The organism is Kitasatospora sp. NPDC090091 (assembly GCF_044747365.1).
Lineage (GTDB): Bacteria > Actinomycetota > Actinomycetes > Streptomycetales > Streptomycetaceae > Kitasatospora.
This window is the reverse complement of record NZ_JBIVDY010000004.1, coordinates 1-453,370: the sequence shown is the minus strand read 5'-3', so window position 1 is coordinate 453,370 and position 453,370 is coordinate 1. Positions and strand designations below refer to the sequence as shown.

Here is a 453,370-nt window from a genome sequence, read left to right as displayed (position 1 = left end):
CCGTGGCGCCGTAGTGGTAGGTGCCGTCGCGGGCGGCCAGCCAGGGGAGGAAGTCCTCCTCGAAGCGGCGCTGGAAGCTCATCGGCTGCCCGAGCTCGAAGCGCTCCCAGGTGCCGTCGAAGCCGATGTTGCTGTCCAGCACCATCCGCTCGACCCGCTGCGGGAAGAGCGTCGCGTAGTAGGCGCCGATCATGGTGGCGTAGGAGGGGCCGTAGTAGCTGATCCGCCGCTCGCCGAGCAGCGTGCGGAAGAGGTCGAGGTCGCGGACGGTCTGCTCGGTGGTCAGGTACGGCAGCAGACCGCCGCTGCGCCGTTCGCAGTCGGCCGCCAGTTTGCGGGAGCCGGCGATGACGCGGGCGCGGTCGGCGGGGGTGTCGTCGCGGAAGTCCCCGGCGAGGAAGTCCCGGAACTCCTCCGGGGTCTGGCAGGTCGGCCGGGTGCTGTGGCCGACCCCGCGCTGGTCGAAGCCGACCACGTCGTACGCCGCGCCGACGGCCGGCGCCGCGCGCACGAACCCTTCCGGGCGCAGCAGTCCGGCGCCGCCGGGCCCGCCCGCGGCCATCAGCAGCGTGCCGCGCCGCTTCGCCGGATCGGTGGCCCGGTGCCGGGAGACCGCGACGGTGACGTCGGGCCCGGCGTCCGGGTGGTGCCAGTCGCGGGGGACGGCCATCGTGGCGCAGTCCAGCGCGGGCGCCTCGGCGCAGGGCTGCCAGGTGAGTTGCTGTTGGCCGTAGCGGTCGGGGACCCGCACGGTGGCGGCGGCCGAGGCCTGGCCGGCACCGGCGACGACGGGCAGGCCGACGGCGGTCAGGAGCACGGTGGTCAGAGCGGCGAGCGGTGCCCGCCTACGGCGGGTGCGCCGGGTGGGCGCGGCTGCGTTCGCGGTCACAGCGGTCGGGTTCTTCGTAGCGCTCAGGTTCACGGTGATGATCCTGGCCGCCCGGAGCGGCCCGATCGATAGTGTGCGCACCCGTCTTTGCGGTGGTGCAGGCGACACCCCCCGAACGGCGGGGTCGGGCGGGACCACCTGATCGGTCGGTTCGTCCGGTCGGTCGGTCCACCTGGTAGGGCGGTTCGCCCGGTCGGTGGGTTCGTCCGGTCCGGCGTGTCCGCCCGGTCCGGGGTGTTCCCGGCGTGTTCCGCCGGGACCGGTGGCCCGCCCGGTCAGAATCGACGGGGCGGCGAGCAGGCGCGACACTGCCGAGGCCCCGGGGCGTGTCGATCCGGCCGCTCCCCGCTCGACGTAGGGGTGACGGCGGGGGAGCCTCCCCGCCCGGAACGGAGGAGGAGAGCGCCATGCCCAAGCTGCGGGTGCACAATCTGACGATCACCGTGGACGGCTTCGCGACCGGCTCCGGTCAGCGGCTGGACGCGCCCTTCGGTGACGGTGTCGACGGGCTCCACGACTGGATGTTCGCCGCGATGCGAGACCTCGCCGAGGGCCGCACCGGCCTCGACGTCGAGGAGGTCGCGCGGGCCGAGGAGAACATCGGCGCGACCATCATGGGCCGCAACATGTTCGGGCCGCAGCGCGGTCCCTGGCCGGACGAGTCCTGGCGGGGCTGGTGGGGCGAGAACCCGCCCTACCACCACCCCGTGTTCGTCCTCACCCACCACCTGCGGCCCGACCTGCCGATGGAGGGCGGGACGACCTTCCACTTCACCGACGAGCCGATCGAGACCGTGCTGGAGCGCGCCTTCGCGGCGGCCGAGGGCCGGGACGTGCGCCTGGGCGGCGGGGCGGCCACCGTCCAGCAGTACCTGCGGGCCGGGCTGGTGGACGAGCTGTGCCTGGCGGTGGCGCCGATGCTCGCGGGCCGGGGCGAGCGGCTGCTGGACAACCTGGGCGAGGCGGTCGACGGCTACCGGGTCACCCGGATGGTCGCCTCCCCGGCCGTCACCCACGTCCACCTGGCCCGCCGCTGACCTGCCGGACCGGCCGCCGGCCGAGCCCCGGCCGTTGCCCCGCCCCGGCCACCGCCACCACCGTCGCCACCGCCCCCGGCCCGCGCCTCAGTACGCAACGGTGAAGCGCAGACCGCGGTGGGCCGGCCGCTCGGCCTCGTCGACCAGCGCGACCGCGAGGTCCTCCATGGAGATGGCCGACCGGCCGTCGGCGTCGACGACCAGTTCGTCCCGCCCGAGGCGGTAGCGCCCGGTGCGCTCGCCCGGTGCCAGCAGGGCGGCCGGGCTGAGGTAGGTCCAGTCGACCCCGGCGGAGGCTCGGAGCAGGTCGAGCTGTTCGCCGCAGGCGAGGGCGATCGGCCGCCAGGAGGGCGGGAACTCGGGATCGTCCAGGACGGTGGCCCCGGTGCCGCCCGGCAGGGCCAGGCTCCCGGCGCCGCCGACGGCGAGCAGCCGCACGCCGGTCCCGGCCAGTCCGGCCAGCAGGCCCTTGGTGGCGACGGCCAGCTCGGACTCGCTGCCGGGCGCCGGCCGGGTGGCGGTGATCACGACGTCCTGACCGGCGCTCAGCCGGGCGACGTCCTCGGCGTCGGCGGCGTCGCCGGTGGCGACCACGGCGGCGGCCGGCAGGGCGTGCGGCCGGGCGGGATCGCGGAGGACGGCGGTGACCTGGTGGCCGCGGGTGAGCGCCTCGGCCACCACTCGGCTGCCGACGTTGCCGGCTGCGCCGAACACGGTGATACGCATGGGAATCCTCGGGAAGGTCGACCGGTCCGGGAGGACCGGGTGCGGATGGTGTGCGCTGTCAGGCCCGGGCGTCAGGCCCGGGCGCCGGGAGCGGTCGCCGGCTCGGGGTCGGGCTGGCGGGCCGGGTCCGGCCCGGCCGTGGTCGGTGCCGCGGCCGGCCGCCGGATCTGGGCGGCGGCCAGCGAGCCGAGCACGATCACCGCGCCGAGCCCCTGGACGGGAGCGAGGTCCTGCCCGAGGACCAGCCAGCCGAGGGCGGTGGCCACCACCGGGCTGAGCAGGCCGAGGAAGGTGACCGAGGTCGGCGGCAGCGCGCGGAGCCCGCGGAACCAGAGGCCGTACGCGATGGCCGCGCCGATCAGGGCGAGGTAGCCGTAGCCGAGCAGGTTGGAGCCGGTGAGGTGGGACGGCGGCGGGCCCTCCACCAGCAGGGTCACCGGGACCAGCAGCAGACCGCCCGCGGTGAGCTGCCAGCCGGTGGTGGCGAGCAGCGGGGCCGGCGAGGTCCACCGCTTGGCGAGCACGACGCCGGTGGCCATCACGACCGCGCCGCCGAGTGCGGCCGCGACGCCGAGGGCGTCCAGCTGTGCGTTGGCCCGCAGGACCAGCAGGCTGACGCCCACCACGCCGGCGATGCCGGAGAGCAGGGTGCGCAGCGTGAGCCGGTCGCCGAGCAGCGCGGCCGACAGACCGGCGGCGATCAGCGGCTGGACGGCGCCGACGGTGGCCGCGACGCCGCCCGGCAGGCGGTACGCGGCGACGAAGAGGAGGGCGAAGAAGGCGCCGATGTTGAGCGCGCCCAGGACCACCGAGCGCCACCACCAACTCCCCTTCGGCAGACGGCGGGTGACGGCGATGAGGAGCAGTCCGGCGGGCAGGGCGCGGAGCACCCCGGCGAGCAGCGGGCGGCCGGGCGGCAGCAGTTCCGTGGTGACGAGGTAGGTCGACCCCCAGATGGCGGGGGCGAGAGCGGTCACCAGCACGATTCCGAGTCGATTCCTTAGCACTAAGCCAATGTATCTCAGCGCTAAGGCAACTGGGGCGATCGATCGCACTGACGGGGTGTGAGGTATCTCACCGCTAAGCAATCGTTTAGGCTGGGCGGGTGGCAGATCACGTGGACCGAGTGGTGCGGCAGTGGGGTGCGGAGCGCCCCGACCTCGACGTCTCCCCGATGGAGGTGATCGGACGGCTCAAACGGCTCACCCGTCTGGTCGACGCCGAGCTGAAGAAGACCTTCGCCGAGCACGACCTCGACGCCGCCTCCTTCGACGTGCTCGCCACCCTGCGTCGCAGCGGCCCGCCCTACCGCCTCACCCCCACCGGCCTGCTGGCGTCCTCGATGGTCACCTCGGGGGCGATCAGCCAGCGCCTCGACCGGCTGGAGGCGCGCGGCCTGGTCACCCGCACCCCCAGCGGCTCCGACGGCCGCAGCCGCGACGTCGCCCTCACCCCCGAGGGGCACGCGCTGATCGACCGGGCCCTCCCCGACCACCTCGCCACCGAACACCGTGTCCTCGCCGGCCTCGACGAGCCGCAGACCGAGGCCCTGGTGGACGCCCTGCGCACCCTGCTCGCCCACCTCGGCGACACCAGCCGGCGCGACGGCCCCGCCCCGGAGTGACCGCCGGCCGCGCGGGAGCCCGGTGCGGCCGGTGGGCACCGTGCCAGGTCAGGGCCTGACGGCCAGCGCCTTGAAGAAGGTGTAGTGGAACGTCCCGCCCTCCTCGGCCGTCCGGTGCAGGTCGGCGATGCCCCGGTCGAACGCCTCGGCCGTGGTGAGGCCGGCCGCGAGTGCCTCGGCCCGGACGGACTCGACCATCGCGACGAACGTGCGCCGGGTGAACCCCTCCACCAGCTCCGGGCGGCTCCCGTCCGCGGAAACGGTGCGCGGGCGGACGGCGACGTCCCGGAAGCCGGCCTCGGTCAGCAGCGGGTGGAGCCGACGGCCGATCAGGCTGTCGCCACCTGCGAGGGTCTGCAGCCGGACCAGGTGGTCCACCGCGGCCCGGGCCGCCGCGCTCTCCGGGTGGAAGAACGCCGAACCGTGGTCGCCCTCGACCACGGTGATGGTGCCGCCCGGCTTCAGCACCCGGCGCAGCGCCGCCAGGGCCGCCGGCGGGTCGGCCAGGTGCTCCAGCACGAAGCAGACGAAGAGGTGGTCGAAGCTGCCGTCGACGAACGGCAGCCGGTGCAGGTCGCTGTGGTGCCAGTCCACCTGCACGCCCGGCGCGAGCGCCGACACGCGGGCGCGTGCCTGGGCGAGCGAGTCGGCCGAGACGTCGACCGCGGTGAGGTGGACACCCGGGTTGGCGGCCAGCAGGTGGACGGTCTGCGCCCCGACGCCGCAGCCCACCTCCAGCACCCGGCTGCCCGGTGGGTACGCCGTGCCGGCGTGCAGCAGTTCGACGAGGGTGTTCGCCTGGTCGCCGAGGCGTCGGGCCTCCGCCTCCGAGTAGCCGTGGACGTAGCCGGTCGCGCAGTCGGTCGCGTAGTCGGTCGAAGTCGCCGAAGTTGCCGAAGTCGCCGAAGTTGCGGAAGTCGTAGTCGTCGTCATGCCCCCACCCTGGCCCGCACAATGGACCGGTGAACAGGTCCAATGAGGCACCTATCGACAGGTCCAAACGCCGCACCGAACCCCCCGACGCCACCGTTACCGCCACCGCCCCCGCCCCCGCCGGGACCGACTTCCTCCAGCTCGACCCGGCCGCCGCCCCGCCCGGCGGACTCGCCGACTGGCTGGCCACCCGGCTCCGCGCCGCGATCGCGGACGGCCGCCTCCCCGCCGGCAGCCGGCTGCCCGCCACCCGGCTGCTCGCCGGGGAGCTGCGGGTCTCCCGAGGGGTCGTCACCGACGCCTACCGCCGGCTCACCGAGGAGGGCCAGATCGTCGGCCGGGGCAGGGGCGGCACCGTCGTGCTGGCCGCCCCCGCGCCGCCGCCCCCGCCACCCGCACCGCCCGCCCCGGAGCCGCCCGCACCGTTCGACACCGCGCCCGCCCCCGAGAGCTTCGACGTGCTGCGTGCCGCGGCCGCCCGGATCAACCTCGCCCCGGGCGTTCCCGACCTCGCAGCCTTCCCCCGCGCGGCCTGGCTGCGCGCCGAGCGCGCCGTCCTCGACGACCTCCCCGCCCAGGAGTTCGGCTACGGCGACCCGCGCGGCACACCGGCACTCCGCCGGGCCGTCACCCACTGGCTGGCCCGCAACCGGGGCATCCGCGCCGACCCGGACGAGGTGCTGATCGTCGCCGGGGCCGCCCAGGCCCTCACCCTGCTCGGCCAGGTCCTCTCCGGGAACGGCATCACCGAGGTGGCCGTCGAGGACCCCGGTTCGCTCGGTACCAGGCAGCACCTCGGCCACTGGCTCTCCGCCACCCCACCCGTCCCGGTCGACGCGGAGGGCATCCGGGTCGACGCCCTGCGGGCCACCGGTGCCCCGGCCGTTCTGCTGACCCCCGCGCACCAGTTCCCGACCGGCGTGGTGCTCGCCGGCGGGCGGCGCCGCGAACTGCTCCGCTGGGCCGGCGAGGGCGGTCTCGTCCTGGAGGACGACTACGACGCGGAACACCGCTACGACCGCCCGCCCGTGCCCGCGCTGCGCGCGGTCCACCCCGAACAGGTCTGCTACACCGGCAGCGTCTCCAAGCTGCTCGCCCCCGCCCTGCGCACCGGCTGGCTGCTCACCCCGACCCGCTACCGCGAGGCCGTGCTGTCCGCCAAGCGCTTCGCCGATCTCGGCAACGCCGCGCTGCCCCAACTCGTCCTCGCCCGGCTGATGGAGACCGGTGAACTGGAGCGCCACCTGCGCCTGTCGCGCCCGCGCCACCGGCGCCGCCGGGACGCGATGATCGCAGCGATCGACGCCCACCTGCCGGGTGCCGTCGTGCACGGTGCGGCGGCGGGGCTGCATCTGACGGTGACCTTCCCGGCCGGCCTCGACTGCTCCGACACCGACCTCGCGACAGCCGCGCTCGCCCACGGCGTCAAGGTGCAGCCGCTCTCCTGGCACGCCCGCCTGCCGCACCCGCCCGGTCTCGTCCTCGGCTACGCGGCCGGCTCGGCGGGGGAGATCACGGAAGGCATCGCGATCCTGGGCCGGCTCCTTCGCCGGATCGGGTAGCCCGGGTGGGGGGCGAAGCGGCCGCGGGGCGGTGGCCGGCAGGCGCACCGGCGCGGCGCACGGGCGGCGGCGGTCCCGGCGCCGATACCCTGGCCGACCGGATCGACCGCGCCCGCGTTCCCCCGGCCCAGCACGCTCACGCCTACTCTCTCCCCCTCGACCGTTCCGCCCCGCACCCCTCCCGGGAGTCACCATGCCGTCGCCTCGGCGGGCCGCACACGTCGCGGCACTCGTACTGCTGCTGACCGCCCTGAGCCCGGTGCCGGCCCCGGCCGGCACCGCACGCGGGTCGCACCGGCCCGTGCCGCCCGTCACGGAGGAGAAGCCCGTCGTGCCGTCCGAGGACTCCAGCCGGCTCGCCGGCCGCCGGATCGTCTACTCCTACCCCGGCCCCACTCCGCCGCCCGCCCTGCTCCGCGCCATCCGCGAAGGCCGGGCGGCCGGCGTCATCCTGTTCGGCGAGAACATCACCTCGCCCACCCAACTGCGCGCCGCGGTGGAGCAGTTGCGCCGGGCCGCCGCCGAGGCGGCGGAGCCGCGGCCGCTGCTGCTGATGACCGACCAGGAGGGCGGCCGGGTGCGCCGACTGCCCGGCGCACCCGAGCTGTCCGCGCGCCGCACGGGCCTGGCGGCCGACCCGGTCGGCGAGGCCGCCCGTTCGGGCGTCGGCGCCGCCCGCAACCTCGCGGGCGCCGGTCTCAACGTCAACCTCGCGCCGGTCCTCGACGTCTACGACACGCCGGACAACTTCATCGACCACCGCGAGCGCTCCTACAGCCAGGACCCCTCCGTGGTCGGGGTGTTGGGCTCCGCCTTCCTCGCCGCTCACCAGGGCCTCGGCGTGGCCGCCACCGCCAAGCACTTTCCCGGACTCGGCGCCGCCCCGCGCGACCAGAACACCGACGAAGGCCCGGTCACGCTGCCGGTGGGCCTCGACGAGCTGCGCGCCCGCGGCGAGGAGCCGTACCGGGCGGCCGTGGCCGCCGGTGTCCGCCTCGTCATGGCCTCCTGGGCCGTCTACCCCGCCCTCGACCCGGCGCGCCCGGCCGGCCTCTCGCCCGCCGCGATCCAGGGCGAGCTCCGCGACCGCCTGGGCTTCACCGGCGTCACCGTCACCGACGCCCTGGAGGCCGGCGCCCTCACCCCCTACGGCGACACCCCGGCCCGCGCCGTCGCCGCCGCGGACGCCGGGATGGACCTCCTGCTCTGCTCCGCCCGCGACGTCACCCAGGGCGACGAGGCGGCCGCGGCCCTCGCCGCCGCCCTCGACAGCGGCCGCCTCGACCGCTCCGCCTTCCTCGCCGCCCTGCACCGCGTGGACGACCTCCGCTCCTCCCTGGCGCCGTGACCGGTCCGGCCCTGCCGGAGCGGGGCCGGGCCGCCGGGCATCGGCTGTGGCCGGTGCGGGGTGGGCCCGGCCGCGTCCGCAAGCAGGGTCGGAGCCGCAGGCAGGGTCGGAGCGGGCGCGAACCCGCGTTGCGCCAGGTGAAGTGGGTTGGCCGGCCGGTGAGATGACGCCTCGGTGAAGACTGGTGGGGCGGCTGGGGGCCGTGGGGCGTCGGACCCGCGATGGGGGCGGGGCGGGTGGCAGCATTCGCGCCATCCAAGGTCGTTTTCCGGTCTGTCGGATGGTTTCTTGATCCGATTGCCACTCGGGCATTCGATTCGCATGCCAGGGTTGAGACCTGCCCGCAAGTGCAATGTCACATGTGGCAGGTTTTGGATTACTGGCAAGATGAACGGAGAGTCAGATGAACCGAATCGCTCTGCTCGCGGCCGGCGTCGCCGGCGCCGCGACGCTGCTGGCCGCCCCCCAGGCCGGTGCTGCGACCACCACCGCCACCACCGTCACCTGTGGTTCCTCCGGCCTGCAGGCCGGGCTGTCCACCAAGGTCTGTGCCGAGATCACCGGTGACCAGGTCCAGTTCTACGGCCAGATCAGCCTCGCCGGCCCGCCGAGCCCGGGCAGCCCGGCGCCGCAGCCCCAGGAGCTGATCACCGGGCTGTCCGGCCAGGTGGTCGGTGGCGCCTCGCTCGGCTCGGTGAACGGCTACACGCAGTTCACGGCCAGCACGGTGCAGGTGCGGGGCGTCGGTGGGACCGTGCCCTGCGGCTCGACCGTTCACGCCAGCTTCAGCGTTGCGAAGTTCCCGTGGAACCCGGCGCCGGTGAGCGTGGACGTCGTCGTCCCCTGCTGATGACGATGACCTGCTGAGGAGGCGCCCGCAGCACGAAACGGGCGCCTCCCCGGCGCGGCGCGGCCCGGGCCCTGGAAAGGGGCCCGGGCCGCGCCCCTTTGCGTAGGGCGGCTCGCCGCGCGGGACCGCGCGCAGCGCGTGCGCACCGCGGCCCGCCCGCCGGACCGGCCCGCCGAGCAGGTGTGAGGCGGGGGAGTGGCGGGCCGCGGGCGGTGGGTCCGGGGGCTCGGCGGGATGACGACTTGAAGAAGTCTTCATCCGCGCGCGATGATGCTCCCCGGCCTCCGGCCCGGCCCGTCGGCCGGACCGTCCGGGGGCCGGCCGAGGAGCACGCCACCCGGGCGGTGCACCCGTCGCGGCGCACCCGGTCCCGGTGCCGCCCCGTCCACCGAGCACCAGGGAGGGAGTGGACGATGCCGGTCCCGCTGTACCAGGCGAAGGCGGAGTTCTTCCGCACCCTCGGGCACCCGGTCCGGATCCGGGTGCTGGAACTGCTGCAGGACGGGCCCCGGCCGGTGCGCGAGCTGCTGGCCGCGATCGAGGTCGAGCCGTCCAACCTCTCCCAGCAGCTCGCGGTGCTGCGCCGGACCCAGCTGGTCACAGCCACCCGGGAGGGCAACACCGTGGTGTACGCGCTGAGCACGCCGGACGTGGCCGAGCTGCTGCGCGCCGCCCGGCGCATCCTCACCGAGCTGATCACCGACCAGGGCGAACTGCTCACGGAGCTCCAGGCGCCCGGCAGGCCCGCCGCACCGGCCGCGGGTGCGGCGGGCGGCGGCGCCGGCCCGGATGGGCCGCGACGGTGACCCGACCGCAGCATCGCGCCGCCCCACCGTCCGAGGCCCCACCGTCCGAGGCCTGACCACCCGACACCCGACCGCCGTCCGACCGCCCGCCGCCCGAAGGAGACCCTGGCGATGTCCGATTCCACCAGCTCCGACAGCACCAACGAGGAGAAGCGCAGGCGCAAGGCCATGCTCATCCGCGCGGGGATCTACATCTTCGCCACGCACCTCTTCGCCGGCTTCGTGCTGCTGCTGTTCGCGCTCGGCGACCGGCACTGAGCAGCGGCCCGGCAGGCCGTGGCGCGCGGCGCCAGTCACCGAGCGCCAGTCACCGGGCACCCGTCACCGGGCACCCGTCACCGATCGCGGGGGCGGTAGCGGTGGCTGGTGCCGGCCCAGACGCGGACGCCGTCGACCAGCTCCCGGGTGCCGTCGAGGTACCAGTTGGCGGCCGGGTACCGCAGCCGCAGCCGGTGGCGCAGGGCCGTGCTCTCGTCCCGCAGCCGGGCGATCCGGGCGCGGACGGCCCGGATCCCCGCGGGGCGGGTGCAGCCGTGGACGCGTTGCAGCGTGATGACGGTGTTGAAGGCGGGGGCGGGCTGGCGTTCCTCCCGCTCCAGTGAGCAGAGGTCGTTGATGAGCGTCGCCACGTCGGCGGTGTGGGCGCGCAGCGTGTGCAGCTCGGGATCGGCGTGCATCCGGGCCGGTGCCTCGGCGCCCTGGACGCGCTCCAGTATGTTCATGAACGGGTAGAGGCAGCTGGCGTGGCGGCGCAGCCGCATGGTCTCGGGCAGGTCGGGGGCGGTGCGGGCGGCGCGGTGCTGCGACTCGGCGAGGAAGGTCGCCAGGCAGGCCCGCCACTCGACGGCACTCCGCTCGCGCCAGGCCGGTGACATCGTCGCGCACTGGCGCTGCCACAGCTCCCGCCAGGAGCGCAGCAGCGGGGGGTCGTCCGGGGCGGCCGCCCGGTCCCGGCCTCCTGCGGGTACGGCGAGCAGCGGCTCGATCAGGCTGCGGGCCTCGGCCGGGCGGCGGCCGGGCGGGCCGTCGAACCGGTCGTCGAGGAGGGTGAACCAGCCGAGGACGTCGACCAGGAGGTCCAGTTCGGCGCCGCGTGCGCGGGGGTAGGCGTGGCCGATCAGCTCCGGGAGCGTGTTGGCGTGGTAGCGCGGCAGGTCGGCGGGGGTGAGCAGACCGTGGCCGATCATCCAGTCGTCGTGCCGGGTGGCGGCGGTGCGCAGCTCCCCGGGGGAGCGGCGGACGGCCGCGCGTGGTGAGGGCCCGGTGGCGGGTGTCGCGGGGCCGGCCGGGCGGGGGACGGTGGCGGTTCGTGCTCCGCGGGCGGCGACCGCCGGGGGAGCGGCCCGGGGGGCCGTACGGTCTGTGCCCGGGGTGTCGTGCGTGCCCGGGGCGTCGCGTCTGGCCGGACCGGCCTCGCTGCGCGGGGCCGGGGCGCCCTGCGGGGGCCGGTCGGCGCGCGGGGCGAGCCGGATGCGCAGGCCCTGGGCCTGGACGGTGGTCCACACGACCTCGCGAGCCCGGGCGCCCGCCACCGCCGTCGGCCGCCAACGGCGCAGGATCGCGGCGGCGGCCACGGTCAGCTCGGCCCGGGCGAAGGCCTCGCCGATGCACTTGTGCTTTCCCGCGCCGAACGGCAGGAACGCCTGCCGCCCGCCGCCGCCGGCCGCCCCGCCGCCTGCCGCGGCGCCGTCCGACCGCCAGCGGCCCGGGTGGAACCGCAGCGGCTCGGGGTGGAGCAGCGGGTCGCGGTGCACGGCGGTCAGGCTGTAGAGCAGCTCGGTGCCGGCCGGGATCCGGTACGGGCCGAGCTCCACCGGCACGCGCGCGGTCCGCATCAGGAAGGCGTTCGGGGCGTGCAGCCGGACGACCTCCTGGGTGACGCTGCGGGTGTACGTGAGCCGGGCGAGCGCCTCCGGGGTGGGCACGGTGCCCGCGGGGAGGTGCTCGTCCAGCTCGGCCAGGACCCGCGCCTCCACCCGGGGGTGGCGCAGCAGTTCGTCGATCAGCCAGGTGAGCGTGGTGGAGACGGTCTCGGTGCCCGCGCCGAACATCGTGATCGCCTCGGAGCGTACGTCGGCCTCGGTGAGCGGGCGTCCGGTGGCGGGGTCCGTGGCGGCGCGCAGCAGGCCGGGCAGGGTCCGGTCCGGCCTGCCGCCGAACGGACAGCCGCCGGTGTTGCCCGAGTCGCCTGCTCCGCCCGTTCTGCCCGCTCCGCCCGAACCGTTCAGTCGGGCAGGGCCGTTGACCGCCCGGTCGACCACCTGGTTGAGGACGCGGACGGCGGCGTCGAAGCGCCGGTTGACCGGCAGCGGCAGGCGCGCGAGCGCCGGGTGCGGGTAGAGCGACTGCACGATCTGGCCCTTCACCAGGTCGGGCAGCGCCCGGTGGAAGGCGAGCGCGGCCTCCTCGCTCAGCCGCGCGTCGAACAGCGTCCGGGTGACGAGGTCGAGGGCGAGGTGGTTCATCTCCTTCGCGACATCCAGCACCTGGCCCGGCCGCCAACTCGCGGCGCGCTCCTCGGCCACCCGGTGCATCACCGCGAGGTAGTCGGCCATCCGGTCCTGGCCGAAGGCGGGTTGGACGATCCGGCGGCGGTCGCGGTGCGTCTGGCCCTCGGACATCAGCAGGCCGTCGCCGAAGGCCGTCCGGAGGGTGTCCTGCACGGCCCCGCGCGGGCAGTCGTGCGCCAGCGCGACCAGCAGGGTGTGGACGAGGTGCGCGTCGGTGACCACGCAGACGGTGCGCGGTCCGAGCCGGATCCGGACCACGCCGCCGTGGCGGGCGAGCGAGTTGAGGAAGCCGAGCGGGTCGCGCAGCAGCGCGGGGGCGTGGCCGAGGCCGGGGACGGCGCCGGGTGCGAGCGGGGGAGGGCCGGAGGGGGCCGGGCGGGGTGCGCTTCTGGACGGGACGGCCGGTCTGCGGGGCTCGGTCGTCAGGGTCATGCCACTGCCTCTCACCAAATTGAACCGGCGCGGCGCCGCCGGAGCCGCCGCCGCGACAGGCGGAATCCGGGGGCCGGACAGCGCAGACGCAGACCCCCGCGCACGCCACCACCAGAGGGGGCGCGCACGCCATAGCAAACGCGCCGTTCGGGCGGGCGTTGCGCCGTACTCGGGGGGATCACTCCATCGGCGGACACCGGACGGCGCGCCGCCGAGCAGCGGCCGTGTCCGGTGGTGGCGGGCGCTCCGGGTGACGGCCGGTGCCGCGGAGCCGGTGCAGCCTCGGTGCGGCCGGGCCGGACGGCCGGCGAACAGGTTCGGGCGAGGGGCCCGGACGGGCCGGGGCAAGAGGGTCTTTCGGCCCTCGGCCGGAGGACTCCTCCAGGTCCAGCATGGTGCCTGACCAAGGAGGATCCTGATGACCCGTCTGCGCCACCGGCCCGCTCTCGACGTGCGGGTGGAGATCCGTGGCGAGCTGCCCCGGGAGGACGCCGAGTACGCCCGGACCCAGGCGGTGGAGCTGATCTCGGCACTCGGCCCGGACACGCACGCGGCCCGGGTCCGGGTCACCCGGCTGCGGCACCGGGCGCTGACCCGGCCGGCCGTGGTGCAGGGCTCGGTGGAGCTGGACGGGGTCGGGCGGGTCCGGGTCCAGCTGGCGGCCGCGACCGTCCGCGAGGCGGTGGACGTCGCGCTCGGCACGCTGGCCGGCCGGGCCGCGCGGCTGCGCGAGCAGGGTCACATCGGACTCGCCGCGGCCTACCAGAGCGCCTACTGTCCGCAGTACGTCCCGCGCCCGCTCGCCGAGCGCCGGATCGTCCGGCACAAGACGGTGGTGCCCGCGCTGCGCACCCCCGACCAGGCCGTCTGCGAACTGCTCGCCCTGGACCACACGTTCCACCTCTTCGTCGATGCCCTCACCGGCCAGGACAGCGTCGTCCACCGCGCGCCGGTCGACGGCGGACTCCGGCTGGTGCGGGCGCACTCGGCGGCCCGGTTCGGGGGCAGCGAGCTCCCGCTCACCGAGAGCCCCTACCCCGCGCCGCGGCTCGACCCGGCCGAGGCGGCCCGTCGGCTCTGGCTCACCTGCTGGCCGTTCGTCTTCCACACCGACCCGGACGGCGGCCGCGGCCGCGTCCTCTACCGCCGCTACGACGGGCACTACGGCCTGCTGCGACCGGAGGGGCCGACCGGACCGGAGGGGCCGCAGGCGCCGGCCGGACCGGAGGTCTGACGGAGGCCGAGCGGCACCGCACCACCGCCGGTACGCGCCACCGCCGGTACGTGTCCGCGAGGCGGCGCCACCCGGGGGCCGCCCCCGCGGCGCACCACACGCGCGCCACAGCACGCATCACCACCGAAGCAGCACCACCGAAGCGCGCCCCGCGGCACACCGCCGGGCGGAAGACGGGAGCAGGGACCATGGACTGCGAGGACGTCATGCTGACCGTCCGGATCACCGCGGCCGAGCGGGCCCTGCTGCGCGCGCTGGCGCGCAGTCACGGCAGCGACGTGTCCGAGGTGGCGGTGGACGGCCTGCTCGACGTGATCCCGGCGCTGACCGGGGACACCCACGCGCTTCGGTTGGTGCGAGTGCTCGCCCGTCCCGCGCCGTGCGCGGTGACGTTCTGGCTGCCGGCCCCGATGGCCGACCTCCTCCCGCTGGTGGGCGACCACGTGACCCGGCTCAGCGGGGTGCGGGTCGGCCCGGCCAGCGGAGCGCTGTCCGCCGCACTGCGGCTCTGGCTGGCCGGCGATCCGGCCCGGCTGGCCGCCTCCCTCACCACCATGCACGCGCCGGCCGCCCGCCGGTCCGGCCCGCGCCCGCTGGGCGTCGCGGCCTGACCGACCCGATCCGGCCGTTTCGGTTCGCACGGAGGTCCCCGGCCAGGTGGCCGGTGTCTGTCGGCGTGCCGGTCCGGCGGGCGGGGGGCGGCGAGCCGGAGCCGGAGTGACGGCTGCTCCGGCGTGGGGCCGAGGGGGCCCGAGCGGTGGCCCGGATGGCATGTCCTGGGCGGGAAATTGGCTGGTCAGGACTCTGGTCACGGTCTTCCGGGGGGTCTAGCATTCCGGACACGGCAGCCGGATTCCGAACCCCCGGAGAGCCCGGCCGGGTGGCGGTCGCCACCCCCTGCCGGGGAGCGCGTACCCCCCGAGCGCGCTCCCCGGCACCGCCGTGTGCCCGGACGCGTCTCCGCCTCCCGGCGCGAACGTCGGCCGGACGCGCTCGCCCCCGAGGCCACCCGCCCGAGGCCACCCGCCCGAGCCGGCGCGCAGCCGCCTCCGCACGCGGTGCCTCTCGCCCACCGCCTCCGCGTGCCACCCCGCTGCGCCTCGCGCCCCCTCCTGACGGCCGGCCGCCGCTGACGCCCCTCGTTCCGACCCATCGTCAACTTGCCCCGACAGTGTGCGGGTGCACGAACCGGACGTGCACTCACCGCCCCCGTCTGTACGGCTTCTCGCCACTCTTCCCGAAATTCGAAAGATGTTTCTGTTATCCCCTCCTGCCCCTCCTGGTCTCCGGAGTGTCGGAAGGCCCAGCACGCCCCACGCGGCACACGGGCCGTCGCACGAGGAGAGGAGAGCGGTATGGGACACCGGAGTTCGGAGCTCCGCCGCAGGAAGCGGCGCCGGTCAGGACGCCGCACGGCACTGGTGGCTGTCGCGGTGGCGGCCGGCCTGGTCGCCGGCGTGCTGGGGATCCAGACCGCGCTGGAGCCGTCCGGCAAGGGCGACGTCGCGGCGGTGGCGGGTTCGGCCGACCGGGCGGAGGCGGTTGCGGCCGGGGCGGTTGCCGACGACGGCGGGCCGGGCGAGATGGGCACGGCCGAAGGTGCCACCCAGGCGCCGGCCCCGCACCGGGACCAGAAGGCCGCGCCGATCCGCGAGATACCCAAGGACCAGCCGGAGCGCGGTCTGGTCTACGCCGGTCTCACCCTGCCCGCCGGTGACCGGTGCGCCGGTTCGCTGGAGGTCTCGGGCGGCCAGCAGTGCAGCCACGGGCCGGACGCCCCGCCCAAGGACGTGGACATCCACAAGGACGTCGCGCCGGTGACGGCGACGGCCGTCCAGCCCGCGACCCTGACGCCGCCCGCCGACGCCCAGCCGCCGGCCGCCGCCGATCTGGTCAAGGGCTCGGCGCAGGTCCTCGACGTCGGCCAGAAGGCCGTGGTCGGCGACGCGCCCACTGCCGCCGCCGCGGCCGCCGCCGCGCCCGCCGCGGGCTCGGAGCCCCAGCAGACCACCCCCGCCGCCGGCGGCTCCGCGGTCGTCTGCGAGGGTGACGGCAGCAGCGGCAACCGCGTCCAGGCGGTGTACGTCCACGCCCCCGGCAACGACCGCTTCGCCCAGTACCTGGCCTCGTTCAAGAAGTGGGCCGCGGACGTCGACGTCATCTACAACGCGAGCGCCCAGGAGACCGGCGGCGTCCGGCACGTGCGCTTCGTCACCGAGTCCGACTGCACCGCCTCGGTGCTGAACGTGCAGGTCTCGGACTCCGAGATCGCCGACTTCAACGCGACCAACCGGGCCCTCGCCGCGCAGGGGTTCAACCGCAAGGACCGCAAGTACATGATGTTCACCGATGCCAAGGTGTACTGCGGCATCGGCACTTTCGCGGGTGACGAGCGTCCTGGCCAGGACAACCTGAGCAACTTCGGCCCCTCGTACGGGCGGACCGACTCCGGCTGCTGGGGCGGCCACACCGCCGCGCACGAACTCGGGCACAACCTGGGCGCGGTGAGCAACAGCGCGCCCAACTCGAGCAAGGGCGGCCACTGCGTCGACGAGTGGGACCTGATGTGCTACTCGGACACCCCGTACCACCCGGCGATGAAGACCGTCTGCCCGGACAACGCCAGTGACTCGCGCCTGGACTGCCGGCACGACGACTACTACAACACCTCTCCCGCGCCGGGCAGTTACCTGGCCACGCACTGGAACGTCGCCAACAACCGCTTCCTGATCGCCGGCGGCGGCACCGGTCCGAACCCGAACCCGAGCCCCACCGCGACGGCCTCGCCGACCCGCACCCAGACCCCGACGCCGTCCCCGACCGCGACCGGGTCCACCACGCCGACCCCGACCCGCTCGCCCTCGCCGACCGGCACCACCACCCCGTCGCCGACCGGCACGCCCACCCGCACCGGCTCGCCCTCGCCGACCGCCTCGCCCACCGGCGGCACCACCACCAGCCCCGATGTGACGGCCAGCCAGGTCACCCAGATCTCCGCCATGCTGAGCTGGCCCGCCGTCCAGGGCGCCACCGGCTATGACGTGGTGCTCAACGGCCAGACCGTCGGCACCGTCCGCGGCACCGTGGTCGGCCTGGTCCGCCTCGCGCCCAACACCGCCTACACCGTCGCGGTCGCCGTCCGCGACGCTGCGGGTGCCGTCTCGAAGCCCGGCCGCGAGGCGAGCTTCCGCACCCTCTCGGACGCGGGCCAGCCGCAGCCCGGCACCCGCTACACCATGGTGAACGGTCTCACCGGCCAGGCCGCTGACCTCTGGGGCAGCTCGATGAACGACGGCACCGTGGCGATCGCCTACCAGCGCACCGGCTACGCGAACCAGAAGTGGACCTTCGAGGACGCCGGTTCCGGCACCGTCCGGATGAAGTCCGTCCGCTCGAACAAGTGCATGGAGCTCGGCGGCAACCCGGTGGCCGGCCAGTACCTGGCGCAGCGGCCCTGCTCCGACGTCTCCGGCCAGAAGTGGCGGGTCACCTCCGCGGGCGGCGGGGTCACGCTGACCGCCGAGGGCTCCAGCATGGTGCTCGGCGTCAGCAACCGCTGGTACTACGGCGGTTGGCTGCTGGAGCTGCAGAAGCCGAACGGCCAGGCCTACCAGTCCTGGTCGCTCCAGAAGACCTCTTGATCCTGATTCCGATCCCGTGCCGGTCCTGATTCCGACCCCGGTTCGGATCGGCTCCTGAGGCCCAGGACGTGCCCGGCCACCGCCGGGCACGTCCTGGGCCTCGGCTTTTGAAAGGCTCCGGCCGAGCGCCGGACGCACCACCAGCGGCCCCGCCGCCGGCCCCCCGGCGGTCCCCGCCACCGCTTCCACCGGCACCGCCGCGTCGCCGTCCGCGTCGCCCGGTCCGGGAACCGACGCGTCCGAACCGCCGTCCAGGCAGGTAGCGGCCGTCACCGGGACGGCCCACCAGGCTAGGAGCGTCCGCGTATGAAGAAGGTCCTGATCACCGGTGGTGCGGGCTACATCGGAAGTACCGTCGCGTCCGCACTGCTCGACCAGGGCATCACGCCGGTCATCCTCGACGACCTCTCCAAGGGCCGGGCCGAGTTCGTCGAGGGCCGGGTGTTCTACCAGGGCGACATCGCCGACGCCGGACTGCTCGACCGCATCTTCGCCGAGCACCCGGACATCGAGGCCACCCTGCACTGCGCGGCGCGCATCGTCGTCCCGGAGTCCGTCTCCGAGCCGCTCTTCTACTACCGCGAGAACGTCGGCAAGACGGTCGAGCTGCTGGAGTCGCTGCAGCGCAACGGCTGCACCCGGGTGGTCTTCAGCAGCTCCGCCTCGATCTACGCGCCGACGCCCGACGCCCGGGTGGACGAGACCTGCGCGGTCGACGCCAACAGCCCCTACGCGCGCACCAAGCAGATGATGGAGCAGGTCCTCCAGGACTGGACCAAGGGCGACGGCGCCGAGCAGATCCGCGTCATCGCGCTGCGGTACTTCAACCCGATCGGTGCCGACCCGCAGCTGCGCACCGGCCTGCAGAACCTCAACCCCACCCACGCGCTCGGCAAGCTCATCGAGGCCTACACCGACGGTACGCCGTTCACCGTCACCGGTGTCGACTGGGCGACCCGCGACGGCTCCGGCATCCGCGACTACATCCACGTCCAGGACGTCGCGGACGCCCACGTCGCCGCGCTCACCCGGTTCGACGAGGTGGTCAAGCCGGCCGCGGACGACCGCTACCGTGTGATCAACATCGGTACCGGCGAGGGCACCACCGTCCGCGAACTGGTCACCGCCTTCGAGCAGGCCGTCGGCGCCCAGCTGGACGTCCGCGAGGCCGACCCGCGCCCGGGCGACGTCATCGGCTGCTACGCCGCCGTCGACACCGCACGGGAGCTGCTCGGCTGGACGGCGCAGCGGGACATCGCCCAGGGCGTCGCGGACGCGCTGGCCTGGCGGGCCAAGTGGGCCGCCCACCTCGGCGCCGCCTGACGCCGGGACCCGGCTTCCCGGCCCCGGCCGGCGGGCCCGCGCACGAGGGGAGCGCGGGCCCGCCGGCCTGCCCGTGTGCCTGCGTGCCTGCCGGAACCGGTGCCGGAAGCGGTGCCGGAACCGTGGAGCGGCACCCCGCGTCTTCCGCCGCAGGTCGAACAGGTGAGTGACAGGAGTGACGGGTGGGGAAGCAGGCGGCGGGCGGGGCGAAGCCGGGCCGGTGGAGGTGGACCAGGCGGGTCCTGATCGGGATCTGCGCACTCGGGCTGGCACTGCCGGCCGCGCTGTCGGTCGTCCGCCTCGGCGGCTGGGACGACGGCACGGCGCTGGCGATGCCCATGGTGCTGCTGCCGTACGCGGCGCTGGGCACCCTCGTGCTGCTGGGCGTGCTGCTCGCACTCCGCTCGTGGTGGGTGGCGGGCGTGGCCGGGCTGCTCGCCGTGCTCCAACTCTGCTGGCTGGTCCCGCGGTTCATCCCCGAGGGCGGCTCGGTCGCGGCCGACGCGCCACGCCTGCGGGTGGCCACCAGCAACGCATACATGGGCCGGGTCGACGCCGCCGAGCTGGTCCGCCTGGTGCGCGAGCAGCGGGTGGACGTCCTCGCCCTGGAGGAGTTCTGGGGCCCCGCGCGGGCCGCACTGGAGCGCGCGGGGATCGCCGAACTACTGCCCTACCGCCAGCTGCCGGAGGGGCGCGACACCGTCCTCTACTCGCGGCTGCCGCTGACCCCGCTGGACACCTCCGCCCCGGCCGCGGCGCGGGCGCAGGTCACCGCCGACGTCGCGGTCGGCGGGCGGACCGTCCGGCTGACCGCCGTCCACACCTACTACCCGCTCGGCGACGCCGCGGCCTGGTCCGCCGACTTCGCCGAGCTACGCGCGGCGGCCTCCGAGGGCGGCACCCGCAACGCCGTCCTCCTGGGCGACTTCAACGCGACCCTCGACCACGCGCCGATGCGCGACCTGCTGGCCACCGGCCTCACCGACACCCACGCCGAGCTCGGCCGCGGCGTCTCGCCGACCTGGCCCGAGGACAACGACGACTTCCCCTACCTCCCGCCGGTGATCCAGATCGACCACGTCCTGCACGGCGACGCCCTGACCGCCGTCTCCGTCGCCGAACACCGCCTCCAGGGCACCGACCACCGCGCCGTCGTCGCCGAACTCGCCCTCACCGGATGACCCCTGACCCGGTGCCGGGTCCCACCGGACAACGTCCGGTGGGAACCCCTTCTCTCCTACTCGCCGCTGGCCGGCCGATCCTGTGAAAGGAAGCGAAGCACCCCTCTGAGGGATGCGTCGATATTCCTGTGATCGATCCCTGCGGCCTCCATGTGAATGAGGATCATCGCATCGTCGCCGAGTTCCGGGAACTCCCTCAGGAACTCGGTGGCGCAGGCACTCAGAACGTGGAATGAGTGCTCTTCGACCTCCTCGCCAGTTCCTGCCGACGTTCTCGGAGGAGCGGGAGGGGTGGCAAGAATCAGCCCTGGAACGCCGTCATCCCGTTGATTCTCCAGGAGCTGAGCGGCCCCTGGCCGTGGGATTCCCCCGTAGCGCTCATGTGCAAGAGGGAAGCTGAAGATCGCAGCGTCGCAGTCCGATCCGGTCTCGGGCACCGAGCCAACCCGGAACTCGACTCCGGATCTGCCCTGCAGGGCTCTCCTGCAGGCATCCGTCGTCCTTTCCGCTGATGCCGCAAGTACGTATCTCATGTGCAGGCCAAACTGGTGCTCATGCTCGGCATGATGGAAGGCCTTCCAAGAATCTGCAGCTCCTCATTGTTGAGTGCCACTCCGCCGTCGATCACGTCGGCCGTGTACGCCATGCGGGCCTCCGGCGGCAGGTCGGAAAGGTTTACCGTCGTGCGAATCATGGTGTACGGGCCTTCCTGGGGAAGGGATGCGTACGCCCTTCGGGCGTACTCTGCAGCGCCCTTCTCGGTGAACGAGAAGTACTTGATTCCCTGCGGGCTGTGCCACCTGCGGTTCTCCCGGATGTCCGCGAGTTCGTGTGCCGTAACACCGCGCCAGAGATAGATCTGTCCCGGACCCGCCTCGCCGCCATTGTGTACCAGGATCGGCGTCGAGCCGGCGATGACGTAGTAGGTGTGAAGGTTGCGGACCGTCAGGTTGTAGGCGGGCTGGAAGATCTGTCGGTGCTGTGTGCCGGTGATCCTCGTAGTGGTGCCACTTGGGGTTCGGAGCTCATCACCGATGGCGAGGTCGACGGCGTCGACCCACTGGTGGCGATTCTCAGCCCAGAAGGGGTGATGATCGGTGGCAGTCAGGCTACTTTCGCCGCCAGCGACCTGGAGGTCGGTGAAGTCACGGTCATCCGGAGTGCGGACGGCCGCGTCGACAATGTGGCCGGCGCTCCGGCCCGTTGTGGGGTCCGTGGCGGCAACCCGGTCACCGACACCTATCTGTTCGATCGACTTGGTGGTGCCGTCGGCCATCAGGACTCGGGTGCCGGCCGGGAAGCTGTTCGGCGTCGGGCAGATACCCGCCTTGGTCAGCGCCTGCTGGAGATAGTTGGCGACCCTGTCGTCGAATGGCAGCTTCCTCGCCAGGTCGAGTGCCTTGCCGGCCTGGTCGCCGACGATGGACTTGGCCGCGGAGCATGCCGGGCTCTTGTCCAGCGCGTCGCCCGAGACGACGCTGATCCCGCACAGGGCGCCCTCGGCGACGAAGCTGGGGACGGCGACCTGGGTGAGCTCGATCGAGAAGGTCCAGGCCGCGCCGAGCAGCGAGAAGGCGCTGGCCACCGTGCCGAGCGGATCGCTCATCACCCGGTCGAAGGTGTGGACGAAGAAGTCCGTGATGTCGTCGATGCCGGGGAGCTTGGGCGCGTCCCAGTCCCAGTTCTCGACGATGTCGCGGGAGGTGCGCCTGAGCTTGTCGATACCCCGGTCGATGAAGGTGCGGCGCTCCTCCTCCTGTCGCTTGGCCACCTCCTCGACGGACTCGACCAGGACCTGGTTGACGTACTCGGTGATCGACTTGGTGGCGGCGACCTGGAAAGCCTGGTTCGCCGACTGTGCTGCGGTGCGGGCGTCCTGGCCGGCCGCCTGTGCCGCATCGCGGGCCTTCGTCGCCGAGCCGTAGGCCAAGGTCGCAGATTCCATGGCGGCCCACTTGGACTTCTCCGCGCGCTGTGCCGAGTACTCCGCGCTGACCGTGTCCCGCAGGGCCGCGTCGCGTGCACCGGCCGCGGTCTTGGCCGCCTGTGCGGCCTTGGCGCCGCTGGCCTCGGCCTGCTTCGCCTTCTCCTTGGCCTGGTTGGCGTAGTTGTTGGCCGCCTCGGCGGACTTCTTCGCCTGGTCGGAGGCGCTGTTCGCCTCCGCGGCCGCGCCCCGGGCGACCGCCGCGACGCGGGCGGCCTCGGCGGCGTTCTGCTGCGCGAGTGAACTCGCCGCCGACGCCTCGGCGATCATGCGGTCGACGTCGGCGACGTGGGCCGCGGCGAGCTCGTCCTTGCGCTGGGCGGTGTACTGCCCGGTCTGGATGAAGGCCCGCAGCGCCTGCGGAGGGGCTTCGAGCGCGACCTCGGCCGCGGCCTTGACCTCGGCTCCGCCGGTCTGGGTCAGCTGGGCGGCGCGGACCTGGTCGTCGGAGATCTGCGCGTTGTAGCGGCCGGTGCCGAGGAACTCCCTTAGCGCGTCGACGCCGTGGGCGTTGAGCGCGGTCTCGGCTGCGGCCTTCACGGCCGGTCCGGCGCCGTTCATCTGCTGGGCGACGGCGACCTGGTAGTCGTTCGCCGCGGCGCGGTACTGCCCGCTCTCCAGGAAGGCGTGGACGGCGGTGGCGTCGCCCTTGAGGGCGGTGGCGGCCTCGGTGCGGACCGCGGTCATCTCGGAGTCGGCGGCCAGCCGGGCGACCCGGTCGCGGTCGTCGAGTCCGAGGGCCTGCGCGTGTCCCTGCCGGACGTACTCCAGGACGGCGTTGTCGTCCCCGGCCAGGGCCATCCGCGCGGCGGCGGCGTCCCAGGTGCCGGAGATCTTCACCGATAGCAGCGCCAACTTGCGCCCGTCGGTGGCGATCCGGGCAAGGTCGGCGTCGGGGCGGGCGAGGGCGGCGGCGAGCCGGGCGGCCTCGTCCGAGAAGGCGCGGACGTCCTGGACGGCCTGGCCGGCCTGGGTCCGGGCGTCCTCGTACGCGGCTCTGGCGTCGCGAGCCTGGTCGAGCGCGGCTGCGGTGCGCCCGGCGCGGTCCTCGGCCTCGACCCGCTCGGCGAGGCTCTTGATCTGCCCCGCCTTGTCGACTGCGTCCTTGGCCTCGGTGGCCGCCTTCTGGGCGTCACTCGCGTACGCGGAGGAGTTGTTGGCCGCCGCGGTGCTGTCGCCTGCGTGCTGTGCAGCGTCGCGGGCGGACTGGGCGGCGCTCTTGGCGTGGGCGGCCGCGGACGCGGCCATCGTCCTGGCGTCCTTGACGGCCTGCGCGGCCTCCCCGGCGAGGCCCTTGGCGGCGCCCGCGGCCCGGGTGGCCTCCATTGCGTGGCGGCGGGTCGACGCTGCAGCGGACCGGGCTCGCGCGGACTGCGCGCCGGCCTGTTCGGCGTACCCGCCGGCGGCATCGGCCGAGTCGGCGGCGGACTTCGCGTTGCCCCCGGCGGCCAGGGCGAGGTCGGAGGCGTTGTGCGCGGCGGTGGCCGCGGACTCGGCCTTCTCCAGCGCGCCGGCGGCGGTCTGCGCGGCGACGGACGCGGTCTCGGCCACCTGGGCGGCCTCGCTCGCGGCGTGCGCCTTGCCGCCGTCGTTCACCGCGTCGGTCGCGGCGCCCGCGGCGCGGGCCGCGGCCTGGGAGGCGCCGGTGGCCGCGTAGGCGGCCTGCGAGGCGGCGCTCGCGGCGGTCCGGGCGGAGGCGTTGGCGGCCCGCGCGGCCTGGATGGCCGTCTGCGCGGCGTCCGCGGCGCGGCCGGCGGCCGACGCGGCGCGGTCCGCGGCGGCCCCGGCCTTCGCGTTGTCGTTGCGCGCGGCCTGGGTGTCGGACGCGGCCTTGGCGGCCGCCTCCTTGGCGAGCTGGGAGGTGGCGACCGCCTTGGCGGAGGCCTCCTTGGCGGCCTCGGTCGAACGGACCGCCTGCGCGCTGGCCTCCTTGGCCTGCTGCGCCAGCTGGGCGACGGACGTGCGCTCCGTGTCGCGCGCCCTGGCCACGTGCTGACCGACCGTCAGGAACTCGTGGATGTCGTCGATCGACCCGTTGAGGGCCAGCCGCGCGGCGGCCTGCGTGTTGGGTCCTCCGGTGCTGAGGATCTGCACCAGCTGGACCCGGTCGTCGGCCTCCCGTGCGGTGTACTGGCCTTCGGCGAGGAACGTCCGCAGGTCGTCGACGCTGCCGTTCAGCGCGGCCTCGGCGGCCTGCCGCACCCCGCGGCCGGCGCCGTTCATCAGCATGGCGGCCTGCACCTGCTGGTCGGACTTGAGCGGCTCCTGCCAGCCGGACACCAGGAAGGTGCGCAGCTCCTCGGCCGTTCCGTTCAGCGCCTTCTCCGCGGCGGCGCGCACCGAGATCCCGCCCAGGGCATGGATCTGAGCGGCGCTCACCTGGTCGTCGGAGACCTGGGCGACGGCCCGCTCGCCGTCGAGGAACTTCCGCACGTCGGCGTCGGTCCCCAGCAGAGCCGCCTCGGCGGCGGCCTTCACGCCCGGCCCGCCCGTCAACCAGCACTCGACGACCCTGGCACGGTCCGTCAGCAGCGGCGCTGCCGGGGGCGTCTGATCCCCGTCGGCCGCGTACGCCGGGCTCGTGCCCAGCAGGCTCGCGGCCATCGCCAGCGGCAGCAGCCGCAGCGACAGCCGCCTCGGGGCCGAGCCGTCCGGCCGCCCCCTCCTCCCCGGTATCGATCCGGCACGCCATCCGCCCACGGGCGACCCCCTGAAGTCGAGAAGAGAATTGCGCGACGATCGTCGGCGGGTCGGAGCATAGCCACATCGAATGCGATGACGGAATTTCAGCCCCGCCGTCGGACGGTCGGATCCGGAATTCGAGCGCGCCCGCCGGCGTCCCCCGGATCCGAAATCGGGCCAGTGGCTGACGTGAAATCAGCAAGATGTTGCGAACCGGCGGATCGGGTGCCCTAGACTGCGGCCACAAAGAGTGCGACCGCCGCGGCACGAGGAGTTCCTCCGGCCGCCTGTCCGGCACGCCTCGATCCGGTTCCCGCGGCGGCGCACCGTCGCCGCCGACCGGCGTTCTCCGACGGATGTCCTGACGAAGGAAACCCACCATGAACAACCGCGCACGGCGGTGGACGGTGGCCGCGGCCCTTGCTGCCGCGACCGCGCTCGGCGCCTCGACCCTGGCCGCCGCCGACACCGCCCCCGACGACAACACGGCCGCGCCGCCGGCCGTCGAGGACTTCGCCTACCCCGGCACCGCGCCGAACCCGGTGCTCAAGCTGGTCCGCGGGGACGGGCACATCAACCTCGTCGACTGCGACGGCAGCACCCAGATCCGGGTCTGGAGCGCGGCAATCCCCACCCCCAACAACGGCCCCGCCGTCTGCTTCCGGGTCACCGGAGCCACCGGCTACCTGGCCCTGGAGCTGCCGGGCACGTTCCACATCACGAGCCTGGAGCACCCCGTGCAGGCGAGCGTCACCTCCGACGGGATCACCCAGAGCGTCGACGTGCCCAAGGACGGCAGCGCGAACGTCGGCGTGGCGATCGGCCAGAAGCCGGCGACGCTGCTCGAACTGCGCGTGACCGGCTGACCGGGGGATTCGGCGTGAAACTCCGCATCCGCACCTGGCTGGCCACCGCCGGTCTGCTCTGCGCCGCCACCCTCACGGTCACCTCGCTGGCCGCAGCCGACTCCCCGGACACCGACGCCTCGGCGGCCCCGGCGGCCGTGGAGGACTTCGCCTATCCGGGGGCCGCGGCGGTCACCAACGTCAAGCTCAAGCGCGGCGATGGGCACATCGCGCCGGCCGACTGCGCGGGCACCACCCAGATCCAGCTCTGGACCCGCGCCGCCGGCAACCCGGACAACAAGATCTGCTTCACCGTGGCCGGCGCCACCGGCGACCTGGCCCTGGAGCTTGCGGACGTCTTCGCCGTCCAGACCAGCGGCCGTGCCCTGCGCGCGACCGTCACCGCGGACGGCGCGAGCCAGAGCGTGGACGTCGCCTCCGGCGGCTTCCAAGGCCTCGGCGAGGGCCTCGACTCTTCGCCCGCCACCGCCGTGGAACTCCGCGTCACCGGCTGACCCGGCCGCCCGTCCCGCGCATCCCGGCGTCCCACACGTCCCTGGCATCCCAAGGGTCCCGACAACCAAAGGGCTCCGACGTCTCAAGGGCTCAGGCCGCCCCACGCGCCCGGGCGCCCGCTGTCCCACGCGTCCCCGCCGTCCCGCACGCCCGGGCGCTCCACCTCTCACGACCTTCAGGTGATTCCCATGTCCAAATTCCGTGCACGCAGCCCGTGGACCATAGGTCTCCTCGCCACCGCCGTGGGCGCAGGCGCCCTCGTCACCGGAGGCGCCGCTCCCGCCGGTGCGGTGTCGGGTGCGGTGCCGGGGGATGCGTCGTTCGCGTTCACCGCCCGGCTCTCCATCGGCGACCTGGGCCGTTCCTGCAGCGGTGTGCTGGTCGACCCGTCCTGGGTGCTGACGGCCGCGAGCTGCCTCGTGGACGACCTATCCAAGCCGGCCGCCCTCCAGCCGGGTGCGCCGAAGCAGAAGGCCACCGTCACCCTCGGCCGGACCGACCTGGCCTCCGGCACCGGTGGCCACACCACCGAGGTCGCCGAGCTGCTGCCCCGTGCAGACCGGGATCTGGTGATGGTTCGGCTGGCCCAGGCGGCCCCCGCCGAGATCACACCCGTCACCCTCGCGACCGTCGCTCCCGCACCGGGGGAGGACCTCGTCACGGCGGGCTACGGCCGTACCCGCACGACATGGGCGAACGAGCAGCTCCACACCGCGGTCTTCACCGCCGGCAGCGTCAAGCCCACCGGGCTCAATCTCGCCGCGAAGACCGCCGACGCCGCGATCTGCAAGGGCGACACCGGCGGCCCGGCCCTGCGTCAGACCAACGGCCACTACGAGCTGGCGGCCGTCCACAGCCGCTCCTGGCAGGGCGGCTGCCTCGGCACCCCCGCAACCGAGACCCGCACCGGGGCGTACGACACCCGCACCGACGACATCACCGCGTGGATCCGGGAGACCAGCCGCCGCGGCTACCCCGTCCGGGACACGGGCGGCCGGGCGCACTTCACCCAGACCGTCGCCGCAGACTTCACCGGCGACGGCAAGGCAGACATCGTCGCCCGGGACGTGAACGCCCGCCTCTACCTGTGGAAGCACAATGCCGGCGACGGCTTCGACTGGCCGCTCCTGCTGACCGACGGCTGGAACTACACCGAGACGACGGCCGCGGACGTCACCGGCGACGGCAAGGCCGACCTGATCGCCCGGGACGCAGGTGGCAACCTGCTGCGGTGGACCGGCCTCGGCGACGGCACCTTCACCCGCGCCGCCACGGTCACCAGTGACTGGAACTTCACCCAGACCACGGCCGCGGACTACAACGGCGACCACAAGACCGACCTGATTGCCCGGGACACCAACGGGAACCTGCTCATCTGGGCCGGGCTCGGTGACGGCACCTTCACCCGCTCGTCGGTCCTCACCAGCGGCTGGAAGTACACCCAGACCGTCTCCGCCGACCTCAACGGCGACGGCCAGGCCGACCTGCTCGCCAACGACTCCGACGGCACGCTGCGCTCCTGGATGCACAACCCCAACGGCTCCTTCAACGCCGCCACCAGCCTGACCACGGGCTGGAAGTACACCCAGACCGCCTCCGCCGACATCACCGGTGACGGCAGGCCCGACCTCATCGCCTGCGACGACACCAACGGCAACCTGCTGCTGTGGACCGGCGACGGCAACGGCGCCTTCAACCGCCCCACGGTCCTGACCGGCGGCTGGTGACCGGCCTGCGTCGGTAGCAGCCTCCGGAGCCCCGGGCGCGGGCCGCCCGTGGCCGTGTCTCACACACCTTGAGACGTCTCCACTTCTGCCGTCTCACCCGTCCCCGTCCCCGGCCCCGGCCCACGCGCCGGGCCGGGGCCGGGGACGGGTGGGACGGTGAGACGGCTGTGGGACGGTCGGGGACGGCCCGTCCTTGCGCCGGGAATCCCGTAGTCTCGTGCCGAGGCGGTGGGACGGAATCGGAAATGCATATCCCGGTGCATTCGCCGACATCGCGCGAGTGTGAATTGGCGATCTCTCTTCGTGTGTAATTCTCGGCGCGGTGGACAGCATGCGGCAATTCATCGAACGACGTCATCATTGCGCGTGCGCGGGACCGGGTCACGGAAATCTCCGGCCGTCTCCGGCGCAGCCGCACCTCCGGCAGTCCGGGACGGGGCCCGCGGATTTCCGCGTCACCGCATTCCGGTGCCACGGATGCCGCGAGGCCCCGACCGCGTGCAGGGCGGCCGGGGCTCCGGGTATCTGGTGCCGGTGGTGGAGGCGGACGGGGCGTCAGACGCGGCCGGCGGCCTTCTGGGTGCGCCGGGCGAGGGAGTCGACGACCACCGCGGCGAGCAGGACCGCACCGGTGATCATGAACTGGATCGCGTTGCTCAGGCCCTCGATGTTCATGCCGGACTGGATCGAGCCGATCACCAGCGCACCGAGCAGCGCCGACCAGGTCGAGCCGCGGCCGCCGAAGAGGCTGGTCCCGCCGATGACGGCCGCCGCGATGGCGTTCATCAGCAGGTTGCCGCCGCCGGAGGTCTGGCTGGCGGACTGGATCTGGGCGGCGAGGAAGAGACCGCCGATCGCCGCCATGGTGGAGCAGATCATGAAGACGCTGATCCGCGTCCAGGAGATGTTGATGCCGGCCCGGCGGGCTCCCTCGATGTTGCCGCCGAGCGCGAAGACCTGCCGGCCGTAGCTGGTGCGCCGCAGGACGAAGTCGAGCACCACGATGAAGATCAGGAAGATCAGCAGGGCCAGCGGCAGGCCCTTGTACTGGTTGAGGGTGTACGCGGCGAGGAAGGCGATGATCGCCAGGACGACCGTGCGCAGCGCGATGTCCGCCGCCGGCCGGTACGGGACCCCCGCGCCCCGGCGCCGTCGGCTGTCGGCGAGGGAGGCCGCCAGGAAGAGCAGCACCCCGATCGCGGCCGCGCCGTACGCGGCGATCTGCTGGCTGTAGATGGTGCTGTAGAGGCGCGAGACGATGTCGTTGCCGGGGAGGTTGACGGTGCCGCTGGAGCCCAGGATCTGCAGCATCGCGCCGTTCCAGCCGAGGTTCCCGGCGAGGGTGACGACGAAGGCCGGCACGCCGACCTTGGCGAAGAACACGCCCTGGATCAGGCCGACGACCGCACCGCCGACGAGGGCGCAGATCAGCGCCACGTACTGGTTGACGCCGTGCGTCACGCTCATGACCGCGTAGATCGCGGCACAGAGGCCGCTGACCGAGCCGACCGAGAGGTCGATCTCGCCGAGCAGCAGGACGAAGACCACACCGATCGCGATCATGCCGGTGCCGACGATCTGCTGGGACAGGTTGGAGAGGTTCTGCGCGGAGAGGAAGCTGCTGTCCAGGCTGCCGAAGACGGCCCAGATCACGATCAGTGCCAGGACGACCGGCAGGGAGCCGAGTTCACCACTGCTCAGCCGCCGGCGGAACTCGCCGAGGTAGCCCTTGATGCCCTCCTGGCGGACGATCAGCCGGGGGTCCACGGCGGGGGTGGCCTCGGCGGCCACCGGGACGGGGGCGTTGACGCCGCCCTTGGGCATGCTGTCCTCGGGCAGCGGGACGTGGTGGTGTCCCGGCTCGCCCCCGGGCGGGGTGTTCTCGCTCACTGGGAGCCCTCCGTGCCGCGGGCCTGTCGGCGGGTCACCGCGTTGTCGGTGGCGCCGGTGATGGCCGAGATGATCTGTTCCTGGTTGGTGTAGCGCTTGTCGAAGACGCCGTTGTTGCGCCCGAGACGCAGCACGGCGACGGTGTCGGCGACGGCCATGACGTCGGCCATGTTGTGGCTGATCAGGATCACGCCGAGGCCGCGTTCGCGCAGCCGCTCGACCAGGTCGAGGACCTGCGCGGTCTGTTCGACGCCGAGGGCGGCGGTCGGCTCGTCCAGCATGACGACCTTGGGCTCGCCGATCAGCGCGCGGGCGATGGCCACCACCTGGCGCTGGCCGCCGGAGAGCGAGGCGATGGGGATCCGCACACTGGGGATGCGGATCGAGAGCGTGTCGAGGAGTTCGCGGGAGCGCTTCTCCATCTCGACCTCGTCGAGCACGGTGAAGCGCCGGATCTCGCGGCCGAGGAAGAGGTTGCCGACCACGTCGAGGTTGTCGCAGAGCGCGAGGTCCTGGTAGACGGTGGCGACGCCGAGGTGCTGGGCGTCCTGCGGTCGGTGGATGGTCACCGTCCTGCCGTGCCACTCGATGACGCCCTCGTCCGGCTGGTGGACGCCGGCGATCGCCTTGACCAGGGTGGACTTGCCGGCGCCGTTGTCGCCGACCAGGGCCACCACTTCGCCCGCGTGCACTTCGAGTTCGATGTCGGTGAGCGCCTGCACGGCGCCGAACCGTTTGGAGACCCCGCGCAGGGCCAGTACGGTCTCACCTGCCACAGTGATCAACTCCCTCGCCCCGCCTTCCCGGGAAGGCGGGGCTTCGTCGGCTACGGGTACGGCTACGGCCTGGGGTGTTCCGGGGCGCAGTGCCCGCGGCTAGGACAGGCCTGCCGCGGTGCAGGCGGCGGCGTAGTCGGGCGTGCAGATCTGCGGGACGGTGTAGAGGCCGTCGGCGACCACGGTGGTCTTGATGTTGTCCTTGGTCAGGACGATCGGGGTGATGAGGTCGGACGGCACCTTGTTGCCGCTGCCGTTGGTGACCGTCACCGGCACCAGCTTCGAGTCGAGGGGCTTGCCCTGGGCGAACGTGACCGCCATGGTGGCCGCCGCGTCCGTCTCCGGCTTGAAGGGCTTGTAGATCGACATCGTCTGCGTGCCGGCGAGGATCCGCTGGACGGCGTCCAGCTGGGCGTCCTGGCCGGTCAGCGGGACGTTGAGGTTGGCGGCCTTGAGCGCGGTGGAGATACCGGCGGCCATGCCGTCGTTGGCCGAGTAGACGCCGACCACGTTGGGGGCGCCGATCGCGGTGATCGCGGCGGCGGCCTCCTGGTTGGCGTTGTTCGGGTCCCAGTTGGGAGTGTCGTATTCCTTACCGATCTTGAGCTTGCCGTCGATCGCGCTGTGCGCGCCGGCCTTGAAGTCGGCCGCGTTGGGGTCGGTGGGCGAGCCGTTGATCATGATGATCGACCCGCCGTCCGCCGCGTCGCCGGCCGCCGCGGTCGGCGACCCGCCGTTCGCCTTGGCGTTGACCGCGTCCACCAGGGCCTTGCCCTGCAGTTCGCCGACCTTCTTGTTGTCGAACGACACGTAGGAGTCGACCGGGCCCTGCGCCAGGCGGTCGTAGGCGATCACTTTCACGCCCGCGTCGTGCGCCTTCTGGACGGAGGACTGGATCGCCTTGGAGTCCACCGCGTCCAGGATCAGCACCTTGTCGCCCTTGGTCAGGGCGGTGTCGACCTGGGTCTGCTGGGTGGTCGCGTTCTCATTGGCGTTGTAGTAGTCGATCTGGGCGTCCGGCGCCAGCTCCTTGATCTTCTGCTCGATCAGCGGGCGGTCGAACTGCTCGTACCGGGTGGTCTTGGTCTCGGGCAGCAGCAGGCCGATCCGGACCGCGCCGACCGCGGTTCCGCTCGCACTGCCGCCCGTCGACGTGGTCCCGGTGGACTGCTTGGCGCTGCCGCACGACGCCAGACCGAGACCGAGGGTAACGACTGCGGTCGCCGCGACGACGCGGCGAAGACCGATGCTCATGGGATGCCTCTCCAGTTGAGTCCACCCCCGTTGGGTCCACCCCCGCCTTACGAGTCTGGTGAACACCGGCGCATTACCACGATTCGGGCTGAGCCGAACGGGTTGCGCATCTAACCCGGGGGAGGCAGCGGCCGGTGAGCGGGGCCGCGAGCAGGTGGCCGCAGGCGGGCACGGAACGTAGTCGGCAGGGAACCGGGGCAGACGCGGAACGGGGGCGACGCGGAACGAGGTGGCGCCGAACGGGGCAGACGCGGAACGGCGGCGGGGGCCCGGACCGGTCCGGGCCCCCGCCGCCGTTGTCCCGGCGGAGCCGCCTCAGCTGGCCGTGGCCCCCGCCGCCGTGCTGCACGGCGGCAGCGTGGACGGTGAGGTGGTGGCGCAGGTCGCCGCGGCCGCGGTGGTGCCGGTCGCCGTCGTCGTGGCGGTCGCCGTCGTGCTGGTCACGGTGCTGGTCGCGGTGGCCGTGGAGGTCGCCGTCGCCGTTGCCGTCGCGGGGGCCGTCGCGGTGGCGGTCGCGGTGGCCGTCGCCGTCGCGGTCGCCGTCGTCGGCGGGCCCGAGGAGGCCGGTGGCGAGGAGGTTCCGCCCGTGGTGGGGCCCTTCGAGGTGGCCGTGGACGTGCCGGTGCTCGCCGAGGAGGACGGCCCGGACGGCGAACCCGAGGTGCTGGTCGCCGAGGTCGAGCCCGACGTCGAGCCGGAGACCGAGGCCGACGTCGAGACCACCTTCATGGGCTCGGCCGGCGGGATGCCGGGCGCCAGCTCCTTGGGCGCCTTCACCGGCGTGTCCTCCACCTTGATCTGCCCGGTCACCCGGGCGAACCAGCCGCCCGTCTCGACGTTCACCAGCACGATCTCCCGCACCGGCTGCGGCGCCGCGACCACGATGATCACCTGGGACGGCTGGAAGCCCGCCCAGGACTTGCCCGTGTACTTGGCGTCGGAGACCAGCTGCGGCGGCTTCAGCGGGTTGCCGCAGCCGCAGCGCACCCGCGGCACGCCCTGCGCGTCCACCAGTACGGAGGTGCCGGCCTGGAGGACGGACTGGTAGGCGACGGCCGTGCCGCCCTTGTACCCGTGGTTGGTCACCCGGGTGTCCACCCGCAGGTAGGCCGAGGTGAGCGAGCGCATGTAGCTCGGGATCGCGGACTGCTGGATCCCCTGGGCGGAGGCCCAGGCCTTGCCGGAGTCGCCGGTGGACGTCATCGAGATCAGCTTCTCGGTGTCGCAGCTCGGCTTGGACATCGTCCCCGCGTAGAGCCCGGCCGAGGAGCCCTGCACGCTGTGGATGCCGGTCGGCGACGCCGTGGCGGTGGTGGTCTTGGTGCCGGTGGTCTTGGGGCCCGTGGTCGGCTGGGCCGGTGCGGAGGTCGGCTGCGGGGCCGAGACGGCGGCGGTCTCCACCGACGGGGTGAACGGCGCCGGACCGGGATCGCTCGGCTGCTGCAGCGCCACCTCGTTGGCGGCCGGGATGGCGTCGCTGGGGGACGAACCGCTGTTGCTGTTGACGATCAGCACCGTCGCGACCACGGCCAGCACCGCCGTCCCGGCGACGATGGCCAGCTTGGGGCCGGAGCGCCACCAGGGGGTCGGCCGACCGCCGGACGGGCCGCCCGGGGCGCCGCCGGCGCTGCCCGGACCGGATGGGCCGGACGGGGGACCGGGCGGGCCCGAACGTCCGCCGGACGGGGGACCGGAGAGCGGGCCGGACGGGGGACCGGAGGGCGGGCCGAACGGCGGGCCGGACGGGGGCGGTTGGGAACTCATCGACGCTCCGTTTCGCAGGCGGCCGGCGAAACGGCCGGCACAGAAGGCTCCTGCCACTGGCTTCCATTTCTGCCCCCGCAGTGCGCGGGCCGCAACAGCAGGTCACACCGCTGTCGCCGTCCGTGCGAGCGCGCCGGGCCCGGTGCGGTAACGGGCCCGGTCCGCATCCGAGCCCGGTCCGGCCCGGCCCCCGAGGGGGTGCGGCGGTGGCGTACGCAGCGCGCGCCCGCCGGTCCTGGGGGAATCTGGTGTCGGACGCGCGGCCCGCGGTGGCCGGTGGCCGGTGGCTGGTGGCCGCAGGCCCGGCGAGCGGGCACCCCGGCCGGCCGGGCACCGGGAGCGGCCGCGCACCCGGGCCGACCGGGGACCCACGGGCCCACCCCGCCCCCGCGGGCCGAGCACGCACCTCCGTGGGCCGACCACGCACCCGAACCCGTCCGGAAGGAGCCCCCATGCACCCGGAGCCCCCCACCCCGGCGCCCGGCCCGCCCGGCTTTCTGCGCGGCTGGCTGGACGCGCTCGCCGTCGTCCTGGCCGGGCTCGTCGCGATGGCCGCGGTGGCCGCGCTCGGCCTCTGGGCGGCCGGCGCCGACGAGCTGCCGGGGGGCTTCCCCTCCGTGCTGGCCGCCACGCTGGCCCTCGCGGTCGGCGGCACGGTGAGCCTGGACGGCGGGGCCGGGTTCTTCGCCCAGGTGGACGCCGGGATCACCGCGATGCCGCTGTCGGTCGGCCTGGTCGGGGCGCTGGCCATGGTGGAGGTGTTCCTGCGCCAGCTGCGCTTTCGCGCGGTCGCGCACGGGGGCGAACTGCTCGGCCGGGTGGCCCGGACGGCGGCCGTGTGGGTGGTCGCCCTCGCCCTGCTGACGGTCGGCGCGAAGCACACCTTCGCCGTCCCGCTCGGCAGCGACCTCGCCGAACAGATCGGCGGGCTGCTCGGGGTCAACCCCGAGGTCGGCTTCCACGCCGAGGCGGCCACCACCATCGGCCTGGGACTGCTCTGGCTGCTGGTCGTCCTGGCGGCCGCCTTCGCGGTCTCCCGCCGGGCGCCGCTGCCGCGCTCCCTGGTGCCGTTCCAGCAGGCGGTCCGGCCGGCCGCCTTCGCGATGCTGATGGTGCTGCTCGCCTACGTGGCGATCGGGCTGGTCGTGGGCCTGATCACCGCCGCCGTGCACGGCAACGCCCGGGAGACGATGGCGGTCCTGCTGCTGGCACTGCCGAACCTGGTCTGGCTCGCCTTCGGGGTCGGCACGGGCGCGGAGTGGCACGGCCACCTGATGGGCGCGGTCGGCCTGCCGGTGCCCAAGCCGCTCGCCGAGGTGCTGCGGGCTCCGGACGGCCAGGAGGCCACCGTCAGCCTCGGGACCCTCGCCGAGCAGGACGGCCGGGCCTGGTGGCTGCTCCCGCTGGCGGCCGTCCTGCTGCTCGCCGCCGGCGTCCTCGCCGCCTACCGCGCGCCGCGCGGGGTGCGGCCGTGGCAGCACGCCGTCCGGCTGGCGGCCGCCGCGGCCGTGACGATGCTGCTGGTGGGCGTCTGGACCGGGGTCTACGCCGAGTACGGGCTCTCGGTGCTGGGGGTCGGGGTGGGCGAGGGCGGTCTGGGCGACCTGCTCGGCTCGGTCCTCGGCGGTACCAACCCGCTGGCCGGCCTGGGCGGCGGCACGCTCGTGCTGGAGCCGCAGCTCTGGGTGGCCGTCCCGCTGGCGGCGGGCTGGGGTCTGGTGACGGGCTTCCTGGGCGGTCTGGTGGCGGCCCGGCTCGGGCGGCGCGGCAAGGTGGAGCCGCCCGCCGGCCCGTGAGCGGCCGGGAGCGCCCCCGCTCACACGGGCGGCCGTTCAGTCGGCCACGAGGTGGGCGATGATGACCACCGCCGGCGGCACGGCCTGGGCGAGCGCGCCGCGCCAGACCCGGTGCTCGGACGCGAAGAGGGTGATCCCGGCCGCGATCATGAACGCGCTGACGAACAGGACCAGCGCGCGGCCGGTGGCCTGGTCGTTCGTGTGCAGGGCGACCACCCCGGCGCCGAGGCCCAGTGCCAGGTACAGGTTGTAGAAGCCCACGTTGAAGCGCCAGAGCCGGACCTCGGGTGCGTCCGCGGTGCTGCCGGTGAGCAGGTAGCGCACCCGCGGGTGCCCGTAGAGGAAGCTCTCCAGCGGCCAGACGATCACGTGGACCCCCGCGGCGATCAGGGCGAAGACCTGGCTGACGGCGTTCATGGGGGCTCCGCGTTCGGAAGGGCAGGAGGGCGGGAGGGTCGGGGGCCGGAGGGTCGGAGGGCGCGAGAGCAGGGGCGACGGGCTCGGGTCGTCGGGTCAGCGCATCGGTGGGCTGACCACCGGGGCCGCCCAGGACGGTGGTTCGGGGACGTCCGGTGGCGCGGTCGGGCCGTTGGCCGGGACCACCTCGGTCCGCGGGCCGCTCCCCTGCCAGGGCTCGGCGGCGTCCGGCCCCCCGGCGGTCGAGGCGATGATCGCGGCGCGCAGCCCGGCGACGAACGGCAGGCAGCCTTCGTACCGCTGTTCGGGTGACTTGGCGAGCGCGCGGGCCACCGCGCCGTCCACGGCGTCGGACAGGTCGGGGCGGCGCTCGCGCAGGCTGGGCGGCGGGTCGTTGAGGTGGGCCCAGAGCAGCGCGAGGTCGCTCTCCCGGCGGAACGGCGGCTCCCCGGCCAGCATCTCGAAGACCACGCAGGCGAGGCTGTACTGGTCGCAGCGGCCGTCCAGCGGGCGGCCGGAGATCTGCTCCGGCGCCGCGTAGTCGAGCGTGCCGACGATCTGGCCGACGTTGGTCAGCCCGCTCAGCGAGAGCGACTTCTTGGTGAGGCCGAAGTCGGCCAGGTAGAGGTGCTCGGGGTGCTCGCTGTCGGTGCCGGCGGCGACCAGCACGTTCCCGGGCTTGACGTCCCGGTGGACGAGGTCGTGGGCGTGCGCCGCGTCCAGCGCGGAGGCGATCTGCAGGGCGAGCTGCGCCGCCCGCTCGACCTGGAACGGGCCGTCCCGCCTGATCAGGCCGCGCAGGTCGCCGCCCTCGACGAAGCGCATCGCGATGAACAGGATGCCGTCGGCCTCGCCCGCCTCGAACACCGGGATGATGTGCGGGTGGTCGATCGCCGCGGCCGCCTCCGACTCGTGGATGAAGCGCTTGCGGAACACCTCGTTGCGGGCCAGCTCGGGGGCCAGCAGCTTGACCGCGACGGTCCGGCCCAGCCGCAGGTCCTTGGCCCGGTAGACGACGGCCATGCCGCCGCGGCCGATCTCGGACTCCAGCCGGTAGCCGGCCACCCGGCGGCCCACCTTGCCGGCGGGCAGGCTGGGGACGTCCTCGGTGGCGCGCTGCGGGTGGGCCGGCGGTCCGGCGGCGGCGGGCGGTTCCTGGGGGCTCACGGTTCACCCGTCCGGGTCGGCTCGTACCCGCCCGGCGGGGAGAGCGGTCCTGCGCCCGGCGGGTGCGGGGTCGCCGGGGCGGCGGGCGGTCGCGGGGTCGCGGGGCCGCCGGCCGAGCTGGGGTTGGAGCGCGGCCGGCCGGAGGCGGCGTACGTCTGCAGCTGCAGCCCGTCGCAGTAGCACCAGCGGTCGTGGGCCGCGTCGAACACCCAGAGCGCCTCGCCGTCGACGACCAGCCCGATCCGCAGGCCGCGGGCCCGCTCCCGGAAGGCCTCCAGGTCGACCTGGCCGGCCGCGAGGTCCTCCAGCAGCGAGCGGTAGCGGTTGAGGGCGCCCTCGGCCTCGGCCAGCGCCGGCCGGGGGTCGGCGGTGCGGGCGGGGGGCGCGCCGGCCGTCGGCGGGATGTCCGGGAGGGCCACCAGCAGCCGGCCGTCCACCCAGGTGGACCAGCCGTTGGAACAGAGCACGTACGCCCAGTCGCCCCGGCGGTCGATCAGCCGGACCGGCAGCAGCGGGTCCAGCGGCGTCGACGGCTGCGACGGGTCCGGCGCCGCCCAGGTGGCCATCCCGTCCGGCGCGGCGACGTGGGTCGGGCGGAACGCGAACTCGTCCATGGGCGGCTGCCTGTCTCCTGACTGCTTCGGCGGGGCCCGTCGCTCGCCGGGCCGCCTCCGTCACTTCCGCGTACTCCGTCACTTCCGCATGATCGCGGGCTCCTGCCGGCGCAGCAGGGCCAGCACGGCGAGGCCCAGGGCCGCGGACAGGGCCACCAGCAGGCCCAGACAGCGCAGCCAGGTGGTGCGGTCCGGGCGGAACAGCGGGTCGGCGGTGATGGTGGTCGGGAAGACCGTGTGCAGGTCGATGCTCTGGGCCATGGCGGCCAGGCCCCAGCGGGACGGCACCAGCCAGGCGAACTGCTCCAGGCCGGGCACCCCGTACAGCTTCAGCATGGCGCCGCTGAAGACGATCTGCACCACCGCGAGGAGCACCAGCATCGGCATGGTGGCCTCCTCCTTGCGCACCAGTGCCGAGACCAGCAGGCCCAGCATCATCGCCGAGAAGGAGAGGGCCGCGACGGCGATGACCAGTTCGACCAGCGGTGGCAGCACCACCCCGCTCTGCAGCCGCACCCCGTTGGCCAGGACCGGGCTGAGCTGCACCCCGGCCAGGCCGACGGTGGTCAGCACGGCGGCCTGGACCACCGTGATCGTGCCCAGCACCACCACCTTGGAGACCAGGTACGCGGATCTGGACAGGCCCACCACCCGCTCGCGCTGGTAGATCGCCCGTTCCTTGACGATCTCGCGCACCGCGTTGGCGGAGCCGGTGAGCAGACCGCCGATGCAGAGGGTGAGGACGACGTTGATCGCGTTCTCGGAGGAGATCCGGGAGCCGGCCATGGCCCGGCACATGATGCCGATGATGAACGGCAGGGCGATCATCACGGTCAGGAAGAGCCGGTCGGCGGCCAGCACGGAGGTGTACCGCCGCACCAGGGTGGTGAGCTGGGCGAACCAGCCCTGCGGCTTCTCCGGGCCGATCGGGCTGCGGGCCGGCCCGGCCACCGCGGGGGCGGGCGCCGGGACCGCGCCGGGCGGCAGCGCGGCGCCGGCCACGTACCGCTCGTGGAGCGGGGACTCGCGGAACCGGCGCTGCCAGCCAGCGTGGTCCTCGTTCTCGAAGGCCTCGAAGGCCTCGGGCCACTCGGAGAAGCCGAAGAACGCCAGGGCCTCGTCCGGCGGGCCGTAGTAGGCGACCCGGCCGCCGGGCGCCAGCACCAGCAGCCGGTCGCAGACGTCCAGGCTGAGCACGCTGTGGGTGACCACGACCACCGTCCGGCCGTCGTCGGCGAGGCCGCGCAGCATCTGCATCACCGAGCGCTCCATGCCCGGGTCCAGGCCGGAGGTGGGCTCGTCGAGGAAGAGCAGCGACGGCTTGGTGAGCAGCTCCAGGGCGACGCTGACGCGCTTGCGCTGGCCGCCGGAGAGGCTGGAGATCACCTGGTCGGTGCGGGCGTCCAGGCCGAGTTCGTGGATCACCTCCTCGACCCGGGCCTCGCGCTCCTCCCGGGCGGTGTCGCCGGGGAACCTCAGCTCGGCGGCGTAGGAGAGCGCGCGGCGGACGGTGAGCTCCTTGTGCAGGATGTCGTCCTGCGGCACCAGGCCGATCCGGCGGCGCAGCTCGGCGTAGTCGCGGTAGAGGTCGCGCCCGTCGTACAGGACGGTGCCCTCGTCGGCGGGGCGCAGCCCGGTGAGTGCGTTGAGCAGGGTGGACTTGCCCGCGCCGCTGGGGCCGGCCACCGCGAGCAGCGCCTTCTCGGCGAGCGGGAAGCCCACGTCGTCCAGCAGCACCCGGTGGTCGGGGCCGACCCGGACCACCAGGCCCTGGACGTGCAGGGAGATCTCGCCGGTGTCGGTGTACTCGACCAGCTCGTCGCCGGACAGGCAGAGGGCGGCGTGGCCGATGCCGATGATGTCGGCCGGGCCGACCGGCGCCCGGTCGACCGGCCGGCCGTTGAGGTAGGTGCCGTTGTGGCTGGACAGGTCGACGATCTCGTGGCCGCCGTCCGGCAGGGTGCGCAGCTCGGCGTGGTGGCGGGAGACCACCAGGTCGTCCAGGACGAGGTCGTTGTCGCCGGCCCGGCCGATGCGCACCGTGCGGCCGGGGAGCCGGATCACGGCGCTGGGCTGGCGGAAGACCCCGGAGGCCTGCGGGGCGATCAGCGAGGGCCGCTCGCCGGGCGCGGGGGCCGGCAGGCCGGCGAAGGTCGCGGACGGGCCGTCGGCCGCGTTGCCGAACCGCAGCCGGGTGCCGGGGCCGACGTCCTCGTGCTGGATCCGGCGGCCGTCGGTGAAGGTGCCGTTGGTGCTGCCGACGTCGTCGAGCAGCCAGTGGCCGTCGTCGGCGCGGAGCACGGCGTGGTGCCAGGAGACCCGGGGGTCGTCGAGGACGATCTCGCTCGTCGGGTCGCGGCCGACGTGGTACGCCCGGCGCGGATCGATCAGCTGCGAGTCCGTGTCGGTGACGAGAACCAGGGGCGGCGCGGTCGACGCGCCTGCGCGGTCTCCCATAGCTCGGATTCTAGTCCGGCCGGTCCACCCGGGCAGTCCAGGCCGGTCCGGAGGCCGCCGGACCGGCCGGGCGAGGAAATTGGACTGGACCACTGGATCCGGCCCGGTCCGCTGCCCTATCGTTCGGGGTGCCGCCCCCGGGACGAGGGGAGCTGCGCACCACTCCCCGCGAGTCCCCGGGACGGACCCATGAGCCTCTGGCCGCAGTTGCGCGAATCCCGGCTCGTCCGGGCCGGCCGGGCCTCCGGGGCGGTGCTGCGCTGCGGGCTGATGGACACCATGCTCGCCGACCTCTCGGTCTCCGTCGTCCTCTGCTACGAGCAGGCGCTGGACGAGGACCGGCTCGCCGCCGGGCTCGCCCGCGCGCTGGAACGGGTCCCCGTGTTCGCCGGCCGGCTCCGCACCGAGGTCGGCGCGCTGACCGCCGTCTGCGACGACTCCGGTGTGCCGATGGACAGTTACGACGTCGACGGCACCCTCGCCGAGGCGATGGGCCGGGTCGGCGCGTCCGGTGCGCAGCTGGTCGACCCGGTGGACGCCCCGGCCGCCCGGACCGGCGGGGCGCCGCTGCTGACCGTCCGCATCACCCGGCCCTCGGCCGGCGGCACGGTGCTCGGCTGCTCCTGGCACCACGCCGTCGGTGACCTGCACAGCTTCATGCTGCTGCTGCGCGCCTGGTCCGCCGCCGTCGAGGGCGAGGAGCTGCCCGAGGCCGAACTGGTCGCGGACCAGGACGCCCTGCTGGACGAGGTGCTGCCTGCCGAGGACTGCGGGCGGCCCGGGTTCCGGCTGCCCGGCCCGGCCGAGGCCGCCGCGCTGGCGAGGGAGGTGGCGGCCGGACCGCGCGCCAACCGGACCGTCCAGATTCACTTCGGTGACGCCGAACTCGCCCGGATGCGCGAGCGGTTCACCGCCGAGACCGGCCGTCGGCTCTCCACCGGGGACGCGCTCTGCGCCCATGTCGTCCACACCGTACGGGAGTTGGACGGCGACACCGAGCCGCGCGGGCTGACCGTCCCGGTCAACGTCCGCCGCCCGCTCGGACTCCCGCCGGCCCTGGTCGGCAATCTGCTCAGCGAGATCCACCTCACCCAGCGCCCCGAGGCCGGACCGGCCGCACTCGCCGCCGAACTGCGGGCTGCAGTCGAGGAGTTCACCGCCGACCACCTCAACCTCCGGGCCAACCTCGGCTTCCTGGAGGCCCTGGGCCGGGACCGGCTCGGCGCGTGCGTGCCGCTCGGCTTCGACCCGGAACGCAAACGGTTCAGCTTCTCCAACTGGAGCCGGTTCGGCGCCTACCGGGTGGCCTTCCAGGGCCAACGCCCGGTGTTCTTCAGCCCCACCGCCAACTACCCGCTGCCATGGGTGTCCTGGACCGTCGAGGGGTTCCACGGCGCCGGGCTGCTCACCACCGTGGTGCTGCCGGCGCGGCTGGCCGCCCGGCTGCGCGGGGCCGAGGGCCGCGCGGCGCTGCACCGCTTCCGGGATGCGGCGGACCCTCTGCCCGCCGTGGCCGCCGCCGTGCCGAAGGTGCTCTGACGCCGGGTCGCGGCGCGGGAGGGGGCGGCCGCAATACGGCCGTCCCCCTCCCGCGCCGTCAGGTCACTTCACGACGGCGCGCAGGGCGTGCCGCAGCTGCTCCCGGCCGGGCTGGAGGGCGCGGTCGAGCGCGGGGGCGAACGGCAGCACCGCGCCGTCCGGGCGGGTGACCCGGCGCGGCGGGGCGGTCAGCCGCATCTCCTCGGCAGCGGTGGCCAGCACCTCGGCGCCGATGCCGCAGCTGCGGTTGGAGTCGTCGACCACCACCAGGCGGCCGGTGCGCTCCAGCGAGGCGGCGAGCGCCGCCCAGTCGAACGGGTACAGCGTGCGCGGGTCGAACACCTCGACCGAGATCTCGTCGGAGAGCTCCTCGGCCACCGCCAGCGCGTCGTGCACCAGGTGCCCGACCGCGACCAGCGTGACGTCGGTGCCCGACCGGTGCACCCGGGCCGAGCCGAGCGGGACCGGCGCGAGCTCCCAGGTGACGGTCTCGCGCACCGGCAGGGCGGCGGCCGGGGCGAACACGATCACCGGGTCGGGGTCGCGGACGGCCGAGCGGAGCAGGCCGTAGGCGTCCGTCGGGGTGGCGGGCACCACGGTCTTCACCCCGGCGTGCGCGAACAGGCTGTACGGGTGGTCCGAGTGCTGGCCCGCCCAGCCGTCCCGGGAGCCGGAGCCCGGGACCAGGCAGGTCAGCGGAACGCCCGCCTGACCGCCGGTCATCAGCGAGAACTTGTGTGCCTGATTGACGAGTTGCTCGAAGACCAGGAAGAGCAGCGAGGGGATCTGGAACTCCAGCACCGGGCGGCGGCCGGCGAGTGCGGCGCCGATCGCCATCGCGGTGAAGGCCTGCTCGGAGAGCGGGGTGTCGACGATCCGCCCGGGCCCGAAGCGGTCCAGCAGGCCGAGGGTCGGGCCGGCCATCCCGGCGCCGATGTCCTCGCCGAAGACGCAGACCGCCGGGTCGGCGGCGAGCTCGTCGGCGAGCGCCCGGTTGAGCGCCTTGGTGTAGGAGAGCCTCATCCGCCCACTCCGCTTCGCCCGGCTGGGGCGCCGGCCCGACCGATCGTTGTGCCGACTCGCTCCCTGCGCGCGCTCATGCCACCGCCCCCGCCCGCGGGCGCAGCCCGTCCGCGTACAGGTACGCGGACGCGCCGTCCGGGTCCGGGTGGCCGGAGGCGAGCGCGAACCGCTCGGCCGCCGCCAGCTCGGCGGCCACCTCGGCGTCCAGCGCACCGGCCTCGGCCGGCCCGATCGCGGCGGCGGCGCGCGGCAGCGGGTCGCGCTCGCGCCAGGCGTCCACCTCCTCCGCGGTGCGGTAGTGCAGTTTCATCCGGCGCTCCATGGTGTGGTGGCCCTCGAAGCGGTAGGTGCGGCACTCCAGGAACCCGGGGCCACCGCCGGCGCGGGCCCGGGCCACCGCCTCCCCGGCGGCGGCCCGGACGGCCTCGGTGTCCATCCCGTCGACCGCGACCGCCGGGATCCCGAAGGCGGCGGCCCGGCCGAGCGCGCTGCCGGCGACCGCTCTCGCGGCGGGCAGGGTGGTGGCGTAGCCGTTGTTCTCGCAGACGAAGACCACCGGCAGCCGCCACATCGCGGCCAGGTTCAGCGACTCCAGCAGCACGCCCTGGTTGAGCGCGCCGTCGCCGAAGAAGGAGACCGCCACCCCGTCGTCACCGGCCTGCCGGGCCGCCCAGGCGGCGCCGACCGCGATCGGCGCGCCGGCGCCGACGATGCCGTTGGCGCCGAGGATGCCCAGCGAGAGGTCGGCGGCGTGCATCGAGCCGCCCCGGCCCTTGTTCAATCCGCCCACCCGGCCGGCCAGTTCGGCGAGCAGTCGGTGCGGGGCGGCGCCCCGGGCGAGGACGTGGCCGTGGCCCCGGTGGGTGGAGGTGAGCCGGTCGGCGGGCCCGAGCGCGGCGCAGACCCCGACCGCGACGGCCTCCTGTCCGATGTACGGGTGGATGCCGCCGGTGATCACCCCGCTCCGTACCAGGCCGAGTGCCGACTCCTCGAAGCCGCGGATCAGGCGCAGCATCCGGTACCGCTGCCCGGGGGTACCGAGGGGCGCGATCGCGGCCGGGGTCGCGGGCCCGGCGGGAGGCTCCATGAGTCTGACGGCCGACTCCGTAAGCCCGGTCGCCGACTCCCTGGCCGTCACAGGGCTCCCCGCCAGACCGTCGGGCAGATCTCCGGGTCGGCGTAGTCGGGCCGGCCGTCGGGCGTGCGGCGGACCACCACGTCGTGGTTGTAGACCACCGGGCTGCCGTCCGGCCGGGTGTGGCCGCGGTACTCGTTGCCGCCGTCCTGCAGGTGCAGCGAGACGGCGCGGCGCGGCGTGGTGGCGAGGTTGGGGCCACTGCCGTGGTACGTCCGGCAGTGGTGGAAGCTGACGTGCCCGCGCGGGATCAGCATCGGGACCTTGCGGACCTCCTGGCCGTTGAAGCGGGCGTTCGCCGCGAGGATCTCCTCCAGCTCGGAGCGGTCGCGCCGGGCGAAGTGCCGGGTGGAGTCCTCGCCGGAGTCCAGCTCCCGCCAGCGGTGGCTGCCGTCGACCATGGTGATGGTGCCGTTCTCCGCGCGGCAGTCGTGGAACGGCAGGAACGCCGTGAGCATCCGCTCGGAGCTGGACGTCTGCCAGTAGTGCTTGTCGAAGTGCCAGGGCACCCGGTTGGTGGGCTCCTCGGGCACCGGCGGCTTGTAGATGAGGGTGGCCTGGAACACCCGGATCTCCGCCGCGCCGGAGAGCAGCGCGGCGACGGCGCCGAGCAGCGGCTTGCGCAGGATCGCGCCGATCGCGTCGCTCTCGTAGTGCACGTAGTCGTTGTGGCGCTGGACGGGCCCGTGCGCGGGCTCCCAGGAGGCGAGGTTCGGCGGACGGACGGACAGCTCGCGGTCGCGGTGGCCCTCGTAGTACTTCTCGGTGGCGGCCTGCAGGGTGTCCAGCTCCTCGTCGCTGAAGAGCCGGCGGGAGAGGTACCAGCCGTGCTCCTGGTAGCCGGCCACGTCCTCGGGGGTGGGCAGCAACGCGTGCTCGGCCTCGGTCAGGTGGAACTCGGTCGCGGTGGTCACGGGTCGGGCCTCCTGTGCTGGTCGCGGCGTCCGGTCGGCGGTGCGGACCGGAGCCACTGGTCGGGTCGTGGTCGGGGTGGTCAGACGGAGGCGGTGGCGCGCTGCCGTTCGACGGCCTCGTAGAGGGCCTTGATGTTGGCGGTCCCGAAGGTGCCCGCGCCCTGGCGCTCGATCAGTTCCAGGAAGAACGTCCGGCGCGGGTGGGTGGAGCGGGCGAAGATCTGGAAGAGCTGGCCGCCGTGGTCCTGGTCGACCAGGACGTCCAGCTCGCGCAGCGTCCCGATCGGGATGGCGGTGCCGCCGAGTCGTTCGGCCAGTGCGTCGTAGTAGGCGCCCGGCGTGCTGAGGAACTCGACGCCGCGGGCGCGCCCGGCCCGGACGGCGGCGGCGATGTCGTCGGTGCGGAAGGCCAGGTGCTGGACGCCGGCGCCGTCATGGTCGGCCAGGAAGGTGTCGATCTGGCCGGGGCGCCGGGCGGTGTCCGGCTCGATCAGCGTGAAGGTGACCTCCCCGGAGGCGCTCTGGACCACGCTGGAATCCATCGCCTGCTCGCCGACCTCGATGTACTCGCCGAAGATCCGGTGGAGGCCGAGGGCGGCCTCGCAGAATCTGACGGCGGGGGCCAGTTCGCCGGCCGGGACGCAGATCGCGGCGTGATCGAGGGCCTCCAGCAGCGCGCCGGCGGGCCCGGCGGCGGCCCCGGCGGTGGCCCCTGCTCCGGCCCCGGCGGTGGTGCGATCCGGCTGGGGCACGAACCGCAGGGCCAGGTCACCGAAGCCGGCCACCAGCCCGCCGGCCCGGTCCAGCACGACGGCGCCGTGCCGCTCCGCGCGCTCCAGGGAGGCCCGCGGGTCGGTGCACCCGAGGCCGATCACCGCGACGCCGTCGCCGTGCCGGGCCGCGTACCGGGCCACCGGGTGGGCCGGGTCGGCGGCCGAGTGGAAGTGCAGCCGGATGGAGCCCTGGCGCAGCCGGACGGTGCGCAGGCCGTCCGGCTGCGGGACGCCGGGCTCCACGGTGAAGCCGTGGTCGGCGCCGAGGCCGGCCGCGGCCAGGTCGGCGTCCGCGCAGTGGAACTCGACATGGGTGATGGACTGGATGGACAACGGGATCTCCCCGGGGATGGGCGTGGGACGAGGGGCCGGGCGGGGCGGGGCCGGACCGGCGCGGGAACCGCGCGCGGCCGGGGCGTCGTCGCCGCCGCCGCAGCTAGCGGGCGGAGCGGTCGGACCGGGTGGACCGGTCGGACCGGGTGGACGCCGGGCCGAAGACCAGGCTGAGGTTGTGGCCGCCGAAGGCGAAGGCGTTGCTGAGCGCGGCCCGCAGCGGCGCGGACCGGGCTGTGCCGCGCACGTGGTCGAGCGCGCAGGCCGGGTCGGGATCGGTGAGGTTCACCGTGGGCGGCAGCGTCCCCCGGGCCACCGCGAGTGCGGTGACCGCCGCCTCCAACGCCCCTGCGGCGCCCAGTAGATGGCCGGTGGCGCCCTTGGTGGAGCTGACCGCCGGGCCGTGCTCGCCGAAGACGGCGCGCAGCGCGGCGGTCTCGGCGACGTCGCCGAGCTTGGTGCCGGTCCCGTGGGCGTTGACGTAGCCGATGTCGGCGGGTGCCAGGCCCGCGTCGGCGATCGCGGCCCGCATCGCGTCGGCCGCGCCCGCGCCGTCCGGGCGGGGCATGGTGGGGTGATGGGCGTCGGTGGAGGCGCCCCACCCGGTCAGGTCGGCGTAGCCGGCCGCGCCGCGGGCGTCGGCGTGCTCGGCGCGTTCCAGTACCAGTACGGCGCTGCCCTCGCCGAGTACGAAGCCGTTGCGGCGGGCGTCGAAGGGCCGGCTCGCCTGCTCCGGATCCTCCCAACCCGAGGAGAGCGCACGGGCGTTGGTGAAGGCGGCGGCGATGGTCGGATGGAGCGAGGACTCGCTGCCGCCGCACACCACCACGTCGGCGTCGCCGGCCCGGATCAGCCGCAGGCCCTCCGCGACCGCCTGGGCACCGGCCGCGCAGGCGGTCACGATCGCCGAACTGAAGCCGCGGATACCGTGCTTGATGGCGACCCGGGCGGTGGCCATGTTCGACAGCATGCCGGGCAGCAGGTACGGGCTGACGCCGGGGCGGCCGCGCTCCAGCCGGCGGTGCGACTGCTGCTCGAAGGTCTCCAGCCCGCCCCCGCCGGTGGCCAGGACCACGGCGGTGCGGTGCGGGTCGGCGTCGCGGCCCACCACCAGGCCGGCGTCGGCGAGCGCGTCGTCGGCGGCGGCCAGGGCGAGCAGCACGAAGCGGTCCACGCACCGGGTCTCGGTCGGCGCCAGCACCTCGCGGCCGTCCACCGGCGGCGCGATGCCGGCGGCGGTGAGCCAGCCGTGTGCGGCGTGCTCCTCGGGCAGCGCGCGGATGCCGGAGCGGCCGGCGGCGAGGGCGTCGAAGACCTCGGCGGGCTTGCGGCCGACGGGCGTGACCAGGCCGATGCCGGTGACGACGGCGCCCGGTCGGCCGGTGCTGCGTGCGCGTGTGCTCGGGTGGAGGCCGGTCGCCGGGTGGCCGGTCATCGGGCGGCCGCCGCGTCGAGGTGGCGCCGGCGCAGCAGCACCTTGCGGACCTTGCCGGTCGGCCCGAGCGGGAGGTCGTCGCCGCCCACCACCAGCACCCGGCGGACGGTGGCCGCGACGGCCTCGTCGAGGGCGGCGGTGACGGCCTTGGTGCGGTCGGCCGCCGGGTCGGCGTCCGCGCTCAGGATCAGCAGCACGTCGGTGACGACCTGCTCGCCGTCGCGCACCGCGACGACCGTGCAGTCGGCCACGTCCGGGCAGGCCGCCAGCACGCGCTCCTCCGACATCGCGGTGAACAGCCGTTTGCCGTCGCCGAGTTCGACCGAGTCCACGGCGCGGTCGACGTGGTAGTAGTAGCCCTCCTCGTCCCGGTACATCAGGTCGCCGGTGAGGAAGCGGCCGCGGATCCTGGTGCGGAAGGTGGTGACCGAGTCGTTCCAGTAGCCGAGTGCCAGGGTGGGGGAGGCGGTGGCGAGTTCGCCGACCTCGCCGGGCCCGAGCGGTTCGCCGTCCGGGCCGACCACCTCGCAGTCGACGAAGGCGTGCGGGCGGCCCACGCAGCGGCCGTACCGCTCGGTGCCGGGGCCGTGGGTGATGAAGAAGTGCGAGTGGCCCATCTCGGTGGAGCCGAGGCCGTCGACGAAGAGCGAACCCGGCACGCGGACCCGGCCCTGGCGGGTGACGGACTCGCGGCTGCCGGTGGCGATCAGGCGGCGGATGTGCACCTCGTGGGCGCAGTCACCGGTGTTCCACCAGAGTGCGACGGAGTCCAACTCCCGCCGGGACAGGTCGTGGTGGGCCAGTTCGGCCCAGGTGGCGGCGAAGCCGACCACGCCGCTGGGCCGCCGGCTCTCGATCGCGTCCAGCACACCGGCCCCCGACTGGCTTGACAGCAGGGCGAGTTCGGTGTGGGAGCTGAGGGCCAGGTTGACCGCGATCAGGGTGGCGGCGTGCGGGGCGGGCAGGGCGCTGAGCATCCGCTCCTGGCCCTGCGGGCGGGGCAGCCGCAGCCGGTGGCGGATCGCCGCGTACAGGCCGGCGTGCGAGTGGACCACGGCTTTGGGCATGCCGGTGGTGCCGGAGGAGTGGGTGATCGCCACCGGGTCGCCGGACCAGTGCCGGTAGGGCGCCGGGCCGGCGTCCGGGTCGCCCGCGCCGAGGGTGGAGATCTCCGGGAGGGCGGGGGCGCCGGGGTCGTGGTCGGCCAGCGCGGCCAGGTGGACGGGGTCGGCGAGGATGCCCACCGGGCGGAGCCCGGCGATGTAGCGGGCGGCGCGCTCGCCGTCGACGTTGGGGTTGAGCAGCGCCGGGATGGCGCCGAGCCGGGCGAGTGCCAGGAAGGCCAGCACGTGGTCGGCGGCGTCCGTGGCGTAGACCGCCACCGGGTCGCGGTGGGTGATGCCGAGCGCGTGCAGGGCGGCGGCCCGGGCCCGGACGGCGCGGTCGAGCTCGCGCAGGGTGAAGGGATGCCAGGCGGGGTGGTCGTCCACCGGGGTGTCGAAGGTCAGCAGCGGTTCGTCCAGGCCGAGGCCCAGGGCCAGTCGGCTGGTCAGGACGTTGCCGGCGCCGACGTCCGGGTCGTCCGCGAGAAGGGTGCGGATACTGCGGGTGCTCACGGTGGTTGATCCCTCCCATGGTGCTGGGCGTGCTGCGGTGGGACGCGGCGTGTGGGGCCGCTCGCGCGGGGGTGCGGTGGATGGCGGGGTGTGCGGGTGGCCGGTGGGGTGGCGCGGGTCCGGGCGGTCAGCCCGCGGTGACCAGGACGGCCACGGCCCGGTCGGTGCCGGACGGGTCGGTACCGGCCCGGTCGGTCGGGGGACGGTCAGTGCCGGCCCGGTCGGTCGGGGTGGTGGGCCCGGCGTCCCGGGCCCGGTCGGTGCCGGTGCCGGTGCCGGTGCGGGCCCCGGTTCCGGCCCCGGGCTCCGGTGAGGTGCCCGTCGCGGGCTCCCCGGCGGGTTCGCCCTGTTCGGCGGCGATGACCAGGACGTGGTCGGCGTCGCCGTCCGCGAGGAGCAGCGCCGCGAGGTCCAGGACGTCCTGCGGCACCTGCCCCGCCGGCGGCGGCTCGGCCGGGCTGATCGCCACCACGGGGCCGGTCAGGCCCCAGCGGGCCGCGATGTGGCCGAGGACGGCGTTGGGGTTGGACTGGAAGAACAGCAGCGGCGGCACCCGGCGCCCGGAGGCGGCGGCCTCGTCGATGGCGCGCGCGGTGGCGCGGTCGCCGCCCGCGCTGGCCAGCAGCAGCGCGGTCCGGCCGGGGGCCGGGGCGGTGCCGTGGTGGGCGCGCAGGCAGCGTTCGGCGGTCTCGGCCACCAGGGGATTGAACGTGGAGGCGGAGAAGCCCGGTACGGGGGGCAGTGGGTCGGGCCGACCCGGTGCGGTCCGGTCGGGGTCGGGCCAGTGGGCCTCGGCGAGGATGCGCAGCGCGGTCACGGGGCGGCCACCAGGAGCGCGGTGTTGGCGCCGCCGAACGCGGAGTTGAGGGTGAGCGCGTGGCTCGGCCGGGCGGCACGCGGACCGTCCAGGACGAGGTCGAGCCCCAGCTCCGGGTCCGGGCCGAGCCAGCCGGCGTTCACCGGTAGCCGGCCGTCGCGCAACGCCGCGATGGTGACGGCGAGTTCGAGCAGGGCCGAGGCCTCCAGGGCGTGGCCGTGGACGGCTTTGCTGGAACTGACCGGCAGCCGGGCGACGTGCGCCCCGAACACCCGGCGCAGCGCGCTCGCCTCGGCCCGGTCGGCCAGCGGGGAGCCGGTCCCGTTGGCGTTGACGTAGCCGATGTCGGAGGGCACGACGCCGGCCCGGCTCAGGGCGGCCGCGATGGCCCGGGCCGCGCCGTCGCCCTCCGGTTCGGGGCGGCAGACGTGGTGGGCGTCGCCGGCCCGGCCCCAGCCGGCCAGCCGGGCCAGCACGGGCGCACCGCGCCGTGCGGCGGCGGGCTCGGCCTCGACGACCACGGCGGCTGCCGCGTCGCCGAGCAGGGTGCCGGTGCGGCCCGCGCTGAACGGGCGCAGCTCGCCGTCGCGGGCGAGGGCCCGGCCGGCGTCGAAGGCGGCGAAGACGCCCGGCTCGACCAGGTGCCCGGCCGCGACCAGGACGCGCCGGTGGCGCCCGGCGGCGACCGACGCGGCGGCGTCCGCGACCGCGGTGCCGGCCGCCACGCAGGCGCCGGTGTAGACCCGGGTGACGCCGGCGGCGCCCCACCCGGCCGACACTCCGGCGGCGACGGCCGCGGCGACCGCCCGGGTGCGCAGGTCGCTGTGGAGGGCGAGCAGCACCGGCAGGACGGCGGCGTCGCTGCTGCCCGGGCCGTCGCTGCTGCCCGGGTCGTCGCTCCCGCCCGCGCCGCCGAACCGGCCCGCGTCGTCGGCGGCACCCGGGCCGGTGGGCAGGCCGGCCTGGCGGCAGGCCTGGTCCACCGCCGCGAGGACGGCGTCGGCGAGCGGCAGCGGCTCGGGCAGCAGGGCGGCGCGCGTGGTGCGGCGCGCGGACACGTCGAACCGGTCCACCGCGGTGAAGGCGGCCTTGCCGTGGGCGGCGGCCTCGGCGAGCGCGCCGAGCCCGGTGCCGGCCGCGCTGAGCACGCCGACGCCGGTCACCACGGGCCGGACGGCGGGCGGGGCGTGGCCGGTCATGGCTGCGCGGCCCCGGGTGTCGCGGCGGCCGCCGTCGCGGTGGCACCGGCGGCGGCCAGCACGGCCGCCCGGAGCACCTCGGTGGCGGTGTCGACGGTCCGGACGGCCTCGAACTGCTCGTCGTCGAGGTCCAGCTGGACGCCGTAGCGCTGCTCGAACTCGGCTATCAGCCATGTGAGTTCGAGAGAGCCGAGCTCCTCGGGGACGTCCTCGGCGGCGCGCTGCCCGAACGCCGCCAGGATCGTCCGGACCTCGGCCCGGTCGGGGAGGACGGGGCTGGTCACGCGGCGCTGCCCGAGGCGCTGGTGGCGGTGGCGGCGATGCGCGCGGCGACGTCGGCGGTGAACTCGTCCAGCGTCATCATCGCGGTGCTCTCCATCTCGTCCATGTCGAACTTGACGCCGAACTCGTCCTCGACCTGCACCGAGAGGTCGGCGAGGGCGAGCGATTCGAGGTCGAGCCCGGCCGGGCCGAGGTCGGTGTCGCCGGTGACCTCGGAGACGTCGTACTGCATCTCGGTGAGGGCGGCGAGGACGAACGCGCGGATGCGGTCCTGCATGGTGTGCTCCTTGGGCTCGCGCACGTGCGCTGTGCGCGGTGATCGTCGGGGGGTGGGGCGGGTGTGGTGCGGAGGGAACGGCGGCGGCCGATGGGCCGGGCGGCCGGTCCGCCGCCCGTCGGGCGGCGACGGCCCGGCGGGGGAGAGCAGTTCAGGCGAAGGGCGGTTCAGCCGGCGGCCGCTCGCAGCGCCGCCGGGTCGCGCAGCAGTTTCCCGGTGGCCGTGCGCGGCAGTTGAGCGAGGAAGGCGAGCCGGCGGGGCCGCTTGTAGGCGGCGAGCTGCCGGGTCAGTCCGTCCCGGACGAGGTCCTGGTCCGTGCCCTCCTCGGTGGCCAGGTAAGCCTCGATGGCGCCCTCGTCGAAGACCACCACCGCCTCGCGGACCCGCGGCAGGGCGGCGAGGGTCTGCTCGACTTCGGTGAGGTCCACCTTGAGGCCGCCGATCGAGACCTGCGAGTCCCGGCGGCCGAGGACGGTGACCCGTCCGGTGGCCTCGTCCAGCTCGGCGGCGTCCCGGGTGTGCAGCCAGCCGTCCGACCAGCGGGTCGGGTCGTCCAGCCCCGGGTAGGGCGAGGCGGTGGTGCGGATCTGCAACTCGCCCTGCACCGAGCGTAGTTCCATCCCGGTGACCGGCTGCTTCGCCGGGTGCAGGGTGCCGTCCAGGTCGGTGGCGATGACGCCGAGCTCGGTCATCCCGTACATGGTGCCGAGCGGGACGCCGTACGCGGCGGTGAAGGCGGCGGGCAGGCCCGGTCGGACCAGTTCCCCGGCCACCACCATCCGGCGCAGCCTCGGCAGTGGCGGGGGTGCGGCCGCGCCGGCCAGCAGTTCGGCGTGGAAGGGCACGCCGATCACGGTGGTCGGCCGCTGCTCCTCCTCGGTGACGGCGGCGAGGATGCCCGCGGCCGTCATCCGTTCCGGCACGGTCAGCGGGGCGCGGGCGTGCAGGCTGTTCAGCAGTCCGCCGACCAGGCCGAGCACGTGCACCACCGAGGAGAGCAGGACGACCCGCTCGCCCTCGCCGGGGAACCCCACCAGCCCGCGATAGCAGTCGAGTTCGCGCAGAAGGTCGCCGGCGGTGCGCGCGATGACCTTGGCCGGGCCGGTGGACCCGGAGCTGAGCTGGACCAGCGCGTGGCCGGTCCGGGCCGATCGGCCGTCCGGCAGCCGGACGGCGACCGGGTCGGCTTCGGCGAAGCCGCGCAGCGCCGCCGACGGCCGGTGGGCGGACCCCACCAGCACCTGGGGAGCCAGCCGTCCGACCGCGAGCTCGATCTCGTGGTCGGTCAGCCGGTGGTCCAACAGGGCCACCTGGGCACGCAGTTGCCAGCACGCCAGGAGCGCCGCGACGAAGCCCAGGGAGGGCGGCAGCCGCAGGGCCGCGGTACCGCCCGGGCCGAGGCCGGCCGCGGCCAGCCGCTCGGTCTGCTCGCCGACCAGGGCGCGCAGCGCGTCGCGGTCGACGGGGGTGCCCAACCGCAGGCACTCCTCGCCCCCGGGACCGGCCAGCAGGAACCGTTCCACCCAGTCGTCGGGGGCGTCGGAGTGCGGCGGCGAAGAAGGCGGAAGCGGAGAAGGGGAAATGCCGGTCAACGCCACTCCACACAGTGAGGAGATTTGTCATGGACGCCGTTCACAGGAAACGGCCAATTCCGTTGCCAGACCTTTGCACAGACGATTGGTCAAATCAAGGTCTATACCAATGTGGTCCGAACCTCCTACGCTGCCGAGCCGGGACTGGTCCGAGCGCGGCCGTCCGGGAGCGAGGATGCCCGTGGGACCACTCACGTCGGCCGGGATCGAGCGCGCTGCACGCGCCCAACTTCCCCCGGAAATATGGGACTTCATCGAGGGCGGGAGTGAGGCGGAACGCACCCTCGCCGGGAACCGGGAAATGTTCGGCCGCTATGCCCTGCGGCCCCGCACACTCGTCGACGTCTCGGCCTGCTCGACCGGCACCACACTCCTCGGCGCCGAGCTCGGACTCCCGGTCGGAATTGCCCCGATGGCCTACCACCGGCTGGTCCACCCGGACGGCGAGACCGCGACCGCCCGGGCGGCCGGCCGGGCCGGCGCCCTCCTGGTCGCGGGAATCTTCGCCAGCCGCACCCTGGAGGCGATCGCGGCCGAGGCCGCCGGGCCGCTCTGGCTGCAGCTCTACTGGCTGCGCCGCCGCGACGCCCTCGCCGCGCTCGTCGAACGCGCCGAGGCGGCCGGCTTCTCCGCACTGATGCTCACCGTGGACGCCCCGCGGATCGGCCGCCGGCTGCGCGACCTGCGAAACGGCTTCGCCGTCCCGCCGGAGATCCGCGCCGTCAACCTCGACCCGGAGCTGATGGCCGCCAGTCACCAGGCCGGCGCCGGCTCCTCCGGCATCGCCGAGCACGCGCTGGAGCAGTTCGACCCCAGCCTGACCTGGGCGGACCTCGCCTGGCTGCGCGAGCGCACCGGCCTGCCGCTGGTCCTCAAGGGCATCCTGACCGCCGAGGACGCCCGGCTCGCCGCCGAGCACGGCGCCGACGCCGTGGTGGTCTCCAACCACGGCGGCCGCCAGCTGGACGGTGCGCTGCCCGCCCTGGCCGCCCTCCCGGACGTGGCCGAGGCCGTCCCGCCGGACCTGCCGGTACTGCTCGACGGCGGGGTCCGCACCGGCACCGACATCGCCGTCGCCCTCGCCCTCGGTGCCCGCGCGGTGCTGGTCGGCCGCCCGGTGCTCTGGGGGCTGGCCACCGGGGGAGCGGACGGCGTGGCCGACGTGCTCGGCCTGCTCCGGGCCGAACTGGAGCACACCCTGGCCCTGCTGGGGCGCCCGACCCCGGCCGACCTCGACCGCACCGCGCTGGCTCCCTGGCCGCTGCCCGGCCCGGACGCCGGCGTGCGCGGTCCGTAGCCGTGCAGCGTCCCGACCGCAGGGCGGCACGGCGCTGCCCGCCCGATTCGGCGCCGGTGCCCCCACGTTCCACGGAATTTGCCCGTACGGGCCGGCCGCACCGCCGACCCGCCCCCACCGCGCGCCGCGAGCCCCAACCACGGACCCGACCCGCACCGGCGCGGTACACCCCGACAGAGAGACCACCGACATGACGAAGCAGGACACCTTCCCCGGCTGGGACTGGGACGACCCCGACGGCCTCGCCACCCGCCTCGACGAGATCAGCGCCCAGGTCGCCACCTGCAAGACCCTCGAACCGGCCGACCGCCTCCCGCACAGCCACTCCGACTTCCGCGAACTCGGCCTCACCGGCATCGAGTTCGCCGCCTTCCGGACCGCCCACCCGAACGGCCTCGGCACCGACCTGACCGCCCTGCGCAGCCCCGACGCCACCACCGAACCCGGCACCCTCTACCGGGTGGACGGCGACCGCTGGTTCACCCAGCTCGACGTCGCCCGGCCGCTGCCCTTCGCCGACGCGAGCGTCGACTGGGTCTACGCCGAGCACCTGATCGAGCACGTCACCCTGCCGGTCGCGACCGGCTGGCTGCGCGAGGCCCGACGGGTGCTGCGCCCCGGCGGCGTGCTGCGCCTGACCACCCCGGACCTCGCCCGCTACCTGGTCGGCTACGCCACCGGTGACGGCTTCCTCGCCAGGCACCGCCGCCGGCTCACCACCATGGGCTTCGGCCCGCCGATGCCGCAGCGCCCGGCCTTCCTGGTCAACCAGATCTTCCGGTACTACGGCCACCAGTGGATCTACGACCTGGACGAGCTGCGCCACGTGCTCACCCTGGCCGGCTTCGAGCCCGGGCGGATCCGCCACTGCGGCTACCGCCAGGGCGCCCGAGTCGACGTCGCCGACCTCGACACGGCCTTCCGCACCGACGAGACCGTCTACATCGAGGCCGACCGCTAGGACCGGACAGGCCCTCGGCCCGGACCCTGCCTTGTACGCCCCCGACGCCCGGGTGGCCCCGGGCGTCCGACCACCAGCCCGACGGGACGACGACCACCCATGCCACTGCACCCCCAGGCCCAGGCCCTGCGCGAGCGCCGCGCCCGGGCCGGCACTCCGCCGCTCTACAGCCTCACCCCGGCCGAAGCCCGGGCGGCCGACCTGGCCGACATCCGGGCCTCGGCCGGTACCCCCGAGCCCGTCGCCGCCGTCGAGGAGCACCGGATCGCCGGCCCCGGCGGCCCGCTCGCCGTGCGCCTCTACCGGCCGGAGCCGCCCGGCCGCGAACTTCCCGCCCTGCTCTACCTCTTCGGCGGCGGCTGGACCCTCGGCTCGCCCGACACCAGCGACGCGATCTGCCGCCGGCTCACCAATGCGGTGGGCTGCGTCACCGCCTCCGTCGGCTACCGCCTCGCCCCCGAGCACCCCTTTCCCGCCGCCGTCCACGACTGCCGCGCGGCCGCCCGCTGGCTGGCCGAGCAGGCCGGCGCGCTCGGCGTCGACGCCGCCCGCCTCGCCGTCGCCGGGGACAGCGCCGGCGGCAACCTGGCCGCGGCGCTCGCCCTGCTCGCCCGCGACGAGGGCGGCCCGGCCCTGCGCCACCAGCTGCTCGTCTACCCCAACACCGACCACCGGGCCGACACCGCCTCGCTGCGCGAGCACGACGACCCGCTGCTGTTCAACCGCCGCTCGGTCGCCTGGTACTGGGGCCACTACCTGGCCGACCCCACGGACGGCGACCACCCGCACGCCTCCCCGCTGCGCGCCCCGAGCCTCGCCGGACTGCCGCCCGCCACCGTGCTCACGGCCGAGTACGACCCGCTGCGCGACGAGGGCGAGCGGTACGCGGAGGCGCTGCGCGCGGCCGGCGTTCCGGTCGAGGCGCGGCGGTACGGCGGGATGCCGCACGGCTTCTTCGCCATGACCGGCGTGCTGGACGCGGCCGGCGAGGCGCAGCGCTACGCGGCCGAGCGGCTGCGGGAGGCCCTGCGGTGAGCGCCCGCCACACGCCGGCCGCGTCCAGCACGGCCGCTGACACGGCCGCCCCCGAGCGGGCCGCGAACCCCGGCCAGGACGGGCCGCCGGACCCCCTGAGACCGGCCCCCCTGCAACTGGGCGAGCTGCACGCCTCCCTCGCCGATCCGCTGCTGGACGCGATGACCTTCCTCAACGAGGCCACCACCCGCTACCCGCAGGCCGTCTCCTTCGCGCCCGGCCGCCCCTACGAGGGCCTCTTCGAGCCCGCCGACGTCCACCACTACCTCGACACCTACCTGGACCACCTGGCGGCCCGCGGAGCCGGCCGGGACGCCGTCCGCAGCACGCTCTTCCAGTACGGGCCGACCAAGGGCGTCATCGCCGACCTGGTCGCCCGCACCCTGGCCAACGACGAGGGCCTCACCGTGCCGCCGGAGGCCCTGGTGCTCACCGTCGGCGCCCAGGAGGGCATGCTGCTGACGCTGCGGGCGCTCTGCGCGGGCCCGGACGACGTGCTGCTGGTCAGTTCGCCGTGCTACGTCGGCGTGACGGGTGCTGCCCGGCTGCTCGACCTCACCACCGTCCCGGTGCCCGAGGGGCCCGGGGGCGGGCCCGATCCGGCGGCGGTGCGCGCCGCGGCCCGCGCCGTCCGCGCCGGGGGCCGGCGCCCGCGCGCGCTCTACGTCGTCCCGGACTTCGCCAACCCGTCCGGCACCAGCATGCCCGTGCCCGCCCGCAGCCGGCTGCTGGACGCGGCGGCGGAGGAGGGCCTGCTGGTCGTCGAGGACAACCCGTACGGCTTCTTCGCCCGGGACGCCGGCGAACGGCCCACCCTGAAGGCGTTGGACCGCCGCCGCCAGGTGGTCTACCTCGGCTCCTTCGCCAAGACCTGCTTCCCCGGCGCCCGCCTCGGCTACGTGGTGGCGGACCAGGAGGTGGCCGGCCCCGGCGGGCGGCGGACGCTGCTCGCGGACGAGCTGGCCCGGCTGAAGAGCATGACGACGGTCAACACGCCCGCGCTCAGCCAGGCCGTGATCGGCGGCATGCTGCTGCGGCACGACTGCCGGCTGCGCGAGGCCAACGCTCCGGCTGCGGCCTACTACGCGGCCAACATGACCGTGCTGCTGGGCGAGTTGGAGCGGCACTTCCCGCCGTCGGAGCGGCGCCGGCTGGGGATCTCCTGGAACGAGCCGGAGGGCGGCTTCTTCGCCGTGCTGACCGTGCCGTTCGCGGCCGACGAGGCCGCGATGGAGCGGTGCGCGCGCGACCACGGCGTGCTCTGGACGCCGATGGCGCCGTTCTACCCGGCCGGCGGGGGAGAACGGCGGCTCCGGCTCTCGATCAGCTCACTGACCGAACGTCAGATCGTCGACGGGGTGGCCGCCCTGGCGCGGTTCGTCCGCGCCGGGGCCGGCTGACGCGGCAACGCCGTCCGGGCGGCGCGGGAGGGGCGCCCACCGTACGGGGACGGCGGCGGGCCGGGTGGTCGACGACCACCCGGCCCGCCCGTTCGGGTGTCCGTGGTCAGCGGACCCGGCGGGAGAACAGCCGGGCCGACCAGGCGACCGCCGCCACCGTCATCAGCACGACCACCAGCAGCCCCTGCCAGACCACGTCGTCCCCGATGTGCCCGGAGAACAGTGCGCGCATGCCCTCCACGGCCCAGTAGAAGGGGTTCCACTTGGCCATCGTCTGCAGCCACATCGGCGCCAGCGCCAGCGGCAGCAGGACGCCGGAGAGCAGGGCGATCGGCTGCGCGAGGGTGTTCACCACGGGGGCCATCGCCTCGTCGGCCGGGAGCAACAGGGCGATGCCGTAGGAGATCGCCGAGGTCATCAGCGCCAGCAGGCCGAGCAGCAGGTAGGCCAGCAGCAGGTCCACCGGTCCCACCCGCAGGCCGAACGGCAGCGCGATCAGCGTGATGATGACGGCCTGCACCAGCAGGGCGACCGTCTCGCGCAGCGCCCGGCCGAGGAGCAGCGCCAGCCTGCTGACCGGAGTGACCCGGGAGCGCTCGATGATGCCGGCCTTCAGCTCGCCGAGCAGGCTGAACCCGGTGTACAGGCCGCCGAAGATGCAGAGCACCGCCAACAGGCCCGGCACGTAGATCTGGTAGGCCTCGGCGTAGGTGGTCGCGCCCATCGGCGCCAGCACCTTCTTCAGCAGCGGTGCGAACAGCAGCAGGTAGAAGACCGGCTGGATGACGCCGACGGCGATCCAGACCGGCGTTCGCCACATCAGCAGCAACTGCCGCTGGAAGACCAGCCAGGTGTCGCGGGCGAGCTTCATGGCGCCTCTTCGTTCTCGGATCAGGACTGCTCGATCGAGCGGCCGGTGCGGGCCAGGAACACGTCGTCCAGGCTGGGGCGTTGCAGCTGCACGGTGCCGGGGACGACGCCCGCGCCGTCCAGGGCGCGCATGAGCAGCGGGATCGCGGCGGCGCCGTCGTCCAGGTAGAGCCGGAGCCCGTCGTCGCCCTGTGCCTCCAGCCGGTGCAGGTAGGACTGTTCGCGCAGGGCCTTGGCGGCCCGTTCGGCCTCGCCCGCGGGCAGGCCGACCAGCACCACGTCGCCGGAGATCTCCCGTTTGAGCGTCTCGGGAGTGCCCTCGGCGACGATCCCGCCGTGGTCGACGATGGCCACCCGGTCGCAGAGGGCGTCGGCCTCGTCGAGGTAGTGGGTGGTCACCACCACGGTCATGCCCTCGGCGCGCAGGCGGCGGATCTCCGCCCATACGTGGCCGCGGCTGGCCGGGTCCAGGCCCACCGTGGGCTCGTCGAGGAAGAGCACCCTGGGCGCGTGGATGACGCCGAGGGCGATGTCCACCCGGCGGCGCTGGCCGCCGGAGTAGGTGCGGCACGGGCGGTCGGCGAACTCGGTGAGCTCGAAGGCCCGCAGCGCGTCGTCGGCGCGGCGCAGGGCCTCGGCCTTGCCGGTGCCGTGCATCCGGGCCTGGTGCACCAGCTCCTCGCGGCCGGTGACGGCGTCGGTGGTGCCGCCGCCCTGGGCGACGTAGCCGATCCGGCGGCGGACCTCGGCCGGGTCGGCCAGCAGGTCCGCGCCGGCGATCCGGGCCTCGCCGCCGTCCGGGCGGATGAGCGTGGCGAGCATGCGCAGGGTGGTCGTCTTGCCGGCGCCGTTGGGGCCGAGGAAGCCGAAGATCTCGCCTGCGGCGACGTCGAGATCGATGCCGCGCACGGCGTCGACGGCGGCCTGGCCGCGCTTTCCGGAGGGGTAGGACTTACGCAGTCCCTTGGTCTCGATCAACCAGAACTCCCGTGCGGGGATGGGTTGCCGGGGCACCGTGAGGTGGTGCTGCGGGCCCACCCTAGAGTCTGCGACCCTCCGGAAACAATGGCCTAGACCAATGGATTCCTCGGGTCTGCCCGGCCCGCCACCAGCGACTCCAGCCGGTCGGCCGCCGCCACCGCCCCGCCGCAGGCCAGCAGTTCGGCGCCGACCCGGGACGCCGCCGTCCGGTACCGGGGCTCGTCGAGCACGGCCCGCAGCCGCGCCGCCAACTGCTCCGGCGTGGCCCGGGGGAACGGCGCCCGCAGCCCGGCCCCGGCCGCCTCCACCTGCGCCGCGACGAACGGCTGGTCGTGCCGGATCGGCGCCGTCACCAGCGGGATCCCGTGCGCCAGGGCCTCGCCCACGGTGTTCATCCCGCCGTGGCAGAGCACCGCGTCGAGTGCGCCGCGCGCCAGCAGCTCCAGGACCGGCACCCGGTCCGCGGCGGCGGCGTGGTCCGGCAGTTCCGGCAGCAGATCGCGCGGCGCCGCGATCACCGGCTGCACGTCGTCGCCGCACAGGGCGAGCGCCCGGACGGCCCGGGCGTGGAAGTCCGCGCCGACGTCCCCGGCCAGGGTGCCCATGGTGACCAGCACCCGGCGCCGCCCGGGTGCCAGCCGCTCCCACGGGAACGCCGGGTCGGCCGGGCGCCCGGCCAGGACCGGCCCGATCTGCGCGACCTGCGCCGGCAACGCCGCCGCCCCGGCCGGTACGGTGCCGGCCGCCACGGGACCGGTCAGCGCGGGGCCGGCCGCCAGCGGACCGGTCAGCGCGGGGCCTGTCGGCGCCAGCACCAGCGCGGGCGAGAACCGCGGATCGGTGTACTCCTCCTCGGGCAGCCCGGCCCGCCGCCAGAGGCCCCGGAGCAGGCCGGTCATCCAGGCCTCCACCTGCGGCAGGCCGCGGAACGGCCGCCCCAGCTCCATCGCCCCCGGCGCCAGGCTCGCCCACGGCAGCCGGTGCCGGTGCGCCACCAGCGCCCCGGCCGGGGTGTGCTGGTCCACCAGCACGGCGTCCGGGCGGTACGCGCGCACGGCCGCGTCCAGCGGCTTCGCGGTGAACCGCGCGTAAGGGACGATGAAGCCCTCCCAGAGCGAGCGCAGGGCCGCCAGGCCGTGCCCGCCCTGGGCGCGGAAAGCCCTGGTCCCGGTGCCGAGCACGTGGGCCTGCGGCCCCAGCAGCGGCCGCAGCACCGTCTCGGTCCCGGTCCAGGCGACGTCGTGGCCGCGGGCGGCCAGCTCGCGGGCGATGCCGACGGTCGGGTTGACGTGGCCGGTCAGCGGCGGGACCACGAACAGGAAGCGGCTCACCGGTCGGCCTCCGCGGCGGGCAGCAGCCGTTGCACATCGGCGACGGTCAGCGCCTCCAGGGCTTCGAGGTCCAGACCGGCGCGGAGCCGGGTCAGGCCGGCCGACGGGCCGAAGCGGGTGCACAGCAGGGCATCCAGGGCGGCGAGTTCGTACTCGTCCAGCATCAGATCGGCGTCCAGGAGGGCCTGTGGGGTGACCCGTTCGGCCCACTCCGGGGGAGCGTCGGCCGCCTCGACCAGCAGCGCGACCAACTCGGGCCGGACCGGGCCGGGGTGCGGCGAACCGCCGGGTGTCGCGGCGGCGTGCAGCGGCTCGCGGCGTACCGGGGCAGGGGAAACGGGGGGTTCGGCTTCAGCCATGGGGGAGCTCCACCAGCTCGACGGCAGGGGGCGGACGATTCCTCGAAGGGCCGGAGATCACTTGTGCGACCCGTCGGGCGTCGGAATACTAGCCCGCGTGACCGCACTGGAGGCAGTGGCCGTTCACCTCCCCCACCACGCCGTGCCCATCGAGGCGGTGGGCGACCGGATCGGCCTGACCCCACGTCAACTTCGACTCTTCCGTCGCTTCCACGGCCTGGACCAGCTGCGACTGGACCCGGACGGGACGCTGCCCGACCTGCTCGACGCCGCCGTCGAGGCCCTGCCGCAACTGAGCGGACGCGAACGGCACGTCCGCTTCGTGATCCACGCCCGCAGCATGCCGGTGGCGGTGCCCTACCCGCTCAACCCGCTCCACGACCTGATCGCCCGCCGCGGCCTGTCCCGGGCTGTGGCCTTCACCGTCACCCACCACGCCTGCGCGGTGGGGCTGCTGGCCGTCGACCTGGCCGGCCGGCTGCTGTCCGGCTGCCAGGACCCCGACGCGCTGGCCCTGGTGCTCGCCGGCGAGAAGACCTTCACCAAGGACGCCCAAGTGGTGCCCGAGACCGGGATCTTCGCCGAGGGCGCCGCCGCGTGCCTGGTCCGCGCGGGCGGCGAGCACGATCGAGTGCTCTCCTTCGCCGTGCGCCACCGCCCCGAGTTCGACGGCCGCCTGGCCGAGGATCCGGACCTGCTCGCCCGCTACCAGCGGGAGTACCCGGCGGTGATGATCGAGGCCATGGAATCCGCCCTCGACCAGGCAGGTCTGGACCTCTCGGACCTCGCCGCGATCCTTCCGCACAACGTCAACCAGGCCTCCTGGCGGATGATCTGCCGCCGGATCGGGTATCCGGTCGAGAAGGTGGTGCTGGACAACGTGCGTTCGGTCGGGCACAGTTTCGCTGCAGACAGTCTCATCAATCTTCACACCGCCACCACGCGGGGGCTGCTGCGCCGCGGCGACCGCTACCTGATCGCCGCCGCCGGCGTCGGGGCCACCTTCTCCGCCATGGCCGTCGAGCACTGACGCTTCGTCAGTCCCGCACGCCGGAGCGGCCGTGAGCCGGACCGGTGCCGTGCCGACCGCACTCACCGCCTACCGCACCCCACCGCCGAGCGCGCCTGCCGCCGAGCGCGCCCCGCGCCCCATCCACCTCTCAGCACGACGGGACGGGACACCCATGCCAGACCCAGTGGTCCAGACCACCGACACCGAGCTGCGCGACCGGATCCTGCACAGCCTCGGCGAGCTGCTGCCGCGCGTCCTCAAGCGCGACCTGCCCGAAATCCCCGAGAACGCCTGCCTCTTCGACGACCTCGGCCTCACCTCCGCGAGCACCATCGAGCTGATCCTGGAGATCGAGGAGGCGCTGGACATCCAGGTCGACGTCGAACAGATCGGCGAGGACGACCTGCGCTCGGTCACCAGCCTCGCCGACTACGTCGCCGGCCACATCATCGCCGAGGACTGACCGGGTGCCCGCCGCCTCCGCCCCGCCGCCCGGAACCGCGCTGGGTCTCACCCGGATCCTGTCGGCGTACACCGACGGGCGGTCGGAGACTTCGCTCGACCCGGACCTGCGGGTCTTCGTCTCCGACCTGGTCCGCCCCTACGGGCTGCCGCTGCGCGAGGACCTGTTGCAGGAGGGCGTCGGCCACTCCTATGCGGAGCTGGCCGAGGGACTGCTGCGCGAGGCGGTCGCCGACGGGCCCCCGGTCGACCTGCTGATCCTGGCCTTCGACTCGCCCGACGTCCGCCCCGGTGCGCCCAGTTCACTGGCGCTGAGCCGGTCCTGTCCGGGTGAGCCGCTGGCCTTCGCGCTCTGCGACCAGGGCACGGCGGGGGCGTTCGGTGCACTGCGGATCGCCGCCGCCCACCACCGCACCGGCGGCTGCCGGCGGGCGGTGGTCGTCCTGGCCGAGCAGACCACGCTGCACTACCGGCCCGCCGCGCCGGTCGAACTGCCCCGGCGGCACTGCGCGGTGGTCCTGGTCTGCGACGAAGCCGACGGGATCGGCGATACCGACGAGACCGACGGCGGGGCCGCCGCCCTGGGACGCCACGGGCCCGGCCCGGGCGGTCTGGCGGTCACCCAGGAGCCCTGCGCGGAACCGGAGTCGGCGGTCAACGCCGTGCACGACCGGGTGCGGTCCGCCGGGGCCGACGCGGCACTGCTGCTCGACACCGGCCTCGCGGGCGAACCCGCCCTCGGCGACGCCGCCACGGCGGTGGCCCCGGGCGGACAACCGTTCACCGGCCTCTGGACGGAGCTGGCCCGGGCGCTGCCCGCCTGGCAGGCCCGGCAGCGCCCCGTCGTGGTCGCCGGCCTCGATCGCAGGCTCGGTGTGCTCAGCACCCTCACCCTCGGGGCCGGCCCGTGACCGCCCCGCCCCCCGCCGACCACGTCGACCTCTGGATCATCCCGACCGACCAACCGGACGGCGTGCTCGACGAGTTGAGAACGCTCCTGGACCCTGCCGAGCGTGCCCGCGCGGCCGGCCCGGATCCCGCTCTCGGGCGGCGGTTCACCGCCGTGCGCGGCGCCGTCCGGCTGCTCGTCGCCGAACGGCTCGGCCTCCCCCCGGCCGAACTCGGCTGGCGCTACGGCCCGCACGGCAAACCCGAGCCGGTCGACGGGCGCGGACCGGCCGGCGACCGGCTCGGCGTGAGCTGGTCGGCCTCGGGCACGCTCGCCGTGCTCGCCCTGGCCGAACGGCGGGAGGTGGGCGCCGACGTCGAGGAGATCCGCGACGCACAGGTGGCCTCCCGCATCGCCCACCGCTACTTCCCCGGCCGCGAGGCGGAGTTGCTGGCCGCCGCCCCGACGCCGGCCGCCCGGGCCGAGCGCTTCACCGAGCTCTGGTGCCGCCGCGAGGCCTGCGTCAAGGCATACGGCGGCCGCCTCGTCCAGGGCTTCGGCCTGCCGCTGGCCGGCCCGGCGCCACGCGTCCTGGCCGACGCCGGAGCGCTCGGCCCCGGCCCGTGCCGGATCGACGACGCGACGGTGCCCGGCGACTTCCGGGCCGCCGTGGCGGCCGTCGGCGACCGCCCGTTCCGGCTGCGCACCCACCGGTGGAGCCTGTGCGCTGCACTGAACATCACCACCTGACAACGCATTCGAGGATCGAGCCACCCTCCCGGGCCATCGACCCGGACCACTCGGCGGACCGCTGACAGCGCCGCCGCCCACACCCCCGGCGGCACACCCGCAGGGCCCCGGCGAGCCGAAAGGCGCGGACGACGTGACAGAGAACGACCGGCGGATCACGGTCCGGTTCAGCGGCGCGAGCAGCGGCTCCGGCCCGCTCACCCTCGGCCAGGACAACATGGTCCGCTGCATCCGGCGCGACCTGCCCGAGCAGATCAACAAGGAGTCCGTCTGGCCGGTGCCCGACGGGACCACCCTCGCCGCGGCCCTCGACGCCCTGCGCACCCTCGTCGAACGGCACGACTCGCTGCGCACCGTCTTCCCGCCCGGTCCGGCGCCGGACGGCTTCCCGGAACGCCAGGAGGTCCGCTCCGAGGGCGAGTTCACCGTCACCGTGCTCGGCGCCGAGGGCCTCGGCGACGCCGAACTCGACCGCCTGGCCGACGCATCGGGCCGGTCCGACGTCGCCCTCCCGTTCGACCTCGCGGACGGGATCCGGCTCCGCTTCACCCTGCTGGCCGACGCGGACCTGGTCCGGCGCCTGGTCGTCACGGTCTGCCACGCCGGCGCCGACGGCGCCGCGACCACCCTGCTGCTCCAGGACTGGATCGCCCTCGCCGCCGGCAAGGAGCTGCCGCCCGTCACCGCACGCACGCCGCTGGAGGTGGCCGCGCTGGAACAGAGCGACCAGGGCCGGCGCAAGACCGCCGCCAGCCTGCGGCACTGGGAGAAGGCCCTGGCCACCGGCCCGCAGGCGGTCTTCGCCGACTCCCGGATCACCGGCCCGCCGAACGGCCTCGCCGCCGTCGTCCTGCGCTCCCGCGCCGCCGCGGCCGATCTCGCCGCGGCCTCGCGGCGCACCGGCGCCAGCCCCTCGGTCGTCCTGCTCGCGGCCTTCTCCGCGCTGGTCGCCCAGCGGGCGGACCAGTCGGAGCTGGTGTTCGCCGCCCTCTCCGCCAACCGCCAGCGCGCCGTCATGGCCGACCACATCGGCACCCTCGCCCAGGACGCCCTGCTCGTCCTGGACACCGACACGGCCGACCTGGACCAGCTGATCGGCCGCACCAAGGCGGCCTCGCTCGCCGGCTACTGGCACAGCACCCTCGACTCCGAGAAGGTGTGGCAGCTGATCGAGGACGTCACCCACCTGCGCGGCGCCCGGTTCGTACGCCACGTCGTCGTGAACGACCTCAGCCTGACCATCCCCGAGCTGATGTCGGACGCCCGCCCCGCCCCGGTCACCGACCCCGAGCTGACCTGGCTGCCCGACCAGCCGCTCGCGGTCCGCGTCATGCTCAACGTCCTGCGGGCCGTCGACAGCCTGGAGTTCGTCCTGCTCGCCTGCCCGCAGGTGCTCGACCGCGCGGAGACCGAACGGTTCGCGCTCGCCCTGACCGCCCTCCTCAAGGCCGCCGGCCGGGGCCCGGTCCCGCTCTCCGCCCTGCCCGCCCTCACCGGGCTGCGCCCCGCCGCCCGGACCGGCGACTGGCACCGGATCGACAACTGCTGGATCGACCTGGACGCCGTCCGGAGCCTGGTCACCGACGCCCTCGGCCCCGGTGCCGTCACCGCGGTCGACGTGGCGGAGGGGCGGATCACCGCGAAGATCGCCACCACCGACCCGGACGTCACCCCGCTCACCGCCCACCTGGCGGTGGTCGCCGCCCTCCCCGGCCGGGACACCGCCATGGCCCCGCACCACTACACCGTCCACGCCCTCGACACCGCTCCGACCGCCGCCGCCCCGGCGGCCGACCCGGGCGAGCACCCTGCCGGCCCGCCGCCCTGGGCCGCCCTCCCGGTGACCGGAGCGGGCACCGGCCGCTCGCCCGGGATCGCCGCCGCCCACCCGGACCTCGCCTGATCGAAGACAGGCCCTACGCCCCGCGCCTTGTTGCCGCCGCCGCTCGCCGCTCCCGCCGCCGCGGCCGGGTACGGGGGAGCGGGGCCCGGGGCGGGGGACCAGACTGGTGGTGGATCCTGCCTCCGAGGCTGGGAGAGCCATGCTGCTCGGACTCACCACCGCCCTGGTCGCGACCGTGTGCTTCGGCTTCGGGTCGGTCTTCCAGGCCCGCGGCGCCAGGTCGGCGCCCCGCGCGGACCGGGTGCGGGCAGGGCTGCTCGCCGCGCTGGTCCGGTCCTGGCAGTTCCTGCTCGGCACGGGCCTCGACATCGCCGGTTTCGCGCTGAGCATCGTCGCGCTGCGCACCCTGCCGCTGTTCCTGGTCCAGTCGGTGACCAACGCCGGCCTCGCGGTGACGGCGCTGGCCGCCGTCTGGCTGCTCGGCGCCCACCTGCGGCGCAGCGATCTGCTCGGCATCGCCGCCGTGGTGGTCGGCCTGACGCTGCTCGCGCTCGGCTCCGGCCAGGAGGGCCGCGACCACGCGCCCCCGGCGTTCCACTGGGCCCTGCTCGCGACCACGGTGGTGATGCTCCTGCTCACCCTCGTGCTCGCCCGGCTGAACGGCAACGCCGCCGCGGCCGGCCTGGGCCTGCTCGCCGGCGTCGGCTTCGGCGTGACCAGCCTCGCCGTCCGCGTCCTCGACGTCGGCAGTGTGGCCGCCGTCTTCACCGACCCGGCCGCCTACGGCCTTGCCCTGGGCGGCCTCGGCGGCTACCTCGCCTATGCGCTCGCGCTGCAGCGGGGCACGGTCACGGCGGCGACGGCCGCGGGCACGGTCGCCGAGACCTTCGGCCCGGCGCTGGTCGGGGTGACCGCCCTGGGCGACGCGGCGCGCCCCGGTTACGGCTGGTGTGCCCTGACCGGCTTCGCCGTGGCGGTCGGCGGCACGTTCGTGCTCTCCCGCTTCGGCGAGGTCGAGGCGGAGGTCGGCCCCACGGCCACCGACGGGCCCATCGCCTCCACCGCCTCCACCGACCGCACGTCCTCGGCCGCCTCCACCGGCTCCGCCGCCTCCACCGCCTCCACCGCCTCCACCGTGTCCGTGGGCCCGGTGCACGACGGTGCCCGCCCGGCGCCCGCCCCGGACCGCCGCCCGTCCTGGCGCCCCGCGGGCCCGGTAGCCCGAACGGCCTCGCCATGCGAAGGTGACTTGCCGGACAAAACGGACGGCGCGGCGCGCACAGAGCGGCAGGAGCCATGACGGACGTAGCCCATCGACCCTCCCGACAACCGCGGCTCCGCCCGGCGGGCCCGCCGGTGGCCCTGATCACCGGCGCCTCCTCCGGAATCGGTGCGGCCACTGCCGCCCGCCTCGCCACCGCCGGCTGGCGGCTGCTCCTCTCCGGCACCGACCGCACCCGTCTGGACGACGTCGCCGGCCGGACCGGCGGCCGCCCGCTGCCCGAGGACCTCGCCAAGCCCGACGGACCGCAGCGCCTCGCCGAAGCGGCCCTCGCCGCCGGCGGCCGGGTCGACGCCCTGATCGCCGGCGCCGGGCTCGGCTGGCGCGGCTCCTACGCCGAGACCCCCACCGACACCCTGGACCGGATGCTGGAGGTCAACCTCGCCGCCCCGCTGCGGCTGACCCGCCTCCTCCTGCCCGGCATGCTGGAACGCGGCCGCGGCCGGATCGTGCTGCTCGGCTCGATGGCCGGGCAGGTCGGCGTCCGCGACGAGGCCGCCTACGCGGCCACCAAGGCCGGGCTCGCGATGTTCGCCGAGAGCCTCTGGTACGAGCTGCGCGGCACCGGCGTCGGCGTCCGGCTGGTCCTCCCGGGCGCGGTGGACACCCCGTTCTTCGCCCGCCGCGGCACGGACTACCAGCGGCAACGCCCGCGCCCGGTGACCGCGGAACGCGTCGCCGACACCGTCTTCGCGACCCTCACCACCCCGCAGGACCGTCTCTTCGTCCCGCACTGGCTGGGCTTCCCGGCCCGGATCCACGGCGCCGCGCCGGGGGTGTTCCGGCGCATGGCGTCCCGCTTCGGCTGAGCGCCCGCCGATGGACCGGGCCCGCGCCGCCCGCCGGGCCGCCCTCGCCGCCGCCGGCGTCCAGCTGCTCCACCTCGCCCCGGCCGCCGTCCGCCTGCCGCCCCTGCGCCGGACGGTGGCGCGCCCGCTGGCCGGCTACGGCGCCGACCCCCGGCACATCGCGCTCACCTTCGACGACGGGCCCGACCCGCGCAGCACCCCGTACATCCTGGACGCCCTCGACCGGCTCGGCATCCGCGCCACCTTCTTCCTGCTCGGCGCGATGCTGGAGCGCGCACCGGCCCTCGGCCGCGAGCTGACCGACCGGGGCCACGAGGCCGCCGTCCACGGCTGGCACCACCGGCCGCAGTGGTACCCGGCGCCCGCCCGTGACCTGCGCGAACTGCGCCGGGCCACCGAGGCCGTCGCCGACCTCTGCGGCGCCCGCCCGCGCTGGTACCGCCCGCCCTACGGCGTCCTCACCGCCGGCCCGGCCCTCGCCGCCCGCCGCCTCGGCCTGCGGCCCGTGCTCTGGACGGCCTGGGGCAGGGACTGGACGGAGCAGGCCACCGGCGACTCCGTCTACGCCACCGCCCGCCCCGGCCTCACCGGTGGCGCCACCCTCCTCCTGCACGACTCCGACTGCACCTCCGCCCCCGACTCCTGGCGCGCCACCCTCGCCGCCCTCCCCCTGATCGCCACCCACTGCCGCACCCGCTCCCTCACCCTCGGCCCCCTCCGCCACCACGCCCTGGCGTAGGAGCGGACACCCTCGCCCGGACGGGTGAACCGGCGCGCCTCCCGGCCCGGCCGGGCCGTTGACCAGGCCATGGAGACCAGGAACTGGACCGGGCTGCTCGCCGCTGCCGCCGTGCTCGCCACGGGGGCGAGCCTCGCCCCCGTCGCCGGCGCGGCCGACGTACCGACCGCGCCGCGCGACCCGTACACACGGACCGAGCTGTTCTTCGGCACCGAGCGGCCGGACGGCGGACCTGCCGTCACGGACGAGGAGTTCCAGACCTTCGTCGACTCCGAGATCACTCCGCGCTTCCCCGACGGCCTCACCGTCGAGCAGGCGCGCGGCCAGTACCGGGACAGCCACGGCGTCATCGAGCACGAGCGGTCGTACCTGGTCGTGCTGCTGTACCCGACCACCGGGGCGAGGGCGGCGGGCACCGCGATCGAGACGATCCGCCGCAGCTACGACCGGCGCTTCCACCAGGAGTCGGTCGGCCGGGTGGACGGGCCGGTCAGGGCGTCGTTCTAGAGCCCGCAGGCCTCTGCTACGGCTCCACGCCGTCCAACCCCACCCGTCGCAGGGCTGCTGCGAAGCCGGTGCGCCAGGCGGTGGGGGTGGCGCCGGGGGACGGGGGCGGGGCGGGGCGGGTCAGGGCGGCGAGGGCGTTGCGGACCACCTCGGCGGGGCGGGCGGAGGCCACGTCGGCGTGGCCGAGTTCCAGCTCGTGCTGGAGGTTGTCGCGGCCGTGGCCCTGGACCACGTCCAGCAGCAGCAGACGTCGGCCCAGGGCGCGGGCCTCGCTGCAGGTGTCGCCGGAGCTGGTCACCACCAGGTCGGCGGCGGCCATCAGGGCGGGGATCCGGTCGGTGTAGCCGAACGGGTGCAGGTTGGGCCGGTGGCGGGCGGCGCGGCGCAGGCGGCGCTCCAGCTCGCCGTTGCGGCCGGCCACGGCCAGCACGTGCGGTCCGGCGTCGGAGATCTGCGCGGCCGTGCGGGCCAGCGGGCCCAGGCCCCAGGAGCCGGACATCAGCAGCACGCACCGGGCGGTCGGCGGCACCCCGAGCCCGGCCCGCGCCTCGGCCCGCCCGGGCGGGTGGTAGAACGGCTCGCGCAGCGGGGCCGGCAGCACGGCGACCGCCGCGTCCGGGCGGTAGCGCCGGACGGCGCAGGCGGCGACCTCCGAGGTGACCAGGAAGAGGTCGGTACCCGGCTGGACCCAGAGCCGGTGCGGCGTGACGTCCGTGCAGAGCACCATGTGCCGGAAGGCCGGCTCCGGCCCGGGTCGCCGCCCGCGGCCGTGCCCCCGCCCCCGCCCGCGTCCCCACCCGTGCTCCCGTTCGTGCTCCCGTTCGTACTGCCCGGCGAGCAGCTGGTTCACCGCCGAGGTGGCGGTCGCGAACACGGACACCACCAGCGCCGGCCGCTGCTCGTCCACCAGCGCGCGCAGGGCCGGGACGAGCCGCCGCCGGGCGGCGGCATCGGCGGCCAGGGCGATCCGCGCGCCGGGGCGCAGCGCCGAGAAGTGGAAGGCGTCGTAGACCCCCGGCAGGTCGAGCAGCCGGCGGAAGACCGCTTCTCCGGCGGCGCCGGCGCGCTCGCCGAGCAGGGCCATCGCGTCGACGGTGGCGGTGGTCCAGCCGCGGGCCTCCAGCGAGTCGGCGCAGGCCCGGGCCATCACGTCGTGGCCCTGGCCCAGCGAACCGGAGACCAGCAGCGCGTGCGGCACCGGCCCCCGCCTCAGGCGGCGCCGGACGGGCGGCCGGTCCTCGGGCGGGCCGCGGTGGTGGTCGCCTCCCGGTACCAGTCGGCGTACCGTCGCACGCCGTCCGCGAAGTTGGTCCGCGGTGACCACCCCAGCAGCCGCTTCGCCTGGGCGGCCGAGATCCGCCGCCCGGCGTAGTCGGCGGCGCGGGCCTCGATGTGCTCGATGCTGACCGGTCCGAGCAGCCGGTCGACGGTGTCGGCGATCTCCCGTACCGAGATCGCGGTCGAGCCCTCCAGCGCGAAGGTCTGGTCCTCGGCCGCGGGGGAGAGGGCGCGGACGTGGGCGTCGGCGAGGTCCTCGACGTAGACGAAGTTGCGGCTCTGCCGGCCGTCGCCCGCGATGGTGATCGGGCGGCCGGCGAGTGCGGCCTGGACGAACCGGGCCACCACCAGCTCGTCCCGCATCCGGGGCCCGTACGGGATGCCGTAGCGCAGGATGGTGAAGTGCTGCCCGTAGAGCTCGCGGTAGCTGTGCACCAGCATCTCGGCGGCGAGCTTGGTGGCGACGTACAGGTGGCCGCTGTGCTCCAGCTCGATCGGCACGTGCTCGTCCAACTCCTGTTCCCCGCCGTCGAGTTCGTTCTCGGCGAGGGCGGCGCCGTAGACCCAGACGGTGCTCGCCAGCACGGTGCGGCTGAGGCCGCTGCGCCGGGCCGCCTCCAGGACGGCCTCGGTGCCGTCGATGTTGGTCCGCACCGCCCGCACCGGGTCGGCGGCGACGCGTTCGACGTCGGCCATCGCGGCGAGGTGGAACACCACCTCGCTGCCGTCCAGGGCGGAGGTGAGGGCGGGCAGGTCGAGGACGTCGATGTGGGCGTGCTCGGCGGCCGGGTTGAGGTACTGGTCGGTGGTGTCCACCGCGAGTACCTCGTGTCCGGCGGCCAGCAGCCGGTCCACGACATGCGAGCCGATGAATCCGCACCCCCCGGTGACGGCTATGCGCACGATCTCTCTCCTTCTCCGGCCCGCCCGGGGGCTCGTCCGCTTCGGCGGACGGCTCGGACGGGACTCTGGGTCGGACTCTCTCGGGCCGCCCGTCGGGGCGGCTCCGGCACATCACCCCGCAAGCCGCCGGTGGACGGTCGTGACCGCCTCGATCACCTGGTCGGTCTCGTCCTCGGTCATGTCGGAGTGCACCGGCAGGCAGATCTGGCGGGCGCAGAGGTCCTCGGCGACCGGGAGCGGGCCCCGCCGGTAGGGGGCGAGCACCGGCTGCAGGTGCAGCGGCAGGTCGTACACCTCACCGGAGAGGCGGACGCCGAAGTCCTCGGCCACGGCCCGCTTGAACGCGGCGCGGTCGACGCCGGCCGGCAGCAGCGCCACGTACTTGTAGTAGTTGCTGCGGGAGCCGGCCGGTTCGGTGATCGGCTGCAGGCCGTCGAGTCCGGCGAGTGCCGCGTCGTAGCGCTGGGCGACCCGCCGCCTGGTCTCCACGAACTCCTTGAGCCGGCGCAGGTGCACCGTGCCGACGGCGGCGTTCAGCTCGCTCATCCGCCAGGAGGCGCCGAACCGGACGTGGTGGTTGGTGGTGAACGAGCCCTTGCCCTGGTCGCGGTAGATCCGGGCCTCGTCGCGGAGCTCTGCGGAGTCGGTGAGGATCATGCCGCCCTCGCCGCTGGTGGTGAGCTTGGTCGGGTAGAAGGAGAAGGCGCCGGCCAGGCCGAAGGTGCCGGCGGCGCGCCCGTCGTAGCTGCTGCCGTGGGCGTGGGCGGCGTCCTCGACCAGCGGGACGCCCCGGCGGTCGCAGATCGCGCGCAGGGCGTCCACCTCGGGGGTGACCAGCCCGCCGATGTGCACCAGGACGACGGCCGCGGTGTCCGGGGTGAGCGCCGCCTCCAGGGTGGCGGGGCTGAGCGCCAGGGTCTGCGCGTCCACGTCGGCGATGACCGGCCGGCCGCCCGCGTGCACGACGGCGGCGGCGGTCGCGTAGAAGGTGACGGCCGGGACGACCACGTCGCGGTCGCGGATGTCGACCGTGCGCAGCGCGATCTCCAGTGCGGCCGTCCCGCTGGCGACGGCGACCGCGTGCGGGGCGCCGTGCTCGGCGGCGAAGGCCTGCTCGAACCGCTCGGTCCACGGGCCGAGCGTCAGCGCGCCGGTGGCGAGGATCTCGGTCACCGCGTCCGCGACGGCCGAGCGGTCGATCTCGTCGAACACGATGCGAGCGGCTGGCACGCCCATCGGGCCTCCTCCGGCAGCGGGGTGAAGACTTCTTCGGACAGAACGATCGGATCCGGGCAGACCGGGAAGAATCGGTCGGGCCAGGCACATCACGCTACTTCGCCCGCCCGGCCCCGGCCCGTCGTCGCCGCCCGCTCGGGTGATCCCGTGGCCTCGCGCCGCAGGTCGGCGCCGGTTCGCGGGACCGGCGCCGACCGGGCGGGTCGGGGTGCGACCGGAGCGCGGTCGGGGGCGTGGTCGGGGCGCGGTCGGGGCGTGGCATCCGGCCGCCCAGAGCGCCGGTGCCCGCGTCGGGCGGCATTCCCGGCAGCGCCGAGTGACAATTGAATTGACACGAATCCGCTCAACTTTCATGAGCGACCGCAAGGAGTGGCGGCAAGGCCCGCCGGCCGGCGGTACGCCCGCGCGATCCGGCGCGGGCGTGCGGGCCCGGCGCCTGCCGGGCCGCTCAGGAGGGAGGACCGCGATGGCTCGCTCAGTCGGGATCGACCTGGGCACCACCAACTCCGTCGTCTGCGTGCTGGAGGGCGGCGAGCCCGCCGTCGTGCCGAACGCGGAGGGCGCCCGCACCACGCCGTCGGTGGTCGCGTTCGCCAAGGGCGGCGAGGTGCTGGTCGGCGAGGTGGCCAAGCGCCAGGCGGTGACCAACGTCGACCGTACGGCCCGGTCGGTGAAGCGGCACGTCGGCGACGCGCAGTGGCGCTTCCCCGAGACGGGGGACGTCGACGGCAAGCGGTACACCGCGCAGGAGATCTCCGCCCGGGTGCTGCAGAAGCTGAAGCGGGACGCCGAGTCCTACCTGGGCGAGGACGTGACCGACGCCGTGGTCACCGTCCCCGCGTACTTCAACGACTCCCAGCGCACCGCGACCAAGGAAGCGGGCGAGATCGCCGGCCTGCGGGTGCTGCGCATCGTCAACGAGCCGACCGCCGCCGCGCTGGCCTACGGGCTGGACAAGGGGAACGACCAGACGATCCTGGTCTTCGACCTCGGCGGCGGCACCTTCGACGTCTCGCTGCTGGAGATCGGCGAGGGGGTCGTCGAGGTGAAGTCCACCAACGGCGACACCCGTCTCGGCGGCGACGACTGGGACCAGAAGGTCGTCGACCACCTGGTGCGGCAGTTCAAGAACGGCTACGGGATCGACCTGTCGAAGGACCGGATGGCCGCGCAGCGACTGCGCGAGGCCGCCGAGAAGGCCAAGATCGAGCTCTCCTCGGCCACCGAGACGACGATCAACCTGCCCTATGTGAGCGCCTCCGCCGAGGGGCCGCTGCACCTGGAGGAGAAGCTCACCCGGGCCCAGTTCGAACAGCTCACCTCCGACCTGCTGGAGCGCTGCCGCGGACCGTTCCACCAGGCCGTGGAGGACGCGGGGATCCAGGTCTCGGACATCGACCACGTGATCCTGGTCGGCGGCTCGACCCGGATGCCGGCCGTCACGGAGCTGGTCAAGTCGCTCACCGGGAAGGACCCGCACAAGGGCGTCAACCCGGACGAGGTGGTCGCCGTCGGCGCCTCGCTCCAGGCCGGCGTGCTGAAGGGCGAGGTCAAGGACGTCCTGCTGCTCGACGTCACCCCGCTGTCCCTCGGCATCGAGACCAAGGGTGGCATCATGACCAGGCTGATCGAGCGCAACACCACGATCCCGACCAAGCGCTCCGAGATCTTCACCACGGCCGAGGACAACCAGCCGTCCGTGCAGATCCAGGTCTACCAGGGCGAGCGCGAGATCGCCGCCTACAACAAGCGGCTCGGCATGTTCGAGCTGACCGGCCTGCCGCCGGCCCCGCGCGGCCTGCCGCAGATCGAGGTCACCTTCGACATCGATGCCAACGGCATCATGCACGTCGGTGCCAAGGACCTCGGGACGGGGCGGGAGCAGAAGATGACCGTCACCGGCGGCTCGGCGCTGCCGAAGGACGACATCGCGCGGATGATGCGCGAGGCGGAGCAGCACGCGGAGGAGGACCGGCTGCGCAAGGAGGCAGCGGAGACGCGGAACCAGGCCGAGCAGCTCGTCTACTCGACCGAGAAGGTCCTCGCCGACAACCCCGACAAGGTGCCCGAGGACGTCAAGTCCGAGGTGGAGGCCGCCCTTTCGGAGCTGCGGGAGACGCTGAAGGGTGAGGACGCCGCAGCCGTCCGTGCCGCGATGGACCGGGCGGCGGTGGTAGCGCAGAAGATCGGCGCCGCGCTCTACGCCCAGTCCTCCGGTGGCCAGGCGTCCGGCGCGCAGGCCGGCGGCGGGGCCGAGGGCGGTTCCGGCGGCGGTTCCGGCGGCGGAGAGGCCGGCGCAGGGGAGGAGGAGGTCGTGGACGCCGAGATCGTGGACGAGGACAGGCCGAAGGGCGGGGCGGGCTGATCCGAGGGTCGGCCGGGGAGCCGGGAAGGGGAGCCGGGAAGGGGAGCCGGGCCGGGTGTGCGAGGGCGTGCCCGGTCCGGCTCCCCGGCCGTGAGGCATGGTCCGGGCGGGGCGGGGAACGCCGGGGAAGAGGGACGCCGGGGGAGAGCGAGGGCGGCGGTGGAGCAGGTGAACCGGGTGGACCGGGCGGATCCGATGCCGGGGCGGGCGAGTGCGCACGCCGGCGACCGCGGCGCGGCAGCGGGACCGGCCGAGGCCCCGGCCCCACCTCCGGTCCCGGTCGCCGACGTGTGGGTGGTCGGCATCGACGTCGGCGGCACCGGTGCCCGGCTCGCCCTCGCCCCGGCCGACCGGTCGGACGACCTCGTCGGCGTACGGACCCGCGACCTCCCGGTCGCCGCGCGGATCGCGGCCTCCGGCCACGACGCCGACGCACTGCTCGCCCGGCTGATCCCCGAACTTGCTTCACTGAGCGCCGAGTTGCCTCCCCACGCGCAGATCGGTGCGGTCGCCGTCGGGGCGACCGGGATGGCGCTGCTCGGCCGCGACCTGGCTGCCGGGCTTCCCGGCCCGCTGGCCCGCGCCACGGGTGCGGAGCGACTGGTCCTGGCCGGAGACGCCGTCGCCGCCTACGTCGGAGCCCTCGGCACCCGGGCGGGTGTGACCGTCGCGGCCGGCACCGGGCTGGTCGCGATCGGCCACCGCCCGGGCGCAGGCTGGCAACGGGCCGACGGCTGGGGCCAGTTGCTGGGCGACTGCGGCAGTGGCGGCTGGATCGGCCGGGCGGGCCTCGAAGCGGCGCTGCGCGCGTACGACGGCCGGAGCGGCGGATCGCCCGCACTGCTCGAACGGGCCGAGCGCCGCTACGGCCCGGTGACCGGCCTGCCGGCGGCGCTCCAGCCGCGCCCCGACCGGGCCGCGCTGCTAGCGGCGTTCGCCCCGGACGTCGCCGGGGCGGCCGACGACGGCTGCCCGGTCGCCGCGGTGATCCTGCGGCGGGCGGGGGAGGAGATCGCGGCCACGGCAGCGGCCGCCGCGACCGCGGCCGGTCTGACGGAGCCCCGACTCGCCCTGACCGGCGGACTGTTCAACCTCGCGCGCCTCCGGTCGGCCACCGAGGCGGCGCTGGCCGACCGGCTCCCCTCCGCGCGCCTGCGCCGGCCGGACGGTCCGCCCCTCCTCGGTGCGCTCCGCCTCGCCGCCGCAGTGACAGCCGCCGCCCCCCTTCCCTGGCCGATCGACCCACCCCTCCTCGCCGTCCACCACCCGGGCCGCCCCAGATCCGACGGTTGACGGGCCCTCAGTTCCACCAGACGTGGAAGTCGGTGGGCAGCCGCCGCAGTCCGGTCAGTTCGGCCGCCAGCTCGGGCGCCGACACCTCGATCGGCTCTCCGTCCACCAGCGGTGCGGAGCTGTAGATCTTGCGCAGCGAGAAGTCCCACCCGGAACAGTCCGCGGAGGCCGGTCCCACCGCGACCTGCAACCGGTGCAGCTCGTACCGGATCATGCCGCTCTCCGCCCGGGTGGCGGCACAGGAGTCGAATGCGGACCAGAGCTGGTGATCGGTCATCCGGGCGAGCCGGTCCGGGGTGAGCGTGCTGCTGTCGAGCAGCCGGCCGGCCAGGCGCCGGATCACCGAGACCGGACCCACGTTGTCCCACGAGGTGTGGAGCCGCGCTTCCGCGCAGACCAGGGCGACGAGCGAAGCGGCGGTCTCCCGGTCGGCCGACACGGCCCCGTCCCTGAGGTCGAGACGGGCCAACAGGGCGGCCGGGTCGGCATCGAGGCGCCCGGCCGCACGGCCGCTGCGTACGTAGGAGTCGAGATGGTCGAGGTTCAGCAGGCCCGAGCGGCCGGTGAGGGGCGAGTCGGCCCGGCCCCCGAGCGCGGCGGCGACGGCCTCCGCCCCGATCCCGTGCTGCTCCAGCACGGTGCGGATCGGGTCGGCCCGTAGCACCTGAAGGCCGATCGCGTGGTGGTCGAGGCCGCCGAGGCCTTCGAAGGTGTGGCTCAGTGGCAGGTGGCCGATGTCGTGCAACAGCGCGGCGACCCGCAGGAGTTCGTCCTCCGGACGGAAGTGCGCGACCAGCGCGAGGACACCGAGGGTGTGTTCGAGCCTGGAGTACGACTGCAGGGTACTGATCGTCGAGGCACCTCCGTGCGCGACGAATTGCAGGCGCCGCAGCGGTTCGGTGCGGAGCAGTTCGACTTCCACGGGGTTCAGGGGGAGGGGAGTCCGCCAGAGCGGATCGGTGAACGACGCTGCCAGGCCCACGACATTGGTCGGCACGGCCCGCACGACCTCGCCCCCGGGCCCCTGCAAAGAGCTTTGATCCAGATGCACAGCCATCGGGCCACTCTAGGACCGACCCCCACGGCCGGTCTCCCCCCATTCAGCGCTGACCTGACCGGACCGGGGCCGCACCGAAGCCGATCCGTTCGGCCGGGCGCAGGAAGTCGAGCCGGTCGACTTCCTGTGCAGCGGGGCTCAGGCCTTGCGGGCCACGGCGCCGTACATGCTGACGCGGTCGGCGTCCGGGGCGGGGGTGGTGTCGGGGCGCCAGAGGGGGACGGTGACGACGCCCGGGTCGAGGACCTCCAGACCGTCGAGGAAGGAGCGGACCTGGTCCCGGCTGCGGCCGACCAGTGGGGCGGTGGCCTTGTCGTAGATGCCGATGACGCGGTCGCGGACCGCCGCGGGGATGAAGTCGGCGGTGCCGTGCGAGAGGACGAGGTGACTGCCGGGCGCCAGGGCGTCGATGAGCTCGCGCACCACCTTGTCGGGCCGCTCCTCGTCGCGCAGGAAGTGCAGGACGGCGGCGAGCACCAGGGCCACCGGGCGCCCGAGGTCGAGGATGCCTTCGGCTTCGGCCGCGGCGAGGAGGCCGGCCGGGTCGCGCAGATCGGCCTGGATCACGGTGGTCCGGCCGAGGGTCGTTCCGGCCATCAGGGCGCGGGCGTGGGAGAGCACGATCGGGTCGTTGTCGACGTAGACGACGCGGGCGTGCGGGTTCTCGGCCTGGGCGATCTCGTGGGTGTTGCCGGCGGTCGGGATGCCGGTGCCGATGTCGAGGTACTGGTCGAGGCCGAGGCCGGCGACGTGCCGGACGGCCCGGCGCAGGAAGGCCCGGTTGGCGCGCGCCGTGGAGCGGAACTCCGGGTTCGCGGCCAGGGCCCGCTCGGCGGCTTCGCGGTCGGCGGGGAAGTGGTCCTTCCCACCGAGGTAGTAGTCGTACATCCGGGCCGGGTGCGGGACGTCGGGGCGGAGGTCGGCGGGGATGCTGGGGTCGCCGGGCTCCCACATGCTGTCGTGGCCCACTGCGTCCTCCACCCGCCCCATGCTCTGGCGTTGATCTGATGATCGGTCCGGTCTCTCGATCGACAGCCTAGAGGCTCGGCCCGCCCGTCGGTGGGCGGACGGCCCGAACGCTCCGCCGCCTGCCCGCCCGTCCGCCCGGGTCTGCCCGTCCGCCCCGGTCTGCCCGCCCGGTCCGGGCCGGTCCTCGCACCGGTCCGGCCCGGCTCAGGGCGCGCGGTAGCCGTCCGCCCAGCCCAATTCGGCGCTCAGCCGGGCGAGCTCGTACTCGAAGAGGTCCCCGGCGTCCGGCAGGGCGAAGGTCAGATGGCCGAGCACCTCCAGGCAGATCAGGCCGTGCAGGCGGGCCCAGGCGCCGAGCATGGCGGCGATCGCGGCGGCCGGTAGGTTGACCCCGTGCTTGGCCCGGAGGCTGTCCAACTGGTCGCGCAGACCGGCCGGGAGCTGCTCGTCGGGCGGGACGGGGAACGGCTTCTGCAGCCAGAGCTCGGCCATCAGTGCCGCGAAGGCCGAGCCGAGCAGCCAGCCGGCGTTCTGCGTCTCGTCGTCGTGGGCGGCCCGCGAGCTGAGCGGGGAGGTGCCCAGGATGAGCGCGAACTCGTGCCGGTGGGCCAGCGCCCAGTGACGCAGCGCCCGGCCGGCGGCGAGCAGGCGGCCGATCGCGTCGGACCGGTCGGCGCGGCTGTCGGCAGCGGACCGGATCGCTTGCGAGACCTCGGTGAAGATGTCCTTGCGGACCTCCCGGACCAGCACCTCGTGCGACTCGAAGTACCGGTAGACGGCGGGCGCGGTCATGCCCATCTCGCGGGCGATGGCGCGGATGGTGACGGCGTGTTCGCCGTCCTCGGCCAGGAGCCGGCGCGCCACGGACATCATCTCCGTGATGGTGGCGAGGCGGGTCCGCTCCCGCCGGGTCAGTGCCGGTGGCGGAGTGCCCACCCGGGCCGTGGTCATTGAGGTGCCTCCGCCGTGGTCCGGTTACCGTCGAGTCGCCCCCATGTTACGGAAATGAACTCCGGTAACGAAGCGGCCGGGAGGGGTGTGACACGCGGTGTGATCTGCGGTGCGATCCGCTTGGACCGAAGCTCTGCTGACGGATCGTAAGATCGGTGGCCCGGCGCGGGTGTCGTGTTGACAGGGGGCGTCGGCCGACACGTATGGTTTACGCCAGTAGCCGAAGTGACGGTGCTGTACGGAAGCTACTGGTCGAAAGATCACCCTCGGATCGGTGGCGGGGTCCGGCGCCCTGGGAAGCGCCGCACGAAGGACCGCCGTCATCTCTTACTGGGCTGATGACGACATGACGGGGGATTTCGTTGCGCACGACTGCGCCGAGCGAACTTGTGGGTAGATGCCTGGCCGGCGAGCAGGACGCCTGGGACGAGCTGGTTGACCGCTACACGCCGATGGTCTTCGCGATCGCGCGGAGCCATCGGCTGAGTGCGGCGGACTGCGAAGACGTCGTACAGGCCGCCTGGCTGGGGATCGTCCGACACCTCTCCGAGCTCCGGTCACCGGAGCGGATCGTGCAGTGGATCGCGACCGCGGCCCGCCGGGAGAGCCTGAAGCACGTCGAGCTGACGGGAGGATGCCTTCCGGCGGGGGAGTCGGAGGACTCCGACCGGCCGGAGGCCGTCGTCGGCGGCGGTCCGGAGGAGCCCCTGCTGAACGCCGAGCGGGACGACGAGGTGCTGCGCGCCTTCCGTCGGCTGCCGGAGCGTGCCCAGGCGCTGCTGGGTCTGCTGGTGGCCGACCCGCAGATGCCCGACGACGAGATCGGCGCCGCCCTCGGGATTCCCCCGGAATCCGTCGGACCGAAGCGGGCCCGTTGCCTCGCCCAGCTGGAGCGGATCATGCGGGAACAGGCCGCGGAGCCCGGCCGGACCGACGGCGCCGTGCCCGACGTCCGGCGGGCGCGCGAGGCGTGCGCCCCGGCGGGCAGGCCGGCGCTCGCGACGCGGGGCTGAAGCGCGCCGCAAGGGTGCCGCGGAGCGGGGGAGCGGGCCGGCGCGTGGGCGCCGGCCCGCTCCCGTCGTATGCCCCGGTCTCGTATGCCCCGGTCCGCCCTGCCGGCCGGTGGGGCTCAGTGCTCCAGTGCCTGCGGGGCGGTCGTGGCGTGCAGTGCGGCGTTCGAGGCCAGGCCGTAGTCCGTGAATTCGCCGAGTTCCCCGGAGTTCACTGTCTGGGAGTTTCCTGGGAGTTCGGTGGACCCCCCTGGGGATTCAGTGAATTCGTGTTCCGGGGAGGCATCGGATTCCCGCGGAAGGTCGGTGGGCGCGGGGGCGGCCGCGAGTGACTGCCGGATGGCCTGCTTGACCTTGGCAGTCAGGTCGGTCGGCATCGGGCCGATGGCTCGGGAGAGCCGCTCCAGTGCCTGCTCAGAGTCGTCCAACCTGACCCCAGGGTTCGCTAGTTTATTGCTCAATGAGGCAATTCACGATAGTTGCTGCACTTGATCCGTGGCAAGAACTCGCGACGATGCATTGACGGTGTTCATGGGAGAACTCCGGCACTCCGGTCAATGCGGTAATGGCCGCCGTGCGGCGCCGCCGGTGGCCGGATCTCCGAGACGGACCGGATCTCCGAGACGGACCGCCCGCCGGGCGGACCGGCCCGGACCGTTGCAGGATGGAGAGTCCCGGACACCTCCGGAACCGGCCGGCGATGGGAGGCCGCGATGATCGGCTCGGCGGACATCAGGGAATGGCGCGGCCACGCCGTGGTCGACGAGAAGGACCGGCGGATCGGCACGCTCGAATCCGTCTACGTGGAGACCGCGAGCGACCTGCCGTTCTTCGCCACCGTCACGGTCGGCCTGCCGTCCCGGCGCAGGCTGGTGTTCGTGCCCCTGGACCACGCCGTCCTCGGGCCGGGGTACGTGCGGGTGGCGTACCCGAAGAGCATGGTCAAACAGGCACCCTCGATCGGCACGGACGACATCCTGCCGGCAGGGGACGAGCCGGCGGTCTTCGCGCACTACGCGCTCGACTACGCCCCCGGGGCCGGTGGCGAGCGCCGCCTGGCCAGGCGCTGACCGGCCCCGTCCCGTCCGCAGCTGTCCCTTCCACCGCTCGCCCCGTCCGCCGCTCGCCCCGTCCGCCGCTCGCCCCGTCCGCCCCGGCTCCGTGCGGGTGCGTGCGGGCCGGGCCGGTCCTGATACCCCACGGGGTACACTGGCAGCCGGTCCGAACAGCGGAAGGCGGCCAGAGATGCAGGTGGACGAGGAAGCGGTCGGCGCGGTCCTGAACCGGCTCCGCCGTGCCCAGGGGCAGCTGGCGGGCGTGATCGCGATGATCGAGGCCGGCCGCGACTGCAAGGACGTGGTGACCCAGCTCGCGGCCGTGTCGCGGGCGCTGGACCGGGCCGGCTTCAAGATCGTGGCCAGCGGGATGCGCCAGTGCATGGCGGCCGCCGACGAGAACGGCGCGCCGATGAGCGAGGCCGAGCTGGAGAAGCTCTTCCTCGCCCTGGCCTGAACCGACGCGCGGCCGGCCTGAACCGACGCACGGCCGGCGCGGTCCGGCGGGCGGGCCCGTAGGTAGGCGGCCGTACGGGCCCCGCCCGCACCGGCGCCCACCTTCGGCGCGTCGGCTCGCCCGGCCGGGGCCCGAGTGGGAGGCTCGCATGCCCCGCCACGTCCCCTCCACCCACCGATGACCGTCTCCATCGCCCTGCTCACCCAGGACCTGCGGTTGCACGACAACCCCGTGCGCCGCGCCGCCGCCGCCGACGCCGCCGACGAGGTGGTGCCGCTCTTCGTCCTCGACCCGGACGTCGCCGCTGCCGGCTTCACCGCGCCCAACCGCGCCGCCTTCCTCGCGGACTGCCTCGCCGACCTGGACGCCCAGCTGCGCCCGCTCGGCGGCCGGCCGGTCGGCGCTGGCAGCGCTACGACCTGGACCGGTACGCCGAGCTGCACGACGAGCTCGCCGCCGACGGGACGTCACGCCTCTCGCCCTACCTGCACTTCGGCTGCCTCTCCGCCGCCGAGCTGGTCGCCTCCGCCGAACGGCGCGGCGGCAGCGGGGCGGAGGCGTTCGTCCGGCAGCTGGCCTGGCGCGACTTCCACCACCAGGTGCTCGCCGCCCGCCCGGACGCCGCGCACCGGGTCTACCGGTGGTTGCACAACCGGGCCCGGCTGGTCACCGCCTCGTTCCTGACCAAGACGCTCTACCAGGACTGGCGTCCGGGGGCCCGGCACTTCCTGCGCCTGCTGGTGGACGGCGATCTGGCCAACAACCAGCTGAACTGGCAGTGGGTGGCCGGGGCGGGCACCGACACCCGGCCGAACCACGTCCTCAATCCGCTCGCGCAGGCCGACCGGCTCGACCCGGACGGCGCCTACGTCCGCCGCTGGGTGCCCGAACTGGCCGCGCTGCCGGGCCGGTCCGTACACCGCCCCTGGCGTCAGGACCGCCCGCCGGCCGACTGTCCGGCGCCGCTGGTCGACCCGGAGGCCATCGCCGCCCGGCTCCGGCAGGGCCGCGGCCTCGGCTGACCCGCCCGCACCCCCTCGGGGCCCCCTCCCGCCGACGGCGGTTGCAGGGGGCCTCCGCACGTGCGCGGCGAGAGCCCTGAGGTGTGCCCGCCGAACGCCGCACGGCTGCACCGCGGAACACCGCGCCGCTGCACCGCCGAACGCCGAACCGCCGGACGGTCGGTCCCGGAGTTCCCGGACCGCCCGATGTCCCGTCATACGTCGTTCATGTTTCGGTCGCTGACCTTCGGATGAATGGGGCCCGCCCGCAGTTGTACAGCCAACTGTGGGTGCCTCCCCCCTCCCTCAGTGACCAGCCGCCGACGGCGCCGGCTCCGCACCGCCCCACCCGGGCGCGGCCGACCCCCGAGCGCGGCGGACAGGACCACCGTGGCCGGCAGCGCCCTGACGCTCACCTCACCCGCCAACCCGGTGGAAGGCGACAAGCTCACCTTCCACTGGACCACCGACGCCCCCGACGCCAAGAACTGGGTCGGCATCTACGACGGCACCCGCAAGCCCGGCACCGGCAGCTCGCTGCTCTGGAAGTACACCCCGGCGGCCTCCGGCGACGTCCAGCTCGACACCTCGGCGCTGACCGGCGGCCCGTACACCGCGTATCTGCTGGCCAAGGACGGCTACGGCATCCTGGCCCAGACCGCGCCCTTCACCTTCCGCCCCCGGCCCGCCGTGGTCGTCCCGCACAGCGTCGTCGACGCCCTGACCACCGCCCCGGTCGCCCCGGGTGCCGCGGTCTCGGTCAAGCTCGGCGGCCTCTGGTCCCGCCCGGCCGGGAACCCGGCGGGCACCGCCGCGTTCCGCAAGGTCTCCGGACCGGCCTGGGCCTCCGTCTCCGCCGACGGCACCCTCACCGGCACCGCGCCCGCCGCCTCCAAGAACCCCGAGGTGGTCGTCGTCGGCGTCAAGGACAGCGCCGGCGCCACCGACACCGTCACCGTGCAGATCCCGGTCGCCGACCCGGCCGGCCCGCTGCGGCTGAAGGCCGCGAGCTGGAACCTCGCCAACGCGGGCGCCGCGTTCACCGACGCGCTGGAGAAGCAGCTGCGGGTGGTCCTCGCCCAGGGCCTGGACGTGCTTGCGCTCCAGGAGACCGCCGGCTCCGCCGCCCAGACGCTGGCCACGGCCCTCGGCTGGTACGCCTACCAGAGCGCCGGCAGCGTCGGCATTTTGAGCCGCTACCCGCTCACCGCCGTCACCCCGGTGACAGACGCGCTGCCCGCCGCGGCGGCCACCCTCCAGCTCCCCGGCGGCCGCACCGTCCGGTTCTGGGCCGCCCACCTCGACGAGTCCGGCTACGGCCCGTACGCCGTCCAGGACGGCCAGAGCGCCGCCCAGGTGACGGCCGCCGAGAACGCCTCCGTCCGCCTCCAGCAGGCCAAGGCGCTGGCAGTCGCGGTCCGGGCCGACGCGGCCGGCCGCACGCCGGTGGTGCTCGCCGGTGCGCTCTCCTCGCCGTCCCACCTGGACTGGACCGCTGCCACCGCCCCCGCGCACGGCGGCGTCGGCCCGGTCGCCTGGCCGGTCACCACCGTCCTCCAGGGCGCCGGGCTGACCGACAGCTTCCGCGAGGAGAACCGCGACCCGGTCAAGGCGCCGGGCTGCACCTGGTCGCCGACCCGCAAGCAGCGCGCCGCCGGCAAGTCCGAGCCGCAGGACCGGATCGACTACGTGCTGTACGCCGGCCCGCTGAAGCTGGTCGAGGCGCACACCCTGGTCGCCGACTGGCCCGCCACCGGCACCGACCAGGCCGCGGTGGCCGCCAACCAGTGGCCCTCGGACACGGCCGCCGCCGTCGCGACCTTCCGGTTCTGACGGTCCCGCCGCTCCCTCCTCCTGAGGCGCCCGCCGACCCCGGGGCGCCCGCCAACCCTCCGCCGCCACCCCCGAGAGGCCCGCTCGTCATGCCCGATCTCTCCCGCCGCTCCTTCGTCGGCGCCACCGCGGCCGCCGGCGCCGCCGCCGTGGTCGGCCTTCCGGCCGGCCAGGCCGCCGCCGCACCCGCGGCCGGCACCGACCGTCTCACCGGCACCATCAAGGACGTCAAGCACGTCGTCGTCCTCATGCAGGAGAACCGCAGCTTCGACCACTACTTCGGCACGCTGAACGGCGTCCGCGGCTTCGGCGACAAGCAGGCGCTGCAGTTCCCGAACGGCACCGACGTCTTCCGCCAGCCCGACCTGCGCCGCAGTGACGGCGGCGTCATGCTGCCGTACCGGATGGACACCTCGAAGTACAACGCCCAGAACGCCGGCGGCCTGCCGCACGACTGGGCCACCGGTCATCAGGCGATCAACAACGGCGCGATGAACAAGTGGATCGCCGCCAAGGGCGAGCGCACCATGGGGTACTTCACCCGCGCCGACATCCCGTACCAGTACGCGCTCGCCGACGCCTTCACCCTCTGCGACGCCTACTTCACCTCGCTGGCCGGCCCGACCGACCCGAACCGGCTCTACCTGTGGACCGGCACCGCCGGCCCCGGCCGGGACGGCACCACCGGCCCCTGGATCGACAACACGCCCGTCACCGACAACCCGGTCGCCGACTGGACCACCTACGCCGAGCGGCTGGAGCAGGCCGGCGTCACCTGGCGGGTCTACCACAACCCCAGCAAGGACGACCGGACCGGCGACTACGACGACAACGCGCTCTCGTACTTCAAGCAGTTCCACAACTTCCCGAAGGACGACCCGCGTTACGTCAACGCGATGACCAAGTTCGACCCGGCCGCGTTCGACCGGCACTGCAAGGACGGCACCCTGCCGACCGTCTCCTGGCTGGTCGCGCCCTACCTGTTCTGCGAGCACCCGGAGGCCGGGCCGGCGTACGGCGCGCACTGGGTCGACATGGCGCTGCAGTCGCTGATGTCCAACCCGGCGGTCTGGCAGCACACCGTGTTCCTGGTCATGTACGACGAGAACGACGGCTACTTCGATCACATGGTCCCGCCCACCCCCGAGCCGGGCACCCCGGAGGAGTTCACCCAGGGCCGCGCCATCGGCCTGGGCAACCGCGTCCCGCTCTGGGTCGCCTCGCCGTGGTCGCGCGGCGGCTGGGTCAACTCCCAGGTCTTCGACCACACCTCCGTGCTCCGCTTCATGGAGCAGGTCACCGGCGTGGCCGAGCCCAACATCTCGGCCTGGCGCCGGGCCGTCTGCGGCGACCTCACCAGCTGCTTCGACTTCGCCGCGCCGGACCACTCGATCCCGCAACTCCCGGACACCGTCGCGCTGATGGCCAAGGCGGACGCGGGCACCAAGCTTCCCGGCGTCCAGCTGCCCGCCGTCGGCGCCCAGTCGATGCCGGTCCAGGAGCGCGGCGACCGCCCGCACCGCCCGCTGCCCTACCAGCCCTGGGCCGACGTGGACGTGGACCGGAAGACCGGCAAGGTCACCTGCACCATGACCAACGACGGCACGGTCGCCTTCCCGTACACCGTCTACCCCAACATCCTGCTGCCGTTCGCCGGCACGCCCTACACGGTCGCCCCGGGCGCCACCGCCACCTACGTCTGGGACGCCGCCGGGACCAACGGCCGGTACGACTTCACCGTGCACGGCCCGGACGGCTTCGTCCGCCGCTTCGCCGGCACCGTGGTCCGGGACGGCCAGGACGGCCAGAACGACATCGGGGTGCCGATCGTGACGGCCGACCTGAGCAACTCCTCCCGGCTCACGCTCCAGCTGGTCAACGACGGCATGACCGACGTCTGCTTCACCGCCGCGCCCAACGACTTCGCGGGCACCGCGCAGACCGTCTGGGTGAAGCCCGGCAAGCAGGTGAACGTGGTCTGGCCGCTGGACAAGCAGGGCCGCTACGACGTCGGGGTGACGGCCGGCACCGGCCTGCGCTTCACCCAGCGCTACGCGGGCTGGGTGCACTGACGGAGCCTCACGGCGGCCGGCGCAGACCGCCGGCCGCCCCACCGGCCGGGGGCGCCGAACCGGTGACCCCCGGCCGTGGCTCGGCCGCCCGGCCGGGGCCCGCGGCTACCGTCGGGCCATGCAGAAGATCACCACCTTCCTCTGGTACGACGACCGGGCCGAAGAGGCCGCCCGCCTCTACACCTCGCTCTTCCCCGACTCCCGGATCACCGGCACCACCCGCTACAGCGACGTCGGCCCCGGCGAGCCGGGCACCGTGATGACCGTCGAGTTCGAGCTCGCCGGCCAGCGCTACACCGCCCTCAACGGCGGCCCGGTGTTCCACTTCACCGAGGCCGTCTCGCTCCAGGTCGACTGCGCCGACCAGGCGGAGGTGGACCGGCTCTGGGCCGGGCTCATCGCGGACGGCGGCGAGGAGAGCCAGTGCGGCTGGCTGAAGGACCGCTTCGGCCTCTCCTGGCAGATCGTCCCGCGCGTGCTGACCGAGCTGATCTCCGATCCGGACCGCGCCAAGGCCGACCGCGTCATGGCGGCGATGCTGCAGATGCGGAAGATCGAGATCCAGCCGCTCCTCGACGCGGCGCGGGGGTGACGCCGTGACCGTCCCGGCCGTCCGCCACACCGTCTACCTGCACGCCACGCCCGAGCACGTCTGGCACGCCCTCACCAATGCCGACGAGTCCGGCGTCTACTGGGGCCACCGCAACGTCTCCACCTGGCTGCCCGGCGCCGCCTGGGAACACCGCCGCACGGACGAGTCCGGCATCGCCGACGTGGTCGGCACCGTCGTGGAGGTCGAGCGCCCGCACCGGCTGGTCACCACCTGGGCCGGCCCGGACGAGCAGCGCCCGGCCGGCCCCTCCCGGGTGACCTTCCAGCTCCAGGGCTACCGCGACCTCACCCGGCTCATCGTCACCCACGACAACCTCGCCGACGAGCGCGAGCAGGCCGACGCCGAGGCGGGCTGGTCGGCGGTCCTGTCGAACCTCAAGACCTACCTGGAGACCGGCCGCCCGCTCCCGCAGGAGCCCTGGCTGATGCCCTGACCGCCTCGACCCCGGCCCGGCCCCGGGCCCAGGACCGGCCTCAGCCCTGGCCGGCCCGGTCGCCCGCCGGCGGACGTTGCTCGCCCCGCTCGCGCCGCCGCCGGGCCGGCCGCAGCCGGTCGGCGCGCAGGCTCTCGCCGCGCGCCAGCCGGCGCAGCCAGGCGAACCGGGAGAACCGCTCCCGGCTCGCCACCGCCGCCCGGTCCAGCTCCTCCATCAGCCGCCGTCCGCGGTGTTCGAGGTCCAGCTCGTCCAGGATCCGGTCCACCTCGGCGAGCAGCGAACCGTGCAGCTGCCAGGCCTCCGGGTGCTCCTGGACCCGCTGCAGCAGCAGCTGGGCCACGTTCTCCCGGCTGGCCCAGGCGGCCGCCAGCTCGGAGGTGAGCCGATCCTCGGCCTCCTCGGCGTTGCGGCTGACCGGGGTGGTGACCAGGACGGCGAAGCTCACCAGGGCCCCGCCGATGTGTGCCAGCAGCTCCTCCAGCGCCACCGCCACGTCGACCGGGAAGAGCCGCTCGCCGGGCGCCCGCCGCTTGGCCAGATCGGTGATCGAGCGGGCCAGCACCCGGATCACCACCACGCAGATCTCCAGGGTGTCCAGGCCGGTGCGCAGCACCAGCCGGGAGAGCAGACCCTCGCTGATCCGGGGGTTGAGCCGCAGGCTGTCCTCGGCCTGCCGCAGGGCGGCGTCCACGTCGGCGATCGCCTGGTCGAGCCGGCGGGCCTCGTGCAGCCGTTCGGCCGCGCGCTCCACCGGGGTGGGCCGCCCCAGCTCCTCGCCGATGCCCAGCAGCAGGTGGCGGGCGCGCCGGGCGAGGTCCTCGATCGACTCGCCGGCGGTGTCGAGCCAGACCGGCGGGGCGAAGACCAGGTTGAACACCAGCCCGACGACGGCCCCGATCAGGGTCTCCAGCACCCGGTCCCAGGCCTGCGAGGTCACCTGCGAGACCCCCAGGATGAGCATGGCGCTGATCGCCACCTCCTGGACGAACTCGTCCACCCGGACGAACCGGCCGATGGTCAGCGAGGCCAGGATGATCAGCCCGAGGCTCCACCAGGAGAGACCCACCACCGAGCTGAAGCCGATCGCGATCAGCACCCCGACCACCACCGAGTTGACCCGGCGGATGCTGGTGGTCAGCGTCGAGTAGACGGTCACCTGGACCACCAGCAGGGCCGTCAGCGGCGCGGTGAGCGGCGCGGGTTCACTGCTCAGCTGGGTGGCCACCGCGTAGGACAGGGTCGCGGCGACGGTCGCCCGGATCGAGTAGACGACGAAGGGCTCGCGGGCACCTCGGCGCACTGCGGTGGCGACGGACTCCCGGGAAAGGGCCATGAGGCCGTTCTTCCCCGTGACGGGCCCGCACACCGCCGATCCGGCCGACGGATACCCGAAAGAGCCGTTCCGGCCGGCCGGCGCAGGCCCTACGGCTGCTTGCGGTGCCCGAGCCGGAGCTTCCAGGGGGCCATCGCCGACTCGACCTGCACGCCGAGGCTCATCTTGGAGGCGCCCTTGATCCGCTCCTCGAAGCGGATCGGCACCTCGCGGATGGTCAGCCCGCGCGTGACCACGCGGTAGTTGAGCTCGACCTGGAACGAGTAGCCGTTGCTGGTGACCGACGGCAGGTCGATCGCCCGCAGCGTCTGTGCCCGCCAGGCCTTGAACCCGGCGGTGGCGTCCCGGACGCCCAGGCTGAGGATGGTGTTGACGTAGAAGTTGGCCCAGGCGGAGAGCGCCTTGCGGTGCCACGGCCACTCCTCGGCGGTGGAGCCGCCCGGCACGTAGCGGGAGCCGAGCACCACGGCGGTGTCGTCGGCCAGCAGGGTCTCCACCATGAGCGGGAGCACCGAGGCCGGGTGCGAGAGGTCGGCGTCCATCTGGACGACGACGTCGGCGCCGTCCTCCAGGGCCCGGGTCATGCCGGCGACGTACGCGCGCCCGAGGCCGTCCTTCTCGGTGCGGTGCAGCACGCTGACGGTGCCGGGGGAGTCCGCGGCGAGCTTGTCGGCGACCTCGCCGGTGCCGTCGGGGGAGTTGTCGTCGACCACCAGCAGGTGCAGACCGGGCATCCCGAGGTCCGCGAGCAGGCCCGCGAGGACCGGGAGGTTCTCCCGCTCGTTGTACGTGGGCACGACGACGACGACCTTCGGGGAGGCCTCGACCATTGTTCTGTCCCTCGGTTGATCCACGGCCGGTGCCGCGCCCCTGGCGCCCGCTCCCGACCGGACGTTTGTCCACTCCGGTCGGGCGAGTCTAGCCAAGGTGGTGCGTGCCCGTTCCCACCGCCCGCGGCTCCCGGCCGTCGCCCCTGCTCAGACCGGGTGAGAGCGCCGAGCGGGGGACGTGCCCGGGCGCGCCTTCCGGGTTGCGGGGCAGCGGAGCCCCGGTCACATAGCCTGACCGGGCCATCCGTCCGGAGGCCGGTGGCGGGCGCGTGCGCGCGGCCGGTGGCCGGAGCGTGGGTGCCGGCGACCGGTGGGCGGTGTGCCGGGCCGGTGTACAGGGCCGGTGGGTCGGGAGCCGCGTGCGGGTGGGCGGCCGGAGTCGTGGACAGGAGTGCAGGTGAGCTCGTCAGCTTCGGCCGATCCGGGAGCGGCGCCGTCGGCGCGGGGCGGGAGGTTCCGCGCCTGGCTGCTCGAAGGCCTGTCCGACATGGCGAAGCAGCACCCGGGCCCGCACGCCCAGACGCCGGTCGAGCACAAGGGCGCCCGCTGGTGGCGGGTGATGTGCCTGACCGGGCTGGACTACTTCTCCACCCTCGGCTACCAGCCCGGCATCGCGGCCCTGGCGGCCGGTCTGCTCTCCCCGATCGCGACCATCGTCCTGGTGCTGGTGACCCTGTTCGGCGCGTTGCCGGTCTACCGGCGGGTGGCCCAGGAGAGCCCGCACGGCGAGGGCTCGATCGCGATGCTGGAGCGGCTGCTCTCGTTCTGGCAGGGCAAGCTGTTCGTCCTGACGCTGCTCGGCTTCGCCGCCACCGACTTCATGATCACCATCACCCTCTCGGCCGCCGACGCCACCGCGCACCTGGTCGAGAACCCGCACCTGAGCAGCGCGCTGACCGACAAGGAAGTGCTGATCACGCTCGTCCTGATCGCCCTGCTCGGCGGCGTCTTCCTGAAGGGCTTCAGCGAGGCGATCGGCCTGGCGGTCGTCCTGGTGGCCGTCTACCTCACGCTGAACGTCGTCGTGGTGGTGGACGGCCTCTGGCGCGTCTTGCAGTCCCCGCACCTGATCGGGGACTGGGCCGACGCGCTGACCGCCGAGCACGGCAACGCGATCGCGATGATCGGGGTCGCTCTGATCACCTTTCCCAAGCTGGCGCTCGGCCTCTCCGGCTTCGAGACCGGCGTCGCCGTCATGCCGCACATCGAGGGCGATCCGGACGACACCGAGGAGAAGCCCACCGGACGCATCCGCGGCGCGCGCAAGCTGCTCACCACCGCGGCGCTGATCATGAGCGTCTTCCTGATCACCACCAGCTTCATCACCACCCTGCTGATCCCCCCGGAGGCCTTCGAGCCCGGTGGCGAGGCCAACGGCCGGGCCCTCGCCTACCTGGCCCACGAGAACCTGGGCAGCGCCTTCGGCAGCGTCTACGACCTCTCCACCATCCTGATCCTCTGGTTCGCCGGCGCCTCCGCGATGGCCGGCCTGCTCAACCTGATGCCCCGCTACCTGCCGCGCTACGGCATGGCCCCGCACTGGGCCCGGGCGGTGCGCCCCACCGTGCTGGTGCTCACCGCGATCGCCTTCCTGGTGACGTGGATCTTCGACGCCAGCGTCGACGCCCAGGGCGGCGCGTACGCCACCGGCGTGCTGGTGCTGATCAGCTCGGCCGCCATCGCGGTGACCATCGCCGCGCACAAGGCCCGCGAGCGCAACTGGACCGTCGGCTTCGCCGTGATCGCGGCGGTCTTCCTCTACACCACCGCGGTCAACATCGCCGAGCGGCCGGACGGCGTGAAGATCGGCGCCTGCTTCATCGCCGGCATCATCCTGCTGTCGCTCGCCTCCCGGCTCAAGCGCGCCTTCGAGCTGCGGGTGACCGACGTGGAGCTGGACGCGGTCGCCGAGCGCTTCGTCCGCGACTACACCCACCGCCCGATCCGGCTGATCGCCAACGAGCCGAACGGCCGCGACCTCGCCGAGTACCAGGAGAAGAGCCGGCAGATCCGCACCGACAACGACATCCCGGCCGAGGACGACCTGGTCTTCGTCGAGGTGACGGTCCGCGACCCGTCCGAGTTCGAGGCGGTGCTCAGTGTCCACGGCGAGGTGCTGCACGACCGCTACCGCGTCCTCACGCTGGAGCACTCCAGTGTGCCGAACGCGCTGGCCGCGCTGCTGCTCCAGGTGCGCGACCTGACCGGGCAGCAGCCGCACATCTACTTCGAGTGGACCGAGGGGAACCCGTTCGCCCAGTTCTTCCGGTTCTTCCTGCTCGGGCAGGGCGAGGTCGCCCCGGTCACCCGCGAGGTGCTGCGCGAGGCCGAACCCGACCGCTCGCGCCGCCCCCGCGTCCACGTCGCCTGAGGCCGCCACCGGGCCCCTGAGGAGAAAGGTCCTACCGGCGGCCGCGGGACTTCGTCCAGGCGGGGGCGACCAGGGCGACCAGGGCGACGGCGAAGCCCAACTGGAGGGCGTGACGGATCCAGTCGATGCCGCTGGTGTTCCGTACCCCGATCCACCCGGCGACGGCGTTACCGAGCAGGGCGCCCCCGGCGCCGAGCAGCATGGTCAGCCACCAGGGGATCGCCTGCGGGCCGCGCAGGAGCAGCCTGGCCAGCACACCCAGCACGAAGCCGATGAGCAGAATCCACAGGAGCTGGAACATCGCATTCCGCCTTTCGAGGGGTATTGTCCCATGATTCCCCTGTTTGTCCGCCCGAGCACGTCGGCCACCGGTCCGGCCCGGACAGGGCCCCGGCGGGCCGCTGCGCCGCCGGAGCCGGGGGCGCCGGACGCGGTGTCAGTCCCTGGGCATAGCTTCTGGGGTGTCGCCGGGCACGCCGCCCGCACCGACTCCCGCCGAGCGCCCGGAAGGGGCCCCGCATGCCTGTCGCCGCCGACGAGCAGACCACCTACCTGGAGCTGTCCGAGGACACCGGCAGCGCCCACAAGTTCTACGAGGTCCGGGTCGCCGGGGTGGACGTGACGATCACCTACGGGCGGATCGGCGAAGGCGGCCAGGCGAAGACCACCAGCTACCCGTCGCCGGAGAAGGCCGCCGCCGCGGCCGCCAAGAAGATCGGCGAGAAGGTCCGCAAGGGCTACGCCCCGGCCGTGCGCGGGGTGCGGCAGCGCCGCGCGGTGACCCGCCGGGCGATCACCAGCAGCCGTTCGACCGCCAGCCAGGCCCCCGTGCTCTGGCGGTTCCGCTCCGGCGCCGCGGCCTTCGGCATCTTCGTCGGCGAGGAGCACGCCTGGGTGGGCAACGAGCGCGGCGACGTCTACACGCTCACCCACGACGGGCAGGTCACCGGCCGCTACGGCCTGCCGGACGGCGTGAAGTGCATCGTCGCCGACGACTGGTGGATCTACGCCGGCTGCGACGACGGCAAGGTGTACGACCTCGGCGGCAAGGTGCCGCGGGTGGCGTACGAGATCGCCGCGGACGTCGACATCTACTGGCTGGACATCCACGACGGCGTGCTCGGCGTCGCCGACGCCCGTGGCGGGATCACCACCGTCGACCACGAGGACGAGTTCCAGTGGCGGCGAAAGGCCGAGGGCACCGACGGCTGGATGGTCCGCTGCGACGAGGACGGCGTCTACCACGGGCACTCGCGCGGCGTGGCGCGCTACGCCGCGCGGGGCGGCGAGCCGCTGTGGCACACCCGGACCGACGGCGACGTGCTGTTCGGCTGGCAGGAGCGCGACGAGGTGTTCGCCGCGACCTCGCGCGGTTCGGTGCACCGGCTGCGCAAGGCCGACGGCTCGGAGACGGCCCGCTACCGCTGCGACGCCGCCGTCTTCTCGTGCGCCGCGTCGCCCGACGGCCGCTACGTCTTCGCCGGCGACAACCACTCCTCGGTGTACTGCTTCGCGGCGGACGGCACCCGGCTCTGGAAGCTCGGCACCGGCTGCGGCTCCGCCTACAGCATGCAGTACCGCGACGGCCGGCTGTACCTGGTGACCACCGACGGTTCGCTGGTCTGCCTGGACGCGAGCGAGGAGGCGGTGCGGGCGGCCGAGGAGGGCCGGGTGCCGGAGGCCGCCGAGGTGGACGGCAGTGGCTGGACGGCGGCGGTGGCCGGCGCCGAGGTCGAGTCGGTGGTCGCCGGCTCGGCGGCGGCCGCGGGCGGCATCGAGGTCGAGTGCGTCGCGGAGGGCGCCCGGCTGCGGGTCCGGGTGGTGTCGCCCGGCTTCGACCCGGCCCGCCGGGTGCAGTTCCCGAAGGACATCCGGGTGCCCGGTGCCCGCTACCTGGTGGCCGAGGTGCTGGAGTCCGGCTCCGGGGCCTTCTACCGGGCCCGCGGTGACATCAAGCGCCTGCTCTAGCGACGGCCGTGCCGGCCGGCCCGCGTCATGCCGCGCGGGCCCGCCGGCGCGTCCCGTTCTCCCTCGTCAATGGCGTTCTGGGCGTCAAGTTGTCTGTACAGCATGGAGTTCACTGTCCGTCACCGACGCGCCATCCGGCGCCCCGGTGCCGTCCACCTCGGCCTCTTCGACACCGGCGCCGAGACCCGCCTGGTCTTCTACAGCAGCGACGCCACCGGCAACGACAACGCCGGCAAGGACGTCCTGGGCGGTCGACCACGTCCGCCTGGACGTCAAGCCGATCAACGGCTGACCTGCGGCACACCGGGCGTCGCCTGTCAACGGCGGCAATCGCGTCGGGGACCGGACCGGAAAGCCACTGTCCGTGTCCGGTCACCCGCCGATAGGAATATGCCAGGTGCGGACGGACCGCGCCGACGAGAGGAGCCGCTCCGTGTCCCGTCTCCGTGCCGCCGCCCTGACCCTGGGCGCCACCGCCGCAGCGCTGACGCTGTCGATGACCACCGCGCACGCCGCGCCGGGTGACACGGTGAACATGTGCGGGAGCTCGCTCACCCCGAGCGGCTACGTCGACGTCCAGTGGTGGAACAGCGCAGGCTGCGGGTCGGGCACCTTCACGCCCAACAGCAAGAAGATCATGCAGCTCACCGGCTACCCGGTCGGCACCGTGGTCAACGCCTGTGCCTCGACCTGGCCGCCGGCCGGCTGGGTGCAGGTCAGCGAGTTCTACAGCTCCGGCTGCAACTACTCGGCAGTGCCGAGCTTCGGCAAGAACAGCTGGCAGCTGAAGCGCGTCTCCTGACGCCGTCCCGGCTGTTCCCGGCTGTTCCCGGCCGGCCGCTGTTCCCGCGCGCCCCGCGGCCCCCGGTCCTCGGGGGCCGCGGGGCTCACCGGGCCATCAGACCGCCGCGGTAGGAGATCGCGACGGCCTGGGCCCGGTCCCGCGCGCCGAGTTTGGCCAGGACCCGCTTCATGTGGGTCTTCACCGTCGACTCCGCCAGCACCAGCACGCCGGCGATCTCCGCGTTGGACCGCCCCTCGGCGGCCAGCCGCAGCACCTCGCGCTCCCGGGCGGTCAACCGGGCCAGCCGGGGATCCTCGGCCTCGGCAGTCGGCCCGCCCGGCGAGGCCGCGACCACCCGGGCCACCAGAGTGCGGGTCACGGCCGGGTCGAGCAGCAGCTCGCCGGCGGCCAGCGTCCGCACGGCGTCGATCAGGCGCTCCGGCGAGGTGCGCTTGAGCAGGAAGCCCGCGGCACCGGCCCGGAGCGCGCCCCAGACGTAGTCGTCGTGCTGGAAGACCGTCAGGACGAGCACCCGGGTGCGCAGGCCCGCCGCGACGATCCGGCGGGTCGCCTCGACGCCGTCGATCCCGGGCATCCGGACGTCCATCAGCACCACGTCCGGGGCCAGGCGGCGGCACAGCTCGACCGCCTGCAGGCCGTCGGCGGCCTGACCGACCACCTCGACGCCCTCGGCCGTGCTCAGGACGAGGGCGACCCCGGCCCGCAGCAGTGCGTCGTCGTCCGCGACCAGAACGGTGACCGGGCCGCCGTGCGGGCCCGCGGTCGCGCCGGCGGCCGGCGACTCGGTGGGTGGCGAGTCGGTGGCCAGGGCAACGGTGGGCAGGGCAACGGTGGGCACGCCGCCGTCGGGCCGGCCGGCCGCCGCCGGCGGGTTCACGGGATCGGCAGGGCGGCGCGCAGCCGGAAGCCGCCCCGCTCGCCCCGCCCGTGCTCCACCCGGCCGCCGAGCAGCGCCGCCCGCTCCGCGATCCCCAGCAGCCCCCGGCCCGGCAGGTAGCCGGCGGCGGCACCGTTCCCGTCGTCGTGGACCTCGATCTCCAGCACGTCGCCGAGGCGCCGGACGGTGACCTCCGCCGAGCCGGCCCGCGCGTGCCGCACCGTGTTGGTCAGCGCCTCCTGCACGATCCGGTACGCCGACACGTCGATGCTGCGCGGCAGCGCGCCCACCGCCGGGTCGACCCGGACGCCGACCCGCACCCCGGCCCGGCCGATCCGGCCGGTCAGCCGCGACAGGTCCGCCAGGCCGCGGTGGTCCGACGGGTCGTCCGGCAGGTCGTCCGGCGGACCGTCGGGCTGGTCGTCGGGCGGCCGCTCCGCCGTGTCCGGGCCGCCGCGGAGCAGCCCGAGGACGAGGTCCAGCTCGTCGAGCGACTCCCGCCCGGTGTGCTCCAGCTCCGCGAGCACCTCGCGGGCGCGCCCCGGGTCGTGGCCGAGCAGCCGGCGCGCCGCACCGGCCTGCACCAGCATCAGGGTGACGGTGTGGCCCACCAGGTCGTGCAGCTCCCGGGCCATCCGGGTGCGCTCCTGGGCGACGGCCTCCCGTCGCAGCCGCAGCCGGGCGGCGTCCCGCTCCTCCAGCCGCCGCGCGGTGCCGTAGCCGAGGGCCCAGCCGAGCAGCCAGACGAACAGCACGCCGGCCGGGATCGCCGGGTAGGTGCGGGCGCCGTCGACCCGCGCGAAGTACCCGGCCATGGTGGCCAGCGCCACGAACGGCCCGAGCCGGGCCCGCCCGCGGGAGGCGTGCAGACCCAGGGAGTAGAGGCCGATGAGGTTGGCGTAGGGCGACACCGGGCTGCCGAGGCCGAGCAGCGACTCCGCCGCCAGTGCGGCCGAGCCGGCGAGGTAGGAGGCCAGCGGCGCCGTCCGGCGGGCGGCGAGCGCGCCGGCGACGACCAGGCTCAGGGCGGCGGCCGGGACGGCCCGGCCGCCGAGCTCGTCCGCCGCTCCCACCCGCCCGACGAGCATCGCGGCGAGGAAGGCGGCCGCGAGGGCGGGGTCGAGGAAGCGGTCGGGGAGGCGTGGCCGGAGGCCGGTGACAAGTCGGATCAACGCGGCTCCTGGCGTCTCGGAGGCGGGGCGGCCGGTACTCGGCGCACCCTGGAACGGGCCGGTGGGGGCGGGAAGGGGAGGGGAGGGGACCGGGGGAACGGTAGCGGCCCGGTCCGCCGCGCACATCGCCCTCCTGGGGTATTCGGGGCTGCCCCGCCGGGGCCGTCGGCCGTCCGGGGACCGGCCCCGGCCACCCCCGTCGGGGCGGGCGCGAGCACCCCGCCGGGAGGAAGCCCCCGCCGCCTCCCGCTCCGTAGCTTTCGCGGTATGAACCTGCCTACCGCCGACCGGGTGCCGCCGGCCGACCTTCCCGGCCGGAGCCCCCGGCCGCGGGCGAGCCGTGCGCGGCCGGCCCGCTCCCTCCGCCGCCGGCCCGGCTGGGCCGTGATGACCCTCCTCGCCGCGGCGACCGCCCTGCTCTCCTCCCGCTACTTCACGCTGGATCAGGAGACCTTCCTCGACGGGCAACAGGCCGTCTACGCCGCCCACCTCGCCCCGCTCCTGCTGCACATCGGCGCCGGCGTCCTCGCCCTGCTGCTCGGCCCCTGGCAGTTCCTCCCCGGCCTGCGGGCCCGGCACCCCGGCGCGCACCGGTGGACCGGCCGCGCCTACCTGGTGAGCGCGGCCGTGACCGGCGTCGGCGGGCTGCTGCTGGCCCCGCGGGCACTGGTCCCGCCGGTGGCACCGGTCGGCTTCGCGGTGCTGGGCGGCCTCACCCTCGGGGCCTCCGCCGCGGCCTACCGGGCCGCCCGGCAGCGCCGGTTCGACCGCCACCGGGGCTGGGCGATCAGGTCGTACGCGCTGATCCTGACGGCCGTCACCCTCCGGATCTGGCTGCCCGTCTTCGACGCCGCCGGTGCGGACTTCGACACCGCCTACGCCGCTGCCGCCTGGGCACCGTGGCTGATCAACCTGCTCGTCGCCGAGTACCTGATCGGCCGCCCGGTCGCTTCGCCGCCGGGCATCCCGCCCGCCGTGCCGGCGGGCACCCCGACCTCCCCGGAAGGGCCACCGCCGGACGTGTCGGCCCCGGCCGGGCCGCCCGGTCGTCCATGATGGGCCCACGGTGCGGGCCGCGGGGGGAGGCGCCCCCGCGGCCCGCACCGCGGCGTGTCCCGACCGACCCGCACCGGGGCGTGTCCCCACCGACCCGAGGAGAGCCGTGCCGTGAACGAGCGTCTGCTGCGCCTGACCGGAGCCGTCACCGCCGTCTACGGGTTCGCCGTCGCCCGCCGCCCGGGGCTGCTGGCCCGCCCGTCCGGGATCGCCGGCCCGGACGGGTCGGTCCCCGCGGACGTGGCCGCCTGCCTGCGCCCGCTCGCCTTCCGCGACGCCGCCTGCGGCCTCGCCATGGTCCTGGCCCCGGACGCGTCCGCGCTGCGGACCGCCACCCTGCTGCGGATCGCCGCCGACCTCGGGGACGCCGCGCTGCTCGCCACCGCGCTGCCGAAGCGGCGGCACCGCACGATGGCGGTGGCGGTCTCCGTCGGCTGGGCCGCGCTCTCCGCGGCCGGCCTGCTGGCACGCCCTCTGGCGGACGCCGGGCACGCCGCACACGAGCCCGAGCGGCACGGCCCCCCGCGCCGCAGGCCCAGGGGCACGGGTCCGCGGCGCGCCGCGGGAAATCTCAGCCGGTGAAGTATCTCGATGATTGAGAGATAGGATGCGGCGGACCGTCACCGGCCCCGCCACGAAGGGCGCTCCTCGATGCTCACCGGAAGCCCCACCGGCAGCCCCGCCGCCCGGCGCCGAGCCCGGCTGCTGATCCCGCTCGCCCTGCTGGTGGCCTGGCTCGGCCTCGGCGGCGCCTTCGGCCCCTACGCCGGGCGGCTCTCCGAGGTCGCCACCAACGACCGGGCCGCGTTCCTGCCGCGCAGCGCCGAGTCGACCGAAGTCGCCCGGCTGGGCCAGGAGTTCCAGACCCCGGCCACCCTGCCCGTGATCGTGGTCTGGGAGAGCCGCACCGGCGCCGTCGACGCCGCGCAGCGCTCCGCCGCCGAGGGCGCGCTCCGCGCCGCCGCGACCGTCCCCGGCGCCACCGGGCGGGTCTCGCCTGCCCTGCCCGCCGCGGACGGCCGAGCCCTCCAGGGCGTCGTCCAGCTCCGCTCCGACCTCGGGCGGCAGACCGGCGACAGCGTCCGGGCCGTGCGCGCCCTCGCCGAGCAGGTGCCGGACACCGAGGTCGGCGTGGCCGGCCCGGCCGCCGTCGCGGCCGACCTGGGCCGGGCGTTCGCCGGCATCGACGGGCTGCTGCTCGGCGTCGCGCTCGGTGTGGTGCTGCTGATCCTGCTCGCCGTCTACCGCAGCGTGCTGCTCCCGCTGCTGGTGATCCTCGGCGCGGTCTTCGCCCTCGCCACCGCCTGCGCCCTGGTCTACCTGCTCGCCGACCGCGGCCTGGTCCGGGTGGACGGCCAGGTCCAGGGCCTGCTCTCGATCCTGGTGATCGGCGCCGCCACCGACTACGGCCTGCTGCTCTCCGCCCGGTTCCGCGAGGAGCTGCACCTGCACGGCGACCGGTTCGCCGCGATGCGCACCGCCTGGCGGCAGTCGGTCGAGCCGATCGCGGCCTCCGGCGCCACCGTCGCCCTCGGCCTGCTCGTCCTGCTGCTCTCCGACCTCACCAACAACCGGGCGCTCGGGCCGGTCGGCGCGATCGGGATCGGCTGCGCGGTGGTCTCGGCGCTCACCTTCCTGCCGGCCGCCCTCACCCTGCTCGGCCGCACCGCGTACTGGCCGGCCCGCCCCGCCGCCGACGGGCGGGCGCCGGTGCACGCCGTGTGGCAGCGGGTGGCCGCGCTGGTCGGCCGCCGGCCCCGGACCACCTGGGCGGCGAGCCTCGCGGTGCTGGCGGCGCTGGCCGCCTTCGCGCCGGCGCTCGACTCCGGCGGCGTCCCGCAGTCCGAACTCTTCGTCAAGCCCCAGCCCTCGGCGGCCGGCCAGCGGATGCTCTCCGCGCACTTCGCCGGCGGCGCCGGCAACCCGGCGGTGGTGCTCGCCGCGGCCGGCCACGCCGAGGCGGTGACCGCCGCGGCCGCCGTGCCCGGGACGGCCGGCGTCCGGCCCTACACCGGCGGGGCGCCGGGGGCCGCGCCGAGGACGGTCGACGGGCGGGTCCGGCTGGACGTCACGCTCGCCGACCCGGCCGACAGCGACGAGGCCATCGCCACCGTGCGGCGGCTGCGGGAGGCCGTGCACGCCGTACCGGGCGGGGAGGCGCTGGTCGGCGGGTACACCGCGCAGCAGTACGACACCCGGGTCACGGCGGAGCGCGACCGGTCGCTGATCATGCCGGCGGTACTGCTCTGCGTCCTCGCCGTGCTGGTGCTGCTGCTGCGCTCCTTGCTGGCGCCGGTGCTGCTCGCCGCCACCGTCGCGCTCTCCTACCTGGCCACGCTCGGCGTCAGCGCGGTGGTCTTCCCGCACGTCCTCGGCTTCACCGCCACCGATCCCTCGGTGCCGCTGTACGGGTTCGTCTTCCTGGTCGCGCTGGGGGTGGACTACAACATCTTCCTGATGACGCGGGTCCGGGAGGAGGCGCTGCGGGTCGGCACCCGGGAAGGCGTGCTGCGGGGGCTGACGGCGACCGGCGGCGTGATCACCTCGGCGGGGGTGGTGCTCGCCGCGACCTTCGCCGCGCTGAGCGTGATCCCGCTGGCCTTCCTGGCACAGATCGCCTTCATCGTCGCCTTCGGCGTGCTGCTGGACACCCTGCTGGTGCGCTCGCTGCTGGTGCCCGCGCTCGTCCGCGACCTGGGCGACCGGGTCTGGTGGCCGGCCCGGGTGCGGCCGGCGGCGGAGCGGGCGGCCGTGCCGGAGCAGGTCGGGGAGCGGGTCTGACGGCCCGCCGACCGGCGGGGTGGGGCCGGGTGCGGCGGGCGGCCGATAGGCTGATCGGGTAAACGCCGTACGCGACCGGAGCGGATCACCTTGTCGGAGCAGGAGCCGAGGACGACCCCGCCCGCCGTGCCCGGCCCGCCCGGCATGCCCGTCCCGCCCGCCTCAGCCGACCCGGCGGCGTCGGACGCACCGGCGCTCGGCCGGCTGCTCCAGGACCTCGCCTCCGAACTCAACCTGCTCGGCCACGGCTTCGCCGCCGCCAGCGGCCTGCACGCCACCGACGTCCAGGCGCTGCTGGCCGTCATGCGGGCGGCCCCCGGCCCGGACGGCGGCCCGGGCGGGATCACCCCCGGCCGGCTCCGCGAGGAGCTGGCCCTGACCTCCGGGGCGGTCACCGCCGTGCTCGACCGGCTGGAGCGGGCCGGGCACGTCCGCCGCACCCGGGACGCCGCCGACCGCCGCCAGGTGCTCGTCCACTACCTCCCCGGCGCCGGGCGGATGGCCGCCGAGTGGTTCGCGCCGGTGGCGCGGCGCACCGAGACCGTGCGCGGCGAGTTCACCCCCGCCGAGCTGGCCGCCGTGGCCCGCTTCCTCGGCCGGATGACCGACGAGCTGGAGTCCCTCCGCCACGCTCGCTGAGCCGGGGCCTCCGGCGGTCCGTTCAGCTCCCCGCGGACCGGCTCCGGCGGGTGATCAGGGCGTCCAGCCCGTCCAGGATGCGGTCCAGACCGAATGCGAGCGCCTCGTCCTGCCCGCCCTCGGCGGCCGCCTCCCGGGTGGCGGCGGCCAGCGCCGGGAAGCGGTCCGCGTGCTCCTGGAGCAGGCCGCCGAGGGCGGCCAGCATCTCCGACTCCGGCGCGCCCCCCGGCCCCGCCGCCCGGGACTGCTCGGCGATGCTGCGGACGTGGCCGGCGAGCAGCATGGCGGCGTCCATCCGCTCGGGCCCGGTCAGTCCGGTGCCGTCCAGGGCGGCCACCACCTGCTCCAGCCAGGCGAGCTCCCGGGGGCCCATCGGCCGGGGGCCCACGGTGGCGTCCAGCAGCCAGGGGTGTGCGGCGAACGCATCCGCCAAGTGGTGTGACCAGTCGAGGAGTTGCCCGCGCCACCCGGAGGGCTCGACCGGCCTCGCCGGTTCGGCGGGCTCGCCGACCGCCGTCTCCACCATCAGGGCGACCAGTTCGGCCTTGCCGGGCAGGTAGCGGTAGAGCGACATCTTGGTGTAGTCCAGCAGCCCGGCCACCCGCTGCATCGAGACGGCGCCGAGCCCCTCCGCGTCCGCGATCTCGATGCCCGCCCGGGCGATCCGGTCCAGGCTGAGGGCCGGCTTCGGGCCGCGGGTCGGCGTCGGCGCCGGACCCCAGAGCAGTTGTGCCGTCGCACTCGCCCCGCTGCCCGATCCCCTGCCCGGCGTACCGCTCGCCCGGCTGCCGGATCCACTGCCCGTTGCGCCGCGCGAGTTGCTGCTCGATCCGTTGCTCAATCCCGCTCCCGCCTCCGTGTCTTGCCGAAACGTCGAACTGTGTCTACCGTACACAGCGATATCCGTGTCCGTCGGACACAGTTTCCGGACCTCATCGGATGGAGCGATCCCCTTGGGCGCGAAGGTCCTCATCTCCGGGGCGAGCATCGCCGGCCCGGCACTGGCCCACTGGCTGGCCCGGTACGGCTTCGAACCCACCGTCGTCGAGCTGGCGCCCGCGCTCCGCGGGGGCGGCCAGGCCGTCGACTTCCGCGGTGCGACGCACCGCACCGTGCTGGAGCGGATGGGCCTGCTCGACGAGCTGCGGGCGATCGCCACCGGCGGTACCTCGATGAGCTTCGTCGACCCGAACGGCCGCCGACGGCTCCACCTGCCGGCGGCTTTCGCCGGCGGCGAGCTGGAGGTGCCGCGTGGCGAACTGGCCCAGGTGCTGTACCGGCACAGCCTGCCGGGCACCGAGTACGTCTTCGGAGACTCGATCACCACGCTGGAGCAGACGCCCAACGGCGTCCGCGCCGAGTTCCGGCACGGCGCGCCGCGGGTGTTCGACCTGGTGATCGGCGCGGACGGCCTCCACTCCAACGTCCGCAGGCTGGCGTTCGGCCCCGAACGGCAGTACGTCCGCCACCTCGGCTACTACGCCGCCACCTGGCAGCTGCCCAACTACCTCGGCCTGCCGCCCGGTTCGGTCGGCCTGAACGTTCCGGGCCGGCTCGCCGCGGTCGGCGGCGACCACCGGGACCGCTCCAGCGCCGGCGCCTTCCTGCTCTTCGCCGCGCCCGAACTCGACTACGACCGGCACGACACCGGGCAGCAGAAGGCGTTGCTCCGGAAATCCTTCGCCGGACTCGGCTGGGAGGTGCCCCGGCTGCTGGCGAGCCTCGACGACGCCCCCGAGCTCTACTTCGACTCGATCAGCCGGGCCGACGTCCCCACCTGGTCCACCGGCCGGATCGCCCTGGTGGGGGACGCCGCCTGCGGCGCCACCATCGGCGGCATGGGCACCGGCACCGCCGTGGTCGCCGCCTACGTGCTGGCCGGCGAGCTCGCCCGGTCCCGCGGCGACCACCGGGCCGCCTTCACCCGGTACGAGAACGCCGTCCGCGGATACGCCGAGGGCTGCCAGAAGGGCGGCGACCGCACCGGTCCCTTCCTCGCCCCCGGTACGGCGGCCGGCGTGCGGCTGCGCAACGTGCTGTTGGGGCGGAGCTGGATCCTGAACCGGATGCTGGAGCTGGGCCAGCAGGTCAGCACGATGGAGCTGGCCGACTACCCGGCCGACCTGACGGCTCGCTGACCGGCCACGAGCGGGCCGCCCGGCGAGCGGCCGGCGCCCCGGCCGCCGGTCTCCGGAGCCGCGCCGGGGCGCCGGGTCAGTGGAGCGGGGCGATCCGGGTGCCGCCGTCCAGCACTGCCTCGACCGTGACGGCGGCCCGGGTCGGGCGCTCGACGGCGAGGGTGTGGTCCGGCGCGGGGCGGTCGGCCGTCCAGTCGGGCCCCTTGACGCCGATCCGGGCGACCCGCCGGCTGCCCGCCGCCAGCAGGAACTCGGTGCCCTGCGGGGAGCGCCACCACGTCCAGCCGACCGTGTCCTGTTCGAACCGGCTGCACGCCCGCCCCGAGCCGCCGCCGGTGCGCTGCGGCCCGCGCGCCCCGGGCAGCAGCACGGCGGTCGCCGCGCTGCCGTCGCCGTCCCAGCGGTCGGCCCGCAGGCAGACCCAGGACGCCGCACCCGCGTTCTGCGGCAGCTGCTGGACGGCGAACGTCCAGAGGCTGAGCTGTTTGACCCCGGGTGAGGCGTCCGGCACCGCGCAGCCGCCCCGCGCCCAGGCCTGCAGTGCGTCCGGGCCGGCCGCCTCGCGCGGCTCCCGGGCGGACTGGGCGCGGTCCGGCGGCGGCGTGTAGGTGAGGTGCGCCGGGACCAGCCCGCCGAGGTCGGCCAGCAGGAAGACGTGCTTCTCGGCGATGGCCGGGGAGGAGCGCAGCTGGAGCACCGCGGCGCCCCGGCAGTCGGCGAGCGGCCCCGGGGAGGCGGCGGTGGCGGGCGCCGCCGCCGCGGCGGTCACCCCGTCCGTCCGCTCCAGCGGCTTGGCGGGCGCGTCGGGCTGGTCCGAGCGCCGCAGGTCGGCGGCCTCGATCCACGGCGCGAGCAGGTACCGGGCCGAGGTGCCCTGACGGCGCAGCACCACCGCGGCGGCCGTGGTGACGCCCGCGTCGTCGACCCGGGCGAGGTCCAGCCCGCCGCCGCGCCCGTCGGTGTAGCGGGCGAGCCGGCCGCCGTCGTACAGCACCACCACGGCGGCGCCGTCGACCGTACCGGCGAAGAGCAGGTGCGGCGCGCCCTGCGGCGGGGCGGCGTCCGTGCCCGGCTCGGCCCGGGTCTGCGGGCCGGGCTGCGCCCAGGCGGCCAGGGCGCGCCCGAGCAGCGCGGGGTCGTCCCGGCGGTCGCCCCGGGCGGGCCAGGCGGAGAAGTCCATCCGCGCGGTGTGCTGCCACCGGTCGGCCGGGGTGCGGACCAGCCGGCCCGGATCGGGCGCCGTGCCGGCCGGCGGGACGGACCGTGGGCGGGCGGCGGGCGCACCGCCCCCGTCGGAGCCGGAGCCGGAGCCCGCGCCGGCCAGGACGGCGGCGGTGGTGGTGAGGGCGAGCACGACCACCCCCAGCGAGACGCCCCAGGCCCGGCGGCGCCGCAGCAGGTCCGTCGGCTGGACGCGGACCGCGCACGGGTCGAAGGCCGGCCGCCCCGGCTCCGACCCGGCGCGGAGCCGCTCGGCCCGCTCGACCGCCTGGTCGGGCTCGGCCGAGCCGGCCTGCCGCAGCGCCGCGGCGGCCTGGGGCGGCGTCAGCCCGTCCACGGCGACCAGGGCGAACGCCGCGCGGGCGGGCGCGTCGAGGCCGGCCAGCCCGCGGTCCAGCGCCGCGTCCTCCTCACCGCCGCCGGGGGTGAACAGCCGCAGCCCCCAGACCCGTGGCGCGAGCAGGCGCTCGCCAGGCCGCGGCCGCAGTGCGGCGCGCAGCACCCGCTGCCGCAGGGCGGCGTAGAGCGGGTCCTCGTCGGGCCCGACGGGCTCGGCCAGCAGGTCCCGCAGGGTCCAGCGCGACGGCAGCGCCCGCTGGACGGCGGCGTGCGCGGCGAGCACCCGGCTGTGCCGGTCCCGGTCGGCCGGCAGGGCCAGGTACGCCAGCCGGACCAGCCGCCGGTAGTGGCGCACGAGCGCCGCCTCGGCCTCCGCCACCGGCCGCCCGGCCGTGCCCCGCGGCGGTGTTCCCGCGTCTATCCGTCCTGCCAACGCGTCCTCCGCCGGGCCGTCCGTGGTGCCGTGTCTGTCGTGGTGGACGGTCCAACGAGTCGATCATGTGATGGTTGCGCCGCGTGGAGCGGCCTCCTGCGGAGCGGCCTCGGCCCGCTCGGCGATCCTTCGGGCCATGCCCCCGAACACCGCCGCGTGGAACGGCGCGACCGACCACCAGTAGGCGTGCCCGGCCAGCCCGTGCGGGTGGAACAGGGCCCGCTGGCGGAAGCGGCTCCCGCCGTCGCCGTCCGGGGTGACCGAGAGCTCCAGCCAGGCGAGTCCGGGCAGCCGCATCTCCGCGCGCAGCCGCAGCAGCCGGCCCCGCTCGATCTCCTCCACCCGCCAGAAGTCCAGCGAGTCGCCGATCCGCAGCCGCGCCGGATCGCGGCGGCCCCGGCGCAGGCCGACCCCGCCGGCCAGCCGGTCGAGCAGGCCGCGCAGCGCCCACGCGAGCGGGAACGAGTACCAGCCGTTCTCGCCGCCGATGCCCTCCACCACCCGCCAGAGCTCGGCCGGCGGGGCGGCCACACGGCGCTCCCGCACGTCCTGGTAGAGGCTGCCGCCGGCCCAGTCGGGGTCGGTGGGCAGCGGATCGCTCGGCGCGCCCGGGACGGAGGCGGAGGACCAGCGGGTGGTCACGTCGGCGTCCCGGATCCGGTGCAGGGCCAGCTCCACGGCCCGGTCGAAGCCGGTGAGCCCGCCGGGCGGGTCGGGCACGTACCGGGCGATGTCGTGCTCGCCGCAGACCACCTCGTGCCGCAGCGACTCCACGAGCGGCCGGGCCAGCCGGTTCGGCACCGGGGTGACCAGCCCGACCCAGAGGCTGGAGAGCCCGGGGGTGAGCACCGGGACCGGCAGGATCACCCGGTGCGGCAGCCCGGCGACGGCGGCGTACCGCTGCATCATCTCCCGGTAGGTGAGGACCTCGGGGCCGCCGAGGTCGAAGGCCCGGTGCACGTCCGGCGGCAGGAGCGCGGCGCCGGTGAGGTATCGCAGCACGTCGCGGACGGCGATCGGCTGGATCCGGGTGCCCACCCAGCTCGGCGTGACCATCACGGGCAGCCGCTCGGTCAGGTAGCGGAGCATCTCGAAGGAGGCCGAGCCGGAACCGATGATCACGGCAGCCCGCAGCTCGGCGGTGGGCACCCCACAGGAGCGCAGCACCCGGCCGACCTCGGCACGGGAGCGCAGGTGCGGGGAGAGCTCGTGCGGCGGCACACCGCCGGGGAGCAGCCCGCCGAGGTAGACGATCCGGCGGACGCCCGCGCGTGCGGCCGCCTCGCCGAAGGCCCGGGCGGCGGCGCGGTCGGTCTCCTCGAAGTTGCGGCCGGTACCCAGCGAGTGCACCAGGTAGTACGCGACGTCGATGCCGGCGAAGGCCCCGGCCAGCGTGTCGGGGCGGGTGACGTCCCCCCGGGCCGCCTCCACCCGGGCACGCCACGCGTGGTCGCGCAGCCGCCCGGGGTCGCGGACCAGGCAGCGCACGGAATGGCCGGCGGCGAGCAGCTCGGGGACGAGACGGCCGCCGAGGTAGCCGGTGGCGCCGGTGACCAGGCAGCGCAGCGGGGGAGCGGGGGCGGTCGGTGCGGTCATGGCGGCTCCAGCGCCTCGGGGCGGTGGTGGCGGGGACGGCGCGGCCCGGTGCGGTCCGGGGTGCCGGTCCCTCCGAGCAGCTTCTCCCCGCGGGGCGCGGGCCGCCACAGCAGGGCGCGTGCCGGTGCGCGCCGCGCCCGGCCGGCCGGCGGTGAACAGGGTGTTCGGCGACAGGGGCCGTTGGTCCCGGGCTTTCAGCCCCTTGGCCCCTGGCGGTCCCGCGCCGGCAGGGGCGATGCTCCAGGTACCGTGGCCGGACGAGGGTCGTCCGGCCGACATCGCTCGCGGACGAGGTGAACCGGCGTGCGGCATGCCAGCGTCGAATCAGTGATGACCAGCCCCGTGGTCGGGGTCGCGCCCGAGACCGGCTTCCGGGAGATCGTCGCCCTCTTGGCCGAGTACGACATCACCGGGGTACCGGTCGTCGACACCGGGGGCCGGCCGCTCGGCATCGTCTCGGAGGCGGACCTCCTGCTCACCCTGGCGGCCCAGGAGGACCCGGGCAGCCTGCTGCCGGCCCCCGGACTGACCCGCACCGGGCCGGGCGGCGCCGTCACCGCGGCCGATCTGATGACCGGCCCGCCGGTCTGCACCACCCCCGGCACCAGCGTGGTCGCGGCGGCGCGGCTGATGGCCCGGCACGGCGTGAAGCGGCTGCCGGTGCTGGACGAGGACGGCCGGGTCTTCGCCATGGTCAGCCGGGGCGACCTGCTGCGGGTCTTCCTGCGCGAGGACCGGGTGATCCGCCGCGAGATCGTCGAGGAGGTGCTCGGCCGGATCGAGGGGGTCAGCCCCGCCGAGGTGGGGGTGGAGGTCGACCAGGGCCGCGTGGTGCTCAGCGGCACCGTCCCGGAGCCGTACCTCGTCCCGATCGTGCTGAACCTCTGCCGCTCGGTCGACGGCGTCGTCTCGGTCACCGACCGGCTCGCCAGCCTCCGCGGCTTCGGCGGGACCGGCGCCGAGGTGACCACGGTCGGCTGACCACCGAGGCGGTCCCGCTCGCGGTCTCGCCCGCTGCCGCCCCGCCCGGCCACTACGGATCCGGACCGTCCGCTTCGCATAGTGCGGAGCGTACCGGGTAAGTCACCCTGTGTGTCCGCCGGTGGAGGGCCGGCGGCGCCCAGGGGCACCGGGGAGGCGGCCGTGGCAGTCGTGTTCGACGCGGACTTCACTTCGACCAGGCAGTGGACGGCGGGGCGCAGCAGCGCTTATCCCGGGATGGGGCCGACCAACCGGGCCGACCACAAACTCGACTATCTCAGTCGCGCGTACTGCCCCGGCGGGGTCTTCGCCGCCACCCGGCGCCTCGGCAGCGACCTGTGGACCTGCAACCTGCTCACCACCGAGGGCAGTCCGGAGGGCTTCCAGGTCCGCACCGGGGACGTGCTCCGCGCGGAGGTCACGCTCCCCGTCGAGCTCGGCGCCTGGCCGGCGATCTGGACGTGGCGCGACGGCGGCAACGAGGTGGACGTGTTCGAGTACCACCCCGACAACCCGGACCTGCTGGAGATCTCCAACCACGTCCGCGGCGGCTACCGCTACTGGCACGGCGCCCAGGCCGGTATAGCCCCGGGCGCGACCTTCGGGCTGCGCACGGTGTTCGGAGCCCAGTCCGTGGACTGGTTCGTCGACGACACGCTGATCCACGCCGACCGCCGCGGCGTCGGGCCGGACTGGCACGCCTATCTGATCGTCAACCTCTCCGTATCCGACGGCACCTACCACCCCCGACCGCCCATGCTCGGGCCGTCCCGGCTCAGCTGGGTCTGCCGGGCGCTCCGGGTAGAGCGCTGAGGGCGGCGGGCCGGGGCGACGGGCCGGGGCGGCAGCGGGGCCCGGGCCTCACCGGGCTCCGGGCCCGGCTCGGGACCGGACGTCAGGAGCCGGGCGGCAGGGTCGCGGTGATCAGGCCGCGCGGGCCGGTGCGCTGGAACCAGACCACCCGGCGGTGCGGACCGATGTACGCGGGGTGGGTCACGTACAGGTCGTTGCGCGGGGCCCGCTCGTTGCCGGGGGCGAGCGCCGCGTCGACGGCATCGGCGGCGATGGCGCGCAGCAGTGCGTGCGCGGTCGTGGCGGCCGCGGACGGGGCGATCGCGAGGGCGGTGAGCTCGTCCCAGAGCCGGGTGGAGACGTAGGAGATCGGCGAGTAGCCGAGGGCGGGGTGCAGGCGCCCGTCCTCGTAGCGGCGGAGCACTCCGGTCGCGACGAGCCGCTCGGGGTCGTCGATCGGCGAGTGTCGGTCCATGGTCAGTAACGCTACCCCCGGTGGGTCGCCCGGCGGGGCGGGAGGTCGGTTCCGGGCATTCTCAGACAATCCTCACGCTCGTCCGGTCGGTTCCGGGCGCACGATGGGTGGGTGGGGGCCGGTCGCCCCGGCGGCTCCGGTCCCGGGCCGGCAGAGGAGGTCCGCGATGTATTACTGGAACGGGCACGGGCACGGCCACGGCTTGAGCGGCTGGGGGATGGGCCTGCTGGCGCTCGGGATGCTGCTGCTCCTGGCGGTGCTGGTGCTGGCCGGGATCGCGTTGGTCCGTTACCTCTCGCGGACGTCCCGGCCCGCCGCGCCGGCTCCGTGGGGGCCGGCCGGGCCGGGCGGTGCCGCTGGTACCGGTGGACCGGTGGGGGCGGGTGGACCGGGTGGGCCTGGTGGGCCGGCCAGGGCTGCGCCGCCGACGGCCGAGCAGTTGTTGGCCGAGCGGTTCGCGCGCGGGGAGATCGACGCGGAGGAGTACCGGCACCGGCTCGACGTCCTTCGATCGGTTGGCGGAGCCGGTGGTCCGGGTGGTAGCGGTCCGGGTGGCGGTTCGCCGGGTGCTTCCGGGCCGGGCGGTGCTGCTCCGGGCGGGCCTGCTTCGGGTGCCGGGGGAGCGGGCGGGTAGCGGAGCGATCGCGTCCGCCGCATGGCGGGACGGGCCGGGACGGGCCGAGACGGGCCGAGACGGGCGGAGGGCCCGCCGCGCGTGCTGCGCGGCGGGCCCTCCGCCCGTGCGAATGGTGCGAGATCACTCGACGATGAGCTCCACCGGGATGTTGCCGCGGGTGGCGCGGGAGTAGGGGCAGACCTCGTGGGCCTGCTTGACCAGCAGCTGGCCGCTCTCGCCGGCGAGGGAGTCGGGCAGCTCCACGCGCAGGACCACGCCCAGGCCGAAGCCGGCGCCGTCCTTGCCGATGGAGACCTCGGCCGTGACCGAGACCTCGCTGGTGTCGACCCGGGCCTGCCGGCCGACCAGGCCCAGCGCGCTCGCGAAGCAGGCCGCGTAGCCGGCGGCGAACAGCTGCTCGGGGTTGGTGCCCTGCCCGTTGCCGCCGAGGGCGGGCGGCATCGCCAGGGCGAGGTCCAGCTGGCCGTCGGAGCTGACAGCGCGGCCCTCCCGGCCGTTCGCGGTGGCCACTGCGGTGTAGAGCGCGTCCATGGGTCCGTTCCCTTCCGTCCTGCATCGGTCGTGCTTCTGTCCTCGGCGGCCTGGTCGGGCCGCCGTGCAGGTACAAGTAGAGCACGCAATTCAATTGCGCACAACTGAATGGCGGGCGCGATCGGTATCATGGGGGCATGGCCACACCCCCCGAGACCGGCGAGGCGCCCCGCGACCCGGACGAGCTCCGTGATGCGGACGAGCTCCGTGATTCCGAGCTGCTCCGCCTCGACCAGCAGATCTGCTTCTCGCTGAACGCCGCCTCGCGCGCGTTCGGCGGCGTCTACCGGGTGCTGCTCAAGGATCTGGGGCTCACCTACCCGCAGTACCTGGTCATGCTGGTGCTCTGGGAGCACGGTGAGCTGCCGGTGAAGCGGATCGGTGAACTCCTGCGCCTGGACTCGGGCACGCTCTCCCCACTGCTCAAGCGGCTGGAGGCGGCCGGCCTGGTCCGCCGGGAGCGCAGCCCCGAGGACGAGCGTTCGGTCACGGTCAGCCTCACCGACGCCGGGCTGGCCCTGCGTGACCGCGCCGGTCAGGTGCCCCGCCGGCTCCTCACCGCCACCAGCCTCCCCGTCGAGGACCTCGGCGCACTGCGTGCACTGCTGGACCGGCTGACGGGTGCCCTCGACGCGGCGGTCCTCGCGGCCGGCGCCGAGGGCTGACCTTCGTTGCCCCTCCGGGCGGGCGTCCGGCCCCTCGTCCGGAGCCGTCTTCCCCGGCCGCCGCTGCAGAACGGCCCGCCTCTCGGCGCTTCGAGAGGCGGGCCGCAGTCGTTCTCGCGCCCCGCCGGGTGGAGCCGGCCGGGCCGAGCTCTTGCTCCGCATATCGAAATTCGATAGATTCCCATCGTAACTCGATGGAGGGATGGGCCGTGGGAAGACTGACCGTGCGGGCGCTGCGCACCGTGCTCGTGGTGGTGCTCGTCGGCGCCGTGGGCGTACAGGCACTGATGGTGTGGGCGTTGTTCACCGACCCGGAGGACGGGTCGCTCCCGCTGACCCCGCTGCGCCTGGTCACGATCCTGGGGCTGGGGGCGGTCGAGGTCGCCGTGGTCTGTGTCTGGCGGCTGGTGGCGATGGTGCGGCGCGGAACCGTGTTCTCCCACGCCGCCTTCCGGTACGTGGACGGCGTGATCGGCGCGATCGTGGCGGCCGCCCTCGTGTGGTTCGCGGTCACGGCCATCAACGCGCCGGGCCAGCGGGAGGACCCGGGCGTCACGGTGATCATGGCCGGGATCGGCGTGGCCATCCTGGGGGTCGCGCTCATCGTGCTCGTGCTGCGGATGCTGCTCGCCCAGGCCGTCGCGCGTGACGTCCAAGCGGCGCAGATGCAAGCCGAGTTGGACGAGGTGATCTGATGCCGATCGCCGTCGACATCGACGTGATGCTGGCGAGGCGGAAGATGTCCGTGGGCGAGCTCGCGGACCGTGTGGGCATCACTCCCGCCAATCTGGCGGTACTCAAGAACGGCCGCGCCAAGGCGGTGCGCTTCACGACGCTCGCCGCGCTCTGCGAGGTGCTGGAGTGCCAGCCGGGCGACCTGCTGCGCTGGGAGACCGAGATCGGCTCGGACGAGTGACGAGCCCGCACCGGCCCCCCTCGGGCCGGTGCGGCACTCCTCAGCTCGGGGTGGATGGCCGGGTCAGCTCGGGTAGGTGATCGAGCCCAGCGGCGGACAGGGCGCGAGCGCGGTGCCGGCGCCGGGGCGCTCGACGAAGGCCCGGGCCGCGCCCGCCTGCAGGCGGTGGGATTCCAGCTCGTCGGCGTGCCAGGCGTCGCGCCTGGCGCGGGCGTAGTCCCAGGTGTCGTCGATGAGGCTGAGGCTGACGTTGTCGGAGCTGCGCCGGAGGTCCTGCTTCACGGCGGCCTGCTGGAGCGCGGTCTGGGTGGCGGCGAGATCCAGGCGGGTGACCAGGACGCCGAGGGTGTTCGGTTCGCGGGTCGGCAGGGGGGCCTGCGGGAGCAGCGACACCCCGGTGTCGAGGCGGCCGATGTTGTCGACGGTCGCCCGCTGGGCGTCCCGGGCCATGATCTGTATCTCCCGGTGGAGCCAGAAGAACTCGTCGAGGTCGGCCTGGGTGATGCGCATCCGCTGGTACAGGGCCTGGAAGCGGGGATCGTGGTGCAGCGGGCGGATGGGGGGCAGGTGGAGCGCCACGCAGTCGTTGTAGCCGGCGGTCACCGCGGCGTCGAGGTGGAAGATGAGCCGGTCCGTCTCTCCGCGTGCGAACGCCACGTCGGCGAGGCTCGCATGGCCCGCGGCGACGAGCCAGGTGCCCTCGGGGCCGAGCGCCGTGGCGCGCGCGACGACGTCGTTGAGGCCCGCGGTGCCCACGGCGGGGGCGCCGCGGGTCAGCAGGTCCACCAGGACTTCGTGGACACGGGCGGTCAGGGAGTTGACGGTGTCGGCCATGGAGCTCCTCGGGCTTCGGTGGTGGCGAGCGAAGGTTGACTCTGTATCAGCGTTACGGTTGTGACAGTCCTATGGAGATGACGGGTGGGCGGGGTGAGCGGTTCCTGCTCGTGCCCGGCCGCGGTAGGCGATCCCGGTGAGGAATCGACCGTCCGCTGACCAGCACCGGCGCTGCCGTCGGCCGTTGGTGGGTGAGTGCGCCTAGGTTCGAGGGTGACAAGCACCCCGACAGTGGGCACTCCGACACTGCGCACCGCGACACTGCGCACCCCGACGCCGCGTGTCCGCGATCCGCTCCGGTGCCGGGGGAGGAGGCCGGGGTCCCGACCCGAAGCTGGGAGACCGCACCGTGGCAAGGATCCTCTTCGTGATGACCGGCGCCGACCGCTGGACGATGGCGGACGGCACCAAGCACCCGACCGGCTTCTGGGCCGAGGAGGCCGCCGTCCCGTACAAGCTGTTCAAGGACGCCGGCCACGGCATCACCGTCGCCACCCCGGGCGGCGTGGTTCCCACCGTGGACCGCGCGAGCCTCGCCCCGGAGGTGAACGGGGGCGCGGAGGGGGCGCAGCGGGTCGCCGACACGCTCGCGGGGTTCGCCGAGCTCCAGCGCCCCGTCCGGCTCGCGGACGTCGACCTCGACGACTACGACGCCGTCTTCTACCCCGGCGGCCACGGCCCGATGGAGGACCTCGCGGGCGACGCCGACTCGGGCCGGCTGCTGGCCCGCACGCTGCGCTCCGGCAAGCCTCTTGGCGTGGTCTGCCACGGCCCGGCCGCGCTGCTGGCCGCGGTCGACGCCGACGGGACCAACGCGTTCGCCGGCTACCGGGTGGCTGCGTTCACCAATGACGAGGAGACCCAGGCCGGTCTCGCCGACAAGGCCCCCTGGCTGCTCCACGACCGGCTCCGCGAGGCGGGCGTCCTGGTCCAGGAGGGCGAGCCGTGGGCGCCCTTCGTGGTCGAGGACCGCAACCTGGTCACCGGCCAGAACCCCTCCTCCGCCGGGCCGCTGGCCGAGGAGCTGTTGAAGCGGCTGGCCTGACCTCGCCGGGCGCCGGGCGCCGGTTGCAGTGCGTGCGGCGCCGGTCCGGCCGGGGCGGACGCGGGTGGTCAGCGGCCGCCGGTCGGCAGGGCGTCGGTCGACGGTGCGTCGGTCGGAAGGGCGTCGAGGGCCAGGGCCGCGGCGCCGACCAGGCCGGCGTCGGTGCCCAGCCGGGCGGGCAGGACGGTGACGCCGGCGGCGAAGGGGAGGGCGGCGTAGTCGGCGAGGTGGCGCCGGAGGGGCTCGAAGAAGAGCTCGCCGGCCTGGGCGACGCCGCCGCCGACCACGGCGGCCTCGATCTCCACCAGGGTGGCGGTGGCGGCGATCCCCGCGGCGAGCGCCCGGGCAGCGCCGTCGAAGGCCTGCCGGGCGATCGGGTCGCCGGCCCGGGCGGCCTCGGCCACCGCGGCGGCGGAGGCGTCGGCGGGGCCCCCGGTGCCGCCCGTGCCCTCGGTGCTCGCCGGACTCCCCGCGCCCGCCGGTCGCCAGCCGGCCTCGCGGGCGGCGCGGGCGATGGCGGTCCCGCTGGCCAGGCCCTCGATGCAGCCGCGCGAGCCGCACGGGCAGGGGCGGCCGTCGAGGTCGACGGTGATGTGGCCGAGGTGGCCGGCGTTGCCGGTGGGGCCGGTGTGCAGCCGCCCGTCGAGGATCAGCCCGGCGCCGACGCCGGTGGAGACCACGATGCAGAGCGCGTTCCGGTAGGGGCGGGCAGCGCCCCGCCAGTGCTCGGCGGCGGCCATCGCGACGGCGTCGCCGCCGAGGACGACCGGCCGGCCCTTGACGCCCGGGTGCTCGGCGACGGCGTCACGCAGCGGGAAGTCGCGCCAGCCGGGGATGTTCACCGGGCTGACCGTGCCGCGCCGGATGTCGACCGGTCCGGCACTGCCGATGCCGACCGCCCGGGCCGTCGCTGCCAGGGGGTGCTCGGCGACGAGGTCCAGGACCCGGTGCACGGTGGCGAGCACCGCCTCGGCGCCCTCGCGGGCCGGGGTGGGCAGCTGCACCCTGTGGAGGAGTTCGCCGTCCGGCCCGACCAGGCCGCCCGCGATCTTGGTGCCGCCGACGTCGAGCGCGGCGAGCAGGGACGGCTGCTCGGGGCGCCGGTCGTCCGTGGTGGCGGCCCGGTCATGGCTCATCGTGGCTACTCCGGCGTTCGTGGGCGGGCGGGTGTCCGGTCGCCGGGGGCGGGGCCCACGGTCGTGGCGGTGGCCGAGGCGGTCGGTCGGGCCGATTCTGGCCACTTCTGACAACGTTGTCCAGGCGGTGGACCGGGGCGATGGACCGGGGCGGTGGGCAGGGGCGGTGGGCGGCGGCGCCCGGATGCCCGCGGCGGCGGCCCCCGGACTCCGGGGATCGCTCAGGCCCTCCCTCCGCGCGCGGAGAGGAGACCGCCGAGTGCGACGGCACCGTCGAGCAGGGCCTTGGAGCGAGCCGCGAGCCCGGCGTCCCGGGCGGCCAGCGCGGTGGTGATGTCCGGCGACCGGTGCGCCCGCCGGAGCTCCGGGACGAGCACCCGGAGGGGCGCGATGCGGTAGCCGGCCCTGCGCAGCTGGTGGACGATCCGGGCATCCCGCACCTGGGCCGGCGTGTAGCGGCGAGCCCCGCGCCCGGGTCCGCGGTCGGGGACGACGAGGCCCTCCGCATCCCAGTGCCGCAGCGTCGAAGGGCGCACGCCGAGAGCGGCGGCGAGTTCGGAGACGCTCATCGCGTCCGAGGTGCGGACGTCCTCGATCGGCTCGTCGGCCACCGCCCGCGCAGCCTCCTTGGCCTGCCCCAGTTCCGTGCGCTCCGCGTGGAGCCGCGCGTGCGCCGCGTCGAGCAGGGCGAACACCTCCGGGGAGGCGGGGAACCGGTGCGCGGCGCGCACGATCCTCCGGGCCTCGGTCGGGCCGGCGCCCGCGGCGAGGGCCCGGTAGGCCAGCGCGGACTGCAGGTGCACCTCGCCGTAGATCCGGTAGCCCGCGGCCGTGCGCGTCGCGGGCGGCAGCACCCCGTCGCGTTCGAGGTTGCGGATCTGCTGGACGGAGCACCCGGCCCGCCGCGCGACATCGACGGTGCGAAGGCCACCCGATTTGAGACTTGGCACCCTGAAATCCGTCCCTTCAGCCTCGAAGTCTCCACAAGCGCGTGAATGCCACGCTAGAGCACATGACGATGGACGAGATCATCAGCTACGTGGACGGCCTCGACGGCGTCCTCACCCTCAGGCCGGCCCCTGGCGACGGCACACCGGAGATCAGTTGGGGCGACACGTTCTTCTACTACGCGCCCGACGGCGTCACCCCGACCCGCACCCAGCCGTTCGCGACGGTGGTGACCAAGGACTGTCCGGGCGACGAGGCCTCACGCCTGGACCGGCCGGACGCCTTCCGCGTGAACGTCGCCGCCGGGAGGGAGGCGTTCGAGCGGTGGACGGGTCACGCCCCCGGCGATCCGGCGGCCGTCGCGGTCGACCCCGGCGAGGCCGACACGCTGATCGCGCACCCCGTCTACGGCGCCGCCGGCTGGCTGGCCGTGGTGAACCCGGGCCCCCGCACGGGCGCGGCAACCCGCGACCTGCTGGACGAGGCCCACCGCCTGGCACGCTCCCGCTACCAGCGCCGCGCCGAGCTCAAGCCGCGCTGAGGCCGGGCACCTCGACGAGGACCACTGGACCGACGGATTCGCCCGCGTTCGGGTCGAGACCTCGGCCCGACGGTACGCCTTGCCGGACGGGACATAGGCTGCCCGCATGACGAGTCGTCGGATCATTCAGGTGTGCCCCGGTCGCGAACTGGCCTACCCGACGGCCTTGGAGCGGCTCGCCCGTCTGGGCGGGACACCGCTGGTGTGCACGGAGTGCGGGTGCGGCGCCACGCACCTGGTGGCGGTCTCACCCGAGGGCGCCGAGGTCGTGGCGTCGGGCGGGTCCTACCTGCGTGCCCGGTTCGACCTCCTTGGCTGGCCGGCCGGTACCGTGGCCGACGACGAGGGCGCCTTCCGTCACCACATGGTCCCGGCGCCCGGCCGGTCTCTGCTGGACGGCTTCCTCGCTCTCCTGTCGCCTGTCCCGGGCGGCTGAAGGGCCCGGCCGTGGCGGCGGGCGAGTGCGGCCCGGCCGGCCGGTCGGGTGGTGTCCGGTGTGGCGCCGCTAGGCTGCGGTGGCATGACCAGCAGCAGAGCCGGGGCCCGGCCCACCATGCGGGACGTGGCCGCGGCGGCGGGCGTCGGGCTCAAGACGGTGTCCCGCGTCGTGAACGGCGAGAGCGGCGTCACGCCCGCCACCGCCGAGCGGGTGCAGGCGGCGATCGCCGAGCTGGGCTTCCGCCGTAACGACAGCGCCCGGCTGCTGCGCACCGGCCGCACCGCGAGCATCGCCCTGCTGCTGGAGGACCTCGGCGACCCCTTCTCCTCGGCGCTGTCGCGCGCCGTGGAGGAGGTCGCCCGGGCCCGGGACTGCCTGCTGTTCGCGGGATCCAGCGCCGAGGATCCGGCGCGCGAGCGCCAGCTGGCACTGGCCTTCTGTGCCCGGCGGATCGACGGGCTGCTGATCGTGCCGGCCGGTGGCGACCACCGATACCTGCTGCCCGAGACGGCCGCCGGCACCCCCGTGGTCTTCCTCGACCGGCCCGGTGCGGGCCTCGACGCCGACGCCGTGCTCAGCGACAACGCGGTCGGCGCCCGGGCGGGGGTGCGGCACCTGATCCGGCACGGCCACCGCCGGATCGGCTTCGTCGGCGACCTCCCGCACATCCACACCAGCGCCGAGCGCCTGCGCGGCTACCGGGAGGCCATGACCGAGGCGGGCCTGCCCGTCGACGAGCAGTGGATCGCCACCGGCCCCAGCGACCGGGTGACCGTCGGCCGCGCGGTGGCGCGGCTCACCGCCGGACCGGGCGCCGTCACCGCGCTGTTCACCGGCAACAACCGGATCACCCTTGCTGCCCTGCACCACCTGCCCTCGGGGGCCGGACGGCCCGCCCTGGTCGGATTCGACGACCTCGAACTCGCGGACCTGCTCGCCCCGGGCCTGACCGTTGTCGCTCAGGACCCGGCAGGCCTCGGCACGGCCGCGGCCCGGCTGCTCTTCGACCGGATCGACGGCGAGCACGGCCCTGCCCGGCGGATCGAGGTCCCGACCCGACTGATCGTCCGCGGCTCCGGCGAGATCCCGCCCGCCGCTCACTGACCGCCCCCGCCGCACCCCCGGCGTGCATTCGCAACCCTCGCGCCCCCTGCGCGCCGGGGCGCCCCTCAACGCGCCCGTACCTCCGTCAACTCCGCCCAGCTACTTGATGTTTCGCCTGCGCGCTCGGACCCGGGCCTCCTAGGGTGTCCGCTGAAAGCATGATCTTACGGACGGAGTGCGTGAGTTGGAGATCGGGCTGGCGGACGCGGTGGCCGCCGTGAGGGACGAACTGTTGGAGGCCGCGGCGCGGGGCGCCGGTCAGGACCTGGCCTTCACGGTGGGGCCGGTGGAGATGGAGTTCGAGGTCGAGCTGCGGGCGGACGTCAACGCCAAGGGCAAGTTCAAGGTCTGGGCGGTGACCGCCGAGGCGGGCGCCGGGGTCTCCCGCGGACGCACGCACCGCGTGTCCTTCACCCTGACGCCGAGGAGCGCCGACGGCGCGGACCTGCTGATCCGAGGCGCGGCCGACCAGCCGACGGGCCCGGGCAACGTGAGCGGACGCCGACCGGGCTGAGCCGGGCCGAGGGGGAGCACGGTGCTGAGGGACCTGAGGGGGACATGTGGAGCAGGAGCGCGCTGTAGCAGTTGACGGGCCGTCGGGCCGCGGGTCGGGGTATGCGGTCGGGCCCCGGCTCGTGCTGACCTCGGCCCACGTGGTCTGCGATGCGGAGACGGTCGGGGTGTATCGGCCGGGCTGGCCGGAGGTGTTCGGCGGGAAGGTGGTGTGGCGCGGTACGAGCGGAGACCGTGACGACGCCGCTCTGGTGGAGATCACGGACGAGCGGTGGCAGCCGCCGGGTGGCGCCGCGGTCCGCTGGGGGAAGCTGGTGACGACCCTGCCCCGACAGAAGTGTCAGACCTGGGGCGTTCCGGCGGCGGCCCAGGAGAATTCCGACTTCGTCGAGGGCAAACAGGAGACGGGCTGGATCAACCCGGGGAGCGGGGTGGCCGGCAATCGGTACGTGATGAAGCTGGACGGCCCGTCGCCCGTCTGGACGGGCCGGCCCGGGCTGCCGTGGGCCGGACTGTCAGGCGGGGCGGTGCTGTTCGGCCGGATGGTGGTCGGGGTCGTCGTCGCCGAGAGCCGGCACTTCGGGCACGGCGAGGTGCAGGTCGTCCCCGCCTACGTGCTGCACCAGGACGAGGGCTTCCGAACGGCGCTGAAGCGCTACGGCGCCGACTCACCCCTCCTCGAACCGGCTGAGTTCCGTGACCTGGTCGACGAGAGGTCCGCCGACCCTGCCGGGCCGAAGGGCTCGCCGACGGCACTGCTGCGGGCCGAGCGCCAGGTGGTCGGCTTCCACGGCCGGGATCAACTGCTGGACGAGTTGGTCGCCTGGTGCGGGCAGGACGGTCTTGGAGCCGTGCTGCTGCACGGCCCCGGCGGTCAGGGGAAGACCCGGCTCGTCCGGGAGCTCGCCCGTAGCCTGACCGAGGCGAAGCGGGATCCGGATGCACTCCCCTGGGTGGCAGTCTGGCTGCGGACCAGCACGCGGGCCGACGACCTTGAGAAGCTGCGGGAGACGGCCGGTCCGCTGCTGGTGGTGATCGACTACGCAGAGAGCCGCCTGGAGCAGCTGTCGCTGCTGCTGGACACGGTCCGGGAACGACGGGTGCCGTTCAAGCTGGTCCTGATCGCCCGGACCGCCGGCAGCTGGTGGGAGCGGGCCGGGACCGCGAGCCAGGCGGCTGAGGACCTCCTGGGATTCGCGCCGGTGGTCGAACTCCCGCCCCTGGCCGAGAAGGAGGCCGATCGGGGAGCGCTGTACCGACAGGCGGCCGAGGCGTTCGCGCGGCACCTCCCGAACGTGCAGGGCCACGAAGGCCCGGACTGGCCTGCCCTCGCGGACGCCCTGCCCGTGCCGAACTTGAGCCGTCCCGGCTTCGAGAACATCCTCACCCTGCACATGACCGCCCTGGCCGACCTGCTGGACAAGGGCATGCCGGACACCACCGGCCCGCCGCCATCCGGCCTCACCCTGGTGGCCCCCCGGAAGGACGCCGACGACGTCGAGAACCGACTGCTGAGCCACGAGTCCCGGTACTGGCACCGGGCACTGGCGACGTTCGGGTACAGCGAGAACGCCCCAGAGCGCGATGTCTTCAAGGACGCCCTGGCGGCTGCCGTCCTACTGGACCCGGAGGACCACCGACAGGCCGACGCCGTGCTGCGCCGGGTGCTGGGCCAGCAGGTGCACCTGGTCGGTCCCGTGGACAAGTGGATTGCCCAGTTCTACCCGCCGGACAGCGCGGGCCTGCGGCCGTGGGGGAGCCTGCAGCCGGACCGGATCGCCGAGCGCTTCGCCGGCAACCGCGTCCTGGGCAACCGACGCCTCCTCCCCGCCCTGCTCGACGGCATCGAGCGGGCCGAGGCCGAGCGCCTGCTGACCGTGCTCGCCCGCGCTGCCCACCACCGGCCGCTGCGCGACCGGCTGGCCCCGGTGCTCACCGGGCTCTGCAGCGGTCACCCCGAGGCGCTGGCGCTGGCCGCGATCACCGCAGCCACCCGGGTCGAGGAGCCCGAGCCGATCCTGCGCGGTCTGCGGGACCTGCTCCACGCGCCGTCCACCACCCCCGAGGACCTGGCGGCCTGGATCGCGGCGGTCCCGGACCTCTCATACAACCTCGGCCCGTGGGCCGTCGAGGCGCTGGGGCGGCTGGTCGAGTCCCTGCGCGCGGCGGGCGGCGGCACCCCCGAGGAGGTGATCGAAATCGCCGTCAGGTTGCGCGAGTTGTCCAAGAGCCTCAGCGCGGTCGGCGCGGACGCCGAGGCTCTGGCGACGGGCGACGAGGCCATCGGACTGCTGCGGCCCCTGGCGGCGGACCGGAGTGTCGCGGATCCGTTCGGCGCACGGGCGCGGAACGGGCTCGCGGGCGGTCTGAACAACCGGGCCAACTTCCTCGGCGAGCTGGGCCGGCGTCAGGAGAGTTTGGAAGCGGCCGAGGAGGCCGTCCGCATCTTCCGGGAGCTGGACGATGCCCAGGCCATCGCGAACCCGAATCACCTGGTGATCTCACTCGGCACCCTGGCCGTGCGTCAGGGCGATCTCGGACACGGCCAAGCGGCGCTCGCGACCACGGAGGAGGTCGTGGAGCGTCGGCGGCGCAAGGCCCTCAGCACGGCCGAGGACGACCTGGCGGATCTCGCGCTCAGCCTGAACAACCTCTCCCTGTGCTACACGGCCGAGGGCCGTGATGAGGCGGCCCTCAAGCAGAGCGCGGAGGCTGTCGACCTCCTCCAGCCGCTGGCGGACCGGAAGCCGGACGCCTACCGGCCGCTACTGGCGCTGGCGTTGGGCACCATGTCGAGCTGCCTCGGCGACATGGGCAGGGTGCACGAGGCCCTGGCGGCGGTCCGGAAGGCGGTGGACATCCGGTCCTGGCTCGCCGAGCGGCGCCCGGCCGCATACACGGCGGATCTGGCCATGAGCCTCGGCAACCTGGCGGTCCAGTTGAGCGACGCCGGCCACAGCAGCGAGGCGCTGGCCCGGACGGAGGAGTCCGTCGGCCTCTACCGTGCCCTGGCGCAGGCACAGCCCGCCGCCCACACGGGCGAGCTGGCCGGATCCCTGAACAACCTGGCGAACGAGCTCGCATCCGCCGACCGGCCGGAGGACGCGCTCCGGGCAGCCGAGGAATCGGCCGAGCTCTACGGCGAACTCCACCGTGCCCTCCCGGACGTCTTCGCCGCGGACCACGCGATGGCCCTGATCTCCCTGGGCACCTACAGCGGTCAGGCTGGCCGGGCCGACCAGGCCCTCGCGGCGCCCCTGCAGGCCCTGGAGATCTACCGGTCGCTGCCGGCCGGCCAGGCCGACGCGGCCCGCCCGGGCCTGGCCAAGTGCCTCCACAACATCGGCGAGCAGCTTCGCAAGGACGGGCGGCCGGACGAGGCGCTCGCGCGGATCGAGGAGTCCGTCGGGCTCAGCCGTGAGCTGGTCGCGGTCAACCCCGGGGCGTTCCAGCCCCAGCTGGCCCGGCACCTGGCGAACCAGGCCACGTGCCTGCGCGATCTGGGCCGGTCGGAGGAGAGCGTGGAGGCGGCGCTGGAGGTGGTCGAGCTGCTCGGGCCCAGCGCTGACCTGCCCCACTCCGCCACTTCCCTCACCATGGCCGGTCTGGTGTTGGTGGTGGCCGGGCGGTCGACGGCGGCTCTGCCGGCCTTCGAGGCGGTCGTGGCGGCGCGCCGCCGGCTGGCGGAGATCGACCCTCTTCGGCACGGGTCGTCGCTGGTGGACATCCTTCAGCTGTTCGGTGCCCTGCTGGGCCGGGTGGGTCGCCTGTCGGAGGCCATCGCCGTCACGGAGGAGGTGGTCGGGATCCGCCGGCAGCTCTGGGACGCAACCGGTACCGGGGCCGCGCGGGCCGGCCTCGCGAAGGCGCTGGGCCACCTCGGCAGCCAACTGAGCGAGACGGACCGCCGGGGCGAGGCGCTCCGCGCCGTCGAGGAGGCCGTGGCACTGTGGCGCGGGCTGCCGGAGCACGAGCGCGCTGTGCACGGAAGGGACTCGGCCCTCGCCCAATTCTCCTACGCAGTCGTGCTCCTGGAGCGAGGCCGTGAGGACGAGGCGCTGGGTGCGCTCACCGAGGCCGCCGCCGACTACCAGTTGCTTCCCGAGTCGGACCCGACGCACCACACCGGGCGGGCGATGGTGCTGACCATGCGCGGCAGCATCCTGGACGATCAGGAGGACCCGGCGGCGCTGGAGGTCCTCGAAAGCGCGGTGGCGGCCGCCCGGACCGTCAGCGGTACGGGTAACCCGGCCTTCGAGCGCTTCCTGGCCAACGCGCTCGTTGCCCTCGCCCAGTGCCGGGCGGACGCCGAACCGCCGCAGCCCGGGGCGCTCGCCGAGGCTACCGAGGCAGTCCGGATCCTCGACCGGATCATCGAGACGGAGCCGGTGGTCTACGAGGCTGACCGGGCCAGGGCTCTGCCCACCCTCGGACTCTGTCTCGCGCAGGCCGGACACACCGAGGAGGCACTGGCGACCGCGGCGGAGGCAGTGGAGATGGCCCGCCGAAGTCTCGCCGAGGACCGCAGCCTGGCGGACGTGCTGCTCGCGGCTGCACTGCACAGCCGGGCCGAGGTCCGGCTGCTGGCGGACGACCGGCTCGGCGACGCCCGCGCGGACTTGGACGAGGCGATCGTCCTCCTGAAACGCCGTGCGGAGCACGAACCGGCGCTGGTCGAGCGGTCCTTGCGCAGGGCAGGGGAGCTGCGCGACCGGCTGACGGCCCGCACGGAGCAGCCGGACTGAGCGCCCGGGGCGTCCGGCCGACCCGGGACCCCACCCAGAACGTGCCCGGCACACCCGGGACTGGACGAAGCGAAAGGACACAGCGATGGGCAACACCCCCGACGAGGACCGGCTGGATCTCGCGGACGCGATCGCGCTGCTGCGCGGCCAGATCGCCGAGGCGCAGGGCCGCCTCAACAACCCCCACGGGCAGGGCAGCCAGGGCGTGGTGTTCGGTCTGGGTGAGATCACCCTGGAACTCGGCATGGAGCTGACGCGCACCAGGGGCGCCGACGCCGGGCTGCGCTTCAGCGTGGTCAGCCTGGGCGGCAAGGCCGAGAAGGCGGAGAAGTCGACCCACAAGGTGACGGTCCGGCTGGAGCCGCGCGGGGCGGACAACGGCCCGATCAGGGTCAAGGACAAGGAGTAGCGGAGTAGCCGGGAACCGGGTGCGGACCACAGGGGGAGGAACAGACGGTGGAGAACGATCGGGTTGTTCAGGTGCGGCTGTACGCACCGGGTGAGAGCGGGGCGGACTTCGGGACGGGCTACCTCGTCGCTCCCCGACTGGTTCTGACGGCCGCCCACACCATCGGCACCCCCGAGGGCCTGGCGCCCGGCAGGGTCACGGTGGAGCGGCCCGTGCCGCGGCCGCTCGACGGCCCGTGGACCGCTCCGGCGGAGAGGGGCCTCCCCGCCACCGTGCGGTGGTTCCGGTACGACGACGTGATCGACGCGGCGCTGGTCGAGGTCGATCAGGACGATGCCTGGCCCGTGCCCGAGTCCCTGGCCGACCTCACCGAACGGCCGCCCCAGCGCTGGGGCCACTTCATCGGCTCCAGGCCGTGGGACGTCTCGGTGGTCGGCTACCCGCGCCATCAGAGGGACGGGGCGAACGGGCAACGGGTCGACGAGGGGCTGCCCGGGGAGGTCAGCCCGCGGACCGGTTCGCTCGCCCGTCGCTACGAGATCTTCTCCAAGTACGCTCCGCCCGAGGTCGAGGCGGGCTCGCCGTGGGCGGGCATCTCGGGCGCCGCGGTACTTGCCGATGACGTGTTGTGCGGAGTCGTGTGCGAGGACCGGCGGGCGGTCGGCGGCGTCCGGCTGACCGCCACTCCCGTCGCCCTCCTGATCGCCATTGACGAGTTCCGTGCCGCGATTGAGGAGCACAGCGGCGGGTGGATGCCGGTGCTGGAGCCCGTGGAACCCACCGCGGGCCGTCGCCGCGTCCTGAGCCCGGCGGCCGTCGAGCGCCGCCTGCCCTCGCCCGCGGGGTTGCTGCGGGCGGACGCCGAGGCTGTGCCGTTCCACGGCCGGGAGGCGGAGCTCGCCGAGCTGACCGGCTGGTGCACCGAGGGCCGGGCAGCGCTCTCCGCGCGGGTGCTGGTCGGCCCCGGCGGGCAGGGCAAGAGCCGACTGGCCCGGCAGCTGACGACGGCGCTGGCGAACACCGGCTGGGTGACCGGGCATCTGGACCCCAGCCTCCGGGACGGCGTCACCTACACCCTCGACGTCCTGGAGACGGAGCTGCCGATGCTCCTGGTCGTCGACTACGCCGAGACCCGGCCCGAGCTGGTCCGGGACGTCACCGCCTTCCTTCAGGAGTCCCGGCACCGCGTCCGGCTGCTGCTGATCGCCCGCGCAGACGGCGAGTGGCGCACCGACACCCTGACCGCCGACTTCCGCACCAGGAGCGTGCTCAACACGGCCGTGGTCATGCCGCTCGGGCCGCTGCTGCCCCGCGGCAGGCCGAAGGAGGAGCGACGGGAGGCGTTCCGGGACGCGGCGGGCCACCTGGCCCGGTTGCTGCCCGCCGTCCCCGGTGTCCCCGACCACCCCTGGGGCCAGCTGGCCGCGACGGTGGAGTCGCTGGACGACCTCGACGCGCCGCGCTACGACAACGCCCTCACGCTCCAGATGACGGCCCTGGCCGCGCTCCTGCAGAACGGCCCGCGGCCGGTGCCGGCGACCGCAGGCGACAGCGCGGAGCAGATCCTGGTGGACCACGAGGAGCGGTTCTGGCGCGAGAGCGCCAGGGCCCCCGCGTTCCGGCTGGACCTCGGGAACACGCTCAAGGACCTGGTGGCCGTCGCGGCGCTGTGCGGGGCCGCGGACGAGGACGAGGCGCTGGCCGTCGTCGCGGCGGTGCCCGAAGTGCCCGCGGAGAAGCGCCGCGTGGCCGTCCAGTGGCTCGCCCGGCTCTACCCGCCCGCCCCCGGCCTCTTCTGGGGCTCCCTCCAGCCGGACCGGGTGGCCGAGTTCCACGCCTCCGGCCGCGTCCTCGGCCGCGGTGTGGCGTTGCCGGCCGTACTGGCCGCCGCGGCACCCGCGCAGCAGGGGCAGCTGGTCACCGTGCTCGCCCGCGCGGCGGTGGCCCACTACGACAACGACCGCCACCAGCCCTCCCGGGACGTGCTGGAGGTGCTGAACGCCGCGCTCGACCGCACCCCGCTGCACTTCGACGCGCTGCGCCCGGCCGCCCTGGCCCTGGCCGACCCGGCCCGGATCGTCGCCCCGCTCGCGCTGCGGCTCACCCGCGAGCGGGTCGAGGGGCTACGCGAGCGGGCGGCCGACGACCCCATCGTGTTCGAGCCGCTGCTCGGGCGGGCCCGCGACAATCTGGCGTCCTACCGGGCACGGGCCGGCGACCTGGCCGGGGCGGTGGCCGAGGACGAGGCGGCGGTCGAGCTCCTGGAGCGCCACAGCCAGGCCGACCGGGAGGCCCGGGCGGCCTTGGCCCGGTCGCTGACCAACTTCGGCGTCGCCCTGTCCGAGGTCGGCCGGTGGGACGAGGCCCTGACCGCCGCCGAGGCCTCGGTGCGGATCGGCCGGGAGCTGGCCACCGTTGACACCGAGGAGGCCGACGGCGTCTCCGCGGCGGAGCACACCGGGGCACTGGAGGATCTCGCGGGGGCGCTGAACAACTACGGGCTGCGGCTGTCCGAGGTGGGCCGGGCGGAGGACTCCCTCGAAGCGGCCCGGGAGGCCGTGGCGATCGACCGGCGGCTGACCGGGATCGATCCGGCCACCCATGCCCGTGGTCTGGCCAGGGCCCTGATGAACCTCGGCAACCGGCTGGCCGAGAACGGGAAGTGGGAGGAGGCGCTGGAGCCTCAGCGGGAGGCAGTGGACACCATGCGCCGCCTGGCCGCGAGCAGCCCCGCCGCGTACGAGTCCGACCTCGCTGACGCACTGATCAACCTCGGTCTCCGGCTCTCGGAGCTGGGCCGATGGCCGGAGGCTCTGGCCGCGGAACAAGAGGCGGTGGACATCTTCCGCCGACTCGTGGCGGACAACCCGGCCGTGTACGAGCCCGACCTCGCCCTCGCCCTCTCCAACGTCGGCAACTTCCTGGCGCCGTTGGGACGTTGGCCGGAGGCGCTGGTCGCGGTGGCCAAGTCGGTGGAGATCTACCGGCGGCGGGCCGCCGACCGGCCGGCGGTCTTGCGCCCCCGGCTGGCCATGGCGCTGCACAACCTCGGGAACCACTGGTCCGACGCGGGCGACCAGGAGACCGCGCTGGCCCGGATGGAGGAGGCGGTGGAGATCCGGCGCGAGCTCGCCGAGGCGTTGCCGGCCGTCCACGAGCAGGACTTCGCCGCCGCACTGTTCAACCTCGGCGTGCGGCTGCGAGGGGTGGGCCGGCCGGTGGACGGGGTGCGCGTCGTGGAGCAGGCGCTGGAGATCTACCGGCGGCCCCGGCCGGGGGACGACCGGACGCGCGGACTCGCGCTGGCGCTCCTGCACCTGTCCGGCGCCCTGCCCGGCCTCGGCAGGGGTGCGGAGGCACGCGCCGCGGCGGAGGAGGCCGCCGGGCTCTACCGCACTCTGGCCGAGACCACCTCCGCCTTCGATCACGAACACGCCGGACTGCTGGCCTCTCTGGCCAACCTGCGCCGGGAGGCGGGCCCGGACGAGGAGTGGTTGGCCCCCGCGGAGGAGTCGGCGCGGATCTTCCGCCGCCTGGTGGCCGAGCGGCCCGGGCTGTTCGAGGACCGATTCGCCCTGGCGCTCACCAGCCTGGGCTCCAAGCTGATGGAGGCCGGACGGTTCGCGGAGGCCGCGGAGACGGAAGGGGAGGCGGTACGGCTGCTCCGCGGATTGGTGGTCGGCGAGCCGTCGTTGGCCGACACACTGGCCTTCGCCGTCAACAGCCTCGCCGCGTGCCTGTGGGAGCTGGGGCGGCCGGAGGAGTCCGTGGCCGCCACCGAGGAGGCGATCCGTGCCTTCCGGCCGCTGGCGGCGGCCGAAGCGGCGCTCTTCGAGCCCGTCCTCGCCGAGACCCTGTACGCGCTGGCCGCGCGTCTCGGCGGCACCCCCGAACGGCACGACGAAGGTCGCACGGCGATCGTGGAGTCGGTCGAGATGTTCCGGGGCCTCGCCGGTCGGGACGTCGGCGCCTTCGGACTGCCCGCAGTGCTCGCGCTGACGTTGGCGGCCGGCTACCGCAGTGAGTACGAGGAGTTCGCCGAGGCGCTGGCGCTGCTCGCCGAGGCCGAGGAGCTCCATGCGGAGCTCGACCTGCTCCGTCCCGGGGCCTATCGGGAGCATCGGGACGGGGTGGCCGCCGAGCGCAGGGAGATCGAGGCGCGCCTCGCCGGCGGGGCCGCGCAAGAGAACGTGTGACGCCCGCTGCGACGACGGGCCGGACGGACAACCGTCCGGCCCGTCGTCGTGCGCTGCCCCGCGCCGGCCGGCACGGCCGTCCGCCGGTGCCCCCGTACCGGCCGCCCCGGGCGTCTCACCTGGAACGAGAGCTTCGCCGATCGCTTCCCAGCTCTGGCTGTGTCACATGTGAAATGGTAGCTTCGCCGTGAGCAGACCAAACAAGATCGGAGGCTTACGGTGGAACGACAGGGTGGGTCGCGTGGTGTGCAGAGCCACGACCGCGCGGTGCCGGACGCGTTGGCCGCGTGCTTCCAGCAGGGGTGGGCGGACACCGGACTGAAGCTGCCGCCGGTGCCCGGCGCGGTGTACGCGGCCAAGCGGCGCGCGGCGCTGTCCGAGCGGTTCCCCGGGGAACGGATCGTCGTCCCCTCGGGCGGGATCAAGGCCCGGAGCAACGACTTCGACTACCAGTTCCGGCCGCACTCCGCGTACATCCACCTCACCGCCGAGCTCGGCACCTCGGCCGTCCCGGACAGCGTCCTGATCTTCGAGCCCACCGGGGCGGGGCACGACGTCACCGTGTTCACCCGGCCGCGGTCGCCGCGCGACGGCGGGCCGAACAGCGCGGAGTTCTACCGCGACCGGCAGCACGGCGAGTTCTGGGTCGGACGGCGCCGGACCCTGTCGGAGACCGCCGACGCGTTCGGCATCGAGGCCGCCGCCCGCGACGACCTCGAACGCGCCCTCGGCGGCCACGTCCCGACCCGGGTGCTGCGCGGCGAGGACGCGCTGGTCGACGCCCTGGTGGCGCGCAACGACGCGGCCGAGGCCGAACTCCGCACCTACCTCTCCGAATCGCGCCTGGTCAAGGACGAGTGGGAGATCGAGCAGCTGCGCACGGCCGTCGGCTCCACCGTCGCCGGTTTCCACGACGTCGTCGGCGAGCTGGGCCACGCCACCCGCGTGGCCCGCGGCGAGCGCTGGATCGAGGGCACCTTCAACCGCCGGGCCCGGATGGACGGGTACGGCCTGGGCTTCGAGACCATCGTGGGCTCCGGTGCACACTCGTGCGTCCTGCACTGGATGCACAACGACGGCCCGGTCCGCGACGGCGACATCCTGCTGCTGGACGCCGGCGTCGAGGCCGACTCCTTCTACACCGGCGACATCACCCGGGTGCTGCCCGTCAGCGGTCGCTTCACCGACGTCCAGCGCAAGGTGTACGACCTCGTCCACGCCGCCCAGTCGGCGGGCATCGCCGCGCTCAAGCCGGGCGCCCGCTTCGGCGACTTCCACGACGCCGCGGCCGCCGTGATCGCCGAAGGCCTCGACGACTGGGGCCTGCGGCCGGGCGGCGAGCCGGCCCTCGCGCCGCACTCCACACTGTACGGCCGGTACACCGTCTGCGGCTCGGGCCACATGCTCGGCCTCGACTGCCACGACTGCGCGAGCGCCCGTCAGGAGACCTACCTGGGCGGCGTGCTGGAGCCGGGCCACGTCCTCACCGTCGAGCCCGGCCTCTACTTCCAGCCGGACGACCTGACGATCCCCGAGGAGCTGCGCGGCATCGGCATGCGGATCGAGGACGACTTCCTCATCACCGCCGACGGCGCGGTCTGTCTGTCGTCCGGTCTGCCGCGCCAGGCGGACGAGGTCGAGGCCTGGATGGCGTCGCTGCGATGACCGAGCGCCGCCCCTTGGTGGAGCAGGTCTGCGGAGAGCTGCGGCAGGGCGGCGCGGTGGCGGTGGTCGGACCGACCGGATTCGGCAAGTCCGCGGTGCTGGACGCCGTCTGCACGCAGTGGCAGGCGGCCGGGGACCCGGTGGTGCGGCTCAGTTCGGCGCCCGCCGACGCCGACGTCGCCTACGCGCCCCTGGTCGACCTGTTCACCGCCTGCCCGGCCGAGGTGTCCGGCGAGCTGTCGGACCATCAGCGCCGGGCGATCGACTGGGTGCTGCGGCGCGTCACCGGGCCCGAGCCCGACACCACCACGCTGCGCGTCACGGTGCTCTCCTGTCTCCAGACCTGGGGACGCCGGGCCCGGCCGCTGCTGGCCGCCGACGAGGTGCACTGGTGGGGGCCGGCCAGCCTGGACGTCTTCGGGTTCGCCGCCCGGCGGATCCGCGGCAGCGTCTCCCTGCTGGCGGCACTGCGGCCGGACGGCCCCTCGCCGCACGACGTCCTCGGCGGCGGCGCGGTGGAGATCGGGATCCCCACGCTCGGCCCGGAGGAGTCGGCGGCCGTCGCGCGCTCCCTGGGGATCCCGCTGCGGACCGCCGGCCGCATCCACACCGCCACCGGCGGCAACCCGCGGCTGGTCTCGGACATCGCCGCCGGGCTGGCCCGGGCCGGCACGCCCGCCACGGCGCTGGACACCCGGCCGCTGGCCCCGTTCGCCCGCAAGGCGATCCGGGCCCGGCTGGCGGACCTGGCCGAACCGGTGCGGCGGGTGCTGGTGCTGGCGGCCCTGGCCGCCGACCCGTCGGTGGCCACCGTCCGCCGGGCCGGCGGGCCCACCGCGGACGCGGCCCTGACCGCGGCCGAAGCCGCCGGGCTGGTCCGGGTGGTCGACGGCGCGGTGGCCTTCCCGGCACCGGTGGTGCGCGAGGGCGTGGTCGCCGAGGCCGGCGACGAGGCGGTGCGCCGCGCCCACCACGTGCTGGCCGGCGCCTCGGCCGGGCCCGCCGACCGGGCCTGGCACGAGGCCTCCGCCTGGGCGGCGGCCGAGATCCCGCCCGCCCTGGTGGAGGCGCTGGCCGGGGCCGCCGCGGGCGCCCGGGAGCGCGGCGACCGGGTACGCGCCGCGGAGCTCGGCCTGCTGGCCGGCGAGCGGGCCGGCGGTGCCCGGCCCGACCTGCTGGTCGCGGCCGCCCGGGACGCCGAGGCGGCCGGGAGGTTCGACCTCGCCTGGACCGCCCTGGAACGGATCGGCCGGACCAGGGCCGGCCCCGCCGCGCGGGCCCGGGCGCGGATCGCCGTCATCGACGCCGCCGGACGGGGCGCGGCCCTGTTGGAGGGCGTCGCGGCCCGGGCCCTGGTGGACGCCGGCGCCGGCGACGAGCCCGCGCTGGTCTCGGCGGCGCACCTGCGGCTGGCCTGGAGCGCCCACCTGAAGCGGGGCTTCTGCGCCGAGGCTCTGGCGCACGCCCGCAGCGCCGTGGAGTGGGCGGAGCGGGCCGGCGACCCGGCCGCCCGCGCCGCCGCCATGACGCTGACCGCCCGGATCGAGCAGGGCCGCGGCGCGGTGGAGCACACCGCGACGCTGCGCCTGGCTCTGGCACCGGGCGCAGCGAACACACCGGGCGCGGCGGGCGCGGCCCCGCGGGTCACCGCGGACCCGCGGCGGGCCGCCGCCTGCTTCGCCCTGCTGGACGACCGGACGGCCGAGGCCGGCCGGCTGTTCGACGAGCTCCGGCCGGTGGTCGCCGGCAGTGGCGGCCCCGCCGACCTGCTCTGGCTGCTCGACGGCTCCGTCCAGGTCCACGCGGCCGGGGGCGAGGGCCGGGCCGCCCGCGAGGAGGCCGGCCGGCTGCTCGACCTGGCCCGCACGCTGGGCGCCTCGCCCGGCCCGCCCTGGTACGCCGCGGCGACCGCCGAGCTGGCGGGCGGGGAGCTGGAGCAGGCGCTCGCGTACGCGGAGCTGGGTCTGGCGGCGTCGGAGGAGGAGGCCGACATGCTGGTCGCCGCGCAGTGCCTGCACCTGTCCGGCCTGACCCGGCTGCTGCTGCGGGACACCGTGGGAGCCCTGGCGGACCTGCTCCGGGTGCGTGACCTCGTCCGGGAGCTGGCGATCGCCGATCCGGCGGTGATCCGCTACGACGCCGACCTCGCCGAGGCCCTGGTCGCCGCGGGCGACCCGGCCGCCGGGGCGCGGCAGGTGGCCGGTGCCCGGCGCCGGGCCGAGGAGCTGGGGCGGCGTGGCGTGCTGGCCTCGCTGGACCGTGCCGAGGCGCTCTGCCGGACGGCGGACAGCCAGTTCGGTCCGGCCGAGGAGCTGCTGCTCCGGGCCCTCGACACCTTCGACCACCTGGGGTATCCGCTGGAGCGCGGCCGGGTGCTGCTGGCCCACTCGGCGGTGGAGCGCCGGCGCCGGCGCCCGGCCCGGGCGCGGGAGCTGCAGGCGGCGGCCGAGGCGGTGTTCCGGGCGGCGGGTGCGCCGCTCTGGGGGCCCGCCCGGTCGGAGCGGGCCGGGGCGCCGTCCTGGCTCGCCGGTCTGACGGACGCGGAGAAGCGGATCGCCGAGCTGGTCGCGGACGGGTACGGCAACCGCGACATCGCGGCCGCCCGGTACGTCAGCGTCAAGACGGTGGAGGCGGTGCTGACCCGGATCTACCGCAAGCTCGGGGTGCGATCGCGGGTCCAGCTGGTGGCGCTCGCCCGCAAGGACGAGCGCCGGCCGGACCGCTGACCGCGCACCGGGCCGCTGACCGCGCACCGGACCGCTGCCCGCGCGGCGCGGCGCGGCGCGGCCGGGACCGGGTGACCGTGCCGGCCGGCACGGTCACCCGCCCGGGGCGCTACCCGGTCACGCACCCCAGGCCGCGGTGCCCAGGATGCTCGAACCCGGCGTCCCCGGCGCGGAGCCCAGCGGTGCCGGGACTTCGTAGCGGACCGGGCAGCCCGCCGTCCGGCCGCCGATGACCAGCGGGCCGAACACCGCCTTCGTCGACAGCGGGCGGTACTCGCGGCTGCCGGCGTCGAGCACGGTCACGGCGAGGTCGGCACTGTGGACGGCCTGCTGGACGATCCAGGTGCCGGCCTCCCGGGCCTTGGCGATGACCGCCTCCCACTCGGCCGCGCCGGTCCGGAAGCCGAGATGCACGTCGGCGTTCTGGTCCCCGTCGGAGCGCTTCAGCACGAACTCCTCCCGCCGGCGCACCAACAGGTCGGTCAGCGTCCAGGACTCGCCCTCGAACTCGACGGTCTCCTCCCGGATGCTGCGCGACCAGGGCAGGTAGGTGGCGACGAACTCCCGGTCGTCGTCGGTCATCCAGTCCAGCCCGGCGGACAGCGCGGCGAACAGTTGCTTGTTCGCCGCCTGGTAGGAGCTCTGCGGCGTCAGCACGGTGGCCCCGCACTTCCGGATGGTGAGCAGCGGGGTGAGGTCCCGTCCGGCGTCGAGCCACTCCTGCGGCACCACCCGCTCCAGCACCAGCGGGAACTCACCCGCGCGGGTGGCGAGGGCGTCGGTGAACTCGTCGGTGTCGAAGTACTCCGCGTCGATCCCGCCTTTGCGCAGCGCGTCGATCTCGATCTCGTAGTACCGGCGGTCGGTGACGAAGACGTCGGGCAGGTAGCCGATCAGGGCCAGCCGCGGCTCCAGCCCGTACTCGGCGAGGACGCCGCGGAGCAGGTCGTTGCGGGCGGCCATCGGGTCGGGGAGGACGAGGGAGTCCGCGGCCCTGCCGGGCAGCAGCTGGCGCCAGAGGTCGTTCAGCAGGTGGGTGAAGACCTGCCCGCCGGTGGCCGAGCAGAAGTTGAACTCGATGAACTTCCAGCCGGATTCGGTGAGCATGACGTCCGGCCGGCCGATCGCGGTGGCGTAGGTCTGCTCGAACTCCTCGTCCGCGTAGAACGCGGTCAGCCGCTCGTCGAGGCCGAGGGCCCGGTGCCGGGCCAGGCAGTCCGCGCCCAGGCCGGACGCCGCCCGGCGCAGCAGGCCGGCCAGCCGGACGGAGGCCCGTTCGAGCTCGGCGCCGCGCGCGGCCGGCAGGACGAGCGGGCCGGCGGGGGAGATGCGGTCGAACCAGAAGGTGCGGAAGCCGCGGAACTGGTGGTCGAGCGCGTTGAGCAGCAGCTGCGGGTCGGTCGCGGTGGCCGCGCCGGTGATGGTGGCCGCGGCGGTGGTCGTCGCGGCGGCCGACTGCGGCGCCGTCGGGGTGTGGTCCATTCGCTACTCCTGGGAGAGGGGTCGTGCCGACGCCGGGGCGTCGGCGGGGAGCATCGGCGGGCGCAGCAGCGCGGCGTAGCCGAGGGCGGCGAGCGCGCCGACGACGGCGCAGCCCAGCCAGAGGGCGCCGGTGCCATAGGCGTCGATCAGCAGGCCGCTGGTGAGCGGGGCGAGGAAGCCGCCGACGGACCAGGTCAGGGCCATCACGCCCTCGTACCGGCCGCGGGCCGACGCCGGTGCCATCGCCGGCACCTGGGCCTCGCCGGTCGGCACGTAGACGATCTCGCCCAGCGTGTAGACGACGGCGGCGGCGGCGTAGAGCAGCACGGTGTCGGAGCCGGCGTTGAGGGCCGCGCTGAGCCCGACCAGCGAGGCCCCCGCGGCCAGCACCCGGCCGGCCGGCCGGCTCTGGGTGAACCGGGTCACGGCGAGCTGGAGCGTGACGATCATGATGCCGTTGACCGCGGCCACCAGGCCGTACTGCGCGGGGGAGAGGCCGGACTCGGCGGTGGAGAGCGGCAGCGCCACGTGCCGCTGGCTGAACACCGCGACCACCAGCAGGTTGAGCCCGACCAGGCACATGAACCGGCGGTCGCGCAGCACCTCGGCCGTCGACGGGCGGGGAGCCTGCGCCCGCACCGCCGGCGGCTCGGCGGGCCTGGTCTCGGGGAGCCTGAGGAAGACGAGCACCGCGCAGAGCAGCGTGGTGGCGGCGTCCACCAGGTAGAGCGTCAGGTAGCCGAACGCGGCGAGCGTGCCCGCGGAGAGCGCCGAGATCGAGAAGCCCAGGTTGAGGGCCCAGTAGTTGAGCGCGTAGGCCCGCGGCCGGGCCTCCGGCGGGACGAGGTCGGCGAGCATCGCCCCGACCGCCGGCTGGGACATCTTCAGGGTGACGCCCAGCGCGGCGGCCCAGAGCGCTATCAGGTCGAGCCGGTCGGCCAGTCCGAGGCCCAGTGTGCAGGCGGCGGCGCCCAGTTGGGCGGTGAGCATGGTCGGCCGCCGCCCCCACCGGTCGGCGAGGGAGCCGCCGGCCAGCGAGCCGAGGATCCCGCCGAACCCGTACAGGGAGACCATCAGGCCCGCCGCGGTGGCGGAGTACCCGCGCTCCACGGTGAGGTAGAGGGACAGGAACGGCATCACGAAGAGGCCGACCCGGTTCACCAGGGTCGAGGTCCACAGCCACCAGAAGCCCCTGGGAAGCGGGGGGTGGTGAGGGTCGTTCACGCCGGTCCCGTCAGCGCGGGGCGCACCTCGCGCCGGCCGAACTCGGCCTCCAGCGGGATCGCGGCGCGGAACAGGCCCGCCTCGCCGAAGCGGGGCCCGACCAGTTGCACGCCGATCGGCAGGCCGTTGCCGGCGAAGCCGAGCGGCAGCGACATGGCGGGGTGCCCGGTGAGCGCGAACGGGATGGTCTGCATGTCGTTGGCGAGCCGGGGCGGCGGCCAGTCGCGCGGGAAGTCGTCGAACCGGGCGGCGGTGGTCTGGCCGCAGGCGGTGACCAGCACGTCGTGGCCGGCGAAGACCTGTCGGTCGAGCGCCCCGGCGAGCCGGCGGCGCACGTCCAGCGCATGCCGCAGGTCCTCGGCGCCGATGCCGGCCCCGGGCAGCAGCTTCTGGTAGGTGAAGCGGCCGAACTCCCGCGGCGCCTCGCGCAGGTTCTTCTCGTGGGTGGCGAAGCCCTCCGCCGCCATCACGATCCGGCCGCAGGCGTTGAACAGCTCGTACGGCGGCAGCTCGCACTCCTCGACGACCGCGCCGAGCCCCTCCAGGTGGGTGAGGGCCCGTTCGATCCCGCGGGTGATCTCCGGCAGGGTCGCCGGGTCGGCCGCGTACCAGGCGGTCGAGTAGGCCACCCGCAGCCCGCGGACGTCCCCGGTCAGGCCGGCGAGGTAGTCCGGGGCCGCCGGCGCGTCGCGGGTGCGTGGGTCGCGCGGGTCCGGTCCGGCGACGGCCTGGAGGGCGGCCGCCGTGTCGGCCACCGTCCAGCCCAGCGGCCCGAAGTGGTCCATGGTGGGCGACAGCGGGGTGGCGCCGTAGCCGGAGACCAGGCCGTACGTCGGCTTCAGGCCGACCGTCCCGCAGTGGAAGGCCGGGCCGCGCATCGAGCCGGCGGTGTCGGAGCCGAAGGCGACCCGCAGGAAGCCGGCGGCCACCGCGACGCCGGCCCCGGAGGAGGAGCCGCTGGGGATGTGCTCGGGGTTCCACGGATTGCGTGCCGGCGGGAAGGGCAGGTCCGGGCTGGGCCCGCCCATCGCGAACTCGTAGGTGGTCAGCTTGCCCAGCAGGACGCCGCCGCCCGCCCGCAGCCGCTCCTCCACCGCGCTGTCGGCGGTGGCGACGTCGTCGACGGTCAGCCGGGACTGGTTGGTGGTGGGCAGGCCCTCGGCGGCGAAGATGTCCTTCAGCGCGTACGGGATGCCGTGCAGCGGGCCGCGGTCGATGCCCTCGCGCAGCTCCCGGTCGGCCTGCCGGGCCCGCTCCAGCGCCTGCTCCCGGGTGACCAGCACGAAGGAGTGCAGCAACGCGTCGTGGGCCTCGACCAGCTCCAGCGCATGCTCGGCCAGCTCCACTGCGGTGAGCCGGCCGGCGCGCAGCAGTGCCCCGGCCTCCGCGACGGAGAGCCCGGCGAGGGCGCCGGGCCCGGCGGCAGCGGCCACGGGGGTGACGGCGGCGGGGGTGGCCGCGGCGGGGGTGGCCGCGGCGGTGGGGTCAGACATGGCGGCCCCCCAGCGGGCCGTCGGTGCCGTCCAGCCCGCGCAGCAGGGCCGCCATCGCCCGCATCGGGCGGTAGCCGGCCAGGACGCCGGGCGCCAGGTCCGGCGGCATCTCGATGCCGAGGCGGGCCAGGGCGGCGGCGAACTCCCGGTCCGCGGTCTCGGCCTCGGACGGCTCGGGGCCGTGCTCCCCGGTGTCCGGGTCCTTGCCGGCGTGTGCCACGTGCGGTCTTCCCTTCGATGACGTTCAGGCGTTGAGGCGTTCGGATGTTCGGGCGCGCGCGGACGTACCGGCGTACCGGCCTGCCGACGTTCAGCGGTGCGTGCGCCCGACCAGGTGGGCGGAGGTGATGAGGTCCAGCGAGGCGTGGCCGGTGGAGCTGAAGACGGTCGGCCGGGCGCCGAGCCCGGTCTGCCCGCCGGTCTCCAGCGCCGCCAGGTCGAGCGCCGTGCGGTGGATCGCGCCGGCCTCGGCGACGGCGGTCCCGATGTCCTCCACCACGACCGTGACGGCGGCCAGCAGGGTGTGCGACACCTCGCGGGACTCCGTGGTGTGCGCGCCCATGCAGTTGATGTGCACGTGCTCCGGCAGGTCGGCGGCGATCGGCAGCGGGAGCACCGACGTCGTCGCCGTGGAGACGACGTCCGCGCCCGCGGTGGCCTCCTCGGCCGAGGCACAGGCGACCGCCCGGGCCCGGCCGAGGGCGTTGATCCGCGCGCACAGCGCCTCGGCCCCGGCGGCGGTGCGGGAGTGGACCCGGACCCGGGTGATCTCCCGCACCGCCGAGACGCCGAGGTACTGCTGCCAGGCCTGCACCCCGGACCCGACGATCCCGAGGTCCGAGCTGCCCGGCGTCGCGCAGCGGTCGGTGACCAGCGCCGTGACGGCGGCGCACTTGAGGTTGGTGACGGCCGCGCCGTCCAGCACCTCCAGCAGCTCCCCGGTGGTGGCGAAGACCGGCACCACCGCGGTGACGGTCGGCCCGGGTCCGTCGGTGATGGTCGCGGTCTTGGAGATGCAGAGCCCGAAGTCGGCCGAGACGGCGGGCATCACCAGGAACCTGGCGCCCTGCCCGTCCTCGACGGTCAGGCGCAGCGGCACGGTCATCCGCCGTACCGCGCCGCTGCGCAGACCGCTCCGCATCAGGGCCGCGACGGCCCTGACGTCGTCGGCCGAGTGCTCCGGCCGCCCCGGGCGGGGAACGGTCACCCGAGCCCCGCCAGCACGTCCAGCAGGTCGGCGGCGAACCGCTCGGTGAGCTCCGTCGGCATGTCGCCGCGCAGCATCATCCGGACGCCGGCCTGGCCCTGGGCCACGATCGGGAAGAACATGGCCGAGCAGTAGTAGCCGCGCTCGTAGAGCTCGTTGGACAGCCGCACCGCCCGGTCGTTGTCACCGGTGACCACGAACTTGATGTGCGACCCGGTGCCGCGCAGGTCGTGGCCGCGCAGCCGCTCGTCGAACAGCTCGATGTTCCGGGCCAGTTGTGCCTGGCGCTCGCCGAGCTCGGGGCCGCGGTGGACCTCCAGCGCACCCAGGGTGGTGCCGATGGCCGCCGTGCGCAGCCCCTGCGACCAGGCCAGCGGGCCCGACCGGTAGAGGAAGTCGAACACCCCCCGGTCCCCGGTCATGGCGATCCCGCCGGTGCTGCCGAAGGCCTTGGCGATCGAGGCGACCACGACCGTCCGGGAGTCGAGCTCCTCGAAGACCGTGCGGGCGAATCCGACGCCGCGCTCGCCGACCGCCGACAGCGCGTGCGAGTCGTCGAGGTAGACGAACATGCCGTAGCGCTCCTGGAGGGCCTTGATGCCCGCCAGGTCCGCCTGCCCGCCGACCGAGTAGACGCCCTCGCAGACGTACGCCACCCGCGGGTACTTCCGGCAGATCTCCTCCAGGTACGCCATGTCGTTGTGCGGGCAGGTGAGCACCAGCGTCTCGTCGGCGAGGATCGGCTTGAGGAAGTTCATCGAGAAGTGCGCGAACCGGTCGAAGACCACGACCAGCGGCTCGCCGTCGGTCAGGTGCCCCGACGCCAGCAGCGGCAGGATCGCCGCACTCAGCACCCCGCAGGACACCGACGGCAGCACGTGCGCGCCGAAGTGCTCGGAGAGCTCCTCCTCCAGCCGCTCCATGATCCCCAGCCGGATCCGGAACTCGCCCATGGACAGGCCGGTGATCCGCTCCTCCGCGAGGGCGGAGCGCCCCGCCTCGACCACCGTCGGGTGGCTGTTGAGGCCCAGGTAGGAGCAGGACGACAGGTTGGCGAACTCGTGGCCGCTGCGCACCTCGCGCAGCCGGTTCTGGCCCTCGACGGCCTCGACCACCAGGCCGAGCATGCCGTGCTTCCGGGCCAGCCCCCAGGCGGCCTCGCTGGCCGGCACCATCTTCTGGTTGTTCCGGTACCGGTGCGGGCCGGTGATGGACTCGACGGGCTCGACGGGCCGGGTCATCGCGCACCCCCGCTCCGGGCGCGCAGCCAGTCGCCGAGCCGGGCCACGGCCTGGCGGGCCTTGTCCAGCCGGGCGTGGTGCAGGTGCCAGACGTGGACCATGCCGGGCCAGACCTCCAGTTCGCCGGTGCCGCCGGCCTCCCGCAGCGCGGCGACGAACCGCTCGGCGTCGCTGAGCATGACCTCGCGGCTGCCCACCTGGACGAGCACCGGCGGCAGGCCGGCGAGCTCCCCGAACAGCGGGGACACGTAGGGGGTCTGCGGCGCGATGCCGGCCAGGTAGGACGCGGTGACCAGCGCCACGACGTGCTGGCTGATCATCGGGTCCTGGTCCGCCAGGGTGCGGTGGGTCTCCCCGCTGCCGGTCAGGTCGGTCCACGGCGAGATGCACGCCGCGGCGGCCGGCTGCGGCAGGCCCTCGTCCCGGAGCCGGAGCAGCGTGGCGAGCACCAGGCCGCCGCCCGCCGAGTCCCCGGTGAGGACGACGTCCTCGGGGGCGGTTCCGCCGGCCAGCAGGCTCCGGTAGGCGGTCACCGCGTCGTCGAGCGCGGCGGGGAACGGGTGCTCGGGGGCCCGCCGGTAGTCCACGAAGAACATCCGGCAGCGGGCCGCCCGGGCGATCTCGGCCACCATGGCGCCGTGGCTGCGCAGCGAGCCGTAGACGTAGCCGCCGCCGTGGAAGTAGAGCCCGGTGCGGGCGCCCTCCGCGTTCGGCGGGGTCAGCAGGTGGCCGCCGTCGCGCGCTTCGACGGTGATGTCGTCGGCGATCGGCGTGCCCCACGCGTCGTAGAACTGCCGGGCCTCGGCGATGTCCTCGGGCCAGTCGTCCGCGGCGAGCAGCGCCAGGAGCGCGTCGAGCTCGGCGGTGTCGCGGGCGGACATCGCCGGCCCGCCGGTGTCGGTGGTGCTCATCACCCGGCGGCCCCGTCCTCGGTGCCGACCGGGGCGATGCCGCGGTGGTAGCGCTCGCGCGAGGCGTCGTCCGGGGCCTCCATGATCGGGGCGGGGACGTCCAGGCCGTAGTGGGTGAACCACTTGGCCAGCTCGACGCCCTCGGCGAACTGGTACTCCAGGTGCCGGATCGGGCGGCGGGAGGGCAGCGCCGGGTCGACCGGGCGGGGCTCGGAGCCGGCGTGCGCGAGGCCGCCGTCCACCTCGTTGAGCAGGACGACCATCGCCAGGTCGGCCGAGAGGTCGACGTCCAGCGCGCTGGCGTAGCCGGCCAGGATCGGCTCGGCGTGCTCCTCGCGGACCGCGACGTTGTAGCTGTGCGGCATCAGCTCGACCAGGTCGCCCGGGGCCACGCCCGCGTCCTGGCAGTAGGCGCGGGTGTCGCAGATCACCGGGACGCCGCCCCGGATGTTGGTGTTGGGGCCGTAGATGTTGCCGACGAACGGTGTGGCGGAGTCGAAGTGCACGCACTTGGTGGTGAGGAACTCGCGCTCGGCGGTGTGGTCGCCGTTCGGGGTGAAGGAGGTGTTCTTGTTGTAGCCGTCGACGTCCATGCCGGCGATCCGGTCGTAGTCCATGGCGACGGGGCTGAACGGCGCGACGTCGATCCGCTCGCCGAAGGCGCGGAACAGCGACTCCAGGTAGTCGCGGCCCACCGCGGCGTGCTGTTCGTCGTGGACGTCCAGGCCGTGGTGCTCCAGCGTCCTGGCGACGCCGTGGCAGACGGCGACGCCCCGGCCCTCGGTGACCAGGCGGACCAGTTCGGAGACCAGCTCGTCGCCGACGGCCTGCAGGCGGCCGTCGACCAGCTCGGTCGGGTGGGCGGAGACGTCGATGAGGGCGTGCTGGGGCAGGGTCTTCACAGGGGGCTCCCCGGTTCGTGGTGAGGGTACGGGTGCTGGGGTGGTGCGGTGGCGGTGCGGTGGAGCGTGCTCGGGGTCTCGGCGGCGCGCGGAACGGCGGTGCTCAGGCCTCGGCGGCCGCGTGGAGTGCGAGCATGCGCCGGGCCCGCAGCACGAACGGCGGGGCCAGCACGCGGTCCTTCTCCACCGCGAAGCCGGAGGGCGTGGCGTCGTAGTCCGCCACCACCCGCCGGTACTCGGCGAGTTCGTCCGCGCCGACCGTGAAGGTCTCGGCGATCACGGGCACCTGCCGGGGGTGGATGGCCGCCTTGCCGGTGAATCCGGCCTCCCGGGCCGCCCGGCAGGACGCCGCGACCACGTCGAGGTCGTGCAGCTCGAAGGAGTTGGTGTCGATGGCGGGCACCCGGTACCGGGCCGCCGCGACGCAGAGCCGGGCCCGTGCGTAGTCGAGGTACGTCGCGTTCTCGGCGTACATCTCGGCCGTCAGGTCCGCCTGGCCGAAGCAGAGGCCGTCGCTCACCTGGGCGATGGCGAAGGCGTTCTCCACGGAGTCCACGGTCTCGATGAAGCTGCAGATCTGCGGCGCGTTCGAGGTGAGCCCGAGCAGTGACCGGTAGATGGCCACGTCGCCGGGGCCGGCGATCTTGGGGATGAAGACGACGTCGATCGGGACGCCGCCGATCACGGCGTCCAGTTCGAGCAGCGTCCGCATGTCCTCCAGGCCGTCCGGGGTGGCGATGCTGTTCACCCGCAGGCCCAGGGCCGGCAGCCCGGCCCGGGTCAGGTCCGCGTCGGCCAGCAGCGCGCGGGCCTCGGCCTTGCGGGCCGGGTGGGTGGAGTCCTCCAGGTCCAGGACCAGCATGTCCGCGTGCATGCGGCCCGGCTCGGCCACCGACGCCAGGCGCAGCGCCGGCGTGTAGAGCAGACTCGCGTACGACTTCACCGCGCGCCCTCCCGTCCGAACAGCAGGTTCATCTTCTCCAGCGAGAAGTCCTCGTAGCGGATCGGCTCGTACGTGGCCGGGCGGTCCGCGGTGAACTTCGGGAAGCACTCGATGACCGTGTCGTCGTTGGCCAGCTTGAAGAACACGATGGACTGCCGCCGCCGGTCGGCCAGCCGGACCCGGTGCGGGGTGGAGACGTACTCGTCGTTCGACCAACGGGCCATCAGGTCACCGATGTTGACGATGAAGCTCTCCCGGTCCGGCACCTGCACGTCCAGCCACTGGCCGGCGCGGTCCCGCAGCTGCAGGCCCGGGCCGTCCTGGGTGAGCAGCGTGATCAGCGTGCCGTCGGTGTGCTGCCCCATGCCCTGGTCGTTGAGGAACTCCGGGGCGACACCGGGGTAGAGGTGCGAGCGCAGCGAGTCGTTGGAGGTGTCGGTGCGGGTGGCGAAGAAGTCGCGCGGCAGGTCCAGGGCGAGGGCCAGCAGCTCGGCGATCCGGCCGGCGACGGCCTCGCAGGCCGCGAAGTACCGCTTCAGTGCGGTGCGCAGCTGCGCGCCCTGCTCGTCGGCCGGGAACGGCAGGTCCTCGGTGTCGTCGAGGATCAGCCGCCCGGCGCTGAACTTCTCCACGTAGTCGGAGGGCATGCCCGGCCGGCCGGTGTAGGCGTACGCGTTCTCGGAGAGCAGCGCGCTGTAGCCGTACGGGCTGTAGTCGTTGTCGCCGCGTGCGGTGCTGGTGCGCATCGCCAGCGCGCGTTTGGCGTCCAGCGGGCGCGCGAAGAAGTCCAGCGACGTGCGGTAGGCGTCGTCGAAGACCTCGCGGGCGATGCCGTGGCCGCGGACGACGAAGAAACCGGTGTTGCGGCACGCGTCGGAGATCTCGTCGGCGATCCGGCGCTCGGCTCCGGCGTGGTCCGCCTCGGCCGGTCCGGGTTCCAGGGTGATGATCGGGATCATCGGTCCGCCTCCTGCCGGGGGACGAGAATCGTCCGCTCGAATTCGATCACTGACACACCGTCCTGGTTGAGGCCGGTGGTGTGGACGGTCACGATCCCCTCGCCGGGCCGCTTGGCCGACTCGCGCTTGGTGAGGATCCGGGTCGTCGCGTAGAGGGTGTCGCCGACGAAGACCGGCGCGGTCATCCGCACCTTGTCCCAGCCGAGATTGGCGATGCACTTGGCGCTGATGCTGGACACCGTCATCCCGTTGACGATCCCGAAGGTGACCAGGCTGGACACCAGGATCCGCTGGAACTGCGTCTGTTCGGCGTAGACCGCGTCGATGTGCAGCGGGTGCTGGTTGAGGCAGAGCAGCGAGCTCCAGGTGTTGTCGCTCATGGTGATGGTCCGGCCGGGCCGGTGCTCGACGACCTCGCCGGGGACGAAGTCCTCGTAGACCATGCCGTCGTCCTCCCGGTACACCCCGGGGGCGACGGAGAGGTAGGAGTTGCCCTTCACTGTGCTTCCCGTACTCCCTCGTCGAGGCCGGCCCGGCGCAGGGCCGAGCGGGCCGAACGGTGCGCCGCGCCGGCGGCGGTGGCGGCCAGGCCGATTCCCCAGACCGTCCGCCCGCCCGTCTCCAGCGCGGTGAAGCAGGCCGCCGGCTCGCCGGCCGCGGCCGCCGTGCCGGTGACCACGGCCCGGGTGAACGCGACTCCGTGCGCCGTGGCGAGCCGGGCGACCGCCTCGTGCTCGTCGGCGGCGTCCGCCGGGGCGGGCGAGTCGTCCAGGCAGTAGGTGTCCCGGAGCAGGTGCCAGAGCTCGGCCGGCTCCAGCTCGCGCCCCAGGGCGTCGGCGGCGCCCTGGACCACGGAGGCGAAGTCCCGGCGCAGCTCCGCCGGCAGGTCGACGCCCCAGCCGGCCTTCAGCACGTAGGCGATGCCGCCCTTGCCGGACTGGCTGTTCACCCGGATGATCGCCCGGTAGTCGCGGCCGACGTCCTTCGGGTCGATCGGCAGGTACGGGACCTGCCAGGCAAGCTCCGCGACGTCGAGGCCATCGCGGTCGGCCCGGTCCGCGAGCGCGGCCAGGCCCTTGGCGATGGCGTCCTGGTGGGTGCCGGAGAAGGCGGTGTACACCAGGTCGCCGGCGTAGGGGTGCCGGGGGTGCACCGGCAGGCGGTTGCAGTCCTCGACGACCTCGCGGACGGCGTCGATGTCGGAGAGCTCCAGCTGCGGGTCGACGCCCTGGCTGAACAGGTTCAGCGCGAGCGTCACCAGGCAGACGTTGCCGGTGCGTTCGCCGTTGCCGAAGAGCGTGCCCTCGACCCGGTCGGCGCCGGCCAGCACCGCCAGCTCGGCCGAGGCGACCGCGGTGCCGCGGTCGTTGTGCGGGTGCACCGACAGGACGATCGCGTCGCGCCGGTCCAGGTTGCGGTGCATCCACTCCACCTGGTCGGCGAAGACGTTGGGGGAGTGGGTCTCCACCGTGGTGGGCAGGTTCAGCACCAGCGGCCGGTCGGGGGTGGCCCCGACGGTCTCGGTGACCAGGTTCGCGATCTCCAGCGCGAACTCCGGCTCGGTCAGGTTGAAGGTCTCCGGCGAGTACTCGAACCGGACGTCCGTGCCGCCGGCCCGCTCGGCCAGCCGCACCAGCTGCTGCGCCCCTTGGAGGGCCATCCGCCGGACCTCGTCCCGCGACATGCCGAACACGACCTCGCGCCAGAGGCAGGCCGTCGCGTGGCACAGGTGGACCGTCGCGCGGTCGGCTCCCTGAATTGCCTCGAAGGTCCGCCCGATGAGTTCCGGACGGGCCGGCGTGAATACCGAGACGGTGACGTCGTCCGGAATTCCGTCCTTGCTCACCAGTTCCCGGACGAAATCGAAGTCGTCGGTGCTGGCCGCCGGATATCCGATCTCGATGTCCTTGAATCCGGTCGCCACCAGCAGATCGAACATCCGCCGCTTCCGGCGCGGGTCCATCGGTTCCGCCAGGGCCTGGTTCCCGTCCCGGAGGTCGACCGACGCCCAGACCGGGGCGCGTTTCGGCTCCTGGTCCGGCCAGCGTCTCAACCAGCCTGCGGTGGGTGTCGGTTCGCTCCGCGCATAGCGTCGGAACGGCATCGACGACGGCTGTTGCACAATTCCGGTGGTCCGCTCCGGGAAAGGCAGTGGTGAATCCGTTCGGGGTGCCCCCATGCTGCCTCCTCTCGCTGTTCTTGACGGTCCGACACTACGGAGCGTCAGCTGCGGCGGGGAAGCCGGGGATCTTCTAGACCCGACCCTGGAATCGGACCTATCCGGCGCATCCCGACCAGTCCGGCAGACAACCCGGTTGACGCCCCATTGGGCCCGGCTAGGATTTCCGGGCACCACTCGGCAGGAATTCACCGCCTCACCGGAAATGGCAGCCGCATGGCCAACTCGACCCGACTCGACAACGACGCGCCGGCCCTGGACGATGCACCCCCGAGACCCCGCCGGGTCCTCACCGCGGCGAGCCTGGCGACCGCCATGGTCGTCATCGACATCAGCATCGTGAACGTGGCGATCCCGGAGATCCGGGCCGGCCTCGGAGCGGGTCTGTCGACGATGCAGCTGGTCGTCGACGCGTACGCGGTCGTCATGGCGAGCCTGGTGCTGGCGGGCGCCGCGCTGGTCGGGCGGTTCGGCGCGGTGCCGGTCTTCCGGGTGGGCGTCGCCGTGTTCGGGGTGACGTCCGTGCTCTGCGGCCTCGCCCCCAGCGGCGCCACCCTCGTCGCCGCCCGGGCGATGCAGGGCCTCGGCGGGATCCTGCTGACGCCCGCCACCCTGGTGATGCTCACCGACACCTATCGCGACCCGGACGACCGGGCCAAGGCCGTCTCGGTCTGGGCGATGGTCGGCGGCAGCCCGGTCGCCTTCGGCCCCATCCTCGGGGGAGCCCTGGTCGCGGCGGTCGGGTGGCGCAGCATCTTCCTGATCAACGTGCCGGTCGTGCTGGCCATCCTCTGGTTGTCGGCCCGTCACATGCCCAGGGGCGGCCCGAGCGTGCGCAAGGAGCCCCAGGACGTGCCCGGCCAGCTGCTGGCCGCCGTCGTCCTCGGCGGCATCGCGGTGGCGCTCACCGAGGGCCGGGAACTCGGCTGGAGCAGGCCGCTGCCCCTCACGGCGGCGGTGGCCGCGGCCCTCGCGCTCGTCGCCTTCGTGGCCCGCCAGCGCAGCTGCGCCCACCCGATGATCCCGGGCGACCTGTTCCGGGCCCCCGGCTTCCGCAACTTCGTCGCGGCCGGCCTGCTGCTCTTCGCCGGCTACTACGGACTGGTCTTCTCGATCAGCATGTTTCTCCAGCAGGTGCGCGGGTACGACCCGGTCACCACCGGGCTGTGCTTCCTGCCCTCCGCCCTGCCGATCACCCTGATGCCCCTGGTCGCCGGCCGGATCCACGCCCGCCTCGGTGCCCCGCGGGTGCTCGGCATCGCCGTCCTGCTGACCCTGGCCGGCGGCGTCCTGCTGGTCCTCGTCGGCAGCGACGCCCCGATCGGCACCGGCGCCGGGCTCGCCTTCATCGGCCTCGGCTTCGGCCTGGCGACGGTCCCCCAGATCACCCTGGTCATGGCGACGGCCCCGGAGCACCGCTCGGCGATCGCCAGCGGGCTGATGTCCGCCGGCCGCTCGTCGGGCACCACGATCGGCGTCGCCCTCCTCGGCGGCCTGCAGTCCGGGAACGGCATCGCCGCACCGGCGCTGGCGGCCGTCCTGATCTACCTGCTGCTGGCGCTCGCCGTCGGCCTCGGGGCCCGCCGACTGCCCGCCGACGAAGCCTGAGGCCCGGGGCGGCGGGGGCCTCCCGGGCACCGGCCCAACGACCCCTCACACACCGGAGCACCCATGTCCGAACACCAGCCGGGCCGCGACCTCGCGGCCCGGGCCGCGGCGCTGCGCGCACACGACCCCGACTTCACCGCCTCCGTCCCGTCCCCCGACGTCGCTGACGCGATCCGGGCGTGCGACGGCGGCCTCGTCGCCACCATCGAGACCGCCGTGCGCGGCTACGCCGACCGGCCGGCCCTCGCCCGCCGCGCCGAACGCATCGTCCGGGACGCCGCCACCGGCCGCACCACCCGCGAACTCCTGCCCGCCTTCGAGACGGTGAGCTACGCCGAACTCTGGCAGCGGGTCGGCCGGCTCGCCACCGCCTGGGCCGACCCGGCCGGCGGCGGCCTGCGCCCCGGCGACTTCGTCGCCACCCTCGGCTTCACCGGCGTCGACTACGCCGTCATCGACCTGGCCTGCATGTATCTGGGCACCGTCTCCGTCCCGCTGGCCATCGGCGCGCCCGCGCCCCGGCTGGCCCCGGTGGTCGCAGAGACCGGGCCGCGCCTGCTCGCCGCCGACATCGGCTCGCTCGACGCCGCCGTCGACACCGTCCTGGCCTCCGACACCGTCGAGCGCCTGGTCGTCTTCGACTGCGACCCGCGCGTCGACGACCACCGGGAGGCGCTGCGTGCCGCCGCCGACAAGCTGGACGGCCGGGCCGCCGTCGCGCCGCTGGCGGACGAGCTGCGCCGCGGCGCCGAACTCCCTTGCGCTGCACCGCACGAGGGCGATCCGGAACGGCTGGCCGGCCTGATCTACACCTCCGGCAGCACCGGCACCCCCAAGGGCGCGATCTACACCGCCGCCATGATCACCCGGATGTGGCAGAAGGCCTGCGGCGGCATGGCCGCGGTGGACGGCATACCGGTGCCGACCATCGTCCTGCACTACATGCCGATGAGCCACGTCAACGGCCGCTCCTGGCTGGTCTCCGCGCTCGCCTGCGGCGGCATCGGCCACTTCGCCGCCCGCGGCGACCTCTCCACCCTCTTCGACGACATCCGGCTCTCCCGTCCCACCGTGCTCAGCCTCGTCCCGCGGATCTGCGACATGGTCCACCAGCGCCACCTGCTGGAGTCCGAGCGCCGCACCCGCGGCGGCACCGCCCGTGCCGAGGCCGAGGCGGCCGCGCGCGACCACGTCCGCGACGGCATGCTCGGCGGCCGGATCATGAGCGCCCTGTGCGGCAGCGCGCCCCTGTCCGCCGCCATGCACACCTTCATGGGCGACGTCCTCGGCACGAAGATCATCGACTGCTACGGCTCCACCGAGACCACCCGCGCCGTCATCGTCGACCAGCAGGTCCGCCGCCCGCCGATCCTCGACTACCGCCTGGTCGACGTCCCCGAGCTCGGCTACTTCGCGACCGACAAGCCCCACCCCCGGGGCGAGTTGCGGCTCAAGTCGACCGACCTGGTGCCCGGCTACTACCGGCAGCCCGAGGTCACCGCCCGCACCTTCGACGAGGACGGCTACTACCGCACCGGCGACGTGTTCGCCGAGACCGAGCCCGACCGCCTCGTCTACGTCGACCGGATCAACAACGTCGTCAAGCTCTCCCAGGGCGAGTTCGTCGCGGTCTCCAAGCTGGAGGCGCTCTACTCCACCAGCCCGGCCGTCGCCCAGGTCTACGTCTACGGCAGCAGCGAGCAGGCTTTCCTGCTGGCGGTGGTCGTCCCCGACCGCGAGCGGCTGGGGGCGGCCGACGACGCCGCCGCCCGCGCGGCCGTCCTCGACTCGATGCGCGAACTCGCCCACGGCGCCGGCCTGTACGCCTACGAGATCCCGCAGGACGTGCTGATCGAACGGCAGCCGTTCGGCCTCGCCAACGGACTGCTCTCGGGGGTCGGCAAGCTGCTGCGCCCCGCCCTCAAGGAGCACTACGGCGCCCGGCTGGAGCAGCTGTACGCGGACATCGCGGCCGGCCGGGCCGGCCAGTTCGCCGCGCTGCGCGCCCGCGACGGGGAGGTCGAACCGCTGGCGGCGGTCCGCACCGCGGTCCAGATCACCCTCGGCCACCCCGCGTCGCTGGTGCGGCCGGAGGCCACCTTCGCCGAACTCGGCGGCGACTCGCTCTCCGCCCACACCTTCGCGACCGTGCTGGAGCGGGTCTTCGACACCGAGGTGCCGGTCCAGGCGGTGCTCGGGCCGACCGCGACGCTGGCCCGCATCGCCGACCGCCTCGGCCGGGGCGCCGGGGGGCCGTCGGCGGGGGCGCCGTCGGCCGGCCACGAGTCGTCCGGTGCCACGGCGTCCGGCGCTCCGGCGCCGCGGGCCACCTTTGCCTCCGTGCACGGGGCGGACGCGGTCGAGGCCCGGGCCGCCGACCTCACCCTCGACAGGTTCCTCGACGCCCGCCTGCTCACGCCCGCCTCGGGGGCCGGGGCCGGCGCGCCGGCCGGTCCCGCACCGGTGCAGGACGTGCTGCTCACCGGCCCGACCGGGTACCTCGGCCGCTTCCTCGCCGTCGAATGGCTCGAACGCCTCGCCCGGACCGGCGGTCGGCTGACCTGCCTGGCCCGGGCCGAGGACGACGCGGCCGCCCGCCGGCGCGTCCTCGACTGCCTGCGCGCCGCGGCGGGGGAGGAGCGGGCCGACCGGCTCGTCGAGGCCGCCGGGGACCGCCTCGACGTCCTGGCCGCGGACCTCGCCGAACCGAAACTGGGCCTGGACGACGCCACCTGGGCCCGGCTCACGGCCCGGACCGACCAGATCGTGCACGCCGCCGCCCTGGTCAACCACGTGCTCCCGTACCGGCGGCTGTTCACCCCGAACGTCGCCGCGACGGCCGAGCTGATCGCCCTGGCGCTCACCGGCCGTCCCAAGCGCTTCGCCTACGTCTCCACCATCGCCGCCGCGGTGCGCCCCGACGCGACGCTGCTCGACGAGGCGGCCGACGTCCGCACCGCGGCCCCCGCCCGCCCGCTCGACGACTCCGACGCCAACGGCTACGCCACCAGCAAGTGGGCCGGCGAGGTGCTGCTCCGCGAGGCGCACGAGCGCACGGGCCTGCCGGTCACGGTCTTCCGACCGGACATGATCCTGGCCCACCGCAGCCTCCCCGGCCGGCTGAACCTGCCGGACCGGTTCACCCGCGTCGTCCTCAGCGTCCTCGCCGCCGGCATGGCGCCCCGGTCCTTCTACCGGCTCGACCACGACGGCAGGCGCAGCGACCGCGCCCACTACAGCGGCCTGCCGGTCGACTTCACCGCCGAGGCGATCGCCGCCCTCGCCGCCGACGGCGCGGAGGGATTCACCACCTTCCACACCGTCAACGCGAACGACGACGGCATCTCGCTGGACGGGATCGTGGACTGGCTGATCGAGGCGGGTCACCCGATCGCCCGCTTCGACGACCACCGGGAGTGGCACATGCGCTTCGAGGCGGCGCTGCGCGGCCTGCCCGACCATCAGCGCCGGCTCTCCCTGCTGCCCCTGCTGCCGGCCTACGCCCACCCCGGCGAGCCGCGACCGGGCTCCGCGACCCCGGCCGCGCGGTTCACCGCGGCGGTCCGCGAACTCGGCGTGGGCGGGGGTGAAGTGCCCTCGCTCACCCCGGAGTTCATCGGCAAGTGTGTCGCCGACCTGCGGCTGCACGGCCTGCTGTAGCGCGTCCGTGGACGTACGTCGGTGAGAGGACGGCCGTGAGAGGACGGCCGTGAGAGGACGGCCGGCCCGCACCGGGTGGTGCGGGCCGGCCGTTGTGCTGCGGTGGAGCTGCCTGCGGGCGGCTCAGCCGCGGACGCGGGCCATCCAGGCCTCGACGTCGTCGGCCTGCCGCGGCAGGCCGTCCGAGAGGTTCTCGTTGCCGTCGGCGGTGACCAGGATGTCGTCCTCGATCCGGACGCCGATGCCGCGGTACTCCTCCGGCACGGACAGGTCGTCGGCCTGGAAGTACATCCCCGGCTCGACGGTGAGCACCATGCCGGGCTCCAGCGTGCCCTCGACGTACGCCTCGCGGCGGGCCACGGCGCAGTCGTGGACGTCCAGGCCGATCATGTGGCCGGTGCCGGCCAGCGTCCAGCGGCGGTGCAGCCCCAGCTCGAACACCTCGTCCACCGAGCGGTCGCCCAGCAGGCCCCAGGCGACCAGGTGCTCGGCGAGCACGCGCTGGGCGGCGACGTGGAAGTCCCGGAAGCCGGCACCGGGCTTGACCGCGGCGATCCCGGCCTCCTGCGCGGCGTACACCGCGTCGTAGACCTTGCGCTGGACCGGGCTGAACCGGCCGTTGACCGGCACGGTGCGAGTGACGTCGGAGGTGTAGAGGTTGTCGGTCTCCACGCCGGCGTCCAGCAGCAGCAGCTCGCCGGGGCGGGCCTGGCCGTTGTTGCGCACCCAGTGCAGGGTGGTGGCGTGCTCGCCGGCGGCGCAGACCGACTTGTAGCCGATGTCGTTGCCCTCGGTCCGGGCGCGCAGGAAGAAGGTGCCCTCGATGACCCGCTCCGAGGTCGGCGTGTCCGCACCGAGCGTGCGCACGACGTCCTCGAAACCGCGGGCGGTCGCCTCGCACGCGAACCGCAGGTCGGCGATCTCGAACTCGTCCTTGACCAGCCGCATCTCGGAGAGGAACTCGCGGAACTCCTCGTCCTCGCGCAGGTCCACCGCGTCGCTCAGCGTGGCCTCGATGTCGATGTCGTGGCCGCGCAGCAGCCGGACCGGGCCGGTGGCCTCGCCGAGCCGCTCCAGCAGCGTGCGGACGTCACGGCAGGGCAGGCCGAGGAGCCGCTCGTTCTCGGTGAGGCTGGGGCGCCGGCCGTCCCAGAGCTCGCCGTGCAGGTCCAGCCAGAACTCGCCGTTCTCGCGGTCGGAGCGCGGCAGCAGGTAGGCGACCGCCCGGTGCCCGCCGTCCGCCAGGGGCTCCAGCACCAGGGCGGCGTCCTCGGACTGGTCGCCCGTCAGGTAGACGTAGTCGGACGAGGGCCGGAAGGGGTAGTCCGTGTCGTTGGAGCGGACCTTCGGGTTGCCGGAGGGGACCACCAGCAGCTCACCCGGGAAGCGGGCGGAGAGCACGGCCCGGCGGCGGGCGGTGTGCGTGGCCTGCGGGATCGGCTCCGGATCGCGCAACTCGGTGTCGCCCCACCCCTGCCGCATGTGCGCGGCGAGCTCCTCGCTCACCCCCTGGAGCAGGCCGTTCTTCCGCTTCTTGCGCTCGCTCACGGGGGCCTCGAACTCCTGGTTGTCGGGTGTCCGGTCGGTCACAGCCGTCTCCTGAATCGAATGGGGGTCCGGGCTGCCGCTCGACGGCAGCCGGCCGGCGTCCGGTCGGGCACGGCGCGCGCTCCACCCCGGTCGGGGGAGCGATCGGCATCATGGCCTGGTCCGCCGGCACAACCTGTACGGTATATCGAACGGCATCTGGAGGAAAGGGGAAGCGTGAGCGCCACCGAGGGATCGGTCCGGGACATGCTGGCCGCCAACTTGAAGCGGGTCAGGACCCAGCGGGGGCTGTCGCTCTCCGAGCTGTCCCGGCGGTCGAAGATCGGCAAGGCCACCCTCTCCCAACTGGAGCAGGGCACCGGCAACCCGACGATCGAGACGGTGTTCAGCCTCGCCCGCGTCCTGGAGGTGCCCATCTCCGACCTGGTGGACCGCCCGCCGTCCCGCGAGGTGACGCTGGTCCGCGCGGCCGACGTCGAGGTGCTCAGCGGCAAGGGGGTCGACCTGCGCCCGCTGCGCCGGATCGAGTCCGGCGACGCGGTGTTCGAGGTCTACGACCAGCAGGTGCGGGCCGACGGCACCCAGGACTCCCTCGGCCACACCGGCACCGAGCACACCGTCGTCCAGGCGGGCCGGCTCGGCGTCCGGGTGGACGGGCGCGAGGTGGAGCTCGGCCCCGGCGACTACATCGCCTTCGACGCGTCGATGCCGCACTCCTACACGGCCCTGGACGGCCCGGTCCGCTCCGTCCTGCTGCTGCACTACCGCGCCGAACAGCGCCTCCACCTCAGCACCCCCGCCCCCGACGACTGCCGCCCCGACACCGCCCCCTGGCCGCCCCAGGGCGCTCCCTGACGGCCTCAAGGCGTTTGGTTTACCGAACTCCTGGGACGGTCGAGGCGGGGGCGGCGGGCGTGGCCTGTGGGCGGCTTCGGCGGACAACCGCGGTCAGGGGGCGGCAGGTGTCGTGGGCGTCACCCTCCAGAGGGGGAAGGCGTCCTGGGCGGGGTCGGTGGCGAGGTGGTCGTGCAGGTGGCGGGCCGAGGCGGGAGAGAGGGCGAGCTCCTCGGCGGTGCGGCGCCGGGTCGTGAGCGTGATTCCCCGGCGGTGGAGGTCCGTCTGCCAGCGGGCGTGGCGGGCGAGGAGCTCCGGCGGGGGGACGGCGGGTACGGCGGGGACGGCGGTGGGGGTGGTGGCGACTGCCGGGGTCGGTGCCGCGGCGGCGCGGGCGCGCTCGCGGGCGATCTCGGAGAACCCACAGACGTCCAGCGAGATGCGCTCGGCCCGGCCGAGGCTCGGGCAGCCGGCGAGCCGGCGCGCCAGGGGGTTGAGGGCGAGCGCCCGGTCGAGGGGCAGATGGTGCACGCCGGCGCTGCGGTCGTCGAGGCGGAGCGGCTCGGGGACGTCACGGATGCCGCAGACACCCCGGACACCGCGGGCGGCCGCCGCCAGCATCGCGCTGGCCTCCGAGGGGTGCCAGCCGAACAACCGGCGCACGGGTTCGACGTGTTCGGCGGTGAGCCCGAAGGCTGCCGGGGGGAGCCGGGCGTGGAGGCCGTGCTCGGGCAGCTCGCGGTCCAGGCCCGGGCCGGCGATCCAGACCGCGGTGGCCAGGCCCGCCTGCGCGCACGCGGCCAGGACGAGGGCGTCGCCCAGCGGGCTGCGCAGCGTCGGTTCGTCGCCGCGGGCGAGGATGTCGCCGCCGACGTCGACGACGTCGACCCGGTGGGTGCCGCAGTGGGCGGCGGCCGCGCGGAGGGTGCGGGCGAGGCCGACCGTGCCCTCGTACGGATCGAGGAGGCCGATTTCGGTGACGGGGCCGCTGCCCGGCCCGCCGGTGGGGCCGCTGCTGTCGCCGCTGAGGTCGGCGGCGATCCGGGGCAGGGAGGAGCCGGCCGGGGCGACTACCGCGGTGGCGCCGGTCACCAGGGCGAGGTCCGCCCGTGGAGCGGCCAGCCCGGTGAAGTCGCCGCGGCCGCGCGGGCCGGGGAGCGGATCGACCGTCAGACGCTCCCAGGAGTAGGTCAGCACGAGGGCCGGGGCGTCCGGGCCGTACAGCGCCGCGCGCAGCATCACGGCCGCGATCGCGTCGCCCCCGCCGCCGGCGGCGATGAGAAGTCGCTTCATGTCCACCACGGTTACCGGAGTCCGGCATCAAGCACCAGACCTTCACAAGCAATTGACTGGTCGACATATTCGACCAGCGTGTGAACGTCCCAACTGCCCGGCCGTGCAGGACCGCTCACTCGGAGGTTCACCCCCATGACCGACGGAAGTCGGCGGGCCTAGCGTCGGTGCTCCGGCTTGACCAACGCTTGACCGAACCGAACGGACACCGTTGATGAGCACTCCGCCCCTCCTGCACCTCACGCCCCGACCCGCCGGTGACGCTGCCGCCGCCGGCCCCGAGGACCCCCTCGGCACCCCGTACCGGCAGTACGTCTACGCCTACCCCCACCAGAAGGCCTACCGCGCCCTGGCCGACGGCCCGTTGCTCAGCGAGGTCTGGGCCGGCGAGCGGCTGGACGCCCTCTCGCTCTACGTCCACGTGCCGTTCTGCGAGATGCGCTGCGGCTTCTGCAACCTCTTCACCCGCACCGGCGCGCCCGAGCGGATCACCGAGGCGTGGCTCGGCACCCTGGAGCGCCAGGCGCGCGTCACCCGGGAGGCGCTGGAGGCCCAGGGACGGGAGATCCGCTTCACGCTGGCGGCCTTCGGCGGCGGCACACCCACCTATCTGGCGGCGGGTGAGCTGACCCGCCTCGCCGACGTCTGCGAGGGCGTCATGGGGGCGGACCTGCACGCCGTCCCGTGGTCGGTGGAGACGTCGCCGGCCACCGCGACCGAGGACCGGATCGCCGTCCTCGCCGAGCGCGGCGCCACCCGGGTCAGCATCGGCGTCCAGACCTTCCTGGAGGAGGAGGCCCGCGCCGCGGTCCGGCCGCAGAAGCGCGCCGAGGTCGACGCCGCGCTGGCCCGGTTGAAGGCCGCGGACTTCCCGATCCTCAACATCGACCTCATCTACGGCATCCAGGGCCAGACGGAACGGACCTTCCGGACGTCCCTCGACGCCGCGCTCGACTGGGCGCCCGAGGAGATCTACCTCTACCCGCTGTACGTGCGCCCGCTCACCGGACTGATCGGGCGCCACCGGGAGAGCGGCGAGAGCTGGGACGAGCAGCGGCTTCGGCTCTACCGCTCCGGCCGCGACCACCTGCTCGCCGCCGGCTACGAGCAGACCTCGATGAGGGTGTTCCGCCGGACCGGCACCGCCGCCGTCGAGCAGGCCGGCGACGCCGGCATCAGCGAGTACAACCAGCAGGCAGGCATGGTCGGACTCGGCGTCGGGGCCCGCTCGTTCACCACCGACCTGCACTACACGACCGACTACGCGGTGGCCGTCCCGGAGGTCCGCCGGATCATCGACGACTACATCGCCACCCCGACGGAGGCATTCCGCCGCGCCCAGTGGGCGTTCGCGATGGACGAGGACGAGAGGCGCCGGATGCACCTGCTGCAGACGCTGCTGGAGAGCAGCGGGACGGTCGTCGCCCGGTACCGGGAGCTGTTCGGCGCCGCACCCGCGGAGCACTTCCCCGCGCAGTTCGCCGCTCTCGCCGAGCGCGGCTGGGCCGACGGCGACGGCGACGGCACGGCGGGGACGGTGCGGCTGACGCCCGAGGGCATGGCCCGGGCGGACGCGGTGGGCCCGCTCTTCTTCTCCCACCGGGTGGCCGAGGCGATGGCGGCCTACCGGGACCGCTGAGCGGCGGGGTCGGGCGCGCCGCCGGCCACCGTTCCCGGCGGGTCAGGCCGTCCCCGCAAGTGGCTGCTCCCGGCGGCGGACCGGCAGGGACACCACCAGGAGGCCGCTCAGCAGCAGCGCCATCCCAAGGCCCGACCAGCCGCTCGGCCGCTCGCCCAGCAACACCAGGCCCAGCACCACGGCGACCAACGGTTCGGCGAGGCTGAGCGTGCTGGTGGTCGCGGCGCTGATCCGCGCCAGGCCGGCGGTGAACAGCAGATAGCCCGCCGCGGTCGTCCCCAGGGCCAGCCAGGCCAGCAGCACCAGCGCGCGCGGCTCGCCCAGGCCCGCGGGGTGGGCGACCAGCCACGGTGACACCAGCAGTCCGGCGCAGAGCACGGCCACCGGCGCCGCGGTGGCCGGGTCGCCGCCGGCCGCGGCCAGCCGCTTGGTCGCCACGATGTAGACGCCGAAGCTCGCCCCGGCCACGGCCGCGAGCAGCACGCCCACGAGGTCCGCCCGTCCGCCGCTTCCGGGCAGCAGCAGGAAGCCCGTCCCGGCGACGGCGACCACCGTGCCGGCGCACCAGCGGGCGCTCAGTGGCTCCCGTTGGAGGAGCCGCGCGCAGAGCCCGGACACAGCGGGGACGGTGCCGAACGCGACGGCGGTGGCGAGCGCGGCCCCCGTCCGGTCCACGGCCTGGAGGAAGGCCGCCTGGAAGAGCGCGGTCACCAGGACGCTGAGCAGCAGCCAGGCCGGCACCTCCCGGCCCCGGAGGCTGCGCAGGCCCCGCGCACGCACCGCGACCGCGCACAGCACGGCGCCGCCGAGCAGCATCCGCCCGGCGCCGAGCGCGACCGGGTCGGCCCCGGTGTCCGCCAGCAGCTGGGCCGGCCCGACCGTCCCCCACAGCACCGCCGCGGCCAACACCGGCAGCACCCCGCTCCGAACCGCCACCCCACCAGCCACCCCGGGCTCCCCCTCGCTGCAGGACCGCCGGCGCCGGCGCCGGCTCCGAGGAACCCTAGATCCGCCCTCCGGCCGGGCCAATTGGGCAATGCGCCCGTCCGCCGCCGGACGGGCGCCCGTGCGCACGGACCTTCCGCCAAACCCGGTGGCCGCGCCCCGCTGTCGGGGGACGCGCCGGTGTCCGGCGGACCGTCACCGGTGAAGGGTGCTCAGGCGGGTGGTGCTTCGACCGTCGGAGCTTCGACGGGCGGTGCTTCGACGGGCGATGCTTCGATGCGCGGTGCTTCGACGGACGGTGCTTCGATGCGCGGTGTGAGGCGGTGGGCAAGTGCGGTCAGCGTGCTGCCGAGCGGGAGCGCGACCGTGGCCACCGCGAGGTCGTCCCCGCGGGTCGTGCCCTGGTTGACGATCGCGACCGGCCGGCCGTTGCGGGCGGCGTGGCGGACGAACCGCAGCCCCGAGAGGACGGTCAGCGACGAGCCCAGGACGAGCAGCGCCCGCGCCGCGTCGACCAATCGGTAGCACTGCTCGACCCGCTCCTTGGGGACGGACTCGCCGAAGAACACCACGTCGGGCTTGAGCACACCGCCGCAGGCCTCGCACGGCGCGACCCGGAACGCAGCCACCCGCTCGTCCGCGAGCTCGACGTCCCCGTCCGGGTTGAGCGGTGCCTCCGCCTCCCGGAAGCCGCCGTTCAGCGCCTCCAGCCGGCGGTCCAGCTCGGCGCGGGCGCCGGTGCGCCGGCACCCGAGGCAGACCACCCGGTCGAGCCCGCCGTGCAGCTCCACCGCGTCCGCCGTCCCGGCCGCCCGGTGCAGCCCGTCGACGTTCTGGGTGATCACCGACGACACGTGCCCCGACCGGCGCAGCGCCTCGACCGCGTGGTGCCCGGCGTTCGGCTCGGCCCCGGCGATCGCCCGCCACCCGATGTGGCTGCGCGCCCAGTAGCGGCGCCGGGCGGCCTCGCTCCCGGTGAACTCCTGGTACGTCATCGGCGTGCCGCGGCGCCGGCTGCCGGTGGCGCCCCGGTAGTCCGGAATCCCCGACTCGGTGGAGAGCCCCGCCCCGCTCAGGACGGTCACCCCGCGCCCGGCCAGCAGTTGCTCCACCGCCTCCAGCCCCGCGCCGGCCGCCGCGGCCCGGCCGGGGACGGCCGCGGTCCCGTCGGCCGCTGCGGACCCGCCCGCCGGACCGGCCCGGCGTGCCACGGACTCCCCGGACGTCGGATGCGCACCCATGGTGAGCAGCCTAGTCCTGCGACTTCCCGTGCGGGTTCGGTCGGCCGTGGATCCCCGGGCCCTCGGCGGGCCGGGCTCAGCCCTCCAGCAGTGCCTGACCGGCGTAGCCGCCGGGCGGTGCTCCGGCCGGGGCGACGAACAGGGCGGAGCTCTCGTGGACGAGATAGCGCCCCAGGGCGTCGCCCCGGGAGAGGCGGTGCTGCACCGGGACGAAGCCGGTCCGGGGGTCCGACTGCCAGGCCACGAAGAGCGTGCCCGCGTCGGGGCCGCCGTCGGGGCGCAGCCCGTCGTGGTAGGACCAGCTGCGGCGCAGCATGGTGGCGCCGCCGTTGGACGCGGGGGCGGCCAGCCGGATGTGGGCGTTGGTGGCGATCACCGGGACGCCGTCGGGGCGGGCCGCGGCGAGATCGGCCGGGGTGTGCTCGGTGCCCCCGGTCAGCGGTGCACCGCCGGCGGTGCGGCGGCCGACCGCCTGCTCGCGGTGCTCCAGCGGCAGGCTCTCCCAGTGGTCGAGGAGCATGCGGATGCGGCGGACCACCACGTACGAGCCGCCCCGCAGCCAGGGCGGGGCGTCACGGTCGGTAACTGTGATCGCCGCGAGCGCCCGGGCGTCGGCGGGGTCGGGGTTGGCGGTGCCGTCGGGCTGGCCCATCAGGTTGCGCGGGGTGGTCCCGGGCGCGGCGGTGCCGGGCGCCAGGGTGAAGCCGGACATCAGCCAGCGCGGCGTGGCGTCCCCCCGGGCCAGGCGCTGCACGGTGCGCAGGGCGTGGACGGCGACGAGCGGGTCGTCGGCGGCGATCTGGACGAAGAGGTCGCCGCCGCCGCGGGCCCGGTCCAACTGCTCGCCGGGGAAATCCGGCAGGGGAGCGAGGGCCTCCGGGCGGGCCGCGACGAGCCCGAGGCGGTCGAACAGCGAGGCGCCGAACCCAAAGGTGACGGTGAGTGAGGCCGGGCCGATGTCCAGGGCGATGCCGGTGTCGGACGGCCGGGCGGTGGGCAGACGGCCCGACGCGGGGTCGGCGGACGGCGGGGCGAGATCGTCGCCGACGGCCGCGCCGCGGCTCATCCGCTCGGCGGCGGCACTCCAGCGGCGCAGCAGGGCGGCGGTCCGGGGCCGGTCCGCCTCCGCGGCGAGGTCGAGACCGACGAGGTGGGCGTGCGTCTGGCGGCGGTCCAGGATTCCGGCCTGGTGGGTGCCGTGGAACGGGACGGAGGTCCGTCCCGGGCTCGGTTCCTTCTCCCGGCCCGAGCCCGATGCGGCGGTGACGGCCGCGGTGGTGGCGGCTCCGACCGCGGCGCCCCCGGCGAGGAGGGCGGCCAGCCCGCCGGCGCCGAGTACGGCCCGGCGGGCCGGCCGCGGAGGGGCGGCGGCGTCCTGCCCCTCCGGCGAACCGCCGGGCGGGCCGCTCGGTGCAGTCGGTACCGGCTCGGCGGGCACCGGCTCAGTGGGTACCGGCTCAGCGGGCACCGTCGACCACCGCGTCGACGGTGCCGACCCACAGCTGGTTCAGCTCCGAGACGTAGCGGCCGCCCTTGGTGTCCTGGGGGACGACCAGCCGCGGCCCGGCGGCGTCGTCGAAGGGCTTGCCGTCCTCGGAGACCGCCAGCAGGACCTGGCTCTTGGCGAAGCCGGGGTCGAGCTCGGCCCAGGCGAGGACGGCCCGGTAGTCACCGCCGCCGGTGGCCACCACGACACCGCGCAGGAACGGGTTCTTCTTGCTCTGGTCGAAACGGGGCGCGGCCGCGGTGAGCACGGTGTTCAGCAGCGCGCCCTCGTAGGTGTGGGCCTGCGGGCCCTTGGCGCTGGTGAACTCGACCGGCACCGACACCTGGGGCAGCTTGCGTACGTCGGCGACCGTGACGGTGTAGGGCTTGTCCACCTGTCCGGTGATCCGCACCTCGCCCGGCTTCAGCGGCGTGGCGGAAGCGGTGGGGGCGGCAGCGGTGGTGCCGGTGGCAGAGGTGTCAGAGGTGGCGGCGGTGCCGGTGGGTGTGGCTGCCGCGGACGACGACCGGTCCGAGCCGGCGGATCCGCTCGCACACCCGGCCAGCGGCAGGGCGACGAGCGCCGCGGCGGCGAGGCAGACGGCCGGACGTGCCGCTCCGCGCCCTCCCCTCCCCCGCCGGCGCCGGTCGGCAGAGCTGTTCTCGCGGCGGTCTCGCATGGACTGTTCCCTCCCGGACGGCCCGGACGCGCGTGACTGCGCGCACCGCCACGGGGACGCGGAGTGCATTGCAGATGCGAGCCTGATGCCTGCTTCTATGGCGCATGTGCCATGGGAAAGGTAGTGGATCGCCAGCATCTGCCAACAGTCTCCGAAGCCTGGTCGATCCGCCGCAAGATCGGCCCGCAGGCTGGAGGAAGCGACACTTCCGCCACCGCAGGGAAGCGGTCCTGCCCGCCGGGCAGGGGTGGGCGGGCGCTGACGCCCGCCCAGCGCCGGCCGCACTGAAGCGCACGGCATCTCGCCCCCGGCCCGTCGGTGAAGGACGCCGACCTTCCCGGGGACTGCGCCGTCCGCTCGGGCCGGACAGGGCCTACGCGGCGGGGCCGGGGGCGGCCCCGCTCCGTACGACGGGCCGGTCCGGCCGTCGGGTCACCGGCCGCCGCGTTCGTTGAGGCAGAGGATGTTCCCCTCACTGTCCTTGAACCAGGCCGCGCGCATGCCTTCGGCCTCGGCCACGCCGTTGACCGTCTTCAGGCCGGGCATGTCGTACTCCTCGAAGGTGACTCCGCGACCGCGCAGTGCGGTCATCGCGGCGTCGAGGTCGTCGACCTTGAAACTGGCCAGGGTGTGCGCCGCCTGGCCCGCGCTCGGGGTCTCGTAGATGCCGAACTCGGTGCCGCCGCACTCGAACGTCAGGTCCTGTCCGCTGTCGTCGCTGAGCTTCAGGCCGAGGGTGTCCGTGTAGAAGCTCTTGGCCCGTGCCATGTCGGCTGCCGGGATGATGGCCACCAGTGGTGCGTCTCCAAGCATGTCCATCGCCTCCTCCTACTCACCAGGCTAGGCCCTGTCCGGCCGCTCGCAGGTCGACGCCGGCGCGGTCGGGTTCCGGCGCGACGGTGGCCCCGGTTGCGTCGCCGACGGCGGCGATCCGGTCCGGGGCGGTCTGCGGCCGGGGTGCGATGCGTCCCCGAACAGTGCGTCCTCGAACGGACCGCCCGCCGCCGTGCAGCCGTCGCCCGGGCGGGGTGTGACGCCGGCAGGTCCCCGGCCGCTGAGCAGACGTGGGCCCTGTACTGCTCCGGGCCTGCGCGAGTTGCGGAGAGAGGGGGGGTCCACCGGGCGGACCGACGCGTCCACCCGGATCTGGCGCAGAAGAGGATTCCGTCCGTCCCGTCAGGCGAGTGCCGATGAGCGGCATTCGCCTCGAAGTCGTGCCCGGAATTCACCTGCATTTCTGCTGAATTCGCGTCAGTCGCCTACTGAATTCGGTTTCGCCGGGCAAGCGGCGTGCACTGGCGGGATTCCGCCAACGCCGCAATGCGGCCCGTCGGCGAGAGGGGCCGATGCGGCAGCCCCGGCGCGGACGTCGCGGTGGCGGGCCGCCGGTGCGCGGCTCCCGCTGCCTGCAGGGATGCGCCCGGCGACCACCGGTCACCGGCCGGCCGGGGGGCGGGCCGGCTGGCGAGCTCCTGCCAATCACCGCGAGCGCTCTGTTCGCCGGACCTGATTGTTCGTCATGATTCCGGCCACCCGGCGCGACCGGCACCCGCACTTCCCCGCACCGACGGGTGCCGACGGTCGCACGGACGCACGTCAGCGCCCGCTCCGCCCCAGTGCGCGCCAACCCGGCGCCTCGGAGCGCGGCGCGACCGCGCACACGCGGTAGACACGGAAGGAACCTTCGTGAAGCGTAAGCTCGCCCTCGGAGCCGTTCTGTCCGCCTCGGCCCTGCTGGCCGGCGTGATCCAGGTCAGTGCCGGCGTGGCACACGCAGCCCCCGCGCCCGACGCCACGGCCCGCGCGCTCGGCCTCACCGGCCAGGAGCGGCTCGTCGCGAAGAGCACCGTAGTGGACGCCGACGGCACCCGCCACCTCCGCTACGAGCGCACCTTCGCCGGCCTGCCGGTGCTCGGCGGCGACCTGATCGTCCACCAGGACGCCAAGGGGGTCGTCAAGTCCACCGACCGCGCGGTCCGCGGCTCCGTCGCGCCGGCCTCGCTCACCCCGAGGCTCAGCGCCTCGCAGGCCGCCGACACGGCGACCGCCGCCGTGCGCGCCACCGTCGGCATCGCCGACGGCGACGAGCCGGCCCTCGTCTCCGTCGACCGGGCCGGTACGGCGCAACTGGTCGTGTGGGCCGCCTCCGGCACCCCGCGGCTGGCCTACCGGACCACCGTCGAGGGCATGCGCGCCGACGGCACGCCGAGCAGCATGCTGGTCGTCACCGACGCCGCCGGCGGCGAGGTGCTCTCCACCCACGACCAGGTGCAGACCTCGAACGCGACCGGCTCCGGCAAGGGCGTGTTCGTCGGCAACGTCACGCTGACCACCAACTGGACCGGCTCGACCTACGAGCTCAAGGACAACACCCGCGGCGGCCAGTACACCGTCGGGCTGAAGAACAAGCAGAGCGGCCAGGGTGCGCTCTTCACCGACGCCGACAACGTCTGGGGCGACGGCACGGCGGCCAACAGCCAGTCCGCCGCCGTGGACGCCCAGTTCGGCGCCGGCGCCACCTGGGACTTCTACAAGTACACCTTCGGCCGCCTCGGCATCCGGGGCGACGGCGTCGGCGCCGTCAGCCGCGTCCACTACGGCAGGAACTACGTGAACGCGTTCTGGTCCGACGCCTGCTTCTGCATGACGTACGGCGACGGCGCGTCCAACCGGAACCCGCTGACCGCCCTCGACGTCTCCGGCCACGAGATGAGCCACGGCGTCACGTCCAACACCGCCGGCCTGAACTACTCCGGCGAGTCCAGCGGCCTGAACGAGGCCACCTCCGACATCTTCGGCACCGGCGTCGAGTGGTACGCCAACCTGCCCGCCGACACCCCGGACTACCTGATCGGCGAGCTGATCGACATCAACGGCGACGGCACGCCGCTGCGCTACATGGACAAGCCCTCCAAGGACGGGCGCTCCGCCGACTCCTGGTCCTCCGGCGTCGGCAACCTGGACGTGCACTACTCGTCCGGCGTCGCCAACCACTTCTTCTACCTGCTCTCGGAGGGCAGCGGCGCCAGGACCATCAACGGCGTCAGCTACAACTCGCCCACCTCCAACGGCTCCACCGTCACCGGCATCGGCCGGGACAAGGCGCTGCAGGTCTGGTACCGGGCGCTGACCGTCTACATGACGTCCACCACCAACTACGCGGGCGCCCGCACCGCCACCCTCAAGGCCGCCACCGACCTCTACGGCGCCGGCTCCGCCGAGGCCGCGGCGGTCGCGGCGGCCTGGTCGGCGGTCAACGTCAACTGACCTGCGGCAACGGCCCGATCCGTGACGGCGGCCGCCAGTCCTGCGGCACCCGCTCCAGGACGCCCCCGGCGAAGACCTCGTAGAGCGGCAGGGTCTCCAGGTGGACGTAGCCGATGTGGCAGTCGCAGACCGGCAGCGGGCAGGGGCGGGCCCGGAGCTGCGCCCGGTACGAGCCGTCGTACAGGTTGCCGAGGACGTCCCGGACGAAGTGACAGCGGCGGACGGTGCCGTCGCCGTCGACCGACAGCACCGACTCGCCGGTGCGGCAGGGGAGGCCCGCGCTGGGGTGGGCGTGCCGGCTGTACCCGAAGTGCGGGTCGAGGGCCTGCCAGTCGGCGGCCTCGGCGTCCGCGTAGGTGCGGCCCTCGGCGGCGTTGATCCACAGGTAGACCGCGGGGGCGAGCTCGGCGCGGAGCCGGCGGGCTGCCGACAGGTGCTCGGGCTCGCCCACCACACCGACGCTGTACCGCACACCGAGCCGGTCGAGCTCCCGGCACTTGGCGACGAAGCGCTCGTGGCCGACCTGCCCGGGGTGGTACGTGACCCAGAGCGCGAGGGAGGTGAGGTCCGCCTCGGCCAGCCAGTCGGTGCGGCCGCTGAGGTTGGTCTGGATCGCCACCCGGCGGACGTGCGGCAGACGGCTCAGCTCGACGAGGGCGCGCCGGTACCAGGACCGCACCAGGCCCTCGCCCCACGGGGTGAACAGCAGCGACAGCGTGTCACCCGTGCCCGCCCTGTCCGCGACCCAGCCGGTGAACCGCTCCAGCGCGGCGCGGTCCGTCCGCAGTTGCTCCGGGGTGTCGCGCCGCTTCGCGAACGGGCAGTACGGGCAGTCGTAGTCGCAGGAGGCGAGCGGGCCCCGGTAGAGCAGGGACAGGTCGAGGCCGCCGCCGGGTGCGGCGGGGGCGGGTGAGCCGGCGGGGGCGTCGCCGGGTCCGGGGCCGCGCGCGGGCATGCCGAGGAAGGTCATTTCGTCTCGTACTCCGCCATCAGCCGGTGCACCTCGGGGGAGAAGAGCATCGGCCCGACCGCGTCCGAGTGCGCCAGCCCCTCGGGAGAGAGCACCAGCCGCCGACCGCCCCCGTCCGCCAGCCAGCCGCGCGCCTCGAACGCGGCCAGCTCTACCGGGAAGTCCTCGGCGGGCGCGGAGCCGAACCGGGCCCGGTAGTCCGCCACCTCCATGCCCTCGGCCTGGAGCAGCGACTGCAGGAGGTGACGCCGCCGGGCCTCCTCGGGCGTCGTGTACCGCCCGTACTCGGCGCGGTGGAAGTCCTCGGTGGCCACGTACGCGTCGATGATGCCGCGGACCTCGGTGGCGTCGACGGCGTAGTCGAACGAGTAGTGCAGCTGCGAGGTGTAGGAGCGGGCTCCGCAGCCGAGGCCGACCATGCCGTCGGTCTGGCATGCGTACTCGCCGGCGGTGGCCTGCGGGGACGCGGCGCGGCGGAACATCCGCATCGAGACCTGCTGGTAGCCCCGGTCGAGCAGGTGGTCGCGGCCGGCCCGGTAGAGCGCGAGCCGCCGGGCGTCCCAGGCGGCCGGGCTCTCCGGCTCACCGCGCCGGGCCAGGCCGGTCAACGGCCGGACGTACAGCGGGTAGAGGTACAGCTCCTCGGGCTGCCAGGCGAGGGCGGCGTCCAGCGAGTGCCGCCAACTGGCCTCGGTCTGGCCGTCGATGCCGTAGATCAGGTCGAGGTTGAGGACGGGGAACCCGGCGGCGCGGATCCGCCCGAGGGCGGCCTCGACCTCGGCACGCTTCTGCGGGCGCACGGCCGAGCGGGCCTCGCGGTCGATGAAGGACTGCACGCCCAGGCTCAGGCGGGTGGTGCCCCGGGCGGCCAGCACCTCCAGCCGGTCGGCGGTCGCGGTGGCGGGGGAGGCCTCCACGGAGAGCGGGACGGCCTGGAGGTCGGCGCCCATCCGCTGCTCGGCGATGTCGCAGAGCCGCTCCAGCTCACCGGCCGAGAGGTAGGTGGGCGTCCCCCCGCCGAACGCGGCCAGCGCGAACCTGGCGTCGCCGGCCAGCGCCTCACGGACGGCGGCGGCCTGGCGGTCGAGCGCGTCCAGGTAGGCGGTGGTCAGGCCCTCGGGACTGCCGATCCGGGTGAACAGGTTGCAGAAGCCGCAGCGCACCTCGCAGAACGGGATGTGCAGGTACAGCGAGAGGGCGTGCTGCGGCTCACCGGCCCAGAGCTCGCGCAGTGGCGGGCGCTCCGGCAGCGCCCGGTAGGCGGTCTTGTGCGGGTAGGCGTAGACGTACGACTGGTACGGCGAGCCGGCCGCACCGGCAGCGGTGGGCGTCGGGGCGGGTGAGGTCACGGGGGCGGCCGGGCCGGCCGAGGTCACGGGGGCCGCCGGGGTGCCGGCGGGGGTGGCGGTCATGCGGTGGCTCCGGTGGCGGCGGTGGTGGCGGGGATGGTGAAGTGCGCGTAAGGGACCGTCCAGACCACCTCGTGGCCGATCCGGTGGCCGGTGTAGCCGTCCTCGCCGTAGGCCGTGCCGTGGTCGGAGCAGACGATCGCGAAGCACGGACGGCGCGCGCTCAGCGCGGCGAAGAGCCGCCCGATGTGCGCGTCCACGTACTCGAGCGCGGCCGCGTGGCTGGCGCGGGAGTCCCCGTCCTCGCGGGTCGCGCCGGGCAGGTGGAACCAGTTGGGCTGGTGCAGGGCCGACACGTTGAGGAGGAGGAAGAGCGGCTGCTCCGCAGGCTGTTCGGCGGCCACCCGTTCGGCCCGGGCGACCTGCGCCTCGAAGGAGACGGGCGAGGGAACGCCCATCTCGGGCTCCCAGTGGCTCTCCTGGAACAGGCCGGGCAGCACCGAACCCAGGGCGCCCTGCTTGTTGAAGAACCCGACGCCGCCGATGCAGACCGTCCGGTAACCGGCCGCGGCGAGGGCGCTCGGCAGGTCGGGCGTGTCGAACACCCAGGTGCGCGGGGCGGTGGTCTCCGAACCGGCGAAGCGGGCCGCGAACAGCCGCGGGTGCGGCCCCTCGGGGGAGGCCGGGGTGGGCAGGAAGCCGGCCAGGATCGCCTGGTGCGCGGCGTAGGTGAAGCTGCCGGGCGAGTGCCGGCGCTCCCACCGGCCGCCGGGGAGGTGGGCGGCGAGGTTGGGGATCCGGCCTGCCGCCGCCAGCTCCTCGGCGACGTCGAAGCGCAGGGTGTCGAGGGTGACCAGGAGCAGGTCGTGGCTGCCCACCACGGCGTTCATGTCGGGCGCGGCGTCGACGAGGGCGGCGGTCGCGGCGGCGGTGGGCGCGGTGGCGGTCGCGTCCGCGGCGGTGGCGGTCGCCGTGACGGCGCTCGGGACCGCGGCCGTGTCGGTGGTCGTGGCGGGGGCCGTCACGGTCGGGCTCGTGTCGGCGTCCGCGCGGTGGTGGGCAGGCGGGTGCTGGTGGTTCATCTGATCGGTTCCAGGCGTGTGCGGTCGGCCGGTCCGGGCCGGCCGTCGGGGTCGGTGCGGGGGTCGGTGCGGAGGAGTGCGGCGAGCTGGGCGGCGTAGGTGTCGAGGCCCTCGGCCGGGCCGCCGGGCAGGCCGGTGAGGTTGGGCAGCAGGTCGCCGAAGGCGTTCACCTCGCCGACCAGGCCCCGCCGCCAGCCGCCGGCCGGCAGCACGTCGACGCCGACCATGGGGGAGTTCGGGAAGCACGCGGCGGCCCGCTCCGCCGTCTCCAGCAGGGCCGGCCAGGCGTCGCCCGCGGCCTGCTGCGCGAGGTCGAGGCTGCCGCGGGCGCCGCCGAGGTGGAGGTTGGTGATCGGCTGGGTGCTGGTCCGCACCACGGCGTGGGTGGCACGCCCGCCGATCACCACCACCCGCAGGTCCGCCGAGCGCCCCGACTGCGAGGACTTCGGGATCCACTGCTCGACGTGCAGACCGTCGGGCGCGAGGCGGTCGACCAGCTCGGCCACCGTTCGCTCGTCCCGGTGGCGCCGCACCCGCAGTGAGTTGTACAGCCGGCCGTCCGCCGACTCGACCGAGGTGGTGGCCAGGACCTGCCCGCGCGGGCCGAACTCCAGCGCCACCACCCCGGATGCCGAGGAACCGTGCACGGGCTTGACGAAGACGCGGCGCAGCCCGGCCGCCCCCAGCCGGGCCCGCAGATCCTCCCAGCCCGCCACGGGCGGGCCGGCCAGAGCCTGTGGGACGGGCACTCCGGCGGCGGCCAGCCGGGTGTGGGTGCGGCGCTTGTCGAACATCACGGCGATCTCCTCCGGGTCGCCGAGCAGGCTGACGCCCGGCACCCGGGCCACCGCGCGCAGGGCCGCGACGACCCCCGCGTACCAGGCCGCCCCGCCCTCGACCCTGGTGGGCTCGTAGCCGGCACCCAGCACCGGTCGGCGCAGCAGCGCGTCCACGGCCTCGTCCTCACCCGGGGAGTCGATCCGCAGCAGGCTGCCCTCGGGCACGCGGTACGTGCCGCGCAGGACGTCGATCCACGGCACCACGACCGGTTCGGGCAGGCCGGCCGCCCGGGCCGCGGCGGCGAACAGCGTCACCCGCCGGTGGCCCGGGTTGCCCAGGACGGCCGGCCGGCTACTCGGCGACCGCGACATAGCGGTCCTCCGGGTCGTCCTCGTGCTCGGCGTCGGAGAGGTCGATGTCCACGCCCGGAAGGGCCTTGCGCAGCCGCTCCTGCATCGGCTCGGTGAGGTAGTGGTGGTGCAGGTCGAGCGCCCGCAGGTGGGTGAGCGGCTGGCCCTCCAGCAGGGCGGCGGCGCCCTCGTCGCCGAGGATGCCCATGGAGAGGTTCAGGGACTCCAGCCGGGCCACGACCGGGGCCTGGGCGACGGCGGCGGCGATCTCGTCCTGGATCTCGCTGTTGGCCAGACCGAGGTGGCGCAGCGCGGGGAAGCGGGCCCCGTCCAGGACGGGGGCGAGGTCGCCGAGGCCGGCGTCGCCGCCGTACTCGTCGACGCCGAGCCAGAGGTCGAGCCGCTCCAGCGCGGGCAGCTCGGACGCCATCACCGCCTCCACCACCGAGCTCGGCAGGCCGCCCGCCTCGAACCGCAGGACCCTCAGCCGGTCGTGCCGGAACGGAGTCAGCGCCAGGTCGGTGCCGCCGCGCACCACGAGTTCGGTGAGCTGCGGGAACGCCGTCGGCAGCGGGGTGACGTCGGCCATCTCCAGCCAGGAGATCTCGCACTCGTCGTACGTCACGTCGGCGACGAAGAGCGCTTCGAGCGCCGGGAACAGCCCGGCGTCGCGGACGAGTGCCGCGAGCGCGGCGGTGACGGGCTCGTAGTCCTCGTCCCACCAGGGGCCGATGACCAGAGCCTTCACCGCGGACGGGTCGACGGCGGAGCCGAAGGCCCGCCAGGAGTCCTCGAACCCGGTGCCGGAGCCGTAGTCCACCGCGATCCGCCAGGCGACCGCGTCGGCGGCGGGCAGCTCGCGCCGGTCACCGGGATCGGCGGAGAACGCGAACACGGGCAGGCCGTGGAACTCTTCGATGTGGCGGGAGACGGCCATGGTTTCTCCTGGCGGCGCTGGTGCTCGGCTGGGGTGCGGGTGCGGGTGCGAGGGCAGGGACGGGCGGTCGGGCCGGTGGCCCGGCCCGCTCGGCGGTGTCGGCTACTCGGCCACGGCGACGTACCGCCACCGGTCGTCCGGCTTGCCGGGCACGGAGAGGTCGACCGCCACGCCGGGCAGGGCCTGGCGCACCCGCTCCTGCATCGCCTCGGTCAGGAAGTGGTGGTGCAGATCGAGCGCCCGCAGGTGGGTGAGCGGCTGGCCCTCCAGCAGGGCGGCGGCGCCCTGGTCGGTGAGGACGCCCATGGAGAGGCTGAGCGATTCCAGCCGGGCCACGACCGGGGCCTGGGCGACGGCGGCGGCGATCTCGTCCTGCATCTCGCTGTCCTGGAGACCGAGGTGGCGCAGCGCCGGGAACCGCGAGCCGTCCAGGAACGGCGCCAGGTCGTCCAGGGTGGCGTCGCCGCCGTAGCCCGCCACACCGAGCCAGAACTCCAGCCGTTCCAGCGCCGGGAGATCGCTGCCCGCCACGGCCCGCAGCACCCGGGCCGGCAGGCCGCCCGACTCGAAGCGCAGCGCGCGCAGGTGCTCGTGCCGCACCGGCTGCACCCCGATGCCCTCGCCCTCGACCGTCTCCCCGGACGCGCCGCGCACCACCAGCTCCCGGAGCAGCGGGAACGTGGTGAGCACCGGCGTGATGTCGACCATGTCGATCCAGGAGATCTCGTTCTCCTCGTACGTGATGTCGCCGACGAACAGGCCGCGCAGTGCCGGCAGCCGGTCGGCCGACGCGAGGACGGCCGCCAGCGGTTCGGCGAAGCTCTCCGGCCCGTCGTGCGACCACTCGCCGATCACCACCGCGGTGACCCGCTCGGTGGCCACCTTCTCGACGAAGTGCTCCCAGAGCTCCACGAACGTCCACGACGAGTCGAACTCGATGCCGACCTTCCACGCGACCGACGCGGCGTCGGGAAGCTCGCCGTCCTGCTCGACCGCCTGGTAGAGGTCGAAGACCGGCAGGCCGTGGAACTGCTGGATGTGCTCGTTGACCGTCATGCGCTGCTCCTCCGGGGTCGGGACCGAACAGATGTCTACCAGTCGGGTCGGACAATCCGGCGGCGGGGGCGCATTCCGGGCGCGTTGTCAGACCCTTGGCCTACGTTCCGACCGTGGAGTTCCGGCGTCCGGTCGGACCGGTGTGGAGGGCTGATGTACCGCCAGGGTGATGTGCTGATCGTGCCGGTGGAGGAGACGGCGGTGCCGCCGCGGGTGGCCGAGCTGCCCGGGCAGCCGAGGGACGTGCGGGGCCGGCTGGTGCTGGCCCTGGGCGAGGTGACCGGCCACGCGCACGCCGTGGTCGGCCCGGGGCAGCTGCGGCGGGAGGCCGGCCCGTTCGGCGCGGCCTGGCTGCACCTGCCCGAGGGCGGCCGGGTGGTGCACGAGGAGCACGCGGCGATACCGCTGCCCAAGGGCTGGTACCGGGTGGTCCGCCAGCGCGAGTACGTGCCGGGCGCGGTGCGGATGGTCGCGGACTGACGGGGCGGTCACTGCGGAGGGCGGCCGCCGTGGCGTCGAGCGCCGGGGCGTCGGCCGCGCCGTCGGCAGTGGGCCGCGAGCGGAACGGGAAACGGGAGTCGGACGGCCGGGCGCAGTGCCCCGGCCGGGATCGGAGCTGGTGATGGTGACGGATCAGGCGGTACTGCCCGCCGAGGCGGCGGGGCGCTGGCGGGCGAGCGCGGCAGCCACCGGGACGGCCGACCGGGCCGCGGTCGAGCGCGCGGTGCGGGCCGCCTACCGCGCGGCCGGGCTGGCCGAGCCCGCGGACATCCGGTGGTTCGGCTCGCCGGTCGCGGCGGCCGGGGCGGCGCTGGAGCTGCGTGCGGAGGGCGCGGTGAGCGTGCGCGAGGCGGTCCGTACGGCGCCCTGGGAGGCGGCCCGACGGCAGGCCGTCGAACGGGTCGGCGCGGCCGGATGGTCGGAGCTGTGGGCCCTCACCGGCGGTGAGCTCGGCCCGGTCGCCAACGCGCTGGCCGACCGGATCCGCGACGCCGTGCTCGACGAGCTCGCCCCCGAGCCGGACCGGGAGCACAGCGGGCAGGCCGAGGTCGCCGAGGCCCGGCAGCGACGGACCGCCGCCCGGCTCGCCCTGCTGGACGGTGTCCGCGGCCAGCACGACGCACCCTGGTTCGCCGCGTTCGAGGCGGCGGGCGTCCCGCTCGGCGAATCGGCTGCCACCGGTGCCGGCCCGGACGCCGCGACCGCCGGCCTGGCCGCGATCGCCGGCGTCGCCCGCGGCGCCGGCTGGTGGTGGCCGTACGAGGGCGTGGCCCTGGTCAGCGAACGCCCGGTCGCGCTGCACCGCGACGAGGCCGGCCGGCTGGACCGCGCCGACGGTCCGGCCCTGGAGTTCGCCGACGGCTTCGCCCTGCACGCCTGGCGCGGCATGCCCGTCCCCGCCGAATTCCTGGCCGGCCTGGGCGAGGTGACTGCCGAACGGATCCGGACCGAGGAGAACGCCGAGCTGCGCCGCGTCCTGCTGGAGCACTACGGCTACGAGCGCTACCTCGCGGACTCCGGCGCCGAGCCGCTCCACCGCGACGAGACCGGTGTGCTCTGGCGGATCCAGCTCCCGGACGACGAACCGGTGGTGATGGTGGAGGTGGTCAACTCCACCGCCGAGCCGGACGGCACGTTCCGCACCTACTGGCTGCGCGTCCCGCCGAGCACCCGCACCGCCCGGGCCGGCGTGGCCTGGACCTTCGGCATACCGGAGGCGGACTACCGCCCGGAGCGCGAGACCTGAGCACTCCCTCGGCTCCGGTCGATCCTGCCTACCGGAAGGCCGGGGCGTTGCGGCGCGCCCAGTCGGCGAAGGTGCCGGCCGGGCGGCCGAGCACCTGCTGCACGTCCGGGCTGACCAGCCGCTCCTCGTCGGTCGGTTCGCCGAGGACGTCGAGGGTGCCCTCAGCGACCGGCTCCGGCATGAACTGCAGCAGGTGTGCCCGGGCGGCGTCCCGGCCGAGCTCCACGAAGTGCACCGGCTCGCCGAGCGCCGCGCCGAGGGCGTCCGCCTGCTCGCGCGGGGAGACCGGCGCGGGGCCGGTCAGCACGTAGGTCCGACCGGCGTGTGCGCGCCCGTCGCGCAGGACGGAGGCGGCCACCGCGGCCAGGTCCTCCGGGTCCACGGTGGGCAGGGCCATGTCGCCGAACGGCGCCGGCACGGTCCGCCGGGTCCGGACCGGCTCCGCCCAGGCGAAGGCGTTGGAGTGGAAGCCGCTCGGCCGCAGGACCGTCCAGTCGAGCCCCGACTCCCGGACCGCCTCCTCGTACGCCACCAGCGGTGCGTGCGAGACGGAGCCGGGCCGCGTCCCGGAGACCTGGGAGGAGAGCAGCACCACCCGGCGCACCCCCGCCGCCTCGGCCACGTCGAGCAGCGCGCCCGCGCTCTGACGGTCCGCGCCTGCCAGCACCTCACCGGAGAGGAGGAGGAACAGCGCCTCTGCCCCGTCCAGGGCCGGCCGCAGACTCCCGGCGTCCGTCAGGTCGGCCCGGTGATGTCGCACGCCCTCCGGCAGCGAGGCATCCGACGGTCGGCGCGAGACCGCCGTCACCCGCTCGCCCGCCGCCGCGAGCGCCTGCACCAGCGGCCGCCCGACATTGCCCGTCGCACCCGTCACCACGATCATCACAGCTGTCCCGTCTCTCCGTCGAATTCGTTGAACTCGCCTTACATCAAAGCGAGTTGATGCCACCTCGGCTCATCCCGTCCGCGGCGACAGGGAGACGCTAACAGCCTGCGTACAGTAGGTACCTAGAGGAAAGTGACCCGGCTCGGAGGGGGAGCGCTGTGGGCGAGGCGGACGGGGCGAAGGCGGCCTGGGCGGCGGCCGAGGGATCGACGGACCCGGGCCGGGCCTGCCCGATCGGCCCGGTGGTGGACCTGGTCTTCAGCCGCTGGACCACCCCGATCCTCTGGACGCTGAACGAGCACGGCCGCCAGCGCTACGTGGAGCTGCAACGCCGGGTCACCGCGATCACCCCGAAGGTGCTCACCCAGCGCCTGCGCCAACTGGAGCGCGACGGCCTGGTGCAGCGCACCTACCACGCCGAGGTGCCACCGCGCGTCGAGTACGAGATCACCGAGCTCGGCCGCAGCCTGGCCCCGCTGTTCGCCAGCCTGGTCGAGTGGTCCGCCGCCAACCTGACCCGCGTCGAACAGGCCCGCCAGGACTACGACGACACACCAACCCGCTGACCACACCACCGGCCGCCGAGCAGGCCATCCGGCCCGGTTCCACGCGATCCCTCGGCGGCTCCTACACTTCCGGACCGTGACGGAGCGAACGGAGAACAACCGGGCGGAGGGCCGACGGGGCGTGGTGCAGAGCGAGCAGTTGTCCGGCCTGACGCCCGCCGAACAGCGTCAGGTCGCGGCGTTGGTGCTCCGGCAGTGGCGAGCGCCGCTGATCGCATGCGAGCCGGATGAGGTCTGGGGAATCGACAGGTCCGTGCTGGAGTCGCTGTTCCGCCTGGCGGCCGAGGCCCCGGGCGAACAGCGGGACCAGGCCTACCGACAGGCCCTCGCCGTGCTGCGCACAGCCCCGCTGTTCACCTCCGAAGTCGACCCGGACACCGTCCAGCTCGTCCAGCTGGAGACCATCGGTAACCTGCTGACCTTCGGCGGGCTGCTGGAAGATCCGCCTACGGACAAGGTGGATCTGATAATCGAATCCTCTGCCGGCCTTGCGAGCTACCTCGACGGTCTCGTGGAGGACTCGTACCACTCCCACCCGTCGGAGCACGCCCATCGCCAGTACCTCGCCGACCTGGGGTACGAGGCGCACGGCCTGGGCTACCTCGCTGCGCGGCGCTCCGCCGTCGAGTCGGCCTGCCACCGGGGCCTCCGCTCCCTCCCCGACAGGGCCGGACTCCTCGACTCCTCCACCGGGCGCGAACTGCTCGGGCTGTGCGAGGACTTCGGCGCGGAGGTCGCCACGACGTTGCAGTGGATCCGCACGACCGGCCGCTGACTCTCGGACCGGGCCTTCGCGCGGGGCATGGGAAGATCGCGCCGTGACGGTCACCCTGCATGACTTCAATGGCAAGCACTCGTTGCCTTTCGATGCCGGTGGCCAGGCCGCGGATGCTGCCGTAGCCGCCACTGGGCACGAGCCGAACGGGTACTTCTGGGAAGGCCTCGTTCAATTCGCCTGGCCGGATATTGCCGAGCGCCTCGACTTCGACAGCGAGGCCGGCATGTTCTGCGCCATTGGGAGCCTGAGACACCTCACGAGGCTCAAGGCCGCTGTTGAACCCGTCATAACAAGCCCTGACGCAGTCCGCGAGATCATTGCCCGTGCGGAGACTTCAGGCTTTGAGTTCGACGACTGAGGGTCTGCCGTCGAGGCGAGCTTCGTCGTCTCCCATTCCACAGGGCCGTTGACCCACCCCTGTACGTCCTGACTTCTTCGGCGTCCCCTTGGCGTGGCCCGGTCTCGGGGGCGGTGGATTTCCGTTGTGAGGGCGGGGCGCTCGTGCTCATACTGTGCGCGATGGAGGAGACGACGGACATCGAAGAGCTGCAAGGGCTGGTGGCGCGCCTGGTTGGCAGCACGGTGGAGCGAGTGGACGTTCCGCCCGACAGGGGAGGCAGGTTCGGCCTTCAGCTCAGGTTGACGCGGCTGCGGGACGACGGGACGACGCAGACCCGGCTCAGGTGGCTGGGAGTGCACGCGGTGGCCTGGCGGCTGGACCGGGCTGCGGCGGAAGTGAACGCCGTGCTGGCCGCTTCCGGTGATGCCGAGCACCGGCTGGCCGCGGACCTCGCCGTGCTGACGGGCCGGGAGATCACGGAGGTGCGGATACGACCGCCGGGTTGGGACACCCGGATCAGTTTCGGCGGCCTTGAGCTGACGATCTTTCCCCTGTATCACCACGATCCTTCGGCGGCCCCGGACTGGACCTTCCGGATGCCGTCGGGCCGGCTGCTCGTCGTCGGCCCGGGGCCGCGTTGGGCGGTGACCTCATGACGGCCGTCGACCTCCCCGAGACCCATCGCCGGATCGGCCCACTGCTCGGGCAGCCCGCCTGGGACGTCCGGCGGGGCATCGGCAGCTTCGTGACGATGGAGTTCGGTGAGCCACTGCCACCCGACCGGTCGGGCCGGGTCTACGGCCGGTGGCATCTGTGGATCCAGATGGCCGCATGGCGGCTGGAGACGGCCGACCGGGTCCTCGTCGGTTCCGAGGACCAGGGACTCGAAGAGGCGCTCACCCGGCTGGAAGGCAGGCCGCTGACCAGCGTCGTGATCAAGCCGTCCACGCTGGAGACCCGGTTCGACTTCGACGGGCTACGGCTGGAGACCTTCCCGATGTACAGAAGGGATGGCGAGGAGGGGGAGCTCGACCACTGGCTTCTCTGGCTGGGCACCGGAGAAGTACTGGTGGCGGGCTCGGAGCTGACGGTGGAACCGGCCGGGGGTGACCGCGCGGGGCGGCGGTCACACGGGGCGGCGGTCACACGGGTCGGCGCATGAAGAGGCGTGGCCACCTGTCGAGGCCGTGGGCGGCTTCCCTGGCCCGGATGTCGAGTTGGTCCGGGCTGAGCAGGTCGTCTTCGAGCGGTCGGAACCCGCAGCGTGCGTAGTAGGGGGCGTTCCACGGGACGTCGGCGAACGTGGTGAGGGTCAGGGCCGGGATGCCGTGGGCCGCCGCCCGTTCGGCGAGGTGGTCCAGCAGCGAGCGTCCGATGCCTCGGCGTGCGCTGTCGGGGTGCACCGAGACCTGTTCGACGTGCAGGTTCCCGTCGACCTGCTCGGCGATGAGGTAGGCCACCGGAACGTCGGCCTCGTCGACGGCCACCCAGGCCAGCCCCGCCCGTTGGTATCGGGCGAGCTCGTCGAGCGGCAGCGGTTCGTCGTCCGCGATCTCCGGCATGCCGATGTCGCGGAAGCACCGCCCGGCCGCTCGCTCGATGTCCTGGAGCAGCGGCAGGTCCCCGGTGCGGACTTCTCGTATGCGCATGACCCGATTGTCCAGGCCGATGCCTCGCGCGGGAGGCAATTTCGGGGGTGCCCGCCGACAGCGCGCAGCCGGCCGTCTGCACCGGGAAGAGGCGCCGGCGGCCGGCGGGGGCCTCCGCCCGACAAGTCGGTTCGCCTCGTCCGGCGATACGCTGGAGAGGAGTCCGAGCGCCCGTCGAGAGTCTCCTCCGGCGGTTCGACCGCTGCGGTCCGACGGTGACGACGTGGGCGTCCGTCGCACGGTGGTCGTCGTGAGGGAGAACGGTTCCCATGGACCTGAACACCATCACCGAAGTCGTCCGGCGCCCGCCCGCCCGGCCCGGGCCGAACTGGCGCGAGGGCGATGCCTGGCTCGCGGGCGGCACGTTCCTGTTCTCCACCGAGCAGCCGAGCCTGCGCCGCCTGATCGACCTGACGTCCTTAGGCTGGGATCCACTCGTTCCGAGTGACGCCGGCCTTGAGATCGGTGCGACCTGCACCATCCGCGACCTGTATGCCTTCGAGCCGCCGCGCGACTGGACCGCGGGCACCCTGCTCGCCACGGGCTGCGAGGCGTTCCTGTCCTCGTTCAAGGTGTGGAACGCGGCGACCGTCGGCGGCAACATCTGCCTGTCGTTGCCCGCGGGCCCGATGATCACACTGACGGTCGCCCTCGAAGCCGGATACGAGCTGTGGGCTCCCGACGGCTCGACCCGCGTCGTCGACGCCCTCGACTTCGTGACCGGCAACAACCGCAACATCCTGGCACCCGGTGAACTGCTGCGCCGCATCAGGATTCCGGCGAGCGCCTTGCGCAAACGTGCCGTGCACCGCCGCTTCACCCTGACCCGTCTCGGTCGTTCGACGGTGTTCCTGGTCGGGACCCAGACACCCGGGACGAACGACCTGCTGCTCACCGTCACCGCCGGCACCACCCGGCCGGTGCGGATCGCCTTCGACAGCATGCCCGACGCCCGGACGCTTCAGCACAGCATCGACGTCGTCCCCGCCGACGTCTGGTTCGCCGACCCGAACGGGACCCCCGATCACCGGCGCCACCTGACCAAGCACTTCACCGAAGAGATCCGTCACGAACTCGTGGCTGGGGGCCCGGCATGACCTTCATCGTGAACGGCAGGAGCTTCGACGACGAGCCGGAACCCGGCCAGTGCCTTCGCACCTTCCTCCGCTCGCTCGGTCACTTCGGCGTCAAGAAGGGGTGCGACGCGGGCGACTGCGGCGCGTGCACGGTGTGGTTGGACGGCGAGCCGGTGCACAGTTGCATCACCCCCGCGTTCCGCGCGGACGGTCACGAAGTGACGACGATCGAGGGTCTTGGACCACCGGGCGACCTGCATCCGGTGCAGCGGCGGTTCCGTGACGCCCCGGGATTCCAGTGCGGATTCTGCACAGCCGGGATGATCATGACATCGGCGGCGCTCACCGAGGCTCAGACGGACGACCTGCCGAGGGCGCTGAAGGGCAACCTCTGCCGCTGCACCGGCTACCGGGCGATCGAGGACGCCGTGCGGGGCGTCACCGGCGTGGAGACGGCGGCCCCGGGGAAGGTTGTGGGGAGGAGTGTCGGCGCACCGGCGGCCGACGACGTGGTGACCGGCCGTGCCGAGTTCACCATGGACACGGCGCTCGACGGCATGCTGCACCTCAAGGTGCTGCACTCGCCGCACGCGCACGCCAGGATCGTCTCGATCGACAAGACCGCCGCACTCGCGGTCCCCGGGGTGCGCCGCGTCTACACCTGGGAGGACGTGCCCCGCAAGCGCTTCACCACGGCGATCCACACCGATCATCTCGTCGATCCGGACGACACCTTCGTCCTCGACGACACGGTTCGCTTCGTGGGCCAGCGCGTCGTCGCCGTCCTGGCGGACACGGTGGGGGCGGCGGAAGAGGGCTGCCGGAGGGTCGTCGTCGACTACGACGTCCTGCCGGCGGTGTTCGACCCCGAGGAGGCGATGGCCGAGGGGGCGCCGCAGTTGCACGGCACGGACGACCCGTTCGTCCGGGATCCCGTCCGCAACATCCTGCTGGAGATCCATGCGCACGTCGGTGACGTCGATGCCGGATTCGCCGACGCCGACGTGATCCACGAGGGCACGTACTTCTCCCCGCGCGTGCAGCACGCGCACCTGGAGACCCACGGCTCGATCGCCTGGACGGAGGACGGCCGGCTGAACGTGCGGACCAGCTCGCAGTCGCCGTCGATCGCCAAGGTCAAGCTCGCCTATCTGTTCGCCCTGCGGCCGGACCAGCTGCGGGTGTTCTGCAAACGCGTCGGCGGCGGCTTCGGCGGCAAGCAGGAGGTGATCTCCGAGGACCTCGTCGCGCTGGCCGCGCTGGACACCGGGCGGCCGGTCTGCTTCGAGTACACCCGCGAGGAGGAGTTCACCACGGCCTCGCCCCGGCATCCGATGTCGTTGACGGTCAAGCTCGGTGCGACGGCGGACGGGAAGCTCACGGCGTTGCAGGTCCGCAACGTGTCGAACACCGGCGCCTACGGCAACCACGGCGGTGAGACGCTGTACGCGGGCGGCGCGGCCGTCATGATCTACCGCTGCCCCAACAAGAAGTACGACGCCTTCGCCGTCTACACGAACACCGTTCCGAGCGGGGCGCTGCGCGGGTACGGGATGACACAGCCGGCGTTCGCCGTGGAATCGGCGATGGACGAGCTGGCCCGCGCCCTGCACCTCGACCCGCTCGAACTGCGGCGCCGCAACATCGTCCGACCGGGCGATCCGCTCGTGGCCCTGGACGACGGACCCGACGACGTGATGTTCACCGAGGACGCGCTCGCCCGGTGCATCGACCTGGTGGACGCCGCGCTGGCCGGTTCGGCGCACGAGCCGCCGCCAGGGCCCGACTGGCTCGTCGGGACGGGCGTGGCGAGTTCCCTGCACGAGACCGCACCCCCGACCGAGCACATCTCGGAGGCCTGGGTCACGCTCGGCGACGACCTGGTGTACGAGCTGGCGGTCGGCACGGTCGAGTTCGGCGAGGGCACCTCGACCGCCCATGTCCAGATCGCGGCCAATCAGTTGGGCACGACGCCGGAGCGGATCCGCCTGGTGCAGTCCGACACCGATCGCACGGGGTTCGACACCGGTGCCTTCGCGAGCGCGGGACTCTTCGTGGCAGGCAACGCCGTCCTCCGTGCGGCCAACGCGGTGCGGGACCGGATCCTGGAGTTCGCCGCCGCCCACACGGGCGTCCACGTCGTGATGTGCTCGATGGACGACGACGGCGTCGTCTGCGGCGAGCAGCGCGTCCCGCTGGCGGACCTCGTCGCCCTGGCCCGTGGCCGCGGCATCCGGTTCACCGCTGCCCGCAAGGCCTACGGATCGCCGCGCAGCGTCACGTCCAACACGCAGGGATTCCGGATCGCCGTCCACCGGGTGACAGGCGAGATCCGCATCCTCCACAGCGTGCAGGCCACCGACGCCGGTGACGTCATCAACCCCGCACAGGTCCGGGGGCAGGTGGACGGCGGTGTCGCCCAGGGCATCGGCTTCGCGCTGACCGAGAACCACCAGGTCGACGCGAACGGTGTCATGGTCAATCCGAACCTGCGCAACTACCGCATCCCCACATATGCCGACGTCCCCCGGACCGACGTGCTCCTGGTGGCGTCCTCGGACTCGGTCGGGCCGATGCGGGCGAAGGGCATGGCGGAATGCTGCATCAACCCGGTGGCCCCCGCCCTGGCGAACGCGCTCGCGGACGCCACGGGCGTCCGCTACCGCGCGCTGCCGCTGACCCCGGAACGGATCTACAGCCGGCTGAACGAAGACCGGCCGGTGTCGACGGCGGCCGGACCGAGATGAGCACCGTGAAGCCCCGGGACGGGGAAACGGCGGCGACGGCCATCCTCGGTCTGAAGGTGCGGCCGGGGCTGGAGCGTGAGTACGAGACGTGGCAGAAGGGCGTCAACGCCGCCGCCGCCGACTACGCCGGCCACCTCGGCGCGGAGGTGTCCCCGCCGACGTCCCTGCAGCCCGACTGGGTCGTCGTCTACCGGTTCGACTCGATTGCCCATCTGCAGGCCTGGATCAACAGCGCGACCCGTCAGAACCTGCTCGACGCCGGCCGCCGGTACTTCGACGGCCCGGGAACCCAGCAGGTCGTCAGAGGCGGCGTTCAGGCACCGGATCCGCTCGTGACCGCCGTGATCGCCCATCGCGTCCACCCCGACCACGTCGACGAGTTCCTCGACTGGCAGCAGCGCATGAGCCAGGAGGAACAGACCTTCGAGGGCTTCCGCGGTACGGAGCTCTTCCGCCCGATCGAGGGGATCCAGGACGAGTGGACCACGCTGTACCGGTTCGACAGCGCCGAACACCTGGACGCCTGGCTGACGTCGGGCACGCGGCGGAGGATCCTCGCCGAGGGCAAGAGGTTCAGCGAGTTCCGACTCCGGACGATCGACAACTCGTTCGGCAGCTGGTTCGCCTTCGAGGAGAACGGCAAGCAGGCGCCGCCACCGTCGGAGACCAAGACCGCCGTTGCCGTGTGGATCGGCCTCTACCCGACCGTCGTGCTGCTGACCCTCGCCCTGTCGCCGCTGGGGATGCCGCTCTGGATCGGGCTGCTGGTGGGAAACCTGCTGTCGAGCTTCATCATGAGCTTCCTGACGATGCCCTACTACGTGAACCCGCTGCTCAAGCGGTGGCTCCGGCCCTCACCCGGTGAGCCGCCGGCGAGGACCAACCGCATCGGTCTGGGCATCGTCGCCGGGGTGACGGCGTTCTGGGCCGTCGCCTTCTACCTCATCACGACCCGGTTCTGGACCCTGCCCTGACCCTCGGCAGGACGCGGACCGCGGCGGCCCGACGACGGTGAGCCGACGCTCATGAGCCGACGGTACGGGCCGGTGACGTCCCCGGCCCGTACCTGCGTGCCCGCCGGCCGGCTACCAGGTCCCACCGGCCACCAGGCCGTCCAGCTCGTCGCGGTCGACGTTGAGCGTCACCCCGCCGTACGTCTCGTCGGCACCGCCCCGGTACTGGTGGATGCGGTGGCCGGTCCACAGGTCGTCGGGCAGCCCGGCCTGCCCGCTGGTCGTGGGGCGGCCGTCCCAGCGGGCGTACCAGATCGCGTCGGGCAGAGGCGCACGGCCGGCCCGGGCGGCGGCGACGAGGTCGGCGATGCCGGAGCTCACGCTGGAGTAGAAGCCCGACCGGTACCCGGCTGCCCGAAGCGCCCGGGTCCAGCCGACGGTGAAGTCGACCACCGCCCGGCTGCACACCGCGTCGCCCGTCGGATACGCCTCCATGTCGAGGTACACCGGGCTGCCCGGCCCCAGACCCAGCACCTGCAGCGACGCCACCGCCTCGCCGGCCTCCTGTCCGCCCTGCTCCTCGGCCCGGGCCGGGTCGATCCGCAGCGGCTTGTCCTCCCGCTCGGCGCACGGTGCCTGGAGTCCGACGTGCGTGGGCACCAGTCTCCACCCCATCGCCCGGACCATGCCGACCCATTGCGGCGTCAACCGGGTCTGTTCGCAGGCGCGTTGGCTGCCGCTGCTGTAGATGTTCACCGCGCCGTACGGCGAGGCGATGCGCCAGGCGGACATGGCCTCCACCGGTGGGGCCGAGCAGGCGTCGAATCCGGCTCCGGTGAACCGGTACTCGGGCAGTCCGTCCGCAGCATCGTCCGGCGGCGCGGCAAAGGGCGCGGCAAAGGGCGCGGCAAACGGCGTGGGAACGGGCGTGGCAAACGGCGCGGCCGAGGGCGCGGGACGGGCGACCGGAGACGCCGCCGCCCGATCGGCAGCCGGATCCCACCTGCCGAGCGCGCTCGCCTGGGCGGTACCGGGAAGCATCACCAGCGCAACCGCGAGGAACGCAGTCCGAGAGAGAAGGTGCATCCCCCCGTCCTAGCCGCCCGCCCACACGTCTCCGGTGCCATCGTGCCGACGCGCCGCGTCCGTTCACCCGGAATCACCACCGTCCGGCCCCGGGCACCCGCCGCTCCGCCGCGCTCCGGCCACCTCCGGTAACCCCCCGTCACCTCGCCCCGCCAGAGGCAGAGGCAGAGGCAGCGGCAGAAGCAGAAGCAGAAGCAGAAGCAAGGGCGCGCGGCAGACGGCCCGGCGGTCGTCGCGTCGCGAGGCGATGGAGAACGCCGATGCGCCTGCCGGTCCGACCAGCTTCAGTCGGCCGGGGTGAGGCGGCTTCCGGTGGCCAGTCGGTGGAGCAGTCCGACGGTCTCCTTCTCGTGTGACGCGAAGGCTCCGTGGTCGCTGCGCCAGGTGAGCGCGTGGGTCGCGCGAGTGGCGAATCGGCCTTGCAGGTCCGGGTGCATGACGCGGTCCTCGGTGCAGAGCACATAGGTGCTGGGCCGGTGGTGCCAGGCGGCGCCGGTCGTCGGCTGACGGCCGGGGGCCATCAGCTGGGGGACGAGCTCGGCGGCGTGGCGGGCGCGTTCTTCCTCGCCGAGTTGGGCGTGGAACAGTCCGCCCGCAGCCTCCGGGTCGATCGTCGTCGTTCCGGCCGGATCACCGATCATGCTGGTCCCCAGGTCGGTGGCCGGTGCACTGGCGAGAAGGCCGAGTGCGGTCTCGCCGCGGTCGGGCATCATCGCGGCGAGGTACACGAGGTGGTCGATCTTGTGCGGCGGAAGGCCGGTGATGACGGCACCGCCGTAGGAATGACCGCACACGATGGCGGGGCCGGCCTCGGTCAGCTGGTCCAGCGCGGTCTCGGCCGCGGCTGTGTCGGCTGCCAGCGACCCGCGGTGCAGCTCGGCGACGGCCACGGCGACACCACGTGCGCGCAGCCCGGCCGCGACGCCGTCCCAAGCGCGACCGGTGTGCCATGCGCCGTGCACCAGCAGTACCCCTCGGGATGCTCGGGAAGGTGAGGAAAGGATCATGCGGCGCCTCTCGGTGTTCACTCGATTGCGGAGCAGGGGGGCGGAATGCGGACGACCATAAGAGCCACCGGCGAGGAAAAGGATTCGGCCGCTGTCGGGGCCGCGGAGGGCCCGGCGCGTGGCGATCCCCGGAGACACGGTGGCTCGTCGTCCGTGGGCACGCGCAGAACCCGTGGTGGCGAGGCGGGGCCACCGGGCCCACGGTCCTGCCGGGCCGGCGGTCGGTGGCTCCGGCTGCGGGCCCCGGGCCGGGCGACGGGACGAGCTCGGGCGACCGGTGCCCGTCCGGGCCAGTATGGGAGGGAGGCCGTGCGCCCGGTCCCGCACAGCGACGGCCTCACCGACAGGCCCGGCGTCGTCCCCCGGTGAACCGCGACGGGAAGGAGACGGTTTCCTTGGCACGAACTCCGCTGCTGGCCGTGCGCGGCATCTCCAAGCGGTTCGGCGCCGTCCAGGCGCTGAGCGACATCGACCTCGACATCGAGGAGGGCGAGGTGGTCGCGCTGGTCGGGGACAACGGTGCCGGCAAGTCCACCCTGGTCAAGGTCGTCTCCGGGGTGTCCGCGCCGGACAGCGGAGCGATCGAGTGGGAGGGGCGCAGCGTCGACCTCCGCAGGCCGCTCGACGCCCAGAACCTCGGCGTCGCCACCGTCCACCAGGACCTGTCACTGTGCGACAACCTCGACACGGTCGCCAACATCTTCCTCGGCCGTGAACTGCGCAGGTTCGGTGTTCTCAACGAGATCGAGATGGAGAAGCGCTGCCGCAGGCTGCTGAGCGTCCTGTCCCTCCGGATCCCCAGCCTGCGGGTCCCGGTCGGCTCGCTCTCCGGGGGCCAGCGTCAGAGCGTCGCCATCGCGCGCGCGATGATCGGCGAGCCCCGGATGGTCGTTCTGGACGAGCCCACCGCCGCCCTCGGGGTCGGTGCGACCGCCGTGGTCCTGGAACTGGTCGAGCGCCTGCGGGCGCAGAAGCTCGGCGTGCTGATCGTCAGCCACGACCTGGACAACGTGCGCGCGGTCGCCGACCGGGTGGCGGTGCTGCGCCTGGGCAGAAACGGGGGCTTCTTCGACACGAAGTACGCCACCCAGGAGCAGATCGTCTCGGCCATCACCGGCGACCACAGTACGGCCGTGACCCTGCAGCAGAGCCTGCTGCCGCACGGGCTGCCCGAGCAGGACGCCCTCGACGTCGCCTACCGCTACCTGCCCGCGCAGTCGGGCGTCGGCGGGGACTGGTTCGATGTCATCCCCTTGTCGGGCACCCGCGTCGCCCTGGTGGTGGGGGACATCGTCGGGCACGGCGTGCACGCGGCCGCCACCATGGGCCGTCTCAGGACGGCCGTGCACAACTTCTCCATGCTCGACCTGCCCCCCGACGACCTCCTCGCGCACCTCGACGAACTGGTCAGCCGGATCGACAAGGACGACGTCACCACGCGTGACGACCCCGGGATCACCGGAGCCACCTGCCTGTACGCGATCTACGACCCGGCGTCGCAGTACTGCGAGCTGGCCAGGGCGGGCCACCTCCCGCCCGCGCTCGTCACACCCGACGGCACCGTGGAGTTCGTCGACATGCCGGCCGGACCTCCGCTCGGCGTGGGCGGACTGCCGTTCGAGACCGCGCGGCTGCGGGTGCCCGATGACGGCCGGCTGGTCCTGTACACCAACGGCCTCGTCGAGGACCGGCAGTGGGACATCGACCGCGGACTCGAAGTGCTGCGCACGACGCTGGCGGACGCCGACCGGGCGCCGGAGGAGACCTGCGACGCGGTGCTCGACGCGCTGCGGCCCGCGAGCTCGACGGACGACGTCGTCCTCCTCGTGGCGCGGACCCGCGCACTGCCGGCCGACCGGATCGCCCGGTGGGACGTCCCGCCGGATCCGGCGGCGGTGGCGGGCATCCGGGCCGAGGCCGTTCGGCAGCTGGACGAGTGGGGGCTGGCGGAGCTGGAATTCGCCACGGAGCTGATCCTCAGCGAGCTGATCACCAACGCGATCCGCTACGGCGCCGGGCCGATCAGCGTCCGCCTCCTCCTGGGCCGGGCGCTGATCTGCGAGGTTTCGGACACCAGCAGTTCCGCCCCGCACCTGCGCTACGCCGCGGCCACGGACGAGGGCGGACGCGGGCTCTTCCTCGTCGCCCAGTTGGCCGAGCGCTGGGGTACGCGCTACACCCCCGAATGCAAGATCATCTGGGCGGAGCAGCTCTACTCGGGTCGGTAGCGGTCGGTAGCGGTCGGTCGTCGTTGAACAGCAGGGCGATGCCGTCGGAGCGGCGGGCCGGGGCCCGGCCCGGGAGCGCGCCGTCTCCCCGACGGCCCTGACGGGGCCGCCGCGCCCGGTGAGCGGATTCCGTCGCGGTCTACGCCGTACGGGCGGCCTGTCGCGAACCCCGCACGCGCCGGATGCGCCGGTCCGCGGGCGCAGCGCATTCTTGGAGGCATGGACGTCGAACGGCGCTCGGCCGACGCGAGGCCGTGGGGGCGCGTCCCGGCCCTGGTGCTGGTACCCGTCGCTCTCCTCGCGGTGCTCCTCGTGGTGATCGTCCGCTCGCCCGAGTCGGTTCGACTCGGTCCGCTGCTCGTGGTCGCCCCCGCGCTGACCCCGTCGTTCGCCGGTCCCCGGGTGACCGCCGCCGTCGCGGCGCTCACGGTCGCCGTCGGCGTCCTCATCGCCGTCCTGCGCGGTGGCGTGACCACCGGCAACCACCCGGCCCAGCTCGTCGCACTCGCCGCGCTGTCCATGATGATCGTGGTCTTCGCCGTGGTCCGGGAGCGCCGCGACCGGCAGCTCGCCCGTGCCCAGTCGGTGGCCGAAGCCGCCCAGCGCGCTCTGCTGCGCCCGATTCCCGAGCGGATCGGCCCGCTGCAGATCGCGACCGTGTACCTGGCCGCCGAGCAGGAGGCACAGATCGGCGGCGACCTCTACACGGCGACCCGCACGGGCGACGGGGCGCGGATGATCGTCGGGGACGTCCGGGGGAAGGGCCTGGCCGCCGTCGGGGAGTCCGCCCTGTTGCTCAGCGCCTTCCGGCTCGTCGCCGCCGACCACGCCACGCTGCCCGACCTCGCCCGGACGCTGGACCACAACGTCAGCCGGTACCTGGTCGACTTCGCCCAGACCGAGCGGGAAGCCGCCGAGCACTTCGTCACCGCGCTGTTCCTCGACATCCCCGACGACGCCCCGGTGGCCCGCATGACCAACTGCGGACACCCGCCACCGCTGCTGGTGCACCACGACCGGGTGATCGGCCTCGACGGCGCGGGTGCCGCGCCGCCGCTCGGCCTCGGCGTGCTGGCGGCCGACGACTACCCGGACGACACGTTCCCCTTCGAGATCGGGGACGTGCTCCTGCTCTACACCGACGGCGTGGTCGAAGCCCGGGACCGTTCCGGTGCGTTCTACCCGTTCGCGGAACGGGTCGCCCGCTGGGCCGGCAGCACACCGGAGGCGCTGGTCAACCACATCCGTCGCGATCTGCTGGCGCACGCCGGCGGGCGGCTCGGCGACGACGCCGCCGTCGTCGCCGTCCGGCGCACGGACGGGCGGTCCGGGCACCTCCTGCACGGGCTGTTGTAGCCGGCCCACCGTTGTGGCCGGCCCACCGCACGTCCGGCTCCGGGGTCAGGCCACCTCGGTCGGGGTCGTCGCGCCGGGCCCGGCCGGCGTCGCTCCCCGGCACGACCGAGCGGTGGAGCCTGCCGCAGCCGACCCGGTCTCCTGCGCGCGCAGGTACTCGGCGAGCTCGCCGGCGGCCGTCAGCATGGCGCGTCCGCGGTCGGTGAGGCGCTGCCGCCAGTCGCCGAGCGAGAGGGCGAGCGCCTCTGGCCCGCCCGCGCCGCGGACCTGGTGCAGCACCGTGGCGATGTGGGCCGGCGGGAAGCCGCCGCGCCGGAGCAGATGGGCGAGCCGGGCGTCGCGGACGTCGCCCGCCGTGTAGCTGCGGTGGTGTGTTCGCGGGTCGCGCTGCGGCACGAGGATCCCGGCCCGTTCCCACTTCCGCAGGGTCGCGGGCGCGAGGCCGAGACGGTGCGCGAGCTGGCCGACCGAGAAGGGGCGGTCCGCGGCGGCGTCGGGCGGACCGGACGGGGGCGCACCGGCAGCCGGTCCGCCCGAAGCCGCCGCGGACCGGCCGAGCGTGGCGACGGCCGCCTCGACGGCGTCCAACGTCTCACGGTCGTGCAGCAGTTGGGCGTGGCTGCGGTCGACCGACGCCAGGGCGGCGTCCAGCTCGCCGCGGTTGGCCGCACGCATGATCTCGCCGGCGGCCGCGTAGCCGTGAGCGGGAACGAGCGCGAGGTAGGCACGCAGGGCGCGGACGTGCACGTCCGAGTAGCTGCGGTAACCGCTGGGGGTGCGCTCGGCCGGCGGCAGCACGCCGTCCCGCTCGTAGTTGCGCACCGCCTGGGTGGAGATCCCGTGCTCCCGGGCGAGGTCCACCGGGCGGTGACGTCCGCCCCCGGCCCGGCCCCCCGTTTTAAGGTTCATGCGACTCCGTGCCGTGTCTGTCGCTTGCCGAAGCGCTCGACTTTACACCGTCGGTTCAACGATACGGTCGAAGTCATGACTTCGACCCATTCCGTAACCGAAGCCGTTCACGGATCGTTCGCCCCCGACGGCGGCCCCGGCCTGACGGCCGCGCTGTCCTCCCTCCTCAAGGCACTGGACCCGCAGCCCGCGCTGCTGGCGCTCGGCGAGCCGACCCACCTGGAGCCGGCCTTCGCACACCTGCGCAACCGCATCCTCAAGGTGCTGGTCGAGCACGGGTTCCGATCGATCGCGGTGGAGTCCGACCGGATCGCCGCACTGGAGGTCGACGCGTTCGTCCGCGGCGGAGCCGGGACGCTCGACCGGGTCATGGCCGAGGGCTTCAGCCACGGCTTCGGCCGGCTGGACGCCAACCGCGAGCTCGTCGCGTGGCTGCGCGCCCACAACGAGGGACGCCCGGCGGACGAGCAGGTGGCGTTCCACGGCTTCGACGCGCCGCTGGAGACGCTCAGCGCCCCCAGCCCCCGCCGCTACCTGAAGCACCTGCACGGCTTCCTGTCCGAGCACCTCGGCCCGGACGCCTTCCTGCACGGCCGCGCGGACCTCGACGGGTACCTCGACCGGCTGCTCGGCGACGACGAGCGCTGGAGCAACACGGCGGCGGTGCTGGAGATCGGGAAGTCCATCGGTGCCTCGCCGGACGCGCTGGCGCTGCGGGCGGTCGCCGACGACCTGCTGACCACCCTGTACGCCCAGCTGCCGCACCTGGTCGCGGCGTCCTCCCGGGCCGCCTGGCAGCTCGCCGAGCTGCACGGCAGGACCACGCTCGGGCTGCTGCGCTACCACTCCCAGCTCGCCGAGATCGCGCCGCCCGACCGCCGGCTGTCCCGCCTGACCGCCGTCCGCGACACCCTGATGTCCGAGAACCTGCTGGACATCCGTGCCCGCGAGCAGCACCGCGGCCCGACCCTGGTGTTCGCCCACAACGCCCACCTCCAGCGCAACCCCAGCAGCATGGACATGGGCGGGACGGCCGTCGGCTGGTTCAGCGCCGGAGCCGTCACCGGCGCGCTGGTCGGCGACCAGTACGCGTTCGTCGCCACCACCCTCGGTTCGAGCACGACGATCGGGCTGGACGCGCCCCCGGCGAACACCTACGAGGACGTGTTGCAGCAGGTGGCGGCCGCCGGGTGTGCGCTCCTCGATGCGAACCGGCTCCGCGAGGCCTTCGCCGCGCCCGGCGGACCCGCACCGCTGGTCCGTACGGACATCAGGCCGGAGCAGGGGTACTTCCCCCTCGAAGCCGCAGTCCTGGAGCAGTGCGACGCGGTGCTCCACGTCGCCTCCGCGAGCGGCGTCGCCACCGGGTGACGCCGTCCACGTGGTCCACGTCGGCCGAGGCCGACGTGGACGGTGGGCCGGCAGGCAGCGCCGGCCCACTGCGCCAGCCCCGCACACCGACCCGGCACGCCGGTCCGGTGCCGGTTCAGCCGACGGAAGGCCGGTAGACCGTCAGGGCGTTGGGGGCCTTGGCCAGTCGGAGGGCCCCGGCGGCCGGCAGGCTCTCCCCGTCGACGGCGATCCGGTCGGCGTCGCCCAGGGAGTCGAGGTCGAGCGCCGTGAGCCGGGCCGCGTGGTAGACCCGTGAGCGCGCCATGGTCCCGGACAGGACGGCGGCCGCCAGCCGGGTACGGGCGAAGGGGCGGCCGCCGTCGACGACCCGGACGTCCAGCAGCCCGTCGGCCAGGCCGGTCCGGCGGGTCGGGGCGAAGCCGGGCGGATCGTAGGCGCCGTTGCCCGCGAACAGCAGCCAGACACACCGGTCGCGGCCGCCGGCCCGGACGGTCACCGGCTCGGCGGAGGCCAGCGCCCGGGCGACCGCCACCGCGAGCGCCGGCCACTTGCCCAGGCGGCCCTCCAACGACTCCCGCACCCGGACCAGTTCGGGGTAGACGCCGAGGCTGAAGGTGTTGAGGAAGACCCGGCGCGCGGTGTCGTCGGTGGCGAGTCCGAGATCGACCCCGCAGGCGGAACCCGCCACCACGGCCGCAGCGGTGTCCGCAAGCGACTCGATGCCGAGGTCCAGCGCGAAGTGGTTGAGCGTGCCGCCGGGGAAGACCGCGAGCGGCAGCCCGCGCTCGGTGGCCAGGGAAGCGGCCAGGTTGACGCTGCCGTCGCCGCCGCAGACCCCGAGCGCCCCGCCGGTCCGGGCCGCCCGGTCGGCGGCCTCGGCGAGCACCGCGGGCAGGTCGTCGTCCGGGCCGCAGAGCCGCACGTCCGCGCGCGGCAGCAGAGCGCGCAGCTCGGTGACGGTCTCCTCCGGGCCGGCTGCAAGCAGCGACCCGTTGCCGGAACCGCTGTTCACCACCACGGAGAGGCCGGCGCCCTCCGGCAGCGCCGGAGCGGTGCGCGGCGGCGGTCCGGCGGGCGGCGGCGTGTCGTTCGACCGGGGCCACCACCGCACGGTCACGGCGGCCGCCGCCGCGCCGAGCGTGAACCCGGCCAGCACGTCGCCGGGGAAGTGGGCGCCGGTGTAGACCCGGGAAGCGCCGACGGCCGCGGCCACCGGTGCCAGCGCGGCGCCCAGGAGCGGCGACTCGATGGCGACGCCGGTCACGAAGGCGGCGGCCGAGGCCGAGTGCCCGGAGGGGAAGGAGGTGGTCACCGGCTGCCGCAGCAGCCGCCGCACGGCGGGAACGAGGTCGAGGCCGGGGCGCGGCCGCCGGCTCAGCTGCTTGGCGGCGATGTTGGCGGCGGCCGAGGCGAGCGCCAGTGATCCGACGCCGCGCAGCGCCGCCCGCCGGCCGGTCCGGCCGCCGAGGGCGCCGAGCACCGCTGCCGTCCCGAACCAGAGCTTCCCGTGGTCGGCGGCGTGGCTCAGGCCGCGCAGCCACGGGTGGGTCCCGCGCAGGCGGGAGAGCGCCACCCGGTCGAACAGGGCCCGGTCCACCGCGTCGAGTCGCCTCATCCCAGCGAGCCTAGGCGGGGGCGGGTGGTCGCGCACGGCAAATGGCGGGCGTGCGGCGGGCGTGTCGCACGTGACGCCGGAAGGGGGCGGTCCTGACGGGTGTGGCTGCCTGCCACGGAGCTCGCCGAACGCGCTGCGCGCGCCCGAAATCCAGTTGGCCGAAAGGCTTGGGCGCCGGGATCATACGGACATGTCGCGAGCGTTCGAAGATCTGATCGCCGAGGCCGAGTCGGTGTCCGTCGACGGCTGGGACTTCTCCTGGCTGGACGGCCGGGCGACGGAGGCGAGGCCGTCCTGGGGGTACCAGCGGTTGCTGGGGGAGCGGCTCGCGTCGGCCTCGGCGGCGCTGGACGTGCAGACCGGCGGCGGCGAGGTGCTGGCGGGCGCCGGGCCGTTCCCGCCGGCGATGGTCGCCACCGAGTCCTGGCCGCCGAACGTCCTGCGCGCGACCGAACTGCTCCACCCGCTCGGGGCGATCGTGGTCGCGGACCCGGACGAGCCGCCGCTGCCGTTCGCCGACGAGGCGTTCGACCTGGTGACCAGCCGGCACCCGGCGACGGTCTGGTGGACCGAGATCGCCCGGGTACTCCGGCCCGGCGGCAGGTACTTCGCACAGCACGTGGGGCCGGCGTCGGTGTTCGAGCTGGTCGAGTTCTTCCTGGGCCCGCAGCCGGAGGCGCGAAAGGGCCGCGACCCCGAGCACGAGAGCGCGGACGCGCGGGCGGCCGGGCTGGAGGTGGTCGACCTGCGGTCCGAGCGGCTGCGGATCAAGTTCTTCGACATCGGGGCGGTGGTCTACTTCCTCCGGAAGGTGATCTGGATGGTCCCCGGCTTCACCGTCGACGCGTACCGGGACAGGCTTCGCGAGCTCGACGACCGGATCCGCGCGGAGGGCCCGTTCGTGGCCCACTCCTCCCGTCACCTGATCGAGGCGCGCAAACCCGCCTAGGGCGGCGTGAGCCCGGGGGGCGGGACGGCGTGCGCCCGGCCCCGTCCCGCCCCCCGGCCCACCCGACCGCTTTCGGCCACCCGGACGGTGACCGGCGCAAGACGCCGTCTTGCCGCGTCCGGCGGCCGGCCGTTCCATGGCGGCATGGTGCGCAGCGAGCTCGTAGTGATGACCGACCACAGCTCCACCGAGGGCAGCCGGGACGTCCTCGCCACCGCCGTGCGGACGCTCACCGGCAGACCACCCGTGCTGGTCGACGCGCGGCACTTCATGACCGGCGGCACCGGCCGGATCACCCGCACCGGTAGCCCGGGCGCCGACACCCCGGCCGCCGACACCCCCGGCGTCGGCGCGGCGGGCGGCGCCCTGCACCTGGAGGTGCCCGCCGAGGGGATCGCCGTGACGGCGGAGGCGGTGCTCGTCTACGAAGTCCCGCCGCACCGCCGCCGCGACTTCGAGCGGTTCCAGCGGCTGCTGCGCGACCACGGCGCCCGCTCGCTCGGCACCGACGCGGAGGCCTGGCGGACGGCCACCGAGAAGGACCTCACCATCGAGCGGTTCGTCCGAGACGGCATCCCGCACATGCCCACCGTCACGCTCACCCGGCCGAGCCCGCAGGCCGCGGCCGAGGCCTTCGACCGCCTCGGCGGGGACGTCTGGGCCCGGCCGACCGTCGGGATGGGCGGCAGCGACGTCTTCCACATCACCACCGGCGCCCAACTGGACGCCGCCGCACGGCACTACGCCGAGGCGGGCACCGACTGGCTGATCGCCCGTGACGCCGCGAACTTCACCCCGGACGGCCGGCGCCACCAGTACCGGGTGGTCGTCCTGGACGGGCGTGTCGTGCGCACGGTCGAGCACGTCCAGGCGAACCCCGACGCCCCGTGCAACGAGTGCCGGGGCGCCGTCTCGACCCTGCTGGAGGACGGCGAGCTGCCGGGCGGGCTGGCCGAGCTGGCCGTGGCGGCGACGAAGTCCCTGGGCCTTCCACTGGCCGGCGTCGACCTCGCGGCGGAGAACGGCGGGGTGGTGTTCGAGGCCAACGTCCACCCGGTGTTCGGCTCCGTCGGCGGCCTGGAGACGGTGGCCGTCCCGTACGCCGCCGCGCACCTCGGGCCTCGGTAGGTCCGGGGTCCGGTGGACGTGGCCCGCCGTTCCGGCCGGCTTCCGGCCGACGGAGCCGCTGGTCAGGGCCCGCACGGCAGGACCCCGGTCGGAAGGACCCGTGCACGGGTACTACACTTGGTGCGGTTGTGAAGGCACCTCGTTCGGTGAGGCGTCGCCACGGACACAGGCCACTGACCCCACGACGTCGAGAGACGCCCAGGTTCAGGACAGGTCTCCCCGGCCTAAGGGGTGACCCCAAGTGGCTGCACCCGTCGGGTGCTACGCCGTGGCGTGCCAAAGCTCTGACGAGATCAGGGGTGCCCGCCTGACTCCCGCGGACGTGTGCGCCCGCGGCCGCTCGGCGCGGATCCTCCTGGTGCCCGGTTGCGGCGACCCGGTGTGCGGGCGCCCGGCGGTGAGGAGGTGAGAGCTGTGGATTCCAGTAGTCCGGGCCGAAGTCGGCCCCGCCCCAGGACGTCCGCCTCATCTCCTGGCACCCGGCACCCCTCCTCCCGTACCGCTCCCACCCCCTGCCGCCGCCCCGCCCGCCGCTGACTCCGGCCGGGCGGGCACCGGGCGGCCGGGCGCGGTGCGCGGTGGAGGCAGGCCGGGCGCCTCCCGCCCGCCCCGCCCCGGCGACCCCTGCCCGTCCCCGGGAGCGGCGGCCACCGAACCGTGGAGGTACCCCGCCATGTCCGACTGGCGTGTGCGCGCCGTGCGCGCGAGCAGGCTCCCGTTTTCCCGTCACGTCGCCACCACCCGGTCCGGCGAGACCACGCCGGCGCCCGAGCACTCGATGGACCCGCGGCCCGACCAGCCCGTCGCGCCGGTCACGCTGGAGCGCTCGCTGGTGGACGCGGCCGTCTACCACGACGGCCGCCGGGTCGAGACGCCGTCCAGCCTGGCGGACATCTACCGGGAACTGCCCGGCAAGCCCGGCACGATGGCCTGGATCGGGCTGTTCCGGCCGGCCGAGTCCCAGCTCCTGGAGGCCGCCGAGCGGTTCAACCTGCACGAGCTGGCCGTCGAGGACGCCATCGTCGCCCACCAGCGGCCCAAGCTGGAGCGCTACGGCGACACCCTCTTCGTGGTGCTGCGCGCCGCCCGCTACCTGGACGACGTGGAGGAGGTCGACTTCGGCGAGATCCACCTCTTCGTCGGCCCGGACTTCGTCCTGACCGTGCGCCACTCGCAGGCGCCCGACCTCTCCGCCGTCCGCCGCCGCCTGGAGGCCGACCCGGACCTGCTCGCGCTCGGCCCCGAGGCCGTGCTGTACGCGGTGCTGGACGCCGTGGTCGACGGCTACGCCCCGGTGATCGCGGGCCTGCAGCACGACATCGACGAGATCGAGACCGAGGTGTTCGGCGGCGACCCGCACGTGTCCCGGCGCATCTACGAACTCTCCCGCGAGGTCATCGAGTTCCAGCGGGCCACCCGGCCGCTGCTGGAGATCATGAAGAGCCTGGAGGCCGGCTTCGGCAAGTACGGCACCGACGACGAGCTCCAGCGCTACCTGCGCGACGTGGCCGACCACGCCACGTACGCCGCCGAGCGGGTGGACGGCTTCCGGCAGATGCTGCAGAACATCCTCACCGTCAACGCGACACTGGTGTCGCAGCGGCAGAACGAGGAGATGAAGCAGCTCGCGGAGGCCGGGCACGCGCAGAACGACGAGATCAAGAAGATCTCCTCCTGGGCGGCCATCCTCTTCGCACCGACGCTGATCGGCACCGTGTACGGCATGAACTTCGACACCATGCCCGAGCTGCACTGGGCCTTCGGGTACCCGTTCGCGATCGGTCTGATGGCGCTCGTCTGCACCAGCCTCTACCTGATCTTCAAGCGGCGCGACTGGCTCTGACACCGGCCCGGCCCGTCGGCCCCCCGGGTCAGGACCGGGGGCCGCCCTTCCGCCTGTACATCACAACTCGGCCTCACTGCACGTCCGTTGGCTGGTGCGCGCCGCCCCCGGCGGGGATGCTCGGTGGACCTGGGGACGGCGAGGGGGGCATCCGTGGGGCAGCGTGACGCGGCGGACGAACGGGGCGGCGGCAGGCTGCGCCTCCTCCTGAGCCTGGTGGTGGCGGCGGCCGCGTTCGGTGGACTGCTCGGCCTCGGTGTCGCCATGTGGGTCGTTCTCTTCACGGACTGGCTCGACTTGGTGAGGGCGTACTTCCACCACACCTGCTTCCCGATCGTCATTTGCGTGCGGTAAGGCCTCTGAGCCGCGACGGACGGCCTTCGGGGCTCCGGCGCCGTTGTCGGTGGCCCGTGACAGGGTGTGCCCCATGGACACCGATGCATTCTGGGACGTCGTCGAGCAGTGCCGCCGCGCGGCGGACACCCTGGAGGAGCGCCTCGTCCGGCTGGAGGAGGAGCTGTCGCGGCGGCCGCTCGCCGATGTCGTGCGCTTCCAGGTCCGCCTGGAGGAGGTCGTCGACGACGCCTACACCTGGGAGCTCTGGGCGGCGGCGGACCGGATCAAGGGCGGCTGGTGCTCGGACGACGGCTTCTTCTACTTCCGGCTCTGGCTGGTCGGTTGCGGCCGGGCGGCCTTCGAGCGGGTCCTCGGTGATCCGGACTCGCTCGCCGAGCTGCCGGAGGTCCGGCGCCTCGCGGGCCGGCCCCGCGCCGAATGGTGCGACACGGAGGAGTGGCCGGACTGGGAGGAGCTGGACTACGTCGCGGAGAGCGCATTCGCGCGGCTGACCGGCGGCGACGGCGCGGAGGCGGACGAGAGGGACGAGGAGGAGGTCTCCGACGAGTTCCTCGACGCCGTCGCGGCCGAGCAGAGCCGGCCCATTGCGCCGGACGCCCCGCCGAGGGGGGTTCGCTGGGAGGTGCGGGACGAGGCGGAGGCCGCGCGACGCCTCCCCGTCCTGAGCGCGCTCTTCCCCCTCGACTCCCGGTTCACGCAGGACGACTGAGCGGCCGTCGGGCGGTCCTCGGCCCGCCCCGGCCGGGGCCCGGTCCCACCGCGCCCGGCCCGGCTACCGCGCCCGGCCCGGCTACCGGGGCCGGTGGCCGCCCTGGTCGGCGGCGAGCCGTCGGAGCTCGGCCTCCGGGTCGGCCTGCGTCCGGTACACGAAGTGCAGCCGCACCACGCCCCCGGCGTCCGCCAGTCCGGCGATCGGCCCCTCGCCCGCCGTCAGCAGCCTGGCCGCGGGCCACTGCTGGGCCACCACCGCGAGCGCGGTCCCGTCGGCGGTCTCGGCGATCCAGGTGGCACGGCCACCCGCGATCGACGCGAGGTAGCCGGCGCCGCTGACCGCGTCGAGAACGTCCCGCACCGAGGCGTCGTCCGGCACCTCCCGCACGTCGGCATGCGGTGCCCACACGTCGTCGCCCATCGCGACGCTGTCCCTGGTCAGTTCGACTCGCACGACGGCAGCCTAGACCTCACTCCGCCATCTTCTGCCGTACGGCAGCGTGCAGGCCCGCCCCGGCGTGCCGGCCGTGGCCGGATTGACAAAACGGCCTGTCACAGCAGCAGATAGGAGGCATGGCCAACGCCTCGCACGACGACCACGCCCACCGGACCCACCGCACCCGCCGCAAGGGGGCCGGCCCGGATCCTGCCGCTCCGGTCTCGGTCTCGGCCGAGGGAGCGGAGCCGGGTGACGCCGGAGCCCTCAGCGACGAGCTGGCCGGCGTGCTGGAGGCCGTCGGTCCGCGGCTGCGCGCCCTGCGGCGCGAGCGCGGCGCCACCCTCGCCGGGGTGAGCGAGGCGACCGGGATCTCGCTCAGCACCCTCTCGCGCCTGGAGTCCGGCCTGCGCCGGCCCACCCTGGAGCTGCTGTTGCCGCTGGCCCGGGAGTACCGGGTGCCGCTGGACGAGCTGGTGGGCGCGCCGGCCACCGGTGACCCGCGGGTCCACTCGCGTCCGTTCACCCGCGGCGGCCAGACGTTTGTGCCGCTCACCCGTCACTTCGGCGGGCTGCACGCCTATAAGCAGATCATGCCCCCGGGCTTCCGGGCCGGGCCCGAGCTGGAGCCGAAGGTCCACGAGGGGCACGAGTGGGTGTACGTCCTGGCGGGCAAGCTGCGGCTGCTGCTCGGTTCCCAGGACCTCGTCCTGGCGGCCGGTGAGGCGGCCGAATTCGACACCCGGATCCCGCACGCGTTCGGCAACGCGGGCACGCAGGCCGTAGAGTTCCTCAGCCTGTTCGGGGCACAGGGCGAGCGCATCCACGTCCGGGCGAAGCCGGGAACCTCCGTTCGTTAGCTGACAACGGGGGGTTCCGCGTCGGGCCCCACCGGGCCGTTCGGAGGGGGCCGAGGAATGAGCGTCGACAACACCGGGGAGACCGGCGTAGCAGGGGAGACCGGCCCGGCCGTGCCGCGGGCGGACCAGGGCGGTCCGGCCGTCGCCGTCGCCGCCGATCCGGACACCGGCACGGAGTCACCCGCCGAGGCGTCGACGGACGGCGACGGCCGGCCTGCGCGGCGCAAGCGCCCGTTCTGGCAGGAGCTGCCGATCCTGGTGGTCGTCGCCCTGCTGCTCTCACTGGGCATCAAGACCTTCTTCGTCCAGGCCTTCTCCATCCCGTCGGGCTCGATGCAGCACACCCTGGAGAAGGGCGACCGGGTGCTGGTCGACAAGCTGACACCGTGGTTCGGCGCCGAGCCGGAGCGCGGCGAGGTCGTCGTCTTCAAGGACCCGGGCGGTTGGCTGGAGGGCGCGCCCCACACCACCGACGACTCCTTCCTCGGGAGCATCAGGAAGGCCCTGAGCGTGATCGGCCTGATGCCGTCGGACGACGAGAAGGACCTGATCAAGCGGGTGATCGCGGTCGGCGGCGACACCGTCGAGTGCAACAGCGGCAGCCCGGTGAAGGTGAACGGCGTGCCGCTCGACGAGCCGTACCTCTTCCCCGGGGCGACGCCGTGCGGGGACGCGCCGGTCGGCACGGTGAAGGTGCCCAAGGACCGGATCTGGGTGATGGGCGACCACCGCAACAACTCCCGCGACTCCCGGTACCACGTCAACGAGCCCGGCGGCGGCTTCGTCCCGGTGGACAACGTGATCGGCCGCGCCTTCGTCGTGGCCTGGCCGGTGACCCACTGGGCCACGCTGCCGGTTCCGGACACCTTCGACCAGAAGGCCCTGGACCAGCGTGCAGGTGGCGGCGGAGCGGGGGCGCCGGGCGGATCGGGTCAGCTGGAGGAGCTGCCCGCTCCGGAGGCCGCCGCGCTCGCGGTCGCCGTTCCGCTGGCCGTGTGGCAGCGCCGCCGCGCCCGGGCGGTCGGGCGGACGCGGCCGGCCGAGTCGTCCTGACCCGGCTCCGACCGGGCCGACGCTGCTCCCCTGCCGGACGACCGGTGGGGGAGCAGTCGTATCCGCACGCCGGGCGCCCCTGCCGCACGCCGGCAGGCCTCGCCGACGGGTGTGCGGGTTCCGCCGCGCCATCCTCTACAGCGTTGTAGAGTCGGCGCGGTGTGCCGTACGTCCGGCTGCGCGGCCACCCCAACGGCGGAGCGGCGGCCGGATCCGGAACGGAGGCGGAACCGTGGTGGAGAGCGGACGCGGTCCGGTGCCAGGCGGCGGAAGCGGTGCCGGCGCCGCGGGCCCAGTGGGTGCGGTCGCGGCGACGGACGTCGAGTGGGTGTACCAGCCGGTCGAGGTGCACTTCGCCGACGGCGACTGGGCGCTCGGACGGATCAGCGCCTGGTGGCGGGACGCCGCGGGCACGCGTTGGTGCCGTCTGCGGGTGGCCCGGAGCGGGCGACCGGCCCGCTGGGAGCCGTTCGACGAGGCCCGGGTGGTGCTGCTCCCGGCCGGCGGCCTCTGACCCGACCCCGGTACGGCCTGCGCCCCGGCTCCCGGCGTCCTTGGCGCCAGCGCCCGGCACGGCACCGACGGATCCTCCCCGCGCACGCGCCCCCGGGCCGCTCCGCGCGCGGTTGCGGCAGGGTGCACCGTGTACGAATATTCACGGCAGTGTGCACTGTGCGCGACCGTGTGGACATGCGTGCCGCAGGCCACGATCACCTGGCTCGACGCCGCGTGCGACCACCGCGCCGCGCCCTCCGGCCGGCGGCCGCCGGACGTGACTCCACGTGACTCCATCAGGGCCGTCAGACCTGAAGCCACCATCCATCAGGGAATCGCCATGCCGATGCTGTTGATCAAGGGCTCGTTCCACGTCTCCGCCGCCGCCAGGCCGGACGGCGACACCATCGCGTTCATCCCGCACTACGTCGGCGAGTGGAAGCTCGTCGAGGGCGGCCGCCCGCTCCAACCCAAGGCCGACGGCCACATCAACGTCCGGTTGGAGGCCATCGACACGCTGGAGACCCACTACCCCGGCGCCAACGACCACGACGAGAGCCAGCCGCCGGCCTTCGCCCATGCGGCCGCCGACGAACTGCTCATCTGGCTCGGTTTCCGGGACATCGTGCGCCACAAGGACGAGACCGTCAGTGTCACGCCCGACCGCGTGCCCGGCTACATCCTCACCCGGGGCGGCGACAGCAAGGGCCGCTGCGTGGCGCTGGTCGGCCGCGGCGTGCCGCCGGGGCCCAGCGGGTACGAGCTCAACGTCGACAAGGGCCTGTTGGCGGAGACCGCCAACCACCACCTGCTGGCGAAGGGCCTCGCCTACGCGACCTTCTACACCGGCTTCCCGTCCGAGCTCCGCCGGTCCCTGATCGACCTGGTCCACCAGGCGCAGGCCGCCGCCCCGCCCGCGAACGGCCTCTGGGCGCTGGACGTGACCGTCCGCGGCGCGAAGATCACCGGCATGGACTCGATCACCAAGGAGGTGGTGATTCTCCCCAAGCTGTTCCGGAGGCTGAAGGACTACTTCGACCTGGGCAGCAACGCGTTGGACCACTTCCCCGCCTTCCTCGCCGGGGCCAACGACGTCTTCAAGATCAACGGCGCCGGCCCGGAGATCCGCGGCCTGCACCACATCCTGGAGATCACGGACGGTCAGACCCTGCGGCTCCTCCACCCGGCGGAGGACCTCGTATTCATCGAGGAGTGACCGCGCGCCCGCCGGGAGCGGGAGCCGCCCCCGACCGTGCGAGTCGCCCAGTCCACTTGATCGGGATTGGCCCTGGCCGGCTTTCCCGCGGCCGCCCGAGGATGGGCGGCATGAACGACTTCGACCGCGTCCGCCCTGCCCCTGCTCCCGGCCCCGACCACCACCGCGATCTCCACCCCGGCCCGGACGCCCGCCCCGGCCTCGACGGCACGCTGCGCCGCGAGAGCCGGGCCGTCCACCCGCCTGTCGTGGAGGTGGCCGGAAGCCGCCCGCTCGGCGTGCCGCTGCACCAGGGCCACCTGTTCGCCTTCGAGGACTCCGCTTCCCTGGTGGACGCGTTCGGCGGCCCGGACGGGGCGTTCCTCTACAACCGGCACGGCAATCCGACCGTCCGTTCGCTGGAGAACGCCGTCGCCGGGCTGGAGGGCGGATCGGGTGCCATCGCGACCGCCTCCGGCATGGCCGCAATCAACACCGTGCTGCTCGCCCTGCTGCGCTCCGGTGACCACGTGATCGCCCAACAGAGCCTCTACGGTGGCACCTTCGCGATGCTCGCGGACCTGGCGGACCGCTGGGGCGTGGAGGTCACCCACGTCCGGGGCGACGACCCCGCCGAGGTGCGGGCCGCGCTGCGCCCGAACACCCGGCTGCTGCACCTGGAGACCGTTTCGAACCCGACCACCCGGGTCACCGACCTGCCGGCTCTGCTCGCCGTCGCCCGGGAGGCCGGGGTGGTCGGTGTCGTGGACAACACCTTCGCCTCCCCGCTGCTCTGCCGGCCGATCGAACACGGCGCCGACATCGTCGTCCACTCCGCCACCAAGTACCTCGGTGGGCACGGCGACGTCCTGGCAGGCATCGCCGTCTTCGCCGGGGCCGAACTGCACCGGAAGGTCTGGCACTACGCCGTCGAGCTGGGCGCCTCGGCCGACCCGCACGCGGCCTGGCTGACCCTGCGGGGATTGCAGACGCTGCCGCTGCGGATGCGCCGGCACTGCGACTCGGCGCTGGACCTGGCCCACCGGCTGGCCGCCCACCCGGCCGTCTCGGTCGTCCACTACCCGGGCCTGCCCGGTCACCCGGACTACGAGCTGGCCCGCCGGCTGCTGCCCGAGGGCCAGGGCGGCGTGCTCTCCTTCGACCTGGTCGGCGGCCGGGACGCGGCCCGCACCTTCACCGAGTCGGTCCGGCTCGCGGCGCTCGCGCCCTCCCTCGGCAGCGTGCAGACGCTGACCATGCACCCGGCCAGCACCTCGCACCGCCAGCTCGACGACGCCGCGCTGGCTGCCGCCGGCATCAGCCCCGGCACCGTCCGCGTCGCGGTGGGCGTCGAGCACCCGGAGGACCTCTGGTCGGACCTGGCGCAGGCGCTCGCCGAGCTCTGACTTCCCGTCACCCGGGGCGGTGCGGCGCTACCCCGCGTCCCCGCCCCGGCTCTCGGCCTCCCACTGCGGGTGCTCGCTCCGCGCCCAGGCGCGTTCCACCGTCCCCGTGCGCATGCCGCGCCTGGCCTCGGGATCGCGCACCGCCATCAGGACGTGTCCGACGGTCACCACCAGGACGGCCGCCGCGATCCAGTCGTGGACGAAGGTCGCGCCGGTCCGCCACGAGGGCGGAGCCAGGTGGGTGAGCCACATCAGCAGGCCGGTGCCGATGGCCACCAGCATCGCCCCGAGGGTCCACTGCGCGTACAGCTTCTGCCCGGCGTTGAACTTGCCCGCCGGGCGGTCGGACGTCCTCGTGCGCACCGCGCGAAGCCAGGCCCGGTCCGCCGCGGAGAAGCGGCTCAGCCGGGACACGTCCGCCCGTACCGCCCGGAAGACGAGACCGAGCAGCAGCGGTACCGGCAGCGCGAGGCCGCACCACACGTGCACGGTGACGACCAGACGCCGGCGCCCGACCAGTTCGGCCAGCGGCGGCAGGTAGAGGCAGGCGGCGGTGGCCAGGCAGGTCAGCATCAGGGCGGCGGTGGCCCGGTGCACCCGGCGTTCGGCCCGGGTGAAGCGGAGCAGGCGCTCAGGCGGTCGGGGCATCGTCACGTCCGTTCGACCGGCCCACCCAGGCGTCGACGTCATAGCCGTACTGCTCCCAGTAGCCCGGCTGCACCCGGTCGGTGACCGTGATCGAGGACAGCCACTTGGCCGACTTGTAGAAGTACATGGGGGCGACGTAGAGCCGCACCGGTCCACCGTGGGAGTGGGAGATCGGGGCGTCCTGGAGCTTCAGCGCGACCAGGACGTCCTCTCGACGGGCCTGCTCCAGGGTGAGGCTCTCGGTGTACTCGCCGTCGAAGCAGCCGAACCGAACCGCTGCGGCGCCGGGCCGCACGCCTGCGGCGTCCAGCAGCTGCGCCAGCGGCACACCCTCGAACGGTGTGGCCGGTACCCGCCAGCCCGTCACGCACTGCACGTCCCGGACGAGTCGGCGCTGCGGCATCGCCCGGAGGTCGTCGAGGCGGTGCTTCATCGGACGCTCCACCAGCCCGTCGACGGTCAGGGTGTAGTCGTCGGGGCCCCGGCTCGGCACCGACGAGGCGACGGAGTAGTACCGGAACCCGCCGCCGGCCGGCAGCAACCCGGTGAGGCCGGTCGGGTCCTTGCCGGCCACGGCGTCCTGGGCCCGCTGGAGGTACGGGCCGGCGGCGACGCCCGCGACGCCGAGCCCGAGCATGCCGAGCACCACCCGGCGGCCGACCGGGGTGCCCTCGGGGTGTTTCGCAGTTCTGTCCACGGCTCGATTCGACCAGGACCGGCCGGACCGCGGCCAGGGGCGGGACCAGGACGTCAGTCTTTCGTCATCTTCGGTCGCGCACCGCACGCTCCCGGGAGCCGTGCGTGACCTGCGGCCCGCCCGACTGCCGGCTGGGCCGCCGAGCCGGCAGTCGGGCGGGCCGCAGGCCCGCGAGAACCGGTCAGGCTGCGGCGAGATCGGCCGCTCCGAAGGTGACGGAGAAGCGCTGGCACCAGATGACGGTGCTGTGGAAGGCGGTGAGGTCGGTGCCGGCGGGGACGGCGTAGTTCTGGTTGCCGTGGTTGCCCTTGAGCTTGCCGAGTTCGAGGGGCTTGTCGCCGAGGTTGTCCTGGCGGGACCGGTCGGCGGGCAGGGCCGAGAGGTAGACCCGGACGTCGGGGCCCTCCGAGGTGTCGAGGCCCTCCAGCCGCAGCACGGCGGAGCCGTCGGCGAGGCGGACGAGACGCGCGGTGCCGGTGGTGGTGTGCTCACCGGACCGGAAGCCGCCGCGTGCGAGGTCGACGGGCCCCGCCGGGGCGGGCATGGCCGCGGGGGACGTTGCGGGAGCCGCCGCGGCGGTGGCCGAGGGCCCCGGGGCGGTGGACATGACGGCCGCGGGAGCGGGAAGCGCTTCGTCCACGGTGGTGTCGGTGAAGGCCTTCCAGGGTTGGAAGACGTAGAGGCCGAGTCCGGCACCGAGCAGGACGAGTGCGGCCGCGGCTGCGAGCGCGGGGCGGAGGAACCGGCCGGAGCGGCGCGGGGTGTCGGACATCGTGGGCTCCCGTGGGCAGTGGTGGCGCATGTTCGGAGCCAGATCTATCGCGGCGTGACGACCGCAGACCAGGGCGATCGGGCCCCGGTCACAGACCTGTAAGAAGTCGGCTCCGCCTGCACGCAGCTGCACGCCCTGCGCCCTGCGCCCCGCACGCCCGCTGCCCTGCGCGTGGCCCCGGCCACTACCTCCGACAGTGCAGCGGCCGGCCCGGCGGCCTCCCCGGTGGCGACCGAGGACGGTCGCGACCGACGGCGAGCACCGGACCGGCGCGCTCTGGTCGATCAACTACGATGCTCAGCTGCTCAGTTGACGAACACCGCGGGGCTGCCGGGCTGGGAGGTGTCGGTGACGGGGCCGTAGGTGGCGGAGAAGTAGCCGTCACCGGGGCAGAGGGCCGAGCCGCCGTTCTTGGCGAAGTGCTCGTTGCGGAAGGCCAGGCTGTGGGCGGCGTTGTCCGCGTTGCCGGTGAACTGGCCGCTGAGCTGGTAGGTGCAGGTGATGGTGCCGAACCAGCTGTTGAGCACGGCGGTCGCCTGGATCGGCCCGGCAGCCCCGCCGGTGAGGGTGACCGGGAGGCCGGGGGCGTCGTCGACGGCGACACCGTAGGGAAGGTTGCCGACGGTCAGGCTCCGGACGGAGATGACGCCGGTGACGTTGCTGGTGCACGAGCCGAAGGTCAGCCCGGTCAGTGACTCGGTGGCGACGCCGGGCGCCGCCGGGTTGCTCAACGCCTTGGCCGAGAGCTGGGAGGCGGTGCAGGTGACGCCGGTCGTACTGGTCGCGGTCGAGTAGAAGGTGGCGCGGGTGCCTGCGGCGAGCGGCGCGGCGAGCGAGTCGCCTGCGGCGACCGCGGCTCCACCCGCGCTCCCGGTGGTCAGCACCGGGGTGGCGGCGGTGGGGCCGGTCGTCGCGGACGCGGGGACCGCGCCCAGGGCGAGTGCGGCGACCGCGGCGGTGAGGGCAAGGTGGCGGCGAAGGCGCATGGGGGAAGCCTCTTCCTCGGTGAGGGGGGACGAGAAGACGACCTTTCGCTGCTCCCGGGGGTGGGGGGGAACGGGGAGCTGACTACGTTGTAGAGCCGTGTCCATGCACCGTCAAGATTGTGGGCGGAACTCCGGGCGGAACTCCGGGCCGGATTGCGGCGCTCCGCCCGGCGTTGCTCCGGATTGTGCTCTGTCGTCCGAGAATTGACTTGACGTCAGCTCTGGAAACTACGCGTGTCGGTGCCGGCCGGGCGGTGCCGGCCGGCGCGTTGGGCGGGCGGGGGTCAGGCGGTGGACGCCGCGGCGGCGAGGTCGAGGTGGGCCTGGACGTAGGGCACGGCCAGCCCCTCCAGCGCGCCGGTCGCGCCGAAGGCGGGGTGGACGTTGATCTCGAAGACGACCCCGCCGCTCTCGGCGGCCAGGTCGAGGCCGGCGTACGGCAGGCCGACGGCCTCCGCCGCTGCGGCGGCCAGCTCGTGGAGGTGGCCGGGGAGGGCGTCGGGGGACAGCGGGGTGGAGGTGGCGCCCTGGGCGACGTTGCACGGCGCGTCGGAGTCCGGCTGGATGTGCTCGGCCACCCAGATCACCCGTCCCTGCAACACCACCACGCGGTACTGGTGGCGCAGGCCGTCGGCGTTGTAGTTGCGGGCGTCGCTGGTCAGCAGCCAGCGCTGCCCCTCGGCCGCGTAGCGCCGGGCAGCCTGCCGGAGCTCGGCCTCGTCGGTGACGTGGAAGACGTCCTGGCCGCCCATCCCCGACACGGGGCGCGCCCACACGTCGCCGCCCAGCTCGGTGAAGGCGTCCAGCGCCGCCGCCTCCCCGGCGTCGGGCGGGAGGCAGAGCGAGGGCATCTGCGCGACGCCGGCCGCCGCGAACGCCTTCACCATCGTCTCCTTGTCGCTGGCGGTCCGCCAGGCGCCGGCGCCGGTGCCGAGGCACGGCACCCCGGAGCGGGCCAGCACGTCCTGGAGCGGCTCCAGCGCCGGGCGGCCCGCAGGCGGTATCTCGTAGACGACGACGGCGGCCGGGTCCACCACCCGCACGCCGTCGGCTTCGAGGACCAGCCGGTCCGCCACGATCTCCGCCCGGCCGGGACCGGACGGGGTGAAGTCCCGCGCGTCCAGGCATATCGGCTCAGACCCGGTCAGGCGGAGCACGGCCTGCGCCAGCGCAGCCCGGCTCCCCTCGGTCTCGCCCTGATCGGTCATCAGTACTACTGCATCCGTCAACACGGGCACATCAAACCGGCTCGACCACGATTGATCAAAACGCCCTCGGTTCCCGCGGAGGCAGGGCGGGGCCGGGCACCGGTCGGGACGGTTCCCCGGCGGTGGCGGCGCCGGGCGGATCGGGGCCGCCGACGGCCGCGGACGGGGCCCCGGCGGCGCGGTCGGGCCGCCGGGTCAGCGGGGTCGGCGGGGTCGGCGAGCCGCCGGGCAGGCGGGCCGCCGTCGTCCGGGGCGGTACCGGAGGCGGGGCCGAACAGGTGCTCGCGTACCCTGTCGCCTTGCCATCGGGCCTGGTGGCGCACGGGGAACGACTCGGACAGGAGCACAGGGTGAGTTCGGCTGACACGGGGGCGATACCTTCGGCGCGCGGCGGGAGATTCCGCGCGTGGCTGCTGGAGGGCTTGTCCGACATGGCGAAGCAGCATCCGGGCCCGCACGCCCAGACGCCGGTCGAGCACAAGGGTGCCCGCTGGTGGCGGGTGATGTGCCTGACCGGTCTGGACTACTTCTCCACCCTCGGCTACCAGCCCGGCATCGCGGCCCTGGCGGCCGGCCTGCTCTCCCCGGTGGCGACCATCGTGCTGGTGATCGTCACCCTGGCCGGCGCACTGCCGGTCTACCGGCGGGTGGCCAAGGAGAGTCCGCACGGCGAGGGCTCGATCGCCATGCTGGAGCGGTTGCTCTCGTTCTGGCAGGGCAAGCTCTTCGTCCTCGCCCTGCTCGGCTTCGCGGCGACCGACTTCATGATCACCATCACCCTCTCGGCCGCCGACGCCACCGCGCACCTGGTCGAGAACCCGCACCTGAGCAGCGCACTCTCCGGCAAGCAGGTGCTGATCACGCTGCTGCTGGTCGCCCTGCTCGGCGGCGTCTTCCTGAAGGGCTTCAGCGAGGCGATGGGCCTGGCGGTGGCGCTCGTCGGCGTCTACCTCGCACTGAACGTCGTCGTGGTGGTGAACGGCCTCTGGCACGTCCTTCAGGCCCCGCACGTGGTGACCGACTGGTCGGACGCGCTGACCGCCGAGCACGGCAACGTGTTCGTGATGATCGGCGTCGCCCTGGTCGTGTTCCCCAAGCTGGCGCTCGGCCTCTCCGGCTTCGAGACCGGCGTCGCCGTGATGCCGCACGTGGAGGGCGACCCGGACGACACCGAGGAGAAGCCCACCGGCCGCATCCGCGGGACGCGGAAGCTGCTCACCACGGCCGCGCTGATCATGAGCGCGTTCCTGATCACCACCAGCTTCATCACCACCCTGCTGATCCCCAAGGAGGCGTTCCAGCCCGGCGGCGAGGCCAACGGCCGTGCGCTCGCCTACCTGGCCCACGAGAACCTGGGCAGCGCCTTCGGCAGCGTCTACGACCTCTCCACCATCCTGATCCTCTGGTTCGCCGGAGCCTCCGCGATGGCGGGCATGCTCAACCTGCTGCCCCGCTACCTCCCCCGCTACGGCATGGCCCCGCACTGGGCCCGGGCCGTGCGGCCGATGGTGATCGTGCTGACCCTGATCGGCTTCCTGGTCACCTGGATCTTCGACGCCGACGTGGACGCCCAGGGCGGCGCGTACGCCACCGGCGTGCTGGTGCTGATCAGCTCGGCCGCCATCGCGGTGACCATCGCCGCCCACAAGGCCCGCCAGCGGAACTGGACGGTCGGCTTCGCCGTGATCTCCGCGGTGTTCCTCTACACCACCGCGATCAACATCGCCGAACGCCCCGACGGCGTGAAGATCGGTGCCTGCTTCATCGCGGGCATCATCCTCGTCTCGCTGCTCTCGCGGCTGCGGCGTGCCTTCGAACTGCGCGTCACCGACGTCACCTTCGACGAGGCCGCCGAGCGCTTCGTCCGCGACTACACCCACCGGCCGCTGCGCCTGATCGCCAACGAGCCGAGCAGCCGCGACCTCGCCGAGTACCAGGCGAAGAAGCGCCAGATCCGCGCGGACAACGACATCCCGGCTGAGGACGACCTGGTCTTCGTCGAGGTGACGGTCCGCGACCCGTCCGAGTTCGAGGCCGCGCTCACGGTGCGCGGCGAGGTGCTGCACGGCCGCTACCGCGTGCTGTCCCTGGAGAGCTCCAGCGTCCCGAACGCGCTCGCCGCGCTGCTCCTGTCGATCCGCGACCGCACCGGGGAGCAGCCGCACATCTACTTCGAGTGGACCGAGGGCAGCCCGTTCGCCCAGTTCTTCCGGTTCTTCCTGCTCGGGCAGGGCGAGGTCGCCCCGGTCACCCGGGAGGTGCTGCGCGAGGCCGAACCCGACCGCTCGCGCCGCCCCCGCGTCCACGTGGGGTAGTCCAGGTGGGGTAGGACGCCCCTCCCCGTGATCGGCCCCGGGGCGGGCCGGCGGTCGCCGCCGGCCCGCCCCGGCCGTTCACCCCGGCCGTTCACCCCGGCCGTTCACCCCGGCCGTTCACCCCGGCCGTTCACCCGGGCCGTTCACCTTCCGGCACGGAGGGTCCCGGCGGCGGATCCGTCAGTCGGGACCGGACCAGTCGAAGGTGATGGTCTTGCTGGACCGGCCCGCCCGGTTCCAGGTGAAGCCGAACGCGTCGGCCTGGTCCGTCGTGGCCCGGCCCCAGGTGGCGAGCTGTCCGGGGCCGGTCTCGCAGCCGGGCAGACCGGTGGACTGCACCCGCGCCCCGTCCGGGGTGGTCGGGCCGGTCAGCGCCTCGGCGCGGGCCTCGACCCGACCGGGGACGGCGGCCCGCCAGGTGGCGAGGTCGTCGGCGAACTCGACCTCGATGGGGGCGATGTCCATGCCCCGCATCTCCGGCCCGAGCATGGCGACCAGCTGCGCGGGCCAGCCGCCGGCCTGCCCGCCGAAGATCATCTGGAGGGCGCCCTGCTGTCCCCCGTCCGCGCGCTCGTCGAGGAACACGGCGGCGTACGCGTCCGAGTGCTCGGCCCACACGTTGCCGACGAACGTGCCCAGCATCAGCACGTTGAGGCCGTCCAGCCGGACCTCGCCGTAGTGGCCCTCGCGGATGTGCCAGACCAGGACCCCCTCGCAGTCACCGTAGGTCGGTGGCTGTGCGAACGCGCACGGGCACGGAATGTTGCACTTGCACACATCGAACCAGTCGCCTGCGACACGCCACGCAGGAACGATCGTCGCCGCCTCGGACATCGCGCGCACTCCTCACCGACCCGCTCCGGCGAAACCGGGGACCGGGGCCTCGGCGGCCCCAGCGGCCTCGGTGACCCTGGGGGCCCGGCCGCACGAGCGCGTCCGACCGGCCGCGCCCGGCACCCGGCGGCGGGTCATCGCCTTCCCTTCCATCCTGCGCTCCCGGCGGGGGAGCACCAAGGGTTCCAGGCCGCCGGCTCCGGCGGCGAACCGTCGCGCCGGGCGGGGTGTCGCCGGGGCCGGTTCCGTGCTGTGCTGGAAGGTGGTCGGCAGGAGAGCACCATGCACACCGTTCAACGCCCCATCGCCAACGACCGCCCGCTGCGGGACGGCGCCCTGCTGCCGGCCCGGGACCTCGCCGTCGCCTGGTCGCTGATCGTCCTGATCGCCGCGCTGGCCTGGGTGCTCACCGTGGGCCAGGCCCTGGACATGGGGATCGAGCCCGGCACCATGGGGATGGCGCTGCCCGCGTTCCTGCTGCTCTGGGTCGCCATGATGGCGGCGATGATGCTGCCGTCGGTCGCCCCCGTCGCGGTGACCTGGGCGAAGGGGATCGCCAGGCAGTCCAGTGGCTCCACGCGCGCGCTGCGCACCACCGAGTTCCTCGCCGGCTACCTGGTCGTCTGGGCGGCCTTCGGCCTGCTCGCGTACGGTGGGCTGGCGCTCACCGGACGTGCGGTGGAGAGCGATCCGCAGGTCGGTACGTGGATCGCCGTGGCCGCCTTCGCGCTGGCCGGGCTGTACCAACTGGGCCCGCTCAAGAACATCTGCCTGCGGCACTGCCGCAGTCCGATGGCGCAGCTGATGCGCTACGCGGCCTACCGGCCGCCGGTCCGCGACCTCCGGGTGGGCCTGCACCACGGCGGGTACTGCCTGGGCTGCTGCTGGGCGCTGATGGTGGTCCTGATTCCGCTGGGGGCCATGAACATCGCGGCGATGGCCGGGCTCGCGGTGCTGATCCTCCTGGAGAAGCTCTGGTACCGGGGGCCGCAGCTCGCCCGCGTCATGGGCGTGGTCTTCCTGGCCCTCGCGGTGCTCGCCCCCTTCCAGGACTGGCTGCTGCCGGGCCTGCAACCGTCGGACGACATGATGACGCCGATGTGAGCCCCACACCGTGTGCTGCCGACCCGGCACCGTGAGCGCTCCGGCCGGACGCCGCCTTGCGGGTGATCTCTGCGACCCGACCGGCCGGTCGAGCTGGTGACCCCTGCCCTGCCCGGTGCAGACTTCGCTCCGAATCCTGTCTGGTTCGTGCAGGACCTGAACTGGGGGGCGAGTCATACCAAGATTCCTGAAGCAGCTTTCTGCGCGGGCGTGCGGATGCCTGGCGATTCTCGTCACGCTCCTGTCCGTCGCCTCCGCGCGACCGGCCGCGGCGGCCGACGAGGACCGGTGCGAAGTCCAGCAGCTGGCGAAGGCCAATGTCACGGCCTCCATCGCGCTGGACCACCGGGACCTCACCTACGTACGGGCCCGCTCGGCGATGACGATCGAGGTACCCCAGGAGTGGAAATACGCCGCCGACCTGAAGCTGAGCGTGGCATCGGACGAGTACCGCAGGGCCATGCGCTGCCTCCTCCGGCAGCAGGGGGAGTTCTCCACGACTCGCTACGACGAGTGGATTCCGCGACATCCTAGGGTGACGGCATCCGGAAACACCACCACCGTCCACTACGAAGCGTTCTCGTGGCTCGACAGAGGCGACTACTACTACGTCGGCCCCTGGCGGATCGAGACGCGAGGGTCGCACTGGGGAGTGACTCTCGAGCGGCCCAGCGCCCTCCAGACGGCGTGGTGGAAGCGCGTCGAGGTGGACCCCAACGGAATCGACGTGACGCGGCTGCGCATTGCCCCGTCCGAAAGCGATTCCGAAACCCTCGCGTGGGTCACTCCGTCGGGATCGCCGGCTCTCGCGGTGGAGGTGTACCTGCTTCCACCGTGGCAGCAGGAGCTGGCAGCACGTGCGAACGATTCACCGTGGCGGGAGCTCAGCAGCTTCGGAGGTCTGGCATGGTGGCTGGGCGTTTCACTGCTCGCCGTCGTCCTGGCAAGGCGGGCATTCCTCGCGTCCGACGCGGTGGTGGAGAGATCCTCCAGCCTCACACTCATGCACTGGGGTGGTGTCAGCGCGGCTACTGCCGTCCTGTTGGTTGTGGTGTCGGGGCTGACTCTGCGAGAACTGGGTGATGGCAGGGACGATTCACTCCTCTGCCTCGGAGCGGGATGGCTGCTGGCACTCCTTGCCAGGCCCACCGCTCCGACGGTCCTGGCAGTCTCGCTGGCCGGCGCCGAGGCATTTCTGGTGGTCCGTGCACCACAGCTCTTCGGATTGCCACCGGAACTCTTCGCCGGATCTGCCGCGATCGACGGCCGCGCTCTCCTGGCCATCACACTCGTCGGGACGGTCGCCCTCTGGATCTGGCTGGTGGGGATTGCGGCCTGGGCATCGCGGATGTTCCGCAGCGGGTCGGAGGAGGGTGGCGCCATCCCGCCCCTGCGGTGGACGTTCGGACTCCTGGCCGTGTCCGTAGCCGTCGTCGGCTGCTACGTGTGGGCGGCCGAACGCGACTGGCAGCGCGCATCCTGGCTGCACGAGAAGCTCAGTCCGTCCTACGGCCCGGACCACCTCGGGGCCCTGGGGAGGGATCTCGACTGGCTGCCCCGCGAGGTCCCGTCATGGGCGTACTTCCACTGGTCATGGGTGCTGACAGGTCTTGCCATCGCAGCCGTCCTGAGGGTCTGCCCGAGCGCGGCCTCCACCTGGTTGGAGCCGGGGCGCCGCGACAGACTCCTGATCGCGCTGTTCTTCGCGGCCGTCGTCGCACTCGAGTTGGGGTGGTATGCGGCGAACAGCCTTCTCGAACCGGTGTGGCTCCTGTTCAACATCGCCGTCATCCTCCTCCTGCTCGCGGCGGGGAAGCGATACTCGGTGCTCCACCAACGCCTGCTGGACGATCGGCCCGGTCCGAGGATCCGGCGTTGCCTCGGTCCGGACGACCGGGACGAACTCGTCACACGCGCCCGGAGCTATCGGGAACTGCATTCCCAGCTGCGCCATGCGGACCAGGGCAAGGCCGATGAATCCGGGAAGAGCAGGAGCGACCTCGAACGCGAGTTGCTGGAGCTGCAGCGATGGCGTCCCGACCCGATTGACGGCTCCCCCAGCCGGTTGCTTCCTCCACAGGTGACGCCTGTTGACGTCGCCCTGAGTCTCGGCCCGCGCGACAACTGGTGGGACAACGGGCGCCGTGCCGCATTCCTGGCGAGCGTGGTCGGAGTTCCCGCGAGCGGCATCATGGTGTGGGAGGATTACGTCAAGGGGGGCGCGTGGACGACGACCCTCTACACCTACCTCGGCCTGCCGAGCCTCGTGGTCTCGTTTCTTGCCTGGCAGGTGACCTGGGCCGGTGCAGGGTTCACCCTGGGTGCGCTCTGGCGCGCCCTGCCCGGACGCCGTGGACCGGCCAGGGCACTCCTCCTGGGAATCGCGTTCGCGCTGCCCGTCGCGATCGACATCCTGGTCCGACAGCTGTTGGACCAGCCGCTCGGGAACAGCGCCGTGGCTGCATCGCTGATGCTCTTCGTGTTGACGCTGACCAGCCTGCAGATGGACATCGACACGTTCCACAGTGAGCGACAGTACTGGCCGACCCGCGTGGGCCTGCTGTTCTCCCTCTACCAGATGCGTGCCTTCTCGGTTCAGGTCGCCTACCTGGTGGCACAGATCGTCGCCATGCTGACGATCTGGCAGTTCTTCAGCAGTGGCGCCGGACACCCTCCCAAGAGCTCGGACAACCCCTGACGCCGTTCCGTCCCGGAGTGAAGACGCGACCCGGCTTCGACCCTTTGTCCTTTCTTTGGTTGACGATCAGTCACACGTCTACTTCACTCATTGTTCGAGGACGCACTGCGCGACCTGCGGAGCGGGGATGACGGGGTGGTGGCGTGAGGGCGCCGGACTCGGTGATCGACTGCGGCGGGCTGGGCAAGCGCTACCGTCGCTCATGGGCGCTGCGGGACTGCCATCTGGCCGTCCCGGCCGGGCACGTGGTGGCGCTGGTGGGCCCGAACTGGCCTGGTCGTCTCGGTGGTGGCCTCCTTCGCCGGGGAGGCCGTGAGGTTCCACTACCTGCCTCCCCTGGAGGGGGTCGTGCACTCCCTGTTGGAGCCGGCCGCGGACCAGCGCTGGGTCGGCAGCACGTGGTTCGCCGATCCGGCCGGCGGCTTCCGGACGGGGACTTCTACCGGCTCGGGCAGGACTTCGGGGAGTTGGAGCGGCTGGCCCGGGGCGGCAGCTGCTAGGTGCACCAGGTGTACCAGTCGGGCGAGCGCTACTGGCCGTTCCAGATCTCCGAGTCGGCCTGGATGGCAGCGGTGGGGATCGCCGCCTGCGTCGCGGCGGTCCGGTGGGTACGCCGCCGGGCGGCCTGACGCCCGTCGTGCTTTGCCGGCGGTCTCCGGCTGCGGGGGTGCGCCGGCCGCCCGTCCGGCCCACGGGCCGGACGGGCGATTCCCGGATTTCGGACATCCAGGCCTCGCCCCTCTCGAAACATGATCTTGGACACATATGGATTCTGCGATATCCGTGCAGGTGGGGGCCGTTCCTGACTATTCGTCGATGTGATGTGGCGTCAGGTAGTGGATCATTCGGAGCAAGATCCACAAGGGGGACGATTCGGGCTCCGGTGGGATCGACGGCGGGCGCCCGCTGGGTCTATTGGTTGATGCTGCCGACGCTCGTCGGCCAATATGATCTATCAGAACGGTTTGGGCGTGAGTCATTTCCGTGCCCGCTGGCTGGCGGCATCGGCCGCCGCAGCGGCATTGTTGGGAGTCCTGCCGGCGTCGTCGGCAGTCGCAGCGGGAGCCGGACCCTCCGGGCCGTCGCTTCCCGCGCTGCAACAGCCCAAGGCGGTACCGGTGAAGTCGGTGGCCGTGGGCGGGGACAAGCGGCAGGACCAGGCGGTCGCGCCGAAGGGCGAGGCCAGGGTGGTGTGGCCCCCCGCGGGCACCTCGGTGCTCGACGTCGATGGCACGCCCACCGGCTCGGCGAAGCTGCAGGCAGGCCAGGCAGGCCAGGCAGGACGGGTGGTCCAGGTGACGGCCCCGCGATCGGAGGCCGGCAAGCCGGCCGCCCCGGGCAGCGTCAGCGTCACGGTGGCCGACCGGGAGGCCGCGCGCCGGGCCGGGGTCGACGGCGTGCTGCTCTCCATCGGCCGGGCCGACGGCGGCGCGTCGAACGGCAGCGTCGACGTGAAGGTCGACTACTCGGGCTTCGCACACGCATTCGGCGGTGACTGGGCCGCCCGCCTCAAGCTCGTCAAGCTCCCGTCCTGCGCGCTCACCACGCCGGAGCTCCCGCAGTGCCGGGTCCAGGAGCCGTTGCCCTCGGCCAACGACGCGGCAGCCCGGGTCGTCTCGGCGACCGTGGAGACGCCCGTCGGGCAGCCCGCCCGATCCGCGCTCCCACAGCCGGCCCCGCTCTCCGCCCCGCAGAAGGCGGTCCTCGGCGGTGCGGCGAAGTTCGCCGCTTTCAGCAGCTCGGCATTCGGCAGCCCGGCCGTCAGCGCCGCCACCGCCGGCGGTGGGACCGTCCTGGCCGCCACGGCGGACACTTCGAGCGGCACCGGCGACTACAAGGCCACCCCGTGGCAGGCATCCGGCTCCTGGTCGGCGGGCGGCACGACCGGCGCGTTCACCTGGTCCTACCCGATCGGCGTCCCGGCCGTGCCCGGAGGCCTCGCGCCCTCGATCGGGCTCGGCTACTCCTCCCAGGCCGTGGACGGCCTGACCAGCGCTTCCAACAACCAGGCCGGCTGGATCGGCGACGGCTGGGGCTGGGAGCCGGGGCACGTCGAGCGGCGGTACAAGGCCTGCGACGACGACCAGTCGGGCGGGACCAACACCACGAAGGTCGGCGACCTGTGCTGGTTCAACGACAACGCCACGCTCTCCCTCGGGGGGAAGACCACCGAGCTCGTCCACGACGCCGGCAAGGGCTGGCACCCGGCCGCCGACGGCGGTGAGAAGGTCGAGCGGTTGACCGGCGCCGGCAACGGCGACAACGACGGCGAGTACTGGAAGATCACCACGGTCGACGGCACCCAGTACTTCTTCGGCCTGAACCGACTGCCGGGCCACACGGCCGGCGCGGCGGAGACCGGGTCCGCCTGGACGGTGCCGGTCTTCGGCAACCAAGCCGGCGAGCCGTGCTACAACTCCTCCTTCGCCGAAGCCTGGTGCCAGCAGGCCTGGCGCTGGCAGCTGGACTACGTGGTCGACCCGCGCGGCAACGCCATGGCGTACTACTGGAACACCGAGTCCAACAACTACGCCCGCAACTGGAGCTCCACCACCGGCAAGGGCACCGCCACCCCGTACGTGCGCGGCGGCTGGCTCGACCGGATCGAGTACGGCCTGCGCGCCGACACCGTGTACACCGCGAAGCCGATGGCCACGGTACGGTTCGCCGTCGACGAGCGCTGCCTGGCCAACTGCGGCACCTTCGACGCCACCAACGCCAAGAACTGGCCGGACGTGCCGTTCGACCTGTTCTGCGCCGACGGCGCGGACTGCAAGAACAACGGTTCCCCGACCTTCTGGTCGCGCAAGCGCCTGACGGCGATCACCACCAGCGTGCTCACCGGCGGCGTGGCCAAGGACGTCGACGCCTGGTCCCTGAACCAGAGCTTCCCGCCCGCCGGCGACGGCCTCTCCACCCCGATGTGGCTGAGCTCCGTCACCCGCACCGGCAAGGCCGGCGGTTCCGACGCGCTGCCCGCGGTGACCTTCGCGGGCGAGCAGATGGCCAACCGGGTGGACAAGACCGGTGACGGCCTCGCGCCCTTCGTCCGACTGCGCCTGTCCCAGGTCACCACCGAGACCGGCGGCACCATCGGCGCCTACTACACCGCGCCCGAGTGCACCGCAACCTCCCTGCCGCCCGCCGACGGCTCGAACACCCGCCGCTGCTACCCGGTCAAGTACCACACCGGCACCAAGACGTCGGACGACTGGTTCAACACCTACGCCGTCAGCAAGGTGGTCGAGGGCGACAACCTGGCCGAGACCCCGGACAAGGTGACCGAGTACGCGTACCTCGACGGCGCCGCCTGGGCCCAGAGCGACGACGAGTTCACCAAGGCCGAGGACCGCACCTACTCCGTGGCGCGCGGTTACGGTCGGGTCCAGACCCGCACCGGAGCCGGCTACGACGCCCGCACGCTGACCGAGAGCCGCTACTTCCGCGGCATCGACGGCGCGCAGGTCGCGGACTCCGCCGGCGCCGCGGTCACCGACCGCCCCCAGTTCGCCGGCATGCCGCGCGAGACGGCCACCTACAACGGGGAAGGCGGCGCGCTCGTCAGCGCAGTCTCCTACACCCCGTGGCGCTCCGTCCCCACCGCGACCCGCAACCGCGGCGGGCTCCCTGCGCTGGAGGCCTACTTCACGGGCACGGAGCAGGAACGGTCGCGTACCGCCGTCAGCAGTGGCGAGCGCCGCACCGCGCTGTCGCGGACGTTCGACGCGTACGGCATGGTGACCAGCGTCTCCGACCTCGGCGACACCGACAAGTCCGGCGACGAGCAGTGCACCACCACCGAGTACGCCCGCAACATCGCCGCCTGGATGATCGACCGGGTGTCCCGGGTGGAGACGCTGGCCGCCGCGTGCGGCGGCCAGGTGAGCCGCCCGGCCGACGTGATGGCCGACAGCCGGCGCTACTACGACGGGAGCACGACGCTCGGCGCCGCACCGACCAGGGGGCTGGTGACCGAGGCCCGCACCATCAACGGCAAGGGCGACGGATACCAGTCGCTCGGCACCACGGCCCACGACCAGTACGGCCGGGTCACCTCCGCGACCGACGCGTACGGGAAGACGACCACCACCGACTACACGCCGGCCACCGGTGAGGTGCCGACCGGCACCGTGGTCACCAACCCGCTCGGCCACAAGGTCACCACGACCTACGAGCCGCTGCGCGGGCAGGCGGTCGCCGTCTCCGACACGAACGGCAAGGTCACCACCACCCAGTACGACGCGCTCGGCCGCACCACCAGGGTGTGGATCCCGACCCGCTCGGCCGTCACCTACCCGGACTCGCCGAACTACTCCTTCGGCTACCAGATCCGCAACGACGGCCCGTCGGTCATCAGCACCACCACCCTGCGGCACGACTCCACCTACGCGACCGGCTTCGCCATCATGGACGGCCTGGGACGGCCGCGGCAGACCCAGGAGCCCGCGCCGGACGGTTCCGGCGGCCGCCTGGTCACCGAGACGTTCTACGACACCCGCGGTCTGACCTGGCGCGAGTCCGGCACCTTCTACGCGAACGGTGCCGCGGAGGGCGTCCTGGTCACCGGTCAGGAGCTCAACTACCCCGCCTCCACGGACACCCTCTTCGACGGTGCCGGCCGGCCGGTCGCCACCATCAGCAAGAAGTTCGGCGACGAGACCAAGCGCACCACCACGACCTACCTCGGCGACGGCATCACCACCGTGCCGCCGCAGGGCGGCACCGCGAAGACCGCGCTGACCGATGCCCGCGGCCGGACGGTCGAGACACGGGAGTACACCGACGCGGGCCGCACGGCCTTCCAGAACGTCACCTACAACTACGACAAGCTGGGCCGGCTGACGGGGATCACCGACTCCGCCGGCAGCACGTGGGCGTACACCTACGACGTGGCCGGACGCCAGGTCAGGCTGGAGGACCCGGACAAGGGCGCCTCGGTCATGACCTACGACGCCGGCGGCCGGCTCACCGACGTGGAGGACGCCCGCGGCATCACGCTGCACAGCGACTACGACGCCCTCGGCCGGCGCACCGCGGTGAAGCAGGGCGCCACCACGCTGGCCGAGTGGACGTACGACACCGTGGCGAAGGGCATGCTGTCGTCGTCGACCCGCTACGTGGACGGCAACGCCTTCGTCAGCTCCGTCACCTCGTACAACAGCCTCTACAAGCCGGTGCTCAGCCAGCTGACCGTCCCGGCCTCGGAGGGGGCACTGGCGGGCACGTACAAGTGGACCAACTCCTACAACGCCAACACCGGCCAGGTGATGTGGGTCCAGCACCCCGCCGCCGGCGGGCTGCCCCAGGAGCGGGTCACCAACTCGTACACGCCCACCTCGGGTCTGCTCGGCACGGTCTACGCCGGCAGCGACCCGCTCGCCTCGGCCACCACGTACGACCACTACGGACGGGCGACCCGCGAGGAGTACGGTGCGTTCGGGAAGCACCTGTGGGTCAGCAACATCTACGACGAGCACACCGGTGCCGTCAAGGAGACGGTCTCCGACCGGGAGCTGGCGCCGCAGCGCATCGACGACACGCACTACGGCTATGACGCCGTGGGCAACCTGACCTCGGTCAGCACGGCCTCCGGCCAGGACGCCGACCGCGTCACCGACACCCAGTGTTTCGGCCTCGACGCGCTGCGCCGGATCACCGAGGCCTGGACGGCCACCGACAACTGCGCCGCGGCCCCGTCGTCGGCCAACGTCGGCGGTCCGGACGCCTACTGGACCAGCTACAGCTACGACCTGCTGGGCAACCGGAAGACCGAGACCCAGCACCGCACCGGTGCGGGCCCGACCGCCGACGTCACGCGCAACTACACGGTCCCGGCGCCGACGGCGGCCAGGCCGCACAGCCTCACCTCGGTGAGTCAGACCGGTCCGGGCGGTACCACGACCGACACGTACACCTACGACGCGGCCGGCAACACCGCCACCCGCAAGATGGGCAACGCCGCTGAGCAGAGCCTCGGCTGGGACGCCGAGGGCCATCTCGACAAGGTGGTCCAGGGAAGCAGCACCACCAAGTACGCCTACGACGCGGACGGAACCCGGCTCATCCGCCGCGACTCCGGCGGCACCACGCTGTACCTCCCGGGCGGCACCGAGCTCAAGCTCTCGCCCTCCGGGAGCGTCACCGGTACCCGGTACTACGGGTTCCGGGGCCGCACGGTCGCGGTGCGCACCGGCGGCGCGCTCACCTTCCTGCTGACCGACCAGCACGGCACCGCCACGGCCCAGGTCGACGCCAACACCCAGGCGATCACCCGGCGCAGGAGCACGATCTTCGGTGCTCCGCGTGGTGCGCAGCCGGCCGTCTGGACCGGTGACCTCGGGTTCGTCGGCGGTGTGAAGGACGCCGACACCGGGCTGACCCACCTGGGCGCCCGCGAGTACGACCCGAACACCGCGCGCTTCATCAGCGTCGACCCGGTGCTCAACCCGGCGGACACGCAGCAGATCAACGCCTACACGTACGCCAACAACAACCCCCTGGTCTTCAGCGACCCGTCGGGCACGCAGTTGGAGGAGTGCGCCAGCGGGATGTACGTCTGTCGTCGGGGCGGCACCGAGGTCGTCGGTGAGGGCAAGCGGTACCAGGAGATGGTCAGCGAGGCAGGCGGCGAGGTCGCCGGCATGTCCGAGGACGAGCCCTACTACAAGACCAAGGCCCATGCGGCCGAGGACGACCTCTACCGTGCCAATACGCTCGACCCGGTCCGGGCTCAGGAGCTCCGCAAGAAGCGGTACGACCAGATCGTCGGGCACCACAAGTTCGAGTACGGCGAGTTCCTGAGGAAGTACCACGACATCAACACCCGTGACTGCAACCACCTTGACCGGCGGGAGCAGAGCGGCTGCTCGTTTGCGAGTGGATGGAGTGAGAAGCAGCTAGAGGAGCGGGTGAAGAAGGCGCTGGCAAATATCGACGAGTCCGGCGGCGAGTTCATGGACAAGGAGTTCGAGATGGCTTTCAAGCTGGCCTTGGAAGGCAAGAAGGTCGTCTCCCGGGCGGAGAAGGGGGACGAGGCTGCGGCCGGCGGCGCCGAGGGCAAGAAGCGCTTCGATGCCTGGGTGGACGGGGTGCGCTCCGAATTCAAGCAGGTCGACGGAAGTCAGAAGCAGATCGAGAAGCGGCTCCGGGACGCCAACAAGCAGGGCGCGGACGCCGTCTATCTGTACACCCCGAATCAGTCCAAGGAGGAGGCGCGCAGGGGCTTCGAAAGCTACAATCGGAGCTCCAGCAAGAATCTGACGACCGTCCGGATCATCGGATCCGACTACGACATGACGTTCCATCTGAGGTGATCGTCTGAAACGGTCGGCAGGCCCTTTCCGTTGATGGGATGAAACTGCCATGGATCGACCCCGGGACATCGTGGAACCGTGCGCCGAGGAATTCCTGCCGGACGGCGTGGTGACCGATGTCTCCGGGGTCGATCCGTCCCTGCTGGAGCGGGCCGTCTCCGACGACGGCGTTCCGGTGGCCGGCTACCGGGTCGGCCTGGACGCGGCGCTCGGCGAGTGGCGCCGCTGGTTCGAGGTCCGCGACCGGTCCGGCGCGTACCCCGTGATCACCAACACCGGCCCGGCCGGGCTCGTCGCCGAGGGCCGGCTCGGCGGCCCCTGGGGGCACGGCGGTCCGGGGCCGCTCGCCTCGGCGCTCGCCCGCGATCCCGAGGAGGTGCTCGCCGAGTTGGTCGACTCGGTGCTGCGGTGGAGCATCGAGCCGTACGTCGGATCGGACGACGACTCGGACCACGAGACCCTGGAGGAGTGGCTCGACGACCTCGTTCCGGAGCGGTTGGCCCCGAGGCTCCGGCCGGCCGTCACCGAACCGCGGCCCGGGGTGTTCCGGAACCTGGAGGAAGGCGCGGCCCGGCTGCGCGACTTCTGGATCTGCCTCTTCCCCGTCGGCGAGGGGTACGAGATCCCCGGGTTGTTCCCCGGTCTCCTTCGGACGCCGGGCTGGCTGAAGTACCGGGACCGGCAGCTGCTGCCGGCCGACCACGTCGCCGTGCTGCGGAGCTGGTCGGCCAGGTACGGGACGGAGGTCTGCTACACCGGCCCGTCCTGCCTCGAACTCGCCGTCGCCCGGCCGCCGTTGGACCCGCAGGGCGCGGCCCGGGTCGCGGTCGAGCAGTTCGCCTACTGCGACGATCTGGTGGACGAGACCGTGGCGGCCGGGGACGGGCAGGTCCGGTCCACCGTCTGGTCGTTCTGGTGGGACTGACGCTGCGCCGGTAGCCCTGGCGCCGCGGGGCCGGAGACCGGAGGCCCCCGGCCTCCGCCGACCCGCGTGAAGCGGGTCGGCGGAGGCCGGGGGCCGTTCCGTGCTCCCGGCGGCGTGGCCGGCGGGAGGCCGCGGTCAGAGGACGATGTCGAGCGGCCCCCATCCGGTGCCGACGAGGATGCGACCCTCGGGGACGAAGTCGTAGAGCTCGCCCTTGTCGGTCCGGCCGACCATCTCCGACACGCCGTCGTTGTTCAGGTCGGTCGTCCACGGCTCCCAGTAGCCGTTCCACCAGCCGTTGCCGATGAAGTAGCGGGCGCCGAAGCTGATGTTGCCGCCGGAGCTGGTGTTGGGGAAGACGTAGACGTCACCGGTGTCGGTGCGGCCGACGATGTCGATCTTGAAGTCGCCGTTCATGTCGGCGAACTTGACGCTGGTCCAGTTGTTGGGCCAGAAACCGTTCCCGAGGAGCTTCCGGGCGCCGAGCGTGCTGGTGCCGGTGCCGCCGGTGCTGGGGTAGGCCCACATCTCGCCACCCGCGTCGACGCCGATGACGTCGGTGCGGCCGTCCAGGTCGACGTCGCCGAAGTTCAGCGTGACGTACATGTTCCAGCCGTTTCCGATCAGCGACGGGGCGCCGACGGAGTTGGTGCCGGTGCCGCCCGTGCCCGGGTAGAGCCAGAGGTCGCCCTCCCGGGTGCGGCCGACGATGTCGGTGCGGCCGTCGTTGTTGAGGTCGGCGGTGTAGACGTTCGTCCAGTAGTCGCGCCACCAGCCGTTTCCGACGAAGTCGAGCGCCCCCAGGGTCGTGGTGCCGGTTCCCCCGGTGCCGCGGTAGACCCACATGTCGCCGTTGGCGTCACGGACGAGGACGTCCGTGTAGCCGTCGCCGTTGTAGTCGGGCCTGCTCTGCGAGCCGCTGGTCCACAGGCCCTGGCCGGTCGGGTTGTAGATCACCAGGACGCCGCGGTCCTGGAGGATCGCGTAGGAGTTGGGCTTGCCATTGGTGCCGCTGGCCCAGAGCACCGTGCTGCCGTCGGCGCCGTAGACGACGAGGTTGCCGTCGGGCTGCATCTGGGCCTTGGCGCCCGGGTGCCCGCCGGTGGCGGTGGCCCACAGCGTCTTGCCGGCCGAGCTGGTGACCACGAGGTTGCCGTCGCCCTGCATGGTGAGCTTGGCCTTGCCGGCGGTGAAGCTCTGCCCGGAGGCCAGGACGGTCCCGGAGGGGATGCGCGCGCCGACCACGCCGTCGACGGTGAAGCCGCCCGAGAAGGAGTTGACGCTGCCGTTCCAGGCCTGGCCGTACCAGGCGAACATGGTGTTGTCGGCCTGGCGGCCCCACAGGTCGGTGACGCCGTCGCCGGTGATGTCGCCGACCGAACCCACCGTCGGGTAGAGGTCCTTGGTCACTCCGACGCCGACCCTGGTCCGGCCGGTCGGCTCGCCCCAGGTCGCGAGGTCCAGCCGGCCGTTCGTGTCGTTCTTCCCGAACGAGCGCAGGATCTCACCGTTGTCGAGGTTCCGCAGCCAGAGGTCCGGCACGCCGTCGCCGTTGAGGTCGCCCGGGGTGATGACGGTGAACTTGTCCCAGTCGCCGGCTCCGACCAGCACCGGGGCGCCCTTGTCGTCGAGGTAGTTGTTGCGCTCGCCGAAGTAGGCCCAGAGCTGCTTGCCCTCCTTCACCAGGAGGTCGGGCTTGCCGTCGCCGTTGAGGTCGCCGGGTGCCAGGATCTGGTCGGCCTGCTGCCAGTGGTCGTCACCCTGCTCGCAGCCCTGCTCCGGGTCGGCGACCGGGCAGTAGACGGAGAGCTCCTGCCGACCCTTGCCGAAGGTCGTCGTCGCGATGCCGAGGCCGTTGTTGGGGTAGGTCCAGAGCTTGTTCTTCTTGTCGAGTTTGTCGTACTCGAGGGCGACGAGGTCGTTGTAGCCGTCCTCGCCCCAGTCGCCCGAGAAGGTGACCTTGGCACCGGGGGACTGGTAGCCCGCGCTCATCGCGGTGAAGTTGTTGTTGCCCTGATTGGCGTAGGTGATCAGGGTGCCGTTGGAGTCGAGGCTCCAGACGTCGTTGCGGCCGTCGCCGTTGAGGTCGCCGGGCTTGTCGCGATCCTGCGAGCGCGCCGCGTAGAACAGGTACGTCGCCGTGTCGGAGCGGTTGCCGGCCGCGTCCTGGCTGAAGGCGTGGACGAAGTGCGGGCCGACGCCGGGTGGGGTGAGGGGGACGGTCCACGAGCCGCCGGGGGCGACCTGGTTGCTGTGCACCGCCGGGTCCCAGTCGGTGTAGTAGCCGTACCAGGTGATGTCGGCGACGCCGTTGGCCGAGATGGTGAAGTCACCCGGCGTGCGGGCCTTGGCAGTGCCGGTCGGCCAGCCGCCGTCGCCGTTGGGGAAGGCGGCGGAGGAGATCTTCGGCGCCTTCTCGGGGCGGGTGCGGTCGATGCTGAACTTGCAGGTCTCGCTCCACGGCGAGTACTCGCCCATGCCGTCCTTGGCCCTGACCTGCCAGGTGTAGTCGCCGGTCGGCAGCTGGGCGTCGGGCACGACCAGGGTGGAGACCCGGTCCTTGAGGCCGGGGACCGATTGGTCCACCACCGTGGTACCGCCGCGCACGACCCGGAACTGGGCGTCGAGGTTGCCGGCGTTCGGGTCGTCGACGTGCGCGTACAGACTGACCGTGGTGTTGCCGATCAGGCCGCCGTTGGTGCAGTCGGTCTTGGGGTTGGTGCCCAGGCCCCACGGCGTGCGCGGCGGGTTGTTGTAGACCGTCTCCAGGACGGCCGACTTGGAGTCGAACTTCTTCCAGCCGAAGGTGTCGCCCTCGTTCTCCGCGTACAGGCCGAGCGTGATGCTGGGCTGGTGGGCGTCGGCGATGCGCTGGATCTTCCAGGTGAGGTCGAACTCCAGGTTGCCGCCGGGGCAGGAGGATCCCGACCAGCCCTTGGACTGGTTGACGGTGGAGAGCCAGTCGATCTTGCCGGGCTGGTTCAGCCAGTTGGTCCGGTCACTGATCGCGCCGGTGTGCCAGAGCTGCACCGGACGGGCCTGGCAGGACCAGGACCAGACGTTGTTGATCCGGAAGGTCGAGGAGAGCACCTTGGCGCCGGCGAGGTTTCCGGTGTCCAGCTGGAAGAACGACCGGGAGAGGCCGCCGGTGTCGGTCTCGTACCCGACCCGGGCGACCTCGTTGGCGTTCCAGTAGGTGTTCTTCGGGTACTTCTGGGAGACCCGGGTCCAGTTCTGCCGCCCGCCCCAGGCCCAGGACGGGTCGATGTACACCGGGTAGCGGGTGTCCGAGGCCTTCAGCAGCGCCTGGTCGGGGGTGATCTGGAGGGTGTTGCCGCTGACTGTGGTCGGCATCTGGGCGTCCTTGGCGCCCGCGGGCTGCTCGAAGGCGGCGCCCGGGGAGCCGGGGTCGCCGGACGTCGCGGCGGCCTCGGGGGCGGCCACGGCCCGGGCCGTGAGGCCGGCCTTGGTCACGGTGGCCGGCGCCGCCGGCGGGGGAGCGGCCGTGGTGGAGTCCCACATGACCGGCGACGGGCTGGTGAAGACCGTCTGGCCGGCCGGGTTGGTGGCCTTGACCGCGCCGGTCTCCGGATCGGTGGTGACGGTGACGCCGACCGTCGACATCGTGTACTTGAGGGTCGCCAGCTCCGGGTTGGCCGCTGCTTGCGGCGTCTTCACGACGATGAGCTGGGAGAAGCCCTCGACCTCGGCCTTCAGCTGCAGGTCCACGCCCGGAAGCACTTCGGCGTAGGTCGCCACGTTGCCGCTGAGCGTCGGCTTCGGCAGTGGCTTCGGCCAGGACAGCGACAGCGTCCGGCCGTCCTTCACACCGGACAGCAGCGGCCCGGTCCCGCCGCCGGAGAAGGAGACCACCACCGAGGTGGCCTTGGGCACGGCCCGCCCGTCCGCGGCGAACACCAGCGTCGGATCGGTCGGCACCCAGGTGCCGGCGCGCAGGACCCGGACCGGTGAGCCGTACCGCTTGACCGAGAACGTGCCGTCGGGGCGCACCCAGGTGTCCGACAGCTCGGTGCGCGCCGCCTCCAGCTCCACGGGCCGGCCGCCGGCCTTCGCCGCGGCGAGCGCCTTGTCCTCGGGGCTGGCCGACCCGTCGTCAGGAGCGTTGACGGCGGTGGTCGATGCGGTGGTCGCGGAGGCGAAGGTGACCGGCAGCACGGCACCGGACACGCCGAGGCCGGCCGCCACGGCGAGGGCCACCACCCCCGCCGTACGACCGGGCCGGAGCGGCCCGGATCTTGCGCGTATGGACATGCGGATTCCCTTTCACGGGGCTGATGTGATGCCAGCGCGGTCGCGAGCAGGGTGGGATGACGCCCACTCCGACTTGATGAAGATCATCTGAAGGCGGGGTGACTCTATACCGGCTGGTGGACGCACCGTCAGTGGCGTTGGTGCGTGCGCCGATCGGTTGTGTCGGTCGGTGGCGATGAGAGATGGTTTGCGAAAGTCCGACTATCAAACTGATAGCAAGGCGCATGGCGCCGACCGGTCGGCCCGGGTGATCCTCGCGGGGTCGGGCGGTCAGCGGAGGGGGCCTCGTGGGGGTGCGCCCTCCGGGCGGGGGCGTGGGCGGGCGGCGAGGACGGCGATGTCGTCCTCGGCGCTCGGCGCGGACGGGCCGGCCGGGGCGAGGGCGTGCAGGACGGCGTCGAGCAGGTCGTCCAGCGCGCCCTCCGCGGGGAGCCGGAGGGAGGCGAGACGGGCGAGCGAGACGTCGATGTCCTCGTCGCGCCGCTCCACCAGCCCGTCGGTGTACATCAGGAGCGTTTCACCGACGCGCAGTTCACGTGCCGTCTGCTCGTAGCCGCCGAGCCCGGTGCCGAGCGGCGGACCGGTGGGGATCTGCAGCAGTTCGGTGGGCCGGCCGGGGGCGATCAGGGCGGGCGGCAGGTGGCCGGCGCTGGAGAGCGTCCACCGGCCGCGGCCCGGGTCGGCGAGGGCGAGCAGGCAGGTCGCCGGGCGGGCGGACTCGTTGGCCGCGATGACGGTGTCGAGCTGCCGCAGGATCCGGTGCGGCGGCAGGTCCATGCCCGCGACGTCGCGCAGCGTGGAGCGGTAGGTGCTCATGTCGACCGCCGCCTCGACGCCGTGCCCCATCACGTCGCCCATCACCAGCAGCGTGCGCCCGAACGGCAGCCGCACCGTCTCGTACCAGTCACCGCCCACCACCGAGCTGGTGCCGGAGGGCAGGTAGCGGGAGGCCAGGTCGAGGTTCTGGTGCGGGCTGCCGGGCTCGCTGAGCAGCGCGCGCTGCAGCTCCAGCGCGATGCCCTGGGAGCGGGTGAAGCGGCGGGCGTTGTCGAGGCTGGTGGCGGCGCGGCCGGCCAGGTCGCCGATCAGGACGGCCTCGTCCGGGCTGAACCCGGGCGAGGCGGCGGTGCGGGCCAGCGTCAGCAGCCCGATCAGCCGGCCGCGCGCGATCAGCGGCACGGCCAGCAGCGACGTCACCCCCGTCGCCCGGTACGCCGCCAGGCTCGCCGGATCGGGGGCGGACGCGGCGAGGTCGTCGCCCCGGAGCCCGTCGGCCAGCACCGCCGTGCCGGAGGCCAGGCTGCGGCCGGCGGCCGAACCCTCCCGGTGGCGGACCGACTGGCCCGGCCCGGCCAGCTCGGCGACCGTGTCGCGCAGTCCTTCGGCGTACTCGACCGCGGTGCGGTGCAGCCGGGTGCGCAGCGGGCGCCCGGCGCGGACGGGTGTGTCGGTCGGCAGGATGTCGACGGTGGCGAGGTCGGCCAGTCCGGGCACGGCGAAGGCGGCCAGCTCCGCGCAGGTGGTGTCGACGTCCAGGGTGGTGCCGATCCGCTCGGCGGCCGCGTCCAGCAGCGCCAGCCGGGCGCGGGCCCGGGTGAGCTCGTGCCGCAGGGCGTCCGCGGGTTCGGGGTCGTCGAGGACGGCGACCACGACGCCGGTGGTCCGCCCGTCGGTCACGAGGGCCCGGTAGCGCAGCCGCAGGCCGGGCGGCACCGGCGCGCCCGGGGTCTCCGGGTCGCCGGTCAGCTGCTCGCGGTCGCGGCCGTCGTCCAGGACCCGGCGCAGCGTCCCGGCCGCGCCGGCGAAGGCGGTCTCCTCGACCGGGCGGCCGAGGAGGTCGGCGCGGCGCAGACCGGTGGCGGTGGTGAAGGCCGCGTTGAGGTAATGCCAGCGGAGCCGCTCGTCCACCAGCGCCATACCGACCGGAGCCGTCGCGAGCACGTCACGGAGGAGATCGGGGCTGTCGCCGCTCGGGGAGCCGCCGCCCCCGACGAGCGCCGCCGCTGCCGCCCGCGCCCGGCTGACCGGACCCGCGGGGGTGGCGCGCTCTCCTCCGTTGCCGTGCCGGAACCGCATAGGTCCATGATCACGCGCCGCGGCGCGGCACGCCCAGGGACCGGTGAAAGTTTGACCGACCGGTTGCGGTGTTGTAGCCGCACCGTCGCAGGCGTGGGTGCGGGCGGGGGCAGCCGGGCGGGGTGCGGGCAGCCGGGCAGGGGGCGGCGCGGGCGCGGTCAGCCCGTGGCGCTCGGGCCGTCCTGGGGCCGAGGCTGCTTGAGCTTGGCCCAGACGGTCTCCAGGGCGGCGATGTCGGCCTCGTCCAGCCGGTCGTCGAACACCTCGGCGAGGGCGGCGCGCCGGGTGGCGTCGGCCTCGGCGAAGGCCCGCCGACCGTCCGCGGTGAGGGCGATCCGCACCGAGCGGGCGTCGGTGGGGGAGGGGGCGCGCTCGACCAGGCCGCGGGCCCGGAGCGCGTCGACCACCCGGGAGACCTGGCTGCGGCTGAGCAGCGTCTTGGCGCCGAGGTCGGAGGCGGCGACCGGCTCGTCCTGGCCGTTCAGCCAGAGCATCACCTCGAACCAGGACAGCGGCAGGTCGTGTGCCCTGCTGAGGGCCTGGTCGACCAGGGTGCTGAGCGTGGTGCCCGCCCAGACCAGGCCGTAGAACGCGTGGTCGCGGGTGCTCAGCTCGCCCAGGGTGAGATCGGTGCGCGCCATGCCGAGCACTCTACCTGTTTGCGTGTGCGTGCACGCATTGCCTATGGTGTGTGTGCACGCACATGGTGTGTGCGCACACACGTAAACCCTCGAACCAACCGGGAGCCCCCCATGGCCACCACCCGTGTCGTCCTGATCACCGGCACCTCCTCCGGCATCGGCCTCGCGGCCGCCGTGGCCGCCGCCCGCGCCGGCCACCACGTCGTCGCCACCATGCGCGACACCGGCCGCGCCGACGCCCTGCGCGCGGCCGCCGCCGAGGCCGGCGTCGCCGAGCGGGTGGAGGTCGCCCGGCTGGACGTCACCGACACCGCTTCCGTCGCCGCCTGCCTGGACGCGGTGCTGGCCCGCCACGGCCGGCTCGACGCCGTGGTCAACAACGCCGGCGCCGGCTACGTCGGCACCGTCGAGCAGGACGGCCTCGACCCGGTCCGCGCCACGATGGAGGTCAACTTCTTCGGCGTGGTCGACGTGACCCGGGCGGCGCTGCCGCACCTGCGGGCGAGCGGCGGCCGGGTGATCACCGTCACCAGCGTCGGCGGCATCGTCGGCCAGCCCTTCAACGAGGCCTACTGCGCCGCCAAGTTCGCCGTCGAGGGCTTCATGGAGTCGCTCGCCCCGGTCGCCGCGAGCGTCGGCGTCCACGTCAGCGTCGTCGAACCGGGCGCGGTGGCCAGCGAGTTCATCGGCAACCAGGGCATCGACCTGCCCGCGCTGCTGGAAGCGGCCGGCCCGTACGCACCCGCCCTCAAGTCCTACGCCGAGCGCACGTTCGCCGCCTTCGGCCAGGCGCAGACCCCGCAGGAGGCCGCCGAGCCGATCGTCGAGGCGCTCACCGCCGAGCACCCGCCGTTCCGCGTCCAGACCTCCGACCGCGCCCGCGCCTTCGTCGGCACCAAGCTCACCGACCTCGACGGCTCGGCCGTCCAGCAGCTCACCGGCTCCTGGGTCGCCTGACGGCTCACAGCTCACAGCTCGCGGCTCGCGGCTAGCGACTAACGGCTCACGGTTCACGGCCGACGGCGGGCGGGCGGTCGCCGCCGGGGCACCGCACCCGCCTGCCGGATTGACAAGCGGTCATACTGGGCGGTGCCCAGGGCGGGCGCCGACGGGGGCGCCCCGCGCAGCGCCCGAGACCGGAGGACACCCGATGAGCCGCCACCTGCCGACCGCAGTTCCGCCGGGCGCGTCACCGGCGCAGCCGTGGAACCGGCAGCGGCTGCGCAGCAACAACGAGTGGTTGCTGCTCGAACTGCTGCGCACCGGCGGTCCGTCCTCGCGCGCCCAGCTCGCCCGGGACACCGGGCTCTCGAAGCCCACCGTCTCCGCCGCGCTGGCCGCGCTGGAGCAGGCCGGGCTGGTCCGGGAGGCGGGCCGGTTCGTCCCCGAGCGCGGGCGCACAGCCGTGCTCTACGAGCCGGACCCGACCGCCGGACACGTGCTCGGCGTCGACATCGGCCGGGCCCGGCTGCGGGTGGCGGTCGCCGACCTCACCGGGCGGATCGTCGCGCGCCGGGACGTCCCCAACAAGGGCCGCTCGGCCAACGCCGTCGCCGACGCCGTGGTCGCCGCCGCCCGGGAGACCACCGCCGAGGCGGGCCTGGCCGCCCGTGAGATCGTCCACGCCGTGATCGGCACACCTGGCGTCTGGGACGAGGAGCGGCGCGGCGTCCGCTACGCCACCAGCCTGCCGGGCTGGGGCAGACGCGGGCTGTTCGACCGGATCGCGGCGGGTCTGGAGACGGAGATCACCGTCGGCAACGACGCCAACCTCGCCGCGCACGGCGAGTTCACCCTGGGCGCGGGCCGGGGCAGCCGGATGTTCGCCTACCTGCTGGTCGGCACCGGCCTCGGTGTCGGCGTGGTCAAGGACGGCGAGCTGCTCTCCGGCGCCCACGGCGCGGCCGGCGAGGTCGGCCTCGTCCCGCTGCCTGCCCGCCCGGACGGCGAGCCGGGCGGCACGCTCGAACAGACGGTCGCGGCCGACGCGGTGGTCCGCACCGCGCTGGAGCTCGGCATGCGCGGCCCGCTGACGGCCAAGCAGGTCTTCGAGGCGGCCCGCGCCGGCGACCCGCTCGCCACCGAGGCCGTGCAGCGGGCCGCCGAACAGCTCGCCTACGCGGTCGCGGTCCTGTCGGCCGTCCTGGACCCGGACCTGGTCGTCATCGGCGGCGGCATCGGCAACAGCGCTGACCTCCTGCTGGAGCCGCTGGAGCGCGCCCTGCACCGCCTCACCCCGCTGCGGCCCAGGCTGGCCCCGAGCGAGCTGGGCGAGGAGGTCGTCCTGCTCGGTGCCGTCGCGACCGCGCTGGACATCGCCCGCCCCGAGGTCTTCGAACGCCGCACTTCGCTGGTGGACTGAGCGCCGCGGTGGACCGAGCGCCGCGGTGGGCCGAGCGGCCCCGGTGGACCGAGCGCTGCTGCCCCTCCCCGGACGAGGGGAGGGGCAGCCGGTGTGCCGTGCCGAGGTGGTGCTCCCGCCGCTACGGGCAGCTGATGAGGGTGTCGCCGGCGGTGGAGGTGCAGCTGTCGAAGCCGGGGCCGCCGTTCAGGGTGTCGGTGCCCGGGCCGCCGTTGAGCGAGTCGTTGCCGAAGCTGCCGTTCAGCCGGTCGTTGCCGAGCCCGCCGATCAGCGTGTCGTTGCCGTAGCCGCCGTCCACCGTGTCCTCCCCGGAGCCGGCGTAGACGGTGTCGTTGCCGTTGCCCGCGGTGATCGTGTCGTTGCCGCCGAGGCCGCAGATGACGTCGGTGCCGCCGGTGCCGACGAGGGTGTCCGCGTTGGCGGTGCCGATGATCGTGCAACCGTGGGCGTTGTTCACGGAGGTGGTCGCCGTGGCGGTGTTGTTGGCCGGGACGGGGTCGGACTGGGCACCGCTCACGGTCGCGGTGTCCGAGACGGTGCCGGTGGCCCGCGGCTCGATGGTCACCGTCACGGTGGCGCTGGCACCGGGGGCGAGCGTGCCCAGCGCGCAGTTGGCACTGGTCGCGGTGGTGGAGCAGCTGCCCTGGCTGGTCGTGGCCGAGATCAGCGCGGCCGGGCCGGTCAGGGTGTCCGTCAGTGTGACGCCGGTGGCCGTCTGGCTGCTGCTCGTGTTGGTGACCTTCACCGTGTAGGCGGGGGTGTCACCGATGCTGGTGGTGGCCGGGCCGGTCTTGGTGACCGCGAGGTTCACCCCGGCCGGGGCGTTGACGGTGGTGGTGGCGCTCGCGGTGTTGTTGCCCGGGACGGGGTCGGACTGGGCGCCGCTGACGGTCGCGGAGTCGGAGACCGTGCCGGCGGCGGTGGTGCCGACGGTCACCGTGACGGTGGCGCTTGCGCCGGGCGCGAGGGTGCCGAGGTTGCAGTTGGCGCTGGTGGCGGTGGTGGTGCAGCTGCCCTGGCCGGGCGTGGCCGACACCACGGTGGCCGGCCCGGAGACGGTGTCCGCGAGCGTGACGCCACTGGCCGTCGTGGCGCTGTTGTTGGTGACCGTCACGGTGTAGGAGGCCTGGGCGCCAGCGGTGACACTGGCGGGCCCGGTCTTGGTGACCGAGAGGTCCACCCCGGCCGGGGTGCCGGCGCCGCCCTCGTAGCGGGCCAGGGCGAAGTCCGAGCCCGGCCCGCCGAGACCGGCGGCGACGGCCTTGCCGTCCGGCTGCAGGGCCACGCCGAGCGCGTGGTCGAAGCCTCCGCCGAAGTCGGTGGTGACCTTTCCGTCGCCGCTGAAGCCGCTGTCCAGGCTGCCGTCGGCGTTGTAGCGGGCCAGGGCGAAGTCGCTGACGTTGAGGGCGACGGAGTCGCCGGCGGCGACGATCCTGCCGTCCGACTGCACCGCCACCCCGTACGCGATCTCGCTGTTGCCGAAGTCGGTGGTGACCTTGCCGTCGACGTCGAAGCTGCCGTCCAGGTTGCCGTTGGTGTTGTAGCGGGCGAGCGCGAAGTCGCTGCCGGTGTTGCCGGCCACGACGATGCGCCCGTCGGGCTGCAGGGCCACCGCGCGCCCGAACTCGACGCCGCCGAACGTGGTGGCCACCTTGCCGTCGCTGCTGAAGCCGGTGTCGGGGCTGCCGTCGGTGTTGTAGCGCGCGACGGCGAAGTCGTAGTTGCCGGTGCTGTTCCCGGTGTAGCCGGCGGCGACGATCCTGCCGTCGGACTGCAGCGCGACCGCCTGCGCCGCGTCGGCACCGCCGGCGAAGTCGGTGGTGACCTTGCCGTCGCCGTCGAAGGTCGTGTCCAGGCCGCCGCCGGGGGTGAGCCGGGCGACGGCGAAGTCACCGCCCGTGTAGCCGGCGGCGACGATCTTCCCGTCGGACTGCACCGCCACCCCGAAGGCGTCGTCGGCGCCGCCCGAGCCGAAGTCGACGACCACCTTGCCGCCGGCGCCGAAGAGCGTGTCCAGGCTGCCGTCGGTGTTGTAGCGGACCAGCGAGAACCAGCCGACGCCGCCGTCGGGCACCTCGCTGTGGCCGGCCACGACGATCTTGCCGTCCGGCTGCAGCGCCACCGCCCGGGCCCCGTCGTCGCCGCCGTTGAAGTCGGTGGTGACCTTGCCGCCGGTGCCGAAGAGCGTGTCCAGGCTGCCGTCGGCGTTGTAGCGGGCGAGCGCGAAGTCGCCGGTGATGTCGGCGTGGCCGACCGCGACGATCTTGCCGTCGGGCTGCACGGCCACCGCATCGGCATCCGACGTGGCGCCGCCGAAGTCGGTCGTCACCCTGCCGCCCGTGCCGAAGGTGGCGTCCAGATCGCCCGGCGCGGCCACTGCGACCCCGGGAGCGGACAGCGCGAGCAGCAGGCCGGCGGCGGCTGCCGCCCCGACCCGACCGAACCCCGGTCTCGGACCGGACAGGGACATGGGCATGCGGACCACTTCTGCCTCTCGTCTCATCGTCGGCGCGCCGTCCACCGCGTCCACGACCCACATGGCGGCGCCGCCTCCTCGCGGGTGCCCACGCACCCGAAGCGTCGGCACACAGCTTCGGGTGGTCCCGTCGGCGGACCGGTGATGCCCGGGCACCGCTGCGCCCACTGGCCGCCGGATTCCACCCCATGGAGTGAGCGAACGCCGGCAGCCCCCGCACCGGGAAGGCACGAGGGCTGATCGACGGGGGGGGAAACGGTGCGTCAGGCCGCAGGTGGCGGGGCATCCGCCACCACGGGCTCGCTAGCTCGGGAAGGGCCAGGTGGGGCACCACGGCGGGATGAACTGGCCGGGGTAGGGCGGGCCCCACGGCGGGCAGGGCGGGAGCGGGATCTGGGCGGGCGGCGCGGAGCTCCAGAGCACCTTGCCGTTCAGCTCGACCGCGATGGCGCCCTCGTTGTAGATGGCGAGGTCGGCGCCGGTGCGGCCACCGGTGTTGCTCGCCCAGAGCGGGGTGTTGTCGGCCGCGTACACGACGAGGTTGCCGTCGCCCTGCATGGCCAGGATGTTGCCGTTGGGAATGGCGCCCTTGGCCACCCAGATCGGGGTGGTGTCGCGGTACAGGACCACGTTCCCGTCGCCCTGCATGGCCAGCATGATGTGGTGGTCCGGCGAGTACCAGGCCTGGTTCCGGTTGAGCACGCTGTTCGCCGGGATGCGGGTCGGCGTGGAGAGTGCGGCGGTGGCGGCGGGTGCCTCGGCGGCCGCGGGGGCGCTCGGGGCGGGGGCGGCGTCGGCGGTACCCGTGGTGAGGGTGCCGAACCCGATCGCGGCGACGGCTGCCAGAACGGCGGCTCGTATGCGGATGCTGGTGCTCATGGGTGGGCCTTGGATCCTTCCGGACGGAGCGGGGGTGCGGGGCGTGGGAATCGGACGACGATTCTGACGTATCGTCAGTCTTCGTCGTGGGCGCCGGGCTTCAGGCTACGGCGGCTGACGTGGGGCGTTGCGGCAGATTCACCGGCAGCTTGTCGGCACCCCCGGGGCGGAGCCGCCCGGCGGCCGGGGGTGGAGGAGTTGTGCCGGATGAGAAGGTTGGGAAACTTTCCTAACGAAAGCCATTGACCGTGCGGCCCGCGCCCCCGATTCTGTAGGCGCCCGGGGTGGCCGCCGCCGTCCACCGCGGTACCGTCCCATCTCCCCTGATCCGCCGTCACCGCACGGCGGATTCGCGAAAGTGAGTTGGCATGTCCACGTCCGTCGGAGCCCGTCTCACCGCCCCGCTGCTGGCCGCAGTCCTCGGCCCGGTCGCCCTGCTGGCCGCCCCTGTCCACGCGGCGGCCGCCCCCGCCCCTGCCGCCGCAGCAGCCGTGCCCGGGATGGCCGCCGCCCCCTACGAGTACCTGGGCTGGGGCAACCCGCAGAAGCCCACCGACGTGATGAAGGCGACCGGCGTGAAGTGGTTCACCCTCGCGTTCATCCTCTCCGACGGCGGCTGCAACCCGAAGTGGGACGGCAGCCGGCCGCTGGCCGGCGGCTCCGACGCGGCCGCTATCGCGTCGATCCGCGCCGCCGGCGGGGACGTCATGGTGTCCGTCGGCGGCTGGAGCGGCAACAAGCTCGGTGAGAAGTGCTCCAGCGCGAGCGCGCTCGCCGGCGCGTACCAGAAGGTGATCGACGCCTACCGGCTCAAGGCGCTGGACATCGACATCGAGAACACCGAGTTCGCCAGCGCGACGGTCCGCCAGCGGGTGGTCGACGCCCTGAAGATCGTCAAGAGCAAGAACCCCGGCATCGTCACCTACGTCACCCTGGGCACCACCCCGACCGGCCCGGACGCCAACGGCAAGGACCTGATCAAGCGCGGCGCCGCGGCCGGCCTGGCGAACGACGGCTGGGTGGTCATGCCGTTCGACTTCGGAGGCCACAGCGGGACCATGGGCCAGGCGACGGTCAGCGCCCTCGACGGCCTGAAGGCCGCCGTGAAGAGCGCCTACGGCTACAGCGACGACGCCGCCTACCGCCACATCGGCGTCTCCTCGATGAACGGCAGGACCGACGAGGCCGGCGAGACCGTCAGCACGGCCGACTTCCGGACCATCCTCGGCTACGCCCAGCAGCACCACCTGGCCCGGTTCGCGTTCTGGGCGGTCAACCGCGACCGCGCCTGCGGCTCCGGAACGGACGCCGATGCCTGCAGCGGCGTCGCGCAGTCCCCGTACGAGTTCACCAAGATCGTGGCGCAGTACCAGGGCTGAGTGCGCGCGTCGGCGGGTGCGGCGGGTGCGGCCGGGACGGTTGCGCCTACGCCTGCCGCCCGTCGACCGCCCCCGGCCCGTCGACCTCCTGCCCGTCGACCTCCTGCCCGCCGATCTCCTCCCGGTCGATCTCGTCCTCCCGGACGAGCCAGAGCGCGAGCGCCGCACCGACCAGGCTCACCAGGCCGCCGAGCAGCAGCACGATGTTGAGGCCGTCCAGGAACCCGGCCCGGGCGGCGGCCTGCGCGGCGTCCCGGGCGGGTTCGGGGAGGGCGGCGAGCGCCTGCGGCAGGCTGCCCGAGGAGGCGGCCTCGATCAGTTCGCGCGGACGGGAGCCCTCGGCGAGCGGCGTACCCGCCGTCAGCTCGCGGATCTTGTCGGCGCCCCGGCCGATGAAGATCGCCCCCCAGACGGCGATGCCGACCGCGATCCCGACCTGGCGGAAGGTGTCGTTGATGCCGGCCGCCATGCCGCTGTTCTCCTTGGGCACCACGCTCACCGCCACGTCGGCGATCACGGGGTTGATCAGCCCGACGCCGGCGCCACCGACCAGGAAGCCCGCCAGCAGGCCGGTCCACGTGTCGTCGGGCTGGATGTCGCCCATCAGCAGCATGCCCGCACCGACGGCGACGAGGCCGACGCAGAGCATCAGCCGGGCCTGCACCCGGGAGAGCATGACGCCCGCGATGGGCGCCACGACGAAGCTCAGCGCCGTGATCGGCAGGTACCGCACACCCGCCGCGAACGGTGAGAGCCCGAGGTAGTTCTGCAGGTAGAGCGTCAGATAGAGGAAGAGCGCGAAGAGCGAACTGGAGACGGCGAACGCGGCCAGCTGCACCCCGGTGAACGCGTGCCGGCGGAACAGCCCGAGCGGCAGCATCGGCTCCCGGACGCGGCGTTCGACCATCACGAAGACGCCCAGCAGGACGACCGCGCCGACGAACAGCGAAACGATCAGGGCGCTGCCCCAGCCCTCGGCGTTGCCGCGCACCAGTGCCAGGACGAGCAGGAAGAGGGCGCAGCTGAAGGAGGCGACCCCGGCCCAGTCGATCCGGGTGGCGTTGGGGTCGCGGCTCTCGTTCACCTTGAGGGCGGTGACGACCAGTGCCGCCGCGCCGATCGGCAGGTTGAGGTAGAAGATCCACTCCCAGCCGAGCGAGTCGGTGAGGGCCCCGCCGACCAGCGGGCCCACCGCGACGGCCACGCCGATCGTCGCCCCGTAGATGCCCATGGCGGTGCCGCGCTCGCGGCCGGGCGGGAACTCCTGCGCGACCAGGGCGAGGGAGACCGCGAACATCACCGCGCCGCCGACGCCCTGGATCGCGCGGGAGACGTTGAGGAAGACCGGGCTCGGCGCCAGTGCGCAGAGCAGCGAGGCGCCGGAGAAGATGACCAGGCCGGCGGCGAAGGACCGGCGCCGGCCGAGCCGGTCGGCCAGCGAACCGGCGGTCAGCACCAGGGCGGCGAGGGAGAGGGCGTAGGCGTCGAAGACCCACTGGAGGTCGGTGAAGCTCGCGCCGAGGTCCTCCCGGATCGACGGCAGGGCGACGTTGACCACCGTGATGTCGAGCAGGAGCATGAAGGTCGCGACCGAGACGGCGATGAGTGTCCACCACTTGCGTTGCACAGCAGCCGGTCTCCTTCGGCGGCGGGGCGCCTGGCCCGGCGGCCGGGGTTCGGCCGCGACGCCACCGACCGTACGCAACGCCGGGGTGCGGACCTGGGCCGACACGGCCGGACGCGCCGGGGGAGGCCCTGTCCGGCGCAGGCCGTGCTGGGGTGGGCCGCTCGGCGGCGCGCAGCGACCGGCCCACACCTGGACCCGGACCGGGCGAGCGGCGGGACGCCGTCGCCCGGTCCGTCATGGCCGCCCGCCGCTCAGGCGTCCACGGGTCGCCAGGCGGGCCCGTCCCCGCCCTGCTGGACGCGTCCGAACACCACGTCGGCGAAGTGGACGCCGAAGCCGATCGTGCCGGGCTCCGCCAGCTCGGCGACGAGGCGGCGGCGGTGGCCGGCGGTCCGGGCCTGATCGTGGTCGAAGGCCGCGGACCACTCGGGGTGGTCGATCTGGACGGGCGAGTGCACGGCGTCACCGAAGGCGATCAGGCGCCGCCCGCCCCCGGTGATGACGTACTCGGCGTGCCCGACGGTGTGGCCGGGGGTGATCCGCACGCGGACGCCGGGGAAGATCTCCTGCCCGTCCGTGATCGTGCGGACGCGCGCGGCGAGGGCGGCGACCTGCTCGGTCATGCCCTGGTCCTCCAGGATGTCGCGCCGGTCCCACTCCGACTCGGAGATCAGGTAGTCGGCGCGGGTGAACACCGGCCGGTCGCCGCCGGGGGCGGGGTGGCAGGCCCAGCCGAGGTGGTCGGTGTGGAGGTGGGTGAAGGCCACCGCCTCGATGTCCTCGGGGCTTCGGCCGAGTTCGGCCAGGCTGTGCGGGAGCGCACCGCCGTGGATCGCGCCGAGCGGGCCTTCCGGCATCTCCAGCGTCTGCGGGCCGAAGCCTGCGTCGATCAGCAGTGCGCGGTCACCGTGCTCCACCAGCAGGCTGCCGACGCTTCCCACGAGGTGGCCGGTGGCGTCCAGGTACTCCGGGTGTGCCGCCCACACGTCGTCGGTGGTGTCCTGGAGCAGGTCGAGCGGCCGGAGCCGCACGTCGCCGTCCGGTACGTACGACACCTTCGTGTCGCCCAGCCGTATCGAGCGGATTCCCGCGGGCCGGCGCAGTCGCTCGTTCTGGTTCACCGTCACGTCGGTCATGAGTCCTCTCCCCTGTGTGCCGCTGTCGGCATGGCGCCGCGCTCTTCACGGCGACGACGGCAACCATAATCATCAAGCTTGAATCATTCAAGCTAGAAATATGCTGGCTTGATGGAGTCGCTAGACTGGTGGCATGACGACCTCCCCGGAGTCGCAGGCCATCGCCGAGCGACAGCTGTGCGGGCTGGTGAACGGGCTGGCCCAGCGGATCGCCGAGCACGTCCGGGAGCGCGCCGCCACCCTGGGCCTCACCTCGGCCCAGGCGACCGCGCTGCGGGAGATGAGCGGGCCGATGACCATGCGGGAGCTCGCCGAGCGGATGTGCTGCGAGCCCTCCAACGCCACCTTCGTCGTCGACAAGCTGGAGAAGCAGCGCCTGGTCGAGCGCCGTCCGCACCCCACCGACCGGCGCGCCAAGCACCTCGTCCTCACCGCCGAGGGCACCGCACTGCGCGAACGTCTCCTCGGGCTCCTCGCCCTGGACTCCCCGCTGTCCACCCTCACCCCCGACGACCAGCGCGTCCTGCACGGACTCCTGGAGCAGGTCGTCACGGGTTCGTGAGCCGGCTCCGGTGCCCGGGTGCCCGGGGGCTCAGCGGCCGGGGCGGGTGGCCCGGGCGGTGACGGGGTGGGCGGCGGCCAGCGTCTCCCAGAACAGCTGCTCGTACGCCTGCAGGAGGGTGCCGTACTCGCGCGCGGTGGCGAAGTCGCTGCCGCCCGGGGATTCCGGGGCGAGGGCGTCGGCGGCCTGCTGTTCCAGGGCGTCGGCCGGCCGGGCGAAGAAGTCGAAGAAGGCGCAGGCCTCGTCGGAGAAGCCGTAGTGGCGGCGGAGCCCATCGCCGAGGGCGGCACAGTAGCGGCCCCAGGCGGTGAAGTTGGCGACCAGTGCGGCCACCACGGCGGCCGGCCGGCCGTTGAGCGCGAGCCAGGCCAGGTAGGCGGGGTAGGACTGGCAGCCGGGCAGCGGCGGGCGGGCGGCGGTCTCGTCCGGGCCGAGGCCGCAGGCGGCGGAGAGTGCCGGCAGGGTGCGCAGGGCCGCGCTCTCGCCGTCGGCGAGGGTGGCGAACCAGGCGCCGAGCGGGCGGTCGGCACACCGGGTGGCGAGCAGCAGCAGGCTGCGGCGGTCGGAGGTGATGATCCGTTGCTGCTGGGCGGCGAGTTCGGCGAGCGCGGCGAGCGGGGCCTCGCCCGAGGCGAGGGCCCGGACCAGTGCGGGCTGGTCGCCGTTCGGGGCCAACTCGGTTCGGAGTTCGTGGAGTTGTGCGGTGATGTGCCGGTCCACCGTGCACCTGCCTTGCCGTTGCCGTTGCCGTTGTTGTCGGCCTTGCCGTGTTCCGGTCCCGGCTGTCATTCCTACCCCGGTCCGCCGACGGCGCGGCGCCGACCCGCCGTCCGCGCGGCGGCGGGTCGGCGGACGGCCTGCTCCGGGCCCTTCACGTCGAGACCGACGTTCGGGCCGAGCGCCGATCTGGCTGAGCGCCGATCAGGCCGAGCGCCGATCCGGCCGCCCGGTGTGCCACTCCGGCCACCGGGGACCGGAAACCCGTTGGTGGGTGTTGATCCACGGCCCGTAGACTCCGGTGCTCGTGACCGAGACGAACGCCGATTCGACCACCGTTCCCCCCGCGGCGCCGGCAGCAGGCGCAGCAGCGTGGCCGGCTCCGGCCGTTGCCGCCACCGCCGTGGCTGCCGACGCCGAGCTGGTCGGCGCGGCCGTGACGGCGGCCGGCCGCGGCCTGGTCGACCGGGAGACGGTGGCCGAGGTGGTCACGCTCTGCGCGGTCGCGGGGGAGCACCTGCTGGTCGTCGGCGCGCCCGGCACCGCCAAGTCCGAGGCCGTGCGCCGGATCGCCGGACAGCTCGGCGGGCGGTACTTCGAGTACCTGCTCGGCCGCTTCACCGAGCCGAACGAGCTCTTCGGCCCCGTCGACCTGCGCGGGCTGCGCGAGGGCCGGGTCGAGTTCGAGACCGCCGGGATGCTGCCCGAGGCCGAGATCGCCTTCCTGGACGAGGTGTTCCTCGGCTCCACCGCCGTGCTCAACACCCTGCTCGGGCTCCTGAACGAACGGGTCTTCCGCCGCGGCCACACCGTCCTCGACAGCCCGCTGCGGGTCTGCGTCGGAGCCGCCAACCGGCTGCCGGAGGACCCGGCCCTGGCCGCCTTCGCCGACCGCTTCCTGGCCCGGGTCTTCGTCGAGCCGGTCGCCGACGCCCGGCTGGAGGAACTGCTGGAGGCCGGCCGCCGCCCGGCGGCCGCCCCCGCCGCTCCGGGCGACCTGCTCGGCGCGGTCGACCGGCTCGCCACCGCCGCCCGCACCTGCGACCTCGACGACGTCACCCCGCTGCTCGGCACCGCGCTGCGCCGCCTGCGCAGCGCCGGCGTGCCGCTCAGCGACCGGCGGGCGGTGCGCTCCCAGCAGCTGGTCGCGGCCGCCGCCGTGCTGGACGGCCGGACCACCGCCTCCGCGCGTGACCTGTGGGTGCTGCCGCTGATCGCGCCCACCGCCGACACCCAGGCGCTGGCCCGCGACACCCTGGCCGACCTGGTGGAGAAGGCCGCCAACCGCAGTCTGGCGCACGCCGCCGAGGAGCTGTCCCGCAGCACGGCCGCGCGCGCCGAGCGGCTGGCCCGGGCCGGCAGTGCGCTGCTCGCCGAGCACCGCGGCCTCCCCGCCGGGCGGGACTCGCGGCTGCGGCTGGAGGCGGCGCTGCGGGAGATCGACGCCGGCTTCGACCCGGCGGACCTCCCCGCCGCCCTGGCCGGGATACGCGCCGACCTGGTCGCGGCGGTCGCGCCCTCGTGACCACCGCTCAGCCGCCGTCCCCGGCCGACCCGCACGACTCCGCCCGGCCGGACGCCCACCACCGGGCCGACGTAGGGCCGAGCGCCCGGCCGCCGGCCTTCCCGCTCCGCTGGGAGCGCCGCGAGCCACCGCTGCCTGCGGCCGCCGTCCTCGCGCTCGGCGACGCCGTGCCCGCCCTGGCCGCCGCCGCCCGTGAGCGGCTGCGCACCGGCGCCCGGCTCGGCGTGCTCGTCGACGACGACCCGAGCCTGCCGGCCGCCGAGCGGGCCCTGCTCGTCCTCGGCCCGGAGGCCGACCTCCCGTGGGCCGACGGCGCCCGCTACCTGGGCCGCGACGCCGGCCTGTTGGTCCCCACCACCGCCCGCCCCGGGCCGGCCGCCGCGCTCTGGCGCCGGGCCCTGGGAGCGGCGGAGGGCCGGCTCTGCGCCCTCGTCCCGGGCCGGGCCCTGGTCGCCGACCCGCCCCCGCCGCTCACCTCCCCGGATGCGCTCGACGCCCTGGCCGGCCTCGCCGCGTCCGCCACCGGGAGCGCGTCCGCTGCCGGGAGCGCGTCCGGCCCGTCTCCGGCCGGAGCTCCGGCCGCCGCCGCACCCACCTCCGCACCCACCTCCGCATCCACCGCCGCACCCACCTCCGCGCCGCGGAGCGTCCGCCGATGACGAGCAGCCGCCTGCCCGCCGCCCTCGCGCCGTGGGCCGCCACCCTCTCCGCGGTCAGCCCCGAACTCGCCCTCGCCCTCGGCCCGTTGCTGCTCCGCCTGGACACCCTGGTCGGCGGCCACGAGCCGGTCGCCGACACCACCGGCGAGCCGGACGGCGTCGGCGGCCTGGCCCGCACCGGCCGGCCGGACCAGCTGCTGCCCTCCGAGTGGCTGCTCGCCGACGAGTTCCCGGACGAGTTCCTCCGCCGCCTCGCCCACGGCGAACTGCTGCACCTGGCAACCGAGTTCCGGACCCCGGCGGGGCGCGGCCGGATCGCCGCCCTGGTCGACACCGGCCCCACCCAGGCCGGCGCCGGGCGGCTGGTCCAGCTCGCCGCGCTCCTCGTCCTGCACCGCCGCGCCGCCGCCCGCGGCACCGAACTGGTCGTCGGCGTCCTCGGCGACCCGTCCGGCCGCTGTCTCACCGGCGAGCTCGCCGAGCTGCTGCCGGCCTGGCTCGCCGCCCGCCGGGCGGCCGACCCGACCCCCGAGGACGTGCGGCGCTCCCGGGCCGCCCTCGACGACGCCGACCAGGCCTGGCTGCTCACCTCGCCGCGCCTCGCCGGCCGGCTCCCCGCCCAGCCCCGGGTACTGACCGGCGAACCGGCCCGGTGGTCCGCCGACGGCGCCGACCGCGTCCTCGTCCGGCTCGACGGCGCCGCCGCCGAACTCCCGCTGCCCACCGGCGACATCGCCGTCCGGGCGCTGCGCGGTACCGAGTTCCGGCGCGCGGAGCCGACCGCCGCCGCGCGGCCCGGCCGCCGTTGGGCGACGGACGGCCGAGCGCTGCCCGCCTTCCCCAACGACGCCCGCACCCTGATCGCCCGGGGCGCGGAGCCCGGCACCCTGCTCGCCGTCAACCTGCCGCACCCGGACCACCGCCGGACGCTCTCCGTCCGCGCGCGCCGCCACGACCTGCCCGGGCCCGTGCTCGCGGCCGGGCGCATGGCCCGGCGCCTGATCGCCCTCCACGTCCGGGGCGACCGGCTCGTCCCGCACGTCGTCGGCCGGCCGTTCGGCGAGCCCGGCGGCTACACCGTCGACCTCGCCGACCTCGACACCGACCTGGACGCGGTGTCGGAGCACTTCGCCCGACCGGTCCTGCCGCTGCTGCGCGAGGGCGAGGACCTGCTGCTGCCGCTCTCCGGCCGCTGGTGGCGGATCGCACCGGACGGCACCGCCACCCCGGACGGCCCCGCCGGCCGGGGCACCCACGACCGCGAGCAGTTCAACCCGTTCCGTGAACCGCGGCTGTTCACCATGCCGCTGCCGCTGTTCGAGGCCGTCGGCTCGCGCCACTTCCTGCACAGCAACGGCACGCAGGCCTGGTCGGACGACGGGCGGTCCTGGCAGGTGCGGGACGAGCTGGGGAAGGAGTGCCGGATCTCCTTCCGCGAGCACGCCGACGTGGTCGGCCTGGTCACTGGGCGCGAGCCCGCCCTGATCACCTCCAGCCGGGACGGTCGGACGGTGCGCAGCGTCCGCGCCGACGGCGTCCGGACGCTGAGCCGCTTCTCCGGCGGCCTCGGGCCGCTCGCCCTGCACCCCAGCGAGCCGCTGATCGCCGTCGAGAAGGAGGCCGGCCTGATCCTGATCGGGGACGCCGGCACCGGCCGGGTCCACTTCCAGATCGGGAGCACGCAGTGAGCGCCACCCCGGGCGCGGAGTTCCGCGCCACCGTCACCGCCGCCGGCTTCGTCCTCGACACGCCGGTGATCGGCACGGCCGAGGCCGCCGAACGCGTCCTCGCCGGCTGGCAGGAGGGCGCCGCGCTGCACGAACTGCCGGACGGCCGCTGGCTGCTCACCCTCGTCGACCCGGTCGAGGCCCGCGCCGACCGGGCGCCCGGCCTGCCCGTGGTGCGGACCGGCAGCGGCGCCCTGGCCGCCGTGGGCGCCGACCCGGCGGCCGCCGACCCGGGCCGGCTCGCCGTCCCCGCAGGCGGGGTGACGGTCGCGCACCGGCTGTCCGCCCTGCCCGAGCTGGACCCGTCCGGCTGGCTCGACCCGTCGGGCCTCACCCTCCACCGCCCGCGGCCGGTCGGCCCCGCCGAACCGGAGGCCGTCCCCGTCCAGGAGGACCTGCCGCAGCGCCCCCGGCCGGACCTGCGCGCGGCGGCCGGCATCGGGCCCCGCAGCGAACGTGCCCGGCGGCTCACCGAGAGCGAGGGGAACGGGGACCACCGGGCCGACGGACGGCGGCGGTCCGCCGGCCGGTTCGGCCTGCCGTCGTGGGCCGGACGGCTGCGCCGGCCGTCCCCGGGCAGGCAGGACCGCCGGACGCGGCGGACCGGACCGCCCGGCGTCGTCGCCCGCGTGCTCCGCGCGGTGGTGGCCGTCGGCGTGCTCCTCGTCGGCTCCTTCGCCTACCTGACGGGGGAGCAGAGCCCACACCCTGCACCGCTGCTGGCCGGGCTCGCCGCGGGGTTGGTCGTTGCCCTTGCCGGCACCCGCGCCGCCGGTGCGGGCACTCCGGCCGCGGGCGCCGCTTCGACGACCGGTTCCGCTTCGACGACCGGTTCCGCGGTCGGGCCCGCGCCGACGACCCGGTCGGCCCGCCGCCGGCCCCCGGGCCCGTTCCTCGGCGGGCTGCTGGCCCGCCTGGCGCTGCGCAGCCCGGCCGGCGCGCTGATCCGCGGCCGCCACGCCCGCTACCTGCGCGAGCTGACCCGGGCGTTCGAGCAGCGCCGGTGGGAGTCCGCCCTGCGCGACGCGGTCCGGCTGGCCGGCGACCGGCCGGCCGAGCACCGGCCCTGGCTCGCGCTCGGCCTGCCCCGCCGCCACACCGGTGCCCTCCGCCCCACCCCGCACGTCGGCACCGCCGGCGGTGCCTCGCCGCTCTCCGGGCCCACCGTCCACCAGCACCTCGCCGCCCTCTACCGCCGCGCCGCCGAGGAGCTGGAGCGCGCCGGCCGGATCGACGAGGCGGCGTTCGTCCTCGCCGACCTGCTGAACGCCCCGGCCGAGGCGGTCACCCTGCTGGACCGGCACGGCCGCAGCGGCCGGGCCGCCGAGCTGGCCGAGGGCCGCGACCTCGCCGCCGACCTCGTGGTCCGGCTCTGGTGGCGGGCCGGCGAGCGCGAGCGCGCCCTGCGGGTCGCCCACCGCCGGGCCGCCTTCGCCGCGGCCGTCGGGCGCCTCGCCGCCGACGACCCGGCCGCCGCCCGCGAGCTGCGCCGGGCCTGGGCCGCCCACTGCCGGGAGGCCGGCGACCACCTGGGCGCCGTCGAGGCCCTCTGGCCGGACGAGGACCTGCGCCCGACGGCCGCCGCCGATCTGCGCGATGCGGTCGCCCTCGGCGGGCCGACCCGCGGCCGGGCCCTGCCGTACCTGCTCGCGCTGGGCGCGGGCGAGTCCACCCGGGCCCTCGCCGTGGCCGTCCTCGACGGCGACGGGGACGGCTTCGCCACCGGCCGCTCGGCGCTGGCCGCCGCACTGGCGCAGCTCCCGGCTGCCGATCCGGCGGCGGACCGCGAACTCGCCACCGCCGCGGCCCGCGCGGTCGTCCGCGACGGCGGCTTCGGCGGCACCCTCGGCGAGCCGGACGCGCAGGCCCGGTACCAACTGCTGCTGAAGCGGGCCGATCCGCTGGCCGCCGCCGACCTGGCGAGTCCGCGCCGGGCCGCCCGCCCGACGGGCGGCACCACCGTCCACGCCCATGTCGCGGCCGACCGGCCCGGGACGCTGCCGGTGCTGGACGCCGTCCTGCTCGGCTCCGGCGCCGTCCTGGTCGCCTGCGGGCAGGCGGGCGTCCGGCTGCTCGCCCCCGACGGCCGCACCAAGGCCCGCTGGGACGTGCCCGCCGACCAGCTGGTGCCGGCCGACCACGGCGGTGCCGCGCTGCTGGTGGCCCGCTACGGCCAGGCCCGGGAGATCTCCCGGCTCGACCTCGCCACCCGCTCGGTCCGCCCCTGGACGACGCTGCGCGCGCGGCAGATCGTGCCCTCCTTCGACGGCCGTCACCTGATCACGGTCGACCAGGACGGCATCGCGGTGCTGGACACGCTCGCGCCCCGGCCGACCGTGGTCTGGCGCGAACTGGGCGACGGCGAGCGGCTGGTGGGCGCGCTCTCGCGCACCGCAACCGGGTGCGCGGGCATGGTGCTCTCGCCGGTGCCGGACGGCTCGGCGCTCGTCGAGCTCTGGCGCTGGGACCTGCCGGGCTGGGAGCTGCGCTCGCGGCTGCGGCTGGACGGACTCGGCCCCGGCCCCGGCCGGTCGGCGGCGCTCGCCTGCGGCGGCCTGCTCACCGCGCACCCGGTCGCGGGGGAGGAGCCCGTGGGGGAGCAACTGAAGGCGGGCGTCGGGGCGCCCCCGGACGGCGGGCCGCGCGGCCGGACCGGGCTGCGCTGGATCGCCGAGCACCCCTTCACCCGCCCCGCCGCCGACCCGGTCGTCGACGGCCTCGCGCCCTACGGCCCGACCTCCGACGGCAACCACTGGGCGCTCGCCGTACCCGGCCCCGACGGCAGCGGCGTGTTGGTCCACACCGGCAGCGGGCCGGGCACCGCGCCCACCGCCACCGTGTTCGTCCCGCACGCCGAGCCGCCCACCCTGGGGCTGCGCCGCCATGCCGACGCCGTCACCCACTGGCACCGCTCCGGCCGCGTCCTCGCCACCACCCCGGACGGTGCCACCCTCCTGGCCAACCTGCGCGTCACGGCGTAGGACACTCCCCGGTGCCGTCCCCCGGCCGCCGCCGGCGCCGGCCGTCCGATGCACACGTACGGCGCTCAGCCACGCGCGTCGCTGATCAGGAGCTCGTAGCCTTGGTCCATGGCGGAAGCCGCATCCGACAGCGGGCCGGACAACAGCCACAGAGACGGTGACGTCCCCGGGCGGAGCCCTTCCGGTGACCCGGCGCGCACAGCCCCCGCGGCCGGGAACGGCGCGGAGGCCGTCGAGCTCCCCACCTGGACCAAGGCCCTCGGCTGGTGCGGTGTCGCCGGGCTGATCTACCTGCTGATCTGTGCCGTGAGCATCATCAGTCGCGGCTTCGCGGGGCTGGGCAGCGACGCGGCGCACACCATGTTCGCCTTCGCCGCGAACCCGTGGGTCGGGCTGAGCGTCGGCGTCCTCGGCACGGTCCTGATCCAGTCGTCGACCACGACGACGGCCATCGCCGTCACCGCCGTGGGGTCGGGCGCGTTGCCCATCCAGGGCGCGATCCCCATCATCCTGGGCGCGAACGTCGGCACCACCGTGACGACGAGCCTGGTCGCGCTGACCTTCATCGGCAACCGCGCGGAGTTCCGCAGGGCGCTGGGCGCCTCGACCGTCCACGACTTCTACAACTGGCTCGCGCTGCTGATCTTCTTCCCGATCGAGCTGATCTGGCATCCGCTGCAACACATCAGCGGGTCGCTGACCGATGCGCTGTACGGCGCGGACTGGCTGCCGAACCCGGCCCACTTCAACTTCGTCCGGGCAGCCACCAGGCCGGTGGAGCACGGAGTGATCCACGCGACGTCGCACGTCAGCAGCACACTCGGCCCGCTGTTCACCATCGTGATCGGCGCCGTGCTGATCCTGGTCGCCGTCCGCTACCTCGGCAAGCTGCTCAAACTGCTGATGGTCGGCAGGGCCCGCGACGTCCTGATCAAGGCCGTCGGCCGCAACGCCTACCTCGCCATGGCGTCGGGCATGGGGGTAACCGTCGTCACCCAGTCCTCGACCATCACCACGTCCGTGCTGGTCCCCTTCGCCGGAGCGGGCATCCTGACACCGGCGCAGGTGTATCCCGTCGTCGTCGGCTCCAACCTCGGCACCACGTTCACGGTGGTCTTCGCGGCGTTCGCCGGCGTCGGACAGGACGCGAAGATCGGCCTCCAGGCAGCCTTCGTGCACCTGATCTACAACCTGTTCGCGATCGTCGTGATCTACGTGATCCCGTTCCTGCGCCCCGTGCCGCTCTTCTGCGCCGAGAACCTCGCCCGCGTCGCCTCCGAGCACCGGTGGGTCCTCGCCGTCTACCTCGGCACCGTCTTCATCGCCCTGCCCGCCCTGGTCATCGTGCTGGTGGGCGTGCTCTGAGCGCGGCCTCCGGCGGCCACGTCGCCGGTCAGCCGACGAGGCCGAGGCGGGGGCCGTCCCGGTCGTGCAGCCGTCGGAGGAAGCCCAGCACGCCGGCGGAGCCGCCGGCCCAGGTGGCGCTCGGCCGGGTCAGACCGGTGTCGGGGAACACCGGGCGCGACGCGGTGCCGCCGCTGCGGCTCAGGATGATCGCGGCGACGGTCTCGGCGGCGTCCCAGAACTCCTCGGAGCCGGATGCCAGGGCGACGTCCACCATCAGGTCGCCGACCCCGGACAGGCCGCAGCACTGGGTGACCAGCGGCATCCGCGGCGCCAGCGCGGCGCAGGTGCGGGCCGCCCGGCGGGCGAGGACGAGGTACTCGGGTTCGCCGAGGCGGTCGGCGGCCCGGACGAGCACGGCCCCGATCCCGGCCAGGCCCCGGCACCACGAGCCGTAGCGGCGGGTCGCTCCGGGGCGGGCCGCCGCCGCGACGATGCCCGGGGTGAGGGCGGCGAGGCCGGCGCAGGCGCGCTCGGCCCTGCGGAGGGCGGCGGGGTCGCCGGTCGTGGCCGCGTACTCGACCAGGAAGTACACGACACCCGCCTCGCCGTGGGCGAGGCCTTCACGCAGGGCGGCGCTGCCGATCCGGTCGGCGCCGGCGGGCGTCAGACGGGCGGTGCCGGAGGCCAGCAGCCGGTCGCAGGCGGCGGCGACGGCGAGGTGCCGGTCGGCGCGCGGGCTGTCGCCGCCCGCGGCGGCGTGCCGGGCGAGCAGCAGCCGGCCGATGCCGATACCGGCGACGCCCTCGATCAGGTCCGCTTCGGGTGGGCCGCCGGCGGGTCCGCGGGCCGGCAGGGCCGGGTGATCGCCCGGGACGGCGTCCGCGGCGTCCGGTGCCGCCCCGGCCTCGGCGAGGAAGAGCTCGACGCCGGTGCGGCCGGAGTAGAAGCCCGGTGAGAGGGTCCTGGACTGGCGCGCCGTCCACTGTGCGAGGACGTCCACGGCTTCGCGCACCCCGCTCCGGTGGAGGTGGTGCAGGAGCTCCAGGCCGAGCCCGGAGCTTCCGCCGTAGACGTCGATCGGCGTCGGGACGGCCGCGCGTGCGGCGAGCTCGGGGTCGGCGATCCGGTGGGCCTCGTCGACGCAGAACGCGGTCGTGTGCTCGATGATCTCGTCGAGCAGGCCGTCGTCGAACCGGATCCGGTCGGGGCCGCGGGGCGCTCGGGACGCCGCGGCCACTGCGGCTGCCCCGGTCGTCCTGGCTGCCGCGGCCTCTTCGGTCTCTCCGGCCTCTCGGGCCTCGCCGGCCCGGAGCCGGTCGGCGCCCGCGGTCCGTACGGCCGGATCGAGGCTCGTCAGCTCGGCGACGACCGCCCGGATCCACCGGTGCTCGTCGCCGGGAAGGGCCCAGGACAGGCCGGCGAGGGTGCGGTCCCGGTTGACGGCGGCGTCGGTGTCGACGATCACCGGATCCATGCCGGTGGCGGCGAAGCAGAGGGTCGCGCCGAGGGCGTAGTAGTCGTCGGCGGGCTCGGCCGGTCCCGACCGGCGGCGGACCGGGTCGCTGTAGCCGGGGGTGGAGCCGTCCGGACTGCTGCCGTTCAGCGCGCTGATCCCGTAGTCGATCACATGGCACCGGCCGGCGGCGTCGAGCACGACGTTGTTGGGCTTGAGGTCGCGGACGACCACGCCCCGCCGGTGGATGCCGTCCAGGACGCGGATCAGCTGCGCGGCCAGATCGCCGAGCGTGCGCATTGGCCGGGCCGCGTCGCTCCGGTAGGGGCCGTTCTCCTGGACCTCCCGCCGCAGGTCCCGGTCGCCGCAGCTGGTCATCACCAGGTACTCGTCCGAGTGGTGCCGGAAGTAGTCGAGCGCGCGGGGCACCCCGGGGACGGTGTCGAGCGCGGCGAGGACCGCCCGTTCGTTGCGCAGCCGGTCGCGGGTGTCGGCGCCGGACTCGTCCTCGGCCACGAAGGCCCGCGCCTGCTTGACGACCACCGCCAGCCCGGTGGTCCGGTCGACCGCGCGGTAGACGTTGCCGTGCGGCTTGCGGGCGATGCCACCGGTGACCCGGTAGCGTCCGCCGCCGAATCCGGCGGGGCCCTGCGGGGGGCGGACTCCGTGCCCGGGCCGGTTCTCGAAGGGGTCCTCGGCCCAGGGCGGGCACCGGTACGAACCGCTGGCCAGGCCGTCGAAGGCCTGGCCGTCCGGGCCCACCATGACCGACTCCAGCCGCCCGCTCCGGCCCGTCCGGTAGTCGCCGGTGAAGGGCCCGTAGCGGTAGTAGACGGGGGAGTGCGGATCGACCCGGCGATCGCTGACGATCGGCGGACCCTCCCGGTCGCGCAGCAGGGCGACGAGTTCGTCGGCGAGTGCGACGAAAGCGCCGGGTGCCGGATAGACCGTGATGGCCTTCCCGACCACACCCGCGCTCGACGCACCGGAGTTGATCTCGCGCAGGGTCTCCGGACTCCGGGCCCACTTCGCGTGGCAGACGTGGCACGACAGCACCGGCAGGACGAGGCCGATCACGGCGTCGAGTTCGCCTGGCCGGGCCGAGATGTGGAGCTTCCAACCGTGGTCCATCGCCGGCATCCGCGGATCGTTCAGGTACGACCAGGTGCCGTCGGACCAACCGCTGGGGCCGGCGATGGACTCGGCCACCGTCAGGAGTTGAAGTCGCAGGCGTAGTGGGTGGTCGCGGTCACCCACGGGTCCGCCAGGCACGCCGTGGCGTCGTGGTCGCTGCGGTCGTCGTCCTCGAACGCGATGGCCTCGTCGTCGATGGCGAGCGGGCCAGCGTCGCGGACCTCTTCGAGCATGGCTGCGGGCATGTGACGCCTCCAGGTCTTGTCGTGCGTCCGGCGGCGGCGCGGGTCGCGGCCGTCGCGGAACCACCGGTCCCGATCGGGCCGGGGTCCTGATTCACGACGGTAGGTAGGAATGATTGGTCTGACAAGGGGTCAGCACGCATGAACTTCACGGCGTGCGCACATCTGTGGAGGAATGGTGTGCCCTGCGGGGCCGTCGCCGGCGGTCGCAGTGACGTCCGGGTGCGATGCCCGGGCCGGAGCATGAACCAGATCTTGCGTCCAGGTGAACGCAGATCATCTCCGCGGTGTTGCATGTCAGTTGGGCCGGTGAGCGGACCCTTCGCAGGGCCGCCGTCGGCGTGGTCCCGGGCCGGTCGGCGGCATGTCGCGGGGCGGCAGGGCTGCGCCGGAGCCGATATTGGCCGCGTCACCCGCTGACTGTCACCCAGGAGACCACGATGCCTGTCCAGGCCGCCTCCCCCCGCCACCAGACCCTGATCCGTGCCGCCACCGTGGCCGTCCTCCTGCTGTCGGGGTCGGCCTGCGGGTCGGACAACGAGACCTCGACCGAGCCCGCCCCCCTCCAGCAGACCACCGCGGCCATCGCCTGCGACGGCTCCGGGCAGCTGCTGGGCGCGGGCTCGACCGCACAGGCCAATGCGATGGACATCTGGAAGAACGCCTTCAGCGCCGCCTGTCCGAAGATCACCGTCAACTACGGCGGTGGCGGTTCCGGCGCCGGAGTCCAGCAGTTCATCCAGGGCAAGGTGGCGTTCGCCGGGTCCGACTCGGCGCTGAAGCCGGAGGAGGTCGAGGCCACCAAGGCGGTCTGCACCGGCGGCCAGGGCATCGACCTGCCGATGGTGGCGGGCCTGGTCTCGATCGTCTTCAACGTGGAGGGCGTCGACAACCTCGTCCTCGACGGTCCGACCATCGCCAAGATCTTCGACTCCCAGATCACCAAGTGGAACGACCCGGCGATCGCCGCCCTGAACCCGGGAGCCAAGCTGCCGGACGCCGACATCCAGGCGCTGCACCGCTCGGACGACTCCGGCACCACCGCCAACCTCACCGCCTACCTCGCCGCCACCTCGGGCGGCGCCTGGCCGTACCCGCCGAGCAAGACCTGGGCGGGCAAGGGCGGCCAGTCGGCCAACGGCAGCGCCGGCGTCGCCGCGCAGGTCAAGCAGGTCGACAACTCCATCGGCTACGTCGAGCTGTCCTTCGCCCAGACCAACAACCTCAAGAGCGCCGCCGTCGCTACCGGCGCCTCCAAGCCCGTCGACGCCAACGCCGCCAACGCCGCCAACACCTTCGCGAAGGCCCAGGTCGCAGGCACCGGCAGCGACCTCGCCCTGAACCTCGACTACGCGACCAAGGAGGAGGGTGCCTACCCGATCGTCCTGGTCACGTACGAGATCGTCTGCGACAAGGGCAACAAGCCCGCCAGCCTGCCCGCCCTCAAGTCCTTCCTGACCTACACCATCAGCGACGAGGCCCAGCAGGCCATCGGCCAGAAGGGCTACGTCCCGCTGCCCGCCGAGATCACGGGCAAGGTCAAGGCCGTGATCCCCCAGCTCTCCTGACGCATCCGCCGGCCCTGTTCCCGCCACCGGGCGGGAGCCGGGCCCGGCCGCGGCGGGCCGCCGCGCCGGTCAGGGCCGGCCGGCGCCCGGGACGGTGACCTCGGCGGCGAGGACGCGACCGCTTCCGGGGCGGACCGGCTCCCCTCCGGGGCCGAGCCACTCGGCCGCCGCGACGAACAGGGTGCGGCCGTCCGGGCCGCCGAGCGTGCAGGCGAATCCGCCCCGGTCCAGCTCCACGGTCTCCAGCACCTCGCCGCCCTGCCGGACCCGCACACAGCGCATGCCCGGCACCGTCGCGTACCAGACCGCCCCCTCGGCATCGAGGCAGATCCCGTCGGGCGCGTCGTCGCCCAGCTCCGCCCACGGCCGGCCTTCGGAGAGGCTCCCGTCCGGCCCGATGTCGAACCCGACGAGCCGCCCGGCGTACGAGTCGGCGACGATGAGCGTCGAGTTGTCGGGCGTGACGGCCATGCCGTTGGGGAAGAGGAGGCCGCCGGCGACGTCACGGGCCGCCCCGTCCGGCGTGACGAGGGTGATGTGGCCGGGCACGGGCCGCTCGCCGGCCAGCACGTCGAACCCGATGCGGTTGACGTAGGTGTTGCCACGGCCGTCGACGACGATGTCGTTCCACCAGTGACCGAGCGCGCCGAGGTCCGCCCGGACGGCGAGCGTCCCGTCCGGCTCCCGGCGCAGCAGCCGTGACCGGGCGGAATCGACGATGGTCATCCGGCCGTCGGGCGACCAGGCCGTGCACAGGGGGAGCGACTCCACCGACGCGACGACCTCCACGCTGCCGTCGAAGCCCACCGCACACACCTCACCGGCGGTCCAGTCGGACACGTAGAGGCGGCCCTGGTGCCATCGAGGCGACTCCACCAGGCCCATGCCCGTGGCGAGGGTCCGAAGCTGTGACACGAGAATCCCCTTCCGTCGACACCGCGCATCCCGTCGGGGAGCCGGCGTCCCCCTCACCGACCGTCGGCCCGAAGGGCGGGGCTCAGCCCTCGGCCGGGGTGAGAACGACGAAGTCCGCGTTCGACCGGTCCAGGCAGACGGCCAGCCGGCCGACGCCCTCCACGTCCGCCGGCCCCATCTGTACGCTGCCGCCGTTCTCGGTCACCCTCGCGACCGTGGCGTCGCAGTCGGCGACGGCGAAGACCGGGTGCCAGTACGGCCGTCCGCCGGTGAGCGCGAGGTGCTCCTCGGGGAGTTCCATGAGGCCGCCCTGCATGCGCTCCTCCGGCAGCCCGGCCGGGGTGATGAGGGCGTACGCGCCCCCGCCGCCGGGCAGCTCCATGTCGCTGAACCGCCAGCCGAAGACGCCGCCGTAGAAGTCCTTGGCGCCGGCGGCGTCGCTCGTGTACAGCTCGGTCCAGGAGAGCGATCCGGGCTGGTCCACCAGGTCGACGCCCTTGCTCGTCCCCGGCTGCCAGACGGCGAACTGGCCACCCAGCGGGTCGCTGTACTGCGCCATCCGGCCCCAGGCTTCGAGGTCCATCGGCGCCACCCGCACGGTGCCGCCGGCGCTCTCCACGGCCCGCGTCGTGGCGTCCGCGTCGGCGACGCTGTAGTAGATCATCCAGGCCGAGCGTGCGCCTTCCTCGGTGAGCTTGCCGAGGCCGGCGACGATCTTGCCGTCCTTGCGGAACATGCCCCCCTCCATCTCCTCCCCCTCGCCCATGGATTCGTAGTCCCAGCCGAGAACGGTGCTGTAGAAGGACGCGGCGGCGCGGACGTCGGGCGCGCCGAGGTCGAGCCAGCAGGGGGAACCGGGGACGAACTCCGTGGTGATCACGGCGATGACTTCCTTCCGTCGATGCTGTGTGAACCCAGCGTGACACCGGGGGTGCGCGACCGCCCGCCGGCGGGTACTCGGCGACGCTGGGTTCACGAGTCCGATCGGTCTGTTCCGTCCGCCGTTGACCACCGGCGCTGCCCGCTCGCGCGCCGCTGCGCGGTCGCCAAGGGGGGAGTCCTCGGCGTCGTCGTCCGAAGCCGGGACCCGGGCGATCTCCCGGAGCTGGTCCATGAACCAGTCCACGGCCGACTCCCGGATGTCGGCGCGTAGAAGATGTAGTGGGTCCAGTTGACCTGTTGCCGAGGTGTGCTCCATCCGCCGACCGACACGTAGATGCCCATCCTGTATGTCCTTTCTGTCGTTGTCGGTCCTGGTGTGAGAGCCGTCGGCCGACATCGGCCGCGTAGGTGGCCCGGTCGCCGACAGCGATCATGCGCGGGCGGGCGGCCACCGTCAGTCCTCTTCCGGCCGGTTCTCCCCGGGTTCGGTCCCGGCGTCCGTGTCCGGTTCGGTGACCCGGCCGGCCGCGAGGACCAGGCCGGAGGTCCGGTGGACGGCGAGGAAGCCGAACGGCCGCCCGAAGCCGACCCGGCAGATCCGCTGCACGTACGGCGGGCGGAACGGCGCGGGCGTGCTGAGGCTCGTGCGGCGCCTGGACGCTGCTCAGCGCAGGCGTTGCACGAGCCTGAGCACGCCCGCGGCGGCCATGCCCAGCAGGACGAAGGCGACGAAGCCGAGCATTCCCAGGACCAGGGGAAGGACGACCAGTTCGCCGAAGTAGTCCTCGGCGGGGACGATCCGGCCGGGCTCGGCGAGCAGTTGGTAGAGCAGCCAGCCCGCCGGCCACCCGGCGATGACGAGCAGGAACAGGCCCGCCCACGGCTGCTGGGTGACGGGTGGTGGGGTGAGCACGCGGAGCCCGGGCACCGGGTCGCCGTCGGCGGTGTCCCCGCTGCTTTCGAGGCCGCTTTCGTCGGGACGTGCGGCCGCGTCTGCGGTGGGGGCGGTCGGCGAGGGGACGGAGCCCCAGACGGCGGTGCCGTGGTCCAGGGCGAGCAGGGCCCGGTGGCCGGCCGGGTTCCAGGCGAGCCAGCCGGTGGCGGGGGTGAGGTGGTGGGGGCTGTTCTCCAGGTCGGGGCAGTGCATCCTGCGGGGGACCGCGGTGATGTCGCCCCACCAGCGGGTTCCGGCCGGCTGTTCGAGGATCAGGTGGCGTGTGGTCCCGGCCGACTCACCGTCGGCGGTGCGGTGTTCGACCTTCTCCACGGTGCCCGGGATGCTCACGCGCGCCCAGCGCAGCGGTCCGGTCAGGAACGCCTCACTCTGCCGGCGGGTGGGCGGTCCGCCCGACGCACGGCCGGCAGCCAGGGCGATCAGGGCGGCGGCGAGGGCCACGGCGGCCCAGATCCGGGCGGCGGTGCGATGGAGCGGGGCGGGCTCCAGGAAGGGTTCGATCTCGCGGTCGGTGAGGGGGCCGGGCCAGCTCTGTCCGGGGACGTAGAGGATCCGCAGCCGAGCGCCTACCGGGAGGCCTTCGGTGGCGGCCGAGGAGTAGAGCTCGATCGGTCCGCCGGGGGTGTCGCCGAGCGGGCCGAGGCGGTACCGCGCGTAGCGGGGGTAGGCGGGCAGCGGGTCCCCGTTGACCGTCGGGGGGAGGAGTTCGAAGTCGCCCCAGCGGGCGCCGGCTTCGTCGAGTGCGACCCTGCGCTCGGCGGCCTCGGGAGGTGCGCCGGTGAACGGCGCGTCCATGGCCGGGACGGCGGCGACGGCGATCAGGACGAGCGCGCTGAGGCCGACGGCCTGCCGCCAGGCCCTGCGGCGGATCCGGGTGGCTGCGGCGCGGACGTCCGCGGTGGTGGGGCGGGGCGTGTCGGGGTCGCCGGGCGCGGCGGGCGCCGGCCGGGGGGAGAGGAAGCCGGCGATCACCCCCAGTGCGGCGGAGGCGAGGGCGGCCGTCAGCGCTTTGACGAGGAGTGGGTCACCGGAGGGCGTCCACGGGCGTCGGACGGCCAGGGCCACGCAGGCCGCCACCGCCACGGTGGTCAGCCCGCCGAGCGTCCGGGTGGCCGCCGTGGACCGGCGCTCCGGGAAGCCGTCGGCGCTCGTGTCCGCGCTGTCGGACGCGGTGCTGTCGGGTGCCGTGGTGGCGGGCTTCTCGGTGTCGGGTTCCTTGGTCACCAGTCCCCCCGGGCCGGTCGTCCCCTGACAGAGCATGTCGTGCGGCAACAGGAGGCTACCGCCGAGACCGGCCCCGGGCCACAGTGCCGCCGGCACACTGGCCGGCGGCGGGTTCGGCCGGGTGAGCAGTGGGCCCAGGCCCTGCCCGGTCCTGGGTCCGTGGCGAAGCATTTCGGCCAACTTGCTGCCGCACGGGTGACGTGTTCCCACCAAAGCTGGCACTGTACCGTCCCATCGCCGCAGAGGCCCTTGTAGCCGCACGTGCACCGCACGACGTGGCGAGCACGTCGACGACCGTTCCAGCCACTCGAACCACCAAGCTCTACCGGGCGGCACCACCCTCGGCCGCCCGGCTGACTCCGGCCGCCCAGACCCGGCCGTCGCAGAAGGAGTTCAGTGTGACTCGACCCCCCAGAAAGTCCGTCACCGCGAGCGCGTTGATCGCCGGCGCCGCGATGATCGCGGCTGCGCTGCCCGCCGGCATCGCCTCCGCCGAGGGCACCCGAACCGGGGCCCCCGCCGAGGTGCAGGCCTTTGCCGGTGCGCTGCCGGTGGAGCTCTCGGCCTCGCAGCGCGGCGAGTTGCTGGCCGCCGCCGACGCGAACCGGGCGGACGCCGCCAGGGCGCTGAACCTGGGCTCCGAGGAGGCGCTGGTCGTCAAGGCCGTCACCAAGGATGCGGACGGCAGCCTGCACACCCGCTACGAGCGCACCTTCGCCGGACTGCCGGTCCTCGGTGGCGACCTGGTCGTCCACACCGCTCCGGACGGCTCCACCAAGGGCGTCACCAAGGCCACCGACGCGGACATCGCCGTCGACACCACCCCCAAGGAGAGTGCCGACTCGGCGAGGGGCCTCGCGCTCGACAGTGCCGGGAGCGCGAAGGTCGCGGAGGCGGCGGCCGACAACACCCGCAAGGTGGTCTGGGCCGCGTCCGGCACCCCGCGGCTCGCCTGGGAGACCGTGGTCACCGGCACCCAGGAGGACGGCACGCCCTCCGAGCTGCACGTCATCACCGACGCGAACTCCGGCAAGAAGATCTTCGAGTACCAGGGCGTCGAGACCGGCGTCGGCAACAGCAAGTACTCCGGCCAGGTCACCATCGGCACCTCGGCGGCCGGCGGCGGCTACGCGATGACCGACAACACCCGTGGCGGCCACAGCACCTATGACCTGAACGGCACCGGCGGCTCCACCAGGACGCTGTTCACCAACCCGACCGACACCTGGGGCGACGGCACCGTCACCAACCGGCAGACCGCGGCCGTGGACGCCGCCTACGGTGCCCAACTCACCTGGGACTACTACAAGAACGTCCACGGCCGCAACGGCATCAAGGACGACGGCGTCGGCGCGTACACCCGGGTCCACTACGGCAACAACTACGTCAACGCGTTCTGGTCCGACAGCTGCTTCTGCATGACCTACGGCGACGGCGCGGGCAACGTCAAGCCGCTGACCTCCATCGACGTCGGCGGCCACGAGATGACCCACGGCGTCACCTCAGCCACCGCGGGCCTGATCTACAGCGGCGAGTCCGGCGGCCTGAACGAGGCCACCTCCGACATCATGGCCGCCGCCATCGAGTTCTGGGCCGACAACCCCGAGGACAAGGGCGACTACCTGGTCGGCGAGAAGATCGACATCAGGGGCAACGGCACCCCGCTGCGCTACATGGACAAGCCCTCCAAGGACGGCCGATCCAAGGACTACTGGTCGTCCGACCTCGGCTCCATCGACGTGCACTACTCCTCCGGCCCGGCCAACCACTGGTTCTACCTGGCCTCCGAGGGCAGCGGCGCCAAGACCGTCAACGGCGTTTCCTACGACTCCCCGACCTCCGACGGCCTGACGGTGACCGGCATCGGCCGGGACGCGGCCGCCAAGATCTGGTACCGGGCGCTGACCACCTACATGACCACGTCGACCAACTACGCGGCGGCCCGCACCGCCACCCTGCAGGCCGCTGCCGACCTGTACGGGCAGAGCAGCGCGGCCTACATGAACACCGCCAACGCCTGGGCAGCGATCAACGTCGGCCCGCGCGTCGTCGACGGCCTCCTGCTCGACCCCGTCGGCAACCAGGTCACCGAGATCGGCGCCCCCGCCGAACTCCAGGTCAAGGCCGCCAACTTCAACCCCGGCGCCGTCACCTACCACGCGACCGGCCTCCCCGACGGCCTGGCGCTCCACCCGGTCACCGGCCGCATCACCGGCACCCCGACCGTCGCCGCCACCTACACGGTCACCGTCACGGCCAAGGCCTCCCACCACAGCAGGATCTCGACGACGTTCACCTGGAAGGTCTCCCCGGGCATCTTCACGAACACCACCGCCGTGCCGATCCCGGACGGGGGCCCGGCGGTCTTCTCGGACATCGTCGTCGACCGGATCCCGGGCCGGGCGCCGAGCGACCTCATGGTGGGCGTGGACATCAAGCACACCTGGCGCGGCGACCTGGCCGTCGACCTGGTCGGCCCGGACGGCACGGTGTTCCCGCTGAAGAAGAGCAACCTCGGCGACTCGGCCGACAACCTCATCGAGACCTACACGGTGGACGCCTCCGCCCAGCTCGCCAACGGCACCTGGCGGCTCCGGGTGCAGGACATGTACCGCACCGACTCGGGCCACATCGACAGCTGGAAGATCATCTTCTGATCGGGTTCCCGTACAGGCGATCCGGCCGGCTGACTTCGCCGGCCGGATCGCCTCTTGCCTCGTTCCGGCCGCTGCGCACCCGAATCCTCATTCACCACTGCCACAATGCCTGAGGCCCCCCGAACGCGCGCTCTGTGCTGCTGTCCACCCTGAAGACGGAGGAGCGACTGTGGCGGACGAGTACGTTCTGCTGATCTGTGACGACGTGCCGAACGCAGTGGTTCTGACCGAGCCGGGACCCCATGCGATCGAGGTCGTCAAGGTGCTTCGTCGGCGGACAGGGCTGAGCCTGTGGCAGAGCAAGTCCCTCCTGGACCGGCTTCCAGCAACCATCCTCGAAGACGTACCGCAGGAGACGGCTGAAGCCACCGTGCGTGAACTCCTCCGAGCAGGAGCCAAGGCTGAGGTGCGGCGGTAGACCTGCTGCAGCCGCTTCACTGAACCCGGTCAGAGCCCATTTCGCAGATCCTCGTCACCGCAAGGCCACCGCGGGCCGCGATGCGGCCGCCGCAGGCCTGGTGCCGCGCGGCGAACTCTCACGGCCGCCCTGGACGCAGCCCTGGCCGACCTGGCGGCCGCCGACCCCGCCCACCCCGGCATCGTCCCGGCGCGCGGCTGGATGGCCCACGGCCTGATCGAGAACGGCCGACCGGCGCAGGCCCTCGACCTCTTCCGCGGGATGGGCCGGGAGATCGCCGGCCCGTGGATCTATTACGGCAACCCGGCCGCAGTCTTCGACGCCGCCCGCACCAAGGCCGCCCGCGCGGCGGCCTGACGCGGCCGCGGGTGGCCGACTCCCGGCGGGCCCCGCCCGAAATCCGGTTGACCCGGGGCCGGGACGACGCTGCACTGTGGCACGGGGCGCCGCAGGGCGTGGTGCCGGCAGCCAGGGGAGGCAGCAGCAACAATGGAGATCCGTCCCACCACCGACCAGGATCGCGATGTCTTCGTCGACACGCTCCACACCGCGTTCGGGATCCTCCCGGAGGCCCCCACCGCGAGCGGTACGGTCTGGTGGTCCGCGTTCGAGATGGACCGGAACCTGCTCGCCGTGGCGGCGGACGGGCGGCCGGTCGGCACCGCCGGGGCGTACTCCTTCGAGCTCACCCTGCCCGGCGAGGTCCTCGCCCCGACCTCCGGGGTGACCGCCGTCGGTGTCGTGCCCTCGCACCGGCGCCGGGGCGTGCTCACCGCGATGATGCGGCGTCAGCTCGCCGAGCTGCGGGCCCGGGGGGAGTTCCTCTCCGTCCTGCTGGCCTCCGAGGCCGTGATCTACCGCAGGTTCGGGTACGGGCCGGCGACCTACACGCAGAAGCTGACGGTGCCCCGCCACCGGTCCGCCCTCGCCGTTCCCCGGGCGCGTGGGGCGGCCGACGACGCCGCGGGCGGCTCGGACACCGGCTCGGACACCGGCTCGGGCAGCGGTTCGGACACCGGCTCGGTCGAGGTGCTGAGGCGGGCCGAGTGCGGCGAGATCCTGGAGGACGTCTACGACCGCTACCGCCGCGCCCAGCCCGGCGCGCTGTCCCGGCCCCACCGCTGGTGGGCGTCGGGCGCGGGGCAGCCGCCGATCTCTCCGGCGCCGCGCTACGTCGCCGTCCACCGCGACGCCGACGGTGTCCCCGACGGGTACGCCAGCTACGCGATCGGCGAGCCCGGCACCTTGACGGTCGACGAGACCATCGCCACCGACGACGCCGTTTTCACCGCGCTGGCGCGGTGCATACTCGGCCACGACCTGGTCACCCAGGTCGTCTTCAAGCACGTCCCGCCCGGCCACCCGCTGCGCTGGCAGCTCACGGACTTCCGCGCCGGCCAGGTGAGCGACGACACCGACTGGCTCTGGGTGCGGTTGCTGGACGTCCCGCGCGCGCTGACCGCGCGCGGCTGGTTCACCGACGGCGAGCTCGTCCTCGACGTCGACGACCCGTTCCTCGGCGAGCGCGGCCGCTACCTGCTGACCGTCCGGGACGGCAAGGCCGACTGCGTCCCGACGGACCTCGCGCCCGACCTGTCGCTGGACGTGAGCGACCTCGGCTCGGTCTACCTCGGCGGCACCGCCCCGAGCACCCTCGTGCGGGCCGGCCACGTCCGAGCCCACCACCCGGACGCGGCGGCCCTCGCCGACGCGCTGTTCCGCTCAGACCGCGCCCCGCACTGTCTGCACTGGTTCTGACCCCGAGAACCCGGACGCGCGGCACGCCGGCCGAGGAGGAGCGCCCTCGGGGCGGCGGCGCGAAAATGGGTCGCCCGGCCGGGTGCGGTCAGGGCATGATCCACATCTGTGACGATGTCTAAACACCTCCTGGTCCAGGCAGCCGCCCGCAACAACGCCGAATGGTGCGCGGTGATGAGCCGATCGCACGGCTCGGCGGGCGCCTTCGAGGAACGGGCGTGGGCCTCCGCGAGCCGCACCCCCCTCTACTATCCCGACGCGGTGACGCTGCTGCCCGGCGCGGCCGCGGCCGCGCTGGTCGCCCGGATCGACACCGCGGCGCCAGGGGCGTCCGTCAAGGACAGCTTTGCCGACCTCGATCTGACCGAGGCCGGCTTCCGGGTGCTGTTCGACGCGCAGTGGGTCCACCGCCCGGCGGGCGCGCCCGCCACCGCGTCGGAGCTCGCCTGGGAGGTGGTGGACAGCGTCGACGCCCTGCGTGCCTGGGCGCTCGCCTGGGACGACGGAGCCGGCGACGCGCACCTCTTCCGGCCCGAACTGCTCGACGACCCGGCCACCTTCGTGATCGCCGGACGGTCTCCCGACGGCCGGGTGGTGGCCGGCGCGGTGGCGAGCCGCAGCGACGGGGTGGTGGGGATCTCCAACGTCTTCGCCCTGGACGGGGGCGCCGACGCGGCGTGGCCGGTCGTGCTGGAGGCGGCCCACCGGCTGTTCCCCGCGCTGCCCCTGGTCGGCTACGAGGGCGACGACGATCTGGTGGCCGCCCTGCGGCACGGCTTCGAGGCAGTCGGTCCGCTGCGGGTCTGGATCGATCCGGGCCGCGACTGATCGCCGGGCCCGGCCGCGCCCGACCGCCGGGCCCCGGCCCCGCCCGACCACCGTTCCCCTCGATGCGGACCCGCTGCCGCGAGGACCTCCGGACCGGACGTCAGCGGGGCGGAGCCGGTCGGTGGAGGGTGCTGCTGGGGTGGTGGCGTAGCCGGCGCGGCAGCGGGCGGCGAACCGGCCGGGGTGGGCGAAGGCGGCCGGGGTTGGCGGCGCGTCATGGACAAGAGGAAGCCGGCCGGAGCCGGGTGGCCGCCCCGCTCTGGGGCCCTTCTCGGTGGACGCCCGCTTCATCGAAATGACTTCTTCTCGGAAGGTCCGATCTGTACGAGGGCGCCTGATGCGTGGTCAGGCATGCGGAGCGCCCCTGCCCGCTGCCAGGCGGGTGAGCCACTCGCGCAGCAGGTGCTGCTCGGCGTCGCTCAGGACATCGGCATCGTCAGGGAGAGCGGCGCGCAGCGCGCGGGCCGCCGCGGCGGGGCCGGCCTCCGTGGCGGGGACCGTCGGTTCGGCGCGGGTGACGGCGGCGACCATGGCCTCGCGGAGAGTGGTCAGCAGCGCCGGGTTGCGGCGTTCCGCCGGGGTGGAGAGCCAGGTGGTGACCGCGCCCCGGCCGGTGGCCTGGATGATCTGGGCGGCCAGCTCCTCGTCGACCCGCAGCCACCCTCCGGCCGCCAGTCGGCGCACCCGGCCGTGGAGGATCTCCAGGCCGGCGCGGTGTGCCATGTCCGCCCCCCGGCCGGTGGCCCTGTTCATCACCGCGAACAGCTCGGGGCGGGAGATCCCGAACTCCACCACCACGTCCCAGCCGCGGCGCAGGTCCTCCACCGCGTCCTGCGGGTCGGGGTCGAGCTGCGCGCGCTTGCTCTCCAGGAACTGCGCGTAGCCGTGCTCGGCGACAGCCTCGAGGAGCCCCTCCTTGTCGCCGAAGAGGCGGTAGATCGCCGGCGGTTGCATTCCCGCCGCGGCGGCGACCGCGCGGGTGCTCACCGCGTCCGGGCCGCCGGTCTCCAGGAGCTCGACGGCCGCCTCGACGATGCGGCGACGAGGGCTGTCGGGGGTGTCGCGCGTAACCATGGATCGATGGTATCGGAGGTTTGATTCCATCGATATTCCAGTGTTACCGTCAGGGTGATTCCACTGGAAACACCCGTTGGGAGAGCCAATGATCATCGTGACCGGAGCCACCGGAAGGCTCGGCCGCCGCATCGTCGAACGCCTCCTGGAGCGCGTCCACTCCGACCGCGTCGGCGTCAGCGTCCGCGACCCTCGCAAGGCCCAGGACCTCGCCGACCGCGGCGTTCGTGTCCGGCAGGGCAGCTTCGACGACCCCGCCTCGCTCGTGCATGCCTTCGAGGGGGCCGAGCAGCTGCTCCTCGTCTCCCTCGACCGCACGGGCGAGGAGTGCGTCAGCGGCCATCGCACCGCCATCGACGCTGCCGTGAAGGCCGGCGTCGGCCGCATCCTCTACACCAGCCAGATGGGCGCCGCCCACGACTCCCGCTTCCAGGCATGCCGGGACCACGCCCGGACCGAGGACCTGCTGCGCGCCACCGGCCTGCCTTGGACCGCGCTGCGCAACGGCTTCTATGCGGCCAGTGCCTTGCAGTTCCTGGAGTCCGCCCGCCACACCGGTGACATCGCCCTCCCCGCCGACGGCCCCGTCGCCTGGACCGGCCACGACGACCTCGCCGAGGCCACCGCGGCGATCCTCACCGAGGAGGAGGGCCGCTTCGAGGGGCCCACCCCGCCGCTCACCGGCGCGGCGACGCTCGACTTCAGCGCCATCGCCGAGATCGCGTCCCGGGCCACCGGACGGCCCTTCACCCGCACCGTCGTCCCCGACGACGCCTTCCGTGAGCAGGCGCTGGCACACGGCGTACCGGCCCCGATGGCCGACCTGATACTGAGCATCTTCGCAGCGGCGCGGAACGGCGAGTTCACCGCCGTCGACTCGACGCTGGCCGAGCTGATCGGGCGGGAGCCCGCCACCTTCGGCGCCCTGCTGGAGCGTGCCTGGGCCGAATAGATCCGGTGGGGCGCCCGGGTCCAGCCCCCCGCGTATGGCATGTTCGCGGCCGAAAGATTGCAGGTCAAAGCCCCTTTCGGCACGGATGTACGGGTCTGGCATTCCGGTCACAGCAGCCCCACCACTCCCGTCTGACGGGCTGCTGCAGAGCAGCCGCGACCCTGACCCGACGCGGCCTGCCTCCCCCCCCGGCCGGGGCCCACGGAACGCCCCCCTCGCCCCTCAAGGCCCCGGCCGGGCTACGCCCGCTTCTGCCGCGGCGCCCGGGCCGAGGGCGCCGGTCATCGGGTCCTGAAGCGGCGGTGGAGATCGCTTCCGGGCCGAAAGTGCCGCCAGCCGTGAGGAGGCCGTGATGGTCGGGATCGCGTCGGAGGCCATCGCCCAACTCGTCCGGTAGGGCGACCGGGTTGCGCCTGTGCCCCGGTTGGCCACCGGATGAGCGGGTAACCCGGAGTTATGGGCACTGGCACCGACATCACAGGCGGTGACGACCGGCTCACCCCGGATGCGGGCGGCCGTCCGACCGTCGGCGTCGAGGAGGAGTACCTGCTGCTCGACCCGGACACCGGTCTGCCGCTGCCGCACGTCGACGCGGTACAGGAGGCGGCCGGGCTGCACCCCGCCGTGCACCACACCGAGCTGCAGAACGAGCTGCTCCAGGCGCAGGTGGAGGTGGCCACCCCGGTCTGCCGGGACCTCGCCGAGGTCGGCGGCCATCTGCTGCGCCTGCGGCACGCGCTCGCGGCCGCCGCCGAGACGGCCGACTGCCGGCTCGCCGCATGCGGCACCGCCCCGTACGCCCCCTCCACGCCCCCGGCGATCGTCGACGCCCCGCGTTACCGCTCCATCAGGCGGAACATGTCGCGGCTGGCCGACGAGGCGCTCATCAACGGCATGCACGTGCACGTGGCCGTGCCCGACCCGCAGACGGGTGTCGAGGTGCTCAACCGCCTCCGGCCCTGGCTGCCGGTGCTGACTGCGCTGTCGGCCAACTCGCCGCTGTGGTACGGCTCCGACACCGGATACGCGAGTTGGCGCACGGTGGTCTTCAGCCGCTGGCCGATCAGCGGGATCCCGCCGTACTTCACGGACGCCAAGGACTACGCACGCCGCATCGACCACCTGCTGGAGGCCCGGCTGATCCGCGACCGCGGACAGCTGTACTGGCAGGCCCGGCTCTCGGCGAAGTTCCCGACCGTCGAGCTGCGCGCGATGGACGTCCAGCTGCGCGCCGACGAGGCGGTGATGCTGGCCGGGCTGGTGCGCGCGCTGGTCGTCACGGCGATGCGGGAGGCGGCCGCCGGACGTCCGGCGCCGGAGCGGACGCCGGAGAGCCTGGACGGCGCGGGGTGGCACGCCGCCCGGTACGGCCTGGACGGCACCCTGCACGATCCGGCGACGGGGCTGTCCCGGTCGGCCGGCGAGCTCGTCCGCTCCATGCTGGCCACGCTGGCTCCGGTCATGGACGAACTGGGTGACACCCGTGCGGTGGTCCCGCTGGTCGACCGCCTGCTGAACGAGGGCAACGGCGCCGAACGCCAGCGTCGGCACCTGACGGAACACGGGCGTTCCGGACTGATCGCGATGATCGCAGCGGAGAGCGCGGCGGCCTGAGCGCGGCGGCCTGAGCGGGGTGGCCCGAGAGCGGCGGCCTGAGAGCGGTGGCCGAAGCGTGACGGCCGGAGATCCGGCAGGGAAGACCCCCGTGCCGGGCCGTCGCACCGGGCGCCGGGGGAACGCGTCCGGTACGAGGTCGGTCGGCCGCGGGCCGCCCGGGAACCGACCCGCGGACCCTACTCGCTGGTACGCTGCCGCGCGGCAGCACCGCCGCCCTGCGGCACCGTCCGTGCATCACGAGGACCGGTCACGCGCCCGGTGGCGTCCGACAGCTCTGGAGGCCGAATGCGAGTGCACCACCTGGACTGCGCCACCATGTGTCCTTTCGGCGGCCGGCTGCTGCTCGGCAGCGGCGGCCCCCTGGTCGGCAGGCTGTCCGCGCACTGCCTGCTGATCGAGAGCCCGGCGGGGCTGATCCTGGTCGACACCGCCTTCGGGACCGAGGACGTGGCCGACCCCGGCCGGCTCGGGAGGCAGTTCCTGACGGTGGTCCGACCCCGGCTCCACCTCGCGCGCACGGCCCTGCACCAGATCCGCGCCCTCGGGTACGACCCGCAGGACGTGCGGCACATCGTCCTGACCCACCTCGACCTCGACCACGCCGGCGGGATCAGCGACTTCCCGCACGCCCGGATCCACGTCCTCGCCGAGGAACTGCGCGCCGCCCGGGCGCGGTCCACCCGCGCCGAACGGGACCGCTACCGCCCCGCGCAGTGGGCGCACGGCCCGCACTGGGTGGAGCACCCACGGGACAGCGCCACCGAGAACTGGTACGGCCTGAGGGGCATCCCGATCCTGCCGCGCGACGTACCCGACCTGCTCCTGGTACCGCTGCCCGGCCACTCCCGCGGCCACTGCGGCGTCGCCGTCCGCGACGCCGACCGCTGGCTGCTCCACTGCGGCGACGCGTACTTCTCGCACACCGACGTCGACCCCCGCTCCCCGCGCCGGCCGCTCGGCCTGACCGCCTTTCAACGCCTCGTGGCCATCGACGACCACGCCCGCCGCGACACCCTCGAACGCCTCCGCGACCTGAGCCGCTCGCACGCCGACGAGGTCCGCCTGGTCTGCGCCCACGACCCGTTCGACCTCGCCACCACCGCACCCGCGACCCGGCGGCCCTGAGCCGCCGTGTGGGACCTCCCCCGGGGCCGTGCGTCGACGAGCCGGTGTCCGGGCCGTGGTGAGGAATGCGCCGCGACGACGGCGTGACGTCACACGCTCGTCCGCTCCATGCCGTCCCCGGGAATCCGGCTGCCCCGGGCCCGGACGGCCCGGGGCGGTCGTGCGACTACACCTCCTGACGGGCCGCCAGTGCCCGGGCGAGCACCTTCGCACGGAACGGGTTCCGCTCCTCCAGGGCCTGCGCCACGGCGACCGCCTCGTCCAGCAGCGCGGTCCGGGCCTGCGGCAGGTCGCGCAGCGCGGGCGAGCCGGCCGCCTCCACCAGGACGTACGCCAGCTTGGAGCCGTACACCTCCGGCGCGACGGAGGTCAGCAGCCGGTACACGCCGAGCGCGTTCGGGCCGCGCAGGACCCGCCGGTCGGTGCTCATCAGCACCATCCGGGCCCGCAGCACCGCATCCTGGTTCACCATCTGTTCCCCCTCGTTCGGCCACTCGTCCTCCCGGCCGCCTGGGCAGCACGACGTGCGCGCCGGCGCCCGGGGACGGGTGCCGGCACGGGGCCGGGGGAGTGGATGCCGACGAGTCTGCGGGGTCGGCACGGTGTCGGACAAGGCCGATCGGGCGTGTGCTGAGTCCTACCGGAGGCGCTCCTGACCTGGCATGATGTGGTCTGACACGCTGCTGCGGCCCGCTCGGTGCGACGCCGCGCCCCTGCGGGAATCCTGGGCCCGCCACCACCGGCTGACGCCGCGTCGGGGCGAGCGGCTAGCCTGGCGGCATGTTCGTACTGGAGCTGACGTACACCGCCCCGCTGGACCGCATCGACGCCGTGCTGCCGGAGCACGTGACCTGGCTGAAGGGGCACTACGAGGCCGGGACGTTCCTCGCCTCGGGGCGCAAGGTGCCGCGGGACGGCGGGATGATCCTCGCCGTCGCCGAGGACCGCGCGGCGATCGAGGCGATCACCGGCAGCGATCCCTTCACGCTGGCCGGGCTGGCCGAGTACCGGGTGACGGAGTTCGTCGCGACCACCACCGCCCCGGTGCTGGACGGCTTCCGCGAGCAGCTGCCCGCCTGACCGTCGGGCCGGGGGCCCGCAGCCCCCGCGCCGCCGTCCGGGCAGGGCGCCCCCGGCACCCCGCCCCGTTCCCGCCCCCGCCCCGTTCCGTGCCCGGTACGGGGCGGGGGCATGTTCTGGTTACGATCGGTGAGCACGGGGCAGGACGCGCCGGCCGCGCGACCGCGGGCCGGCGCACGGACAGGGAACAGGTGGGAGACAACCCATGGCACACGCACGGGCCGGCCAGCCGGCACAGCCGGACGACCTGGTCGACGTGGCGCGGCTGGTGACGGCGTACTACGCGCTGCACCCGGACCCGGAGGAGCCGGGCCAGCGGGTGGCGTTCGGCACCTCGGGGCACCGCGGCTCCTCGCTGGACGCGGCGTTCAACGAGGACCACATCGCCGCGACCACCCAGGCGATCTGCGAGTACCGGGCCGAGCAGGGCATCACCGGCCCGCTGTTCCTCGGCGTGGACACCCACGCGCTCTCCGAGCCGGCCCGGGTGACCGCGGTGGAGGTGCTGGCGGCCAACGGTGTCAACGTCCTGCTGGACAGCGCCGACGGCTACACACCGACCCCGGCCGTCTCGCACGCGATCCTCGCGCACAACCGCCGCCGCCCGCAGGCCCTAGCCGACGGCATCGTGGTCACGCCCTCGCACAACCCGCCGCGCGACGGCGGCTTCAAGTACAACCCGCCGAGCGGCGGTCCGGCCGGCTCCGAGGCCACCGGTTGGATCCAGGACCGTGCCAACGCGCTCATCCGCGACGGCCTGCGGGGCGTCAAGCGGGTGCCGTACGCGCGGGCGCTGTCCGCCGCCACCACCGGCCGCCACGACTTCCTCACGACGTACACCGACGACCTGGTCTCGGTGCTGGACCTGGACGCGGTGCGCGCGGCCGGCCTGCGGATCGGCGCGGACCCGCTGGGCGGCGCCTCCGTCGCCTACTGGGCGCGGATCGCCGAGACGCACCGCCTCGACCTGACCGTGGTCAACCCGGTCACCGACCCGACCTGGCGGTTCATGACGCTGGACTGGGACGGCAAGATCCGGATGGACTGCTCCTCGCCCGCCGCGATGGCCTCGCTGATCGGCCGCCGGAACGAGTACGCGATCGCCACCGGCAACGACGCCGACGCCGACCGGCACGGCATCGTCACCCCGGACGGCGGGCTGATGAACCCCAACCACTACCTGGCCGTCGCCGTCGACTACCTCTACCGCCACCGCGCCGACTGGCCGTCGGACGCGGCGGTGGGCAAGACCCTGGTGTCCTCCTCGATGCTGGACCGGGTCGCGGCCGACCTCAAGCGTGAGCTGGTCGAGGTCCCGGTGGGCTTCAAGTGGTTCGTGGACGGGCTGCTGGAGGGCTCGATCGCCTTCGGCGGCGAGGAGTCGGCCGGGGCGTCGTTCCTGCGCCGCGACGGCGGCGTCTGGACCACCGACAAGGACGGCATCCTGCTCGCCCTGCTGGCCTCGGAGATCACCGCCGTGACCGGCCGCACGCCGAGCGAGTACTACCGCGACCTGACCGAGAAGTTCGGCGCGCCCTCCTACGCGCGGGTGGACGCCCCGGCCGACCGGGAGCAGAAGGCGCTGCTGGCGCGCCTGTCCCCGCAGCAGGTCAAGGCCGGCGAGCTGGCCGGCGAGCCGATCACCGCCGTCCTCACCGAGGCGCCCGGCAACGGGGCGGCCATCGGCGGCATCAAGGTGTGCACCGAGAACGCCTGGTTCGCCGCCCGCCCGTCCGGCACCGAGGACGTGTACAAGATCTACGCGGAGTCGTTCCAGGGCGACGAGCACCTCGCCCGGGTCCAGGCGGAGGCCCGCGATCTGGTGAGCGACGTCCTGGTCGGCCCCGCCGGCTGACCCCGCCGGCCGGCCCCGTACCGCGCGGGCTCCCTGCACCCGCGCGACCCTGCTGCGCCCCGGGCCCGTGCACCCCTGGGCGTCCGCGCCTCGTGCCGCGTCCCCGTCCGGTCTCTCCGGGCGGGGACGCTTCGTTCCGGCCACCCGGCTCTTCCGACACGGCGTCAGGGCGGCGTCCGGGCGGAGGGGTGGTGAGCTGCGCCGATGCGCCCCGGCCGTTCGGCGGGGGCCGAACGGCGGGTGTATTTCAGGCCGGGTGACTCATTGTCATGGGCAGATTAGACATCAAGTTACTTTCCGGTAATCTCAGGTCGTCCCACGGGTGAACCATGATCCACCCGCAGCTCCCCCGCAGCTCCCTGAAGGAACCACACACGTGTCCCTGTCCTGGTCCCGCCGGTCCGGCCGCCTCGTGCGGGCGGCCCTGGCCGCCGCCGCAGCCACCACCCTGCTCGCCGTCGTCCCGCCCCTGCCGGCCCACGCGGACACCGCGTCCGGCACCGCCGGGGACGCCGCCGGCACCGCCCATCTCGACGCGGTCGAGCGCGCTCTGCGCGAGGTGGCACCGGGCCTGGAGGGCACGGTCTGGCAGCGGACCGAGGGCAACAGCCTGCACGCCACCGCCGACAACCCGGCCGGCTGGCTGCTGCAGACCCCGGGCTGCTGGGGCGACGCCGCCTGCACCGACCGCCCCGGCACCCGCGCCCTGCTGGACCGGATGCGGGCCGACGTCTCCGCCGCCACCCGCACCGTCGACGTCTCCACCCTGGCGCCGTTCCCCAACGGCGGCTTCCAGGACGCACTCGTCGACGGGATCAAGGCCTCCGTCGCCGCGGGCAACCGGCTCCAGGTCCGCATCCTGGTCGGTGCCGCGCCGGTCTACAACGCCAACGTCCTGCCGTCCCGCTACCGCGACGAGCTGGTCGCCAAGCTCGGCCCCGCCGCCGGCTCGGTCACCCTCACCGTGGCCTCCATGACCACCTCGCGCACCGCGCTCTCCTGGAACCACTCCAAGCTGCTGGTGGTCGACGGCCGCAGCGTGGTCGCCGGCGGCATCAACGGCTGGAAGGACGACTACCTCGACACCGCCCACCCGGTCTCGGACGTCGACCTCGCCCTGACCGGCCCCGCCGCCACCTCCGCCGCCCGCTACCTGGACACCCTGTGGGATTGGACCTGCGGCCACACCGGCGTGTTCGACAACGCCTGGTTCGCCTCCAGCAACGGCGGCTCCTGCCGGCCCTCGCTGGAGCGCGAGCTCAACCCGGCGGCGCCCGCCACCGGCACCGTGCCGGTGATCGCGGTCGGCGGCCTCGGCGTCGGCATCAAGGCGAACGACCCGTCCTCGGCGTACCGCCAGGGCCCGGTCCCCGGCGTCTCCGACACCAAGTGCGGCCCGCTCGCCCTGCACGACAACACCAACGCCGACCGCGACTACGAGACGGTGAACCCGGAGGAGAACGCCCTTCGCGCGCTCGTCTCCAGCGCCACCAGCCACGTCGAGATCTCGCAGCAGGACATGAACGGCACCTGCCCGCCGCTGCCCCGCTACGACGCCCGGCTCTACGAGCTGCTGGCCGCCAAGCTCGCGGCCGGCGTCAAGGTGCGGATCGTGGTGAGCGACCCGGCCAACCGCGGCGCGGTCGGCAGCGGCGGCTACTCGCAGATCAAGTCCCTGTCCGAGATCAGCGACGTCCTCAAGTCCCGGCTGACCGCCCTCACCGGCGACCCGGCCAAGGCCGGCGCCGCGCTCTGCGGCAACCTCCAGCTCGCCTCCTTCCGCGTCGCCGACGCCCCCACCTGGGCGGACGGCCACCCGTACCAGCTGCACCACAAGCTGGTCGCGGTGGACGGCTCGACGTTCTACATCGGTTCCAAGAACCTCTACCCGGCCTGGCTGCAGGACTTCGGCTACGTCGTCGAGGACAAGCCGGCCGCGGCCCAGCTGGACCGCGACCTGCTCGCCCCGCAGTGGCGCTACTCCCGCGCCGCCGCGACCGTCGACTGGACGACGGGGCTCTGCAAGGCCTGACGCCCGGGCCCGGCCTGCCGCGCGCCCCGGACCACGTGGTGGTCCGGGGCGCGCGGCCGTCCTGCCGCTCGGCCTCTCGCCGATCAGGGCCTGCCGCCGGTCAGGGCCTGTCGTCGAGCAGGCCCGCGTCCCGGGTCCGTTCCCGGGTCCGCTCCCGGGACCGGCAGGGGAGGTGACGGCTCAGCGCGTCGCCGCAGTTGGCGGCGGCGAGCCGACGGAGCACCTCGGCGACCCGGGCGGTGAGGGGCCGGGCCCAGCGGCGCAGGGCGGCCTCGGCACGGGCGTCGGCGCGGACGACGGCGGCGACGAGGGCGCGGCCGACGCGGAGCAGCACGGCGGCCGCGCGTACGGCGCTCCGGCAGATGATCTGCAGGGGGCAGGCGAAGCGGTTCACGCGGATGCAACGTGCCGGTGACCAGGGTGGTTGTGGCCGGAGCCGGACCCGCGGACGCACACCCCACAACGCGCGCCCCTCACCCGCGCCGTGCACCTCGGGACAGTCCGGGCTCCCCGGGCGCCGCGCGCCCGGACCTGCTCACGCACGGCTCTTCGACGAGAGCCGGTGGCCCTGAGACCTTGGCATGGATCGACGGAGCGGCTCCGAGGGAGCGCTTGTGGTGCGCCAACTACCGCCTCTTGTCGATGTGCTGACGATCAATCAGCATGGTTCTCCGGGGAGAGTCGGAGGGGGTGGGCCATGGGTCCGAGGCAGGGGTTCGGTCGGGCGTGTGCCGTGCTGGGGGCGGCCGCGGTGGTGTTGGTCGGGGCGGGTGGGGCGTTCCCCGCGGCGGCCGCTGCTCCGGAGGGGGTGGTCCAGGGGGCCCGGTCGCCGCATGCGGTGCCGGGCAGCTATCTCGTCGTCCTCAAGGCGCCGCCGGGCGGCGGGCGTTCGGTGGCAAGCGGTGCGCAGGGGCTGGCCCGCGCCTACGGCGGTACGGTCCGGCGCGTCTACGACGCGGCGCTGAACGGGTTCTCCGTGGAGCTCTCCGAGCGGCAGGCGCGGCGGCTGGCCGCCGACCCGGCCGTCGCGGTGGTCTCGCAGAACCGCCGGGTCGCGGTGGACGGCAGCCAGAACGGGCCCCAGTCCTGGGGCCTGGACCGGATCGACCAGCGCAGGTTCCCGTACGACGACCGCTACACCTACCCGGACTCGGGAGGGCACGGCGTGACGGCCTACATCGTCGACACCGGTGTCCGTGTCACCCAGGAGGAGTTCGAGGGGCGCGCCTCGTACGGCTTCGACGCCGTCGACGGCGACGACGTGGCCGAGGACGGGCACGGCCACGGCACGCACGTGGCGGGCACGGTGGCGAGCAGCGAGTTCGGGGTCGCGAAGAACGCCTCGATCGTCGCCGTGCGCGTCCTGAACGACGACGGCGAGGGCACCACCGAGCAGGTGGTGGCCGGCATCGACTGGGTGACCCGGCATGCCGTCCGCCCCGCCGTGGTCAACATGAGCCTGGGTAGCGAGCCCGACCCGGTCTTCGACGCGGCCGTGGCCAACTCGATCGCGAGCGGGCTCACCTACACGGTGGCGGCCGGGAACGACTCCATCGACGCCGCCGGCCACTCGCCGGCGCGCGTGCCCACCGCGATCACGGTCGGCGCCACCGGTTCGGACGACACCCGCGCCTCCTTCTCCAACTACGGTCCGCTGGTGGACCTGTTCGCCCCCGGGGTGGACATCGTGTCGACGCTGAACTGGAGCGACTACGGCGGGTTCGGCATGCCGATGTCGGGCACCTCTATGGCCGCCCCGCACGTGGCGGGTGCGGCAGCGCTCTACCTCGCGGACCACCCGACGGCCACCCCGGCCCAGGTGGCGGCCGCGCTGACTGCCGCGGCCACCACCGGGTCGGTCGTCGACGCCGGGCCGGGCTCGCCCGACCGGCTCCTCTACACCGGGACGGTGCCCAACCGGCCGCGCGGTCCGGTGTTCGCCGGTACGCCCGGGGTGCCCATCTCGGGCGTCGGGGCGGTGGAGTCCCGGGCCACGGTCGGCGGGGTGACCGGCAAGGCGCCCCGCGACCTGGAGATCCTCGTGGACATCGGCTACCAGTGGCGCGGAGACCTCCGGGTCGAGCTGGTCGCCCCGGACGGCGCGGTCTTCCTCCTGCGGGCCGAGGACATCGCGGACGGGACGCCCGACATCGTGGGCGTCTTCGGCGTCGACGCCTCGGCCCACACCGCCGCCGGCGTGTGGCGGCTGCGGGTGACGGACCTCCTCGGGTACTGGGACGGCACCGTCAACAGCTGGTCGCTGCGGTTCTGACCGCGCCCCGTGGCGCCCGCGCCGGGTCCGGGACGGCGCGCGCCGCGGTCAGCCGGTGGCGAGGGTGGTTGCCTCCTCGCGGATCAGGTCGCGCAGGGCGGCAAGGCGGGGTCGGTGGTCGTCCAGCCGCCACTGCATCTCCAGCGGGAGGGCGGCCGGTCCGGCGAGCGGGACGGTGACCACGTCCTCGGTGAGGTGGCCGGCCAGTGAGGCCGGGACGAGGGAGAAGGCGCGGTTCTGCGAGAGCAGGTAGAGCCGGGAGCCGACGATCCTGGGCGGGCTGACCAGGACCGGCGGCTCCACGCCGTGGTCGGCGCAGAGGCCGAGGACGTGGTCGTAGTAGCGCGGGTGCTGCTCGCGCGGCCACAGGAGCAGCGGGAGGTCGCCGAGGTCGTGCAGGTGGACGGCGACGCGCCCGGCCAGGGCGTGGCCGCGGCTGAGCGCCACCCGGACGGGTTCGTCGAGGAGCTTCTCGCGCCGGTAGCCGGGCGCTTCGTCGAGGAAGCGGCCGAGGCCGATGTCGGCGAGCTCGGCGGCCAGGGTGGCGGAGACCTGGCCGGTGTCGACGGCGAGCTCGACGGTCTCCAGTGCGGGCAGCTCCCGTTCGGCACGGCTGACCACGGCGGGCAGCAGCCGGTTCATCACGCTGGGGGAGGCGACGATCCGGGCGAGGCCGAGCCGGGACTCCTCGTGCAGCCGGACCCGGGCGAGCAGCGTGCCGGCGCGGTCGAGCAGCGCGGCGGCCTCGGTGGCCATCACCTCGCCGGCCGAGGTCAGCGCCACCGCCCGTCGGCTCCGGTCGAAGAGCTCGACCCCGACGGTCCGCTCCAGCCGGGCCACCTCCTGGCTGACCGTCGGCTGCGAGATGTGCAGCCGCTCGGCGGCCCGGCCGAAGTGCAGGGTGTCGGCGACGGCGAGGAAGACTTCGAGCTGACGCAAGGTGAATCCCATAGGCGGAAGGCTATGGGAAGGCCCAGGACTCATTCTGGATACCGATGCGAACGATCCCTAGGCTGAGCCGCGGTTGCCACACCGTGGTGGCATCGCAGAGAGAGTTCGTGCCATGACCGGACTGCCCATCCGTATCTCCGACGAAGTCACCCAGGCCGTTGCCGACGGGCGCCCCGTCGTCGCCCTGGAGTCGACCATCTTCACCCACGGGCTTCCGCGCCCCCGCAACCTGGCGGTCGCGCTGGAGGCGGAGGAGCGGCTGCGGGCCGCGGGCGTGGTGCCGGCCACCATCGGCGTGTACGCGGGTGTGCCGACGGTCGGCCTCGCCACCGAGCAGATCAAGGAGCTGTCGGAGTCGGACGACCTCGACAAGGCGAGCCTGCGCGACCTGCCGGTGGTCGCCGCGCTGGGCCGGCACGGCGGGACGACGGTGGCGGCCACCGCCTTCCTCGCCCACCGGGCCGGGATCCGGGTCTTCTCCACCGGCGGGCTCGGCGGCGTGCACTTCGGCGCGTCCGAGACCTTCGACGAGTCGGCCGACCTGACGACGCTCGCCGCCACCCCGGTCACCGTGGTCAGCGCGGGAGTGAAGTCGATCCTCGACATCCGGGCCACCCTGGAGCGCTTCGAGACGCTGAACATCCCGGTCATCGGCTACCGGACCCGCAAGTACCCCGGCTTCTACATCACCGACTCCGGCCACGAGATCAACTTCAAGGTGGACACGCCCGAGGAGGCCGCCCGGGTGATCGCCGCGCGGGACGGCCTGGAGCTGCCGCAGGCGGTGCTGATCGCCAACCCGGTGGACCCGGCCAAGCAGCTCCCGCCGGAGCAGCTGGACGAACTCCTCGGCCGGGCCTGGGCCGAGGCCGAGCGCCGGGGCATCACCGGCAACGCCTCGACCCCGTTCCTGCTCGACTTCATCCAGCGCGACACCCAGGGCCGCAGCCTGGACGTGAACGTCGAGGTCTACCGCGGCAACGTCCGGCTCGGCGGCGAGATCGCCGTCGCGCTGGCGGCCCTGCGCGACGAGGCCTGAGCCCGTGCTCGGGGTACTCGGCGATCTGGTCGAGGACGTCGTCGTCTGGGTCGACGGCCCGCTGCGGCACGGCACCGACTCCAGCGCCCGGGTGTTCCGGCGCCGCGGCGGCAGCGCGGCCAACGTCGCCGCCTGCTTCGCGGCCGCCGGCCAGGGGCCCGTGCGCTTCATCGGCTGCGTCGGGGACGACCCGGCCGGGGACGGCGTCGTCGCCGAACTGGCCGGTCACGGCGTGGACGTCCGGGTGGCCCGCCGGGGCGAGACCGGCAGCATCGTGGTGCTCATCGACGAGGCCGGCGAGCGGACCATGCTCCCCGACCGGGGCGCCGCCCTGCTGCTCGACGCCGTCCCGGACGCCTGGCTGGCCGGGCTGACCCACCTGCACGTCCCCGCCTACTCCTTCGACGGGGAGCCGATCGGCACCGCTGCGGTGGACGCCGTCCGGCGGGTGCGCCGGGCGGGCGGCACCGTCTCGCTGGACGCCTCCTCGACCGGCATGCTGGCCGGGTTCGGCCGCGAGCGCTTCCTCGCCCTCGCCGCCGAGCTCGCGCCCGACCTGCTGTTCGCCAATCGGGAGGAGTCCGCGTTCCTCGGGCTGCTCGTCGAGGGCCGGCCCGGCCCGGAGCGCGCCCGGCTGGCCGCCACCACGGTGGTCACCAAGTCCGGCGCGGAGGCGACCACCGTGGACGCCCCCGGCCGGGACGTGTTCGCGGTGCCCGTTCCGCCGGTCGGCGAGGTGCGCGATCTCACCGGCGCCGGCGACGCCTTCGCCGCCGGCTTCCTGGCCGGCTACCTGGCCGACCGGGACCTGCGGGCCGCCGCCGAGCGCGGCCACGCCTGTGCGGCGAAGGTCCTGGCCTCGCCCGGCGCCTCCTTCACGGGAGACTGACGGCACCGCCACCGCTGCCGCAGCACCGCGCCTCCGGGACCGGCGGGCGTGCCCGCCGAACCGCCGTCAGCCCCCGTGCCCGGGCACGGGGGCCGACGTGTTGGGGGGTGACGCGCGCGAGGGCCGACGTGCGGGAGCGCTGACACGCCCTCGGACGGCGCAGCGTCCGCGCCCGGGCGGGCTGCTTCGGATAGGAATCGCTCGTCCCGATCCCGATCCGGAGGTCCCCGAGATGAACCACGTCCTGTCGAAGTCGACGAAGTACGCCGCCCGCGCGGCCTGTTCCGTACTGCTGCTGGCTGCGCCCGCTCTGCTGCTCGCCCAGCCGGCTGCCGCCGAGGGGCCGAAGACGCCCCAGGAGGCCGCCGTCTGCCGGGGCGTGCTGACCACCCTGCTCGGCGGGGCGCCCTTCGGCGCGGGCGGTGTCAACGCACTCTGCGCCGTTCAGCCGGGACCGTCCGACGGCTCGTGACCGTTCCTGGCCGTTTCTGACCGTTCATGGCGCCCCCGGACCGTCCGTGCCGGGAGCACCCCGCGGGCGGACCGGCGGGCTCGCCGGCCCCGCCCGCCAGGGACGGCTTCCGCGGACGGGCACCCGGACCACCGCTCGGACGGCGGTTCCGCTGTGGCGGGGAGCAGGTGCCTCGGCCGACTGTGGGGATGTCCGGAGACACCGTCTCGACCCACTCGCCGGAAGGTCCCCCTTCATGGCCATCGTCACGACCGACCATGCCGTCCCGCACACCTCGACCGTCCCCGCCACGGCGGGCGAGAAGGTCGAACTCTTCGTGCGGGAGCTCGCGCCCTCGGGCCCCGCGGGCAACCGCGAGGCCGTCCTCATGCTGCACGGCCGGAGTGTCCCGGCGCTGGCGGCCTTCGACCTCGACCACACCTCGTACGGGTGGGGCAGGGCCCTCGCCCAGGCGGGGTACGACGTCTTCATGATGGATCTGCAGGGTTCAGGGCGGTCGCCGCGACCCCGGATGGAGGACCCGTGCAACGTCAACCCCCTCCAGCAGGACCTCGTCAGCCCCCCGCTGATGGGTCCGCGGACCGCGAGCTACCCCTTCGTGCTGACCAACTCCCAGAGTGACCAGGACGAGCTCGGCACCGTCGTCGACTTCATCCGCAGCACCCGCGGCGTCTCGAAGGTCTCCTTCATCGGCTACTCGGCGGGCGCGTTCGCGATGGGGCCGTACACGGTCAAGAACCCGGGGAAGGTGGAGCGCCTGTTCCTGCTCGCCCCGATCTTCCCCCCGCTGGGCCCGTCGAACCCGCCGGCCCTGCCGGTTCCGGGCTTCCCCACCCGGGTGCTCGCCAAGGACAACTTCGGCACCGCCTGGGCCCAGGAGGCGCCCTGCACCAACCAGATCGAAGCGGGCATGCTCGATGTCGTGTGGGACGCACTGATGGACAACGACCCCATCGGCCGCACCTGGGGCAAGATCCTGCCGTCCGGCAAGCCCGTGGGCCTCAGCCGGTACCGGAACTTCGTCACCTGGGGCTGGAACAACACCACCGCGGGCCAGGGCGGCGTCCTCGGGGGAAGCGTGCCCGTGCTGATCGTGCACGGCGAGCACGACAGGACGGCCAACACGACACCGCCGAGCTCCAATCCGGCACTCGACTTCCACGTCCCCGCGCTCTACAACGCCATCACGGGGCCTCGCAAGCTCCTGGTGACGGTGAAGTGCGCCGGCCACTCGATGCCTTGGGAGAGCCAGCACAAGAACCTGCACAACCTGTCCAAGCACTGGCTCACGCACACCAAGGTCGACGGCAAGACGGAGGGCCGTTTCGAGATGGACGAGCACGGCACCATCAGCCCGGCACCCTGAGGCCTGTCCGTGGATCAGCTCGGCACTTCGTCGAACGGGGCGGAGAGTTCGGCCAGTTCGGCCGGGTCGAGGTCGAGATCCGCGGCCGCGGCGGAGTCGCGGATGCTGGTCGAGCGGCGGGCCCCGGGGATCGGGACCATGGCGGGGGAGAGGGCGAGCAGCCAGGCGAGGCCGACCTGCTGGGGCGAGACCCCGCGCGCGGCGGCGATCCGGTGGAAGGCGCCGGCCGTGGCCGCCCGGTCCGCCGGGTCGTCCAGGACGCTGCGGGCGAGGCCGCCCAGCGGGCTCCACGGCAGGAAGGCCAGGCCGAGGCGCTCGCTCAGCCGCAACTCGGGCCCGGCGGTGCGGACGGCGGGGGAGAACCGGTTCTGCACGGAGACCAGCGCCGGGCCGAGGATCTCCCGGGCCGTCAGGATCTGCTGCTCGTCGACGTTGGAGACGCCCGCCGCGCGGACCTTGCCCGCGTCCACCAGCTCGCGCAGTGCGCCCACCGACTCCGCCCACGGCACCCGCGGGTCGGGCTTGTGCAGCTGGTAGAGGCCGACGGCCTCGGTGCCGAGGCGCCGAAGCGAGCCCTCGCAGGCGTGGCGCAGGTGCTCCGGCCGGCCGTCGACCGTCCAGGAGCCGTCGCCGGGCCTGCCGCGCCCGCCCTTGGTGGCGACCAGGACGGCCGCGCGGTCGGCGGCCGGGCGCTCGGCCAGCGCGCGGGCCACCAGCCGCTCGTTGTGGCCGACTTCGGCGGAGTGCCAGTGATAGGAGTCGGCCGTGTCGATCAGGGTGACGCCGGCGTCGAGCGCGGCGTGCAGGGTCGCCAGGGCGGTCTCCTCGTCCGGCCGGCCCTCGACCGAGAGCGGCATGGCGCCGAGTCCGATCGCGCTGACGGAAGTCCCGCCGATGGTGCGCTGTCGCATGTCAGGCCGCCTTTCGCGACGCGGCCGCGGCTGCAGTCTCAGCTGCGGCCCCAGCCCCAGCCTCAGCCGCGGCCTCGGTGACGGCCTCGGCCCCAGCCTCGGTGACGGCCCCGGGCAGCCAGTCGGCCACCGGGGAGAAGTGCAGGCCCAGCCCGCGGGCGCGCCGGCCGTCCATCGGGTACCAGCGGTCGAACGAGAACGGCGAGGCCTCGTTCCCCTCGACCACCCGGTGGCGGGCGGCGGTGCCGAGCCGTTCGGCGATCTGGTCGGTCAGTGCGAGCACGTCCAGCGGCTCGGGGGAGCAGGCGTTGAGGGGCCCGACGACGTCGGAGGCGGCCACCCGGACCAGCGCGGCGGCGATCTCCTCGTGGTGGACGAAGGAGGTCGGCTGCGGCCGCCGGTGCACGGCGACCGGCCGGCCCGCGGCGATCAGCCCGGTGTAGTGCGCCAGCCGGCCGGTGAAGTCCCGGGCGCCGCCGCCCAGGACGTGCGCGCTGCGTACGGTGGCCCAGGAGAACGGCGCGTCCTGGGCCAGGACGGCCTCGGCCTGCCGCTTGCCCTCCGCGTAGCGCGTCGCCTCGTCGAAGCGGCCCGCGAGCGCCGCCGGATCCTGCCAGGGGAGGCCGAGGTCGACCGGCCACTGCGCCGGGTCCACGGTCTCCTCGGACACCGGGACTCCCGGGGTGGTGTGCACCAGGGGAGAGGTCGCCGGGTCGTACACCTCCATCGTCGAGGTCATCACGTAGCGGCCGGTGCGGCCGGCGAAGACCCGGCGGGCCACCGCGGCCTCCGCGGGGGTGTAGAGCACCTGGTCGAGCACGGCGTCGAAGGTGCGGCCGCCTAGCGCGGCGGCGAGGGCGGCCTCGTCCGACCGGTCGGCGACGACGTGGTCGACCCCGGGCGGCGGCGGTGCCGAACCGCGGTTGACCAGGGTGACGCGGGCACCGGAGTCCCGCAGCAGGGTGACCAGGCGGAGGCCGAAGTAGCGGCTGCCGCCGATGACGCAGACGTTTCGCAGGGCGTTGTTCATGGCCACCACTCTGCTCGCCTATGCTCCCCAGCAGAACTGCCGACTTGCTGAACGCGTCATCAGCAGAACTGTTGACCGGGCCCTGTAGCGGGCCGTCATGACCGGGGGAGCGCGATGATCGACGTCCGGAGGCTGACCGTGCTGCGCACGGTCGCCGAGCACGGCAGCTTCAACCGCGCGGCGGCCGCGCTGCTGCTCACCCCGTCCGCGGTCTCCCAGCAGGTCGCGGCGCTCGAACGCGGGCTGGGGACGGCCGTGGTGGAGCGCTCCACGCGCGGGGTGCGGCTCACCGAGGCCGGGCGGCTCCTGGTGGACGCGGCCACCGCGATCTCCGCGGAGCTGCGGCATGCCGAGGAGCAGATCGGCCGCCTCGGCGCGGCCCGGCACCGGCTCACCCTCGCCACCTTCACCAGCGGCGGCCGCCACCTGCTGCCCGGCGTCCTGAGCCGCTTCGCGGCCGACCACCCGGACGTCGAACTACGGATCCTGGAGCGGGAGCCGGAGGACAGCCTGCCGATGGTCCGCGAGGGAGCCGCCGACCTCGCCCTCGCCTACCACTTCGACGGACCGCTGCCGGTCCTGCCCGGGGACCGCTCCGGGCTCGACTGGGAGCCGCTGATGGACGATCCGCTCTCGGTGGTGCTGCCCGAGGGCCACCGCCTGGCCGGCCGGGACACCCTGGACCTGGCCGAACTCGCCGAGGAGCGCTGGGTCATGGGGTGCCTGAAGACGGAGGCCTTCCTGCGCCGGCACGCGGCCGTCGCCGGATTCGACCTCCGGGTGGCGGGCTCCACCACCGACTACTTCTTCGCCCGCTCGCTGGTCGCCGCGGGCGTCGGGGTCTCGCTGGTGCCGTACGTGGCGCTCGACCCGGTGCTGCCCGGCACCCGTACGGTGCCGGTGACGCCGCCGCGCCCGGCGCGGCACTTCGGGATCGCCCGCGCCCGGCGCCGCCCCCACCCGCACGCCGAGGCCCTGGCCCGGCTGCTGCGCGAGGCCGCGCGGGAGCAGCGGGAGCGGCAGGACCAGCCGGGGCAGCAGGGGCTGCAACAAGACCGGCAGCCTGCGGCCGGGTCGGACGGCGGCGCCGTGCGCGGGTGACGACGAGCGGCGGCCGCCCGGCTCAGGCCTGCCCGGTGAGCCCCGCCCGGACGGCGACGTCCAGCGCCGGCTCCACGCTCAGCGGCCCGCGGTCGTCGTCCCCGGGGCCGGCCGCCGTCAGGAGCTCGGCGACCACGGCGGCGTCGACCGTCCGGGTCTCGGCGCGCCGCAGGAACCGGGTGAGCGCGTCGGCGAACGCGGGCTCGTCGGCGCGCCGCACGCAGGCCAGCGCGGCCGCTTCGCGGCGGAACTCCTCCTCCGAGCCCAGCCACTCGGCGGCCCCCTGCAGTCCGTCGTCGTCGAGCTGCTCGGGGTAGTCGATGCGGTGCCAGGCACCGTCCTGGGACCAGTAGACGAAGCCGAACAGGTTGCCCTCGGCGTCCTCGCGCAGCTGCTCCCAGGGCAGCCAGTCCGGGCCGCCGGCCAGGAAGTCGACCTGCCGGTCGTCGACGTGGGTGCAACTGCCGTCGGAGTCCTGGCCGCAGAAGACCACGTTCCCGTTCTCCGCCCGGCCGGCCCGCCACCAGTACGAGCCGCCGCTGGCGTCGCACCAGACGCCGTGCTCGTCCAGCCAGTAGCCCTCGGGCTTCTCCGTGCCGGCCTCCAGCAGGGCGAAGGTGACGGCCCGCGCCCACACCTGGTCGGCGTGGTCGAGGTCCTCGGGTCGGCTCGGCCTGTGCATGATCGTTCCCCTCCTGTGGTGGTCGGGGCCCAGCGTGCCACACCCGGCCGACACCGGGCGCCGGGTCCGGCACGCCGGCCGGGTGCGGCACATCGGCGGGGTGCTACGCGGTCCCGCGCCTCACGCGGACACGCCCCGGGCCCCGCCCACGACGTCGAGCAGCAGCTTCGCCGCCACCGCCGCCCCGTCGGCGCCGATGGTGTCCGCCACGGCGGCCGCCCGGGCGCGGGTCTCCGGGCGCAGGGCCACCTCCAGAGCGGCCGACAGGGACTCGAAGGTCGGCGTCGGACCGTCGTGGGCCGAACCGATCCCCAGGTCGGCCACGCGGCCGGCCCAGTAGGGCTGGTCGGCCAGCTGGGGGACCACCACCTGGGGCACGCCGGCCAGGGCGGCCGTCGTCGTCGTACCCGCGCCGCCGTGGTGCACGACCGCGGCCACCCGGGGGAAGAGCGCGTGGTGGTCGACCTCGCCGACGGCGAGGCAGTCGTCCTGGTCGTCGTCGGTCAGGGCCAGGCCGGCCCAGCCGCCGGAGAGGAGCACCCGGCGGCCCTGCGCGCGGACCGCCTCGACCGCCGCGCGGGCGACGTCCTGCGCGTCGCGGATCGGCATGCTGCCGAAGCCCACGTACACCGGGGGCGCGCCCGCCGCCAGGAACGCCTCCAACCCGGCCGGGAGCGGGCGTTCCTCGTCCCGGAGCCACGCGCCGGTCTGCAGTACGTCGAGGTCGGCCGGCTGCAGCCAGGGGCTGAGCACCGGATCGGCCGCCAGCCACGGCCGGTCGGTGAGGACGTAGTCGCGGAAGTGCTCCACCGGCGGCAGGCCGACCGTCTCCCGGTGGGCGTTGAGGCCCGTGCCGAACAGGACGTTCATGTTCTCGACGTCGAGGTCCCACAGCACCCGGTTGTCGGTCACCTCCGGCGGGAAGGGCCGGCCCGGCCGGGGGAACGGCGGGTGGTGCGGGGACGGCAGGTAGCTCGGGAAGTAGGCCACGAACACGTACGGGATGCCCAGCTTCTCGGCCGCCGACCGCGCGGCGGCCGCCGCCGGGAGCAGCCCGGTCGCCACCACCGCGTCGCAGTCCGCGGCCGCCGCCGCGACCGCGTCGTAGGTCGTGGCGACCAGCGCGGCCGCGCGCTGGGCCAGGCCCTCCGCCGGCATCGGCGCCTTCCCGGTCACCGCCCCCGTCGCCACCGGACGCACCGGCTGTCCGATCGGCGCCAGCGGCAGGCCGGCGGCGTCCAGCAGCTCGGCGAAGTCCGGCGGCGCGCACACCCGCACCTCCGTGCCGAGCGCCCGCAGCTGCGCCGCGAGCCCGATCATCGGCTCGATGTCCCCGCGCGACCCGTAAGCCGTCAACAACACGCGCATGGCGCGGCCCCCGTTCTCCTGTGAACTTTCGGTCTCGGTCGATGATCATGCGTCATGATCACCGCCTTGCCGCAAGCCCCCCGGTGCGCGGTATGGTGGCCGCGGAAGGCGGCGTGATCCTCTCACGCACCGTCACACAATCTGTTCCAGTGGCGAGTTGAGGACTCGATCGGCCACCGCTCACCGCTTGGTGCGGCGCACCGTCCGCAGGACGCCGAGGCCGACCACCGGGAGCGCCACCAACAGGGCGGCCCAGAAGGCGCCGTGGCCCCAGAACTCGGCGACGGCACCGAACTGCCCGCGCGCCACCGGGATGCGCAGCGCCTCCAGCGAGCCGAGCGGCGGCGGCCAGGCACCGAGCACCATGGCGCCGACCACCCAGAGGCCGAGCAGCCGACGCGCGGTCCGCGGCGTGGCCAGGGTGCTCAGCACGGCCAGGGCGGCGAACAGCAGCGCGAAGTCGGCCTGGTAGCCGGCGCCGACCTGGCCGGTGCCCCACGAGGCCGGGGTGGGGTGGTGGCCGGTGGCGGCGAGCCGCACCTCGACGGTCGCCCAGAGCAGGACGACCAGCAGATGGGTGGTGCCGAGCGCGTACAGCACGCGGTCGCGCCGGCCCGCGCGGCCGGGCCGCCACCGGGCCGGGTCCGGTGCGGGCGCCGGCCGGGACGAGCCGTCGCCGGCCGGCCGGCGACGGGCGGCGAGGCTGCTCCACTCGCGGGCGGTGCGTCCCCGGGCCTCGTGCACGGGCTTCAGCATGCCGGTCGCCGCGCGTTCGACCAGGAACACGGTCAGCAGCACCACCAGGGCTGCGGCCACGCCGGCCCAGCTGCCCAGCCCGCCCTCGAACACCACGATGCGGTCGGCCAGCGCCTGCGGCGGCTCGGCGAACGTCATCGGCGGGCCGAGCCGCAGGTAGCCGACGGCGAACGCGGCGGCGGCGGCGAGCAGCAGCGTCCAGCGGCCGACCCGGGCCGGGAAGACGGCCGCGACGACCGCCGTCACCAGGGCCGCCCCGAGCTGGCCGACCACCTGCCGGGCCGCGAGCTCGCCGGCGCGTCGCAGCGGGCCGCCGAAGCCGCCGTTCGGCAGGATCAGCAGCTCGGCCCGCGCGTCGAGGGCGAATCGCCACACCGCGCCCGACCAGAGCATCAGGGCGAGGGCGAGGGTCACCAGCGCGACCGCGCCGATCCGGTGGGGCAGTGCCGTCCGGGCGTTGGACCACCAGACGTCGAGCCACTCCCGCCGGGCCGGCGGGCGGCGCCCGTTCGGGCCGGCCGCGAGGGTGGTCCTCGCCCGCAGCACCGCGGCGGCCGCCAGGGCGGCCCGGCCGGGCACCGTGGCCGGGTCGGCGCCCACCGCCCGGCGCCGCAGGGCGGACCAGCGCCGGCGTACCGGGTCCGGCGCCTCGCGGCGGACGGCGGTGCGTGCGGCCAGGGCGGCGTTCACCGCGACGGCCGAGGCCACGGCCATCGGCGTCGACAGCAGGGCCGGTTCGGCGAGCCGGTGCAGGACGGCGGGCAGCGGCGAGAGCCGGGCCACCAGCTCGGGGTGCTCCTCGGCGCGGACGGTCAGCAGGACCACCAGGCGGTACGCCTCGGCGCGCTCGTCCGCGTTCAGCCCGTCGCCGCCGCGCCGGCCGCCGCCGACCTCCCGGGCGGCCTGCTCCACCTCGGCCAGCACGGCGGGCAGCTCGGCCAGGGCGAGCAGGCGCGCGCACTGCTCGCCGAAGCACTCGGGGTGGTCGCAGTCGTACCGGGCCGCGACGGCCGGCACCGAGCCGGCGACCAGCTCGTCCACCAGCGCGACCAGCCCCGGATCGGCGGCGAGCCGGGCCAGCCCGGCCGAGTCGATCGGGTGGTTCCGGTAGGACGGCACGGCGCCCGGCGCGAACGCGGCGCCGAAGGCGAGGACGGCGACCGCGGCCGCGGTGGCCCGCTCGGGGCCGCGCAGCCGCTCCACGTCGCGGAGCTGGCTCAGGTCGACGACGGTGTCCCGCACGTCGTCGCTCAGCCACTCCCGCAGCCGCTGGGCACCGCCCCGGGCCAGCCAGTGCGCAGCGTCCGCGGAGCGTCCGAGCATGGTCGCGGCCAGCGCGGCCGGGTCGTGGAAGAGGTCGCCGAGGAAGGTGATCGGGCGGTGGGCGGGTGCGACGGGCGTGCCGCCCGCGGGGACGGCCGGCCGCACCACCTCGGGGCTGCCGCCGGCCAGCCACGTCCGGACCTGCGGCGCCGTCCACCGGTGCGCCGGGTTCCGGGTGAACAGGCCCTGGAGCAGCAGCTGCCGGCGCGGATGGGCGACGCCGGACACGTCCACCTCCGCAGCCATCACCAGGTCGTACTGCAGCACCTCGTCGCTCAGCAGCAGCCCGTCCGCGTCCAGGTAGCGGGGGCGGCCGGTGAACAGCTCGTACAGCACGTCGCCCAGCGCCCACCAGGGGCCCTCCGCGCGGTTGGTGCCGGCCAGCTGCTCGGGAGCCATGTAGGCGACGGTCACCTGCATCTCTGGGGAGAAGCTGCGGCTGGCGGTGAGCCGGGCGACGCCGCCGAAGTCCGCGATCACGAACTCGGGGGGCCCGGCCGCGCCGTCGGGCGCCGTGGTCGGGCGGAGCAGGATGTTGGACGGCTTGAAGTCGACCGGGTTGCGCCGGATCCGCTGTTGCCAGAAGTCCAGCAGGGCGACGAGCTCGCGCACGATCCGCTCGGTCTCCGCACCGTCGGCCGCCCGTCCCGCCCGCCGCAGCTCGGCGAAGTGGTCGGCCAGGGTGACCGGCAGGTACTCCATCGCCACCCAGTCGCAGCGCGCCCCCGCGTGCTCCACCTGGCCGTGCCCGGTGATCAGCGGTACGTGGCGGCGGTAGCCGTCGTCGCGCAGGTGCTCCAGCAGCTCCGGGTCCATGGCCTGCCCGGCCACGGTGACCTTCACCGCGGCGTCGCCGGCGCCGTCGGTGCGGCGCACGTGCCAGACCGTGCCCTCGGTGCCCGAGCCGGCCACCCCGAGCGGTTCGTAGCGGTCGAGCAGCGCCGCCGGGAAGGCGCCGCCGAAGTGGCCGCCGCGCCTGGGGGCGGGGCCGCGGGTGACGGTGCCCGGGGCCGCACCGGTGCCGGGCCGGCCGGGCGGTGGGTCGGGTGGCCCGGCGGGCGGTACGGCGGGCGGCCCGGCGGGCGGTGCGGGTGGGACCGTGGCTCCGGCGGCCGCCGGAGCCACCCGGGTCGGGGCGTCCGGCAGCACCCGGGTCGGCGGGTCCGGGAGCACCCGGGTCGGCGGGTCCGGGACGGCCCCGGTCGCCGGCCGGGCGGTGGGGATGCCGAGCCGCGAGGGCGGGTCCTGGGACCCGTTCCGCCCGCCGCCGCGCCGTCCGCGGAGCAGCCGGTCCACCCTGGTGCGCGGGACGCCCGGGCGTTCCCGCCCGCCGCTGCCCGCGCCCGGCTCCGCCGTCGTGCCGTCGGCCATCCCGTACGCTCCCCTCCCTGCCCCCGGGCCGGCCCGGGGGAGTGCCGCTCTCGCCGGCCGCCGGTCTCGCCGCGGCCGTTCTCGCCGCGGCCGTGACCACGGCCTCATCCCGGCCGGGACACCTTACTGTCCCCCGGCGCCGCGTGTACGCCGGTGTGTCAAGAACATTGACATCGCATCAGACCGGAGTGGGCGGGGCCCCGTGCGGCGGCCACCCCCGGCCCGGGGCCGCCGGGCGGACCCGGATCGTGCCTGCTCGGGGCGGTGGCCCAGAATGTCCGCGTGAACGATGTGGACTACCGGGTACTGCTGGACGACGCCATGGAGACGGCCCGCCGGTCGCCGGAGCGCGGTCGGGTCGCCGACTACATCCCGGCGCTCGCGCAGGCCGACCCGACCGCCTTCGGGATGGCGATCGCCACCGTCGACGGCGAGGTGTTCGGCGCGGGGGACTGGCGGCACCCGTTCTCGATCCAGTCGGTGTCCAAGCTGTTCACCCTGGCGCTGGCCCTGGCGGAGGGCGGCGACGGCCTCTGGAGCGGGGTGGGCCGCGAACCCTCCGGCAACCCGTTCAACTCGCTGGTGCAGCTGGAGACCGAGCAGGGGATCCCGCGCAACCCGTTCATCAACGCCGGCGCCCTGATCGTCACGGACCGGCTGCTGAAGCTGACCGGCGACGCGGTGGGGGCGGTCCGCGGCTTCCTCCGGGCGGAGTCGGGCAACCCGGAGGTCGGGGTGGACGACTCGGTGGCGTCCTCCGAGGCCCGGCACGGCCACCGCAACGCCGCCATGGCCCACTTCATGGCCAGCTACGGCAACCTGCGCAACCCGGTCGACAGCGTCCTCGCCCACTACTACGCGCACTGCGCGATCACGGCGAGCTGCCGGGACCTCGCGCTGGCAGGCCTCTTCCTCGCCCGCCACGGGATCCGGGCCGACGGCAGCCGGCTGCTCTCGCGCAGCGAGGCCAAGCGGATCAACGCCGTGCTGCTGACCTGCGGCACCTACGACGCGGCCGGCGAGTTCGCCTACCGGGTGGGCCTGCCGGGCAAGAGCGGCGTGGGCGGCGGGATCCTCGCCGTGCTGCCGGGCCGGGGCACCGTCTGCGTCTGGAGCCCGGGCCTGGACGCGGCCGGCAACTCCGTCCTCGGGGTGGCCGCGCTGGACGCCCTCACCACGGCGACGGGCTGGTCGGTGTTCTGAGCCCGGTGAGCCGTGCAGCCGGGACCGGGCCCCGGGCTCGTGGCGCGGTGCGACCACGGTGCGCAGTCCTGCACACGACAAGCCGCCCGGAGCGACCGGGGGCGGGCCCGCGCGGGCACGGGGGCGACCCGCGCGGGCGTCCTGGGGACGGGCTCAGTGCGCGGCGACGCCCAGCGCGGCCACCTCGGTGCGCAGCGCCGGCAGGCTCGCGTACATCACGCCGCCCGGGCAATCGGTGGCGAGCCAGTCGCGGTGGCCGCTGATCATGTCGACCGGCTTGGTCACCCCGTTGACCGGGTTGACGTAGGTCACCTTCGCCTGCGGGTCGAGCCCGTGGGTGCGGGCGGCCAGCGCCAGCAGGCCGGTCAGCGAGCGGCGGGCCTGCGGCGTGGGCTCCTGGCCGGTGAGGGTGCCCAGCAGGGCGATGCCGAGGTTGCCGGAGTTGAAGCCGGCGGTGTGGAAGGCGGTCACCACCTTGCCGGTGGCGTCCTGCGCCGGGAGGCCGTCGTCGCCCGACCAGCGGCCCTCGTAGATCCGCCCGGCCTCGTCGATCAGGAAGTGGTAGCCGATGTCGCCCCAGTCCAGGGTGACGGCGTGGTACTCGTAGATCGCCCGGACGGTGGCCGCCGGGTCGGGGTCGGCGTTGGCGGTGTCCGTGTGGTGCACCGTCAGGGTCTGCAGCGGGTAGTACTTGGCGGGGGAGTTCTCCACGCCGTTCTTGAAGCGCTTCGACTCGTCGGCGCCCCACGCGGCCCGCGGCAGGTACTCGGCGCCGCAGAGCGAGGAGGGCGCGGCGGCGGCGACCACCGCGGTGCGGGCCGGGCCGTGCACGGTGTCCAGCGCGGTGGTGCGCAGGTTGCCCGCACCGTCGGGCAGCCGCAGCTCGTAGCCGGAGGCGCCGTCGGCGGCAATCAGTGCGGTGGCGGTACGGGGGCTCGCGGCGGCCTCCTGGTGGGCCGGACGGTCGGGGCCGCCCGCGCAGCCGGCGGGCAGGGCCCGCCAGGGGCCCGGCGCCGCGCCGTCCCGGTGGAGCCGGATCGCGGCGCCGCGGTGCGGGCCGTCCCAGCTGACCCCGACATACCGGATCGGGAAGTCGGCCTGCACGCTCGCGGCCTCCGCGCCGGCCGCGGACTGCGCCCGGGTGGCGGGGACGCTGACGGTCCGGGCGGTCTGCGACCGGCCCCCGGCGGCGCCCGTGCCGGGCGCGGGGGTGGTGGTCACCGCGGCGGCCGCGGGGGCGGCGGGAGAGACGGCGAGGGCGGCGGCCGCCGCGCCGATCGCGCCGACGACGGCGCGCCGGCTGACGGCGGGGTGCGGAACGGGCATGGGCGTCCTGTCTCAGGGAGGGGCGGAACGGGCGCCGGCGCGGTGCGCGGCGGCGCGCACCGCCACGACAGTCCTGCCGACTGATCGTCAGACCTCTGTGAATCTACCCGAATGATCGTTTCTGCACCGAGGCCTTCTGATCATCTCTGCCCGAAGGTGCAGCTCCCGCGGCCCACCGGGCCGCGGTCCCCGCCGAACTGCCCGGCTGCGCCGCGACGTTGCCCGCTGCATTTCCCGCTACGTGTCGGAGCGCGGGACGGCGGCCTCGACGGCCGCCTTGATTCGGGCGCCGAAGGCGGTCGCGTCCTTGCGCGCGGCGCTCAGCGCGAGGCCGACCAGCAGCTTGCCGAACCCGTGCCCCTCCAGGACGTTGAAGATCCGGACCCTGGTCGCCCCGGCGGACAGCGGCGCCAGGTCGTAGCCGCCCGAGGCGGAGGTCACCAGGTTCCTCGACGTCTCGGTCCAGCGCAGCCGGGTCGGGCTCGTCAACTCGGTGATCAGGATCTCCCGGCTCGTCTTCATCCCGGCGTCCTTGACCCGGCTGGTGAACACGGTGCCGACGGCGGTCGGCCCGTCCGGGTTCCGGCGGATCTCCAGGACGCGCGGGCTGAAGGCGGGATCGTTCCGGCCGTCGGCGAGGAAGGCGAAGACGTCCGTGATCGGGCGTTCGACATCGACGGTCGCCTCGAACTGGCCTGCCATACGTGCTCCTTCGGCATGGGGACGGCGTAGGGCACAGCCGTCGCGCCATGCTCCCAGCCCGCCGCCGCGAACGGCGGAAGGCGCGGCGCGCAACCGCGCCGGACGCGCACCGGACGCCGTGCGGAGCGCCACACTGAACGCCGTGCGGAACGCCGCACCGGACGCTGCGCCGGACGCCGCGGGCGACCGCCGTGGCCGGCCCCGCCGCGACCGTCCGCACCGGCCGGTAATTGAAGGGTGGGGCAAGGCGGGACCGGACTATCCTGCCTGCCGTGATCGACTGGAACCGGATCGAAGCGGCCGACTGCGCCGTCCCCACCGACCTCCCGACGGATGCGCTGGTGGGTGAACTCTCCCACGCGCTGGCGGATCCCGACCCGCTGGTCCGGGACGGCGCCGCCTGCACCGTCCTCGCCACCTGGATCGAGCGCGGCGTGGTCGACCGGCCCCGGCGCCTGGCCCTCGGCGACGAGATGGCGGCGCGCTTCGGCCACCCGGAGGTCCAGGCCCGCACCTTCGCCCCCCTCGTACTCGACATGATCGTGGCGCAGGGGGACGTCCGGCCCGCCTGGGTGGACGCGTTCGCGCGCTGGTACCCGGCGGAGCAGGACCTCCGCGGCCACGACGAGAAGCTCGGCTGGCTGCACGCCGCCGCCCACGGCGCGGACCTGCTGGCCCGGCTCGGCTGCCACCCCGAGGTGGACCCGGTCCGGATGCTGGAGCTCGCCGCCGCCCGGCTGACGGCGCCCACCGACCACGTCTTCGACCAGCTGGAGGACGACCGGCTGGCGCGGGCGATCGGCCGCGTCCTCACCCGGACCGACCTCGGCGAACGTGCGGCCACGGCCTGGCTGGAGCCGGTCGCCGCCCGCTACGGGGCCGACCGGATCACCGTCCCGGTGCCCGCCGGCCTCACCAACTGCCTGCGCACGCTGCGCCTGCTCTACATCATGGCCGACCGCGGCGTCCGCCCGAACAGCGAGTCCGCACCGCAGGCGATCCACCACCGGGAAGCGGTCAAGGCGGGCGTCGCCGACGTCCTCGACCGGATCGTCAAACGGTGAGCGTGGCGGGCGTTCCGGGGCGCGGCCCGGGCGGCTCGACGGATCCGGGGTGCGCGCGCGTCGGACTCGGTGACGGCGGGCGCCGCCCTGCATAGACTCGGGCGGCAGCCGTCCGGACGAGCCGAGGAGCCGCCGCATGCCCACCCCGTCCCCGAGCCTCAGCGCCGGTTCGTCGGCCACGCCGCTGCTGGACGAGACGATCGGCGCCGCCCTGGACCGCGCCGTCACCGCCCACCCCGAGCGCGAGGCGCTGGTCGACCTGCCGGCCGGGCGCCGCTGGACGTACCGCGAACTCGCCGCCGAGGTGGACCGGGTGGCCGCCGGGCTGCTGGCGCTCGGCGTCGGCTGCGGCGACCGGGTCGGGATCTGGGCGCCGAACCGCGCCGAGTGGGTGTTCGTCCAGTACGCCACCGCGCGGATCGGCGCCGTCCTGGTGACCGTCAACCCCGGCTACCGCGTGCACGAAGTCGAGTACGTGCTGCGGCAGTCGGGCATCCGCACGGTGATCGCCGCGCCGTCCTTCAAGACCTCCGACTACGCGGCCATGCTGGCCGAGGCCGGCCCGCGCTGCCCGGACCTCAAGGACGTCCTGCTGCTCGGCTCGGACGCCTGGCACGACCTGCTCGCCGCCGGCGACCGCCCCGACCGCGGCCGGCTCGCCGAACTCGGCGCCGCGCTCCACCCGGACGACCCGATCAACATCCAGTACACCTCGGGCACCACCGGCTTCCCCAAGGGCGCGACGCTCTCGCACCGCAACATCCTCAACAACGGCTACTTCGTCGGCGAGCTCTGCGGCTACTCCGAACTCGACCGGATCTGCGTGCCGGTGCCGTTCTACCACTGCTTCGGCATGGTCATGGGCAACCTGGCGGCGCTCGCCCACGGCGCCTGCGTGGTGATCCCGGCCGCCGCCTTCGACCCGGCCGCCACCCTGCGCGCGGTCGCCGCCGAACGCTGCACCTCGCTCTACGGCGTGCCGACCATGTTCATCGCCGAGCTCAACGACGCCGCCTTCGCCGAGCACGACCTGAGCAGCCTGCGCACCGGGATCATGGCGGGCTCGCCCTGCCCGACCGAGGTGATGAAGCAGGTCGTCGAGCGGATGGGCATGCGCGACGTGTCGATCTGCTACGGGATGACCGAGACCTCGCCGGTCTCCACCCAGACCCGGGCCGAGGACCCGCTGGAGCGCCGGGTCTCCACCGTCGGCCGGGTCGGTCCGCACCTGGAGGTGAAGGTCGTCGCCCCCGAGACCGGCGAGGTCGTCCCGCGCGGCACGCCCGGCGAACTCTGCACCCGCGGCTACTCGGTGATGCTCGGCTACTGGGACCAGGCCGACCGCACGGCCGAGGTGATCGACGCCGACGGCTGGATGCACAGCGGCGACCTGGCCGTGATGGACGAGGAGGGCTACCTCAACATCACCGGCCGCATCAAGGACATGGTCATCCGGGGCGGCGAGAACGTCTACCCGCGCGAGATCGAGGAGTTCCTCTACACCCACCCCGACATCCTGGACGCCCAGGTGATCGGCGTCCCGGACGCCAAGTACGGGGAGGAGCTGATGGCCTGGATCCGGCTGCGCCCCGGCGCCGCGGAGCTCACCGCCGACACCCTCCGCGAGTTCTGCACCGGGCGGATCGCCCACTACAAGATCCCGCGCTACGTGCACCTCGTCGACGACTTCCCGATGACGGTCACCGGGAAGATCCGCAAGGTGGAGATGCGGGAGCAGGCCGTCGCGCTCCTCGGCCTCGAAGCGGAAGCCGCGAGCCGGCACGCCTGATCCGCGGCGCGCGCCTGTCCGGCGGCGGGGCGCACGCCTCGACCGCGGCGGCGCGCAGGTCGTCGGCGCGACGCTCAGGTCGTCGGCGCGACGATCAGTTCGCCGACGAGCTGTGCCGCCGCCTCCCGGTCCTCCTCCGACAGCCCGTCGTCGGTGACCAGGACGTCGATCTGGTCCAGGGCGGCGAACGAGGCCAGGCCCAGGGCGTTCCACTTGGTGTGGTCCGCCACGACCACCACCCGGCGGGCGGACTGCAGGAAGGCCCGGTTGGTCTCGGCCTCGGCGAGGTTGGGCGTGGTCAACCCGGTCGCCGGGGAGAGCCCGTGGCAGCCCAGGATCAGCACGTTGACGTGCAGGGACCGGATCGCCTGGTCGGCCACCGGGCCGACCAGCGCGTCCGAGGGGGTGCGGACCCCGCCGGTGCGGATGACCGTCGCGGTGGCCGGGGTGCCGTCCTCGCCCGGCTCCTCCAGGGCCTCGGCGATCCGCAGCGAGTTGGTGACCACGGTCAGGCCCTCGACGCCGCGCAGCTGCCGCGCCACCAGATGGGTGGTGGTGCCGGCCGCCAGCCCCACCGCCGAGCCCGGCGCCACCAGGTCGGCGGCCGCGCGGGCGATCGCGGCCTTGGCGGGCAGCTCCCAGGACGCCTTGGTCTCGAAGCCGGGCTCGCCGCTGAGCGGCGCCTCGATCCGCACCGCGCCGCCGTGGACCTTGTTGACCAGGCCCTGGGTGGCGAGCGCGTCGAGGTCCCGACGGACCGTCATGTCGGAGACCCCGAGCTCGCGCACCAGGTCGGCGACCCGGACCGCGCCGCGCGACCGCACCCGCTCCAGGATCAGCATGCGTCGCTGTCCGGCGAGGGGCTGGGCGCTGTCGGCCATGGCGGATCACCTCCGGGTCGGCGCCGGCGCTCTGCCGACGGTCACCGCCATCATGGCAGGCGGGCGGGGGATCCCCCCAACGGGTTCTGTCGCTTCCTGTCCGGTCATGTTCCCCTCTGTGTCCTTCTGTGCGCCGCCGAGGCCGTCCGGTGGCCCGCCGGCGCACCGCGGCGGGCGCCGCGCCGGGGGAGTCCCCGACGCGGCGCCGCCGTTCGTTCACGCGGAGCAGGTGCAGGTGCGGGCGCGCCTGCGGTCAGCAGCTGAGCACGGGGCCGGCCCAGTCCGCGTGGTCGCTGTTGGTGCCGTCGCCGCCGTCGGTGACCACGAGGTGCAGCTCGTAGGCGCCGGTGAGGTCGGCGGTGAGGTGCTTGGCGGGGGTGATGCCGGTCATCCGCCCGCTGTCGGCGACCTTGGTGCCGTCCGCGTAGATCTCGAAGGAGACGGTGCCGCGGCCCTGGGCTTCGGCGTCCACGCCCACGTCGGTGGCGAGCGAGGAGCAGGTGCCGCCGAGGTAGTAGACGATCTCGCTGAAGGCGTTGACCCCGAGGCCCTTCTCGTAGGTGGCGCCGGCGATGGTGATGGTCCCGCCGTCGCGGGCCTGGTTGTCGCCGTTGCTCATGTCCTTCTCGACCGGACCCCAGCTGTTGCCGGCCGAGCTCCAGGCGAGGCCGGAGAGCGGGTGGGTGCCGGCGGCGGGGCCGTTGCCGCAGGCGAGCTTGGCGCCGGCCCAGTCGGCGTGGTCCCAGCTGGTGCCGTCGCCGGCGTCGGTGGCCACCAGACGGACGGTGGCGGCTCCGGTGAGGTCGGCGGTCAGGTGCTTGGCCGGGTCCTTGCCGGTGAGCGTGCCGCTGTCGGCGACGAGGGTGTCGTCCTTGTAGATCCGGAACACCACCGAGCCGTGGCCGTAGGCGTCGTCGTCCACCCCCACGTCGGTCACCAGGTTCTTGCAGGTGCCGCCGAGGTGGAAGGCGATCTCACTGGGCGCGTGCGCGCCGAGGCCCTTCGGGTAGGACCGGCCGCGGACGGTGATGGCCTGTCCGTCGCCGGCCACGTGGTCGCCGTTGCTGCGGTCGCGCTCGACCGGGCCCCAGCCGTTGGTGACGGACTTGAACGGGAGGTCGCTGAGGTAGGTCGTCCCGGTGGGCGGGGAGACCGGCGAGCCGGGCGTGACCCGGAACATGGCGGTGCCGTGCCCCGGAACGGTGGCGCTGATGGTGCCGTCGCCGGTCGTGCTCTTCTTCGACCAGAGGTCCTTGACGGTGTAGGAGCTCGCGCCGCCGATGCCCACGGTCTGTGCCGTGGTGGTGATGGTGGCGTCGTAGGAGCCCTCGTTGGTCAGCGTGACGGCACGGCTGCCGTCCGCCAGCGGCTTGGACATCACCACCAGGCCGTTGGCGCTGGAGACGACCGAGCCCTGCTTGCCCAGCGGGTCCTGGTCGACGGCGATGACGTCGGCGTTGGTGAGGATCTGGAAGGTCTCCGGCTCGGCCATCCGCAGGTCGGTGCCGATCATCAGCGGGGCGGCCATCTCGGCCCAGAGGCTGAAGTGGGTCCGGTACTCCGTGCCGGTCATGCCGCCGTTGCCGACCTCCAGCATGTCCGGGTCGTTGAACGCCCCCGGCTTGGCGTAGTTCGCCAGGCCCTGGTTGGCCTGGGCGATGGAGATCATGCTCTGCCAGGTGTCGCTGATGTCGCCGGTGGTGCGCCAGGAGTTGCCGATCGGGGCCGCCCAGTTCCACGGGCCGGTGCTGCCCCACTCGCAGATGCTGTAGAGGATCGGGCGGCCAGTCTTCTTCAGCGCGTCGCCCATCGTCTTGTAGCGCTTCTGGGCGTCGATGCCCATGTTGTTGCAGTTGTCGTACTTCAGGTAGTCGACGCCCCAGGAGGCCCACAGGTCGGCGTCCTGCTGCTCGTGGCCCAGGCCCCCGGGGAAGCCCTTGACGTCGCAGGTGTGGATGCCGGCGCTGGAGTAGATGCCGAACTTGAGGCCCTTGCCGTGGACGTAGTCGGCGAGTGCCTTGATCCCGCTGGGGAAGCGGACCGGGTCCGGGACGAGGTCGCCGGCGGCGTCGCGCAGGGGCAACGCCCAGCAGTCGTCCAGGTTGACGTACTGGTAGCCGGCCGCCTTGAGGCCCTTGCTGACGAAGAGGTCGGCGATGCCCTTGATCATGTCCTCGTTGAACTGGGCACCGCAGTACGTGGAGTTCCAGTTGTTGAAGCCCATCTGCGGCGTCAGGTTGAGGCCGTTGTCGACGGCTGCGGCGGGTGGCGCGGTGGCGAGCTGGAGCCCGGTGGAGAGGGCGCCGGCGCCGGTTAAGAGCGCCAGGGCGGTCAGCGCCGACGCGATGCGGCGGCGCGGTGCAGAGCGGCGGGAACGCAAGGGTCCTCCAGGAGTGGGTGTGCGGACGGGTTGCCCGGCGCCGCCGGCCCGGCGGCCGGCGGCGCCGGGGGAAGGGGAGGTCAGTTGAGGAGTGACCAGGCCTGCCCGGCGGCCGCGCCGTTCGGCCGGCTCAGCACGACCGGCGAGGTCGCGGCGGTCTGCGGGGAGTCCAGGACCAGGCCGGTGGCGACGTTGGTGATGGTCAGTGCCCCGGTGGCGGTGTTCTGCTCCACCCGCCACTTCTGGTGCGGGCTGTTCGGGTCCCACCGGTTCAGCACCCAGGCGGCACCGCCCGGGGAGTCCGGCCCGGTGAGCGTGCCGTGCCGCTGGGTGGGGGTGTCGCAGTCGTCGGTGATGCGGACGGTGCCGTCGGGGTTCGCGGTGAACGTCCACTTCTCCGAGGTGTGCCACCACCACCAGGTGTTCACGTCGAGCACGGAGCCGTCCGGCGCGCTGCAGGTGCCCTGGACCTCCAGCGCGAGGCCGCCGGTGCCGCCCGCGCCGAGGCCGTGGTAGCGGCCGTCGCCGACCACCGTGGCCGGGACGGTCACGGGCAGCGGCTTGAGCCGGTACATCGCGACGCCGTGCGGCTCCACCGAGGCGCTGAGCGTTCCGGTGACGTTGCCGGTGGAGCCGGTCCACAGCTCCTTGGCGGAGTAGCCGGGGCCGGTCAGCCCGAGGTCGGCCAGCGTGGTCGAGACGGTCCGGGCGGCGGCCGGGTCCTGGTTGACCAGCAGGACGGCGGTGTCCCCGCCCGCGAGCGGGCGCTTGAGCACGAGCGGCGCGGTGCTGTTCGCCGGCGGGGCGCCGACCAGGGTGGCGGGCCTGGCGAGGCTGTCCTGGTCGACGGCGACGACGTCGGCGTTCTTGTAGACGGCCAGCTGCTCGGGGGTGATGCCGGTGGACCAGGTGTAGCCGTCCTGGGTGTGCCGGGAGTTCTCGGGGCTGCGGAAGTCGGCGCCCGAGATGAGCGGAGAGGCGGCCATCGCCAGGACGGACATCTCGCTGCGCGACTCGGTGAGCGTCATCGGCTTGTGGCAGGGGCAGGTGTCGGTGGTGCCCCAGAGGCCGTACGGGTCCTGCCAGCCGGCGAACATCATGTCCATGTCGTTCCAGCTGCCGGGCCGGACGTTGCCGGGGTACTGCAGGGTGGTGCGCAACTGCCCGTTGTAGAGCACGCCTTCGAGGTCGGGGCCGCGGTCGCCGCCGATCCGGCAGAGGTTGGCCACCTGGCCGCACCAGACGCCGGTGGGCGCGTAGCCGGGTGCCTCGTGCGGCGGGTTGCCGGCCGCGACCACCACCGGGTCGGTGCGGGCCGGGTCGTCCCCGGCCAGCAGGTGCGGGATGCCGGTGTGCACCGGCTGTGCGGAGACGCTGACCGAGACCCGCGGCCGGCCCTGGGCGGCGGAGGCCGCGTCGAGCGCCCGCTGGAAGTCGCGGACCCGGGCGTAGATGGACCGGGTCAGCTCCCTGCCCTCGCCCTGCGTCCCGTAGTTGTGGCCGTCCGGGCCGGTGATCGGCGGGCCGTAGGGGCAGTCGTCGTACTTGACGAAGTCCACCCCCCAGGCGACGAAGTCGGCCGCATCGGTGCTCTCGTGGCCGAGGCTGCCGGGGTGGCCCTGGCAGGTGGTGTAGGTGTCGGTGGCGTAGAGGCCGAACTTCATGCCCTTGCTGTGGGCGTACCAGGAGAGGTACTGGATCCCGTTGACCGGCTGCCCGTTGACGGTGCGGGAGGGGAAGCGGCCCGGGTGGGGGATCAGGTGGCCGCTGGTCGGGTCGATCCCGGTGCCGTCGGTGCCGCTCACCGGGTGCCCGCCGGCGTCGTAGAGCTGCATGGCGCCGTAGGAGTTCTTGACCAGGTCGGTGGTCTGGCCGTCGCGGTGGTTCTCCGACCAGCCGTCGTCGATGGTGACGGTGTCGTAGCCGGCCTGGACCAGGCCGTTGGCGGCCATGAAGTCGATGGTCTGGACGACCTGTTCCTGGGTGACCCCGGTGCCCAGGGTGTTCCAGGAGTTCCAGCCCATCGGCGGGGTGAGGGCGAGTCCGTTGCCCAGGGCGTCGCTCGCGTTCGGGGCGAGGTTCGCGTTCGGGGCGGGGCTCGTGTTCGGCGTGGGGCCGTTGCCCAGGGCGGCCGCGGGGGCGGCGGCGCCGAGGGCGGCGCTGCCGAGTCCGGAGGCCGCCAGGGTGAGGGCGACCAGCAGCCGGGCCAGGGCGCGGGGCCGTGACCGGGGCAGGGGTGTTCGCATGGGTGCTCCAGCATCCGCGAGTGTGGGGGGTTGGGGGAACGGTGAACCGTTACGTTCGTTTCTGTTGGAACGTCAAACAGAAAGCAACGCAGCATAGGCGCGCCTGGAGGCTGGGCTCAAGGGGGTCGTCATGGATCGACCTCTGCGGTCGAGTCGGCCAGCACATGGGCTAGTTGGCGAAATCGACCAGGTCATGTCACAGCTTGATCTCGGCGCGTCCGAGCCCTTGACGGCCGGGACGGGGGCGATGCGATATTTCACATCACGTTTGAACCTGTTGAGATCTGACTGTTCGTAGGGCGGGCCGGACATCCGAGACCCGCCGCCCGGCGCAGAGGAGCGACCCCCTGATGATCCGACGCACCACCGGCCGCGCCTCCGCCGGCCTCCTGCTCGCCCTGGGCCTCATCGCCGCCGGGTGCTCCACCGGACAGGAGACCACCTCCGGCTCCCCGTCGGTCGCCCCGGTGGAGGGCAAGATCTCCATCACCTACCTGCAGAAGCAGGGCGACCAGGAGTACTTCGTCGGCGAGGCGGCCGGAGCCAAGGCGAAGGCCGCCGAACTCGGCGTCGACCTCAAGGTGGTGAACCTCGGCAACGACGCCAACAAGACCGTCAGCGAGGTGCAGGCGGCCATCGCCCAGAAGACCAACGGCGTGATCGTCGTGGTGCCCGACCCCGCGGTGGGGCCGCAGGTCGTCCAGACCGCCCGGGACGCGAAGATCGGCCTGCTCACCTCCGACGACCAGGTCTGCGCCACCGGCCCGGACCCGGCGTCCTGCGCCAAGACCGACCTGGTGCCGCGGGTCGGCTTCAGCGGCGCCCAGATGGGCGGCGAGGTCGGCAAGCGGGCGGCCCAGGAGTACGCCAAGGCCGGCTGGACCGCGGCCGACACCCGGATCATCGCGGCCTGGAAGCAGGACGTCACCGTCTGCGGGGACCGGGTCAAGGCGGCGAAGGAGGCGTTCGACGCCGCCGCCCCGGGCGTGCGCACCCTGGAGGTGGCGACCGACAACACCCCCACCGGCGCGCAGGACAAGGTCGCCGCGACGGTCACCGCCAACCCCGGCGTCAAGCACTGGGTCGTCTGGGGCTGCAACGACGAGAACGTGCACGGCGGGGTCACCGCGCTGCGCAACGCCGGCGTGGGCGCCGACGACGTGATCGGCGTCGGCCTCGGCGCCTACCTCGCCTGCAAGGACTGGAGCGGCACCCAGCCCACCGGCATGAAGGCCGCGCTCTACATCAACGGCCGGGACGTCGGCGCACTCGCCGTCCAGACGCTGTACGACAAGCTCAAGAGCGGCAAGGAGATGCCCGCGGAGGTGTTCGCCAAGACCACCATGGTCGACGCCGCCACCTGGAAGAGCGCCGGGGTCACCTGCAACTGACCGGTCCGCATCGCGGCCGCCCCGAGCCGGGCGGCCGCCCGACCGCACCGCCCTCCCGCACGAAGCACCGAGGTGACCCAGCCGTGACCAGCGCGTCCCGCCCCACCGGAGACCACCACCCCACCGGCGCACCGCACCCGGCCGAGGAACAGCCGGCTGGATCCCGTCCGGCCCAGCCCCGTCCGGCCCAGCCCCGTCCGGCCCAGCCCCGTCCGGCCGAGGACCGGCCGAGCAGCGATCGGCCAGGCACCGATCGGCCCGGCGTCCGCCGCCCGCCCGCCGGCGCCACCGGATTCGCGGACGTCAGCAAAGACTTCGGCACCGTCCGGGCCCTCACCGGCGTCACCCTCGACTTCCCGCCCGGGCGGGTCACCGCCCTCATGGGCGAGAACGGCGCCGGCAAGTCCACCCTGCTGAAGATCCTGACGGGGGACCACCGGCCCGGCGCGGGCCACGTCCTCATCGACGGCGAACCCGTCGAGCTCCGCTCGCCGACCCAGGCCCGGGCCCTCGGCATCCGGATCGTCCCGCAGGAGCCCGAGATCGTCCCGCACGTCTCGGTCGCCGAGAACGTCCACATCGGCGCCCTGCCCACCGCCGCCGGCCGCCGGCTGGACCGCGCCGAGCTGCGCCGCCGCACCACCGCGGACCTGGAGCGGTTCGGCTTCTCCGGCCTGCTCGACCCCGAGCTGCTCGGCTCCGAACTGACCGCCGCCCAGCGCCAACTGGTCGAGATCATGCGCGCCCTCACCGGCGAGGCCAAGCTGATCGCCTTCGACGAGCCCACCTCCTCGCTCTCCGACCACGAGACCGAGGCTCTCTTCGCCCTCATCGACCGCCTGCGCGCCCAGGGCATCGCCGTCGTCTACGTCTCGCACCGCATGCGGGAGATCTTCCGGATCGCCGACCGGATCGCCGTCCTGCGCGACGGCGCCCTCGTGGGCGTGCAGGACGCGAGCCGCACCAGCGAGGGCGACCTGGTCCGCCAGATGGTCGGCCGCGACCTCTCCACCCTGTTCGAACGGCGCGCGGTCGCCACCGACCGCGTCGTGCTGGACGTCCGGGACGTCACCACCGACCACGTCCGCGGCGTCAACCTCACCGTCCGGGCGGGCGAGGTCGTCGGCCTGGCCGGCCTGGTCGGCGCCGGACGCTCCGAACTCGCCCTGGCCCTGGCCGGCGATCTGCCCGTGCGCAGCGGCAGCATCACCCTGGACGGCCGCCCGCTGCCCCCGGGCAGCCCCGGCAGGGCGATCCGGGCCGGCCTCGGGCTCGCCCCCGAGGAGCGCAAGGACCAGGCCCTCTTCCTGCACCGGCCGATCCGGGAGAACACCTCCATCGCCGTGCTGGAGCGCCTGCGCCGACTGCGCTTCGTGCGCCGCTCCGCCGAGCGCGACCTCGCCCGCCAGTACGCCGACCGGCTCCGGGTGCGCACCCCGTCCATCGAACACGAGGTCCGCACGCTCTCAGGCGGCAACCAGCAGAAGGTCGTCCTGGCCCGCTGGCTGGCCCGCCGGCCGAAGGTGCTGATCCTGGACGAGCCGACCCGCGGCATCGACGTCGGCGCGAAGGCCGAGATCTACCGGATCATCGCCGACCTGGCCGAACAGGGCGTCGCCCTCCTCGTCGTCTCCTCCGAGCTTCCCGAACTCCTCGGGCTCGCCGACCGGATCGTGGTCATGCAGGGCGGGCGGGTCACCGGCGAACTCGGCCGGGCCGAGGCCACCGAGACCGCCGTCCTGCGACTCGCCATGGCCGACGACATCACCACCACGACCGCCTCCGGAGCCTCCTCATGACCAGCGCCGCCACCCCGCCGGCCCTCAAGAACACTGCCGAGACCGCCGCACGTACCCGGCCCGCCGGCCCGCTCGGCGCTCTCGCCGGGCTCGGCGGCCAGAACCTCAGCCTGGTCGGCGCGCTCGTCGCGGTGCTCGCCGTCTTCGGGATCCTCAACGACAACTACCTGAGCTGGACCAACATCCAGGTCATCGCCGAGGCCGCCACCATCACCGGCCTGCTCGCCGTGGTGCAGACCGTCGTGATCATCTGCGGCGGCCTGGACATCTCGGTCGGCTCCCAGGCCGGCCTCGCCTCCGTGGTCAGCGCGATGGCCTTCACCTCCGCCGGCTCCAACGCCTTCGCCGGCATGGCCGCCGCGCTCGCCGTCGGCGCGCTGGTCGGCGTCCTCAACGGCGCGGTCATCGTCTACGGGCGGGTCAACGCCACCATCGCGACGCTGGCCGGCCTCGCCGCCTACAAGGGCGTCGCGCAACTGGTCTCGGACGGGCGGGCGCAGGGGTACGTCCTCAACGACGCGGTGTTCGTCTTCCTCGGCCGCGGCAAGATCGCGGGCCTGCCGGTGATGGTCTGGATCCTGATCCTGGTCGCGGTGGCGGTGCACGTGCTGCTGAAGTACACCGACATCGGCCGCAACCTCTACGCGATCGGCGGCAACGACACCGCTGCCCGGCTGGCGGGCATCGCGATCAACAAGTACCTGGTCGCGGTCTACGCCCTGATCGGCGTGGTCGCGGCGGTCGCCGGCATCCTGCTCACCGCCCGCACCGGCTCCGGCCAGCCGGTCTCCGGCAGCGAGGGGCTGGAGCTGAAGGCGATCACCGCCGCCGCGCTGGGCGGCTGCGCGCTCAAGGGCGGCAAGGGCGGGATCGGCGGCACGCTGCTCGCCGTCGCCCTGCTGGGAGCGCTCGACAACGGGCTCACCGTGCAGGGCATCAACTCCTTCTGGCAGAACGTGGCCCAGGGCGCGCTGCTGGTGGTCGCGGTGGTCGTCCAGCAGCGCCGCAGCGGCGACCGCGCCGTCGGCCTGCCGGGCTGACGGGTTTGGGTTGACGGGGGCGGCGGGCCGAGGGAACGGCGGGTCGGCCGGTCGTGAGGGCCGGGCCGCCGACCCGGCCGGCCGGATCGCAACCGTTCGGCTCGCTGCTTCGTCCGGACCGGGTGGGGTAGGGTCGCGGAACCACGCCCGGGACAGAGGGGGAGGGCCGGTCCGGCACCATGAGCAGGGAACTCACGAAGGCCGCGCGGGTGCGCATCGCCGATCTGACGCCCGGGACGGAGCTCTACCTCGGGGTGCACCTGGACGCCCCGGGGCTGGTGATCGACGTCAGCTGCTTCGGCCTGGACGCCGAGGAACGGCTGAGCGACGACCGCTACTTCGTCTTCTTCAACCAGCCCGCCAGCCCCGACGGCTCGGTCCGGCTGCTGGGCGCGCAGTCCGGTGACACCGAGGCGTTCCGCGTCCTGCTGCCGGACGTCCCGGCGGAGATCCACCGGCTGAGCCTGACCGCGGCGATCGACGGCGACGGTGTGATGTCGCAGGTGGCCTCCGGCTACGTCCGGGTGGTCGCGGACGGCGCGGAGGTCGGGCGGTACTCCTTCACCGGTGCAGAGTTCAGCACCGAGCGCGCGGTGATGCTTGCGGATCTCTACCGGCGCAACGGCGAGTGGCGCTTCACGGCGGTCGGCCAGGGCTTCGACGGCGGCCTGCGGGCGCTGCTGGAGAACTTCGGCGGCGAGGCGGTCGAGGAGGACGAGCCACCGGCCGCCGCGGTGCCGGAACCGGCCCCGGCTCCGTCCCTGCCGGCCGGCGTGCCGCCGACCCCCGTACCCGCGCCGACCGTTCAGGTGCCGGTGCAGCAGGCGCCGCCGGCCGCCCCGCCACCGCCCGCGGCCCCTGCGCCGCCGGCCGCGCCGCCCGCGCCCGGCGTCCGGATCAGCCTGGTCAAGTACGCCGAGGTCCCCGAGCAGTCCGGCTGGGTCCGGCAGAACGACCACCTGGTGCGCTACACCCTCACCAAGGACCAGGACGTCCTCGCGCTGCACGGCAGCATGGTGGCCTACCAGGGGCAGGCGGACTTCGCCCACGAGAGCTCCGGCATGCTGCGCAAGCTGACCGCCAACCTCACCGGCCAGACGCTGAAGCTGATGCGCGTCTCCGGCGAGGGCCAGGTGTTCCTCGCGGACGAGGCCAGCCACCTCCACCTGGTGCGGCTGGAGGGCGACGCGCTCTGCGTCAGCTCCGACCGGGTGCTGGCCTTCGACGCGAACCTGGAGCACGAGGTGCGCCGGATCGAGGGCGAGGGCCTGCCGAACGGCGGCTTCTTCACGCTCCAGTTCAGCGGCCACGGAACGGTCGTCGTGAAGACCACCGGCATCCCGGTGGTGCTGCCGGTCACCCCGGCGCCCGAGACCTACGCCGACCTGCACGCCCTGGTGGCCTGGTCGCGCGGCGCGCAGGTGATCACCACCGCCCCGGTGCGGATCCGGCGCTCCGCGTACCGGGGCCACGCCGCCGAGGCGTTCAGCGTGCAGTTCCGGGGCGGGCCGGGCAACTTCATCGTCGTCCAGCCGTTCGAGGTCTGAGCGGGCGCAGAGCCCGGAGCAAGGAGGTACCGATGGAGCGACGGGTGCTCTCGGGCACGTACCTGGAGGAGTACACGGCCTCGCCGGCCACGGTGCGGATGAGCAACCACGGCGGCGCGATGTGCAAGGTCGCCGTGACGACCGGCCAGGACGTCCTGGCCAAGGCCGGTGCGATGGTGGCCTACGACGGCTACCTGCAGTACGAGCCGGTCTCCCAGTCCTTCCGCCGGGCGCTCGGCGAGTGGGCCTCGGGCGAGCGCAGCCCACTGCTGCGCTGGTTCGGCGACGGCACCCTCTACCTGGCCGACTTCGGCGCCCACGTGCTCAACCTCCAGCTCGACGACGAGGCGCTGTCCGTCAACGGCTCGCACCTGCTCGCCCTGGACGCCTCGCTGGCGTGCACCGTCGAGAAGGTGAAGGGGCCCGCGCTGCTGGCCGGCACCGGGCTCTACAACGTGACGGTGCGCGGCAGCGGCTGGGTGTCCGTCACCTCCCACGGCGTCCCCGTGGTGCTGGACTGCGCCGAGGCGCCGACCTACGTCGACCCGGATGCGCTGGTCGCCTGGACCACCGGGCTGGAGATCCAGACCAGGCGCACCCTCAAGGTCGGCTCGCTGATCGGCCGCGGCAGCGGCGAGGCCCTGCAACTGGGCTTCCGGGGCCCGGGCTTCGTCGTCGTCCAGCCCAGCGAGGAGACCTCCGACCGATTCAAGATCCGCGGCTGAACAGTCCGCAGCTGAGGAGCAGCGATCACCGTGCACAGCCCCCTTCTCGACCACACCGCCCTGACCGGCGACGAGCGGTTCGCCCTGCAGAACCCGCAGCTGCTGCGGGTCGTGCTGGACGGGCGGGCCGAGGTGCTGGCCCGCACCGGCGCGATGGTCGCGCACACCGGCCGGGTGCGGTTCACCGAGTGGCGGCCGCCGCGCGGCCAGCGGCACCTGTACAACGGCCAGGCCGGCCCCGGCGGTCCGGCGCAGCAGCCGCCCGCCATGGACCTGATGCGCTGCACCGGCACCGGCACGGTCTACGTCGCCAACCTCGCCCAGCACCTGCACATCCTGGACCTGCGGGGCGACCGGCTGACCATCACCAGCGCCTACGTGCTGGCCTTCGACGCGGGCATCACGTGGCGGACGGTCGCCGTCGAGGGCGGCGAACGGATCTCCGGCGTCGGCAACCACAGCCTGGAGCTGTCCGGCAACGGCCGGCTGGTGGTGATGACCTCCGGCCGCCCGCTGGTGATGCCGGTGCGGGCCGGCGAGTACGTCTACGCGGACGCCGACGCGGTGGTGGGCTGGTCGTCGGCGCTGGAGGTGCAGTTGCAGGCGCAGAGCGCCAACACCGAGGCCTGGCGCCGGCACGGCACGGCGACCGAGGGCTGGGAGCTCTCCTTCACCGGGGACGGCTTCGTCCTCGTCCAGCCCAGCGAGCTGCGCCCGCCCCAGCGCCTCCCGCGGCGCTGACCGGCGCTCCCGTGGCACCCGGCGGCGCCTGCCGGTGCGTCAGCCCGCCGGCCCGGCGCCGTCCAGGGCCCGGCGTACCGCGTCCGCGGTCCAGTGCCCGGCCGCGCCCGGCCGGGTGCTCAGGTAGTCGGCCGCCCGGCCCGGGCCCCAGCCGTGGGCCTCGGCCAGCCCGGAGGCGAGGTTGCGCAGGTAGGCGGCGGACGGCGCGTTCAGCACCGCCTCGGCCGGCGACCACGACGCGGTGAACGTCAGCACCGGCAGCCCGTCCAGGCGGCCCGGGCAGACCAGCGTCTCGTACCGGCCGGACCCGAGCCGCTGGCGGCCGGTGGCGAGCACCGGCGAGAGGTCGAGGTCCTCCAGCGGATAACGGCGCATCTCCTGCTGGGCGATGTCGCCGAACTGCTCGGCGGTCAGCAGGTAGGCGCGGGCCGGCATCTCCCCGTCCGCACCGGGATCGTAGAACCCGGACCCGCCGGTCCACATCAGCGACAGCGACGCGAAGTAGAGGACCCCGGGCAGCACCACCGGCACGCTGCGCCGCGGCGGCCGCCGGTCCCGCGCCCCCGGACAGCTGCGCGCCCCGCCCGTCGGCCGCCCGCCCCGCAGGTAGACGTTCAGCCGCTCGGCGTGCATGTTCGACCCGTACGCCGCGTACCAGACCAGCCCGGGCGCCACGGGGCGATCCGCCTCCGGACGCTCCGCCACCCGATGCTCCGCCTCCGGACGCTCGGTCTCCGGGCCGACGACCCGCCGAATCTCCACCACACCCCGGACGCTAGCCGACCCCGCCCGGCGAGGCCCCTTCACGCCGCACCTGGGACCCCAACCGGTTCAGGACCCGCTCGGCGGGAACGTGAACACCCCCGCCGACCCGCCGATCCACCGGGCCCCGGACCGCCGGACGTCGGGGCCCCGGACCGCGGGGGCGTCGCCGGACCGTCCGTCACGATCCGGTCCGGACCGGCCGGCGCGGGCGTCAGCCGGCGAACTCGTGGACTCCCCACCAGCCACTGGAGTCGTGGAAGAGAGCGACACCGATCTCCTTGTAGCGGGGGTTGATCTGCGCGGCGTGGTGTCCCGGGGACTCGGTCCACATCTTCTGGAACTGGAGCGCGGCCTGTTCCCCGGTCAGGGCGGCGTCGCCCCACATCACGATGCACTCGCCGGTCAGCGTCCGGCTGCCGGTCAGGCTGGGACCGGCACCGGAGGCGTTCTCCGAGTGGGCGAACCCGGTCTCGCGCATGTGCCGGGCCCACTTCTCGGCGAAAGCCGTCAGATCGGCCTTCACCACCAGGGCCGGCACGCCGTTGCGGGCCCGCTCCTCGTTGATCAGCCGCAGTGACAGCGCTTCGGCGCCGCCGGCCGGTCGGTCCGGCGCCGCGTTGCCGGTGTCGGCGTTCGGAGCGGTCCGGGGCGACGGCGCGGAGCCGTCCGGTCGGGCTGGGGCATCCGCAGGAGCCCTGGTGGCGGGGCCGGGTGCGGCCGTGCCGGTCGGTGCCTTGGGCGGAACACTCGTGGTGGCCGGGCGGGGCGGGGCCTTGGTGGCCGCCGCGCTCGGGGCACTCGCGGGCGTCGACGGGGCGGCCGTCACGGACGCCGTGGCCGAGGCGGTCGCGGTCGCGGACGCGGACGCCGTCGTGGGTGAGGAAGGCGGCGCCGCCGAGGGGAGGCCGCCGACGGGTGCGACCGTCGCGGCCACCGCGTCGGCCCTGTCGGAGGCCGGTGCACCGGCCTCCGGGCCGCACGCGCTCGCTGCGGCCGCCACGACACCGACCGCCACGACAACGGCCAACCGCTGCCGACGACGTATGGACTGCATGAGAACACTCACTCCTGGTCTCGAACGGGCGGCCGGTGCGGCATCGCGGCGCTCGTCCCACGCCCGCCCCGGCCCGCCGACGCGTGCTGCGCCGACATCACAGGAGACCGACGGGCGGGACGGCGATAACGCAAATTGATCGCACGAACCGCGAACCCGCCCGCTTTCGACCGGAAGCGGCCGTTACGCCTCTCCCACCAGGAGCCGCGCGTTGATGGTGGGATTGCCCGCCTGTGCGATCGGGAAGGCCGTACCGATCTCCCCGGAATGCCGGGGCACGTCGATGCGAACGGTCAGTGTCCGGTCGAGGAGCTGCTCCTGGGACATCCGGAAGTCGATGTTGACGATGCCGTTCTTGACGCAATTCGAACAGGCCTGCGGATCGTTCGGTTGGAAGAAGAAGCGCTTCGCGATCGGCTCGCCGTCGGCGAGCAGGCTCACGACGAACGACCCCGGGATGTTCAGCCGGTGGATCCCCTTCACCCGCACCGAGACCGGGCTGGCGCTCCGGAACGAGAAGGTGCGGGCGGCGTCCATGCTTCCGGAGAGATTCTCCATCGCGCCGGCCAAGGGGGCGCCGAGTTCCAGTCGGTCGTACGAGGCGTCGGCTTCGATCGTCTGCTCGGCGGTCTCGGTGTACGGGTCCAGCGTGTTGAAGGGCGGAAACGTCAGCCAGTCGGTGTTCGGCCCCACTGTGGTCTTGAATCCGGCCAGCGTGGTCGCGCCGGCACGTGTCTGCCAGCTCAGCCAGAGGCGGTCGATGTTGCAGTGGAAGAACCAGAACACGGGGTCGAAGGACGCGACGTTCTGGTCGCCCATCGTCGGTCCGATCGATCCGTGGCCACTGTCGTGAGCCTGGATCGAGAACTTCTGGTAACCGTTCACGTTGTACGCGCCCCACAGTGACTGGGCCAATGACGTGGCGGTGTCCTCCAGGACCCCGTAGATCTTCACATTCTGCTCGATGTCGGTGGCCGGGAACCGCTGGGTGGTGTACGGGAAGTATCCGGCCAGCGGCGGCTTCAGGGTGGCGCCGGGATCGGTCGGCAGAACGTACTCGTCGAACGGTGGATACTGCAGCCGGTCCGGCAGCGCGGTCGCGATGTCCCAGTACGGAAGCGTCACGTCCTCGCAACCCGGGACGGAGCGCAGCGCGTCCTCGAACACGCGCAGGTGCACGCGGTGCCAGGGCTTGAAGCGGTCTTCGCGGTGCAGGCACCAACTGTTCGGGAGCCCGTGATGTCCGGCCAGGGCGAAGTAGCTGTCCGGAGCCGCCGGGTCGCGGGCCATGATGCCGGTGAACGCCGTCTTCAGCTTGTCGAACTCGGCATCGCTCAGCGTCGTGATGTCCTTGCGCAGCCGGGTCGGCGGCTGGGCGACGGTCGGCGGCTCGACCGGCGTCGCCGTACCGAGCGGGAATCCGTTGATGATCCAGTTCCGGAACGTCTGCGAGCGTGCGGCACTCCACTTCCCCGCCTCGTCCTTGGGCATGTCCCCGCCCGGCTGAGTGGTGTGTGCGTAGATGGCCAGCGCGTTCCTCTTCGCCCCGTCGTAGGTGCCGAGCTCGATTCCTCTCACGGCCATGTGTTCCACGTCCTCGGGGCGGAAGAAGAAGCGGATGTCCGCCATGTAAGTCGGTGCTGCGACGACTTGATCAACTGTCGGACTGGTCTCGGTCATGGTCATGCTTCCTCCTGGGCTTCGGACGGGCGAGTCGATCGGATGCGAATCAACACCTGCCAATGGTCCGCGGCGCATCGACCGGCTGCCAGGGGGGCTGGTCCGGATGGGCTCGGGGGGTCGGGGAGGGGGGATGCCCCCGGGGCGCCGGCGAGCCCGGTCAGGGCGCCGATGGGCGTCGTGCCGGGCTGCAGGGCCGGCGCCACCAGGGGGAACTCCTTCGGCGCAGGGCCAGGGCGGGAACGGTGGCCGGTGCCGGCGGATCCGCGTGGCATCCTCCGGGTATGGAGACGACGTTGCAGCTGGTGATCGACTGCGCCGACCCGCGCAGGCTGGTGAGCTTCTGGGCCGAGGCTCTGGGCTACGTGCCGGAGCCTCCGCCGGGCGGCCACGCCACGTGGCGGGAGTACTGGGCGGACATGGGCGTGCCCGCGGAGGAGCTGCCGGCCGGGGCCGGGGAGACGCCGGAGTCGATCGTCGATCCGGACGGGCGGGGGCCGCGGGTCTGGTTCCAGCAGGTCCCCGAGCCGAAGGTCGCCAAGAACCGGCTGCACCTCGACCTGAAGGTGGGCGGAGGGCGCGAGGTCCCGCTGGCGGTCCGCATCCAGCGGGTCACCACCAAGGTGGAACGGCTCACCGAGGCCGGTGCCACCGTGCTGCGGATCATGGACGAGCCGGACATGGCGTACTACGCCGTCGTCCTTCAGGACCCCGAGGGCAACGAGTTCTGCGTGGTCTAGGCCGGACGGAGCCTCGGCCGGGGCGGGTCCGGTCGTCCGGACGTCAGATGTCGAGCAGCTCGACCGTCACCGACGCGGTGTCACCCGACTCCAGGCCTTCGGCCTTGCGGACCGCGCGCTTGACCGGCAGCACGTAGCGGCCGCGAGCGCTGTCCGGGAAGATCGAGGTCTGCCAGGTGCTGCCGCCGACGGTGACCTGTACGCGACGCGAGCCGAAGCCGCGCGGCGGCCCGCCCGGGTGGTCCCGGACCTCCTCGGACGCCTCGGCGGGCAGACTGACGAACGTCCAGCTGTCGGACCGTCGGGCGTCCCAGATCCACAGCTCGGCATCGAATTCGAAGCGCACGGCCCCAGCATGGCACGCGGCACCGACAACGGGCAGCGCCGCGACCTGCGCGCGGACAGTGATGATCATGATGGTGGTGATCGGGTGATCCGCTGTATTCGCCGGGCGGTCCCGCCGCTGGGCGGCCGGTTCACCGGGCCGTGCGGCCGGTCGTGCGCCCGGCGCCGTCGTGACCCGCCGCGTCGCCGGGTGGCTGGTCCGCGCCGAGCTCCCGCCGGGGGAGCAGCAGTGGCGTCGCCAGCGCCAAGAGACCCGCGATCGCGATCGCCGCGCGCGGGCCGGCGACGGCGGCCAGCACCCCCCAGAGTGCGGTGAACGCCGCGATGACGGCCTTGCCGGTGACGGACCAGGCCGCGAGGGTGCGGGCGAGACGGTCCGTCGGCGTGCGGTCGAGCCGGTGGGTGGCGAGCACGGGGTTGAACACGCCGACGCAGAGGATCAGTCCGAACTCGACCGCCATCACGAGCAGCAGCCCGCCCGGGCCCGGCCCGACGAGGGCCAGGCCAGGCAGCCAGCACACCCGCAGCACCCCGGTGGTCCGCAGGACCCGGTGCCGGCCGAACCGGGTGACCAGCCGCCCTGCCAGCCGCGAGCCGACCAGCCCGCCGACGCACGGCACGGCGAAGGCGAGCCCGTACTGCCAGGGCGCGAAGCCGAGCCCGCCGAGCATCAGGACGGCGAGCGGCGGCTCCGCCGCCATGATCAGGCCGTTCACCAGGACGGTGTTGAGGAACAGCGGGCGCAGTACCGGGTCGGTGAGCAGGTACCGCCACCCCTCGGCCAGGCCGGCGGGGCGCAGGAGCGGGGCCGCCGGATGCTCCGGTTGCGGCTCCCGCCCGCCGATGGCGCGCAGGCCCAGGGCGGAGAGAAGGTAGCTCACCGCGTCGGCGGCGATGGCCGCCACCGGGCCGAACAGGCCGGCCGCGGCGCCGCCCAGCGGTGGGCCCAGGATGGTGGTGGTCCAGGCAGTCGATTCGAACCTCGCGTTCGCGCGGAGCCGGTCGGCCGGTGGGACGAGCGCCTTGAGGTGGGCCCCGGAGGCCGCGCCGAAGGCGATGTCGGCGGCGGCGACGACCACCGCCACAACCAGTAGTTGGGCGAAGCCGAGCAGGCCGAGCGCGTACGCGGCCGGGACGCTGATCAGTGCGGCGAACCGCACGGCGTCCATCGCGCCCATCACCGGCCGCTTCCGGCGGAACTCCACCCACGGCCCGAGCGGCACCGCCACCACGGCGCCCACGGCGGCGCCGGCGGCCGCCAGGGCCGCCACCCGCGCCGGGCCGACGTGCAGGACCTGCAGCGCCACCAGCGGAAATGCGTTGAAGGCCAGCCGGGTGCCGAGTGCACTGACCGCGTATGCCGCCCACAGCCACCGGAACGGCCGCCCCAGGGGCGCCCCGGTTCCCCGCCGTCCCGCAACCGTCTCCGCCATGCCCGCCCCGCCTCTCGCCCGCCGCCGCCGACCGGCATCAAAGCGACCCGCGGGGCCCGGGGGCAAACAACCGCCCGGCGCCCCGGGCACAACCAGTGGTTGTGCCGCCTGGGTCGAGACGCACCCTAGGCTGGCGGGCATGGACCTCGAAGCCGTACGCACCTTCGTCGCGGTCGTGGACTCGGGCCGGTTCCAGGAGGCCGCGGCGGACCTTTCGATCACCCAGCAGGCCGTCTCCAAGCGCATCGCCGTGCTGGAGAAGGACCTCGGCGTGCGCCTGTTCACCCGCACCGCGCGCGGCGCCCGGCTCACCATCGACGGCCAGGCGTTCCTGCCGCACGCCCGCGAGCTGCTGCGGGCGGCCGAGCGGGCCGCGGACTCGGTCCGGCCGGGCCGCCGGGCGCTGCGCGTCGACGTGCTCGGCTCCCGGCTCGCGCCCTCGGCGCTGCTGCGCGAATTCCACCGGACGCACCCGGGCGTCGACCTCGACGTGGTGACCCTGTTCGACGCCGCGACCGCGCTCGCCGAGGTCGCCGCGGGCACGATCGACGCGACCTTCCGCGCCGTGACCGCGCCCGGCCTCCAACTGCCCGACGGCATCGAGGCGGCCCCGGCGCTGGACGAGCCGCACGACCTGCTCACCGGACCGGGCCACGCGCTCGCCGACGCCCGCTCGGTGACGCCGGCCGAGCTGCTCGGGCACCGGATCTGGATCCCCGGCATCGTCCCGGGGACGGAATGGGCCGCCTACTACGACGACCTCGCGGTCGCGTTCGGGCTCGGCATCGAGTCGACCGGCCCCAACTTCGGCATCGAGGGCCTGCTGGAGGTGATCGCCGACTCCACGACCCTGGCCAGCCTGGTCGGCGCGCAGACCCGGCTCGTCTGGCCCGCCGGCTGCGACCTCAGGCGCATCCCGGTGCTCGATCCGACCCCCGTCTACCCGCACTACCTGCTCTGGCACCGCGACAACGCCCACCCGGCCCTGGCCCTGCTCCGCCGCCACCTCGCGGTGCCGCCGTCCGGTCCGCAGCCGGTCTGGAAGCCCGACTGGGCCGACTGACCGGGGTTGGTCGGGTCGGGGGGGGCGCCTACGGGGGCACCCTAGGGGGCGCGCGCCGGGAACCCTGAGCTTCCTGGGAATTGTGTGACTGCTGTGATGAATGTGGCGCCTGTTCCGCGATAAGCTCCGCGCCGCATCCATGCAGTTTGCAGCCGGGCGGGAGCCCGGCGAATCAGGGGGACAACGACACATGACGAGCATTCAGCCGGACGCCTCATCGGAGACGACCGAGACGATCTCCGGCCCGGAGGGCGGCCGTGGCCGCCGGCTCTGGCTGTTCGGCGGGGCGGCGGTCGTGGGGGCGGCGATGGTGGTCGGGGCGGTGGTGGTCCTCGGCGGCGGTGAGGAGTCGGGGCCGAAGCAGACCCTCTGCGGGCTGGAGCGGGCCGACGGCACGCCGCTCGCTACCATCCTGCCCAAGGGGCGCCCGGGCACCGAACACCGCGAGGCGGCGGAGGCCAAGCACGTCCGCTGCGAGATCGAGGTCGACGGTGAGACCGCCGTCAACGTCAGCGTGACCGGTTTCGATCCCGAGGCGCCGGCGGAGCCCGGTCACGCGGACACGAAGGACCTGATCGGTCGGGGCGTCATGGCGGCCGGGCCGGGCGCGTCGGTGATGGACTACTGCGCCGGGGACCACTCCAAGGGCGTCATGGCGATGGTGAGCGTCGACACCGGCATCATCCCGAGGAAGTCCGCCGACCGGGATGCCATGACCAAGGCGCTGGGCAAGCTGACGGAGAAGGTCCTGGCCGACCAGCAGGGCCCGGTCTGCCGCTAGGGCCTGTCCGGTCGTTCGCCGGCGGACCCTCCGGGCCGCACCCACCGCTCCTCCCCGACGGGCGCGTTCTCCCCGGAGAACGCGCCCGTCGCCGTTCCCCGCGAGCCCCGCCGTCCCCGCCGCGTCCACCCCGGGAGTGCGCAGACGTCGCACGATGTCGCATCTTCGCGCAGAGATCTGCGCATCATGCTTCCACGATCTGTTCAAAGATGCTTGAATCGAGCGCAAAGAGATCAGTTATCGGCAAGCACTCACGATGGAGGTGGCCGATGGCGACCCATGTCGAGGCCGAGATCGCCAGCCAGCCGGACTGCTGGCGCCGCGCGGCGGAGCTCGCCCGGGCGGACTGCCCGGCGCTGCCCGAAGACGGCGAGCGGGTGGCGGTCGTCGGCTGCGGGACGTCGCTGTTCATGGGTCAGGCCTACGCCGGACTCCGGGAGGCGGCCGGACACGGCGTCACCGATGCCTTCGCCGCCTCCGAGTTCCCGGGCGTCCGCTCCTACGACCGGGTGCTCGCCCTCACCCGCTCCGGGACCACCACCGAAGTGCTGACCCTGCTGGCCGGGTTGCGCGGGCAGGTCCGCACCTCCGCGATCACCGCCGACCCGGACACCCCGGTGACGGGCGCGGCCGACGACCTCGCCGTCCTGGACTTCGCCGACGAGCGCTCCGTGGTGCAGACCCGGTTCGCCACCACGGCGCTCACCCTGCTCCGCGCCCGCCTGGGCCTGCACACCGAGGCGGTCGAGGCGGACGGTCGGCGCGCACTGGCCGAACCGCTGCCCGAAGGCCTCACGGCCTGCACCCAGTTCACCTTCCTCGGCACCGGCTGGACCGTCGGCCTGGCCAACGAGGCCGGGCTGAAGCTGCGCGAGGCGGCGCTCGCCTGGAGCGAGGCGTACCCGGCGATGGAGTACCGGCACGGACCGATCAGCATCGCCGCGCCGTCCACCGCCACCTGGATGCTCGGCACGGCGCCGGCCGGCCTCGCCGAGCAGGTGCGGGGGACCGGCGCGCGCTGGATCGAGGACGGGCTCGACCCGCTCGCCGCACTGGTCCGCGTCCACCGGCTGGCCGCGGTCCTCGCCGCCGCGAAGGGCCTGGACCCGGACCGGCCGCGCCACCTGACCCGCTCCGTGGTCCTCACCGGCTCATGAGCGTGCGCCACGCACCGCCCGGCCCCGCCCCCTCGGCCGGGGCCGGTTCCGCGCGGGCCGGCCTGACGGGCACTCGGCGCGCCGCGGCGGGGCCCGTCCGGGGCGGCCGCACCGCCGGGCACCGGGTCGTCGCCGTGGACGTCGGCGGCACCGGCATCAAGGCGGCGCTGCTCGACCGCGAGGCCGCCGTCCGCCACCGCGAGCACCGGGCGACCGGGCGCGAACGCGGCCCCGGGGCCGTCGTCGAAACGATCGTGGCGGTGGTCGCCGAGCTGCTCCGGCACGCCGAACGGCAGGGCACCGAGGTCGACGCCGTCGGCCTCGCCGTCCCCGGCATCGTCGACGAGACCACCGGCACCGGGGTCCACTCGGCCACCATCGGCTGGCGCGACGTCCCCTTCCGCGAGCTGCTGGCCGAGCGCACCGGCCTGCCGGTCGCCGTCACCCACGACGTGCGCGCCGGTGGCACGGCCGAGGCGCGGCTCGGCGCCGGGCGCGGAGCGGAGCGCTTCCTCTTCGTCCCGGTCGGTACGAGCATCGCGGCCGCCGTGATGACCGGCGGCCGGGCCGAGCCGGGCGCGCACCACCGGGCCGGGGAGATCGGCCACCTGGTGGTCCGCCCCGGTGGGGAGGCGTGCGCCTGCGGGGCGCTCGGCTGCGCAGAGGCCTACGCCTCGGCCGCCGCCGTGGCCCGCCGGTACGCCGGGGCGACCGGTCGGCGGGCCCCCGCGGAGGAGGTGGCCCGGCTGGCGGCCGCGGGCGACCGGGCGGCGTGCGCGGTGTGGGCCGAGGCGGTGGACGCCCTGGCCGACGCGCTGGCGACGGCCGCCCTGGTACTGGACCCGCCGCTGGTCGTGCTCGGCGGCGGGCTGGCCGAGTCCGGCCGCCTGCTGCTCGACCCGCTGGCCGCGGCCCTGGCCGCCCGTGCCCGGATCCTGGTCCCGCCGCGCCTGGTCCCCGCCGAGCTCGGGCCGGCCGCCGGCTGCCTGGGCGCCGGGCTGAGCGCCCTGGACGCGGTGGCCGCGCCGGCCGGCGCTCCCGCTGCACCCGGCCCGCCGCGCGGCCCTGCTCCGACGCCCGCCGCCGTCCCGACGCCCGCCGCCGTCCCGACGCCCGCCGCCGTCCCGACGCCCGCCTCCGCTCCGACGCCCGCCGCCGTCCCGACGCCCGGACGGACCACGGCGCCGTGATCGTGACCGTCACCCCCAACCCCGCGCTGGACGTCACCTACGCCGTGCCCGCGCTGCGCCCGCACACCACCCACCGGGTGGCCGCCGTCCACGAACAGGCCGGGGGCAAGGGCGTGAACGTCGCCCGTGTGCTGCACGCCCTGGGCCGCCCGGCCACCGCGCTGCTGCCGCTGGGCGGGCCCACCGGCGAAGTCATCCGCGCCGAGCTGGACCGGACCGGCCTCCCGTACCTGTCCGTCCCGCTCCGCCCCGGCGCCGTGACCCGGCGCACCGTCACCGTCGTCGACGAGGCCGACGCGACCGTCCTCAACGAGCCCGGGCCGGAGCTCACCGACGAGGACTGGGCGGCGGTCCTGGCGGGTGCCGCGGGCCTGCTGCCCGCCGCCCACACCCTGGTGCTGTCCGGCAGCCTGCCCCGCGGCCTGCGCCCGGGCGCCTACGGGGACCTGGTCCGCCTCGCCCACCGGCATGGCCTCCCGGTCGTCCTCGACGCGGGCGGGGCCGCGCTCACCGAGGCGCTGGCGGCCCGGCCGACGCTGGTCAAGCCCAACGCGGCCGAGCTGCGGGACGCCACCGGGATCGCGGACCCGCTCGCCGCCGCCCGGGCCCTGGCGGACGGCGGGGCGCGGGCGGTGGTCGCCTCGCTCGGGCCCGCCGGACTGCTGGCCGTCACCCCGGACGGCGCCTGGCACGCACGTCTCCCCGAAGGGCGCGTGGTGCGCGGGGGCAACCCGACCGGCGCGGGGGACGCGGCGGTGGCCGCGCTCGCCGCAGCCCTCGCCGACGGCGGCCCCTGGCCGCAGGCGCTCGCCGAGGCGGTGGCGCTGTCGGCCTCGGCCGTCCGGGCGCCGTACGCGGGCCACTTCGACCGGCAGGCGTACCTGCACGACCTTCCCCTGGTCCGGCTCTGCCCGGCCTGACCCGCCGCTCCCGCGAGGGCTCCGTCCGAGCCCGCCCGCCCCGCCGTGACCGCCCCGCCGCGACCGCCCCGGAACCCTCACGCACCCTCAGGAGAGCCCATGCCCCTGGCAGCCACCGGTGACCTGGTGGGCCGCGCCGCAGCCCGGCGCGGCGCCGTCGCCGCCTTCAACGTCATCACCCTGGAGCACATCGAGGCCGTCGTGGCCGCCGCTGAGGCGGCCGGGGCCCCGGTGATACTCCAGATCAGCGAGAACGCCGTGCGCTACCACGGTGGACGGCCGGGCCCGCTCGCCGCCGCCGCGGTGCGGTCCGCCGAGCCGAGCACCGTCCCGGTGGCGCTCCACCTGGACCACGTGACGAGCGACGGGCTGCTCCGTCAGGCCGCCGACTGCGGGTTCAGCTCGGTGATGTTCGACGCCGCACACCTGCCGTACGAGGAGAACGTCGCCGCCACCCGCGCGGCCGCCGCCTGGGCGCACGGTGCGGGGCTCTGGCTGGAGGCCGAACTCGGCGAGGTCGGCGGCAAGGACGGCCGGGGGCCGCTGGACGCGCACGCGCCCGGGGCCCGGACCCGGCCCGAGGAGGCCCGGCACTTCGTCGCCGAGACCGGCGTGGACGCCCTCGCCGTCGCCGTCGGCAGCACGCACGCCATGACCTCCCGCGACGCGCGGCTCGACCACACCCTGCTCGCCGACCTGCACGCGGCGCTGGACGTCCCGCTCGTCCTGCACGGCTCCTCCGGCGTCCCGGACGACGAGCTGCGGCGGGCGATCGGCGGTGGCATCACCAAGGTCAACATCGGCACGGCGCTGAGCATCGCGATGACGGCCGCCGTCCGCGCCCACCTCGCCGGCGACGAGCGCGCCGTCGACCCGCGCGGCTATCTCGCCGCCGGCCGCGGCGCCGTCACCGAGGCCGCCGCCCGGCTCCTGCCGACCATCGCGGCGGCCCCCGTCGCATGAGCCGCCCGGCGCAGCCGGCCGGGCGCACCCGCGCGGTCCGGCGCACCCGCGCTGCCCGACGAAGCCGGCCGGGCGCACCCGCCCCGGCGAGTCAGGCGCGGCGGACCTGCACCCCGCAGGCGGCGAAGGCCTTCTCCTGCGCGTCCGTCAGGCCGTCGTCCGTCACCAGGTCGTGGACCTCGGAGAGCGGGCAGATCCGCGCGAAGGTGACCCGGCCTGCCTTGGTGCTGTCGGCCAGGACGACCGCGCGGGCGCTGCTGCGCAGGAACGCCCGGTCGGTCTGGGCCTCCATCTCGTCGTGCGTGGTGCAGCCCTCCTCGGCCGTCAGGCCGTCCACCCCGATGAACGCGACGTCCAGGTGGTACTGGGAGAGCATCCGGTCGGCGGCCGGGCCGACCAGTTCGTAGCTCGCGGTGCGGGCGATGCCGCCGATCACCACCAGCCGCACCTCGGGCCGGACGATGAGGTCCGCGGCGACGTTCACGGCGTTGGTCACCACGGTGATGCCGCCGCGTTCGGCCAGCACCCGGGCCAGCTCGCTGGTGGTGGTGCCGCCGCTGAGGCCCACCACCGCGCCGTCCGGCACGAGTTCGGCGGCGGCCTGGGCGATCCTGCGCTTCTCCTCGCGCTGCTTCTCGCTGCGGTGGCGCAGCGGCAGTTCGAGGTTGACCGGGCCCGTCACCGCGCCGCCGCGCGTGCGGTGCAGCAGCCCCTGCTCGTGGAGCTCCTGGAGGTCCCGGCGGACGGTCGCGGTCGACACGCCCAGGAGACCGGCGAGTGCGTGCACATCGGCGCTCCCCGCTTCGGTGACGTGCGCAAGTATCCGGGCGGAGCGATCAGCTTTGAGCATGCCGCGAGTCTAAACCCGCAACCGGCCCGTTCGGCCTATTCGGGCGTGCTCGGCCCGGTAACAAGGGGTTGCGGGCCGGATTCGAGGCGGATTCGGGGCGTCCGAGGGGCTGGCCCGGCGCTCGAAGCTGACTATGATAGCGAGGATTCAAGCAACTTCACTCAGTCGATCCCCTCCGTCGCTGCTTCCGGACGTCCGTTCCTGCCCGGATTCCGCGCGCCCGCCGACAGGCCGCCGCGCGGGAGCACGCCCGCGCGGGAGCACGCCCGCCCGTCCAGATGTCCGTCCACGAGCCCAGGGGGGTGGCCGCGTGACTGTCGCGGACCGTACTGCACTGTCCGGCGCCCGGTTGGTTCTGCCGTCCGGGGTGGTCGAGGACGGCCGTCTGGTGGTGGAGGGCGCGGTGGTGGCCGGTGTCGGCGGCCCGGTGGCGCCGGGGGACCTCGATCTGTCGGGGTTCACGGTGGTGCCGGGGTTCGTGGACCTGCACGTGCACGGCGGTGGTGGTGCGTCGTACGCGTCGGGGGTCGCGGAGGAGGCGTTGCGGGTGGCGCGCACGCATCTGGAGCACGGCACGACGACGACGATGGCCTCGACGGTGACCGGGGAGATCGACGAGGTGGCGCGGCAGGCGGCGGTGCTGTCGGAGCTGGTGGAGGACGGCGTGCTGGCCGGGATCCACTTCGAGGGGCCGTTCATCTCGCACAACCGGTGCGGTGCGCACCGTCCGGACCTGTTGCGGGATCCGGATCCGGCGCTGGTGCGCAAGCTGGTGGACGCGGCGCGGGGGCGGGCGCGGATGGTGACGCTGGCGCCGGAGCTGCCGGGTGGGCTGGAGTCGGTGCGGATGCTGGCGGAGCTGGGGGTGGTGGCGGCGGTGGGGCACACCGACGCGGACTACGGGCGGACGCTGGAGGCGGTGGAGGCGGGGGCGACGGTGGCGACGCACCTGTTCAACGCGATGCCGGGGATCGCGCACCGGGCGCCGGGTCCGATCGTGGCGCTGCTGGAGGACGAGCGGGTCACGGTGGAGCTGATCAACGACGGGGTGCACCTGCATCCGTCGGTGCTGGATCTGGCGTACGGGACGGCGGGGGCGGCGCGGGTCGCGCTGATCACGGACGCGATGGGGGCGGCGGGGATGGGCGACGGGCTCTACCCGCTCGGCCCGCTCCAGGTCGAGGTCAAGGACGGCGTCGCGATGCTCGCCGACGGCAGTTCCATCGCGGGCTCGACGCTCACGCTCGACACCGTCCTGCGCCGCGCCCTGACCGTCAACGGGCTCACCCTCCCGCAGGCGGTCGCCGCCCTCTCCGCCACCCCGGCGCGGTTGCTCGGCCTCGGCGACCGGGTCGGCTCGCTGGAGCCCGGCAAGCAGGCCGACCTGGTCGTGCTCGACTCCGCGGGCTACGACCTGGTGGCCGTGATGCGCCGCGGCGAGTGGGCCGTCGGCGGCACGTTCCCCCGGGTGGGCACCGCCTGACGCACCGACGGCGGACTCGCGGCCCCGCCGGCCCGGCCGCGAGCCCGCCGGCCCGCCCTCGTGCGACCCCGCTGGTCAGAGCACCCCCGCCTCGCACATAGGGTCGAGTGCATGAAGTTCTTCCGGTCCAAGCCCTCGGTCCAATACGACCCCCATCTGACCGCGCTGACGGTCGACCAGGCCGACTACCTGCGCGGCCTGGTGCGCCAGTACCACGCCGCCCTCCCGCAGGTCGTCGTCGAGGGCGACGCCCTCCGCGCTCCGCAGGGCGTCAGGCCGCTGCACAACCTCGCCGAGCTCTGCCGCCGCGCCGACCCGCGCGAGTGGCCCCGCCTGGTGGAGCACCACTTCCGGGCCCTGGACGGCGCCGTGGACGCCACGCCGCAGGGATCCGACGAGATCCTCCGCTCGGTCTACCTGCGTCTGGTGGCCGACGACGCCTTCCCGCCCGCTGCTGCGGCGTCGTTCAGCTACGTCCGCCCGGTCGCCGCCGGGCTGCTGGAGGCCCTCGCCCTGGACCTCCCCGAGGCCGTCCGGATGCTCGACGACCCGTTCGTCGCCGAGGTGGGGCTGGAGCGGCTGCGTGCCGCCGGCCGCGCCAACCTGCTCCGGGAACCGGTCGAGTACGACACCGCCCAGGGCCAGGCCGGAGCGGCGATGCACATCGTGTCCGGCGAGTCGATGTTCGTGGCCAGCAAGGCGCTCGTCCTCGACGAGCTCGCCCGTACCCTGACCGGACGCGAACTCCCGCCCGAGGGTGCTCTGTTCACCGTTCCGAGCCGTCACTACCTGGTCTTCCACCCGCTGGTGGACGCCCGGGCCGTGGACGCGGTCAACGACCTCGCGGCCTTCGGCCTCGGCGCCTACCAGGACAACCCCGGCCCGCTCTCGCCCCGCCTCTACTGGTGGCGCCAGGGCGTGGTGACCTCGCTGACCGTGATCGACGACGCCACCCGCTCGTTCTCGGTCGCCCCGCCCGAGGAGCTGATGGCGATCCTGCGGCGCCTGCACGCCGCCGGCGCCTGACGCGCCCGCACACCCACACCCACCCACCGCCCGGCCGTTGCCGCGCGGGCGCGCCGTCCGGCGCTCCCGCGCGGCCGCCGTGAGAGGGTCGCCCCATGGAACAGCGCGTACTCGGCCGTACCGGCCGGCCCGTCTCGGTCGTGGGACTCGGCACCTGGCAGCTCGGCGCCGACTGGGGCGACGTGCGGGAGGAGGACGCCCTCGCCGTCCTGGACGCCTCGGTCGAGGCCGGCGTCACCCTCTTCGACACCGCCGACGTCTACGGCGACGGGCGCAGCGAGCAGTTGATCGGCCGCTACCTGAAGGGCAGGCCGGACGCGGAGGTCTTCGTCGCCACCAAGTTCGGCCGCCGCGTCGAGCAGCGCCCCGAGCACTACCACCTGGCCAACTTCCGGGCCTGGGCCGACCGTTCCCGGGCCAACCTGGGCGTGGAGCGGCTGGACCTGGTGCAGCTGCACTGTCCGCCGACGCCTGTCTACTCCTCGGACGAGGTGTTCGACGCGCTGGACACCCTGGTCGCCGAGGAGCGGATCGCCGCGTACGGCGTCAGCGTCGAGACCTGTGCCGAGGCGCTCACCGCGATCGCCCGGCCCGGCGTGGCGAGTGTCCAGATCATCCTCAACGCGTTCCGGCTCAAGCCGCTGGAGCAGGTGCTGCCCGCCGCCGCGGCGGCCGGGGTGGGGATCCTGGCCCGGGTCCCGCTCGCCTCCGGGCTGCTGTCCGGACGGTACACCGCGCAGACGACGTTCGCCGCCGACGACCACCGCACCTACAACCGGCAGGGCGAGGCCTTCGACCAGGGCGAGACGTTCTCCGGTGTGGACTTCGCCACCGGCGTCGAGGCCGCGGCGGAGTTCGCCGCCCTCACCCCGGGGGGCGCGACCCCGGCGCAGACCGCGCTGCGCTGGATCGTCCAGCAGCCCGGCGTGACCACCGTCATCCCCGGCGCGCGCAACCCCGAGCAGGCCCGCGCCAACGCGGGCACCGCGGCGCTGCCGGCCCTGCCCGAGGCCACCCTGGCCGCCGTCCGCGACCTCTACGACCGCAGGATCCGCCCCCAGGTCCACGACCGCTGGTGACCCGGTGCCGGGCCCGGCCCGTCCCGGGCGGGGGCGTCCGGCCCAGGATGCCCCCGCCCAGGGCCCGTCAGCGCCGGAACGGGGCGGTCAGCCGGCTCCACCAGCTGCGCCGCCGGCGCGGGAGCGCCACCCGGCCCGCCGGTTCCGGCGCCGACGCGGTGGCGCCGGGCGGTGGAGCCGGCACTGCGGCCGGTGCACCGTCCGCGCCGCCGGGAGCGGCCCCCGTGGCCTGCTGCGGCAGGGTGTCGTCCTCGCCGGGGAACCGCGGGCCGAAGCTCACCGGCAGCTCCACCAGGTGCTTGGAGATCCAGGCCGATGTCCAGGTCAACTCGGATTCCGGGACGGCCAGTTGGAGATCCGGGAGGCGGGTGAGCAGGATGTCGATGCCGGCCTCGGCGATGGCCCGGCCGATGTCCTGCCCGGGGCACTCGTGCGGCCCGCTGCCGAAGGCCAGGTGGGAGCGGTTGCCGTAGAGCGGCTTGGAGAGGTCCGGCCGGACGACCGGGTCGACGTTGCCGGCCGCGATGCCGATGAGGAGCATGTCGCCGGCCCTGATCTGCTGGCCGCCGAGCTCGGTGTCGCCGGTGGCCCAGCGGCCGGCGACCAGCGACATCGGCGCGGAGTCCCAGAGGACCTGGTCCAGGGCGTCCGGCACGGTCATGTGGCCGCCGGACAGGTGGGCGCGGAACCGCTCGTCGGTGAGGATCATCTTGAGGGTGTCCGCGATCAGGTTCACGGTGGTCTCGTTCGCGGCCAGCAGCACCACCCGCAGGTGCTCCAGCACCTCGTCGTCGGTGAGCCCGGCCTGGTGCTCCATCAGCCAGGAGACGAGGTCGGTGCCCGGCGAGGTCCGCTTGCGCTCCATCATCCGGCGCAGCGAGGCGACGACGTAGTCGTTGCTGGCGATCGCCGTCTCGGTGCCCTTCATGAGGTCCCGGGCGGCGTCCACCAGCCGGGGCCCGTACTCCTCCGGCATGCCGACCAGCTGGGTCATCACCAGCATCGGCAGGTGCTCGGCGAACTGGCTGACCAGGTCGGCCCGGCCGCTCGGCCCGAAGTCCCGGACCAGCTGGTCGGTGAAGCGGGTGACGTAGCGGCGGATCCCGCGCCGGTCGAAGCGGTTGAGGCTCTCCGTGACGGCGCCGCGCAGCCGCCGGTGCTCCTCGCCGTCGGCGAAGACGCAGAGAGGCTGCCAGGCGATCACCGGCATCAGCGGGGAGTCCGGGGTGACGCGCCCCTCCTGGAAGGCCGTCCAGCGGCGCGAGTCCCGGGAGAAGCGGGAGGGGGTGCGCAGGGCGGTGAGGTTGGCGGAGTGGCCGAGGACCAGCCAGGCCGGCAGGTCGCCGTGCAGCAGCACCGGGGCCACCTCGCCGTGCTCGGCACGCAGCTTCTCGTACAGGCCCGCCGGGTCGGCCTCGGCCTCCGGTCCGTAGATCCGCCGCAGGCCCGGGGCGTCGAGCCCGAGGCCGGAGGACCCGACCGGGTCCGGGCCGGCCGTGCCCAGCCCGGCGGTGTCCAGCCCGGCGGTGTCCAGCCCGTGGGCGGGGCAGCCGGGCGGCGGTGAGGCGGGCGTGGCGTCGTCGTCTGCGAAGGGGGTGGTCACTGTCTCTCCGGGGTGAGGGCGAAAGCGGTGGTGTACCGGGCCGGGTCGGAGCGCGCCCGGGGGAGCGCGCCCCGACGGGCGCCCGGTCACCCCGCCGGGGCCGCGAGGTCGTACAGGTAGCGCATCAGCGTGAGCAGGACGTCCCGGCTGGATTCGCGCCTGCGGGCGTCGCAGGTGATGATCGGCACCTCGGGCGTCAGGTCCAGGGCGGCCCGCAGCTCGTCGACCGGGTGGGCCGGCGACTCGGGGAAGGCGTTGACGGCGACGACGAACGGCACGCCGCGGTCCTCCAGCCGCCCGATCACCTCGAAGCTGACCTCCAGCCGCCGGGTGTCGACCAGCACGACCGCGCCGAGCGCGCCCTCGAACAGACCGTTCCAGAGGAACCAGAACCGCTCCTGCCCGGGCGTGCCGAACACGTACAGGACCAGCTCCTCGCTGATGCTGATCCGGCCGAAGTCCATCGCGACCGTGGTGGAGGTCTTGCGCTCGACGCCGGCGAGGTCGTCGACCCCGGCGCCCTCCTGGGTCATCGTCTCCTCGGTGGTCAGCGGGCGGATCTCGCTCACCGAGCCGACCAGGGTCGTCTTGCCGACGCCGAAGCCGCCCACGACCACGATCTTGACCGCCATCGTGGCCGTGTCCGGGAGGAGGTCCTCGCTCGCCGGGCCGACCAGCGTGTCAGAGTCTCTGAAGTCCATGCATCACCGCCTCCAACAGGGCACGGTCGGGGAGGATCGCCGCGGGGACGGAGGTACGGGCCTCGATCCGTTCCTCGGCGAGGAGATCGGTCAGCAGCACGGTGACCGCGCTCACCGGCAGCCGCAGGTACGCGGAGATCTCGGCGACCGAGAGCGGGGCACCGCAGATCCGCAGGATCGCGGCCTGCTCGGGCTGCATCGCCGGCGTCGGTTCGGCGCGCGCGACGATCAGGGTGACCAGGTCGAACGAGGTCTGTTCGGCCGGGCCGCTGCGCCCGCGGGTGATGACGTAGAGACGTTCGGGATCGCCGTCGTCCCAGTCCCGGTCGGCCTCGCTCATGCCACCTGCCCGCTGCTGCGCGGAGGCGTGCTGAGATGCTCGCCGATCCGGGCGACCAGGTCGCGCATCCGCTGGCCCATCAGACCGGCGTCGACGCCCTCGTCGGCGAGCACCGCGAGGAACGCCCGGGCTCCGGCGGCCATCAGGTAGAAGAAGCCGCCGCCCATCTCGATCACGACCAGCCGCATCCGGCCGTCGCCGTGCGGGAACTCGTGCCCCACGGCGGCGGCCAGGCTCTGCAGGCCGGCGCAGGCGGCGGCGAGGCGGTCCGCCGTGTCGGGCTCGGTGCCGTACTGGGCCATCCGCAGGCCGTCGGCGGACAGGACGATGACGTTCCGGACGTTCGGGACGCCCTCCGCCAGGTCCTTGAGCATCCAGTCCATGTTGGTCCGCTGCTGAATCACTGCTCGCCCTTCCCCGCCGACTCTTCGCTGCTGTGGGCGCCAGTACCGTGGCCGCCGGCGTCGTGCCCCTGTGCGCCGGTGCCCTGAGTGGTGGTGCCCTGCGCACCGGTGGCCCCGGAGCCGTGGCCGTTCACGGTCGGGCCGTCCGCCGTGGCCGCCGGTCCGGTGCCGTTCACCCCCTCGTGGAACGCCGCCAGCCACAGTCCGGGCTGGACGGGTTCCGGGGCCGGCTCGGGTACGGCCCGGGCCCCGGGGCGGCCCGTCCCGGGAACGGGTCTCCGGACGGGGGCCCCGTGCCGGCGGCGCTGCGGCAGGCCGTTCGCGGCGCGCTCGGTCACCACCGGGAGGTCGTCACCGGCCGCGGACGGCGCCGCGGCGGAGGACCGGAACGGGCCGGCCGCGGACCGCCCCGCGGACGAACCGGTCCCGGGCGGCGAGACCTTGCGCGCGCCCCACGGGGACCGGTCGAAGCCGGCCGCGGACGGGGCGGTGGACGGGTCCGGCCGCGAGGTCGAGGTGACGCCGATGCCGTGGGCGCGACCGGTCGCCGGGGCCGTGGTGATCAGCTCCTGCGGCACGATCAGCACCGCCCGGACCCCGCCGTAGGCGGAGTGCCGCAGCGACACCTGGAACCCGTACGCCTGGGCGAGCCGGCCGACCACGGCCAGGCCGAGCCGGGGCGTCTCGCCGAGGTCGTTGAGGTCGATGCCGGCCTGCGCCTCGCGGAGCATCCGCTCCGCCCGGGCCCGGCCCTCCTCGCTCAGGCTGAGGCCGCCGTCCTCGATCTCGATCGCGATCCCGGTCTGCACCTCGGCCGCCGTCAGGTGCACGCTGGTGTGCGGCGGCGAGTAGCGGGTGGCGTTGTCCAGCAGCTCGGCGACGGCGTGGATCAGCGGCTCGACGGCCGGGCCCACCACGGCGACGTCGGAGACCGGGTGCAGCTCCACCCGCTGGTAGTCCAGGATCCGGGACATGCCGCCGCGCAGCACGCTGTAGAGCGGCACCGAGCGGCTCCACTGGCGGCCGGGGCGGGCGCCGCCGAGGACGGCGATGCTGTCCGCGAGGCGGCCGATCAGCGCGTTGCCGTGGTCCAGGCGCAGCAGGTCGCCGAAGACGGCCGGGTCGTTGCCGTGCAGGTGCTCCATCTCGCGCAGCTCGTGGGCCTGGCGGTGGACGATCGCCTGCACCCGGCGGGCGATGTTGACGAAGGCCCGCTGGGCGGCCTCGCGCATGCCCTCCTCGTTGTCGACCGCCTCCAGGACGGTGCGCAGCACGGCGTGCAGGGCGGCCTGGAAGTCGGCGCCGACGACGGGGTTGTGGGACTCGTGGGCCTTCAGCACGTCCGTGCTGAACTCGCCGCGCTGGAGCCGGGCCACCGCCTCGGGCAGGGCGCTCGTGGCCAGCCGCACCGTCTCGGCCTCCTGCTCGGCCAGCCGGCGGCGCAGCTCTATCTCCTGCCGGGCGCTCTGTTCGCGCAGCGTCGCCAGGGCGCGCCCCCGGCGGGCCGTCTCGGCGGCGACCACGGCCACCGCCGTGGTCCCGACCGCTCCGCACCAGGCGACTCCGGCGCGGGCGCCGGCGGAGGCCACCGATGCGGCGGCGACGGCGACCGCCGCCGTCACGACCGTGGGCAGGAGCCACACCAGGACGGGAGTGGCGCGCCGGCCTCTGGGTGACGATCCAGCACCAAGCATCAGCATCCTCAAGCGACTCGTAGGGAAAGGGGGTTGAGAAGGACAAGGGTCGGGTGGTCCGGGCCCGGGGGCGGCACCCCGCGGTGGGTCGGCGGGCGGCTTTCGGCCATGTCCCGGGACTCCGGTTCGGGGCGCCCGCCCGGTCTGCCGGGATGGTGCCGGCACCAGTCCTACCGCGCCCCGGGCTCGCCGTGCCCGTGCCTGCGACCAGTTCGCCCATGCGAGGGGTAAGTGCCGAAAAGCACTTCCGGTGAGCGGCAGTTGGTGGTAGGGCGCACTCTCGGTGCGCCCCCGCGCACGCCGGGTCGGCGGGGCGGTCGAACGCCTCGGCGGGCCGCGTCCCAGGTCCGGCGGGTTGGGCCGGACACCCCCGGACCGGACGGGTGGAGGAACCTCGAACTCCCGTTCGCCGCGGGACGTGGCGTGATTCGCCCCACCGGAGGTCACCTCATCGGCGGGCGCGCGAAGCACGGGCGCGCCCCATGTGCGCACCTATGCGCCGGGTGATGGCCTGTCAGGACCCTGGGCGGCGGGCGCCGGCTCTGGGACGGTGGCCGCCGACGGTTCGATACGGAGTGGGGGACACCGGATGGCACGGCGTTGGCTGGTGACGGGCTGCTCGTCCGGGCTCGGGCACGCACTGGCGGCCGCGGCGGCCGCCGCGGGGGACGTCGTGGTGGCCACGGCGCGCCGCACCGAGACCCTGGACCGGCTCACCCGCACCCACCCCGGCCGCGTCCTGCCGCTCGCCCTGGACGTCCGCGACCCCGCGCAGTGCGAGGCCGCCGTCACCGCGGCGGCCGACCGGGTCGGCGGGCTCGACGTCCTGGTCAACAACGCGGGCAACGGAGTGTTCGGCACGGTGGAGGAGGTGGCCGACGACGAACTGCGGGACCAGCTGGAGACCCTGGTGGTCGGCCCGTGGCGGCTGGCCCGGCTGGCGCTGCCGCTGATGCGCGCGCAGGGCGCCGGCGACATCCTCAACATCTCCTCCCTGGCCGGCCGGATGGCCTTCCCCGGCCTTGCCGCCTACGTCACCGGCAAGTACGCCCTGGAGGGCATGACCCAGGCGCTGGCCGCCGAGGCGGCCCCGTTCGGGATAAGGGTCGCGGCCCTCGAACCCGGCGGCTACGCCACCCGCTACGGCACCTCGCTCACCGACGCCGCCGGCCGCTCGCCGCTCTACGCCGCGTTCACCGACCCCATGCGCGGCCTCCTCGGCGCCATGGCGGAGGGGCCGACGGTCGGCAGCGCCGAGGACTTCGCCCGGGCGGTGCTGCGGATCGTCGCGACCCCGGGCCCGTTGCCGGTGCGCATCCCGGTCGGGCCCGGCAGCCACGCGTACGTCGAGGCGGCGGCGGAGGCGGCGGCCGTGGAGCTCACCGCGGCCCGCGCACTGCTGGACGGCACGGCGTCCTGAGCCCGGCCCGCGGCCGGGCGTCCGCCCCTGGCCGGCCGGGGGCGTTTGGCGAGGGGGCCAGTGGGGTAGCAGGGGCAGTCCGATCGCATCGGATGCCCTCCGAGAGGTTGAGGACCGGAGAGCACCGGGTGGGGGTGCCACGGCCCGGGGGTGGCACCCGCCCGTTCCGTCCGCGTGTCCGGTTCCGGTCGAGCCGCCCCGGGACGTACGGTCGGGGCCATGTCCACCGGCCTGCTCGCGGCGCTGCTCGCCGCCCTCCTGACCGGATCGGCCACCGTGCTACAGGCGCTCGGCGCGCGCCGGGCCGCCGTCGGCCACCGCCCGGGCGAGGCGGCGGCCCTCGCCGGAACGCTGCGCCAGTGGCCCTTCGCGGTCGGTGTCGGGATGGACATGGCCGGTTTTGGCGCCGAGCTGTACGCGCTGGAGCGGCTGCCGCTCTACGTGGTCGAGGCCGCGCTGGCGTCCGCCCTCGCGGTGACGGCCGTCGGCGCCTCGCGGGTGCTGCACATCCGGCTCCGCCGCACGGAGTGGGCGGGCGTCGCCGCGGTCTCCGCCGGGCTCTGCCTGCTGGCCGTGACCGCCGGGCGCGACGGCGAGGGCCACGGGAGCGAGGGGCTCCGGCTGGGCACCCTGGTCGTCGCGGTGCTGCTGCTGGCGGCCGGCTGGGCCGCGGGCCGGTTCGGCGGCCGCCGGGCCGCGCCGCTGCTGGGGCTGGTGGCCGGCCTGCAGTTCGGTGTCGTCGGGGTGGCCGTGCGGGTGCTGCCGGCCCTGAGCCCGGCCGAGCTGTGGACCGAACCCTCCGCGTACGCGGTGGCCGTCGCCGGGCTCGGCGGCTTCGCAGCGCTCACCTGGGCGATGCAGTGCGGCTCGGTGACGGCCGCGACGGCGGCGATGGTGCTGGGCGAGACGCTGGGGCCGGCGGTGGTCGGTGTCGCGGTGCTCGGCGACCACACCCGGCACGGCGCAGTGCCGCTGGCCGTCCTCGGCTTCGCGGCGGCGATCGCCGGGGCTCTGGCGCTGGCCCGCTTCGGCGACGCCGAGCAACCCGCCGTCAGCCCCACGGCGGGTTCCGGTCCCTGAGCGGGCGTCCGGGTCTTCTGGGCCCTGTCCGGCAGGGCTTCCGCTCGCCGCAGGCCGGGCGGCGCGCCCCCTTCGCCGCGCACGGCCGACGGTGTCCCCGGCTGCGCGTACTCCGGTCGGCCCGCCCCACTCGTCCGGGCGGGGGATCTCTGTCACCCGTTCGCACCGCTCCGGTTGCAGGGAGCTCGAACCAGCTGTGTTCGTGTGCAAACGTGGCTCGCGCGCCCCTCGCCGGGGCGCCTCCGCGGCCCGCTCCGGGCCCGGCCTGCCCACCCGGGCAGATTTCGACGAGCAGCGATGACCTGGAGGTCATGAGATGTCCGTTCGCGGAACGCTCTGCAAGTTCGCCGCGACCGCGGTCCTGGCGGCGGTGGCCACGATCGCCGTCCCGACGGCGGCCATGGCGTACGGCGGCGGGGCTCCCCAGCCGTCGTCGGCGTCCGGTCTGTCGACCGGCGCGGCGTCGGTGGGCCTCTTCGGCCCGAAGATCAGCTGGCTGGAGGCGTTCTCCCGCTCCAACGGCTGACGGCTGACCGCCACCGCCACCGGGCGCCCCGGCCGCACCAAGCGGCCGGGGCGCCCGTACGAGGATTGGGTGATCACCCCTATTGATCCCCCAGTGTTCCGCAGGGCCTGCTGGAGTGGACGGGTTTCCCGCCCGCCCCCACTCTCCGTTCGGAAAAGCAGGTGAACGGCATGATCGACCACCCCTCCCGGCAGGGTCGGCCGTCCCGGACCGCGCTGTACCTCCGCTGCTACCCCAGTGACACCGCGGGGCTGGAGTGCCAGCGCGCGGCCCTGGAGCGGCTCGCCCTCCAACACGGGCTGCCCGTGCCCGGCTCCTACGTGGACAACGGGATGCGCTCCGGCACCCGGCTGCCCGCCCTGGAACGGCTGCTGGGCCAGGCCGAGCACGGCTGGGTGGACGTGGTCCTGGTGCCCGGGCCGTTCGTGTTCTCGCTCGACGACCGGGCCGCCCGCGCCGCCGTCCGGCGGCTGGAGAGGCTGGGCTGCACGGTGCTCGAACTCCCCGACCGGGCCGGCCGCGCCCGCCCGCCGGCCCCGCGCGGCGGGCACTGGCGGCTCCCGGGCGCCCCGGCGGCCGCGGCCGCGCCCCGCCCGCTCGGGCGCCCTGCGCCCGGCCCGCTGCCGGTCGACGCCCGCACCGCGTGACCGAACCCGGTACGCCTCGCGCCGCGGATGCTGCAAGCGGTCGCCACCCGGCGCCGGTCCGGCACCACCCGATCCCGCACCACCCGTCCGGGCACTGCCATCACCCCGCCGTCCACCGGGCCGCCCGCCCTGCACACCGCCCGACTCCGCTCCCCGCAGCGGGAACCGGGCACCCCGGCGGGCACGACCGAACGCCCCCACGGCATGATGGCCCCATGCCCTCCGCACCCCTTCCCGGCGAGCGCCGTTCGCACGGACGGGAGGGGCGCCCGTGAACCGGCCGGCCGAGCCGGGGGCGCCCGGCGCGGGATTCGACTTCGTCGGGCGGCAGCCGGAGCTGGCCCGCCTGACCGAGGCCATGCTCCGCCCGCCCGCCGTGGTCCTGGTCGAGGGCGAGGCCGGACTCGGCAAGTCCCGCCTGGTCGCCGAGGCCGCGGCCGGCGCCGCCGCCGCGGGCCGACGGGTGCTGACCGGCTTCTGCCACCCCCTGCGCGAGCCGCTGGCCTTCGGCCCGGTGGTGGACGCGCTGCGGGCCGTCGGCCCGCTCCTGCCGCCGTCCGACCGCATCCCGGCGAGCGCCGGCGCACTGCGGCCACTGCTGCCCGACCTCGCCGACCGGCTCCCGCCCCACCCGGCGAGCGCCGGGGACGGGCCGCCCGGCCGGCACCTGCTCGTCCAGGCGGTCCGCGCCCTGCTGGGCGCGCTCGGCGAGGTGGTGCTCGTCATCGAGGACCTGCACTGGGTGGACGACGCCACCCGCGAGCTGCTCCTGCTGCTCGCCCGCGACATGCCACCGGGCCTGGCGCTGGTGCTCACCTACCGGGCCGAGGACCTGCCACCGGACACCCCCGCCCTCGGCGCCGCCTACCGGCGCCCGGCCGGCGTGGGCGGCGCGCTGATCCGGCTCAACCCGCTGGCCGAGGCCGAGGTCCACGACCTGGCCCGCGCCGCGCTCGGCCCGCGCGCCACTCCGGCGCTCACCCGGGTGCTCTTCGACCGCAGCGAGGGCCTGCCGCTGGTCGCCGAGGAGGACCTGATCACCCTCTGCGAGCAGCGCGGCGGCAGCGGCCTGACCGACGCCGCGGACCTCGCCGCCGACCTGGAGCACTCCGAGGTCCCGCGCGGTCTGCGTGACGCGGTCACCGAGCGCCTGGCGGGCCTGTCCGCCGACGCCTCGGCGGTCGCCGCCGCCGCGGCCGTGCTCGGCGTGCCGGCCGGGGAGGAACTGCTCGCCGCCGTCTCCGGACTCGACCTGCAGGCCACCGCCGACGGGCTCACCGAGGCCCTGCGGGCGGCCGTGCTCCACGAGAACCCGATGGCCCGCTACGGCTTCCGGCACGTCCTGGCGCAGCAGGTGGCCTACCGCCGGCTGCCCGGGCCGCAGCGCACCGCCCTGCACCGGCGGGCCGTCGAGGCGCTGGGCGCGCGCGAGCCCCGGCCGCTGGTGCAGATCGCCCACCACACCCTGGCGCTCGGCGACCGGGCGGCCTGGCAGGAGGTGGCCGAGGCCGCCGCCGACCAGGCGGTCGCGCTCGGGGACAGCGGCAGCGCCGGAGTGCTGCTGCACCGGCTGCTGGACGAGCCCGACCTCGACCCCAGCCGCCGCGGCCGCGCCGCGCTCGCGCTGGCCCGGATCGCCGCCAACGGCGTGGACTCCGCGGCGAGCGCCGCGACGCTGACGGCGATCATCGCCGACCCGCGGCTGCCGGTCGCCGACCGCGGCGAGATCCGGCTCACCCTAGGCATCCTGACGGCCATCCACGGCGGCGACCGGGCCGGTTTCGCCGGGATCGAGGAGTCGCTGGACGACCTGGAGGAGCGTCCGGCACGCGCGGCGCGGGCGATGGTCGCCCTCGCCATGAACGAGCGGGAGGGCGCGAGCGAGCGCGCCCGGGAGTGGCTGGAGCGGGCCGAGCGGACGCTGGCCGCGGACCCCGACGAGGAGGTGGCGGCAGCGCTGCGCGCCACCCGGTTGACCTTCCTCGCCCGGGAGGGCGACCCGGCGGTGTGGGCGCTGCTGGACGAGCTGCCGCGCCGCTCGGAGCAGGCCGAGATCGTCCGCCAGACCACCCGGGCGCTGTTCAACGTCGGCGAGATCGCCGTCGAACTGGGCCACGACCGCCGGGCCGCCCGGCTGCTGGAGGAGAGCCGGCGGCTGGCCCGCCAGGCGGCCATCCCGTACCTGGAGTGCTACAGCCGGATCGCCCTGGCCCGGCTGGACGGACTGGCCGGGCGCTGGGAGGGCCTGGAGGAGCGGGTCGCCGCGCTGGGTGCCGAGTTCCCGGACCTCGCGATGGCCAGTGCCGAGCAGGCCCTGCTGCTGGGCCGGCTGGCAGTCGCCCGGGGCCGGCTCGCGGTGGCGCGGCAGCGGTTCGCCGAGGCGAGGCCGTACGGCGAGCGGGAGTCCCAGGTCACCGCGGCGATGCGGGCGGCGGCCGGGCCGGCCGCGCTGCAGCTCGCCGAGGGCGACAGCGCGCAGGCGGCGGCCACGCTGGCCCCGGCGCTCTCGGCGCTGCGCCGGGCCGGGGCCTGGCCGCGGGCCGCCGAGCTGCTGCCGGTCGCGGTCGAGGTGCTCCTCGCCGAGGGCGACCGCCCGGCGGCCGTCGAGCTGGTCGGGCAGGCCGAGGCCGGCCTGGAGGGCCGTGAGGCCCCGGCCGCGGTCGCGGCGCTCGCCTTCGCGCGCGGCCTGCTCCTGGCGGACGGCGCCCGCGCCGGAGACCGCGACGGGGCCGGAGACGGCGACGGGGCCGGAGACGGTGAACGGGCCGGAGAGGCCGGCGCGGCCGAGGAGTTCACCCGCTCCCGCGACCTGTGGCGGGAGATCGGCCGGCCCTACGAGGCGGCCCGGGCCGAGGAGCGGGCCGGCACGGCCCTGGCGGAGCACGACCGCACCGCGGCCGGGGAGCGGATTGCCGCCGCCGAGCAGGCCTACCTGGCCCTCGGTGCGGCCTCCGACGCGGCCCGCTGCCAGCGCCTGCGCCGCGATCTGGGCCTCGGCCGGGCGGCCTCCCCGGGGCGGCGCGGCTACGGCGAGAAGCTCTCCCCGCGGGAGCGCCAGGTCGCCGCCCTGGCCGCCCAGGGCGCGGCCAACCAGGACATCGCCCGGGCGTTGTTCCTCTCGCCCCGCACGGTCGAGCACCACGTGGCGAGCGTGCTGCGCAAGCTCGGCGTAGGCCGCTCCGAGCTGCGCGAGGCGCTGGCCGCCGCCGACGGCGACACCACCGCGGCCCGCACCGGCCCGGACGCCTGAGGGGGCTGCGGGCTGCCCGCGTCCTCCGCCGGACGCGGTCCGGTCAGCGGTGGTGGTACGTGGCGCGCTCGGCCAGCCGGGAGAGGCGGGCCAGCCGCGCGAGGCGGGTCCGTCGCACGCCGCTGTTGCGGCGGGCCGGGTGGACCAGCCCGGGGTCGTCGAGGGCGGTGAAGTGCTCCTGGGCGTAGAGCCGGAAACGCTCACGGCGGGTCATGTCGGCCTCCGGTGGGTTGGTGGTCGGCGGCTTCGCGGGGGTGGGACTCCAGCAAACCGGCCCGGCCGACCGGGGATCAATGCGTACCGCTACCCAACTCCCACCCCTAATCCTGGGTACCGCCCCCGCCCCCGCACCTCCCGGCCCGCCGAAGCATCGCGCCCTCCGTGCACGTAGGGTCGGCGGAGCGGGACGACAGGGGGATTCATGACAGGTGTGCGGACGCTGCTGCTCGACGCGGCGCCGGGGGCGCTGCTGGGGCGGGAGTTGGAGCGGCTGCTCGGGCACGGACTGGCGGTCACGCTCAACCTCCGCCGGGTCGCCGACCCGGCCGCCGTGCGGGCGGCCTGGGCGGACCGGATCGACTTCGTCGACATCGACCTCTTCGACGAGGCGGCCCTGATCGCCGAGGTCCGGCGGGGGCCCGGCTACCACGCCGTCAAGTCCCGTGCGGGCGTGCCGCTGCGGGCCGGCTTCCTGGCAGCGGCGGCCGACCGCGCGCCGGCCGACCGGCTGCGGGTGATCGGCCGGGCCGGGGCGGGCACCGACCACGTCGACCTCGCCGCCGCCGCCCGCCACGGCGTCGCCGTCACCCACACGCCCGGCTCCAACGCTGATGCGGTCGCGGAGTTCGCCCTCGCCCAGCTGCTCGCCCTGACCAGGCACCTCCCGGACCTCGACCGGGCCGCCCACCAGGGCCGCTGGGCCGGCCCCACCACCCCCGCCCGCGGGCTCTCCGAACTCACCCTCGGAATCCTCGGGTTGGGCCGGATCGGCCTGGCCCTGGCCGAGCGGGCCGGGGCGCTCGGCATGGACGTGCAGGGCTTCTCCCGCCGTGCGGGCGCGGTGGCGGCCCGTCAGCCGGCAATCCGCCCGGTGGCCTCCCTCGGCGAGCTGCTGTCCACCAGCGACGTCCTCTCGGTGCACCTGCCGCTCACCCCGGAGACCCGGGGGATCATCGGCCGGCCGGAACTCGCGGCGCTGCGGCCGGGCGCGGTCCTGCTGAACACCGCCCGGGGCGGGATCGTCGACGAGCAGGCCCTGGCCGACGCGCTGCGCGACCCGGGGCACCCGCTGGCGGCCGCCGCCGTGGACACCTTCGCGCACGAGCACGCCGCCTTCGCCTCGCCGCTGTTCGGCCTCCCGAACGCCCTGCTCACCCCGCACGTCGCCGGGATGACCCGCAGCGCCATGGCCGAGGCGGCGCTGCGCTGCGCCGACCACATCGCCGCCCTGCTCGCCGGCCGCCCGGACGGCATCCCCGTCGCCACACCGTGACGGTCGGCGGGTGACCGGGGGCAAGTGCCCGCCGCGCCCCCGCCCGGGCACCCCGCGTCCAGGGCCGACGGACGGGGGACAGGGGGGTCTCCAGCCCCTGGGAGGGCCGTCGGCCGGCACGCCAGGATGGGCGGCGGTTCGCGGCGCCCGGCCGGGGGCACCATCAACCCGCGGTCCCCACGGGAGGCCCGCGGTCAGCACGGGAGGTGGGGCGATGTCCGACAGCGGGACACCCGCGATCGAGCTCCGGTCACTCACCAAGCGGTACGGCCGGACCGTCGGCATCGAGGGTCTGGACATCGAGGTGGGCGCCGGCGAGGTGTTCGGCCTGCTCGGCCCGAACGGGGCGGGCAAGACCACCACGCTGCGCTGCCTGGTCGGCCTCCTGCGGCCGAGCGACGGGGTGGTGCGCGTCCTGGGGCTGGACCCGGTGGCCGACCACCGCCGGCTGGCGCCATCCATCGGCTACCTGCCCGGTGAGCTGCGCCTCTACCCGGAGCTCACCGGGCGGCAGACGCTCGACCTGCTCGCCGCCCTCCAGGGCGCCGCCGTCCCGCGGCAGGCCGAACTCTGCGCCCGCCTGAGCCTCTCCGGGCACGACCTGAACCGTGCGGTCGGGGAGTACTCGCGCGGGATGAAGCAGAAGCTCGGCATCGTCCAGGCACTCCAGCACCGGCCGGCGCTCACGGTGCTGGACGAGCCGACCGAGGGGCTGGACCCGCTGGTCCAGGAGACCTTCTTCGAACTCCTCGCCGAGGAGACGGCCGCCGGCCGCACCGTCCTGCTCTCCAGCCACGTCCTGCCCGAGGTGCAGCGTGCCTGCGGCCGGGTGGCGATCGTCCGCGCGGGCCGGCTGGTGACGGTCGAGTCGGTGGCCGGGCTGCGCCGGGCCCGTGCCCGGCGGATCCGGCTCGTCCTCGGGGACGGGCGGGGCGCCCGGCCGCTGGGCGCGGCCGAGCGCTGGTCGCCGCGGTGGGAGGGCCAACGGGTGGAGCTGCTGGTGCCGCCGGACGAGGTGGTGGCGGCGGTGCGGGGGCTGCTCGCCGAGCAGCCCGTCGCCGACCTCACGGTCGAGGAGGCGGGCCTGGACGAGGCCTTCCTCGACCTCTACCGGGCCCCGGACGGGGGGCGGGCGTCATGAGCCGGGGCACGGTCAACCGTCGCCTGCCGCTGGTCTGGCTCGCCCTGCACCGCCGCCGCCGGATGCTGCTGGCGCTGCTGATCGGCATGGTCGTCTTCGAGGCACTGATCGTCGTGATCACCAGCACCGTGCCGCCCACCGACCTGTTCGGCGCCGGCCGGACCCCGCCGAGCGCCTTCAAGGCGTTCAGCGGCTCCAACGGGGACGTCTCGATCGCCAGCTACCCCGGCCTGCTCGGTGCCGGCCTGACTCACCCGTTCTGGATCGCCCTCCAGCTCACCGCCATCGGCGCGCTGGGCGCGGCGGCCGTCGCCGCCGACGCCGAGTCCGGCACCATCGAGCTGCTGATGACCCGGCCGGTCTCCCGTCGCCGGCTGCTGGCCGAGCGGGCGGCCGCCCTGCTCGCCGCCTCCTTCCTGCTCAACGCCGCCGCCACCGCCACCATCGCCGTCGGCGTGGCGCTCTCGCCGGACCTGCGGGACGCCGTCCCGCTCGGCGGGGTGTTCGCCGCCGGACTGCTGGGCTGTGCCTTCGCGCTCTGCCTGGCCGGTCCGGTGCTGGCCGTCTCGGCGGTGAGCCGGCGCCGGGCCTACGTCATCGGTGCGACGGTCGCCTTCGGCGCGGTCGGCTTCGCGCTCAACTTCGTGGCCCTGGCCTGGTCCCCGGCCGCGCCCCTGCGCTACCTCAGCCCGTTCCACTACTACACCCCCGGCGACGCGCTGGCCCACGGCACCGTTCCGTGGACGTCACTCGCCGTCCTCTGCGCGGTGGGCGTGGCCGGCCTGGCCGCCGCCTTCCGGCTGCTGGAGCGGCGGGATCTCGCGGCCTGAGTCCTCGGGAGCGGCTCGGCGCGGCCCGGCCGGGTGGCCGGCTCAGCCGGCGCCACCACGGACCGCCGTCACCACCACGGCCGTGAACCGCATGGTGAAGCGCCCGCCGAAGGCGTCGACCGCGTCCCCGGTGCCGGCCAGCAGCTCCGCCATCCGGGCCGGCGGGATCCGGGCGGCGTCGCCGCCGGTGCGCAGCTGGTCCAGCCACTCTTCCCGGGTGTACGGCCGCTCCCAGTCGAAGGACCACTGCTCGGGCTCGTCGAAGGAGCCGGACCGCCGGATGCCGTCGGCGGCCTTCGCGTACAGCGCCGCGTAGCCGTCCAGGGCGGGCGCGGTCCAGGGGTTGAGCGGTGAGTCGGGCAGGACGCGGCGGTGGACGGCGGCGAGGGCCCCGGCCACCTCGGGGGAGGGGCGGAAGGCGTTCCAGAACACGGCCAGCCGCCCGCTGGGGCGCAGCACCGCGGCTGCCTTGGCCGCCCCCGCGACCGGGTCGATCCAGTGCCAGGTTTGTCCGGCCACCACCGCGTCGAAGGTCCGGCCCGCAGGCTCCCAGGCCTCGAAGGCCGCGACCTCGACGTCGAAGCCGTCGCGGCGGGCGTACGCGGCCATCCGGGGGTCGGGGTCGACGCCGAGCACCCTGCCGCCGGCCGCGCGGAACGGCCGGGCCGAGATGCCGGTGCCGATGCCGACGTCCAGGACGTCGGGCCCGGGGGAGGAGGCGACGACCGCCTCCACGAGTGCGTCGGGGTAGCGGGGCCGGGCCCGGTCGTAGCGTTCGGCGTCGCTGCCGAACGACTCCGCTGCCAGGCGGTGCCGATGGGGCTCGTGCTGCGGAAACGGTAAAGTGGGCATGTGCCCACTATGAGTGGGCGTATGCCCACTCGTCAACGACGTGTGCCCGGCCGGCGTGCGCGCGCAGCGGTCGGGTAGCAAGGGGGCGGTCGGCGAGAGTCGAGAGACGCGACACGGAGGCGGTGCACGGTGCCCACAGGAGTGGCCATCCGCGACGTACGGGAGCAGCTGTTCGAGGCCGCGGAGCGCGTCCTGCTCCGCGACGGCCCCAGCGCGCTCACCAGCCGGGCCGTCACCACGGAGGCCGGCTGCGCGAAGGGCGTCCTGCATCGGCACTTCGCCGACTTCGACGCCTTCCTCGCCGGGCTCGTCCTGGACCGCGTGGCCCGGATCGAGGTGCAGGCCGACGCCCTGTGTGCCCGGGTCGGCACCGGTGCCGTCGCGGACCACCTCGCCGACGCACTGATCGAGCTCTTCGGCTCGGTCGCGGTCGCCGTCATCGGCCTCGTCACCTCCCGCGACGAGCTGCGTGCCCGGCTGCGCGAGGCCCGGCCGGCCGGCGTCCCCGTCCTGACCGACGCCGCGAACGCGATCGCCGCCTACCTCGCGGCCGAGCGCTCCCTCGGTCGGCTCGCCATCGACGCGGACGTCGACGTGCTGGCGCCCACCCTGATCGGCGCCGCCCACCTGCTCTTCGCCGACCGCACCGGCACCCCGCCGGAGCCGGCTGCCGTCCACAAGGTGGTCGCGACGGTCCTCGCCGGGGCGGTCGCCGGGTAGGTCCCGTCCGGCGCGCCCGCCGCAGGTCTGGGGCGCCGTCCTGGTCGAGGTCGTGCGGAGCCCCTGCCTGCGCCTCTACGCGCTGCCGCCGATGGACACGATCTCGGCGGTCGCCCGGCCCTCGGGCGAGTCGTAGCCGACGGTCTCCCCGGCGCGGTGGCCGAGCAGCGCACGCCCGAGCGGGCTGTCGGCGGTCACCAGCGTCTCGTCCAGCCGGTCGGCCACCTCGCCGATCTGGACGGTCTCCAGGGTGCCGTCGGCGAAGCGCAGGGTGGCGGTGCTGCCCATGCCGACCGCGTCGGTGCGCGGCGGGCCGGCCGCGTCCGCCACGCGGAAGCGGTCGGTGATCTCGGTGATCCGGTCGTCCAGCCGGACGAGCAGGTCGGCGCGCTGCAGTCCGTCCGCCTGGTCGGCCCGGTCGCCCACCGCGTCGGTGACCTTCAGGGTTGCGGCGACCTTGGCCCGCTCGGTGCGGAGCTCGACGAGCTCCTCTTCGAGCGCCCGGCGGGCTTGGAGACTGATCGGCCCGGGTTCGGCGGCCATACCTGCTCCCGTGAGGTCGACGGAACAGTTGGACAAACATCTATAAAACGGACATGTGCAGCCTAGCAGCGGGACCTTCGCGGCGGCGAGGCGGCGCCGTCGCCACCGCCTCGCCGGCGACGGCCCGGAGCGGTACCGCCCGGAGCCGGACGGTTCCCGCGGCGGGCCCCTCGCCTTGTTCGAGTCTGCGGTGCACTGCGATGGTTGATGAAGGACCGCAGCCCCTGACGTGCGTGCCGCCTCCGCCCGAGTCGTTGCCGCGGACAGGGCTCCAGCCGATCGCGATCCAGGTGATCACCGCCGGGAGGACGCGCCATGCGGACGACGCACAACGCCCCAGACCAGCCACAGGGCGAGCACCCGGCGGGGAGGGCGTGGCCGGGCAGGGTGGTCTCCGACCGGGCGAGCGCCCGACGGGCCCGGCGAGCGGCCGCGTGGGGGCGGGGGAAGTACACGGGGTCCTGGGCGGAATGCCTGTGGCGCCGGCTGAACGCGGTGGACTTCGTCAACCAGGCCCTGCTGCTGGCTGCCACGCTGCTGCTGTTCGCCGTCCCGTTCATGCTCGTCGCCTCGGCCCTGGGCGGGCGCTCGGCGGTGCCGACGCTGTCGCTGCGGCTGGGGCTGAGCCAGGAGGCGGCCGCCGACCTCAGCCACCTGTTCGCCTCCTCGGCGGCCACCTCCGCGGCGATCAGCGGCGTCTCGTGGGTCTTCTTCGTCCTGGCCGGCGTCGTCGTGGCCAGCTCGCTCCAGCAGCTGTACCAGCAGGTGTTCCGACTGCCGACGCGCGGGCCGCGGGACCGGCTGCGGGCGCTGATCTGGCTCGTCCTCTGCGTGGCCTGGCTCGCCGGGGGCAGCACCCTGGGCTACGAGATCCACACGAGCGTGCCGGTCCTCTGGTGGTTCCTCAACATCCCGGTGTTCATCGGGTTCTTCTGGTTCACGATGTGGTTCCTGCTGGCCGGCCGGATCGGCTGGCGCACCCTGCTCCCGTGCGCCTTCGCCACCGGCACGTTCTGGATCGGCATGGTGGCCTTCTTCAACCTCGTCCTCTCCCAGATGGTCGTCAACTCCAACCGGGAGTACGGACCGATCGGCGCGGTGTTCGCCCTCATGTCGCTCTTCATCGCGATCGGGGTGGTGATCATCCTGGGCGCGGCCACCGGCATGACCTGGCAGGACCGCGGCATGTCGGTCCGGGCCGCCGTGGCCAGGCTGCGGCGGACGTCATGAGCGCCGACACGGACGCCGCTCCCCGGGACCGGCCCGGGACCGGGCGGCCCTCGCCCGGGCGGCTCGTCTGGACCGCGCTGCGCGTGGCGGGCTCGGTCGCCGCCCTGGGGACGCTGTACTACGTGCTGCCCCTCGACAACTCCTCGACGGCCACCGCGCTCACCATGCTGCTCGCCGGACTGGCGGCGTTCGTCGGCCTGGTCGCCCTCCAGGTCCGCTCGATCCTGCGCTCCCGGTACCCGGGGCTGCGGGCCGTCGAGGCGCTGGCCACCAGCATCCCGTTCTTCCTGCTGATGTTCGCGGGCACCTACGTCACCATGGCCGCGCAGTCGCCCGGCAGCTTCGAACGGCACCTGTCCCACACCGACGCGCTCTACTTCACCGTCACCGTGTTCTCCACGGTGGGGTTCGGCGACATCACGCCCAAGTCCGCGGGGGCCCGGCTGGTGGTGACCGGGCAGATGCTGGCCGACCTGGTCGTCTTCGGCCTGGCTCTGAAGGTCGTGGTGGGTGCGGTCCGCCGCGGCCGGCAGCGCAGGAACAGCGCGGAGTCCTCCCCGGGCGGGTCCGAGGAAGGGTGAGCGGTCCACCGGTGGGCCCGGCCGGGTCTGATGGGCCCGGCCGGGTCCGGTCGGCCACTGGTGCACGGGTCGCAGTTCGCGGGGTCCGGGCGTGCCGCAGCCGGGGGAGGCGCCCGCGCCCGCGATGATGCCAGGGGCGGATGTGCAGCGGCCGCCGCGGCGGTGGCGCCGCCGACCACGGTCACCGCCGGCCCTGCCACTGCCAGCCCTGCCACCGCCGACCACTGTCACCACCAGACCCAGGCCCGGACCACCGCGTGTTCCGGTCGGGCCGGACGCCGAGGAGACGATACGTATGCCGGCCGGACCGCCCGCCGAGCCCACCGGGGCCGCAGCGCCGCAGAACCCGTTGGCGATCGTCCGCTCCCGCGGCTACGTGTCGATCCTGGTGATCTCGGCGCTGCTCGGCGTCCCGATCTCGGCCGCCGCGTTCGGCTTCCTGGCTCTGGTCTCCGAGCTCCAGTCGCTGCTCTACAAGGATCTTCCGCAGGGCCTCGGCTTCCACGGCACCCCCGACTGGTGGGCGATCCCGCTGCTCGCGGTGGCCGGCGTACTGGTCGCCCTGACGATCCAGTACCTGCCCGGGGGCGGCGGCCACAAGCCGGCCGAAGGGCTCAAGACCGGCGGCACACCCTCGGCCGCCGCGGTGCCCGGTGTGGCGCTCGCCGCGATCGCCTCGCTCAGCCTGGGCGTCGTCCTCGGTCCGGAGGCCCCGCTGATCGCCCTGGGCGGCGGACTCGCGGTCGGCGCGATCAAACTGTTGAAGCGCGACTCCCCGCCCAGCGCCGTCGGCGTGATCGGCGCGGCCGGCAGCTTCGCGGCCATCAGCGAGCTGCTGGGCAACCCGCTGGTCGGCGCCTTCCTGCTGATGGAGGCCTCCGGGCTGGGCGGCCCGATGATGGGCGTGGTGCTGGTGCCCGGCCTGCTCTCCGCGGGCATCGGATCACTGATCTTCACCGGTCTCGGCAGCTGGACGGGCCTCGGCACCTACTCGCTGGCGCTGAGCCAGCCGCCGGCCGCCGGCCGGCCCACCCTCAGTGAGTTCGCCTGGGCGGTCGTCGCGGGTGTCGCCGCCGCGCTGCTCGGCGAGGCGATCCGCCGTTCCTCGCTCGCCCTGCAGGATCTGGTCGACCGGCACCGGCTGCCGCTCACCGTCCTGATGGGCCTCGCCGTCGGCGTGATCGCCCTGCTGTACGCGGTGATCACCGACCGGCCGATCACCGGGGTGCTCTTCTCCGGCCAGGACGCACTCGGCCCGCTGCTGGCGGACAGTGCCGGCTACACGGCGGCCACCCTCGTCGTCCTGGTGGTGTGCAAGTCACTGGCCTACTGCGCCTCGATGAGCGCCTTCCGCGGCGGTCCGGTCTTCCCCGCCGTGTTCACGGGCGCCGCCGGCGGGCTCGCCCTCTCCCACCTGCCCGGCCTGGGGACCACCGCCGGATTCGCCGTGGGCATGGGTGCGATGACGGTGGCGATGCTGAAACTGCCCATGACCTCGGTGATGCTGGCCACCCTGCTGCTCGCGGGGGACGGCCTCACCGTGATGCCGCTGGTGATCGTGGCGGTCGTGGTCGCCTACGTCGGCACGCTCCGGCTCGCCCGGCTCCCTCAGGGCCCGCCGCCCGAGGTACAACCGCAGCCGGCCGCGCCCGCCGGATAGCGGGTTCGGCCGACGTCGGTTCTACGCGTCCGCGTCCGCGCAGGCGGCGGGGTCGGCTGCGGCCCGGACGAGGTTCCGCTCCAGGAGCTCCAGGGTCTCCAGGGCCGCGGTGCACTCGTCGGCGGACATGCCCGCCGTCACGAGGTGCTCCAGCCGGCTCCAGCTCTGCTCGACCTCGCGGCGGAGGGCGAGGCTGGCCGCGGTGGGTTCGATGAGCGAGGCGCGCTTGTCGGTGGGGCAGGGACGGCGGCGGACGAAGCCGGCCTGCTCCAGGCGCTGCACGGTGCGGGTCATGGTGGCGGCGTCGGAGTCCAGCAGTCGCACCAGGTCGGTCTGACGCTGGGGGCCGAGCTCCCACAGGTGCATCATGACGAGCTCCTGGCCCGGGTGCAGGCCGATGCGGCGCAGCAGTTGCCCGGCGAACATGCGGTGCAGGCGGGCGACGCGGAAGATCGCGTGGCTGATGGGCCCGCCGGCGGCCGCGGCGGGCACCGGGACGCTGGCGTCCTGCCCGGCCTGTGCGGGGTCCGTCCCGGTCTCCGGTGTGCTCGGTGCCATCGGCTCCTCGTCCTCACTTCCTGTCTGCTCATCCAATCCTACCCACTGGTACATGGGGGAGGTGCTGATTCGGGCATCCGCGAAGAGATGCGCTGGTGAATGCGCGTGACGCAGGTCACATTTTGCCCCGGAATGGGTTCACGGGATTTACTTGTTCGAACAGGCAATGGCTCTGATGGCCCCGTCCGCGGCCCGGAGCACCACTCCGAACGAGGGAAAGACCATGACCACCGCATTCGATCCGATCGTCCTGGGCGGCAAGCGCCTGGCCAGCCGCGTCGTCATGGCGCCGATGACCCGGAGCCGCGCGTACGGCCCCGGCGCGGAGCCCACCGACCTGATGGCCACCTACTACGCGCAGCGCGCCGGCGCCGGCCTGGTCGTCACCGAGGGCATCCAGCCCTCGCCGGTCGGCCAGGGCTACCCCGACACCCCCGGGCTGCACTCGGCCGGACAGGTGGCGGCCTGGCGGAAGGTGACCGACGCCGTGCACCGCGAGGGCGGCGTGATCTTCGCGCAGCTGATGCACACGGGCCGGATCGGCCACCCCAGCCTGCTGGCCGACGGTCTGGTGCCGGTCGGGCCGTCGCCGGTGGCCGCCAAGGGCCAGGTCTTCACCCATGAGGGCCCGAAGGACTTCGTGACCCCGAAGGAGCTGGACGAGGCGGAGATCGAGCAGACGATCGCCGACTACGCCGCCGCGGCGCGCAACGCCGTCGAGGCCGGGTTCGACGGCGTGGAGATCCACGGCGCCAACGGCTACCTGATCCACCAGTTCCTCGCCCCGAACGCCAATCGGCGCACCGACGCCTGGGGTGGCGGCACCGAGGGCCGGATCCGCCTCGCCGCCGAGGTCACCACCGCCGTGGCCGAGGCGATCGGCGGTCACCGGGTGGGCCTGCGGATCTCGCCCGGGAACCCCTACAACGACATCGCCGAGGAGAACCCGGGGGAGGACTACGAGGCGCTGCTGGAGCGGATCGCAGGTCTCGACCTGGCCTACCTGCACCTGCTGGAGGGCCCGGACCGCGACCTGACCGCGCGCCTGCGCAAGGCGTGGCCCGGCACGTTCGTCCTCAACCCGTTCACCTACCCGGACGTCACCGGCCCCGACGCGCTGCGGCTGGTCGAGGACGGCACCGCGGACATGATCAGCTTCGGGGCGCTGTTCCTGGCCAACCCGGACCTGCCGGCCCGGCTGGCCGCCGGAGGCCCGTTCAACACCCCGGACCAGGCCACCTTCTACGGCGGCGACCACCGCGGCTACACCGACTACCCCGCCCTGGCGTCCTGAGCGGCGACTCCGACCCTGAGGGTCACACCGACGGCGGCGGCTGCGCCGACCGCGGCAGCGCCCGGCTGCGGCTTCGCCGAGTGCCCCCGCCCGCGGCTCCCGAGCGGCGAGCCCGCCACGGCGGCCGCACAGTGAGTCGGGATGCGTGCCCCGCCCTTCTCCTCCACCCCTTCCTGCCCGTTCCTCCCCGGGAGTCCCCGATGTCCCAAGCGATCACCTTCTCCGAGTACGGCGCCCCCGAGGTGCTGCAGTTGTCGGAGGTCACCCCGCCGGAGCCCGGACCGGGCCAGGTCCGGATCCGGGTGCGCGCCGCGTCCGTGAACCCGCTCGACATGAAGATCCGGTCCGGCCTGATGGCCGGCCGGGGCCCGGCCGACTTCCCGGTGGTCCCGGGCCTCGACGCGGCCGGTGTCGTCGACGCCGTCGGCGAGGGAGCCGACGCGGCCGTGGGCGACGCGGTCCTCGGTGCCACCGTGGGCGGCGGCTACGCCGAGTACGCCCTGGTGGAACGGCCGGTGGCCAAGCCCGACGCACTGTCCTGGGAGGCCGCCGCCTCGCTGGTCACGGTCGGCCGGACGGCGTTCCGCGTCCTCGGGCAGCTGGGTGTCCAGGGCGGCCGGACGCTGCTCGTTCACGGCGCCGCCGGGAGCGTGGGCGTCGTCGCGGTCCAGCTGGCCGCCGCCCGCGGCATCTCCGTCGTCGGCACCGCTTCCGAGCGCGACCTGGAGCGCGTCAGCGTGCTCGGGGCCACCGCGGTCCGCTACGGCGACGGCTGGGTGGAGCGGGTCGAGGCGGCCGCCCCCGGTGGGGTGGACTACGTCTTCGACGCCTCCGGCGCCGGCGTGCTCCCCGACTCCGTCGCTCTCGTCGGCGATCCCGGGAAGGTCATCACCATCGCCGACATGTCCGCCGCGCAGCACGGCGTCCGCTTCAGCGCCGGCACCACCGAGCAGGGCGAGGACGCGCTGCCGGAGCTGGTGCGGCTGGCGGCCGCCGGGCGGCTCGCGGTGCCGATCTGGCGCACCTACCCCCTGGCGGAGGCCGCCCGCGCCCACGCCGACCTGGAGGCCCATCGCAACCAGGGCAAGGCCGTCCTGCTGCCCTGACATCCGGCGGAGCCCCCGGGATAGCGCCGAGCCCGGGATTCCGCCGAGCCCGGGATTCCGCCGAGCCCCCGAGGCGCGGCGGAATCCCGGGGCGTCAGGAATCCCCGGGGGCGGGACTCCTGGGCCCCGGCATCTGCGTCCCGCCCGTCATACCCCGGTTCCTCACCGGCGGACTGCTAGCGTCGGGCTTCATGCACCGTTGGCTGCCACTCTCGGCGGTTCCCCGACTGGCCGGTGCCGTGGTGGCCGGAGCGGTGGTCGGCGCGGTCGCCGGGGTGCTGACCAACGCTCCGCTGGGCATCATCCTGGGCGTGGCGGCGACCGAGACGGTCTTCGTCGCGGCCGGCTGGATCGTCCTGTGGCCGATGGACGCGGCCACCACCCGCCACAACGTCCGGCGCGAGGACTTCAGGCCCCTCGTCGAGGAACTCGCCGTCGTCGCGGCGGCCCTGTGCGGCATGGTCGGCATCGTGGTGATGCTCCTGCTCGGCGACACCGGCACCGGCCATGCCGCGGCCGTGGCCGCGCTCGCCGGCGTGTTCATGGCCTGGGCGGCACTCCACCTGATGTACGCGACGCGCTACGCGTACCTGTACTACACGGAGTCCCGGCCCGGGATCGACTTCAACTCGGACCAGCCGCCGGCCTACACCGACTTCCTGTACTTCAGCTACAACCTCGGCATGACCTACCAGGTCTCCGACACCGGGGTCTCCAGCCGGACGATTCGCGCGATCGTCCTCCGGCACTGCCTCCTCTCCTATGTCTTCGGCGCCAGCATTCTGGCCACCACGATCAATCTCGTCGCCGGAATCGTCATCGGCGGACCCGGCAACGGGTAGCGCGTTGCCGCTGCTGCGCCACGTCCCGGTGGCGGCGGCCGGGCGCTGTCAGCGGTGGCGGTGGACGCGGGGGGCGCCCGTCACCGACAGCACCAGCGAGTACAGGGACGTCGTGGCGGTGATGAAGAGCCGGTTGTTCTTCGGGCCGCCGAACGCGATGTTCGAGACGTGCTCGGGGACCAGCAGGCGGCCGATCAGGGTGCCGTCCGGGGCGTAGCAGTGGACGCCGTCGCCCATGGCCGCGGCCCAGAGCCGGCCGTCGTCGTCGAAGCGGATGTTGTCGAAGCGGGCGGGGCCGGCATTGGAGTGGGCGTCGGAGTGGGTGTCGGACTGGGCGTCGGAGTGGGCGTCGGCGCCGGGGATGGCTGCGGCCTTGGCGAAGACCTGGCCGTCGGCGAGGGTGCCGTCCGCGCGGACGTCGAAGACGCGGATGTGCCCGGCGCGGGTGTCCGACACGTACAGCCGCTGCTCGTCGGGGGAGAGGACCAGCCCGTTGGGACCGGCGAAGCCGTCGGCGGCGAGGTGGACCTCGCCGTCCAGCGGATCGATCCGGTAGACGTGGCAGGCCCCGATCTCGCTGTCGGCGCGGTGCCCCTCGTAGTCGCTGGTGATGCCGAAGTCGGGGTCGGAGAACCAGATCGTGCCGTCGGAGCGGACGACCGCGTCGTTGGGCGAGTTGAGCCGCTTGCCCCGGTAGCGGTCGGCGAGGACGGTGATCGTGCCGTCGTGCTCGGTGCGGGTGACGCGGCGGTTGCCCTGCTCGCAGGTGATCAGGCGGCCCTGGTGGTCGACGGTGTTGCCGTTGCTGTGCCCGGCCGGGGAACGGAAGAGCGCGACCGTGCCCGTGACCTCGTCCCAGCGCAGCATCCGGTCGTTGGGGATGTCGCTCCAGACGAGCTGGCGCCAGGCGGGCAGGTAGAGCGGTCCCTCGGCCCAGCGGCAGTCCCCGTGCAGCCGCTCCAGCTTGGTGTCCCCATTGGCACAGGGCCGGAAGCGGTCGTCCAGAATCTCGTACAGCCCGAACTCGATCAAACCAGACATCATCCACATCCAATCGCTATTTGCCGGATGTCATTCCGTTGAGCTGGAGTATGCCAGAACACGGTATGGTTCCACCATGGCGACCGAGAACCTGGACGACACCGACCGCGCCCTGCTGACGCTGCTTCAGGATGACGCCGGACAGGCGTATGCGGCCCTCGGCAAGGCCGTCGGCCTCTCCACCGCCGCTGCCCACGAGCGGGTCCGCAAGCTCCGCGAGCGCGGCGTCGTCCGCCGGACGACCGTCGAGGTGGACCCGAGGAGCCTCGGGCTCGGCGTGCTCGCCTTCGTGATGGTCGAGTCCTCCGCCTGGATGGGCGACTCGGGGGAGGCCTTCGCGGCGATCCCCGAGATCGAGGAGGCCCACATCATCGCCGGCAGCGCATCGGTCCTGGTCAAGGTCCGCACGGCCACCACCGAACAGCTCCAGGACGTCCTCCGCCGCCTCTACGCCATCGACGGCGTGAGCGGCACCCAGGCCACCGTCGCCCTGGAAACCTTCTTCGAACGCCCCCCGTCCCCAACCGCATGAACGCGCCGCCACGACACACCGCCACCACCGGCGCGTGACGGGGAATGCCGGCGCAGGTCCGCGGACCACACGCACATCACGGCCGTCCACTCCGGGCGGTCGTTGCTTCATCACGTCAACCCGCGGGTCGGGCTGCTGGGTGAGGACTTCGCCGCTCTGGCCGGGTTTGCCGCGGCCCTTGGTGGTGCTGCCGGATCGTCCTGACCTCCCGTGCCGGGGGGGGGCTCGGCGACGCGGCGCTCAGTGGACGGGGGCGGGTGCGGAGGGCCAGTGGTGGTGCAGGTCGTCGATGACGTAGTCGTGGGTGTGCTGCCAGCCGGCGCCGGTGCTGTGGGCGCCGGCGAGGTGGGGGTGGGAGTGGTCCAGGGCGGTGTGGACGTGCGGGAGCCGGGTGGCGTCGAGGGCGGGCCAGAGCCGGACGGCCACCAGGGCCGCGGTGAGGGCGAGTGCGCCCAGGGTGAGCGCGGTGACGGGTAGTCCGGCGGCCGCGCCGAGCACCCCGGCCAGCGGGTAGGTGATCAGCCAGCAGCCGTGGGAGAGTGAGAACTGGGCCGCGAAGGCCGCCGGGAGGTCGGCGGGCGTCGCCGAGCGGCGGATGAGCCGGCCGGTCGGCGTCAGGATCGCCGAGCAGGCGGCGCCGACGGCGGCCCATGTCGCCAGCAGCGCCGGCCAGCGCCAGTCGCCGGAGCCTGCGGCCCCGGCTGCGGCCAGGAGGCCGAGCAGCGTGGAGACGGCGAATGCGCCCGGCAGCATGAGGGAGCGGTCGCTGCGGTGGTCCAGGACGCGGGGCAGCAGTAGGGCGGACGCCATCGATCCGGCACCGTAGGCGCCCAGCGCGAGCGGGACGTCGGTGGCGGCCCGGTGCAGGTGGTCGCGGACGTAGACGATCGTGTTGACGGTGACCATCGCGCTGGCCGCGGCCACGGCGAGGTTGAGCGCGAGCAGTGCCCGGAGCCGCGGGGTGGCGAGGAACAGCCGGGTGCCCGCGGTCGCCCGTGCGTAGACGCCCTCGGTGCGGGCGGGCGGCACCGGCTTCGGCAGGACGCTCGACACGACCAGGGCGGCGGAGGCGAGGAAGCCCGCGACCGTGCCCAGGAACAGCAGGTGGTAGCCGATCGCCGTGAGCAGGGCTGCGGCGAGCGCGGGGCTGAACAGGCTCTCCAGGTCGTACGCCAGGCGTGACAGCGAGAGCGCCCGGGTGTACTCGTGCTCGTCCGGGAGCACCTCGGGGATCACCGACTGGAACGTCGGGGTGAACGCGGCGGAGGCGGACTGGAGCAGGAAGACCAGGAGGTAGACCTGCCAGACCTCGCCCACGAACGGCAGCGAGAGCGCCACCGCCGCCCGGGTGAGGTCGGCGCCGATCAGCAGGGAGCGCCGGGGTATCCGGTGGGCCAGGGCGCTGACGACCGGGGCTATCCCGACGTAGGCCGCCATCTTGATGGCCAGCGCGGTGCCGAGCACCGAGCCGGCGTCCGCACCGGCCAGGTCGTAGGCGAGCAGACCGAGGGCCACCGTCGCCAGCCCGGTGCCGACCAGGGCGATGACCTGCGCGGCGAACAGGTGGGCGTAGGTGCGATTGCGCAGTATCGAGACCATCTGGGCCGCCCGGGCTCGGTCGATTGCTGACCGGCTCATCATAGGCAACATGTGCGCAATAATGCACATGTTCGGCGGACCTCCGGGGTGGGTGCCGGGCGGGCGCGGCAGGGGTGGTGCGGGCGCGCGCGGCCGTCGGGCGCCGGTCGCGCGCCCGCGCCGGATCAGAGGGGTTGCCCGCAGCGCAGGTTCCAGCGCCCGGCGCGCCCGGAGAGCTCGGTGAGCGTCAGCGGTGCGACGTCGATCCGCCAGAACGCGTGGGCGGGCAGGCCCAGGCCGTGGACCACGGCGGCCCGCACCACGGCCGCCTCCACCACGGCCAGCACCGGGCCGCCGGCCTCCGGCTCGCCCAGCCCGTCCAGCCAGCCTCGGATCCGCGCGCCGAGGGCCGCGACGGACTCACCGCCGTGGGGGGCCGCGTCCGGATCGGACAGCCACGCCGAGATCGCCTCGGGTTCGGCAGCGCCGAGGTCGGCGAGGCGGCGGCCCTCCCAGCGCCCCCAGTCGCAGTCGGCGAGTTCGGGGGTGGTGGCGGCGTCCAGACCCAGGGCGGCGGCGGTCCCCGTGCAGCGCACCGATGGCCCGGTGAGGACGCGGGCGGCCGTCGGGACGGCGGTGGCCGCTGCCTGCACACGGCGTACGGCAGCGCTGTCAAGGGGCGCGTTCCCTCCGAATCGCGCCTGGCGGCCGTCGTCGGTCAAGGCCGGTGAGAGAAGCATCACCCGTACCGTCATTCCCGTTGTCCTCCCTGGTCCCCAGTCCCGCCCGGTGGCCGGGGCGGTCCGTATGCGTAGCCCTCGCGGCGCGTATTGCGGATGGAATACGCCGGCATCACGGTTTCTCCCAGGCCCTTGGCCGGGCCCGGCGGCACACGCTACCGTCTGGCCGTTATGACGACGGCGTGACGGAAGTCCGGTGCAACTCCGGCACGGTCGCGCCACTGTGAATCCGGTGTCCGATGCCCTGTCAGGGGATCGGGTGCCGGTGAGTCAGACCCGCCGCTGTCGTCTCCTGCTCCATCGAACGGGACGCGTAGTTCCCCCAAGGAGGTCTGGTCATGGCTCACCCCATCGCCCCCGCCGCCGTCACTCCGGCCATCACTCCCATCTCGCTGAAGGCGATCGCCCCGTGGGCGCTCTTCATCGGCATCCTGGCGCTCGTGCTCCTCTACTTCGTCGGCGCCGAGCAGGGTGCCTTCTCGGTCATCGCCGGCGAGGACGTGCACGAGTGGGTTCACGACGGCCGGCACCTGCTCGGCTTCCCCTGCCACTGATCGCGCAGGGAGTCGCACATCGTGAACATCTCCGTCGGATCCCTGCTCGGCCGCGGCATGCTCGCCGGTCTGCTGGCAGGTCTGCCCACCCTGGCCGTCGCCTACCTGCTCGGTGAGGGCCCCATCGACTCCGCCATCGCCTACGAGGACGGCCACATGGCCGGCCACGGCATGGAGGAGGAGCTGGTCAGCCGTACGCTCCAGTCCACCGCCGGGCTGGCCACCGGCATCGTGGTCACCAGCATCGCGCTGGGCGGCATCGCCGCACTCGTGTTCGCCTTCGCGCTCGGGCGAATCGGCCGGTTCGGCCCGCGGGCCACCGCGCTGCTGCTGTCCGGTGCGGCCTTCACCGCGGTCGGCCTGGTGCCGTTCCTGAAGTACCCGGCCAACCCCCCGGCCAGCAGCGATCCGGAAACGCTCAACTCCCGGACCGCGCTGTTCTTCCTGATGATCGCGCTCAGCGTGCTGCTGGCGGTCGCAGCCGTCATTCTCGGCAGGCGACTGGCACCCGCGCTGGGCAACTGGAACGCCACGGTGGCGGCCGGCGTCGCCTTCGTCCTCGCGGTCGGCGTGGCGTACGCACTCCTTCCGTCCGTCAGCGAGACCCCGGAGGACTTCCCGGCCACCGTGCTGTGGGAGTTCCGGGTCGCGGCCCTGGCGATCCAGGCCACCCTCTGGGTCTCCTTCGGCCTGGTGTTCGGCTACCTTGCCGAGCGTCTGATCCACCCGGTGACCCGCGCCGTGCGGGCCACGGAGGGCTCGGCCTCGACGGTCTGACGCCGTCTTCCGAATCCGTGCGGGCCCGTCGTCCTTCGAGGACGGCGGGCCCGCACGGGTTTCCGCGCGGGCCGGCCGACTGCCGATGGCCGCCGACCCGACCCGACGCGACCCGGGCACCGCCCCGGCCCCGGCGGCGGGCGGCTCACGCGCCCCGGGCGGCGTCCTCCATGGCGGCGAGCAGCCGGGCGTGGACGGCCACCGCTGCCTGGCGGGTGACCGGATCGGCGTCCTCCAGGTGAGGGGCGATCAGCTCGGCTGCCGCCGCCAGCACCGGGACCGGTACCGATGCCTCCCGCAGGTGGAGCAGTTGCGAGGCGGCCCGCTCGCCCGGGGTGGCCCCGGTCTGGCTGGTGGGGATCAGGGCGTACAGGCCGCGCGGCTGGGTGCTGGTCACCGATCCATTGTCCCGCCCGCCGCGGCGTCTCCTCACCAGGCGGTGCAGTGGCCGGAGGCCTTGATCTTCTCGAAGTTCGCCCGGAACGCGTCGTAGACCCCCGCGTCGTCGATCTTCAGCAGGGTCTCGTCGTGGGAGCGCAGGTTCGGGAAGGTGTAGTTGTGGCTTCCGGTGAAGACGACCTTGCGATTGGCCGAGCCCAGGTAGGTGCCCTCGATCAGCAGGTACTTGGAGTGGATCCCGATCGTGCGGGCGGTGCCGTCGCCGTTCGCGGCACTGCCCTGGCAGCGGGCGGCCAGGTCGAGCCGGCCGGTGAGCGCGTCCTGCACAGCGCTGCCGAGGTTGCCGCTCTCTCCGTTGTGCAGCAGCTCCACACCGCAGCCGGCCTGCTTCAGGGCCACCAGCTTGTCGGCGACCTGGACGCGGGTGAACGCGTACATCCCGATCCGTATCCGGGTGGCGCCGCCTGCGCAGTCCACGTTGTCCAGCAGCGAGACGACGGTGTCGGTCGACGCGTCGTTGTCGTACGTGCTCCCTGCACTCTCCTTGCGCGGGAAGAAGTACGTCTTGTACGGGCCGGACTGCTGGGTCCGGTAATAGGTGGCCAGGCCCGCGCCCGAGGCGCCGTTGGTGGCGAGGTCCTGCCAGTACGCCCGGTAGGCGGAGTAGAGGCCGGAGCCGCCGTCGGGGACGGTCACGGCGTTGTTGAAGAGGTTCTTCCGCTGGCTGGTGGTCAGGTTCGCCGAGGTCTGGAACACCACGTTGTCGGTGACACCCACCCTGGAGAACAGGAAGAACTTGTTGTGGTTGATCGCACCGTCGTCGGAGGCGCTCAGCACCCGGTTGCCGATGCAGCCGCGGGTGCTCGGACAGGCCAGCACCCACGAGTCGGCGGCCAGGTCGGTGCCCAGCGCGGCCGGCGCAGCCAGCGCGGAGTACTCGGACCCGGTCGCCTTCGGAGGGTTGCTGCCGGGCTCGAAGTCGGGAACGGCGTCCCCGTCCACGATGACCTTGACCTTCACCCCGCGCTGCTTCGCCGCGATCAGCGCGCTGCTGACGCCGCCGTCGGTGAACAGGTAGATCGAGCCGTTGATCTCGGCACCGGCGGGGGTGCGGTTGACCAGCGAGATCAGCTGGTTGCGGATGGCGTCCTGAGCGGCGCCCGACCCCGCGGGGTCGTTGAAGGTGGCGGCCAGTGCCACCGGTTCGTCCACGGCGGCAGTTGTACCTGTCGCCGTCGCAGGTGTCGTCGCAGGTGTCGTCGCCGCCTGCGCCGCCGGCACTCCGAGCAGCGCGGCGCCCAGCACCAGGGCCGCCACCCCCGCCAGACCACGAACCTTCATCAAGCTCCCCCTCCGGGTGATCGGTAGTCAGTACCCGGACTCTACGTGGCCCGTGGAAGCCGGGGATCTGCCGGTCGGCACGGTCCGAACGGCAGGGGACGCGCACCGCCGCGCCACCCGCAGACCCGGAGCCGGGCAGCCGGCCGGTGGTTCTCTTCCCGCGGCAAGGAAGGCGGTGGCCAGGCCCGAGGTCTGGCGGGGCCCGGTCGGGGTGAGCAGCCCCGGGTTGTATGCGGTCGCGACGGCGGAGGCGCGGTCCTTGGCGTCGGGTCACCGGCCGGCCCACACCCGGCCGGGGCGACCCCCGCGACCCCCGCGGCAGCGCAGCAGCGCGGCAGGGCGGCAGGGCGGCCGGGCGTCACCGCCCGGGAGGGGGCCGGCCCTCGTCGAGGTCGTCGTGGCCCACGTGCTCGCCCGGGGTCGCCAGCTCCTCGACGGCGCCGGCTGTGACCACCGCGCCGGTGGACCGCTTGCCGCGCCGCAGCCTGCCCTCCAGCCAGCCTGCGAAGGTGGTCAGCGCGATGTTCAGCAGCACGAAGAGCACCGCCACCACGGTGAAGCAGGCGATGGTGTTCGCCCCGTAGTTGGCGCTCATCGGGCGCACCGACGCCAGCAGCTCGGAGAAGCCGAGCAGCGCGCCGCCGAGTGCGGTGTCCTTCACGATGACCACCAGCTGGCTGACGATCGCCGGCAGCATCGCGGTGACCGACTGCGGCAGCAGCACGTAGCGCATGACCTGGTTCCGGCGCATGCCGATCGCCTTGGCCGCGTCGCTCTGGCCCTGGGGGAGGGCGAGGATCCCGGCCCGGACGATCTCGGCCAGCACCGAGGCGTTGTAGAGGACGAGGCCGGTGACCACGGCGTACAGCGGCCGGCTGTCGGGGCCGACCTCGGTGAACTCGGCGTAGGCCGCGTTCGCGAAGAGCATCAGGATCAGGACCGGAATCGCGCGGAAGAACTCCACGACGGTGCCGGCCGTCCAGCGCACCGACCGGTGGTCGGAGAGGCGGGCGATGCCGAACAGCGCGCCTAGCGGCAGCGCGATCACCATGGCGAGCGCGGCGGCGATGAGCGTGTTCTTCAGCGCCGGCAGGAGGTACGTCTCCCAGACCCGGGGGTCCGTGAAGAAGGGCTGCCACTTCGCCCAGGCGAGCTGGCCCTTGTCGGCGAGGCTCCCCACCACCCACCGGAGCAGCGCCGCGAGGGCGACCAGGAACACCGCCGTGAACAGCAGGTTCTGCCGTTTTGCCCGCGGCCCCGGGACGTCGTAGAGGGTGGACCGGGAGGAGGTCACCGGCGCACCGCGACCTTCTTGCCCACCCAGCCGAGGAAGAGCCCGGTCGGGAGGGTCAGGCAGATGAACCCGAAGGCGAAGATGGCGGAGATGAGGATGAGCTGGGCCTCGTTCTCGATCATCACCCGCATCAGGGCCGCGGCCTCGGCGACGCCGATCGCGGCCGCCACGGTGGTGTTCTTGGTCAGGGCGATCAGCACGTTCGCCAGCGGACCGACCACCGAGCGGAAGGCCTGCGGGAGCACGATGAGGGTCAGTACCTGGGTGAACCGCAGGCCGATGGCCCGGGCGGCCTCGGTCTGGCCGACCGGCACGGTGTTGATGCCGGCGCGCAGCGCCTCGCAGACGAACGCCGAGGTGTAGGCGGTCAGGCCGAGCACGGCCAGCCGGAAGTCGATCGTCTTGAAGCTGTCGGCGCCGAGCGTGACGCCGAGGGTCTGGAACAGGCCCAGCGAGGTGAAGACGATGATCACGGTGAGCGGGATGTTCCGGACCACGTTGACGTAGACGGTGCCGAAGCCCCGCATCAGGGGCACCGGGCTGACGCGCATGGCGGCGAGCAGGGTGCCCCAGACCAGGGAGCCGAGGGCCGCGTATACGGTCAGCTGCACCGTCACCCAGAAGGCGCCCAGTAGGTCGTAGCCCTTGAGAAAGTCGAACACGGTCTCCCGGCCTTCCGCATGGAGGACGCTCCGGCGTCGGTGGAGGGTGGGGCGCGCCGCCGGCGGCGGGCGCGCCGTCGTCGCGGGCGGCCTGTCGCGGGCGGCGCGCCGGGTGGCGGTGGGGCACGGCCCCGAAGGCGTCCGCGTCAGGTGACGATGACACCGATCTTCGGAGCGGGCTCGTTCTGGTAGTTGGCCGGCCCGAAGTTCTTCTTGACGGCCGCGTCCCAGGAGCCGTCCTGGACCATCTGCTCCAGCGCGGTGTTGATCTTCGCCTTGAGCTCGCTGCCCTCCTGGACGCCGATCCCGTAGTTCTCATTGCTCATCTTGAAGCCGCCGAGCTTGAACTTGCCCTTGAACTGGGGCTGTGCGGCGTAGCCGGCGAGGATCGAGTCGTCGGTGGTCAGCGCGTCGATGACCTTGTTCTCCAGGCCGGTCAGGCACTCCGAGTAGCCGCCGTACTCCTGCAGCTGCGCGTTGGGCGCGATCCGCGTCTTGACGTTCTGCGCCGAGGTGGAGCCGGTGACCGAGCAGAGCTTCTTGTCGTTGAGGTCCTCGGGCTTCTGGATGGAGTCGTCGTCCGCCCGGATCAGGACGTCCTGGTGCGCCAGCAGGTAGGGGCCGGCGAAGTCGACCTTCTCCTCGCGGGCGGGCGTGATCGAGTACGAGGCGGCGATGAAGTCGACGTCGCCGCGCTGGAGCAGCGTCTCGCGGTCGGCGCTCTTGGCCTCCTTCCAGACGATGTCGTCGGGCTGGTACCCGAGCTGCTTGGCGATGTACGTCGCCACGTCGACGTCGAAGCCGGTGTAGGTGCCGTCCGGGGTCTTCAGACCGATGCCCGGCTGGTCGAACTTGATGCCGACGGTGATCTTGCCGCCGCCGCTCGGGCTGGCGCCCGCGCCGGTCGCTGCGCCGGTGCCCGTACCGCTGCTCGTGCCGCCGCCGTCGGAGCTGCAGCCGGCCGCGGCAAGGGTGAGTGCGAGCGCGGCGGCGGCCGCCGCGGTGGCCTTGCGAAGCTTCATCTGATCATCCCTTGATCATTTCCAGTGTTCATGGGGCGGGCGCGGTCAGTGGTGGAGGATCTTCGAGAGGAAGTCCTTCGCGCGCTCGCTGCGCGGGTTGCTGAAGAACCGATCGGGTGTCGTCTCCTCCACGATCCGGCCCTCCGCCATGAACACCACGCGGTTGGCCGCCGAACGGGCGAATCCCATCTCGTGGGTGACCACCACCATGGTCATGCCGTCCCGGGCGAGCCGGCGCATGACCTCCAGCACCTCGTTGATCATCTCGGGGTCGAGGGCGGAGGTCGGCTCGTCGAAGAGCATGATCTTCGGGTCCATGGCCAGCGCCCGGGCGATCGCGACCCGCTGCTGCTGGCCGCCGGAGAGCTGTGCGGGGTACTTGTCCGCCTGGGTCACGACGCCCACCTGGTCGAGCAGCCGGCGGGCCCGCTCGTCGGCGGCCCTGCGGTCCTTCCCGCGGACCTTGATCTGGCCGAGCGTCACGTTCTGCAGCACGGTCTTGTGCGCGAACAGGTTGAAGGACTGGAAGACCATCCCCACGTCGGCCCGGAGCGCGGCCAGCTCCCGGCCCTCGGCGGGCAGCGGCCGGCCGTCGATGGAGATCTCGCCGGAGTCGATGGTCTCCAGGCGGTTGATGGCGCGGCACAGCGTGGACTTGCCGCCGCCGGAGGGACCGATCACCACGACGACCTCGCCGCGCGCGATGGTCAGGTCGATGTCCTGGAGGACGTGGAGCTCGCCGAAGTGCTTGTTGACCTTGCTCAGCACGACCAGGTCGCCGGTGGCCGGGGTGGGGATCTCCGCGCTCACTGTGTACTCCGTACTCCGCTCGACGGCTACATGCTCCGCCCGCGGGGCCCCGGCCGCACGCCGGGACGCGGTCGTGCGGCCGGGTCCCCGGCCCGGTCGGACGGCGCCCGGCCCGCCGGGCAGAGGCCGCCGGGCGGGGGTCGCCGGGCAGGGGCCGCGGCCGAGGGGGAGGGCGGTCGGTGGGCCGATCATGTGCCGATATGCTGCGGCTCCGTCAGGTCCTCGCAGGGGGCATGGGAACGAGGACGGGAGTCTGAATCATGATGGGACCGGCACATTCGCTGTCGGGAGCGGCGGCGTGGCTGGGCGTCGGCGCGGTGGCGGCGGGGCTCGGCGAACCGATGCCGTGGCCCGTGCTCCTGGCGGGCGCGCTGATCTGTGCGGGGGCGGCGCTGGCGCCGGACCTCGACCACAAGGCGGCGACGATATCCCGGGCCTTCGGGCCGATCTCACGCACGCTGTGCGAGGTCATCGACAAGCTCTCGTACGCGACGTACAAGGCGACCCGGATGAAGGGCGACCCGCGCCGTTCGGGCGGGCACCGGACGCTGACCCACACCTGGGTGTGGGCGGTGCTCTGCGGCGCCGGGGCGGCCGCGGCCGCGGTGTACGGCGGACGGTGGGGAGTGCTGGCGGTCCTCTTCGTCCACATGGTGCTCGCGATCGAGGGGCTGCTCTGGCGCGCCGCCCGGATGTCCAGCGACGTCCTGGTCTGGCTGCTCGGGGCGACCAGCGCCTGGGTGATCGCCGACGTGCTCGACCGGCCGGGCAACGGCTCGCAGTGGCTGTTCGACCAGCCGGGGCAGCAGTACCTGTGGATCGGACTGCCGGTCGCGCTCGGCGCCCTGGTGCACTGCCTGGGGGACGCGCTGACCGTCTCCGGCTGCCCGGTGTTCTGGCCGATCCCGATCGGGCGCAAGCGCTGGTACCCCGTCGGCCCGCCGAAGGGCATGCGCTTCCGGGCCGGCAGCTGGGTGGAGCTCAAGGTGCTCACGCCGGTCTTCATGGGCGCCGGCGGGGTCTGCGCGCTGGGCGCGCTCGGCTACTTCGGCAGCTGATCGACGGGGCCCCGGCGGTCACGCGCCCGGCCGGACGGCGCGCGGACCGGTCACCTCCGCGCCGAGGGCAGTGACCCGGCCGCGCAGCTCCCGGTCGGCGGTGACGACGAGGCAGCCGCGGTGCGGGTCGGCGGACAGCGAGGCCCGCACCAGCTCGACGATCCGGTCGTCGCCGCTGCCGGAGGCGGCGACCACCCGGACCCCCGGCACCGGCGCGACCCCGCGGGCCGCCCCCTCGACGACGAGAACGACGTCGAGGCGGCCGGTGCGCGACCACTCCGGTGCCCCCGGGTGGTGGCCCGTCAGCCCGTCGCCGGCGATGCCGGCCAGCGCGTCGCGCAGCCGCTCCGTGGCCCCCCGCCGGTCCCGCCACCAGCCGTCGGGAACCGAGCCCACGACGTTGGCCGCGTCCACCACGAGCAGCGGTGCACCCGTCGCGGTCCCTCCCCCGGTGTTCTCACCCATGGCCGGCAAGCCTCTCACGAACGCGACGGTCGTCGCCCGACGAGCGGCCGCCCGCTCGGCGGCGTCATCACCCCGTGCCGTCGCCCGCGTCCCAGCGCCCACGCTGCCAGGAGCGGTGCCCCTCGCGTCGGCTCTCCAGCTCCGCCCCGGCCGGCAGCGGGCAGTCGAAGGCGGCCATCGCCTCCGAGGCCAGCCGGCCCGGCCACTCCGGCGTGACGGGCCCGGGCACGCGCTGGTAGACGGCGGAGTACTCCTCGGGGGAGTGGATGACATGGATCGTGCCGGAGCGGTCGGCGGTGAACCGCCAGCGCACCCGCTCGCCCGCGTCGTCGACCACCACCACGACGGCTTCGCTTCGGGACAGTGCCAGCACCGACTCGAAGGTCAACAGGTGCGGGCGGACCGGCCGGTCGCCGCTCGGGGGCTCGGGGCGGGCGTGCGCCGGATCGCGTCCGGCCGTCCGCTCCTTGAGCTCCCACGCGGCGCTGAGCCTGCTGCGGCAGTCGAAGACCAGCCACGCCATCGTGGGGCCGGTGGGCAGCGGCCGGGCGCGGGCGCTCAGTGCCGCCCGGACGAGCTTGGTCGGCCAGTCCGGCAGATCAGGGCCCGGCACCGCGAGGTAGTCCCGGACGAACTCCTCCGGGCAGTCCAGCACCGGCGTGGGCCCCGACCGGTCGATGCCGAACCGGTGGACGATCCCGCCGGCCTCGGGATCGGTCAGGGCGAGGTCGGCCACAGTGTCCGAACGCATCGTCAGCGAGTGGAACGTCAGCCGGGGCAAAGGTCCTCCGTGGGCGGAGCGCGGGCGGGGGGATCAAGATCCCATTCTCCGCCACCGCGCTCCGCCGCGCGGGTGATTCCGTGATTCCCGATGCCCGCTCCAGTCCTTCCACGCCCCGGTGCTGCGGTTGCTCAGTCCGTGGGGTGGCGGGTCCGCCGGGCCTCGCGGAGCAGGGCCCAGGTGTCGGCGACGGGGCCGACACGGGCGAGCTTGTCGGGGTCGGTGGCCCGCGCGTCGCCGTCCTCGGTAGGGTGACCGCCCGTCGGTCGAGGAAGTCGGGGGTTGCTGATGAGCGCAGCGGAACACACCGGTACGCCGCCCAACCGGGCCTTCGGCAGGGTGTTCGGCGAGGCCGCCGGGCTGTACGACGCGGGGCGCCCGGCTTACGCGGACGCCCTGGTGACCGAGGTGCTGGCCTACGCGGACCTGGGCGGGGGCGCGGCGCTGGAGATCGGCGCCGGTACCGGCAAGGCCACCGTGCTCTTCGCCGCCCACGGGGTGCCGCTGACCTGCGTCGAGCCGGATCCGCGGATGGCCGAGGTGCTGCGCCGCAACACCGCGCGCTTCCCAGGGGTGCAGGTGGAGGTGGGCGGGTTCGAGGAGTGGGAGCCGGCCGGCCGCCGGTTCGGGCTGCTGTTCGCCGCCACGTCCTGGCACTGGGTGGACCCGCAGCGGCGCTGGGACGCGGTTCACGCCGCCGTTCGACCGGGCGGCGCCGTGGCTCTCTTCTGGAACCCGCACGGAGTCGTGGACGCCGGTCTGTACGCCGAACTGGCCGAGATCGACCGTCGCCACGGCGTCGCCACCTCACCGCACAACGTGCCGGCCTCGTCCTACGGCGCCGACGCCGGCAGCGGTGAGGCGGACTTCTGGCCGGAGGCCGAGTGCCGCCGCGACGGCCGCTTCACCGATCTGCGGGCCTTCCGCTTCCGCCAGGACGTCCGCTACGGGACCGACCGCTACCTCGACTTCCTCGCCTCCATCTCGTCGTACCGCGTCCTGCCGGCCGAGCGGCGCGAACAGGCCCTGGCCGAGACCGCCCGCCTGCTCGACGCCCGTGGCGGCGGCATCGACATGCTGCACCTCAGCGACCTCTTCCTGGCCCGCCGGGCGTGACGACCGGCCGCTACCCCCGCGAGACTTCGACGGTGTCGCAGCGGCGGTGCGCGGGCGGTGCCGGCCACCGGGTGCGGGTCGGGGCCAAGTGCCCGGCGCCCGGGCCCGGTCGGTTCCGCCGTTCCCGTGTACGCCGGGTGCCGCAGGCCCTATCGTGCCGGGCGTGACCAACAGCCCCGAGCCCGCCGGGACTTCCGGCAGTGGACCGAGCAGCGGACCCGACAGCGCGGCGACGCCCGCGGAAGCACCGGCCCCGCCGGTGCGTCCGGCGCGATCGGGTCGGGCACGCGCCGAGATCGCCGAGCCGACCCCGGCCGAGCTGGCCGCACTCCCGGCCGACCGCCGCTTCGAACTCCTCCAGCAGCAGAGACAGTTCTCCGCCGAGGAGCGGGACCGGCGGCGGCAGAGCCGGCACCAGTGGTTCAACAGCGCCGGCATCCTGTTCGGCGTGCTGTTCGCCGCGGCCGGGCTGGTGGCCACCGCGCTGACCTGGAAGACGGGACAGGACCAGCTGGAGACGGCTCGCCAGGGCCAGCTCACCGACCGCTACATCCGGGCCACCGAGCAGTTGGGCTCCGCCACCCGCGACGTCCGCACCAGCGCCGTCTACGCCTTGGAACGCCTCGCCGACGACTCGTCGCGGGACCGCTCGACCATCACCGCCGTCCTGGCGGCCTTCGTCCGCGAACACGACCCCGCCCCGGACGTGCCCGAGGCGAGCCTGCCCCAGGAACCCGACACCGATGTGCTGGCCGCCCTGACCGCCCTCGGACGACTGCCCGCCCCGACCCGCACCGACCTGCACGGCGTCAGGGTCCCCGGGGCGGCGCTGCGCAGCACGGACCTGTCCGGCGCGAACCTGCTCCTCGCCGACCTGAGCAAGGCGAACCTCGGCCTGGCGAACCTGAGCCGCACGACGCTGACCGGCGCGAAGCTGAACTCGGCCCAACTGAACGGCGCAGACCTCAGCCGTACGTACGCCCTCGGCGTCTCGCTGCGCGGCGCGGACCTCACCGGCGCGAACCTGACCGGTGCTTTCCTGAGCGGCGCCGACCTGACCGGTGCGAACCTCACCGACGCGCACCTCGAAGGGGCCGACCTCACCCAGGTGGTGGGCCTCACCCCGGAGCAGATCCGCGCGGTGGCGCGGACCGACACGGCGACCGACTTCTGACGCTTCGACGCCGTAGCGGACGCCCCGTGATCGTCCTGCGGTGAGTTCCGTGCTGATATTCGGTCAGATCTCTCGCGGTGCCGCCGCCGGCGGAATGCAGGCACGTCCGGTGCGCCCTTTCGCGGTGGATGGCTCCGATTTCGCCCGCGCAGACCATTTGGTGGGAAATGCAACCGCTTCCCCCATTGGTGCGCACTGCAACCGTCGCGGCTCCCCGGATTCGGGGTGGCTCAGGACGGAGGCCGAGGGCGCCCGCGTTTGCCGCACCCGGTGACGTTTCCGCCGGTGGCCCGCCCGATCCCGGTCACTGTGCGGGCCCGCAGGGTCACCGGAAACGGCGGAATAACGATTCCTGTCCGGGGGGTATCCGAAATTCGGCACAGGGCCCTAGGCTGCGGCGCGTGTCGATCTTTGGAAGACTTAGGGCTTCCGGCCCGCGCCTGCGCCCGGAACTCGACGATGTCAAGCTCGGTCGTGTGCGGCGAATGCTGAATTCCCCCGGGATGCCGGGGCAGGATGCCATTCAGATCGACCAGGTCGAGCGGATTCTCCAGGAGCCCGGTTCGGACTGGGACCGCCGTACCCACCGCTTCGCCGTGCTCGCCGAGGCCGCCGCGCGGTCGGGGCTCGGGCGCTCCTGGCGCATACGCCGGCCGCAGAGCGCCGACGCGCTCGTGTTCGACGCGTGGGTCGAGATGGTCCGCGGCCGGCACGCCGGGCGGATGGACGACGCCCGCGCCGCCGGTGAGCTCTGCTACAGCGCGGCCGAGGCCGCCCCGGGCGACCCTGCCCCCTGGGTGGTGCTGCTCGGGATCCTGCGGGTCATGCGCGCCGACTCGCGCGACCTCTTCGCGGTCTGGGGCGAGATCACCTCGCGCGACCCCTGGAACCGGGAGGCCCATCTGCAGATGCTGCGCTACCTGTCGCCGGAGGAGTGCGGCTCGCGCAGCAGCCAGATGGACTTCGTGGAGACGGTCCGGGCCTCGGTGCCGTCCGCCGCGCCGGCCGTCGGCATCGAGCTGGCCGCGCTGGTCGACGAGTGCTCCCGGACCGCCGCCCAGGGTGGTGTGGAGGCGCTGCTGGTCCGCCGCCAGTGGGGGAACCACCGGGCCGTCCGGGTGCTGGACACGGCGCTGCGGGACTGGCCCCGTCCGGGCCACCTCCGCCACGCGGCCGCCCTGGCCGACCTCAACCTGCTCGCCTACGCCCTGGCCCAGGCCGGCCGCGTGCGCGAGAGCGCCGACACCTTCGCCCTGATCGGCGACACGGTCACCGCCTGGCCGTGGACGCTCGACGGCGAGCCGGTCGAGGAGTTCCGCTACTGGCAGTCGAAGGCCTGACGTCCCGCCGGCCGAAACCGGTGCGCCACCGCCGGCCGAACCGCTGGGCCACGCCCGGCCGAAACCGCTGCGCTCCCGCCGGCCGAAACCGGTGCGCCACCGCCGGCCGAACCGCTGGGCCACGCCCGGCCGAAACCGCTGCGCTCCCGCCGGCCGAACCCGCTGCGCCACCGCCGGCTCCCCGGCAGGCCGGCGGGTCGGCCTCCACGATCGGGCCGCTCCCCCTCCGGCCCGGCTCCCTGACCGGCCCGCCCCCCGGCGGGCCGGTCAGGTGCTCACCCCGACGGCGTGGCGGTAGGTCTCCTCGGCGGTGACGAAGTCGAGCATGGCCCGGGCGACGTCCGTGCGCGCGATCGAGGCCCCGGGCGGCCCGGACTCGACGGTGTGCCGGTAGCGGCCCCGGCCCGGATTGTCCGTGAGTCGCGGCGGCCGCACCGCCGTCCACTCCAGGCCGCTCTCCCGCAGGACGCGCTCCATCGCTTCGAGATCGGTGTAGACGTCCCTGAGGACCGCCCACAGCAGCGGCGAGAAGACCTTCCCGGTCAGCAGTGTCTGCCCGGCGCCCGTGCGGTTGAGCGGCGCGGCGCTCACCACGAGGAGCCGCCGCACGCCGGTGGCGGCCATCGCGGCGACCGCGGCGCGGGCGGAGGTCGAGGCGGGTTTGAGCGGATCGGTCCGGCCGGACGCGCCGATGCCGGAGAGCACGGCGTCGGCGCCGTCGACGAGCGGTCGGAGGGAGGTGCCGTCGAGGGCGTCCGCCGTCGCGACGGTCAGCCGCTCGTGGTGGACCGGCAGCCGCGCCGGGTCACGGACCGCCGCGGTGACCTGGTGGCCGTCGGCCAGCGCGTGCTCGACCAGCCGGCGTCCGACGCCGCCCGTGGCGCCGAGAACAGTGAGTCTCATGACCCCTCCTCGGGGGTGAGTGAATGCTCACTTTCGATGGTGGGTGAGCGCTCACCCACCTGTCAAGCTAAGCTGGCCGCCGTGAATCGAGACGGCGTGAACGAACCCGCGGCCGCCGAGCCGCTGACCGGCGCGGCGCGCACCCGGGCCCGGGTGCTCGACGCCGCGGCCCACCTGATCGCCACCGTGGGGCTCACCCGCACCACCACGAAGGAGATCGCGCGGGCGGCCGGCTGTTCGGAGGCGGCGCTGTACAAGCACTTCCGGGACAAGGAGGAGATCTTCGTCCGGGTGCTGCGCGAACGCGCCCCGCGGCTGGCCGATGCGGTGGCCGAGCTGCCCGGCCGCGCGGGCCACGGCTCGGTCGAGGAGCACCTGACGGCCGTGGTCCGGGTCGCGGTGCCGTTCTACCGCCAGTCCTTCCCGATGGCCGGATCGCTCTTCGCCAGCCCGGAGCTGCTCGCCGCCCACCGTCGCAAGCTCGGCGACGCCGGCCCGGACCACGTCAGCTCCCACCTCGCCGACTACCTGCGCGCCGAGCAGCGGCTCGGCCGGGTGTCCGCCGGCACCGACCCGGACGCCGCCGCGATGCTGCTGATCGGCGCCTGCTTCCACCGGGCGTTCCTGGAGCTCTTCTACGCCGACGAGGCTCCCGAAGGTGCCCTCCGGCCGGTCTCCACGGAGGAGTTCGCGACGGCGACGGTCCGGGCCCTGCTCGACGGGATCGTCGACCCGCCGGGCGCGTAGCGAACCGGCACCCGAAGGCCCTCGGCGCACTGCGCCGAGGGCCTTCGCCGTGCCGGCAACGCGGTCGGAGTGGACTTCATGGACACCTGTCCAGTTATGATGGACATCTGTCCATGAAATCGGAGGCGATGATGCGGATCACCGCGGATGTCCTGGTCGGCCTTGTGGCCGCCCTGCACGCGTACTTCCTGGTGCTGGAGATGTTCCTCTGGGAGCGCGCACCGGGCCGGAAGCTCTCCGGCTTCGACGCCGAACTCGCCCGCGCCACCGCGCCGCTGGCCGCCAACCAGGGCCTCTACAACGGCTTCCTGGCCGCCGGACTGGTCTGGGGCCTGATCGCGGGGGAGCCGACCGGGTTCCAGGCGCAGGTCTTCTTCCTCTCCTGCGTGATCGTGGCGGGCCTCTACGGTGCGGCCACCGCCAACCGCCGCATCCTGATCGCCCAGACCCTGCCCGGGGCGCTCGCCCTCGGCGCCGTCCTGCTGGCCCGATGAACGCGGCCCAGGACCCCCGGGCCGAGCGCACCCGGGCCGCCCTGCGTCGGGCGCTGCTGGAGGAGTGCGCCGAACGCCCGCTGGCGGAGGTGAGCGTCGCCGCGCTGGTCCGCCGGGCGGGCGTCGGCCGAGCCACCTTCTACGTTCACTACGCCGACCTGGAGGCGCTGGCGGTGGACGCGTGCGCCGACATCGTCCGCGAGGCGGTGGACGCGCTGCACGCCTGGCGGGGCATCCCGGACCCGGCCGCCCCGCCGGCCGCGCTCACCGGGTTCTTCACCGAACTGGTGCCGCACGCCGCCCTCTACCGGGCCTTGCTCGCCCCGGGTGGCGGCGGGCCGCTCGGCCTGGTGCTCCGCCGGGAACTGCGCGAGCGCAGCCGCACCGAGCGGGCGCTGGCGGGAGCCCCGGCGCCGGACCTCGTTGCGTCGGCGGTGGCCGGCACCTTCACCGGCGTGCTCGCGGACTGGCTGCACGGCCGGATCGAGGCCGACCCGGAGCTGGTCGCCCACCAGGTCTGGCGGCTGCTCATCTCGCTCCACCGCACGCCGCAGCTCTGACGGGAGCCGGTGACGGGGTGGGGGCCATCCGGGGCGGGCGCTGCTTGGCGGGCCGTGACCGATGCGGCCCGCCCCGTCCGGCTGCCCCCACCGCCCCGTCGCGGCTCAGGCGCCGGCGGGCTCCCGGGCGCAGTGGCGGGCGACGGTGTCGGCGAAGGCACGTGCCGGCGGGGCGAGGGTGTCCCAGTGGCGTACCGCCCAGCCGGCGGTGAGGACGGGCAGCGCCGGCACCGGGATCAGTCGCAGCCCCCGGTGGCCCGGGGCCTGCCAGTCGGGCAGCGCGGGGACGACGGCATGGCCGAGCCCCAGCTGCGCCAGCAGGATGGCGGTGTCCCAGTCCGCGACGCTGGCGTCGAAGACCGGCCGGATCCCGTACTCCGCGAGCCAGGAGTCGAGTTGGGACCGTGAGGCCGAGTTCTGGGGCAGCCCGATCAGGCGGGCGTCCTGGAGGTCGGCGGGCTCGATGGCGTCCCTGGCCGCGAGCGGATCGCCGTCGGCGACGGCGAGCACCCACGGCAGTTCGACCACCGCGCGCTGCTCGATGCCGCGGACCGGGGAGCCGAGGGTGATCCAGGCCAGGTCGACCCGGCCGGCGGCGAGTGCGTCGAAGCAGCTGCGGTTCGAGGTCTCGGTCTGGAACTCCAGGCTGACCTGCGGGAAGCTCCGGCGGAAGTCGACGACGGCCGCGGACATGAAGTGCCGGATGCTGGTGGACCCGGTGGTGATCCGGACGGACCCCCCTGCCCCGCAGGCGAGTTCGCCGATCCGGCGCATCGCCTGGTCGATTCCGCCGAGGCCGTCGGCGACCGCCGTCCGCAGCAGGCGCCCGGCCTGGGTCGGCACGACCCCGCGCGGGTGGCGCTCGATCAGGCTGACGCCCAACTCCCGCTCCAACCGCTTCACATGCTGGCTGACGGCGGACTGCGTACAGGAGAGGTCGCGGGCGACGGCGCTCAGGGAGCCGGCCCGGCAGACCGCGGCGAAGACGCGGAGGTCGTCAAGAGTCACGGGAATCCAAGGTAACGCTTGGGTGTTCCCCAGTAAACCGGTGGATTGACTTGGGGCTGGCTCCGGATCGATCATCGCTGCATGGCCAAGGGCGGCAACCCGCCGGACCTCCGCGCGATCCGGACGCGAGGCGGAGGCAGGCGGGTGCCGACCCGCAACACGCCGAGAGGAAGCCTCACTTGTCCACCTCACCAACCGCCGACGACGGACACGAAGCCGCCGACCAGGACGCCCGCGTCGCCCGCGCCACCGCACTGCTGCACGACGTCCCCGATGCCCACGGCCTCCCCGATGCCGAGGATGCGTCCGGAGCGCCCGCCGAGCCCGGCCGCCGCCGGACGGTGGCGGTGCTCGGCCCCGGCGGCGTCGGCGGCCTGCTCGCCGCGCTGCTCTCCCGCGCCGGCCACCGCGTCGTCTGCCTCGCCGGCAAGACGACGGCACACACCCTGCGCCAGTGCGGCATCCGGGTGCACAGTGCGCAGTTCGGCGACTTCACCGCCCCGGTGGAGGCCGACACCGAACTCCGCGAACCGGTCGACCTCTGCCTGGTGACGGTCAAGCAGACCGACCTGGCGGCCGCCCTGGAACGGGTGCCGCCCGGCCTGGTCGCCGACGGCCTGGTCGTCCCGCTGCTCAACGGCATCGAGCACGTGGCCGAACTGCGCCGCCGGTTCGGCGCGCAGCGGGTCGCCGCGGGTGTGGTCCGGGTCGAGTCGACCCAGGTCGCGGCCGGCGTCGTCGAGCACGGCAGCCCGTTCACCGAGATCGACCTGGCCGGGCCTTCGGGGCTGCTCTCCGGGCCGGCCGGGATGCTCCGGGCCGCCGGCGTGCAGACCCGGGTGATCGCGGACGAGTCGTCGGCGCTCTGGGCCAAGCTCGCCTTCCTCGCGCCCTTCGCACTCCTCACCACCCGGTACGGGCTCACCATCGGCAGCGTCCGGACCGACCGCCGGGCCGAGTTGACGGCGCTGGTGGAGGAGGCCGCCGCCGTCGGCCGGGCCTGCGGCGCGCCCGCGGACCCCGGGCGGACCCTGGCGCTGTACGACGCGTTCCCGGCCGGCGCCAAGTCCTCGATGCAGCGCGACGCCGAGGCCGGCCGGCCGCTGGAGCTCGACGCCGTCGGCGGGGCGCTCCTGCGCTCCGCGGCGCGGCACGGCGTCGCCGTTCCGCTCGCCGCCCGGCTGGTGGCCGAGCTGGCAGCCGCCACCGAGGCCCGGGTGGCGGCGACGGCGTGACCGGCACCGCCCTGCGGGGAGGCCGGGAATCGACACCTCCCCGCAGGGCGGCAACCCATTTGACGAGTCGTCAAACAATCGACTCCGTAAACGCAGTGGCCATCTCGGCCAGCACGGCGCCGATCGGAGTCGGCTGGACGCCGAGAGCGGCGACGGTGGCCGATGCGTCGAGGAGGGCGGGGCGGTCGTAGAGGTACAGCATCTCCGGGAACTCGGCCATCACCGAGTCGGTGCGCCCGATCTCCACCAGCTCGCTCCTCGCTTGTCGTTCCGGGCGGCGGCGACCAGGGTCCGGGCGGCGTCGCCGGTGTAGGTCCAGCTGTGCGGCGCATCGAGGTCTCCCGGGTAGTGGACCGGTTCGCCGCTCAGCACCTGGGCCCCCACCGTGAGGGTGAACGGCGAGTGCGCCGCGACCCGCGTCTGGGCACTGGAGCGCCTGTACGAACCGCTCACCCGGGCCGACCTCGCCGCCCACGCGCGGGCCAGCGTCCGCACGCTGGCCCGCCGGTTCCAGGAGGAGACCGGCCTCAGTCCGCTCCAGTGGCTGCTCCACCAGCGGGTGATCCGGGCGCAGGAGCTGTTGGAGACGACGGACCTGCCGGTGGACCGGGTGGCCCGGCTCAGCGGGCTCGCCACCACCGACTCCCTGCGGCAACACCTGACGCGGCGGACCGGGCTCACCCCCAGCGCGTACCGCGCGGCGTTCACCCGGCGCCCGGACACCCGGTAGCCCGGTGGCCCGAACGCCGCTCGGCCACCCGGGCTACCGGGCGGCCGCCGTCATGGCCTCCCGGACGGTCACCAGACAGGGGTCGCAGTACCGGTCGGGCGGCGCGGTCTGCGAACCGTCCACGGCCGGTACCACCCGCTGGGCGGGTTCGAGGAAACGCCCGCAGAGCGACGTCGAGGCGTCGTCCTTCGCCACCACGTGCCACACCACGGTCGGTGGGGTGACCGCGGGGTCCTGCTCGGCCCACATCTCGTACACGGCAGCCTCCCGATCTCTGGGACTCGGTCACCCCATGCAACCTCTCCGCACGCCGGACGGCCACCGGACCGCGCCCGGTGGGACGGCAGATGACCCGGGCACACCGGCCCCCGGCCCGGCGCCCGTCTCCCGGACACGCCCTCGCACCCGGTCGGAGGACAGGCCGGGCACCGGCCCGGCGCCCCGACAGGGGCCCGGCCACGGGCCCGCCCCGACGCTCCGTCGGACCGAACCCCCGCCCGGCCGGTACCCGCCGGCCGGGTGAACGGGCGGCGCGGTGCGGCCGGGCGGAGGCGGGCCGGGACGGATGATCGCCGGGTTCCCAGGTGCCTCACAGCCGGAGTCGGACATGCGGATCCTGCTCGTCGCGAGTGCGTACAACAGCCTCACCCAGCGCGTCCACACCGAGCTGCGGGACCGGCGGCACACCGTGGACGTCCACCTCGCCCGGGACGACGACGGGCTCCGGGCCGCCGTACGGCGGTCGGCCCCGGAGCTGGTGGTCGCACCGATGCTGCGCACGGCGCTCCCGCGCGACGTCTGGTCGGCCGTGACGTGCCTGATCGTGCACCCCGGCCCGCCGGGGGACCGGGGGCCGTCGTCCCTCGACTGGGCGATCCACGAGGGAGCGGCCGACTGGGGCGTGACGGTGCTCCAGGCCGACGAGGTGATGGACGCCGGCGACATCTGGGCCGAGGCCGCCTGCCTGCTGCCGCCGGCCGGCAAGAGCGACCTCTACCGCAACGAGGTCTCGGACGCCGCGGTGGCGGCCGTGCTTCTGTCCGTGGAGCGGTTCGACTCCGGCACGTACACCCCGCGCCCGCAGAGCGGGCCCGACTGGCGGGTGCCCGACCACACCCGGCCCTACCTGCGGCAGGAGGCGCGGCGGATCGACTGGGCCCGCGACACCACCGACACCGCCGTGCGCAAGCTCCGCGCTGCGGACTCCCGGCCCGGCGTGCTCGACGAACTGCTCGGGGACGAGTGGTTCCTGCACGGCGGCCACCCGGAGCACCGGCTCCGCGGCCGGCCCGGCGAGCTGCTGGCGACCCGGGCCGGGGCGGTCTGCCGGGCGACGGCCGACGGTGCGGTCTGGATCCCCGAACTGCGCCGGCGCCGCCGACCGGGCGGCGCGGCCGGCATCAAGCTGCCGGCCGTCACCGCGCTGGGCGACGCGCTGCCGAGCCTGCCCGAGGCCGCCGCGCCGCTGATGCCGGCGCCGGACGACCCGGTCTGGTCGGACATCCGGTACCGGGAGGACGGCCCGGTCGGCCTGCTCCGGTTCTCCTGCCCCGGCGGCGCGATGAGCACCGCGCACTGCCGCCGCCTGCTGGAGGCCTACCGCTTCGCGCTGACCCGCCCAACCTCCGTGCTGGTCCTGGGCGGCGGCCGCGACTTCTTCTCCAACGGCATCCACCTCAACGTGATCGAGGCCGCGGCCGACCAGGCGGCCGAGTCCTGGGCGAACATCAACGCCATCGACGACCTGGTCGAGCAGGTCCTCACCACCACCGACCGCCTGGTGGTCGCGGCCCTCGGCGGCAACGCCGCCGCGGGCGGGGTGATGCTGGCGCTGGCGGCCGACGAGGTCTGGTGCCGGCAGGGCGTGGTGCTCAACCCGCACTACCGCCTGATGGGCCTGCACGGCTCGGAGTACTGGACGTACACCCTGCCGCGCCGGGTCGGTGACGCCGAGGCCCGCCGGCTCACCGGGCAGGCGCTCCCGGTGAGCGCCGCGGCCGCCGAGCGGAGCGGGCTGATCGACCGGGTACTGCCGTGCACCCCGCAGGAGTTCGGGGGAGAGGCACGCCGACTGGCCGGACTGCTCGCCGCCTCGCCGGCCGTGCAGGGCCGGATCGCCGCCAAGAAGGCCGCCCGGGAGGCCGACGAGTCCGCCAAGCCGCTCGCCGACCACCGGTACGAGGAGCTGGCCGTGATGCACCGCCAGTTCTTCTCGCCCGATTCCCCCTACCACGCGCTGCGCGCCGCCTTCGTCCGCAAGCAGCCGTCACCCGCGCACGCCGCCGCGGCAGTCGGGCAGCCCGCGCCGGCGGTGCCGTAGCCCGAACGGCCGCCACGGCTTGCGTCCCTTAGGGGTGCTCGCCCGGCTCCGTGGACCGGCGGACGGGAGCAACCGCTGCTATGACTGGTTCGAGCCATTTTGTCCGGCTCCAGTTCTGAGGAGGCATCCTCATGGGTGCTGCGGAAACGAGCGCCACCGATACCGACGTGGTGCACATTCTCTGGATCAACGCGGGCCTGAGCTGCGACGGCGACTCGGTCTCCCTGACCGCCGCCATGCAGCCGAGCATCGAGGAGATCGTCACCGGCGCGCTGCCCGGCCTGCCGAAGATCGCCGTCCACTGGCCGCTGATCGACTTCGAGTGCGGCCCGGTGCAGGGCGCGGACAACTTCGTGGAGTGGTTCTTCAAGGCCGACCGCGGCGAGATCGAGCCGTTCGTCCTGGTCGTCGAGGGCTCCATCCCGAACGAGAGCATCAAGAAGGAGGGCTACTGGTGCGGCTTCGGCGACGACCCGGAGACCGGCCAGCCGATCACCACCAGTGAGTGGCTCGACCGGCTCGCGCCCAAGGCCACCGCCGTCGTCGCGATCGGCACCTGTGCCACCTACGGCGGCATCCACGCCATGGCCGGCAACCCGACCGGCGCCATGGGCGTCCCCGACTACCTCGGGTGGGGCTGGAAGTCCAAGGCGGGTCTGCCCATCGTCTGCGTGCCCGGCTGTCCCATCCAGCCGGACAACTTCGCCGAGACGCTCACCTACCTGCTCTACCAGTTGGCCGGCTCCGCGCCGATGATCCCGCTGGACGACAAGCTCCGCCCGACCTGGCTGTTCGGCGCCACCGTGCACGAGGGCTGCGACCGCGGCGGCTACTACGAGCAGGGGCAGTTCGCCACCGACTACGGCACACCGGAGTGCCTGGTGCGGCTCGGCTGCTGGGGCCCGGTCGTCAAGTGCAACGTCGCGAAGCGCGGCTGGACCAACGGCATCGGCGGCTGCCCCAACGTCGGCGGCATCTGCATCGCCTGCACCATGCCCGGCTTCCCGGACAAGTTCATGCCGTTCATGGACCCGCCGCCCGGCTCCCGGATCTCCTCCGGCGCCTCCTCGGCGTACGGCGCGGTGATCCGGAGGCTTCGTTCGATCACCATGGCCACCGTCGACAAGGAACCGAAGTGGCGCCACACCGGGCGCAAGCTGACGACCGGCTACCGGCCCCCGTGGTGACCCGGCGGGCCGCCGCACCCCGTGCGCGCGGCCCGCTCAGCCGCTGACCCCACCATGGTCCGCGGCCGCTCCGCCGCCCACCCCGTCCGCGGCCCGTGCGCCGCCGACCCTCCCGCTTCCAGAAGGGCACGACAGACACGATGGCACCGACGACCAAGGCGACCGGCGACGGCAGCGGCCTGGTGGAGATGTCCTGGGACCCGATCACCCGGATCGTGGGCAGCCTGGGCATCCACACGAAGATCGACTTCAAGCAGAAGAGGGTCGCGGAGTGCTACAGCACCTCCTCGGTCTTCCGCGGCTACAGCGTCTTCATGCGGGGCAAGGACCCGCGCGACGCGCACTTCATCACCAGCCGCATCTGCGGCATCTGCGGGGACAACCACGCCACCTGTTCGGTCTACACCCAGAACATGGCGTACGGGGTGAAGCCCCCGCACCTCGGTGAGTGGATCATCAACCTCGGCGAGGCCGCCGAGTACATGTTCGACCACAACATCTTCCAGGAGAACCTGGTCGGGGTCGACTACTGCGAGAAGATGGTCCGCGAGACCAACCCCGGTGTCCTGGAACTGGCCGAGCGCACCGAGGCCCCGCACGCCGGCGACCACGGCTACAAGACCATCGCCGACATCATGCGCTCGCTCAACCCGATCGAGGGCGAGTTCTACCGCGAGGCCCTCCAGGTCAGCCGCTACACCCGGGAGATGTTCTGCCTGATGGAGGGCCGCCACGTGCACCCCTCCACGCTCTACCCGGGCGGCGTCGGCACGGTGGCGACGGTCCAGCTCTTCACCGACTACCTGACCCGGCTGATGCGCTACGTCGAGTTCATGAAGAAGGTGGTCCCGCTCCACGACGACCTCTTCGACTTCTTCTACCAGGCGCTGCCCGGCTACGAGGAGGTCGGCCGCCGCCGCGTCCTGCTCGGCTGCTGGGGCAGCCTCAACGACCCGGACCACTGCGACTTCACCTACCGCAACATGACGGACTGGGGACGGAAGATGTTCGTCACCCCGGGCATCGTCGTGGACGGCAAGCTGGTCACCAACGACCTCACGCAGATCAACCTCGGCATCCGCATCCTGCTCGGCAGCTCCTACTACGAGGACTGGCAGGGCAAGGAGCTCTTCGTCACCCACGACCCGCTGGGCAACCCGGTCGACCCGCGGCACCCGTGGAACCAGCACACCGTCCCCGCCCCGCAGAAGCGCAACTTCGACGACAAGTACAGCTGGGTGATGTCCCCGCGCTGGTTCGACGGTACCGACCACCTCGCCCTCGACACCGGCGGCGGCCCGATCGCCCGCCTCTGGTCCACCGCGCTCTCCGGCCTCGTCGACATCGGCTACATCAAGGCCACCGGCCACAGCGTCCAGATCAACCTGCCCCGCTCGATGACCAAGCCCGAGGTCACCTTCGAGTGGAAGATCCCGCAGTGGAGCAACGCCATCGAGCGCAACCGCGCCCGCACCTACTTCCAGGCCTACGCGGCCGCCGCGGCCCTGCACTTCGCCGAGAAGGCCCTCGACGAGGTCCGGGCCGGCCGCAGCCAGACCTGGGAGCGCTTCGAGGTCCCGGACGAGTCCATCGGCTGCGGCTTCACCGAAGCCGTCCGCGGCGTCCTGTCGCACCACATGGTGATCCGGGACGGCAAGATCGCCAACTACCACCCGTACCCGCCGACCCCGTGGAACGCCAGCGTCCGCGACAGCTACGGCACGCCCGGCCCCTACGAGGACGCGGTGCAGAACACGCCGATCTTCGAGGAGAACCCGCCGGACACCTTCAAGGGCATCGACATCATGCGCGCCGTCCGCAGCTTCGACCCCTGCCTGCCCTGCGGCGTCCACATGTACGTCGGCGGCGGCCGGACCGTGCAGAAGATGCACGTGCCCACGGGTCTGAGCGGGCTCACCGCATGACGGCGGAGCAGACCGGACTGCGCATCCAGGAGGCCCTCGACGAGCTCGCCGGCGAAGGCGCGCAGGCGGCGGGCGAACAGCTCGTCCGCGAGCTGATGGCCTTCTACGGGGACGGCCTCGCCCGGCTCGTCGGCGCGCTCCCGCCCGCGACCCTGGCCCGGCTGCTGGACGACCCGGCGGTGGCCGGGCTGCTGGTGCTGCACGACCTCCACCCCGAGGACACCGCCGCGCGGATCGCCCGCGCGCTCGCCCAGCTGCCCGAACCCGTCGAGGTGCTCGGCTTCGACACCGCGACCGGCAGCCTGCGGGTGCGCCGGTCCCGGAGCGGCTGCGGCTGCACCGAGCAGGACATCGAGGGCGCCCTCGCCTGCCACGCCCCCGAGGTGACGGCGGTGGAGCTGGAGCACGCCCCGCAGCTGCTGCAGATCGGCACCCGCCCCGCGGCCCCGGCGGAGGTGCGATGAGCACCCGTCAACTCACCCGCCCCGGCACCGCCCTGCTGCGCCGGCTGCGCGAGCCCGCACCCCCGCAGCCGGAGCGCTGCGCGTTCTGCGGCAGCGCCGTCCCCGTCGACCACCGCCACCTGGTGGACACCGAGGAGCAGGCCCTCACCTGCGTCTGCACGGCGTGCTCGCTGCTCTTCCAGCAGCCCGGCGCGGCCGGCGGCCGCTACCGGACCGTGCCCGACCGCTACCTGGCCGACCCGGATCACCGGCTCGGCGACCGGGAGTGGACGGCACTCGGCGTCCCGGTCGGCACCGCCTTCGTCTTCCGCAACTCCCGGCACGACCGGCTGGTGCTGCTCTACCCGGGCCCCGGCGGGGCGACCGAGAGCGAGCCGGACGAGGAGGCCTGGCAGGCCGCGCTCGGCGGCGGACGGCTCGCCGCCGAACTCCGGCCCGACGTCGAGGCGCTGCTGCTGCGCCGGACGGCGGCGGACGAGGTCCGGTGCTTCCTCGTCCCGATCGACGCCTGCTACGAACTGGTCGGCCGGCTCCGGCGGTGCTGGAAGGGCTTCGACGGCGGCCAGGAGGCCCGGGCCGAGCTCGACGCCTTCTTCGCCCGGGTCGCCGACCGGGCGCGGCCGCTGCGGGCGGAGGCGGCCTCGTGACCGCCCTCTCCTTCGCCTGCACCGGTGTGCGGGCCGACCCCCACGCCGCCGGGCCGACCCTGCTCTTCCGGCTGCGCATCACCGCCCCCGCCGGGACGGCGGTCCACGCCCTGGCGCTCCGCTGCCAGCTGCGGATCGAACCCGCCCGGCGCTCCTACGGCGAGGCCGAGGGCGAGCGGCTGGCCGACCTGTTCGGCGAGCGCTCGCGCTGGGGCAGCACCCTGAACCCGGTCCAGTTCGCCCAAGTCCCCCTGATGGTGCCGGGCTTCACCGGCGAGACCGAGGCGGACCTGGTCGTCCCGTGCACCTACGACATGGACGTGGCCTGCGCCCGCTACCTCGCGGCACTGGACGGCGGCGACGTGCCGCTGCTGCTGCTGTTCTCCGGCACGGCGTTCACCGGCCCCGGCGGGTTCCAGGTCGCCCCGGTGCCCTGGGACCGCGAGGCCACGGTGCGGATGCCCGTGAAGGTCTGGCGGGAGATGATCGACCAGCACTTCCCGGGCTGCGGGTGGCTGCGGCTGCCGGGCGACCTGATGGCGGAGCTGCTCGCCTACCGGTCCCGCCGGGCCCTGCCGTCCTGGGAGGCCACCGTCCGCGAGCTGCTGGGCGCGGCCGAGACCGCGGGGGCCGTCCGATGACCACCGCGGGCACGGGTCTCCCCGGCGAGGGTGTCGTGGGCACGGGTGTCGCGGGTAGCGGCGCTCCGCGTCCCGGCGCGCCGGGCAGGGTCTTCCCGGAGGAGGTCGACCGACGGTTCGCCCAGGCCCGGCAGATCGCCGACGCCGTCCTCTTCGAGGGCTACGTGCTCTACCCCTACCGCGCCTCGGCGGCCAAGAACCGGCTGCGCTGGCAGTTCGGCGTCCTGGTCCCGCCCGGCTACGGCGAGGACAGCGGGGAGCACTCCCACCAGCGCACCGAGTGCCTGATGGAGCCGCGGCCCGGCGACCGGCTCGCCGTGGAGCTGCGGTTCCTGCGGGCCCAGCGCCGGACCGTCCAACGCGCCACCGCCACCGGCGGGTTCGAATCCGTCGACGAGCTGGAGCTCGCCGACCGGGTCCTCGTCCCCTGGGACGAGGGCGTCGAGGAGCGGATCGAACTCCTCGTACCCGTTGAGGAGTTGGCCGGCGACGGGATCGTCCGGCGGTTCGACCTGCCGGCCTGCGAGGAGATGGAGGCGCTCCGCGAGGACGGTACGCCGGTCGGCCGGGTCCTGCGCCGACGCGAACGCGTCGCCGGGCTGCTGCGGCTCTCGGCGCAGGAGGTGCCGGGCCCGTACGCGGTGCGGAGGCTGACCGTCGTGGTGGAGAACACCGCCGACTGGACGCCGCCGGCCGAGGCCCGGCGGGACGCGGCGCTGCCGCGCGCGCTGGTCTCGGCGCACCTGCTGCTCGGACTCGACCGCGGCGCCTTCCTGTCGGTCACGGACCCGCCCGAGTGGGCCCGGTCGGCCGCCGGACAGTGCCGCAACGAGCACACCTGGCCCGTCCTGGCCGGCCCGCCCGGCCGCGCCCAGGTCGTGCTCTCCTCGCCGATCATCCTGGAGGACCACCCGAACGTCGCACCCGAGAGCCCCGGTGCGCTCTACGACGCGACCGAGATCGACGAGATCCTCGCCCTGCGGACCGCCGCCCTGACCGACCGCGAGAAGCGCGAGGCCCGGGGCACGGACGAGCGGGCGGGCGCCGTGATCGACCTCGCCGACTCGATGCCCCCGGAGGTGCTGGAGCGGCTGCACGGCGCGGTGCGGGGCCTGCGAGAGATCACCGGGAACGCGCCCGAGCAGCCCTGGTGGGACCCGGCCGCCGAAGCGGAGGCCGACCCCGACCGGGACCGGGTGGTGGTCGACGGCCGCGAGGTCGGCGCCGGCAGCCGGGTGCTGCTCCGGCCCGGGCAGCGCCGCACCGACGCCCAGGACCTCTTCCTGCACGGGCGCACCGCCGTCGTCGAGGCCGTGCTGCACGACGTCGACGGCTCGGTGCACCTCGCCGTGACGGTGGAGGACGACCCCGGCGCCGACCTGTGGCGGGCCCAGGGCCGGTTCCGCTACTTCCAGCCGGACGAGGTCACCCCGCTGGAGGAGCCGTGACGGAGTCGATGGAACGGACCGAACGGACGGACCAGGTGGAGGACCGGGCGCCGGTCGGGACCGGCCGGGTGCTGGTCGCCGGGGTGGGCAACATCTTCCTGGGCGACGACGGGTTCGGCGTGGAGGCGGTGCGGCGGCTGGCCGGCCGGCCGCTGCCGGGCGACGTCGAGGTCCTCGACGTCGGGGTGCGCGGCGTGCACCTGGCCTACCAGCTCCTGGACGGCTACCGGATGCTGGTGCTCGTCGACGCCACCGCGCGCGGCGGCGAGCCGGGCACGGTCTACCTGATCGAGCCGGACGCCGGGCCGGTCGAGCGGTCCGGCGGTGAGGCCCCGGGCGAGGCCCGGGCGCCGGTGCTGGACGGGCACCGCATGGGCCCGGACGCGGTGCTCGCACTCCTCGCCACGCTGGCCGCCGGAACGGGCGGCACCCCGCCCGAGCGGGTCCTCGTGGTGGGGTGCGAGCCGGCGTCACTGGAGGAGGGCATCGGGCTGAGTGCCCCGGTGGCCGCCGCCGTCGAGGAGGCGGTCGGCGTGATCCTGAGGGTGGTCGGCGCGGACACCCAAGCGAAGAGAGAGGCGTCACCATGCTGAAGAACGTGTTCTGTGTGGCCGTGGTGGCCGCGGTCGCGGCCCTGGTCTGGCAGAGCCTGCCCGACCTGAAGCGCTATCTGCGGATCATGCGGATGTGAGGCCCCGGCCGGGACGGTCCGGACGCCGCATTGCGGCGAACGGCGTACTCCGGGCGCGGTGGCGGCGCGGCTCCCGGCCGATGCCCGCCACCGCGCCCTGTAATGAACCCTGTTGCCTCCAACGGCGGGAGCGGGGCCGGTGCACGAGATGTCGATCGCGACGGCGGTGGTCGAGCAGGTGGACGCGGCCGCCCGTCAGCACGGAGCGGACGGCGTGGCCAAGGTCCGCCTGCAGGTGGGCGAACTCGCCGGGGTGGTGCCCTCGGCCCTGGACTTCTGCTTCGAACTCGCCTGCACCGGAACGCTGGTGGAGGGCGCGGTACTGGAGACCGAGGCGGTGCCGGCCCGCGCGAAGTGCTCCCCGTGCGGCGTCGAGTGGGCGGTGGGCATGCCGCCCGACCTGGGCTGCCCGCACTGCGCCGGCGGCGATGTCGAACTGCTGGCCGGCCGGGAGCTGCAGATCCTCGGCGTCGAGTGGGCGGAGGACCCCACCGGCGTCCGGGCCGATCGGAAAGGCTGAGAACGATGTGTCGCACGGTGGAACTCCGGCAGGCGGTCCTGGCCCGCAACGACGACGGTGCACGGGAACTGCGCGCCGAACTCGCGGCCCGCGGAACGGTCGCGGTGAACCTGCTCTCCAGCCCCGGCAGCGGGAAGACGGCGCTGCTGGAGGCCGAGCTCGGGCTGGCCCGCCGGCGCGGCGTGCCGGTCGCGGCCCTCACCGCGGACCTCGCGACCGAGAACGACGCGGTGCGGCTGGCCCGGTCCGGCGCCCCGGTCAAGCAGGTGCTCACCGACGGGCTCTGCCACCTGGAGACCGCGATGCTCCGGGAGCACCTGGCGGGCTGGCTGCCGCCGGACACCCGGCTGCTGTTCGTGGAGAACGTCGGCAACCTGGTCTGCCCGGCCTCGTACGACCTCGGGGAGTCGCTGCGGGTGGTGCTCGCCTCGACCACGGAGGGGGAGGACAAGCCGCTCAAGTACCCGACCGCGTTCGGGCTGGCCAACCTGGTGCTGGTGACCAAGGCGGACCTCGCGGAGGCGGTGGAGTTCGACGAGGCCGCGTTCCTGGCGAGCGTCGCGCGGGTCAACCCGGGGGTGGAGGTGCTGTTCACCTCGGCCCGGACCGGGCAGGGGGTGGGAGTGCTGCTGGAGCGGGCGCTCGCGGTGCTGGACGGCGCAGCGGTGCACCGGCCGGTCATGGCGGGCACGGCCGCGGCCTCGCACGGGCACGCGCACGCCGCCCCCTCGCCGTCGCTCCACCTCTCGTCGGCGCACGCGTCCTCGTCCGCGCACGGCCACCCGTCCACGGACGGGCACTTGTCCGCGGACGGGCACTCGTCCACGGACGGGCACTCGCACGGGCATGGGCACGGGGACGGGCATCTGCACGGGGGCGATCATGCCCACGGGGACGACCACGCGCACGCCCACGGTCCCGCCGACGGGCACGCGCACCCGCACGCCCGGGTGGCGGAACCGTCGTGACGGCCGGTCAGCCGCAGGCCGTCGTGGAGCGGCGCCGGGTCGCCGTCCGCGGACTCGTCCAGGGCGTCGGCTTCCGGCCGTTCGTCTTCACCCTCGCCACCGAACTCGGCCTGGCCGGCACCGTCACCAACACCGGCCAGGGGGTGCTGGCCGACGTGGAGGGGCGGCCGGAGGCGGTGGACGCGTTCTGCCGCCGGGTCGCCACCGACGCGCCACCGCTGGCGCAGGTCGCCTCGGTGGAACACGAGCCGCTCGCCCCGACCGGGGTGGCGGGCTTCGCCATCGCCCCGTCCCGCGCCGACGGTCCGCAGCTGACGCTGATCCCGCCGGACACCGCCACCTGTGCGGACTGCCTGGCCGAACTGGCCGACCCCGCCGACCGCCGCTACCGCCACCCGTTCATCAGCTGCACCAACTGCGGGCCCCGCCACACCATCGTCACCGGCCTGCCGTACGACCGGGCCAACACCACCATGGCCGAATTCCCGATGTGCCGGGACTGCGCCAGGGAGTACCGCGACCCCGCCGACCGGCGCTTCCACGCCCAGCCGGTTGCCTGCCACGCGTGTGGACCCGGACTGGCGCTCGTGATGCCGGGACTGCCCACGCTGGACGGCGAGGGGGCGCTCACCGAGGCCCGGCGGCTGCTGCAGGCCGGGGCGATCCTGGCCGTGAAGGGACTCGGCGGCTACCACCTGGCCTGCGACGCGCGCAACGGCGGGACCGTCGCCCGGCTCCGCCGGCGCAAGCGGCGCGGGGCCAAGCCCTTCGCCCTGATGGCCCGGGACCTCGGTGAGCTCGCCGGGCTGGTCCGTCCGGGGCCGGCGGAGACGGAGCTGCTGACCGGTCCCGCGCGGCCGATCGTCCTGCTGCGCCGGTGCGCCGGGTCGCCGTCGGCGCAGCCCGGTTCGGCGTCGGCGCCCTTCGACGCCGCGCTGGAGGGGGTGGCACCGGGCAGCCCCGACCTAGGGGTGATGCTGCCGTACACGCCGCTGCACCACCTGCTGCTCGCCCCGCCCGGCCCCGGTCTGCTGGTGATGACCAGTGCCAACCTTTCCGGCGAGCCGATCGTCACCGACGACCGGGACGCCTTCGCCCGGCTCTCGCCGCTGGTCGACGCCTGGCTGACGCACGACCGGCCCATCCACGTGCCCTGCGAGGACTCGGTGGTGCGGGTCGTGGACGGCGAGCAGCTGCCGGTGCGCCGCTCCCGCGGGCACGCACCGCTGCCCCTGCCGCTCCCGGTGCCGGTACGGCCGGTGCTGGCCGTCGGCGGCGACCTCAAGAACGTCTTCGCGCTCGCGCAGGACGGCTACGCATGGCTGTCCGGCCACATCGGGGACATGGACGACCTCGCCACCCTCGACGCCTTCGACCGGGCGGTGGCGCACCTCGGCGAGGTCACCGGCGTCCGGCCCGAGCTGCTGGCCGTGGACCGGCACCCCGGCTACCGGTCCGTCCGGCACGCCCGGGCGTCGGCCGGGCGGCGGGAGGTCCGGGTGGTGCAGCACCACCACGCGCACATCGCCTCGGTCATGGCCGAGCACGGCCTCGACGGCGGCCACCCGGTCATCGGGGTCGCCTTCGACGGCACCGGCTACGGTGACGACGGCGCCGTCTGGGGCGGCGAGGTCCTGCTGGCCGACTACGACGGCTACCGCCGACTCGCCCACCTCGCCTACGTCCCGCTGCCGGGCGGGGACGCGGCCGTGGTCCGCCCGTACCGGATGGCGCTCGCCCACCTGCGCGCCGCGGGCCTTCCGTGGGAGGCCGAGCTGGCGCCGGTGCAGGCCTGCCCGGAGGATGAACTCCGCGTGTTGGAGCGTCAATTGGAGCGGTCGCTGAACTGCGTCCCGACCTCCAGCATGGGGCGGCTCTTCGACGCGGTGTCCTCCCTGGCCGGCGTCTGCCAGCGGGCCGAGTACGAGGCGCAGGCGGCGATCGAGCTGGAGGCCGCGGCGCTGGCGCACGGCCCCGCCGAGGGCTACGCGTTCGGCCTGCGGCCGGTGGACGGGGCGTTGGCCGCCGACCCGGCACCGGTGTTCGCCGGCGCGCTGGCCGACCTCGCCGCCGGGGCCCCGGCGGGCCTGGTCGCGGCGCGCTTCCACGGCGCGGTGGCCGATCTGGTCCGCACGGTCTGCCGGACCGCCCGGGAGCGGCACGGCATCGGGACGGTCGCGCTGACCGGCGGCGTCTTCGCCAATGCGCTGCTGTCCTCGGCCTGTTCGCGCGGCCTGACGGCGGACGGATTCACCGTGCTGCGGCACCGCCGGGTGCCGCCCAACGACGGAGGACTGGCGCTCGGCCAGCTGATGGTGGCCGCCCGGGCCGCCGCCGGCTCGGCCGCCACCTGAGAGGAGAGAGCCGCATGTGCCTGGCGGTGCCCGGAAGGGTGATGGAGATCATGGAGCGCGACGGGGCCCGGATGGCGGTGGTGGACTTCGGCGGAGTCGTCAAGGACGTCTGCCTGGAGTACCTGCCCGACCTGCAGGTGGGTGAGTACGCGATCGTGCACGTCGGCTTCGCGCTGCAACGCCTGGACGAGGAGTCGGCGCGCCGGACGCTCGACCTCTTCGCCGAACTCGGCCTGCTGCAGGAGGAGTTCGGTGACCCGTGGGAGGCGGCGGCCGGCGGCCCGATGAAGGAGGAGCTGCGGTGAAGTACCTGGAGGACTTCCAGAACCCGGAGTTGGCCGGCGGGCTGCTCGCCGACATCAGGGCGACGGTCACCCGGCCGTGGGCGCTGATGGAGGTGTGCGGCGGGCAGACCCACACCATCATTCGGCACGGGATCGACCAACTGCTGCCGAAGGAAGTCGAGTTGATCCACGGGCCGGGCTGCCCGGTCTGCGTCACCCCGCTGGAGGTGATCGACCGCGCGCTGGCGATCGCCGCCCGGCCGGGGGTGGTCTTCTGCTCGTTCGGTGACATGCTGCGGGTGCCCGGCACCGACCGCGACCTCTTCCGGGTCCGCGGTGAGGGCGGCGACGTCCGGGTGGTGTACTCGCCGCTCGACGCCCTCCGGATCGCCCGGGAGAACCCGGACCGCGAGGTCGTGTTCTTCGGCATCGGCTTCGAGACCACCGCCCCGCCCAACGCGATGGCCGTCGTCCAGGCGAAGAAGCAGGGCGTCCGCAACTTCAGCATGCTCGTCTCGCACGTCCGGGTGCCCCCGGCCATCGAGGCGATCATGAACTCGCCGGACTGCCGGGTCCAGGGCTTCCTCGCCGCCGGGCACGTGTGCAGCGTGATGGGCACCGCCGAGTACCCCGTGCTGGCCGAGCGCCACCGGGTGCCGATCGTGGTCACCGGCTTCGAGCCGCTGGACATCCTGGAGGGGATCCGGCGCACCGTACGGCAGTTGGAGCGCGGCGAGCACACCGTCGAGAACGCCTACGCGCGGGCCGTCCGGCCCGAGGGCAACCCGGCGGCCCTGGCCGTGCTGGAGGACGTCTTCGAGGTGACCGACCGGGCCTGGCGCGGGATCGGCGTCATCCCGCGCAGCGGCTGGCAACTCTCGCCGCGCTACCGCGAGTTCGACGCCGAGCAGCGCTTCGACGTGGCCGGGATCAGAACCTGCGAGCCCGAGCAGTGCCGGGCCGGCGAAGTCCTGCAGGGCCTGCTGAAGCCGGACCAGTGCGAAGCCTTCGGCACCACCTGCACCCCGCGGACCCCGCTCGGCGCCACCATGGTGTCCAGCGAGGGGGCCTGCGCCGCGTACTACCTCTACCGGCGGCTGAGCACGCCGGGTGTTCCCCGGGAGGCGAGCCCCGTTGGCTGAGACCGAGACCCTGACCGCCGCGTCGACCGCTGCGCGCGCAGTGGCGGCGTCCGCGGCGCCTGTGGCGGCGCCGTCCGAAGTGCCGTCCGAGGCCCCGGACTTCTCCGGGTGGAGCTGCCCGGTGCCACTGCGGGACCACCCGCGGGTGGTGATGGGGCACGGCGGAGGCGGGGCCATGTCGGCCGAGCTGGTGGAGAACGTCTTTGCCCCGGCCTTCGGCGGCCCGGTGCTCGCCGGGCTCGGCGACTCCGCCGTCCTGGAGCTCGGCGGCGCCCGGCTGGCCTTCTCCACCGACTCGTACGTCGTCCGGCCGCTCTTCTTCCCCGGCGGCAGCATCGGCGACCTCGCGGTCAACGGAACCGTCAACGACCTCGCCATGAGCGGCGCCCGCGCCGCCTACCTGTCCTGCGGGTTCATCCTGGAGGAGGGCGTGGAGACGGCCGTCGTGGACCGCGTCGCCCGGGCGCTCGGCGCGGCCGCCCGGGCGGCCGGTGTTGAGGTCGCCACCGGTGACACCAAGGTGGTCGAGGCCGGCCACGGTGACGGCATCTACCTCAACACCGCCGGCATCGGCCTCGTCCCGGCGGGGGTGGACATCAGGCCGCAGCGCGCCGTCCCGGGGGACGTGGTGATCGTCAGCGGGGAGATCGGCCTGCACGGGGTCGCGATCATGAGCGTTCGCGAGGGCCTGGAGTTCGGGGTGGAGATCGAGAGCGACTGCGCCGCCCTCGGCGATCTGGTCGAGGCCATGCTGGCCGTCACCCCCGACGTGCACGTCCTGCGTGACCCCACCCGGGGCGGCCTGGCCGCGGCGCTCAACGAGATCGCGGCGGCCGCGGGCGTCGGCGTCACCCTGAGCGAGCGGGCGGTCCCCGTGCCCCCGCAGGTGGCCAACGCCTGTGCCGTCCTCGGCCTCGACCCGATGTACGTCGCCAACGAGGGCAAGCTGGTCGCCTTCGTGCCGCGTGAGCACGCGGAGGCCGTCCTCGCCGCCATGCGGGCCCACCCGCTGGGCGCACGGGCCGCGGTGATCGGCGAGTGCGTCACCGATCACCCCGGCATGGTCGTCGCCCGGACGCCGCTCGGTGGCACCCGGGTGGTCGACCTCCCGCTCGGGGAGCAACTGCCCCGGATCTGCTGACGGCCTGCCGGCGGGCGCCGGTGCGGACGGTGACAGGCCCCCGGCGGCGCAGCGCGCACTGCCGGGGGCCTGCGGGGGAACGGGGCGGGCGTCAGATGCTGTAGACGCCGACCTCGTGGAGGGAGTAGCCCCACTGGGTGCCCCGCTGCTGCCCCTGGATGCGCAGGTAGCGGGCGGGGACGCCGGCGAAGCGTGCGGTGTCGAGGCCACCGTCACCGGTGGTCGTCGACCAGACGGACTGCCAGGTGCTGCCGTCGGTCGAGACCTCGATCCGGTACGCCCGGCCGTAGGCGCGCTCCCAGTCCAGGGTGACGCGCCCGACGAGCTGGGTGGAGCCGAGGTCGATCCGCAGCCACTGGTCGTCGCTCCACTCGCTGGCCCAGCGGGTGCCCGTGTCGCTGTCCACGGAGCGGCCGGACGCGTAGCTGACGAAGGGGTTCCACCACTCCGTCGAGCTCGCCGCGGTGGGCTCACCCGCGGCGAGGTTCACCGCGGCACGGTGGTGCTCCGAGGCCCCCCAGGTGGTGAGGTAGGACTCGGCGCCCCGGAAGAGGTCGTCCACCACGTCCTGCCCGCCGACCTGGCGGATGTCCTCGATCCAGTCCGGGACGAGGCCGTAGTGCGCGGCGCCGTCGGTGTTGATGTCCCAGGTCCGCTCGCCGGTGGTCTGGCGGTCGATGACCGAGCCGCCGTCGACGCTGCGGAACGGGTACTGCACCGGGTTGGGGGTGTCCGTGCCGCGCGGGCCGGGCCAGCCGCCGACGCCGTTCATGTCGGTGCCGTAGCCGTAGCCCACGTGGTACTTGTCGCGCAGCGCGTCGGTGCGCTTCGCCTCCGAGCTGAACCCCTCGGCGCCGTGCATGTACTGGGCCACGAAGCCGCCCATCTTGTACACCCGCTCGGTCCAGTCGAGGTCCATCCAGCTGTGCGAGGAGATCACGCCCGGGTACGACTCGGACTCCAGGATGTCGAAGGCGCGGCCGGCCGCCTTGACGCTCATATGGTCCACTTCGAGCATCATCTTGCGTTTCATCATGCCGCGGACGGCGTACTCGCCCAGCTCGGTGAGGCCGCGGGTGTTGCACTGGGCATCGCCCGCGTACGACGGGACCGCCACGCCCGGGGGCAGTTGGGCCTGGGCCTCCGCGGCCGGGGCCAGGCCGATCGGGTTGTCGTGCTGCGGCCCGGCGCACTTCTCCGTCTGCCAGAACGTGCCGGTCGACAGGAACTGGCCGACGTTGATCGCCGTGCCGAGGCCGCCCTCGTCGAAGCGGACCCCGCACAGCGCGTTGTCGAACTTGTGGCAGAGGAACATGCTGCGCACGCCGAGCCCGTAGAGCTCGTCCAGGCCGCGGTCGATGTCGGCGCGGCTGCACTGCGCGATGTCCAGGATCTGCTTGCAGCCGAACGGCTCGGAGGTCTCCACGCCCAGGACGACCGCCAGCTTGCCCTGCTGGATGACGTCGCGGGCCTGGCCGCTGTCGGTGACGATCCGGAACCAGCCCTTGCCCGGGCCGCCGTACATCGCGTCGATGTAGGCCTGCAGCTCGTACGTCTTCTGGGCCTGCAGGCGGATGGAGGTCATCTCGTCGCAGCTGCGGTCCTTGAAGAAGTAGACCGAGCAGATCACGCCGTTGGTGACCAGGTCGTTGACGAGAACGCGCTGGCCGCCGCGCCACGCCCGCTCGACCCAGGCGTAGTAGCTCTGCTGGTGGGTCATCGAGTCGTGGGCGGGCCAGTCGACGAAGGTCGGCCAGCCGTTCGGGTCGTGCTTGCCGTCGCCGCCCTTGGTGATGAAGTCGAAGATCGCGAGCGATCCGTCGGGGTAGTGCTCGGGGCAGTCCTTGAGTGCGTCGGCGATGCCCTGCGGGGAGAAGGTCTTGCCGCAGATGAGGCGGCCGCCGAACGCCTCGTTGGACATCAGGTGGGTGTGCGCGTCGACGAAGCCGCGCACGTGCCCCTGCGCGTCGGTGCCCTTGAAGGGCTCGCCCGTGACGTTGATCTGCGAGTCGGGTGCGGGCCGCGCGGTCGGGACCCACCAGCCGGTCTCGCCCGAGGCGGCCGGCGCCGGAGCGGCGAGCACCACGGCGAACAGGGTGAGGAGCGCGGACAGGACCGTCGCGATCCTGAACCTGCTCCGGCGGGGGCGGGTGAGGGGGCGGGGTTGTCGGTGCGGTCGGGGGTGGGTGTGGGGGAGTTGCGTCATGGTCACCACTCAGGTCTGTGACGAGCGGACGACGCGGTCGCGCGCAGCCGGCCCGCCCAGGGCACCCGAGAGGCACACGGTCACCCGGCCGGGCCGACTGTCATGTCCCGCGTACTCGATGTGATGAGGATCACCACTGTTGGAATATCTGTCAACAGCGTGGACGGATTTGCCTGTCGGTCGGTCAAGGAGCCTGTCCTGACAGTGGGTTGATCGGAGCCGACTCGGGCTGCTCGCGGGGGCGGGGTGGCCGTGATCGGGGCCGCAGATCCGGGGCCGTGGATCCGGTGGCCGGCCTGGAGCGGGCGTGGCGCAGCGCCGCAGCCGGGGCACTGCGGCGCTGCGCCGGGGGAGGTGGAATCAGGGGCAGTGCTTCCAGGCCATGTGGTAGACCGTGTTGATGTCCCCGTCCGTCGAGTCCATCGTCATGAAGCTGGTGGTGTGGCTGGTGTCCGAATTGCCGGCGCTGACCCGCAGTTCGGTGTTGATGTTGAAGTTGCGCTGTTCGCCGCAGGGGGCGTAGACGAGGGCGGCGACGTCGACGACGTCGGTCGCCTGCCAGTTGTCGTCGGTCGGGCCGTTGAACCGGTGGTTCTGGTAGGCGGTCTGGGCCTGGCCCTGGAAGTAGTAGTTGGCCCGCTGGGTGCCGCTCGCGCCCTTCTCCAAGTGGGCGAAGCCGCGGTAGTCGGCGGAGGCGATGGCGTACGTGAAGCCCTGCGGGACGTGGACGACCAGGCTGAGCTGACAGTTCTTGCGGAAGTCGGTCGGCTTCGAGCCGACCCCCACCTGGGCGAGGTAGCTGCTGTACGTGACGGTGAAGGCGGTGTTGTCCGCGGAGACGGCCACGGCGGCCGTTCCTGCCGGGCAGCCGGAGCCGTTGACCGTCGCGACATCGATGACGATCTTGTCGGGCGGCGTCGGGAGCGTGCCGGCGGAGGCCGGTGAGGCGGTGAGCGATGCGGCGACGATCCCCGTCGCGGCCAGTGCGCGGAGCAGCATGGGCTTCCCCTTCCATGGTCCACGGAACCGGGGCGGGCGCGGTGTTGTCGGTCCGAGCCGGCCCGGAGTTGACGCGTACATGTCAGCACAGAGTGTGGGCTCGTGTACAGGGGGCGACCGGACACTGCGGGTGATGGGCGTTCTGCGATCGGTGATCGTCCGGCTGCGGCACGGTCGGCGGCGGGTCCGCGCCGCAGCCGGACGGGGCGCACCCGCCCCGGGCCCCGCTGCGCCCCGGGCCCGGTCAGGCCCGGGCGAGGACCTCCGCCAGGCGGCGCTTCACGGTGGCGGCGTGCGTGAGCTGTTCGAGCGGGGCGGCGTTGCCGTCCCGGACGCCCAGATCGGCGAGGACGTAGAGTGCGCGCAGCGTCCGCAGGCAGTTGGAGGTGTGTGCCGGCGTGGTGGGAGCGCCTGCCGGCCGGCCGGCGGCGAAGTGCGCCTCGATGGGGTCAAGCCACTGCACGGACTGCTCGGCGGTAAGCCCCGGGCGGGCCAGGATGCGGGCGAGGGCATGACCCAGGCGGTCGTCCTCCTGCTGCGCGAGGATCTGGTCGGTCGGTGCCAGCAGGCGCTCGGCCGCGAGGGCGAGCATCGCGGCCGGGTCCACGGCGGGGTGGCGGCCGAACGTGCCGAGCAGATCGGCTCCGTGCGCCACGGCGTGCAGCCAGCCCAACTCGGCGTCGTGGCCGCGCAGATCGGTCTCGGCGGGGTACCAGCGGCAGAACGCCGCCAGCCACGACTCGTCGAAGTCGCCACGGGTCGCGATCATGTCGAGGACGAGCGGCGCGAACGTCCTGGCCTGGATCTCCGGGTCCGCGAAGCGCTCGGCCATCACTGCCCCGAGCCGGGCGCGCTGGGGTTCGTCGATCACGTCCCGCTCGATCCAGAGGCGGAGCACCGTGTACGGTGCGCCGTCCCGGACGGCCGGGTCGGGGTCGCGCAGGGCCTCGGCCAACTCGTCGACCAGGGCGGGGAGATGGGCTCCGTCGGGAAGGGTGCAGTCGTTCTCGCGGATGCGCTGCCAGCGGGCGGCGTCGATCCGGGGTCTGTCGGTGTTCGTCACGGCGGCAGCCTCGGGGAGCGGGTTCGGTGGGTCAACCGGTTTTCCGGCGGCGCGCCGCGGCCGAGTCCGGCTCCGGTGGCGCGGGCCGGCGTATGCTGGCGGGGCGTCAGTGCGGGGGAGACCGGGGAACGTACGATCACCCTATGTCTGACACGACGGAAACCACGCCCGGCTGGCTCGCTCCCGAGGAACTCGAGACCACGCGGGCCCGGATGCCGATCCTGTACGTCGAGGCCGTGCCGGTGCGCGTCGATGACGCCGGCGAGGTCACCCAGATCGGGCTCCTGCTGCGGATCGGGCCGGACGGGACGGTCAGCCGGACGCTGGTCTCCGGGCGCGTGCTGCACCACGAGCGGATCCGCGACGCCCTGCTACGGCACCTGGAGAAGGACCTCGGACCGGTGGCACTGCCCCGGATCCCGGCCTCGCTGCAGCCGTTCACCGTCGCCGAGTACTTCCCGACCCTGGGCATCACCGAGTTCCACGACCCCCGCCAGCACGCCGTCTCCCTCGCCTACATCATCCCGGTGGCGGGCGACTGCCGGCCGCGCCAGGACGCACTCGACCTGGTCTGGTTCAGCCCGCAGGAGGCCTCCTCGCCGCTGGTGCAGCAGGAGATGCCCGGCGGCCAGGGAGTGCTTTTGAAGCGGGCCCTCGCGCACGTCGGCTGCCTGTCCTGAGCCCACGGCCGTAGGCTGGCGGTGTGAGCGCTTCCACGTCCTCCTCCGTGCCCTACGTCGCCGTCGTCGGACCGGGTGACGTCGGGCCGGAGGAGGACGCGGCCGCCGAGGCGGTCGGCCGGCTGCTCGCCGAGCGCGGGGCCGTCGTGGTCTGCGGTGGGCTGGGCGGCGTGATGGCCGCCGCGGCCCGGGGCGCCCGTGCGGGCGGCGGGGTCTCGGTCGGCCTGCTCCCGGGGCGGGACCGTGCGGCCGCCAACCCGTACCTCTCCATCGCGCTCCCCACGGGGATGGGGCAGCTGCGCAACGGCCTCGTGGTCGCCGCCGCGGACGCCGTCATCGCGGTGGGCGGCAGCTGGGGGACCCTCAGCGAGGTCGCCCTCGCCCTCCGTGCCGGCCGGCCGGTGGTCGCGCTCGGCGGCTGGCGGGTCGCCGGGGGCGGCCCGGCGCCGGTGGTACCGCCCGGCCCGGTCGAGGCCGACAGCCCGGAGGCCGCCGTGACCGCGGCCCTGTCGGCGGCCACGGGGACCGGCACGGGCCCGGGGCGGCCGGGCGGTTCCTGAGCGGAAGCGCCGTGCGGTTCCGCCGTCGACCGGGTGACCGGTGGTGGTGCGGCGCTGTTCAGCGGCCGTGGCGGGCCAGGAAGCCGGTGACCACGTCGTGCCACTGCTCGGGCTGTTCGGCCATCAGCACATGGCCGACGGGCAGCTCGGCGTACTCCGAGCCGCGGATCGACTCGGCCAGGAACCGTGAGTCGGCCGGGGAGACCAGCAGGTCGGCGGTCGCGTTGACGACGAGGGTGGGCACGGTGATCGACGCGAGGTCGCCCGTGGTGTCGGCCTCGGCGATCAGCCCGGCCTGCGCCCGGGTGCCGGCGGGGACGGCCGCGGCCACCTGGGAGACCAGGGCGGGAAACGCCTCGGGCGGAAGGGCGTTGACGAAGTCGGTGCCGAAGCCCGTGGTGAGGGCGAGGCGGGCGAAGCCGTCGAGATCGCCGCGGTCGAGTGCGTCCTGCCACAGCTGCACCAGCAGCCGGAGCCGGTTGTCCGCCTTCGCGAAGCCGGCCGCCAGGACGAGCCCGCGCACCCGGGCGGGGTGGCGGGCGGCGGCCCGGACCGCCACCGCCGTGCCCAGCGAGTAGCCGACCACCGTGAAGGTCTCGACACCTGCCCCGACCGCACTCTCGACGAGGGCGTCGGCCAGGCGGTCCAGCTGCAGGGGAGTGTCGTCGGCCGGGTAGGAGGGAGCGACGACGGTGTGGTCCCGGCCGAGGAGCGGGATCAGCGCGCCGAAGTTGTTCGGGATGTCGCCGGAGGCGCCGTGGGCGAGCAGGATGCCGGGTCCGGAGCCGGACACCTCGGTCGTCAGGGACAGGGACTCCGTCAGGGACGGTCATGGACGAGCGGCTGGACTCCCTGGCGGAGCAGATCGCCCGGCTGCAGCGGCAGCAGGACCTCCTCTCCGCACAGCGCGAGGCGACGGTGCTGCGGGGCTGATCCCCTCGGGGGCGTGCGCGGGCGTCCGGCCGGCGCGGGCGGGTCAGCGGCGGACGGCCGACCGCTGTTCCAGGACGCGGAGGGCGGTCTCGCCCCAGCGGATGTTCTCCTGCTCGAAGGCCATGCCGCGCTGCAGGGTGAGGTACGGGCCGATGCGCTCGGCCTCGGCGAGGTGCTGCTCCTCGGTGCGGCCGTCGAGCAGCCTGGCGCGCAGGCGCTCGTAGCGGGCGAGCTTGGCGCGGGCCCACTCCATCCGCTCGGCGACGGCGGCCCGCACGGCCGCGGCGTCGCCGGCGTCGACGCTCTGCACCTTGACCATGAGTTCGTCGCGGATGGTGCTCGGCCGGCTCGGGAGCTCGGCGGTGTACGCGTGGACCGCGGCGAGTCCGGCGTCGGTGAGGGAGAAGAGGCGCTTGTTGGGGCGGCGCTCCTGCTCGACCACGCGGGCCGCGATCAGCCCGTCGGCCTCCATGCGCTCCAGCTCGCGGTAGAGCTGCTGGGGGGTGGCCATCCAGAAGTTGGCCACCGAGGCGTCGAAGCCCTTGGCGAGGTCGTACCCGGAGGCCTCGCCGTCCAGGAGGGCGGCCATCAACGCGTTCCGCAGAGCCATGGCGTCAACGTAGCACCCGGGTCATTGGTCAACAAAGCGACTAATCGCGGATCGCGCGCAGCGTGCCCGGGGGCGGGTCTGGCGGGTCGGGCGGGTCGGGCGGGTCTGGCGGGTCGGGCGGGTCTGGCCGGGTCCGGACACGACGGGCGGGTCTGGACAGGCCTGCCGCGGCGGACTCATACTCGCAGAGACACCTAGTCGCATTGTTGAGTAGTGGGGAGTGCTTCGATGCACCCGTTCCGCCAGGCCGTCGAGGACCGCGACGAGAAGGCCATCGAGGCCCTGCTCGCCGACGAGGTGGTGTTCACCAGCCCCGTGGCGTTCAAGCCCTACCCGGGCAAGGCCATCACCGCGGCGATCCTGCGCGGCGTGCTGCGCGTCTTCGAGGACTTCACCTACGTCCGCGAGATCGCCGGGCCGGACGGGCGCGACCACGCCTTCGTCTTCACCGCGACCGTGGCGGGCAAGAAGATCCAGGGCTGCGACTTCCTGCACTTCGACGAGGACGGGCTGATCGACGACTTCACCGTGATGGTCCGCCCGCTGTCCGCGGCCCAGGCGCTCTCCGAGGCGATGGGCGCCCAGTTCGACCGGATCGCCCGCGAGGCCGCCGGGCAGTGAGAGCCCGCGGCCGTGGCCGCGCTGGTGAGCCTGCCACTGGGCGTCGCGTCGGCGGGCACGCGGCTGCTCGACCCGGCGGTGCTGGGCCCCGGCGCGGCCGTGGCCGTGATGTCCTCCGGTCTGCCGTACACCTTCGAACTGCTGGCGCTGCGCCGGATGCCGTCCGCGACGTTCGCGGTGCTGATGAGCCTGGCGCCGGCCGTCGCGGCCCTGGCCGGCTTCGTGGTGCTCCGTCAGGAGCTCGTGCCCGTGCAGTGCCTGGCGATCGCGCTGGTCGTGGCGGCGAGCGCGGGCGCGGTCCGCACCGGTGCGCGCGGCCGCTGATCCCGGCCGGGCCCGGTCGGCCGGAGCCGGGGACGGGCGGCCCCGATGCCCCCGGCCGGCCTCGGTCGGGCGGTGCTCAGGCCACGGGTTGGGCGACGAGCCGGACGACCTCGGCCGGCCCGGCGCGGAACGCCGGGCTCGCCGCGTCGGCCTCGACCATGTGCGCAGTGGCGTCGTGTGCGGCCAGGGCGGCCTCCGACTCCCACCGCTCGATCAGGACGAAGCGGTCGGGATCGCCGCTGACCTGGTGCAGGTCGTACTGCAGGCACCCCGGTTCGGCCCGCACGACCGGCGCGAGCCGCTCGAACGCGGCGGCCTGCTCCGACCCGCGGCCGGGGAGAGTGGTGATCAGGATGACTAGCTGTACCGGCTGTGACATGCGGCGCAGCCTACCCACGACCGCCCCGCGCGCCGACCGGTTTTCCGGCAGGCCAGGGCAGGGCGGGGGCCGGGCCGCGTCGGGCCACTCGGACGTCCGGGCCGCCCCGGAGGCGGGGGTGCTGCGCGTCACGCGGGTGGCGGCGTCACGTTCGCGGACGCTGCGCCGTCCACCTGGCGCGCGCGGCCGATGGGCCCTGCGGCAGAGTCGACCAGGAGAAGGGACAGCGACGATGCAGACCTTGACCGTCCGACGGACCATCGCAGCGCCGATCGCGGACGTGTTCGACTGGTGCGCCACGACCAGCAACTACACCCGTTCCCCGCTCGTCCTCAGGGCGCGACTGGCCCGGCAGGGCGCGGGCGCGCCGTACGGGGTGGGCGCGGTGCGGCTGCACACCTGGGCGATCGGGTGGTTCCGCGAGCGGGTCACCGCCTACAACCCGCCGTACGACTTCGACTACACCGTCGAGCGCTGCTTCCCGCCGGCCCGGCACGAGCTCGGCCGGATGACCTTCTCCGAGGTCGAGGGTGGCACCGAGGTCGTGTGGACGACCGCCTTCCAGGCGCGGGTCCCGTTCGGCGCGGCGGTCACCCGCCTCGCCAGGCCCGTCATCGCCCTCGTCTTCGGCAGGATCCTCGACGCCGCGGAGGCGGCGCTCACGGACGGCGGCGGGGCCGGCCGGTCGTAGGCCGCGACCTCGCGGCCCGGCCGGTGGGGCAATCGGCGGGATCGGTGCTCACGGCGGCAGCTGGCGGAACGTCAGAATGGGTGTATGGAAACCATGGTGCGCGTCGGCGGCGGTGAGGTCTGGGCGGACGATTCGGGCGGTGAGGGGCTGCCGCTGGTGCTGCTCCACCCGGGGGTCGGGGATTCCACGGTCTGGGATCCGATCCTGCCGGCGCTGACCGCGCGGCACCGGGTGATCCGCTACGACGTCCGCGGCTACGGACGCTCGCCCGCGCCCACGGTCGGGTACTCGCAGGTGGAGGACCTGGCCGCGGTGCTCGACCACTTCGGGCCGGAGCGGGCGGTGCTGGTCGGCTCCAGCATGGGCGGCGCGACCTCGATCAGTCTGGCCCTGGACGCCCCGGAGCGGGTGGCGGGCCTGGCGCTGATCGTCCCCGGGGTCACCGGGTACGACGGGCTCGTGCCGCCCGGCTTCTACCAGGAGATGGAGCGCCTGGTCGCCGAGCAGGACATGGACGGCATCGTCCGGCTGGGGATGGGGATCTGGGGACGGGCCGGAGGCGGCGAGCCCGAGACCGATCCGGTCGTCGCGGCCCAGTTCGCGGCCGTGCTGCCGGCCTGGTTCGGCAACGTCGGCCACCAGGCCACGGACGCGCCGGCGTTCGACCGGCTCGGGGAGATCTCCGCGCCCACCGTACTGGCGCTGGGGGAGCTGGACCAGCCGGAGGTCGTGCGCTGCAACGAGGAGATGGCGGCCCGGATCCCCGGCTGCCGGTTGGTGAGGCTGGCCGGGTCCGACCACTACCCGACGCTGCGCGAGCCGGAGACCGTCGCCCGGCTGGTCGCGGAGCTCCACGCCGAGGTCCGCTGACCCCGTTCGCGGGGGCCGCCGTTCACCGATCGGGGAGGGGCCGGCGCGCCGGAGGGGGCGTGGCCGGGCGGCGCCCCCTGGGCGGTCCTGCACTTTGCCCGTATCGGCCGATGGCGGCGGGCGTTTCGACAGCGTGGGCGGGGAAAGATCGTCGGGGGTCGCAGGCCTGACGGGACGGCAGTGCGGTCGGTGTGGGCGCTCCGCAGTCGGATCCCACCTCCGCGCGCACGGCCCCGCGCCGGCCTGCACCGCCTCGCACCACCGACCGCTCCCACCCCGTCCGAAGGGACCGCAAGTGACCTCGCGCCACCCGTTCGCGTTCGACCCCGAGACCGGCACCACCACCTGCCAGGACTGCGAGGCGACCGGCCAGCACACGGAGTCCGAGGAGGAGGCCGCCCTCTGGCACTCCGCCCACCGGCCGTTCTGCGCCCCGTCCCGGTAGGAACGCCGTTCCCCGAGGAGAACGCGGTGGCGGTTGCGGGGAGACGGCGACCGCCCGCCGCCCCGGCCCCAGGCCCCGGCCCCGTCCCGGGCCCCCGCTCCCGTCCGACGCCCGAGCGGTGCCGGACGGGGGCGGCGGCGCCGCTGCCTCGGCACGTCAGTGCTCCAGGGCGTCGGCGCCCCGGTAGCCGGCGGGCGTGCCGTGGGCGAAGACGACGTCGGCGGTCATGTGACGGGTGCGCAGGGGCAGGATCTCCTGGTACTCGGGGGAGTCGTACCAGGCGCGCAGCCGGTCGTGGTCGGGGAACTCGATGATGATGAGGTCCTTCCCCCAGCTGCCCTCGACCGCCTCGACCTGGCCTCCGTGGACGAGGAACCGGCCGCCGAAGGGCTCCAGGGTGGCGTCGATCCGCTGGAGGTACTCGACGATGTCGGGCCCGAACTCGACGGCGTGGACGTTGGCGATCGCGTAGGCGGTCATGGGGTGCTCCTTCGTCGGGGGCTCGTTCGCTGTCGTCTCCGACGGTAGGGGAGGCCGTGCGCGGCCGAATCGGTCACGGATCGGTCGTGCGCCGGTCGTGCGTCGGTCATGCGTGGGTCGGTGGGCCGGATGCGGGGTGCCGACGGCTGCTTGGTTCTACCAAGTTAGTGCTTGGAATCTCCAAGTGTCCTCTCTATGCTGTCCGTTCATGACTGCAATCAGGGAAGACGGCTACGAGCTGTCCACGGACGCGAGCCGGATCGATGTCGGCCTGGTGCACCACTGGCTGTCCACCGACGCGTACTGGGCGCTGGGCGTCAGTCGGGAGACGGTGGAGCAAGGGGTTCGCGCCTCGCTCAACTTCGGTGTCTTCGACGCCGCGGGCGCCCAGGTCGCGTACGCGCGGATCGTCAGTGACCTGGCCACCTTCGCGTGGCTCTGCGACGTCTACGTCGACCCGGCGCACCGCGGCAGGGGTCTGGGAACCTGGCTGGCCGCCGAGATCCGCGACCACCTGGCCCCGTACCGGCTGAGGCGCATCCTGCTCGCCACGCAGGACGCCCACGGGGTCTACGCGAAGGCGGGCTTCACGCCGCTGCCCAACCCCGAGCGCATGATGGTCCTGACCCGGGCGTCCTGAGCGTCACTCCGCCGGGCGGGGGTGCGGCGTGAGCACACCGCACCCCCGCCCGCGCCGGTCGGCGGTCAGCCCTTTCCGCCGGCCTTGAGCACCTGGGCGGCCGCCACGCCGGCGGCGCTGTTGCCGTGGCCGCCGCCCTCGACCTCGGCCGCGACCGCGAGGTCGCCGCGGTAGGCGATGAACCAGCTGTTGGTGTCCTTGCCGGTGCCGGTCTCGACGGTGCCGGTCTTGGCGCCGATCTGGCCGGTCAGCCCGGACATCGGGGCGCGTGCGGTGCCCTGGGTCGCGGTCCTGGACATCATCGTCCGCAGGTCGCGGGCGACGCCCTCCGGCAGCTTCCCGGGCGCCGTCACCCGCTTCGCGCCCGGTAGCAGGACGGGCTGGCGGAACGTTCCGCTCTGCACGGTGGCGGCGACCGAGGCCATCGCCAGCGAGTTCACCTGGACGGTGCCCTGGCCGATGAACTCGGCCGCCGCCTCGTCCTTGGTCTTCGGCACCGGGACGGTGGCGTCCCGGCTCTCGATGCCGATGTGCCACTCCAGGCCGAGGCCGAACTGCTCGCGCGCCACCGCCGGCACCGTTCCGAGCTGCAGCTTCTCCAGGCCCTTGTCGATGAAGCCGGTGTTGCAGGAGTGCGTGAAGTCGTCGGTGAGGGTGTAGTCGGGGAAGTCCCCGCGTTCGTCGTTGCGCCAGGGGCGCGGGGAGTTGGTGGTGTCCTTGCACGGTACGACGGTGTCCGGGCGGACCCCGGCCTCCAGGAGGGCGGCCGCGGTGACCACCTTCATCGTGGAGCCGGGCGGCTGTCCGCCCGCGACGGCCCGGTTGTACTCGCCCGAGGGGGAGAACGCCATCGCGAGGATGTGGCCGGTGCTCGGCTGGATGGCGACCAGCGAGGCAGGCTTCCCGCCCGCCGACTGCTGCTTCACCGCCTCCTCCGCGACCTGCTGGAGGCCGGCGTCCAGGGTGAGCCTGACCTCCGGCGCGCTCGACGGGGTGAGGACGAACAGCTGCTCCGGCGCCTTCGCGGTGCCGTCGCTGATCACCACGGCCTGGCCGCCGACGGAGTCCGCCCCGGCGGGCGGAGCGATCTGCGGAAGCACGGACTTGAGCGAGGGGAAGGCGTCGAGCGGCTTGCCGTTGCGGTCGGTCGGCTTCACCACGGGAGTGGGCAGCAGCCGGACGCCGATCGTTTCGCCGGTGTCGAGGTGCGGGTGGATCACGTTCGGCGCCCACCGGACGACCGCCCGGCCGTCCGCGGCCCGGACCACGCTCAGCGCGCCGTCGTACTCCCAGGCGCCGGCCGCGCCCTCGAACTCGGCCTTCACCCGGAAGCCGACGGCCGGCTCGCTCGGCGTGCCGGAGGGCGCCGGGCCCGTCCCGGTCGCGGCGAACGAGCGCGGCTTCAGCGCCTCGCGGAACGCCGACAGCGCCGAGCGCGCCGTCTCCTGACGGTTGGTGAGGGCGGCCGCAGCCGTGACGTCGCCCCGGCCCCAGGCCGCCAGGAACTGCCGCGCCACCGCATCGGCCTCCTCGGCGGTCGGCGGCTGCTGGGCCATGGCGGCCACGGCGGTGGACTCCGGATGGTCGCCGTCGCCCCGGGATCCGTCCGACACGGCGTTGACCAGGTTGTACGCGCCGTACCCGCCGACCGTGACCAGTCCGGCGACGACTCCGCCCAGTGCCAGCTGCCAGACCCGGCGCGAGGCCGACCGGCGACGCGGGGCCTCCTCCTCGTCGCCGTCGTACCCGATGTACTCGGTGTGCGCGGTGAGTTCGGCGAGCTCGCCGTCTTCCCGATCCTCGAACAATGCTCTTCCCCCGTGTGCTCCTGTGGCAGGCCCGACCCCCGGAATCTCCCACCCCGCGGCCGGCCCGGCCCGCCCCGTCGAGATGGTTCGGACCCGGCCCAGCCTAAACCGCACCTGATCGGTTGTCAGCGGAGGGCTGGTGATCTTGGGCGGGCGGCACTCCGCGGTCGTCGCCCGAGCGTCGGCGCGCCGCTGAGCCCGGCGGGGTGCCACCCGCCTTGCCCTCGATAGAACGATTTCGTAGTATCCGAAATCATGAACTCCGAATCCGTACCACCTGAGCGGTCGGTGCTGCTCACCCTGCAGCGCGCGACCCACGCCACGCTGCAGCTGATCGCCGCCGAGCTCGTCGACCTCGACCTGACCGCCTCCGAGATCAACGCGCTGGCCAACCTCGCCGACGGCCGGGGCCGGACCGTGTCCCAGCTGGGTGTCGCGGTCGGCACCCGTCCGACCACGCTGACCAGCGTGCTGGACCGGCTGGAGCGGCGCGGCCACATCACCCGCGGTGTACGTGCCGGCGACCGCCGGTCGGTGCTCGTCGAGCTCACCGACTCCGGGCGCGCGGCCGCGGCCCTGATCAGGCGGACGCTGGCCGATGTCGAGAGCCGCGCACTGGCCGGCCTGCCCGCGGATGCGGTCGCCGGCTACTACGCCGTGCTGGACGCGCTGATCGAGGAGGGCGCATGAGCGGGGACGGCCGCGGTGCGGCGGAGGCGGCGCGGCAGCCTGCGGAGCAGCCCGGTGGGCGGCCTGCCGAGCAGTTCGCGGCGTTGATGGGTGAGGTGATGGCGGCGGCCGAGCGGTTCGGGCACCGCCAGCACGTCCACCTGACCTGGCTGGCCGTTCGGCGCCACGGCACCGCCACCGCGGTCGAGCTGGTGGGCGACGGCATCCGGCGCACCGCCCGGGCCGCCGGTGCCCCGGAGAAGTACCACGTCACCATGACCCGGGCCTGGGTCGAGCTGGTGGGCCACCACGCAGGCCGCGCCGGGAGCGGCTTCGACGGCGGCGCCGGCTTCGACGCCTTCACGGACTTCGACGCCGTCGCCGACTTCGGCACCTTCGCGGACCGGCACCCCGAGCTGCTCGACAAGGCGCTGCTGAGCCGCTTCTACCGGGACGCGACGCTGGCGAGCGCCGAGGCCAGGGCCGGCTGGGTCGAGCCCGACCTCTCGCCCTTCCCCTGGCAGCGCGCCGAGGGCCAGGGCCTGTCTTGTGGATCAGGTCGGGGCTGATCCACAAGACAGGCCCCAGCCGTGGGGCGGGTCCTGCGGCGGGTGGAGGGGGCCCGCTCAGCGGCTCGTACCGGTGCCGGAGTCACCCGGTCGCCGCACCACGCCCGTCCCCAGGGCGACCGCGAGCCGGACCTCCATCGGGCCGTCGCCCCGGCGGGAGAGGACGACGAGCTCGGCGACCGGCGCCGTGGTGCTGCCCAGCCGCGCCGCCGCCTCGGCCGCGAGACCGCGCGGGTCGCGCGTCCGCCCCAGCGAGAGGTGCGGCGTGAAGCCCTCCGCCCGGCCGCGGCAGCGGGGGAAGCGTTCCACCAGCGAGCCGTGGAGCGCGGCCCAGGAACCGGGGCCGTCGGCCGCCGGGTCGAGCCAGACGGTGGAGTCGCGGCGGTGGCGGAAGCTGCGCACGCCCCGCAGCCGTGCGGTGAACGGGTGGTGCTCGGCCGCCGCGGCCGCCAGCAGCGGGACGGCCGGGCCGAAGTCGGACTCCGGGACGAACCCGAACAGCACGTTGACATGGGGCGGCCAGCGGCGGATCTGCGGATCGTGCTCGCGCCGGATCTCCTGGACGGCCTCCCACAGTCCGGACGGCGGCAGCCAGGCCACCGCCGTCCGGGGGGTCGGTGCGACGTCCAGGAGGCCGGGCAGGTCGTACGGGTCCGGGTCCACCCCTTCATGGTCGGCCCACCGGTCACGGTCGGCCTCCCCCTCTGTGGACACCCGCTCCGGTTCGTCGACGCCCGCCCCGGAGGCGGCGCCGTCCCGCGGTTCAGGACGGCGCCGTGGCGGGCAGGTGGGCCCGCAGCCGGGGACGCTACTTGACCGCGAGGATGTCGATCAGGCGGATGTCGGGGTCGGCGGCGAGGAGGTCCGGGCCGACGTGGGCGAGGGCGGCGGGGATGCGGCCGGTCAGGTGGGCCTGGCGGCCCTCGTCGTCGGCGAAGGCGTCGAAGATGCCGAAAGTGGAGCCGTCGACCTGGAAGGCGTACCAGACCTCGGTCCGGGCCTCCTCGGCGGCGATGCCGCGGGCGGCGTCCAGCAGGGCGGCCACCTCGGCCTCCTTGCCGGGCTTGGCGGTGAGCAGGGCCAGCACACCCAGCTTGAGCGTCATGTCGGTTTCCTCCGTGTCGTGAGGCGCTTTGCGTGAGGGGCTTCGGTCGGCAGGACGAACGCCGCGTTCGGCCCGAATCTCAAGCTATGGGGCCGAAAACCGGCACGCGACCGGCGGAAACGACGTGCTCGGTGCGCGCCCGGCCGGCCGGCCCCCCGCCGCGGTTCGACGACAGGACCTGTCCGCCCAGGGTGGTGCGGGCCTCGCGCTGCTCGCGGTCGGTGGTGGTGCGCGCCCGGTCCTGGAGGGTGCGCAGAGCCTCCGGGGCGAGGCCGGCGTGGGCGGCGTCGGCCCACTGGGCGAGCAGCGCGGCCGCCTGGTCGTGGAGGCGGGGGTAGCCGTCGGCGCCGCCCGGGTCGGCGGGGGCGAGGGGCGCGAGCCAGGTGGCGGCCAGGTTGCCGGCGGGATCGGCGGCGAAGCTCGGTACTTGCCCGCCCCCGGCGGCCTTCAGCCGGGTGAGCACGTCGCCCTGCCAGCTGCGGCGGGCGCCGTCCCCGAGGTCGCGCAGGACGTCGTCCGCGATCCCGTCGAAGGCGCCGGCGGGCGCGGCGGCGCGCACCAGCGGGTCGACGATCGCGCTCTGCTCCGGGCCGGGGCCGACGGCGGCGAGGCCGGCCGCGCCCTGGCGCAGGTCGGCGGCGCGCAGGGCGGCGTAGCCCGGCGCGTCCTCCGCGAGCCCCCGCAGCGCGCGGACCAACTGGTTCTGGGACACCGCGAAGTGAACGCCCTGCCCGTCCTGCCAGGCGTCGGCGCTCGGCCCGTCGTGCGCTGCGTAGACGTCGTTGACGCCCGTCAGGACGGCGTGCGTGTCGGCCGCGTAGTCGGCCAGGGCCTCGGCGAGCGGGCCGCGGACCTCGGGGTGGACGTGGTGGTCCGGGCGGTCGGCGAGGGCGAGGACGACGGTGCGCATGGCGTGGGCCTGGGGGAGGGTGTGGACGCCCGGCCGGTCGCCGGTGGTGGCGCGGCGCAGGCCCTCCGCCAGCTCGCGGCACGGCAGGTCGGACCTCCACGCCCCGTCCAGGACGGTGCGGATCCGCCCGTCGGTGCGGAGCCCGGCGCAGTCGCGGTCAGGGTCGTCGCGCCCGAGCGTCCACCAGAGGCCGAGGCCGGCCGCGGCCACCGCCACCAGGGCGGTGGCGGCGGCCGCGGCGCGCGAGCGCCGGGTGGTGGGGAGCATCCGGCTTCGCGTCCGGGGGCTCATCAGGCGTTGCCCCGGCCGAGGTAGCGGCCGGCGACGTCGTTGCTGCGGTTGCGGCTGTTGAGCATGTCGTCCTGGAGGGAGTTGATGTCCGGGCTGTCGGGGTCCATGCCGCGGTCCCGGGCCCAGATGCCGACCATGTCCGACATCTGGCGGTTGGCGCCCAGGTAGGTGTCGGAGACCTTCGCGTTGGCCTCGGAGTTGTTCTGGTCCTTCTCCTCCAGACTGACGGCGTAGGTCCAGGTGTCGACCAGGCGCTGGGCGGCGTCGCCGAGCGGGGCGATCGGCGTGATCGGCGCGCCGATGGTGTGGTAGAGCACCTTGGCCTTCCAGTCGGCCTGGGCGTTCTTGTCGTCGCGCAGGTCCATCGCGGTGTCGGCGCGAATGGCGTCGAAGACGCCGAGCGCGGCCGCGCCCTTGCCCATCGGGTCCTTCATCTGGGCCTCGGTCGGGTGGGGCCCGATGGCGGCGAGCTCCTGGTCGATCCGGCCCGTCTCGGCGCGGTGCAGGGTGCCGTATGCGGCCGGGTCGTCGGACAGGCCGCGCATGAACCGGACCAGGCTGTCCTGGCCGACCGCCATCCGGACGGTGTCGCCGTCCTTCCACACCGAGTCGTGCCCGGTGTGGCCGTTGTAGACGTCGTTGCGGCCGTTGAGCAGTTCGTGGGTGTCCCCGACGTAGTCGGCGAGCGCGTTGGCGAGTGGCTGGCGCAGGGTGGCCTTGATCTTGTCGCCGCCGTGGTCCTCGTCCATGGTGACGATGGTGTCGTGCATGATCCGGCCCTGGGCCTCGGTGTGCTTGCCGTCGTGGGCGGTGCCGGCCCGCTCTCCGGTGGAGGCGGCCTCGATCGCGGCGGCCAGGCCGCTCTGCGAGAGCGGGTCGTCGATCTTGATCATGCCGGTGTAGCCGGTGATGTAGCCCTGCGGCCAGTCCCGCTCCTTCAACAGGAAGTGCAGCCGCTTGTTGCCGCCGTCGGCGCCCGGGTCCAGATAGGACGTCGCGGCCTCGGGCTGGCGGCCCATCACGCCGAGCACCTCGTCCAGCGGGTCCGCGCCCAGCGAGGTGCCGTCGTGGGAGGCCTTGTAGCTCCACAGCCCCGGGTGCTTCTTCTCGCTCGCGATGATGTCGTCGGCGAGGTCGGTGAGGAAGGGCGTGGAGTACTTCGCATCGCCCTTGGACATCAGCGTGCCGAGGATCTGGTAGCCGTAGACCGGCTCCGTGTTGGAGCCGAAGTTCTTGGTCCCGTTCTCCTTCAGCCCCTCGCGCCACTTCCGGTAGAACTCGGTGTTCGGGTCCTGGGTGGCCGAGGCGATGACGCGGGTCAGGTCGGTCTGCAGGCCCGGGTAGGCGGCCTTCTTCCCGCCGTCCTTGCCGGGGTTGTTGAGCTTCTCGGCGAGGTCGAGTGTCTTCTCGGGGCCGAGCCGGTCGAGCAGGGTCTGCGAGAACTGCGGGCTGTCGGCGTTGGCCCGCATCAGGTTCGCCAGCTGCGACCGCTCGTCGTCGTTCAGGCTGTCGATCCGGGTGGCGAGGTCGGCCGCGCGCTGCGCGTCGGCCGCGTCGCCGCCGCCCAGGGCCTTGCCGTTGAAGGTGTTGTCGATGCTGCCCGCCTTCGACGCGCTGCGCAGGGCGCGGGCGGCGCGCTGGTCGGCGTCGGTGGCCCGCTGAATGCCGGCCTCGATGGCCTGCGTCCACTTGCCCGCGGCCTCCTGGTAGGCCCGCTGGGTGTCGGCGTCGTGGTGGAGGTCGTTCAGGGTGCCCTTGTCGAGCGTGCTCGGGTCGAGGACGGCGACCCCGGTCCCGGTCACCTTGAAGCCGGCCTTGACCGCGCCGTCCGCGGCCTCGCGCACCTGCTTCTGCGCGGCCTCGAAGTCCGCGCGCGCGTCGTCGAGCAGGGAGGCCATCGCGTTCGCCTCGACCTGTGCGGCGGCGATCTGGTCCTTGGTGGACATGAGCTGGAAGTTGGCCAGGCCGGCCGTGCCGCCCGTCCACAGCCCGTTTCGGGTCACCGAGAGCACGTCCCGGTCGAAGTTGCCCTCCATGGTGTGGAACTTCTGGGCCATCTCCCGCCACTTGGCCGCGGCGGTGGACAGGGTGCCGGGGTTCACGTTGAGGACGTCCTCGTATCCGAGCATGGGTCACTTCACCTTGAGCGAGTCGGCGATGGACTGGTTGGTGGTGTGGTAGTTCAGCGTGGTCTGCTGCATGGCCGCGCTGTTCTGGTGCAGGCGCGCGGTCAGCTGGTCGACCTGCTCGTGCCACTCGGTCAGCGCCGCGCGCAGCGCGCCGGCGGTGTCCCAGCCCTTGTGCGCGGCGGCCGCCGCGTTGGTCGACTCGTCCGCGGTCGCGCCGATGGTCTTGCTGTCCAGTGCCATGCCGTTGAGCGCCGACTGTGCCCCGCCCATGGCCTGGGTGTTGACGCTGAACTGGTCACTTGCCGCAGGTGTACTCACGTCTGAACTGCCCCCGTTCGGATCGGTCTGCCTGGCGGAGCGCCCGCCGGGGCCCGGCCGTCCGCTCCCGGCGGACCGAACCGGCCCCACCAGCAACACTGGTGACGCACCGTCCGCGTGATCGTACGCAGGGCGGTGATCGTTCTGTCCAGGTGGGAAAGCGTAAAGATTTCCCATGGAGGAGGGAAGAAGCGGGGCGGGCGCGTCCGGTTCGCCGGTCGCGCGCCGGCCCGGATCGTCGGGGCGCGCGGACCCGGCTCACCGAGGGGCGGCCGACCGGTGAGCCGGCGGTGAGGGCGCGGTGAGCGGGCGCCGACAGTCTTGAGCCATCGCCGGGCCGACGGAGGCCAGGACAACCGCACGAAGGAGCACGATCATGGGTGAGCTGACCGGCAAGGCCGCGCTGGTGACGGGTGGTTCGCGGGGCATCGGCCGGGCGGTCGCGCTGCGGCTGGCCGCGGCGGGCGCACTGGTCGCCGTGCACTACGGCGGCAACGAGGCCGCGGCGAAGGAGACCGTGGCGCGGATCGAGGAGGCGGGCGGCCGGGCGTTCGCCGTCGAGGCACGATTCGGCGAGGCCGGCGCGGTGGACCGGCTGTTCGCGGGCCTGACTGCGGGCCTCGCGGCCCACGGGGTGAGCGGCCTGGACATCCTGGTCAACAACGCGGGCATCATCTCGGGCAACCCGATCGCGGCCGTCACCCCGGAGGAGTTCGACCGGGTGTGGACGATCAACGTCAGCACGCCGTTCTTCGTCGTCCAGCGGGCGCTGCCGCTGCTCAACGACGGCGGCCGCATCGTCAACATGGGCTCGACCGCCAGCCGCTTCGCCGTCTCCACGCAGATCGCCTACACGGTGAGCAAGGCGGCGCTGGAGTCGATGGCGCCCTCGCTGGCCAACGAGCTCGGCCGGCGCGGGATCACGGTGAACACGGTCGCGCCCGGCGCGGTGCGGACCGACATGACCGCCGGCCACACCGCCATCCCGGAGGTGGTCGCGGGGCTGGAGTCGATCACCGCGCTCGGACGCCTCGGTGAGCCGGAGGACGTCGCGGACGTCGTCGGCTTCCTGGCGGGCCCGCAGGGCCGCTGGATCACCGGCCAGACCGTCGACGTCTCGGGCGGCACCTTCCTCGGCCCGATCGTCCCGGCGTGATCCCGTCCGCACGGTCACACGGTCGCACGGTCGTACGCGCGGGCGCCGGCCCGCGCGACCGTGCCGGCGCAGGGCCCGGCGGGACCCTGCCGCGGTGATCGGATCTGCGCGATCCCGACCGCTCGACCGTGTCGGCAAGATCGAGTCTGATGCATAATCACCCGCATGCTGTTCGGAATCCTCGGCGAGACCCGGGCGTGGCACGACGACGGGGCCGAGGTGCCCCTGGGCGGGCCCGCCCGCCGGGCACTGCTGGCACTGCTGCTGGTCCGCCCCGGTGAGGTGGTCTCCGCCGACCGCCTGGCCGAGGAGATCGACCCGGCCGCCGAACTCTCCGCCCACGCGGTGCAGTCGCAGGTGTCCAGGCTGCGCGCCGCCCTGGGCCCGGCCGCCGCGATCGAACGCGCCGGAGCCGGCTACCGGATCGCCGTCGCCGACGACGCCGTGGACGCCGGCCGGTTCGAGCGGCTGACCGGCCAGGGCCGCGCCGCACTGCGGGACGGCGACGCGCACCGGGCCGCCGAGCTGCTCCAGGAAGCGCTCGGACTCTGGCGCGGACCCGCACTCGCCGAGATCGCCGGGACCGGGACGGCCCGCGCGGCCGCGGCCCGGCTGGAGGAACTGCGACTCGGGGCACTGGAGGACCGGTTCGAGGCCGCCCTGCGCCTCGGCGAACACCGCACCGCCGTCCCCGAACTGCGCGAACTGGTGGGCCGCCACCCGCTGCGCGAGCGCCTGGCGGCGCTGCTGGTGCGCGCCCTGTCCGCCGAGGGCGGCCAGGCCGAGGCCCTGGTCGTGTTCGAGGAGACCAGACGCCACCTGGCCGACGAGCTGGGCGCCGACCCCTCGCCCGAACTGGCCGCGCTCCACCGCGAACTGCTGGACACCGACAGCACGCCGGCGATCGCCGCGCCCCCGGCCCAGCTCACCTCCTTCGTGGGCCGCGCCGCCGACGCGGCCGAGACCGCCGAACTGCTGCGGGTGGCCCGCCTGGTCACCCTGGTCGGCCCCGGCGGCGTCGGCAAGACCCGGCTCGCCGTCGAGATCGCCGCACGCAACGCCGCCGACGCCGGAGCCGGCGAGGTCTGCTTCGTCGAGCTCGCCCCCCTGCGCGACGGCGCCGCCCCGGCGCAGGCGCTGCTCGGCGCACTCGGCCTGCGCGAGAGCGGACTCCACCTCGACGGCTCGCGCACCCCCCTCGACCGGCTGACCGCCGCGCTCTCGGACCGGCTGCTCCTGATCGTCCTGGACAACTGCGAACACCTCGTCGACGAGACCGCCGAGCTGGCCGCCAGGCTGCTCGCCGCCTGCCCCCGGCTGCGCATCCTGGCCACCAGCCGCGAGCCGCTCGGCATCATCGGCGAGAGCCTGCAGCAGGTGGGGCCGCTCGACGAGGACGCCGCCGCCCGCCTCTTCACCGACCGGGCCGCGGCCGTCCGGCGCGGGCCCGCCGCCGACCCCGCCCTCGTCCGCCGGATCTGCGCCGCGGTCGACGGCCTGCCCCTGGCCATCGAGCTCACCGCCGCCCGGCTGCGCACGCTGGAGATCCACGACCTCGCCGAGCGGCTGGACGACCGGCTCGCCATCGCCGCCCGCGGCACCCGCACCGCCGACCAGCGGCACCGGACGCTCCGCTCCGTCGTCGCCTGGGGCTGGGAGCTGCTCACCGAACCCGAGCGGCGGGCCGCCCGGCGGTTCGCCGTCCTGGCCGGCGGCGCGACGGCCGAGGCCGCGGCGCAGGTGTGCGACACCGACACCGAGACGCTGGAAGCGCTCGCCGACAAGTCCTTCCTGCAGACCGCCGGCGGCCGCTACCGCATGCTCGAGACCATCCGCGCCTACGCCGCCGAACAGCTCGCGGCGGCCGGCGAGCGGGACGTGGCCGAACGCGCCCACACCCGGTACGTCGGGCAGCTGCTGCGCACCGCCGACCCGCACCTGCGGCGGGCCGAACAGCTGGACTGGCTGCCGGTGCTCGCCGCCGAGCACGACAACGTGCTCACCGCGCTGCGCCGGACGATCGCGGCCGGCGAGGTGGAGACGGCCCTGGAACTGCTCGCCTCGGGCTCGACCTACCTGTGGATCCGCGGCACCGCCGCCTCGGTGGCACCCGACGCGGCCGCCCTGCTCGCGGCGATCGGTGACCGGCCGGCGCTCGCCGACCCGGCGGCGGCCGGTGACCCGCAGGGCGTCCGCGACCGGCACGCGGCCGGTGACCCGCAGGGCGTCCGCGACCCGGCGGCCGCCGGCGGCCCGGTGCAGGCCGGCACCGCGCCCCCGGCCGGGCTCGGCGAGGAGTACGCGATCTGCACGCTGCTCGCCGCGCCGGGCTCCACCGGGATGCCCGTCTGGCAGCAGCACCGCGCCGCCGCCGAACGGGCGCTGGCCGCCGCCTGGCCGGGCGACCGGCCCGGACGGTACCCGGCCGCGCTGCTGGTGTGGATGATGCGCAACGCCGGCCAGGCCGCCCTCCAGGAGCGGCAGAGCGCCTTCGAGCTGGTCTCGGCGCAGCGCGACTGCCCCGAGCCGTGGGCCCGCGCGGTGGCCCGGTACGTGGCGGGCTTCGGCCTCCTCGGTGCCGGGGACCAGGAGGCCGCCGAGCGCGACTTCGCCCTGGCCGGCGAGGGCTTCGACGCGCTCGGCGACCGCTGGGGCGCCGCGCTGGTCCTCGACCTGCTCGCCGGCCTGGCGGGCGGTCGCGGGGACCGGGCCCGGGCGATCGCCCTCACCGAGCGCGCCCTCGCCCTCACCGAGGAGCTCGGCGCCCTGGAGGACGCTGCCGACCTGCTGGTCAACCGGGGCGACCAGCTCGCCGCCGACGACCTCCCGGCGGCCCGCGCCGACTACGCCCGGGCCGCTGAACTGGCCGTCCGCGCGGGCAGCGCCGACGGCCTGGGAGCCGCCCTGCGGGGGCAGGCCGACCTCGCCCTCGCCGACGGCGACCCGGCCGGGGCCGAGCGGCTGTACACCGAGGCACTGGAGCGGATCGACCCGCACTGGATCAAGGCCCTCGGCAACCGGGTCCGCGCCCTCGCCGGGCTCGCCCGCGTCGCCGAGGAGAACGGGGACCGGGCCGCCGCCCGGACCCACTACCGCAGGGCCGCCGAGTCCGCGGCCGCGGTCGGGCCGTCCGCGCCGGACGTGCTGCGCGTGCTGGGTCTCCCCGACGCCCTGGTCGAGGCGGTGAGCCGGGCGTGAGCCGGAGGTGAGCCCGCGGTGAGCGCCCCGCGCGAAGCTCACCGCCATGAAGAACCGCAACGTCCTCATCTCCGGCGCTTCCGTCGCCGGCCCCGCGCTCGCCCACTGGCTCCACCACTACGGCTTCGACCCGGTGATCGTGGAGCGCGCCCCCGCGCTGCGCGACGGCGGCTACGCCGTCGACTTCCGCGGTGAGGCGCACCTGTCGATCCTCCGGAGGATGGGCATCCTGCCCGAGCTCGAAGCAGCCCGCACCGGCGTCGGCTCGATGTCCTACGTCAACAGCGCGGGCAAGCCGGTCGCGAAGCTCCCCGCCGACCTCTTCGCGGGCGACCTCGAAATCCTCCGCGGCGATCTCGCCCGCATCCTCTACGACGCCACCAAGGGCTTCACCGAGTACGTCTTCGGAGACTCCGTCACCTCGCTCGCCGAGGACGACCACGGCGTCACCGTCGGCTTCGAGCGCGGCGCGCCCCGCCGCTTCGACCTGGTGATCGGCGCCGACGGGCTGCACTCCAACACCCGCCGCCTGGCCTTCGGCCCCGAGGAGCAGTTCGTCAGGCACCTCGGCGTCTACTGCGCGATCTTCACCACCGCCAACCACCTCGGTCTCGACCACACCGGGCACGCCTACCGCACCGCCGGCCGCCTGGCCGCGATGTACAGCGCGCGCCACAACGCCGAGGCGAAGGCCGCCTTCTACTTCGGCTCACCGGAGCTCGGCCTGGACCGCCGCGACGTGGTGCGCCAGCAGGCGCTCCTGGCCGAGCACTTCACCGGCAACGGCTGGGAGAGCGACCGGCTGCTGGACGCCATGCGGTACGCGTCCGACTTCTACTTCGACTCGGTCGGGCAGGTCCGCATGGACGCCTGGACCCGCGGCCGGGTCGCCCTGGTCGGCGACGCCGCATACTGCCCGTCCTCCCTGTCGGGCATGGGCTCGGGCCTCGCCCTGGTCGGCGCGTACGTGCTGGCCGGGGAGCTGGCCGCCGCGGACGGTGACCACCGCGCCGCCTTCGACCGCTACCAGGAGCGGATGGGCGCGTACGCGGCGGGCTGCCAGAAGATGGGCGACGGCGTCGCCAGGCTGATGGTCCCCGGGAGCCGGCTGGCGGCCTCGTTCCTCAACCGGTACTACAAGCTGATGCCCTATCTGCCGGGCAAGAACATGGCCGCCAGGATCGCCCGCAGGACGGCCGAGAACATCACGCTTCCCGACTACCCGAGCCTGGTCGTGCGTTGAGCCTGCGCGCCGGCGGTCTGCCCTCGGCCGGAGCGCGACGGCGGGCGGGCGGTGACGGGAGCTCCCGTCACCGCCCGCCCGCCGTCGGGCATCGGATCACTCGCAGCCGCGCTGCCAGTTCCAGCCGATGAAGGTGTGGCGCAGCTCGACGTCGAAGGTGCACGACGCGGTCGAGTCGCCGTTCAGCTGCACCGAGGAGTGGTGTGTGTTGAAGTACCAGTTGCCGGTGACGTCGAAGATCCCCTGGTAGCTGAACTCCGCGTCGGCCTTGGTGTGGACGACCGCGCAGTCGGTGGTGCAGTCGTCCGTCTTGGCCGTGGACTTCACCGACCAGCCGGCGTTCCACGGCTCGCGGTTGTTGCCCTGGGTCGACTCGGTGGCCGCGGTGGTGATCCGGCCGCCGTCGGTGGTCCAGGTGGAGGTGGTGTACAGCCCGGTCATCCGGATGTTGCAGCAGTCGAACATCTCGTTCCAGCTGCGCAGCTGCCGGGTGGTACCGGCCGCGGCCGCGGCCGCGGCCTGGCTCGCGGCTGCGGTCTTCGACGCCGCGGCCGAGGCCGGCTTGTAGGTGACCGGGCCGAACTGCGGTGTGCAGTCGGCGCCGATCGTGACCTGCTGCTGGACGGCCTGGCCCGGGGCCGGTGCCGGCAGCGAGCCGGTGAGGCGGACGGCGCCGCACTCCCGGCCCTGGCCGGCCGGCGCCTCGGCCGGGGCGGCGACGGCGGTGGTGGTCCCCAGGAGGGAGAGCAGGCCAGCCGCGGCCAGCGCGACAGTGGTGGAACGGAACGTCACGTTCCTTGCCCCTTCGACGATTTCGATCATGCTCGGACGGCTACGGAGCATAGCCGCGAAGATCGCGTTCGAACGGAGATTGCCAAGAGGTTGGCAGGAAGGTGCAACCCGGGCCGTCCCGCCGGCCGGGGTGCTGCGGATTCCTCCGCGCCGGCGGGCGGCCCTTGGGCCCTGTCCGGCGGGCTACTTGGCCGCGGCGGCTTCGAGGGTGGCGCGCCAGAGCGGGCTGTCGACGTAGTGGTTGTCGTACAGCTCGGAGGAGTCCTTGATCTCCTGCGGGCTCGCCTCGCCGCGCATCACCCGGCCGAGCAGGCGCAGGTAGTCGAAGCGGGGCATGCCGGGGGTGAAGGTGAAGAGCACATCGGCGGTCGAGCCGGGGGCGGCGGCGAAGGCGTGCGGGGTGTGCGGCGGGACGACCAGGAAGTCGCCCTCGTTGAGGACGGTCACCTCCTCGTCGACGAGCACCTGGAGCGAGCCGCCGATGACGAAGAACAGCTCCGAGGCCCGGGTGTGGAAATGGGCCGGCGCGCCGACGGCGCCCTCGGCGAAGGTGGAACGGTAGCTGGTGATCGGGCTGCCGTCGGTGCCGCAGTCGGCCAGCAGGGTCATCGTGCTGCTCGGGTCGCTGGTGGTCTCGGCGGTGGCAGCGCGGGTCAGAACGGGCTTCAGAACTTCGCTGTGCATGAGTGTGTCCCTGTCAAGATGGTCGAGCGGGTGGTCGTGGCCCCCTGAACGGGCCGGCCGTGCGCCCCGGGTCGCGCTGTGCGCGGCCTGGGCTTCCTGCGGCTTCCGACTCCGCCGACTGTAGGACGGCGCGGTGGGCGCCGTGTGTGCACACCGTGCAACAGCTCTCGACATTGCCTGCAGCCCCGCCCGCAGTCCCTGCAGCCCCGCCGCACGAGCCGTCGGCCGGGGCAGCCGGCGGTGGCGGGTTCGCGGCGGCGGGTCCAGCCTGGGCCTATGAAGGAATGGCCGGACGCACGCCGCGCAGGCCCTGAGCACCCGCGGCACCGGGTACTGCTGCTACCGGGCGGGATGTGCAGCGCCGAGTTCTACGCGGACGTGATGGCGGAGCCGGCGCTGGCCGGGGCCGGGCTGGCCACGGTGGCGGTGACGCTGCCGGGGTTCGGGCGCACCGTGCCGCCGGACGACCTCGCGATGGAGAACTACGCCCGGCTGATGGGGGAGTTCGCGGCGGACGAGGCCTGCGACCTGGTCGTGGGTCACAGCATGGGCGCGAACGTCGCGATCGAGATGGCCGCCGCGGGCGACTTCGCCGGGCCCGTGGTGCTCCTGTCGCCGACGTTCTCGAAGAAGGACGAGGCCGCGTTCCTCGGCGTCCTGGACCACCTGGGCCGGGTGCCGGGGCTGGGACCGCTGTCCTGGACGGCGGTGATGAAGGCCCTGCCGCCGATGATGAAGAAGGAAATGATCAAGGGCGGGGTCACGGAGGACCGGGCGCGGACGCTCGCGGCGGACATGAGCAACAACGATCCCGGGTTCTGCCGCCCGTCGGTGCGCTGCTACTACGACTACCTGGACCGCCACCCGTCGCTGGTCGCCCGGCTCCGCGACTCCGGGCAGCCCGCCTGGGTCGTGCGCGGCGACCGCGACGAGATCGGGCTGACGGACGAGGAGCGCCGCGGGCTGGAGGCGAGCCCCGGGATCACCATGGTGACGGTGCCGGATGCCGGGCACCTGCTCCTGGTGGAGCAGCCGGCACGGGTGGCCGAGGTCATCGTCGAAGCGGCGGGGACGGTGCCGGCCTGACGGCCCGCAGCCCGGGGCGGGGCGAAGCGGACCGGGCCGGCGACGGGCGTGCGGACGACGGGCAGCGCCGGGGTCACGGCCCGGCGGCCGGTCGGCGGCGGACGCCCGGAGCGCCGCCTGCCCCTGGGCGTCCACCGACCGGACGTCAGACCTTGTAGTAGAGGTCGAACTGGCGGGTGCCGGTGGCGGAGTTGTTGGTGATGCCGAAGCACAGGCGCAGTCCCTCGGGGCCGGTGTAGACGGCCATGCCCTCGGGCTCGCGGGGGGCGGCGGCCGCGTCGGCCTCCGAGTGGGTGCGCCGGATGTAGCCGGTGGTGGGGTCGTTCTGCACGCCGTTGAGGTCCATCGAGGTGGTGTGGACGGTCCACTTGTCCAGGCCGGAGAGCGGCTTCGACGGGTCACCGGCGCGTGGGTCGCCGTCGAGCATGTAGACGTACCGGCCGTGCGAGGCGAAGCCCTGGAACGTCGCGGAGGTCTGCGTCGGCGCGCCGTTGGCGTCGGCCTTCGGCAAGAACGGCTGCTGGATGCGGGCGAGCGCGGCCGGCAGGGCGGTGCCCTCGGTCGCGGCCGTGCGCGCGGCCGACAGCTCGTAGGCGGCGAACCAGTGCTCGCCGTCGAGGGCGTAGCGGAGCAGGAGGATGCCATTGGCCGCGTCGACGTACGGGGTCATCGCGGTGGCGGCCGGGTCCGGGGAGGCCAGGCGCCGGACGTCGGGGTGGCTGGTCCAGAGCAGGGTCCGGTCGGCGAACGGGAACCGGACGATCTCCCGGCCGTAGCCGCTGGTGGCCGCGTTGGCCTCGGTCCAGACGTAGGCGGGGGTGGAGGCGGTCGCGGGCTCGATGCCGAGCGACACGCCGTGCCCGAAGCCGAGCAGGTACATGTGGCCCAGGACGGCGCCGGTCAGGTCGTGTTTGGTGAGGCAGAGGTCGCCGGAGGCGGCGTGCTGATCGCCGCCGATGGTGGCGGTGACGGCGACCTGGCTGCCGGAGCGGAGGTAGGCGACCTGGCCGGCGCCGGCTATCTGCAGGGTGTAGAGGTGGCCGTTGACCGAGTCGAACGCGATGCCCTGCAACGTGGTCGAGGTCTCGTGGTTGACGATCGACCCGGCCCACCGGGTCGAGCCGTGGTCGACCCCGATCAGCGGCGCGCCGTCCGGGATGCTCGCCGGGTTCACCGGCCCGGCGGTGGCCTGCGCGGCGCCGGCCCCCGCGAGCGGCGTGGCCGCAGCGGCGGCGACACCCGCCCCGGCGAACATCAGGTGGCGTCGGGACAGTGCGGGCGAAGACATGTGACTCCTCATCGGTCGGGGCCGGGGCCGGCCGGCCACGGCGGGGACGGGTGCCCCCGGGCCCCGTCCGGCCGATCACTGTAGACGACCGTCCGTCAGATGATCACCGCCTCGTCGGAGGGAGGCGACCGGCCGCCCGGCCGAACCGTGGGTACCCCGGCGGAACGCCGGCGCTGCACGCCGGCGACGGCCGGGACCCGCTCGACGGCCTGCAGCGCAGTGCTCGACGGGGCGCCGGTGGAGACACCGAGGCGTCCGCCCCGGTCCGGCCCCGAGCCCGCCCCGAGCCCGGCCCCGGCCGGGCTGACCTGTGGTTATGCTGCGCCCGTGGGGCGCGCGGAGCCCCGGGCGGCCGGCCCGTGCCTCCGCCGCCCGGCCCGCCCGACGGCTTCCCGCTGCGCTGTGAAGGACCACCGACCATGAGCACCAAGGCCACGCCGCACGCCACCACCCCGCAGTTCGACGAACTGGACCGCCGGATCGTGGCGGCGCTGATGGAGAACGCCCGGGCGAGCTTCAACGAGATCGGGGCGGCCGTCGGCCTCTCCGGCACGGCCGTGAAGCGCCGGGTCGACCGGATGCGGGCGGACGGCGTGATCACCGGATTCACGGCGACGGTGCGGCCGTCCGCCCTGGGCTGGGGCACCGAGGCGTACGTCGAGGTGTACTGCGACGGCGCGGCGCCGCCGAGACGGCTGGCCGAGGTGGTGCGCAACCACCCCGAGATCGTCGCGGCGATGACCGTCACCGGCGGGGCGGACGCCCTGCTGCACGTGCGGGCGGCCAGCGTGCAGCACTTCGAGGAGGTGCTGGAGCGGATCCGCGCCGAGCCGTTCGTCCGCCGGACGGTCAGCAGCCTGGTCCTCTCGGACCTGCTCGCCCCCGGCAGCGAGCGAGGCGCCGAGCCCGGCGCCGACCGCGCGGCGCGGGGCGGCGGCGCAGCGATGCTGCGCTGAGGCGGCGGAACACGCAGCAGAGCTGCGGTGGCGCGGCGGCGATGCCGCTTGTCGGGGAGCGGGCCCGCTCCCTAGCGTTGAGGACACCCCCGAAGCCGCACGCGGGGACCGCCCGCGTGCCCGCGGATCGCCTGCGCCACCCGTCCGCACCGATCCGCCGCCCGCACCCAGGAGACCGGACATGACCGCAGCCGCCCGCCCCACCGACCCCACCGGCCCGGTCGGCCCGACTCCGGCGGACCGGCCGGTCCGCTCGTCCGCGGAGCTGATCCGGGCCGAGGAGCCCGTCCTCGCGCACAACTACCACCCGCTGCCGGTGGTCGTGGCCCGGGCGGAGGGCGTGTGGGTCGAGGACGTCGAGGGCCGCCGCTACCTGGACATGCTGGCCGGCTACTCGGCGCTGAACTTCGGCCACCGCCACCCGGCGCTCGTGGAGGCAGCGCACCGCCAGCTCGACCGGCTCACCCTGACCTCGCGCGCGTTCCACAACGACCGGCTCGCCGCCTTCGCCGAAGGACTGGCCGGGCTGACCGGTCTGGACATGGTGCTGCCGATGAACACGGGCGCCGAGGCGGTGGAGAGCGCGATCAAGGTCGCCCGCAAGTGGGCCTACGAGGTCAAGGGGGTGCCGGAGGGGCGGGCGACGATCGTCGTGGCCGGCGGCAACTTCCACGGCCGGACCACCACGATCGTGAGCTTCTCCGACGACCCGGTCGCCCGCGACGGGTTCGGCCCGTTCACGCCCGGCTTCCGCAGCGTCCCGTACAACGACCTGGCCGCGCTGGAGGCGGCGCTGGACGAGACCACGGCGGCCGTCCTGATCGAGCCGATCCAGGGCGAGGCCGGGGTGCTGATCCCCGACGACGGCTACCTGGCCGGCGTCCGCGAGCTCACCCGGCGGGCCGGGTGCCTGTTCGTCGCGGACGAGATCCAGTCCGGGCTCGGGCGCACCGGCCGGACCCTCGCGGTCGAGCACGAGTCGGTCCTGCCGGACCTGGTGCTCCTCGGCAAGGCGCTCGGCGGCGGCATCGTCCCGGTGTCGGCGGTGGTCGGCCGCCGCGACGTGCTCGGCGTGCTGCGCCCCGGCGAGCACGGGTCGACCTTCGGCGGCAACCCGCTGGCGGCGGCGGTCGGTTCGGCGGTGGTCGCGCTGCTGGAGACCGGCGAGTACCAGCGCCGCGCCGCCGAACTGGGCGCGGTCCTGGAGTCCGGGCTCACCGCGCTGGCGGGCAAGGGCGTGACGGCCCACCGCGTCCGGGGCCTGTGGGCGGGCGTTGACGTGGACCCGGCCATCGGCACCGGACGGGCCGTCAGCGAGCGGCTGCTCCGCGAGGGCGTGCTGGTCAAGGACACCCACGGCTCGACCATCCGGCTCGCCCCGCCGCTGACCATCACCCGCGACGAGCTGGAGTGGGCGCTGGCGGCCCTGGAGAAGGTCCTCACCGGCGCGGAGGGCTGAGTACGTCGTCCGGCGGGCGGGAACGAGCCGGCGCCGGAGCCCCGGGCCTCAGGGGCGCCGGACGGCGACGATCGCCGATCCCGTGGGCGTGGTGAGGACCTCGGTGGCGTGCAGGGCGGGGTGGGTGAGGTAGCGGAGCCGGAGCTCGTCCACCCCGCCCTCGAGCCGGGGGCGTCCGAACGGCCGGGGGCGACGCTACCCGCCCGTCGCCCCGCCCGTCCGGCGTTTCGCCCTGGCGGAGGCGGATTGAGGCGGGTCGGTGGGTGGCGCCCACCGACCCGCCGTCACGTTCTGCTCGGTTGGCCGGTCCTATCGGCGGTACGAGATTCGGGCCGTGCGGGGTCAGCCGTTCCAGCCGGGGTTGCGGCCGCTGAGCGCGAGCGCGCGCTCGAAGGCGGAGGCGCCGTCCGGGGCGTCGAACGCCGGTCCGTAGCCGCCGAGGGCCCGGGCCCGGTCGGCGAGCTGCTCGATCACGCCGAGCAGGACGGTGCTCGCCTCCTCGCCCACCGCGAAGGGCTGGCCGGTGGCGCGGGCCAGGTCCCAGCCGTGCAGGGCGAGCTCCTGGAGGGTGACGGCGGCGACGAGGCCCGCGGGCGCGGTGCCCGGACCGAACTCCGTCTCGCCCTCCATCGCGTCCGGCTCCAGCCAGGCCGCGACCGCGCGCTCGGCGCTCGCGGCCACCGCGGCGGGCTCGGTGACGGCGATCGGCTCGTCGGTGCGGGGGAGCTTGGCGGCGGCACGCTCGGAGTCGGGGAGCACACCGCCGACGTGGGCGAGCAGCTCGGCCACGGTGAACTGCGCGCACGGGGTGGCGGCACCGAGGCGGTCGGCCGGGACGGCGGCGGCCGCGCGGGCGAAGAGGGTGGCGAACTCGGTCAGTGCGGTCTGCATGGTGGGTCCTCCGGGCTTTCGCGCATGTCGGTTCTCGGGCTCTTTCCTTGAGCCGAGACTAAAGCGATGTCGGGTGCGGCGAGAAGCTGGACGTGCTCGCCGAACTGGCGGACGCAGCAGAAGCGGTCGGGCGGGCCGAGGGGTCGAAGGGGAGCGGCGGATGACGACCGGTCAGGTGATGTCGGACGCGGCTTCCTGGCCCTGGACCCGTACCACCGGGTGGTCTTCACCTGGGGCATGGAGGACGGCGCCATGGCGATTCCGCCCGGGGCCAGCACGGTCGAGGTGACGCTGACCCCCGACGGGGACGGCACCCTGCTCACCCTGGTCCACCGCGACCTGCCGCCCGAGGCCTGCGCCCCGCACTTCGAGGGCTGGACCCACTACCTGGGCCGCCTGGTCGTCCGCGCCGAGAGCCGCGACCCCGGCCCGGATGCCTGGCTGGAGCCGAGTGGTGCCTAGGGTGATCCCATGGGCTTCCTCGACCGGCTGACCGGCACCAAGCACCCCGACCGCGGGGTCGAACCGCGCTCCGCCGAGGGCGTCCGGGCGGCGCTGCTCGGCCTCAACGGGCCGGAGGTGCCGTACGTCGTGCGCACCGCCACCTCGGCCGAGGGCGCCGATCTCGTCGCGGAGTGGCGTCTGCGGGAGCCGGCCTGGCACCCCTACTTCGCCCGGACCCAGCTCGACCGGACGCTCCGGATCCGGATGCGGCTGCTCCCGGCGGCCCGTGAACTCCGGGCCCTGGACGAGCAGTGGAAGGTCACCTGGACCGGGGGAACGCCCACGCTGGTCCTGGAGCGCGAGTACTCCCGCGGCCAGGTCGCCGAGTCCTCCCGGGAGTGGACGATCGGTCGCGGGGCCGACGGCCGCCCCGGGGTGACGGAGGTGTCCCGCTTCGACGCCGCCGCGCTGAAGCACCCGCTGCGGGAGGCCGTCCTCGCCGCCGGGTGGACGTGGCGCGGCGCGGTCTTCAAGCTCTGATCCACCTCCGTGTCGTGCAGGCCTGGCCCTACAGCGCGAGCTTGAAGCCCTCGTGGCTGCTGGTGAAGCCCAGCGCGGTGTAGAAGCGGTGCGCGTCCTCCCGCTGCTTGTTGCTGGTCAGCTGGACGAGCGCGCAGCCGCGGGCGCGGGCCCGGGCGGCCGCCGCCTGCATCAGGGTGCGGCCGAGTCCGCTGCCGCGGCGGTCCGCGCGGATCCGGACCGCCTCGATCAGGGCCCGTTCGGCGCCGCCCTTGCCGAGGCCCGGGATGTACGTCGCCTGCAGGCAGCCGACCACGGTGCCGCCGTCGCCCCGGTCGTCGGCGTCCTCGACCAGGACCAGCAGCTCGTTCCGCGGGTCCGCCTCGATCGCCGCGAAGGCGCGCTCGTACGCCTCCGTGACGGTCACCGTCGTCGGGTCGACCACCGTCTCCTCGTCGGCGAGCAGGGCGAGCACCGCCGGCAGTTCGGCACGGGTGGCGGGGCGCAGGGCAGGGGTGGGCACGGGCCCGGGAGCAGCAGACATGGCCCCGACCCTAGAGCAGGGTCCCGCGGGAACCCTGCCGGAGGGCTGGCGGAGTTCCGCCGGAGCGGCCAGGGCCAACCCCGACCCGCGCGATACTGCGTGACGGATGCTCAAAATTGAAGAATCAGCTCGCATTGTTGACTGAACTGAGCAGTGGCTGATGCAATCCGGGTGCACGCTCGCTCCGCCGCGCATCTGTCTCCGTTCCGAGAGGGACCGCCATGCCCCAACCGAGCGGCACCATCCGAAGCCGGCTCTCCCGAGCCCTCGGCCACCTCCGCACCCGCGATCGCACCGGCACCGGCATCCGCATCCGGGCCCGCACCCGCCCGCGCCGGCTCCGGCAACGGCACCGGGCGCTGGGGGTCGGCCTGGTGACGACCGTGCTCTCCACCGTCCTGGTCGGGCTGGCTCCGGCCGGCACCGCGGCGGGGAGCACGGCCGGGAACATCACGGCCTTCCGCCAGTCCGGGACGACCTCCACCGTCTCCACGTCCTCGGGCACCGCCGTGCAGGTCGTGTTCCTCCGCGCCGACATCTTCCGCATCCAACTCGCGCCCGACGGCCGGTTCACCAACCCGGCCGGCAGCGACATCACCGTCAACACCGCGTTCGGCACCCCCGCCGTCACCGCCACCGACCGGGGCGCCTACTACGAGATCGCCACCACCGCGGTCACCCTGCGGGCCTACAAGCGGCCGCTCACCTTCGCCGCCTACCGGCCGGACGGCAGGCTGCTCTGGCAGGAGTCGAAGCCGACCGCCTGGACGGCGTCGAGGACGACGCAGTACCTCACCCGGGGCCCGGCCGAGCAGTACTACGGCACCGGACTGCGGCTCGGGCCGTGGGCCCTGCGGGACCGGACCGTGCCGATCGCGGTCGACAACGAGTGGAAGCAGAACAGCAACGCCAGCCCCGCGCCGTTCTACATGTCCTCCAACGGGTACGGCGTGCTGCGCAACACCTGGGCGCCCGGCTCGTACGCGTTCACCGACCCGGTGGCCACGACCGAGGACGAGAAGCGCTTCGACGCCTACTACTTCGTCGCCGACTCGCTCAAGGGCGTGCTGGGCGGCTACACCGACGTGACCGGCAAACCGTTCCTCGCTCCGATCTGGGGGCTGGAGCTCGGCAACGCCGACTGCTTCAACGCCTCCAACCCCGACTACACCGGCGACCACACGCGGGCCCGCCACCAGACCACCCCCGACGTGGTCGGGTACGCGCAGGACGCGCGGAGGGCGGACATGCCGTCCGGCTGGATCCTGCCCAACGACGGCTACGGCTGCGGCTACACCGACCTGCGGCAGACGGTGTCCGACCTGGCCGGCCTCGGCTTCCACACCGGGCTCTGGACGTCGACCGGGCTGAGCGACATCGGGACCGAGGTCGGCACCGCCGGCTCCCGCGGCGTGAAGACCGACGTGGCGTGGATCGGCGGGGGCTACAAGTACGCGTTCGACGGGGTCGGCCAGGCCGTCGCCGGGATCGAGGACAACTCGGACGCCCGCCGCTTCGTCTGGACCGTCGACGGCTGGGCCGGCACCCAGCGCAACGCGGTCGTCTGGACCGGCGACACCCGCGGAGACTGGGCCACCATGGGCTGGACCGTCCCCGCCGTGGTGGGCGCCGGGCTGTCCGGCCTCAACTACGCCTCCGGCGACGTCGACGGCATCTTCGGCGGCAGCCCGGAGACCTACACCCGGGACCTCCAGTGGAAGGCGTTCACCCCGGCGTTCATGACGATGTCCGGCTGGGGCGCCACCAACCCGTCCGCCGGCTACACCGACAAGCAGCCCTGGCGGTTCGCCGAGCCCTACCTGTCGGCCAACCGCAAGGCGCTGCAGACCAAGATGCGGCTGATGCCGTACCTGTACACGATGAGCCAGGCCGCCAGCACCACCGGTGTGCCCTCGACCCGCGCGCTGGTGCTGGAGTACCCGGACGACCCGGTGGCCCGGGGCAACGCCACCGCACAGGAGTTCATGGCCGGGGACTCCTTCCTGGTCGCCCCGGTGACGACCGCCGGTACCACCCGCGACGGCATCTACCTGCCGGCCGGGACGTGGACCGACTACTGGACCGGCCGGGTCTACCAGGGCCCGACGACGCTCAACGGCTACGCGGCGCCGCTCGACTCGACGCCGGTGTTCGTCAAGGGCGGCGCCATCGTCCCGATGTGGCCGCAGATGAACCACACCGGCGAGAAGCCCGTCTCCACCCTCACCTACGACCTGTACCCGTCGGGGCGCTCGGCGTTCAGCCTGTACGAGGACGACGGCCTGACCCGCGCCTACCGGGCCGGCGCCTCGGCGCGGCAGCAGGTCACCGTGGACGCCCCGGCCTCGGGCACCGGTACCGTCACGGTCGATGTCGGGGCGAGCACCGGCTCCTACGCCGGCAAGCCCGCCGAGCGCGGCTACGAGCTGACCGTCCACCTGGCCGGCGCGCCCAGCGCCGTGAACCTCGGCCCGGACCGGCTCACCCGGCTGGACTCCCCGGCGGACTACGACGCCGCGGCCACCGGCTGGTTCTTCGACCCGGCCGACCGCGGCGGCGTCCTGCGGGTGAAGGCGGGCAGCCGGTCCGGAGCGTTCACGGTCACCCTGACCGGTGCGACCCTGCCCACGCCGACGACCGGGGCCGGCGGGTCGCCGGCGCTGGACAAGTCCGCCTGGAAGCTGGTGTCGGCGGACAGCCAGGAGACCGCCGCCGAGAACGGCGCCGCCGCCAACGCCTTCGACGGCAGCAGCGGCAGCCTCTGGCACACCGCCTACTCCGGCGGCACTCCCGCGGCACTGCCGCACGAGATCCGGGTCGACCTCGGCGCCCGGTACGCCGTCGACGGCCTGCGCTACCTGCCCCGGCAGGACGGCGGCGTCAACGGCCGTATCGGCCGGTACGAGGTCTACGTCTCCGACTCGGCCACGGCCTGGGGCAGCCCGGTGGCGACCGGGACCTGGGCGGACACCGGCACCGAGAAGACGGTGTCGTTCCCGCCCGCGGCCGGGCGCTACCTGCGGCTGCGGGCGCTGAGCGAGGCCGGCGACCGCGGGCCGTGGACCAGCGCGGCCGAGCTCACGGCCACGGGCGCCCCCGCGGCCAAGGCGCCCGTGGGCACAGCCCCCGCCGGGAGCGGCTGAGCCGCGCTCGGCGAGCACGCCCGGCGGGTGCACCGGACGGAGGTCCGGTGCACCCGCCGGGGCCGTCCCCGCCTGTTCAGATTTGAGCAGTACATGGCTATGTGGTCGTGCCCGCACGGCTGCACACCACCGCCCGGCGCCACCTGCCGCCGCCCCGAACGGGCCGCGGAACCCCGGATCCGCCCTGGTCGGGCCGGTCCTCGCAGCGGCGCGGGCCAACCGTGGGCCGGTGGTCCGAAGCGGTGTCCACCCCCGGAGCTACACTCCGTCCATGCTCAAAGCTGATCGCGCCACCCGGATCCTCGCCCATGTCGCCGAGGAGGGGAGCGCAAACGTGCACGTGCTCTCCGAGCTGCTCGGGGTCTCGGGCGCGACGGTCCGCCGGGACCTCCAGGAGCTGCACGACCAGGGGCGGCTGCAGCGCACCCGCGGCGGAGCCGTCACCGGCGCGGTCAACCTCGAACTCCCGCTGCGCCACCGCAGTGAGAAGCAGCGCGAGGAGAAGCGGCGGATCGCCCGGGCGGCCGCGGAGCTCGTCCCGGAGGGAGCGGTCGTCGGGCTCACCGGCGGCACGACCACCACCGAGCTCGCCCGCGTCCTGGCCGAGCGCGGCGGGATCACCGTGGTGACCAACGCCGTCAACATCGCGGCCGAGCTGATCGTGCGCCCGGAGGTCCGCCTGGTGGTGATCGGCGGGCTCGCCCGGTCGGCGAGCTACGAGCTGGTCGGCCCGGCCGCGGACCGGATGCTCGCGCAGTACCACTTCGACCTCGCCTTCATCGGGGTCGACGGCCTCACGGCAGACGAGGGCTGCACCACGCACGACGAGATGGAGGCGCAGACGGACCGCGCCTTCCTGCGCGGCAGCGCGCGCTCGGTCGTGCTCGCCGACAGCACCAAGATCGGCCGGGTCACGTTCGCCTCGATCTGCCCGCTGGCGGACATCCAGGACGTGGTGACGGACGACGGCCTCGCCGAGGAGCAGGAGAAGGCGCTGACCGACGTCGGCGTGCGGGTGCAGCGGGCCTGACCCGGGGCCGGCCTGACCTGCGGCCGGCCGGCCCCGAGGGCCGGGGCTCGGGGCCGGGGGGTCGGGGCTTGGGGGGGGGGGGGGCTCGGGGCTTGGGCTCGGAGCCCGGCTCGGGCGCTGCGCTACTTGACCGATCCGGCGGTCAGGCCGGAGACCACCTGCCGCTCGATGAAGGCGAACAGCACCACGACCGGCACGATGGCGACGACCGATCCGGCGAACAGGTAGTTCCACTGCACGGTGTAGTTGCCGACGAAGCTGTTGATGCCCACCGTCAGCGGCTGGCTCTCCGGCTCGGTGGACAGGGTCAGGCCCATCACGAACTCGTTCCACGCCGCGATGAACGTGAAGATCACCGCGGTCACCACGCCCGGCATCGCCAGTGGCAGGACCACCCGGCGCAGCGCCCCGAGCCGGCCGAGGCCGTCGATCATGGCCGCCTCCTCCAGGGCCACCGGGATCGAGCCGATGTAGGCGGTCAGGATCCAGATCGTGAAGGCCAGGTTGAAGGCGGCGTTGCAGAGGATCAGCGTCCAGACCGAGTTGAGCATGTGCAACTGGTAGAACTCGCGGTAGAGGCCCACCAGGAGCGAGGTCGGCTGGAACATCTGGGTGACCAGGACGAGCAGTAGGAAGAGCCGCCGCCCCCGGTAGCGCACGCGCGCGGTGTAGTAGGCGGCGGGCAGCGCGACCAGCAGCGCGAGCAGGGTGGAGCCGCCGGCGACCAGCAGGGTGACCCTGAGGTTGCCGCCGAGCGTCGACTCGCGCCAGACGTCGACGAAGTTGGACCAGGCGAAGTGCTCCGGCAGGTAGGTCGGGTCGCGCAGTTCGTTCGCCGGGCGCAGCGCCGTGACGACCATCTCCAGGTACGGCAGCACGAAGACGGCCGCCAGCAGCCAGGCCACCGCCGTGACGATCAGGGTGCGCGGCCCGATCCGGCGCCCGGTGCGGCCCGGGGTGGTGCGTGCCGTCCGGCGTGCCGTCCGGTGCGGGGTCCGGCGCGGGGCCGGCCGTCCCCGCGGGGCGGGCGAAGAATCGGCCGGGGCAACGGGCGGGGTCGCCGCCATCAGCTCTCCTCCCTGTTCCAGCGGCTGACCCTGAGGAACGCCAGCACCATCAGCACGACCAGCGCGAAGTTGACGACGGACATCGCCGCCGACTCGCCGATGTCGGTGTTCTTCAACTGGTACATGAACACGGTCGTGGTGGCCGTGTCGCTGCTCGGCCCGCCCTGGGTCATGCCCCAGATGACCGGGAAGGAGTTGAAGACGTTGATCAGGTTGATCACCACGCCGACCAGGAAGGCCGGGCGCAGCAGCGGCAGGGTGATCCTCAGGTAGGTCTGCCAGGGGGAGGCGCCGTCCACGCGGGCGGCCTCGTACAGCTCGCCGGGCACGGTCTGGAGCCCGGCGAGCAGGGTGTAGGTGGTGAAGGGGAGGGAGACGAAGACGGCGACGGCGGTCATCCAGGGCCAGGCGGTCGAGGGCCGGCCGAGCCAGTCCTGGGGTCCGTCGATCAGACCGAGGTCGGTCATCGCGGTGTTGAGCACCCCCGCGGTCTGGTTGAGCATCCACTTGAAGCCGATGGAGGTCATCAGGACGGACGCCGCCCAGGGCGCGATCAGCGCCCAGCGGGTGACCCGGCGGCCCGGGTAGCGCTGGTCGAACAGCTGGGCGAGGGCCAGGGAGAGCAGCATCGTCAGGCCGACGACGGCGCCCGTCCAGGCCGCCGTACGGAGCAGGACGGGGCCGAGGTCGGACTCGCCGAACAGCTTGCGGTACTTGTCGAACCCGGCGGAGCCGCGGACGAACCCGCTGGTGCTGATCCGCAGGAACGAGGTGCGGACCATCTCGTAGACCGGCCACAGGACCACGAACAGGATCAGCAGGACGGCCGGGCCGATCCAGGGCAGCGGGCCGAGGCGGCCGAGGGCGGAGCGGGCGGGCGTGCGCCGACCGGACCGGCGGGGCCGCGCAGCGGTGGACTTGAGGGACACGTGCGGTGCCTTCCGGACGGGTGCGACCGCCTACTTGTTCGCGACGGCGTCCTGGGACTTCTTCTGCAGGTCGCCCAGGACCTTGGCCGGGTCGCCGGCGACCGCGCTGCCGATGCTCTTCTTGAGCTCGGCGGAGACGGCGTCCCACGTGGTGTCGCCGAGCGGGTAGAAGGTGGCCTGCGGCAGCAGGGCGAAGAACGGTTCGAGGTCCTTGTGCCGGCCGCTGGCGGTCATCTCCCGCAGGGTGTCCTGGGTGACCGGCATCAGGTTGTAGGTCTCGTCGAACCTGAGCGTGTTGTCCTTGGCATAGACGAAGTCGAGGAACTTCTTGATCTGCTCGCGGTGGCCGTTCTTCTTGAAGGCCATCGTCCAGTCCGCCACGCCGAGGGTGGACTTGAGCGGGCCGGCCTTGCCGGGGATCGGCGCGACGGCGTAGTCGACCTTGCCGTCCTTGGCCATCTGGATCAGCGACGGGTGGCCGTTGAGCATGGCCGCCTTGCCCGCGGCGAAGTCGGCGAAGGCCGTCTTGCGGTCGGTGGTCGCCGGGTTGGCGTACGTCAGGCCGGTGTCGACGAGGTTGGCCTTCAGCCAGCCGAAGGTGTCGACGTTCGCCTGGCTGTTGATGCTGTACTTGCCGCTCTTGTCGGTGTGGCCGCCGCCGTTGCCGAGCTCCCACATCATGCTCTCGCCCTGGGCCTCCTCGGGGCCGAGCGGCAGGGCGTAGGGGGTGACGCCGGGCACCTTGGCCTTGATGAGCTCCGCGTCCTTGCGGACCTCGTCCCAGCTGGCGGGCGGCTGGGCGATGCCGGCCTGCTGGAAGACCGCCTTGTTGTAGAAGAAGGCGCGGGCGGAGGAGACGAACGGGATGCCGTACTGGACGCCGCCGACCTTGCCGGCGTCGGCGAAGGTGTCGATGAGGTTGGCCCGGGTGCCCATCGACAGCACGTCCTCGGCCTTGTAGAGGAGGTCGTCGGCGACCTTGTCGGCGTAGCCGCCGGTCTGCAGGACGTCGGGGACGTTCCCGCTCTGGATCATCGTCTTGACCTGCTTGTCGATGTCGTTCCAGTTGACCACCTGGACATCGATCCGGATGGCGGGGTTGGCCGCGCTGAACGCGGTGGCGACGCCGTCCCAGTAGGCCTTCGAGCTGTTGGTCTCCTTGTCGCCGTAGTCGGCGGCCACCAGCTTGAGGGTCACGTTCCCGTCGGCTGAGCCGCCGTCACCGCCGCTGCCGCAGGAGGTGAGGACGAGGACGGCGGCCGCACACGCCGCCGGGATTCCGATGACACGTTTGTTCACTGCTGATACCGCCTTCGTCCTGCGGACCCGCGTCCTGGCGCCTGGTCCGCTCGTGGGGATTGCAGAGAGCTGTGAGCAGTCTTGGGAACGCTGTGAGCAGTCTTGGGAACGTTGTCGCGCGCTGGGGGGCGGGCTGCCGCTCTGCTCGGTCGTCGGCGGCACCAGCGAACAGGCTCCGCGCACGCACCGGCGAAGCCTGCTTGCATGTGCTTGAAGATAGCCAGCTTCGAGCAGATATGAAAGAGCCTGGTGTGTCGCGACGTCATCACGGGGGCGCTTCGGCGGGCGCTCGGCGGCCGGGCCGGGGTGGGCCTCCGCGGCGGTCCGCCGAGCGGTGCGGCAGCGGTGCCGGTGGTGGTGGTGTTCATGGTGGCGAACGGGGAATCAACTCTCGGCGCCCACCGGGCGGACGTGATTGCCGTACCGTGGCCGAGGACGAAGTGGAGGACCCGATTGAGCGCCCAGCCCGACCGCATCCCCGCCCTGCCGCCGGCCACGTTGCCCGTTCCTGCGCCGCTGCCCGCTCCGGCCCCGGCGGCGGCCGCCCGGTTGGTCGCGCGCATCCGCGCCGACCGGGACGCGGCCCGTGCGAACCGGTGGCTGCCGGCGTTCGAGCGGGACTGGGGCAAGGCGCTGGAGGACTCCCGGCAGACCTACGACCTGACGCCCCTGCACGACGTCGTCCGCGCTTGGCAGGGCCGCCTCGACACCGCGCCGGCGGTGGACGCGTTCGTGGCCGGCGGTCTGGACGACACGGACGGCATCGATCTGGAGCAGGTCCTCGGGGCGCGTCCCTGAGCTCGGGCGCTTGGGCGCCGGGCGGCAGCGACGAGACGTCAGGGCCCGTGGCGTCAGGGCCCTTGCGGTCGGGGCCCGTGACGTCCGGCCTCGGGAAACGGCGGTGGGCCCGGCCGGAATGTCGGAACATTCCGGCCGGGCCCACCCGGGTCCGTGCTGTCTCGCGCTGCTGCCGGGGCCGAGGCCCCCTCGCCTCCACGGTCGGGGGCCTCGGCGGTCCGGAGGCCTCGGCGGTCCGAGGCCCGGGCGGGTCAGTCGCGGGCCAGGAGCTCCAGCGTGTCGATGACGCGGTTGGAGAAGCCCCACTCGTTGTCGTACCAGGCGACGACCTTGACGTGCTTGCCGTCGACGCGGGTCAGGGCGGCGTCGAAGATCGAGGACGCCGGCTCGCCGGTGATGTCGCCGGAGACCAGCGGCTCGTCGGCGTAGTCGAGGATGCCCTTGAGCTTGCCGTCGGCGGCGGCGCGGTAGGCGTCGAGGATCTCGTCGAGGGTGACCTCGCGCGAGACCGTGGTGTTGAGCTCGACGATCGAGCCCACCGGGACGGGGACGCGGATCGAGTCGCCGGACAGCTTGCCGTCCAGGTTCGGCAGCACCACGCCGATGGCCTTGGCGGCGCCGGTGGTGGTCGGCACGATGTTCACGCCGGCGGCGCGGGCGCGGCGCATGTCGCGGTGCGGGCCGTCCTGGAGGTTCTGCTCCTGGGTGTAGGCGTGCACGGTGGTCATGAAGCCGTGCTCGATGCCGGCCAGGTCGTCCAGGACCGACGCCAGCGGGGCCAGGGCGTTGGTGGTGCACGAGGCGTTCGAGATGATGACGTGCTCGGCCGGGTTGTACGCGTCGGTGTTGACACCGTAGGCGAGCGTGACGTCGGCGCCGTCGGCCGGGGCGCTGACCAGCACGCGGCGGGCGCCGGCCTGGATGTGCGCGCGGGCGGCGTCGGCGGAGGTGAAGCGGCCGGTGGACTCCAGCACGATGTCGACACCGAGCTCGGCCCACGGCAGGGCGGCGGGGTCGCGCTCGGCGAGCACCTTGATGCGGTGGCCGTCGACGACGAGGTCGCCCTCGTCGACCGTGACGCTGCGGTTCAGGCGGCCCAGGGCGCTGTCGTACTTCAGCAGGTGGGCGAGCGACTCCGGCGCGGAGAGGTCGTTGATGGCGACCACCTCAAGGTCGCTGCCGCGCTGGAGCAGGGCGCGCAGGCTGTTGCGCCCGATGCGGCCGAATCCGTTGATGGCGATGCGGGTCATGGAGGCTTCCTTCCGGATTCCGGTCGTTTCGCCATCCATGATCGGTAGTCGAACGCTCGTCGGACAGGGGCAGGAATGACAGGGTGCGCAAGTATCTCGCCATGATCCTCGCCAACCACCGCAAGGATCTCGCCACTGCCGCGGGGCGTCGCTCGGCGCACCCCGGCCGGCGCCGGGACGGGCACCTTCAAGGGCCCCGACCAGCAGGGATGTCGGGGTGCTCGGGGTGGGCGCGAGGGCGCTCGGGGTGGGTTCGGGGCGCGCGGAGCGGGTGTGAAGCCGGCCGGCGTGACGGTCCGGCCGTCGTGGAGCGGTGCGGCCGTCGCGGAGCGGTGCGGCCGTCGTGGAGCGGTCCGCAGGCGGCGGGGTCGTAGCCGTCGGTCAGGCGGTCGGGGCCGCGAAGGTGTGCCGGTACTCCGTGGGCGAGGTGCCGAGGATGCGCTGGAAGTGCAGCCGCAGGTTGGCGCCGGTGCCGAGCCCGACCCGGTCGGCTATCTGCTCGACGCCCAGGTCGGTGCGTTCGAGCAGTTCGCGGGCCAGGTCGACGCGGGCCCGCAGCACCCACTGCATGGGCGTGTAGCCGGTGTCCTCGACGAACCGCCGCGAGAACGTGCGGGCCGAGACCCGGGCGATCCGGGCGAGGGTTTCGAGGGTCAGCGGCTCGGACAGGTGGGCCAGGGCCCACTCCCGGGTGTCCGCGAACAGGTCGCCCAGCGGCTCGGGCACGCTGCGCGGCACGTACTGCGCCTGCCCGCCGCTGCGGTAGGGAGCGGCCACCAGCCGCCGCGCCACGTGGTTGGAGAGCCCGACCCCGTGGTCGCGCCGCACCAGGTGCAGGCAGAGGTCGATGCCCGAGGCGGCGCCCGCGGAGGTGAGCATGTCGCCCTCGTCGACGAACAGGACGTTCTCGTCGACCGACACCAACGGATGCTGCTCGGCGAGCGCCTTGGTGTAGTGCCAGTGCGTCGTCGCCTTCCGGCCGTCGAGGAGGCCGGTCGCCGCCAGCGCGAACGCGCCCGTCGAGATCGCCGCCAGTCGCGCGCCCCGGTCGTGGGCGGCCACGAGCGACTCGACGACCGCCGCCGGCGGCGCGGTGGTCGCCGGATCCCGGTAGCCCGGGACGAAGACGGTGTCGGCCTGCTCCAGGGCGTCGAGCCCGTCGGCCACGTGGTACGCCAGTCCGTCGCCGCCGGTCACCAGCCCGGGGGCGGCGCCGCAGACCCGTACCTCGTAGGGCATGCTCGGCCGGGTGGAGAACACCTGGGCCGGGATGCCCACGTCGAGCGGCTTCGCGCCGTCCAGCACGAGCACGGCGACGCGGTGCTTCCTGCGGGCCATCGGTCTCTCCTCCACTCCTGTTGCCGTCCGGCCGCGGGCCGGCCGTATCTCCGCCCCTGCCGTGACCTGAATGCCGACTGCCGCAAGTATCCTGCCATGGGCCGGTATGCGAACCGAGTGCGGGGCGGCGTCGGGCGACAGCCGGGTGAGGGGCGGGGACGGGGGAGTGGACCCCGGTGTACCGGCGGCCGGCGGCGGCCGCCACGATGAGACGTCCGGACCTCTGTCGTCCGGGACCTCTGGACGTTCGGCTCCCGGTACGGTCGGGGCGCCCGCCCGCACCAGTTCCGCACGGCACCACTCCCGCACGGCACCACTTCTGCACGGCACCACTCCCGGAAGAATCACTCCCGCCCGCACCCCGAAAGGCGACCGCACCCGTGCACTTCACCTCGGCGACGACCGCGGACGGCGTCACGGAGCGCCGCTTCACCCTCGACGGCGTCCCCGGCGTCCTCTGGCTGCCGGCCGACGCCCTCGCTGCGGCGTCCGCCGACGCGCCCACCCGCCGGCCGCTGGTGCTGCTCGGCCACGGCGGCGGCCAGCACAAGCTGGGCCCGGGGCTGGTGGCCCGTGCCGGCCGCTGCGCCACCCGGTACGGCTTCGCCGCCGCGGCCATTGACGCACCCGGGCACGGGGAGCGGCCGCGGACGGCACAGGACGAACGGTTCGCCACCGAGATCGGCGAGCTGCTGGCGACGGGACGGCCGATCAGCGCACAGGTCGCCCGGCACACCGCGGCCCTCGCGGAGCAGGCCGTGCCCGAGTGGCAGGCCGTGCTCGACGCGCTGCGCAGGCTCGACGCCGTCGGCCCGGACGGCCCGGTCGGCTACTGGGGGCTCTCGCTGGGCACCGTGATCGGCATCCCGCTCGCCGCGGCCGACCCCCGGATCACCGCGGCCGTCTTTGGCCTGGCCGGCCACGAGTCGCTGACCGAGACGGCCCGCCGGGTCACCGCCCCGGTCGAGTTCCTGCTGCAGTGGGACGACGAACTCGTCCCGCGCGAGGGTGCGCTCGCGCTCTTCGACGCCTTCCCCTCCGCCGAGAAGACCCTGCACGCCAACCCCGGAGGCCATCTGGAGCTCCCCGACTTCGAGGTGACGGCCTCCGAGCTCTTCCTCGCCCGCCACCTGCAGTAGCCGACGGGACGACGCCACGCGCCGGCGGAGTGGGAAGCCGAACCGGCCGACTTCCCACTCCGCGCAGGGTGATTCACCGGATCGCCCCCGCGCGATCGGGGTGCCTTGTCGGACTGAGCGCGGGTCCGCGTCGACGGTCACCGACCACCACGCCGGCCCTGCGGACCTGAGAGTCGGGCGAGAGCGGGTCGGCAGGTTCGACCTCGCTGCCCGTCACTGCTCGTCGACGCGCCGGCACACGATGAAGCCTTCGTCGATCTCCGAGCATTCGAAGACGGGCTGACTGAACGCCGCCGCCATCGACGTGGTCAATTCCGGGCTGTGGCCCGCGGGGTGGTAGGCGAGCGAGAAGTGCCCGGCCGCACGGGGGTACTTCGCGATCAGGCCGCGGAACTCCCCGATCAGGCCGCCGAACTCCTCCGGGATGGTGTCGCTGTTCTTGGCTTGCTCCGTCACGACTGAACTCCTTGTACAGAGAATCGCCGGTATCGCCACGCGGGGCGTACATTTCGGCCTCAGTCTGGCGTGATGAACGCGCAGGCGCGGCGCGCGCCACGCCGACCGACCCGGATGAACCACCGCCGGCCCGCCACAGTGTGGTGTCGCGGGCCAGTGCCCGAGTGACCCGGCGGATCAGGTCGGCTGCCTTGCGCAGCCGCTTGTTGTAGCCGGGTTGCTGGGGCAGGTACGGGAAGAGGTGGCGCAGGTGGGCGCCGGCATGACGCAGCCAGTGGGCCTCGGAGGTGAAGCCGAGCATCGCCTGCATCATCGCCAGCGTTACCAGCTCGGCGTCGCTGAGCTGCGGAAGGATGCCCACGGCCGGACGCTGCGGGGCGAACTGTGGCGAGTCTTTCAGCAGGTCGTCGGTCTTCACGTAGAGTGCGGTCGCGAGGGTGTCCAGGTTGTTCGTCACAGACTGACCTTGGGCGCCCTCGCATCGTCCGCGCAGTCACAGCAGGAACTTCGCTCAGCTGGGCGCGACGGGCTGTTCGAGGAGTTCGTCCGGTCCGTCGAATCCGCAGCGCCGGTACAGCGGCGCGCTGCGTTCGGAAGGCCACACGATCAACGTATCCAGGCCGTGAGCGCGTGCGTAGCTCGTCGCCTCGTCGAGCAGGGCCCTGCCCAGGCCGCGATTGCGCTGTCCAGGGACGACGTAGAAGTTCGTCACGTAGCCGAGGGCGTCGGAGCCCGGGTAGGGACTCGGGACCTTCTCCACAAGGCACACGAACACGTGGCCACAGGGTCGGCCGCCCACTTCCGCGACCCAGACCCGCCACGGCCCAACCATTCGGGAACGCAGCCACTGCTCGCACTCAGCGGTGAACTCCTCTTCGTTCTGCGGGACTTCGTCTCCGCCGTCCTCCACTTTGAACCGCCAGCGCATGGCTGCCAGCGCGGGCGCGTCATCGGACCCGGCCCGACGGATAACAACGTCACTCATGGTCACACTCTCGCAGGCCGATCCGCCGGAGCGAAACAGTCCACGACCGGTCAGCGACCCCTTGGAATTGATCATCTAGGCCGAAAGTCGGTCTGGTGGCAGCGGATTTCGCGGGAGAGGATCAGGTGCGTGATCGATCCTCACCGACTCCTTGCCTTCTGCACGATGTCCGTCATCTGATACCTCCGTGGATGCTCCCGGCTTCAGCCGGGAGAGGACAAGGCGTTGGCCGCCCGGTCCGAGGCATGGACGATGCGTCAGGAACGGGTGAACTACAACGCCACGTCGGCGATGCTGACGGCGTGGAAGAAGACCGAGGAACTGGCGTTCCTCTCCGAGGTCTCCTCCGCCAGCGTCCAGATGCTGCTCCTCGGTCTGGCGGGCTCGCTGCTGGCTCTGATCTCCGACGGCCTGTGGGGGCTGACCGCCTCTGCCGCGAGCGCCTGGTTCGGCCGTTCCCCCGGGCGGATGTCGATGGTCGGAGCCACTGGTGGGCTGGCCATGATCGGGCTCGGTGCATCCGTGGCTGTCACGGGCCGTGCTGACCAGGACCCCGCCGGAGTGGGAAGTCGGAGCGGCCGACTTTCCACTCCGGACAGGTCGGGCCTTCGTGTTGGCTTCCGGTCAGCAGGGGGCCGTCGCGACGAGGCGGCGCAGGGAGGCGGCGGCCGGCGGGGCCCAGGTGGGCTGGCCGCCGGGGCGGCCGCGGCGGCCGGCCTCGCCGATGAGCAGGCCGCTGAGGGCGCGCAGCAGCGCCCAGCCGCGGGCGCGGCGCAGGGTCGCGGCGTCCGCTGCCGCCCCGTAGGCCCGGTGGAAGTCGTCGGCGGCGCCGTCCGGGAGGAGGATCCAGGGGGCGGCGAGGTCGCAGGCCGGATCGCCCGCGCAGAGGTCACCGAAGTCGATCACGCCGCAGATGGTGCCCTCCGCGGTGAGGACGTTGGCCGGGTGCAGGTCACCGTGGAGCCACAGCGCCGGGCCGGTCCACGCGGGCGCGGCGACGGCGTCCTCCCAGACCGCGCGGACGGCGTCCGGGTCGGGGACGAGCCCCAGCCCGGTCGCCTCGGCGAGGCCCCGGGCGAACCCCTCGGCGTGCTCGGCCAGCGGCCCACCACGACGGCTGCGGCCGACGGGTGCGGCCTCGGGGGCGGGCCGGTGAAGGGCCGTCAGGAACGCCGCCAGGGCGCCGGCGGCCTCCGCGCCCCGGGTGACGGGGGCGCGGTCGGCAGGGTCGCCCGGCACCCAGGTGGTGACGATCCAGTGCCGCGCGAACCGTTCGGAGGGCTCGCCGAGCCGTTGCGGGACGGGCACCGGCAGCGGCAGCCGCGGGGCGAGGCCGGGCACCCAGGCGTGCTCCTTGCGCAGCAGGGCGTCCGCGGAATCCGTCGCCCAGGGAAGGCGGACGGCGAGGTCGTCGCCGAGCCGCCACAGCTGGCTGTCCCAGCCGCGCGCGCCGAACCTCACCGGCTGACCGGCCAGGTCGGGGTGCTGGTCGCGGAGCAGATCGCGGACGACCTCGGCGGTGATCTCGATCTTCGTGTGCGTCATACGGAGCAACGCTAGTGCGATGACCGCACGGGTTCACCGGAACGGCCTCGGTGGATCCGGGGCGAGGGAATCGGCGTCACGCCGGGTCAGTGTGTGGCCGCGTCCGGGGCCGGACTGGCGGGCGCACCGTGGTTGACGCGCTCCAGGTCGTCGAGCAGCCCGGAGAGCCACAGAGTCACGTCCACGGCGTCCAGCGCCGCGGCGTCGGAGGGCGTCCGGGTGGCGATCAGCCGGGCGTCGCGCAGGGCGGTGCGGGCGTCGGCCAGCTCGTGGTCCGTGGTGCCGGTGGGGGCGCGTCCGCGCAAGGCCGCTCCCTGGCGGCGGAACGCGGCCGCGACCTGGTCCGCGCGGCCCACCAGTGCGGCCGCCCCCTCGGGGCCGGTCGCCGCGCCGCCGGGCGGGATGCGGACCAGCAGCGGTTCGGCGCGGCGGACGGTGTGCTGGCCGGTGCGCACGGCCGCCTGCCAGTTCGGGCCGTCCTCGGCCGGGTCGTGCCGCTCGCTCCGGTACTGGGCGTAGAGCGCCTCGGTGAGCAGCGCGGAGTGCCGCGCCCGGCGGAGCGCGCCCTGCGCCGGGCCCGTCCCGGTGAGCACGGCGACGGTCTCCCGCAGGGCGGCGGCGCTCTGGTCGAGCAGTTCGGCGCTGCGCCGCCGCAGGTCGTGGCCGCCGCCCTTGGGCCAGGCGCAGAGCCCGGCGAGGATGCCGATCGTCGCGCCGGTGGCCACGTTGACCAGGCGTGCCTCGGCCAGCCGCCAGCCGGCCGGGGCCAGCTGGGTGAAGACCATGGCGACCACGACCGTGAAGGTGCCCTGGGCCCAGGCCAGCCCGAGCACCGGGCCGACGGTGAACGCGAAGAGCATCACCGGGGGCAGCGCGGCGGCGTAGAAGACGGGGTGCTCGCCGACGGCGATCAGCAGCACGGCGGTGACGACTGCGCCGCCGGCCGTGCCGAGCAGCGCGGGGCGCAGCGTCATCCGGGTGTCGGCGGCACTGGTGCGCATCAGGGTGAGGGTCGCCAGCAGGACCCAGAAGCCGTGGCTGAGGTCGAGGGCGCCGGCCACCAGCCGGGCCGCGCTCAGCGCCCCGGCGGTGCGCAGGGCGTTGCGGAAGTAGACGGAGCGGGGTGTCAGGTTGCCGCCGATGCGGTGCCACCAGAGCATCGGGGCCGGCTCGTGGGCGTACCAGAACGGGCCGGGGCGCTCGTCGGGCGGTGTGTCGTCGGGAGGCGGGGGCGCGTGGCGGGCGGTGCGGGTGGTGAGGGTGAGGAACCGGGCGCCCTCGGCGGCGTTGAGCGCGGCCGAGCCGAGCACCAGCCGGGCTACCGCCGTTCGTCCGCGGTCGCGGTCGCGGGGGCCGTGGTGGTCGCGATGGTGATCGCCGTCGCCGTCCACTTGGCCGGCGCGGTCGTCCCCGGCCCCGGCCCCGGCCCCGGCCCCGTGCCCGTCGCCGACCGCGCGGAGGGCGGGCGCGGGCGAGGTGCGCGCGGTCTCGAAGGCGGCGATACGGGCCTCGATCGGCTCGGCGGACGGGAGCGGGCCGCCCGGCCGCACCCCGGCGGCAGCGGCGCGCAGGGCTTGCGCGGTGGCGGCCACCAGCCCGGCCGCCTGCGCGGACGGGCCGCCCGGGGCGCTGTAGCGGCGGACCCGCTGCAGGTCGGCGGCGATGGCGTGCAGAACGGTGCCGCTGTGGGTGAGGGCCCGGTCGACGGCGCCCGGCCCGGCGGGCCGCTCCATCATCGGGATCCGGGAGAGCCGCAGCTCGTCCAGCCGGGCCGCGGCCTCCTGCGCCTCGGCCGCGTCGTCGTCGGTCGGCCCGCCCGTCGGCGGAGCGCGCCCCGCTTGCGGCCCGGATGGGTGCGGACCGGTCCCGGTCGGGGCGTCGGTGCCCCGGCGGCCGTCGGCGCACTCGGCGGCGGCCAGGTCGGCCAGCCGGGCCAGCGCCCGGGCGGCGCGGGCCAGCCGGTCGCGGTAGTCCGGCGGTGCCGGCTCCGGCCAGAGCAGCAGCTCGGCCGCGGTGAGCAGGAGCAGCCCCACGGTCACGCCGGCCAGCCGCTGCGGGAGGGTGTCCGGGGCGTAGGGCGGGAAGCAGGGGAGGATGTAGAAGAGCTGGAGCCCGTTCGCCAGCCCCACCAGCCGCGGCCCGCCCACGGAGCCGAAGGACACCGCGAACCCCACGCCCGCCATGCCCAGCGCCGCCGTCCACGAGTGGACGGCCAGGACGGTGCCCAGGCAGGTCAGCACCCAGGCGAACGGCAGGGTCAGCAGCAGCGTGCGCGCCCGGTCGCGCGCACCGCCCTCGACCCGGGCCAGCACACCGACCGCCACGGCGCCGAACAGCGCGTAGGTGGCCGTGACCGGCTGGTGGAACCCGTAGCGGAAGGAGTAGAAGCCGGCGCACGCGGCCGCCGTCACCCGGACGGCGCGGTGCACCACCGTCGGATCGGGGCGGGCGCGGCGCTTCTGCTCCGGCCCGCCGGGCAAGCGGCGCATCGCACCTCGCTCCGGTGGGGCGTTCGGACCTGGCGGCCGCGCCCGCCCCGGGGAGCGGCACGGCCGACACGGCGGCGCGGGGGTACCTCCCGGCCGAAAGGCCGGGGGAGCGCCCCGCCGCGGCAGGCCGCCCCGCCCGAGACGCCGCACACCTCCACCCTAGGAGCCCACCACGCCGCCCGCAGGGCCGATCACCGCCGCCAGCGGATGCGCCGTCCGCACCGGGTGGGCGGGGGTCAGGCGGCGGCTTGGTCGGGGCGGCCGGGGACCCAGAGGGGGACGGGGGCGGTGTGCGGCATGTGGCGGGTCGCGTGCTCGTCCAGGTGGCGTGCGGCTCCGGGGTGGTCGCCGCTGCTCAGCTCCTGGAGCGCGGTGGCGGCGATCCGGGCGCAGGCCAGCAGGAGGGCGAGGGTGTCCTGGCGGCGGTGCCGCTCGCGGACGTACGCGTCGGCCCGCTCGGTGATGCGCCGGGCGTGGGACTCCCGGCTGTCCGCGGCGTCGTCGCCGGCGTCGGCGGCCGCCTGCACGCCGTGCCAGACGAGGGCGAGGGCGGCGGGTTCCGCGGGGTGCGCCACGTCGTCCCGGCGCGCCCGGTCGCGGGCCTCGGCCGACTCCCGGCCCAGCCACTCCAGCGTCGCCAGATCGTCGTACGCGCGGGCCTGGAGGACCAGCTCCGCGGCCAGGCAGGCGACCGACCGCACCACGGCCCCCGCCGGTACCCGCAGGCCCGGCGCCGCGGTCTCGCCGAACGCGAGCCAGGTGTCCGCGAACGCGGCGGCCCGGACGTGCGCGAGCCATGCCGGGGCCCCGGCCGCTCCGTCCAGCCATTCCTCCGCGGTCAGCCGGACCAGCCCGGCCGCGGCGAGCTGCACCGCGTCCCCGTCCAGTCCGGTCCCCAGCAGCCGTCCACTTCTCAACACACACCCCCGTCAGCGGCCAACACCTCTTGACGGGCACATCTCACCACATCGGGACGCGAACGAACCAGAGAGGGCCACTGGTGAGATGCCGCACGGTCGGCCGACGGCAGGCCGCGGGGGTGTCCCGGCCGGGTGGTTCGCGGCCGGCGCACGCCGCGAACCACCCGGCCGGGACGCGCGGGGCCGGGTTCAGAACCCGCGGGTGGCGGCGCCGTCGCGCAGCAGGGCGAACGCCTCGGCCGCCTCGTCGGCGGCCAGCCGGGCGACGGTGTCGATGTCCTGGCCGGCGGCGAGGCGGGTCCAGGTGGCGTGGGCGAGTACCTGGCGGACGGACGTGTACTGGGCGGCGAGGACCCGGGCGGCCATCCGGCCGTCCGGGTCGAGCGCCCCGGCGAGGGCGCGGGTGTCGGCGTCGACGTAGCCGCGCAGGTGGGCGGAGAGGCTGGGGGTCTCGTAGACCAGCCGGAGGAACGCGATCACCGAGGGGGTGTCGTTGAGCCCGGTGTTGGGGTCCCGGGCCGCCAGTCGCTCCTGGTGGTGGCGCTCCAGGGCGTCCAGCGGGCTCAGGCCGGCGGCGCGTTCGCGCACCACCCGCCCGGCTTCGCCGAGGTGGTCGGCGAAGCGGTGCAGGACCAGCTCCTCCTTGCTGGCGAAGTAGCGGAAGAGGGTGGGCTTGGAGACCTCGGCGGCGGAGGCGATCTCGGCCACCGAGACCTGGTCGAAGCCCCGGTCGAGGAACAGGGCGATGGCCACGTCGGCGATGGTCTGCCGGGTGCGCTGCTTCTTGAGGGTCCGTAGACCCGGGTCTGGCTCGCTGGGACTCATGCCCAGATCATAACCCGGAAACATTTGTTACTCGGTTGTATTTGTTACCGAGTTGCTGTTTCATGGTGTGTGTCGACAGCAGCCGACACCACCGGAAGGGGCGGGGAGCCATGACGAAGCTGACGAACACGACGAAGGCGGCGACGGGGATGACGGGGGCGGGGACAGCAGGGGTGGACGCGACGGGCGTGGTGATCGTGGGCGCTGGGCCGACCGGGCTGACCCTGGCGTGCGCACTGGCCCGGCAGGGCGTCGCGGTCCGGATCATCGAGCGGGCGGCCGAGTTCCACACCGGCTCGCGCGGCAAGACCCTCAACCTGCGCAGCCTGGAGATCCTCGCCGACCTCGCCCTGGGGGAGCGGCTGGCGGCCGTGGGCCGCACCCACCTGCCGTTCCGCAAGTACTTCGACGGCGAGTACGTCAACGAGACCGAGCCGTTCGCCGGCGCCCGCCCCACCGCCACCGTCCCCTACGCGGCGAGCCTGTGGCTGCCGCAGACGCGGGTGGAGCGGCTGCTGCGCGAGCGGCTCGACGAGTACGGCGTGAAGGTCGAACTCGCCACCGAGCTGGTGGAATTCCGGCAGGACGGCGGGGGAGTGGAGGTGCGCCTCGCGGACGGCGGGCGGATCGCTGCCGAGTACCTGGTCGCCTGCGACGGAGGCCGCTCCACGGTGCGCAAGCTGCTCGGCATCCCCTTCGTCGGTGACGGCGACCCGGAGCCGATGATGGTCTGCGGCGACGTCGAGGTCGAGGGGCTCGAAGCCGACGCCTGGCACCAGTGGTTCGGCCCGCAGGGCGCCTTCATGCTCTGCCCGCTCCCCGGCACCCGCCGCTGGCAGCTCCAGGCCGGCCCGGAGACGGACGGCGAGGGCCGGGCGGTCGCGCCGTCGCTGGAGAGCTTCCAGCGCCTGGCCGCCCTGCACACCGGCAGCGAGGACCTCCGGCTCACCAACGCCACCTGGCTCTCCACCTGGCGGGTCAACGTCCGGATGGCCGAGCGCTACCGCGAGGGGCGGGTCTTCCTGGCCGGCGACTGTGCGCACGTGCGCCCCACGGCCGGTGGGCTCGGCATGAACACCGGCATCCAGGACGCGTGGAACCTCGCCTGGAAGCTCGGGTACGTGGTGCGCGGCCTGGCCGCGCCGGCCCTGCTGGACACCTACCAGGAGGAGCGGCTGCCGATCGCCGCCTGGACGCTCGACGTCACGTCCGCCGGGTTGGCCGCCGTCGTCGCGGCTGCCGGCACCCCCGGCGTCGGCGTCGAGGCCGGCCGGGTGGGAGACGTCACCGGCCTCGCGCTCGGCTACCGGTGGAGCCGGCTCGCCGGCGGGGGCGGCACGGACGGCGACCGCGCCGCCGGGCTTGGCGCCGCCGGGCCCGACGTCCGTCGCGTCGCGATCGACCACACCGACGACGGCGGGCTCCGGGCCGGGGACCGTGCCCCCGACTCGCCCTGCCCCGGCCCCGAGGGCAGCCCGGCCCGCCTGTTCGAGCACTTCGCCGGCGACCACTTCACGCTGCTCGGCCTCGGCCCGAGCGCCCGACCGTCCCTCACCGCCCTGCCCGACCACGTCCGCCCGGTACCGCTCGACGACGCCGACGGTGCGATCCGCGCGGCGTACGGCGTCACGGGCGATGCCCTCGTCCTCGTCCGGCCCGACAACCACATCGCCCTGATCGCGCCGGCCGACGGCCGCGTGGACGTCCTCGCCTACCTGAAGGCCCTGCGGTAGGGGCCGACTGTGCACACTGCGCCGCCTGCCATGCGATGCCATGGCGGGCGGCGCAGGTGTCTGCGGTGCGACCGCTACCTCGACCTCCTGGTGGGCGCGTGGCAGGCCGCGGGCCGGCCGGCGCAGGACGAACGGGACGAGTGCCCGCGCGCCGGATACACGCGGACCCCGGACGGGTACGGCCTCTCGGCCGTCCAGAGCTTGAACGGCCACCTCGGTCTGGGGGGATCGACCGCGTCCTTCTGGTGGGACGGCCAGGACGGACCGGACGGGAGCAGCCTCCTGCCGTCCCGCATCGAGCTCTGATCCCGGCTCTTCGCGAGAGGCTCTGACTGTTGGTCAGGTAAGAGTTGCCCGGTCAACTGTGCGTCAGGATGCCGAGAGTCGGCCTCTCTCCGGGCGCCGGTGCCGCCATTCGGCCGTGCCCGGGCGGGCGGCGGGCGTGTCCCGGGTGGGGCTTGGGACCGGAGCGGGGCCGGTGCCTCAACCGGTCGGGACGGTGGGCGGGCCACAGTGAGGCAGGGCCAGGTCGCCCCCTCAGGACCGCGCCCCACCGTTTCGGTTGTGGAGGAGGTGAATTACCAAATGCAGAACGTGCTCTCCCTGATCAGCCTCGCGCTCGACGAGGACGACGCCGAGCGGGGTCTGTTCGGACCCGTCGGCTTCTCGTGCTCCGTCTCCAGCGGCGTCAGCAACGCCTGCTGACGGCTGCGCGCCCCCGGCCGTGCCCGAAGGAAGTCGGCCCGGACTTCCCCCGGCGCGGCCGAGGGGCGCGTGGTTGCCCCCTCGGCGCCGCAGTCGGCGCCCTCGCAGTCGTGGAGGAGGTGAACTCCCGGATGCAGAACGTGCTCTCCCTGATCAGCCTCGCGCTCGACGAGGACGAGACCGAGCGGGGTCTGTTCGGACCCGCCGCCTATGTGTGCTCGGTCTCCAGCGGCGTCAGCAACGCCTGCTGACCGCCCGCGCGCCCCCGGCCCGCCCGTTCGGTCGGCCGGGGGCATCCCCCTGAACCGCCCGGGCCTTCCCCGACGACCCCAAGGTCGCACCCCGGGACCGCTCCTGATGAACCGTCAGTGAGGAGCGCATCATGCGCAGATTCGACGAATACCAGGCCTTCGCCGTCGCCGACCCCCTGTTCTTCGACACCCTGGGCCGAGCCCCCTTCGATCCGGACCTTCACCGGGAGATGACCGAACTCGTCGGCGCCGAGGGCGAAGTGACCGTCTCCGGGGTGTGGGCCGGGTGCCGGGCGGTGGCCGCGCCCGCGCTGCCCGAGCACGGCTGGAAGATCCACGTCTCGGCGGTTCCCGAGGACGCGGCGGCGGCCCTGCGCGCGGTGGCGGCCGAGTTCCACCGGACCCCCTTCCACTTCAAGTGCCTCCGTTCCACCCGGCTGGTCCGCCTGGGCGCGGCGCGGTGGTGGCCGCCGGGCCAGATCGGCAAGGTCGTCGTCATCTACACGCACTCCGCCGAGCAGTGCCGCGAGCTGCTGGCCCGCCTCGCCGGCCCGCTCGCGGACGTCCGGGGACCGTACGTGCTGACCGACCGCCGCTACGGCGAATCCGGCTGCCTCTACTACCGGTACGGCGAGTTCACCTCGTCGGGGACGGTGGGCGCCGACGGGACGGCGCGCTCCGTCCTGCACGGGCCGGACGGCCGCCGGTGGCCCGACGACCGCGATCCGGTGTACCGGCGGCCGCCCTGGGTGCCGGAGCTGTTCGACGAGGAGCAGGCACAGAGCGCGGGCTCGCACGTCCTGCACGGGTACCAGGTCGTCCGGGCGCTGCACTACGGCGGCGCGGGCGGCGTCTACCTCGCGCGGCGTGAATCGGACGGCCGGGAGGTCGTCCTGAAGGAGGCCCGCCCGCACACCGCGCACGCCGAGGACGGCTCCGACGCCCAGCAGCGGCTGCGGCGCGAGTTCGAGGCGCTGCGGCTGCTGAGCGGCACCGGCGTCGCTCCGGAGCCGCTGGAGCTGTTCGAGGAGTGGGAACACCTCTTCCTCGCCGAGGAGTTCGTCGACGGGCTGTCGCTCGTCACCTTCATCGGGCGGCGCAACCCGGTCGCGGCCAACGAGGTGACCGAGCAGGGGATCGCCGAGTACGCGAAGGTCGTCGACACGGTCGTGGACGGCCTGCGCGAGGCCCTGGCCGCCTGTCACGCGCGCGACCTCGTCCACGGGGACGTCTCGCTCACCAACGTCCTGGTCGATCCGGAGACCCTGCGGGTGCGGCTGATCGACTTCGAGTCGGTGCGGTCGCTGAGTGCCCGCCAGGACCAGCACCCGCGGACGCCCGGCTTCGCACCCGCCCTGCCCGCGGCACCCGCGGCGGCCGAGGGCGGGGCCGTCGACGGCCGCGCCGCCGACGGCCGCGCCTTCGACGGGTACGCCCTGGCGGCGGTCGAACTGGCGATGCTGCTGCCGCGCAACACCCTGCTCGCGCTCGACCCCCCGGCCCTGGCCCGCTCCACGCGGCACGTCGCCACCCTGCTGCGCCGGCCGGTCGACGGGCTGCTGCGCACGCTCGGCCTGCCCCTCGACGAGGCTCCCGACGAGCACCCGGACCTTCCCGACGCCGTCGCACAGGCGGTCGCCTTCATGGAGGCGGTCATGACGCCTGAGCGCGAGGACCGGCCCTTCCCGGCCGATCCGGCCGTCTTCCGCACCAACCCGTGGTCGGTCGCCCACGGCGCGGCCGGCGTGCTGCGGGCCGTGCACGGCATCACCGGACGCTTCCCGGAGCCGATCCGGGACTGGATGCTCCGCGCCGAGCCGCGACTGGACCGCCTCCCGCCCGGGCTCTGCTACGGGCTGGCCGGCGTCGCCTGGACGCTCTGCGACGCCGGCGAACCCGACTGGGGCGCCGCCGTCCTGGAGCGCGCGGTGCGCGCCGCGAGCGGGACCGCCGCCCCCGACGCGCTGCCGGCCGACCTGGCCACCGGCGCGGCCGGGCTCGGCCTGGCCTGCCTCGCCCTCTGGCGCGGGACCGGCGGGGCCCGCCACCTCCACGAGGCCGCCCGGATCGCCGACGGACTGATCGCGGCCGCCGCGGACGCCGGCCAGGGCCTGTACTGGTCGGACGGCACCGGCCGGCCGCCGCAGATCGGCTACGCCCACGGCTCCTCCGGCATCGCGCTGTTCCTGCTGTACCTGCACTGCGCCACCGGCGACGACCGGTACCTGCGCGTCGGCCGGCGGGCCCTGGCACACGACCTCGCCCAGGGCGTGGTCCAGGACGACGGCATGCTCTCGATCCCCGGCCGGGTCGGCAGCGAGGTCTACTCCCCGTACTGGCTGCGCGGTTCGGCGGGCGTCGGCACCGCCCTGGCCCGCTACTGCGCCCTGCTGCCGGACGAGGCGCCGCTGCACCGGGCGCTCGACGGGATCCTGCGCCGCGGCGTCGGCGGCGTGACGATCACCACCGGCCTGTACCGCGGCATGGCCGGCCCGGCCAACCTCGCCCTCGACTGCGTCCGGCTGCTCGGCCGGCCCGAGCTGCGCGAGCCGGCCGAACGCAGTGCCCGGGCGATCCTCTCCCTGGCCGGCCGGCGGCCCGAGGGGCTGGCCTTCCCGGGTGAGAGCCTGCTGCGCTACAGCACCGACTTCGCCACCGGCAGCGCGGGCATCGCGCTGGTCCTCGACCGGCTGCACCGGGGCTCGGCGGACTTCAACTACACCCTCGACGAGCTCCTGCCCGCCACGGCCGCCGCCGTCCGGGCCGGTGCCCCCGTAGCCGTCGGTGCTCCCGGGCTCACTGGTGCGCCCGGAACCACCGGAACTGTCGAAGCCCCCGGAGGCCGCGATGCGTGACGACGCGTTGACCGTCATCGTCTGCGGGGCGAGCGCCGCGCTCGACCTGCCCGGCTACCTGGTCCGCCTCCGGCAGCGCGTGCAGGCACCGCTGCGGGTGGTGCTCACCCACAGCGCCGAGCGATTCCTGCGTGCCGAGGCGCTCGCCTGGCACGCCGACGAGGCCTACGGCCCGGGCGACCCGGTCAACCCCACCGAGCTCGCACGCCGCTCACGGGGCTTGGCCGTCCTGCCCGCCACCGCGAACCTGTTGGCCTGCGCCGCCCTCGGGCTGGCCGGCTCCCCGGCCCAGACCGCCCTGCTGGCCCACCCGCGACCGGCCCTGCTCTTCCCGAGCATGAACGCCGTCATGTGGGAGAAGCCGACCACCCGGCGGCACGTCGCCGCGCTGCGCGCCGAGGGGCACGTTGTCGTCGACCCGCAGCCCGGCGAGGTTTACGAGCTGTGGCGCGGGCAGGTGGTCGACGGCCGGGGGCTGGTGACACCGGAACGGGCGGCCCAGGTGGTGGCCTCCTGGTGGCAGACGCTCGGGGCCCCGGAGACGGCGCGGGCCGAGGAGCGTTCCGATGCCCATTGACCTCACCAAGCGGGACGGGGTGGCGGCGGCCCCGACCGGCGGACGGGACGGCCGCCGGCGCAGGCATGCCGGGCCGCTGCGGCACCGGGACTTCCGGCGGCTCTGGCTCGGCGCGGGCCTGTCCAGTATCGGATCGCAACTCACCGCGCTGGCGCTGCCGTTGTGGATCCTGGACCGGACCGGATCACCGGCCCTCGCCGGCCTGGTCGCCACCATGCGGCTGGTCGCGCTGTTCGCCGCCCAGCTGCCGGCCGGCGCCCTCGCGGACCGCCGGCGGCGCCGGACGATCCTGATCGCCGCCGACGCGGGCCGGGCGGCCGCGGTCGCCGCGCTGGGGCTGCTGGTGCTCGGTGGGCAGGACGCCGGCCGCGGTCCGGTCCTGCTCGCCGGTGCGCTCGCCACGGTGGAGGGCCTGCTGACCGCGGTCGCCATGCCTGCGGGCATGGCCGCCCTGCCCCGGCTGGTGCCCCGCCGGGAGCTGGACGCGGCCGTCGCCTTCGGCCAGGGCCAGTCGTACGCGGTGCAGTTCCTCGGACCGCTGCTCGGCGCGGCCCTCTACCGCCTCCAGCCGGCGGTCCCGTTCCTGCTCGACGGGCTGTCCTACCTGGTGTCGCTGGGGCTGGTGCTGACCGTCCGCCGGTCACTGGGCGGCGGCGACAGAGGTGGCCAGGACCGGCTTCGGGCCGCCGTCGCGGACGGCCTGCGCTACGTCGTCGGCTCCCGCTACCTGCGGGCGCTGCTGGCCTGGTCGGCCCTGGTGAACTTCGCCACCGCCGGCATCGCCTTCGTGCTGGTCGTCGTCGCCGGCCGGGACCGCCCGCAGTCGCTGGGCGTCGCACTGGCCGTCACCGCCGTCGCCGGGGTGGCCGGCGCGCTGCTCGCGCCCCGGTTCCCCCGGGTACCGGACGCCCGGCTGCTGCGGGTGGTCACCGCGATGATCGTCGCCGTCGCGGGCGGCGCGGCCCTGCGGCCCTCGCCCGTCGTGATGAGCCTCTGCACGGCGGCGATCGCCCTGGTCAGCCCGGCGGTGGTGGTCCGCACCAACGCCCGGGTCCTGGCCCTCGTCCCGGATGCGCTGATGGGCCGGGTGCAGGGCTCGCTGTTCCTGGTCGGCGGCTGCCTCTACCCGTTCGCCACCGTGGTCACCGGCTGGCTCGACGAGCGCTTCTCGGCCGCCGGTGCGATGGCGGTCCACACCGGCGTCCTCGCCGTCGTCCTCGCGCTGACCTTCCTGCCGGGCCTGCGCCGGCCGCCGCCTCCGGACGCCGCCCGGTGAGCGGGGCGAGCGCCGGACGCCGGGACCGCCGTGCCGCGGGGGCGTCAGTCGTCCAGGAGGCGCCAGGTGGTGAGGGCGAGGGTGGCACGGGTCAGCCCGGCGGGCTGGGCGACGTCGAAGCCGAGGGCGGCGCCGATGTGCTGGAGACGGCGGGCGACGCTGCTGTGGTGGAGGTGGAGCAGGTCGGCGGCGCGGCGCAGCGAGCCGGCGGCGCAGTAGGCGTCGAGGGTGTCGAGGTCCTCCGGGCTGCCGGCGAGGCGGGCGATCGCGGCGACGTCGGTGTTCTCCCGCGCGGCTTCCCGGGGGATCCCGGCGAGCAGGGCGAGGGCGCCGAGGTCGTCGTGGTGGACGACCGGCTCGCGCGCGGTGGTGAAGCGCAGGGCCGTCCGGGCCTGCTGCCAGGACCGGTGCGGGCCGGCGGCGGCGCCGAGGCCCGCCCGTACGCCGGCCGGGAAGGCCGCAGGGTCGACGGTGGTGGCCAGGATGACGCCGACGTCGGCGAGCGCGGCGGCCTTCACCGGGCGGGCCGGGCAGACCAGGGCACCGAGCCGGTCGAGCGGGAGCCGTGACCGGACTGCGGCGACGCGGACCGGCTGGTCGGCGGGGAAGCCGAGCAGGCGGAGCGCTCGGGCTCTGGACGCGTCGTCGCTGTCGGCGCTGACGGCCAGTTCGACGAGCGCCGGGTCGGCCATCGTGGTGCGGGCCGGGCCGTACCGCTCGACCACGGCCGCGGCGGCGAGGGCGAGCCGGTCGAGCAGCATGTCGTCGAGCGGACCGGGTGGGCCGGGGCGTTCCAGCCACACGGTGCCGATCTCCTCCTCGTCGAGGGTGATCGACGCGGTGCTGGACGCGGATTCCGTGCCGGCCGCGAGTGCGGGAGCCTCGGGCACCGGCGGCGGGGCGGACCCCGGCACCGGCGGCGCGGACCCCGGCACAGGCGGCGCGGGCGCCGGCTGTCCGTCGGGCGAGAAGCGGATCACCTCGCCCGTGCCGTGGAGCCGGATGCCGGCCACGCACGCGGCCAGGCCCGCCGAGGCCCGTGCGAGTGCGGGCAGGTCCACGCGACGGCGCATCAGCGTGTCGTAGAACGCGACGACGCGGATCGATCCCTGCACGTGCGAGTCGAGATGGGACAGCCGTTCGGCCAGGGCCTCCATGCCGCCAAGCATAGGCAGGGACGGCTGCGTCGAGGGACCCGCCGAGTGGCGCGCGATCGGGGCGATCACGCGACGGACGGCGGGTGATCGGGGGTGGGTGCGGCGGCCAGGATGGTCGGCATGAATCCAGAACTGGAACCGTTCATCCCGCTGGTCCCCGTGGTCGACCTGGTCGACCCGGTCGCCGACCGCAAGAACTACGCCGAGCGTGCCGCGACGGTGCCGGCGCCGGACACCACCGGCATGGAGGTCGAGGACCGCACCGTACCCGCCGAATCGCCCGTGCCGGTGCGGATCTACCGCCCGTACGGGGCTCAGGGCGCCGTGGTCTGGCTGCACGGCGGCTCCTGGGTGATGGGCGACCTGGACACCGAACACCCGTGGGCCGCGCGGCTCGCGGCAGCCACCGGGGTGGTGGTGATCTCGGTGGGCTACCGGCTGGCCCCCGAGCACCCGTTCCCGGCCGCCTTCGACGACGCTTACGCCGTGCTGGCCTGGACCGCCGAGCATGCCGCCGAGCTCGGGATCGACCCGGAGCGGATCGCGGTCGGCGGTCACAGTGCGGGCGCGACCCTCGCGGCGGGGGTGGCCCTGCGGGCCCGGGACGAGCAGGGGCCGCGGATCCGGTTCCAACTGCTCAACCAGCCCGGGCTCGACGACCGGTGGGAATCGTGGTCGACGGGGCTCGCCGAGTCGCTCGGCGGGGGCCACGAGCACATGGCGACGGCGTGGCGGCACTACGTGGGCTCCGCGCCCGCCACCCCGTACGCCGCCCCGGCGCGCGCCGCCGACCTGTCCGGGCTGCCGCCCGCCTACATCGCCACGGCGGAGTTCTGCCCGTACCGTGACGTCGACATCACGTACGCGCTGCGCCTGCTGCAGGCGGGCGTCCCGGTCGATCTGCAGCAGTGGGCCGGCACCTTCCACGGCTCGCAGGCGATCCTCTCGGCCGAGGTGTCGCAGCGTCAGATCGCCGAGCTCGGGGGCGCCCTGCGCCGCGCACTGGCGGAGTAGCGGCCGCCGGGGGAGGCGGGTCTGGCCCCGTCCGTCCGGGGCCGGACCCGCGCGGCGTCGCCGAGGGCGGGGTGACGGAGGCGGCGACGCCGGTGGGACGCCGGTGGGACGCCGCGCGGTGACGGGGCTGTGCCGCACGTCACATGCGCCGGTGTCACAGGGCGGTGGGCTGTTCCGTCTCAAGGGTGCAAGCCGCTGACGACGACAGAGGAGCCGCACCATGGACGCCCGCCTGGACTTCTTCACCGACCCGACCGCCGGCAAGGCCCTCAAGCTCTTCATGACGGTCGGCAAGGCGCTCAAGGACTCGTCCGTGCCGGCCGCCACGCAGGAGTTGGTGGCCCTGCGCGTCAGCCAGATCAACGGCTGCGCCGTCTGCATCGACATGCACACCAAGGAGAGCGCCGTGGCCGGCGAGAGCCCGGTGCGGCTGAACCTGGTCGCGGCGTGGCGGGAGGCCACGGCCTTCACCGAGGCCGAGCGGGCCGCGCTGCTGCTGGCGGAGGAGGGGACCAGGGTCGCGGACGCGGCCGGCGGGGTGAGCGACGCGGTGTGGGCGCGCGCCGCCGAGCACTACGACCAGGAGCAGCTCACCGCGCTGGTGGTGCTGATCTCGTTCATGAACATGGTCAACCGACTGAACGTCATCACCCGGCAGCCGGCCGGTTCCTACGAGCCCGGGACGTTCCACTGAGCGGTGCCGGTGCCGGTGCCGGTGCCCCGGCCCGGAGCGCTGCCGTGAGCTCCGGGCCGGTGGTCGGGCCGTCGGGCGCGGGGCGGTACGGTGACCCGCCGACGGTCCGGATGATCATCATCAGGACACCCGCGCCCGTGCATTCGGCCGGGCGGGAGGGCTTCAAGGGGAAGGGAAGCGACGTGGGCAAGATCGAGGAGTTCGAGGAGCTGCGGCCGCTGTTGTTCTCGATCGCCTACCGGATCCTGGGCAGTGTGAGCGAGGCCGAGGACGCCGTCCAGGAGACCTGGCTGCGGTTCGAGGCCTCGCCGACCCGGCCGCTGTCGGTGAAGGCGTTCCTCTCGGCGGTGGTCACCCGGATCTCGGTCGACGTGCTGCGCTCGGCCCGCGTGCGCCGGGAGGCCTACGTGGGGCCGTGGTTCCCCGAGCCGCTGCTGGCCGACCCGTACGAGGATCCGGAGCGGTCGGCGGAGCTCGCGGACTCGGTGTCGATGGCGGCCCTGCTCCTGCTGGAGCGGCTCAGCCCGCTGGAACGGGCGGTCTTCGTGCTCCGCGAGGTCTTCGACTTCGGTTTCCCCGACGTCGCCTCGGCCGTCGGCCGCTCGGAGGCGGCCTGCCGCCAGCTCGCGGTACGCGCGCGCCGCCACATGGATGACGGGCGGCCCCGCTTCGAGGCCGACCGGAAGGAGCGCGACGAACTCGCCTCCCGGTTCTTCGACGCGCTCCGGGAGGGTGACGTGGTCGGCCTGCGCGACCTGCTGGCCGCCGACGTCTCGCTGGTCGGCGACGGTGGCGGCAAGGCCCCGCAGCTGGCCAGGACCGTCTTCGGGGCCGACAACGTGGCCCGGCTGCTGGCCGCCGTCTACCCGCGGTTGGCCCGGGTCGGCGTGGTGCTGGAGCCGTGCGAGGTCAACGGCCAGCCGGGTGCCATCCTCCGCGACCGGGACGGCGGGGTCATCAACGCGCTGGCGCTGGACGTCCTCGACGGGCAGGTGCAGGCCGTCCGCTCGGTGGTCAACCCCGACAAGCTCGGGCACGTCGGCCCGGTCGCGGACGCCTGGGCCGTCAGCCGCGAGGTGAAGGCGACACGCCGGTCCGCGCGCTGAGCGGCCTCCGCCGGCCGCGGCGGCCTCGACGGCGGTGCGCCGCTCCGGCTCGGGCCCTGTCGGCGGGTCGACCCGCTGACCCGCCGACAGGCCGGGCCTTCTGGCGGCGGGGTGTTTGTCGATGTACCGTCACATCTCATGACCTTCGCCCGCCCCGCCAAGCTGGCCACCACCCTCGCCGGCGCCCTCGCCGCCCTGCTGCTCCCGGCCGCCGTCCCGGCCCAGGCGCAGCCCGCGTGCTCCGCGGCCACCGCCGCCCCCGCGGCCACCCCCGGCACGCCCGCCGCGGCCGGCGTCGACGGGGAGCAGGCCCGGCTCCAGGACGTCCGGACGGCCGCCTTCACCGAACGGGCCGGTCTCACGGACTTCGTCCGGCGCTTCCCGGCCGCGCTCTGCGCCACCCGGAACGCCGCGGAGGCCGAACGGCTCGTCGATGCCTGGGGCGAGGCGCTCTGGTGGGCCGCGGTCGACCGGGCCCAGGGGCGGCGCCGCGGCGGCGACCTCCCGGCCCAGGACGACCGCCCGCTGTACTGGACCAGGCTCGCCATGACCGTCCGACTCGGCCAGTGGAGCCCGGACTTCGCCGTCGACGCGGACCGGCTCCGGCAGCGCTTCGAGGACGCCTCGCGGGGCCTGCGGGACAACGGCTTCAGCGGAAGCCCGGGCGTGCGCCGGGTGTTCGTCAGCGGCTTCGACCCGTTCGGCCTGGACGCCGAACTGCGCCGGGCCAACCCCTCCGGCTCCGCCGTCCTGCAGCTGAACGGCAAGCGGATCACCCTGGCCGACGGCACCCGGGCGGAGATCCGGGCGGTCGTCCTGCCGGTGCGCTACGGCGACTTCGACCGCGGCATCGTCGAGCGCGCCTTCGGCCCGCGCCTGACGACCGGCCCGCGCGCGGCGGACCAGATCACCACGATCAGCCAGGGCTACCCCGGGCTGTTCACGCTGGAGGCCTGGGCGGGCCGGGCCCGCTCCGCCGACCCCTACCCGGACAACGTCGGCGCCCTCGCCGGCGGCACCCGCGAGCACCCGGTGACCGCCCCGGGCCTCGGCCCCGGCGCCGAGTTCATCGCCACCACCCTGCCCGCCGGGGCGATGACCGCCGTTCAGCAGCCGTTCCCCGTCCGGCTGAACACGGCCGTCACCGAGATCCCGGCCGGCAGCGACCGGCCGGTGGACCGCGAGGACGGGCCGACCCCGGGCTCGCGCGCAGTGGCCGGGGGCGGCGGCGGATACCTGTCGAACGAGGTGGCCTACCGCTCCAACCGGCTGCGCCTCGAACTCGCCCCGACCCTGCCGGGCGGCCACCTCCACACCCCGGTGCTGACCGGCCTCCCCGCCCAGCCCGACCAGCTGACCGGCCCCGACCTGGAGCAGAACGAGGCCGCCATCACCGGCGAGGTCCTGGACATCCTCCGCCACGCGACCGGCCGGTAGCCCTGGTTCCTCCTGCACGGCCCCGACCCGCGGGGCGAAGCGGGCGGGGCCGAAGATGACCGAACTTCGGCTTCCTGTGGGCCGCTCGGTGTCCTCACCATGACAACGTGGCTCGGCATCGCCGCCCCCCACGGAGCCGGAGACGCCTTGCGGCGTCGGCAGTCCGGCGCCGACGCCTCGACGCCGCCGCACCGCTGCCGATGACCCGGCAGTGGTGACGCGAGCCGCCGCTCCTCCGGCACCACGATGAGAGTCCTCCGTCCGGAGGACGCCCTCGCGAGAGAGAAGAGGATCGCCCGTGACTGGCAGGAAGCTCCGCTTCGGCATAGCCGCCCTGGGCCTGCTGGCCCTGCCGCTCGCCGCCGCCGCACCGGCTGCCGCGGCCCCCACCTACCGTGTCGACTGTCCCAGCAGTAAGTATTACTGGTGTGACCAGGTGTCCTCGGACGGCGTGATAGCGGATCTGATGATCCACAACGGCCCGGACACCGGGGGCCACGACGTGGCCTACATCGACTTCCTCACCTCGCACGGCGGCCAGAAGGTCTGGATCCTGACGTCGAACGGCAGCGGCGGCTGGACGTGGGAGGGCGTTGAGGCGACCCACTACATCGGGTACGGATTCTTCATGATCGACACTCAGATCCGATCCGATCGCGGCGTCCTGATCAAGCTCGCCGCCTACAACTACGAGACCGGCGCGTACATGTACACCAACGCCCACTGATCCGGCGCGCAGCGGCGGCCTCCGCTGCCGCGGGGCGCGCGGGGACGTGGCGTCCCGCGGCCCGGCGGGGAGGCCGCCTCCCGCTCGTGCGAATGGCGCTACTGGGCCGCTGCCGGGTCGGTGATCTGGTCGGCGGGCGGGAGCGTGACGTCCACCGGGAGGGCGAGAACGGCGGCTGCTGGTCGTCGGTGAAGGCGTGGCAGATCCGGCGGTCGAGCCCGCGGGGCGCTCCCACGATCATCAGTGAGTCGAAGTCGACGTGGGCCAGCACGGCCCGCCCGCCCGGCCGGAGCACCCGCGACACCTCCCGGAGCAGCGCGGCCGGGTCCGCGAGGCACTCCAGGACGTTGTAGGAGACGACCGCGTCGGCGCAGCCGGCCGCCAGCGGGAGCGGCTGGGCCAGGTCGGCCACCCGGAGGTCCGCGCCACCGGGGTGGCCGGCCAGCAGCTCGCGGGCGGCGTCGACGCCGGCGGGGGAGTGGTCGAGGCCGACCAGGCGGGCGCCGGGGAACCGGCGGGCGAAGGCCGCGAGTGTCGGACCCCGCCCGCAGCCCAGGTCGGCCACGCAGCCGTGCGCGGTCAGCCGCGCGCAGTCCACAAGGTGCTCGTGGACCGCCTCGTCCGCCTCGGACACGGGCTTCCTCTCGCTCGCCCCCCCCCCGCGCGCCGACGGGGAAGGACGTGGGTCTGGTCGGGCCGGTCGGGGAGCGTGGTGGCCTGCGACGGGCCTCCGTCACCCGCGGCACTTGAGCGTAACCAGCAGGACGTCGTCGGGGAGGGTGTCGAGGTAGCCGCCCAGATCGCGCCGGTAGCGCTGACCGACCGCCAGGTGCGGGCAGGACTCGGCGTCGTCACAGGTGCCGTGGACCGGCGTAGCGCCACCCTCGATCCACCAGCCGTCGAGGGTGAGCACGTCCGGCTGCCGGAAGAGATCGGTGATCCGTTCGGCGAAGTCCTCCCGCGCGCCGTTGAGGCCCGTCTCGGCGAAATGGGCCTGGTTGCGCTGCCAGGTGAACGTGAGACCCAGTTCGGGGATCTGACTGGCCGGGTGAGAAGTGAAGGCCTGCAGCAGCGGCTGGCTCTCGAAGTCGGCGAACATCCGCTGGAGAGGGTAGGCCTGTGGGTCCGCCGCGTGGCGGGCGGCGAGGACCGACAGTGGCAGGAACGGCGGATGCTCGGCCACGAGGCGGTGCCACAGGTCCCAGGGATCCGCCGCCCGGGCGCGAACGGCCGCCATCCGTCCGGACATCGCCCGGTGGTCCGCCAGGTCCAGCAGCCCCCGGGGCCCGCCGGCGCACATCCCGGCCGTGCTCGGCAGTGGTTGCCCGTCGTACGCGGGATCGTCGTGGATCAGCCGTGTGTCGTCGTGGAACCCGGGGCGGACCCGGAAGCCGGTGCCGTCACTGCCTCCGCGGATCGTCCACCACTCCCAGATGCCGCGCCACGGGGAACGGCCGTACTGCTCGAACGGCGCCATCGCCTGTGCGAGCGCGGGGGCGAGGTCGTCCCCGGCCTCCGCGGGCAGGCAGACCGTGACCCTGAAACCCGCCAACTCGTCGCCCCCGCGTGTTCCGAATCCTGTACGCCACCAGGGGCACACGGTAGCCGGGCGGTCCGCGTGGTGCCGCTGGATTTTCGGCCGGGGCTGCAGTCCCCGAACCGACGCGGCTGATGTCCGGGGTCGCGAAGAGGGCATGCAGGCGACGGGCAGGGCCGGCGGCCGGCTGCTTCACCGGTGTCCGGGGGGTGCATGAGGCAGGTGCGGCGGGGTGGAGACGTCACGGCCGGTCGTATCGGCACCGGCCCTGCGTCCAGCACATCAGGCACAGTGCCTTCCCGTCGGCGCGCCGGTCGGCGGGGAGAGGACAACGACGGCCCTCCGCGCGCAGCCTCTCCACGTAGTACGCCGGCTTCGGTCCGGGCTCGGCACGGTAGTTGCCGCAGGGGCAGGCGCGTTCGCTGCGGTAGCCCCTGTCCTTGACGTACCTGCACCTGAGGAGCATGTAGTGCTCGTCGCGCCGGTGGCCGCAGACGGTGCAAGGCGGCCAGGGCTCGGCGCGGTACTCGCCGCAGTTGCAGTACGTCTCGTTCCGGTAGCCGACCCAGTCACCGCCCCCGTCGTAGATGTCCCCCGAGGCTGAAACCCGCTCGGAGCAGCGGCCCGGGTGCTCACCGTGTCCGCAGCTCGTACAGCCCGGCCCGCGCGGCGGAGTGCTTCTGGTGTCGCTCAGCTCGGGGAAGGGCGAGCCGGTCCGCCAGATGGCGACCACGGCCACGACCGCGCCCGCCATGATGACGATTCCGACCAGACCGATGACGGTCTGCACTGCCATGGCTGCCCCCGTGTTCGACCGGATGTCCCCGGGCACCATCAGAGCAGCCGTCGGCCGCTCGCGTCGACGTCGCCCGGTCGGAATCCTCCCCGCCGTGGCTGGGGTAGCGTCGGCGCAATGGAATCCGATGCGAGGGCCGGTGCGAGCCCCGATGTGACGACCTTTCCGCCGCATCCGATCCGGGGCGTCCGCGGCCTGTACGCCCGTCAGACCGGGGGTTGCCCCTGCGACTTCGCGGACGTGACGGTGGACTTCGAGCCGTGGGAGGACGGCTTCGTCTTCGAGGTCGCCGGCGATGCCGTCGTGGCGGGCCACACCTCGCCCGAGGAACTGGCCGGGTACCACGCCGCACTCGTCGCCGGCATGCGTGAGGAACTGGCCGAACAGGCGGCCGGACGCCCGGTTGCGGTGGCCGTCGTGCTGCGCCGGACCGGGATCCACGAGGTCGACTCCCGGGACGGCTCCTTCCGCACCGCCGGCCGCCGCGCCGTCCGCGCGGCCCTCGCCGAGGCTTAGGGCGTGTCTGACAATTCCCGCCGGGCGTGCGACGCCGGGGCACGCACCTCGCCGCGTTGTCGTCGGTCGCCGATGCTCCGCATGGACTCCCTCCTCCGCCTTGCGATGCACGCACCCCGACGCCGCACGCTGATCCGACGCGAATTGTCAGACACGCCCTAGTAGTGCTTCGTTAGGTCTGACGTGGCCGGGGGCGTCCCGGTCGGCGTGCATCGGGTAACTCGCGGTGGCAGGTGGGGCATTCGCCGGTCCA

394 protein-coding genes, 8 pseudogenes and 1 riboswitch (1 of these 403 cut by a window edge) are annotated in these 453,370 nt (G+C 74.2%); of the genes and pseudogenes, 221 read left to right on the top strand and 181 right to left on the bottom strand.

The window, feature by feature from the left end; translation table 11 throughout:
• Positions 1–922 carry the 5' portion of an alpha/beta hydrolase gene (locus ACIPSC_RS09800; protein ID WP_400824507.1) on the bottom strand. It extends 671 nt beyond the left edge of the window, so the window shows 922 of its 1,593 coding nt (coding positions 1–922); the start codon lies at positions 920–922; the stop codon falls past the left edge of the window.
• A gap of 374 nt (positions 923–1,296) precedes the next feature.
• On the opposite strand from ACIPSC_RS09800, the gene ACIPSC_RS09795 reads away from it, so the two are divergent.
• On the top strand, positions 1,297–1,926 hold the full coding sequence (locus tag ACIPSC_RS09795; protein WP_400824506.1) for a dihydrofolate reductase family protein: 630 nt from the start codon (positions 1,297–1,299) through the stop codon (positions 1,924–1,926).
• 87 nt (positions 1,927–2,013) lie between these two features.
• Here the strand turns inward: ACIPSC_RS09795 and ACIPSC_RS09790 are convergent, their stop codons facing one another.
• Entirely contained in the window at positions 2,014–2,652 is a 639-nt protein-coding gene (locus ACIPSC_RS09790; protein ID WP_400824505.1) for an NAD(P)-dependent oxidoreductase, read from the bottom strand.
• A gap of 71 nt (positions 2,653–2,723) precedes the next feature.
• Positions 2,724–3,635, bottom strand: coding sequence for an EamA family transporter (locus tag ACIPSC_RS09785; RefSeq protein WP_400824504.1), 912 nt, complete (start codon positions 3,633–3,635; stop codon positions 2,724–2,726).
• 122 nt (positions 3,636–3,757) lie between these two features.
• On the opposite strand from ACIPSC_RS09785, the gene ACIPSC_RS09780 reads away from it, so the two are divergent.
• Positions 3,758–4,276 carry a MarR family winged helix-turn-helix transcriptional regulator gene (locus ACIPSC_RS09780; RefSeq protein WP_400824503.1) on the top strand — a complete coding sequence of 173 codons (519 nt, stop codon included), beginning with the start codon at positions 3,758–3,760 and terminating at the stop codon, positions 4,274–4,276.
• Positions 4,277–4,324: 48 nt separating this feature from the next.
• Here ACIPSC_RS09780 and ACIPSC_RS09775 read toward each other — a convergent pair whose 3' ends face one another.
• Positions 4,325–5,209: a methyltransferase domain-containing protein gene (locus tag ACIPSC_RS09775; RefSeq protein WP_400824502.1), complete on the bottom strand. Its 885-nt coding sequence runs from the start codon at positions 5,207–5,209 to the stop codon at positions 4,325–4,327.
• Between the two features lie 29 nt (positions 5,210–5,238).
• On the opposite strand from ACIPSC_RS09775, the gene ACIPSC_RS09770 reads away from it, so the two are divergent.
• From ACIPSC_RS09770 to ACIPSC_RS09750, 5 genes are all read left to right on the top strand, one after another.
• Positions 5,239–6,771: a PLP-dependent aminotransferase family protein gene (locus ACIPSC_RS09770; protein WP_400824501.1), complete on the top strand. Its 1,533-nt coding sequence runs from the start codon at positions 5,239–5,241 to the stop codon at positions 6,769–6,771.
• 193 nt (positions 6,772–6,964) lie between these two features.
• The gene (locus ACIPSC_RS09765; RefSeq protein ID WP_400824500.1) at positions 6,965–8,119 is read left to right on the top strand and encodes a glycoside hydrolase family 3 N-terminal domain-containing protein; all 1,155 of its coding nucleotides are present in this window, start codon (positions 6,965–6,967) and stop codon (positions 8,117–8,119) included.
• Between the two features lie 403 nt (positions 8,120–8,522).
• Positions 8,523–8,969, top strand: a complete 447-nt coding sequence (locus tag ACIPSC_RS09760) for a hypothetical protein (protein ID WP_400824499.1) — start codon at positions 8,523–8,525, stop codon at positions 8,967–8,969.
• A 413-nt stretch (positions 8,970–9,382) separates the two neighbouring features.
• Positions 9,383–9,775 carry an ArsR/SmtB family transcription factor gene (locus ACIPSC_RS09755; RefSeq protein WP_400824498.1) on the top strand — a complete coding sequence of 131 codons (393 nt, stop codon included), beginning with the start codon at positions 9,383–9,385 and terminating at the stop codon, positions 9,773–9,775.
• Positions 9,776–9,886: 111 nt separating this feature from the next.
• The gene (locus ACIPSC_RS09750) at positions 9,887–10,033 is read left to right on the top strand and encodes a DUF6126 family protein (RefSeq protein ID WP_400824497.1); all 147 of its coding nucleotides are present in this window, start codon (positions 9,887–9,889) and stop codon (positions 10,031–10,033) included.
• Between the two features lie 77 nt (positions 10,034–10,110).
• Here the strand turns inward: ACIPSC_RS09750 and ACIPSC_RS09745 are convergent, their stop codons facing one another.
• The gene (locus ACIPSC_RS09745) at positions 10,111–12,717 is read right to left on the bottom strand and encodes a cytochrome P450 (protein ID WP_400824496.1); all 2,607 of its coding nucleotides are present in this window, start codon (positions 12,715–12,717) and stop codon (positions 10,111–10,113) included.
• Between the two features lie 418 nt (positions 12,718–13,135).
• Between ACIPSC_RS09745 and ACIPSC_RS09740 the strand changes: the two genes are divergently transcribed.
• The 5 genes from ACIPSC_RS09740 to ACIPSC_RS09720 all read left to right on the top strand — a co-directional run bounded on the left by ACIPSC_RS09740 (position 13,136) and on the right by ACIPSC_RS09720 (position 20,096).
• Entirely contained in the window at positions 13,136–13,951 is an 816-nt protein-coding gene (locus tag ACIPSC_RS09740; protein WP_400824495.1) for a sigma 54 modulation/S30EA ribosomal C-terminal domain-containing protein, read from the top strand.
• Between the two features lie 188 nt (positions 13,952–14,139).
• Positions 14,140–14,562 (top strand): hypothetical protein, encoded by a 423-nt coding sequence (locus tag ACIPSC_RS09735; RefSeq protein WP_400824493.1) that lies wholly within the window; start codon positions 14,140–14,142, stop codon positions 14,560–14,562.
• A 744-nt stretch (positions 14,563–15,306) separates the two neighbouring features.
• A complete protein-coding gene (locus ACIPSC_RS09730) occupies positions 15,307–17,592 on the top strand; it encodes an RICIN domain-containing protein (RefSeq protein ID WP_400824492.1) in 2,286 nt (761 codons plus the stop codon).
• Positions 17,593–17,898: 306 nt separating this feature from the next.
• The gene (galE, locus tag ACIPSC_RS09725) at positions 17,899–18,915 is read left to right on the top strand and encodes a UDP-glucose 4-epimerase GalE (protein WP_400824491.1); all 1,017 of its coding nucleotides are present in this window, start codon (positions 17,899–17,901) and stop codon (positions 18,913–18,915) included.
• A 182-nt stretch (positions 18,916–19,097) separates the two neighbouring features.
• Entirely contained in the window at positions 19,098–20,096 is a 999-nt protein-coding gene (locus ACIPSC_RS09720) for an endonuclease/exonuclease/phosphatase family protein (RefSeq protein ID WP_400824490.1), read from the top strand.
• 56 nt (positions 20,097–20,152) lie between these two features.
• On the opposite strand, the gene ACIPSC_RS09715 is transcribed toward ACIPSC_RS09720, so the two are convergent.
• Both ACIPSC_RS09715 and ACIPSC_RS09710 read right to left on the bottom strand, forming a co-directional pair.
• On the bottom strand, positions 20,153–20,629 hold the full coding sequence (locus ACIPSC_RS09715; RefSeq protein ID WP_400824489.1) for a hypothetical protein: 477 nt from the start codon (positions 20,627–20,629) through the stop codon (positions 20,153–20,155).
• Positions 20,626–24,780 carry a polymorphic toxin-type HINT domain-containing protein gene (locus ACIPSC_RS09710; protein ID WP_400824488.1) on the bottom strand — a complete coding sequence of 1,385 codons (4,155 nt, stop codon included), beginning with the start codon at positions 24,778–24,780 and terminating at the stop codon, positions 20,626–20,628. Before ACIPSC_RS09710 ends, ACIPSC_RS09715 begins: the two co-directional genes overlap by 4 nt.
• 362 nt (positions 24,781–25,142) lie before the next feature.
• Here ACIPSC_RS09710 and ACIPSC_RS09705 point away from each other — a divergent pair, with 362 nt between their 5' ends.
• The 3 genes from ACIPSC_RS09705 (at position 25,143) to ACIPSC_RS09695 (ending at position 27,850) form a co-directional block, all read left to right on the top strand.
• Positions 25,143–25,628, top strand: coding sequence for a hypothetical protein (locus ACIPSC_RS09705; RefSeq protein ID WP_400824487.1), 486 nt, complete (start codon positions 25,143–25,145; stop codon positions 25,626–25,628).
• Between the two features lie 14 nt (positions 25,629–25,642).
• Complete coding sequence (locus ACIPSC_RS09700; RefSeq protein WP_400824485.1) at positions 25,643–26,122, top strand: hypothetical protein; 480 nt, start codon at positions 25,643–25,645, stop codon at positions 26,120–26,122.
• Between the two features lie 189 nt (positions 26,123–26,311).
• Positions 26,312–27,850, top strand: a complete 1,539-nt coding sequence (locus ACIPSC_RS09695; RefSeq protein WP_400824484.1) for an FG-GAP-like repeat-containing protein — start codon at positions 26,312–26,314, stop codon at positions 27,848–27,850.
• Between the two features lie 555 nt (positions 27,851–28,405).
• Here the strand turns inward: ACIPSC_RS09695 and ACIPSC_RS09690 are convergent.
• The 4 genes from ACIPSC_RS09690 to ACIPSC_RS09675 all read right to left on the bottom strand — a co-directional run bounded on the left by ACIPSC_RS09690 (position 28,406) and on the right by ACIPSC_RS09675 (position 33,534).
• Entirely contained in the window at positions 28,406–29,674 is a 1,269-nt protein-coding gene (locus ACIPSC_RS09690) for a sugar ABC transporter permease (RefSeq protein ID WP_400824559.1), read from the bottom strand.
• 62 nt (positions 29,675–29,736) lie between these two features.
• Entirely contained in the window at positions 29,737–30,516 is a 780-nt protein-coding gene (locus ACIPSC_RS09685) for an ATP-binding cassette domain-containing protein (RefSeq protein WP_400824483.1), read from the bottom strand.
• A 99-nt stretch (positions 30,517–30,615) separates the two neighbouring features.
• Positions 30,616–31,770 carry a sugar ABC transporter substrate-binding protein gene (locus ACIPSC_RS09680; RefSeq protein ID WP_400824482.1) on the bottom strand — a complete coding sequence of 385 codons (1,155 nt, stop codon included), beginning with the start codon at positions 31,768–31,770 and terminating at the stop codon, positions 30,616–30,618.
• Between the two features lie 315 nt (positions 31,771–32,085).
• The gene (locus tag ACIPSC_RS09675; RefSeq protein ID WP_400824481.1) at positions 32,086–33,534 is read right to left on the bottom strand and encodes a DUF6777 domain-containing protein; all 1,449 of its coding nucleotides are present in this window, start codon (positions 33,532–33,534) and stop codon (positions 32,086–32,088) included.
• Positions 33,535–33,986: 452 nt separating this feature from the next.
• Between ACIPSC_RS09675 and ACIPSC_RS09670 the strand changes: the two genes are divergently transcribed.
• Complete coding sequence (locus ACIPSC_RS09670; RefSeq protein ID WP_400824480.1) at positions 33,987–35,330, top strand: streptophobe family protein; 1,344 nt, start codon at positions 33,987–33,989, stop codon at positions 35,328–35,330.
• Positions 35,331–35,366: 36 nt separating this feature from the next.
• On the opposite strand, the gene ACIPSC_RS09665 is transcribed toward ACIPSC_RS09670, so the two are convergent.
• The 4 genes from ACIPSC_RS09665 to ACIPSC_RS09650 form a co-directional block, all read right to left on the bottom strand.
• Complete coding sequence (locus tag ACIPSC_RS09665) at positions 35,367–35,747, bottom strand: DUF1304 domain-containing protein (protein ID WP_400824479.1); 381 nt, start codon at positions 35,745–35,747, stop codon at positions 35,367–35,369.
• A gap of 96 nt (positions 35,748–35,843) precedes the next feature.
• Entirely contained in the window at positions 35,844–36,914 is a 1,071-nt protein-coding gene (locus ACIPSC_RS09660) for a serine/threonine-protein kinase (protein WP_400824478.1), read from the bottom strand.
• Positions 36,911–37,528, bottom strand: coding sequence for a hypothetical protein (locus tag ACIPSC_RS09655; RefSeq protein WP_400824477.1), 618 nt, complete (start codon positions 37,526–37,528; stop codon positions 36,911–36,913). Before ACIPSC_RS09655 ends, ACIPSC_RS09660 begins: the two co-directional genes overlap by 4 nt.
• Positions 37,529–37,606: 78 nt before the next feature.
• Positions 37,607–39,985: an FHA domain-containing protein gene (locus ACIPSC_RS09650; protein ID WP_400824476.1), complete on the bottom strand. Its 2,379-nt coding sequence runs from the start codon at positions 39,983–39,985 to the stop codon at positions 37,607–37,609.
• 189 nt (positions 39,986–40,174) lie between these two features.
• On the opposite strand from ACIPSC_RS09650, the gene ACIPSC_RS09645 reads away from it, so the two are divergent.
• Positions 40,175–41,524, top strand: a complete 1,350-nt coding sequence (locus tag ACIPSC_RS09645; protein ID WP_400824475.1) for an acyltransferase — start codon at positions 40,175–40,177, stop codon at positions 41,522–41,524.
• A gap of 63 nt (positions 41,525–41,587) precedes the next feature.
• On the opposite strand, the gene ACIPSC_RS09640 is transcribed toward ACIPSC_RS09645, so the two are convergent.
• The 11 genes from ACIPSC_RS09640 to ACIPSC_RS09590 form a co-directional block, all read right to left on the bottom strand.
• Complete coding sequence (locus tag ACIPSC_RS09640; protein WP_400824474.1) at positions 41,588–42,547, bottom strand: alpha-ketoacid dehydrogenase subunit beta; 960 nt, start codon at positions 42,545–42,547, stop codon at positions 41,588–41,590.
• 73 nt (positions 42,548–42,620) lie between these two features.
• Entirely contained in the window at positions 42,621–43,634 is a 1,014-nt protein-coding gene (locus tag ACIPSC_RS09635) for a thiamine pyrophosphate-dependent dehydrogenase E1 component subunit alpha (protein WP_400824473.1), read from the bottom strand.
• Positions 43,635–43,681: 47 nt separating this feature from the next.
• A complete protein-coding gene (locus ACIPSC_RS09630) occupies positions 43,682–44,596 on the bottom strand; it encodes a phytanoyl-CoA dioxygenase family protein (protein WP_400824472.1) in 915 nt (304 codons plus the stop codon).
• 80 nt (positions 44,597–44,676) lie between these two features.
• Positions 44,677–45,702, bottom strand: coding sequence for a 4-hydroxyphenylpyruvate dioxygenase (gene hppD, locus ACIPSC_RS09625; RefSeq protein WP_400824471.1), 1,026 nt, complete (start codon positions 45,700–45,702; stop codon positions 44,677–44,679).
• 103 nt (positions 45,703–45,805) lie between these two features.
• Entirely contained in the window at positions 45,806–47,137 is a 1,332-nt protein-coding gene (locus ACIPSC_RS09620; RefSeq protein ID WP_400824470.1) for a beta-ketoacyl-[acyl-carrier-protein] synthase family protein, read from the bottom strand.
• Entirely contained in the window at positions 47,134–48,753 is a 1,620-nt protein-coding gene (locus ACIPSC_RS09615; RefSeq protein ID WP_400824468.1) for an AMP-binding protein, read from the bottom strand. The genes ACIPSC_RS09620 and ACIPSC_RS09615 overlap by 4 nt, the downstream gene beginning before the upstream one ends.
• A gap of 127 nt (positions 48,754–48,880) precedes the next feature.
• A complete protein-coding gene (locus tag ACIPSC_RS09610) occupies positions 48,881–49,570 on the bottom strand; it encodes a hypothetical protein (protein ID WP_400824467.1) in 690 nt (229 codons plus the stop codon).
• Positions 49,567–50,769 carry a beta-ketoacyl synthase N-terminal-like domain-containing protein gene (locus ACIPSC_RS09605; RefSeq protein WP_400824465.1) on the bottom strand — a complete coding sequence of 401 codons (1,203 nt, stop codon included), beginning with the start codon at positions 50,767–50,769 and terminating at the stop codon, positions 49,567–49,569. Before ACIPSC_RS09605 ends, ACIPSC_RS09610 begins: the two co-directional genes overlap by 4 nt.
• Entirely contained in the window at positions 50,766–51,053 is a 288-nt protein-coding gene (locus ACIPSC_RS09600) for an acyl carrier protein (protein ID WP_400824464.1), read from the bottom strand. Before ACIPSC_RS09600 ends, ACIPSC_RS09605 begins: the two co-directional genes overlap by 4 nt.
• Complete coding sequence (locus ACIPSC_RS09595; protein WP_400824463.1) at positions 51,050–51,328, bottom strand: acyl carrier protein; 279 nt, start codon at positions 51,326–51,328, stop codon at positions 51,050–51,052. The genes ACIPSC_RS09600 and ACIPSC_RS09595 overlap by 4 nt, the downstream gene beginning before the upstream one ends.
• Positions 51,329–51,495: 167 nt before the next feature.
• Complete coding sequence (locus tag ACIPSC_RS09590; RefSeq protein WP_400824462.1) at positions 51,496–52,803, bottom strand: class I adenylate-forming enzyme family protein; 1,308 nt, start codon at positions 52,801–52,803, stop codon at positions 51,496–51,498.
• Between the two features lie 292 nt (positions 52,804–53,095).
• On the opposite strand from ACIPSC_RS09590, the gene ACIPSC_RS09585 reads away from it, so the two are divergent.
• The 4 genes from ACIPSC_RS09585 (at position 53,096) to ACIPSC_RS09570 (ending at position 57,613) form a co-directional block, all read left to right on the top strand.
• Positions 53,096–54,217: an alpha-hydroxy acid oxidase gene (locus ACIPSC_RS09585; protein ID WP_400824461.1), complete on the top strand. Its 1,122-nt coding sequence runs from the start codon at positions 53,096–53,098 to the stop codon at positions 54,215–54,217.
• A gap of 190 nt (positions 54,218–54,407) precedes the next feature.
• Positions 54,408–55,178, top strand: a complete 771-nt coding sequence (locus ACIPSC_RS09580) for a class I SAM-dependent methyltransferase (protein WP_400824460.1) — start codon at positions 54,408–54,410, stop codon at positions 55,176–55,178.
• Positions 55,179–55,277: 99 nt separating this feature from the next.
• Positions 55,278–56,213, top strand: a complete 936-nt coding sequence (locus ACIPSC_RS09575; RefSeq protein ID WP_400824459.1) for an alpha/beta hydrolase — start codon at positions 55,278–55,280, stop codon at positions 56,211–56,213.
• Complete coding sequence (locus ACIPSC_RS09570; RefSeq protein WP_400824458.1) at positions 56,210–57,613, top strand: PLP-dependent aminotransferase family protein; 1,404 nt, start codon at positions 56,210–56,212, stop codon at positions 57,611–57,613. The genes ACIPSC_RS09575 and ACIPSC_RS09570 overlap by 4 nt, the downstream gene beginning before the upstream one ends.
• Before the next feature lie 106 nt (positions 57,614–57,719).
• Here the strand turns inward: ACIPSC_RS09570 and ACIPSC_RS09565 are convergent, their stop codons facing one another.
• The 4 genes from ACIPSC_RS09565 to ACIPSC_RS09550 all read right to left on the bottom strand — a co-directional run bounded on the left by ACIPSC_RS09565 (position 57,720) and on the right by ACIPSC_RS09550 (position 61,154).
• The gene (locus ACIPSC_RS09565) at positions 57,720–58,484 is read right to left on the bottom strand and encodes an ABC transporter permease (RefSeq protein WP_400824457.1); all 765 of its coding nucleotides are present in this window, start codon (positions 58,482–58,484) and stop codon (positions 57,720–57,722) included.
• Between the two features lie 20 nt (positions 58,485–58,504).
• A complete protein-coding gene (locus tag ACIPSC_RS09560) occupies positions 58,505–59,461 on the bottom strand; it encodes an ATP-binding cassette domain-containing protein (RefSeq protein ID WP_400824455.1) in 957 nt (318 codons plus the stop codon).
• A gap of 92 nt (positions 59,462–59,553) precedes the next feature.
• Positions 59,554–60,795 carry a glycosyltransferase gene (locus ACIPSC_RS09555; protein WP_400824453.1) on the bottom strand — a complete coding sequence of 414 codons (1,242 nt, stop codon included), beginning with the start codon at positions 60,793–60,795 and terminating at the stop codon, positions 59,554–59,556.
• A complete protein-coding gene (locus ACIPSC_RS09550) occupies positions 60,792–61,154 on the bottom strand; it encodes a hypothetical protein (RefSeq protein ID WP_400824452.1) in 363 nt (120 codons plus the stop codon). The genes ACIPSC_RS09555 and ACIPSC_RS09550 overlap by 4 nt, the downstream gene beginning before the upstream one ends.
• A 97-nt stretch (positions 61,155–61,251) precedes the next feature.
• On the opposite strand from ACIPSC_RS09550, the gene ACIPSC_RS09545 reads away from it, so the two are divergent.
• The 9 genes from ACIPSC_RS09545 to ACIPSC_RS09505 all read left to right on the top strand — a co-directional run bounded on the left by ACIPSC_RS09545 (position 61,252) and on the right by ACIPSC_RS09505 (position 69,447).
• Positions 61,252–62,184 carry a 3-oxoacyl-[acyl-carrier-protein] synthase III C-terminal domain-containing protein gene (locus ACIPSC_RS09545; RefSeq protein WP_400824451.1) on the top strand — a complete coding sequence of 311 codons (933 nt, stop codon included), beginning with the start codon at positions 61,252–61,254 and terminating at the stop codon, positions 62,182–62,184.
• Positions 62,185–62,338: 154 nt separating this feature from the next.
• Positions 62,339–62,629, top strand: coding sequence for an acyl carrier protein (locus ACIPSC_RS09540; RefSeq protein ID WP_400824450.1), 291 nt, complete (start codon positions 62,339–62,341; stop codon positions 62,627–62,629).
• Positions 62,630–62,633: 4 nt separating this feature from the next.
• Positions 62,634–63,539 carry a hypothetical protein gene (locus ACIPSC_RS09535; protein ID WP_400824449.1) on the top strand — a complete coding sequence of 302 codons (906 nt, stop codon included), beginning with the start codon at positions 62,634–62,636 and terminating at the stop codon, positions 63,537–63,539.
• A complete protein-coding gene (locus ACIPSC_RS09530; RefSeq protein ID WP_400824448.1) occupies positions 63,536–64,267 on the top strand; it encodes a 4'-phosphopantetheinyl transferase family protein in 732 nt (243 codons plus the stop codon). The genes ACIPSC_RS09535 and ACIPSC_RS09530 overlap by 4 nt, the downstream gene beginning before the upstream one ends.
• Before the next feature lie 133 nt (positions 64,268–64,400).
• Positions 64,401–66,170 carry a condensation domain-containing protein gene (locus ACIPSC_RS09525; RefSeq protein ID WP_400824447.1) on the top strand — a complete coding sequence of 590 codons (1,770 nt, stop codon included), beginning with the start codon at positions 64,401–64,403 and terminating at the stop codon, positions 66,168–66,170.
• Positions 66,171–66,309: 139 nt separating this feature from the next.
• The gene (locus tag ACIPSC_RS09520; RefSeq protein ID WP_400824446.1) at positions 66,310–67,410 is read left to right on the top strand and encodes a hypothetical protein; all 1,101 of its coding nucleotides are present in this window, start codon (positions 66,310–66,312) and stop codon (positions 67,408–67,410) included.
• Between the two features lie 56 nt (positions 67,411–67,466).
• On the top strand, positions 67,467–68,201 hold the full coding sequence (locus ACIPSC_RS09515; RefSeq protein ID WP_400824445.1) for an SDR family NAD(P)-dependent oxidoreductase: 735 nt from the start codon (positions 67,467–67,469) through the stop codon (positions 68,199–68,201).
• A gap of 10 nt (positions 68,202–68,211) precedes the next feature.
• Positions 68,212–68,940, top strand: a complete 729-nt coding sequence (locus tag ACIPSC_RS09510; RefSeq protein WP_400824444.1) for a polysaccharide deacetylase family protein — start codon at positions 68,212–68,214, stop codon at positions 68,938–68,940.
• A 69-nt stretch (positions 68,941–69,009) separates the two neighbouring features.
• Positions 69,010–69,447 carry a DUF3574 domain-containing protein gene (locus ACIPSC_RS09505; RefSeq protein WP_400824443.1) on the top strand — a complete coding sequence of 146 codons (438 nt, stop codon included), beginning with the start codon at positions 69,010–69,012 and terminating at the stop codon, positions 69,445–69,447.
• A 16-nt stretch (positions 69,448–69,463) separates the two neighbouring features.
• Here ACIPSC_RS09505 and ACIPSC_RS09500 read toward each other — a convergent pair whose 3' ends face one another.
• The 3 genes from ACIPSC_RS09500 to ACIPSC_RS09490 all read right to left on the bottom strand — a co-directional run bounded on the left by ACIPSC_RS09500 (position 69,464) and on the right by ACIPSC_RS09490 (position 72,864).
• On the bottom strand, positions 69,464–70,645 hold the full coding sequence (locus ACIPSC_RS09500) for a hypothetical protein (RefSeq protein WP_400824442.1): 1,182 nt from the start codon (positions 70,643–70,645) through the stop codon (positions 69,464–69,466).
• A gap of 11 nt (positions 70,646–70,656) precedes the next feature.
• On the bottom strand, positions 70,657–71,628 hold the full coding sequence (locus ACIPSC_RS09495; RefSeq protein ID WP_400824441.1) for an NAD-dependent epimerase/dehydratase family protein: 972 nt from the start codon (positions 71,626–71,628) through the stop codon (positions 70,657–70,659).
• A 111-nt stretch (positions 71,629–71,739) separates the two neighbouring features.
• A complete protein-coding gene (locus ACIPSC_RS09490) occupies positions 71,740–72,864 on the bottom strand; it encodes a DegT/DnrJ/EryC1/StrS family aminotransferase (RefSeq protein ID WP_400824440.1) in 1,125 nt (374 codons plus the stop codon).
• 466 nt (positions 72,865–73,330) lie between these two features.
• Between ACIPSC_RS09490 and dnaK the strand changes: the two genes are divergently transcribed.
• Positions 73,331–75,229, top strand: a complete 1,899-nt coding sequence (gene dnaK, locus ACIPSC_RS09485) for a molecular chaperone DnaK (RefSeq protein ID WP_400824439.1) — start codon at positions 73,331–73,333, stop codon at positions 75,227–75,229.
• 159 nt (positions 75,230–75,388) lie between these two features.
• Positions 75,389–76,522, top strand: coding sequence for an N-acetylglucosamine kinase (locus tag ACIPSC_RS09480; RefSeq protein ID WP_400824437.1), 1,134 nt, complete (start codon positions 75,389–75,391; stop codon positions 76,520–76,522).
• A gap of 7 nt (positions 76,523–76,529) precedes the next feature.
• Here the strand turns inward: ACIPSC_RS09480 and ACIPSC_RS09475 are convergent, their stop codons facing one another.
• The 3 genes from ACIPSC_RS09475 to ACIPSC_RS09465 all read right to left on the bottom strand — a co-directional run bounded on the left by ACIPSC_RS09475 (position 76,530) and on the right by ACIPSC_RS09465 (position 79,499).
• Positions 76,530–77,579, bottom strand: a complete 1,050-nt coding sequence (locus tag ACIPSC_RS09475; RefSeq protein WP_400824436.1) for an HD domain-containing protein — start codon at positions 77,577–77,579, stop codon at positions 76,530–76,532.
• 138 nt (positions 77,580–77,717) lie between these two features.
• Positions 77,718–78,533, bottom strand: coding sequence for an SAM-dependent methyltransferase (locus ACIPSC_RS09470; protein ID WP_400824558.1), 816 nt, complete (start codon positions 78,531–78,533; stop codon positions 77,718–77,720).
• A 219-nt stretch (positions 78,534–78,752) separates the two neighbouring features.
• Positions 78,753–79,499: a TetR/AcrR family transcriptional regulator gene (locus ACIPSC_RS09465; RefSeq protein ID WP_400824435.1), complete on the bottom strand. Its 747-nt coding sequence runs from the start codon at positions 79,497–79,499 to the stop codon at positions 78,753–78,755.
• 389 nt (positions 79,500–79,888) lie between these two features.
• Here ACIPSC_RS09465 and ACIPSC_RS09460 point away from each other — a divergent pair, with 389 nt between their 5' ends.
• Positions 79,889–80,512, top strand: a complete 624-nt coding sequence (locus ACIPSC_RS09460; protein ID WP_400824434.1) for an RNA polymerase sigma factor — start codon at positions 79,889–79,891, stop codon at positions 80,510–80,512.
• A gap of 116 nt (positions 80,513–80,628) precedes the next feature.
• Here the strand turns inward: ACIPSC_RS09460 and ACIPSC_RS09455 are convergent, their stop codons facing one another.
• Positions 80,629–80,937: a hypothetical protein gene (locus tag ACIPSC_RS09455; protein ID WP_400824433.1), complete on the bottom strand. Its 309-nt coding sequence runs from the start codon at positions 80,935–80,937 to the stop codon at positions 80,629–80,631.
• A gap of 285 nt (positions 80,938–81,222) precedes the next feature.
• On the opposite strand from ACIPSC_RS09455, the gene ACIPSC_RS09450 reads away from it, so the two are divergent.
• The 7 genes and pseudogenes from ACIPSC_RS09450 (at position 81,223) to ACIPSC_RS09420 (ending at position 87,973) form a co-directional block, all read left to right on the top strand.
• Positions 81,223–81,579, top strand: coding sequence for a PRC-barrel domain-containing protein (locus ACIPSC_RS09450; RefSeq protein WP_400824432.1), 357 nt, complete (start codon positions 81,223–81,225; stop codon positions 81,577–81,579).
• Positions 81,580–81,754: 175 nt separating this feature from the next.
• The gene (locus tag ACIPSC_RS09445) at positions 81,755–82,021 is read left to right on the top strand and encodes a metal-sensitive transcriptional regulator (protein WP_395292718.1); all 267 of its coding nucleotides are present in this window, start codon (positions 81,755–81,757) and stop codon (positions 82,019–82,021) included.
• A 177-nt stretch (positions 82,022–82,198) separates the two neighbouring features.
• Positions 82,199–83,043, top strand: a pseudogene (locus ACIPSC_RS09440) (FAD-binding domain-containing protein).
• 369 nt (positions 83,044–83,412) lie between these two features.
• Positions 83,413–84,855: an endonuclease/exonuclease/phosphatase family protein gene (locus ACIPSC_RS09435; RefSeq protein WP_400824431.1), complete on the top strand. Its 1,443-nt coding sequence runs from the start codon at positions 83,413–83,415 to the stop codon at positions 84,853–84,855.
• 89 nt (positions 84,856–84,944) lie between these two features.
• Entirely contained in the window at positions 84,945–86,927 is a 1,983-nt protein-coding gene (locus tag ACIPSC_RS09430; RefSeq protein WP_400824430.1) for a phosphocholine-specific phospholipase C, read from the top strand.
• A 118-nt stretch (positions 86,928–87,045) separates the two neighbouring features.
• Positions 87,046–87,519, top strand: coding sequence for a VOC family protein (locus ACIPSC_RS09425; protein WP_400824429.1), 474 nt, complete (start codon positions 87,046–87,048; stop codon positions 87,517–87,519).
• A gap of 4 nt (positions 87,520–87,523) precedes the next feature.
• A complete protein-coding gene (locus ACIPSC_RS09420) occupies positions 87,524–87,973 on the top strand; it encodes an SRPBCC domain-containing protein (RefSeq protein ID WP_400824428.1) in 450 nt (149 codons plus the stop codon).
• Positions 87,974–88,013: 40 nt separating this feature from the next.
• On the opposite strand, the gene ACIPSC_RS09415 is transcribed toward ACIPSC_RS09420, so the two are convergent.
• Both ACIPSC_RS09415 and ACIPSC_RS09410 read right to left on the bottom strand, forming a co-directional pair.
• Positions 88,014–89,309 carry an aromatic acid exporter family protein gene (locus tag ACIPSC_RS09415; RefSeq protein WP_400824427.1) on the bottom strand — a complete coding sequence of 432 codons (1,296 nt, stop codon included), beginning with the start codon at positions 89,307–89,309 and terminating at the stop codon, positions 88,014–88,016.
• An 89-nt stretch (positions 89,310–89,398) separates the two neighbouring features.
• The gene (locus tag ACIPSC_RS09410; protein WP_400824426.1) at positions 89,399–90,139 is read right to left on the bottom strand and encodes a polyprenol monophosphomannose synthase; all 741 of its coding nucleotides are present in this window, start codon (positions 90,137–90,139) and stop codon (positions 89,399–89,401) included.
• A gap of 487 nt (positions 90,140–90,626) precedes the next feature.
• Between ACIPSC_RS09410 and ACIPSC_RS09405 the strand changes: the two genes are divergently transcribed.
• Positions 90,627–92,510 (top strand): amino acid transporter, encoded by a 1,884-nt coding sequence (locus ACIPSC_RS09405; protein ID WP_400824557.1) that lies wholly within the window; start codon positions 90,627–90,629, stop codon positions 92,508–92,510.
• Positions 92,511–92,541: 31 nt separating this feature from the next.
• On the opposite strand, the gene ACIPSC_RS09400 is transcribed toward ACIPSC_RS09405, so the two are convergent.
• A complete protein-coding gene (locus tag ACIPSC_RS09400; RefSeq protein WP_400824425.1) occupies positions 92,542–92,811 on the bottom strand; it encodes a GlsB/YeaQ/YmgE family stress response membrane protein in 270 nt (89 codons plus the stop codon).
• A gap of 218 nt (positions 92,812–93,029) precedes the next feature.
• Here ACIPSC_RS09400 and ACIPSC_RS09395 point away from each other — a divergent pair, with 218 nt between their 5' ends.
• Entirely contained in the window at positions 93,030–94,478 is a 1,449-nt protein-coding gene (locus ACIPSC_RS09395; RefSeq protein WP_400824424.1) for a WGR domain-containing protein, read from the top strand.
• 433 nt (positions 94,479–94,911) lie between these two features.
• Positions 94,912–95,280 carry a hypothetical protein gene (locus tag ACIPSC_RS09390; RefSeq protein WP_400824422.1) on the top strand — a complete coding sequence of 123 codons (369 nt, stop codon included), beginning with the start codon at positions 94,912–94,914 and terminating at the stop codon, positions 95,278–95,280.
• Between the two features lie 85 nt (positions 95,281–95,365).
• Here ACIPSC_RS09390 and ACIPSC_RS09385 read toward each other — a convergent pair whose 3' ends face one another.
• Positions 95,366–96,013 carry a response regulator gene (locus ACIPSC_RS09385; protein ID WP_400824555.1) on the bottom strand — a complete coding sequence of 216 codons (648 nt, stop codon included), beginning with the start codon at positions 96,011–96,013 and terminating at the stop codon, positions 95,366–95,368.
• Between the two features lie 143 nt (positions 96,014–96,156).
• A complete protein-coding gene (locus ACIPSC_RS09380) occupies positions 96,157–97,332 on the bottom strand; it encodes a sensor histidine kinase (protein ID WP_400824421.1) in 1,176 nt (391 codons plus the stop codon).
• Between the two features lie 267 nt (positions 97,333–97,599).
• Between ACIPSC_RS09380 and ACIPSC_RS09375 the strand changes: the two genes are divergently transcribed.
• The 4 genes from ACIPSC_RS09375 to ACIPSC_RS09360 all read left to right on the top strand — a co-directional run bounded on the left by ACIPSC_RS09375 (position 97,600) and on the right by ACIPSC_RS09360 (position 101,808).
• Positions 97,600–98,388, top strand: a complete 789-nt coding sequence (locus tag ACIPSC_RS09375) for a DUF2306 domain-containing protein (RefSeq protein ID WP_400824420.1) — start codon at positions 97,600–97,602, stop codon at positions 98,386–98,388.
• A 111-nt stretch (positions 98,389–98,499) separates the two neighbouring features.
• Positions 98,500–98,970: a hypothetical protein gene (locus tag ACIPSC_RS09370; RefSeq protein WP_400824419.1), complete on the top strand. Its 471-nt coding sequence runs from the start codon at positions 98,500–98,502 to the stop codon at positions 98,968–98,970.
• 69 nt (positions 98,971–99,039) lie between these two features.
• Entirely contained in the window at positions 99,040–101,169 is a 2,130-nt protein-coding gene (locus tag ACIPSC_RS09365; RefSeq protein WP_400824418.1) for an MMPL family transporter, read from the top strand.
• A 144-nt stretch (positions 101,170–101,313) separates the two neighbouring features.
• Positions 101,314–101,808 carry a MarR family transcriptional regulator gene (locus ACIPSC_RS09360; protein ID WP_400824554.1) on the top strand — a complete coding sequence of 165 codons (495 nt, stop codon included), beginning with the start codon at positions 101,314–101,316 and terminating at the stop codon, positions 101,806–101,808.
• Between the two features lie 22 nt (positions 101,809–101,830).
• Here ACIPSC_RS09360 and ACIPSC_RS09355 read toward each other — a convergent pair whose 3' ends face one another.
• Positions 101,831–102,649, bottom strand: a complete 819-nt coding sequence (locus ACIPSC_RS09355) for a TetR/AcrR family transcriptional regulator C-terminal domain-containing protein (protein WP_400824416.1) — start codon at positions 102,647–102,649, stop codon at positions 101,831–101,833.
• A gap of 112 nt (positions 102,650–102,761) precedes the next feature.
• Here ACIPSC_RS09355 and ACIPSC_RS09350 point away from each other — a divergent pair, with 112 nt between their 5' ends.
• Entirely contained in the window at positions 102,762–103,946 is a 1,185-nt protein-coding gene (locus tag ACIPSC_RS09350) for an FAD-dependent monooxygenase (RefSeq protein WP_400824415.1), read from the top strand.
• A gap of 76 nt (positions 103,947–104,022) precedes the next feature.
• Here ACIPSC_RS09350 and ACIPSC_RS09345 read toward each other — a convergent pair whose 3' ends face one another.
• A complete protein-coding gene (locus ACIPSC_RS09345) occupies positions 104,023–105,939 on the bottom strand; it encodes a hypothetical protein (protein WP_400824414.1) in 1,917 nt (638 codons plus the stop codon).
• A gap of 63 nt (positions 105,940–106,002) precedes the next feature.
• Entirely contained in the window at positions 106,003–107,535 is a 1,533-nt protein-coding gene (locus ACIPSC_RS09340; RefSeq protein ID WP_400824413.1) for an SDR family oxidoreductase, read from the bottom strand.
• A gap of 330 nt (positions 107,536–107,865) precedes the next feature.
• On the opposite strand from ACIPSC_RS09340, the gene ACIPSC_RS09335 reads away from it, so the two are divergent.
• Together ACIPSC_RS09335 and ACIPSC_RS09330 are read left to right on the top strand one after the other, a co-directional pair.
• Entirely contained in the window at positions 107,866–108,516 is a 651-nt protein-coding gene (locus tag ACIPSC_RS09335) for a CBS domain-containing protein (RefSeq protein WP_400824552.1), read from the top strand.
• 162 nt (positions 108,517–108,678) lie between these two features.
• The gene (locus ACIPSC_RS09330) at positions 108,679–109,329 is read left to right on the top strand and encodes a beta-glucanase (protein ID WP_400824412.1); all 651 of its coding nucleotides are present in this window, start codon (positions 108,679–108,681) and stop codon (positions 109,327–109,329) included.
• An 82-nt stretch (positions 109,330–109,411) separates the two neighbouring features.
• On the opposite strand, the gene ACIPSC_RS09325 is transcribed toward ACIPSC_RS09330, so the two are convergent.
• Both ACIPSC_RS09325 and ACIPSC_RS09320 read right to left on the bottom strand, forming a co-directional pair.
• Positions 109,412–109,783 carry a hypothetical protein gene (locus tag ACIPSC_RS09325; protein WP_400824411.1) on the bottom strand — a complete coding sequence of 124 codons (372 nt, stop codon included), beginning with the start codon at positions 109,781–109,783 and terminating at the stop codon, positions 109,412–109,414.
• A gap of 757 nt (positions 109,784–110,540) precedes the next feature.
• Positions 110,541–110,951 carry an organic hydroperoxide resistance protein gene (locus ACIPSC_RS09320; RefSeq protein ID WP_400824410.1) on the bottom strand — a complete coding sequence of 137 codons (411 nt, stop codon included), beginning with the start codon at positions 110,949–110,951 and terminating at the stop codon, positions 110,541–110,543.
• Positions 110,952–111,088: 137 nt separating this feature from the next.
• On the opposite strand from ACIPSC_RS09320, the gene ACIPSC_RS09315 reads away from it, so the two are divergent.
• From ACIPSC_RS09315 to ACIPSC_RS09305, 3 genes are all read left to right on the top strand, one after another.
• On the top strand, positions 111,089–111,616 hold the full coding sequence (locus ACIPSC_RS09315) for a MarR family winged helix-turn-helix transcriptional regulator (protein WP_400824409.1): 528 nt from the start codon (positions 111,089–111,091) through the stop codon (positions 111,614–111,616).
• 209 nt (positions 111,617–111,825) lie between these two features.
• Positions 111,826–112,311 (top strand): DUF2975 domain-containing protein, encoded by a 486-nt coding sequence (locus tag ACIPSC_RS09310; protein WP_400824408.1) that lies wholly within the window; start codon positions 111,826–111,828, stop codon positions 112,309–112,311.
• On the top strand, positions 112,311–112,532 hold the full coding sequence (locus tag ACIPSC_RS09305; protein ID WP_400824407.1) for a helix-turn-helix domain-containing protein: 222 nt from the start codon (positions 112,311–112,313) through the stop codon (positions 112,530–112,532). Before ACIPSC_RS09310 ends, ACIPSC_RS09305 begins: the two co-directional genes overlap by 1 nt.
• Positions 112,533–112,595: 63 nt before the next feature.
• Here the strand turns inward: ACIPSC_RS09305 and ACIPSC_RS09300 are convergent, their stop codons facing one another.
• On the bottom strand, positions 112,596–113,366 hold the full coding sequence (locus ACIPSC_RS09300; RefSeq protein WP_400824406.1) for a hypothetical protein: 771 nt from the start codon (positions 113,364–113,366) through the stop codon (positions 112,596–112,598).
• Positions 113,367–113,715: 349 nt separating this feature from the next.
• On the opposite strand from ACIPSC_RS09300, the gene ACIPSC_RS09295 reads away from it, so the two are divergent.
• On the top strand, positions 113,716–114,411 hold the full coding sequence (locus ACIPSC_RS09295) for a type 1 glutamine amidotransferase domain-containing protein (protein ID WP_400824405.1): 696 nt from the start codon (positions 113,716–113,718) through the stop codon (positions 114,409–114,411).
• 68 nt (positions 114,412–114,479) lie between these two features.
• Here ACIPSC_RS09295 and ACIPSC_RS09290 read toward each other — a convergent pair whose 3' ends face one another.
• Complete coding sequence (locus ACIPSC_RS09290; protein WP_400824404.1) at positions 114,480–115,547, bottom strand: ROK family protein; 1,068 nt, start codon at positions 115,545–115,547, stop codon at positions 114,480–114,482.
• 221 nt (positions 115,548–115,768) lie between these two features.
• Positions 115,769–116,497, bottom strand: a complete 729-nt coding sequence (locus ACIPSC_RS09285; protein WP_400824403.1) for a MerR family transcriptional regulator — start codon at positions 116,495–116,497, stop codon at positions 115,769–115,771.
• 62 nt (positions 116,498–116,559) lie between these two features.
• Between ACIPSC_RS09285 and ACIPSC_RS09280 the strand changes: the two genes are divergently transcribed.
• The 9 genes from ACIPSC_RS09280 to ACIPSC_RS09240 all read left to right on the top strand — a co-directional run bounded on the left by ACIPSC_RS09280 (position 116,560) and on the right by ACIPSC_RS09240 (position 132,833).
• Positions 116,560–117,036: a DUF6194 family protein gene (locus tag ACIPSC_RS09280; protein ID WP_400824402.1), complete on the top strand. Its 477-nt coding sequence runs from the start codon at positions 116,560–116,562 to the stop codon at positions 117,034–117,036.
• Positions 117,037–117,142: 106 nt separating this feature from the next.
• On the top strand, positions 117,143–117,472 hold the full coding sequence (locus tag ACIPSC_RS09275) for a hypothetical protein (protein ID WP_400824401.1): 330 nt from the start codon (positions 117,143–117,145) through the stop codon (positions 117,470–117,472).
• An 84-nt stretch (positions 117,473–117,556) separates the two neighbouring features.
• Positions 117,557–118,579 (top strand): LacI family DNA-binding transcriptional regulator, encoded by a 1,023-nt coding sequence (locus ACIPSC_RS09270; protein ID WP_400824400.1) that lies wholly within the window; start codon positions 117,557–117,559, stop codon positions 118,577–118,579.
• Positions 118,580–118,754: 175 nt separating this feature from the next.
• Positions 118,755–119,093 carry a trypco2 family protein gene (locus tag ACIPSC_RS09265; protein WP_400824399.1) on the top strand — a complete coding sequence of 113 codons (339 nt, stop codon included), beginning with the start codon at positions 118,755–118,757 and terminating at the stop codon, positions 119,091–119,093.
• Between the two features lie 250 nt (positions 119,094–119,343).
• Positions 119,344–123,837 (top strand): tetratricopeptide repeat protein, encoded by a 4,494-nt coding sequence (locus ACIPSC_RS09260; protein ID WP_400824398.1) that lies wholly within the window; start codon positions 119,344–119,346, stop codon positions 123,835–123,837.
• Positions 123,838–123,922: 85 nt separating this feature from the next.
• Positions 123,923–124,246, top strand: a complete 324-nt coding sequence (locus ACIPSC_RS09255; protein WP_400824397.1) for a trypco2 family protein — start codon at positions 123,923–123,925, stop codon at positions 124,244–124,246.
• Between the two features lie 47 nt (positions 124,247–124,293).
• Positions 124,294–128,442, top strand: coding sequence for a tetratricopeptide repeat protein (locus tag ACIPSC_RS09250; RefSeq protein ID WP_400824396.1), 4,149 nt, complete (start codon positions 124,294–124,296; stop codon positions 128,440–128,442).
• Between the two features lie 246 nt (positions 128,443–128,688).
• Positions 128,689–130,107: an aminopeptidase P family protein gene (locus ACIPSC_RS09245; protein ID WP_400824395.1), complete on the top strand. Its 1,419-nt coding sequence runs from the start codon at positions 128,689–128,691 to the stop codon at positions 130,105–130,107.
• Positions 130,104–132,833: a LuxR C-terminal-related transcriptional regulator gene (locus tag ACIPSC_RS09240; RefSeq protein WP_400824394.1), complete on the top strand. Its 2,730-nt coding sequence runs from the start codon at positions 130,104–130,106 to the stop codon at positions 132,831–132,833. The genes ACIPSC_RS09245 and ACIPSC_RS09240 overlap by 4 nt, the downstream gene beginning before the upstream one ends.
• A gap of 117 nt (positions 132,834–132,950) precedes the next feature.
• Here ACIPSC_RS09240 and ACIPSC_RS09235 read toward each other — a convergent pair whose 3' ends face one another.
• The 12 genes from ACIPSC_RS09235 to ACIPSC_RS09180 form a co-directional block, all read right to left on the bottom strand.
• Positions 132,951–134,315, bottom strand: a complete 1,365-nt coding sequence (locus ACIPSC_RS09235) for a hypothetical protein (protein WP_400824393.1) — start codon at positions 134,313–134,315, stop codon at positions 132,951–132,953.
• A 3-nt stretch (positions 134,316–134,318) separates the two neighbouring features.
• Positions 134,319–135,539 (bottom strand): MDR family MFS transporter, encoded by a 1,221-nt coding sequence (locus ACIPSC_RS09230; protein WP_400824392.1) that lies wholly within the window; start codon positions 135,537–135,539, stop codon positions 134,319–134,321.
• On the bottom strand, positions 135,536–137,032 hold the full coding sequence (locus ACIPSC_RS09225; protein ID WP_400824391.1) for an amidase: 1,497 nt from the start codon (positions 137,030–137,032) through the stop codon (positions 135,536–135,538). The genes ACIPSC_RS09230 and ACIPSC_RS09225 overlap by 4 nt, the downstream gene beginning before the upstream one ends.
• Positions 137,025–137,252 (bottom strand): hypothetical protein, encoded by a 228-nt coding sequence (locus tag ACIPSC_RS09220; RefSeq protein ID WP_400824390.1) that lies wholly within the window; start codon positions 137,250–137,252, stop codon positions 137,025–137,027. Before ACIPSC_RS09220 ends, ACIPSC_RS09225 begins: the two co-directional genes overlap by 8 nt.
• A gap of 90 nt (positions 137,253–137,342) precedes the next feature.
• Positions 137,343–138,239 carry an ornithine cyclodeaminase family protein gene (locus tag ACIPSC_RS09215; protein WP_400824389.1) on the bottom strand — a complete coding sequence of 299 codons (897 nt, stop codon included), beginning with the start codon at positions 138,237–138,239 and terminating at the stop codon, positions 137,343–137,345.
• On the bottom strand, positions 138,236–139,480 hold the full coding sequence (locus ACIPSC_RS09210; protein WP_400824388.1) for an aminotransferase class I/II-fold pyridoxal phosphate-dependent enzyme: 1,245 nt from the start codon (positions 139,478–139,480) through the stop codon (positions 138,236–138,238). Before ACIPSC_RS09210 ends, ACIPSC_RS09215 begins: the two co-directional genes overlap by 4 nt.
• On the bottom strand, positions 139,477–140,391 hold the full coding sequence (locus ACIPSC_RS09205) for an alpha/beta hydrolase (RefSeq protein ID WP_400824387.1): 915 nt from the start codon (positions 140,389–140,391) through the stop codon (positions 139,477–139,479). Before ACIPSC_RS09205 ends, ACIPSC_RS09210 begins: the two co-directional genes overlap by 4 nt.
• Complete coding sequence (locus tag ACIPSC_RS09200) at positions 140,391–141,293, bottom strand: hypothetical protein (protein WP_400824386.1); 903 nt, start codon at positions 141,291–141,293, stop codon at positions 140,391–140,393. Before ACIPSC_RS09200 ends, ACIPSC_RS09205 begins: the two co-directional genes overlap by 1 nt.
• A 103-nt stretch (positions 141,294–141,396) precedes the next feature.
• On the bottom strand, positions 141,397–142,236 hold the full coding sequence (locus ACIPSC_RS09195) for an HpcH/HpaI aldolase/citrate lyase family protein (protein WP_400824385.1): 840 nt from the start codon (positions 142,234–142,236) through the stop codon (positions 141,397–141,399).
• The gene (locus tag ACIPSC_RS09190; RefSeq protein ID WP_400824384.1) at positions 142,233–143,195 is read right to left on the bottom strand and encodes an isopenicillin N synthase family dioxygenase; all 963 of its coding nucleotides are present in this window, start codon (positions 143,193–143,195) and stop codon (positions 142,233–142,235) included. Before ACIPSC_RS09190 ends, ACIPSC_RS09195 begins: the two co-directional genes overlap by 4 nt.
• A complete protein-coding gene (locus ACIPSC_RS09185) occupies positions 143,192–143,638 on the bottom strand; it encodes a MaoC family dehydratase (protein WP_400824551.1) in 447 nt (148 codons plus the stop codon). Before ACIPSC_RS09185 ends, ACIPSC_RS09190 begins: the two co-directional genes overlap by 4 nt.
• 53 nt (positions 143,639–143,691) lie before the next feature.
• Complete coding sequence (locus ACIPSC_RS09180; RefSeq protein ID WP_400824383.1) at positions 143,692–145,374, bottom strand: 2-isopropylmalate synthase; 1,683 nt, start codon at positions 145,372–145,374, stop codon at positions 143,692–143,694.
• A gap of 216 nt (positions 145,375–145,590) precedes the next feature.
• Between ACIPSC_RS09180 and ACIPSC_RS09175 the strand changes: the two genes are divergently transcribed.
• Both ACIPSC_RS09175 and car read left to right on the top strand, forming a co-directional pair.
• Entirely contained in the window at positions 145,591–146,982 is a 1,392-nt protein-coding gene (locus tag ACIPSC_RS09175; protein WP_400824382.1) for an MFS transporter, read from the top strand.
• Between the two features lie 63 nt (positions 146,983–147,045).
• Positions 147,046–150,642, top strand: coding sequence for a carboxylic acid reductase (gene car / locus ACIPSC_RS09170; protein WP_400824381.1), 3,597 nt, complete (start codon positions 147,046–147,048; stop codon positions 150,640–150,642).
• Between the two features lie 123 nt (positions 150,643–150,765).
• Here the strand turns inward: car and ACIPSC_RS09165 are convergent, their stop codons facing one another.
• Entirely contained in the window at positions 150,766–152,232 is a 1,467-nt protein-coding gene (locus tag ACIPSC_RS09165; RefSeq protein ID WP_400824380.1) for an aminopeptidase P family protein, read from the bottom strand.
• A gap of 174 nt (positions 152,233–152,406) precedes the next feature.
• Here ACIPSC_RS09165 and ACIPSC_RS09160 point away from each other — a divergent pair, with 174 nt between their 5' ends.
• Positions 152,407–153,045 (top strand): helix-turn-helix domain-containing protein, encoded by a 639-nt coding sequence (locus ACIPSC_RS09160; protein WP_400824379.1) that lies wholly within the window; start codon positions 152,407–152,409, stop codon positions 153,043–153,045.
• A 93-nt stretch (positions 153,046–153,138) separates the two neighbouring features.
• On the opposite strand, the gene ACIPSC_RS09155 is transcribed toward ACIPSC_RS09160, so the two are convergent.
• Entirely contained in the window at positions 153,139–154,317 is a 1,179-nt protein-coding gene (locus ACIPSC_RS09155) for a DUF1152 domain-containing protein (RefSeq protein WP_400824378.1), read from the bottom strand.
• 214 nt (positions 154,318–154,531) lie between these two features.
• On the opposite strand from ACIPSC_RS09155, the gene ACIPSC_RS09150 reads away from it, so the two are divergent.
• Positions 154,532–155,956, top strand: a complete 1,425-nt coding sequence (locus ACIPSC_RS09150; protein ID WP_400824377.1) for an STM4012 family radical SAM protein — start codon at positions 154,532–154,534, stop codon at positions 155,954–155,956.
• A gap of 42 nt (positions 155,957–155,998) precedes the next feature.
• Here ACIPSC_RS09150 and ACIPSC_RS09145 read toward each other — a convergent pair whose 3' ends face one another.
• Entirely contained in the window at positions 155,999–156,892 is an 894-nt protein-coding gene (locus tag ACIPSC_RS09145; protein ID WP_400824376.1) for a DMT family transporter, read from the bottom strand.
• Between the two features lie 277 nt (positions 156,893–157,169).
• On the opposite strand from ACIPSC_RS09145, the gene ACIPSC_RS09140 reads away from it, so the two are divergent.
• The gene (locus ACIPSC_RS09140) at positions 157,170–157,220 is read left to right on the top strand and encodes a hypothetical protein (protein WP_400824550.1); all 51 of its coding nucleotides are present in this window, start codon (positions 157,170–157,172) and stop codon (positions 157,218–157,220) included.
• On the opposite strand, the pseudogene ACIPSC_RS09135 reads toward ACIPSC_RS09140, so the two are convergent.
• The 4 genes and pseudogenes from ACIPSC_RS09135 to ACIPSC_RS09120 form a co-directional block, all read right to left on the bottom strand.
• Positions 157,198–158,142 (bottom strand): annotated as a pseudogene (locus ACIPSC_RS09135) (NAD-dependent protein deacetylase); the annotation flags it as partial. The gene ACIPSC_RS09140 and the pseudogene ACIPSC_RS09135 sit on opposite strands and share 23 nt — an antisense overlap.
• A 76-nt stretch (positions 158,143–158,218) precedes the next feature.
• Complete coding sequence (gene efeB, locus ACIPSC_RS09130; protein WP_400824375.1) at positions 158,219–159,580, bottom strand: iron uptake transporter deferrochelatase/peroxidase subunit; 1,362 nt, start codon at positions 159,578–159,580, stop codon at positions 158,219–158,221.
• Positions 159,581–159,599: 19 nt separating this feature from the next.
• Positions 159,600–160,307 carry a molybdopterin-dependent oxidoreductase gene (locus tag ACIPSC_RS09125; protein ID WP_400824374.1) on the bottom strand — a complete coding sequence of 236 codons (708 nt, stop codon included), beginning with the start codon at positions 160,305–160,307 and terminating at the stop codon, positions 159,600–159,602.
• Positions 160,308–160,739: 432 nt separating this feature from the next.
• Complete coding sequence (locus tag ACIPSC_RS09120; protein WP_400824373.1) at positions 160,740–161,126, bottom strand: VOC family protein; 387 nt, start codon at positions 161,124–161,126, stop codon at positions 160,740–160,742.
• An 867-nt stretch (positions 161,127–161,993) separates the two neighbouring features.
• Here ACIPSC_RS09120 and ACIPSC_RS09115 point away from each other — a divergent pair.
• The gene (locus ACIPSC_RS09115; protein WP_400824372.1) at positions 161,994–163,574 is read left to right on the top strand and encodes a M4 family metallopeptidase; all 1,581 of its coding nucleotides are present in this window, start codon (positions 161,994–161,996) and stop codon (positions 163,572–163,574) included.
• Here ACIPSC_RS09115 and ACIPSC_RS09110 read toward each other — a convergent pair.
• The 6 genes from ACIPSC_RS09110 to ACIPSC_RS09085 all read right to left on the bottom strand — a co-directional run bounded on the left by ACIPSC_RS09110 (position 163,567) and on the right by ACIPSC_RS09085 (position 170,098).
• The gene (locus tag ACIPSC_RS09110) at positions 163,567–164,544 is read right to left on the bottom strand and encodes an STM4011 family radical SAM protein (RefSeq protein ID WP_400824371.1); all 978 of its coding nucleotides are present in this window, start codon (positions 164,542–164,544) and stop codon (positions 163,567–163,569) included. The two genes, ACIPSC_RS09115 and ACIPSC_RS09110, sit on opposite strands and share 8 nt — an antisense overlap.
• Positions 164,541–165,956 carry an STM4012 family radical SAM protein gene (locus ACIPSC_RS09105; RefSeq protein ID WP_400824370.1) on the bottom strand — a complete coding sequence of 472 codons (1,416 nt, stop codon included), beginning with the start codon at positions 165,954–165,956 and terminating at the stop codon, positions 164,541–164,543. Before ACIPSC_RS09105 ends, ACIPSC_RS09110 begins: the two co-directional genes overlap by 4 nt.
• Positions 165,953–166,783 (bottom strand): STM4013/SEN3800 family hydrolase, encoded by an 831-nt coding sequence (locus ACIPSC_RS09100; RefSeq protein WP_400824549.1) that lies wholly within the window; start codon positions 166,781–166,783, stop codon positions 165,953–165,955. Before ACIPSC_RS09100 ends, ACIPSC_RS09105 begins: the two co-directional genes overlap by 4 nt.
• A 188-nt stretch (positions 166,784–166,971) precedes the next feature.
• Positions 166,972–168,126 (bottom strand): STM4014 family protein, encoded by a 1,155-nt coding sequence (locus ACIPSC_RS09095; protein ID WP_400824368.1) that lies wholly within the window; start codon positions 168,124–168,126, stop codon positions 166,972–166,974.
• Complete coding sequence (locus ACIPSC_RS09090; protein ID WP_400824366.1) at positions 168,107–169,042, bottom strand: STM4015 family protein; 936 nt, start codon at positions 169,040–169,042, stop codon at positions 168,107–168,109. Before ACIPSC_RS09090 ends, ACIPSC_RS09095 begins: the two co-directional genes overlap by 20 nt.
• Before the next feature lie 102 nt (positions 169,043–169,144).
• Positions 169,145–170,098 carry an STM4015 family protein gene (locus ACIPSC_RS09085; protein WP_400824365.1) on the bottom strand — a complete coding sequence of 318 codons (954 nt, stop codon included), beginning with the start codon at positions 170,096–170,098 and terminating at the stop codon, positions 169,145–169,147.
• 153 nt (positions 170,099–170,251) lie between these two features.
• Here ACIPSC_RS09085 and ACIPSC_RS09080 point away from each other — a divergent pair, with 153 nt between their 5' ends.
• Both ACIPSC_RS09080 and ACIPSC_RS09075 read left to right on the top strand, forming a co-directional pair.
• Positions 170,252–170,578 carry a hypothetical protein gene (locus ACIPSC_RS09080; RefSeq protein WP_400824364.1) on the top strand — a complete coding sequence of 109 codons (327 nt, stop codon included), beginning with the start codon at positions 170,252–170,254 and terminating at the stop codon, positions 170,576–170,578.
• A gap of 142 nt (positions 170,579–170,720) precedes the next feature.
• Positions 170,721–171,845, top strand: coding sequence for a DUF6745 domain-containing protein (locus ACIPSC_RS09075; protein ID WP_400824363.1), 1,125 nt, complete (start codon positions 170,721–170,723; stop codon positions 171,843–171,845).
• Positions 171,846–171,873: 28 nt separating this feature from the next.
• Here ACIPSC_RS09075 and ACIPSC_RS09070 read toward each other — a convergent pair whose 3' ends face one another.
• Complete coding sequence (locus ACIPSC_RS09070) at positions 171,874–172,728, bottom strand: SDR family oxidoreductase (RefSeq protein ID WP_400824362.1); 855 nt, start codon at positions 172,726–172,728, stop codon at positions 171,874–171,876.
• Positions 172,729–172,889: 161 nt separating this feature from the next.
• On the opposite strand from ACIPSC_RS09070, the gene ACIPSC_RS09065 reads away from it, so the two are divergent.
• From ACIPSC_RS09065 to ACIPSC_RS09045, 5 genes are all read left to right on the top strand, one after another.
• Complete coding sequence (locus ACIPSC_RS09065) at positions 172,890–173,297, top strand: winged helix-turn-helix transcriptional regulator (protein WP_400824361.1); 408 nt, start codon at positions 172,890–172,892, stop codon at positions 173,295–173,297.
• Positions 173,298–173,373: 76 nt separating this feature from the next.
• Positions 173,374–174,072 (top strand): hypothetical protein, encoded by a 699-nt coding sequence (locus ACIPSC_RS09060; RefSeq protein ID WP_400824360.1) that lies wholly within the window; start codon positions 173,374–173,376, stop codon positions 174,070–174,072.
• 43 nt (positions 174,073–174,115) lie between these two features.
• Positions 174,116–174,433: an Imm51 family immunity protein gene (locus tag ACIPSC_RS09055; RefSeq protein WP_400824359.1), complete on the top strand. Its 318-nt coding sequence runs from the start codon at positions 174,116–174,118 to the stop codon at positions 174,431–174,433.
• Between the two features lie 161 nt (positions 174,434–174,594).
• Positions 174,595–175,071, top strand: coding sequence for a hypothetical protein (locus ACIPSC_RS09050; protein WP_400824358.1), 477 nt, complete (start codon positions 174,595–174,597; stop codon positions 175,069–175,071).
• Positions 175,068–175,577 carry a hypothetical protein gene (locus ACIPSC_RS09045; protein WP_400824357.1) on the top strand — a complete coding sequence of 170 codons (510 nt, stop codon included), beginning with the start codon at positions 175,068–175,070 and terminating at the stop codon, positions 175,575–175,577. Before ACIPSC_RS09050 ends, ACIPSC_RS09045 begins: the two co-directional genes overlap by 4 nt.
• Here ACIPSC_RS09045 and ACIPSC_RS09040 read toward each other — a convergent pair.
• Complete coding sequence (locus tag ACIPSC_RS09040) at positions 175,558–176,064, bottom strand: GNAT family N-acetyltransferase (RefSeq protein WP_400824356.1); 507 nt, start codon at positions 176,062–176,064, stop codon at positions 175,558–175,560. The two genes, ACIPSC_RS09045 and ACIPSC_RS09040, sit on opposite strands and share 20 nt — an antisense overlap.
• Before the next feature lie 269 nt (positions 176,065–176,333).
• Between ACIPSC_RS09040 and ACIPSC_RS09035 the strand changes: the two genes are divergently transcribed.
• From ACIPSC_RS09035 to ACIPSC_RS09025, 3 genes are read left to right on the top strand one after another with little or no spacing between them, the layout of a single operon-like run.
• A complete protein-coding gene (locus ACIPSC_RS09035; RefSeq protein ID WP_400824355.1) occupies positions 176,334–177,161 on the top strand; it encodes an FAD binding domain-containing protein in 828 nt (275 codons plus the stop codon).
• Entirely contained in the window at positions 177,158–179,887 is a 2,730-nt protein-coding gene (locus ACIPSC_RS09030) for a molybdopterin-dependent oxidoreductase (protein ID WP_400824354.1), read from the top strand. Before ACIPSC_RS09035 ends, ACIPSC_RS09030 begins: the two co-directional genes overlap by 4 nt.
• The gene (locus tag ACIPSC_RS09025) at positions 179,884–180,861 is read left to right on the top strand and encodes an antibiotic biosynthesis monooxygenase (RefSeq protein ID WP_400824353.1); all 978 of its coding nucleotides are present in this window, start codon (positions 179,884–179,886) and stop codon (positions 180,859–180,861) included. Before ACIPSC_RS09030 ends, ACIPSC_RS09025 begins: the two co-directional genes overlap by 4 nt.
• Before the next feature lie 111 nt (positions 180,862–180,972).
• Here ACIPSC_RS09025 and ACIPSC_RS09020 read toward each other — a convergent pair whose 3' ends face one another.
• On the bottom strand, positions 180,973–181,632 hold the full coding sequence (locus ACIPSC_RS09020; protein WP_400824352.1) for a DUF1906 domain-containing protein: 660 nt from the start codon (positions 181,630–181,632) through the stop codon (positions 180,973–180,975).
• Positions 181,633–182,210: 578 nt separating this feature from the next.
• Entirely contained in the window at positions 182,211–182,888 is a 678-nt protein-coding gene (locus ACIPSC_RS09015; protein ID WP_400824351.1) for an alpha/beta hydrolase, read from the bottom strand.
• Between ACIPSC_RS09015 and ACIPSC_RS09010 the strand changes: the two genes are divergently transcribed.
• Together ACIPSC_RS09010 and ACIPSC_RS09005 are read left to right on the top strand one after the other, a co-directional pair.
• Positions 182,876–185,161: a SpoIIE family protein phosphatase gene (locus ACIPSC_RS09010; RefSeq protein ID WP_400824350.1), complete on the top strand. Its 2,286-nt coding sequence runs from the start codon at positions 182,876–182,878 to the stop codon at positions 185,159–185,161. The two genes, ACIPSC_RS09015 and ACIPSC_RS09010, sit on opposite strands and share 13 nt — an antisense overlap.
• A 219-nt stretch (positions 185,162–185,380) precedes the next feature.
• Positions 185,381–186,517, top strand: coding sequence for a PP2C family protein-serine/threonine phosphatase (locus tag ACIPSC_RS09005; RefSeq protein WP_400824349.1), 1,137 nt, complete (start codon positions 185,381–185,383; stop codon positions 186,515–186,517).
• Positions 186,518–186,562: 45 nt separating this feature from the next.
• Here ACIPSC_RS09005 and ACIPSC_RS09000 read toward each other — a convergent pair whose 3' ends face one another.
• Positions 186,563–187,426: a TioE family transcriptional regulator gene (locus ACIPSC_RS09000; protein WP_400824348.1), complete on the bottom strand. Its 864-nt coding sequence runs from the start codon at positions 187,424–187,426 to the stop codon at positions 186,563–186,565.
• A 75-nt stretch (positions 187,427–187,501) separates the two neighbouring features.
• On the opposite strand from ACIPSC_RS09000, the gene ACIPSC_RS08995 reads away from it, so the two are divergent.
• Positions 187,502–188,797, top strand: coding sequence for an erythromycin esterase family protein (locus tag ACIPSC_RS08995; protein ID WP_400824347.1), 1,296 nt, complete (start codon positions 187,502–187,504; stop codon positions 188,795–188,797).
• 115 nt (positions 188,798–188,912) lie between these two features.
• Here the strand turns inward: ACIPSC_RS08995 and ACIPSC_RS08990 are convergent, their stop codons facing one another.
• A complete protein-coding gene (locus ACIPSC_RS08990; protein ID WP_400824346.1) occupies positions 188,913–190,394 on the bottom strand; it encodes a bifunctional phosphatase PAP2/diacylglycerol kinase family protein in 1,482 nt (493 codons plus the stop codon).
• A 190-nt stretch (positions 190,395–190,584) separates the two neighbouring features.
• Here ACIPSC_RS08990 and ACIPSC_RS08985 point away from each other — a divergent pair, with 190 nt between their 5' ends.
• The 5 genes from ACIPSC_RS08985 (at position 190,585) to ACIPSC_RS08965 (ending at position 195,380) form a co-directional block, all read left to right on the top strand.
• Entirely contained in the window at positions 190,585–191,343 is a 759-nt protein-coding gene (locus ACIPSC_RS08985; protein ID WP_400824345.1) for a class I SAM-dependent methyltransferase, read from the top strand.
• 144 nt (positions 191,344–191,487) lie between these two features.
• Positions 191,488–192,471, top strand: a complete 984-nt coding sequence (locus ACIPSC_RS08980) for a RimK family alpha-L-glutamate ligase (RefSeq protein ID WP_400824344.1) — start codon at positions 191,488–191,490, stop codon at positions 192,469–192,471.
• 131 nt (positions 192,472–192,602) lie between these two features.
• Positions 192,603–192,777, top strand: a riboswitch (M-box (ykoK) riboswitch).
• Between the two features lie 367 nt (positions 192,778–193,144).
• Positions 193,145–194,314, top strand: coding sequence for a magnesium and cobalt transport protein CorA (locus tag ACIPSC_RS08975; protein WP_400824343.1), 1,170 nt, complete (start codon positions 193,145–193,147; stop codon positions 194,312–194,314).
• Between the two features lie 153 nt (positions 194,315–194,467).
• On the top strand, positions 194,468–194,668 hold the full coding sequence (locus tag ACIPSC_RS08970) for a hypothetical protein (RefSeq protein ID WP_400824342.1): 201 nt from the start codon (positions 194,468–194,470) through the stop codon (positions 194,666–194,668).
• A gap of 73 nt (positions 194,669–194,741) precedes the next feature.
• Positions 194,742–195,380, top strand: coding sequence for a DUF4240 domain-containing protein (locus tag ACIPSC_RS08965; RefSeq protein ID WP_400824341.1), 639 nt, complete (start codon positions 194,742–194,744; stop codon positions 195,378–195,380).
• A gap of 81 nt (positions 195,381–195,461) precedes the next feature.
• Here the strand turns inward: ACIPSC_RS08965 and ACIPSC_RS08960 are convergent, their stop codons facing one another.
• Positions 195,462–195,836 carry a hypothetical protein gene (locus ACIPSC_RS08960; RefSeq protein WP_400824340.1) on the bottom strand — a complete coding sequence of 125 codons (375 nt, stop codon included), beginning with the start codon at positions 195,834–195,836 and terminating at the stop codon, positions 195,462–195,464.
• Positions 195,837–195,955: 119 nt separating this feature from the next.
• Between ACIPSC_RS08960 and ACIPSC_RS08955 the strand changes: the two genes are divergently transcribed.
• The 5 genes from ACIPSC_RS08955 to ACIPSC_RS08935 all read left to right on the top strand — a co-directional run bounded on the left by ACIPSC_RS08955 (position 195,956) and on the right by ACIPSC_RS08935 (position 200,827).
• On the top strand, positions 195,956–196,678 hold the full coding sequence (locus ACIPSC_RS08955; protein ID WP_400824339.1) for a helix-turn-helix domain-containing protein: 723 nt from the start codon (positions 195,956–195,958) through the stop codon (positions 196,676–196,678).
• 57 nt (positions 196,679–196,735) lie between these two features.
• On the top strand, positions 196,736–197,731 hold the full coding sequence (gene lepB, locus ACIPSC_RS08950; protein ID WP_400824338.1) for a signal peptidase I: 996 nt from the start codon (positions 196,736–196,738) through the stop codon (positions 197,729–197,731).
• Between the two features lie 232 nt (positions 197,732–197,963).
• Complete coding sequence (locus ACIPSC_RS08945) at positions 197,964–198,245, top strand: hypothetical protein (protein ID WP_400824337.1); 282 nt, start codon at positions 197,964–197,966, stop codon at positions 198,243–198,245.
• Between the two features lie 321 nt (positions 198,246–198,566).
• A complete protein-coding gene (locus ACIPSC_RS08940) occupies positions 198,567–199,442 on the top strand; it encodes a nuclease (protein WP_400824336.1) in 876 nt (291 codons plus the stop codon).
• A gap of 110 nt (positions 199,443–199,552) precedes the next feature.
• On the top strand, positions 199,553–200,827 hold the full coding sequence (locus ACIPSC_RS08935; protein WP_400824335.1) for a trans-sulfuration enzyme family protein: 1,275 nt from the start codon (positions 199,553–199,555) through the stop codon (positions 200,825–200,827).
• A gap of 27 nt (positions 200,828–200,854) precedes the next feature.
• Here the strand turns inward: ACIPSC_RS08935 and ACIPSC_RS08930 are convergent, their stop codons facing one another.
• The 5 genes from ACIPSC_RS08930 to ACIPSC_RS08910 form a co-directional block, all read right to left on the bottom strand.
• Positions 200,855–201,517: a cytochrome b/b6 domain-containing protein gene (locus ACIPSC_RS08930; RefSeq protein WP_400824334.1), complete on the bottom strand. Its 663-nt coding sequence runs from the start codon at positions 201,515–201,517 to the stop codon at positions 200,855–200,857.
• Positions 201,459–202,112, bottom strand: a complete 654-nt coding sequence (locus tag ACIPSC_RS08925) for a molybdopterin-dependent oxidoreductase (RefSeq protein WP_400824548.1) — start codon at positions 202,110–202,112, stop codon at positions 201,459–201,461. The genes ACIPSC_RS08930 and ACIPSC_RS08925 overlap by 59 nt, the downstream gene beginning before the upstream one ends.
• 241 nt (positions 202,113–202,353) lie before the next feature.
• Entirely contained in the window at positions 202,354–202,944 is a 591-nt protein-coding gene (locus tag ACIPSC_RS08920) for a DM13 domain-containing protein (protein WP_400824333.1), read from the bottom strand.
• Between the two features lie 305 nt (positions 202,945–203,249).
• Positions 203,250–203,930 carry a Tat pathway signal sequence domain protein gene (locus tag ACIPSC_RS08915; protein ID WP_400824332.1) on the bottom strand — a complete coding sequence of 227 codons (681 nt, stop codon included), beginning with the start codon at positions 203,928–203,930 and terminating at the stop codon, positions 203,250–203,252.
• Positions 203,931–204,214: 284 nt separating this feature from the next.
• On the bottom strand, positions 204,215–205,138 hold the full coding sequence (locus ACIPSC_RS08910; RefSeq protein ID WP_400824331.1) for a RimK family alpha-L-glutamate ligase: 924 nt from the start codon (positions 205,136–205,138) through the stop codon (positions 204,215–204,217).
• Between the two features lie 431 nt (positions 205,139–205,569).
• Between ACIPSC_RS08910 and ACIPSC_RS08905 the strand changes: the two genes are divergently transcribed.
• Positions 205,570–207,453, top strand: coding sequence for an amino acid transporter (locus ACIPSC_RS08905; RefSeq protein ID WP_400824330.1), 1,884 nt, complete (start codon positions 205,570–205,572; stop codon positions 207,451–207,453).
• Positions 207,454–207,633: 180 nt separating this feature from the next.
• On the opposite strand, the gene ACIPSC_RS08900 is transcribed toward ACIPSC_RS08905, so the two are convergent.
• Positions 207,634–208,287, bottom strand: a complete 654-nt coding sequence (locus ACIPSC_RS08900; RefSeq protein WP_400824329.1) for a DUF1326 domain-containing protein — start codon at positions 208,285–208,287, stop codon at positions 207,634–207,636.
• A 282-nt stretch (positions 208,288–208,569) separates the two neighbouring features.
• Between ACIPSC_RS08900 and ACIPSC_RS08895 the strand changes: the two genes are divergently transcribed.
• From ACIPSC_RS08895 to ACIPSC_RS08880, 4 genes are all read left to right on the top strand, one after another.
• Positions 208,570–209,391: a DUF2182 domain-containing protein gene (locus ACIPSC_RS08895; protein WP_400824328.1), complete on the top strand. Its 822-nt coding sequence runs from the start codon at positions 208,570–208,572 to the stop codon at positions 209,389–209,391.
• Between the two features lie 175 nt (positions 209,392–209,566).
• The gene (locus ACIPSC_RS08890; protein WP_400824547.1) at positions 209,567–212,089 is read left to right on the top strand and encodes a DUF6185 family protein; all 2,523 of its coding nucleotides are present in this window, start codon (positions 209,567–209,569) and stop codon (positions 212,087–212,089) included.
• Positions 212,090–213,207: 1,118 nt separating this feature from the next.
• Positions 213,208–219,402: an RHS repeat-associated core domain-containing protein gene (locus tag ACIPSC_RS08885; RefSeq protein WP_400824327.1), complete on the top strand. Its 6,195-nt coding sequence runs from the start codon at positions 213,208–213,210 to the stop codon at positions 219,400–219,402.
• A 49-nt stretch (positions 219,403–219,451) separates the two neighbouring features.
• Positions 219,452–220,327 carry a DUF4253 domain-containing protein gene (locus ACIPSC_RS08880; protein WP_400824326.1) on the top strand — a complete coding sequence of 292 codons (876 nt, stop codon included), beginning with the start codon at positions 219,452–219,454 and terminating at the stop codon, positions 220,325–220,327.
• Between the two features lie 135 nt (positions 220,328–220,462).
• Here ACIPSC_RS08880 and ACIPSC_RS08875 read toward each other — a convergent pair whose 3' ends face one another.
• The 3 genes from ACIPSC_RS08875 to ACIPSC_RS08865 all read right to left on the bottom strand — a co-directional run bounded on the left by ACIPSC_RS08875 (position 220,463) and on the right by ACIPSC_RS08865 (position 227,316).
• Positions 220,463–224,599 carry an FG-GAP-like repeat-containing protein gene (locus ACIPSC_RS08875; RefSeq protein WP_400824325.1) on the bottom strand — a complete coding sequence of 1,379 codons (4,137 nt, stop codon included), beginning with the start codon at positions 224,597–224,599 and terminating at the stop codon, positions 220,463–220,465.
• Between the two features lie 270 nt (positions 224,600–224,869).
• A complete protein-coding gene (locus ACIPSC_RS08870) occupies positions 224,870–226,675 on the bottom strand; it encodes a SpoIIE family protein phosphatase (protein WP_400824324.1) in 1,806 nt (601 codons plus the stop codon).
• A gap of 158 nt (positions 226,676–226,833) precedes the next feature.
• Positions 226,834–227,316, bottom strand: coding sequence for a MarR family winged helix-turn-helix transcriptional regulator (locus tag ACIPSC_RS08865; protein ID WP_400824323.1), 483 nt, complete (start codon positions 227,314–227,316; stop codon positions 226,834–226,836).
• Between the two features lie 111 nt (positions 227,317–227,427).
• Here ACIPSC_RS08865 and ACIPSC_RS08860 point away from each other — a divergent pair, with 111 nt between their 5' ends.
• Both ACIPSC_RS08860 and ACIPSC_RS08855 read left to right on the top strand, forming a co-directional pair.
• On the top strand, positions 227,428–228,273 hold the full coding sequence (locus ACIPSC_RS08860; protein WP_400824321.1) for an SDR family oxidoreductase: 846 nt from the start codon (positions 227,428–227,430) through the stop codon (positions 228,271–228,273).
• A gap of 193 nt (positions 228,274–228,466) precedes the next feature.
• Positions 228,467–229,678: an ROK family protein gene (locus ACIPSC_RS08855; protein ID WP_400824320.1), complete on the top strand. Its 1,212-nt coding sequence runs from the start codon at positions 228,467–228,469 to the stop codon at positions 229,676–229,678.
• 121 nt (positions 229,679–229,799) lie between these two features.
• Here the strand turns inward: ACIPSC_RS08855 and ACIPSC_RS08850 are convergent, their stop codons facing one another.
• Both ACIPSC_RS08850 and ACIPSC_RS08845 read right to left on the bottom strand, forming a co-directional pair.
• Positions 229,800–232,154 (bottom strand): calcium-binding protein, encoded by a 2,355-nt coding sequence (locus ACIPSC_RS08850; RefSeq protein WP_400824319.1) that lies wholly within the window; start codon positions 232,152–232,154, stop codon positions 229,800–229,802.
• A 303-nt stretch (positions 232,155–232,457) separates the two neighbouring features.
• Positions 232,458–233,033: a hypothetical protein gene (locus ACIPSC_RS08845; protein ID WP_400824318.1), complete on the bottom strand. Its 576-nt coding sequence runs from the start codon at positions 233,031–233,033 to the stop codon at positions 232,458–232,460.
• Between the two features lie 368 nt (positions 233,034–233,401).
• Between ACIPSC_RS08845 and ACIPSC_RS08840 the strand changes: the two genes are divergently transcribed.
• Entirely contained in the window at positions 233,402–234,412 is a 1,011-nt protein-coding gene (locus ACIPSC_RS08840) for a chitinase (protein WP_400824317.1), read from the top strand.
• A 46-nt stretch (positions 234,413–234,458) separates the two neighbouring features.
• On the opposite strand, the gene ACIPSC_RS08835 is transcribed toward ACIPSC_RS08840, so the two are convergent.
• Together ACIPSC_RS08835 and ACIPSC_RS08830 are read right to left on the bottom strand one after the other, a co-directional pair.
• On the bottom strand, positions 234,459–236,039 hold the full coding sequence (locus ACIPSC_RS08835) for an MFS transporter (RefSeq protein WP_400824316.1): 1,581 nt from the start codon (positions 236,037–236,039) through the stop codon (positions 234,459–234,461).
• Between the two features lie 251 nt (positions 236,040–236,290).
• Complete coding sequence (locus ACIPSC_RS08830; protein WP_400824315.1) at positions 236,291–237,175, bottom strand: MBL fold metallo-hydrolase; 885 nt, start codon at positions 237,173–237,175, stop codon at positions 236,291–236,293.
• 133 nt (positions 237,176–237,308) lie between these two features.
• Between ACIPSC_RS08830 and ACIPSC_RS08825 the strand changes: the two genes are divergently transcribed.
• Positions 237,309–237,737: a MarR family winged helix-turn-helix transcriptional regulator gene (locus ACIPSC_RS08825; protein WP_400824314.1), complete on the top strand. Its 429-nt coding sequence runs from the start codon at positions 237,309–237,311 to the stop codon at positions 237,735–237,737.
• A gap of 30 nt (positions 237,738–237,767) precedes the next feature.
• On the opposite strand, the gene ACIPSC_RS08820 is transcribed toward ACIPSC_RS08825, so the two are convergent.
• Entirely contained in the window at positions 237,768–238,457 is a 690-nt protein-coding gene (locus ACIPSC_RS08820; RefSeq protein ID WP_400824313.1) for a transcriptional regulator, read from the bottom strand.
• Between the two features lie 304 nt (positions 238,458–238,761).
• Between ACIPSC_RS08820 and ACIPSC_RS08815 the strand changes: the two genes are divergently transcribed.
• The 5 genes from ACIPSC_RS08815 (at position 238,762) to ACIPSC_RS08795 (ending at position 246,711) form a co-directional block, all read left to right on the top strand.
• Positions 238,762–239,979, top strand: coding sequence for an AAA family ATPase (locus ACIPSC_RS08815; RefSeq protein WP_400824312.1), 1,218 nt, complete (start codon positions 238,762–238,764; stop codon positions 239,977–239,979).
• Positions 239,976–240,638 carry a hypothetical protein gene (locus ACIPSC_RS08810; protein ID WP_400824311.1) on the top strand — a complete coding sequence of 221 codons (663 nt, stop codon included), beginning with the start codon at positions 239,976–239,978 and terminating at the stop codon, positions 240,636–240,638. The genes ACIPSC_RS08815 and ACIPSC_RS08810 overlap by 4 nt, the downstream gene beginning before the upstream one ends.
• Positions 240,635–242,326 (top strand): hypothetical protein, encoded by a 1,692-nt coding sequence (locus tag ACIPSC_RS08805; RefSeq protein WP_400824310.1) that lies wholly within the window; start codon positions 240,635–240,637, stop codon positions 242,324–242,326. The genes ACIPSC_RS08810 and ACIPSC_RS08805 overlap by 4 nt, the downstream gene beginning before the upstream one ends.
• On the top strand, positions 242,323–245,346 hold the full coding sequence (locus ACIPSC_RS08800) for a bpX6 domain-containing protein (protein WP_400824309.1): 3,024 nt from the start codon (positions 242,323–242,325) through the stop codon (positions 245,344–245,346). The genes ACIPSC_RS08805 and ACIPSC_RS08800 overlap by 4 nt, the downstream gene beginning before the upstream one ends.
• Positions 245,347–245,454: 108 nt before the next feature.
• Positions 245,455–246,711 carry a Na/Pi symporter gene (locus ACIPSC_RS08795; protein WP_400824308.1) on the top strand — a complete coding sequence of 419 codons (1,257 nt, stop codon included), beginning with the start codon at positions 245,455–245,457 and terminating at the stop codon, positions 246,709–246,711.
• Between the two features lie 28 nt (positions 246,712–246,739).
• Here ACIPSC_RS08795 and lanL read toward each other — a convergent pair whose 3' ends face one another.
• Positions 246,740–249,355 (bottom strand): class IV lanthionine synthetase LanL, encoded by a 2,616-nt coding sequence (gene lanL, locus ACIPSC_RS08790; protein WP_400824306.1) that lies wholly within the window; start codon positions 249,353–249,355, stop codon positions 246,740–246,742.
• A 2-nt stretch (positions 249,356–249,357) separates the two neighbouring features.
• Positions 249,358–249,525, bottom strand: coding sequence for an SflA family class IV lanthipeptide (locus ACIPSC_RS08785; protein WP_400824305.1), 168 nt, complete (start codon positions 249,523–249,525; stop codon positions 249,358–249,360).
• 437 nt (positions 249,526–249,962) lie between these two features.
• On the opposite strand from ACIPSC_RS08785, the gene pstS reads away from it, so the two are divergent.
• Positions 249,963–251,090, top strand: a complete 1,128-nt coding sequence (gene pstS, locus ACIPSC_RS08780; protein ID WP_400824304.1) for a phosphate ABC transporter substrate-binding protein PstS — start codon at positions 249,963–249,965, stop codon at positions 251,088–251,090.
• A 69-nt stretch (positions 251,091–251,159) separates the two neighbouring features.
• Here the strand turns inward: pstS and ACIPSC_RS08775 are convergent, their stop codons facing one another.
• From ACIPSC_RS08775 to ACIPSC_RS08760, 4 genes are all read right to left on the bottom strand, one after another.
• Positions 251,160–252,005: an SMP-30/gluconolactonase/LRE family protein gene (locus ACIPSC_RS08775; RefSeq protein ID WP_400824302.1), complete on the bottom strand. Its 846-nt coding sequence runs from the start codon at positions 252,003–252,005 to the stop codon at positions 251,160–251,162.
• An 82-nt stretch (positions 252,006–252,087) separates the two neighbouring features.
• The gene (locus tag ACIPSC_RS08770) at positions 252,088–252,885 is read right to left on the bottom strand and encodes a VOC family protein (protein WP_400824301.1); all 798 of its coding nucleotides are present in this window, start codon (positions 252,883–252,885) and stop codon (positions 252,088–252,090) included.
• 456 nt (positions 252,886–253,341) lie between these two features.
• Positions 253,342–253,494, bottom strand: coding sequence for a hypothetical protein (locus tag ACIPSC_RS08765; protein WP_400824300.1), 153 nt, complete (start codon positions 253,492–253,494; stop codon positions 253,342–253,344).
• A gap of 57 nt (positions 253,495–253,551) precedes the next feature.
• Positions 253,552–255,066 carry a hypothetical protein gene (locus ACIPSC_RS08760; protein WP_400824299.1) on the bottom strand — a complete coding sequence of 505 codons (1,515 nt, stop codon included), beginning with the start codon at positions 255,064–255,066 and terminating at the stop codon, positions 253,552–253,554.
• A 455-nt stretch (positions 255,067–255,521) separates the two neighbouring features.
• Between ACIPSC_RS08760 and ACIPSC_RS08755 the strand changes: the two genes are divergently transcribed.
• The 5 genes from ACIPSC_RS08755 to ACIPSC_RS08735 all read left to right on the top strand — a co-directional run bounded on the left by ACIPSC_RS08755 (position 255,522) and on the right by ACIPSC_RS08735 (position 260,727).
• On the top strand, positions 255,522–257,723 hold the full coding sequence (locus tag ACIPSC_RS08755; RefSeq protein WP_400824546.1) for a M4 family metallopeptidase: 2,202 nt from the start codon (positions 255,522–255,524) through the stop codon (positions 257,721–257,723).
• Positions 257,724–257,892: 169 nt separating this feature from the next.
• Positions 257,893–258,141 (top strand): ribosomal protein L7/L12, encoded by a 249-nt coding sequence (locus tag ACIPSC_RS08750; RefSeq protein ID WP_400824298.1) that lies wholly within the window; start codon positions 257,893–257,895, stop codon positions 258,139–258,141.
• Positions 258,142–258,342: 201 nt separating this feature from the next.
• Positions 258,343–258,498, top strand: coding sequence for a hypothetical protein (locus ACIPSC_RS08745; RefSeq protein WP_400824297.1), 156 nt, complete (start codon positions 258,343–258,345; stop codon positions 258,496–258,498).
• 132 nt (positions 258,499–258,630) lie between these two features.
• Entirely contained in the window at positions 258,631–259,899 is a 1,269-nt protein-coding gene (locus ACIPSC_RS08740) for a GNAT family N-acetyltransferase (RefSeq protein WP_400824296.1), read from the top strand.
• A gap of 114 nt (positions 259,900–260,013) precedes the next feature.
• Positions 260,014–260,727 (top strand): hypothetical protein, encoded by a 714-nt coding sequence (locus tag ACIPSC_RS08735; RefSeq protein ID WP_400824295.1) that lies wholly within the window; start codon positions 260,014–260,016, stop codon positions 260,725–260,727.
• A 345-nt stretch (positions 260,728–261,072) separates the two neighbouring features.
• Here ACIPSC_RS08735 and ACIPSC_RS08730 read toward each other — a convergent pair whose 3' ends face one another.
• The gene (locus ACIPSC_RS08730; protein WP_400824294.1) at positions 261,073–261,801 is read right to left on the bottom strand and encodes a TetR/AcrR family transcriptional regulator; all 729 of its coding nucleotides are present in this window, start codon (positions 261,799–261,801) and stop codon (positions 261,073–261,075) included.
• A gap of 88 nt (positions 261,802–261,889) precedes the next feature.
• Here ACIPSC_RS08730 and ACIPSC_RS08725 point away from each other — a divergent pair, with 88 nt between their 5' ends.
• The 3 genes from ACIPSC_RS08725 to ACIPSC_RS08715 all read left to right on the top strand — a co-directional run bounded on the left by ACIPSC_RS08725 (position 261,890) and on the right by ACIPSC_RS08715 (position 265,495).
• The gene (locus ACIPSC_RS08725) at positions 261,890–262,753 is read left to right on the top strand and encodes an SDR family oxidoreductase (protein ID WP_400824293.1); all 864 of its coding nucleotides are present in this window, start codon (positions 261,890–261,892) and stop codon (positions 262,751–262,753) included.
• Between the two features lie 456 nt (positions 262,754–263,209).
• Positions 263,210–264,367: a glutamate--cysteine ligase gene (locus tag ACIPSC_RS08720; protein WP_400824291.1), complete on the top strand. Its 1,158-nt coding sequence runs from the start codon at positions 263,210–263,212 to the stop codon at positions 264,365–264,367.
• A gap of 288 nt (positions 264,368–264,655) precedes the next feature.
• Positions 264,656–265,495, top strand: coding sequence for an MBL fold metallo-hydrolase (locus tag ACIPSC_RS08715; protein WP_400824290.1), 840 nt, complete (start codon positions 264,656–264,658; stop codon positions 265,493–265,495).
• Positions 265,496–265,661: 166 nt separating this feature from the next.
• Here the strand turns inward: ACIPSC_RS08715 and ACIPSC_RS08710 are convergent, their stop codons facing one another.
• The gene (locus tag ACIPSC_RS08710; protein ID WP_400824289.1) at positions 265,662–265,967 is read right to left on the bottom strand and encodes a hypothetical protein; all 306 of its coding nucleotides are present in this window, start codon (positions 265,965–265,967) and stop codon (positions 265,662–265,664) included.
• A 308-nt stretch (positions 265,968–266,275) separates the two neighbouring features.
• Here ACIPSC_RS08710 and ACIPSC_RS08705 point away from each other — a divergent pair, with 308 nt between their 5' ends.
• From ACIPSC_RS08705 to ACIPSC_RS08695, 3 genes are all read left to right on the top strand, one after another.
• Positions 266,276–266,575 (top strand): YciI family protein, encoded by a 300-nt coding sequence (locus ACIPSC_RS08705; RefSeq protein WP_400824288.1) that lies wholly within the window; start codon positions 266,276–266,278, stop codon positions 266,573–266,575.
• Between the two features lie 205 nt (positions 266,576–266,780).
• The gene (gene pgm, locus ACIPSC_RS08700; RefSeq protein ID WP_400824287.1) at positions 266,781–268,430 is read left to right on the top strand and encodes a phosphoglucomutase (alpha-D-glucose-1,6-bisphosphate-dependent); all 1,650 of its coding nucleotides are present in this window, start codon (positions 266,781–266,783) and stop codon (positions 268,428–268,430) included.
• A gap of 376 nt (positions 268,431–268,806) precedes the next feature.
• A complete protein-coding gene (locus tag ACIPSC_RS08695; RefSeq protein ID WP_400824286.1) occupies positions 268,807–270,462 on the top strand; it encodes a phospholipase D-like domain-containing protein in 1,656 nt (551 codons plus the stop codon).
• A gap of 100 nt (positions 270,463–270,562) precedes the next feature.
• Here ACIPSC_RS08695 and ACIPSC_RS08690 read toward each other — a convergent pair whose 3' ends face one another.
• Complete coding sequence (locus ACIPSC_RS08690; protein WP_400824285.1) at positions 270,563–270,856, bottom strand: hypothetical protein; 294 nt, start codon at positions 270,854–270,856, stop codon at positions 270,563–270,565.
• A gap of 303 nt (positions 270,857–271,159) precedes the next feature.
• Here ACIPSC_RS08690 and ACIPSC_RS08685 point away from each other — a divergent pair, with 303 nt between their 5' ends.
• On the top strand, positions 271,160–272,734 hold the full coding sequence (locus tag ACIPSC_RS08685; protein ID WP_400824284.1) for a S8 family serine peptidase: 1,575 nt from the start codon (positions 271,160–271,162) through the stop codon (positions 272,732–272,734).
• A 48-nt stretch (positions 272,735–272,782) separates the two neighbouring features.
• Here ACIPSC_RS08685 and ACIPSC_RS08680 read toward each other — a convergent pair whose 3' ends face one another.
• On the bottom strand, positions 272,783–273,685 hold the full coding sequence (locus tag ACIPSC_RS08680) for a LysR family transcriptional regulator (protein ID WP_400824283.1): 903 nt from the start codon (positions 273,683–273,685) through the stop codon (positions 272,783–272,785).
• Positions 273,686–273,797: 112 nt separating this feature from the next.
• Between ACIPSC_RS08680 and ACIPSC_RS08675 the strand changes: the two genes are divergently transcribed.
• The 4 genes from ACIPSC_RS08675 to ACIPSC_RS08660 all read left to right on the top strand — a co-directional run bounded on the left by ACIPSC_RS08675 (position 273,798) and on the right by ACIPSC_RS08660 (position 277,451).
• On the top strand, positions 273,798–274,724 hold the full coding sequence (locus tag ACIPSC_RS08675; protein WP_400824282.1) for a pseudouridine-5'-phosphate glycosidase: 927 nt from the start codon (positions 273,798–273,800) through the stop codon (positions 274,722–274,724).
• A gap of 4 nt (positions 274,725–274,728) precedes the next feature.
• Entirely contained in the window at positions 274,729–275,613 is an 885-nt protein-coding gene (locus ACIPSC_RS08670) for a carbohydrate kinase family protein (protein WP_400824281.1), read from the top strand.
• 232 nt (positions 275,614–275,845) lie between these two features.
• On the top strand, positions 275,846–276,085 hold the full coding sequence (locus ACIPSC_RS08665) for a hypothetical protein (RefSeq protein WP_400824280.1): 240 nt from the start codon (positions 275,846–275,848) through the stop codon (positions 276,083–276,085).
• Positions 276,086–276,320: 235 nt separating this feature from the next.
• A complete protein-coding gene (locus ACIPSC_RS08660) occupies positions 276,321–277,451 on the top strand; it encodes an alpha/beta fold hydrolase (RefSeq protein ID WP_400824279.1) in 1,131 nt (376 codons plus the stop codon).
• Positions 277,452–277,465: 14 nt separating this feature from the next.
• On the opposite strand, the gene ACIPSC_RS08655 is transcribed toward ACIPSC_RS08660, so the two are convergent.
• Together ACIPSC_RS08655 and ACIPSC_RS08650 are read right to left on the bottom strand one after the other, a co-directional pair.
• Entirely contained in the window at positions 277,466–278,362 is an 897-nt protein-coding gene (locus ACIPSC_RS08655; protein WP_400824278.1) for an aldo/keto reductase, read from the bottom strand.
• Position 278,363: 1 nt separating this feature from the next.
• Positions 278,364–279,392 (bottom strand): reductase, encoded by a 1,029-nt coding sequence (locus ACIPSC_RS08650; RefSeq protein ID WP_400824277.1) that lies wholly within the window; start codon positions 279,390–279,392, stop codon positions 278,364–278,366.
• Positions 279,393–279,506: 114 nt separating this feature from the next.
• Here ACIPSC_RS08650 and ACIPSC_RS08645 point away from each other — a divergent pair, with 114 nt between their 5' ends.
• Positions 279,507–280,493: a LysR family transcriptional regulator gene (locus ACIPSC_RS08645; RefSeq protein ID WP_400824276.1), complete on the top strand. Its 987-nt coding sequence runs from the start codon at positions 279,507–279,509 to the stop codon at positions 280,491–280,493.
• 22 nt (positions 280,494–280,515) lie between these two features.
• Here the strand turns inward: ACIPSC_RS08645 and ACIPSC_RS08640 are convergent, their stop codons facing one another.
• The 3 genes from ACIPSC_RS08640 to ACIPSC_RS08630 form a co-directional block, all read right to left on the bottom strand.
• Entirely contained in the window at positions 280,516–281,175 is a 660-nt protein-coding gene (locus tag ACIPSC_RS08640) for a hypothetical protein (protein WP_400824274.1), read from the bottom strand.
• A 120-nt stretch (positions 281,176–281,295) separates the two neighbouring features.
• Positions 281,296–282,543, bottom strand: a complete 1,248-nt coding sequence (locus ACIPSC_RS08635) for a glycosyltransferase (protein ID WP_400824273.1) — start codon at positions 282,541–282,543, stop codon at positions 281,296–281,298.
• 180 nt (positions 282,544–282,723) lie between these two features.
• Positions 282,724–285,993 carry a hypothetical protein gene (locus ACIPSC_RS08630; protein ID WP_400824272.1) on the bottom strand — a complete coding sequence of 1,090 codons (3,270 nt, stop codon included), beginning with the start codon at positions 285,991–285,993 and terminating at the stop codon, positions 282,724–282,726.
• A 291-nt stretch (positions 285,994–286,284) separates the two neighbouring features.
• Here ACIPSC_RS08630 and ACIPSC_RS08625 point away from each other — a divergent pair, with 291 nt between their 5' ends.
• Entirely contained in the window at positions 286,285–287,196 is a 912-nt protein-coding gene (locus tag ACIPSC_RS08625; RefSeq protein ID WP_400824545.1) for a glutaminase, read from the top strand.
• 153 nt (positions 287,197–287,349) lie between these two features.
• Here ACIPSC_RS08625 and ACIPSC_RS08620 read toward each other — a convergent pair whose 3' ends face one another.
• Both ACIPSC_RS08620 and ACIPSC_RS08615 read right to left on the bottom strand, forming a co-directional pair.
• Positions 287,350–288,522, bottom strand: a complete 1,173-nt coding sequence (locus tag ACIPSC_RS08620) for an N-acetylmuramoyl-L-alanine amidase (RefSeq protein ID WP_400824271.1) — start codon at positions 288,520–288,522, stop codon at positions 287,350–287,352.
• 237 nt (positions 288,523–288,759) lie between these two features.
• A complete protein-coding gene (locus tag ACIPSC_RS08615) occupies positions 288,760–289,224 on the bottom strand; it encodes an SRPBCC family protein (protein WP_400824270.1) in 465 nt (154 codons plus the stop codon).
• A gap of 272 nt (positions 289,225–289,496) precedes the next feature.
• Here ACIPSC_RS08615 and ACIPSC_RS08610 point away from each other — a divergent pair, with 272 nt between their 5' ends.
• A complete protein-coding gene (locus tag ACIPSC_RS08610) occupies positions 289,497–290,288 on the top strand; it encodes a DUF2785 domain-containing protein (protein ID WP_400824269.1) in 792 nt (263 codons plus the stop codon).
• Positions 290,289–290,424: 136 nt separating this feature from the next.
• Entirely contained in the window at positions 290,425–292,077 is a 1,653-nt protein-coding gene (locus ACIPSC_RS08605) for an AMP-binding protein (RefSeq protein ID WP_400824268.1), read from the top strand.
• A 74-nt stretch (positions 292,078–292,151) separates the two neighbouring features.
• On the opposite strand, the gene ACIPSC_RS08600 is transcribed toward ACIPSC_RS08605, so the two are convergent.
• The 3 genes from ACIPSC_RS08600 to ACIPSC_RS08590 all read right to left on the bottom strand — a co-directional run bounded on the left by ACIPSC_RS08600 (position 292,152) and on the right by ACIPSC_RS08590 (position 297,584).
• Positions 292,152–292,958: a DeoR/GlpR family DNA-binding transcription regulator gene (locus ACIPSC_RS08600; RefSeq protein WP_400824267.1), complete on the bottom strand. Its 807-nt coding sequence runs from the start codon at positions 292,956–292,958 to the stop codon at positions 292,152–292,154.
• 253 nt (positions 292,959–293,211) lie between these two features.
• Positions 293,212–295,338 carry an NPCBM/NEW2 domain-containing protein gene (locus tag ACIPSC_RS08595; protein WP_400824266.1) on the bottom strand — a complete coding sequence of 709 codons (2,127 nt, stop codon included), beginning with the start codon at positions 295,336–295,338 and terminating at the stop codon, positions 293,212–293,214.
• Positions 295,339–295,418: 80 nt separating this feature from the next.
• Complete coding sequence (locus ACIPSC_RS08590; RefSeq protein WP_400824265.1) at positions 295,419–297,584, bottom strand: alpha-galactosidase; 2,166 nt, start codon at positions 297,582–297,584, stop codon at positions 295,419–295,421.
• A 350-nt stretch (positions 297,585–297,934) separates the two neighbouring features.
• Here ACIPSC_RS08590 and ACIPSC_RS08585 point away from each other — a divergent pair, with 350 nt between their 5' ends.
• The 6 genes from ACIPSC_RS08585 (at position 297,935) to ACIPSC_RS08560 (ending at position 304,827) form a co-directional block, all read left to right on the top strand.
• Complete coding sequence (locus ACIPSC_RS08585) at positions 297,935–298,975, top strand: substrate-binding domain-containing protein (RefSeq protein ID WP_400824264.1); 1,041 nt, start codon at positions 297,935–297,937, stop codon at positions 298,973–298,975.
• A gap of 83 nt (positions 298,976–299,058) precedes the next feature.
• Positions 299,059–300,774 carry an ATP-binding cassette domain-containing protein gene (locus ACIPSC_RS08580; RefSeq protein ID WP_400824263.1) on the top strand — a complete coding sequence of 572 codons (1,716 nt, stop codon included), beginning with the start codon at positions 299,059–299,061 and terminating at the stop codon, positions 300,772–300,774.
• Positions 300,771–301,814, top strand: coding sequence for an ABC transporter permease (locus tag ACIPSC_RS08575; protein ID WP_400824262.1), 1,044 nt, complete (start codon positions 300,771–300,773; stop codon positions 301,812–301,814). The genes ACIPSC_RS08580 and ACIPSC_RS08575 overlap by 4 nt, the downstream gene beginning before the upstream one ends.
• A 179-nt stretch (positions 301,815–301,993) precedes the next feature.
• Positions 301,994–303,361, top strand: a complete 1,368-nt coding sequence (locus ACIPSC_RS08570) for a TerD family protein (RefSeq protein ID WP_400824261.1) — start codon at positions 301,994–301,996, stop codon at positions 303,359–303,361.
• A 32-nt stretch (positions 303,362–303,393) separates the two neighbouring features.
• Positions 303,394–304,086 (top strand): AIM24 family protein, encoded by a 693-nt coding sequence (locus ACIPSC_RS08565; RefSeq protein ID WP_400824260.1) that lies wholly within the window; start codon positions 303,394–303,396, stop codon positions 304,084–304,086.
• 30 nt (positions 304,087–304,116) lie between these two features.
• Entirely contained in the window at positions 304,117–304,827 is a 711-nt protein-coding gene (locus ACIPSC_RS08560) for an AIM24 family protein (protein WP_400824259.1), read from the top strand.
• A 39-nt stretch (positions 304,828–304,866) separates the two neighbouring features.
• Here the strand turns inward: ACIPSC_RS08560 and ACIPSC_RS08555 are convergent, their stop codons facing one another.
• From ACIPSC_RS08555 to ACIPSC_RS08545, 3 genes are all read right to left on the bottom strand, one after another.
• The gene (locus tag ACIPSC_RS08555) at positions 304,867–305,592 is read right to left on the bottom strand and encodes a histone deacetylase (protein ID WP_400824258.1); all 726 of its coding nucleotides are present in this window, start codon (positions 305,590–305,592) and stop codon (positions 304,867–304,869) included.
• Between the two features lie 211 nt (positions 305,593–305,803).
• A complete protein-coding gene (locus tag ACIPSC_RS08550; RefSeq protein WP_400824257.1) occupies positions 305,804–306,646 on the bottom strand; it encodes a CAP domain-containing protein in 843 nt (280 codons plus the stop codon).
• A gap of 183 nt (positions 306,647–306,829) precedes the next feature.
• Positions 306,830–308,326 carry a tyrosinase family protein gene (locus tag ACIPSC_RS08545; RefSeq protein WP_400824256.1) on the bottom strand — a complete coding sequence of 499 codons (1,497 nt, stop codon included), beginning with the start codon at positions 308,324–308,326 and terminating at the stop codon, positions 306,830–306,832.
• A gap of 284 nt (positions 308,327–308,610) precedes the next feature.
• On the opposite strand from ACIPSC_RS08545, the gene ACIPSC_RS08540 reads away from it, so the two are divergent.
• On the top strand, positions 308,611–309,066 hold the full coding sequence (locus ACIPSC_RS08540; RefSeq protein WP_400824255.1) for a VOC family protein: 456 nt from the start codon (positions 308,611–308,613) through the stop codon (positions 309,064–309,066).
• 43 nt (positions 309,067–309,109) lie between these two features.
• Here ACIPSC_RS08540 and ACIPSC_RS08535 read toward each other — a convergent pair whose 3' ends face one another.
• Positions 309,110–309,412, bottom strand: coding sequence for a DUF1905 domain-containing protein (locus ACIPSC_RS08535; protein WP_400824254.1), 303 nt, complete (start codon positions 309,410–309,412; stop codon positions 309,110–309,112).
• 130 nt (positions 309,413–309,542) lie between these two features.
• On the bottom strand, positions 309,543–310,844 hold the full coding sequence (locus ACIPSC_RS08530) for an MFS transporter (protein ID WP_400824253.1): 1,302 nt from the start codon (positions 310,842–310,844) through the stop codon (positions 309,543–309,545).
• Positions 310,845–310,983: 139 nt separating this feature from the next.
• On the opposite strand from ACIPSC_RS08530, the gene ACIPSC_RS08525 reads away from it, so the two are divergent.
• The 6 genes from ACIPSC_RS08525 to ACIPSC_RS08500 all read left to right on the top strand — a co-directional run bounded on the left by ACIPSC_RS08525 (position 310,984) and on the right by ACIPSC_RS08500 (position 316,918).
• Positions 310,984–311,907, top strand: coding sequence for a LysR family transcriptional regulator (locus ACIPSC_RS08525; RefSeq protein WP_400824252.1), 924 nt, complete (start codon positions 310,984–310,986; stop codon positions 311,905–311,907).
• A 190-nt stretch (positions 311,908–312,097) separates the two neighbouring features.
• The gene (locus tag ACIPSC_RS08520) at positions 312,098–312,688 is read left to right on the top strand and encodes a hypothetical protein (protein WP_400824250.1); all 591 of its coding nucleotides are present in this window, start codon (positions 312,098–312,100) and stop codon (positions 312,686–312,688) included.
• Between the two features lie 269 nt (positions 312,689–312,957).
• Positions 312,958–313,845, top strand: a complete 888-nt coding sequence (locus ACIPSC_RS08515; RefSeq protein ID WP_400824249.1) for an SIS domain-containing protein — start codon at positions 312,958–312,960, stop codon at positions 313,843–313,845.
• A complete protein-coding gene (locus ACIPSC_RS08510; protein ID WP_400824248.1) occupies positions 313,842–315,035 on the top strand; it encodes an ROK family protein in 1,194 nt (397 codons plus the stop codon). Before ACIPSC_RS08515 ends, ACIPSC_RS08510 begins: the two co-directional genes overlap by 4 nt.
• Positions 315,032–315,955: a 1-phosphofructokinase family hexose kinase gene (locus ACIPSC_RS08505; RefSeq protein WP_400824247.1), complete on the top strand. Its 924-nt coding sequence runs from the start codon at positions 315,032–315,034 to the stop codon at positions 315,953–315,955. The genes ACIPSC_RS08510 and ACIPSC_RS08505 overlap by 4 nt, the downstream gene beginning before the upstream one ends.
• Positions 315,956–316,054: 99 nt before the next feature.
• Positions 316,055–316,918 carry a ketose-bisphosphate aldolase gene (locus tag ACIPSC_RS08500; RefSeq protein WP_400824246.1) on the top strand — a complete coding sequence of 288 codons (864 nt, stop codon included), beginning with the start codon at positions 316,055–316,057 and terminating at the stop codon, positions 316,916–316,918.
• A gap of 91 nt (positions 316,919–317,009) precedes the next feature.
• Here ACIPSC_RS08500 and ACIPSC_RS08495 read toward each other — a convergent pair whose 3' ends face one another.
• Positions 317,010–317,768, bottom strand: a complete 759-nt coding sequence (locus ACIPSC_RS08495) for a DeoR/GlpR family DNA-binding transcription regulator (RefSeq protein WP_400824245.1) — start codon at positions 317,766–317,768, stop codon at positions 317,010–317,012.
• 310 nt (positions 317,769–318,078) lie between these two features.
• On the opposite strand from ACIPSC_RS08495, the gene nagA reads away from it, so the two are divergent.
• From nagA to ACIPSC_RS08480, 3 genes are all read left to right on the top strand, one after another.
• Positions 318,079–319,251 carry an N-acetylglucosamine-6-phosphate deacetylase gene (gene nagA, locus ACIPSC_RS08490; protein ID WP_400824244.1) on the top strand — a complete coding sequence of 391 codons (1,173 nt, stop codon included), beginning with the start codon at positions 318,079–318,081 and terminating at the stop codon, positions 319,249–319,251.
• Positions 319,252–319,362: 111 nt separating this feature from the next.
• Positions 319,363–320,277, top strand: coding sequence for a hypothetical protein (locus ACIPSC_RS08485; protein ID WP_400824243.1), 915 nt, complete (start codon positions 319,363–319,365; stop codon positions 320,275–320,277).
• A gap of 95 nt (positions 320,278–320,372) precedes the next feature.
• The gene (locus ACIPSC_RS08480) at positions 320,373–321,356 is read left to right on the top strand and encodes an aldo/keto reductase (RefSeq protein WP_400824242.1); all 984 of its coding nucleotides are present in this window, start codon (positions 320,373–320,375) and stop codon (positions 321,354–321,356) included.
• Positions 321,357–321,423: 67 nt separating this feature from the next.
• On the opposite strand, the gene ACIPSC_RS08475 is transcribed toward ACIPSC_RS08480, so the two are convergent.
• The 5 genes from ACIPSC_RS08475 to ACIPSC_RS08455 form a co-directional block, all read right to left on the bottom strand.
• Entirely contained in the window at positions 321,424–322,959 is a 1,536-nt protein-coding gene (locus tag ACIPSC_RS08475) for a cytochrome P450 (protein WP_400824241.1), read from the bottom strand.
• A gap of 86 nt (positions 322,960–323,045) precedes the next feature.
• Entirely contained in the window at positions 323,046–323,660 is a 615-nt protein-coding gene (locus tag ACIPSC_RS08470; protein ID WP_395292581.1) for a GTP-binding protein, read from the bottom strand.
• On the bottom strand, positions 323,641–324,000 hold the full coding sequence (locus ACIPSC_RS08465; protein WP_400824240.1) for a DUF742 domain-containing protein: 360 nt from the start codon (positions 323,998–324,000) through the stop codon (positions 323,641–323,643). The genes ACIPSC_RS08470 and ACIPSC_RS08465 overlap by 20 nt, the downstream gene beginning before the upstream one ends.
• Positions 323,997–324,404, bottom strand: a complete 408-nt coding sequence (locus ACIPSC_RS08460) for a roadblock/LC7 domain-containing protein (RefSeq protein ID WP_238950843.1) — start codon at positions 324,402–324,404, stop codon at positions 323,997–323,999. The genes ACIPSC_RS08465 and ACIPSC_RS08460 overlap by 4 nt, the downstream gene beginning before the upstream one ends.
• On the bottom strand, positions 324,401–326,098 hold the full coding sequence (locus ACIPSC_RS08455) for an ATP-binding protein (RefSeq protein WP_400824239.1): 1,698 nt from the start codon (positions 326,096–326,098) through the stop codon (positions 324,401–324,403). Before ACIPSC_RS08455 ends, ACIPSC_RS08460 begins: the two co-directional genes overlap by 4 nt.
• A gap of 589 nt (positions 326,099–326,687) precedes the next feature.
• On the opposite strand from ACIPSC_RS08455, the gene ACIPSC_RS08450 reads away from it, so the two are divergent.
• The 5 genes from ACIPSC_RS08450 to ACIPSC_RS08430 all read left to right on the top strand — a co-directional run bounded on the left by ACIPSC_RS08450 (position 326,688) and on the right by ACIPSC_RS08430 (position 333,021).
• Positions 326,688–327,518, top strand: a complete 831-nt coding sequence (locus tag ACIPSC_RS08450) for an SDR family NAD(P)-dependent oxidoreductase (RefSeq protein WP_400824238.1) — start codon at positions 326,688–326,690, stop codon at positions 327,516–327,518.
• Between the two features lie 219 nt (positions 327,519–327,737).
• Complete coding sequence (locus tag ACIPSC_RS08445) at positions 327,738–328,598, top strand: hypothetical protein (protein ID WP_400824237.1); 861 nt, start codon at positions 327,738–327,740, stop codon at positions 328,596–328,598.
• A gap of 316 nt (positions 328,599–328,914) precedes the next feature.
• Positions 328,915–329,124, top strand: coding sequence for a hypothetical protein (locus tag ACIPSC_RS08440; RefSeq protein WP_313767515.1), 210 nt, complete (start codon positions 328,915–328,917; stop codon positions 329,122–329,124).
• Between the two features lie 170 nt (positions 329,125–329,294).
• Positions 329,295–329,771 carry a recombinase family protein gene (locus ACIPSC_RS08435; protein WP_400824236.1) on the top strand — a complete coding sequence of 159 codons (477 nt, stop codon included), beginning with the start codon at positions 329,295–329,297 and terminating at the stop codon, positions 329,769–329,771.
• A 271-nt stretch (positions 329,772–330,042) separates the two neighbouring features.
• Entirely contained in the window at positions 330,043–333,021 is a 2,979-nt protein-coding gene (locus ACIPSC_RS08430; RefSeq protein ID WP_400824235.1) for an AAA family ATPase, read from the top strand.
• Positions 333,022–333,064: 43 nt separating this feature from the next.
• Here the strand turns inward: ACIPSC_RS08430 and ACIPSC_RS08425 are convergent, their stop codons facing one another.
• Positions 333,065–333,235, bottom strand: a complete 171-nt coding sequence (locus tag ACIPSC_RS08425) for a hypothetical protein (RefSeq protein ID WP_238950809.1) — start codon at positions 333,233–333,235, stop codon at positions 333,065–333,067.
• A 207-nt stretch (positions 333,236–333,442) separates the two neighbouring features.
• On the opposite strand from ACIPSC_RS08425, the gene ACIPSC_RS08420 reads away from it, so the two are divergent.
• The 3 genes from ACIPSC_RS08420 (at position 333,443) to ACIPSC_RS08410 (ending at position 336,484) form a co-directional block, all read left to right on the top strand.
• A complete protein-coding gene (locus tag ACIPSC_RS08420) occupies positions 333,443–334,513 on the top strand; it encodes an NAD(P)-dependent oxidoreductase (protein WP_400824234.1) in 1,071 nt (356 codons plus the stop codon).
• Between the two features lie 214 nt (positions 334,514–334,727).
• Positions 334,728–335,654, top strand: coding sequence for an ABC transporter ATP-binding protein (locus tag ACIPSC_RS08415; RefSeq protein ID WP_400824233.1), 927 nt, complete (start codon positions 334,728–334,730; stop codon positions 335,652–335,654).
• Positions 335,651–336,484, top strand: a complete 834-nt coding sequence (locus ACIPSC_RS08410) for an ABC transporter permease subunit (protein ID WP_400824232.1) — start codon at positions 335,651–335,653, stop codon at positions 336,482–336,484. Before ACIPSC_RS08415 ends, ACIPSC_RS08410 begins: the two co-directional genes overlap by 4 nt.
• A gap of 42 nt (positions 336,485–336,526) precedes the next feature.
• Here ACIPSC_RS08410 and ACIPSC_RS08405 read toward each other — a convergent pair whose 3' ends face one another.
• Entirely contained in the window at positions 336,527–337,336 is an 810-nt protein-coding gene (locus tag ACIPSC_RS08405; protein ID WP_400824231.1) for a class I SAM-dependent methyltransferase, read from the bottom strand.
• A gap of 129 nt (positions 337,337–337,465) precedes the next feature.
• Here ACIPSC_RS08405 and ACIPSC_RS08400 point away from each other — a divergent pair, with 129 nt between their 5' ends.
• Positions 337,466–338,056: a TetR/AcrR family transcriptional regulator gene (locus ACIPSC_RS08400; RefSeq protein ID WP_400824230.1), complete on the top strand. Its 591-nt coding sequence runs from the start codon at positions 337,466–337,468 to the stop codon at positions 338,054–338,056.
• A 75-nt stretch (positions 338,057–338,131) separates the two neighbouring features.
• Here the strand turns inward: ACIPSC_RS08400 and ACIPSC_RS08395 are convergent, their stop codons facing one another.
• A complete protein-coding gene (locus ACIPSC_RS08395) occupies positions 338,132–338,599 on the bottom strand; it encodes a GreA/GreB family elongation factor (protein ID WP_400824229.1) in 468 nt (155 codons plus the stop codon).
• Between the two features lie 495 nt (positions 338,600–339,094).
• On the opposite strand from ACIPSC_RS08395, the gene ACIPSC_RS08390 reads away from it, so the two are divergent.
• The 3 genes from ACIPSC_RS08390 (at position 339,095) to ACIPSC_RS08380 (ending at position 342,070) form a co-directional block, all read left to right on the top strand.
• The gene (locus ACIPSC_RS08390) at positions 339,095–339,829 is read left to right on the top strand and encodes a hypothetical protein (protein WP_400824228.1); all 735 of its coding nucleotides are present in this window, start codon (positions 339,095–339,097) and stop codon (positions 339,827–339,829) included.
• A complete protein-coding gene (locus tag ACIPSC_RS08385; RefSeq protein ID WP_400824227.1) occupies positions 339,826–340,410 on the top strand; it encodes a potassium channel family protein in 585 nt (194 codons plus the stop codon). Before ACIPSC_RS08390 ends, ACIPSC_RS08385 begins: the two co-directional genes overlap by 4 nt.
• 295 nt (positions 340,411–340,705) lie before the next feature.
• The gene (locus ACIPSC_RS08380) at positions 340,706–342,070 is read left to right on the top strand and encodes a chloride channel protein (protein WP_400824225.1); all 1,365 of its coding nucleotides are present in this window, start codon (positions 340,706–340,708) and stop codon (positions 342,068–342,070) included.
• 21 nt (positions 342,071–342,091) lie between these two features.
• On the opposite strand, the gene ACIPSC_RS08375 is transcribed toward ACIPSC_RS08380, so the two are convergent.
• Positions 342,092–342,628, bottom strand: coding sequence for a MarR family winged helix-turn-helix transcriptional regulator (locus ACIPSC_RS08375; RefSeq protein WP_400824224.1), 537 nt, complete (start codon positions 342,626–342,628; stop codon positions 342,092–342,094).
• Positions 342,629–342,851: 223 nt separating this feature from the next.
• Here ACIPSC_RS08375 and ACIPSC_RS08370 point away from each other — a divergent pair, with 223 nt between their 5' ends.
• From ACIPSC_RS08370 to ACIPSC_RS08360, 3 genes are all read left to right on the top strand, one after another.
• Entirely contained in the window at positions 342,852–343,922 is a 1,071-nt protein-coding gene (locus ACIPSC_RS08370) for an alkene reductase (RefSeq protein ID WP_400824223.1), read from the top strand.
• Between the two features lie 200 nt (positions 343,923–344,122).
• Positions 344,123–345,028: an NADP-dependent oxidoreductase gene (locus ACIPSC_RS08365; RefSeq protein ID WP_400824222.1), complete on the top strand. Its 906-nt coding sequence runs from the start codon at positions 344,123–344,125 to the stop codon at positions 345,026–345,028.
• A gap of 191 nt (positions 345,029–345,219) precedes the next feature.
• Positions 345,220–345,870 (top strand): DUF1345 domain-containing protein, encoded by a 651-nt coding sequence (locus ACIPSC_RS08360; RefSeq protein WP_400824221.1) that lies wholly within the window; start codon positions 345,220–345,222, stop codon positions 345,868–345,870.
• 48 nt (positions 345,871–345,918) lie between these two features.
• Here the strand turns inward: ACIPSC_RS08360 and ACIPSC_RS08355 are convergent, their stop codons facing one another.
• The gene (locus tag ACIPSC_RS08355) at positions 345,919–346,902 is read right to left on the bottom strand and encodes an SMP-30/gluconolactonase/LRE family protein (protein WP_400824220.1); all 984 of its coding nucleotides are present in this window, start codon (positions 346,900–346,902) and stop codon (positions 345,919–345,921) included.
• A 100-nt stretch (positions 346,903–347,002) separates the two neighbouring features.
• Here ACIPSC_RS08355 and ACIPSC_RS08350 point away from each other — a divergent pair, with 100 nt between their 5' ends.
• Positions 347,003–347,443, top strand: a complete 441-nt coding sequence (locus ACIPSC_RS08350; RefSeq protein ID WP_400824544.1) for an Lrp/AsnC family transcriptional regulator — start codon at positions 347,003–347,005, stop codon at positions 347,441–347,443.
• Between the two features lie 240 nt (positions 347,444–347,683).
• Here the strand turns inward: ACIPSC_RS08350 and ACIPSC_RS08345 are convergent, their stop codons facing one another.
• Both ACIPSC_RS08345 and ACIPSC_RS08340 read right to left on the bottom strand, forming a co-directional pair.
• Positions 347,684–349,042, bottom strand: coding sequence for an MFS transporter (locus tag ACIPSC_RS08345; RefSeq protein ID WP_400824219.1), 1,359 nt, complete (start codon positions 349,040–349,042; stop codon positions 347,684–347,686).
• 164 nt (positions 349,043–349,206) lie between these two features.
• Positions 349,207–349,776 carry a histidine phosphatase family protein gene (locus ACIPSC_RS08340; protein ID WP_400824217.1) on the bottom strand — a complete coding sequence of 190 codons (570 nt, stop codon included), beginning with the start codon at positions 349,774–349,776 and terminating at the stop codon, positions 349,207–349,209.
• A gap of 323 nt (positions 349,777–350,099) precedes the next feature.
• Here ACIPSC_RS08340 and ACIPSC_RS08335 point away from each other — a divergent pair, with 323 nt between their 5' ends.
• On the top strand, positions 350,100–350,315 hold the full coding sequence (locus tag ACIPSC_RS08335; protein ID WP_400824216.1) for a CbtB-domain containing protein: 216 nt from the start codon (positions 350,100–350,102) through the stop codon (positions 350,313–350,315).
• A gap of 18 nt (positions 350,316–350,333) precedes the next feature.
• Positions 350,334–351,092, top strand: coding sequence for a CbtA family protein (locus ACIPSC_RS08330; protein ID WP_400824543.1), 759 nt, complete (start codon positions 350,334–350,336; stop codon positions 351,090–351,092).
• Between the two features lie 145 nt (positions 351,093–351,237).
• Here the strand turns inward: ACIPSC_RS08330 and ACIPSC_RS08325 are convergent, their stop codons facing one another.
• The 6 genes from ACIPSC_RS08325 to ACIPSC_RS08300 all read right to left on the bottom strand — a co-directional run bounded on the left by ACIPSC_RS08325 (position 351,238) and on the right by ACIPSC_RS08300 (position 356,620).
• Positions 351,238–351,489, bottom strand: coding sequence for a hypothetical protein (locus tag ACIPSC_RS08325; protein WP_400824215.1), 252 nt, complete (start codon positions 351,487–351,489; stop codon positions 351,238–351,240).
• A 32-nt stretch (positions 351,490–351,521) separates the two neighbouring features.
• On the bottom strand, positions 351,522–352,832 hold the full coding sequence (locus ACIPSC_RS08320) for a phospholipase D-like domain-containing protein (protein WP_400824213.1): 1,311 nt from the start codon (positions 352,830–352,832) through the stop codon (positions 351,522–351,524).
• Positions 352,833–353,190: 358 nt separating this feature from the next.
• Positions 353,191–354,126, bottom strand: a complete 936-nt coding sequence (locus tag ACIPSC_RS08315) for an amino acid ABC transporter permease (protein ID WP_400824211.1) — start codon at positions 354,124–354,126, stop codon at positions 353,191–353,193.
• Complete coding sequence (locus tag ACIPSC_RS08310; protein ID WP_400824210.1) at positions 354,123–354,788, bottom strand: amino acid ABC transporter permease; 666 nt, start codon at positions 354,786–354,788, stop codon at positions 354,123–354,125. The genes ACIPSC_RS08315 and ACIPSC_RS08310 overlap by 4 nt, the downstream gene beginning before the upstream one ends.
• Before the next feature lie 146 nt (positions 354,789–354,934).
• Positions 354,935–355,810 (bottom strand): glutamate ABC transporter substrate-binding protein, encoded by an 876-nt coding sequence (locus ACIPSC_RS08305; RefSeq protein ID WP_400824209.1) that lies wholly within the window; start codon positions 355,808–355,810, stop codon positions 354,935–354,937.
• A gap of 45 nt (positions 355,811–355,855) precedes the next feature.
• The gene (locus ACIPSC_RS08300) at positions 355,856–356,620 is read right to left on the bottom strand and encodes an amino acid ABC transporter ATP-binding protein (protein WP_400824208.1); all 765 of its coding nucleotides are present in this window, start codon (positions 356,618–356,620) and stop codon (positions 355,856–355,858) included.
• Positions 356,621–356,880: 260 nt separating this feature from the next.
• Between ACIPSC_RS08300 and ACIPSC_RS08295 the strand changes: the two genes are divergently transcribed.
• A complete protein-coding gene (locus tag ACIPSC_RS08295) occupies positions 356,881–357,678 on the top strand; it encodes a metal-dependent hydrolase (RefSeq protein WP_400824207.1) in 798 nt (265 codons plus the stop codon).
• An 18-nt stretch (positions 357,679–357,696) separates the two neighbouring features.
• Here ACIPSC_RS08295 and ACIPSC_RS08290 read toward each other — a convergent pair whose 3' ends face one another.
• Positions 357,697–358,143, bottom strand: coding sequence for an NTP pyrophosphohydrolase (locus tag ACIPSC_RS08290; RefSeq protein ID WP_400824206.1), 447 nt, complete (start codon positions 358,141–358,143; stop codon positions 357,697–357,699).
• Positions 358,144–358,210: 67 nt separating this feature from the next.
• Positions 358,211–358,894 carry a hypothetical protein gene (locus tag ACIPSC_RS08285; protein WP_400824205.1) on the bottom strand — a complete coding sequence of 228 codons (684 nt, stop codon included), beginning with the start codon at positions 358,892–358,894 and terminating at the stop codon, positions 358,211–358,213.
• A 318-nt stretch (positions 358,895–359,212) separates the two neighbouring features.
• On the opposite strand from ACIPSC_RS08285, the gene ACIPSC_RS08280 reads away from it, so the two are divergent.
• From ACIPSC_RS08280 to ACIPSC_RS08270, 3 genes are all read left to right on the top strand, one after another.
• Positions 359,213–360,040, top strand: coding sequence for a class I SAM-dependent methyltransferase (locus ACIPSC_RS08280; RefSeq protein WP_400824203.1), 828 nt, complete (start codon positions 359,213–359,215; stop codon positions 360,038–360,040).
• 163 nt (positions 360,041–360,203) lie between these two features.
• The gene (locus tag ACIPSC_RS08275) at positions 360,204–361,214 is read left to right on the top strand and encodes a pentapeptide repeat-containing protein (RefSeq protein ID WP_400824202.1); all 1,011 of its coding nucleotides are present in this window, start codon (positions 360,204–360,206) and stop codon (positions 361,212–361,214) included.
• Positions 361,215–361,717: 503 nt separating this feature from the next.
• Complete coding sequence (locus ACIPSC_RS08270; RefSeq protein ID WP_400824201.1) at positions 361,718–362,554, top strand: hypothetical protein; 837 nt, start codon at positions 361,718–361,720, stop codon at positions 362,552–362,554.
• Positions 362,555–362,821: 267 nt separating this feature from the next.
• Here the strand turns inward: ACIPSC_RS08270 and ACIPSC_RS08265 are convergent, their stop codons facing one another.
• Positions 362,822–363,457, bottom strand: coding sequence for an NAD(P)-dependent oxidoreductase (locus ACIPSC_RS08265; RefSeq protein ID WP_400824200.1), 636 nt, complete (start codon positions 363,455–363,457; stop codon positions 362,822–362,824).
• A 96-nt stretch (positions 363,458–363,553) separates the two neighbouring features.
• On the opposite strand from ACIPSC_RS08265, the gene ACIPSC_RS08260 reads away from it, so the two are divergent.
• The 3 genes from ACIPSC_RS08260 to ACIPSC_RS08250 all read left to right on the top strand — a co-directional run bounded on the left by ACIPSC_RS08260 (position 363,554) and on the right by ACIPSC_RS08250 (position 365,258).
• Positions 363,554–364,204 carry a TetR/AcrR family transcriptional regulator gene (locus tag ACIPSC_RS08260; RefSeq protein WP_400824198.1) on the top strand — a complete coding sequence of 217 codons (651 nt, stop codon included), beginning with the start codon at positions 363,554–363,556 and terminating at the stop codon, positions 364,202–364,204.
• A gap of 131 nt (positions 364,205–364,335) precedes the next feature.
• A complete protein-coding gene (locus ACIPSC_RS08255) occupies positions 364,336–364,698 on the top strand; it encodes a DUF1304 domain-containing protein (protein ID WP_400824542.1) in 363 nt (120 codons plus the stop codon).
• Complete coding sequence (locus ACIPSC_RS08250; RefSeq protein ID WP_400824197.1) at positions 364,695–365,258, top strand: TetR/AcrR family transcriptional regulator; 564 nt, start codon at positions 364,695–364,697, stop codon at positions 365,256–365,258. The genes ACIPSC_RS08255 and ACIPSC_RS08250 overlap by 4 nt, the downstream gene beginning before the upstream one ends.
• A gap of 105 nt (positions 365,259–365,363) precedes the next feature.
• Here the strand turns inward: ACIPSC_RS08250 and ACIPSC_RS08245 are convergent, their stop codons facing one another.
• Positions 365,364–366,266, bottom strand: a complete 903-nt coding sequence (locus tag ACIPSC_RS08245; protein WP_400824196.1) for a LysR family transcriptional regulator — start codon at positions 366,264–366,266, stop codon at positions 365,364–365,366.
• Between the two features lie 341 nt (positions 366,267–366,607).
• On the opposite strand from ACIPSC_RS08245, the gene ACIPSC_RS08240 reads away from it, so the two are divergent.
• Positions 366,608–367,501: a ketopantoate reductase family protein gene (locus ACIPSC_RS08240; RefSeq protein WP_400824541.1), complete on the top strand. Its 894-nt coding sequence runs from the start codon at positions 366,608–366,610 to the stop codon at positions 367,499–367,501.
• A gap of 70 nt (positions 367,502–367,571) precedes the next feature.
• Here the strand turns inward: ACIPSC_RS08240 and ACIPSC_RS08235 are convergent, their stop codons facing one another.
• Positions 367,572–367,748, bottom strand: coding sequence for a hypothetical protein (locus ACIPSC_RS08235; protein WP_400824195.1), 177 nt, complete (start codon positions 367,746–367,748; stop codon positions 367,572–367,574).
• A gap of 156 nt (positions 367,749–367,904) precedes the next feature.
• On the opposite strand from ACIPSC_RS08235, the pseudogene ACIPSC_RS08230 reads away from it, so the two are divergent.
• A pseudogene (locus ACIPSC_RS08230) lies at positions 367,905–368,231 on the top strand (helix-turn-helix domain-containing protein); the annotation flags it as partial.
• 33 nt (positions 368,232–368,264) lie between these two features.
• Here the strand turns inward: ACIPSC_RS08230 and ACIPSC_RS08225 are convergent.
• Positions 368,265–368,489: a hypothetical protein gene (locus ACIPSC_RS08225; protein ID WP_400824194.1), complete on the bottom strand. Its 225-nt coding sequence runs from the start codon at positions 368,487–368,489 to the stop codon at positions 368,265–368,267.
• Between the two features lie 349 nt (positions 368,490–368,838).
• Here ACIPSC_RS08225 and ACIPSC_RS08220 point away from each other — a divergent pair, with 349 nt between their 5' ends.
• From ACIPSC_RS08220 to hypE, 15 genes are all read left to right on the top strand, one after another.
• Positions 368,839–370,551: an enoyl-CoA hydratase-related protein gene (locus ACIPSC_RS08220; RefSeq protein WP_400824193.1), complete on the top strand. Its 1,713-nt coding sequence runs from the start codon at positions 368,839–368,841 to the stop codon at positions 370,549–370,551.
• 131 nt (positions 370,552–370,682) lie between these two features.
• Complete coding sequence (locus ACIPSC_RS08215; protein WP_400824192.1) at positions 370,683–371,738, top strand: hydrogenase expression protein HypE; 1,056 nt, start codon at positions 370,683–370,685, stop codon at positions 371,736–371,738.
• 140 nt (positions 371,739–371,878) lie between these two features.
• Positions 371,879–373,663 (top strand): nickel-dependent hydrogenase large subunit, encoded by a 1,785-nt coding sequence (locus ACIPSC_RS08210; RefSeq protein ID WP_400824191.1) that lies wholly within the window; start codon positions 371,879–371,881, stop codon positions 373,661–373,663.
• Positions 373,660–374,127: a thioredoxin gene (locus tag ACIPSC_RS08205; protein WP_400824190.1), complete on the top strand. Its 468-nt coding sequence runs from the start codon at positions 373,660–373,662 to the stop codon at positions 374,125–374,127. Before ACIPSC_RS08210 ends, ACIPSC_RS08205 begins: the two co-directional genes overlap by 4 nt.
• Positions 374,124–374,774 carry a DUF5947 family protein gene (locus tag ACIPSC_RS08200; RefSeq protein WP_400824189.1) on the top strand — a complete coding sequence of 217 codons (651 nt, stop codon included), beginning with the start codon at positions 374,124–374,126 and terminating at the stop codon, positions 374,772–374,774. Before ACIPSC_RS08205 ends, ACIPSC_RS08200 begins: the two co-directional genes overlap by 4 nt.
• On the top strand, positions 374,771–375,415 hold the full coding sequence (locus ACIPSC_RS08195) for a DUF6084 family protein (RefSeq protein WP_400824187.1): 645 nt from the start codon (positions 374,771–374,773) through the stop codon (positions 375,413–375,415). The genes ACIPSC_RS08200 and ACIPSC_RS08195 overlap by 4 nt, the downstream gene beginning before the upstream one ends.
• A complete protein-coding gene (locus ACIPSC_RS08190) occupies positions 375,412–376,863 on the top strand; it encodes a hypothetical protein (protein WP_400824186.1) in 1,452 nt (483 codons plus the stop codon). Before ACIPSC_RS08195 ends, ACIPSC_RS08190 begins: the two co-directional genes overlap by 4 nt.
• 8 nt (positions 376,864–376,871) lie before the next feature.
• The gene (locus ACIPSC_RS08185) at positions 376,872–377,456 is read left to right on the top strand and encodes a hydrogenase maturation protease (RefSeq protein WP_400824540.1); all 585 of its coding nucleotides are present in this window, start codon (positions 376,872–376,874) and stop codon (positions 377,454–377,456) included.
• Positions 377,450–377,554: a DUF6893 family small protein gene (locus ACIPSC_RS08180; protein ID WP_400824184.1), complete on the top strand. Its 105-nt coding sequence runs from the start codon at positions 377,450–377,452 to the stop codon at positions 377,552–377,554. The genes ACIPSC_RS08185 and ACIPSC_RS08180 overlap by 7 nt, the downstream gene beginning before the upstream one ends.
• 139 nt (positions 377,555–377,693) lie before the next feature.
• On the top strand, positions 377,694–378,074 hold the full coding sequence (gene hypA / locus ACIPSC_RS08175) for a hydrogenase maturation nickel metallochaperone HypA (RefSeq protein WP_400824183.1): 381 nt from the start codon (positions 377,694–377,696) through the stop codon (positions 378,072–378,074).
• 5 nt (positions 378,075–378,079) lie between these two features.
• Entirely contained in the window at positions 378,080–379,042 is a 963-nt protein-coding gene (gene hypB, locus ACIPSC_RS08170) for a hydrogenase nickel incorporation protein HypB (RefSeq protein WP_400824182.1), read from the top strand.
• A complete protein-coding gene (gene hypF / locus ACIPSC_RS08165; protein ID WP_400824181.1) occupies positions 379,039–381,396 on the top strand; it encodes a carbamoyltransferase HypF in 2,358 nt (785 codons plus the stop codon). The genes hypB and hypF overlap by 4 nt, the downstream gene beginning before the upstream one ends.
• Before the next feature lie 14 nt (positions 381,397–381,410).
• A complete protein-coding gene (locus tag ACIPSC_RS08160; protein WP_400824180.1) occupies positions 381,411–381,701 on the top strand; it encodes a HypC/HybG/HupF family hydrogenase formation chaperone in 291 nt (96 codons plus the stop codon).
• Entirely contained in the window at positions 381,698–382,822 is a 1,125-nt protein-coding gene (hypD, locus tag ACIPSC_RS08155; protein ID WP_400824179.1) for a hydrogenase formation protein HypD, read from the top strand. The genes ACIPSC_RS08160 and hypD overlap by 4 nt, the downstream gene beginning before the upstream one ends.
• A 61-nt stretch (positions 382,823–382,883) precedes the next feature.
• Complete coding sequence (hypE, locus tag ACIPSC_RS08150) at positions 382,884–383,963, top strand: hydrogenase expression/formation protein HypE (RefSeq protein ID WP_400824539.1); 1,080 nt, start codon at positions 382,884–382,886, stop codon at positions 383,961–383,963.
• Between the two features lie 91 nt (positions 383,964–384,054).
• Here the strand turns inward: hypE and ACIPSC_RS08145 are convergent, their stop codons facing one another.
• From ACIPSC_RS08145 to ACIPSC_RS08135, 3 genes are all read right to left on the bottom strand, one after another.
• On the bottom strand, positions 384,055–386,169 hold the full coding sequence (locus tag ACIPSC_RS08145; RefSeq protein ID WP_400824178.1) for a discoidin domain-containing protein: 2,115 nt from the start codon (positions 386,167–386,169) through the stop codon (positions 384,055–384,057).
• Positions 386,170–386,529: 360 nt separating this feature from the next.
• Entirely contained in the window at positions 386,530–387,168 is a 639-nt protein-coding gene (locus ACIPSC_RS08140) for a DUF4360 domain-containing protein (RefSeq protein ID WP_400824177.1), read from the bottom strand.
• Between the two features lie 244 nt (positions 387,169–387,412).
• Positions 387,413–388,231 (bottom strand): DUF2785 domain-containing protein, encoded by an 819-nt coding sequence (locus ACIPSC_RS08135; protein WP_400824176.1) that lies wholly within the window; start codon positions 388,229–388,231, stop codon positions 387,413–387,415.
• 143 nt (positions 388,232–388,374) lie between these two features.
• On the opposite strand from ACIPSC_RS08135, the gene ACIPSC_RS08130 reads away from it, so the two are divergent.
• Positions 388,375–388,911 (top strand): NUDIX hydrolase family protein, encoded by a 537-nt coding sequence (locus tag ACIPSC_RS08130; RefSeq protein ID WP_238949493.1) that lies wholly within the window; start codon positions 388,375–388,377, stop codon positions 388,909–388,911.
• A gap of 23 nt (positions 388,912–388,934) precedes the next feature.
• Positions 388,935–389,471: a TIGR00725 family protein gene (locus ACIPSC_RS08125; RefSeq protein ID WP_400824175.1), complete on the top strand. Its 537-nt coding sequence runs from the start codon at positions 388,935–388,937 to the stop codon at positions 389,469–389,471.
• Positions 389,472–389,529: 58 nt separating this feature from the next.
• Here the strand turns inward: ACIPSC_RS08125 and ACIPSC_RS08120 are convergent, their stop codons facing one another.
• On the bottom strand, positions 389,530–390,264 hold the full coding sequence (locus ACIPSC_RS08120; protein WP_400824174.1) for an alpha/beta fold hydrolase: 735 nt from the start codon (positions 390,262–390,264) through the stop codon (positions 389,530–389,532).
• 183 nt (positions 390,265–390,447) lie between these two features.
• Positions 390,448–391,014, bottom strand: a complete 567-nt coding sequence (locus ACIPSC_RS08115) for a PadR family transcriptional regulator (protein ID WP_400824173.1) — start codon at positions 391,012–391,014, stop codon at positions 390,448–390,450.
• Positions 391,015–391,242: 228 nt separating this feature from the next.
• On the opposite strand from ACIPSC_RS08115, the gene ACIPSC_RS08110 reads away from it, so the two are divergent.
• Together ACIPSC_RS08110 and ACIPSC_RS08105 are read left to right on the top strand one after the other, a co-directional pair.
• Positions 391,243–391,635, top strand: coding sequence for a nuclear transport factor 2 family protein (locus ACIPSC_RS08110; protein ID WP_400824171.1), 393 nt, complete (start codon positions 391,243–391,245; stop codon positions 391,633–391,635).
• A 9-nt stretch (positions 391,636–391,644) separates the two neighbouring features.
• Positions 391,645–391,959 (top strand): annotated as a pseudogene (locus ACIPSC_RS08105) (EamA family transporter); the annotation flags it as partial.
• A 76-nt stretch (positions 391,960–392,035) separates the two neighbouring features.
• On the opposite strand, the gene ACIPSC_RS08100 reads toward ACIPSC_RS08105, so the two are convergent.
• Positions 392,036–392,338, bottom strand: a complete 303-nt coding sequence (locus ACIPSC_RS08100) for a putative quinol monooxygenase (protein ID WP_400824169.1) — start codon at positions 392,336–392,338, stop codon at positions 392,036–392,038.
• 232 nt (positions 392,339–392,570) lie between these two features.
• Between ACIPSC_RS08100 and ACIPSC_RS08095 the strand changes: the two genes are divergently transcribed.
• The 3 genes from ACIPSC_RS08095 to ACIPSC_RS08085 all read left to right on the top strand — a co-directional run bounded on the left by ACIPSC_RS08095 (position 392,571) and on the right by ACIPSC_RS08085 (position 394,344).
• Positions 392,571–393,029 (top strand): SRPBCC family protein, encoded by a 459-nt coding sequence (locus ACIPSC_RS08095; RefSeq protein WP_400824168.1) that lies wholly within the window; start codon positions 392,571–392,573, stop codon positions 393,027–393,029.
• Between the two features lie 84 nt (positions 393,030–393,113).
• Positions 393,114–393,899: an alpha/beta fold hydrolase gene (locus ACIPSC_RS08090; protein ID WP_400824167.1), complete on the top strand. Its 786-nt coding sequence runs from the start codon at positions 393,114–393,116 to the stop codon at positions 393,897–393,899.
• A gap of 295 nt (positions 393,900–394,194) precedes the next feature.
• Complete coding sequence (locus ACIPSC_RS08085) at positions 394,195–394,344, top strand: hypothetical protein (RefSeq protein ID WP_238949446.1); 150 nt, start codon at positions 394,195–394,197, stop codon at positions 394,342–394,344.
• Positions 394,345–394,500: 156 nt separating this feature from the next.
• Here the strand turns inward: ACIPSC_RS08085 and ACIPSC_RS08080 are convergent, their stop codons facing one another.
• Positions 394,501–394,824 carry a DUF1330 domain-containing protein gene (locus ACIPSC_RS08080; protein ID WP_400824166.1) on the bottom strand — a complete coding sequence of 108 codons (324 nt, stop codon included), beginning with the start codon at positions 394,822–394,824 and terminating at the stop codon, positions 394,501–394,503.
• Positions 394,825–395,032: 208 nt separating this feature from the next.
• Here ACIPSC_RS08080 and ACIPSC_RS08075 point away from each other — a divergent pair, with 208 nt between their 5' ends.
• Positions 395,033–395,464 carry a GNAT family N-acetyltransferase gene (locus ACIPSC_RS08075; protein WP_400824165.1) on the top strand — a complete coding sequence of 144 codons (432 nt, stop codon included), beginning with the start codon at positions 395,033–395,035 and terminating at the stop codon, positions 395,462–395,464.
• Positions 395,465–395,529: 65 nt separating this feature from the next.
• On the opposite strand, the gene ACIPSC_RS08070 is transcribed toward ACIPSC_RS08075, so the two are convergent.
• Positions 395,530–397,272: a penicillin-binding transpeptidase domain-containing protein gene (locus tag ACIPSC_RS08070; RefSeq protein ID WP_400824163.1), complete on the bottom strand. Its 1,743-nt coding sequence runs from the start codon at positions 397,270–397,272 to the stop codon at positions 395,530–395,532.
• Positions 397,273–397,527: 255 nt separating this feature from the next.
• Between ACIPSC_RS08070 and ACIPSC_RS08065 the strand changes: the two genes are divergently transcribed.
• Together ACIPSC_RS08065 and ACIPSC_RS08060 are read left to right on the top strand one after the other, a co-directional pair.
• Complete coding sequence (locus ACIPSC_RS08065) at positions 397,528–397,962, top strand: MarR family winged helix-turn-helix transcriptional regulator (protein WP_400824161.1); 435 nt, start codon at positions 397,528–397,530, stop codon at positions 397,960–397,962.
• A complete protein-coding gene (locus ACIPSC_RS08060) occupies positions 397,959–398,510 on the top strand; it encodes a hypothetical protein (RefSeq protein WP_400824160.1) in 552 nt (183 codons plus the stop codon). The genes ACIPSC_RS08065 and ACIPSC_RS08060 overlap by 4 nt, the downstream gene beginning before the upstream one ends.
• Positions 398,511–398,567: 57 nt before the next feature.
• On the opposite strand, the gene ACIPSC_RS08055 is transcribed toward ACIPSC_RS08060, so the two are convergent.
• The 5 genes from ACIPSC_RS08055 to ACIPSC_RS08035 form a co-directional block, all read right to left on the bottom strand.
• Complete coding sequence (locus ACIPSC_RS08055; protein ID WP_400824158.1) at positions 398,568–399,173, bottom strand: 2'-5' RNA ligase family protein; 606 nt, start codon at positions 399,171–399,173, stop codon at positions 398,568–398,570.
• Positions 399,174–399,318: 145 nt separating this feature from the next.
• Positions 399,319–399,615 carry a putative quinol monooxygenase gene (locus ACIPSC_RS08050; RefSeq protein WP_400824157.1) on the bottom strand — a complete coding sequence of 99 codons (297 nt, stop codon included), beginning with the start codon at positions 399,613–399,615 and terminating at the stop codon, positions 399,319–399,321.
• Between the two features lie 79 nt (positions 399,616–399,694).
• A complete protein-coding gene (locus tag ACIPSC_RS08045) occupies positions 399,695–400,792 on the bottom strand; it encodes a hypothetical protein (RefSeq protein ID WP_400824155.1) in 1,098 nt (365 codons plus the stop codon).
• A gap of 23 nt (positions 400,793–400,815) precedes the next feature.
• On the bottom strand, positions 400,816–402,945 hold the full coding sequence (locus tag ACIPSC_RS08040) for a hypothetical protein (protein WP_400824154.1): 2,130 nt from the start codon (positions 402,943–402,945) through the stop codon (positions 400,816–400,818).
• Positions 402,946–402,948: 3 nt separating this feature from the next.
• The gene (locus ACIPSC_RS08035) at positions 402,949–403,263 is read right to left on the bottom strand and encodes a hypothetical protein (RefSeq protein WP_400824152.1); all 315 of its coding nucleotides are present in this window, start codon (positions 403,261–403,263) and stop codon (positions 402,949–402,951) included.
• A 376-nt stretch (positions 403,264–403,639) separates the two neighbouring features.
• Here ACIPSC_RS08035 and ACIPSC_RS08030 point away from each other — a divergent pair, with 376 nt between their 5' ends.
• The 3 genes from ACIPSC_RS08030 to ACIPSC_RS08020 all read left to right on the top strand — a co-directional run bounded on the left by ACIPSC_RS08030 (position 403,640) and on the right by ACIPSC_RS08020 (position 408,860).
• A complete protein-coding gene (locus ACIPSC_RS08030) occupies positions 403,640–404,419 on the top strand; it encodes an SDR family oxidoreductase (RefSeq protein WP_400824151.1) in 780 nt (259 codons plus the stop codon).
• Positions 404,420–404,584: 165 nt separating this feature from the next.
• Positions 404,585–407,617 (top strand): BTAD domain-containing putative transcriptional regulator, encoded by a 3,033-nt coding sequence (locus tag ACIPSC_RS08025; protein ID WP_400824150.1) that lies wholly within the window; start codon positions 404,585–404,587, stop codon positions 407,615–407,617.
• A 46-nt stretch (positions 407,618–407,663) separates the two neighbouring features.
• Positions 407,664–408,860 (top strand): FAD-dependent monooxygenase, encoded by a 1,197-nt coding sequence (locus ACIPSC_RS08020; protein ID WP_400824149.1) that lies wholly within the window; start codon positions 407,664–407,666, stop codon positions 408,858–408,860.
• A gap of 96 nt (positions 408,861–408,956) precedes the next feature.
• Here the strand turns inward: ACIPSC_RS08020 and ACIPSC_RS08015 are convergent, their stop codons facing one another.
• On the bottom strand, positions 408,957–409,652 hold the full coding sequence (locus ACIPSC_RS08015) for a hypothetical protein (RefSeq protein ID WP_400824148.1): 696 nt from the start codon (positions 409,650–409,652) through the stop codon (positions 408,957–408,959).
• 183 nt (positions 409,653–409,835) lie between these two features.
• Positions 409,836–410,336, bottom strand: coding sequence for a cupin domain-containing protein (locus ACIPSC_RS08010; RefSeq protein ID WP_400824147.1), 501 nt, complete (start codon positions 410,334–410,336; stop codon positions 409,836–409,838).
• Positions 410,337–410,612: 276 nt separating this feature from the next.
• Between ACIPSC_RS08010 and ACIPSC_RS08005 the strand changes: the two genes are divergently transcribed.
• The gene (locus tag ACIPSC_RS08005; RefSeq protein ID WP_400824145.1) at positions 410,613–411,422 is read left to right on the top strand and encodes an alpha/beta fold hydrolase; all 810 of its coding nucleotides are present in this window, start codon (positions 410,613–410,615) and stop codon (positions 411,420–411,422) included.
• 145 nt (positions 411,423–411,567) lie between these two features.
• Here the strand turns inward: ACIPSC_RS08005 and ACIPSC_RS08000 are convergent, their stop codons facing one another.
• Positions 411,568–412,710, bottom strand: coding sequence for a hypothetical protein (locus ACIPSC_RS08000; protein WP_400824144.1), 1,143 nt, complete (start codon positions 412,708–412,710; stop codon positions 411,568–411,570).
• A gap of 419 nt (positions 412,711–413,129) precedes the next feature.
• Between ACIPSC_RS08000 and ACIPSC_RS07995 the strand changes: the two genes are divergently transcribed.
• Both ACIPSC_RS07995 and rocD read left to right on the top strand, forming a co-directional pair.
• On the top strand, positions 413,130–413,666 hold the full coding sequence (locus ACIPSC_RS07995; RefSeq protein ID WP_400824143.1) for an Lrp/AsnC family transcriptional regulator: 537 nt from the start codon (positions 413,130–413,132) through the stop codon (positions 413,664–413,666).
• Between the two features lie 181 nt (positions 413,667–413,847).
• Positions 413,848–415,125 carry an ornithine--oxo-acid transaminase gene (gene rocD / locus ACIPSC_RS07990; RefSeq protein ID WP_400824142.1) on the top strand — a complete coding sequence of 426 codons (1,278 nt, stop codon included), beginning with the start codon at positions 413,848–413,850 and terminating at the stop codon, positions 415,123–415,125.
• Positions 415,126–415,173: 48 nt separating this feature from the next.
• Here rocD and ACIPSC_RS07985 read toward each other — a convergent pair.
• Both ACIPSC_RS07985 and ACIPSC_RS07980 read right to left on the bottom strand, forming a co-directional pair.
• Positions 415,174–415,296 (bottom strand): annotated as a pseudogene (locus ACIPSC_RS07985) (transferase); the annotation flags it as partial.
• Between the two features lie 171 nt (positions 415,297–415,467).
• The gene (locus ACIPSC_RS07980) at positions 415,468–416,016 is read right to left on the bottom strand and encodes a TIGR03086 family metal-binding protein (protein WP_400824141.1); all 549 of its coding nucleotides are present in this window, start codon (positions 416,014–416,016) and stop codon (positions 415,468–415,470) included.
• Positions 416,017–416,082: 66 nt separating this feature from the next.
• Between ACIPSC_RS07980 and ACIPSC_RS07975 the strand changes: the two genes are divergently transcribed.
• Together ACIPSC_RS07975 and ACIPSC_RS07970 are read left to right on the top strand one after the other, a co-directional pair.
• On the top strand, positions 416,083–416,478 hold the full coding sequence (locus ACIPSC_RS07975) for an SRPBCC domain-containing protein (RefSeq protein WP_400824140.1): 396 nt from the start codon (positions 416,083–416,085) through the stop codon (positions 416,476–416,478).
• Between the two features lie 9 nt (positions 416,479–416,487).
• Positions 416,488–417,000 (top strand): hypothetical protein, encoded by a 513-nt coding sequence (locus ACIPSC_RS07970; RefSeq protein WP_400824139.1) that lies wholly within the window; start codon positions 416,488–416,490, stop codon positions 416,998–417,000.
• Positions 417,001–417,028: 28 nt separating this feature from the next.
• Here ACIPSC_RS07970 and ACIPSC_RS07965 read toward each other — a convergent pair whose 3' ends face one another.
• Positions 417,029–417,523 (bottom strand): GNAT family N-acetyltransferase, encoded by a 495-nt coding sequence (locus ACIPSC_RS07965; protein WP_400824138.1) that lies wholly within the window; start codon positions 417,521–417,523, stop codon positions 417,029–417,031.
• Between the two features lie 221 nt (positions 417,524–417,744).
• Between ACIPSC_RS07965 and ACIPSC_RS07960 the strand changes: the two genes are divergently transcribed.
• On the top strand, positions 417,745–420,666 hold the full coding sequence (locus ACIPSC_RS07960) for a TIM-barrel domain-containing protein (protein WP_400824137.1): 2,922 nt from the start codon (positions 417,745–417,747) through the stop codon (positions 420,664–420,666).
• A 271-nt stretch (positions 420,667–420,937) separates the two neighbouring features.
• Positions 420,938–421,696: a DeoR/GlpR family DNA-binding transcription regulator gene (locus ACIPSC_RS07955; RefSeq protein WP_400824135.1), complete on the top strand. Its 759-nt coding sequence runs from the start codon at positions 420,938–420,940 to the stop codon at positions 421,694–421,696.
• Between the two features lie 122 nt (positions 421,697–421,818).
• On the opposite strand, the gene ACIPSC_RS07950 is transcribed toward ACIPSC_RS07955, so the two are convergent.
• The 3 genes from ACIPSC_RS07950 to ACIPSC_RS07940 are packed head-to-tail and all read right to left on the bottom strand — an operon-like array spanning position 421,819 to position 424,991.
• On the bottom strand, positions 421,819–422,763 hold the full coding sequence (locus ACIPSC_RS07950) for a carbohydrate ABC transporter permease (RefSeq protein ID WP_400824133.1): 945 nt from the start codon (positions 422,761–422,763) through the stop codon (positions 421,819–421,821).
• Complete coding sequence (locus tag ACIPSC_RS07945) at positions 422,763–423,692, bottom strand: carbohydrate ABC transporter permease (protein ID WP_400824132.1); 930 nt, start codon at positions 423,690–423,692, stop codon at positions 422,763–422,765. Before ACIPSC_RS07945 ends, ACIPSC_RS07950 begins: the two co-directional genes overlap by 1 nt.
• 30 nt (positions 423,693–423,722) lie before the next feature.
• Complete coding sequence (locus tag ACIPSC_RS07940) at positions 423,723–424,991, bottom strand: extracellular solute-binding protein (RefSeq protein WP_400824131.1); 1,269 nt, start codon at positions 424,989–424,991, stop codon at positions 423,723–423,725.
• A 453-nt stretch (positions 424,992–425,444) separates the two neighbouring features.
• Here ACIPSC_RS07940 and ACIPSC_RS07935 point away from each other — a divergent pair, with 453 nt between their 5' ends.
• Positions 425,445–425,789 (top strand): DUF6247 family protein, encoded by a 345-nt coding sequence (locus ACIPSC_RS07935; protein WP_400824130.1) that lies wholly within the window; start codon positions 425,445–425,447, stop codon positions 425,787–425,789.
• A gap of 251 nt (positions 425,790–426,040) precedes the next feature.
• Here the strand turns inward: ACIPSC_RS07935 and gap are convergent, their stop codons facing one another.
• Complete coding sequence (gene gap / locus ACIPSC_RS07930) at positions 426,041–427,039, bottom strand: type I glyceraldehyde-3-phosphate dehydrogenase (RefSeq protein WP_400824128.1); 999 nt, start codon at positions 427,037–427,039, stop codon at positions 426,041–426,043.
• A gap of 381 nt (positions 427,040–427,420) precedes the next feature.
• Positions 427,421–428,377, bottom strand: coding sequence for a GlxA family transcriptional regulator (locus ACIPSC_RS07925; protein ID WP_238949399.1), 957 nt, complete (start codon positions 428,375–428,377; stop codon positions 427,421–427,423).
• A gap of 380 nt (positions 428,378–428,757) precedes the next feature.
• On the opposite strand from ACIPSC_RS07925, the gene ACIPSC_RS07920 reads away from it, so the two are divergent.
• Positions 428,758–429,516, top strand: coding sequence for a dienelactone hydrolase family protein (locus tag ACIPSC_RS07920; RefSeq protein ID WP_400824127.1), 759 nt, complete (start codon positions 428,758–428,760; stop codon positions 429,514–429,516).
• Between the two features lie 213 nt (positions 429,517–429,729).
• Here ACIPSC_RS07920 and ACIPSC_RS07915 read toward each other — a convergent pair whose 3' ends face one another.
• From ACIPSC_RS07915 to ACIPSC_RS07905, 3 genes and pseudogenes are all read right to left on the bottom strand, one after another.
• The gene (locus tag ACIPSC_RS07915; RefSeq protein WP_400824563.1) at positions 429,730–429,972 is read right to left on the bottom strand and encodes a hypothetical protein; all 243 of its coding nucleotides are present in this window, start codon (positions 429,970–429,972) and stop codon (positions 429,730–429,732) included.
• A gap of 133 nt (positions 429,973–430,105) precedes the next feature.
• Positions 430,106–430,429, bottom strand: a pseudogene (locus ACIPSC_RS07910) (IS982 family transposase); the annotation flags it as partial.
• Between the two features lie 54 nt (positions 430,430–430,483).
• Positions 430,484–431,032, bottom strand: a complete 549-nt coding sequence (locus tag ACIPSC_RS07905) for a GNAT family N-acetyltransferase (protein ID WP_400824126.1) — start codon at positions 431,030–431,032, stop codon at positions 430,484–430,486.
• Between the two features lie 147 nt (positions 431,033–431,179).
• On the opposite strand from ACIPSC_RS07905, the pseudogene ACIPSC_RS07900 reads away from it, so the two are divergent.
• Together ACIPSC_RS07900 and ACIPSC_RS07895 are read left to right on the top strand one after the other, a co-directional pair.
• A pseudogene (locus tag ACIPSC_RS07900) lies at positions 431,180–431,326 on the top strand (RNA-guided endonuclease TnpB family protein); the annotation flags it as partial.
• A pseudogene (locus ACIPSC_RS07895) lies at positions 431,312–431,503 on the top strand (LysE family translocator); the annotation flags it as partial. The pseudogenes ACIPSC_RS07900 and ACIPSC_RS07895, both read left to right, overlap by 15 nt.
• Positions 431,504–431,581: 78 nt before the next feature.
• Here ACIPSC_RS07895 and ACIPSC_RS07890 read toward each other — a convergent pair.
• From ACIPSC_RS07890 to ACIPSC_RS07875, 4 genes are all read right to left on the bottom strand, one after another.
• Entirely contained in the window at positions 431,582–432,502 is a 921-nt protein-coding gene (locus ACIPSC_RS07890; RefSeq protein ID WP_400824124.1) for a phosphotransferase, read from the bottom strand.
• A gap of 86 nt (positions 432,503–432,588) precedes the next feature.
• On the bottom strand, positions 432,589–434,991 hold the full coding sequence (locus tag ACIPSC_RS07885; protein ID WP_400824123.1) for an FUSC family protein: 2,403 nt from the start codon (positions 434,989–434,991) through the stop codon (positions 432,589–432,591).
• 236 nt (positions 434,992–435,227) lie between these two features.
• Positions 435,228–435,908: a hypothetical protein gene (locus ACIPSC_RS07880; protein ID WP_400824122.1), complete on the bottom strand. Its 681-nt coding sequence runs from the start codon at positions 435,906–435,908 to the stop codon at positions 435,228–435,230.
• Positions 435,909–436,100: 192 nt separating this feature from the next.
• On the bottom strand, positions 436,101–436,736 hold the full coding sequence (locus ACIPSC_RS07875; RefSeq protein WP_400824121.1) for a TetR/AcrR family transcriptional regulator: 636 nt from the start codon (positions 436,734–436,736) through the stop codon (positions 436,101–436,103).
• 110 nt (positions 436,737–436,846) lie between these two features.
• On the opposite strand from ACIPSC_RS07875, the gene ACIPSC_RS07870 reads away from it, so the two are divergent.
• From ACIPSC_RS07870 to ACIPSC_RS07845, 6 genes are all read left to right on the top strand, one after another.
• Entirely contained in the window at positions 436,847–438,469 is a 1,623-nt protein-coding gene (locus ACIPSC_RS07870) for an FAD-dependent monooxygenase (protein WP_400824120.1), read from the top strand.
• Positions 438,470–438,499: 30 nt separating this feature from the next.
• Positions 438,500–438,775, top strand: a complete 276-nt coding sequence (locus ACIPSC_RS07865) for a hypothetical protein (protein ID WP_400824119.1) — start codon at positions 438,500–438,502, stop codon at positions 438,773–438,775.
• A gap of 509 nt (positions 438,776–439,284) precedes the next feature.
• Entirely contained in the window at positions 439,285–439,425 is a 141-nt protein-coding gene (locus ACIPSC_RS07860) for a hypothetical protein (protein WP_400824118.1), read from the top strand.
• 131 nt (positions 439,426–439,556) lie between these two features.
• Positions 439,557–442,280 (top strand): class III lanthionine synthetase LanKC, encoded by a 2,724-nt coding sequence (lanKC, locus tag ACIPSC_RS07855; protein WP_400824117.1) that lies wholly within the window; start codon positions 439,557–439,559, stop codon positions 442,278–442,280.
• Positions 442,273–442,857, top strand: a complete 585-nt coding sequence (locus ACIPSC_RS07850) for a flavoprotein (RefSeq protein ID WP_400824116.1) — start codon at positions 442,273–442,275, stop codon at positions 442,855–442,857. Before lanKC ends, ACIPSC_RS07850 begins: the two co-directional genes overlap by 8 nt.
• Positions 442,847–444,133, top strand: a complete 1,287-nt coding sequence (locus ACIPSC_RS07845; protein ID WP_400824115.1) for an MFS transporter — start codon at positions 442,847–442,849, stop codon at positions 444,131–444,133. The genes ACIPSC_RS07850 and ACIPSC_RS07845 overlap by 11 nt, the downstream gene beginning before the upstream one ends.
• 44 nt (positions 444,134–444,177) lie before the next feature.
• On the opposite strand, the gene ACIPSC_RS07840 is transcribed toward ACIPSC_RS07845, so the two are convergent.
• The gene (locus tag ACIPSC_RS07840; RefSeq protein WP_400824114.1) at positions 444,178–445,290 is read right to left on the bottom strand and encodes a PucR family transcriptional regulator; all 1,113 of its coding nucleotides are present in this window, start codon (positions 445,288–445,290) and stop codon (positions 444,178–444,180) included.
• A 120-nt stretch (positions 445,291–445,410) separates the two neighbouring features.
• Here ACIPSC_RS07840 and ACIPSC_RS07835 point away from each other — a divergent pair, with 120 nt between their 5' ends.
• The 5 genes from ACIPSC_RS07835 (at position 445,411) to ACIPSC_RS07815 (ending at position 450,268) form a co-directional block, all read left to right on the top strand.
• Positions 445,411–446,304: an alpha/beta hydrolase gene (locus ACIPSC_RS07835; protein WP_400824113.1), complete on the top strand. Its 894-nt coding sequence runs from the start codon at positions 445,411–445,413 to the stop codon at positions 446,302–446,304.
• Positions 446,305–446,524: 220 nt separating this feature from the next.
• A complete protein-coding gene (locus tag ACIPSC_RS07830; protein ID WP_400824112.1) occupies positions 446,525–446,998 on the top strand; it encodes a carboxymuconolactone decarboxylase family protein in 474 nt (157 codons plus the stop codon).
• 182 nt (positions 446,999–447,180) lie between these two features.
• On the top strand, positions 447,181–448,104 hold the full coding sequence (locus tag ACIPSC_RS07825) for an RNA polymerase sigma-70 factor (protein ID WP_400824111.1): 924 nt from the start codon (positions 447,181–447,183) through the stop codon (positions 448,102–448,104).
• A 138-nt stretch (positions 448,105–448,242) separates the two neighbouring features.
• On the top strand, positions 448,243–449,541 hold the full coding sequence (locus ACIPSC_RS07820; protein ID WP_400824110.1) for a pyroglutamyl peptidase: 1,299 nt from the start codon (positions 448,243–448,245) through the stop codon (positions 449,539–449,541).
• Positions 449,542–449,839: 298 nt separating this feature from the next.
• Complete coding sequence (locus tag ACIPSC_RS07815) at positions 449,840–450,268, top strand: hypothetical protein (protein WP_400824109.1); 429 nt, start codon at positions 449,840–449,842, stop codon at positions 450,266–450,268.
• Here ACIPSC_RS07815 and ACIPSC_RS07810 read toward each other — a convergent pair.
• The 3 genes from ACIPSC_RS07810 to ACIPSC_RS07800 all read right to left on the bottom strand — a co-directional run bounded on the left by ACIPSC_RS07810 (position 450,210) and on the right by ACIPSC_RS07800 (position 452,601).
• Complete coding sequence (locus ACIPSC_RS07810; protein ID WP_400824107.1) at positions 450,210–450,902, bottom strand: methyltransferase domain-containing protein; 693 nt, start codon at positions 450,900–450,902, stop codon at positions 450,210–450,212. The genes ACIPSC_RS07815 and ACIPSC_RS07810 overlap by 59 nt on opposite strands.
• Positions 450,903–451,001: 99 nt before the next feature.
• Positions 451,002–451,820: a hypothetical protein gene (locus tag ACIPSC_RS07805; protein ID WP_400824106.1), complete on the bottom strand. Its 819-nt coding sequence runs from the start codon at positions 451,818–451,820 to the stop codon at positions 451,002–451,004.
• A gap of 226 nt (positions 451,821–452,046) precedes the next feature.
• Entirely contained in the window at positions 452,047–452,601 is a 555-nt protein-coding gene (locus ACIPSC_RS07800; protein ID WP_400824105.1) for a hypothetical protein, read from the bottom strand.
• A 117-nt stretch (positions 452,602–452,718) separates the two neighbouring features.
• Here ACIPSC_RS07800 and ACIPSC_RS07795 point away from each other — a divergent pair, with 117 nt between their 5' ends.
• On the top strand, positions 452,719–453,117 hold the full coding sequence (locus ACIPSC_RS07795) for a hypothetical protein (RefSeq protein WP_400824103.1): 399 nt from the start codon (positions 452,719–452,721) through the stop codon (positions 453,115–453,117).
• Positions 453,118–453,370: the final 253 nt, after the last annotated feature.

Coding starts and splice junctions, on each gene's coding strand:
- ACIPSC_RS09795 (WP_400824506.1), top strand. CDS start 1,297: ATGCCCAAGCTGCGGGTGCACAATCTGACGATCACCGTGGACGGCTTC.
- ACIPSC_RS09790 (WP_400824505.1), bottom strand. CDS start 2,652: ATGCGTATCACCGTGTTCGGCGCAGCCGGCAACGTCGGCAGCCGAGTG.
- ACIPSC_RS09775 (WP_400824502.1), bottom strand. CDS start 5,209: ATGACGACGACTACGACTTCCGCAACTTCGGCGACTTCGGCAACTTCG.
- ACIPSC_RS09765 (WP_400824500.1), top strand. CDS start 6,965: ATGCCGTCGCCTCGGCGGGCCGCACACGTCGCGGCACTCGTACTGCTG.
- ACIPSC_RS09760 (WP_400824499.1), top strand. CDS start 8,523: ATGAACCGAATCGCTCTGCTCGCGGCCGGCGTCGCCGGCGCCGCGACG.
- ACIPSC_RS09755 (WP_400824498.1), top strand. CDS start 9,383: ATGCCGGTCCCGCTGTACCAGGCGAAGGCGGAGTTCTTCCGCACCCTC.
- ACIPSC_RS09750 (WP_400824497.1), top strand. CDS start 9,887: ATGTCCGATTCCACCAGCTCCGACAGCACCAACGAGGAGAAGCGCAGG.
- ACIPSC_RS09745 (WP_400824496.1), bottom strand. CDS start 12,717: ATGACCCTGACGACCGAGCCCCGCAGACCGGCCGTCCCGTCCAGAAGC.
- ACIPSC_RS09740 (WP_400824495.1), top strand. CDS start 13,136: ATGACCCGTCTGCGCCACCGGCCCGCTCTCGACGTGCGGGTGGAGATC.
- ACIPSC_RS09735 (WP_400824493.1), top strand. CDS start 14,140: ATGGACTGCGAGGACGTCATGCTGACCGTCCGGATCACCGCGGCCGAG.
- ACIPSC_RS09730 (WP_400824492.1), top strand. CDS start 15,307: ATGGGACACCGGAGTTCGGAGCTCCGCCGCAGGAAGCGGCGCCGGTCA.
- galE (WP_400824491.1), top strand. CDS start 17,899: ATGAAGAAGGTCCTGATCACCGGTGGTGCGGGCTACATCGGAAGTACC.
- ACIPSC_RS09715 (WP_400824489.1), bottom strand. CDS start 20,629: ATGAGATACGTACTTGCGGCATCAGCGGAAAGGACGACGGATGCCTGC.
- ACIPSC_RS09705 (WP_400824487.1), top strand. CDS start 25,143: ATGAACAACCGCGCACGGCGGTGGACGGTGGCCGCGGCCCTTGCTGCC.
- ACIPSC_RS09695 (WP_400824484.1), top strand. CDS start 26,312: ATGTCCAAATTCCGTGCACGCAGCCCGTGGACCATAGGTCTCCTCGCC.
- ACIPSC_RS09690 (WP_400824559.1), bottom strand. CDS start 29,674: ATGCCCAAGGGCGGCGTCAACGCCCCCGTCCCGGTGGCCGCCGAGGCC.
- ACIPSC_RS09680 (WP_400824482.1), bottom strand. CDS start 31,770: ATGAGCATCGGTCTTCGCCGCGTCGTCGCGGCGACCGCAGTCGTTACC.
- ACIPSC_RS09675 (WP_400824481.1), bottom strand. CDS start 33,534: ATGAGTTCCCAACCGCCCCCGTCCGGCCCGCCGTTCGGCCCGCCCTCC.
- ACIPSC_RS09670 (WP_400824480.1), top strand. CDS start 33,987: ATGCACCCGGAGCCCCCCACCCCGGCGCCCGGCCCGCCCGGCTTTCTG.
- ACIPSC_RS09665 (WP_400824479.1), bottom strand. CDS start 35,747: ATGAACGCCGTCAGCCAGGTCTTCGCCCTGATCGCCGCGGGGGTCCAC.
- ACIPSC_RS09655 (WP_400824477.1), bottom strand. CDS start 37,528: ATGGACGAGTTCGCGTTCCGCCCGACCCACGTCGCCGCGCCGGACGGG.
- ACIPSC_RS09650 (WP_400824476.1), bottom strand. CDS start 39,985: ATGGGAGACCGCGCAGGCGCGTCGACCGCGCCGCCCCTGGTTCTCGTC.
- ACIPSC_RS09645 (WP_400824475.1), top strand. CDS start 40,175: ATGAGCCTCTGGCCGCAGTTGCGCGAATCCCGGCTCGTCCGGGCCGGC.
- ACIPSC_RS09640 (WP_400824474.1), bottom strand. CDS start 42,547: ATGAGGCTCTCCTACACCAAGGCGCTCAACCGGGCGCTCGCCGACGAG.
- ACIPSC_RS09635 (WP_400824473.1), bottom strand. CDS start 43,634: ATGGAGCCTCCCGCCGGGCCCGCGACCCCGGCCGCGATCGCGCCCCTC.
- ACIPSC_RS09620 (WP_400824470.1), bottom strand. CDS start 47,137: ATGACCGGCCACCCGGCGACCGGCCTCCACCCGAGCACACGCGCACGC.
- ACIPSC_RS09605 (WP_400824465.1), bottom strand. CDS start 50,769: ATGACCGGCCACGCCCCGCCCGCCGTCCGGCCCGTGGTGACCGGCGTC.
- ACIPSC_RS09595 (WP_400824463.1), bottom strand. CDS start 51,328: ATGCAGGACCGCATCCGCGCGTTCGTCCTCGCCGCCCTCACCGAGATG.
- ACIPSC_RS09585 (WP_400824461.1), top strand. CDS start 53,096: ATGCCCGTGGGACCACTCACGTCGGCCGGGATCGAGCGCGCTGCACGC.
- ACIPSC_RS09580 (WP_400824460.1), top strand. CDS start 54,408: ATGACGAAGCAGGACACCTTCCCCGGCTGGGACTGGGACGACCCCGAC.
- ACIPSC_RS09575 (WP_400824459.1), top strand. CDS start 55,278: ATGCCACTGCACCCCCAGGCCCAGGCCCTGCGCGAGCGCCGCGCCCGG.
- ACIPSC_RS09565 (WP_400824457.1), bottom strand. CDS start 58,484: ATGAAGCTCGCCCGCGACACCTGGCTGGTCTTCCAGCGGCAGTTGCTG.
- ACIPSC_RS09550 (WP_400824452.1), bottom strand. CDS start 61,154: ATGGCTGAAGCCGAACCCCCCGTTTCCCCTGCCCCGGTACGCCGCGAG.
- ACIPSC_RS09540 (WP_400824450.1), top strand. CDS start 62,339: ATGCCAGACCCAGTGGTCCAGACCACCGACACCGAGCTGCGCGACCGG.
- ACIPSC_RS09520 (WP_400824446.1), top strand. CDS start 66,310: ATGCTGCTCGGACTCACCACCGCCCTGGTCGCGACCGTGTGCTTCGGC.
- ACIPSC_RS09510 (WP_400824444.1), top strand. CDS start 68,212: ATGGACCGGGCCCGCGCCGCCCGCCGGGCCGCCCTCGCCGCCGCCGGC.
- ACIPSC_RS09505 (WP_400824443.1), top strand. CDS start 69,010: ATGGAGACCAGGAACTGGACCGGGCTGCTCGCCGCTGCCGCCGTGCTC.
- ACIPSC_RS09490 (WP_400824440.1), bottom strand. CDS start 72,864: ATGGGCGTGCCAGCCGCTCGCATCGTGTTCGACGAGATCGACCGCTCG.
- dnaK (WP_400824439.1), top strand. CDS start 73,331: ATGGCTCGCTCAGTCGGGATCGACCTGGGCACCACCAACTCCGTCGTC.
- ACIPSC_RS09475 (WP_400824436.1), bottom strand. CDS start 77,579: ATGGCTGTGCATCTGGATCAAAGCTCTTTGCAGGGGCCCGGGGGCGAG.
- ACIPSC_RS09470 (WP_400824558.1), bottom strand. CDS start 78,533: ATGTGGGAGCCCGGCGACCCCAGCATCCCCGCCGACCTCCGCCCCGAC.
- ACIPSC_RS09465 (WP_400824435.1), bottom strand. CDS start 79,499: ATGACCACGGCCCGGGTGGGCACTCCGCCACCGGCACTGACCCGGCGG.
- ACIPSC_RS09450 (WP_400824432.1), top strand. CDS start 81,223: ATGATCGGCTCGGCGGACATCAGGGAATGGCGCGGCCACGCCGTGGTC.
- ACIPSC_RS09445 (WP_395292718.1), top strand. CDS start 81,755: ATGCAGGTGGACGAGGAAGCGGTCGGCGCGGTCCTGAACCGGCTCCGC.
- ACIPSC_RS09430 (WP_400824430.1), top strand. CDS start 84,945: ATGCCCGATCTCTCCCGCCGCTCCTTCGTCGGCGCCACCGCGGCCGCC.
- ACIPSC_RS09425 (WP_400824429.1), top strand. CDS start 87,046: ATGCAGAAGATCACCACCTTCCTCTGGTACGACGACCGGGCCGAAGAG.
- ACIPSC_RS09415 (WP_400824427.1), bottom strand. CDS start 89,309: ATGGCCCTTTCCCGGGAGTCCGTCGCCACCGCAGTGCGCCGAGGTGCC.
- ACIPSC_RS09410 (WP_400824426.1), bottom strand. CDS start 90,139: ATGGTCGAGGCCTCCCCGAAGGTCGTCGTCGTCGTGCCCACGTACAAC.
- ACIPSC_RS09405 (WP_400824557.1), top strand. CDS start 90,627: ATGGCGAAGCAGCACCCGGGCCCGCACGCCCAGACGCCGGTCGAGCAC.
- ACIPSC_RS09400 (WP_400824425.1), bottom strand. CDS start 92,811: ATGTTCCAGCTCCTGTGGATTCTGCTCATCGGCTTCGTGCTGGGTGTG.
- ACIPSC_RS09395 (WP_400824424.1), top strand. CDS start 93,030: ATGCCTGTCGCCGCCGACGAGCAGACCACCTACCTGGAGCTGTCCGAG.
- ACIPSC_RS09375 (WP_400824420.1), top strand. CDS start 97,600: ATGAACCTGCCTACCGCCGACCGGGTGCCGCCGGCCGACCTTCCCGGC.
- ACIPSC_RS09365 (WP_400824418.1), top strand. CDS start 99,040: ATGCTCACCGGAAGCCCCACCGGCAGCCCCGCCGCCCGGCGCCGAGCC.
- ACIPSC_RS09360 (WP_400824554.1), top strand. CDS start 101,314: ATGCCCGTCCCGCCCGCCTCAGCCGACCCGGCGGCGTCGGACGCACCG.
- ACIPSC_RS09340 (WP_400824413.1), bottom strand. CDS start 107,535: ATGACCGCACCGACCGCCCCCGCTCCCCCGCTGCGCTGCCTGGTCACC.
- ACIPSC_RS09335 (WP_400824552.1), top strand. CDS start 107,866: ATGACCAGCCCCGTGGTCGGGGTCGCGCCCGAGACCGGCTTCCGGGAG.
- ACIPSC_RS09325 (WP_400824411.1), bottom strand. CDS start 109,783: ATGGACCGACACTCGCCGATCGACGACCCCGAGCGGCTCGTCGCGACC.
- ACIPSC_RS09320 (WP_400824410.1), bottom strand. CDS start 110,951: ATGGACGCGCTCTACACCGCAGTGGCCACCGCGAACGGCCGGGAGGGC.
- ACIPSC_RS09315 (WP_400824409.1), top strand. CDS start 111,089: ATGGCCACACCCCCCGAGACCGGCGAGGCGCCCCGCGACCCGGACGAG.
- ACIPSC_RS09305 (WP_400824407.1), top strand. CDS start 112,311: ATGCCGATCGCCGTCGACATCGACGTGATGCTGGCGAGGCGGAAGATG.
- ACIPSC_RS09300 (WP_400824406.1), bottom strand. CDS start 113,366: ATGGCCGACACCGTCAACTCCCTGACCGCCCGTGTCCACGAAGTCCTG.
- ACIPSC_RS09290 (WP_400824404.1), bottom strand. CDS start 115,547: ATGAGCCATGACCGGGCCGCCACCACGGACGACCGGCGCCCCGAGCAG.
- ACIPSC_RS09280 (WP_400824402.1), top strand. CDS start 116,560: ATGACGATGGACGAGATCATCAGCTACGTGGACGGCCTCGACGGCGTC.
- ACIPSC_RS09275 (WP_400824401.1), top strand. CDS start 117,143: ATGACGAGTCGTCGGATCATTCAGGTGTGCCCCGGTCGCGAACTGGCC.
- ACIPSC_RS09270 (WP_400824400.1), top strand. CDS start 117,557: ATGACCAGCAGCAGAGCCGGGGCCCGGCCCACCATGCGGGACGTGGCC.
- ACIPSC_RS09255 (WP_400824397.1), top strand. CDS start 123,923: ATGGGCAACACCCCCGACGAGGACCGGCTGGATCTCGCGGACGCGATC.
- ACIPSC_RS09240 (WP_400824394.1), top strand. CDS start 130,104: ATGACCGAGCGCCGCCCCTTGGTGGAGCAGGTCTGCGGAGAGCTGCGG.
- ACIPSC_RS09235 (WP_400824393.1), bottom strand. CDS start 134,315: ATGGACCACACCCCGACGGCGCCGCAGTCGGCCGCCGCGACGACCACC.
- ACIPSC_RS09225 (WP_400824391.1), bottom strand. CDS start 137,032: ATGTCTGACCCCACCGCCGCGGCCACCCCCGCCGCGGCCACCCCCGCC.
- ACIPSC_RS09210 (WP_400824388.1), bottom strand. CDS start 139,480: ATGACCCGGCCCGTCGAGCCCGTCGAGTCCATCACCGGCCCGCACCGG.
- ACIPSC_RS09205 (WP_400824387.1), bottom strand. CDS start 140,391: ATGAGCACCACCGACACCGGCGGGCCGGCGATGTCCGCCCGCGACACC.
- ACIPSC_RS09190 (WP_400824384.1), bottom strand. CDS start 143,195: ATGATCCCGATCATCACCCTGGAACCCGGACCGGCCGAGGCGGACCAC.
- ACIPSC_RS09185 (WP_400824551.1), bottom strand. CDS start 143,638: ATGGTCTACGAGGACTTCGTCCCCGGCGAGGTCGTCGAGCACCGGCCC.
- ACIPSC_RS09180 (WP_400824383.1), bottom strand. CDS start 145,374: ATGGGGGCACCCCGAACGGATTCACCACTGCCTTTCCCGGAGCGGACC.
- ACIPSC_RS09175 (WP_400824382.1), top strand. CDS start 145,591: ATGGCCAACTCGACCCGACTCGACAACGACGCGCCGGCCCTGGACGAT.
- car (WP_400824381.1), top strand. CDS start 147,046: ATGTCCGAACACCAGCCGGGCCGCGACCTCGCGGCCCGGGCCGCGGCG.
- ACIPSC_RS09155 (WP_400824378.1), bottom strand. CDS start 154,317: ATGAAGCGACTTCTCATCGCCGCCGGCGGCGGGGGCGACGCGATCGCG.
- ACIPSC_RS09150 (WP_400824377.1), top strand. CDS start 154,532: ATGAGCACTCCGCCCCTCCTGCACCTCACGCCCCGACCCGCCGGTGAC.
- ACIPSC_RS09125 (WP_400824374.1), bottom strand. CDS start 160,307: ATGCGAGACCGCCGCGAGAACAGCTCTGCCGACCGGCGCCGGCGGGGG.
- ACIPSC_RS09120 (WP_400824373.1), bottom strand. CDS start 161,126: ATGGACATGCTTGGAGACGCACCACTGGTGGCCATCATCCCGGCAGCC.
- ACIPSC_RS09110 (WP_400824371.1), bottom strand. CDS start 164,544: ATGACCTTCCTCGGCATGCCCGCGCGCGGCCCCGGACCCGGCGACGCC.
- ACIPSC_RS09105 (WP_400824370.1), bottom strand. CDS start 165,956: ATGACCGCCACCCCCGCCGGCACCCCGGCGGCCCCCGTGACCTCGGCC.
- ACIPSC_RS09100 (WP_400824549.1), bottom strand. CDS start 166,783: ATGAACGCCGTGGTGGGCAGCCACGACCTGCTCCTGGTCACCCTCGAC.
- ACIPSC_RS09095 (WP_400824368.1), bottom strand. CDS start 168,126: ATGTCGCGGTCGCCGAGTAGCCGGCCGGCCGTCCTGGGCAACCCGGGC.
- ACIPSC_RS09090 (WP_400824366.1), bottom strand. CDS start 169,042: ATGGCCGTCTCCCGCCACATCGAAGAGTTCCACGGCCTGCCCGTGTTC.
- ACIPSC_RS09085 (WP_400824365.1), bottom strand. CDS start 170,098: ATGACGGTCAACGAGCACATCCAGCAGTTCCACGGCCTGCCGGTCTTC.
- ACIPSC_RS09080 (WP_400824364.1), top strand. CDS start 170,252: ATGTACCGCCAGGGTGATGTGCTGATCGTGCCGGTGGAGGAGACGGCG.
- ACIPSC_RS09075 (WP_400824363.1), top strand. CDS start 170,721: ATGGTGACGGATCAGGCGGTACTGCCCGCCGAGGCGGCGGGGCGCTGG.
- ACIPSC_RS09070 (WP_400824362.1), bottom strand. CDS start 172,728: ATGATCGTGGTGACGGGTGCGACGGGCAATGTCGGGCGGCCGCTGGTG.
- ACIPSC_RS09050 (WP_400824358.1), top strand. CDS start 174,595: ATGGAGGAGACGACGGACATCGAAGAGCTGCAAGGGCTGGTGGCGCGC.
- ACIPSC_RS09045 (WP_400824357.1), top strand. CDS start 175,068: ATGACGGCCGTCGACCTCCCCGAGACCCATCGCCGGATCGGCCCACTG.
- ACIPSC_RS09040 (WP_400824356.1), bottom strand. CDS start 176,064: ATGCGCATACGAGAAGTCCGCACCGGGGACCTGCCGCTGCTCCAGGAC.
- ACIPSC_RS09035 (WP_400824355.1), top strand. CDS start 176,334: ATGGACCTGAACACCATCACCGAAGTCGTCCGGCGCCCGCCCGCCCGG.
- ACIPSC_RS09030 (WP_400824354.1), top strand. CDS start 177,158: ATGACCTTCATCGTGAACGGCAGGAGCTTCGACGACGAGCCGGAACCC.
- ACIPSC_RS09025 (WP_400824353.1), top strand. CDS start 179,884: ATGAGCACCGTGAAGCCCCGGGACGGGGAAACGGCGGCGACGGCCATC.
- ACIPSC_RS09020 (WP_400824352.1), bottom strand. CDS start 181,632: ATGTCCGCCTGGCGCATCGCCTCGCCGTACGGCGCGGTGAACATCTAC.
- ACIPSC_RS09010 (WP_400824350.1), top strand. CDS start 182,876: ATGCGCCGTGCACCAGCAGTACCCCTCGGGATGCTCGGGAAGGTGAGG.
- ACIPSC_RS09005 (WP_400824349.1), top strand. CDS start 185,381: ATGGACGTCGAACGGCGCTCGGCCGACGCGAGGCCGTGGGGGCGCGTC.
- ACIPSC_RS09000 (WP_400824348.1), bottom strand. CDS start 187,426: ATGAACCTTAAAACGGGGGGCCGGGCCGGGGGCGGACGTCACCGCCCG.
- ACIPSC_RS08995 (WP_400824347.1), top strand. CDS start 187,502: ATGACTTCGACCCATTCCGTAACCGAAGCCGTTCACGGATCGTTCGCC.
- ACIPSC_RS08990 (WP_400824346.1), bottom strand. CDS start 190,394: ATGAGGCGACTCGACGCGGTGGACCGGGCCCTGTTCGACCGGGTGGCG.
- ACIPSC_RS08985 (WP_400824345.1), top strand. CDS start 190,585: ATGTCGCGAGCGTTCGAAGATCTGATCGCCGAGGCCGAGTCGGTGTCC.
- ACIPSC_RS08980 (WP_400824344.1), top strand. CDS start 191,488: ATGGTGCGCAGCGAGCTCGTAGTGATGACCGACCACAGCTCCACCGAG.
- ACIPSC_RS08975 (WP_400824343.1), top strand. CDS start 193,145: ATGTCCGACTGGCGTGTGCGCGCCGTGCGCGCGAGCAGGCTCCCGTTT.
- ACIPSC_RS08965 (WP_400824341.1), top strand. CDS start 194,742: ATGGACACCGATGCATTCTGGGACGTCGTCGAGCAGTGCCGCCGCGCG.
- ACIPSC_RS08955 (WP_400824339.1), top strand. CDS start 195,956: ATGGCCAACGCCTCGCACGACGACCACGCCCACCGGACCCACCGCACC.
- lepB (WP_400824338.1), top strand. CDS start 196,736: ATGAGCGTCGACAACACCGGGGAGACCGGCGTAGCAGGGGAGACCGGC.
- ACIPSC_RS08940 (WP_400824336.1), top strand. CDS start 198,567: ATGCCGATGCTGTTGATCAAGGGCTCGTTCCACGTCTCCGCCGCCGCC.
- ACIPSC_RS08935 (WP_400824335.1), top strand. CDS start 199,553: ATGAACGACTTCGACCGCGTCCGCCCTGCCCCTGCTCCCGGCCCCGAC.
- ACIPSC_RS08930 (WP_400824334.1), bottom strand. CDS start 201,517: ATGACGTCGACGCCTGGGTGGGCCGGTCGAACGGACGTGACGATGCCC.
- ACIPSC_RS08925 (WP_400824548.1), bottom strand. CDS start 202,112: ATGCTCGGGCTCGGCGTCGCGGGCGTCGCCGCCGGCCCGTACCTCCAG.
- ACIPSC_RS08920 (WP_400824333.1), bottom strand. CDS start 202,944: ATGTCCGACACCCCGCGCCGCTCCGGCCGGTTCCTCCGCCCCGCGCTC.
- ACIPSC_RS08915 (WP_400824332.1), bottom strand. CDS start 203,930: ATGCGCCTTCGCCGCCACCTTGCCCTCACCGCCGCGGTCGCCGCACTC.
- ACIPSC_RS08910 (WP_400824331.1), bottom strand. CDS start 205,138: ATGACCGATCAGGGCGAGACCGAGGGGAGCCGGGCTGCGCTGGCGCAG.
- ACIPSC_RS08905 (WP_400824330.1), top strand. CDS start 205,570: ATGGCGAAGCAGCATCCGGGCCCGCACGCCCAGACGCCGGTCGAGCAC.
- ACIPSC_RS08900 (WP_400824329.1), bottom strand. CDS start 208,287: ATGTCCGAGGCGGCGACGATCGTTCCTGCGTGGCGTGTCGCAGGCGAC.
- ACIPSC_RS08895 (WP_400824328.1), top strand. CDS start 208,570: ATGCACACCGTTCAACGCCCCATCGCCAACGACCGCCCGCTGCGGGAC.
- ACIPSC_RS08880 (WP_400824326.1), top strand. CDS start 219,452: ATGGATCGACCCCGGGACATCGTGGAACCGTGCGCCGAGGAATTCCTG.
- ACIPSC_RS08875 (WP_400824325.1), bottom strand. CDS start 224,599: ATGTCCATACGCGCAAGATCCGGGCCGCTCCGGCCCGGTCGTACGGCG.
- ACIPSC_RS08870 (WP_400824324.1), bottom strand. CDS start 226,675: ATGCGGTTCCGGCACGGCAACGGAGGAGAGCGCGCCACCCCCGCGGGT.
- ACIPSC_RS08865 (WP_400824323.1), bottom strand. CDS start 227,316: ATGGCGCGCACCGATCTCACCCTGGGCGAGCTGAGCACCCGCGACCAC.
- ACIPSC_RS08860 (WP_400824321.1), top strand. CDS start 227,428: ATGGCCACCACCCGTGTCGTCCTGATCACCGGCACCTCCTCCGGCATC.
- ACIPSC_RS08855 (WP_400824320.1), top strand. CDS start 228,467: ATGAGCCGCCACCTGCCGACCGCAGTTCCGCCGGGCGCGTCACCGGCG.
- ACIPSC_RS08850 (WP_400824319.1), bottom strand. CDS start 232,154: ATGCCCATGTCCCTGTCCGGTCCGAGACCGGGGTTCGGTCGGGTCGGG.
- ACIPSC_RS08845 (WP_400824318.1), bottom strand. CDS start 233,033: ATGAGCACCAGCATCCGCATACGAGCCGCCGTTCTGGCAGCCGTCGCC.
- ACIPSC_RS08840 (WP_400824317.1), top strand. CDS start 233,402: ATGTCCACGTCCGTCGGAGCCCGTCTCACCGCCCCGCTGCTGGCCGCA.
- ACIPSC_RS08830 (WP_400824315.1), bottom strand. CDS start 237,175: ATGACCGACGTGACGGTGAACCAGAACGAGCGACTGCGCCGGCCCGCG.
- ACIPSC_RS08825 (WP_400824314.1), top strand. CDS start 237,309: ATGACGACCTCCCCGGAGTCGCAGGCCATCGCCGAGCGACAGCTGTGC.
- ACIPSC_RS08805 (WP_400824310.1), top strand. CDS start 240,635: ATGACGAGCAGCCGCCTGCCCGCCGCCCTCGCGCCGTGGGCCGCCACC.
- ACIPSC_RS08795 (WP_400824308.1), top strand. CDS start 245,455: ATGGCGGAAGCCGCATCCGACAGCGGGCCGGACAACAGCCACAGAGAC.
- ACIPSC_RS08785 (WP_400824305.1), bottom strand. CDS start 249,525: ATGCCCGCAGCCATGCTCGAAGAGGTCCGCGACGCTGGCCCGCTCGCC.
- pstS (WP_400824304.1), top strand. CDS start 249,963: ATGCCTGTCCAGGCCGCCTCCCCCCGCCACCAGACCCTGATCCGTGCC.
- ACIPSC_RS08755 (WP_400824546.1), top strand. CDS start 255,522: ATGATCGCGGCTGCGCTGCCCGCCGGCATCGCCTCCGCCGAGGGCACC.
- ACIPSC_RS08745 (WP_400824297.1), top strand. CDS start 258,343: ATGGCCCACGGCCTGATCGAGAACGGCCGACCGGCGCAGGCCCTCGAC.
- ACIPSC_RS08740 (WP_400824296.1), top strand. CDS start 258,631: ATGGAGATCCGTCCCACCACCGACCAGGATCGCGATGTCTTCGTCGAC.
- ACIPSC_RS08735 (WP_400824295.1), top strand. CDS start 260,014: ATGTCTAAACACCTCCTGGTCCAGGCAGCCGCCCGCAACAACGCCGAA.
- ACIPSC_RS08730 (WP_400824294.1), bottom strand. CDS start 261,801: ATGGTTACGCGCGACACCCCCGACAGCCCTCGTCGCCGCATCGTCGAG.
- ACIPSC_RS08725 (WP_400824293.1), top strand. CDS start 261,890: ATGATCATCGTGACCGGAGCCACCGGAAGGCTCGGCCGCCGCATCGTC.
- ACIPSC_RS08720 (WP_400824291.1), top strand. CDS start 263,210: ATGGGCACTGGCACCGACATCACAGGCGGTGACGACCGGCTCACCCCG.
- ACIPSC_RS08715 (WP_400824290.1), top strand. CDS start 264,656: ATGCGAGTGCACCACCTGGACTGCGCCACCATGTGTCCTTTCGGCGGC.
- ACIPSC_RS08710 (WP_400824289.1), bottom strand. CDS start 265,967: ATGGTGAACCAGGATGCGGTGCTGCGGGCCCGGATGGTGCTGATGAGC.
- ACIPSC_RS08705 (WP_400824288.1), top strand. CDS start 266,276: ATGTTCGTACTGGAGCTGACGTACACCGCCCCGCTGGACCGCATCGAC.
- pgm (WP_400824287.1), top strand. CDS start 266,781: ATGGCACACGCACGGGCCGGCCAGCCGGCACAGCCGGACGACCTGGTC.
- ACIPSC_RS08685 (WP_400824284.1), top strand. CDS start 271,160: ATGGGTCCGAGGCAGGGGTTCGGTCGGGCGTGTGCCGTGCTGGGGGCG.
- ACIPSC_RS08680 (WP_400824283.1), bottom strand. CDS start 273,685: ATGGGATTCACCTTGCGTCAGCTCGAAGTCTTCCTCGCCGTCGCCGAC.
- ACIPSC_RS08675 (WP_400824282.1), top strand. CDS start 273,798: ATGACCGGACTGCCCATCCGTATCTCCGACGAAGTCACCCAGGCCGTT.
- ACIPSC_RS08665 (WP_400824280.1), top strand. CDS start 275,846: ATGAACCACGTCCTGTCGAAGTCGACGAAGTACGCCGCCCGCGCGGCC.
- ACIPSC_RS08660 (WP_400824279.1), top strand. CDS start 276,321: ATGGCCATCGTCACGACCGACCATGCCGTCCCGCACACCTCGACCGTC.
- ACIPSC_RS08655 (WP_400824278.1), bottom strand. CDS start 278,362: ATGCGACAGCGCACCATCGGCGGGACTTCCGTCAGCGCGATCGGACTC.
- ACIPSC_RS08650 (WP_400824277.1), bottom strand. CDS start 279,392: ATGAACAACGCCCTGCGAAACGTCTGCGTCATCGGCGGCAGCCGCTAC.
- ACIPSC_RS08645 (WP_400824276.1), top strand. CDS start 279,507: ATGATCGACGTCCGGAGGCTGACCGTGCTGCGCACGGTCGCCGAGCAC.
- ACIPSC_RS08640 (WP_400824274.1), bottom strand. CDS start 281,175: ATGCACAGGCCGAGCCGACCCGAGGACCTCGACCACGCCGACCAGGTG.
- ACIPSC_RS08635 (WP_400824273.1), bottom strand. CDS start 282,543: ATGCGCGTGTTGTTGACGGCTTACGGGTCGCGCGGGGACATCGAGCCG.
- ACIPSC_RS08630 (WP_400824272.1), bottom strand. CDS start 285,993: ATGGCCGACGGCACGACGGCGGAGCCGGGCGCGGGCAGCGGCGGGCGG.
- ACIPSC_RS08620 (WP_400824271.1), bottom strand. CDS start 288,522: ATGCCCGTTCCGCACCCCGCCGTCAGCCGGCGCGCCGTCGTCGGCGCG.
- ACIPSC_RS08615 (WP_400824270.1), bottom strand. CDS start 289,224: ATGGCAGGCCAGTTCGAGGCGACCGTCGATGTCGAACGCCCGATCACG.
- ACIPSC_RS08605 (WP_400824268.1), top strand. CDS start 290,425: ATGCCCACCCCGTCCCCGAGCCTCAGCGCCGGTTCGTCGGCCACGCCG.
- ACIPSC_RS08600 (WP_400824267.1), bottom strand. CDS start 292,958: ATGGCCGACAGCGCCCAGCCCCTCGCCGGACAGCGACGCATGCTGATC.
- ACIPSC_RS08590 (WP_400824265.1), bottom strand. CDS start 297,584: ATGCGAACACCCCTGCCCCGGTCACGGCCCCGCGCCCTGGCCCGGCTG.
- ACIPSC_RS08585 (WP_400824264.1), top strand. CDS start 297,935: ATGATCCGACGCACCACCGGCCGCGCCTCCGCCGGCCTCCTGCTCGCC.
- ACIPSC_RS08575 (WP_400824262.1), top strand. CDS start 300,771: ATGACCAGCGCCGCCACCCCGCCGGCCCTCAAGAACACTGCCGAGACC.
- ACIPSC_RS08570 (WP_400824261.1), top strand. CDS start 301,994: ATGAGCAGGGAACTCACGAAGGCCGCGCGGGTGCGCATCGCCGATCTG.
- ACIPSC_RS08565 (WP_400824260.1), top strand. CDS start 303,394: ATGGAGCGACGGGTGCTCTCGGGCACGTACCTGGAGGAGTACACGGCC.
- ACIPSC_RS08550 (WP_400824257.1), bottom strand. CDS start 306,646: ATGCAGTCCATACGTCGTCGGCAGCGGTTGGCCGTTGTCGTGGCGGTC.
- ACIPSC_RS08545 (WP_400824256.1), bottom strand. CDS start 308,326: ATGACCGAGACCAGTCCGACAGTTGATCAAGTCGTCGCAGCACCGACT.
- ACIPSC_RS08540 (WP_400824255.1), top strand. CDS start 308,611: ATGGAGACGACGTTGCAGCTGGTGATCGACTGCGCCGACCCGCGCAGG.
- ACIPSC_RS08530 (WP_400824253.1), bottom strand. CDS start 310,844: ATGGCGGAGACGGTTGCGGGACGGCGGGGAACCGGGGCGCCCCTGGGG.
- ACIPSC_RS08525 (WP_400824252.1), top strand. CDS start 310,984: ATGGACCTCGAAGCCGTACGCACCTTCGTCGCGGTCGTGGACTCGGGC.
- ACIPSC_RS08520 (WP_400824250.1), top strand. CDS start 312,098: ATGACGAGCATTCAGCCGGACGCCTCATCGGAGACGACCGAGACGATC.
- ACIPSC_RS08515 (WP_400824249.1), top strand. CDS start 312,958: ATGGCGACCCATGTCGAGGCCGAGATCGCCAGCCAGCCGGACTGCTGG.
- ACIPSC_RS08510 (WP_400824248.1), top strand. CDS start 313,842: ATGAGCGTGCGCCACGCACCGCCCGGCCCCGCCCCCTCGGCCGGGGCC.
- ACIPSC_RS08500 (WP_400824246.1), top strand. CDS start 316,055: ATGCCCCTGGCAGCCACCGGTGACCTGGTGGGCCGCGCCGCAGCCCGG.
- ACIPSC_RS08495 (WP_400824245.1), bottom strand. CDS start 317,768: ATGCTCAAAGCTGATCGCTCCGCCCGGATACTTGCGCACGTCACCGAA.
- ACIPSC_RS08485 (WP_400824243.1), top strand. CDS start 319,363: ATGAAGTTCTTCCGGTCCAAGCCCTCGGTCCAATACGACCCCCATCTG.
- ACIPSC_RS08480 (WP_400824242.1), top strand. CDS start 320,373: ATGGAACAGCGCGTACTCGGCCGTACCGGCCGGCCCGTCTCGGTCGTG.
- ACIPSC_RS08470 (WP_395292581.1), bottom strand. CDS start 323,660: ATGGACTTCAGAGACTCTGACACGCTGGTCGGCCCGGCGAGCGAGGAC.
- ACIPSC_RS08465 (WP_400824240.1), bottom strand. CDS start 324,000: ATGAGCGAGGCCGACCGGGACTGGGACGACGGCGATCCCGAACGTCTC.
- ACIPSC_RS08455 (WP_400824239.1), bottom strand. CDS start 326,098: ATGCTTGGTGCTGGATCGTCACCCAGAGGCCGGCGCGCCACTCCCGTC.
- ACIPSC_RS08450 (WP_400824238.1), top strand. CDS start 326,688: ATGGCACGGCGTTGGCTGGTGACGGGCTGCTCGTCCGGGCTCGGGCAC.
- ACIPSC_RS08445 (WP_400824237.1), top strand. CDS start 327,738: ATGTCCACCGGCCTGCTCGCGGCGCTGCTCGCCGCCCTCCTGACCGGA.
- ACIPSC_RS08440 (WP_313767515.1), top strand. CDS start 328,915: ATGTCCGTTCGCGGAACGCTCTGCAAGTTCGCCGCGACCGCGGTCCTG.
- ACIPSC_RS08435 (WP_400824236.1), top strand. CDS start 329,295: ATGATCGACCACCCCTCCCGGCAGGGTCGGCCGTCCCGGACCGCGCTG.
- ACIPSC_RS08425 (WP_238950809.1), bottom strand. CDS start 333,235: ATGACCCGCCGTGAGCGTTTCCGGCTCTACGCCCAGGAGCACTTCACC.
- ACIPSC_RS08420 (WP_400824234.1), top strand. CDS start 333,443: ATGACAGGTGTGCGGACGCTGCTGCTCGACGCGGCGCCGGGGGCGCTG.
- ACIPSC_RS08415 (WP_400824233.1), top strand. CDS start 334,728: ATGTCCGACAGCGGGACACCCGCGATCGAGCTCCGGTCACTCACCAAG.
- ACIPSC_RS08410 (WP_400824232.1), top strand. CDS start 335,651: ATGAGCCGGGGCACGGTCAACCGTCGCCTGCCGCTGGTCTGGCTCGCC.
- ACIPSC_RS08405 (WP_400824231.1), bottom strand. CDS start 337,336: ATGCCCACTTTACCGTTTCCGCAGCACGAGCCCCATCGGCACCGCCTG.
- ACIPSC_RS08395 (WP_400824229.1), bottom strand. CDS start 338,599: ATGGCCGCCGAACCCGGGCCGATCAGTCTCCAAGCCCGCCGGGCGCTC.
- ACIPSC_RS08385 (WP_400824227.1), top strand. CDS start 339,826: ATGAGCGCCGACACGGACGCCGCTCCCCGGGACCGGCCCGGGACCGGG.
- ACIPSC_RS08380 (WP_400824225.1), top strand. CDS start 340,706: ATGCCGGCCGGACCGCCCGCCGAGCCCACCGGGGCCGCAGCGCCGCAG.
- ACIPSC_RS08375 (WP_400824224.1), bottom strand. CDS start 342,628: ATGGCACCGAGCACACCGGAGACCGGGACGGACCCCGCACAGGCCGGG.
- ACIPSC_RS08370 (WP_400824223.1), top strand. CDS start 342,852: ATGACCACCGCATTCGATCCGATCGTCCTGGGCGGCAAGCGCCTGGCC.
- ACIPSC_RS08365 (WP_400824222.1), top strand. CDS start 344,123: ATGTCCCAAGCGATCACCTTCTCCGAGTACGGCGCCCCCGAGGTGCTG.
- ACIPSC_RS08360 (WP_400824221.1), top strand. CDS start 345,220: ATGCACCGTTGGCTGCCACTCTCGGCGGTTCCCCGACTGGCCGGTGCC.
- ACIPSC_RS08345 (WP_400824219.1), bottom strand. CDS start 349,042: ATGGTCTCGATACTGCGCAATCGCACCTACGCCCACCTGTTCGCCGCG.
- ACIPSC_RS08340 (WP_400824217.1), bottom strand. CDS start 349,776: ATGACGGTACGGGTGATGCTTCTCTCACCGGCCTTGACCGACGACGGC.
- ACIPSC_RS08335 (WP_400824216.1), top strand. CDS start 350,100: ATGGCTCACCCCATCGCCCCCGCCGCCGTCACTCCGGCCATCACTCCC.
- ACIPSC_RS08320 (WP_400824213.1), bottom strand. CDS start 352,832: ATGAAGGTTCGTGGTCTGGCGGGGGTGGCGGCCCTGGTGCTGGGCGCC.
- ACIPSC_RS08305 (WP_400824209.1), bottom strand. CDS start 355,810: ATGAAGCTTCGCAAGGCCACCGCGGCGGCCGCCGCCGCGCTCGCACTC.
- ACIPSC_RS08295 (WP_400824207.1), top strand. CDS start 356,881: ATGATGGGACCGGCACATTCGCTGTCGGGAGCGGCGGCGTGGCTGGGC.
- ACIPSC_RS08290 (WP_400824206.1), bottom strand. CDS start 358,143: ATGGGTGAGAACACCGGGGGAGGGACCGCGACGGGTGCACCGCTGCTC.
- ACIPSC_RS08285 (WP_400824205.1), bottom strand. CDS start 358,894: ATGCGTTCGGACACTGTGGCCGACCTCGCCCTGACCGATCCCGAGGCC.
- ACIPSC_RS08280 (WP_400824203.1), top strand. CDS start 359,213: ATGAGCGCAGCGGAACACACCGGTACGCCGCCCAACCGGGCCTTCGGC.
- ACIPSC_RS08270 (WP_400824201.1), top strand. CDS start 361,718: ATGCCGGGGCAGGATGCCATTCAGATCGACCAGGTCGAGCGGATTCTC.
- ACIPSC_RS08265 (WP_400824200.1), bottom strand. CDS start 363,457: ATGAGACTCACTGTTCTCGGCGCCACGGGCGGCGTCGGACGCCGGCTG.
- ACIPSC_RS08255 (WP_400824542.1), top strand. CDS start 364,336: ATGCGGATCACCGCGGATGTCCTGGTCGGCCTTGTGGCCGCCCTGCAC.
- ACIPSC_RS08250 (WP_400824197.1), top strand. CDS start 364,695: ATGAACGCGGCCCAGGACCCCCGGGCCGAGCGCACCCGGGCCGCCCTG.
- ACIPSC_RS08220 (WP_400824193.1), top strand. CDS start 368,839: ATGCGGATCCTGCTCGTCGCGAGTGCGTACAACAGCCTCACCCAGCGC.
- ACIPSC_RS08215 (WP_400824192.1), top strand. CDS start 370,683: ATGGGTGCTGCGGAAACGAGCGCCACCGATACCGACGTGGTGCACATT.
- ACIPSC_RS08210 (WP_400824191.1), top strand. CDS start 371,879: ATGGCACCGACGACCAAGGCGACCGGCGACGGCAGCGGCCTGGTGGAG.
- ACIPSC_RS08205 (WP_400824190.1), top strand. CDS start 373,660: ATGACGGCGGAGCAGACCGGACTGCGCATCCAGGAGGCCCTCGACGAG.
- ACIPSC_RS08200 (WP_400824189.1), top strand. CDS start 374,124: ATGAGCACCCGTCAACTCACCCGCCCCGGCACCGCCCTGCTGCGCCGG.
- ACIPSC_RS08190 (WP_400824186.1), top strand. CDS start 375,412: ATGACCACCGCGGGCACGGGTCTCCCCGGCGAGGGTGTCGTGGGCACG.
- ACIPSC_RS08185 (WP_400824540.1), top strand. CDS start 376,872: ATGGAACGGACCGAACGGACGGACCAGGTGGAGGACCGGGCGCCGGTC.
- ACIPSC_RS08180 (WP_400824184.1), top strand. CDS start 377,450: ATGCTGAAGAACGTGTTCTGTGTGGCCGTGGTGGCCGCGGTCGCGGCC.
- hypB (WP_400824182.1), top strand. CDS start 378,080: ATGTGTCGCACGGTGGAACTCCGGCAGGCGGTCCTGGCCCGCAACGAC.
- ACIPSC_RS08160 (WP_400824180.1), top strand. CDS start 381,411: ATGTGCCTGGCGGTGCCCGGAAGGGTGATGGAGATCATGGAGCGCGAC.
- ACIPSC_RS08145 (WP_400824178.1), bottom strand. CDS start 386,169: ATGACGCAACTCCCCCACACCCACCCCCGACCGCACCGACAACCCCGC.
- ACIPSC_RS08140 (WP_400824177.1), bottom strand. CDS start 387,168: ATGCTGCTCCGCGCACTGGCCGCGACGGGGATCGTCGCCGCATCGCTC.
- ACIPSC_RS08130 (WP_238949493.1), top strand. CDS start 388,375: ATGTCTGACACGACGGAAACCACGCCCGGCTGGCTCGCTCCCGAGGAA.
- ACIPSC_RS08115 (WP_400824173.1), bottom strand. CDS start 391,014: ATGGCTCTGCGGAACGCGTTGATGGCCGCCCTCCTGGACGGCGAGGCC.
- ACIPSC_RS08110 (WP_400824171.1), top strand. CDS start 391,243: ATGCACCCGTTCCGCCAGGCCGTCGAGGACCGCGACGAGAAGGCCATC.
- ACIPSC_RS08100 (WP_400824169.1), bottom strand. CDS start 392,338: ATGTCACAGCCGGTACAGCTAGTCATCCTGATCACCACTCTCCCCGGC.
- ACIPSC_RS08095 (WP_400824168.1), top strand. CDS start 392,571: ATGCAGACCTTGACCGTCCGACGGACCATCGCAGCGCCGATCGCGGAC.
- ACIPSC_RS08090 (WP_400824167.1), top strand. CDS start 393,114: ATGGAAACCATGGTGCGCGTCGGCGGCGGTGAGGTCTGGGCGGACGAT.
- ACIPSC_RS08080 (WP_400824166.1), bottom strand. CDS start 394,824: ATGACCGCCTACGCGATCGCCAACGTCCACGCCGTCGAGTTCGGGCCC.
- ACIPSC_RS08075 (WP_400824165.1), top strand. CDS start 395,033: ATGACTGCAATCAGGGAAGACGGCTACGAGCTGTCCACGGACGCGAGC.
- ACIPSC_RS08065 (WP_400824161.1), top strand. CDS start 397,528: ATGAACTCCGAATCCGTACCACCTGAGCGGTCGGTGCTGCTCACCCTG.
- ACIPSC_RS08060 (WP_400824160.1), top strand. CDS start 397,959: ATGAGCGGGGACGGCCGCGGTGCGGCGGAGGCGGCGCGGCAGCCTGCG.
- ACIPSC_RS08050 (WP_400824157.1), bottom strand. CDS start 399,615: ATGACGCTCAAGCTGGGTGTGCTGGCCCTGCTCACCGCCAAGCCCGGC.
- ACIPSC_RS08045 (WP_400824155.1), bottom strand. CDS start 400,792: ATGCTCCCCACCACCCGGCGCTCGCGCGCCGCGGCCGCCGCCACCGCC.
- ACIPSC_RS08040 (WP_400824154.1), bottom strand. CDS start 402,945: ATGCTCGGATACGAGGACGTCCTCAACGTGAACCCCGGCACCCTGTCC.
- ACIPSC_RS08030 (WP_400824151.1), top strand. CDS start 403,640: ATGGGTGAGCTGACCGGCAAGGCCGCGCTGGTGACGGGTGGTTCGCGG.
- ACIPSC_RS08025 (WP_400824150.1), top strand. CDS start 404,585: ATGCTGTTCGGAATCCTCGGCGAGACCCGGGCGTGGCACGACGACGGG.
- ACIPSC_RS08020 (WP_400824149.1), top strand. CDS start 407,664: ATGAAGAACCGCAACGTCCTCATCTCCGGCGCTTCCGTCGCCGGCCCC.
- ACIPSC_RS08010 (WP_400824147.1), bottom strand. CDS start 410,336: ATGCACAGCGAAGTTCTGAAGCCCGTTCTGACCCGCGCTGCCACCGCC.
- ACIPSC_RS08005 (WP_400824145.1), top strand. CDS start 410,613: ATGAAGGAATGGCCGGACGCACGCCGCGCAGGCCCTGAGCACCCGCGG.
- ACIPSC_RS08000 (WP_400824144.1), bottom strand. CDS start 412,710: ATGTCTTCGCCCGCACTGTCCCGACGCCACCTGATGTTCGCCGGGGCG.
- ACIPSC_RS07995 (WP_400824143.1), top strand. CDS start 413,130: ATGAGCACCAAGGCCACGCCGCACGCCACCACCCCGCAGTTCGACGAA.
- rocD (WP_400824142.1), top strand. CDS start 413,848: ATGACCGCAGCCGCCCGCCCCACCGACCCCACCGGCCCGGTCGGCCCG.
- ACIPSC_RS07980 (WP_400824141.1), bottom strand. CDS start 416,016: ATGCAGACCGCACTGACCGAGTTCGCCACCCTCTTCGCCCGCGCGGCC.
- ACIPSC_RS07975 (WP_400824140.1), top strand. CDS start 416,083: ATGTCGGGTGCGGCGAGAAGCTGGACGTGCTCGCCGAACTGGCGGACG.
- ACIPSC_RS07970 (WP_400824139.1), top strand. CDS start 416,488: ATGGGCTTCCTCGACCGGCTGACCGGCACCAAGCACCCCGACCGCGGG.
- ACIPSC_RS07965 (WP_400824138.1), bottom strand. CDS start 417,523: ATGTCTGCTGCTCCCGGGCCCGTGCCCACCCCTGCCCTGCGCCCCGCC.
- ACIPSC_RS07960 (WP_400824137.1), top strand. CDS start 417,745: ATGCCCCAACCGAGCGGCACCATCCGAAGCCGGCTCTCCCGAGCCCTC.
- ACIPSC_RS07955 (WP_400824135.1), top strand. CDS start 420,938: ATGCTCAAAGCTGATCGCGCCACCCGGATCCTCGCCCATGTCGCCGAG.
- ACIPSC_RS07950 (WP_400824133.1), bottom strand. CDS start 422,763: ATGGCGGCGACCCCGCCCGTTGCCCCGGCCGATTCTTCGCCCGCCCCG.
- gap (WP_400824128.1), bottom strand. CDS start 427,039: ATGACCCGCATCGCCATCAACGGATTCGGCCGCATCGGGCGCAACAGC.
- ACIPSC_RS07925 (WP_238949399.1), bottom strand. CDS start 428,377: ATGGCCCGCAGGAAGCACCGCGTCGCCGTGCTCGTGCTGGACGGCGCG.
- ACIPSC_RS07905 (WP_400824126.1), bottom strand. CDS start 431,032: ATGATCAATTCCAAGGGGTCGCTGACCGGTCGTGGACTGTTTCGCTCC.
- ACIPSC_RS07890 (WP_400824124.1), bottom strand. CDS start 432,502: ATGACGCACACGAAGATCGAGATCACCGCCGAGGTCGTCCGCGATCTG.
- ACIPSC_RS07885 (WP_400824123.1), bottom strand. CDS start 434,991: ATGCGCCGCTTGCCCGGCGGGCCGGAGCAGAAGCGCCGCGCCCGCCCC.
- ACIPSC_RS07875 (WP_400824121.1), bottom strand. CDS start 436,736: ATGAGTCCCAGCGAGCCAGACCCGGGTCTACGGACCCTCAAGAAGCAG.
- ACIPSC_RS07870 (WP_400824120.1), top strand. CDS start 436,847: ATGACGAAGCTGACGAACACGACGAAGGCGGCGACGGGGATGACGGGG.
- ACIPSC_RS07865 (WP_400824119.1), top strand. CDS start 438,500: ATGCGATGCCATGGCGGGCGGCGCAGGTGTCTGCGGTGCGACCGCTAC.
- lanKC (WP_400824117.1), top strand. CDS start 439,557: ATGCGCAGATTCGACGAATACCAGGCCTTCGCCGTCGCCGACCCCCTG.
- ACIPSC_RS07850 (WP_400824116.1), top strand. CDS start 442,273: ATGCGTGACGACGCGTTGACCGTCATCGTCTGCGGGGCGAGCGCCGCG.
- ACIPSC_RS07845 (WP_400824115.1), top strand. CDS start 442,847: ATGCCCATTGACCTCACCAAGCGGGACGGGGTGGCGGCGGCCCCGACC.
- ACIPSC_RS07840 (WP_400824114.1), bottom strand. CDS start 445,290: ATGGAGGCCCTGGCCGAACGGCTGTCCCATCTCGACTCGCACGTGCAG.
- ACIPSC_RS07835 (WP_400824113.1), top strand. CDS start 445,411: ATGAATCCAGAACTGGAACCGTTCATCCCGCTGGTCCCCGTGGTCGAC.
- ACIPSC_RS07830 (WP_400824112.1), top strand. CDS start 446,525: ATGGACGCCCGCCTGGACTTCTTCACCGACCCGACCGCCGGCAAGGCC.
- ACIPSC_RS07820 (WP_400824110.1), top strand. CDS start 448,243: ATGACCTTCGCCCGCCCCGCCAAGCTGGCCACCACCCTCGCCGGCGCC.
- ACIPSC_RS07800 (WP_400824105.1), bottom strand. CDS start 452,601: ATGGCAGTGCAGACCGTCATCGGTCTGGTCGGAATCGTCATCATGGCG.
- ACIPSC_RS07795 (WP_400824103.1), top strand. CDS start 452,719: ATGGAATCCGATGCGAGGGCCGGTGCGAGCCCCGATGTGACGACCTTT.